We start from the raw sequence: 461,373 nt of genomic DNA on the forward strand, positions 1-461,373 counted from the left end.
ACAATTAACGGATCTCAATCAGATGTCAGCTATTGTGAATGATACCGTCACCTTTGAGGATGAGAGCGCCAAAAAGATTATTGAGACCAAAGCTCTTCATTCGGAAATCGGTCAGAAGCTTGATTTAATTTATACGGATTGGAACACAGAGAAAGAGACGAAATTACCACCAGTAGAAATTGTCGCATTAACTGATAAACGCCCTATGGGTGTTCATTCAGCACTAGTTGGTGGATTAAACATCATTGTCTCTGAACAAGTCTTTGATCAATTAACAAATGATACGATGAGTAACGATATACAAAGCCGACTAAACCTGAACAGCTCTGATCCATTAGCGACACAACAGGCCATTGAGGAAATGAAAGAGCGGAATGTCTATGTCCAAAATGTGTTTCAAAATAGACAAAATAGTGAGCAGATGATTATGTTAATGTCTATTTTCACCTATGGTTTTATTGCTTTGATTACATTAATATCGATTGCGAATATTTTCAATACGATATCAACTAGCATATCACTTCGTAAAAGAGAGTTTGCGATGTTGAAGTCTGTAGGGATGACGCCAAACGGTTTTAATAAAATGATTAATTATGAAAGTATCTTCTATGGGATAAAATCACTACTTTTCGGGCTTCCGATTAGCATAATCGTGATGTACTTGATCTATAGATCCATGATGAGTAGTTTCTCCTATGGATTCGCACTTCCGTGGATGAGTATCTTGTATGTCATAGTCGCTGTCTTTATCATCGTTAGCTCAGCTATGCTGTACTCCAGTTCAAAAGTGAAGAAGGAAAATATTATTGATGCTTTAAAACAGGAGAATATATAAAGATTGGCCTTTCATTGCCGCGTTTAACGCGGCTTTTTTGTGTCATATCTGACACGAACGGTATGTTATTACATATAAATCCCTATGATATAATGTATTCAATTGAATTTAACAGATAATAACTTTAGAGGCAGGTGTCAACGCTTGAGAACGGTCGTCGTGATTGGCGGGGGAATTACTGGATTGTCTACCGCTTACTATTTACAGAAATCTATAGAGCATAACAAGCTAGATGTAAAAATCATTTTGGTTGAAGCCAGCGATAGACTGGGCGGAAAAATCAGAACACTGCGACAGGAAGATTTCATTATGGAATCAGGTGCAGATTCTATTGTTACTCGCAAAACGAATGTTGCCCCATTAATTGAAGAACTTGGCATGCAAGATGAGGTCGTATATAACGCGACAGGAATATCATATATCTATACAGAAGGAAAGCTTAAGCAAATTCCTAAGGATGCAGTCTTTGGCATCCCTCTAAGTATTGAATCGCTTGCTACAACAGATCTGGTCTCTGCTGAAGGTAAAGTTGAAGCACTTAAAGATTTCTACACTCCGAATGATAAGTTTACGAAAAATGATTCCGTGGGTGAATTTCTAGAAGCTTTCCTAGGAAAAGAGCTGGTCGAAAAGCAAATATCACCTGTCCTTTCAGGTGTATATTCCGGGAAATTGAGTGAACTTACCATTGCCTCGACCCTTCCTTATTTGATTGATTATAAAAATGAATATGGAAGTATTATTCAGGGATTGTCCGCGAATAAGGCTAAATTCCAGGGGAACGGCGATAAGAAGTTTATGTCTTTTAAGGGTGGCGTATCTGCTCTGATCGATGCCATGGAAGAACAGCTGTCCGATGTAGAGATCATCAAAGGGATTCGTGCCGAGCGCATTGCAAAGGATGGAGAACGGTACCGTGTAACACTGGCAGATGGACGAATCTTGGACAGCGATTTTGCCGTACTTGGAACAATGCATTCTACTGCACAAGCATTACTTCAAGATGAAGTGCTGGATGAAGATTTTAATCAGTTGTTTAACAGCTCTATGATTAGTGTGTATCTAGGATTTGATATCCCTGATAGTCAGCTGCCAGCGAACGGTACAGGGTTTATTACCGCCAACAGTGATGATGTTCTATGTAATGCTTGTACATGGACAAGTCGCAAGTGGGAGCACACATCTGGACAACAACGTCTGCTCGTCAGACTGTTTTATAAGAGCTCAGGACCGCATTATGAGTCCTTGATTAAGCTCTCAGAAGAGGAATTATTACAGGTGGCGTTGAAAGATATACAGACCAGTCTTGGGATTACTGGACAGCCAGTAACCTACGACGTGACCAAATGGCATGATGTTATGCCAAATTACCACATGCGCCATCATGAGATTGTAGTATCCTTAGAGAAGAAGATTGCAGATCATTATCCTAACGTAATCCTTGCCGGATGCTCTTATTATGGTGTGGGTATTCCAGATTGTATTGCTAATGGAGAGAAGACAGCCAAGCGCATTTTGGAGGAACTGACTTCAAATTGATGAAAGGGAGGGTGTACAATCGTGAAAAGATTAGCGATAAGCTCTATGCAAAGTCTAGACTATAAACAACGGCGGTTGTTTGTATAGAGCGAATAAAATTTGATTTACCGCCAGTGCATTGTGCATTGTTGTTTTTAGAATAGACTTTGCTACCTTCAAACTCATAAAAAGTTTAAGGAGCAGAGCGATTATGAAATATGTAAATGCTGATACGATTTTTCCAAAAGAATTATTAGAGGAAATTCAGAAATATATTAACGGTGGTTTAGTGTATATCCCAAAGCCTGAAGAAGCACATGTAAAATGGGGCGAGAAGTCAGGGAGCAGAAAATACTTAAGATCTAGAAACATTGAAATCTGTCTAAGGTTTGCTGTTGGTGCAACGGTTGATCAGCTTTCGGATGAATATTGCCTATCAAGAGACAGTATTAAGAAGATTGTTTACACAAAAAAATAGCTATAATCCTAAAAATCCACGTTAGAGGAAGCTCTGACGTGGATTTTTGGGATTTAATTATCATTCAATCTTAAATACCATACTTCTTTCGATATTTATCGATCCCATCTACAAACTGTCCTTCATATTTCTCGACTTCATCCATCTCTTTATTTGCTGCTTTAAAAGCAGTGCTGGAAGTTTTTGTTTTGTATAAGGCCTCTTTTAAATAGATTTCATGTAATACCTTCAATTCTGCAATGGGTGCTTTAATCTTTTTCGTCTCTATTACCAATTTAGTGTAATTAGGGATTATCACATTATTAAATGCTGTATAGCGTTGTTTTCTATTGTTTCCTGTATCTATTCTGTTCTTTACATATGCCTCAGAGGCAATTTCGTCATATTTAATACTACTTCTGCAGAACCTTCTTGAACGCCTGTAACAATATAATCTGAATATCCATCTGATTCAAAGGTAAGTATAGATTCATTAGATACTTCAGGTGTCAATTATGCATATGTAAGACTGGTCATTTCAGCTAGTAAGCGAACTTTTATTTTAATCGTTCAACCACTGATCTTGTATTCCATAAAATTCCTGATTTCTTCTGAGTTTACTATAAATTGTTTCTTCGCAAATACTAACTATTTTTTAAGTTCATTACCTACGAGGTGGAAGATTCATGGCAGACAAAACATACTTAGATTTACGGATACGAAAAACAAGAAAAGCAATTCGGAATGCCTTTATAGATTTATTAGCAGAGAAAGAACTGAATAAGATTTCGATCAACGCTATTACGCAAAAGGCTGAAATCAATCGAGCTACATTTTATTTACATTACAAAGATATTAATGATTTGATTGATAGTATCTTGGATGACTTATTAGCAGATTTAAAGAAAATACTCATAGATAAATTTGAAGAATCCTATAAACCAGGGGATGAACTTACCTCGCTGATTTTATTGCTAGAGCATATTGCAGAGAATTCTCATATGTACAAGGTGTTGCTTGTAACCAAAAACATTCCTTATTTCACACCAAAATTGATGGATCTTTTATATGAATTGATATTAATAACAACAGAACAACAATCGATTCAAAAAACAGAAGATTTCTTAACCGTAGATACTCCTTCTGATATCGCAGCTTGGTATGGAACATCTGCAATCATTGGTACAATTTCCATGTGGCTTGGCAATGATATGCCCTATACCCCTAAATATTTAGCAGAGCGAATTATACAGTTAAATCCATTTATCCCTGCAAATAATAAAAAGAAATAGTGAAACATTTCACTTTTAAAATTTTAATTAACACAAGCTTATTAACTGTCGTTTTATTAACGCTTTCAGTTTTATTGTAGATTGCTAAGCTCCACAATAACTACTACCATTTAGTAATAGATAGTAATAAGGAGTGTGTTAAGAATGATGAAGGTCGGTATTTATCACGGTAAAAATAGTGTGAGGATAGAAGAGCGGCCAATACCTGAAGTAGGGCCAAAAGATGCTTTGGTTCGTATTTTAGCCGGTGGAATTTGTGGGACAGATATTAATATCGTAAAAGCAGGCTCTGAAATGGGTATCCGTTTCGGTTCGGAATTTGGTCACGAAATGTTCGGTGAGATCGTCAAGTTTGGTTCTGAAGTGGAAAAGAATTTAAACGTGGGTATGCGTGTAGGTGTGAATCCAATTACTGCAAAACGTGCAGGTCGTCGTTATTCGTTGGAGGTAGGAGCCTTTTCACAATATGTCTTAATTGAAGATGCAGCACTAAATTATAATCTTTATGAATTTAATGATTCCGTTTCGGCAACAGAGGCTGTATTAATGGAACCTATGAGTGTGGGCTTTCATGGAGCCTTTAGTGTACAACCCAAACAAGGTGAAAAAATCGTAATTCTCGGAGCGGGTCCTATTGGTTTATCTGCTGCTGCAGGATTAATAGGGGAAGGCATTAAAGAGGTTTGTGTTGTGGATATTGATCCATGGCGTTTGGATAAAGCCAAAGAATTAGGAGCTTTAACAGTTAATACGACGACTGAATCATTAGCAGAGGGCTTAATTAAACACTTCGGGGAAGTAAATGTTTACGGCGTTAACATGCCAAACGTAGATGCTTTTGTAGACGCAGCGGGTGCTCCGATATTATTTGAACAAGTGATGCAGATTGTAAAGCCACAAGCAAGAATTGCAATCATTGCCGTTTATAAAAATGAAGTACCTATTAGCCTTGCTCAAGTGATGAGTAAAGAAGTTAACATAGTTGGAGCTAGTGGATACACACATGAAGATATTGTAAAGGTTATTGAACATATTAACGACAAGAAAACGAATATCTCTACAATGGTGACACAGTCCTTTAAATTAGAGGATATCCAAGCAGCCTTTGACAAAGCCATTGAAGCTATAGAAACCATTAAAGTCATCGTAGATTTAACTTGATTGTTAGACTGAAAAAAGTTCATGTGGGCGTAAAAGCTCATATGAGCTTTTTTTATTCTAGATGAATAATGACTTTATATAAAATTCAATTCAAATCAAATATGGCATATAACTAGAGTGACGTCGTGATTATACTAAGTACAGAAGTAACAATAATGAAGCAAACGTGGGGGTATGATGGAAATTAAACTTGTTCCAGTAACGTTTGAAGATAAAGCGGTACTGTCTAATCTATATCAACTTTACTATTATGATTTCAGTTTATTTACGGATCAAGATGTGAATCAGCATGGAGAATTCGAGGTGGATATTGATTATTTTTGGGAAGGGGATCATCGATGGAATCCTTATCTGATCGAGATTTCAGGAAACTTAGCTGGATTTGTGGTTGTACTTTTTGAAAACTTAGATAAAGACCCAGATCCAACTCATGTGGTCTATGACTTTATGATTTTGCAGAAATACAGAAGAAATGGAATAGGTACTGCTGCCGCAATAAAAACACTTGATCTATTTAAAGAAGCCAAATGGAAACTAGCTCAAATGGAAAATAATAAACCTGCTATAGCTTTCTGGCGAAAAGTGCTTAAGGATTATACAAAAGATAACTACACAGAACGTTATTTAAGTGATCGCCATAAATACATCCAAGCATTCGATGGGAGGGAGTGAATGAAATGAAGATCACCGTAACATTAACTGACAGCACAACGAAGTTTATGATTAATAATCTCTACCCACTATACTTACACGATCTATCAGAGATATGGGGGAACCTTCCTAATCAATACGGGGTATACGAGGATAATGAAACACAAACGCTGAATGAACAGAATAAAGTCTTCGACATCTGGTGGGAGAAGCCGGGGATTTTATATCCATATTTAATAAAGGAGGATGGAATTCCTGCTGGCTTTGCATTAGTAGCCACACCACCTCATACACCACCAGGGTGTGAATTTTATTTAAACGAATTCTGTATCCTGCGGCCCTTCCGAGGCACGGGAATCGCTGAACATGCGGCTAAGGAGGTTTTTAATCTTCATATTGGAAAATGGGAGCTACAGACGAACCTCACGACTACAAATAGGAGAGCCCAGCATTTTTGGAGAAAGACACTAAAAGAATATACTGGTAATAGCTTTCAAGAAGAATGTAAGAAGTCTTTTGATGATGAATTAAAGATGATTTTTAATTTTAGTAATGGATAAAGCTAATCAAATCGAAATGCGGGAATTATTTCTTCTATTGACTTATAGTGGATTAGGGCTTACAATTAGAAAAAATTATATAACAAAACAAATGCTTTGATGGAGAAAAGTAGTTCAATACCTCTTTACAGGGAGGAAACGCCGGAGATTGAGAGCGTTTCTAGAGAAAAGGGTTGATCGAAGTTCACTCCGGAGCAGTCCCTTGAAACCATTGTTGACAAGTAGAGGTGTACCGGTGTTAACCGTTAAATATTTAAGTGAGAACATTTCTGCTAGTTGTACAGAATAGTTCTAATTTAGGGTGGTACCGCGGCTCCTCGTCCCTTTTCGGACGAGGGGTCTTTTTGTTTCCATTTAGAAGAAATAATTGTATCCATGTAAGGCTCGGTAGCTCAGTCGGTAGAGCATAGGACTGAAAATCCTGGTGTCGGCGGTTCGATCCCGTCCCGAGCCATCTTAATTTTAATAGCAAGGCTCGGTAGCTCAGTTGGTAGAGCATAGGACTGAAAATCCTAGTGTCGGCGGTTCAATCCCGTCCCGAGCCATCTTAATTTTGATAGTAAGCTTTCTATAAAAACAGCCTGTCCGACCATTATGGTTAGACAGGTTGTTTGTTATTTCATCTTAATTTGAGAGGTTTAAGGAGAAGATTAATTATGAAATATGTAAATGCAGATACAGTCTTCCCTATAGAGTTACTACAAGAAATACAGAAATATATAAACGGTGGTATGGTCTACGTTCCAAAGCCTGAAGAATTACATGTAAAATGGGGTGAGAAGTCAGGGAGTAGAAAATATTTGGAATCAAGAAATATTGAGATCTGCCTGAGGTTTGCTGCTGGTGCAACCGTCGACCAGCTCTCAGGTGAATACTGTCTTTCTAAAGATAGTATTAAGAAAATTGTTTATACTAAAAAATAGCCGGTCAACCGAAGGGTTGACCGGCTATTACATTTATTTGAGACGTTAACTCGCAAATATATGCTTACCAATTTTTAAGTTCTGAGGACGAGTCCAGATCCATGCACTAGTAGCTGTATCTGGATTGAAATAATAGATCGAATTGTTTGTTGGGTCCCAACCTCGGACAGCATCAAGAGCAGCTAAATAGGCAGTCCGGTTTGGAGTAAGCCAGTATTGACCGTCAGATACGGCTGTAAATGCGCCTTTTTGAAATACAACGTTTTTAATATTGTCTGGGAATTGACTAGATTGTATGCGATTCATAACTACAGCACCAACTGCGACTTGTCCTTTATAAGGCTCACCACGCGATTCACTGTAGATTACTTTCGCCAAAATATCCATTTCCTCAATATTAAGCGTGTATTTTTTTAGAGCATTCCAAGTTTTTGTACCAGTAACTCCATCGGCACTTAATCCGTAGGCCTTTTGAAATTTAGCAACGGCAGCTTTCGTTTGTGATCCATATACACCATCTAAAGGATGAGTATAGAAATTCAGAGTTTTTAATCGATACTGAAGATCCCACACATCTCCAGAAGAGCTCCCTACGGTTAATATCGGAGCAGCACTAGCAGAACCGATCATAGTAGCCATACTTACCAGACCCAAAAGAAGCAATAAAGTGAATATTTTAGTCTTCATTGTAGTAGCCTCCTTTCAGAAAACATTATAAATAACCTTCAATAACTGAAACAACACTCATTTATTGGTAATCTAATAATCCATTGTACATTTTCGAAAATACTTCATTAGGTTTGTGATCCTATGAAATGGGTAAATAAATAATCAGAGGCACATCAACTTCGGAGGTTTTATATATGAAAAAGCAATTATATCTATTCATAATCGTAGCCGCACTCACTCTAAGCGCATGTGGTAATGATAATAGTTATGGCAATAAGATAATGGAAAATTCCTCACACTCTAGTTCAAGTGACATACCCGAAAATTTGAAGGTGTCAGAGAATCCTACTTTTAAAATAGGAAGTAAAGCGATTCTCCAAGCGGACCATATGGAAGGTATGAAGGGGGCTACTGCAACAATAGTTGGAGCTTTTGACACCACAGCGTATATCGTTTCTTATAGACCTACAACAGGCGGATTTCCAGTTACAAATCACAAGTGGATTATTCATGAAGAAATCAGAAAAGCAGCTGACAAACCCTATGAATCAGGCTCAGAAGTCGTAATGGAAGCTGACCATATGAAAGATATGAAAGGTGCAACGGCTCAAATTAACTCAGCTGAACATACTACGGTATATATGATTGATTACACACCTACTACGGGTGGAGATAAAGTGAAAAATCATAAATGGGTAACGGAAGATGAGCTTTCAGCAATAAAGTAACTAATAGAAATTAAGCTCTAAAGTAATGAAAAATGATCAAGGTAGGAACAGTCATGGACTTTGTTAAAGTTCTAGGCTGCTCCTACCTTTTTGATTGCTTCTTTTATTGGTAGTGAAGTGTTAAAATATCTTTATAAAGCACTGCTATACAAAATATACCATTTTAATTGATATTTTCTTAGAAGGTAGGAGCGTGATTGAAATGCCTAACTGGCAGGTGAAATTCGATGAAGAAATGCTTAAACAAGCTGCACAACAGATTCAAGTCGATTGGACAACGATTAAGTATATTGGTGGTTTTGAAAATGTTGTCTATAGCTTTCCAAAAGATGATCATGAATATATTTTACGTGTAACACATCAGTCTCATCAGGAGCAGGAGATGGTCATCTCTGAACTTGACTTTATGGACCATCTTGCAAAACATGGCGTGCAACTGGCTCGCCCCATTCCCTTTCAGGATGGCAGCTTGGTACAAACGCTATTCAAAGATGAGGAAAGATTTATGATCTGTGTAATGGAGAAAGCACCAGGTGGTCATGTTAATGCTTCCGATCCCAATTGGGGAACGGAGCTTTTTGAGCAATGGGGTGAGGTAACAGGAAGAATGCATGCTTTAACTCTGCAATACAATCCGGAGACTGTTCTGGCAAGACCACATCAGGGTAAGCTAGATTTTGACTTTGCTAACTTTGGTACTGTTGAACAGCAGCTTTTTGAAAAGTTGCTTCAAATAAATGATCGGATTAACCAGTTGCCGCGGAATCGAGAAGGCTATGGACTATGTCACCGTGATTTGCATCAGGGTAATTTCTTCGTGCATGAGGGGCAGATCACCGTGTTTGATTTTGATGATTGCGGATACGACTATATGGTGCATGATATTGCCATTGCCGTTTATTATTCGACCATCTTTGGAGATTGGCGAAAACCGGAGGTAGAGCAGAGTAGAACTTCTAGTCTTGCGGCAGCCATGCTGACGTCTTTTATGAAAGGGTATAATCGAGAGTATGCACTCGACAATAAATGGCTAGAAGAGCTCCCGCTCTTTATTGAGAAGCGCCGACTGGAATTAGTGCTTTTGTTATTTCAAGAGTTTTCGGAGTCACAGCGTGAGCAGGATAGAGAGTGGCTTGCCCGTAATATTCAGGATGCCCTAAATGACAAAGCTTGTTTAGAGCTTTAATAAATCCCTTTGAGTAGTTTTTAATATATTTAGAATAGATAATGAGGATATATCATATAAAAAAGGAGCATTTATTTGAACCTAGCAACTCCTGTAACACCTATTCAACTTATGCAAGTACTTCTAAACGTTTCTGTGATCCGCCCTGTTTTTATTTGGGGGGCACCTGGTATTGGAAAGTCTTCTCTTGTAGAAGCTTTTGCTGATCAGGTGGGTCTTCCATGTGTTTCTCTTCTGGGTTCTCAACTAGCACCGGAAGACATCATTGGGGTACCTCAAATCGTTAACGGCAAGAGCCAATTTTGTCCTCCGAAAATGATTGCTCGGGACGAACCGTATTGCTTGTTCTTAGACGAGCTTAATGCCTGTTCTCAAGAGGTGCAAAAAGCTTTTTATAGTCTTATCCACGAACGCCGCATCGGCGATTATCACCTACCTGAGGGCTCTATAGTAATAGGAGCTGGTAACCGTGCACAAGATAGTGCAATTGTTAAACCTATGTCTTCCGCGCTTATCAATCGGATGTTCCATATACAGCTAAATGTATCTTTTCAGAATTGGATCTCTTGGGCATATGATAATAGCATTCATCCTATGGTTATTGAATATCTGGAATTGCGTCCCGATCATCTGTGGAGTGCACCTCCAAAGACTGAAGAGCCTTTCTCCACGCCACGCTCTTGGCATATGCTTAGTGATGCACTACATGAGTTTGGGGATGATATAAATGTGGATACCGTGGGGATTTTAGCGAATGGTTCACTGACAACTTCTCACGCCACACAATTCAGGGCTTTTTATAAAAATCTAACTGGAAAATATGAACTTAATCAAATTATTGATGGTAAATCCTCATTTCCAACGGCTCCAGAAGATCGGGATCTCCTGTATTTCCTAGCGCAATCCTTGCGAGCCCAGATTATTAAAGAACTCCCTCCGATTAAAGATAACGTACGAGATGGACATCGCCAATTTGCACACACTGTTAAAAAACTGATTAAAGACCTGTCAGTAATTAGCTTTGAAATTGCACAGCTAGTAGTTGCTAAGCAGGAGCAAAGTGATAATATTCCAGATTGGTTAATGGTTGAAATTGTGCGTGATTTACCACGTCTTGCAATAAAAGATAGGGGGTAAATATGGCTAAAAAGACAACTCCAGAAAACCCCGCTTTGAAAAATTTTAATGAGGCATGTTCGTTAATCGCGGATCATCCTATTTTTGCACCGTTATCTGTTCGAGCTTCGATTATCCATAATGAAAATAGTCCCTATCCTGAAAACGGCTGGGCAATTGTCACTAATAACGGTTATATTTACACTCATCCTAAACGGCGTGGTGAGGTTGCTGAATGGATGTACGTTTTGGCACATTGTTTTCTTCATTTAGGACTTGGGCATTTAAAGATTAAAGAGAATCAAGTGGCGTGGAACGTTGCATGTGATGTGTACATAGCAAAGTTTTTAAATGACTTGAAGTTTGGGAAAGTACCCGCAGATATGGAGTCGCGAATTAATCTTACAATTAAAGATGAACAACAGCTTTACGAGCAATTTATGATAAAAGGAATTCCGGACAACTCCAGATATTTTGGCACTGCGGGTGTTTCAAAGCTGGACATGAATGTTCGAGATACCACCAAAAGATACTGGGGAAAAGCACCAGATTGGGAAGCCTATCTTGCTTATGGGTTATCGAATGCTGTGACGAATGCAGTAAGTGTTGCTGGAGGACACGCTAATACTATTAGTGACCCTGCACTTTCATTAACAGCTCCACAACGTGCAAAACGATGGTTCATGGACAGATATCCTTTATTAGGTGCGCTTGCCGCCGGCTTTGAGATTATAGAAGATCCAGCGATATGTCGGCGATTAGATATTTCCATAGCTGCCATTGACGTTGTTGATCGCAAAATATTTATGAACCCTGCAGCCGGACTAAACGATGAGGAGTGTATTTTCGTGATGGCGCATGAGCTTCTGCATGCGGGGCTTCAGCATCACGAGCGATGTCTTGGTCGAGATCATTATCTTTGGAATGTGGCTTGTGACTACGTAATAAATCTTTGGCTAATAGAAATGAGTGTAGGGGAGTATCCGCGAATTGGACTCTTATTAGATCCTGAGCTTAAAGGTTTATCTGCTGAAACGATTTATGATCGTATGGTCGGAGATATCCGCACTTATAAGAAACTGGCAACCTTGAGAGGCAACGGACTCGGTGATATTTTAGATAACGGTTCATCTAGTTTTTGGGATGTGAGAGAAGGACAAACGCTTGATGATTTTTGTAAGAATGCTATGCAACAAGGACTTATGTATCATGAAGAGCAAAGCCGCGGTCTTTTGCCATCAGGACTAGTTGAAGAGATTAGAGCGCTGGGCCAGCCACCTATTAAATGGGATGTAGAGCTTGCTCGTTGGTTTGATCATTATTTCTCACCGCTTGAGAAGACCAGATCTTATTCACGAATTAGCAGACGTCAATCTTCTACGCCTGATATCCCTCGACCACAGTGGGTTCATAGCGGCGCTGCAGATGATGGCCGTACTTTTGGAGTTATTTTAGATACCTCAGGCTCAATGGATAAAAAGCTTCTGGCCAAAGCATTAGGGGCCATTTCAAGTTATGCGCAGGCTCGTGATGTTCCTTTTGCACGGATTATATTTTGTGATGCTTGTCCTTATGATGCAGGTTTCATGCCCCCCGAGGCTATCGCAGATCGAGTACAAGTGAAGGGAAGAGGGGGAACGATCTTACAACCAGCTATTGATTTGATTCAACAAGCTGAGGATTTTCCGAAAAAAGGACCGCTTCTAATTATTACAGATGGTTATTGTGACAAGCTGACCATTAAAAGAGACCATGCTTATATTTTGCCAAAGGGAAATGACTTACCTTTCTCACCCAAAGGACCTGTATTCAGAATTAACTAAGGTAGAAGATCTTAGAAATGATTAGAGGGAGTAACCGATATGACAACCCCAAAACATATTCTTTCCGCAGCTACCGTTGTATTCAATGATCAGGGAGGCCAAAGAAGAATCGGGTATTGATATAGAGATTAATAAGTTCTGCGGCGTCTTTAAAAATGTAGATCGATCTATTTGCGCTACATTATTTCTGGGTAAAGCTATCGGTGGTGAGCCTGCTACTAGTTCCGAAAGCTTGGATGTGGGTTTTTTTTCAATAGAACAAGCGATGGATATGCTCACATGGAAAAACCTCAGATTGCGGCTAGAGTATTGTTTAAATGATGATGCGCAGCCGTTTTACGTAGAATTACGGGGCACAGAAGTTGAAAAAATTATTATTACACATCTGAGTTAATGTAGGGAGCACAATGGACAAGTGTTTCGATCAACAAAGATTCATTTTTTTTATTTTATAACATTTTCAGTTGATTACAGAACTTTTCATACGTTTACAGCGTCTTACTTATGAACGATAAATCGACGGTAAGGACTGAAACATTATGAAAGACAACACGAAGCTTTTCAGAAATAATATGAGGAGCCAGTCTTCTATACAATCTGTAGGCGGCAGGCGTTATGTGCCAGGAATTGATGGTCTAAGGGCTTTATCAGTACTCGCTGTAATCGCATATCATTTGAATCTGAATTGGGCTGAGGGTGGACTTCTCGGCGTTGGAATATTTTTTGTAATCTCCGGATATCTCATTACTGACCAAATCATTAGCCAGTGGGAGCGGCACCGAAGGCTGAACCTTGTAGACTTTTGGGTTCGTAGGGCGCGGAGGCTGTTGCCTGCGATGGCCGTTATGCTTTTTGTGGTTGCCATATGGCTTTTAATTATAGAACCATCAAGATTGTTTGGGCTCAAGGGTGACTTTATGTCTTCCTTATTTTATTTCAATAACTGGTGGCTAATATTTCATAATGTTTCCTATTTTGAAAGCTTTGGCCCACCATCTCCTATCGGACATTTATGGTCGCTTTCTATTGAAGGACAGTTTTATATTCTATGGCCATTAGTTCTCATCATCGTGATGAAAATCGCTCGTCGGCGAGGTAAGCTTATTGCATGGATTATGGCTTGCGCAGCAGTCTCGGCATTAGCAATGGCATTGATCTACGTACCGGGGACTGACCCAAGTAGAGTGTATTATGGAACGGATACCCGCTTATTTGCGCTTCTCATTGGAGCAGCACTTGCAGTTGCTTGGCCAAGTCAGAAACTTAATGATAACGTCTCAGAACCGGCTCGGTGTGCGCTTGATATTGTAGGGGGATTAGGACTCATTCTATTGTTGGTACTTTTTAATCAGGTTAATGAGTTCGATGATTTACTTTACCGTGGTGGGTTTTTAGTGATTTCTTTGATTGCAGCTGTAGTTATTGCCGTTCTAGCTCATCCTGCTAGCCGTCTGGGATCGATCGTAGGCTGTAAACCTTTGCGTTGGATCGGGCTGCGATCATATAGCTTGTACATATGGCATTTTCCAGTCATTATCCTTAGCAGTCCGAATGTGAGTACTGAAGAAAGCAGCATGCTTCGGATCATCATTCAGGTAACAGTAAGTTTTCTTCTAGCTGCATTGTCATATAAGTATGTGGAGGAGCCCATTCGTCGAGGTTCACTTAAAGAAACATGGAAGAACATCAGTGTAAAACGAAGGGGTGGTCTTCGTCCAGGCTTCTTAATGGCTATTATTGCTGTGATTCTTATCCCAATCGCATGCAAAGGTTATTTGTTAAACGCTGGATCGGATACGTCTGCGATCGAATTGGCAGATTTGCAGTATGAACAACAACAACTGCAGCAGCAAGAACAACGACTGCAGCAGCAAGAACAACGACTGCAGCAGCAAGAACAACAAGATATGGGAAGAAAGAATGATCCCGCAGATCATAAAGCGATAGACGAAAATGTAACTGATAAACCATCAATACCAGCCTTGGCAACAGCTACAACTGAACCTGAAGTGAAAAAAGCTGATACCAAGGTGGGAACTACAAATACAGAAATAGCAAAGCCTGAATCAGAAGTGAAAAAATCTGTTCCTGAAGAAAAGAAACCCGTGGCTGAGAAGAGTCAAGCTGGAACGGATGTTACGGCCATTGGAGATTCTGTCATTTTGGATGCAGCACCATACCTTTCAGAGGAATTACCTGGCATTTTCATCGAGGGAAAGATCGGTCGGCAGATGGCTAAAGCTCAGGAGGTAGTGGATCAGCTTAAAGCTCAAGGCCGGCTGGGTAAAAAGGTTATTATCGAGCTTGGGACTAACGGATCCTTTAGTTCAAAGCAATTACGTAATTTACTGGATTCATTAAGTGATGCAGAGCAGATTTTTTTGGTCAATACACGGGTCCCAAGAAAATGGGAGAATAATGTGAATCACAATATTTCAAAAGTTTCCAGTGAATATAGTAATACGACCGTAGTAGACTGGTACTCTGCAAGTGAAGGAAAAGACGATTATTTCTACCAAGATGGTGTACATCTTAAACCAGAGGGCTCCAAGTGTTACGCCTCACTTCTTGCGAAAGCCTTGGAAAGTAAGAATTAATTGAATCTCCAAACTTTTTGATATTATATTTTAATAGACCGGCAAGAGAGTTCTCTCTTTGCCGGTCTTTTTTTCGTAAACGAATGATCATTGAAAAGCTAATCAATTCCTAGTCGTAGATAAAATGCTCCACCACAGCCACAGTCTTCGTTATGTCAGGATTAGAATTGTCGATCACCTTCACATTAGAACTTGGAAGCGGCCACTTCACACTACGATTTCCAAATGATTTGCGAAATTCATCCCAATGCTGGAACTTCCATTCATCTAATGGTGATTGTCTATCTTGAATTCGTCTCCGGTACAATTCCTCATTGGCTAATTCGACCAACACAACCTTCACCTCAACATCTTGCAGAGAACGTCCGATTCGAGATAATTCACTGCTGATCCAGTCAGGGTTGGCAGCCTCTTGAGTAAAGGGTCCAACCACAAATGCATCCACATCTAGACCAATATTATCTAGCGCCGCGTCCATCGTAATCCGGTAACCCAAATCTCGGCATAAGCGTTTGTACTCGGCAGAGTCTCTGTCCGATGGGTCTAATCCGTGTAAGGTCATGATCGCGTCAGCCGCTGGCCGTAAAAGAATATCCATATCAAAAAATGGGACTTTACGCGCTGAAGCGATCGCTTTAGCTAATGTCGTTTTGCCTGCCCCGGCGGGTCCCAGAAAAAATACAAGTTTGTTCATTACTGACTCTCCTTAGAACATCAATTCAACGTTATTGTCTAGCTCTGAATACTATCATATAGAAGATGGTGAGCAATCGCCAGCGCAAAATCGTCATCTGACAGATCGGATCTGAGAACATTTTTTTGCTTCTCCATTGAGTTTTTGTGTAATCCTGCTTATAATATAGCGAGAAAAATAAGAAAAAGGTGTCCATAAATGAGCATATTAAATGTAGAAGGATTAAGTCATGGCTTTGGAGATCGTGCGATCTTCAAGGATGTTTCATTCCGTCTTCTAAAAGGCGAGCATATCGGATTATTCGGCGCTAACGGCGAAGGTAAATCCACTTTTATGAATATTGTTACAGGCAAGCTACAGCCAGATGAAGGTAAAGTGGAATGGTCCAAACGGGTGCGTGTTGGCTACCTTGATCAGCATGCAGTGTTGACCAAAGGCATGACCATTCAAGATGTACTCAGAGGCGCTTTTCAATACCTCTTTGATCTTGAGCAAGAGATGAATGATATGTACGGCAGAATGGGTGACGTGTCGCCTGAAGAGCTGGAAAAGCTGCTTGAAGAAGTGGGTACGATTCAAGATACACTTACAAACCAAGATTTCTACATGATCGATGCGAAGATTCAAGAAACAGCGCGCGGTCTAGGAATCACAGATATTGGATTGGATCGTGACGTAGCTGATCTTAGTGGTGGCCAGCGTACCAAAATCCTGCTTGCGAAGCTGTTGCTTGAAAAACCAGATATTTTGCTCCTAGATGAGCCTACGAACTATCTGGATGAGCAGCATATTGAATGGCTGAGACGTTATCTGCAAGAGTATGATAATGCATTTATTCTGATCTCACATGATATGCCTTTCTTGAACAGCGTTATCAACCTGATCTACCATATGGAAAATCAAAAGCTAACCCGTTATGTGGGTGATTATGAGCAATTCCAACAGGTCTACGAAATGAGAAAGCAACAGCTTGAATCTGCTTATAACCGTCAGAAACAAGAAATTGCAGAGCTGAAAGACTTCGTTGCGCGTAACAAAGCCAGCGTTGCTACTCGTAACATGGCGATGTCCAGACAGAAGAAGCTCGACAAGATGGAAATTATCGAGATTGCAAAAGAGAAGCCAAAACCACAGTTTAACTTTAAAGAAGGGAAAACTGCGGGCAAGATGATTTTCGAAGCTAAAGAATTGGTTATCGGATATGACACACCGTTGTCCAGACCCCTGAATTTGTTGATGGAGCGTGGACAAAAAATCGCGTTGGTCGGTGCGAACGGGATCGGTAAAACCACCTTGCTTCGCAGCATCTTAGGCGAAATCCAAGCATTGTCAGGTTCGGTAGAACGTGGATACCATCAAGAGATTGGATACTTTGAGCAAGAAATGAAAGAAGGCAATTACAAGACTTGTATCGAGGAGATCTGGGATACATTCCCATCCCTGTCACAGTTCGAAGTACGTGCTGCCCTTGCCAAATGCGGACTTACTACGAAACATATCGAAAGTAAGATTGCAGTTCTAAGTGGTGGAGAAAAAGCAAAAGTGCGTCTATGTAAGCTCATCAACAGTGAGACTAACATTATCGTACTGGATGAGCCGACAAACCACTTGGATATCGATGCTAAAGATGAGCTGAAACGCGCGCTGAAAGCATACAAAGGAAGCATTCTCATGATCTCTCACGAACCGGATTTTTATCAAGACATCGTGACCGATATCTGGAATTGCGAAGATTGGACAACAAAAGTATTCTAATAAGCAATGTTTTATTGAACAAGCCTATGAGGTGTTAACGAATCAGTTACGCTTTGTAGGCTTTTTTTTACGGATCGTGAGGAGGATCTATGTGTTAGAGAATAAAATGGATCAGCTTAACATTTGTGTTCAACGATTTTTTGGAGAACAAAGAGTAGAATTAATCAGTTTCTCTTGCGAAGATTTAAATTATCAAACGCCTAACTTTACTACATCAGGTATCTTTTCTATTCACGGTCTGGCAATAGTTAATCAAGAGCAGGTTCCATGGTCAATCATATTAAAAATCATCAAGTCGGATAGTGTAGAAAAAGAGGATCCAGCCCATCACAATTACTGGCGCCGCGAAGCGCTAGTCTTTGAATCTAAGATTCTGGATGAGCTTCCCGGCTCTATCCAAGCCCCAAAGTGTTATCTTGTTGAAGAGCAAGCAGAAGGGACCATATGGTTATGGTTGGAGCGAATAGACGGGGAATATGCACGTACGGAGCAGCAGTTTGATTTTATCGCTGAGCGGTTAGGTCAATTCAATGGAGCTTATCTTACCGGAAAGAAAATACCTGATGAGGATTGGATATGCAGGGGCTGGCTAAAATCGTGGACTACATCTAGTAGAATGTATGCGCCTAATCTGGATACTTACATAAATCATTTACACAGAGATAAAGCGCTAAACATTTGGACATGGTTCAACAGCTTTACTAATCAGATAGAAAGTAACTTGAATGCTCTCAATAGCTTGCCGCGAGTACTTGCCCATCAGGACCTCAGTCAGATGAATATGCTGCTGAATCAGGGTGAAATGGAAGAGAAACGTTTAGTTCTGATTGACTGGCAATTCATGAGCATATCCGGCATTGGTGAAGACCTTGGCAAAATGTTTGGCGTAAATATGAGCTTAGGAGTCATTCCTGTTCACCGTTACGAGGAATACAAAGAGTCCTTGTTCCATGCCTACATCAAAGGATTAAAGGATACGGGCTGGTATGGGGATGAGCGTCTTGCTCGATATGGCTACTGTTTAAGCACTGCTTTACGTAGTATCTGGGAAGTACCTCAATACATTTCTCTGAATGCTCAGCTACAATCTGACCCGTTAAACACTAGTCTTCAGGAGCGGGTTATTCGTTTGGAGCAAATTATTATTATTCATCAAAAAATGGCGCTAGAAGCTGACGCATTAAAATTATGTATAACATAGTTAACTTTATTTCTCACCAGATATAAAAAAAGAGCCCATTCTACATGAGCTCCTTTTTGCTACACCTCAATAATGATGGGGAGAATCATCGGACGTCGTTTCGTTTTTTCGTACAGGAATCTACTCAGGGTCTCCTTAATAGTCTGTTTGATGATATTCCATTGCCCTAGATCAGGCTCACTCATCTTTTGAAGGGTAGAAGTTACAAGCTGGTTAATTTCCTCCATTAAAGATTCTGAGTTTCGGACATAGATGAACCCTCTGGAGATAGTATCCGGTTCGTTTAATAGACGTCCATCTGTTTGACTTAGAGTAATTACTGTAATCAAAATCCCGTCTGCCGATAGCTGGCGACGATCACGAAGCACGACATTCCCGATATCCCCAATGCCAAGGCCATCCACTAGGATCTGTCCAGCAGTCACTTTGCCCGATTGACGGACAACACCTGACGAAGACTCGACGAGGTCACCATTCTTTAGAATAAAGATATTATCGGGGTTAACACCAACTGCCTCCGCCAACAAGCTGTGATGATGAAGCATACGGTATTCACCATGAATCGGTATGAAATATTCAGGTTTCATTAAGGTTAACATTAATTTAAGCTCTTCTTGGCTTGCATGCCCAGACACGTGAAGCTCGCTGCGTGATCCATAGATGACTTTAGCACCAAGTACATATAAATTATCGACAATTCTAGATACATTGCGTTCATTCCCGGGAATGGGATTAGCTGCAATCAGAACAGTATCTCCAGCCTGGATTTCCATCTGCCTATGACTTGCATTAGCCAGTCGCGATAACGCGGCCATGGGCTCACCTTGACTGCCTGTACATAATACAGTTACTTGCTCCGGGGGGAGTTTGGCAGCTTCTGTAGGCTCAATCAGCATGTTATCGGGAATGCTCAGGTATCCGAGTTCTTGGGCAACCCGGACCACATTCACCATACTTCTGCCAAGTAAGGTTAATCTACGGTCTGTTAGATGAGCAGCCTCAATGATCTGTTGTAGACGGTGTACATTTGAAGCAAAGGTAGAGACAAAAATTCTGCGATCTGCTTTCATGAATGCTTCTTCTATATGAGCGCCTACGAGCTTCTCGGAGGGAGTGAAACCCGGGCGTTCTGCATTGGTACTCTCAGATAGAAGAAATCTTACACCGTTCTTCCCGATGTCGGCCATTTTATGTATATCGGGATACTGCTTATTCACAGGGGTCATGTCAAATTTGAAATCCCCTGTATGAACAACGGTCCCTTCTGGGGTATCGAACACAACACCAAGGCAATCCGGAATACTATGATTGGTATTAAAAAACGTTATAGTAAACGCACCTAGCTTTAAAGTGGAGTCAGAATCAATGACATGAAGCTTGGTTTGACGTAATAATCCATGTTCCCTCAGTTTATTTTCAATTAGGCCTAAGGTTAACCGGGATGCATAAATCGGAAGATTTAATTGTTTGAGCAGATACGGAATTCCTCCAATATGATCCTCATGTCCATGTGTAACTACTAATGCTCGAACCTTATCAAGATTGCTTAATAAATACGTAACATCAGGAATAATGAGGTCAATTCCCAGTAGACTCTCGTCCGGAAATTTAGAGCCGCAATCAATGACAACAATATCATCAGCATATTGCAGCAAATACATATTCTTACCAATTTCATTCACACCGCCTAATGCTGCTATCCAGAGCTGCTTTGCTGACGCTTTCATTAAAGTCCCTCCCTTAATAAATTCACCTATATTATGTATGAAACCCCTTATAATTATCCTTTCATTTAAGTGGTACAATAGATTGATACTCGAAGGTTAGGGGACCGATTAATCATGAACATCAGACGAATACAAATGAAGGATAATTATGCTATCGAACTAATTATTAGGGAGTGCCTAATGGAGTTCGGAGGGAATAGAGCAGGTTTAGCGTGGGAAGATGACAGCTTGCATCATTTATATCAGTACTATACTAATGATGAGAATCGAGCATACTGGATTGTTGAGGAGGAAGGAACTGTGTTAGGAGGTTGCGGAATTGCACCTTTCGGGAAGGAAGAGGACATATGTGAATTACAAAAAATGTATTTAACTTCTACTACTAGAGGTACTGGAGTAGCCACCGAACTATTGAATATCGCACTGGATTTTGCCAAACTTCATTACAACAAATGTTATCTGGAGACGTTGCAGAATATGCAGGGAGCTAACCGCTTTTATACAAAAAGCGGATTTGAACGTATAAACGAGCCACTTGCAGGTTCGGAGCATTTTGCTTGTGATGCTTGGTATATAAAAGACTTAACTCGATAGATTAAAAAATGTGAGCCTGGATTACCGGGCTTTTTTATATGTTACTAGATATTTTTATTTGACAACAAAACCGTCCAGACGGTATAGTAAATAGCAGAGGTGATTAACGTGAACAGTAATTCTAAACGGAAAGCTATTCTTCTGGCTGCTTCCGCGGTTGTTAAAAATAATGGCGTGGAGAAGCTGACGCTTGAAGCTGTTGCTAAAGAGGCTGGTGTCAGTAAAGGCGGACTGCTGCACCATTTTCCAAATAAAGAGGCTTTGATCATGGGGATGGTGGAAGAGTTAACGAACGATTTTTTTACTAATGTTCAAGAAAGGGCAATGAGCGCAACCGTTGAGAAAGGAAAGTGGAGTCGGGCTTTTGCTGAAGCTATTGATGAAGATCTTAAAGAAGGCAAAGAGATCGGTACCGCACTTTCGGCTGCTCTTTTTACCAATCCGGATATTCTTAGTAAATTTCAAAATCAATATGCAATGTGGCAAAAAAATATAGAGAACGACGGCATTGATCCTGTCCGTTCTACTATCGTTAGGTTGGCTGCAGACGGGTTATGGTATTCTGAGATGTTCGGATTAGGTGTGTTAGAAGATGAATTACGGACTAAAGTCATTCAAGATTTAATAAATATGACGAAGTAAGGAGGCGCTAAATTTGAATTCATATGTATTATTGGCAACAGCGATTATCTTTGAGGTATTTGGCAGTTCAATGCTAAAAGTATCTAACGGGTTTAAAAAGCTATTACCTTCCATTGGAGTGATCCTTGGGATGGGTTTTGCCTTTTATAGTCTTTCTTTAGCACTTAAAACAATTCCATTAGGGACGGCTTATGCGATTTGGTCAGGGGTGGGTACAGCATTGACAGCCTTAATAGGTGTACTCATTTATAAAGAGAGCTTTAACCGTAAGAAGTTATTAGGTCTGCTGCTCATTATTGGTGGGGTAATTATTATGAAGCTCTCTGGTGGGGCTCATTAGAATTTGGAGGCTGTAGCATGAAAAGAAATGTTGGATATATAGCTCTAGGTATAGCGATTGCTAGCGAAGTCGTAGGCACTACTATGCTGAAAATGTCGGAAGGATTCACGCAATTACTCCCATCAATAGGGGTTATTATTGGTTTTATAATCGCTTTTTATAGTTTATCTATAAGCCTTAGAGAATTACCGTTAAGCTTAGCATATGCGATCTGGTCGGGTGTAGGTACAGTTCTAACCGCACTTGTGGGTATGGTTGTATGGGGAGATCCATTTGGTATTCTTACGTTTGCCGGAATAGTATTAATAGTAGGCGGGGTAGTATTATTAAACGCACCTTCTGCAGATCAAGAGAGAGCTCGTTAAATCGGGCTCTTTTTTTGTTTGAATAGATGTCATAGATTCCGTAAATCGCATAGTTTCGTAATAATGGTATCACTTACCTTTTCCGTAGAATTACATCTTATAGTTTGAGCTGCTATTTATCTATAATGAGTGTGTCTGAAAGTGGAGGGAGGGTGTGGTTCTTTTAAATGTGCTCTAAGGTGACTATATTTGTAAACGCTATCATTCGAGCACTTTGATAGGTTCATTATTTAGAGAATCTAACACAATTGAGGAGGATTAAAAATTAAAATGCGTAACAAGTATGTTGTATGGTCGTTGGTAGTATCCATGTTGATTTCAAGCTTATTCTTGGCTGCGGGCCCGTTTAATTTTGTTTCAGCCTCCGGAGGACCAAACCTGACACTCGGTAAAAATGTAACGGCAAGCGGTCAATCTCAAACTTATAGTCCGAACAATGTTAAAGACAGTAATCAAAATACGTATTGGGAAAGTACGAATAATGCATTCCCGCAATGGATTCAAGTCGATTTAGGTACAATTACGAATGTTGATCAAGTCGTTCTTAAGCTACCTTCTGGTTGGGAAACAAGGACGCAAACCCTGGCCGTTCAAGGCAGCACGAACGGTTCTACGTTCACAGACATTGTAGCGTCTACGAATTATGTTTTTAACCCATCAGTAGCAGGAAACAGCGTTACGATCGATTTTGCCTCAACCAGTACGCGTTATGTTCGTCTGAATGTAACGAGCAATACAGGCTGGCCAGCAGCTCAGCTTTCTGAATTCGAGATTTACGGTGCAAGCGGTCCTATTCCTACACCAACAGCAACTCCAACGTCTTCCGGTACTTACGAAGCTGAATCGGCTTCACTATCTGGAGGAGCTAAAGTAAATACGGACCATGCCGGTTATTCCGGTACGGGGTTCGTGGATGGATACTTGACGCAAGGTGCAACAACTACTTTCACGGTTAACGTACCAGCAGCAGGCAGCCGTGAGGTGACGTTGAAATACGCTAATGCAAGTGGCAGTACAAAGACAATAAGTATCTACGTCAATGGTACCAGAATTGGCCAGACCTCATTACCTAACTTGGCAAACTGGGATTCATGGAGCACTAAAGTTGAAGTACTAAATCTGAATGCAGGTAACAACACAATTGCATATAAATATGATGCTGGTGATTCTGGTAACGTTAACCTGGATCTAATCACTGTAGCGTCGACAACAACTACACCTTCTGAAACACCAACACCAACACCAACACCAACACCAACACCAACACCAACACCAACACCAACACCAACACCAACACCAACACCAACGCCAACATCAACACCAACGGTCACACCAACACCTGCTCCGGGGAGCAATTTTGCTGTTGGCAAGTCGATTACCGCATCTTCCAGCACACAAACGTTCGTAGCCACAAATGCGAACGATAACGACACAAGCACATACTGGGAAGGCGGCAGCAATCCAAGTACTTTGACGCTCGACTTAGGTGCGAACCATAACATTACTTCAATCGTATTGAAGCTGAATCCAGCCACTGCTTGGAGTACTCGTACTCAAACGATTCAGGTGCTTGGTCACAACCAAGACACAACTAGCTTCAGTAATTTGGTGGCGGCTCAATCGTATACATTTAATCCAGCTTCGAGCAACACAGTAACCATACCGGTCTCGGCAACGGTTAAACGTCTTCAGTTGAATATTACTTCGAACTCCGGTGCGCCGGCTGGGCAAATCGCAGAGTTTCAAGTATTTGGTACTCCCGGAGCAAATCCTGATCTAATGATAACGGGTATGTCCTGGTCTCCTACTACTCCGGTCGAGACAAGTGCAATTACATTAAATGCAGTTGTTAAGAACAATGGAAATTCTAGCTCCCCAGCAACAACTGTTAACTTCTACTTAAACAATGAACTAGTTGGATCTGCACCAGTAGGTTTACTAACTGCCGGGGCTTCCACAACAGCCTCAATGACATTAAATGCTGGAGCCAAAATCGCAGCGGCCTATACTCTAAGCGCTAAGGTAGATGAAAGCAATGTGATTTTTGAGCACAATGAAGGGAACAACAGCTATACGAACGGGGCACCGCTTGTTATCGCTCCGGTCTCCAGCTCTGACTTAGTGGGCGCGGCTTCATGGACACCAAGTAATCCAGTTGCCAATAGTTCTGTAGCTTTTACCGTGAATCTCAAGAATCAAGGGACCATTGCTTCTGCAAGCGGTTCTCATGGTATTACAGTAGCATTAAAGAACTCAGTGGGCTCCACTATTCAGACATTTACTGGATCCTATAACGGAACCATAGCTGCAGGAGCTTCCATTAACGTCACAATTCCAGGGACATGGACAGCAGTCAACGGCAATTACACTGTCACCACTAGTGTTGAAGTGGATGCGAACGAAGTAACAGCCAAGCAATCAAACAATGTTAGCACGGCTAATCTAGTTGTGTATGCTTTACGTGGTGCAAGCATGCCTTATAGTCGGTACGATACTGAAGATGCTACTCTCGGTGGTGGTGCAACATTGAAATCTGCTCCTACGTTTGATCAAGCACTAATCGCTTCAGAAGCATCAGGTCAGCGTTATGTAGCCCTTCCTTCGAATGGTTCGAACGTAGGATGGACAGTAAGACAGGGGCAAGGTGGCGCGGGTGTGACGATGAGATTTACTATGCCTGACTCTTCGGATGGTATGGGACTTAATGGCTCACTTGACGTGTATGTGAATGGAGTAAAAGTCAAAACCGTATCGTTAACCTCCTATTACAGCTGGCAGTATTTCTCGGGTGATATGCCTGGTGATACTCCTAGTGCTGGGCGTCCGCTCTTCCGATTTGATGAAATACACTGGAAATTAGACACCCCTCTCCAGCCTGGAGACACCATCCGGATTCAGAAGAACAATGGAGATAGCTTGGAATATGGAGTTGATTTCCTCGAAATCGAACCCGTTCCTACTGTAGTCGCTCGTCCGGCGAACTCCGTGTCAGTGACAGATTATGGTGCTGTAGCAAATGACGGTCAGGATGATCTTGCAGCCTTTAAAGCAACGGTGAATGCTGCTGTTGCAGGCGGTAAGAGTATGTATATTCCTGCCGGAACGTTTAACCTTAGCAGCATGTGGGAAATTGGTTCTGCCAGCAATATGATTAACAACTTTACGGTTACGGGTGCTGGGATCTGGCATACCAACCTCCAATTTACTAATCCTAATGCAGCGGGTGGTGGGATTTCACTCCGTATTAGCGGCAAGCTGGATTTTAGCAATGTTTATATGAATTCGAATTTGCGATCCCGTTATGGACAAAATGCAATTTATAAAGGATTTATGGATAACTTCGGAACCAATTCAATCATCCATGATGTCTGGGTAGAACATTTTGAATGTGGTATGTGGGTAGGTGACTATGCGCATACGCCTGCTATTTATGCCAGTGGGCTTGTTGTTGAGAACAGCCGGATTCGGAACAATCTTGCTGACGGCATCAACTACTCCCAAGGAACTAGCAATTCAATTGTTCGAAACACAAATGTACGTAATAACGGTGACGATGGTCTTGCTGTATGGACTAGTAATACCAATGGTGCTCCGGCGGGTGTAAATAACACATTCTCGTACAACACTATTGAGAATAACTGGCGTGCAGCAGCCATAGCATTCTTTGGAGGCGGTGGTCATAAAGCTGATCACAACTACATCATCGACACTGTAGGCGGTTCCGGTATTAGAATGAATACTGTGTTCCCGGGATACCATTTCCAAAATAATACCGGAATTGTTTTTTCGGATACAACGATTATTACAAGTGGCACCAGTAAAGACCTATACGGTGGAGAACGCGGAGCCATCGACTTGGAGGCATCGAATGATGCCATTAAGAATGTGACCTTTACCAACATCGATATCATCAATACACAACGCGATGCAATCCAGTTTGGTTATGGTGGCGGATTTGAGAATATCGTATTCAACAACATTAACATTAATGGCACAGGACTTGATGGTATTACTACTTCACGGTTCTCAGGGCCACATCAAGGTTCGGCAATCTATACCTACACAGGCAATGGTTCAGCAACGTTTAACAACCTCACGACTACGAATATCGCAAACCCCAACCTGAATTATATTCAGAGCGGATTTAATCTGACGATCCATTAAGTGAAAGCGTGTGGGAGGAGTTCTTCGGAACTCTTCTTTTTATTTGGTGAGTGGTAAAAAATTAAAGATGCGAAGGAGGATATTGGCTTGGAGAACAAGAAATAAATGGGGTGATCAACTTTTTAAGTTTATATTATGATTTTTTCATAATCATGTGAAGGAATTGAGATAGAGATGAAAACTGACAAATTAGATAAACGGAAAGCTCGGAGGCTGAAACGAAGGGCTGCCACTAAGGAACGGATTTTCAATTTAGGGTATGGGCTCTACACGACCGAAAGTGATCTCACGGAATTAGTTGAGGCTACATTATGTGCGCTAGAAGAGTATCGAAATCAGCCTCGTGTTCTGCGGTGTACCATTAGCCGAGATCAAGGACAAACTTGGACGGAAGAGTATATAGACGTGGCTATTACTGACCCCAAATTGTCGACCTTGAATATAGGAGACCTAGTTAAGTATGAGGAAGAGGAAACGATTTGTGCCATAGTAGCCAATGAAGGCGAAAACAAAGTAAATGCTTCTTATTTCGTTCCGGAGGGGCACTTATATTGGAAGGCTTGACCTTTGTTATTATTATAAATTTTGGTTTTGTGTAGGCGTTTCAAGCATGCTACAGAATTTTAATAGTTAATTAATTAAAGGAGCGATGAAGAATGAACCAGGAAGTAATTGATTTTATTGAAACGTTAAAAGAACCATGGCAGGTGGAATTATCCAATACTCTTCGTGAAGTTGTACACCAGGCGATCCCAGATGTGCAGGAACGAATTCAGTACAAGAAGCCACATTTTTTGAAAAATGGGAAATATGCCGCAGCCATCTCAACATCAAAAGATGCGGTAAGTTTTGTTATTTTTAATACGAGCGAGCTTGAGTTACCGGAAGGGATGTTTGAGGGCCCTCCGGAGAGAAAAACACTAAAACTGCGTAAAGGGAATACAGTTGATGTGGCTCAATTAGTGACTTGGGTCAGCCAAGCCTCAGCTTCACTTTAATTGCTAGATTCAGAATACAGGGCGGTATCTTAAAGTCATTTGACTTCATGAGATATCGTCTTTTTTATGGGCGAATTTGGCTATGTCGATACATAATCATTCAATAAATTGTGAAAAATAAATCAAGTGCTAGCAATGAAGGGAATGAAACCCATGAAGAAATTAAAGATAACTTGTTTGTTACTGCTTACGATCTTTGCACTAAGTGCATGCTCAAGACCAGTAGCAGATAAATCCCAGCTACCACCTCCAACGGTTGTGCCAAGTGGAGCTGAGGAAAGATTTAGCCTTGAGGAACTTGCCACTTTGATTGGAAAAGAGGATGCTCAAGTTGTCCAAGCTCTCGGCAAAGGCGCACCTAATCGTAATGAAGGTACGAATTCTACTCTTTTATCCCGCGAATATAACGAGAAGATTGTGAATCACAAAGCAAATCTTCAGGTCTCCTATGATCACACTGGAAAAGTGATTGGAGAGACGATTCATTTTGAAGAAGCTACCAAGGAAAAATTAACGCAAGAGATAACGCAACAGCTTGGAGAGCTTACGACTAAAAGTGAAGGTAGCACAGCAGATATAGAAAAAGAAGGCGAAGGTACAAACTTTCGTAAGGAATGGCAGACGGATAACGCCAAAATTTCTTTAGTTGAATCCAATGGAAAGCTGACTATTTCCATAGATACGAAGTAACAGTCGAATAATTTTAGAAAAAAAGGACGATACCCATTGTGATTAGACTATGGGTATCGTCCTTTTTTGATGATTAATTAAGGATTAAGTAGACGCATTATTGTTTGTCGAGGAGCTGAGACGATGAATCTGCTCTTCCAGGATCGTACTTGCTTTTCCTAAAAATTGTGTAATAAGTTCAAGCTCTTCATCCGAGTAGGTGGAAGCTAGTTTAAGCATCTCAGCATGCAGTGGAAGGTAAGCATTTCCGACCTCATTATTTTCATACAAAGGGACAATAATGACCTTTCGACGGTCACAGGGGTCATTTTGTCTGCGAACAAAACCGTTATTTTCAAGGCGATCAACTAATGCCGTAACACTACCTGTAGCCAGTCCGGTTAGTTTGGACAGTTCACCAGCGGTGATGGGACCTCTTTCGTGGAGAATATCTATGGATAGAAAATCATTATTATATAACCCAAGTGAGGCTGCCACATTTTGCTGATATAGTATCGTTCGACTTCCTAGGCCCCGCATACGCAATGTGAGGTCTTCCTGCTGATTTTTCGCTTGATTGTGTAGATCTCTTGACAAAAGAGAGCCCTCCTTTTAAAATATTAATATCTTGATTATCGAGATATTAGACAATAGAGATACTCGATAAACGTGCGATTAATTGAACTCATTTTATCGGAATTATTAAAGTTTTGCAAAAGGTAATGCATCAAGAAGTTTAGAGAGAGGCTGGTGTGCGATCTATAACGATAAGATTAAAATCGAAATTAAGGAAGAGCGGAGGGAACAAAAGAGAATGGTTAAGAAATTGGAAAAGAAAAATAATGTAGGCATTATTATAGCGGCTCTATTGCTGGCCACACTTATGGCATCCATGGATAACACTATATTAGCAACTGCAATGGGAACAATCGTAGGGGATCTTGGTGGTTTTGACAAACTGATGTGGGTGACTTCTGCTTATATGATAGCTGAGATGGCGGGCATGCCGATTTTCGGAAAATTATCGGATATGTATGGTCGCAAGCGTTTCTTTATTTTCGGAATTATTGTATTTATGATCGGATCTGCTTTATGTGGTACCGCAAACTCTATAGTTCAGCTGAGTATTTATCGTGCGATTCAAGGTATTGGTGGAGGGGCACTCGTTCCGATCGCATTCACTATCATGTTCGATGTGGTAGCTCCGGAAAAACGGGGGAAGATCGGCGGATTATTTGGAGCGGCTTATGGGATATCAAGTATTTTCGGACCTCTTATTGGCGCTTATATAGCGGATTATATCCATTGGTCTTGGGTCTTTTACATCAACTTACCTATAGGTGTTGTCGCATTCTTTTTAATAGCTTTCTTCTATAAAGAGTCTGTTGAGCATTCCAAGGAAAAGATCGATTACCTTGGTGCGTTTACACTTGTAGCTTCTATCCTGTGTCTCATGTTTGCGATTGAGCTTGGTGGAAAAAAATATGCTTGGGACTCTGCTATGATTGTGGGATTGTTCTTAGCTTTTGTAGTGTTTATCGTGGGATTTATTTTTATCGAACGTCGTGCAGAAGAACCCATCATTACATTCGGCATGTTCAAGAATCGTCTTTATTCTACGAGTAATGTTATGGCTATATTTAGCGGAGCAGCATTTATTACAGCCTCGGTGTACATTCCAATCTACATTCAAGGGGTTCTTGGCGGCTCGGCAACGAATTCGGGACTTGTTCTACTTCCTATGATGCTCGGCTCCGTTATCACTGCAGCAGGGGGCGGATTCCTGCTCTCGAAGTTCAACTATCGCACCATCATGATATCGACGTTAATACTGCTTGTTTTAGGTATCGCTTTGCTAACCACATTAACACCAGATTCTTCACGGTTCATGGTCACCATATTTATGTTTCTAGTAGGTCTTGGAATAGGTTCTTCATTCTCTGTTCTAAGCAACGCAGCCATTCATGGATTTACAGCAAGGCAGCGTGGTTCCGCAAGTTCGACACTTAGTTTTACAAGGGAGCTGGGAATGACACTCGGCATAACAGTATTCGGTATTATCCAAAGTCATGTGTTTTCGAATAAATTAGCATCCATGTTCAGTAGCGGTGGTGCGGCACCTATAGGGGTGAATTTAAGCGATCCAAGTACTATTTTGACCCCGGATACTCGTGAAAAAATCCCTACTGAAGTTCTTGATAAGATTACAGAGGGATTGTCCTCATCGCTTGTTCATACTTTTGCTTGGGCAATTATTCCGTCTGTTATAGCTCTATTGGCAGCATTTGTGATGAGTAAGGAGAAGTTTGATCTGGCTTCTGAATTGGGAGAGTATACGGCTTCGCATTAAGGATGTAATGTTTAAACAGACTGAATTCTCTATAAAATGGGATTCAGCCTGTTTTTATTATTGTTAAGTAAGGGATCGCGTTCAGCTTATATCTCTATAATATTGTAGCGTGAATGTAAATACCAAATAAGCTCTCTGCGGCTGCTGACACCTGACTTACTAAAAATGGACTTTAAATGATCCTGAACGGTGTAAGCAGAAATATGTAGAGAAGAAGCCAACTCTTTAGTGGATAATCCTCGAATTACACCGTGTAATATCTGCTGTTCACGCTCTGTTAAACCATACGCTTCAGCAATGATGGGAAGCATGTCCGCTGGACGTGCGGGCTCGAAAGAAATAGCTACCTGAATCTGGCTGTCAGAAGAGCGAAGACGACTTGCTCGGACGAGTAAATAAGGCCCCTCATTCATACGAATGCATACCTTAGCAATTCCGGCAGATTCGGAGGGGCTGTTGAACGCTTGCGTGCTTACTGCACGGATTGGCCGTGGTAAGACATGTGCATTCATCATTTCCAATGATCTAAGCTTTTCTAACCAGCGATCTGCAGCGGGATTGGAGGACAGAAGAGCCAAATGATCAGATAGAACTGCAATACCGGAACCATAAAGATCATCATCCCAAGTCTCCTCTCTCTCTGGAAGCTCAAGACTGAACGCACGCATTCTGGCTGCAATCAGAGGGATGAGCGAGGTGATCCAATCACATTCCTCTTGTAAGAATTCCGATTGATCCGCATTTCTGTACAGCGTCAAATAGCCCCAACAAGATTCTCCTAGAATAAGCACTGCCCTTAGTTCATCCCCAAAACCTGCTGGAGTCAAAACCTTTCGATATCGCGCACTCCGCTCTGGTTGCTGCTCGGTTGCTTCGTATATTGTAGCAACGAGGCGTTTGTTATGGACCATTTGCTCATAGCTGTTAACATCATCCTCCCCGTATTCGATCTGGAACAAGTAGGGATGAATTCGCTCTACATTGTCTTCAGTAACTGCACCGGTAGAAAGCAGTGTCTGTGGATCCACATGAGTACAGCAGGCAGCATCAAAGGGAACAGCTTCACGTAAGAGAGAGAGCAAAGAAGTACGGTAATTGTGAGATGAATCAGTAACCATACCTAGCTTATTGATTTGTTTCTTTATTTGAATGAATTGTTTATTGGTATTCATTGAGTAGCCCTCTAGTCCTTAATGGATTATAATGAACCCCCACATTTGTGGGATAGTGAACGGAAGTGAAATCCGTATAATTGAGAATGATTCTTAATCAACTCTATTATATAGGATGCGGTGATAAAAATGCAGGAAAAAGAAGATATTGTTGTTGTTGGTGGTTATGGACATGTAGGGCGTACTATATGTGAAATATTAGAGAAGAAGTATCCAGGTAAAGTATTTGCAGCAGGGAGAAGTCTTGAAAAAGCAGAGCGGTTCAGTCAATCTACACACGGCAAAGTCAAGCCGTTACAGTTGGATATCAGTAAGCCTGTACCTTCACATTTACTTGAACAAGTGAAGCTAGTCATCATGTGTTTGGATCAAACCCGTACGGATTATGTAAAAGCCTGCTTTCACAGTGGTACGCATTATGTGGATGTATCAGCGAGCGGTCCGTTTTTATCTCAAATGGAGGCGTATAGTGAAGAGGCTGCACGACACGGCTCTAAAGCCGTTCTTAGTGTAGGGCTTGCACCAGGTATAACGAATCTAATGGCTCTTGAAGCGGAAAGACAGCTAGAACAGACGGAAGAAATTGAAATAGCGATAATGCTCGGACTTGGTGATTCTCATGGGAAAGCAGCGATCGAATGGACAGTGAATAGTATAGGTGAAAAGTTTGAAATCAAGCAAAAGAATCGACAGGTAGAGGTGGACAGCTTCACCGATAGAAAGCTGTATCACTTTGGTGACGATTTAGGGAGTCGCTATGCTTATCGTTTCCCCTTTTCAGATCAACAGACGCTTGCCCGAACGCTCAAAGCATCGACTATTTCCACACGGTTTTGTCTGGATTCAGTCTTTGTAACCAAAATATTGGCCATAGCCAAAAAAACAGGGATCGTTCGATTGTTGAAGACAGGCTGGGTGAACAGAGGGATTGTTCGTGCTATGGAGCGGCTGCATTTAGGGAGTGACCAGTTCGCTATCAAGGTTGAGGCTCGAGGAAGAAATCGAGAGGGGAAGCCCACGCGTGCTGATTTAATATTGCAAGGAAAGAATCAATCCGTCGTCACAGCAAAAGTGACAGCAGCAGTATCAAAGCTCCTCTATGATTCACCATTTCCAGGCGGCGTATATCATATTGAGGAGATCACAGATCTAGCATATATTCAAAAAGAATTAGGGTCGACCCTAAGCATGGAGATCCAAGTAAAGGAGCATAATGCAGATAAATCAAAATAGAATAATTTGTGTATAGTTATTATAAGAAGCTTGATTCGTCAGGCTTCTTTTTCGTAACCCAAAAGCGTTTTGACCGTATTAACTGATGAACATTTCATTCAGGAAGAAATTCTGTTCTTTCCTAATGGGTCATGTTAACAAAAAGAGAAGTTGAGGTCATCACCTATGAATGAAAAATTTACAGATAGCGACGATACAGGATATCCGATCGCTGAGCAGAAAGCGGCTCAGTATTTTGCAGCTCTTCGGGAACAGTTCAAAGAAAAAACTTACGTGTCTACCTTAACTGAAGATTTTCGGTTGTGGAAGAAGAATCACATTCATCGCCGTTCATGGTTGTCCTTTTTATCGAGAGGGAGAAGGAAACCTGATTCTCAGGATTATCATAGATATCTAGGATGGCTGAATCAAACCGGAAAATTGGATGATTATTTGGATCGAAGCGTTTCCTATCTTTATATGAGAGATCTGGGGCAAGCGTTGGATTCACCTAATACACAGATTAGAATTAAACGTATGGTTGCTGACATTAGAAATCAGATGATTCATCCAGGCTCGACAAAGGCGGAAGATCAGTCGGATTTTATGAGTTTCACTGGGATTTATCGTTGGGCTCAGAAGGAAGGCGTTGAAACCGCCACGATTTGGGTGATAGACAAACTTAAACAGGTGTCAGACCATCTTCCGAAGGAAATGAATCCCGAACAAGCGCAGCGTAAATTGATCAAGATCATTATTGGGGTGATTCTCCATGTGATGGAAGAGATGGACGATGAAGTAACGCCAGTGGATCGTAGCAAAAGAATTGATGAAGCGATTAGGCTTGGTTATTCATATGGACTTACTTATCCATTCATTGACGATCTCCTTGATTCTAGCGTCTTAACCGAACAAGAGAAAGAACAGTACTCTCATATGATACGTACTGCGATCCTTGATAGAGTTGTGCCGGAGATCGGAGAATGGTCCGGGGAGAACATGCCGTTCATTCGATTTGTACATTCGGAGCTTAAGGAGGCTTTTGAGTATATTAAGAGGTATCAGCGGGAAGACATGCAGGATGCATTTTTCGAGCAGTCCTTTGTGTTTTTTCATTCCCAGGAGTTAGATCGAATGAAGGATCTATCTAACATGGAATACAGTAATGAAGAGCTTTTTATACCCATTATTTTAAAATCCTCATCTTCCCGTTTAATAGTCCGATCCGTAATTAGTGCTCCCACGGATGACGGATTTGATCAACGTACCTTCTTCTATGGACTATACAATCAGTTAGCTGATGATTTTGCGGATATGTTTGACGATATGGAAGCGGGCGCTGTAACGCCTTATACCTATTATTTGCAATACCGTGGTCAGCGTACCGATCTGATCAACCCTTTTGAATTATACTGGACGGTCATTTCCCATTTAATACACACCGTGTATCGCTCCGATCCTAAAACCAGTGAGGTGATATTAGATCGAGCCATCAATGGACTCAAGCGTTGTAAAGCACGTGTGGGGATTGAAAAATATAATGAGATCATGGAGATTTTTGCTTCCGGACAACCGGAATTTAATCATGTTGTGCAGCAGATGGTGCAGAAAGCGGATGATGTGGATTTTTTCGATAAGCTGCTTCGGGATCAGTTGCTTTTGAATCTGAAAAACAGCAAAAGGGAAAAAGCGGAATTTCGAGATACGATTCAAAAGGTCCGCGATCAAATCAACAAACAATTGCTGATAGCCAAGCCAGCCGAGACGCCAGTCATGAAAGAGATGCTGATAGATGCAGCTAATTATAGCCTTGAAGGGGACGGAAAGCGGATAAGGCCTATATTAACATGGGTTATGGGTGTTAACGAATATGGTCTAGATGAAACGGACATTGTACCGCTTCTGAGATCGTTGGAGTATATGCATACTGCTTCTCTAATCTTCGATGATCTTCCCTCGCAGGATAATGCCTCAACCCGGAGAGGCCGTGCGACTCTGCACGAAGTTTATAATAGCGCCACGGCGGAACTAACCGGACTGTTTCTGATTCAGAAGTCAATCGAGGAACAAGCGTCACTTCATTCCTTTGATGCAAAAGCTGTGCTTGCCTTAATGCAATATTCAGCCCAAAAGGCAGAAGATACCTGTATGGGTCAGGCGATGGATTTGAACTCTAAGGGTAAGGCGTTGACGTTAGAGCAATTAAATATGATTTGTTTTTACAAGACGGGGATTGCATTTGAAGCTTCGCTAGTAATGCCAGCTATTCTCGCTAAGGTTAACGAGTCAGAAATTCTGGCTTTGAAAAAATTTGCCTACCATGCAGGAATTGCCTTTCAGATTAAAGATGATTTGCTCGATTTGGAAGGGGATCATCATTTACTAGGTAAACCCATTGGTCAGGATGTGGAGAATAACAATTCAACGTTTGTAGCTATCCTTGGTGCAGACGATGCGCGAAAAGAGATGTGGGAGCACTACTGTCTCGCCATGGAGGCGTTAAGAAAAATACCCCGTAATATTGCTTTTCTAAAGCATTTATTGAATTATATGATTAATCGAAATCGATAATTGTTTATGAAGTGTTGGCAGGATTGCCAGCACTTTTTTTATATGGATCTAATAGTTATCCTTTCAATTATTAATTGAAATTTATTGTTTGTAATTGAATTTAAACGTATGATTGAAAATAGATAAGGAGGTGTTTGTTGTGAAGCTAGGGATTTTCTCGAAAGTATATTTAGAATATGAAATGGAGATCGCTTTACACAAAATCAAAGCGCATGGTATGAGTGCTGTTCAATTCAATTTTGTTAATGTGGGATTGGCGAGCTTACCTATAGAAATAAGTCAGAATATCATCGATCAAATCAAAGAAGCAACGATAAACAGCGGGGTTAACATTGCTGTGATCTCAGGGACATTTAATACGCTGGAGCTAAATGAGAAAAAGATAGTTGAGAATCAGCTTTGTTTTGAGAATGTAGTTAAGGCTGCTGCTGCATTAGCTGTCCCTTATGTTTCTATTTCTACGGGTAGTTTGAATCAAGAAGATTTTTGGAGTCCTCATCCTGACAATCATACAGATAGGGCATGGTCACTATTGCAGCATAGTCTGGCATGGATGCTGGAAATTGCAGAAGCAAATCAAGTGACTTTAGTATTTGAACCTGAACAAGCGAATGTGGTAAGTACGGCAGAGGATGCTTTAAGATTACTGAGAGAGATGGATTCCCCTCACCTTAAGGCTCTGTACGATGCAGCAAATCTTGTGACCCCGCAGGATCATAAAGACCTTATTGGAAAAATCACAAAAACACTAACTGCGTTGAAAGATTACATTGCCATTGCACATTGCAAGGATGCTTTTGTAACCGAAGAGAAGATTATTTTTCAACCTGTGGGTAAAGGGAATTTGCCTTTAAAGCAATACCTAAATGAATTATGTAAAAATTATGACGGTCCTATTATTATGCATGGATTAGTTGAAGCTGATGTAACGTATGCTATAAATTACCTGAAATAGATTAGGAGGACAAGAATATGGTCAAGGAAAGTAAATTATTAAACATCGGGGTGTTGGGCTGCGGTCAAATCTCTCAGGCGGCACACTTTGATTCGATTAGAAGATCACGAAATGCTAACCTTTATGCGATCTGTGATGTGGATGAATTCTTGCTCCAAAGAATGAATGCGATCTATGAACCTGATAAAGTGTATACGGAGTATGATCAAATGCTGTCAGACCCGAATGTTGATGCTGTAGTTATCGGCATTGCGGATCAATTTCACGTGGAAGCTGCAAAACAAGCCGTGCGTGCGGGTAAACATGTATTGGTAGAAAAGCCTATAGGTGTAACTATCGAAGAAGTGGAAGAACTACAAGAGCTTGTGGATCGTACCGATCTTAAAGTGCAGGTGGGAAATATGAAGAGATATGACCCTGGTATAATAGCAGCCAAAGAGTTCGTGGATCAGGAAATGGGAGAGATTATAGGTCTAAAAGCTTGGTATTGTGATTCGACTTATCGATATACCGTCACCGAGAATGTTCAACCAGTAATTATATCCGGAAAAAATATAAAGAGACCTGCTGGAGATCCAAAAGCGAATAAGGAACGCTATTATATGTTAGGTCATGGAAGTCATTTGCTCGATACTGCAAGATTTCTGGGAGGAAATATTGTAAGTGTTAAGGCGTGGAATACGCAAAAGTTCGGTGCCTATTGCTGGTTTATTACTGCGGAGTTCGAAAACGGCTTTGTAGCCCAATTGGATCTGACCATTGCGGTTCGAATGGATTGGCATGAAGGATTCCAGATATACGGTGAATTCGGAACGGTAGTAGGGAAGACTTACAACCCTTGGACATTAAAATCAAGCGATGTAGAAATTTTCAAAGCTAGTGACAACAGCTACCACAGACCACTTGGAGCCGATGGACATGTTTATAGATTACAGATTGAGGGTTTCGCAGATTCTGTACTGCACAACAATACAGGTGTAGGTGCAACGATTGAAGATGGGATGGCTACCATGAGAGCGATGCTCGCTGTAGAAGAATCGGTTAAGACTGGAAATACAATTTACCTAAGAGACGTTTCGGGTCATTTATAAAGGAGGGGAAAATATGCCTTACTTTACCTATGATCATATTCGTTTTTATTATGAAGATGATGAAGGGGATGGAGAGCCTTTTGTATTCCTTCATGGTCTGGGCGGAGACGTCAATCAAACCTTCGGTGTAATGAAGCAATCTGATCACATAAGAAGGATCTCACTAGATTTTCGAGGTCATGGAAAGACGGTGTCGTTTGGCCATGCGGATGATTTTTCTTTTAAACAATTCGCCGAGGATGTGATAGCTTTAACGGAACACCTTCATATTAAATCATTTAATATTGGAGGGATTTCAACAGGTGCTGGGGTTTCTCTTCATTTGGCATTGAGGTATCCGGCTAGCGTTAGTAAGCTTATTGTGTCTCGTCCAGCATGGGAGGATAAACCGCAAGAGAAATGGGTTCGTGAAGCTTTTGCTAAAATTCATGATGTACTGCAGGATACAGATCCCCTGACCGCCCAAAATAGATACGAAAATTCAGAGGACTATACATCCATAAATTCAGTATCGTCATATGCGGGAGAGTCTCTCTTAGGGCAGTTTAAATATCCTTATGTAAAAGAAACCTCGATGAAGTTTGTGAAGCTGCCCCAGGATTGTCCTAATGATGATCGTGAGGCTTGGAAAAACTTAAAGATGCCCACATTGATCCTTGCTAGTCAACATGACCCCATTCATCCATACGCCTATGGACGATTGCTTTCTGATTATATCCCAAACACCCATTTCATTGAGATAACTCCCAAAACGATTAATAGTAAACAACATAATCATGATTCCTATAAGGCTATCGAGAACTTTTTAAACGAAAGATGAGCACAAGCTTCAGGCGGTGTTCATCTTTTTTTGTACATTAAAAGAAATGATCTATACTGTAACCACGTTAACACCAAGTTTGTTATACCTATTAATAATCTTATTGTCTACAGTATTTTCAGTGATTAAATAGTCTAACGCAGATACCTTGGCTACAAAAAAAGTAGATATTTTCTCCAGCTTCTCTTTGGTAGCTATGGCAATAACCATGGAAGATTGCTCAAAAAGCTGATTCTTAATTATGGATTCTTCATAAGAGGGAACAGTTATGCCGACCTTTGAATCCAGTGTGGATACACCAAGGATAGTTAGATCCAAATGGATTTGTTGTATTGCTCTAAGCGTTGAAGCTCCGAATAACACTTGGTTCTTTTTATCAAGGTCGCCACCCAACAAGGTTATACTAGCTTTAGACAATCGGCATAGTGATAACGCGATAGCGGGAGAATTAGTAATAATTCTTCCATCAAAATGCTCAGGGATGTTCTCAGCCACTTTTAAATTTGTCTTGCCGCCGTCAATAAAGATAACTTTTGCATTCTCAATAAGTGTGCAAGCGCGTTTAGCTAGGTCAGCTTTGGTCTGACTATTAAATTCTACGCGAGAATTGAAATCTTTCATGTCACTGATAAGACTATGGGCTCCGCCATGGATACGTTTGAGAAGCCCCAGCTTCGATAGGCTTTGTAAGTCTTTTCGAATGGTATCTTCGGTTACATTTAATTCCTGTGTTAATTCTTGAACAACAACACGGCCTTCGGTCTCAACTTTTTTTAGGATGTACGCCTGTCTGTCAGCTTTTAGCACCGATCCACCTCTTTTCACAAAATGCTCTAAAGGATGTACTTAACGTTACTATTTTACAACATATGAAATGAATTTGAAAAAAATCAATCGATTTTACGTTCAACTCCGTCTTACTTATAGGTATATGAGATGGATGCATTTTCCTGATCGAAGACAGAGGGGGTGGTAGAAGGTGGAAAATACAATGGATGAGGTAAGAATGGTAGATTTTGCGCAGATGGATGAAGAAGCTTTTTTTAGTCGTTTGTATGTGGAGCATCGAAAAATGTACGCCATTGCCTACAGTTATCTGAGAACAGAAGCAGATACGCTGGAAGTGATCCAAGAAGCGTCATGCAGGGCATGGATGAAACGTAAAAAACTAAAGGACGAACAGTCCTTCACACCCTGGCTGATTCGAATAACGATTAATTGCTGCATGGATGAGTTAAGGCGCAAAAAACGTGTGGTACCTACGGAAAAAATGGTGGAGGAAGCGGCGCGGGAAATGAAGAGCAACGATCGAATTGATCTGGAGCGCGCGATGAATCGGATAAAGCCTAGGTATCGGCATGTCGTAACGCTTAAATACTACCATGATATGACCACTATCGAAATTGCAAAAGTTCTAAAAAGACCAGAAGGTACTATTAAGACTTGGTTGCGCGAAGGGCTTAAACAGCTTCGAAGTTATCTATAGCGATATTGGAGGTGAATGGAATGACAGATCAAGAAGAACGTATTCTACGCAAGAACATCGATGAGGTTCAACAGAACGTTGAAACAATGCAAGAAATGAAAATCTACAACGCTATGAAAAGAGGAATTGTAGAGGGGAAGAACCAGGAAAAGCGACGTATCTATACTACCGGTATGGGCGTAGTAGCAGCTGCAGCGGTTGCGTTAATGGTTACATACAATACGATAGGGTTACCGAATAAAGGAATAACACAATCTTCTGTACAATCAGTCAGCATTAAAAATACGGATAATTTCAAAGCATATCGCTCGTTCTCAAGGTTAGAGCCTGCATTAGCCAGTGCCCTTGAGCAGAATCTTGTTGTGCCGGTCGGTCAAAGTGCGGAAAACAAGGGATACCTGATAGATGTGACAGGTGCCGTTACAGATGGACGGAAGGTTTATGTTTTATACAGTGTTCAGAACAATACGGACGAAGTAGTTATACACGCGGATTTTGAGCTTCAATTTGAAGGAATAAAGGAGTCGCCTCTTCACAAAGGCGCATCATTAAGTATGCTAGCTAGCGAGAGCCGAATTCAACCCGGGCAGTCTATGGATTTTATATACTCCACCAATCTTTCGCCAACGATTCAATATCCAAAGAAAGTAAACTATAATATTATTCTTACTGAAACTTCAGATAAAGCGCTCCTATCCAGCAGCAATAAGTACCGAACAAGCCTAGATGTTGCTTTCGAGCTTGATCCTGACATGCTCAAAGCACAGGAACGTATGCTGGATACAGACGGAACACTGACCATAGATGGACAAAAGATTAAAGTAACCGAGGTCCAATATACTCCGCTAAGCACCTATGTCGATCTTGCGTATGACGAGAACAATGATAAACAAATTTTCCAATTAATTAACCCAGTTTTGATCAGTAAATATGAAGGTGTCGAGGAGAAGTATTATTATCCCACACTTATCACTGCTGATAACTCTGAAGTCTACTCGGATAATTCCAAGGCAACGTTAGTGTTCAGAAACAGTGAAAAGATTGTAAAGAGCAAGCCAGACAGCGTCTCGTTGAAAGCATTCGGAATTTCGGCCGTTGAAAAGGATCAGATGAAAATTGTCGTCGATCTTAACAAGTATCAGCTTATAGAAGCGCCGGGAAGTGGACTCGAGTTAGTCACGCCAAAACAAGAGAATAATGTAGAGGAAGGAGAAATCCTCCTAAGACGTAATCTTGAGAATGCTCAATATTTAGAAGGCTCTACTAGACTTGCTGAGACTTTTACTGACGCAAAAGGGAAGGTACATAATAGAGCAACTTCCACAAGCAGCTTCAGCAGCTATACGACTTCTAAGGATGGGTCAGCCGTGAACGAGTTTGGATATAATTTTGGTGCGGAAGCGAAGAACTATCCTCAGCCATTAACGATAACGTTAGAGAAATATACAAATCCAATTATGGATACGCAGGCTGTGGAGTTGTACTCGAAGAATTAGAAAGCAATGAATGATTAAACAAAAGATTGAATTTTATATTAACTCTTTTAGCCGTTGATAATTCTATCAACGGTTTTTCTGTGACCCCACATCTTCATTCTTTGAAATTTAAGAAATACTTAATATATACCGTACTTCTTTTTAAAAAGTTTTACTTATTCTAAGTACATGAAGGAGGTTACTGAAAGAATGATAAATCCAATTATGAAGAAATGGCTCCGAAAGGATGGCTCAGCGGCAATAATGTTCCTGGCACCAAGCGGTATCGGATTCGCGATGTTTTACCTTATACCGTTTGTTATGGGAGTATTCTATTCTTTTATGGACAGCACGATAGAGGGCCACTTTGTAGGGTTTGATAATTACCGAGAGCTGCTAGATAGCGATTCTTTCCGTAAAGCAGCATCTAATACATTTTATTTTAGCCTGATAAGTGTTCCACTAATGCTTGTGCTCTCGTTAGGATTAGCGATGTTATTGAATAAAAATACATATCTTCGGAATTGGCTGAGGACTGGATACGTGTTGCCGCTTGTCGTACCTGTCGCCTCCATCATTCTGATCTGGCAGATGCTCTTCGATTGGAATGGCTCGCTTAACGCCTGGCTGAACAACTTCGGTATCGATCGTGTGGATTGGATGAAGACGGATGCAGCTAGAAATGTAATCATTGTTGTTTATTTATGGAAGAACATCGGTTATAACGTGATTTTATTCTTGGCGGGATTGCAGCAAATTCCAAAGGATTATTATGAAACGGCTCAAATTGAAGGTGCTGGTCGATTACGGCAGTTTCGCAGTATTACACTTGTATATCTAACCTCTTCGATGTTTTTTGTGGTCATCATGTCGATCATTAATTCATTCAAAGTGTTTCGAGAAACGTACTTGATCGCAGGCGAGTATCCGCATGACAGTATCTACATGCTGCAGCATTATATGAACAATATGTTCATGTCGCTCGATGTTCAGAAGCTGACTGCCGCGGCGACCTTAATGTTTGGTTGTATTTTATTGATTGTGTTGGGATTGTTTACATTTGAACGGAGGCATAGACAATTCATGGAATAGGGGTGAAAAGGTTGTGCCAGTTGTCAAAGTGTTGCGAAAAGGGGCATTAACACTCTTCATGGCTGTTATTGCAGTCTTGTTATTATTCCCGATTGTGATCACATTCACAAATTCGCTTATGACAGAGAAAGAAATTGAGATCAATTATGGACCTATCGGGATAATGAATGAGGTGATTGAAGGGAGAGAAGATCCTTTTGTAAATTTAAAATTGCTGCCGGATCAAGTGTCCTTGGACCAGTATACTAAGGTTCTTCTAGACAACCCTAAATATCTGACGATGTTTTGGAACTCAGTATTCATGGTTGTGCCCATCATTGCAGGACAAACATTGGTAGCAGCACTCGCTGCCTATGCTTTCTCGAAGCTGAAATTCCGGGGACGAGATCCTTTGTTTCTTATTTATGTCCTAACGATACTTATGCCTTTCCAAGTGACGCTAGTACCGAACTATATTATGGCGGATAAGCTCGGAATATTAAATAGTTCATATGCAATTATATTGCCTGGAATTTTCGCAGCTTTTGGTGTGTTTATGCTCAGACAGTTCATGCTAGATATACCATATGCGTATATCGAAGCAAGCAAAATGGATGGTGCTGGACATTTTTTGATTTTCTACAAGATTATACTTCCGATGATTAAACCTGGTCTGGCAGCACTCGTCATATTATTGTTCGTTGATTATTGGAATATGGTGGAGCAGCCGCTTATTTTTCTAGATGATCCGTTTAAGCAGCCATTGTCAGTCTTTTTATCGAGGATCAATGAAGGCGAGAGAGGAATTGCTTTTGCTGCATCCATACTTTACATGGCTCCGATGGTGATGCTGTTTCTGTATGCGGAATCGTATTTTATTGAAGGCGTTCAATTGTCTGGTATCAAAGGTTGATTGGAGGAGAATGACGGGATATGGAGTTAGGTATAGAGTCGGCTGATCGTAGACGTAAACGAAATATTCAAGTCGTCTTCATGGCTTTTATGGGATTATTGTTGTTTTTTACATTGTTCAGTAACACGATACAATCTTTGACCTTGCCGAAAGTTAGAACCGAAAAACCAACAAAGGGAAATCTTTTATTTAGGATTGAAGGTAGTGGGGTCTTGCAGCCACTTGCTGAAGTTAAACTTTCGAATACTTCCGGACTAAAGGTCGAACAAATTCTAGTGAAAGAAGGACAACGTGTAAAAAAGGGACAAAAGCTTATTATCTATGAGAGCAAAACTGCTGAGCAAGAATTGAAAGATGAAATAACAAATTTAGAAAAGCAGAAAATTGATCAACAAAATAGGCAAGATCAGTTCATCCAATCCGCGCTGGAGGAGGATGAATTCAAAATCAGAAATGCAAGACGTGATATCGAAAAAGGTAAATTAGATATCTTAGCCCAGGAAAATAAGATTAGCGGACTTAAAAATCGTCTAACAACTGAGAAACAACTACTCTCTCCGTTCGATGGATTGATTTCAAAATTAAGTGCCGTCGAAGGATTAATTTCAATGGGAGAACCGGATGTAATTGTATCCAACAGTAGTCGGGGTTACAGATTGGATATTGTTATGGATTCCGTGCATTTGTCCAATTTAGGGATTTCTGCTGGAGAAAAGATAGAGGTTGAGGTTGATATGAATCATGGACAAGAAACCCGGACCCTAAGCGGCTTAATTGAAGAAGTTGTGAATTCAGAGTCACGTACTGATAGCCCCTCTAGTAATGAGTCCGGGAAAACTCAAACCATTCCTCAAAAGAATTTGAGAATAAAAGTCGTTGATCCAGAACTTAAAGGAGGTGAACAGGCTCGGATCAAAATCGAAAAACATTCACTCCAAGAGGGACTACTCCTATCCAATGAAGCTATTCATGAGGATCGTGAAGGTTTGTTTGTCTATAAAGTTGATGAGCAGCGGGGGGCATTAGGCAATGTCTTTGTCGCTCAAAAAGTTCGTATTCACTCCAGTGAAAAAAACGAGAAAGAAACGATGATTCAATCAGATATTCTCTATGAGGAGGATTCAATTATTCTGGAAAGTAGTGAACCTCTTGAAGACGGGAATCGAGTTCGACTGCAATAAGAAATCATATAAACGAGAAAATAGGAGGAAATTAAATGATCAAAAGGTCTATTTTTGTGCTATTAATGGGTGCGTTGATAATGACAACGGCATGTAATTCCGGAGGTAATGAGAAAGTGGAAGGTAAGGGGGAGACGACAACTGAAGAGGGGAAGACAATCTTGACTCTATCTCTAGCAGAATCGAGTGCATTCTATACGGCGCTGGAGAAAAAGTTTGAAACGAAATACCCGGATATCGACTTACAAATTAAGGCATATAAAGAAGTGGGAAATGAGTGGGGGGAGAATGGTTATGTAGAATATAAAAAAACAACGAATACAGCCCTACTCTCTGGAAAAGGTGCAGATATTTTTGATGTAAGCGCCTTTTCAATCAATGATTATGTGAATAAAAAGTTGCTTGTGAACATGAATGATATATTTGAACACGATAAAACGGTAAATAAGAGTGATTTAGAAATGAATGTTTTGGACGCAATGAAGGTAAACGACGGCCTATATTTCATTCCTACCGGGTTCGCTTTTAGAGCGTTCATAGGTGACGGGAATATGATTAAGAACTCTAATGTGAAGATTGACGATAAGAAGTGGAATTGGAAAGAGTTTGGAGAGCTATCGAAGGAAATTATACAACAGGCTGGGAAGGACGGTAAAAACAAACTGTATGCCTTAACGGATTACCCAGCGGAAATGACACTCCAAGAAATGGCTATTGATAATTATAATTTGTTTGTTGATAGTGAAGCGAAACAAGCGAAGTTCGACTCGCCTGATTTTGTGGAGCTGTTGGAACAAGTCAAGAAAATGTATAAAGAACAAGTTTTGACTGCGGAGCCAGCGGAGATAGGTAATCAGCTATTTAACTCCATCGTTATATGGTCACCAACAGACTTTATCGATGGTCCATATTCTTACTTTGAAAATCCGGTGTACCTTCAAAAGCCACATGCAGGTCAGACTGGTGGTATGAGAATCATTCCTTCATCTTCGCTCGCCATACAAGCCAATACTCCGGTGAAGGAAGAAGCTTTTAAGTTTATGACCTTCTTGTTATCTGAAGAAGCACAGTCATTGCAAGATAGAGAAGGATTCTCTCTGCTCCAATCCGTGAACGATAAGAATTTAAACGATATTCAGGAAAAGGTGAAAAGTGGAGCATATAAGCTACCAACCGGAAAAGCGGCTAAGGTTTCTGATGAAGAATTTACTAAGTTTAAAGAAATCATTCATACAGTAGATCAATATGCGGAACTGAATACTAAAGTGCTTTCTATTATTGGAGAGGAGTCCTTATCATTCTTCAGTGGACAAAAATCTGCGGAAGCTGTTGCAAAGTTGATCCAGAATCGAGTAACAATCGTTCTAAACGAATAGATGTATTAAAACAGGATTTTGTATAAGGAGGGGGACTCATGCACAAATCACTAAAGACATATGCTGTAGTTCTGCTCAGCGCAATGCTATTAAGCCAACCTTTTGCAAACAGCATATATGCAGCATCGACAAGTGCTTCAGCTACAGCGGTATTCACGCTGGACAAACTTGGTACGATCGCTTTAAAAAAAAATGTCAATGTGAAGCTAATAGATATGGATATTATTGAGCAACCGAGCGGCAATATACTTATATACACACTTAGTTATAGCAATGGTAGCAGCAATAGTGTAGCTCACGTTGATTATTTCTCAAAGGTTACTACAACTGGGGGGGCTGTCATTCAAGGCAAACCTGTCACGAGAGATGTTACCAAAAAAAACATCCCTCCAAAAAGTAGCCAAATTGTAACTTACTATGTGAATGTTGGACAGTCTACTAAATTGAACGGCACTAAAGTGACCCTATTGAAGTGGGATTTCAGTAGCCAGAATTATCAGAAAAAGCTAGGTGAATTCGCCATTCCGGCAAGTTATTCCGTTGTCGTTCCACAAGGCCAGAGCAAGAAGCTCACGATGGATAATCTGCTAGTAAACATCAAAGCGGAAAGTCTACAAAGGCTTAAAAGAAATGGAAAAGTATATATGAGAGTAGGCGTTAGTTTCACGAATTTGGATAAAAAAGTGCTAAGCGGCTCCACTTATATTGCTTACCTGAAATCAGCCGGTGGCTCGGTGTTCGAACTTAAGCTGGAGGATGCCAGAAGCAGTATCAATGTACAGTCCCAAGAGAAGAAGACGGTTTACTATTTAACAGAAGTTCCTTCCTATATGAAGACTGAACATATGATATTGCAATTTGCACAAGAAGATGAAACTTTGAAAATAACGCTTCCTGTTAAATCGTTTAAGCTTCCTGCATTAACAACTGTCGACTTTGCTGTGGCTAATTATGCTGTTAAGAAGATTTCTGTTAAGAATAATACGGTTGAAACGCAATTGAAGAGTGCTTCCGTATATTCGGAGAATGACTCCGCGAAATGGAATCTTCAATTCCGTCTTAAGAATCTTGGGAATAAACCTATCACTCTACCTGCATACGAGCTTACGGTTAAAGCTGCTGAGGGATTTAATATTCCAGTAGATTCAAAAGCACTTGCGAATGTAACCTTGAAACCGCTTGAAGAGAAGATCGTCAGTCTCAGGGCGGATGTACCATTAATACTTAATCAAGGTACCTTAAAGCTAGAGTGGACGGAACCTGCTGTTGATGACAAGGTTATTTTCCCAACTGCGCTGTATAACATACCTTATGCTCTAGAAATAAATAATCTGATAGGACAAGGGTATTCGGTCGAGAATAGGTACGGGAAATTCATGGTGAAACTTGGATCTTATCAGCGTTTGCCTTGGGATGATGGTGATCAAATCGTAACTACTATCAGCATCCGTAACACCGGCTTAACCTCAGTACAGCTACCTTCTTTAAAAGCTATAGTTAAAGCAGGAATGAGTGATCTTAGCAGTACAGCCCAGATCGTGACCACAAATACGCAATCGATACTTGCTCCTAATGAAGCGACAGAGATCTATGTGATAGCGAGAGTTCCATATACTTATAGTTTCAATCAGCTAAAGATAGTGTTGCAAGACACCTCCGGAGATGAAGTCACGAAGTTTCTCTCTATGAATACAAATTCGCTAAATAATGTGATCAATACGATTGCTGCAGGTGAATCTTACCAAATGAACTCGTTAGGCAGAAAAGCAAAAGTTCGCGAGCGTTGGACAACTACTTATAATGAAAACAGTTCTAGCTTGATCTATACGGAACTGGAAATGATTAACGAAGAACCACGCCAGTCGAAACAGGCACAGCTTGTGGCTTATTATAAAACACCTGACAACCAATTTTTTAAGGCGATGGTTAGCCAATCGATAACTCCAACTAGCCCAAATGGTAAAAACCTGGTTACAATCTGGAGTAAACTTCCGCAAGGGGTGAATACGTCTGAGCTTGTGCTTTATATTGGGGAAGGGGTTGCTGACGGTAAGCTTACAGATTTAGGGGGAACATCCACTGGATTTATCAATAGTGTTAAATTAGCACTTACCCCTATGACAGTAAACTCACAGAATAATCTAACAAGTGTAGATCTATTCCCATACAACCTTTCGGTTGCAAATGCAGTGGGTACGATTACTGAAGAGAAAGGTACATTAGATATAGTTATGAATTATAGCTTATTTGAAAATGACGCTTTTGAAGCAGGTTCCTATGAGCATAAGCTAGTTTTAGAAATTATTGACCCTTTCGGACAATCCATGGAGAAGACTTTGCAACTGGGGTCTGATTTGCCAATGGGTAAAAATAAATCATACTCAATCTCATTTAATAGTAACTTCCACAAAATATTAAGGGGAGGAAGCATTCGTATAAATCTATATGATGAATTTCAGGGTCATAGGATGTTGTTAGGGAGTCAATCTTACCGGTTAAATTACGTTGAATCTGAACCGAGAACAACTAAAAACACTGACAATTAAACTTGTAGTGAGCTGGGTTAAGAACCAAGTCAAATGTGTTGGCATAATTGCCAGCACTTTTTTTATTTCTCGCATATACTTATGAACTTTTTATGGAAATTCCTTCAATGTATGTTCTTTACATTGACTGTTCTCAGTCTTTTCGTTAAGATTACCTCTGCGCTTCAATGCCTAAAAGCAAAAAAGCTTAAAAGTGCGGAAGCATATACAGTCTTTGAAAAGTATACCTAATACAATGTTAAGGAGCATTATCGTCATGGAACGTCAGCTTAGTTTTACAAAGAGTTTCATCATTATCATCTTTATTCTAGCACTTCTGTTTGTATCCATCTTTCTATTGAAAGCGGAGCCGCATATACCGCTTCTCGTAACAACAATAGGCACGGCCGCCTTACTAGGGATGTTTGGTTTCTCTTGGAAAAAGATCGAATCTGCCATTATTCAAGGGATACAAACGGCCATCATGCCGATTCTAATCCTCATGCTGATCGGAATTCTGATCGCGGTATGGATGATGAGCGGTACGGTGCCGTCGCTATTATATTATGGTATGGATTATATTAATCCGAATTATTTTGCGGTGAGCGCACTATATGTCACGATCATCGTCTCGATGTTCACTGGGAGCTCATTCACAACAGTAAGCACGATCGGCGTTGCTTTAATGGGAATTGCTTTAACTACGGGGATTTCCCCAACGCTGGCTGCTGGAGCGATTATCAGTGGGGCTTGCTTTGGTGATAAAATGTCGCCGCTGTCCGATACTACGAATTTTGCACCTGCAGTGGCTGGTATCCCCATATTTACACATATTCGCAATATGGTTTACACTACATTCCCAGCGCTTGTGATCACCACTGTCTTTTTCTTGTTTGCACCAAAGGGAAATTCGATCGACTTATCCTCGATTAAAGATATTAAGCTTGCCTTACAAGATGGATTTCATATTCACTGGTTAACGCTGCTATCTCCGCTAGCTGTCATTGTCTGCTCGATTAAGCGGATTCCGATCCTGCCTACGCTAATTGTAGGTATTATCAGTGGTCTTCTTGTGACGGCTTTGATTCAACAGCAGACAGAAATCGATGTCTGGTTTAGTGTAATGCAGAGCGGATATAACAGTAATATCGCGAATGAAATGGTTGCTTCTATCGTGAATCGCGGCGGGATGCAATCGATGATGTGGTCGGTATCTTTAATCTTAATTGCATTATCTTTAGGTGGTTTGATTCAGCATTGTGGCGTCATCGAGGCCTTTTTCCGTAAACTCATTCAACCACTCAAGCGTAAGAGTAGTATCGTTCTGATGAGCGGTGCTTCATCCATTGCTGTAAATGGCATGACTGGCGAACAGTATTTGTCGATCCTTTTGCCAGGGCAAATGTTCAAAGATGAATATAATCGACGAGGCATACCAGCGAAGACATTATCCCGTACATTAGAAGATTGCGGTACGCTAGTTAATCCATTGATTCCATGGGGCGTTAGCGGGGCCTTCTTCGCGGTGACTCTGGGTGTACCCGTTATAGAATATGCACCTTATGCGACCTTCTTATGGCTAAGTCCATTTATCACATTTGCATATGCGTTAATCCCAAGATTGCAAAGAAACTCACTGGGTAAAGATAAAGAAATCTCAAGATAATGGACACCTTATGCATTGATTCAACGTATATAAAGAATACTATGCGTTGAGTCAATGTGAACAAGCTAGTATTCTAAGCTGAAAAAGTGGACCATTTATCGGAGGTAATAACAGTGAGTCGCAGTAAGTTACAGGATCGAATCAGATTAGCCAATGTCGAAACTAAGCACGCAGAGCAATTTAATAATCTACTACGTTATGTATTTCAAGTGACCAACCGTGATCTGCAGATCTTTGGCTGGGAGAATCGTGAAATCACTCAGGCCAAGTTGCCAGTTCTTAAGTACGCAGATGTTGTAGGTTGGTTTGATGGAGACAAGCTCATCTCTCAATTAGCTGTATACCCATTTCAGGTTAATATTTTTGGGCATATTTATGAGATGGGTGGACTAACGGGTGTTGGAACCTATCCCGAATACGCCAATTTGGGTTTAATGAATAAACTGATGCTTCACGCTTTAACTAAAATGCGGGATCGTAAACAATCGATATCTTATCTTTATCCGTATTCAATCCCTTATTATAGAAGAAAAGGCTGGGAAATCATCACCGACAAAATATCATTTGAAGTACCGGATACCCAGCTACCCAAACAAAGAAATGTTCCAGGAAACGTAGAACGAGTAAACATTGAACATCCGGACATCAAAGTGATCTATGATCAGTTTGCAGTGCAGCATCATGGCGCGATGATTCGTAATGAGTTAGCGTGGGAAGAATATTTGCGGTGGGATTTAGATGATATGACAGTGGGAATTTATTATAATCACGATGATTTACCCATGGGATATTTGTTATATTGGATTGCCGAGGAGATCTTCTATATTAAAGAAATGGTATACATTAACGAAGAAGCTCGAACGGGGTTATGGAATTTTATAAGTGCGCATTTTTCAATGATTAAGCTGGTCAAAGGGGATATTTATAAAGGGGAACCGTTGTCATTTATATTAGATGATGGGGACATCAAGGAAACGATAGCTCCATATTTTATGGCTCGGATTGTGGATGTTCAATTATTTATTGATCAGTATCCGTTTAAACGTCAGGATAAGGATTGTACGCTTATTTTTAACTTGAGCGATCCAATGCTGGAATGGAACCGAGGTACCTTTACGTTAACCGTAGATAAAGAAGGGAAGGGGACCTTACAACAAGGGGGCGTAAATCCTTCACTTACGATTGATATTCCTACATTAACTACGATGTTAATGGGTTATAAGCGGCCAACCTACTTGGCTCGAATCGGCCGTATTCAGACGAATGAAGCCACGATTCTTTTACTTGAAGGATTGATTAGACCAGAGCATCCTTATTTCTCTGATTATTTTTAAAAGGTACGAACCTGTAAAGCATACTCAATTGAGTGTGCTTTTTTGGTCTTTTTATAGTAGAATAATCTCTCAGCAACACAATATGATATGAGGTGTAAGAATGGCAATTAATTTTACTAAACCAATGATCAATAAATTTCAACAAGAAATTACGGAGCTTGAAAACAAAATCAAGAACACGCAGAACAAAAAAGAAAAATCCAAATTCAAAATTAATCAATTAGAACAGGATATGAAATTTAGCAAGTCGCACACGGATTTAAGTAGTAAAATGACCCGTATCAAAAAGCTAAATGATGAGGTAAAGACTTTAAATCGTTTGCAATCTGATCTGTCAAAAGAGTTAACCGCGAAGAAAAACGCTCTAAAAAAAATCCAAGCGAATGAAACCGCATCTGCTACGAAAAATCCTACCAAAGAATAATTGATTATATTGATAGAGGCCGCATTTTTTTGCGGTTTTTTATTTTTTTATAGGCTCATCAGTTTCTCCTCTTAACAAGGATATCTCATGCTTATAAGGTGCATTGACATATTTTTTTTCACCGATGGAGGGGGTCTCTAGGAGTTTGGGAATGGTCGATAGTTGAGGATGGTGGACTACATATCGCAGTGCCTGAAGGCCAATATATCCATGTCCGATATTTTCGTGCCGGTCTTTTCGTGAGCCCATGATATTCTTTGAATCATTTATGTGAATGGCCTTTAGGCGCTTTATTCCAATTACGCGATCGAATTGATCCAATATGCCATCAAAATCTTCTCTTACATTATAACCAGCATCATGAATATGGCATGTATCCAAACAAATCGACAACCGCTCATTGTACTTCACTCCATCAATAATAGCCGCAAGTTCCTCAAAAGAGACACCACACTCACTGCCTTTTCCCGCCATGGTTTCTAATGAAACCTGAACATTCCGTTTATCTGACAGTACTTCGTTCAAGCCTTCAACGATCCGAGAGATTCCGGCCTGTGGGCCAGCACCAACATGGGAACCGGGATGGAGGACAATCTGTGTAGAGCCTAAAGCTTCGGTTCTTATAATTTCTGATTGAAGAAACGTAATACTGTGCTCAAAGACCTGTGCAGATAACGTATTTCCTAAATTAACAATAAACGGAGCATGCACAACAATATTAGAAATGCCGTTAACTTTCATGTGAGCTTGTCCAGCTTCAATATTCAAAGCATCAATGGGTTTGCGACGTGTATTATGAGGGGCACCGGTATAAATTAGGAAAGTGGTCGCTCCATAAGATGCTGCCTCTTCACTAGCTCGAAGGAGCATCTTTGGCCCAGTCATGGATACATGTGACCCTAGGAGTAAAGACATCTGATTTACACACATCCATTCTTCATTGAAAGAGCTCCATTTATCGTCATTATAGGTCTATTAATATTTGTAAAAGGATCAGATTATATGTATACCAGCGTAGGTAAAGGTTATCTCGACCAACTATCTTCTGGGGAGACAACCTTTACCATCAACAATGATCGCTATTCAGCAGCACTAATCGTCTCGCCTTGGATCGGCTTCAATCCTTTCTCCCATCTAACAGGGATAGAACGAGAGTTGAACAAATCTACGCCGTCTGAGATCTGGAAATGTAAATGGGGCTCGCTAGTGTTGCCTGAGTTACCTGTCAGCCCAATGATATCGCCTTTTTTAACTTTATCGCCCGGCTTAACTGTAATTGAACCTTTTTTGAGATGAGCCAGATGACTGTATTCACCTCCGTGATCAATGACCACGTTATTGCCGGTTGCTTGGTTTGGATTCATGACACCGACAGGTTCATTATCTTTAATATCATTCACGACCGATACGATTGTACCATCCGCAGGGGCGAGAATATTTGTCCCAAAGGCATAATAGCTTTTGTTTTTCAGCGGATCTCCTTTATAAGAGTAGTTATTCTTGGCTTGGATGAAATCATAAGCGTAACGCTGAATTTCTACTTCATAGTGATAATTCACAAGTACATTCGCTCCGCCCCAAAATACAAACCAGTCGCCTTGGAACGGTAATGCATATTCATGCTTACTAAGCTTCATGTCGGTTTCAGGGGAAGCTTTCAGTTCTTGAATCTGGATTAATGAAATGGTTCCATCCGGATCAAACATTCCGATAAGCCCTTTATTACCCGCATCACTGACCCATGTACGTCGATCAAATCCATTAAGCTGCATAGCGGAAGCCTTGTTCAGTGTCTGTATATCCTTAGTGAATTCCTTAGCGGTCTCAGCTAATTCAGCTTCACTCACCTCATCCTTCAAAGGCTGACTGAAGTGGGAATACATTTCTTTATAGTTCCCTTTAAGCAGAAATTTTGGCAGATTATCAGGCAGGAACACTGATTCTTTTGATTCTCTATCATTCATTTCCGCTTTTCCTCCTCCACAAGCTGTTAATAGCAAGGTAAGAAATCCAATTGCCAAAGCTGTTTTTGCTGACATTCCCGGTTTATTGATAATTTTCTTAGAGCTGTTTTTCAAGAATATCACCTCCCAATAGTTAAATTGTAGCAAATGAGTCTTAGCTCTTCTGAAACGCAGTATTAATACGCTCTTAACTTTTTGAGGAGTAGACGAATACGAATTAAGCTTCCGTTAAGGAACGTGCGATTGATCGCGTATAAAATCATGCTATGATGATAAATACATCGGTTATTCGGAAAGGGAATTTCACAATGAATGAAGCTTCGATTTTGCTTGTGGATGATGAACAATCGCTTTTGGAGATTATGGAAACAGTGCTGCGTAAGGAAGGTTATATAAATATTGATACTGTGGTAACGGGTGAAGAAGCTATTAGTGCCTGTGAAGCCAAAAAATACGATTTGATTGTATTGGATGTAATGCTGCCGGGACGCAGTGGTATTGAGATCTGTCCTTTTATTCGGCAGACGACGGATGCACCTATCTTATTTCTTACTGCTCGAACCTCTGATTTTGATAAGCTGACTGGATTTGCTATAGGGGGAGATGATTATATCACCAAGCCCTTTAATCCACTCGAAGTGGTTGCTCGTATAAGAGCGCAGCTGCGGAGGTACTTGAGTTCGCCGAACTATAACAGTGCTGAAAAGAAAGCGGGGCCCGTTCTTAGTAAATCTTCGAACGTTTACGATTACGGGAGATTTACACTAGATGAAGCAGCAGGGGAGCTGCTGGTTGAGGGAGAGCCGGTCTCTTGTCCGGCCCTTGTATTCCAGTTGCTCTTGTTCTTATGCAAACATCCCAATCAAATCTTCAGCAAAAGCGAATTATATGAAAGAGTTTGGGGTGAAGAATCGTTAAGTGACGATAACACGGTCATGGTACACATTCACCGTATTAGAGAACGGATTGAAGCTGACCCATCTGATCCGAAATTTATCGTTAACGTTAGAGGTCTTGGTTACAAGCTGGTTAAAGTAGAACGCCAAGGGTTGTTTATGCCATGAATATCAAGCGACGGCTAACGTTAAAGTTTGTACTGCAGCTTGCAATTACAGGTGTAGTAGTTCTCTCTATATCTGCTGTAACGCTGACTTGGATCCTACTGCGGTTTCTTGATATCAGCCTCACGCGTGATTTTGCCAATGTTGGTCTTGAGCAATTGGTGGAATCATCTAAGATTGATGAGGATGGGATACATTTTGCCCCAAGTTTACTGGAACAAGTGAAGAAAAATAAAGGCTGGCTACAAAGTCTTAATGAAGATGGGCAAGTTGAAAGTGCCTATAATACACCTAAAGATGTACCTAATCATTATGGTCCTGGAGAAGTAGTTGCCTATTGGATGGGTGCTCAGCCGTTTCCTTATCAACTGGCCCTTTGGATTCAAGAAAAGAATGGTAAGCAGTTCACACTGGTATATGGTGCACCTAATGTATTAGATCCTCTACTAAAGAAAGTGAAAGAAGCTTCATTCACAGATGTAAATGGGGAGTCGTTACTTCCAGAGGATCTTGAAAAAGAGATTAAATCGGCACAGGCTTTTGTTCAACTTATAGATTCGTCAGGTAAGGAAATGCTCTCGTATAACAGACCAAATATGATCCCCACCGAGTATTCCGTCCCAGAGCTAGCACTTCGCACAATGTACAGTGATCGATATGGCTACCATGTGCTATCTTCTTTTGATAAGGAGTCAGGTCGTACCTGGATCATTGGAGAACCTAATATCAAAGGAACAGATCCAGGAAAAACTGTTTGGGTACCTGAAGAGGTTAAAGTAGTAATCATAGGCTCATCTGTCATGCTTATCGCTTTATTGATCGCGTTCGTGTTGCTCTCCTTATGGCAAGCGCATCGTTTTGGTGCACCTATGCTACATATGCTCGTATGGCTCGATTCCATCGGAAATGCCATTTATACAGAACCTACGGATCGTAAAGGACATCGCCGCAGTCGAACACCCGCCGGGAAATGGAGACGAAGATTCCGTGTTTTTGCTGATGTGATGGTCTCGATTGAGAAATTATCGGCAACCTTGAAGAGAGATCAAGTGATGCGGGAGGAGACGGAGAGCTTACGTGAGGAATGGATTGCCGGTGTTACTCATGATTTGAAAACCCCATTATCCTCTATCACAGGATATGCCCATTTACTGGCGGAGCCCTCATATGATTGGTCGAATGAGGAAGTCCGTAAGTTTACGACAACGATGCTAGATAAATCGGCTCATATGGACATGCTGATCAGTGATCTTGCGATGACCTATCGTCTAAAGTCAGGAATTAAACCGCCTGAATTGATGGAAGTTGAATTAAACACTTGGCTGAAACAGGCTCTCGATCAGGCTGCTGCTAATCCTGCTTATGGGAAGCAGCGAATTGTATTTCACCCTGCACATACCGAAGTTAGAGCTCAATTGTATACGCCTTGGTTAGATAGGGTTGTCAACAATTTAACTGCGAATGCGCTGCTCCATAACCCACCGGATACCAAGCTAACTGTCTCGCTAATTCTTAAAGGTAAGAACAGCGGATTTATCATTCAATTTGCTGACGACGGTGATGGAATGGATGAAGAAACAATGATTCGGTTATTTGAGCGATATTATCGTGGTACGGATACAGCAACTACCTCCAACGGTTCTGGCCTTGGCATGGCGATCTCTAAAGGATTGATCGAATGCATGGGTGGTCAGATTGTTGTTGAGAGTCAAGCAGGTAAAGGGACAATTATTAAGTTAATATGGAGCTGAGATATTCATTCAAGCCCTCGCTGTATTCCAACCGGAAACAGTGAGGGTTATTTGTACTTATTAGGTTTAAGAAGGCTAGAAATATAAAGGAGTTGACATTCTTTTTAATTGTAACTACAATAGTTACAGGTTAACAAATATTATTAAATGGATTATTACAATCCTAATTTGAGGAGGCAATCAACATGAAAATAGCTATTACAGGTGCAACAGGTCATTTCGGATCATTAGTTATAGAATCACTACTTAAAAGTGTGTCCGCAGGGGATCTTGTAGTTAGTGTTCGGAATCCAGATAAAGCAAGTGCTCTGAAAGCGCGTGGAGTGGAAGTCCGCCAAGGGGACTTTGATAAACCGGAGACACTGGATGTAGCCTTTGCCGGTGTGGATCGACTGCTAATTGTATCTTCAGATGGAGATAACGAGACTCGGATTCGCCAACATAAAGCAGCTATTGATGCTGCCGCCAAAGCAGGTGTTGGATTCATTGCTTATACAAGCGTAGGACATGCAGAGAAGAGTGAGCTGTTCCTTGCTGAAGTACACCGTGTAACAGAAGAGGCCATTCGAGCAACCGGAATTCCTTACAGCTTCCTTCGCAACAATTGGTATATGGAGAATGAGGTTGGATCTATTCAAGGAGTAGTAGCAGGTGCCCCATGGGTAACTTCTGCCGGTAGCGGTAAAGTTGGCTGGGCAGCACGAGGAGATTATGCAGAAGCTGCTGCTAATGTTCTAACAGGAGATGGACATGAGAATACCATTTATGAATTGTCTGGCAAACCTTTAACACAAGAAGAACTGACTGAAATTGTAAGTGGAGTAATTGGTAAAGAAATCAAAGTGCTGCAGGTTGACGACGAAGCTTATGCGAAAATTATGGCTGAAGTCGGTGTACCAGAAGCTGCTCTGCCATTCGTTGTGGCGATTCAACGTGGTATTCGCGAAGGATGGCTGAATATTGAAAGTGGCGATCTGGAGAAAGTACTGAATCGTCCTGCCACTCCGCTAGCCGAAGTCGTTCGTGATCTAGTAAATAATTTGCAAGCTTAAACCATGTAACAAGATGTAAGGCTTCTTCTCGGTGAATAACCAGAGGAAGCCTTTTTTTAATGCTCTATTAACAACAATGATAAAGATTTCGTGAATATTCACTATTTTGACGGGGCAATTGTCCGAACATATGATAATGTAATAATGATATAATAGAAAACATATGTGAACTGTTCGTGTAATGAGAATAATTGAATCGAAGAGTACGATATCAAAGCCTTGGGATCAGTTAACAAAGAGAAGGGGATGAATATCATGAGGAGAAAAACTTGGATAGCTTCTGGAGCTGTTGTTGTAGTTGCTTTAGGGGCATATTTGGTTGTGGGAGGGAACGATAAAGAGACACCTGCGGCAAGTGATACCTCTAATGTTAAGCAATTAGTACAGGAATATAGTTCAAGCGGCATGAAAAACCTATCTGCTTCTATCACTTCAGAGCAGCTCATTGTGACCGACAGCAACAATAAATCGACAAAATATGACTTACCCAAAGATGAGTTTTTTGTTTCCATCGCGCCGTACGTTAAGGATACACACCCCTGTGCAACCCACAGCTTGACTGGATGCCAAGGGGAATTAACGGAACAAGAGTTTAGTGTTTATATCGAAGATACTGATGGCAATGTGATTATGGATCAAACCATGAAGTCCCAATCCAATGGCTTCATTGATCTTTGGTTACCTCGGGATAAGAAATATAGCGTAACGATAGAACAGGATGGTGTAAAAGCGAAAGCTGAGCTATCCACGTTTAAGAGTGATAACACATGTGTTACGACTATGCAGTTAGTGGAGAGTATCTAAATACTATAACAAATTCGCTTTTTCCTTTAAATATCCCGTATCGGACCACTTAGCTCTTATTACACTGTAACAGCACAGAATCGGTGTTTTTTAAGGAGATAACTGCTACTGAGTCCGTTAGGACGGTGAAAAGCTATAAATCATCGAAATAAGGTCAACTCAGTCCGAACCGTCGGTGTGTTTTGAAGACCCTTTCAAGGACTAAAAGAAATCCTAGAAGAAGGTATCGTCGAAAAACTCAAGTGTGATTCACTTCGAATAACTTTAGCTGGTACTCCATTTTTGAGAGGAGATAGAGGAATGGATAAAGATCTGATCATCGGGGATGTTTTGCAGGAGTTAGCTGGTACTCGCCGTATGCTGGAAAAGCTGACGCAGGAGCATATGACATGGAAACCGCACGAAAAGTCAATGAGTCTTGGTGGGCTGTCAACACACCTCGTTAATCTGCTAAACTGGCAATCAGCTATTCTTCTTCACTCAGAGTTTGATTTGGCGTCTGTGCCCTATCGAAGAGAAGCGCTGGAGAGCCCTGCCGCGGTTCTGCAGGAGTTCGACATGAGTGCTCGCAAGATTGAACAATTAATTTCCGAAAGCAATGTGGAGATGCTTGGTGCAGAGTGGACGCTGCGTAATGGAGCAGAGATCATTCGCCGTCAGTCACGGGCAGCCGCGCTTCGTACCATTGGATTAAATCACATGATTCACCATCGGGCACAGCTTGGGGTATACTTCCGACTTCTAAATATACCAGTGCCGGGTCTTTATGGCCCTTCGGCTGATGAGTTAGAATTAGCATAAGGAATAAGCTTATAACCTTATGTATTGGAGAATAAATGAAATCGTATTTTGACGGATTAAGGGAAGAAAGTTGAAAAAAACGAATCGGCATGATAACATGAATACAAATTAATGATCGGAGTTGAAAAGTATAGTGTAGTAACTACTCTTGCGACCTATGATGAATAAAACAACAAAAACGGTTTATTTCGTTTGTTTTATTTTTTGTATGCAAGAAAGTTACTACTTCTTTTCACTCGAACAATATATCCTTATCTAACTCCATTTGGGGCTAGGTTTGCTGTATTTATTTGAGTCACAAGAAAGTAACTTTCTTGTGGCTTTTATTTTTTAATACAGGAGGATATTTATATGTCATTAATAAATGTTACCAATCTAACCTTTGCCTATGAAGGCAGCTACGATAACATCTTTGAGAATGTAAACTTTCAAATCGATACGGATTGGAAATTAGGATTTACTGGAAGAAATGGTAGAGGGAAGACCACATTTCTGAGTTTATTGCTTGGAAAATATGAGTACAGCGGAAATATTTCTGCGCATGTCAGCTTTGAATATTTCCCTTTTCAGGTGGATAACAAGGCGCTTAATACCATTGATGTGATCAGCGAGATTTTTCCCGATTATATTCATTGGAAATTAATGCGTGAGCTCTCACTGTTAAAGGTATCTGAGGATGTGTTATATCGGCCCTTTGATTCATTGTCTAACGGAGAGCAAACGAAAGTGCTGTTAGCCACATTATTCATTAAGGAAAATAGTTTCCTGTTAATCGATGAACCTACCAATCATCTAGACATGACGGCAAGAAAACTAGTCAGTGATTATCTCAATACGAAAAGTGGATATATTCTGGTCTCTCATGACAGATCCTTTCTAGATAATTGTGTAGACCATATTTTGTCCATCAATAAGACCAATATAGAAATTCAAAAAGGCAATTTCTCCAGCTGGTGGGAGAATAAAACTAGACAAGATAACTTTGAGCTAGCAGAGGACGAGAAACTTAGAAGAGATATTAAACGCTTATCCGCCTCTTCTAAACGGACTGGTAACTGGTCTCATGAAGTGGAAAAAACCAAAAACGGGACGAGAAATTCCGGCTCTAAGGTGGATAAAGGATACATTGGTCACAAAGCTGCAAAAATGATGAAACGCTCTAAAGCCATTGAGCAAAGACAACATTCTGCCATCAACGAAAAGTCAAAGCTTCTTAAAAACATTGAAAATTCTGAGAATCTTGAAATTAAGCAGCTTGATTATCATAAACAACATCTCGCTGAATTAGACAGTATATCAGTCTTTTATGGTGAGAAGATGGTTTGCTCGGACATAAGCTTTACTATTGAGCAGGGGGAACGAATTGCGCTGTCGGGTAAAAATGGTTCGGGAAAATCGAGTATCATCAAACTGATCTGTGGTGAGGATATGGAATATACAGGCGCCTTAAAAAAAGATGCCCAACTTATCATCTCCTACGTATCACAAGATACTTCTGATTTACAGGGCAATTTATCAGACTATGCTAGAGACAATGGAATTGACGAAAGTCTGTTTAAATCAATTTTAAGAAAACTAGATTTCTCTAGAGTCCAATTTGAAAAAGATATATCTATGTACAGCGGCGGCCAAAAGAAGAAAGTTCTAATAGCTAAGAGTCTAAGCGAGAAAGCCCATTTGTATGTATGGGATGAACCGCTTAATTTTATTGATGTTATTTCCCGGATGCAAATTGAAGAGCTGTTGCTTGAATACACGCCGACTCTTGTTTTTGTAGAGCATGATCGGGAATTTTGCAATAATGTTGCAACGAAGATCGTTGAGCTTTAATACAAGTGAAGAAATGAATAAGAAGTCGACAGAGCTAATCTGTCGGCTTTTTTTGTTCTCTCTGTGTATTTTTAAAGTGCAATTTAATATCCACTCATAAAAGTTATGGATTACCTCCGTGCAATCCTAATCGGTGTCGAGTACTATGAAACTAAAGAACATAGATACAGATGTGATTTCATGTGGATCAGGAGGTAGAACAGATGCTTAGTGTTCTTATAGTGGATGATGAATATGAGATTCGTGAAGGTTTGCGGAATCGCTTTCATTGGGAAGGGACAAGCTGTTGCGATCGGACCGACTTCCGCTGCCGGAGATCTACCATAGTTTCTACTTCCTGCTGTAACTGTTTATTCAATCATGTGGATGGAGGAGAGGGTGGTAGAGCTTCCATTGAACTTCATTATGATACGAGTGAACGACTGGCAAAAGTGAATTTATGCGTCAATGATAAGGATTACTCACTCCTTAATGCTCTCTCTACAGGTGAATCTCAAGAATTCAGTGGACGGACGAATATTACAGTCTATTTATTGCCAGGTGCTATCAATACGCTAAAAATCTCGGGCGGTCATGGAGAGATCAGTTTAGAAAAAATAACTGTGAGTCCAGTTTTGGACTAAAATCGATAACTGCAAGCTGTGTAATAAACCTTACTGAATAGTAAACAATTAAGGTTGGCTATACTATGATATCCGCGCTATGCGCGGTTTTTTTTGTTTTGTTATAATGAAGACTTCCTCCAGACCAATATAATTATATTAATAAAGTTAATTATTATATATATTCCAGTTTTCCAATGTACTATAATGATAAAGATGAATTGTTAGGATGTTATTAGAGAAATGAAGATTTCAAGAAACAACCTATAGAATTGAACAACAGGAGGAAATAAGTTGAGCACACAGAATGTGGGAATTCCATTAGAAGGTTTTGCAGAATTTAGCCGGACAGTAGCCGCTGAAGGTGCGGTGCTGATCAAGAACGATAATCAGGTGCTTCCGCTTGGCGAAAGCGATAATGTTGCGATTTTCGGCAGATCCCAAGTGAATTATTATCGCAGTGGTACAGGTTCCGGCGGTAGTGTCCATGTTACTTATACGACTAATTTATTGGATGGTCTTCGTAGTAAGAAGAACCTTACAGTTAATGAAGAACTGGCAGCTGTCTATGAGAAGTGGATTGAACAGAATCCGTTTGATAATGGTGGAGGCGCATGGGCTGCAGAGCCTTGGCATCAGAAGGAAATGATTCTGAGCGATGAATTGGTTTCCGAGGCTAGAAGCAAATCGAACAAGGCCATCCTTGTAATCGGTCGCACGGCTGGAGAAGATCAGGATAATGCTGATGCACCGGGAAGTTACCAATTAACGAATGATGAAAAGGCAATGCTGAAGCAGGTAACTACATATTTTGAACAAACCATCGTTGTCCTGAATGTCTCAAACATTATTGATATGAACTGGATGAACGATGAAAGCTATAAATATCCCATTTCGACTGTCATCTATTCCTGGCAGGGTGGTATGGAAGGCGGAAATGCAATTGCAGATGTACTGTCTGGTGAGGTAACTCCAAGCGGTAAACTGACGGATACAATCGCTTATTCCATCAATGATTACCCATCTACACAGAATTATGGGAATGAATTTACGAACTTGTATCAAGAAGATATCTATGTAGGATATCGTTATTTTGAGACATTTTGCCCAGAAAAGGTTCAATTTGAATTTGGTTACGGGTTATCTTATACAACTTTTAGTATCGAGCCGGAAGAAGCTACATTGATTACCAAAGAAGGCGAGACTTACATTGAAATCGGCGTAACCGTTACCAATACAGGAACTACCTTTGCTGGTAAAGAGGTTGTTCAGGTTTATTATGAAGCTCCGCAAGGTAAGCTCGGTAAACCAGCGAAAGCTCTGGTGTCATTCGGTAAGACAAAAGTTCTTGAACCGGGTGAAGCACAGCGCCTTACCGTGAGTTTCTCTGTACAATCGATGGCTTCTTATGATGATGCAGGCGTGACAGGACATGCCTCTGCTTATGTGCTTGAAGAAGGTATGTACCGCTTATATGTGGGAACTAGTGTTAAACAAGTAGTGGCAATCGGTGTTGAGGGTAACGACGGCTATGTCGTTGAAGCTCTTCAAGTTGTGGAGCAATTGCAAGAAGCTCTCGCGCCTACAGAAAGCTTTACGAGAATGATGCCAGGCGCTCAGAAGGCGGACGGCTCGTACGAGATTGTTTATGTTGAAGTTCCTAAACGTAAGATTTCGATGGCTGAGCGAATTGAAACTAATCTTCCAGAGACGATTTCACAAACAGGTAATTTAGGATACAAATTAAGAGACGTATATGAACAAAAAGTTAGTATGGAAGCCTTTATTGCCCAGCTCAGTGATGAGGACTTGGCAGCTATTGTACGGGGTGAAGGCATGAGCAGTCCTTTAGTTACACCGGGCACAGCTTCTGCATTTGGAGGCGTGAGTGACAGTTTATTCAATCTAGGAATTCCAGTTGCATGTACGGCGGATGGTCCTTCAGGGATCCGTATGGATAGCGGAGCTAAGGCAACTCAGGTTGCGATCGGAACGCTTCTTGCAGCTACTTGGAATGCGGAATTGGTAGAAGAGCTTTATGTCATGGAAGGTCAAGAATTGTTAAGAAACAACGTGGATTCCTTGCTTGGACCTGGTCTTAATATCCGCCGCAGTCCACTTAATGGGCGTAACTTTGAGTATTTTTCAGAAGATCCGTTGATCTCTGGCGTGTTTGCCGCTGCATGTACTCGCGGTATTTTGAAAGGCGGATCAACCGCTACGATGAAACACTTTGCTTGTAATAATCAGGAGAAGCATCGTAGCAAAGTTAACGCAGTGGTGTCTGAACGTGCGCTTCGTGAAATTTACTTGAAAGGCTTTGAAATCGCGGTGAAGCAAGGCGGTTCGAATTCTATTATGACCTCTTATAATCCAGTTAACGGACATTGGGCGGCTTCTAATTATGATTTGAACACCACGATTCTTCGCGGGGAATGGGGCTTTAAAGGGATTGTAATGACTGACTGGTGGGCGATCATGAATGATGTCGTTAATGGCGGACCAGCAGACCGGAAATTTACAAACTGGATGGTTCGTGCACAAAATGACCTCTACATGGTTGTTGCTAACTATGGTGCGGAAATTAACGGATGGAATGACAATACCATTGAATCCTTGGAAAATGGTACGTTAACACGTGGAGAGCTCCAACGCTCTGCCATAAACATCTGTGAGTTTATTATGAATGCACCTGTATTCTCGAGAAAACAGGAAATTGTAGAAACAGTAGAGTCCTTCAAAGCTAATCCTTCTCTTACTGTAGAACAAGCTCAATCCTTATCACAGAATCCACAGGTTAAACCTGTCGTAGAAGGATCGACTAGCTTTAAAGTGGAACAGCCTGGTCAATACCGTATCCTGGTGCATATCATGTCAACAGAACCTGAATTGGCTCAAAGTGCTTGTAATGTGACTGTGAATGATCAATTAATGACAACCATTCAAACGAATGGAACCGAAGGTCAATGGATTAAACAAAAGCTCGTGAAAGTTGAACTCGAAGCCGGTCTATATGATATGAAATTGGAATTCATCAAACCAGGTTTACAGATCGACTGGATCGAATTTAATAAAATCGATTAAATGTATGTGTAAATGTTGAATAGATCGTTTATCCTTTCTAAAAACCGCGAAATTTTTCGCGGTTTTTTTGTTGTACTTATTGTGCAGGGAAACCATAGTAACCAACGCATCCCCATTAAAGTCCTCGGATTCTAACATTTAAGAAAATTGCTCGGTACATCGACAATGATATGCTTGGTGGTTTACTTTTAAAATACTTTACAATACTTGTCTGCATGTGCTTGAGTTTGTTCGAATAAGTTAGAAGGTAGGACAGGACAAACCATAGGTGGAGATGCATATAAATGGGGATGCGTAAACAAAGCTTTGTTCGTGGCACGTTCATTTTAACTGTGTCGTCATTTTTTACAAAAGGGCTTGGATTTTTGAACGGAGTCTTACTGGCACGTTTTTTGGGAGCAGAGGGAGTAGGGCTGCTTATGATTGCTCATCCGCTGCTTCCTTTATTTATTACACTCACAGAGCTGGGGCTTCCAGTTGCGATTTCAAAGCTTGTGTCGGAAGCCGAGGTTAAGCAGGATGAAGCGCGTGTAAAGCGAATTCTCAAAGTATCCTTAAGTATTACGGGGACGTTGAGTATTATATTAACTTTAGTAGCTCTATTTGGCTCTAAGTGGATCGCTTCAGTTTTTTTGGCTGATCAGCGGGCGTATTATGCTATGGTCGCTATTACGCCAATCATTCCAATTATTGCGATGTCAGCTGTATTGAAAGGTTATTTTCGTGGAAAACAGAACATGAATCCGCTTGCCTTTTCCGATATCATTGAGAATTTGGCGCAAATCATTGTCATTATCGGTGTTGTTAACGTTTTGTTGCCTTATGGTATTGCCTATGCAGCTGCGGGTGCTATGGCGGCATCCGTTATTGGCGAAGGATTTGGTTTACTCTACTTGTTTGCTCTTTTCAAATGGGCAAATCGAGGAAAGATCAAAACTTCTCCACCTCCTACGTCAAGTATTTCACTTAAAGGAGATAGTACGTTGAGAGATTTGCTGCGCATCGGTTTGCCGATGACAGGTAGCGGTTTTATTCATTCCCTCTATCATGCATTTCTCCCACTGCTGATTACGAAAAGCCTAGTACTGTTTGGTGTGAGTGTTGAGATGGCGACCAAGCAATTTGGTCTTCTGGCGGGTTATGCGCTCCCCATGTTGTTTCTTCCCAGCTTCTTCACACAATCCTTGTCAACTGCACTAATTCCGGCGATTAGCGAAGCAAGTGTGAGTAATAATAGCAAGCTTTTGCATAATCGGATGGATATCGCTATGCGCTCAGCACTTATTGTAGGACTCCCATGTACAATTATTTTGTACTTATGGGCTGTACCATTAACTACTATGATCTATCATTCTCCAGAAGCAGGCGAACTGTTAAGGCTGATTGCACCCATATTTTTTCTTTATTATTTTGGAGCACCATTGCAAGCAATTCTGCTTGGTTTAGGGAAGGCTTCAACCGTCATGTGGAACCATATTCTTACCAATATATTTGAAGTGATTACGATCTTTATCCTCGGTTCTAATATTGGCATCGAAGGGGTTGCTATGGGGTTCGGACTGGGATTGTTGCTGTTGACCCTACTGAATTTTTTATCTGTAGCCGGATCGATCGGATTTTATTTTGACTTTCGCATTGTATTCAAGGTGGGCGCGGGAGGAATTGTCATGACGATTTGCGGGATGACGGCTCACGGAATTCTGGAACGATTGGACCTGGGGCAGATCATTGAGCTGTCCGGAGCGTTGCTCGTTTCGTTGATCACCTACGCAGCAACATTGCAGGTAACCCATGCTTGGGAAAGGGCTCCGAAGCCGCCAAAGATTACACCTGTTTCTTGAATGGCCCCTTTTCAATTTTTGTGAATCGAGAAATGCTGCTGATTTAGACTTAGAGTAATTGGTACGCCAGTGATTATAAAAGATGACCATATCCGCCGGATGAAGGTAGTGGTGGACAGTGAGGTGTTTAACTTAACTGTATTTTGTACAGTAATTAATGTTCAAACCCGTTGCGCATTGATAATAGCTGTATTTCATGCATCTATTCTCATGAGTTACTGTCTATAAAGTGATTTCTCTCGATTTAATTGTATAGAATACAGTTAAAGTTCGATTTATCCTCTAGCCATACGAAATAGTTGTACAGAATGCAGTTACTTCACAACTTCAACTAAAATCCTACGCTAAAAATATACGAAGTAGAGATATCGGTAGTTACGTATCACAGCTTGCTTTGGCTTGGATGTTATCTAAAGGAGAAGATATTATGCCTTTGGTTGGGCTAGACGGGTAACTCAGCTTCAAGAATCCATGAAATCGCTGGAGGTTAAGCTGAGTAATCATGATATTAAAAGTATTGAAGAAAAAATACCAGAACATGCGATTGCTGGTGGAAGTTTCCTTGAGATCCATTTTAAAAAAGGAGTCATAGCCCATTTATAAATCCCTTAAAAGCTTTACCATATTTCTTTCTATAATGACTCAATGTGAGTAAGGGCCAGATATACTGATAGCTATGATAATTAGAATAAAAATTGCCGGGGAGACCTGCACCTGTCGGATACGAACTTTTCCAATCGACTTGGTTAATAGAAGCGATAAGCCGTAGTATTCCTTTTTCCATCTCAGAGGTTGGTTCCGGATGAACAGCGATAAGGGCATCAAGCGCCCATGCGGTTTGCGAAGGTGTACTCTCACCCAATGGTACGTATCGCAACAACCGATCACTTTGACATGATTCGCCCCAGCCTCCATCGGAGTTCTGGATACTTAGGAGCCACTTCACTCCTTTTTGCATAGTATCATGTTCAAGTGGCAGTCCAACTGCTTGCAGTCCTGTTAATGCAGCCCAGGTTCCATAAATGTAACAGACTCCCCATCTTCCATACCATGAACCATCTTTCTCCTGATGTTGGATTAGCCATTTCGTCCCTCGCTCGATGAAATCGTTCCGCGTATCAAGTCCGGCAAAGTTCCCGAGATACTCCAAGGTACGCCCGGTTAAATCTGCCTCCGAGGGATCGATGGCCGCAGATTTGGCACCATCGATAGCAAGCCATGTGAGCATTTCTTTATTGGTGTTTTTTTCGAATGCCGGCCAGCCGCCGTCTTTATTCTGCATCGATAAGACCCAATTCAGTCCGCGATTCCATGACTCTAGATAGGAGGGCTGACTTGTCGATAAACTTCGAATGGCCCGTAAAGCAGCAGTCGTATCATCCACATCCGGATTAATCGTATTAGATTCTGAGAATCCCCATCCACCGGGAGCCGTATCCGGATTATGAATACTCCAATCAGCCGTTTTATTCTGCTGTCTGGACAGCAGATACGAAGTAGCCCGTTTAATCGCAAGATGATGATCAGGAACTTGTGCCTCCTGCAAAGCATAGGTGATTAGAGCCGTATCCCATATCGTAGACGGAGAGTTTTGAATGGTTGTTTTACTTTCAGAACGGCATTGCATCGCAGTAAGCCCATCTAAGGCTTTCGTAATTATAGGATGCTGCTGATCATAATCTAGAGCCAGCAGTGCAAAAATCATAAGAATTGTACTGGTTCCGTAGCTGTACAGGGTTCCGTCGGATTCAATTCGCTGGAGCATAAACTGTTCTGCTTTGGTTCGGGCAACTTCATGAATGTAACGAGGACTTCCAAGAATTCTGTCTAAGCCAGATTGCATAACCCTTTGCAGTTCTTGATATCCACGGGAAGTAGATTCATTGATTTCAATACGTGTGTCTATGAGATCAGATAGATCCGGACCATTAGCTGTTGGGAACGAGAAACGTTGATCGGCCATAATGAGCATAGGCGTGAGATGCACTCTTGAGTAGCCAGAGAACTCAAAATAGTTAATAGGAAAGTAGGACGGGAATAATAGCACCTCTAATGGGATCGAAGAAATCGCTAAAGGCCATTTGCTCTGACCAGTCACGGCAAGAATGACTTTAGTCAATATACTGGTGACTTTTCCAATTCCGCCTTTGGATAGGATATAACGCTTAGCCCGCTGTATCGGCTCATCTGTCACCTTACTATACCCAGAGTAGAGAAGGGCGTAGTAGGCTTCAACCGAGGTAGATAAGTTTCCGGCTTCTTCATCTCTATACAATTGCCAGAATCCAGCGGGCTGCTGCTGAGCAAGAATGCGATCATGTAGCGCTCGTATGAGGGCTTCATTCTGTACGTTTAATATCCGAAAGAGGATGATGACATACGCATCGATAACGATCCCATTTTCAAAACAAAAAAGCCACGTTCCGTCTTCCTTCTGTTGATCAATCAGGAATGCTGCTAAACGCTCGATCTCATTATCTACTGTGCTCAGTATAGGATTCATTCCTTAGGTACCTCCGAAGTCCTTCATTTTTAGTATTATATGATGGAATAGAGGGTGAAATGAAAAAGGACTGAAAAGTTGCTTTATGCAACCTTACAGTCCTTGTTACTAAAAATATATAATTATTTAGTTCTCGATAATAATTCGATTCAGCTTTAGATTCACTGGGGCAGCAATCGTGTCACCCACAGGGCATTTGCTTTCTAAAAAATGTACAAAAGCTTCGACCTTCTCAGCAGGTGATGGGGTCTTTATGTAGAACGTATAACGAATATCGGAATAACCGGGACGGACTTCTGAACGGTTGAAAAATCCATCGAGGTCCAGATCACCCTCAACATCTACTCTAAAATCTTCAAGCTCTACCTCAAATTTTGAGGCATACACTCGAGCAACAATAGATTGGCAAGCGCCCAAAGAAGCAAGCAAAGCTTCTACAGGATTCATTCCTGTATCCGTACCCCCAAGGCTTTGTGGTTCGTCTATGATCAGCTCGAATTGTCTTGCTTTAGTAATAACCTTAACTCCATCTTGTAAATGAGCAGTAGCTTTGAAAGTTTGAACGTTTGGCATGTGTTTACACTCCTTCTTCTGGACAACTAAGTATGATGTGAATATAATTTGATTAATTCATAGTAATTTTCTAGGAATTGTATAGATTATAGTTCTATTCCTGATCCTCTGTCAATACTTGATTAGTATAATTTGGATTTCTGCATTCCAATAGGTTGAGATCTTTAAATAACAGGGAGGTGGATAAAGTGTCAAATGAACTTGAGCACTATTTGGACTATCCTATGGTAAAAATTCCGGCAGGAGAAATAGAATTAAGAGACGATAGAAAGAAAAGCAAATGGAAAGTTGAATTAAATCCGTTTCTTCTTGCTCGATTCCCTGTCACAGTGGATCTCTACAATGCTATAACTAATAAAGAATCTAAATCACCAGAGGAAAATCTCAAGCCCATGGTGGGTATTTCTTGGCATGATGCTATTTCCTTTTGTAATCTGCTATCCCAGAAGTCTGGATTGAAAGAAGTCTATTCTATAAGTGAAGATAGTGAACACATTATTTGTGATGGGGAAGCAGATGGTTTTCGACTCCCTTCTGAGGCGGAGTGGCAATATGCATGTAAAGCAGGGACTACCGGCTATCAATACGGTGAGCTAGATAAGATTGCTTGGTATAATGAAAATTCAGATGGCGAACTACATACAGTAGGGACGAAAGAACCGAATGCATGGGGGCTTTATGATATGTTAGGGAATGTTTGGGAGTGGTGCTGGGATTTATATGATGAACAAATGTATGGCTCCTATCGAATTTTTCGGGGAGGCAGTTGGGCTGAAGTGGCCAGAGGTTGCGGAGCTACCTGTCGTCGTCGCAGCCACCCTACATTTAGTGTGGATGATCTTGGATTTCGTCTTGCTCGATCTTTATAGAACAATTCGTTTCCACATGAATTCTAGTACTTTATGCTGAACAGGTTGATATCAAAGATTTTATTTTAGTAACTGTAACCAACACAGAAAATGATTGTCTCTAAATTAGACTTACTTAAGGAGGTGCTTCTGGAATTAGAAAGTTTGTAGCTATCTCCGCAGTAATTATTACTCTGTTCATTATTGGAATATACGCAGCACTTCAGTATAAATATAATACGCTTGAGAATAACTTGAGAGAATATTTGATAACAGTAGAAGGGTACTCTGAATCTGATTTACTGAGTGTAAAAGCTAAACTGAGCTCTATGCCAAAGTTCCCTGTTTATGTTAGATTTGCTAATGACCCAGATACAGATTATATTTTCACAGACAGAGATGCATCAGATTGGAAGCAACTAGATCCTAAGGAGCCGCAAAGATTAAAGAAGGTTAATCATTAGTTGATATCTAGCAAATAAACCTGGATCAGAAAAATAACTGGCATTTCGTTAAGTTGACCGCACAATGTGCGGTTTTTTCTTTGTGGACCTATCCAATGGAATTGATAACTTGACAGATCTTATTCTTGCGTATACATTTGTATACATAACCATAACGTATACATATGTATACAAACCGAAGGAGGAGTAAATATGCGTGATGGACATTTCGGAAAACGCGGTCATAGAGAACATGGGGAACACAAAGACCACGGAGAGCATAGAGATCGCGAGCATATGAGCAGACATGGGATGGATTCTATGGACGGTCCCCCAAAAAGTGCTCAAACTTTTCGTCGCGGCAGAGCTTTAGCATTTTTGGAAAAGCTTAATGTGAATCGAGCCACTTTACAGCGGCAGCTGCAAACACCGGAGCTGGATTCGATTAAACAAGTCATTAGCGGTGAATTGAAGGCAACGGAAGCGATCATTGAAGAGTTTATTCATATTTTTCAGATTCATGAAGTAACGCCGGAAGATAAGACTGTTGGCGAAATTAAAAAAGAGGAGAATGATCAAAAAAATGAAAACCATTGATCTTATTAAAACCCGTAGAAGTATTAAGCAATTTAAGGCGGATTCGATTCATGAGGATGATTTATTGAATTGGCTGGAAGCAGCTAGTTATGCTCCAAACCATCGGATGAACGAACCTTGGGAACTCCTATTTATCGGGCCTGATACTAGAGCTAAATTAAAGCATAAGACGAATTTTGGAAGCGCTCCTGTCGTTCTTGCTATCTTATCTAAACCTGGTGCAACCGCGTTTGAACGTGACGAGAATGTTATGGCTGCCGCATGTTTCGCACAGAACTTCTTATTAGCTGCACATGAAGTGGGGGTTGGAGCATATTGGGCTTCTTTAGGTGCTTTGCCTCATAATCGTGAAATTCTAAGTGTCCCGCAAGATTACGATGTGATTGGAGTATTTGGTATTGGATATCCGGAGGAAGTTCCAAATGCTAAGCCAAGAACACCGGTGAAATCAAAAATCACATATTTATCTTAAAAGGTGATGGAATGTGGAAACTTAAGAGTTACTTAAGGCCATATTGGGTGTGGTCTGTGTTAGCACCACTTATGATGATGCTCGAAGTGTTTATGGATTTGCTTCAGCCTACACTAATGGCGAGTATTGTGGATCATGGGATTATGACGAAAGATTTATCACATATTTATTCGACGGGATTGACCATGCTTGGAGTGGCATTTGTCGGTCTAATTGGTGGGGTGGGCTGCACCATTTTTTCGAGCATCGCCTCACAAAATTTCGGGAATGATTTACGGATTAACCTGTTTGAACATATTCAGAAATTCTCAAACAAGAATCTGGACCAATTGAAGACGGGATCATTGATTACTCGCTTAACAAACGATGTGGTGCAACTACAAACCTTTGTTCAGATGATTTTGCGGAATATTCGATCACCATTGCTATTAATCGGCAGCTTGATAATGGCTATACGGATTAGTCCTTCGCTGACCCTTATCCTTGTCGTTGCCGTACCCCTGTTGGTTATAATATTGTATGGGTTAATTCGGCTTTCTTTTCCTCTGTTTGAGAAAATGCAGGTCAAATTAGACGGCGTCAACACAGTATTGCAGGAAAACTTATCGGGTATTCGTGTAGTTAAGGCCTTCGTCCGTGCTAAGCATGAACAGAAAAGGTTTAATACAGCCAACAAGGATTACACAGAAACAGCGATAAAAGCGGTACGACTAATGTCGTTGAATATGCCGCTTATGATGCTTGTGCTCAATGCCAGTATTGTAGCTGTTCTTTGGTTTGGTGGGCTGCAGAGCTGGAACGGATCGCTGCCAGTCGGTCAGTTGATCGCCTTCATTAACTATATCACCCAATTGTTGATGTCTATGCTGATGTTGAGCAATATGCTCACCTTCTTCTCACGTGCAAAGGTCTCAGCAGATCGGGAGAATGAAGTGTTTTCCACCATTAGTGAGATTACAGAAGCTTCCGAAGCTAAAAAAGATACCATAACTAACGGTCGAATTGTATTTGATAATGTTTCATTTGCCTATGATACTACGGATGAGAATCTTGTATTAGACGGCATTAATTTTTCTGCCGAGCCAGGTGAAACCGTAGCCATACTTGGAGCCACTGGTGCTGGTAAATCGACCTTGGTCAGTCTTATTCCAAGACTTTACGAAGTGTCCTCGGGCTCTATTACAATTGATGGTTCTGACACGCGGCAGATTTCTTTAGAACATTTACGCCGCAAGATCGGTTATGTTATGCAGCAGGCTATTCTGTTCAGTGGAACAATCCGGGATAATATCCGATATGGAAGACCAGAGGCTACAGATGAAGAAGTGGAACAAGCAGCAATAGCTGCAGAAGCTCACCATTTTATATTAGAACTTCCAGAGGGTTATGATACAGTGCTTGGCCAACGAGGCATCAACTTGTCTGGAGGGCAGAAGCAGCGGCTTTCGATTGCAAGAGCACTATTAATTCAGCCTACAATTCTCATCATGGATGACAGTACGAGCGCGCTCGATGCGGCGACAGAGTCGCGGATTCGGCAAATGTTAAAAAAACGACTGAGCAATAGTACGAATATTTTGATTGCTCAGCGTGTCACATCTGTGATTGATGCGGATCGCATTTTGATTCTAGAAAACGGTCGAATCGCAGTACAAGGTACACATGATGGACTTCTGAGCAATAGTGAAATTTACCGAGACATCTGGAAATCACAGATGAAGGGTGAGGAGGTTCCTTATGTCAAAGCATGATAACGGCATGAACACTCCTCCGATCCATAGATCAGGCGGATTTGGTCCAGGAATAGGACCAGGATCTGGCCCCGGACGCGGCGCTGCTGTACCAATTGTGCGTGCCAAAAATCAAGCCAGCACGCTTAAACGTATCTGGACTTACTTGAATCGTCAGCGGTTTGGGTTAATTATTGTATATGTATTTACGATATTAAATGCACTACTTTCATTGATCGGACCCTATCTCATTGGTAAGGCAATTGATACTGCAGTTATTCCACATGATTATCAGGGCCTTATTCGGTTTTGTGTACTCCTTATTGGTATCTATGGTCTAAGTAGTGTAGTTGCATGGGTGCAAGCATACGTCATGACATCAGTTTCGCAAAATACCGTATTTGAGCTGCGTCGTGATCTGTTCAGTAAGTATCAGCAGTTACCCATTAAATTTTTTGATACACGGGCTAACGGAGAATTGATGAGCCGAGCAACTAACGATATAGAGAGCGTATCCAGCACACTTAATCAGAGTGTAACTCAATTGTTAAACAGTTTGATAACGCTAAGCGGTTCACTCGTTATTATGTTAATGTTGAACGTTCCGTTAACCGTAGTTTCATTAATCACGATCCCGCTCGTTTTATTGGCTAGTCGTAAAATCATAGGGTTAAGCCGAACTTATTTTAGAAATCAGCAGCGGCATTTAGGTGAACTGGGCGGGTTTATCGAAGAAACCATCAGCGGACAAAAGGTGGTTAAACAATATAGCAGGGAAGAGGCAGAAGTTAAACGATTCCGTAAAATCAGCGGAGAGCTGAATAAGGTTAGTATCAAGGCACAAATCGTATCGGGTTTAGTTGGGCCTGTGATGAACATGATAAACAACCTTGGATTTGCGATCATTGCCGGGGTTGGTGGCTGGATGGCATTCCATAACATGGCTACAGTAGGCATAATCGTTAGCTTCCTGACCTATTCCAAACAGTTCGGCCGACCCATTTCTGATCTTGCTAATCAGTACAATTTAATTCAATCTGCAATCGCCGGTGCGGAGCGTGTATTTGAGGTTTTGGAGATGCAATCCGAATATGGAGATGAGCAGAGTGAAGATCTGCCACGGTTAAAAGGGGAGGTTGTGTTCCGGGACGTTTCTTTTGCTTATAAGCCGGATTCCCCGATTCTGTCTGGAGTTACGTTTGAAGCAAAACCTGGAGAGAAAATTGCGCTTGTTGGCCCGACAGGAGCAGGTAAAACAACCATTGTTAACCTGCTGATCCGTTTCTATGATTTGAGTGGCGGCTGCATACGGATTGATGATCGCGACATCCGTGAGCTAGATAAAAATGCACTTCGTAGTCAACTTGGGATGGTGTTGCAAGATGCGCATGTATTCTCTGGAACGATTAGGGAAAACATTCGGTTTGGCCGGCTCGATGCAACCGATCAAGAAATTGAACAAGCGGCGCGGCTAGCCAATGCGGATGCATTTATCAAAAGATTGCCGCATGGCTATGAGACTCTCCTCAATGCGGAAGGCAGTAATCTGAGCCATGGACAGCGTCAACTGTTAACGATCGCTCGCGCAATTCTAGCTGATCCAGCTATTCTAATCCTAGACGAAGCAACCAGTAGTGTGGATACACGAACGGAAATGCATATTCAACAGGCGATGAAGAATTTGATGAAGGGACGAACAAGCTTTGTGATCGCCCACAGGCTTAGTACGATCCAGGATGCTGATCGTATTCTCGTGATCCAGGATGGAGGAATTGCTGAGCAAGGAAATCATGAGGAGCTTCTTGCGATGCAAGGTGCCTATTACGAGTTATACAATACCCAGTTCAAGCGAGTGATTTAAAGGAATATATAAAGAGCAACGATTCATTCATTTATGGAGAATCGCTGCTCTTTTTTATATCTGTACCGTACTGTCAAAGCTATAAATTCCGCTCTAACAATGTTCCAAGCTGTTCAGCCAAGACTTGATGTGTCACTGGCTTCTCATTCTTGAACCACCATTCCACTACACCTGCATAAGCCGATGCAACAAAATTAATAATAATCTCCTCATTTAATCCCTGATTTATCCCTTCCGTTACATTTACTTCATGTCGAAACTCATTTTGAAGAAAAGCTAAGAACCGATTCCGGAAATAAGGAGCGCCCTTGCTCGCCAGCATCATAGAGAAAAAAGAATAATGCTGATCGAAGTATTCCGTCCATTTCAACGTGGCTTCGATAAAATCTAATTCCGCTGCAGATTCGCAAAGTACTCTAAGAACTTCTATATGTTCCTCGATAAGCTTATCTAACAAATCATATTTATCCAGATAATGAAGATAAATGGTTCCTCGGCTTACATTAGCCTTGTCAGAGAGTTCCTGTATGGTAATCTCGTCAAAATTCTTCTCGGACATCAGTTCTATAACAGCTCTCTTAAGTGCTTCTTGTGATTTGAGAATCCTTCTATCCACTTTAGGCAAGCGAGTTTTCACCTTACTTTCTATAATTAATGAACATTTCTATAGAACCTGTTCAGTATTGAACAGAACGTGCACATCGTACAATTGAATGTCATCTATAACTGTTTATAATAATAGACTATAGTCCATTAATGAATCAACATACATTATCGAAAGGGTGTTTTCATATCATGTCCGAAATCCGAGATAAAGTTGTAATTACGGTGTAGCGATCAATGAAATGATTATACGTCCAACCATTCAAGTAGGATAAAAAGGAATCTTTATGGATAGACCCTATATTATTTCCCATATGCTAAGTATGCAGTTGCCGTGGATTCTTTTGGAGAATTAGGATGGACCCAAAATTATATTTCAGAGGGAAGTAACAGTTCGTTGAAGTGCTTACGGAGCAGGTATCTGACGCTTATCTAGCTCATCTGAAGAAATTAGGAATATCTTATATTTTTGGAGGATTAAAAAATTGGATTTTGCTGTAGTGGTAGAAAAGCTGAAACAATTATTTTTAATTGATGAGTTATTGCTAGAGCGTTGGGGTGTTCTTAAATGGCTCCTTTCTGAATGAAGACTTAATTGATGAATTGAGCCTGGTCTTCCTATTTATTTTCATTAAATACTTGTTGAGCAGTGCTAAGGATCGTATCCTCATCCAAACTGTTAAATTTTAAAGTGATTGAACCTTTTGAAGCATTGAATACTAAAAACGTATAATCACTATTTTTTATTTTTTGTACCTGATTTCCGCTAACATCAATAATATCAGCATCGTTCAAATCCACTTGAGTATTGGTATAGGTTATTTCAATGAGTGTTTCTCCTTGAAAAGGTCCGTAGATGATTTCTCTTTCATTGGACGCTTTTTGTTCCTTTGTTAACATCTCCAGCTTCCCTTTGTTTTTCGTATATGTGACTAAAACTTCTTGATTATCCCCAATGAAGTTGCCTTCTTTGTCCTTTGGAGGAAATTTATGCTGTATATAACTAACTTCATATCCGTCTAGTGTAGGGATACTAAATGATGATGCTAAAGCACTCACTTGCGCCTGTGCTTTAGCTATTTCATCGTTGGAACCATCCTTTTGACATCCTGATATTAAAAATATAATTGCAGCAATAAAAAATATATATCCAAATTTGTTCATGAAATCACCTCTAATGATTTGAATTAAATACTAATGGGCAATATTAATAGTCCGTAGATATACTTCAGTTACATTCCTCTCAATCCTCTGAATATCCCTAAATATGGAATAATTGAATATACGCTGTGAAAGTGAATTTGTTGCACTAAACTCCTTCTTAGTTCAATGAGAAAATGCTGAACAATGAAGCTTGGTGTTCGTGTCCGTCATAGAGATGTTAGAATTCGCCCATGTCTAAGAACGCCAGAGTAAATCGTCTTCTGACGGTCTCGTATAACTAATACACATATTTGGTCGTTAATTTGATTAAACATAGCTAGTAAATAAGAAATTACATAGTCTTAAGCCTTCAACCCTGCTAAATGTAAAGTCTGTTTCAGACGATCTATATCCACATAAATATCTTCAAATCCCGGAAAACGAATAGCAGGATCTGGCCAGCCTTGACCATACATCATGTAATAATCGAGAGTGTTATGGTTGCTGATCATCCAATATGTTGGAACGACATGCCGATCATGAAAAATTTCAATTACTTGAGTTCCGCTTTGACAAAAAGCCAAATTTGCCAGTCCAGCCCCATGTGCACCCAAGATTACCTTTGCCGAAGCGAATAACTGGATTTGCTGTGCAACCGTCCAATCCTCTAGATAAATGGTTTGAATACTGTATTCCTCAAGGCAACGAGTAACTTCCATTTCATTGATCAAGCGCCTAGTGCTGGCTTTGTTTCGTGAAATATAAATACGCTCAGGAGTGGCGAGCGTTATATCCCTATGTGGCAGGAAAAATTTACGTAGTGTATCCGTAGCCCATGTGGGGTAGTGGGAATTCATCATTAAAGAAGGGACAAGCAGCTGATCAGCTTCATAATAGGCTTCTGGATTTGTCCGGATTACTAACGACTCTGATATGCCTAACATTGCCCAAGTTTGACCTACAAATGGCCCGTAAGGGTTTGGATTCATGATGATAGAGGTATAAGGAATTCCACTTGTTTTGAGCATCGCCAGCCGAGGGAGCACATCATACATCCAGTGGAAATAGTTATGGCTTCCACAAAACGTCAACACGGCTGAGGTCCCTTTTATATGTTGAAGCTTCGGATTATTCCACTGGTGGAACACAGGGTGTTCCTCTGCTTCTAGCATTCTATTTTGCACAGCATCATATTCCTGTGACAGATCAAAGATTAGCTTTCCTTCCGAAGATAGAACAGCACCAGATTCACCCCACACCCTCCCACTAGAGATGGTAGCTACGTAGCCGCCAAAAGGCTGTAAGGAATAAGGCGTTAGAACAGGATGGATGTTTGTTTCAATACTTTTAGGAGCAGTGAAGTCGGTCGCCTGACCGAAATCAAACGGAACAACATGTCCAGCTTCATGGACCATTCCTCTTTGTTCCCATTCTGTTGTAAGTTCCAAGATATTTCGGTAATATCCATGGGGCGTTTCCCCGTTCATAGAAAAACTCATCGGCTCACCTCTTTTGACCAAGTAGAACTCCAAAAACATCATTAAGCTATTCTATGGTACAAAAAACTTTAGGATACCATTCATTCTGAAAAGGGCGAGTGAACGGGGCTCAAGGCAGTTAGTTTCATAAAGGGCTTGACTTGGAGTGAACTCCAAGTGAAATAATAGCAGATATCAGCAAATGAACTTTATTATCTAGCGAAAGAGAGGAATCATTAAATGGACTATGTGAAACTTGGTAATACCGGCCTAGATGTATCAAGGCTGTGTCTAGGCTGTATGAGCTTCGGGGTAGCCGAACGTTGGATTCATAAATGGGTGCTTGATGAGGAGCAGAGCCGGCTGATCATAAAAAAGGCCCTTGAGCTCGGAATTAATTTTTTTGATACGGCTAATGTGTATTCGGACGGAACAAGTGAAGAGATTCTCGGACGAGCTATTAGGGATTATGCTAATCGAGATGAAATTGTCCTTGCCACTAAGGTCTACAATCGTATGCACGAAGGACCGAATGGTGCGGGGCTCTCCAGAAAAGCAATCATGAGTGAGATTGACAAGAGTCTTAAAAGATTAGGAACTGATTATGTGGATTTGTACCAGATTCATCGCTGGGATTATCACACACCTATCGAGGAAACGATGGAGGCTCTTCATGATATTGTTAAGGCGGGTAAAGCGAGATATATTGGTGCTTCAGCTATGTATGCTTGGCAATTTCAAAAAGCTTTATATGTAGCGGAAAAGAATGGTTGGACTCGGTTTGTATCGATGCAGAATCACCTCAACCTTATCTACCGTGAAGAAGAGCGCGAGATGTTGCCACTTTGTAAGGAAGAAAAAATCGGTGTTATTCCTTACAGTCCGCTGGCTTCCGGAAGATTAACTCGCGATTGGGCAGTAACGACACACCGTTCAGAGACCGATCAAATACAAAAATCAAAATATGATGGAACTGCAGATGCAGATCGATTAGTAGTGGAGCGAGTAGCTGCGATCGCCGAAAAACATGGTGTTCCGCGGATTCATATCGCCCTTGCATGGTTACTTCAGAAAGAACCGGTTACCGCTCCTATTATTGGTGCTACGAAAACATCACATCTTGAAGATGCTGTAGGAGCGCTATCGCTTACGTTAACACCGCAAGAAATTATGTTCTTAGAAGAACCTTATACACCTCACCCAATCATTGGTTTTAATTAATACCGAGTATCGGAGGATAACGAAAGTATGACTATTTCAGAAGTAAGTGAAAAATTCAATCTGTCACCGGATACGCTCCGCTATTATGAACGCATCGGTATTATTCCACACGTGAATCGCAATAAAAGTGGAAATAGAGACTATTCGGAAGAAGACTGCAGGTGGATAGAACATATCAAATGTATGCGAGGCATTGGACTTCCCGTTGAGATCTTGATTAAATATGTTGAATTGTATAGACAGGGGGATGAGGCTAATCATGCTAGAGTTGAACTCCTAATTGAGCAGCGGAAGCAACTCTTATCTAAAATGGAAGAGATGAATAGAGTATTGGAACGGATGGATGAAAAAATTGAACGAATGAGTAAACAATAAGTCCTCTTTTGAGGGCTTATTGTTGTATTAAGTCTGTTCCTTTATGACTTCTTTCGATAGGCCTTAGGAGACATACCGTAGGTTTTGGTAAATTGTCGTGTGAAATAATTGCTATCGCTAAACCCGCTTTCGTGTGAGATTTGAGTAATACTGAAGTCAGAATGCTTTAGCAAGCTGCAAGCCCGTTCCAGACGCAAACGATGAAGATAGGAGATGGGTGTCGTCTGATAGTAAGAACGAAAGATCCGATTTAAGTGTCTTACCGATATTCCTGAGTGAGTGGCGATTTGCTCCAACGACAAGGGTTCAAGATAGTGGTCTTCCATAAAGGAGAGCGCGTTCGCCAAATGAATTAGGTGATTATCCTGGTTCTCTTTATCCTGTTTTTCATAATGCCTTGATAAATAGACAACCAGTTCCATGAACCGAGAGATAAGCAAAGTCTGATATCCCTGAAGCTTGTTGCTATATTCTTCAATCATACCGGCAATGAGGGAGGTGACGTATTCAAGCATAGGAATAGGCAAGCTTAATTTACTAGTGTAGGCGTGTTTATGACGATACAACGGTTCCAATACAAACAACGCCTGAAAGCCGTTCGAAGTCCGCAGATCCGATCCAGCTGTTGACAGCATTTCGGGCTTGTACATAATATTGCAGATCTTAAAATCCTGAGGATCTTTAAAAGCATGCGGGGTTGAACCGTTAATAACAAAGACATTCCCTTTCTTAATGAATGATTCTTCGGTATTTACAATATGAGTAGCAGTGCCACTCAAGACGATTACAAGCTCTGAGAAATCCACATGTCTGTGAAGGTCAGTATCGTTGTCATGAAAGCCGTACTGAATAAAGAATGGGAATTTCTGATCCGATGTAAACCAATTTAAATAAAATTCACTCAACTTGTTACCCTCCAAAAGCATGTCTAGATGAATGTCTATATCATGCTATTTTACGACCGAATAATCAAGGTTTATCGTTTAGTAAGTGGAGTATAATCCATGACATAGCCGCAATTGTTCAACAAAAGGAGAATGCTTCATGAAATATAATAATCCGATATTACCAGGTTTTTATCCAGATCCAAGCATTTGTAGAGTAGGCGAGGATTATTATTTGGTAAACAGTTCATTTGCTTACGTTCCGGGAATACCCATTTGGCATAGTAAAGATTTAGTCCATTGGAAGCAGCTCGGATATTGTTTGACGCGTGATTCCCAGCTCCAATTTGATAAATCGGTCGTGTCTGGAGGGGTGTGGGCACCAACCATTCGTCATCATAACGGTCGATTCTACATGGTGACGACGAATCAGGATAGCGGTGGACACTTTTATGTTTGGACAGAAGATCCAGCAGGTGAATGGTCGGATCCGATCTATGTGGATCAGGAAGGAATTGATCCATCCTTATTTTTTGACGAAGGAAAAGTGTACTTTACAAGCACTGGAAACAAGGATGGTATGGGAATTTACCAATGTGAGATTGATATCGAAACAGGCCATAAGCTGAGTGATTCCAGCTTGATATGGACAGGCAGTGGCGGTAAATTCCCTGAAGGACCCCATCTATATAAGGTAAACGGCTACTATTATTTAATGTGTGCAGAAGGCGGGACGGAATATGGCCATATGGAGACTATAGCAAGAAGTAGATCACCCTATGGACCGTATGAATCCTCTCCCCGAAATCCTATTTTGACTCATCGAAGCTCGGATTATCCTATTCAAGCTACAGGTCATGGCGATCTTGTTGAAGCACAGGATGGTAGCTGGTGGGCAGTATTTCTAGGAACTCGGCCGGTAGGTTATCCTTACCGTCATCATCTTGGCAGAGAAACATTCCTGGCTCCAGTCCAATGGAGTGAGGATGGATGGCCGATGATTGGTGATAACGGTGTTGTTGGATTAGTAATGGAAGCTGACACACCTGCACCAGTACTATGGGAAGACGAGCCTGAGACCGATGATTTCAATCAGTCCACTCTAGGAATGAGCTGGAATTTTATTCGTAATGCTAAAAAAGTCGATTGGTCTTTACAGAAACGAGCAGGATGGCTTGCATTACGAGGATCGGATGTGAGATTGAGCGATAAGGGAACGCCAGCGTTTATTGGTCGTAGACAGCGCCACGTGAATTGTGAAATCACCACAAAAATGGAATTCAACCCTTCAGATGGTGATGAAGCGGGTCTCGTTGTGTTTATGGATCAGCAGTATCACTACGCATTCGGGCTGACCCATGTAGAAGGTGAAAATGTGATCACACTGCGAAGACAGGTAGGCAGCATAAGAGATGTGAAATATTCTTCTCCTTTTGAGGGCACAGTTATAGAATTGAAGGTTCAGGCACTCCCAGAGAAATATTTGTTTTCTTATCGAGGCGCAGATCAGATATGGCATCCACTAGGTGAAGCAGAGACACATTTGATCTCTACAGAAGTGGCAGGCGGTTTTACCGGTGTGTTCTTTGGGATGTATAACTACTCTGCCCATGGAACTACCGCATATTATGATTACTTCCGCTATCAAAAGTGATAGAGAAGCGGTACGGTAACGAGTACAAATGAAACGCAATAAGCAGCGATTCTCCATTATGGATGAATGGCTGCTTATTTTGATTTATGGCTGTCTCAAGCTCAGTTTAGACTTTAGATAATGTTTATCCAATGAGCATCCTTTCTTTCAACTGCTTAATGTCTGCTCTAGGAGGGGCACCAAACATACGAGAATATTCACGGCTGAACTGGGAGGCACTTTCATAACCTACTCGGAATGCAACTTCCGCTGCATCCGCTGACTCGGATAATAAAAGACGTCGGGCTTCTTGTAATCGCAGCTGTTTTTGAAACTGGATCGGGCTCATAGCAGTGACTTCTTTAAAATGTCTATGGAAGGAAGAGATGCTCATACTGGCCGTTTCGGCAAGTTCTTCAATTCGTAATGGCTTATCACAGTTGTTGATTATCTGTTCGATTGCCTCATTCACGCGGTAGGTACTGCTGCCTTCCAATGCAATTTGTGCCAATGCAACACCATAAGGACCTTGCAGTAGCCGATAAAGGATTTCATCGGTATAAATCGGTGCTAAAAACGGAATATCATTAGGTTCATCTAATAAACGAACCAATCGAAGAATCGCATCGAGTAAGGATAGATCTATTTGCCCCACAAACATTGCACGCTTTGCGTTTTCTTTAGAAGCGATCTTAAATTCAGAATCATTAAGCACTTTTAAGATCTGACTCTGTGTAAAATCAAGCTTGAAGCTCAGATACGGCACGTCGGGAGAAGCTTTAATTATCTTACCGACAACTGGTAAGTTCATGGATGTTATTAGGTAATTGGCAGGCCCATACTCAAAACGCTCTTGTGCCAATAACAACTCTTTTGTTCCTTGGGCAATGAAGCATAAAGAAGGTGTATACACTCTAAAGATGGGCTCGGTCACATTGGAGGTGCGAATCACAAACAATGAGGGAATAGCGGTATCTTTTACGCCATCCTGACTGGAGTGACGATCAATCAATTGAGTGAGTTCTTCTTTTCGCACTTGTATTTCTTTAGACATGGGCTCCTCCTAAAGTTGTATTCTAAATCAATTATACGGCAATAAAATGCTTATTGTTAGTGGTAGTGAGAGGAATAGGCAAGCAGGATAACGATGTTGGCTGCTATTCAAGAAAAAATAAATTTGGAATTGAGATAAAGTGAGTAATTACTCACTTTTTATTGACTCTCGATTTCTTATGTTGTATATTCGAGTGAGTAATCACTCACTTTTCTGATGAACTCTTAAAAAGGAGTAAAAAAATGACACATGATCTATTCGATTCACTAATTGCTGCTCAAAAGACAAAAACAGATAAACAAAAAAAGATAATTGAAATAGCCATTAAATTATTTGCTGAAAAGGGTTTTGCGAATACTTCAACGGCGGAGATAGCTAAGATGGCAAACGTATCGGAAGGGACGATCTTTAAACACTACGGAACAAAAGATAAGCTGTTGCTCTCGATTATACTGCCATTTGTGAAAGATTCTTTACCCTCAATCGCTAATGAGGTTTTTAGTGAAGTCTTAACAGAGGATACGAAGACGTTCGAGCAATTTCTTAAGGGATTTTTAAAGAATAGAATAGAATTTTTAGATAGAAATAAAGAGATCTTTCGAGTGTTTGTGAAGGAAGTTATATATAAAGATGAGCTTAAGAAAGAAATAGGCCCACATTTCATCAAAAATATCTCGCTGCTAATTTCTCGAGTAGTAGAAGAATTCAAGCAACGCGGAGAACTAAAAGATAAACCTACAGATCAAGTTTTGATTTATTTAATGACTGTTTGTGGAAGCTTCTTTGTGTCTCGATTTGTATTGTTTGAGAACTATTCCATAAGTGATGAAGAAGTCGAAAACTTTGTTCATTTCGTAATGGATGGAATAAGAAATCCTTTATCTGAAGCCTCATCCTAATAGCTTACTTAGTCAGAAAGGAGCATTTATATGGCAGTGTTACAGATTGAGCATTTAACAAAAGATTATGGGCATCAGCGTGGTGTGTTCGATGTTTCATTCCAAGTTGAAAAAGGTGAAGTTTACGGATTTTTAGGGCCGAACGGAGCGGGTAAAACGACAACAATTCGCCATATCATGGGATTTTCTCGTCCTCAGAAGGGATACACCTTAGTAAATGGATTGAATAGCTGGGAGAGTGCCAGTGATATTCAAAAGAATCTAGGGTACTTGCCTGGGGAAATTGCTTTGCCTGAATCGCTGACAGGTACACAGTTTATTAAGATGATGGCTGATTTACGTGGCATCCATGATATGGCGCATACTAATTATTTGATCTCAAAATTCGAACTTGATCCAGTGGGTAGTTTAAAACGTATGTCTTTAGGGATGAAGCGGAAGCTCGCGATTGTAACAGCATTTATGCATAATCCAGACGTACTTGTTCTTGATGAGCCTACAAGCGGTCTTGATCCCATCATGCAAAATGTATTTATTGATTTTATCAAAGAGGAAAAAGAGAAAGGGAAGACGATTTTATTATCGAGCCATATTTTTAATGAGATTGATGCTACCTGTGACAAAATATCAATTATCAAAGATGGACGGTTAATTTCAACCTTTATTGCTGATGAGCTTCGTCACAATGAGAGCAAAACCTTTGAATTTGAATTCAACTCCAAAGAAGAGTTTGAGCGTTTTAGTAATGAGGTTCAGTCTCTAAAAAACATTGAGGTCGCTTCTCTAAAAGCGCATAACAATCAAGCGGAAATACGAGTGAATGATAACGATATCAACATGTTTATAAGCTACTTATCAGAATATGATTTGAAGTTTTTCTCAGAGATCAAGTTTACTCTTGAAGATTACTTTATGAAGTTTTATGACCGAAACTCTAATTCAGAGGGAGGTGCCATCGATAATGCCATTAATAGAAATTGAAAAATTGACAAAAGATTATGGCCAAGGACGAGGCATTTTTAACATCAATCTCTCGATTGAAAAAGGTGAAGTATTTGGCTTTGTCGGCACAAATGGAGCAGGTAAAACCACAGTGATTCGACATTTGATGGGCTTCTTAAAGCCGCAAATCGGAAGTGTAAGAATTAACGGAATGGACTGCTGGGAAGACTCAGCTGAGATAAAGAAAATGATAGGCTATACGCCTGGAGAGATCGCATTTCCTGATGCTCCAACTGGAACAGAATTCCTGAAACAGCAGGCTGAGCTGTTAGGACTCAAAGATATGACCTACGCAAATACAATCATCGAGAAGCTTCAACTAGATCCGACTGCTAACTTGAAAAGAATGTCCAAGGGAATGAAACAAAAGACAGCAATTGTTGCTACCTTAATGGCTGATCCTGATATTCTGATTCTAGATGAACCAACAACAGGACTTGACCCGCTAATGAGAGCTGAATTTGTAGATATCTTAAACGATGAAAAGAAGAAAGGCAAAACGATATTTATGTCGAGTCATATGTTTGAAGAGGTTGAACATACGTGTGACAAGGTTGCTCTTATTAAAGATGGTCAGATTATTGCTGTGAAATCGACACTTGAGGTTAAACATAATGAAGAGAAGACGTACAAAATAGAGTTTACTTCGCATGAAGACTACCAACGATTTTTAACAGAGCCATTTAATTGTGTCGATCAACGTGAAAGTCAAAATCAAGTCATTGTTAATATACATGATCGTCATATCAATACGCTTTTCAAAGTGCTCAAAGGCTATGAAATCAAGTTTATCACTGAGAACAAGTACACACTCGAAAAATACTTCAGAAGTCTTTACTAAAGGAGGAGAAACCAATGTTTAGTAAAACGATCTTTAAGCAAACATTGAAAGCAAATTTTAAGCTGTGGCTTATTTTCACGATAATCATGAGCGTGTTTAGTGGCGTGCTGATTGCTGTATTCGATCCAAAAACGATATCTAGCATGTCGGATATGGTGAAGGATACCCCCCTTGCGAACATGTTAGGATCAACTTCATTCCTTGGCATGCTTTCTCAGACCTTCTATTCCATGCAAGGCGTTATTCTGCCATTGATATTTGTGATTATGACCGCCAACAGTCTTATTGCATCACAGGTGGATAGAGGCTCCATGGCTTACTTGCTATCAACACCTATAAAAAGAAGCACCGTAGTCAGAACACAGGCTATTTATCTGGTAACATCGCTTATTGCAATGTTTACGATTTTATCTATCGTGGGTGTAATTTCTGTTCAGGCTTTTCAGAGCGATATTGATTTCAATATTTCAGATTTGATAATGCTAAATGTAGGTTTATTCCTCTTAATGTTTGCAACCAGCAGTATTTCTTTCTTGTTTTCTTGTATCTTCAATTTGTCCAAGAACTCACTCGCTTTTGGTGCAGGAATCCCACTTGCTTTCTTTCTCTTTGAACTGATGGGGAAGGTTGATAGCAGTCTGGAGGGATTTAAGTATATCTCACTGAATACATTATTTGATACGGATGCCATCATAAATAACGGCGATTACTCGATTCAGTTTACATTGCTTGGTGTTATTGGGATTGGACTTTATGCGATAGGCATACGAGTTTTTAAGGAAAAGGATTTGCCTTTATAATATGTGTCCGATGATTGAGGAGGGGGCACTCACATCAAAAGGAAATATCTTCTTGTCTACTTTTTAAGATATTCTTGGTAAGGTTAGGGGATATCAATGAATAAGAGGTGATGAGTTGTCATGAGTAAGAAATACTGCTTGTTCTGTGATGAGATCGTCTCCACTGCAACAGATGGCGATTATGATAGGTATTTAGGTTGTAATTGTTCTCCCGACGGGTTCTATAACTTATTGAGAGATAGCTATGAGCCGATTAATTCACTCCCGCATCAAAAGAAACGTGACATGTTTCATATCATATCGGCTTATATTCGGGAATTGACTGATCGTGAGGAGAAGGTTAGTCTATCGGCTGACGATTTGGAATCCATTGTAATATCCTCAAGAATTCCTGTGACGATTGAAGATAAAGGATACCGTTTACTGCAATACTTATACAGACATTCTGAGGCTCCAGGAGATACTATCGTTATTCAACCACTCTCCAGTAGCTATAACCTGACGTATTCGCCCAATCTGCAAGAACTGGTATATATCATAGATAAGCTGATTAACGAGCAGTTTATCATTAGAGAAGGCATGACCTTTAAGCTGACGGACGAGGGATGGAATGAAGCTGCCGCAATCGCAGGAGGCAAAAAGTTAAAACCATGTATCGTTCTATTGTCGGATGCCGAGGAGTTGCACACGGAGTGGATGGAAAAGCTGCTTCCAAAAATCGAACAATTTGGTTATACGCCGCGTTTGTTAAGACACACAACACAAAACCGTGAACCGTATTCCTTGGAGCTTATTGAAGAAAGTAAATTGATTATCGCAGATTTAACTGGTCAATCCCCTGAAGTGTATTTTACGGCAGGATATGCGCTCGGTTTGAACATCCCAGTGATATGGACCGTGAATAGCAGCGATGCCGATAATCTTTTTGTGCAAGTGAAAAATATTCGTCCAATCGTTTGGGATACAGCTGAAGAGCTGGCAGTTTTACTTCAACAGAAGTTAAGTTTGTAGAGTCCATGTCAAATTTAATACGAACATCTTACGCAGAAAGAAGCCGCGATACTCGCGGCTTTTTTCTTATCACTACAAAGGTTAATGTCCAACGGAAGGTTATTACGAAATTTTTTACTATTAGTGAGGATTGTACCGAGACTCACGAATAGGAATGCTATAATACAATTAAATTCTATAAATTAAAATATAGTTTATTGTAAAACTATAGTTAATTTTTTATTTTTCAAATAGACTGAACCTGTTCTTTGGTTAGAATCAAAAATGGGGGGTTGACCATAATTGCTGATGGGGACTATTATTTGGATTAAACAAATTTAAGTTAGTCTGAATGCTTTATTTGAACAGAAGGTTGCTCAAGTCGGATGAGCCGAACAGTAACAGATAAAAAGAAAACGGTTACAAACAGGCTTTGTATATATTTAAAGGAGACGACGTTCTGATCATTCTCAAGACTTTTAAAATTTGTTCAATTAGTGAATGAATACAATAATAGGTTGAACAGCTGCAAGGGGGCAGATATGAAACCAATATTTAAAATTATGATTGTGGATGACGAGATGCTGGTTAGACAAGGAATTAAACATCTTTTGGATTGGGAACAAGAAGGGTATCGAATCGCAGGTGAGGCTTCTAACGGTCTTGAGGCATTAAGTATGATGGATGAGGTTAATCCGCATATTATTATTACAGATATCGTAATGCCAATTATGGGCGGAGAGAAGCTAGTCAAGATTGTTAAAGAGAAGTATCCTCACGTTGTTGTAATCGTCTTAAGCAGTTTCAGTGAATATGATTATGTTCGCTCCACATTTCAGAATGGTGTAGCCGATTACATCCTGAAGCCGAAGCTGGAAGCCGACTACCTATTATCCATCCTAAATAAAACTACAGCAAAAATGTCAGGGATGAAGCTGGCCGATCCAGGGACCGATCCAGAGGAAAAGAAGGTTTTACTTGCGATTGAGAAGCTCATGACGGGATATGAATCTGTACTGGAACCTACACTGCTACATTCGTGGTTTCCTCATAAACAATTCGCGTTTTTCGGAGCGGATATGAAACATATTAAAGATTCTGGTGACAAGTTAATGTTCGCAAATGAAATAGAAAGTGGAATCCGCAAGTTCGTTTTAGACAGTGCAGTGTTTATTCGGCTAAGATTTGTTAACGAATCGGTTATTTATCTATTCAATGTTGATCCGGAACAATGGGACGAGCTTGCAATTGAACTCCGTTATTTGATCTCAGAAATCGCACAGCGTGTGCAAGAAACGCATTTTATTATTAGTCAGAGTTTCACGGACTTTGTGAGTCTTGGTGCGATTTATCGAGACAATTATTTAAAGCTTAATCGATACAGTTTCTATTTGCCGGAACGAAATCTGATTGAAAATGATCATTTGCCAAGCCTTCCGGGAGCGTATCAGGAAATTGACATGGGAGAATTAATGGATCAGTTGAGACGTAAGCAATTCCAGAAGGCATTTACAGAGTTTCTGGAATATGTTCATCAACGTTCAATGGATTATCGCATGGATATTTTCGAATTCAAATCGCTATTGGGGAACTTTATATTTAACGTAGCGACGACACTTGGAAAAATGAAATTTGAGATTGGAAGTCTGGAGGAGACCAAATACGACTACTTCCGAAAAATAGATGAAGCGTTGTATGCAAGTGATGCAATTGCTGTTACTGAAGCATTCATTCATGAAGTTGAGCGCACGATTGGGGAGACGAATGCAGCTGTTAATCCAAATATGACGAAGCTTCTCGAATATATCCAGAATCATTTTGCAGATCCGATTACACTGACAGGGGTAGCTAGACAGTTTCATTTCAATGCTTCTTACTTATCGAGTTATTTTACTGCACATAATGGCGAAGGATTTAGTGAGTACCTGAATAAAGTACGGGTGGAAAAAGCTATGGAGCTGCTTGAGATAACGGAGAAATCAATTGCTGATATTAGCGCAAGCGTGGGTTACTCAGATCAAAGTTATTTTACCAAAGTATTTAAAAAACAGACTGGCATTTCTCCGAGCCGGTACCGGAGACGGGATGTTGAGCAGTCATGATCGGAGCAATCATCCACAAGCTTAGAAAGCAGGGTTTATTTCTCAAGCTTTTTCTTGTAACTCTCATAAGCATAATTACCGTATCCCTTCTGACATTGTCTATTACCATCCGTATGTCAGAGAGTTTATTCTTAAAGACCTTCAGCATAACGAACGGTAAACTACTGAATCAAATGAAGACAAACCTGGAGTCTTACAACAACGTTGTAGCTACAGGCGCTACTATGACAGCACAAAATGGAGCTGTCCGAAGCTATTTGTCTGGCGGTGAAACGGATTCAGTGACGCTTGCTATCAAAACCTACCAGATGACAGAAGGCATGCGTGCTGTCCGCTCCAACCTTAGTGCTTTTGATGTGGGTATTATGATCGTAGGAGCAAATGGCAGGAGTTATTCAACCGATCCTTGGTATTGGTCTGCTACTGCTGAAGAACTGAAGAAACACCCGATTACGAAAGCGACAGTAGCAAAACCTGAGCAAATCCTGTACCAGCTTTATCAAAAAGAAGATAGTAAAACCAAAGCGAAAGAGATCATGTTAGTGGCTTCTAAAGCTCTATTTGATCATTCTACCGGCAGTATCTATGGCACTATGTACATTGCAATTCGTGATAGCGATTTTAAGAACTTCTACGCCAATTTTACAAGTGAAGGTAATGATGTTGTGTTGCTGAATGGAAAAGGTCAAATCGTATCCAGCAGCAGGACAGAGTTAATCGGGCTGCTCGATCAACAGCTGCTCCAAGAAGTAGTTGATGAACAGAGTGCGGGAGAAAATGGAGAATCTGTCAATATCATGGGTAATGAACGAATAGTGTTCTCTGAATACTTGCCTGAATTTGATGTTTATTTGGTAAATCTGATCGATAAGAAAGCTGTGACCGGTCAGATGGTAAATGCCAAAGCAGTGTCGTTAACGATCATGGCGATCGTAGCCATTTCGCTTATTATTGTATTTTTAATTACAAGGAAAATGACGAAGTCCCTGCGTGTACTCGTTGAACAGATGTCGAGTATTCCCAAGGGAGGGTTCGATAATCATGTAGATGTCGCCACAAGCAGTTATGAAGTTAAGGAGCTGGGTAATGCTTTTAATTATATGCTTGATTCACTACATGATTATGTTGATCGGTTAATGGAGACACAGAAGCAGCAGCGTAATGCAGAGCTGGCCGCACTTCAAATGCAGATCAATCCACATTTTTTATATAATACGTTGGCTTCTATTAAATTTCTGGTACAACAGGGCAACAAGGAAAAAGCTGCTGGAACGATAAATTCGCTAATCTCACTCCTGCAAAATACTGTCAGCGATGTTCAATCCACTATACCTGTTAGTCAAGAATTAGAATCGCTGAAGCATTATGTGTTTATCAATCATGTGAGGTACGGTGAGAAGATCCGCGTGAATTATTTTGTAGAGCCTGAAAGCTTGGATTATCATATGCCAAAGCTTATTCTTCAACCTTTTATCGAAAACGCGTTCTTTCATGCATTCAACCTTAAAGATGAGGGAAGAATTCTCATCATGATTGCTGTACAGGAGCATCAGCTTGTATGCGAAGTTGTAGATAACGGAGATGGAATGGACCTTGACCCGAATTTGATGGAAGCGGAGCAGCTACCGGCGTCGAAACACAAACGCCAACTGTTCTCTGGGATCGGTATACGAAATGTAGATGATAGAATCAAATTGTTATATGGAGAGGGATACGGTATTAACATTACAAGCAAACGAAACGAAGGTACGAAAATCATTATTACGCTTCCATTGTTAAAAAACTAAAAATTTTACATGAATCTAAAAATAGTGCCAGAATTGAAATGAGAATCAAAATAGGATCCAATAATAACACCAAAGCTAACAAAGATACTGCCAAAGAAAGCGAATACAAAGTGATAAGATGGAAGCGTAGCAGGGAAAACGCTTCCATCTTTATTATTTTTCAGATTATCAAGGGGGTTAAGAAGTGAAAAAATTATTATCCGTAATGCTGGCTAGTGTGGTACTACTGTCTGCATGTTCCTCAGGTGGAACAAAAAACGATACGAGCAACTCCGGTAGTGAAGGTAATAGCAAGCCAAAAGAGATCACAGTTTGGGCTTGGGACCCAGCGTTTAACATTGCCGCTATGAATGTTGCCAAAGAGGCTTATGCGAAAGTCAATCCAGACGTAACAATAAACGTCGTAGAGAACGCACAGGCTGATATCGTTCAGAAGCTGAACACTGGGCTAAACTCTGGTTCGACGAAGGGGCTGCCTAACATTGTTCTGATCGAAGATTACCGTGCGCAGAGCTTCTTGCAAGCGTATCCGGATTCCTTTTTTGAATTAACGGATGTTGTAAAGGCTGCCGACTTTGCGGATTACAAGATTGGCCCGACCAGTGTTGACGGTAAGCAATACGGTGTTCCATTTGACTCTGGTGTAACTGGAATGTACGTACGGACAGACTATCTTGAGCAAGCAGGCTACAGCCTGGATTCATTACAGGATATCGACTGGAAGCAATATATCGAGATCGGTAAAGCTGTAAAAGAAAAAACCGGCAAAAGCATGATTACGCTTGATCCAAATGATCTTGGGCTTATCCGAGTCATGATCCAATCAGCGGGCGCATGGTACACAGGTGAAGATGGTCAAACTCCGACTATAGCAGATAATGCTGCTTTGAAAGAAGCACTTGAATTGTACAAAGAAATGATGGATTCCGGCATCGTAAAAGTAAACTCCGACTGGAGCCAATTTGTAGGCGCATTCAATAGTGGTGAAGTGGCTACTGTTCCGACAGGTAACTGGATTACACCTTCAATTAAAGCTGAAGCTTCCCAATCCGGTAAGTGGGCAGTCGCTCCGCTTCCTAAGCTGGCAGCTACTACAGGCTCCGTTCACGCATCCAACCTTGGGGGCAGCTCCTGGTATGTAATGAATGTAGATGGTAAAGAGGCAGCTGCAGAGTTCCTCTCTAAGACTTTTGCCTCTGATGCTGAATTGTATCAAACATTGAATACAAAAGTTGGTGTCATCGGTACTTTAAAAGCTGCGGCAAGCGGAGAAGCTTATTCAGCTGCGGATGAATTCTTCAAAGGTCAAAAAGTCGTATCTGATTTCGCAGCATGGACCGAGCAAATTCCAAACGTCAACTATGGCATGAACACTTACGCAATAGAGGACATTATGGTTGTAGCCGTACAATCTTATCTTGGTGGAAAAGATATCGATACAGTTCTGAAAGACGCTCAGAAGCAAGCAGATACCCAAATTCGCTAATCACACTTAGGCTGTACAATCTAAGCCCTTGCTTCTTCTTCTCCTGTAAATTGGATTTCTACAGAAGGATGGGCAGCAGGGGCTTTCATCTCTAATAAATCAGACAGAAGGGTGTGGAGTGGAGTGGAAACTGTAAAGCCAGGGCTAAGCTCTCAAAGACATAAGAGCTCTAAGGGTCAACGGCGAATCCATCTAACAGGCTGGTTATTCGTTCTTGTGCCGGTCATAATGATCAGTATTTTCTATTTTTACCCAATGATTCAAGCTTTAATTTTATCTTTCAAAACAGGCAGAGGAAACAACCTTCATTTTACCGGTTTTGATAACTATATTCGACTGTTTAGCGACACCACTTTTCTTACAGCCGTCAAGAACACTTTCATTTACTTGATTATTCAAGTCCCAGTCATGCTGGTGCTGGCGCTCTTTATCGCCGTACTCCTCAATGACGAAAGACTGAAATTTAAAGGGTTTTTCAGAACGGCCATATTTCTGCCCACGGTAACCTCACTTGTAGCGTACTCCGTTGTTTTCAAATACATGTTTGGAGCCGAAGGCATCATCAATAAATTTCTAGTGAATCTGCATCTAATTAGCGAGCCGATTCAATGGATTACTGACCCCTTCTGGGCCAAAGTTACGATCATCATTGCCATCACTTGGCGCTTTACTGGCTATAATATGATTTTCTATTTGTCATCATTGCAAAATGTCGATAAATCAATTTATGAGGCTGCTCATATCGATGGTGCAAATGCATTTACACAATTTTTCAAAATTACAGTCCCACTATTGAAGCCGATCATCTTGTTTACGACGATAACATCGACCATTGGAACACTTCAGTTGTTTGATGAGGTGGTTAACATCACGAAGGGTGGACCGGGCAATGCAACCATGTCGATTTCCCAATATATTTATAACCTGTCCTTTGAATACACACCTAACTTTGGATATGCTGCAACCGTCTCCTATTCGATTGTTGTAATGGTGCTCATTCTGACGCTTATTCAGAACAAAGTAGGAGGGGATAAGAGATAATGAAAACCAAACGCATGTTTACTTACTTGTTTCTAATCATCGCTGCGCTGATCTCTATCTTTCCATTTATCTGGATGGTAATAAGCGCCACGAACCAGTCGGTTGATGTAACAAAAGGGACAATGTTGCCAGGTGCACATCTAGTTGAAAATATAAACAATCTATTTAGTTCAGTGGATATGTGGCAGGCTCTTTGGAACTCCGCAAAAATCTCTGTAGTGACTACTGTGCTTTCACTGCTAGTAGCATCGGCGGCTGGATATGGTTTTGAAATGTACCGCAGCCGGAGTAAAGATATCGTATTCAATATTTTACTTGCTTCAATGATGATTCCATTTGCGGCGATCATGGTACCTCTATTTCAAATGTTCGCAAAAGTATCAAGTGTAGTGCCATTTCTTGGTATCGATACAGCAGGTGCAGTCATTCTTCCGACATTTACAACAGCATTCCTAATTTTTTTCTTTCGTCAAAATACAAAAATGTTTCCTAAGGATATGATGGAGGCTGGGCGCATCGATGGTCTTTCGGAATTTGGTTTGTTCTTCCGGATTTATATGCCAACGATGAAATCAACTTACGCCGCCGCTGCGATTATCACATTTCTAAACAGCTGGAACAATTATCTATGGCCTTTGATCGTATTACAATCACCAAAAAATATGACTGTGCCCCTTCTTATCTCGAATCTTGGATCGGGTTATGCCCCTGACTATGGTCTGATCATGTCTGCGATTGTCATTACGACACTGCCGACTGCTCTTGTATTCTTCATGATGCAAAAGCAATTTGTGGCTGGGATGACGGGTTCAGTTAAATAACTTAGCGATTATTTTAAAAGCAGAAGGAGGACAATGAAATGAAGCAGCAGGTTGAACGGGGCGTCGCTCCAAGTCTGGAATGGTTATCAGACCCTTCCATTTATGCCGTTGGCAGAATATATGCTCACTCCGATCATCGATATTACGAAACGAAACTTGAAGCCGAAGCGCTTGGCGAAATGCCCTTTCGTTATAGTCTGAACGGAAGTTGGAAATTTAGTTACGCCCATAATCCCATGGAACGACAGGTGGATTTTTATAAGGAGAGCGTATCCTGCAGAGGCTGGAAGGATATTGAAGTTCCCGGTCATATCCAACTTCAGGGGTATGGGCAGCCTCAGTATGTGAATACGATGTATCCATGGGACGGTCATGAGCATCTTAGACCTCCGAAGATCTCTGAGGACCACAATCCCGTAGGTAGTTATGTGAAGTATTTTGTAGTTCCTACCGGTTGGGAGCAACGTCCGGTGTATATATCTTTTCAAGGAGTGGAAACGGCTTTCTATGTATGGCTAAATGGGGAATTTGTTGGCTATAGCGAAGATAGCTTTACACCGAGTGAATTTGATCTGACACCGTACTTGACGGAAGGTGAGAATAAGCTGGCGGTTGAGGTCTATCAGCGCAGCACTGGGAGTTGGCTTGAGGATCAGGACTTCTGGCGCTTTTCGGGAATCTTTCGTGAGGTGTATCTATACACCGTGCCTGATGTTCATGTACGGGATCTACACGTTCAGACCGATCTGGATAATAAGTTTGAACAGGGAACACTAACCGCTGTCATGCAGTTGATAGGTAAGTCTGCTTCAAAAGTACTCCTTGAGCTTAAGGATAGAGCAGGTAATCTTGTGGCTAGCGATGTGAGTGAAGTTTCAGGAGATACCCTTTCGCTTACGCTTGCAGCAACAAAGGTTCAGCTGTGGAGCGCAGAAGAACCTAATTTGTATACTCTCTATGTATCTGTTTACAACGCATCCGGGGATCTTGTGGAAGTCGTGCCGCAAAAAATTGGCTTTCGAAAATTTGAGATGATAGATAAAATTATGCACTTAAACGGCAAACGTATTGTATTTAAAGGCGTCAACCGTCACGAGTTTAATCCACGCTTCGGACGCAGCATTACAAAAGAAGATATGCTATGGGACATAAAAACATTAAAGCAGGCGAACATCAACGCTGTGCGGACATCTCACTATCCGAACATGACATTCTGGTATGAGCTGTGTGATGAATACGGTGTCTATGTCATTGACGAGATGAATTTAGAGTCGCATGGATCATGGCAGAAAATGGGGGCTGTTGAACCGTCTTGGAACATCCCTGGCAATAAGCCTGAATGGCAGGATATTGTGATGGATCGCGCGATTTCCATGGTGGAGAGAGATAAGAACCATCCATCTATTCTAATTTGGTCCTGTGGCAACGAATCTTTTGCAGGAGAAGTAATCCTGAACGTAGCGAATTATTTTCGAGAGAAGGACCCTACTCGTTTGGTTCATTATGAAGGGGTATTCCATAACCGGGACTATGATGATTCGAGCGATATGGAGAGCCGTATGTATGCGAAAGCAGCAGATATCGAAAAGTATTTAAAAGAAGATCCGTTAAAGCCATATATTAGCTGTGAATACATGCATGCGATGGGAAATTCCGTCGGGGGACTACACAAATACACCGAGCTAGAGCAGAAGTATCCAATGTATCAAGGCGGATTCATCTGGGACTACATGGATCAAGTAATTGTGAAAAATGATCGATACGGTAAGCCCTTCATGGCTTATGGAGGAGACTTCGATGATCGTTCAACGGACTACAACTTCTCCGGTAACGGAATTGTGTATGCGGACCGGAGATGGTCTCCGAAAATGCAGGAAGTGAAATTTCTGTATCAGAACGTCAAACTGCACCCGGACAGTCATGGTGTTACCATTAGTAATGAGAACTTATTTGTGGGCTTGGATGCATATGAGTTGAAATACGCTCTGAACTATGAGGGTAGGGTAATCTATCGTGGAACTGCACTTGCCCAGGTTAATCCGTGTGAGGAAAGATATGTAGAAGTTGATCTACCGGATATTAAGAACCAGCCTGGTGAGTATAGCTTGGATGTTTCTCTTGTCCTGAAGGAAGATTCATTATGGGCAAATAGCGGTTATGAAATCGCTTTTGGCCAGCATGTTTTTCAAGTGGGGAATACGTCAGCAGAAGAGTCCCCATCATATGCTAAGATCACACCTGTCGTGAATGATTTTCGCGTGGTTGAAGGGGATGTCAATATTGGGGTGCATGGCCGTGACTTCTCTGTAATGTTCTCAAAGCAGGCGGGTACATTAATCTCCGTCAAATATTCAGGCCGGGAAATGATCTCTTCGCCGCCGGCACCGCTTTTCTGGAGAGCGATGACAGACAATGACAAGGGGGCAGGAATCCATTTCGACTCTTCCCCTTGGTATGCAGCAAGCTTGACCCGTAGAACGTTAAGCTTCGAGCTTTTGGAGGAGAAGGACCGTGCGACAGTAAATTATGTGTATAAGCTTAGTGTATCAGAGGGAGTGCGGGTAAGTGTAACTTACACAGTGTTCTCCGATGGAAGCATAAAGGTGAAATCAAGCTACCATGGAGCAGCGGGTTTACCAAAGCTTCCGATCTTTGCTTTAACCTTTAAGGTTCCGGCGGATTATCACCAGCTGAATTGGTATGCGAATGGGCCGGAAGAAAATTATATCGACCGCTCGTTTGGGGCGAGACTGTGTCGTTTCCAGAATCATGCGGTGGACAATGTGTCCTCCTATTTGGTACCGCAGGAATCGGGCAACCGCACAGGTGTGCGCGAAGTATCCATAACTAACGATCATGGCCAAGGGATTATAATATCGGCACCAGTCACAGCCCCTGTTGAAGCCAATATATCGCCTTATTCGGCAATGGAGCTGGAGAATGCAACGCATCATTATGAGCTGCCGAACGTTCATTATACCGTTGTTACGATTGCCGGACGTCAAATGGGCGTAGGCGGGGATGACAGCTGGGGAGCTCCAGTTCTTGATGAATATCAAATAGATCCTTCGGATGATATGGATTTTGAATTTATAATTCGCAGAGCATAATTTGAGATGAAATAGGTAATCCAAATGCTCGTTTCAACGATAAGGTTGAGGCGAGCGTTTTTTGCATTCAGTCGGATAAAGGAAATGAGAGTATGAATTCAGTTCCTTCTCCTGATTTACTTTGTACAGTGACATCACCGTTCATCGAACGGATTAATTGGTATGAAAGCGTAAGGCCCAATCCCGTTCCTTTGCTTTTAGTTGAAAAATAAATGCTTCCTAGTCGCTCTATTTGCTCGCTGCTCATTCCAACCCCGTTATCAATTATTGTTATTTTTGCATATTTGGATTGCCGCTCGATACGGATGTTTACATTACCTGTTGCCTGAACAGAGCAAGCTTCAATCGCATTTTTAATAAAATTAATGAATAGTTGTTTGATTTCAGTAGGATTTGCAGTTACAAATAGTTTATCTTCCAAATGTTGCACTTCCAAAGATACGTTATTCATGTTGGCGTAAGGCGTTATGATATCTACGATCGAGTATATCTGCTGCACAAGTTCAATTTGCTCTACCATGGAATGATTTGGTTTAGCTATCGATAGATATTCCGAAAGAATAACTTCTGTACGTTTAATCTCTTCGAGGCAAATATCAATATATTTTTGACTTTTTTCTTTAGTAATAGAATCATCCTTCAGTAATTTCAAGAATCCCATAACGGCTGTAAGCGGATTACGGACTTCATGGGCAAGAGAAGCTGCGACATGCGCAATTGTTTCCGATTTTTCACTCTGAAGATACCTCAGATACAATTCCTTGTCAGAAACTGCTTTATTAAAAAGGGAAATCAATATCCAAATTCCGAGGAAATTTTGTACTGGCATAACGAGGATGTTAAACTTTAAATGCTGTATCGTATATTGGTATTCTGTTGCAAACATGGTGCCGATTGGAATGATGGAAAAGCTTATCCCTGCAATAAATGTAATAAGTTTTCGGTATTCAGAACGACGACGGTAAAGACTGGATAACAAGGCAGATAAGGTGAAAGTAATAGAGAGAATTATAATCGCTGAAAATAATCCCTGTCCACCAATAATCAGGCGGTATAATAAAAATTCTATGAGAAGAAAAACTCCAGTAGTTATGCCTCCATACACCATTCCGAAAAACATGATCACGTATCGAATGTCGAATATGATGCCAACTTGTACAGTAGCTGGAAAAGTCATCGACATAAAAAGACAGATCATACAAGTGATCGTGATAAATTGTTTTGAGTAGTTTTCGGCTTTATCACGATAGTAAATGGTATACAGGACAAAAGGGGTTAGGGCAAACAATAATTGCAGCAAAATATCTTTTACATCCAGCATATTAGCCCTCCAACCCAGTCTAAAAAGAATTTAATATACTGTTATTCGTTATAACTATGAATTCCTCCTTCTGAAAAGCTGGTTCATTAAGGATACGAATACGTTAAGATAGATTTTCTGCCAGTCGAACCTAGTAACCAACCCATTATGTTGTATATTTATTGGTGGTTATTGGATGCTGATTTAACATGGGAGACATTATCATGACAAAAACAAGTTTTTTTGGACCCTTAATTTCAATTGCTATACCATAAAAAATATTAAGATTCTTATCGCTCTCATTTACTTCTCTTGCTCTGATGTTCACTTTACCTGGGATATCGACACCATACTTTTTACTTCCTGCAACTAATCTACCTGGTATATCAGCGCAGTTAAGTATGTTGTTAGCAAGTGTTTGGTTATGGGAGAGATATGGAGACTTAGTTGGTGGATATATCATTTTCTATTATTGGCTTCGATGATTGTAATGATTGTCGGATTGGTGAAGCAGTATGCCGTAAGAGGGACGCTTGAAAAAGGCTTTGCGTGCATTATTTACAAATGATCCATTTGAACGAATCACGAATAATACCGCACCAAGTGTAAAAGCACTTATCATTGCGATAGAGAAGAAAGATACAAATACCGTAGGACATATAAGTAAGAGGCTGATGAACCATCTTTAATCATCAAAGTTGTTCATCAGCCTGAACTTGATCCGTCATCAAGTTTACTGAATCTTAGATATACCTCCACTATTAAGATTCACACTGATACTGATCTTGTCGATACTGTTTGAGTCGAGCGGTATAATTCCCTTATCATTTAATTTCTTCCATTCCTTCGGAAGTTCGCGATAGAAAATGCCTGAGAGTCCATATACATCGGCATTAATTTCTAATCCTTTTAAGTAAGTTTCCCTGATCTGGTTATCAATTTCTTTTATAGCTTTAAGTTCAAGCGCACTCCTAGTAAGGTTGGGGTTTAACTCTGGAAGCGTGCCCTGCATAGACACTTTTATATCAAAGGCAGGCTTGCCATTCTTCATCTTAGGATGAATAGAGAATTTGATTTTGCTCATTACGATCACAGCAAGTACTTTTTTTTCATCTTTGATAACTAGTGGCGTTCGTTGTGTCTTTTTTTCAAACCACCGAATGCCTAAAACATCCTTACTCTTTAGATGGCCACGATATTGCTGATTTTGCAGAAAACAGATCCCCGTCATACTAACGTTAGGAGAGGGCACTTTATTACTGGTCCAATCTGGCACGATTTCAAGAAATGGTAATTGAACCGTATCAGCTTCCTCCTTCCATTTCCAAATGAACTTGTACAGATATAATGGTGCGATAATTGAGCTTTGTTCAAAGGTTCGCATGGGACTGTTAAGCTGTGAGTATATCACCGATAAATCGCTGATCGACGCAGTATTTAATACTTTTTCTATAGGTTCTTTGGTCGCCATCGTCCATACAGTATAACGAAACTCATAATATCGATCCCACACGTCCAATACTTGATTGACAACACTTTCCTTCTTTAACGCCGCTTCACTAAATACGATTGTTTTTACATTGCTCCAGACGATTCTTTGCGGACTAGAAGCATACAAATTAAATATCGCGTTATCAAACGAATCACCCTCTGCTTTTCCAGTGAAGGTTTTCTGTTCTTGCGTCTGCCCCGCCTCTTTTTTCGCAATGCCACTAAAGTTAACCATTTGAATGTAAATAACGACTTTGTTATCTACATAATCGACGCCTACTGTGTTCACATAGATCATATGCTCAATTTCCTTTGATCCCCAACAACCCGTTAGAAGTGTGGAGAGCAGGGGGATGACAAGAATGCATCGGATTAATTTCATTATCGATCTCGTCCTTTTTTTGTCGCAGTGTTCGTGAACTTTACCTTGCCCCAAGGCATTCGGAAAATAACCTTATAAAATTCCTTCCAGTGTGGCGGGGATAGAGGGGATAGATAGTAGGTGCCGAAAGAACGTAGATTGACCATAAAGAGAATCAGTGCCAGAAGACATATCATCGTACCAAATAACCCGAGAAAACCACTAAATAAGAGTACGACAATTCTTAACAAGCTAACGATGCCAACTAGTGTCTGATTCACTAAAGTAAAGGTAGCCAGCACAGAAATTGCTATAACGACAATCGTACCTGCACCTGCAATACCCGCACTAATGGCAGCCTGACCGATGATCAAACCTCCTACAACCGACAAGGTCTGACCGTAAGCGGTAGGTAATCTCATCCCAGCTTCGCGAAAAATCTCGAATAAAATGAGCATCACAATCGCTTCAAGGGGAACCGGAAGAGGGACCCCCTGTCTTGAATTCACTAACGTTGCAAGCAGTGTAAAGGGGATTTGATCTTGATGAAACGTACTGAGTGCGATCCAGAATCCCGGTAAAAATAGAGAAAGCATCACTCCGAGTACTCGTAACAATCTTGTGAAAGCAACAAAAATGTTTACCATATGAGCATCTTCCGACGTATTCAACAAAAAGCTAAAACTCACTGGCGCCATAATTACTGTGGGGGAACCATTGGTCATCAGGACAAATTTTCCATGAAGCAATGAATTTACTGCATAATCAGGTCTGCCCGTATATGAGAATAATGGAAATAACGAAAATCCAGTCAGACATTCTTCAAGCTGAGTGCTGCCCACAAGTCCCTTGATTTGAATGCTGTTCAGTCTTGTCTTAATCTCTTGTAGAACATGAGGTTCAATCGTCTCTTTGAGATATAGAAGATGAACTTCAGTGGATGTTTGAGTTCCAATCGTGAATTTTTCTACCGCCAACAATTCAGTCTTGAGTCTTTTTCGAATAAGGGCAATATTGGTAAATGATTCTTCCGTAAAACCATCCTTAGGACCTCTTGTGGACACTTCTGTATTTGGTTCTTCCGGTTGCCGTTTAGGAGGATCAGCCAATTTCACAACATAGGATCGATTCGATGGCGTAAATAGAAGGAACAGATCACCGCTCAGCACAGTGTTTATCATTGATTTTTCAATCTCATTGGATGGAAGGGGTGACATGTGAAACGGAACCTTTTGCTCAAGATCAAGTTCATGCGATGTAAGGATAGATTCCGGGATCTTTTTTAATTCGGGTATGAGGGATTGTTCCACTTTGATTTCGTCGCATAATCCCTGGCAATAAACGAGTTGAACAGCATAATCCGGGTCCGATAAAGAGATCGTCAATTTTTTAATGTCTGAGCTTGAATCAAAAATCCGTGTGATCATATCCTCGAATGTATTGGATTCCTGTTGCTTAATCTCTTTCACGATGTTACTTTCCCCTTTCGCTGAGCCAAGCTGATCAAGGCTGCAATAATTACAGAAAAAGCAAGCCCCCCCCATAAAGAGAAGGGAAGTACATAGTTAGACAATATGTTCAGAAATAACTGGTCACTGAAAGGAATGGCTGTGAACACTAGAATTGATGCGAAAATGCTGCCAAGTACCAACATTTTTACTTTTCTGCTTTGAATTTGGAATATATCAAGGATAAGAAACATGGATAGGGAAATCCTCAGAAAAGCTCCACTGAACCACTGATAAACGCTAAAAAAGTCTAGATGCTCAATGTATCGTCCAATCGTTAGTAATCTCCATTCTTCATAAGCTGGAAATCTGAGTTTATCAGCTTCATCCGGACCAAATTCAACGATTGCACCAATAACCGGTCCCATGGTCAGTCCTAAGAGAAGGAGAAGCATGACCATATAGGATAGATATGATATTCGTGATTTAATGTGGTGTTGCAGAAAGAAAAGCATAATAACTTCAACAAAGCCTGCTCCTACATACATAGTTCCATTCCAAACTGGCCGCATGCCATTTTCAAGTATCGGTTTTAATAAGGAATAATCTTTATGCGGTATGTTAGAGAACATTATAAAAAAGCCCAATATAATCACAAAAGGCAGCAATACAGCAGCGGTATTCGCGAGGGAATGAATACCTAAATATGCATTGATTACAGAAATCAATAGCAATATGAAAGCGAGTATCAGGATGGGTGTCTCTGGAGAGAAAGTGAGATGCACCCAGTAGATAGTATCTCTGGTTGTAAGCATACATATTATAAACAAATATATACAAGCGACTACTGCAAGCGTTCGACCCACAATGGGATGGTAAGCTTTGGAAAGCCACGCGAAAAGATGCTGCTTTTTGATTTTGGAGCTAGAAATGTGGAGGATAAAAATCCAAACTAACGCACATACAGCCGCAAGCAGAACTGAAATCCATGCGTCACGTTTTGCCGCGTCCAATAAGATGGGAATGATAATGACATGATTTAGAAGGCCTGTACTCAGCATAATAATCATGATGGATTGAATAAACGAAATATTTGTTTTTATTGTTCTCATCCTCCTAAATAAACCAGCTCATTCATCTACCTTATAATGCCATTCTTGGAGATGATCTATACTTCCATAGGTAACCTTCGGGATCTTTCAGGTATAGTGTACGATTTGGAGTAGGGGGTATTAGTTGTATATCTGACTTTTTGTGTTATCGTAAAAAACATTCTGAGCTGTGCGGATATTCGCACAGCTCAGAATGTTTTTTATTTAGAACTCCATAAAGCAACACGATCCTGCACGTATTTGGTGTAGCCTTTTTCCATTTTTTCTACTCCGGCTTTCTCTAAGGCTGCCATGTAGTCGTCCCAGATTTTATCGAAATCTGCCGGTTTCGCTAAAATAGCTTCCGGAATACGTTTCCATGTAATATCTTTCATTTTGTTACCAAGAATGGAGACCTCATCCTCGCCTGGTAGCGCGATATTCCATGCTGCACCATAGGCTTTTTCAGTAAATTCTTCTTCTTTCGGGAATAAATCCTTCCATGTTGTTGCCTTGTAAGCAGCTAATGTCTCTTTTCAGCATCGCTATAGCCAAGTACTAGCTGTTCAGGGAAGTTTTTAGTGTAATAATTTCCGCTTGCATCTTTAGCGCCATCTCCATAATGAACCATCATATTCCAGTAGAAGCCAATTCCAGATTCCTTAGTGAAGGCTGTATTTTCATTGTTAATACGCTCTTGCACCTCTGCTGGAACAACCCGTTTGCCGTTCTCCAGTACATAATGCTTACCTTCAATTCCCCAGTTATTTAAGATCTGTCCTTCGTCAGAAGCGAGAAAGTCTAGGAATTTAATAGTACGAATTGGGTCCGGGTTTGTGCTGGAGATCGAAATCCCATAACCGCCCATAAATCCAGTAGGCCAGAAGCTGGTTTCTTTAAAATCTTTTGTCAGCGTTACTGGATAGTGGCCATAGGTCTGATCGAATTTACCTGCCGTTTTCAGTGCTTGCTGAGCATCATTATAATCCCAATCTTGGTCAATCAGTCCGAGAACTCGCCCGGTGGCTACTTTAGCTTTGTATTGGTCATACTTTTGCACGAAGCTCTCTTTGTCGAGCAATCCGATGTCATTCATATGATTCAGCCAGCGGAAATACTCTTTCTCCTCCGGACGACGGAAGTGGTAGATCGCCTCATGGGTCTCTTGATCAATATAATATTCTCCGTCATCTGAACCACCTGTCGTAGCAACAGCAGGGTTAGTCACGGAAATGTACATATGCCAATCATCCGCATTAAGGGATACTCCAATGTTCTTATTACCATTCTCATCAGTTGGATGTTTCTCCAGATAGGCTTTTATTACATTCTCATAATCGGTGACCGTTCTGATTTCAGGATATCCAGCTTCTTTCAAGACGCGATGCTGGAGCTCAAAACCACCGCCGGCTACGAATTTCTTCTCATCAACCGCTGCCCAGGTCGGAATAGCATAGATTGACTGGTCTTCATTCGTGTATTTTGCCCGAGCAAGGTTGTCACCCAGCACACGTTTAATATTAGGGGCATACTTGTCGATTAACTCGGTTAAATCGATGACTGCTCCAGCATCTACAAGTTTCCCAATATCAGCTTTGGCAGAGATGATATCCGGATAATCACCACCAGCAGCGATCAAGGCGATTTTTTGTTGTGGATCACCTACCGCAAATTCTGCATCGAGTGTGACGCCTGTTTTCTCTGTAATCACTTTACTGATATCGTCTTTCATGTTGTTCCAGTTCGGATTTGGATCTTCTGCGAAGAAGGAGAGTGTGAGCGGACTCAAATCTTCAGCTTGTGCAGTTGCTTCTGCGGTAGCCTCTGCAGTAGCACTAACTTCATTTGTTGATTTTGTTCCTTCGTTGTTATCTGCTGTTTTGTTGTTTGATCCACTACAACCCGCCAGCACACTAATCAGTAAAGTCAAGACCATCAATATCACATACGATTTTGCTTTCTTTCTTGTCATGAATAGAAACCCTCCCTTTTTTCTGGTTAAAAATGTAATGTGTATACAGGCGGAGCCTGTTGATACCATAAGCGTACTAGCTTTTTACTGAGCCCAAAGTCATACCTTTGACAAAGTAGCGCTGCAAAAATGGATAGACAATTAGGATTGGCACTGTGACTACGATTGTGATTGCCATTTTGACTGATTCCGGAGAAATTTGTGCCATAACCTCGGTCATATTTCTTCCTCGGAAATTGTCCGCATTAGTTGTCGTACTCTGTATGACTTTCATTAACTCGAACTGCAGGGTAGTCAACGCATCCTTGGAACCATTGTAAAGATACGTATCAATCCATGAATTCCATTGGCCAACGGCGATGAAGAGAGCGATGGTTGCCAGCGCAGGTTTGGTCAGCGGAAGAATAACCCGCCAATAAATCGTGAAGTCATTAGCCCCGTCCAGCTTAGCAGATTCCTGCAGCGCATAGGGTAAACCGTCGATAAAAGAACGGATGATAAATACATTAAATGCGCTGACGAGACCTGGGAGGACATACACGCCAAAGGTTCCTATCATATGAAGATCTTTGATTAGGATGTAGCCAGGGATGAGACCACCTGAGACATACATCGTAAGCGCTAGAAATGTAGAGACGAACTTTCGGGCTTGGAAGTCCACCCGACTCAGCGTGAAAGCCAACATAGAGGCACTAACCAACCCAAGAATCGTGCCAATCACCGTTCGCAAGATCGAGATTTTGAGTCCAGTCATCAGCCCAGAATAGGCAAAGATCGTCTCATAGTTCTTAAAAGTGAACACACGTGGATAGATCGTAATTCCGCCCTTAATACTGTCTGTAGAGTCGTTAAAAGAAATCGCCAATACGTTTAGAAAAGGATATAGCGTAACTATGGTCACCACGGTAATCGCTACATAGACAACTAAATCAAAGATGCGGTCCGACCAAGATACGGCGGCCAATTTTTTACTTAGCATAAGGGCCTCCTATATGATGCTTTCCTTAGTTATTTTTTTGAATATCCCGTTGGCGGCAAACAGCAGAATCACACTCACCACAGAATTGAAAATATTAATGGCTGTACCGAAGGAGAACCGACCCATACCGAGACCGTAGTTCAGTGCGTACAGATCCAGCGTCTGAGAGTAATCGCGCACTAGATTGTTGCCGAGCAGGAATTGCTTCTCGAATCCGATACTAATTAAATGCCCGATGGAAATGATGAGCAGAATAATGATCGTTGTCTGAATCCCTGGAAGTGTAATGTTACGAACTTGCTGCAAGCGACTTGCACCATCTACCCTCGCTGCTTCATAAAGCTCTGGACCTATGCCTGATATGGCTGCCAGATAAATGATTGTGTTCCAGCCTGTTTCCTTCCAAACATCCGAAGCCGTGACAATTCCCCAGAAAAAATGACCTTTAGCCATGAATTGTATGGGTTCACTGATTAAATGAAGACTTAGTAGGAGATCGTTTACCGCACCATTATCGGTAGAGAGCATCTTGGTAATAATCCCTGCAGCAACCACCCAAGATACGAAGTGGGGGAGATAGGAGACTGTCTGCACAAATCGTTTCAGCAATTGCAGCCGTAGCTCGTTCAGAAGAATGGCAAATATAATGGGAATGATAAATCCCGCCAACAGGCCCATAATGCTCATAGCGAGCGTATTACGAAGTGCATTAAAGAATTGATCATCCTGGAATAGCTCCCTGAAGTACTGCAAACCGACCCATTTCTGCTCGAAAAAGGATTTACCGGGCTTGTATTTCTGAAAAGCCATTGTCCATCCCCATAAAGGTAAATAATTAAATACAAATGCCCAGAGTACAAATGGGATGGCCATCATATAGAGGTATTTCTGCTGTAAAAAAGTTGGCCAAAAGCGAGAAGCTGGCTTTTTCGACTCCGGTTGTATTTTCGAGGTAATCGCTTTCATTTATGTCCCTCCTTAGATATGCCACTATCATAATCTACAGAATGTAAAGGAAACACCCGAAAATTTTATATAAAAAACAGGGAGAAATCCGTCATTTTCGTAAGCGCTTTCTGAAAGAGAAAACTGATATCAATTATTTCTGCGATAATCGGAGGGTGAGACACCTTCAAACTTCTTGAATTTTTCACGAAAATAATCCACATCGCTGAAGCCTACTTCGTTTGCTACTTGTTGGATTTTATAACCTTTAGTTAGCAGTTCCTTGGCTTTCTCCATACGGACTTTATCTAGATAGCTGTTAAAAGAATAGCCCGTGCTATTTTTAAAGAGTTTACCCAGATAAGCGCTACTGTAACTAAATACATCTGCTAGCGTGTCGAGCTTAAGATTCTTATTATAATGTCGATGTATGAGGTCCAACATCCGCTTTAGGAAGACCTCCATATCGTCCCGAGTTATACCTTTTGCATAATACTCCAGGAGAGTGGAGATATAGCTCTGCAACTGGGGCAGAGAGGTTTGTTTATAGATTTGTTCAATCTGTTCATCCATGTTGCTGTGCAGCGGGCTTAGTTCCTTATATTGGAGAGAGAGTTTGTTAAGCAGATAAGTGACAATACGCACATAACGCGATTTCACGGCCATCTCGGAATAATCGGCACTGATCATTAGTTCTCCTGCTTCTAGAATCAGAGTGAAGAGTAACGCGTTAGTGCCGGTATCCATAGAAAAAAACATTCGTTCCACTACGGATTCCAGCTTGTTCTCTATTTCTTCTGGACTCACTGTCAGCCCGTTTTTTATTTTCATGGAATCCGGTCCAATCATCCCCAGCTCGTCGTAGAAAAAGTGCTCCTTCATCCTTGCCAGCGCCGTTTGATAGGAGACAGGAATATCCTCCAGAGTGTTCACCATATCGCCTGCGGTAATGATACATTCCAGTTCATGCTCGTTTACCACTTGCCGTATATGTTGGACCATTAATTTATGTACAAGCTCTTTCTGAAATGAGGGTTGCAGTAGCACTCCTAAATAAGAATCAAGCAAGAATACTATGCCCCAGTCATGTTCTTCAAAGCTTTTCGCAAGTCTTGCTTTTACGACTGTTGAAGGTCCGTAGTCCGCATTGTCTTGAAGCAGGAGCCTAATTAGAACCACTTGATAAGAATCCCAAAGAAGCCCTGTTTCAACAACGGTTAGCTCCATGTTTGGCGGGGTCTGTGCGCTTCGATCCATTAACAAGGATTGAACAAGCATTTCCCGGTTCCATGCCTTGACTGCAGCATGGTTCTTGCGATTATAATTACGCGCATTCAACTCAATGAACAGCTTCTCCAAGTATAGCTGCAATTCATCTTCGTCTACCGGTTTGAGCAAATAGGTATCAACGCCCAAGGATAACGCACGCTTAGCGTAGTGAAAATCCGCATAACCGCTGAGGATAATAATATGCATTTCTGGATCGAGCGCTCTCAGTTCTTCAACAAGCTCCAAACCATCTCTACCGGGCATGCGGATATCGATGATCATCAGGTCTGGGGAGTAAAGTTCATATTTATGCTTAGCTTCAATGGCATTAGCCGCGGAATCAATGACTTGAAATCCAAGACTCTCCCAGTCCAGCAGAGCTACTAGTCCATCACGGATTGCCTGCTCATCATCCACAATCAACACACTATACATAAGAATCACTCCTTAATGGAATCGCAAAGCTGATTTGCGTCCCGAATCCGATTTGACTTGTTAAGGTCAGCCCAAATTGTGGACCATAGGTCAGCTGCAGCCGCAAATGAATATTGCGCATCCCAATATTATTAGTTTCATAGTCATCATTGTTATCTAACATCTTCCTAATTTCTTGTATTCGTGCTTTTGAAATACCCGTTCCGTTGTCAGATACCTGGACCTTAAGATAACTGTCTTCTAAGCGGATTTCCACCCGGACCATGCCGCCTTCAATTCGATTCTCCAATCCGTGGATGACACAATTCTCTACCAGAGGCTGAATAATCAAAGGTGGAATTTGTAAAGGGTTCGCTTTGGGGTCCACATGGAGCTCATAAGTGAGTCTGTCATCATAGCGGAATTTTTGAATGACTAGGTAACAGTTTACGGTTTCTAACTCGCTTTGCAGACTGATCATTCCATTGCCGACTTCGAGGTTTTTACGCATCATTTTTCCCAGTAGTCGAACAATATGAGAAATATCCGCTTGTCCCCTGACAAGGGCTTTCATACGGATTGATTCTAGGGCATTGAAGAGGAAGTGTGGATTGATCTGGCTGGCCATCATCTTAAATTTGATTTCATTCTGCTTTAGCTGAGTCGCATTTTTCTGCCGATTGGATTCTTGAACCTCGCTCATTAGAGCGTTAATATTCCGAACCATATGATTGAATTGTCTGGCCAGCTGACCGATTTCATCCTTCCCGTCTATAACTAGCGTAGCCCCTAAATTACCCGAAGCGACCTTCGAAATATGTTTGCTAAGATGCAGTATCCTTCCGGTGAGCAGCCGCGAGACATAGTAAATTAAGAGAATAGCCATCATTAATGCCGAAAGAATGACAATAGAAGCTAGAAAGATAATTCGGTTGGGCTCATCAACGATACTTGCTACTGAAAAAATGGAAATGATACGCAGACTGTTCAAGCTCCCTCCAGGTTGCCAGTGATCGATCACCATTTTGAAGGGCTTGCCATCAATCGTTACATCGTGTGGACCTTGCCCGGTAGCGGATAGGGTGGTCAGGTCAATATTCGTCAGTGATTTATCTTGTGTATCTACGCGATTTGAAGCGACGATATTATCGTTCTCATCCATAATAAGCGTTTCAAAGGATTCCTGATTGAGGATAGCATTGAGTTTATTCGAATTCACATTCACGACTAGTACACCGGTGGTTCTCGCCTTAAAAAAATTGACCTTTCGGATTAGACTTAGATAATATTGTCCGTTGCGGTCGTCTTGAATATAATTCCAGCTTACTAATCCCCTTTGGGCTAATGCAGTTTGGTACCAATGCTCTTGCGTAACCTTCTCATTCGTCTGAAGAAACTCCCAATTGTCAAGAACCGTCGGGTTGTCGATATACAAGCGGATGCTGGAAACTTCGTTGTACAAACGGACAAAATCACGGAAATCCGGATAGTTCCAGTAAGCTTCCACAACATCATAGACAGACTCATAATGATGATTGGCCGCCTCTTCCAATCGGCTGTCATTCGATAGACGATAGGCAATATCAAGAGGGATATTGAGCATCTCACCAGTGCGTTTCTTCACCCGGTCCACGTTGGCGGTAATCTGCTCGAGTGCATTAGCCATTGCCATATTCCGTAGTTCATTCGTGAGGAACAACCCAACAATCAGGATTGGAATCAGAACAACACAGCCAAATGAAAGAAATAACTTCGTTCTGAGTCTGAGATTATTCATAAGAGTGATGATGCGGGCATACACGAATATGGGCCACCTCCAGCAAAATGTTAGCGTTTACATTAGAGTATATCGTTAAATGAACACTCATTATATGTGATCATTTAGGGATTTATTGTCTTCTATTATGGAGTTTTGGTAGGGGAGATTAGCAACTAGATCAGTTTTTTTGACTATACAATTCAATGGTCTCGATTTTCTTTACCGATGAATTAATCCTAAAAAAAATCATGTACTATAGTTCATAAGATTAAACCATTAAACCAAAGGGGCTGCCTATGGACAGACAAGAACGTTTGAAATCTGGCTGAGGAATTTTGCGAATGCAGTAAAGCTCTAGCAGCCATTGGAGATGAAACCCGTCAATCTATCATTATTGCTTAAATTGAAGGTGAAAGTATAAACGAAAAGGGAATCAGAGTGGGGGAACTGACACAGAGGACTAATTTATCCCGTCCGGCTGTCTCTCATCACTTAAAGATATTAAAAGAAGCCAATTTAATTGGTTATGATCAAGAAGGAACAAAAAATTATTATTATTTGGATGTTCTAAAGAGTGATATTTTCAGACTCAAAAAGTTGTTTGACCATATTGATGAGTTAATCAAGGATTCGCAAGAAACTAATGAAAATACAATAAATGATGAAGGGTGATAAATAATGAAAAATGTAATTCTAATGGGTGGAAGTGGATATATCGGAACACATCTGATGGAAGAATGGTTAAAAATAGACTCTAAGGTTCAGATTATTAGCCTATCTCGGAACGGAAAGCCGGATAAGCTCTTACCTAGCCTGGTGAACCATAAACGTGTTAAGTGGATGGCTATTGATATTTTTAATATGGATTCTTATCTTTCAGAATTACCAACTCCAGTGGACTTACTCATTAACTTAATCGGAACAGCGGATGGCAAAGACTTGGAATCATTCATGAAAATTAATGCCGAACCAGTGAAAGTAATGATTGAATTGATGGATCGTCTATCCATTTCTAAAGGCTGTTTTATTTCTGGACGGATAGGAATGCCATTAACCATAAACTATTTTTGGCTTCAAAACAAAAGGCTGAAGAAATGATTAAAGAAAGCCGGAAAAATATATGCATTCTCAAACCAAGTCTCATTTATGGTGATAAGCTATAAGTTGCGGCATTAGTCCCCATTATAAAAGCTATGAGCAAGTTGCGGGGCAAAGCAAAATTTAAGCCCATAGAAGTAAATCAGCTAGCCAAAGAAATTATAGAAGAATGTGGTAAATTAAAATGATTTAAATTCATGTACTTCATACCGGCAGGACAAGCGGTAGACGAACAGCTTTTATCTTTAGGGTATACTTCCAAAGATTTAGATTATATCATTCTAAGCCACCTGGACGGGGATCATGCCGGAGGACTACAACTGGTCAAGGGAGCGAACAATATTCTGGTAAGCAGAGAAGAGTTGGAGGCTAGTAAAGGCTGGAGTAGAGCAATAAGATACAACTCGAAGCAATGGGAAGGGATTAATTTACAGCCTATTGAATTTATCGATTCCGGCATCGGACCTATGAAACGTTCTTTTGATTTATTTAATGACGGAAGTCTGCAGTTAATTTGGTCACCAGGTCATAGTAAAGGTCTTATTTCATTAATGGTGAAAAATGAGTACGAAGACTACGTGCTCCTTGTCGCGGATACTGGATATGCGACAAAGTCATGGGAAAAGTTAATCATTCCCGGCATTAGCGTAAATAAAAAACAGGCCTATCAATCCCTTAAATGGGTAAAAAAAATGACCCGTCAGCCGAACTGTGTAGCCGCTTTAGCTAGTCATGATCCTGATGTAAAACCGCACACTATTACCCTGTAATAGAAGAACAAATACCCCCTATCAATAAGGATAGGGGGTATTTGTTCTTCTTAGTTTCAAAATGGTCCTATCTTTCAAACACAGTTTCACCTTCAATTAACACAGGCTGATAATAAGTGTTGTTGGGCAGGTCTTTTTTACCTTGCAGTTTCTTAATGACCCAATCCGCTGCATCTCGTCCCATAGTTTCTTGCGGGTGTGTCAACGTGGTTAGTTTGATGTTCGCGTTCTTAGCGATATAAGAATTGTCTTGTCCAATAATAGATAATTCCTCGGGAATAGTGATATCCAGTTGTCTGCAGGCATGGACTACTTCCAATCCGACTTCGTCGTTATAACAAACAATAGCAGTAAGCGTCTCTCTATTTTTATTTAGAAAATCCTTTAAATCAATAGAAAGCGTCTGTTTTGTCTCTGTGTTAAATGAAAAAATCTGTTCTGGATAAAACCGTAATTTGGCCTCCTCCAGCGCCTTAATGTATCCTTTCATCCGGTATTTTCCCTGTAAGTCATCCATTTTTGCAATGAGTCCTATTTGGGAGTGCCCTTTAGTTATCAATTCCTTAGTTGCTAAATAGCTGGATTGCACGTCATCAAGACTTAGGTACGGCAGTTCTATTTCTTCATAAAAAGCATTGATCATTATAATCGGAATTTCCTGTTCCTTAAACGATAGATAGTAAGCAATATTGGGATTGTACAGATTACTTTTTGTAGGTTCGATAATTAAACCATCTACACCGTAGGAGAGCATCATTTCCAGCGCCTTTTTTTCTTGAGCAATATCGTTGTTCGTACTAGCCAATAGAAGGGAATAATTATCTTCATTCATCCGGCTCTCGATCCCGCGAATAATGGAGGGAAAGATATAGTCAGAAATATAGGTCGTAATTACACCAATTGTCTTCTTATGGGAACTCCCGCTGTTCTTTGATCGATATTGATTGCTGACATATGTGCCAGAGCCTTTTTCGCTTCGCAGGAAACCTTCGTTGGATAGTTCTAAAATAGCTTTTCGAACAGTTTGTCTGCTAACTTCGTACATCGATTGTAATGCAGATTCAGTTGGGATTTGTTCTCCTACGTTGTAATCTCCTGATAGGATTTTACTTTTAATATCATCTATGATCACTTGATACTTAGGTTTCATGTAATTCCTCTTTCCATACTTGTTCGCTAAGTTTTTCGTTAATTTGGTAAATTTGTATGTACAAATTATAGCATGACTGCGAAATAAATAGAAAGAGGCTCTTTTTATACGGATATTTGTAAAAATATAGAATTTATAAAGCGTAATACGCTACATAATATAGAGTTAAATCATTATTATGCCCATATTTGTATGTATATATAACTAATTTATTGACAAATGTACGTACAAAAAATTATACTATAGCTGTTCATTAAGAAAGCAAATTTTTATCATGACCTTTTAAAAAAGCGCTCTCAGAGAGGTGAATTACGTGAAATCGAATCGATTAAACATCGAACAAGCGATTAATAAGGCAGAGACTTCGCTTGGTATTGAATTTGGGTCCACACGGATCAAAGTTGTACTTATTGATCATAGCTTCCAAACGATCGCTTCTGGAAGTTACGAATGGGAAAATCAATTAAAGGATGGCTTTTGGACGTACAACTTAGAGGACATTATTAAGGGACTTCAAGACGCCTACCGCGAGATGAAAGAAGAAGTTGCACAAACCTATGGAATTACCCTCCAAAGGGTTGGTTCAATTGGTTTTTCTGCAATGATGCACGGATACATGGCTTTTGACGAACAAAATAAACTGCTGGTTCCATTCCGGACTTGGCGTAATGCTACAACGGGTGCAGCAGCTAAAGCATTGACTGAACTGTTTGGGTTTAATATTCCAGAACGCTGGAGCATTGCTCATCTTTATCAGGCGATTTTGAATGAAGAAGAACATGTGCCACAGATTCGTTATGTTACTACGCTAGCAGGATACATTCATTGGCTATTAACTGGAAATAAAGCACTTGGTGTTGGGGACGCATCGGGTATGTTCCCAATTGATGAATCCACAGGAAATTATAACGCATCCATGATACAGCAGTTCGATGAACTTGTTGCGAGCAAAGGTTATCCGTGGAAGACAAATGATCTACTTCCTAAGGTGTATGTAGCAGGGGAGCAAGCAGGTGTTTTAACTGAAACGGGAGCAAAAATTCTGGATCCATCGTTGCATTTACAAGCAGGTATTCCGCTTAGCCCTCCAGAAGGAGATGCCGGAACCGGGATGGTTGCTACGAATAGCGTGAGAAAACGCACCGGGAATGTATCAGTAGGAACCTCTGTTTTTGCCATGATCGTGTTAGAAAAAGAACTTTCCAAGGTGTATCCAGAAATCGATATGGTAACTACTCCGAACGGAAGTCCAGTTGGTATGGTTCATGCGAATAACTGTTCAAGTGATCTCAACGCCTGGCTCGGATTATTCCGCGAGTTCTATGAAGCAATGGGACAAAAAGTTGATTCCAATAAATTGTACAGCGTGCTTCTAAATAAAGCCTTGGAAGCGGACCCAGATGGCGGTGGATTACTCAGCTATGGTTATCTCTCAGGTGAGAATATTACCGGGCTTGATGAAGGCCGTCCACTATTTGTCCGCTCGCCGGAAAGCAAATTCAATCTGGCTAATTTTATGCGAACGCATTTGTTTACTGCATTTGGGGCTTTGAGAATCGGAATGGACATTTTGATGAAGGAAGAGAATGTTGCCATTGATAGTATTTTAGGTCACGGTGGTTTATTTAAGACTCCGGTAGTGGGCCAAAAAATGATGGCTGCATCAATAAATGTGCCAGTTTCCGTAATGACGACCGCTGGGGAAGGCGGTGCATGGGGCATGGCTATTCTCGCCTCTTACATGATGAACAAGAATGGGGAAGAGAGCTTAGAAGACTTCCTTGATCAAAAAGTGTTCAACGATGTAAAGGGTGAAGAAATTCATCCAGACGCTGCAGACATTAAAGGGTTTGATACCTTTATTGAACGATATAAAAAGGGTCTGGCAATTGAACAGTCCGCCGTCGACAATTTAGTGTAAGAATGGAGGGAGCAAGATGTTAGAGCAGCTTAAAGAAGAGGTTTTTCAAGCCAATCTAGAATTACCGAAACAAGGTCTTATTAAATATACATGGGGAAATGTGAGTGCGATTGATCGTGAAACTGGTTTATTCGTAATCAAACCAAGTGGTGTAGGCTACGACACAATGAAAGCCAGTGACATGGTCGTTGTTGATCTCGATGGTAATGTGGTTGAAGGTGATATGAGACCTTCATCCGATACCCCTACTCACGCTGTGCTTTACAAGCATTACTCCGAAATCGGCGGGATTGTGCATACGCATTCCACTTGGGCAACTATCTGGGCTCAAGCAGGATTGGATGTTCCTGTTATGGGAACGACGCATGCAGATACCTTCTATGGTTCCATTCCTTGTGCTAGGTTCTTGACGCAAGAGGAAATCGATCGGGGGTATGAAGCCGAAACAGGTAATGTGATCATCGAGACCTTTGAACAACGCGGAATAGATATTATGGCGGTTCCTGGTGTTTTACTTAAAGGACACGGACCCTTTACTTGGGGAAAAGATGCAAAATCGGCGGTAATGAACAGCGTAGTCTTGGATGAAGTATCCAAAATGAATTTATTTGCAAGAGAGCTGAACCATTTTGCCGAGGAATTGCCACAACGTATTTTAGATAAACATTACTTGCGCAAACATGGAAAAGACGCTTATTACGGACAAAAATAACTAAACAAAACTATAAAAAAACGAAAAGAGGATGTATATGTCAACAGCAGTAGCAAAAGAATTTTGGTTCGTCGTAGGTTCACAACATCTTTATGGTGAAGAAGCATTGGCTGAAGTTAAAGCACACGCACAAACAATGACAGATGCTTTGAATAAAAGCGGAGTTTTGCCATACCCACTAGTATTGCAGGGTTTGGCTGTCAGCGCAGATAAAATCACAAACATCATGAAAGAAGTTAACTACCGTGACGAGGTTGCGGGTGTTATCACTTGGATGCATACATTCTCGCCTGCAAAAATGTGGATTCGCGGAACAAAAATGCTGCAAAAGCCATTGCTTCATCTGGCTACGCAATATAATGAAAGTATTCCTTGGGCAACCATTGATATGGATTTCATGAACCTTAACCAGGCGGCCCATGGTGACCGTGAATATGGTTTCATTAATGCACGTTTGAACAAACAAAACAAAGTGGTTGTAGGCTATTGGGAACGCCCTGAAGTTCAAAAGCAAATTGCAGAATGGATGGACGTAGCCGTTGCTTATAACGAAAGCTTCAATATCAAAGTTGCCCGTTTTGGCGACAACATGCGTAACGTTGGTGTTACTGAAGGGGATAAAGTGGAAGCCCAAATTCAATTTGGTTGGACAGTAGACTACTTCGGTATTGGCGATCTCGTACAAATCATTAGTGAGGTTAAAGAGGAAGAAATCGATGCTTTGTTCGCTGAGTATGCTGATCTTTATGAATTTGATTATGGTACTTACAGCAAGGAAGCTTGGGAAGCCAGTGTAAGAGTTCAAGCAAGCTATGAAATTGCTATTAAGCGGTTCCTGGATCAAGGCGGCTACAATGCCTTCACGTCGAACTTTGAAGATTTACATGGTATGAAGCAACTCCCAGGACTTGCTGTTCAACGCCTGATGGCTCAAGGGTATGGCTTCGCTGGAGAGGGTGATTGGAAGACTGCAGCACTTGATCGCTTGTTTAAAGTAATGAGCCATAATCAATCTACAGGCTTTATGGAAGATTACACGTATGAATTATCGGTTGGTCAAGAATCCATCCTTCAATCCCATATGCTGGAAGTAGATCCTACTCTAGCAAGCAACAAACCAAAAATCCTCGTGGCGCCACTAGGTATTGGTGGTAAGGATGATCCTGCCCGTTTAGTATTTGACGGTAAAGGAGGAGACGGCGTAGTGGTTTCCATGGTAGACTTCGGAACTCATTACAAGCTTTTGATCAATGAAGTAACTGCATTTGAACCGACAGTACCCGCACCAAACCTTCCAGTAGCCCGCGTTCTTTGGAATGTAAAACCTAACTTCCAGGATGGAGTTAAGGCTTGGATTGAAAATGGTGGCGGTCACCACACCGTTGTATCCTTGACTTTAACCACGGACCAAATTATTGCTTATGCTAAACTTGTGAATTTGGAATATGTAGTTATTAAATAATGCCAGAGCATTCTGAATATATAAAAAAAGAACCTTAATCATAAGGTTCTTTTTTTATATGAAAATCAAATCAACGGGTCAATCAATAAATGCGATAATTTCCACTTAAGGCCAGTAAACTAAAGAAGTACAAGCAGTTGTCATAATAGCGATGGACTCCAGTGCGCAAAGGCGTATCCCAAAACAAACGTACAAAATGCTCTGCCTCCGGGCCATTAGAAGCAAGGGAAGCCATAGCATTGGTTGCTAAAAGGCCTGTCGGGTGCAGCGCCGGTTCGTCGAATGGCTGTCCCTCAATAGTATACCGCCGATAATCGGAAACTTCGATATTCCTAAAATACGCTTGTATCCGGTTACATTGCTCTACCTGCCAAATGTCCTTTTGGAACCACGACCAGTCCAGACCGATATTAGCTGCAACCCGGTAAGCATCACTGAAAAAATGCCCGAAATCACCATGAGGCTGCGGTTCTACCGGGGTACCGTCAAAATGGGCATATTCAGGAGCAAGGCCAGTTATAGGATGGCATGTCGTGTGCAGATATGTACGACTAGCTTCCGCCGCTTCCCGCCAAAACAGATGGTCACATTCATCTGCCTGCAGAGCGAACAAATCATAGAAATGGGGGAGATGGTAAGATGGATCACTGAAGGTGGATTCCGGTATGAATTTAATCAATTTTGTATCCGCATCCCACATTGAATCGCCTTCTCCTGCTTCCGTTTTATGAACACAAGCACGTAATATCGTTCGAGCCTGCTCAGAATAATTATAAGGCTCAGGACCATTCCCCCAACGTTTTGAAGCAAAAAACAAGGCCATGGCAAAAAACTCTTCCCCATCCGGTGCGGGTCCCTGAGAAATCCTTGTGCCATCAGGCTTGCAGTGCCAAGCAAAGTAATCGGCATAACGGCCTTCTTTGTGCTGCATATACGTCTTGGAGAAGTTCCATAAACGATCAAATTCATCTTTTTTATTCATTTGAACGGCCATCATCATCCCGTAAGACATTCCTTCGGACCGAACATCTAGATTACCTGTATCCAGAATATAGCTTTTATCCTCGTCTTGCGGATAGTAGATTCGTACGTCCGGATCTCCGTAAAACAAATCATTCCAAGTTTCTTCAAGTTTGGCGTTGATTTCTTCTACTGAAAAGCCAAGTTTCTTAAATAAATTACGATATTCCCCCGTATAAAAGGCACCTTGTTGTGTCATTGACATCCTATTTCCTCTCCTGTGAATTACAGTATGCAGTTCATTGTATTAATAAACCTTATTAAAACAGAACGGCTGTGTTGACCTTATATGGCGACACAGCCGTTCTGTATTTATGAATCAGCCTGTTAAGGCTAACCTATATTTCATCCTTGTAAGGATGGATGGTTTGAATGGTGCCATCATCGTTGTATTTCAGCTCTGTATATTTAACAGAACGCTTATTGTCAGCTCCGCCAGACAAAGAGCTATCATGATAAAATAGATACCATTTTTCTTGAAATTGAACTATAGAATGGTGTGTTGTCCAACCTAGTACCGGAAGAAGGATTTTTCCTTGGTACACATAAGGTCCAAGTGGATCTTTACTGATAGCATATACAATATTATGAGTAGTACCCGTTGAGTAAGACAGATAATAATTATCGTTATATTTATGTACCCATGGTCCTTCAAAATATCTTCTTTCTTCATCTCCGGCAAGAATCGGATTTCCATTCTCATCGATGATAGATATTTCTCTAGGCTCACCTTCAAAGCTAAGCATGTCCTCGCTCAGCTTAGCTACGATAGGCCCAAGTGCTGGTGCTGTTTCAGCAGGTCCCTCGGCATCCGCAACAAATGAGCCGGTTTGCCATTTTTCAAGCTGACCTCCCCAAAGACCACCAAAATAGATATATGATTTGCCGTCATCATCAACGAAAACAGAAGGATCAATGCTATAACTGCCGGGAATGTAGTTCGGTTCAGGTGTAAATGGACCGGAAGGTGAAGCTGAGGTAGCAACCCCAATTCGGAAAATATCGTCATGGTCTCTGGCCGGGAAGAACAAATAGTAGGTATTGTTTTTGAATGCTGCATCCGGAGCCCACATTTGCTGTTTCGCCCATGGAACATCCTTAACATGAAGCACTTGACCATGGTCAATACAAGGGGAACCCTCTCCATCAATGGAGAGAACATGGTAATCCTCCATATTATATTGATCACCGTTGTCATTAGAGATCATTTCATGATCCAGGTCATGAGAGGGATAAATATAAATCTTGTCTTCAAATACATGAGCGGAAGGATCCGCAGTATAAATATGAGTTACGAGAGGTTCATTGGGTTGTACAGGCTTCGTCAAGTCATTTCCTCCTATAAAATTAATCGCTTACAATCTTAATGCTATAGGAACTTTTGGACTCTGTATATATAGCAACTATAGTTTATACCCCACAAAGTTTAGATGTTTCTTTATTGACATTGCCGAATCGCCTCATGTTCAAAATACTAATTTCCCTGACTGATTCAGTGAAATAATTAAGAATAATAAAAGGAATTAGGATATAAAAAAGAACCTTTATAAAAAGGTTCTTTTTTATATGAGAATCAACTGATAAATTCTGATAAAGTCTATGGTTGTCTTTTTCCGTGGAATTGCCGATGAAGTTCCCATACTTGTTCTGCCAGATCCGGTACAGGGCCATCTACGACCGCATCATGGATAACCTCTTGAATACTCAAATTACGGACGGGTGATGCTGTAACGCCCATATCGCTTAACCACTGTGATAATTGTTGCGAAGAGCTCGCATATACAATTCGTCCTAATTGAACCCAACCATGAGCCGCTGCGCACATAGGGCAATGTTCTCCCGAAGTATACACAGTAGCCTGATTGCGTTCTTCCAGTGACATATTTTGAGCCGCCCAGCGGGCCAATGCGAATTCCGGGTGCTGAGTATGATCACCACCGCCTACATGGTTGCTGTCTTCAGCCAAGACTTCTCCACTTGCTGAAACCAGGATGGAACCGAAAGGCTCGTCCCCAGCTTCGAGAGCAGAGTGGGCAATTTCAATACAGCGCTTGAGATGTTCGATATCCGTTTCGTTGATCATGATGATAGAGCCTCCTGACTTTAATTTATTGAGAAACTTGTTTAACAACTAGACCTGATCCTGTTTGTTCGCTTCATTCTTCTATGTTAGCATGTAAAGTATCAGATGAAAAATAAATTCCAGCATGATAAACATAGGGAGGACATCTAGAAATGAAGCACCCATTTATTTTAAATGCAGTATGGAACGGCGGTCGTAACAGTGACGGAACAATTGAAACGGGCCAGCTCAAGACTCAAATCTCCATTCCGAAGGAAATGGGAGGACCCGGAGTTGGAACGAATCCGGATGAGATGCTTCTGGGTGCCGCGGCAACCTGCTATCTCATTACACTTGCAGCTATGATGGAGCGATCAGGGCTTACGACTTCCAGCCTGAAGTTAACGTCAGAGGCGACAGTGGATGTAACCAATAATATTTTTACATATGAAGCGATCAAACATTCACCTATCATCACACTTACTAAAGATGCGTCAGAGGACGATATTGAAAAAGCAATTCGTATTGCCCACAAAGCAGAAGACTCCTGTATGATCTCCAGAGCTGTAGCAGGAAACGTACAAATTACTACAGAGCCAACAGTACTGACGTCAAGCTTGTAAGGATAAGTTCTACAGGAACTTTATCCGTTAGGTAATCAGAGAGGAGACGTTAACTTTGAACGTTGAGTTGTATAAGGACTTAATCAAGGATGAACGAGGGAATTATTACGTAGCGGTACAAAAAGAGGGCAAAGAACTGACTTTGCTAAATGCAATGCTTGAACGATCTTACCAGGACCTGTGGGAATTTAATGAAGAGTTTAAAAAGAAATATGCAGAGTACGAGCACCAGTTCATCGGCAAAATGATTATGGACAAGCTGCGGCATGATATTGTATTCGCATCCAAAGAAGACGGCCATGGACAAATGTATGATCTCGCTGTGGTTACCGGTAATTACAAGGTTACTTTTATCGATATGATTGAATTTTATAGGAACCCTAGAGAAGGACGTAGCCATGACAGCGACATCGATTAAACTTAGCGTATTGGATCTCGTGCCTGTATTTGATAATGTGGATCCAAGTTTTGCGTTGGGACAAGCAGTGAACCTGGCTCAAACAGCTGAAAGACTGGGATATACCCGGTATTGGGTTGCCGAACATCATGATATGCCGGGCTTAGCGTGTACAGCGACAGAAGTGCTTTTATCGCATATTGGAGCGAAAACACAGCATATCCGCCTCGGCTCGGGAGCGTTATTGCTGCCACACTATAAGCCGCTAAAGGTGGTAGAGTCTTTTCATTTGCTGGCCAGTTTGTATCCGGGGCGCATCGACCTTGGGTTGGGCCGGGCTCCAGGTGGTGCTGCTGAAGTTAGCTTAGCGCTTAGCGGGAATTTTCTCGAAAATGTCTGGAAAATGCCGGAGCTGCTTAAGGGAGTCACCGAGTTATTACAGGGGAACTATTCCTATGAAGGACGTCAGATAACCGCCCGCCCGATCCCGCCTGAATCACCTGAGTTGTGGCTGCTAGGTACGAACAAGAAGAGTGCGGCATATGCTGCTGAGTTTGGAGCAGGCTATGTGTTTGGACAATTCATGAGCGATGTACCTGGGGAGGAGATTTTACAGGCTTATCGAGAAGCTTTTGCTCCTACTTCAAATTCATCTGTTCCGCGGGCAATTGTTGCTGTTGGCGTGATTTGCGCCGAGACAGAGGAGGAGGCAGAACGACTTGCCTCATCGGGTATGACATTGTTCCAACAAGAAGGTTCAGCCGAAGATAGGTCCAAGCTCTTGGATCGTAAGCTGCTGATAGGTTCACCTGAAAGTATTAAAGAAAAACTGGAACACTTATCTCGTTTGTATGGAATTGATGAATTTATTATCGTTACTATGATTCCAGACTATGAGAAACGGCTGCATTCGTTTGAGCTGCTTGCCCGTGCTTGCTTGACCGCTAACTAATGAATAAGTAAGAGATCTTCTTCTTGCTATGCTAACGGGAAACTAGTGATATATCATGAGAGGGCTGCCGAGAGGTAGCCCTTTGATCATTCGATTATGCTAAAGGAGGTACATATAGATGTTGTCTCATACTTCTGACTCCATTAAAATCCCTCCCGGATTTTGGACAGGATTAATTCAATTAGGGATAACCGCCCAAGATATAGCCAGTAAAGCAAGTCTTCCGCTGAGCCTTATCACAGAGTCAGAAGTCACCACAGCCCAATATTTCGCTATCTGGCAGGCATATTCGGATCTCATTGGAGATACTGCTGAAGGAATCATCAAGTTAGCAACAGTTTTTGAAACCACACAATATCCGCCGACTGTCTTAGCCACTTATCATGCTAAAGATTATCGCGACGCTCTAAACCGAATGGTGCGCTATAAACGAATGTGCCCTCCAGAAAGCTTGCATATCATCGAGGAGGGAGAGTTGTGTACAATCGAATTAAATTGGCAGCATCCCGAGTATTCCGGTCCATCTCTGCTGCTTGGCCTTACTCTGGCGTTTTTACTGGAGCTTGGGCGGCGGGGAACTGGTATACCTATAACAGCACAGTTTGTAGAATTTTCACAACCCATAGGGAATTTACAGGTTCTTGAAGCTTATTTCGGCTGTCGAATTCAGATCGGTGCTGAGACTAACCGCTTAACACTACGACGAAGTGATTTGGAGCTGCCCTTTATCTCGTATAACGAAGAGTTACTAGAGATTCTGACTGCCGTTTTAGATCGGACACTTACTGAACAACAGAGCAGTCACTCAATAACTGAAAGGGTCAAATGGATTATGAAACGTTGCCTTAGCGGAGGTCAACCCGAGATTCAAACCGTTGCTAAAGAGCTAAGGATGAGTGCTCGTACCTTACAGCGGAGGCTTACTGGAGAAAATACGAGCTTCAAGCAGTTACTGACAGAAGCTAGACATGAGCAGGCGCGAGCGTATTTAGCAGATCCTTCCCTTGATGTTAAAGAGGTGGCTTTCTTGATCGGATATGTAGATCAGAACTCGTTCTACCGTGCCTTCCGACTTTGGGAAGGAGATACTCCTTCAAATTGGCGTGTTAAACAAGAAGTTTGGCGCAAGACACTAGTTACTGAATAATCCCGGGAAGATAGTATAAATACTAGCCGGTGCACAGAACTGTTCTTGAGAAACTACTAATAAGCGCCGTATTAAAAGGAGAAATGAAATATGGATATGGGATTAAACAATAAGACAGCCTTAATTACAGGATCTACGAAAGGTATTGGTAAAGCCATCGCCTTTGAACTTGCCAACGAAGGTGTTAATGTACTCATAAATGGTCGGAACTATGAAAAGGTAGAACAAACTGTAAATGAAATTAAATCGAAATTCCCGGCAACTTCTCCGCAGAATGCTACTGCCGATATTGTCGATATGGAGCAAAGAGAAGCTTTATTTGATAAATACCCCAATATCGATATTTTAGTTAATAATATGGGGATTTATGAAATTATGAGCTATGAGGACGTTGACGATGAAATATTTGAAAAATACATCCGTACAAATGTTCTTGCTGCAAATGGGTTAACAAAATTTTATTTACCCAAAATGTTAAACAACAATTATGGCCGAGTGATCTTCATCGCCAGTGAAGAAGCAATAATGCCCTCAGCGCAAATGCCACAGTATGCAATGACAAAATCAATGCTATTATCTTTGTCAAAAAGCTTATCTAAATTAACAATAGGAACAGAAGTTACAGTCAATACTATCATGCCAGGACCAACACTCTCTGAAAATGTGCAGCAAATCATTGATGGGATGTACTCAGATGAAGAGTTAACTTTTTCAGAGAAAGAGAAAAAATTCATGACTACAAACTTACCGCAATCTGAAATACAGCGATTTATTAAACCTTCTGAAATTGGCAGACTAGCAACATTTGTATGTAGTCCCTATGCCACTGCATTTAAAGGTTCTTCGATCCGTATGGATGGGGGCATGGTACCAACTATTTTCTAAATGCACATATCGTACGAAAAAAGCCACTCCTTAAGGAATGGCTTTTTCATTTGATAAGTTATTCGCCAACCTCCGGTATAACAAAGGATACCAAAGTGCCTTCTCCTTGGTTGCTCTGAATCGAAAGGCCCTGACCATACAATTGCATCAGTCTTCGATGGGTATTAGCCAATCCGATGCCACTTTTAGCTTTCATGGTCGGTTCCAGCAACAACGCGAGCGTTCTATGATCCATACCTTGCCCATTATCCTCCACTTCGATTTTTACAGCATTGTTCAGACGTGTGATCCGAATATAAACGGTACCACCCTGTTGACGCCTTAGCAGACCATGCTTAACAGCATTTTCTACTAAGGGTTGGATGGACAGGGGAGGTAACAGGATATCAATGTCCGGATCTACCTGCCAAACAACGGATATTCGTTCTGCAAATCGCGTTTGTTCAATATACAAATAAGATTCTACCAGCTCTAGTTCATGAGAGAGGTTCACAAGTTCTCCGATATTTAAAAAGTCAAAGCTGATTCGCAAAAAGGAAGTAAAAGCAGTAATGAGCTCTTGCATCTTTTTAGTATCCATATCACTGAGTGCCGCAATTGAGTTCAACGTATTGAACAAAAAATGGGGTTGAATCTGTGCCTGTAGATAAGCTGCTTCAATACGCAACCTTTCATTAAAGGATATTTTCATCGCTGTTAAGGCCCGAATGCGATATTTGAGTTCTACTGCATCCACAGGCTTGGTAACATAATCATTGGCACCGGAGTAGAATCCAGTGTAAATATCTTCAGGTTGACTGCGGGCAGTCAGTAATAGTATAGGGAGTTCGTATAATGAATAACGAGCGCGAACCTTTTGCGTTAATTCATATCCTGACATATGCGGCATCATTACATCACTGATAAGCAAATCCCAACTCTTTTTATCTAACCAATCCAGTGCCTCGTGGGCTGAGTTCACTGTCGTAATGAGATAAGGCTCATTTTCGAGAATCCCCTTTAGTACATTCAGATTAACAGGATCATCATCTACCACCAAAAGATTTACTTTTGCATCTGTAAGGAGCGGCGGGATTTTTTCTGCGTGATGATTGGATTGCTCGGAAATCCCCCAGTCAGCCATCTGCTTATAAATCTCATCTGCTGTATACGTCGTTATAGGTTCAGCCTCTCTTACTATCTGGTCGCTATATGAACCAGCAAGGGGAAGAGAAAAACTGAAAGTTGAACCTTTGCCTGGCTCAGATTGTATGCGCAGGCTACTACCATGTAGTTCGACCAACTGCCTACTTATGCTTAATCCCAGCCCAATCCCACGTCCGTCATTTATTCCGTGAGGACCTTGCTCATATGGGAGGAATACACGATCCATAGTTTCTTTGGTCATGCCTACCCCGGTATCTGTCACATAGATAAAGACTTGACCGTCTTTTTCCTCAGCTGACACTGAAACAAGTCCTACTTCGGTGTATTTGAGCGCGTTGTGGACTAGATTTAGTAGTACTTGTACCACTCTTTTCTCATCCGCAAGAACAGGTGGCATAGATTCTGGAATGCTCATGGATAACTGTACGGGTTTGCCTTCAATCATATATTGCAGCATGCTAATGACTCCGGGGACCACCGATTGAACTGAAATAGGCTCCTGTTTTAAAATAACTCGATGCTCCTGAAGACGGACAACATCCAGTAAGTCGCCAAGCATATGTGACATACGGCGGCTGATAGTAATCAGCAGCTCCATATCCTGTCGGCTACTCTCGTAGAGTCTATCCTTTTCCTTCGTTACTATATTTTGCGCGATATTCATAATCCCATGAAGCGGTGTTCTTAGCTCGTGAGAAGTATTGGCGAGAAACTGATCTTTAAGTTTGTCTGCTTTTTTCAGCTGCTCATTTAGCTCCATGTTCTCTTTGGCATTCTGGAAATACTTTTTAAACCAATAAGCTGAGAAACCCACGATGGCAGCAATAATATCCAAAGGATAGTAGACTATCGAATAGTGTCCTTTACTATCCCACAAATTCCATAACAAATTAGAAATGATCGCCGCACCTGATAACAGCAGAAAAACAACATCCTTATCATCTTGTTTTTTGAACAATAAGCGAATCAAGCTATAAATCAACCAGATGAAGGGAATATACTGAAACACCTGAATGATTCCCCAATGAATCGATGTACTGACCAGATAAGCAGGAACGATAAATATAAATAAGGTATAAAGAAATAGACACCCAGTGTAAGCACGTAACCACTTGTTGCCTTCAGCCCCTGAGGTGAATTTCCTGAAAACAAGCAGAATAAAAAGGTTTTGCCATAAGAAAGCGATTAAACGGATTTTTAATGACCAAGTGTAATTAATCGGCAGCAATGAAAGAACTAAGTTGTCGTTTCGGGCTAAAAGGATTACGGCTACAGATAATGTCATTAACCCTACAAGAAAGAGAGCACGTTCTTTAGGGTTAAATAAGTATAGAATATAGGCATATAGCCCATGCAGCAGCAGGATGATTGCAGTAAGCATTTGAAATCCGACGGTATAAAAATTTGTCCGGTTAACCACTTCCTGAGAGCCAAAGAAAATAGGCCCGCTTATACCACCTTTATAGGGATGATCAAAGTTTGCTACATGAATAAGAACATCTATTACTGCCGTGTCTTTTGAAAAATAAGATGCTGTAAATGTGGTGGTTTTTGGTACATATGTATCGGCATTAAGAGCAATTTTCCCATTATTAAGAATAGGGGCGCCGTTAATTTCCACACTAGAGGCGGAATAAATTTGTTTGATCCACAATGCGACAGGCTGCTGAAGTGGATCTACTAAAATGCGCAGACGGTAAGTACCATATCCATATGAAGAATTGTACTCGCTTCCTAGGGCTTGGCTCCAATTCCCAGGAACTTTAAGATATTGGGGCAGTTTTGGGATCGTAGAAGACTTGGACGAAACGAATTGCGAAGGATAGAAGCCCCATTCACCATCTAGTCTGATTAGGCTAGCTTTCTTCAGATCCTGCCCCCGTAAATCTAGTACCCCATTGCTAATTACAGGAACATTGTCAGAAACCTTAAAAAAACTAATCCAAATGCAGCGTATGCCAAAGAGAATGCTGATAAAAAGTAGAATGATAGCCAGCTTATGTAGGATAGTATTATTTTTCATGTGAATATTATAGCAAATAATTCTAATCTAGAATCTAAAAAGGAGATTATTTATATAAGATAAGCAAATGTCAACAATGATCTTAACGGCCAGTATAGTTATAATTGATCTTTATAACCAATAACTTGTAAATATTGTTATTATTAGAGAGGGAGTTTTCAATGCTAAGAGGTCAAATATCTGCAATAGGTAATGCACTGAAATGAAAAGGAATGAACCAAATGCCTAAGGAAGAAGTGTTAAAAGGCGGTAATGTAAATCATATTGTCCGTATGGCGAACACTGTTCGCCGCCCTACGGGTTATTGGAGTCCGAATGTTCATGAACTACTCAAACATTTGGAACAACAGGGCTATGAGGGAGCACCAAAATTTCTCGGGATCGATGATTCCGGTCGTGAAATATTGACATTTATTTCCGGAGAAGTTCCAGGGGATAATTATCCGATACTTGAACCGTATATGTGGTCGGACGAAACGCTTGTGGGTTTGGCACATCTTATGCGTCGTTTCCATGATGCGACTACAGTGTTTAGGCCCAATACGGAGGACAGATGGCAGCTTAGCTATGCCGACGATGCCGAACACGAAGTGATCTGTCATAATGACGCAGCGTTGTATAATATTGTTTTTCAAAAAGAGGCTCCTGTGGCGCTGATTGACTTTGACATGGCAGGCCCAGGTCCGCGTATATGGGACATTGCGTACACCTTGTACACATCTGTTCCACTTGCGAGTTTCGCACCGGACCATACTTCTGGAACCACAGTAGCATACCAATATGAAATACATGCCGTAGAGCGACGTCGGCGAATTCATTTGTTTTTTGAAGCTTATGGAATTCCCGTCCCAAATAATCTGCGACAGTGGATTATACAACGTTTGATAGTACTGTGTGATACATTGAGAAATGGTGCTGCTGATGGGAATCCTGCCTTTCAGAAAATGGTAGACGAGGGTCACTTGGCCCACTATGAAAGTGAGATTCGGTTTGTAACAGATCATTTCGAAGATTGGATATAAAAATCGGATATTCCGCTCATGGACAGGATCATTGAATAAAATTAAAAAAGTATACCATTAGAATTGAGGTCTGAGAATGAGTGTAAAACGAATTGTCACAAATATTAAAACGCAGAATGTTTCGGCAGCAAAAAGCTTTTACCAGGACGTACTCGAGCTTGATTTATTGATGGATCATGGTTGGATTGAAACATACGGCTTACCCGGAAAGGAAAACATTCAAATAAGCTTTGCCTCACAAGGCGGCTCCAATACGCCTACTCCTGATCTATCGATTGAAGTTGATGATGTCGATGTGGTGTTTGAAAGAATGAAAAGTGCTGGATATAAGATAGAATATGGACCTGTTGATGAGCCTTGGGGAGTTCGGCGATTCTATGTCCGCGATCCATTTGGCAAACTTATCAATATCCTTGCTCATGGACATTAGATAAGCAGTCACGGCGTGCATAAATCTAGATTGTTAATCTAACAGAATCAACTCCGTCCTTTAAGGGACGGAGTTTTTTGCGTACTTATAAATGATTTTAAGGAAGCATGATTATGTCCCTCAAAAAACTAGCTTCCTCAATAGTATTTCACATATTTCATAAGGTCAGCGATCCCTAAAAACTGCTTTATTAATTGGCTATTTAATTTTTGAAGCGCAAGCTCGAAGGATATTTCAACTTTTTTATAGTTTTGTGTCTCTATTTCTTTCAGGAGTTGTTTCATGTTCTCGATATAATACACGGTCTTCCTTAAACTGCTGATCAGTATAATCTTTCTTAATTCCGTTAGAGTATAGAGCCTATAGCCGTTGTCTTTGTTTCTGTTAGAAGTAATAAGGCCTTCTTGTTCCCAATGTCGAATGGCTGAAGGCTTAACGCCTGCCATTTGTGCAACCTCACCAATTGTCATTGCATTTGTTACCTCTAAATCTTTGTATTTTGATAAATCTGCGTTTCGGAACATGCGTAACACTTCCTCTAACCTAAGCTTTTCTAATTGTGTATTATGCTGTTCTTGATTGATTGTCCAAAGTGCATGTTCAATTTGCCCGGCTTTAATCTTTCTCATCACATCGTACACCACTGGAATCTCATATCCTTGCAAAAGGGCACGAATCGTTATAAAAGCTTGAACATGGATGGATGTGTAACATCTGCGATTGCTAGCAGTCCTCGGGACATCGGGAACTAAGTCTTGATCTTCGTATCTTCTTAACGTAGTAGTACTTACATTTAATTTCTTAGCTATCATTGTAGGTGTGTAAATATCATCCATAGTCGCTATCGCCCCATACATTAAAGTAAAACCTTCAAGTGCTACAACAATATTAAATCTAATTTATCAAGATATATCAAGGCTTAGAATGGGATAAACCGAAAGATTGCATGAATGTTATATGATATTTTTATAAAACAGTAAGGAGAGGATTGTTTGAAAAAGAATATACGATTATCCAATCAATCAACAATAGAAGTAGGATTAACGGGTGTCTCAGATCGCCCAACCATTATGTTACCTATCGCTAAAAAATCTGTGTACAATCAGGAGGCAGACAATCTAAAGCTATGGGGCGTAGATCCTGAATTAGGTAAACATTTTGTTGAAGGTCTCGCGGATACGTTTCAAGTGCTTTATTTTGATTATGAGGGTCATCTCTTTCAACATCCAGTGGGCAACTTAACTGCAGATCATATTGTGAAGGATTTACTCCTCATTGCTGATGAAATGAACGTTAAGAACTTCAGCTACTATGGTTATTCTTGGCTAGCTCTAATTGGACTACAATTGGCTGTCAGAACAAATCGTCTGGAAAGCTTGGTCATGGGAGGTTTTCCGCCTTATAATGGTCCCTATCAAGAGATGATGATTGTAACTCACAAAACACATACCCAAGCTTTGAATAATCAAAATGAGGCAGCTGAAATAAGCTCTTTTGAAACAGAGAATCCAGATGAGATAGACTGGGACAACATCAAGGTATCTATAGATACCCGTGTAACAGCTCAATTTGTTGCCTTATACGAAAGCATCACTGCTTTTGATGATCGTAGTATTCACCATTTGCTTAGTCTTCCTAAATTAGCTTTTGCAGGAGAAAATGATACTATCGTATATGGTGAGAATTTTGGGAATGTTACCGTTGATATTGCTGGGATATTAAAGAAGAATACGACGAAGCTGTGTGATTTAGGTTGGGATGTTGAAATCCTAACGGGAACCCAAATGGATCATACAAAAGCGATGCAACCAGCTGTGGTTTTACCATTGATTAAGCCTTGGTTTATAAAAACAATTATAAATACGGACTAGACTGTAAATTGAGCATTTTTACCCCAGCTGTAAATGAGGATCAATCAATTCGGGCGGAACAGCAAACGGAAAAGGGAACAATATTGATGATAGCCAAAGGTGGAGAAGAACTTGGGCATTTGGTAGTATCGAGTACGATGGGACAAGAGTGTGCTCAGACCTTTCAGAGTAATTACTCTATTATCTACAGACAGGAAGATCAGGACAAAGTCTTAATGGAACTACCCATTTACTCGGCCATCCACCAGTTGGAGCAGGTACACTGGAAGAAGATGCTAAAGATATCTATTACAAATTAGAATTACACAATAAACGGTTAGTGGTTGATTAGCATGATTCGAACAAAAAGAAGGTCAGTCCACGAAATTGCGGAGCGGTTATGCTTCTATCATGAAAACTGTGGATGCTTTGTATGTTGACGGCGTTCAATGGTCACTTCACACAGAAGACCGATTGCCTTATCGGGGCAGTACTGCCCTATAGAAAGGTGCTGCAATTCATCTATTGTTCTCATTTAATATATTGGCCGGTGTTGCCCTTTATAGGGTACACCGGCTTTTATTATAGGCACATTGGTCGATGAAGATGACTTAAGAATCAAAAGGATAAGATCACACGTCATATTATTGGCATTGAATGTCGAAGCTTATGAAGACATAAAATGATTTCCCGCACTATTACATAAGAACAAAACTTTTTTGCAACCAAAACCCTTCTTTTCTTACTTTATAAGTGAGGCCTTAATCAAACTGAACGGAAGTGATGGAGTGGAAGATAGTGAAATCATACAGCTGTACTTTGCGCGTAATGAAACAGCAATAGAAGAAACATCCAAAAAATATAGAAATTATTGTACTAAGATCGCTCATAACATTCTGTCTAATTTAGAAGATTCGGAAGAATGCGTGAACGATACCTTTCTAGGAGCATGGGAAGCGATACCGCCGAAGACGCCTGCTAAGCTCTCATCTTTTTTGGGGAGGATCACCCGGAATATCGCATTAAATAAATACGATTATTACATGGCCAAAAAGCGGAATAAAACATTCGATACGATTCTTGATGAATTAAATGATTGTTTATTCTCGCCAGACAATGTTGAAAGTCAATACGAGGAAGAACAAATGGCTGAATCCATAAGCAATTTCCTTCTGAAAATTAACGAAGATCATCGGAATATCTTCCTGAGACGTTACTGGTACTCCGATTCTTTGGCTGATATCGCAACGCGATTTTCAATAAGTGAGAGTAATACGAAATCTATCCTTTTTAGAACACGAAAAAAACTCCAATTATACCTTAAGAAAGAGGGTTATATCCTATGAATAATAAAGATCTATTTAAGACTATTGGTTATGTAGACGGCAATCTGGTGGAGAAGGCCAACACGGCGAGGCGCACTAAAAAGAGAACATTTGCGAAGTGGGGATCATTGGCCGCTTGTGCTGCATTGGTGTTAGGAGTGGCTGTTTACACATCTCCTTTGAAGCCATCGTTTACTAATTCACCACAAATCTCGCAGCAAACGCCAGTCTCAGCTCCCAACGGAGTTCGGAAGATTTTAAATTACAATGGATTTCGTTATGCATTCGTGGGTGATGGTGCTCAGTTTAAGTTCACAGGAATGAAGCCTGAAAAGTCACTTGGAAGCATAGATTTTGATATCAACCAAGAGATCGGGAAGGACGATGGAAGTAAAGATGTAGAAAAGGATTATGCATCTACGTTCGCAGTCGGAGGTAAGCTATATGAAATCCCGCCGTACCCATCCCAATTCCGTATTGCTGTTAAGTATGAGGGACATTATTATTTGGCAGAAATCGTGGCGAAGACAAACGATTCTATAATGACAGCTAAGGAATATCTAGATATGTCTAATCTAAAAGAGCATGCAAAAGAAATCCATGTTCTTAATCATGTAGGGAATGACGTGTTAAAGAAAATGACGGATCATGCCTCTGTGGAATCTTTCATTGATGGGCTCTATAGCGCAAAAACAGCTGATTTAAGCAATAAAGAATACGAAGCTATTGCCCAGGCGCAGTCCCAAGGAAAATCGTATCAGCTAAAGTTCAATCTTAACGATGGAACCTATATGGGCATGTATATCATTCCTGAATTAAAAGTCGTATCTATGGGAGATGCTTACTATCAATTGCCTGATCTCTTCTTTGATCAATCCGGAGAACTTTTTTCCGGGCTTACACAAGATGTGTTGCCGCTTTACTAAACTTAAGAAGATTTGATTATGCTTAATAAAAAAGTAACGATTTCTAACAAGTTAAAACAAAGGCATCGAATCCACAGATTCGATGCCTTTGTTTTAGAGTAGAGTACAATTACCCAGATTGTGCGTTAGCCCTCACCCACTAATAGTCATTTGCGTATTACTAATACGAACAAAATGGTTACTAAATTTTCAATAATAGATGTATGTCATTTAAGTATGCAATTGAAAATGTTCAGTTGAGGAAGGAGATTAAGCTATATGGCTGCAACCATTACTGGAACAGTGTTTAATGATTTAAATCATAATGGGCAGTTTAATCCTGGTGAACCCGGGATTCCGAATGTTAGTGTTGTTCTATATAGTAATTCGTGTGGAACCTGTGTTTCTACGCTAACGAATGTCAATGGAGTTTATAGTTTTCCAATTACCGTTGCGGGAAGTTATTTCGTTTATGAGACGGTTACAGATTCGGGTGCTTCTTGTCCGCCAACTACTTTTTCGCAGCCAAGTGGATTTACAATGTCAAATGGGCCAAGAAAACTGACCGTAACCATTACAAAGTCTCAAATCAGCAATAATGCAACTGTAGCCAATCAGAACTTTAGCCATGATACTACAAATAATCCCTTAAGCTGTAATACAACAATGATTCAATTTGCAGGAAGACCTTCCGTTTGGTATTACCTCAATGTTGTAACAGGTGCAACCGTTATTCAAGGAACGGTTAGTCCACCTGTAGATATAAATGCAATCGGATATAATCCACTGGATAACTATATTTATGGATATGATCAGCTTAATAATAATCTCGTTCGAGTAGATAACAGTGGAAACGTCACTACATTATTTCCACTGCCACCCGGATTTCCCTCCGACAGCTATACCACCGGAACCTTTGATTTGAATGGTTTCTTTTATATTTTTGTTAATAAAGAATCTCGATTTTATGTAATTGATCTCCGGCCAAACGCTTCTACTTATTTGAAGCTGGTAAACCCAGCCAATGAATTTTCCGAGCAAACCAGCAACTTTGGCGTTCCCTTGAGCTCGGCTCTAAATGTCAGCGGCTGGGTTTATAATAGCTCGGATAGTCGTCTATATGGCATCACACCAACAGGTTTGATGGAAAGAGTAAATCCTGCTACGGGTGCGATTACAAATTTAACGACAACCCCACGTAGCGCTGGACCGTTCGGAGCAGCGGCGATCGATTTTAACCATAATATTTATGCAATTTCTAATAGTACGGGTAATATCTATCGATACACCATCGTTGGCAACACGGCTACGGCAACCCTATTCTCTAACACGGCAACTACTTCATTTAATGATGCTACCTTATGTCCTCAAGCTGTAATTAATTTGGACGTTAGTGACACTTCAGATACTGTAGCAGGAAATGGACTTGTCCTCGGGACACAAATAACATCAGAGCTCGACGCGGATCAGAATTCTACTGTAACGGGTGACGATATTTCGAAGGGGATTCAGATCGATGGACTTTCAGTTCCTCTCACAACACTTTCGGTAAGTGCCACCAGTTACACACTTCTTGCAACAGTGACCAATACAATCGGAAGTACAGCTAACTTATACGGATGGCTAGACTTTAACACAAACGGCATCTTTCAAGGTAATGAAGCGGCTCCGGTTCAGGTGGTATCTTCCCGGCCCGGAACACAAATTGTACCGTTAACCTTTACATTACCCCCTGGAGTAATTCTGGCGCCTACGCAAACTTTTGTCAGACTCAAATTTACGACGGATACGCTAGTGAACCAAAATATATCTCCGACAGCAGTGGATACAAGAAGCTTGGGAGCGGCATCTGACGGAGAGGTAGAAGATCATATTCTTGAGGTTAATAACATAGCAGATTTATTGGTAGACAAATCGAATACTCCTATTCCTGTTTTTCCGGGTCAAGAGCTGGAGTACTACATTAAAGTTATAAATAACGGACCGGATGCCGCTTTAAATGTTTTGTTAACCGATCTGATTCCACCGGAAGTCCTTAATCCAGAATACAGTCTAAACGGGGGAGCAACTTTCCTAGCATGGACTGGAAGCATAGGCTTGGGAACATTGCCAGCAAATGAATCCATTCCAGTTCTGATACGCGGGACGGTTAGCGATACTGCAGTGGGGACGATTATCAACACGGCAATCATTAGCAGTACTACTGAAGCCCCGGATCCAATAAATAACACATCGACTTCCTTTGCAACGGTGAATCAATCAGCAGATGTATCCGTAATCGAATTAGCAGATCCAACACTTGCCGTCCCAGGAGATTTATTGACATATTCGATCATTGTGTCAAATGCTGGACCATCATTAGCAGAGAATGTAATGTTAGTCGATGCCGTACCAAGTCAAATGACGAATCCAGAATTCTCTGTAGATGGAGGCATTACCTTTAATCCGTGGGACGGTTCTTATAACATAGGAACATTAATCAACGGGAATACAGTTATAATAATACTTCAAGGAATAGTATCTCATTCATCCGTTGGAACGATTATTAATACAACAGCGATTAATTCCACAACACCCGATCCTGAACTGTCTAATAACACTTCGACATCCGTTACTCCGATTATGAATTTGGCTGATCTTACCGTTGAGAAAACAGTAATCTCTTCTTCAGTCACCGCAGATCAAGTACTTACTCCCACTATTTTTACGGCCATTGCAGAACCTTCTAATGCGGAAAATGTTACCTTAACGGAGGGGAGGACAACAAACCCTTCTGCAGTTTCGCCGAATATCAAAGAAGCTGACCCGGATCTGTTCAATACTGTGAGCGTTACTAATGACGACCCATCGGATACCGAGGGGGTTATGTTAATCGATGCTGATCCTAGTAAAATCATTAACCCGGAACGCTCTGAAGAGTCTGTTACAGGAAACATTACGAATACGGTGATCGTAAGTTTAACTGCACCAGATCCAGATTCAACGAACAACACGTCAAGGACCGGTGCCCCAGTGAATGCATCATCGGATCTTTCTATCGTTAAAACAACGAGCTCGAGTACCGTTATTCCAGGACAATTGCTCACCTATAACTTGCTGGTAACGAATGAAGGTCCATTTGATGCTGATAATGTGGTAGTTACAAATAGTGTACCAAATCAGCTTATCAACGTAGAGTTTTCAATCGATGGAGGAAGGGCCTTTAATCCATGGTCGGGTTCCTATACGATCGGCACATTGGGAAACAGCTTTGGACTTACAATAATTATTCGAGGGACAGTTATCAATGAAGCGGTGGATACAATTACAAATACCGCAACCGTTAGCTCGACAACACCAGACCCGGATCCAACGAACAACACGTCAACCATCGTTATCCCGGTAAATGCAACTTCCGAGCTCTCTTTCGTTAAAATATCGAATGCGAATTCATCAGATTTAAATCTATCGAATAACACATCAACAATCAGTACTCCAATCAACATTTCGGCGGATCTTTCAGTTGTAAAAACAGCGAGTCCAAATCCCGTAGCTCCCGGCCAACCCCTCACGTATACCGTTGTCGTGTCTAACACTGGACCGTCCAACGCTGAGAATGTAACTTTAATTGATGCGGTGTCTAATGTGCTTTCAAACGTAGAATTTTCTACGAATGGAGGAACGACCTTTGCTCCTTGGGGTGGTTCCTTGAGTATAGGCGCATTGTCAAATGGCGCTTCCAATACGATATTAATTAGAGGCATCGTGAACACTTTCTCTAGTGGACCAGTATCCAATACGGCAATCGTAAGTACCACAACAACGGATCTAAATCCTGCTAATAATACATCAACGGTTACGGTCAATATTATCGGAACAGCGAATGTATCCATTGTCAAATTTGGATGTGCGGACCGAGCTTGCCCGGGTCAGTTGATCAGCTATACATTAGTAGTATCTAATGCAGGACCTTCGAATGCAGAAAATGTAACTTTAACAGATATTGTTTCAAGTATGCTTAGAAATGTCGAGTTCTCTACGAATGGTGGATTGAACTATTCACCTTGGAGTGGTTCTTACGCATTAGGAACACTGGCTAACGGATCATCAGTCACGGTTATAATTAGAGGGAAAATAAGCTCTTTCGCAGAGGATATGATCTCTAATACGGCAACAGTGAGTGCATCAACACCAGATCCGGTACCAACCAATAATTCCTCGACATTCGTTATTCATATTCAGAAAGGCGAAGAATGCCAAAAGTGCGGTAAAGATCATAAATGTGATGCATGTAAAAACATCCGTAAACCTCACAAAATAAAGAGATGTAAAAAATGTACGAAAACTCATAAATGCGATAAATGCAGAAGAGCAGCGCAGAAACGAAAAAATCGTTCTCGAAAGGCTTTAAAATTGAAACGTAAATAATTAGAAGCGGGTACCCCATAATGGAGGTATCCGCTTATTTGTGTGTCTACATAGCGAAAGCTAAATAGTGATAATTAGGTTAATGGAAGGAATAAGAATCTTGACATGACACCATTTGGTGTCCTATAATCAAATAGACACCAAATGGTGTCCAATTACGTGCTGATGAAGTATAATCAGTAACACTACAGGTAATATTACGGAAAAGGTGGGGGTGGTTTTGAACGATAATAGTCAAGTGAGAGATGTATATGACGCAGTTGCAGATCCAACAAGGCGAAAATTACTTCAAATCTTGGCTGATGTTGATGAAATACCCCTACATGAAATCACGATTCATTTTGAAATGGGTCGTACAGCAGTTTCTAAGCACTTGTCTATTCTTAAAGATGCTAATCTTGTAGTTGCTCGAAAGGTTGGTAGAGAAACGAGGTATCGTTTGAATGCCAATCCATTAAAAGAAATTCGGGATTGGGTATCTTTTTACGAAGGCTTCTGGAAAGAAAGAATCGATAAACTAAAACTTTTATTGGAGGAAGAATAATGAAACCGGATGTATCCTTAGATTATCAATTTACAAGCTCCATCGAGAAGGTATGGAACGCTTTGACGGATTCAGATACACTTGCGAAATGGATTTGGAGCAATGACTTTAAGCCAGTCGTAGGGCATAAATTTCAATTTCGTGCAGAGCCAAATGAATGGTGGGATGGTATTGTAGATTGCGAGGTTCTCGTTGTAGATGAGCCACATACATTATCCTATACTTGGCATAGTGCTGGAGAAGGTACAACAGTTACTTGGACTTTGAGCAAAGAGGAAGATGGTAAGGTTCATCTGCACCTTGCTCAATCTGGATTTAGTGAGGAGACCAAAGCTCGCCAAGGCGCTATCGAGGGAGCTAAATATGCTTGGGCGAATATGGGCAGTCAGCTTGAAAAAGTTTTAGCAGAACTGTAATTTCAAGAATAGGGCGCTTTTCTGAAACACGGAAAGTGCCCTTTTTAATGGGATAAATCATGGCAATACTACATGAAGAGAATGGAGATGAGATGATACCACTATGAAAATAAACCGATTAATTGCGAACAATATTAATAAGTTAGATGCAGTACTACCAGTAGATCAATCCCTAGGGATTGCTGGTTTGTCCGGTTCTGGTAAAACTACTTTTTGTCAAACCATCGGTGAAGAATCCAAGAAGCGTCTCGTTTCTTTATTGCCAAAGGCAGAATATCAGTATTTATTCCCTAACATTATGGAAACTAATTTCAGTGCGATCCAGATGGAAGAAATGCCGCTTGTACTTTTTCTAGGGAGATCATCCATTTCTTCTAATCCTCGATCAACTATTGGCACACATACGGGTGTGTTTACAGAGATTCGTGTTGCGATTGCTGAACAATATAACCTATCACCAGAGGTTTTTTCATTTAATAATGAACTAGGCTGGTGTCCAGATTGTAAAGGTCGAGGAACTACTAAAAATATCGAATGTAAAAAGTGTAAGGGGAAGCGCTATAATCAAGAAACTGAACAATACAAAATGAAGTTATTGAATCAAGACATGAGTATTTCTGATATCAACGATTTAAGTGTCGAAACCATTTTATCTCTAGCAGAAGTGCTGAACATTAGTGAAGGTAAACAAAACATTCTAAAAAACATTATCCATATGAATATTGGTTATTTAACCTTAAATCGGATTATGGGTACTTTGTCAGGTGGAGAGTTAACACGACTTTACTTAGCTGAATTTATGGCAACCAGTGAAAACACCGTAATTATCATAGATGAAATCTCTGTGGGTCTGGATCACCAAACCCTTTTGAAAATATTAGAACAGATTAAACAATTAGGCTTTAAGAATCAAATTTGGCTTATTGATCATTCGGACACGGTATTAGACATAACGGACGATCAATTGTTCTTCGGACCAGGTAGTGGGAAATATGGCGGGAAAATCGTTGAAGAATCACCACGTCCTGCGCCGATCAATGGGGAGATAAATCAGGCTACACCCACTGAATACTATCATTTTTATGATCTTTACTGTCGTAATGTTCAAATGGCTGAAATTCAGATCCCCCGTAATAGACTTGTAACATTCACTGGTGAATCTGGATGTGGTAAGTCTACACTGGTCAATGAGTGTATGTCCAAAGATTTTGTTACACGATATCCCAAAGATAAGCTGGTCATTGTGGGGCAAGATCGAAACCAATCGATTACCAGTCGGTCGACCGTTGCAACTTTTCTAGATATTAAAAGAAAACTCGCTAAATACAGTGAAGAGATTGATGATATTTTTCAGCGCTCGATTGAAGATATTATTGATGAATTGCCAAATGAAGACATTGCTCATAAACGCTTAAGTTTATTGATCAAGCTTGGCCTTGGTTATTTGACGTTGGAAAGAAAAACACAGTCTTTATCAACAGGTGAATTTCAATGTGTCCATTTAGTTTCCGAGTTATTCGCGGGTTCAAGAAATCCGAATACGCTATTCATCTTTGACGAGCCTTCCAAAGGGTTATCACAAAATATTTTAAATCAATTCATCGATAGCATTAGAGTTATTCTTCAGGATGAAACTGTATCCATTATGATGATAGAACATAACTCGTATATGCTGGAAAACTCTGATTTTATCGTTGATTTTGGCAAAAGACAGCTTGAACCCGTGGAGCATCTCGATGTTGTCAGCCATGAAGAATATTATCGTCAACACAACAATGAAACGCCTGTCGCTCCATTGCAGATCTCTTCAACACTGCGTCAAGAAAATGGTGTTAATTATTTAAAAGATGATCAAATTGCCTATTATAAAAATGCTGAAAATATCTATAAAGGCGGCATCTTAAAAAGCTTATCCTCTATGGCGCGTTTGATTTATGGTGAATACGAATCGGATACCATTGCACCTGTCATCGCTATTGATCTAGAACGCCACTTATATAGTCAATATACTTTTCTGTATGAGATTGGTAGCTTGATTAACCATATTGTAACGGCGCATCCGACCAATAAAGATACGAGTAGCTTCGATTTCTATTATCAAGACAATCATTGTCCATGCTGTAAGGGACGTCGAGTCGTTGAAAATTTTGATTTTGAAGTTGTCCTTCAGGACAAAAATGTACCGTTTTGGGAGGGCTTATTGCATCCAGATGCAATGGATATCCTAAAATTCTATCAATTCCCCAAAATAAAATTCATCTTTGAAGAGATTAAGAATGAACTCGGACATGATCTCAGCAAAAGTTATAATGAGATGACGGATGCAGAAAAGCATACTTTTTGGTACGGGTATTGGGAAAAGTCATTTTATGATAAGGCAAGCAAAGCAACGAGGACTTGGGAAGGCTTTAATTACATCATTGGGAACTACATGGTGATATCGAAGGCGATTATTAAAGAGCATATCAAACAATCTAAAATAATGATTACCTGTCCAATCTGTCAAGGAACCGTACTTAATCATCATAAGAAGCTAAAGTTTGGTGACACGGATATTCGTGAGATCATTGGACAGCCTCTCGAACAAGTGATTAGAACTGTTGGTGAATTACCGGCACTCCAAAAAATGAAAGCCATTGTCGGCGGCGATATGCTTCTGACAGAGGAAGTCTCTCTTTTACCATGGGAAACACAAGTTGCTCTGAAAATGCTTGAACTAGAGCTGGCAAGCTTTGCACACTATGAAATGGTGTTGCAAAATGCTTTGCCTTTCTGGGGAATAATTAGCAATAGTATAGAATCCATCAGCATAAATAATCGAATCACCATTTGTGATTTTGACAATATCACCGAAACAAGAGAAAACATCATTGATAAGTATTTCACGAATGGAAAATACAAAAAGCTGACCTATGTTTATGAAGCGTTTGGTTACAAAAAACTGGTCACTCTAATTAATAAGATAAAAGCTAGTCAACCATGTCCATTCTGTAAAGGAAAGAAAGTTATATCAGAAGATGGACTCCACGATGGCGTTTATAAGTTAACGATTCCATGTGTTAGTTGTTATGCAAGTGGAATTAATGATGAGGGCCGGAAGGAAACCGTTGAAGGTATTAATGTTCAGACCTGGCTAACAGGCAATGTAAGTGATGTTGTGTCTGAAGGCTCAAATATTGGAGCAGTGGCAGATATTCCAATTTTCAATCGTATTCGTGAGTTGAACAAACAAGAAATGATGGCCGTTTATCAATATCTTGAAGAAAATAATTAATAAAAGCCCAACTTCTCTATTGGTTTACGGAGAAGTTGGGCTTTTGGGTTTAGAAACTTAGGATAGGTTATTATCCAATAAAATTTCCAATTGTTTTTCCATAACGTCAGGTGGATAAGGCATTTGGTTTGTAAACCACCATTCCACGATCCCTACATACGCTGGTGCAATAAACTGAAGAATAACGTCTTCGTATAACCCCTGTTTTTTCCCCTCTGACATCTCCCATTCACTCTTGATATCCTCGATGACAAACTCAAGAAACCGACTCCGAAAGAAGGGAGCTCCTTTACTAGATAACATCGCTGAAAAAAATAAATAATTATGTTCGAAATATTCAAACCAGGTCAACTTACGATGTGCTGAGCTTATTTCCGATTCTGAACTGCAGGATTCTCTAAGTTCATTGATATGATCCTCAATTAACTTATCTAATAAATCATATTTATCCTCGTAATGCAGATAGATTGTTCTTCGACTAACATCCGCTCTGTCAGAAATATCTTTTAGCGTTATAGCATCGAATTTTTTTTCAGACATCAGTTCAGTCATTGCTTTTTTTATGGCTGCCTGAGATTTAAGAATTCTTCTATCAACCTTTGTCACGTAGAGTCACCAAACTTTCTTGCAGATAATAAACAGATCAAAGCAATGTGTGAATTATTACACGGATCACGGATATTTGCTAATTGAAGAAACTTAACTCATCAATAATAATACACATGAGAGTAATAATTCACCAGCGTTTACTTTCGAGCATAAAAAATATATATAGGTAAGGGTTAATATGGCAAAACAAAATCATTTGTATTTACTTATTCTAGTTATAGGAGTCTTCGGCATCCTAACAACTGAAATGGGGGTAATAGGAATGTTACCTCAAATAGCAGATAACTATCATGTTTCAGTGTCCAAAGCAGGGTTGTTAGTTAGTCTCTTTGCACTTGCTGTTTCGATTGCTGGTCCTACGATGCCGTTATTATTCTCAAGTTTAAACCGGAAAAAAGTCATGTTGCTTGTACTTGGTATTTTTATTCTTGGGAATATCATTTCCATTTTCACATCAAACTTTAATGTGCTGTTAATTGCTCGTGTGATTCCAGCCTTTTTTCATCCAGTTTATTGTTCGTAGCTGCTACTTCAGTCAGTAAGGAAGAAGCTCCAAAAGCTGTTTCTAAAGTCATGTTCGGCGTGACAGGAGGTATGGTTCTTGGTGTACCCATCACTAATTATATTGCTAGTCAAAGTTCTGTAGATATGGCGATGTTATTCTTTACAATCGTAAACGCCCTAGTATTCATAGCGACGTTATTATTTGTACCCTCTATGCCAGTGAAGGAAAGGCTTTCATACGGATCTCAAATAAGCGTATTAAAAAAGCCGATGGTTTGGTTAGCCATTATTGCGGTCGTACTTATTGGATCAGCAACAGCTAGTGTTAATAGTTACATCGCAGAGTATCTGGAGACCTTTACACATATTTCAGGGAAGACGTTAAGCTTAGTGTTATTGTTATATGGTTTAGCCAGCTTGGTCGGAAACTTTGCAGGGGGAAGATTACTCTTTAAAAATGCGATAAGAACAGTCATAACATTTCCAATTATATTAGGAATCATTTATCTATTATCATTAGTAACGGGTTCGTCCACAGGACCTATGATCATTAAAGTTTTGTTATGGGGTTTGTTCTATGCAATAGGTAATCTGATATCTGATCAGTCAATACTGGATTACATCCGCAGTTCCAGAGGCCCCTGATTTTGCTAATGGGTTGTTCCTATCCTGTGGGAACTTAGGAATAACCATAGGTACAGCAGTGGGCGGATTATTTATATCAGGAATGGGTACACAGTACATCGTTATAGGAGGAGCGTTATTTTTGGCATTGAGTTTATTCACGATTTTTCTGAGAATTTACTTTTTTAATCCTGCTAAGCAGTAGTTAAGACAGCCATTAGAACAAGAAAAATGAATCGAGTCCATAGACCCGATGCATTATTTTATAATTGTTCATAAAGCTTCTCATCAACGGGTTTATATCCTGGGGCAATAGCTAATTTCCCGATAGGTGGGTTGTTCATCTGCCACTCCTTTTGCAGAAGGAAGAAACAATCTTTTTCAAAATGAAGTATTAAATTCAATCGCTGAAAAACATCAGAAATCCGTTGCTCAAGTAGTTTTACGTTGGTTAACCCAAAGAGGCGTGATTGCCATTCCAAAATCTACTAATAAAAGACGAATCATCGAAAACTTTAATATTTTTGACTTCAAATTAAACCAAGAAGATTTGGAAAGAATAGCTGCGTTAGATACGAAACAGAGTGTATTCTTTTCGCATAACGACCCCAAATCGTAGAAGAGCTTGCTAAACATAAATTTTGATATTTAATGCTCATATAGCACGTCAAGGGATGTTCCAAAAGCCATGAAAAGGCTGCTGGGGCACCCTTTTTTTGACCTAATCTAACCCCTTGCGATATGAAGTTGTTTTGATACAGTGATGTCTTATTATTGAAATAAGCTTTGAATGACTAAATCGTCACCTTCTGTGTCACTGGAAAGTCACTTTGGAGAGCTATACTGATTCCATCGACATATGGAAGGAATTGTGAAGTGATTATGGGAGTTAAATTGCGCAAAATTCTTGTTATTGGAACTATTTTGTATACGCTTTTGATCATATATTTTTTGTTTCTTGCTTTCAATAGAGTAGAGCATGCAACAAGCCAGTATGGATACACGTTTATGTTGATTCCAGAAAATGTTCCACTTCGTTTTCCCAATCTCACTGACCTATCCTTTTCTTGGATATATAACTTTGGGAACATCGCTGCCTTTATTCCTTTTGGTGTATTATTTCCCTTGTTGTATCGTACTCATTTTAAAAAGTTTATTTGTTTGTTTATCTTAACGATTTTTGTGTTGGAGACTCTTCAAGCTTTAACTTTTTTAGGTTCCTTTGATGTAGATGATGTCATTTCCAATACGTTAGGAGCAATGATCGGATTTTGCGCCTATAAGATAGGATTTATTTCAAAAATCACTTGGAAATCACTTATTAATTCGGCTTTAACTGTTGTTGTTCTATTGATTGGAATCATGGGAATCTCTGAGATCATTGATGTAACTCTAGAGAAAAGTGAAAGACCTATACAGGGATTACAAACACTGAAACAACTTACTGGAAGTATGCCCATCACGCATGATCTTCCCAGCTTCACTATTGCAGGTGAAAAAATCACACCAAAATTGAACTTGTATAACAGTGAGGGGAAAGAAATTAAAGAATACAAATACACTTTGGATGATAAAAAAGAGGTGTTGCTATATTACAACTTCGGTTTCCCTGATCATGTTGATTCTAATAGTGAACTCATTATTGCAGTTGATGGTAACGTAATGCTTCAATCGACTGAACAATATAGTCCACAAGCTGAGCTTATAAATACAGCGTTAGTTACCGTAAGCGAAATAACCATTACCCTCAAAGGGAATGTGAAGCTATGGGATGTAGGATTCAGTGAAATGAAACACTGGTGGGAATGAGGAGTTAACCCTTCGTTAATTTTATTAACGGAGGGTTTGTTTTGCTGATCAACTCATATACATATTCCGGTATACAGCAGGGGTGAGGTTTTCGAACCGTTTGAATGTTTTAATAAAATAACCAGTATCACAAAATCCTAAATCATCGCTCACTTGATTAATAGGTGCGTCTGTGGTTTCCAGCAACTGCTTGGCCCATTCAATTTTGAGCCTAGCAACGAAGAGGGAGAAGTTCTCACCTGTTTCTTTTGTAAATATGCGACTGAAATAACTAGGGCTGATATGACAAAGCTTGGCCATTTCTTTTAGGCTGAAATTTTCATTTTTGTGCGCATAGATGTAATCGAACGCAGGCTGAAGCACTGAATTTGTAGAGACGAACCTTTGAGCCCCATTTTTCAATTTGGTCTCGATGAGCGCCCCTGACAGTTCTTGCTGGATAGATTGGATTTTGCGATACGCACGGTCTGTCTCGTCAAAAGTTTCTACTGAAGCAGTTGTGTCAATATTTGAGGTCAGCACTCTTTTGTACAAATCAACTGTGGTACGTTTCTGAATGGCTTCTTCTACGATATAGGTGCTCAACTGAAGCAGCAGATCAACGCACTTCGTTACTTCATCATAGGATAAGACAGGGAGTGCATCATAATCCTCTTTGAGCGAATTAAACTTCTTGTTCGCCTCAACATTAGGTGGCCTAGATACAATCTGCTCCAGATGTGACACGTCAGGTTCACGAAGCTTAAGCTGTCCGGCCATAATTGCACCTAAATATTGATCGTCAATAATAATTGGAATGGCAATATCGATAATGTTGAAATGGCATAAGTAAATATAAGGCTTGTTCTGGCGAACAGCTTCAATGCCGGCACGAGCATCACATTTTTGACAGTACTGAGAGAGGTTAGAATCCTGACGCACGCCTTGACAGAAAGGCTGACAGAAGCTGTGCTTAGTCACAGGAACACCTTTATAATCAACAGTAAGGATGGCCATTTTAGTAACAAGTGATAAGGAGTCCTGCAATTTCTCCCATTTCTTCAAATCAATAATTTCTTCTAAATTAAAGCGAGATTTGGGCATCATGATATTCTCCTAGGAAAGTTATAGAAACATAATGAACATTATAGCGAATTTATGCACAAAAGGACAAGATAATACAATTTCTAAAAGAGTGGACAAAAAAACATGATAAGAAAACGCTTTATTTAGACCTTATTGTTTCATGCATATCGAAATTGAGCAATCTATAATAATAACTATATACAACCTAGGAGGAATGAAAATGAGAAGAGCGTTTATCAGTCCGACGAAATATGTGCAAGGTGAGAATGAACTTTTGAATTTAGGTTATTTTGTAAAAACCTTCGGTGATTCTGCACTGCTCATTGCACATCCAGATGATGTTACACGTGTGAAAGATAAATTGGAATCCACTAAACAGAAATTTAATATAACGCTTGTTGAAAGCGGCTTCCATGGGGAATGCTCTAGACAAGAGGTTGCAAGATTGCAGGCTCTAGCCAAGGAACATCAATGTGCATGTACGATTGGTTTGGGTGGAGGTAAGGCGATCGATACAGCAAAATGCGTAGCAGAGGGAGAAGCGCTGATTATCGTTCCGACAATAGCAGCAACCGATGCACCCACAAGCCACTCTGCAGTACTCTATACCCCAGAAGGCGAATTCGATGATTATGCTTATTTCAAGCAAAGTCCAAGTGTAGTCATGATCGATACAACAGTCATTGCCAAAGCGCCAACAAGATTTCTTGTTGCTGGGATGGGAGATGCACTGTCCACTTATTTCGAAGCAAGAGCTACCGCGAATTCTTACTCCAATGTGAATGCGGGATTACCTTGCGGGGTTCGTGAAGGTGTTTGTGGGGAAGCTAAAGGAACAATAACAGCGCTAGGTCTTGCTAGACTGTGCTATGACACTTTGCTTGAAAATGGATTCAAGGCAAAGCAGGCCTGCGATTTGAATATTGTAACACCAGCCTTAGAGAATATCATTGAAACGAATATTTTATTATCGGGACTGGGCTTTGAAAGTGGAGGTTTGGCAGCGATTCATGCGATTCATAATGGTTTAACAGCATTAGAGGGTACGCATCATTATTATCATGGTGAGAAGGTAGCCTTCAGTACAATTGCTCAATTGGTGCTTGAAAATGCGGACCGTACGGAATTAAGAGAAGTATTGGACTTCTGTCTGTCGATTGGTCTTCCAGTGTGCTTAGAAGATATCGGAGTAGAGCATGTAACTTACGAAGAACTTCTTGAGGTTGCTAAAAAAGCTTGTATTGCTGAGGAATCCATTCATTCTATGCCGTTCCCAATTACGGAGGAGGCGGTAGCATCGGCGATTATGGCTGCTGACCAACTAGGCCGTCAATATAAACTAAGTAAGGAGCTTTAAGATGAAGAAAATTATGAACAAGCCGGAAACGCTAGTCCGGGAGATGTGCAACGGACTTGTCTTAGCGCATCCTGAGCTGGATTTCAACGATAAATTTAAAGTGATTTCTAAAAAAGAGATCAATGCCGATAAAGTTACGCTTATTAGCGGTGGTGGAAGCGGGCATGAACCAGCCCATGCCGGGTTTGTAGGTAATGGTATGCTGGATGCAGCCGTGTGCGGTGATGTGTTTGCTTCTCCGTCTCAGATTCAGGTCTATCAAGCGATCCGCCGTTCTGCGAGCCAAAAGGGTACATTGCTGATTATCAAGAACTACAGCGGTGACATCATGAACTTTAAAAATGCGGCTCATCTCGCAAGTGAAGATGGTATACAAGTGGAATATGTCAAAGTAGACGATGACATTGCTGTTGAAGACAGCCTGTATACTGTAGGGAAACGAGGGGTTGCCGGAACCGTTCTCGTTCATAAAATAGCTGGGGCTGCAGCAGAAGCAGGACTGTCCTTGACGGAAGTGAAAGAAGCGGCGCAACATGCGATTGACCATGTTCGCACCATAGGCTTCGCCTTTACATCTTGCACCGTTCCTGCCAAAGGAACTCCGACGTTTCATATCGAAGAGGATGAGATGGAATACGGTGTAGGAATTCACGGTGAACCTGGAATTCGCAGAGAAAAAGCCGTGTCAGCGGATGAACTGGCGCAGCGAATGGTTACGTCCTTGCTGAGCAACTTGCAGATGAACGATGAGTCACAGCATGAAGTTGCTGTTCTAATCAATGGATTTGGTGGAACACCACTGCAAGAGCTTTATTTATTGAATAATTCTGTGATCCGTGAATTGACGGCCAAGAATAAGAAAGTGTTTAAAGTATTTGTCGGTAACTATATGACTAGCATCGATATGGCCGGCGCATCAGTGTCGATTATGAAGCTGGATGAGACGCTGAAGAAATGGTTGTCTGCTCCGTGTGATACACCGGCATTGTCGGTTAAAGGTTCATTTGAGCCCGTGAATTATACCGAGATCATCAAGGAAGAGAAAGCAGACAGCACGGTTTCTTTCAAGAATAATACGAATGCTGAAGCTGCGGTAATTAAGAACAACCAGTTCTCCTTGCAAAATATTGTTTATTTGATTGATCAAATGAGTGAGGTCATTATTGAGAATGAGGTGCCTTTCTGTGAGCTAGATGCCCATGCCGGAGATGGTGATTTTGGGATGAGCGTAGCCAAGGGCTTTAAGCAGTTGAAAGTAGAATGGGAAGATATTTTAGCTCATCATCTCAGCAATATCGGTGATTTCCTTGATGCTTGTTCTTTGATCATTATGGAGCATTGTGGTGGAGCATCTGGACCGATCTGGGGATCGGGCTTCCGTGCAGCGAGCAAGACTGCGCAGCAAAAGCAGGAGTTGTCCATCCAGGATTTTGCCAATATGATGCAAGCTGTAGTTAAAGGGATTCAGGATACGGGTGAAAGATCCTTCGGGAGAGGTGCTGTCGTTGGCGACAAGACATTAATTGATGCGCTTGTACCTTTTGCGGATGCCTGGACACAAAGCGCAGAACATGGTGATGATATTAAAATGGCAGCAATCAAAGCTGCGGAAGCCGCAGTTCTCGGTGCCCAGAAGACTTCGGACGTCGTTGCCCGTATGGGAAGAGCAGGTACGGTGGGGGAACGCAGCATTGGGTATCCGGATGCGGGAGCCTACGCGCTTGGTGTTATATTCACAGAGCTGGCAAAAGCAATGAGATAAGTACGAGAACGCACCAAGCAATTGAAGAGGATCAAAAACAGCAACAGTCATTGACTGCTGCTGTTTTTATTTATATGCTTATTTTCTTAACTTACCTGGTAATGGGATATGCCTAATCGACTCAACTGGATGGTAGAGTAACATCCATGGACCTGAGAAACGCATAACTTCTTTAATTCTTTGCCGATACTCCTGTTTGTAACAATGGATAGGGCACTTTGCACATGCTGTTTTGTCTTCCCCGAATTGGCAGAGAGATAATCTTTTTGTTGCATATTCATTTAAGCCCTGACATTCCTCGCATAACCCTTTTTGATAATGTTTTTTCTTACAATATATACGAATCATTTTTTCAACAATTTCTTTTTCTTTTCGAATTTTCGGACCATCATTTAACTGCCTTTTTGTTTGTGCTGCCATGTTAATACGAATCCTTTCAATGTTATAAAAATGTATTCTACGATAACTATATCATTAGATTTTTAAAGGGAGCGGGTACTTATTTAACATTTCTATGGCATTTGCTATGAAAATAAGTTAAGAAACTTGTCGATGAATGAGGTAGAATCTTTTAGTGAAGTGAGGGTGGAAAGTATGAGTAATATAAATACTGATCGATACATTGCACAATTAACAGGTAGTGATGAACTATGGGAACCTTTGTGGGGACTTAAAACCAAATTAACGGAAACAGAATCCTATTTATTAAATTCATTCCCGGTACGCAGACTGCATTTTATTCATCATAGCGGATGCAGCTACATCAATACACAACATGTCGCCACCCGGTTACAGCACACCCTTGGAGTGTTTTCTTTAGTTGCCTATTATTGTCCGGATTGGTATGAACTAAGGATTGCTGCGCTATTACACGATATTGGACATAGCCCCTTCAGCCATGTTTTAGAACAGATAGAGGGTATTGATCACCATAAAAGAACAAATGAGTTGCTATATTCCCCTGAGATAAGTGATATCCTTACAAAAGATAATTTTGAACCCAGTGTGATATTAGATTTAATTGAGGGTAATACAATAAGTCCCCTGCGAAATAAAGATAATAAGATCCATTTGGATCATCTGGATTCATGGGTGAGGAGTGCACAAATTACGGGGCTTCTACAATCACCGGCTCAGCTTTTACCTAAATTAGAATTAGAGGGCAACTATATTTCGACGGATGTTGATACTGCTGAGTTATTAATACAATTTATTATTTCTGAAGCAAAGTTTCATTGTTCGGAAGTTAATATCGGGCCGAATGTTATTCTAAAGCATTTAGTTTCTAAACTAATCGATCATAACGTTGTAGCTGTCGAAGCTATCAGTGAGATGACGGATTCCAGACTAGAGACTTTATTATTAAGCTGTGAACAGACTAAAGAAGAGGCTAATCGCTTGTTTTACCATTCACAAGAAATAAAGGTCAGTCGTAAAGCAGAAAACGATGGTTCCAATCAATACAGTTTTGTTCTGAATAAACTATATTTATCCGAACCCGTCATCAAAAATGGAGTGGTCTTAGTTAATTCATTAACTTCATATCCGATGCTCGAGCGATTAAGTTCGTTTTTGGGTACATACCTTATTAGTTGGAATGACTAAATGATTGTGAGTTGATGTTCTTTATGGCCACTTTAAAATATCTATAGTATGCTTCAACATACGATTTAAGCGATTTCTCCGTTCCGTTATTAAATCTGTGTTCTTTAACGTATCATGGATGGGAATGACCTCAGAAATTTGTTTACCGCCTTTTGTTATCCTTCGATCGACGCAAGTTGGAATGTAATTTATGTCCGTTATACTCGTGTTACCATTATTGTCCTTTTTGATGGTAAGCGTAAGAATGATTCCGCTTTGTGTAAATGGATTATTCTTAAGCTTAGTCGAAACAAAATTACCTAGGGAATAACTAACGAATTTCTTTTTCCCCTGAACGGATATCGGTTGCAGCACATGTGGGTGAGATCCCAAAACGATGTTTGCACCATTTTTAAGAAAGAGGCTTGCCAGTTGCTTTTGCCTCTTATTAGGTGTGTACTGATATTCTTTTCCAAAATGCATATAAAGTAAGACCAGATCGACTTTCTTTTTTAAATCTCGAATTTCTCTAAGTATTTTATTGGTTTCTATCCGATTGACTAACCATGGCTGTTGAATAGGTACAGGGATTCTATTGGTTCCTGCAGTGTAAGAGAGGATTCCAATTGTAATCCCACTAACGTTTTTGATTAGCATACGTTTTGATTCTTGTACGGATCTTGATGTACCGGTATGATCGATTCCACTACGGTCTAATACTCGTAATGTCCGAATCAGACCCGAGGCACCATAATCCATACAGTGATTGTTCGCTGTTACTAATACATCAAATCCAGCTTCTTTTAGCGCCGGTGCTAATTCATCCGGGCACTTGAATGTTGGACCGCCAGATCGTAGACTTTTTCGACATTCTCGTCCGTTTCCTGGAAAGGTGGTCTCGAGATTACCGATGGTTAGATCCGCCTGTCTTAGATAAGGAGTTACTTTTGCGAACAGGGGAGTGAACGAATAGGTTCCGTCCGATTGTTTAGCATCAGAAATAATGTAACGCTTGACCATAAGGTCTCCTACAGCAGCTATTTGTATTTCGGTCATCTGTATCCACCTTTTTTCGTTTTCATATAGAATATGGAAGAAAGGTGTTATGGGTTATTTTTTTGGCAAAATGGACATCAAGTAATATACACTAATTTTTTGAAAAGAAGAGGGAAGCTTTATGCAAAGGATTCAAGATTCTAAAATGTACTTTATATTTATTCACATCTTTCTGTTGATTTTATTGTGTACCTCCATGTATGCCTATTCTCCGTGGATTCGTACGAAAGTGAAGGAAATTCTTGAGCCAGCGGACAAAGTATATACCATTGCTCACCGTGGCGCTTCAGGATATGCGCCTGAGAATACTATACCTGCATTTGAACTTGCCATGAATATGGGGACCGATTATATCGAGTTAGACATACAGTTAACTAAGGATCGTGTTCCTGTAGTTATTCACGATGAAACGATTAATCGCACGACGAATGGAACGGGTTATGTTAAAAATTTCACCTTGGAGGAGCTTTCGAAATTAGACGCCGGCTCATGGTTTAACGAACAGTATCCCATGTTTGCTAGGGATCAATATGCTGGATTACGTATTCCGACTTTAGAAGAGGTATTTGAAACGTTTGGAAAAGATGTGGACTATATGATTGAAATTAAAGAACCCGCTTTGAATCCGAACATCGAAACCATCTTAAACGAACAAATTGAAAAATATAATCTGTCAGATCATGTTTCCGTACATTCATTTAGTGAGACGAGTTTACGTAGATTGCATTCCATTAACCCAGAGATTCCTCTTTATCAAATTGTTTGGTATAATATTCCGGTTTATAAAATACCAGAATCTTATATTAACCGAGTAAAAACGTATGCAGTTGGCATAAGTCCTAACTTTCAAAGAATAAATTCATCCTATGTTGCACAGGTGAAAAATGCTGGGCTAAAGGTATTTCCATATACAGTGAATTATCAAGTCAATATGGACAAAGCCGTGATTTGGGGCGTAGACGGGGTACATACCAATTTTCCTGACCGTTTTAACGAAGTGATTAAGAATAATAAGAAATAAGGAAACCCTAATTCATCTATCGGGAATTCATATTCCAAATACATCGATTTCGGAAACAGGAAACCATATTTTTGAATCCACATCTTTAAAAAACACTTGAATAGTATAGGTGCCTTTTGTATTAAAGGAATAAGTAAACTCGTTGGTTTTGAACCAGAAGTTTTCTTCACTTTTCTTAATTTGTTGATTATCTATGGTTTCTGTTTTATCCGTAGGATCGGTGATCGTAAGTTTTATATCTGATATTTCTGTCTTCAAATGATCCACTTGTAATAAAGTTGAAAATGCAAAGCGGGCAGGACTTTTTACCTTACCAAAGATCTCTCCATTGTTATCAAGCAATACCATATTCACATTTGGCTTGTAGATTCGAACCTTTTTACTTGTTTCGTCCAAAGTAATTAAAGCAAACAAATTTTTAGAAAGCTGTTCAGCAGGCAAGAGGATATCTCCCTCGGATAATATTGCTGCCTGTTTTTGAATCGCGTTATTGAAATAGAATGAAACTTCGGATTGGTTTGATGCGGCATAAATCATTGTTCCCGGTAAAATCATTATGCAAAGTACTAATACAGTCAGTTTTACTATTTTTCTCAATGATTTCCCCTCCTATAGAGCTTTATGTTAATTATACCCATAAGATGGAAGATAGTTTCTCTTGTGGTATGGATCTATAAGAAGGGACCAATTGCAATCTTCTGTGAGCAGAGAAAATGTGAGAATAGGGGCAAACATGCTAACTAGAACCCTCTCACCTTGCTAGGGGTTACTTTTCTATGCTTTTTGAAGGTTCGGCTGAAATAGTAGATGTCGCTGAAGCCAGAAGTGGTAGCGATTTCAGAAATTGTTAACTGGGTATGCCTTAGCAAATAATCTGCACGATCTAAACGGATAGCGTTTATATATTCCGATATCGTATGCCCGGTTAATTCCTTGAAGAGACGACTGAAATGGAAGCGGCTTAACCCTGTTAGTGCCGCAAGTTCGTCAACTTGAATCGGTTCCTGGTAATGGGTATCGATATAACGTAATACAGGTGCGAAGCGTTCGACGGTTTTACTGCGTCTTTCTTGCTCAGCCTGTGAGAGTACGGTGACGATATGTCTGCGCAATAGCAGCGTTAGCAGACGGTATAGCTCCGACTTGACGGCCAGCTCATACCCAAATTCGCGAAGTTCCAGTTCTCGAATAATCGCCAGTACACAGTCTGTAATGTTCTGATCCCCCCGAATATGGTTACGTAACAGCAGCTGGTTCTGCTGAATGGGGGCGATGAACTTGGTCTCGGCAGCGTCGCTTACCGCACTATGCAGCAAAGAAGTATCTGCAATAATCGCATAATACAATAAATCAGAAGAAGCGCTAACTCCATAATGCAGCTCATTGCTGTTCACGGCAATTAAGTCACCAGCCCTGACCTTGATCGGTGTCCGTCCGCATTCAAATACTGCCTCACCGCTTTCAATAAATAGAAATTCCAGATGCTCATGCCAATGATGTGAGAACAGTACAACTCCCTCTTGGTTGAAGCGCTGAGTATGTACTTTAATCGGAAACTCGGGATCTGGCATGTCCATGGATTCTTGTAGATGTTTATCATAGTCGAGCATATATGGACTACACCTCCTATAGCACAATTGTACAAATGAAACCGCAAGGCTCTGCATGGTGTTTAGGGTTGAAATCATTATAATACGAATCATACCCAATGCAAAATAAAGGAGCGAGTGTGGATGAATATACTCAAAATCGGTGTAATAGGTACGGGCTCTATCTCCGCTATGCACTTAAGTGCTTATCGGGATAATCCGCAGACGACCTTATATGCGGTTTGTGACCTGAATGAAGAGCGTGCACGTGCAGTTGCTACTGAGTATAACGTCGAAAAAGTATACACAGATTACCATGAATTGCTGGCTAATTCCGAAATAGATGCAGTCAGTATCTGCACATGGAACAACTCTCATGCTGAGATCAGCATTGCGGCCCTTGAGGCAGGCAAGCATGTGCTTGTAGAAAAACCGCTTTGTCGCACGGTCGAAGAAGCACTTCAGGTTCAGAAGGCAGTGGAAAAGAGCGGAAAGATTTTGCAAGTAGGCTTTGTAAGACGCTATGACTCTAATGCCCAACTACTTCAGACATTGGTGGAACAAGGAGAATTCGGCGAAATCTACTATGCGAAGGCTACGACGTTCCGGAGACTTGGCAATCCCGGCGGCTGGTTCAGTGATATTGAACGCTCCGGCGGCGGACCTCTGATCGATATCGGCGTCCATGTGATCGATCTATGCTGGTATTTGATGGGCCGTCCGAACCCAGTATCAGTAAGTGCCAATACCTACCGGAAGCTCGGCAATCGTTCTAATATCAAGAATCTTTCTTTTTATAAAGCCGCTGATTACGACGCAGCGAACAATACGGTTGAAGATTTGGCAAATGCACTGATTCGTTTTGAGAATGGAGCTTCGCTGATGGTCGATGTCAGCTTTACACTGCATGCCAAAGAGGACGAGCGCTCGGTGCGCCTATACGGTGAGAAGGGCGGATTTGAAATTGATCCTGAGATAGTCCTTGTCAAAGAACTGTCGGATACGATTGTCAATACCTATCCGCAGACCGATCATAAGGGGTTTGAGTTCAACAGTGCATTCCAGAATGAGATTAATCATTTTGCGAGCAACATCATCAACAGCTCTACACCGATTAGTCCTGTACAGGACGGCGTTACAATCATGAAGATTCTCGGCGCGATTTATGAATCCGCTGCCAAAGGCGAAGAGGTGAAACTATGAAGCTAGGAATCAGTACCTACAGTTTGCATTCAGCTTTTTCAACGGGTGAGCTCACGCTTGAAGGAGTCATTGAGACGATCGCCGATCTGGGCGCGGAGCATGCGGAGATTGTACCCTTGGGCATTAATTTGGTTGAGAATTCTGAGCTAATTGATCTGATTGTACGAACGGCAGCAGGTCGTGGACTAGAGTTGTCTAATTATGCTATCGGGGCGAACTTTACCGGGCTGGAGACAGCTGAAAGACAGCGGGAAGTGGAACGGGTAAAGCGGGAAGTAGATGTCTGTGCGGCATTAGGTATTAAGAAGATGCGGCATGATGTAGCTTCCTCAGAAGATCTGTCAATTACGCACTTTTTGGAAGAGCTTCCACGTTTGGCTGAAGCCTGCCGAGAAATTGCTGATTATGCCGCAGGTTTGGGCATTACGACCAGCGTGGAGAATCATGGATACTTTATTCAGCACAGCGATCGTGTACAGGCGTTGGTTCACGCAGTAGGAAGAGATAACTTCCGTACAACGCTCGACATTGGTAATTTCCTGTGCGCAGATGAGAATCCGCTTATTGCTGTGACTAACAATATTAAGCTTGCTTCGATGGTACATTTCAAAGATTTCTATATTCGTCCACAAGATCGCCAGCTTGGCGAAGGTTGGTTCCAGTCCTCCGGTGGGAACTGGTTGAGGGGGGCCATCGTTGGTCAAGGAGACATCGATATGCCGAGTGTCATTCGAACCGTTAAGGAAAGCGGTTACGACGGATATATCTCTGTAGAATTCGAGGGAATGGAAGAGTGCCGCAAGGGAACAAGACTTGGGTTGGAATACATCAAGCGGGTTTGGAACCAAATCTAATTCATTTTAAGGAGGATTATTGCCATGGTTAAACCAATTATCACTAACAAAATCGGTGTTATCGTAGACAGTTTTCAGGTTGGAGTAAAAGAGGGATTGCGCAAGGCAAAAGAAGCAGGGGCTGATGGAGTTCAGATTTATGCGGTGCAAGGTGAATTTGATCCCGCTAACCTATCTCCGTCAGCCCGCCTTGAATGGAAGGAATACATCGCTTCACTGGGTCTCGAAATTTCTGCCCTCGTTGGAGATTTAGGCGGACATGGATTTCAGGACCCTGCACAGAACCGAGCCAAAATCGAAAAGTCCAAACGCATTATGGAGCTGGCCAAGGAGCTAGGTACAGATATAGTTACTACACATATCGGTATTGTTCCCTCGGACCACACCAGTAAAATTTATGAAACCATGCATATCGCTTGTGAGGAACTAAGCAGATACGCGCATGAGATGAATTCTTACTTTGCGATTGAGACTGGGCCAGAACCCGCTGCGCGTCTGAAGACGTTCCTCGACGGTTTGGGTTCCAAAGGGGTTTCTGTTAATTTTGACCCGGCCAACATGGTGATGGTGACTGGTGATGATCCCGTGCAAGGTGTTCATACACTAAAAGACTACATTGTACACACCCATGCTAAAGATGGTCTCAAACTTGCCGATATCGATCCGCGCGATGTTTACGGTCAATATGGTTATGAAGCACCCGCATTAGACCATGAGAAGATGGCTGAAATGGCCGAGACCGGCTCGGCGTTCCGTGAAGTTCCACTTGGAGCAGGTTCTGTTGACTGGAACAACTATCTGCAAGCGCTGAATGACATCGGTTATACAGGATTCCTGACCATAGAACGGGAAGTTGGCACTAATCCAGAGGAAGATATCCGCCAGGCTGTCAATTTTTTAAAGGGCTTTCGGGTCTGAATGTGGTAGTAATAAAGATTAAATCGTTCATCCAACCTTTGGGATAAAAGAGAAGCTGCCTTACAGGAGAACAGGCCTGTACGGTGGCTTTTTAAGTATCTGATCCAATTGCTACAGGCTAGGTTTGATCTAGATAATACTTTTTAATAGGTGATAAATTTCATTTTTTGCAACTTTATCCTCTATTTGGCGTTAAAGAAGAGAGAATACGAAGGGGGAGCCTATATGAAAAGGATAAATCTACTAGCCCTTTTAGCAGTCATTTCAGTAATCATTGTTGGATGTATAAATACAGGGAATAAGGATAAAGCGAATCAAATGCTGATCGATATAAGCTCTGTTCATTCCATAACAATCCTGAGCGATAGCGGTGAATCGATGACCCTAACGGACAGCAAGTTAATAAAACAATTCAAAGCTATACATACTGCTGAGTATGACAGCGCCAAGCTTGATATTGCAGCACCTGATTATGAAGCTATTGTTGAAATGAAAAATAAAGAAAACGAAAAGTTCTCATTCTGGATTAAGGGCGAGAATCAAGGTCTTTTCACCAAATCAGGACAAAATGGACATTACAAATTGCCGGAAACAGAAAAAGCAGTATTGCTTCACTTATTTCAAACAAATGATCAACAAACAGAAACCGATAATCTAAAAATCGATGAGGACATAAAGCGAATTACAATAGCGAACTCTCTAGCACATGGTTCTGTGAATGCTAACATAAAGGAAGAATACATAGATCATGAAACCATAGAAATTTTCGTCCGAGCCATCCGTAACGCTGTACAAATACCAGGGATTTTAAATACCGCAACTCCTAACTACGATATTGTTCTGATTTCAGATAATCATAAATATGCCTTTCATTTATGGATTAACGAATCAAGTGAGCAAGGCATGTTAATGAATGTGAACGAAACGAGCACAGGTTACAGCCTTACTAAGGAATCAACTGCCGAGTTAAAAAAGATTACGTTCATGGCTTCAACATTTAAGGGGCTGGAGTTTAATGCAGTACGGAGCTCTAATGGAGATCTGGTGGCTAAACCAATAGGCATATCCGAAAATAACTATATATTAAACGGTGGAGCAGTAGTTGAACTGCAGGGAATCACATATCACACCATTCATTTTTTCTATGGCGACCACAACGCAGTCAATGCTTTGCTAGCCCATGATCCTGCTACGGATGAGGTTAAGGTGAATTGGAGTGATGAGCTGAACGATTCCAATAATCGTTGGAACAATGCCTTTATGAACAACTATAATATGCTAATCCCGTTGGACGAGGATCATCTATTATTTCTGGAATCGGATCTGACGAAAGAAGCTGGGAAATATCATTTGTCCTCATATAATGTTATTACAGGAACAATCGAACGACTTCGGGAAGACTTTTGGCCGCTTTCTGATGATTATGATTACATTTATAAATTTCAATGGAAAGCTGATGAGCAAAAATTGTTTATGCAGAGTTACCTCGGTAATGTATGGATCTTTGATTTGAAGAAAGGAAAGGACGATGTCCATCTTCTGAAATATCGCGTAATCCCTCATTCAACGACTGGGGCGCCATCCCTATTTCTTTCACCAACCTTTAAGAGATTTGTACATGATGATGAGAGCGGGCAATTAACCTTTTATGATGATAATGGAGCTTCGCTACGTACTGTACCGTTACCACAAGAGCAATATATACCTTCTGAGAAAATAAAGTGGAACCCGGCGGGCACGATTGCTTGGATGGATACAGCAGAGATCAACCAAAACCGAATCCATGACATCGATATCGATTATTTGAAAATAGCTCCACAAAAAATTATTTTTTATAATCAGGATGGACTTCCTATCAGCTTTATTAAGACTGATAGCGACCAAGAAGATGCAGCGGTTGAAGTTGTAGGATGGATGGACGCTAATGTAGCAGTGATAAAATCCTATTCAGTAGAACTTTTGTACAAGGATACTATAGGGCTGAAGGTTAAGAATGTTTCTTATTATCTCTATGATGTAAAAAAGAAGCAGAGGGGTGTCAGCTATTCATCAATTCCCTCCAGTGCAACCGTTACTACAGATCAACGAATGGATGATGCCGATAATGAGGGGAATATCACTGTAAGTTCTAAAGAAATCACCTACAAAAAAGGAAAATAAAAAAGCCTCGGGAAGCTTCCCGAAGCTTTTTTATTATTTCAAGACATATTAATCTTCGTCATTGATAAGCTGCAAGTGAAAAGCGTTTCGAAGGAAACGCAGGCACGCAATGAGTCAGTATGAACTCAAAGTCTATATTTATCCTGCTGTAGTACGAACTAAAGGTAGTAGGTCTAGTTGGAAACCCTGTACCAGGGTTTCGCCGTTCATAAGATCGGTCTCATACGCCCGTTTGAAGCCTAAGCGATAGTAGAGCTTGATTGCTGAAGCCATCATTTCTGAGGTATGCAGATTTAAAGTGGCGGCACCCAACTCGCGGGATCTCTTTGCAGCTTCGTGAATCAGATGGGTCGCAACGCCGAGGCCTCGTGCTGAGGGGGATACGGCAAGCAGGCGCAGGATAGGGGAGTGAATGCCTAGCTCTGGCTTACCGTATGCCGTTTCCGAGGAAGAGAACAATAGTGCGCTACCAACGATTTGCTCATTGAGCTCAGCAATGATTCGCACAATTGGGGCATCTCCATGGACTGAATCAAGAAGCGATTTCCGGTATTCCAGCCATAATGGTTCGGGCATGATCTTTGAATATTGGTGGTAAGCGTGGAGTATCACTTCAGCGATGGCATCACGATCATGATTCTCAGCTTCACGGATAATAATCTTTTGTGACATATTCTCGCGATCCCCTTTCAATTAAATGTATAGTTCATACGAATGGAGTCATTATATACGATAATTCCGAGTTATATAAGTGGTATTTTATAATTTTGATAAATGAATAGAAAAGCTTTATATGAAATAAACATAACAGTCGATTACAAAGGGATTCGATAACGCTTCTTCAGTTCAAACTTTGAACTTATGTATTTATTATGCGTCGGATTTTTTAAAATCCGATTATTTTACACGGAATTTAATTTGACAAAAAATGGGGGCGTGAATAAGATATAAACAAAATCTATAGGAAAGCAACGCTATATTTCATTGTTTTTTGATCGGAATAGTAAATTTAACAGAAATTTAGGGGGAATAGGGATGAACATTGAAAATATTGAGGCTTTTGTCTACATCAACCATTATGGAAGCTTCAATAAAGCGGCCGAAGTCCTATATATTTCTCAGCCGACAGTTACGGCACGGATTCAATCGCTCGAAAGGGAATTGGATTGCAGAGTGTTTGATCGGTTGGGTAAGCAGATTAGCCTAACGGATAAAGGGAAGCAATTTCTTCCCTATGCCCAGCAGATTCTCCAGATCTATCAGAACGGTAAACATCAGGTTCAGGCCAAGGGGCATATTCCGAATGAGCTGAGGATTGGCAGTACTGTCTCGGTGTCCAATTATCTAATGCCCCATCTAATGCTTCATTTGAAGCGTAAGTATCCGCATATCACGATCAAGCTGATGACAGCTTCTACGGAAGTGTTAATTGATAAACTGAAATCCAAAGAGCTAGATCTGGCTTTTATTCGGAAGGTCGTAAATCCAGCCATTCAAGCCTTTCCTTTCTGCGAAGACCCCATTTCGCTGTATGTAGAGAAGGGGCATCGCTTAGCAAATGCACAACGTACATCGCTGGAAGATATTCGCCAGGAGACGTTAGTCTTTTTTGAATGTGGGTCTTTGGATTGGATGCGGCTACATCGTGTATTTGAGAGCATGGAACAGCCGCCGAAGATTGATTATCAGGTGGATAACCTGGAGACGGCCAAGAAGCTGGTGTTGAAAAAAGCAGGCATATGTTTTCTTCCGGCACTCAGTGTACAAGAAGAGGTATCGGCAGGGACGTTAGTACGGGTGGATATTGCGGAGACGGAAGGCATCTCCTTACGAACCAGCCTGATTTCACTTAATGGTGAGAACACTGAATTCATAGAAACTCTACTTGAACTCGGGATTGGTAAAATGGGAGATCGACTAATTGTATAGATGTATTAAAAAACTCTATTAGCGCATCGGCACATGCAGTGATAAAGTTAATTGCATATAATCACGACTATTTCGATAGGAATTATAAATTTAATTCGAAAGGATGGAGAGCTTGCGATGAGTGAGACATACAGGCTGGCAGAACTGAAAGATGCGGAGAATTTGCTAGAGGTTACATACCGTGCTTATGAGCTGATTCGTGAGCTCGGGCTGCATTGGCCGGCGGCTACAGCTGACTTGGCACTTATTGAAGACAATATTGCTACGAATGAGTGTTATGTGCTTGAAGTTGATGGAACGATCGTTGCAACGATAACCCTCTCAAAAGAAGAAGAGATTAAGAAGATTAGCCCACTTCCTTTTATTAAATGGTTTGCTGCTCATCCGGATTTCAGTAACAGAGGTTATGGTGGAAAGCTTCTGGATTGGGTGGAAGAGCACATTATTGCTGGACAATTGGGTTCGGCTGCGGTCACGCTGGCAACGGCGAAGAAGCACCCATGGTTAGTTCAAATGTATGAACGCCGGGGGTATGAACGGTTTCTGGAGCTGGACCAGCAGAATGGTGACGGCATTATGTATCTGATGAAAAAAACACTTATAGATAAACCACAATTCATTCAAAGGGGATAGAACAATGAAAAAGTCCATTTCACTAGTAATTGCATCGTTATTGACACTGGCGATTGCCGGTTGCGGAAACAGCAGCACGAACAGCAGTAAGAACAGAAATGTGTCTGATGCCACAACACCAGCTAATGCTTCGGAAAAGGCAACTAAAATCATCGTAGGTACGGGTACTGCTTTTCCGAAAGTCTGCTTCATAGATGAGAACGGCAAGCTTACAGGCTTCGATGTAGAACTGCTCAAAGAAATCGATAAGCAGCTGCCAGAATATGAATTTGAGTTTCAAACCATGGATTTCAGTAATTTGCTGCTGAGTCTGGAAACTAAAAAAATCGACCTTGTCGCCCATGTCATGGAGAAAAATCCAGAGAGGGAATTGAAATATTCTTTTAACAAAGAAGCCTATGCCCACTGGAGAAACCGCATCGTAGTGGCGAAAGATAATGATTCGATCCAATCACTCGATGATCTTAAAGGAAAAAAGGTGTTAGTCGGTGCGACAAGCGCACAAGCGCAAATTCTGGAGAACTACAATAAAGAGCATGACAATGCAATTAATATCGTGTATCAGAACGGTGCAGCGAATGATACCGTCGCACAGATTAGTACTGGGCGTGTGGACGCTACGCTAGCTGCAGATTTTGTCCTGCCGATCATTGATCCGCAGAGTCAGCTAAAAGCTTCGGGCGACGAGCTGTCCTCCGCAGACATCCTCTATGTTTTCCGTAAGGATGATGCCGATTCACAAAAGCTGTCAGATGCGATTGACAGTGCGATTAAAGAGCTGAAGACAAACGGAACACTGGGTAAGCTGAGCACGGAATGGCTGGGTGCGGATGTTACAGCGGATTCGGTTAAATGATTGAACCGGTGAGCACGGGAAGGGAGGGAATATATGGGCGCACAGTTTGATATCAGTTTTGTATTTTCGTTTTTGCCTAAGTTACTAGGGACTTTAAGCACCACGCTTCTGATTGTCGCCTGTTCTCTACTGACAGGAATTATTGTCGGCTTTCTCGTAGCTCTGCCAAGACTTTATAAAGTGCCTGTGTTAAAGACCCTCTCCGAAATCTATATTTCTTTTTTTCGGGGAACTCCGATTCTTATCCAGCTCTTCTTGTTTTATTATGGTTTGCCTGAAATCATGAAGCTGGTCCATGTGGATATGACCCGAACTCCAGTACTTGTCTTTGTGATTCTGACCTACGGTCTGCATACGGGAGCATACATGTCCGAAATGATTAGGGCTTCTGTGATGGCGGTGGATAAGGGGCAGGTGGAGGCTGCATATGCTGCGGGGATGACTGGGTTTCAAGCTTTTACACGAATCGTGCTGCCCCAAGCGCTAGGTATAGCAGTTCCGGTATTCTCCAATCTAGTAATTGCACTACTGAAAGATACGTCATTAGCTTTTACCCTCGGGGTGATGGAAATGTCAGGTAAAGCTCAGACGCTTGGCAGTCTAACACAGCATTTTATTGAAACGTATATCGCGCTTGCGCTTATCTATCTGGTCATCAGCTTTACGATTGAGAAGCTGCTGCTTGTAGCAGAGCACCATCTGCTGAGGCATGAGAAACAGAATACACCGGAGAAAAATTTGTTCAAAATCAACAAAAGCTGGTCCTACCGTCGCATTATTGCAGAATTAGGAACGGGCAAAGGAGGCACCGGATTATGAAACTAGACCCATCGTTTATATGGACCGCTCTGGTGCAAATTCTGAGTGCAATTCCTACGACCTTATATATCACCTGTGTCTCTGTGTTAATTGGTTTTGTGATTGGCGTGGCTGTAGCCTTAATCCGGCTATACAGAGTTCCACTGCTCTACCCCTTGGCAGTTGGTTATGTAACTTTCATCCGAGGGACACCGATGCTGACGCATCTGCTGCTTATATATTTTGGGCTTCCTGTACTGATTGATGGTCTGGCGGCGCATTTCGGCTGGAGCTTTAGGTCGGTTTCGATTCCGATGATAGGTTTTGCATATATTTCGTTCTCGATTACAGCTGGAGCTTATATGTCAGAGGTCGTCCGTTCCGGTCTGCTCGCTGTGGATCGTGGTCAGCTAGAAGCGGCCCACTCTATCGGTATGACTACGCCCCAATCACTGAAGCGGATTGTTTTTCCTCAAGCGCTGGCGGCAAGTCTGCCTAATCTTTCGAATTCAGTAATCGGTATGCTGCACGGATCTACCCTAGCTTTTACCGTTTCGGTGGTGGATATCAATGCTAAAGCACAGATAGTGGCTTCGACGAACTGGAAGTTTTTTGAGGCTTATTTAGCGGCAGCGCTGATCTTCTGGGCACTAACGTTTCTGATCGAACGCGTGACGTCGGTCATTGAGAGAAGGATCAATCTGTACAATCGAGGTGGAGTAGCATGATCAAACTTGCACAAATTTCGAAGTCATTCGGTCGGAATCAGGTGTTAAACAATATAGATTTAACGGTGACGAAGGGAGAGGTTGTCGTCATTCTCGGTCCCAGTGGCTCAGGCAAAACGACTCTCTTACGCTGCGTGAATTATCTGGAGAAGCCAAGTAGCGGAGAGATCGCTATCGGCGATTTCAAAGTAGACTGCAAACATGCTCGTAAAAAGGAGATTCATCAGCTTAGGCAAAAAACGGCAATGGTATTTCAGCAGTACAATTTATTCCGTCATAAAACCGCGCTGGAGAACGTGATGGAAGGGCTGCTAATTGTCAAAAAGCTTCCGAAGGACGAAGCGAGAAAGCGGAGTATAGCGCTGCTTGAAAAGGTTGGTCTTGCCAGCAAGCTGGACGCCTACCCGAGTCAGCTGTCCGGGGGTCAGCAGCAGCGTGTAGGGATTGCTCGAGCCTTGGCGCTTGAGCCAGAGGTTATATTGTTCGACGAACCAACATCGGCGCTGGACCCTGAGTTAGTGGGTGAGGTGCTGGCTGTTATCCGAAAAATTGCCAAGGAAGGTATAACAATGATTGTAGTCACCCATGAAATGGGGTTTGCTCGTGATGTGGCAAATCATGTGGTTTTTATGGACGGAGGCGTCATTGTTGAAGAAGGAACGCCGACAGAGTTGTTTAATCATCCGCGCGAAGAAAGAACGAAGCAGTTCCTAAAGCGGATCACACCTGAATTTAACTATTCCATATAGGAGGAAAAACAATGGCTATTACAATCAGCGTACTCGATCAAAGTCCGATCTATCCGGGAGAAACGCCGGAGGAAGCATTCCAGCATACCATTAAGCTGGCACAACTGTCCGAGGAGCTTGGATTTCAACGATTCTGGGTTTCCGAGCATCATGACTCCGAGCAGGTAGCTGGTTCTTCCCCTGAAGTCCTCATCTCACATCTGTTGGCCAAAACAGAGCGCATTCGCATTGGATCAGGTGGCATTATGCTCCAGCATTACAGCCCGTATAAAGTGGCGGAGAACTTTAATGTACTAGCTACGCTGGCTCCTGGCCGAGTGGATCTTGGTGTGGGACGTGCTCCCGGCGGTCTCCCGCGCAGCACTCAGGCACTTCAGCAAGGAAGAGCTGAATCCCCTAGCCTAACGGACAAAATCATCGAGCTGGAGAAGTATGTACATAACCGGCTTGAAGAAAACCATCCGCTGGCAGGGTTGAAGGCAGGTCCCCTTCCTGGTACTCCGCCTGAGCTATATGTGCTTGGCGCGAGTGTAGGCAGTGCAGAGATTGCTGCTGAACTTGGATTACCTTATGTGTTCTCCTTATTTATAAATAGCGATAAGACAGTAGCGCTAGATGCTATTCGTTCTTACCGCAGCGGTTTTGTTTCTTCACAGGGCAGACAACCGCAAGCAATTATCGCTTTAGCACTAGTGGTGGCTGATACTGAAGAGGAAGCGAAAGAACTGGCAGGTGCGCATAAGTTGATTCGGATTCAGCTGGCAAGCGGAAAGAAGCTAACTGTTGGAACCCGGGAACAGGCGGAGGAGTTTGCCCGCCAGAGCAATGAAGCATACACGATTGAAGAGTTGGAACCAGAGATTACCAAAGGAACAAAGAACTCTGTACGTGAACAACTGTTGGCACTTTCAGAGGCATCCGGTGTTGAGGAGTTCATCATAATTACGAATGTGCAGCCTTTTGACAAACGGCTCCGCTCCTTTGAGCTACTGAGCGAAGCAATCGCTGAAGTGCCGGCAGAGGCATAAGCCGGCGGATCAGGATCACACGGGAAATCGTTTAAAGGAGGGTGACTGTATATGACTAGTAAAGCTAAAGAGCTGAGTGCGGAAGCGCTTGGAGAAGAATTAATCGGGATACGCCGTCATCTGCATCGGCACCCGGAACTGTCGAACGAAGAATATGAGACAACAAAATATATTATTACCCTGCTGGGGCGGGCAGGAGTCAGGGTCGTAGATTACGGTCTGTCTACCGGAGTGATCGCAGAAATTGGGGGCAAGCAGCCCGGTCCGGTCATCGCGCTGCGTGCAGATATCGATGCCTTGCCAATCCAGGAGGAAACTGGAGCAGCTTATGCTTCGTTGTATCCCGGCAAAATGCATGCCTGCGGACATGATTTCCATACCGCAGCTTTGATCGGTGCTGCCTATCAATTGAAGCAGCAAGAACATCAATTGCAAGGGACGGTACGCCTGTTGTTTCAACCGGCCGAGGAGAAGGCGCAAGGGGCACAGCGGATCATTGCTAGCGGGGCGCTAAAAGAAGTCCGGGCAGTAATCGGGCTGCATAACAAGCCGGAACTGCCAGTCGGAACGATCGGTATTACGGCGGGCCCTTTAATGGCAGCGGCTGACGGGTTTGTGATTGAAGTGCAGGGTGGCAGTTCTCATGCTGCCGTTCCAGAAGCTGGGATAGACCCGATTGTAGCTGCTTCGCATATCGTGACTGCATTTCAATCCATTGTAAGTCGCAATGTCAGTCCCCTACAAAGTGCGGTGGTCAGTGTGACGCAGATTCACAGCGGAAATTCATGGAATATCATCCCCGAAAAAGCCGTGCTTGAGGGTACAATCCGTACATTTGATGAAACAGTGCGCAGCAAAGTACTTGACCGCTTTCGGGAAGTGGCGACTGGTGTTGCAGCTGCTCTTGGAGCAAAAGCCACTGTCCGTTGGATAGAAGGGCCGCCTCCGGTTATCAACGACACCACCTTAGCGGCTTTAGGAGTAGAGTCCGCTGAAGCTCTTGGCTATCGAGCGGTCAAACCAGAGCTTTCACTGGCTGGAGAGGATTTTGCTTTCTATCAGCGCGTGGTACCGGGATTGTTCGTCTTTATTGGTACTGAAGGGAGCCAAGAATGGCATCATCCAGCCTTCAATCTGGATGAACAGGCACTCCCTGTGGCAGCACAATTCCTTGCAGATGCGGCTGTACGTTCCTTTGAGAACTACAATTCCGGTGGAGGTGCAGAATTATAGCTGAACATAAAAGCTACGATGTAATTATCGTAGGCGCAGGCTCGATGGGCATGAGCGCTGGTTACAATCTTGCGAGGCGCGGAGTGAAGACGCTACTAGTGGATGCCTTCGATCCACCTCATACACAGGGTAGCCATCACGGGGAATCCCGGCTGATCCGACATGCTTACAGCGGTGATCCCGCCTACATTGATTTAGCTTTGCGGGCAGATACACTATGGAAAGAAGCGGAACAGTTGAGCGGAACAGAACTGCTTGTCCGCTCAGGCGTGTTGAATCTCGCGGATAGCACAGTATATTCCTTCAACGGCCGTCTCGAAGAAGCGAAGAAACGGAAGGTGCAGGTCCAGCATCTGGATGCCGAAGAGATCCGGCGGCGCTGGCCGGCACTGAACATACCGGAATCATTCGCGGCAATGTATGAACCAGATGCCGGGTATTTGTACAGCGAACGCTGTATTTCCGCCTACCGCCAGCTTGCCCTTGGACATGGTGCGGAACTGTTGACGAACACTCCAGTTGTGAATATTACCGCTCGCGAAGGCAGCATTACGATTCACACGACAAATGGCGATTATCACGGAGCGGCAGCTATCCTTAGTGCCGGAGCTTGGTTTGGTGCGTTGGCACCTTTTGTACATTTGCCGATTAAAGCAATCCGCAAAGTTGTGGGCTGGTTTGAGAGCTCCCCTGCTTTTGCTGCGGGTAATTTTCCTGGCTTTACGTTAGGAGCAGAGGAAGGTGGCTATTACGGATTTCCCAGTATTGATGGCGCTGGTCTGAAGATCGGCCGGCACGATACAGGGCTGGAATGGAAGCCGGGTACACAGCTTGCCCCGTTTGGCAGTGAAGCCAGCGATGAGGGTGACCTCCGCAAGGTGCTGGAGTCATATATGCCGGGTGCAGCTGGCCGATTGCTAAAAGGTTCTGTATGCAAATATGAACATACGCCTGATGAAGATTTCGTTATAGACCGCCATCCGCTTCACTCCAATGTGCTGGTAGCTGGAGGGTTTTCGGGGCATGGTTTTAAATTTTCTAGTGTTGTAGGTGAAATACTGGCCGACTTGGCCATCAGTGGAGTCACCGGTCATAATATCAAGCCTTTTTCGTTATCTCGTTTTGCACCACCGGATCATTCTCAAACAGATCGTATATTGGAGGGGATTTAATGAGCAGAGTTCAAATCAGTGATTTTTTAAGGACGTACCATCAATTAGTAAAGTCGACCGCCGGGTTAACGGAGGAGCAACTGAAATGGAAGGCGGCACCCGCCAGTTGGAGTGTGACTGAGGTGCTGACTCATTTGGCTGATCACAGCATCGTAGTTTCGTTCCGCATTCGTGATATTCTCGCTGCTACGACTGCACAGCTTCCAGTCTTCAATCAGAATGCTTGGGTTAGCGGTCAGTACGCCAACAGCGGAAATGCTTCCGACAATCTGGAGCTGTTCCGCAGTCTGCTTTACTATAACAGTCTTTTGTTTGAACGCCTTAGGGAAGAAGATTGGGAGAAAAGCGGAATTAATTTCAAGGGGGAGACCGTGAAAATTTCCGATATCGTGCACGGCTTCACTGCACATGTGGAGAGACATCTTGGCCAGATCGAGCGAATCAAACAGGGCGCAGCTAATGCATCGTTTGTGCAATGAGCTTAGTGAAGTACTTTCAGTTCTATAGTCTGTATTTAAAACAAAACTTTTAGGAGGAATGAACATGACCAAACCAAGACAACTGAAGCTGGGTGCACTGCTGCATGGGGTAGGAGGCAGCACGTCGATGTGGCGCCATCCAGATGCCAAACCTGATGCCAGTGTAAACTTTGAATTATACAAAGAGTGGGTACAGAAGGCAGAAGAAGGCAAGTTGGATCTGATCTTCATCGCAGACGGTCTGTACATTAATGAAAAGTCCATTCCTCATTTCCTTAACCGGTTTGAGCCGCTGACCATTCTTAGCGCACTCGCAGCCGTCAGCACTAACATCGGTTTAGTTGGTACGTTGTCTACCTCGTACAGTGAACCATTTACCGTAGCGCGTCAATTCGGTTCACTGGATGTAATCAGCGGCGGCCGGGCCGGCTGGAATGTGGTGACTTCACCTCTGGAAGGTTCTGCGTCAAATTACAGCAAAAAAGAGCATCCTGACCATGGCAAGCGCTACCGCATTGCCACCGAATATTTGCAGGTGACACGCGGACTATGGGATTCTTGGGAAGATGATGCGTTTGTACGAGACAAGGAATCAGGTGTATTCTTTGATCCGCAAAAAATGCATGCCCTGGACCATCAAGGAGAGTTCTTCTCTGTGAAGGGACCGCTGAATATTGCTCGTTCGAAACAGGGGCAGCCTGTCGTATTTCAGGCAGGATCCTCGGAAGTCGGTAAGAATTACGCCTCCAAGGAAGCAGATGCTATCTTCACTGGACACGAAACGCTAGAAGATGCCCAAGCATTCTATAACGATGTCAAGACACGGGTAGCTTCGTTTGACCGGAATCCGGATGAGGTGCTGATCTTCCCTGGAATCGCTCCAATCATCGGTGACACACCGGAGGAGGCAGAGCGCAAATACCAGGAGGTTGCTGGCCTTGTAACGATTGAGAATGCACTGAACTACTTAGGCAGATTCTTCGAGCATCATGATTTCTCGCAATATCCGCTGGATGAGCCATTCCCTGAGCTTGGCGAGTTGGGGCGCAATAGCTTCCAAAGCGGCACGGATAAAATCAAAAAGGATGCGAAGGAGAGAGGCTTGACGCTTCGACAGGTCGCCTTGCAATCGGCTACCCCACGCAGCAGCTTCATTGGCACACCAGAGCAAGTAGCTGATCAGATTCAAGCTTGGTTTGAGAGTGGCGGGGCAGATGGATTTATGATTGCGGCTGCTGTCCCTAACGGACTGGAGGAATTCATCGATCGGGTAGTTCCGATTCTCCAGGAGCGGGGTTTGTTCCGCACTGAATATGAAAGTGACACGCTACGTGGAAATCTCGGCATTCCGTTGCCGGAGAACCGCTATTCCAAAGCTTCTCAGCCAGCAGGGCAAATTTGACGGTTGATCCAGTATTCGCAATCCACCAAAACTCGAATATTGCGGAGATGATGCATTACGCCGGCCAGCTGCAGGATGAAATGATTGAATACCGTCGTGATTTGCATGCCCATCCGGAGCTACTGTATGATGTCGTCCGCACTTCTAATAAAGTAGCAGAATTGTTGGAGGAGTGGGGGATCACAGTACGGAGAAATGTCGGCAAACATTTCGGAATGGGAGTGGTCGGCCTTCTGCAAGGCTTAGCAGACAATGGCAATAGTGGGCCCACTCTTCTTCTAAGGGCAGATATGGATGCCCTGCCGATACAAGAGTCCAATGAGTTGCCTTACAAGTCAGTCAATGACGGCATCATGCACGCCTGTGGCCATGATGCCCATACCGCTATGCTGTTGGGGGCTGCCCGAACCCTGGCAGCCTTCCGCGAACGATTGATTGGCACGATCATTTTCGTCTTTCAACCAGCTGAGGAAGGCGCTGTCAAGAGTCCTCTTGATGGAAGATTACTCTCGGGTGGCCGCGATCTCATTGAGGATAACTTGCTGGAAGGTGTCGACTATGCCTACGCGCTACATGTCATGCCAGAGCTTCCAGTCGGAATGCTTGGCATTCACCCTCATGATGCCATGGCAGCATCCAGTCACTTTAAGGTGGAATTTCAGGGGACATCCGGTCATCATAGTGCTCCGCACAGAGCTGTAGATGCGATCCAGATGGCGGCACGATATATAGGAGAGATTAACGGAATGATGGCTAATCGAATCGATCCGCAGGAGGCGGCGGTGTTGGCCTTCGGAACGTTGCAGGCTGGTACTGCTGTTAATGTGATCGCTGAACACAGTGTACTGACAGGAACGTTCAGAGCATTTACCAAGACGACGGTAGCTGCAATTACAAATGGTTTACAACGTCATGCTTCAGCTATAGCTGAGTCTTACGGAGGGAAATACAAGCTGGAGCTACGTGAGGGAATTGCAGTAGTGAACAATGCGGAAGCGGTGCAGCAGGTGCTTCATGCAGCCCGTGCAGTTCTAGGAGAGGATCAGGTAATACTTCTGGAGCAGCCAAGTCTGGCTGGTGAGGATTTTGGTTGGTATCTTGAAAAAGTTCCTGGTGCCTTCGCCTTTATTGGTTGCGGCAATAAGGAGAAGGGAATTCTCCATTCTATCCATCAGCCACAGTTTAATATCGATGAAGCGATGCTAGGTCATGGTGCGAGTATACTGGTTAGACTCGCAATACAACATAATGGCTCGGCCATCAGTGAAAAAACGTAAAAGGTACCCAACTTGGGTACCTTTTACATTTGTTTAAGCTTGTCAACTCACCAGAAATACGTTTCGAATGTGTAACCGTTTTTCCCAAAGAAAGTTATCTCCCCGCTTGTCACTTCCTCAGGAATGTCAAAAAACATGCCTTATTTACCCGCGATATCATAGGTGTGAGTTACTTTCTTATCATGAACTTTGTAACTTACCTCAAAATGACTGAATTGCTTCTTAAGAACTTATTAGAACAGACCGACACTAACGAGTTGTCCGCTCCTCTTCACTTGGACGTCGTCTCCATCATCCACCATGCCTAAATCCAAACTCCAGTCCAAACTCCCGTTTTTTAAACGATCGACGTATTTCAACGTAAGCGATTCTACGCCATCTTCCTCTTCGATATGTAAGAGTACAGCCTCCTCAGGAGATTCGAGTTCAGCACGAAAGTCATCATCCGTGGTAATGATCGCTGTTCTAGTTGCTACATCCCAATCAACGGAGATCCCGATTCGTTCGGCAATAGTGCGCAATGGAACAGGATCATTAGTTTGACATTATGCAAGCATTTAACTATACTTAATATAGTTACTTACTTAATTATATTTAATGGACAAATCATAAATGAAATCTAACTTCTTAAAGAAAAGAGGGTAATCATGGAACAATATCGGATCAATGCAGACAAAGGCTTAGAGTTTGGACTTTATACATTAGGTGATCATCTAGCGAACCCTGAAACTGGGAGCCGAATATCTGCCAAACAACGCATACGTGAAATTATTGACTTGGCTCAATTAGCGGAGCAAGCAGGAATTGATTTTTTTAGTGTTGGAGAGAGTCATCAAGAGTATTTTGCTACTCAGGCGCATACTGTTGTGCTGTCAGCTATTGCACAGGCTACTGAGAAAATGAAAATAGGTAGCTCATCTACGATTATAAGCACCTCTGATCCGGTTAGGGTGTACGAAGATTTCGCTACAATTGATTTGATTTCAAATGGTCGAGCTGAAATAATAGCTGGCCGTGCCTCTAGAGTGGGGTTATATGAATTATTGGGCTATGATCTTAATGATTATGAGGAATTATTTGAAGAAAAATTCGACTTGTTATTAAAGATAAATGAAAACGAAGTTATGAATTGGAAGGGAGAATTTCGTAACCCTCTCAAGAATGCAAGAATCCTCCCCCGTCCTGAGGGAAACTTACCGATATGGAGAGCTGTAGGGGGAACTTCTGCCAGTGCGATCAAAGCAGGCATTGCAGGTGTTCCTATGTTTTTGGCCCATTTAGGGGGTCCCGCAGTCTTGTTTAAAAGATCCATCGATGCTTATCGTGAAGCTGCAAGCCAGAACGGATTCGATCCGTCGAAGCTGCCTGTAGCGACTGCTGGATTCTTTTACGCGGATGAAACTACACAAAAGGCACAAAGAGCCTATTATCCATATATAAACGAAGGAATGAAATTAACCAATGGACGTGGTTTTCCTAAACAGGCGTTTGCTCAAGGAGCCGATCCCCGCGATGTTATGAATATTGGCAGCCCACAGGAAATCATTGAGAAAATTCTATATCAACATGAACTCTTCGGCCATCAACGATATATCGCACAAATGGATTTTGGTGGCGTACCTTTTGAAAACTTAATGAAAAACATAGATTTAATCGGTTCTGAAATTCTACCCGCTATTAAAAAATATACGGCAAAAAAATAAACTCCAGGAGGTCAGAAATATGAAAATCGTAGCATTATCAGGGTCAAAGATAGGCTCGAAAACCAGAATCGCTATGAATTACACAGTAAATTCATTTCATGAAAAATACCAAGATGCAGAAGTTACGCTTCTAGATCTGGCGGAGTATGATGTTCAGTTCAGTGATGGTCGCAATTATCTGGAATACGAAGGGGACACTAAGTACGTAATTCAAACGATCATGGAAGCAGATGTTATCGTAATCGGAACGCCTATATTTCAAGCTTCCATCCCAGCAACACTAAAGAATATATTCGATTTAGCACCCGAAAAAGCATTTCAACACAAGGTTGTAAGTATGCTCATCACGGCAGGTTCTGCACGTCACTATCTGGTAGCTGAGCAGCAATTGAAACCGATATTGGCCTATATGAAAGCGCAAATTGTTCAAACGTATGTATTTATAGAAGAGAAGGATTTTTATCGAAAAGAAATAGTAAATGATGATGTGCTATTCCGTATAGATCGCTTAGTGGAAGATACCTATGTACTCTCTGAGACTTATGCCAAAATTCGAGAGGCTGAAGAAGCTAAATATGGTTTCTAAGGAAGATACTTTTTTTCAAGTTAACCCTTCATCCATTAGGATGAGGGGTTATTTGTACAATTCCTTTCCAACAAGGCTCCCAGTTGCGCTGCTAATTCTAGATAAGTTACAGGTCTTTCATTCTTAAACCACCATTCAACGACACCCACATAAGAAGAAGCTAGAAATTGTACGATTAGATCTTTATTTAAGCCTTCGTTTTTACCTTTTGTGATATCCACTTCGTCTTTAAACTCTTCGATTAGAAATTCTAGAAAGCGATTCCGGAAGAAAGGTGCTCCTTTACTAGCCAACATCATGGAGAAAAATGCATAGTTACTCTCAAAATATTCCGTCCAAATCACAGATCCCGTTACAAAATCCAAATCAGATGCTACTTCACATTTTTCACGAAGTTCATAGATATGGTTCTCTATAAGTTTATTAAGTAGATCATATTTATCCATGTAGTGAAGGTAAATGGTACCACGACTCACGTTTGTTTTATCTGAGAGTTCCTGTAGGGTTATATCGTCAAATTTTTTCACGGACATTAGGTCAATTACAGCTGTCTTCAAGGCTTCCTGTGTTTTAAGGATTCTTCGATCAACTTTAGGTAATTTGCTCACCGAACTTTCTTTATTCATCAAAAATTGAGTAAGAATTCTTTACATAACATACTATAACAAACTCATCAAAGGGGATATCTGTTTGAATTTATTCACTTAAATCTAAGAAGTGGTATCAATATGTTTATCTAGTAATCGTTTATTTTGATGAGAAAAGTGTTTAATAGGAGGGTTAGATAATGGGATTAACAGATGCAGCAAAGACGTATCATGAAAGAATGTTTCCAGGCTTCAAAATTATATCTCAATGCATCCCTTTCATAGGTTATCCGCGTAGTCTTAATGCTCTACGGTGTGTGAATGAAGCAGCAGCTAAATCGGAATAAGAAGTTTAGGAGGGAATAATTATGAACAATCGTACATGGCTAATTACAGGTGTCAGTAGTGGTTTTGGTTATGAGATGAGACGCTTATTTGCAAATGGTGTTTACAGATCCAGCGCCGCTTAATACCGCGATTGGTAATGTAACTTTTGCTACAGGCGCCCGAAATAACTGGCATGCGCATCGGGTTGGTCAAGTTCTGTTAGTCACCGGAGGAAATGGGTGGTATCAGGAAGAAGGAAAGCTTGCCCAATTGCTCAAAACAGGTGATGTGGTCAACATTCCACCTAATGTAAGACATTGGCACGGTGCGACAAAGGATAGCTGGTTCGTGCATTTGGCCATGACGCCAGGGGAAACGGAATGGTTTGAAGCTGTCAATGATGAATGGTTTGAGGCACTTTAGAAATTGAATCTTATAGAATCTTAGAAATGGAGGCATGCTCTGTGGAATATATTAAATTTGGAAATACGGGAATGGACATCTCACGGATTTGCCTTGGTTGTATGAGCTTTGGAGAGGTGTTGCCTGGAGGGCATCAATGGGTGCTTGATGAGGAGAACAGCCGTCCTATCATTAAAAGAGCGCTATAGCTTGGCATCAACTTTTTTGATACGGCTAATATTTATGCAAGGTTCTAGTGAAGAAATTATCGGACGTGCGCTTAAGGACTATGCGAATCGGGAGGAAATTGTTCTTGCCACGAAGGTCTGGGGTCAGATGCGTCCAGGTCCAAATGGTGGTGGGTTCCCGAAAAGCTATTATGATCGAAATAGATAAAGTTTGAAAAGACTTGGGACCGATTATGTGGATCTCTATATCATCCACCGCTGGGATTACAACACACCCATTGAAGAAACCATGGAAGCCCTGCATGATGTGGTGAAGTCTGGAAAAGCCAGATATATCGGTGCCTCTGCCATGTATGTTTGGCAATTTCAAAAAGCATTACATGTGGCCGAGAAGAATGGCTGGACTCGTTTTGTATCCATGCAAAATCACCTTAATCTCATCTACCGCGAAGAGGAAAGAGAAATGTTGCCGCTCTGTCAGGATCAAAAAATTGCGGTAACTCCTTACAGTCCTCTAGCATCAGGAAGATTGATTCGAGATTGGTCGGAAGCAACGCGTAGATCCGAAACCGATCTCATTCAAAAATCCAAGTATGATTCAACCGCTGATGTAGATCGGTTGATTGTTGAGCGAGTAGCCTCATTGGCAGAGAAACGCGGTGTTCCGCGTACACATATCGCACTTGCATGGCTGCTGCAAAAAGCTTCTGTAGCTGCTCCTATTGTTGGTGCAACGAGAATCGCTCAGCTCGAAGATTCAATAGATGTGCTATCGGTGAAATTATCTCCTGAAGAGATGTTGTTCCTAGAAGAACTGTATGTTCCGCATCCCTTCGTAGGAGCCCAGTAGTTACCGATACCTATAAGCCGTACTATATGTACTTAACCATCAACGGATAACAACCTTTAGGTAAACGAATTTAATTAAGCCTGTGATCAGAGCCAAAAGATCATAGGCTTTTTTTTACGCAATAAATGATTTAACGCAATTCACTTGGAGTCCGCTGTTTAATTTGTTTAAATACTCTGTTGAAGGTACGGATATTAGTGAAACCACATTCCAGTGCGATCTCCAGAATGGATTTGTCTGTGGTCAGCAGCAGTTGTTCTGCCTGATTAACCCGGATGTTGCTGAGGTACGCAATATAGCTCATACCTGAAATGCTCTTAAAGAAGCGTGAGAAATAAAAGAGGCTCATATTGGCTTGGCGTGCAGCGTCAGCAAGTGTGATGGAATGCATATAGTTGACGTCGAGATATTCAAGAACCTCCTGCATAATCTTCATGTTAGTAATACGCCTTTTGTCTTTCTGTGGATTTATTTTATCCAAAGGGACATGCCGTAAAATGAGTCCACTCCATTCGTGCAACAAGCCAATGATTAACTGTTCATGATATTCAAGCTTCTGATTATATTCGCGCATAAGCTCCTTCATAATGGCAGAAAGCCGGTTGTTGATAGCTACTTCATCTTCTCTAATGACTAAGCACTTATCAATAAAAGGAGAGGTCAGTCTCACATTCAGGGGCCACCCTCCAGGAAAACCGATTAAAGAAGGATTAAAAATAACCATCATTATCTTAGAACTGCCGTCCTTGCTGTCATAGTAATGAATGTCTCCGCTGCTACATATAGCCATGTCACCAGCTTCCAAAACCCGCGTTTCCGAATTGATTCCCATCCGAATGGAGCCCTCGAATACATAGACTAATTCGAGATCATTATGCCAATGGGCTAGGAAATCTATATCATCAGACACTATTACTGTGAAAGGAAAATTCGAATGATAGGTTCTATTTTCGTGAAAAGCTTTCATAGGATCTCCTGTTCATGCGATTTGAATTGAATGTTCACCTTTAAAACTTAGCAAAAAATGACCAATCACACAAGTGAAATGGCGAGCAGATAGCTCCAATCTGGATTACAATTTCATCAGATGGAAGTAAGCTAGATTTCATATAAAAAGGAGATTGCAGCATGACGAAGAAGGCATTAATTGTAAAAGGTGGATGGGATGGGCATGAACCTAATGAAGTAGCCGCGATATTCGCTGACATCCTTGAAGCTGAGGGTTTTGAGGTTGAAGTGTCTGATACACTTGATAGCTTCAACAATGCAGAGAAGCTTGCCGACTTAAGTCTTATTGTACCGGTGTGGACAATGGGAGAAATCAGCAATGATCAGGTATCTTCCGTTCTGAAGGCTGTAGCTTCTGGCGTAGGAATTGCCGGTTGTCATGGAGGGATGTGCGACTCCTTCCGTAACAATACAGATTGGCAATTTTTGACCGGATCTCAGTGGGTGGCGCATCCATTTAACGATGGGGTAGAGTACGAAGTCAATATAGTACACTCTGGCTCAAGCGCCATTGTGGAGGGCATCCAAGACTTTAAGGTGAAATCGGAGCAATACTATTTACATGTGGATCCGGCGGTAGATGTTTTAGCAACAACTACGTTTGTAATGAGTGAGGGTGAGCATTCAGCGAATGGTGTCATCACAATGCCTGTTGTATATACAAAGAAATGGGGAAAAGGCAAGGTTTTCTATAATTCACTTGGGCATCATGCCGATGTTTTCGATATTCCGGAAGCCAAGGAACTGATGCGAAAAGGTTTTTTATGGGCGGCTAACTAAAACTGAGATAAGGTGGGAATGATCTTGCGCAAAGTGAAGGTAGGTATAGTCGGCTGCGGAAACATCAGCAGCATTTATTTTGAAAATTTGAACGGTACCTTTGTTAATACTGAGGTGTATGCTTGTTCCGACTTAGATAAAGGTAGAGCAGAGCAGGCAGCGGAGAAATATGGAGTTCCTCATGTGTGGACGACAGAGCAATTACTTGCTTCGGAAGAGGTTGAAATTGTTGTTAATTTGACAACGCCTAATTTTCATTTTGATGTGTGCAAACAAGCCTTGTTAGCCGGTAAGCATGTGTATGTGGAAAAGCCATTATCCCTTTCCCTAGAAAATGGCACCGAGCTAGTTCGCCTGGCGAAGGAAAAGAATCTGTTCCTCGGTTGCGCGCCAGATACTTTCCTAGGAGGCGGACTGCAAACCTGCAGCAAGCTGATTGCGGACGGTTATATCGGACAACCGGTGGCAGCAACAGCCTTTATGCTCTGTCATGGACATGAAAGCTGGCATCCAGATCCGGAATTTTATTATAAAGCCGGTGGCGGACCGATGTTTGACATGGGACCCTACTATCTAACTGCCCTAGTGTCTTTGCTGGGCCCAGCTAAAACTGTATGCGGCATCACTAAAACTTCCTTTGCCCAAAGAACAATTACTAGCGAAAAGAAGTTTGGTAAAGTCATTGATGTAGAGGTGCCTACACATGTTGCCGGAACAATTGAGTTTGACAGTGGTGCTGTGGCAACTATGATCACCAGCTTCGATACTTGGCATAGCACATTGCCGAGAATCGAGATCTACGGATCGCAAGGAACTTTGATCGTACCGGACCCTAATAACTTTGGAGGGCCGATCCTTCTACGTCCGGCACACAGCCCGGAATTCCAGGAGATTCCGCTTATCTATAACTATGCAGATAATAGTAGAGGCATAGGCGTAGCAGACATGGCCCGTTGTATCGACACAGGGGAAACACCGCGTGCAAACGGAGAACTCGCCAATCACGTACTTGAGATTATGCATGCGTTCCATACAAGTTCAGATTCTAAGCGGTATGCGGAGCTGGTCACCAGCTGCGAGCAACCCAAACCACTGCCGCTTGGCTTAGTTAAAGGATATTTAGGATAGCATATACCTGAAATAAAATACTAAATGTAACGCTGCAGTTAATCAGCATTCAAAAGAGTAGAAGACGGATCGATCTGTCTTCTACTCTTTTTGGGTCTGATGAAGCTCTGATTTTCGGAACATTAGCGGTGTAATCCCATATTTATCTTTAAACGATTTCTGGAAATGACTTTGACTGGAGAAACATAGGTATGTGCTTATTTCACTAATACTTCTGTCGGAGAATGCCAGCAGATCTTTGTCTTCTTCTAGCTTGCATTGTTTAATAAAATCGCTTAAATCAAGGCCCAGTTTCTTTTTAACTTTTCGTGATAGATAGGGTCGACTATTGCCCACATGTATGGCCACGTCGGTACAGGATATCTAGGCTATGGTTCATAAAGATTTCAACCATCGAAGTGTGATCATCTATTCTATAGGAAATTAAATCAAAGAGAACGGAAGTACGAACGGAGCAGCATGGGGCAGAACGCTTGCTGGGATAATTTGTTGGGAGGAACTAATATATCCTTCCCTGGACCACCACAAGTACTCAGCGCTGGTATCACTATCAATGGAAGCAACGATGTTATCACTTTCGCCAACGCAGGAACCTATTTTATCTCCTACCAGGTAAATACAACCGCTGGAGTACTGCTTAACACACGTTTAATGATCAATGGGGCCCAAGCAGCTGGTTCGGTAGTTTCGCCTGTCAGCGTTCAGTTTTTTGGAGCCGTTGGTGGTGTGACTTTGAACTGGGGGAGGTTCAACCGGAGCAGCACTAAATATCATCCGTTTAAATTAATTTTAATTCTTTGGTGAAAATGTGAAGGAAGCCCATGGCTCTATTCTGCGGATTTTTCGTGAAATAGGGTCTTTTTGTAATTCTTCAGAGATTTACACAATTTACTCGGTTGAGTCGGTTAATTAGTCCTGAATTTTATTCATTGGCTAATATAGAAAACGATTTCTGAAAAATGTAAAATACAGGTTGAGGCTAGATTATGAAATAAGGATGGAAATCCCATAAGGATCAAATTCAATATTTTTCAAAAAATGCTACTGTTGCTGCTGATATTGTTAACACTTGTCGTGGCGTCATACTATTATTCTACTTCCAAGAGTGTCATACAGAAGGAACTTATCCAAAGGAAGCCTGAACCGGATGGAGCTTTTTGTCGTACAACTGGATGCAAGCATCGAGAAGTTTGACCTTGTCTCCGCACCTATGCTCGTTGATACTAATGTTCTGGAATATCTTTATAATCTCGAAATGAGCGATTATTCTCTAATAAAAACAAGGCTGCTGATTCAGGAGAAACTGTCGCTGGCCAGCGTGTCTGGTAATAGGCGCAATGACGTTTCCGTGTATTTCCCCCAACATGACGAAAGCATTTCGTCTTCCCCCACCTATGAGTATGATCTAGAAGAGTTTGAGCGCCGATTCTCGCTGGGATGGGGTTACAGCGAAGATTTAGAGATAGGATCGGGTTTTACTCGAACTTATGTCACTACGGGCTACAAACCGGCCGGATCAGACGATCTGGATGTTGCCGAACGGATTAACCTCTACAAATGGAGCTTCGAGAATCTGCTCGATACTTACAAGTCTAATCACTCAGATAATCCGTTTTTTTATAAAAAAGGACACGCCGTTATCGCCAGCCGGTCCTAGAATGGGCCTAGGCACACACTTTACGCTGAACTGTGATGTTATGACGCAAACTGACAAATCAGGACAGTACGCGCCAGGTGTTGCTTGGGAGCTGGGTAATCAATTCCTGAACTATGTCTGGAACTCAGAGGCAACAGACAAGTGGGAGCAATTCAAAAAATTCAATGAAGGCGCCAAATCGTCACCGGCCCTTGGCTTCACATTTGACAGCGAACCAGTCAAATCAGAGGTGGGGGCACTTGCAAACGTTTTAAGAGAATATCAAAAGATGCTTGAGACGGGGTCGGTCGATCTGGACAAAGAGTTGCCTAAGTATATCGCTGCCCAAAAATCAGCCGGCCTCGACAAAGTCATCGCTGAGAAGCAAAAACAGCTTAACGAATTCCTTGCAAGCCAGAAATAATCTCACAAGTATACAAATAAAAGTCCCAGTGGATGCTTTTTTTGACATGCTCTTTCTCTTAAAGTATGCTTTATACATCTAATTCAAGCATAGGAGTGGATATAGTCTATTGACTGTATTCACTTTTTTCTTTGTCATTACTATGAGGAGGTTAATTCATGGACATAATCATTAGACAAGAAAAAATTGAAGATAATAACGAAGTGTACCATGTAGTCCAAAAAGCATTTGAGAAGGCAGATTACTCAGACCAGGATGAACACAACTTAATAAATAGACTTAGAACATCAGCGAAGTTTATTCCGGAGTTGTCACTTGTAGCTGAATACGATAATGAAATCGTAGGACATATTCTTTTTACAGAGATAAAAGTGGGGGACCAGACTCTGATTGCGCTAGCACCTGTTGCTGTATTACCAGAAATGCAAAGCAAGGGTATAGGGAAGCTGCTCATTACTGAAGGGCACAGAATCGGAAAACAGCTTGGCTATAAGGGCGCTGTTGTTTTAGGTCATGATAAGTATTATCCGAAGTTTGGTTATACAAAGGCTAGTCAATATGGAATAGAGGCACCCTTTGAAGTTTCTGACGATAATTTCATGGCCGTTGAGCTTGTAGATGGCGGTCTTTCAGATGTCCATGGTGTTGTAGAATATGCTAAAGAATTTTTTTGAAAAATAGATTAAAGTGCTCCTATGGAGAAGGAAACCCAGTCATATTTAACGACTTTGGGTTTCCTTTTTTTAGATTTAGGCAAGTGACGTTCCTTAAAAACTTAAATCGAATATCGAAAACGACTTGACGAACGATAATATCCTGTTTAAACTGAAGCAGTGATTTAGTAAATTAGTAAATTTGTAAATTATAAAATCAGTAAATTAGTAATTGGAGTGAGGCAATGAAAATAACCACAACGTTAAAGTATAAACCGGTTGTCATGTCAGGAAGTTTCGAAAAGGTGTGAAAATCTGTAAAGGATAAGGGGTATTAAAATGTTTTCCAATCGTTATGTTCGGACAGTTATTCTCTCCCGTATGTTGTTGCAGCTCGGAATATGGATACGGAATTATGCCGTCCTTCTTTATGTTTCTGAATTGACAAATAATAATCCGGTAGATGTATCTTTGATATCGGTTGCTGAATTTGCACCGATCTTTATATTTGGTCTGATTGGAGGGACCTTTGCTGACCGATGGCGACCGAAGAGAACCATGGTATGGAGCGATTTGTTATCTGGCTTGTCCGTCGGGGTGGTGCTGATTTCGGTTATGAATGGCGGATGGGTTGGGTTGCACTTCTCATCGGATCTTTCGTGTCAGCAAGTTTATCTCAATTTTCTCAGCCTTCGGCCATGAAACTGTATAAGAGACATGTACCAGCTGAACAACTGCAGGGGGTTATGGCGATGTCCCAAACACTTGTCGCTGTCTTTACAGTTTTGGGACCCGTTATCGGTACGTTTATTTTTATAAAGTTTGGAATTAAAGTATCTCTAATTCTGACAGCCGTAATGTTTCTGGGATCCTCGCTTATATTGTCGTCCCTTCCACGGGATGAAGAGGAACCGAAGTCTGGAAAAGCCAGCGGGTTCATCAATGAGTTAACGGCTGGCTTACGTTATATTGGATCGAGTAAACCCTTAAGAACACTTAGTTTAACTTTCTCGGCTGTGGGATTGGCATCAGGACTAACTCAGCCGCTTCAAATCTTCCTAGTCATCGAAAATTTGGGTAAGGATAAACAATTTCTGCAGTGGCTCGTGATGGCTAATGGAGCATCCATGTTAGTGGGCGGAGCTGCCATAATCGCGATAGCCAAAAAAGTAAGGCCACAGCTACTACTGTTGATAGGCTTGCTCGTCAATGCTGTCTGTACGGTTGGAATGGGTGCGTCTAAGGAAATATGGCTGACGATTATTTTTTTAGTCATCAGTGGTTTGTTTTATCCTTGTATTCAAGGGGGGATTCAAACACTTCTTGTGCGGAATAGCGAAGGCGCTTTTATTGGACGGGTTTCGGGAGCGATAATGCCTATTTTTATGGGAATGATGGTCGTTGGCATGTTCATTTCCGGCTACCTAAAGGATACCTTCTCCCTAATGGGTGTATTTATGACGAGTGGTGTTTTTGTGGTTATCGGTGCGCTTTTTCTGCTTCCCATTGTTGTTAAGAAAAGAAGTAAGAGTGAGCATAATCATTCCATGAATATTCAATAACTACGATAAGGAGAGAATGAAATGGATATGAATAAACGCAAAGAGCTGATCGAGGAGTACAAACAAATTAAGATTTATATGGGTGTTGCTCAAATCAAAAACCAAATCAACGGCAAAATATTTATCGATAGCTATCCTAATTTGAAAAACAAATGGCTTACCCTGCAAATGCAGCTGGATTCAGGGAGATTTGCAAATGCCCAGCTCCAGAAGGATTGGAAAGAATTTGGTGCCGATGCGTTCACGTATGAGGTACTGGAACAGAAGGAAATAGATAAGGTAACAGATATGCGCTGGGAACGGATGAAAATTCTAAAACCATGGTTAGAGAAGTTACAGCCATACGGAGATAGAGGATATAATAAACCACGAATTGACTAACTAGTAAATCCAAGCTAAGATGAAACCGTCGTTTAGTAAATTAGTAAAATAGTAACTGGAGGAAGAAAATAATATGAAAATACCTACAACTTTAAAACATAAACCTGTTGTTGTATCGGAAAATTATGAGCAGGTTGACGGCCGATTGGCAGGAAATACGGATGCAAAAGGTCTTTCTCTTGGATTGGCCCAGTGGAACGATAGAGGAAAAGTCGATATATCGGCTAAGGTATGGAGATATACTGGAGAAAAATGGTCCAGACAATCGGAGGAGCTCCCTCTCCATCGTGTTCTTGATTTGTCCATTCTGATTTGTCGGTCTTTGGAACATTTTCGGGAAGCGTATCGATATGAGAATTTATATGACACTGAGCAGCCTATAATTGATCGAATTGGCTTGCAAGGGGATGCCATGACCGTAGGAATCTGTACGGACAATGAGCGAATTAATGAAGATATTAAGCTGTTCAGTCAAGCGCTGAGCGATGATGATGAAATGATCGGTGAGCGTCTGAGCACGTTATCCAAAATATTAAAGGATATGGGATATTAATTAGGAAGTGGCAGTCAATCGGGGGAAAGCAGCCTTCGTGACTGCCACTTTTTTTATTGTAATCAGTTTATAGGCTGATGGAACACCTATCGGATGAGAAATCGTTTAATTGAGAGCACTTTACTAAAAGATAAAATGAGAGAATTAGGTAATAATTTAATACTATTGTGGTATCTGTTTAGTAAAGAATTGTTACATACTTGAATAGTACTCAAACTAATTTGACTGAACTTCATGAGAAAGGAAGAGCACAGATGTGCATGCGTAAATTAGGAAATAGCGGCTTGGAAGTTTCGGCAGTAGGGCTTGGCTGTATGGGAATTGGCTCAAAAACCATATATTCTCACGATTCCAGGTACTACAAAATTAAACAGATTAGAAGGAAACCTATTTGGAGTCGACCATAAATTAACAACGGAAAATGTAAATCATCTGAATGAAGCGATTTCTAATATGGACATTGATAGTACACATTTCTAACTAAAACTATCTTAACTAATAGGAGGATTTTATTATGCAAAAGGTTACTTTGAACAATGATGTTGAAATGCCGATACTCGGTTTTGGTGTTTTTCAAATTCAAGATGAGGCTGAATGTGAACAAGCTGTTTACGAGGCGATTATGGCGGGCTATCGATTGATTGATACCGCAGCCTCTTATTTAAACGAAGAAGCAGTGGGAAGAGCTATCAAACGAAGTGGTATTCCAAGAAAGGATCTATTTATTACTACGAAATTATGGATTCAAGATACAGGATATGAACGTACTAAGAAAGCTTTCGAGAAATCTCTTGCCAGATTACAGCTTGATTATTTGGATTTGTATTTAATTCATCAGCCTTTTGGCGATGTGCACGGTTCTTGGCGTGCGATGGAGGAATTGTACCGCGAAGGAAAAATCAGAGCGATTGGCGTAAGCAACTTCCATAGTGATCGGCTGATTGATTTGATCCTTCATAATGAGATAACCCCTGCGGTTAATCAGGTTGAGACACATCCATTCTGTCAACAAATTGAAAGTGCTAAATTCATGCAAGAAAACAATGTCCAGATCGAATCATGGGGACCATTTGCTGAAGGTAAAAATAACATGTTCCAGAACGAAATTTTAGCTTCAATCGCCCAAAAATATAATAAATCTGTTGCCCAAGTGGTGTTACGTTGGTTAACGCAAAGAGGAGTTGTAGTAATTCCAAAATCTGTTCGTAAAGAAAGAATAATCGAAAATTTTAATATCTTTGACTTTGAATTAAACGCAGAGGATATGGAAAGAATTGCGATGCTGGATACGAAAGAGAGCCTGTTCTTTTCACATAGAGATCCTGTAATGGTACAAGCGTTAAGTACTAGGAAGTTGGATATTTAATATAACTTGATAGAAGAGGGGTTAACCATATTAATGAGTTAACTCCTCTTTTTTTTATTAGACGTCTCTAAGGGATGTTTAAGGATAATTTAATTATAATTGTTTTTACTATCCAGATTGTCAGTAGAAGCTGATAAGCTGTACATTAACTGATCGAGTTTGGACGCATAAAGTAAAATTACAGGCTAAAGGAGAGATTTTTTGACAAATAATGAGGTTGTTGAAATTGCTGATGTGTATTTGCTACCATTGATATCGGAGTTGTACGAGTTGAATGGTTATGAAATTCAGCCCATTCCGGCACATGATGGAGGGCGTAATGTCGTTTATATATGTGAAAAAGAAGGTACTGACGCCAAAATACTCAGAATCGCCTTCCTAAATGACAGAAGCCGGGAAGATTTTTTAGGTGAAGTTGAGTATGTTAGATATTTATTTGAGCATGGCGGAAGTGTCTCGGATGTAGTCAACTCCCTAAAGGGGAATCTACTGGAAGAGATCATTCATAATAATCACACTTTTTTTATCTGCCTGTTTAATAAGGCTAAGGGGAAAATGCTTGTAGAAAATAATTATCGGTACCGGGAAGAAGCTCCAATTACAGAATATTATTATAACTGTGGTAAAGTTCTAGGGAAAATACATGAATTGTCGAAAGGATATACTCCTGTTCATCGTCGGCATAGTTTTTTTGACAGATTTAATGCCGAATATATTGATAAATTGATACCTGACTCCTTATCTCTCCTTAAAGAGAGATTGGTAAAGTTTCTTAAAACTTTAGAAGAATTGGACAGGAACCTTGAGTCATTCGGTTTGATCCATTTTGATTACAATGATGGGAATTATTCGATAGATTTTGATACTGGACAAATCACTGTGTATGATTTCGATAATTCATGTTTCTGTTGGTATATGTTTGATCTGGCAGGTCTCTGGACACAGGGCGTGGGATGGGCACAATTCGAACCAGATGCTGTTAAACGAAAGAAGTTCATGGATGATTATTTTGAAGTAGTCCTTAAAGGATACAGATCTGAGACCGCGGTCGATCAGTCAATGTTGGATAAGCTCTCCTTATTCATCCAAGTGACGCTCATGGAGAATATTGTAGATGCATTCGAGGTAATGAGGAACAATGGTGTAGTACCCACATGTGATGAGGAATTATCCTATCGCATAAAATGCATGGAAGACGACATTCCGTTTATGGGGTTTTTCGATGACATTTACTCGTGTAAAGAACCATTTGAATATGAGGAAAGAGAAATTTAGTCTCTAATTTATAGGAGTTGAAGCTACGGTGACTTACGCGAAGCCAAAATTGGCCATGAGTGAAATTGAAAAAGTATTAGAGAATCATCTTAGACCAGGTGCAGTTGAGATTACACCTCTTTCCGGTGGTAATATAAGCAACGTGTTTTCTTTTGTCCTCGAAGGGAAAGGATATGTAGTCAAATTCAGCGATCTGGCAGGAGCGTATGAAACAGAAAACTATGTATCGAATCTGCTATCAAGTCAGAACATCCCTTTCCCGAAATGTTTGGCTTTAGGAAAAACTAGTCAGATAACCTATTTAATCATGGAACGAATGGAAGGTCGCAACCTATCCGATTTCACGGCAGAGGAGCAAACCCTTCACTTGCCTGAAATTATCAGCATTTTGACAAGAATGGGAGCAGCGGATATTGGGGCAACTAACGGGTATGGGTGGATCGGTGCTGATGGCAACGGGGTCTATTCATCTTGGAAAGACTTTATTGTTGCAGTAAATGCTGAGGATCAAACGGGAACGTTCTGGGAGAATTGGTATGATCTCTTCCATACGTCTTGCTTGGAGAAGGATGTATACGAAGAAATATACAGTCGGTTGATGGACTACGTACCCTATAATGAATCTAATAGAAGCTTTATACACGGAGATTTTCAACAGTGGAATATTTTGTCCGATGGAACACGAATTACCGGCATCATCGACGGGAATTGCATGTACGGTGATTGTCTCATAGACCTTGCGATTCTCGATCGGCATATGCCATGGAGTGATGTTATTAAGGTGTATCAAGACTATCAAGAAAAGAACGGAGTAGAAACTCCTAATTTTAAAGAGCGGCTAATGGGAGCCTATTATTTCAAGGGACTTGATGGACTTCGATTCTACGCAAAAATGGGATGGAATGACGCTTATCAGAGCACAAGACAGTTTCTTTTAAACTTGTAGGTTGTAGAGCTGAGAGACTAATTGATTAAATTTGGAAATCGTGATTCAAATGATATAAAAAGATTGAGAGCACCCGTTTGTTTAAATGGGGGCTCTTTTTATTTATGGAGACCAAGAATATGCTTGTACTCGAGCTTCAGGTTTACAATCTGTAATAAGTGCACCTGGACTTGTCATTAATCCACTATCTACAGCTTTGTCCAGCTTGTTAAAATGTAAGCGCAACCATATTATCTATTGATTGGAGGAGTATGGCATGAAAAAGATTGGTGCAGGTTTTATATTCTTATTGGTGATGTGCGCAGCAATATCTACAACAGCTTTCGCTAAACAGCCTTATTCATCCTACTGGTTTCCAGAGCAATTGCTTCAGTGGAGTCCTGCATCCGATCCGGATGCGGCATTCAACCGGAGCACAATCCCGCTGCAAGATCGATTTGTGACAGATGGTGTCAACTCCCATGCGACCAAAGCGCCGAAAGTTATGGCCTTATCAGCTCTGAACTCGGGAACAAGTGGTGTGCCATCACAAGGTTCGGACAAATTTGAGGCTAACACGTTCTCCTATTGGCAGTATGTTGACAAGCTGGTTTACTGGGGCGGATCAGCTGGAGAAGGGATCATTGTACCTCCAAGCGCGGATACTATCGACGCAGCTCATAGGAATGGCGTACCGATCATAGGAACGGTATTCTTCCCACCTACCGTGTATGGAGGGAAATTTGAATGGGTGGAGCAAATGCTTCAACAGAACAGTGACGGCTCGTTTCCTGCTGCAGACAAGCTGATCCAGGTTGCGAACTATTATGGATTTGACGGCTGGTTCATTAATCAGGAGACCGAAGGTGGTGTGCCGGCTGACGCACAGAAAATGAAGGCTTTCCTAAGTTATCTAGAATCGCACAAGTCGGAGTCTATGCAAATCGTATGGTACGACTCTATGACTAAGGAGGGCAATATCAGTTGGCAGAACGCACTAAATGACAAGAATGCAATGTTCTTGCAGGACAATAATAAGAAAATTACAGACAGTATGTTCCTAAACTTCTGGTGGAAGGATCTTAAAAACTCCGCAGAGAAGGCCAAAAGCTTGGGAAGAACTCCATATGATCTGTATGCAGGGATCGATGTTGAAGCCAAGGGCTACGATACAAATGTGAACTGGAATCTGCTGTACCCGGATGGCGAGCCTGCCGTCACTTCCCTTGGTATTTATCGCCCAGACTGGGCTTTTAACAGTGCAGAGAGTATGGAGGATTTCTTCGTACGTGAGAACAAATTCTGGGTGGGGCCAAACGGGAACCCGGGGAACACCGTGAGCGATCAGGCATGGAAAGGGATCGCGAATGATGTGGTAGAATCCTCCCCAGTAAATAAGCTGCCTTTCATCACTAACTTCAATACAGGAAGCGGACAGAAATATTATGTCCGAGGGCAGCAGGTACGAGATAAAGGATGGAATAACCGAAGCTTGCAAGATATCCTGCCTACATGGCGCTGGATCGCAGACAGCAAAGGAACAGCACTTACTCCGAGGCTTGATTGGTCCGATGCATATTACGGCGGTAGCTCTCTGAAGGTATCAGGTGAACTGAGCCACAACAATGCCACACATTTGAAGCTCTACAAGACAGACCTGAAAATTGAAGCAAGTACAAAGCTATCGATTACGTATAAAACGCCGAACAAGCCAAGTCTAAAGGTTGGTCTCGCTTTCGCAGACCATCCCGACCAATTTGTCTTCCTTAACGTGAAGGATAAAGCTTCGTCAGGCTGGACTACCGAAACTTTGAATTTGACCCCATATAAAGGAAAACGTATCGTTGCGTTGTCACTGTACTTTGATACCAAGGATACGATCAGTAATTATAACATTCAAATTGGCCAGCTCTCCATCCATAATACTAATGATTCAATTAAACCACTGCCGGCAGTTCGCGAGCTTAAGGTCACTCAATCCGATTTTCGTAATGGAATTTACGGAGATGCTAGATTACAGTGGAAACCGCTTGATCAACAGGTGAAGCAATATGAAATCTATCGTGTACTGCCAGATGGCAGAGAAGTGCTGATGGGTGCAACAACGAATCATGTGTTCTATGTTCCTGAAATGAGCAGAATAGACAAGGAAACGGTCACAGAATTGAAGGTCGTTGCGATCAATGCAAGATACGAGCAAGGTCAGTCCTCCAGCGTCAAGATCAGTTGGCCGGCTTATCCGAAGCCAATCGCTGGGTTCAAGGCTGATCGGACCCTGGTGGCACCAGGTGAGAGTGTAAACTTCATTGACTTATCGACGGAAGTAACAGAAGGATGGTCATGGAATTTCGAAAGCGGAAGCCCAACTGTGAGTACATCTAAGAACCCTGCTGTAACGTTCAATCAGGAAGGCGTGTATAGCGTGACACTGACTGCAACTAACAGCGCGGGGCAAGATACCATTACGAAACAGGCGCTCATCACAGTAAGCAAAGAAGCTGGAGCGGTGAAGAATTTAGCACTTGGAAAAATTGCAACGGCTGATCATGCATGCGGAGAGAAGGAAGGAGCAACGAACGCCGTAGACGGCAAGTTTACTGATAACAGCAAATGGTGCGCACTTGGAAATCTGCCTCATTGGCTTCAGGTCGATCTCGGAGCCGAGCATCAAATTAGCACTTTTATCATCAAGCATGCACAGAGTGGAGGAGAATGGTCCGGGTTTAATACGAGCGATTATACCATTCAGGTGAGTATTGACGGAACGAATTGGACGGATGTCGTCAACGTTCAAGGAAACTCGGCAGCCGAGTCAACAGACGCGATCGCGTTGGTGAAAGCACGCTATGTAAAATTAATAATTCTTAAACCCACGCAGGGAGCCGATACGGCGGCGCGAATCTATGAGTTTGAAGTCCATGGGTTATAGCTCCAATGTAAAAGATGGAGTATAGTCCGAGTGTTGGTTATTGATTACTGGAATCAAAAAAAGAACCTGAGTCGTTTATCAGGTTCTTTAATATTGCATATGAACAGACACGATGATATAATCATATCACGTCTTTATATTATTTAGTGGACAAAGTTAATGCATCTTATATTAATAAGATACCATGCCGGTAAACTCTTGTCAAATGTTTTTTTCTAAATTTAATAGATAGGAGAGATTGAATGAGTTCTTTAGTTCTTGGGTTTCAGGAAATAGATCATACGCAGCTTTCGCTTGTTGGTGGAAAAGGGTTGAATTTAGGGAGATTATCAACTATCGAAGGAATAAATGTACCAGAAGGATTTTGTGTTACAACAGTGGGCTACCAAAAAGCTATCGAAAAGAACAAAAAGTATCATGCTTTATTAGATCAACTATCCATGCTAAATGTAGACGATCGAGAGCAAATTGGTGAAATCAGTAGGAATATTCGAGAACTTCTTATGGAAGTAGAAATTCCTTCAGATGTTGTGACAGCAGTTACTCACTATCTCTCCCAACTTGGTGAAGAACAGGCTTACGCAGTACGTTCTAGTGCAACTGCTGAGGATTTACCACATACCTCTTTTGCCGGCCAACAGGACACCTATTTAAATATCATTGGACGAGAAGCAATCATGCAGCATATAAGCAAATGTTGGGCGTCTCTATTTACGGATCGCGCAGTAATCTACCGAATACAAAATAGTTTTGATCACAGACAAGTTTATTTATCCGTTATTGTTCAAAAGATGGTTTTTCCACAGGCATCAGGAATTATATTCACCGCTGATCCAATGACCTCTAATCGAAAGTTGCTATCCATTAATGCCAGTTTTGGGCTCGGTGAAGCTCTGGTCTCTGGCTTGGTATCTGCCGATTGTTATAAAGTACACGAAGAGAAACTCGTCGATACGATGATAGCAACCAAAAAAATAGCTATCTATGGCATTAAAGAAGGTGGAACAGAAACCCGGAAAATCGATCTCGAACAGCAAAAGTCTCAAACACTTACAGAACAACAAATTTTACAACTGGCACGAATAGGTAGAGCGATTGAAGCTTATTTTGGTTGCCCGCAAGATATCGAATGGTGTTTGGATCATGATACTTTTTATATTGTTCAAAGTCGACCAATCACTACTTTATACCCGATCCCTGAAGTAAATGATCAAGAAAATCACGTTTACGTATCTGTCGGTCATCAACAAATGATGACGGATCCCATGAAACCACTAGGATTGTCTTTTTACCTGTTAATAACTCCTGCACCTATGCGTAAAGCCGGTGGAAGGTTGTTTGTTGATGTTGCACATATGCTTGCTTCACCTGCCAAAAGAGAAACTTTCTTAAATACCCTTGGAAAATCCGATCCGCTCATAAAAGATGCATTTATAACCCTAATAGAACGAGAATATATAAAATCGATACCAGATGAAAGAAAAGAACAGAGTCCCGATAATAGCAGTAAAGATAGGTCGTCAGAAGTTTTTCAGGCCCTAATCGAAAATGATCCGGCAATTGTTTCTGATTTAATTAAGAACAGTCAAACATCGATAGAAGAATTAAAACAAAACATCCGAACAAAATCTGGAGCAGATTTATTTGATTTTATTCTCGAAGATCTCCAGGAATTAAAGAAGTTCTTATCTAACCCACAAAGTACAAAGGTCTTTATGACTGCTATGAACGCTTCGTCATGGATCAATGACAAAATGTACGAGTGGTTAGGTGAAAAAAACGCAGCAGATACGCTTTCTCAATCTGTACCCAACAACATTACTTCGGAAATGGGCCTAGCGCTATTGGATGTTGCAGATGTGATTCGTCCTTACCCGAAAATAATTGATTATTTACAACATGTAAAAGATGATGATTTTTTGGATGAACTGGTTAAGTTTGAGGGTGGACGTGAGACTCAAGACGCTATTTATGCATATCTCAACAAATATGGGATGCGATGTGCCGGTGAAATCGATATTTCGAGAACCCGTTGGAGCGAAAAACCAATTACACTTCTCCCCATGATTCTCAATAATATCAAAAACTTTAAGCCAAATGCTGGCAAACGGAAATTTGAGCAAGGACGACAGGAAGCTTTGGAAAAAGAACAAGAGTTGTTAGATCGATTGAAGCAATTACCGGATGGTGAACAAAAAGCTGAAGAGACCAAACGAGTGATCAGTTTAATCCGGAATTTTATCGGTTATCGTGAATATCCAAAATACGGTATGATTAATCGCTATTTCGTTTACAAACAGGCATTACTGAAAGAAGCCGAAAAACTAGTAGAAGCGGGAATTATTCATGAAAAAGAAGATATATTTTATCTCAATTTTGAAGAACTTCACGAAGTCGCACGCACAAATGAACTGGATTATCAGATCATCAGTAAACGAAAAGACGACTACAATTTTTTTGAAAAACTTACTCCGCCACGTGTAATCACGTCTGATGGTGAAATCATAACGGGTGAGTACAAACGAGAAAATCTGCCAGCCCATGCGATTGTAGGTCTACCTGTTTCTACCGGAGTTATAGAGGGACGAGCACGTGTCATCTTAAACATGGAAGAGGCAGATCTGGAAGATGGAGATATATTAGTCACCGCTTTTACTGACCCTGGTTGGACATCATTGTTTGTATCCATTAAAGGCTTGGTCACCGAAGTTGGCGGACTGATGACCCATGGAGCGGTTATCGCTCGTGAATATGGCTTACCGGCTGTTGTCGGAGTGGAAGACGCTACCAAGCTGATAAAAGACGGGCAGCGAATTCGTGTGAATGGCACTGAAGGGTACATTAAATTATTGTAGAATTATTTTTAAAAAATTTTTATCGATGTTCTCTTTCGCTTATCTAAATTTCGGTTTAATGTAGGAAAAGGAAGTAAATGATATGGGGATATGGACAACCTCATAAATTATTCAACTAAGGAGAGTATAAATTATGATTAATAAAATGGGTCAAGTAATGTTATATGTAAATAATCAAGAAGAATCCAAAGATTTCTGGACAGAGAAGCTAGGGTTTGAGGTGATTTTGGACGAAACAAATGGCCCTATGAGATTTATCGAGCTTGCTCCGAAAGGTGCAGGTACTAGCATTGTTCTTCATAATAAAGAGTTGGTTGCCCAAATGAATCCTGAAATGAATCTAGGAACACCTTCTTTAATGTTCTTTTCGGATCATTTTGATCAATTGAATCAAGAGTTGAAGAACAAAAATGTTACGGTAGGAGATATTGTAGAGATTCCCGGTGGAAGAGTATTTAATTTCGCTGACAGTGAAAACAACTACTTTGCTGTAATGGAAAAAGGACAATAAATAATAGTGAGCCATGCAATAAAGCTATAGTTAAATAAGTTACGTCAGCAGCTAATCCAAATGATTAGCTGCTTTTTTATTCCCAGATTGGGCGTTAAAAACTTCAAAATCTTACTTGTTAAGTAAAGAATATCATGATATTCTGCAGAAAGAGGAGATGATCAGATGTTTGAGAAGGGATCGTTCCGACCCGTTCAATCCACTAAGTTAGTGGACGATGTTGTTAACCAAATCCAACATAAGATTTCAACAGGAACTATCTTACCAGGAGACAAATTACCTCCAGAACCTGAATTGATGCAATTATTTAATGTAGGGCGATCAACGATAAGAGAAGCAGTCCGTGTGTTAGTTCATGCTGGACTATTGGAGAAAAAGCAGGGTTTTGGAACTTACTTAAAATCCAGTCCTCTTATTCAAGAACCACTCACCCATCGTTTACTTCGTGCAGAATTGATTGAAGTCTTCGAAGCTCGAAAAATGATTGAATTAGAAATCGCAAGATTAGCAGCTCTACGACATGATGACACTGACTTATCCAACATGCGGAACCATTTGGATACTAGAAATATGGCTCTACAGAAGAATGATCGTGAACTGTATGCCAAATCGGATATAGAATTCCACATGGCTGTAGCGATGGCAAGCAAAAACGCTGTGATCATTGATTTATATAGAACCTTTACGTTTATTTTGTCAGATGCAATGAGTAAATTAAACCGTAATTATAGTTCTCATGATCCTCAATCCGATTACCATGAACAAGTTTATGAATCTATTAAAAATGGGGATCCAGATCAAGCGGTACAATGCACTCTGAGTATTCTAAATGGAACTCTTTCTGAGCTTTAAGTTCAATACAGACATTCATAAGGAGGGGAAATTGGGGCATGATTATATCTCTTAAAAATGTATCGTGGCAGCGCGATACAACCATGATCTTACGCGAAATGAATTGGGAAGTGAAACAAGGGCAACATTGGTGTATCGTCGGACTAAACGGTTCTGGCAAGACGACGATGCTGAACGTAGTGAACGGCTATATATGGCCGACGACTGGGCAAGTCGAAGTGCTAGACCACCGCTTCGGTGATGTTGATCTTAGGGAGCTGCGCAAACGAATCGGTTGGGTCAGCACCTCCCTGCAGCAGAAGTTATACGGACATCAGACTGCCCTGACCATCGTCCTCAGCGGGAAATTTGCAACTATCGGTTTATATGATAAGACCAATGAAGAGGATCAAAAGCAAGCCGAAGAATTGATGGAGTTTCTAGACTGCTCTTCCTTAGCCGTTCGTACATACGATACCTTATCGCAAGGTCAGCGACAGAAAGTCCTCATTGCCCGCGCACTTATGGCCAATCCAGATCTATTGATCCTTGATGAGCCATGCACAGGGCTTGATATTTTTGCCCGAGAACAGCTGTTGCAAATGATCGAGAAGATTACGAAGCAACCCGGCGGACCAACTTTGCTGTATGTAACGCATCATATCGAAGAGATAACACCCTGCTTCACACATACGTTATTAGTTAAGAACGGCGAAATCTACAAAGGGGATGAGACGGAAAACTGCCTGCAGTCGGATGTGTTGAGCGATTTCTTTGATACCCCCGTTGAAGTTCAGGAGCATCACAATCGCAAGTGGCTTACACTTGCCGGTGATAAGTAAGATACGCTGCTTGAACATCTTATACAATATAACAAAAGCTGCCATGCGATTGCTTGGCAGCTTTTGTTATTGTATATGGAAATAATCGTAATGGATCTAAATTAAACAAGAGGAGTCACAGCAACTTTAGGGGTTCATTTCATTGATATTACAAATACTGGTTCTTTATTTGGAGGAGAGATAGTACAGCTTTATATTAGTGACAAGATCGGAATTTCGTGGTGCATATCATTTGCTGACCTTACAATAAATCGGATTAGTAGGAGGTACTATGGAAGAGAACAGAATGTGGAAGGCAAATTGGATTTGGTCTAAAGGATATCCGTGGACGTCAAATCCGGGAACACATGAATTGGTGTATTTTCGCCGCGAATTTAACGTTTCTGATTCAGAGGGAGCAAAACTCGTTGTTGATATCACGGCGGATAGCCGGTACCGATTATTTCTTAACGGTGAATCCGTCTCTGTTGGACCCTGCAAAGGTGACCAGTTCAGCCATTATTACGAAACAGTTGATCTGAGCGAGCGTCTTATTACTGGAAAGAACGTGCTAGCAGTTAAAGTACTTCACTATGCTGCAGCCGGTCCCTTTGTACTTGGTGAAAGCGGTCCCATTTCGACTTACCGCGCTGTCGGAGGTGCAATGCTGCTTGAGGGTGAACTTATTGAGCAAAAAGGGTCTTCACAAGCTCTTCATACCGATGAGAGTTGGCATTGTAAAATGATGACTGGATTTAAGCTTGTCCCTAGCCCGATTATCTTTCACCTTGGCGGGTTTGAACATATCGATGGAAAGGGATTGGACCACGGTTGGGAAATGCCCGATTTCATTGGTGAGGGATGGAGAGATGCAACAATAGTTTCTAGAACAGACGATGAATATGGTCAATTAACACCTTGGCAATTGTCACCACGCCCGATTCCTTTATTAAACGAGACGTTGATGTTCTTCCGTGGCGTCACAAATGCTGATAATGTCTCAGCTATACCGAAATACACTTCATTTCTTAATGAGAAGGATTCGGACTCTCTGCGTGTAGAACCTGGCTGTTCTATCTGGCTGGAGATTGATGCTGGAGAATTAGCTACAGGCTATCTTACATTGGAAATGCGGGGCGGCCGTGATAGCCAGATCGGAGTTCAATATTCAGAGTCTTATGAGGAAGCCTCATCTAATCTCCATCATAGAGTGAAGGGAAAAAGGGATGATGCTAAGAACGGTATCTTAATCGGAGAGAGTGATTACTACACGGTGGCTGGAGTAGGCGATGAATACGTTGCGGAGCGTTATGAACCTTTTGAATTCCGTACTTTCCGATATATCAGACTTGAAGCAACTGCGAAGAATGAACCGCTCGAAATTGTTCGGCTTTCTTATAGAGATGTGGGCTATCCACTGGATATTAAAGCATCCTTTGCTTGTTCAGATCCGGATTTCGAACAACTCTGGGAATTGTCTTTAAATACGCTCAAAAGATGTATGCACGAAACGTATGAGGACTGTCCATATTATGAGCAAATGCAATATTCGATGGACACCCGACTTCAGATGTTATTCACCTATGCGCTTAGTGCCGATGACCGATTAGCCCGCCGTTCGTTGTTTGACTTTCACAGTTCTGCACTGCCTTCGGGCATACTACAGAGCCGCTATCCAGCTGAATATCGGCAAGTGATTCCGTCCTTTTCCTTATATTGGATTCATATGCTTAACGAACATTATCAATACTTTGGTGAGCGAAACTTAATTCGGCGTTATTTGCCTACAATGACTGGAGTTCTTGATTGGTTTAGACGTTTACTGACACCTGAAGGACTTGTTGCTCCGACGCCGCGTGCGTACTGGCCTTTCTTCGATTGGTGCAAAGAATGGCAGATAGGAACCCCTCCGGCACATAATCAAGGTCCTCTTACATTGCTCAGTCAAATGTTCGCAGCTGCCCTTAATACTGCTTCTGAACTATATCTGGCATTGAGTTGGGCGGATGCGGCGCGCGAAGCCAAAGAAGAAGCAAACACCATAAATGATGCCTTGCTACGTCACTGTTGGCGTACAGACCGTGGGCTTTTCGCAGATGGACCAGAGGTTGATGATTTTAGCCAACATACACAAATCTGGGGGATTGTATGCGGTGCTGTTTCAGGAGAGGAAGCTGTCCAACTGCTGGAACGTACAATCGAATACCCAGCCGAACAAATGACGCAATTGTCTATGCCTGCTTCATATGAACTATTCCGGATATTATCTCATCATAAATTGTATGACAAAGCTTCTGTAGTGATTGACCGCTGGAGAGCTTTTCTGGATCTGCATCTTACGACCTTACCAGAGGTGCCAGACGATAATAATCCACGCAGTGATTGCCACGCTTGGAGTGCATTGCCGATCTCAGAATTTCTAGGTGAGATTCTTGGTGTAAGGCCAGGGGCTCCTGGGTATTCAACCATCATTATTGAGCCCAAATTGTTAATGTTGGATTGGGCGAATGGCAAGGTGGCCACAAAACACGGCATAGTTGAAGTCGAGTGGACTCTGAAGAAAGATAATATTTTCCGCATTACGGGATTAGGACCGGAGAATATACCTGTTGTACTGATATTGCCGAATGGGGAACGCTTGGAGTTTCAGAACGGCGGAGAGTTTGATGCTTCGATCAAGTTTCCGGTAGTGGTATAGGTATCTAGAATAACTATGAATGATATCGAAAAGCGATCTCCGAGAAAGGGGGACGCTTTTCGCTCATTAGGGCAACATAATCCATCTCTATGCCATTAATCATTACTTGGAAGTTTAGTAGCTATTGCTCAACTCGTAGCGAATTACTATATTGACGGGGAGTCATTCCGATCTTTTTTTTAAATATTTGGTGAAAAAACTTCAGGTCAGCATATCCGACTGCTGCGGCAATTTCGCTTACACCTCTATGACCTCCAGAAAGCATACGGCAGGCAGCATCCATACGAATACTCTGCATGTAATCTGTAAAACTCATTCCCGTTTGATGCTGAAAAAGTCGGCTGAATTGCCGTTCACTAAGGTTCGCTTTGCTAGCAAGATCGCTAAGTTTAAGCCCGCTGGCATAATTATAATTTATATATGCAATGGCTTCATCAACTGCAATCCATTGTGGCTTCTCCCCTGTTGGTGTATTAAGCTGTAACCGATGTCTAAACAAGCCCGTTAATATTTGCACGACAAGAGCATCAAGGACAGCTAAATATCCAGGTGGTTTTGCCGAGAATTCACGAAACAGTTCACGGAACATTATATGGTATGCACCATTGATATCTTTCATAGAGAACCATAGCAATTGCATGTCTGTGAAAAATTCACAAATATCTTTAGCGTGAGGAAAAGTAACCTGAAGCTCAGATAAATACTCTACCGGAAACAAACAGTTGTAAACAATAAGCGGACGGTCTTTTATAGGTGTCTTAGGGCGAAATACGTGACTGCGTCCGATAGGTATAAAAAATAACGTACCGTGCTCGACAGGAACGGCCTCATCCTCAATGTAGTGAACCCCTGCGCCTTCACTGATATAAGTAATCTCGATAAACTCATGGGAATGTGCATTCAATTCGAACGTTTCGTAAGCCCTGTTCACATAAATTGGCACACCAGGTTCAAAAAAGCTATCTCCGGACATGACAAAGGTACTGCGTCTGATACTCATATCTTGGCCCCTTTCAAATTACCTAAGGCTAGTCTCATCGTATGAAAATTATGAATGAATGTCCAGATCCACCTATAAAAATGTCAGAAATACCCCCAATTCTATGTTAAGCGACCTCGTACAATAGAATTAGCTCTGCTGGATACATGAGCGACAATTCTATTCTTAACTGTTCTGGTAGGTTACCGAATGATTATAGGAGGTAGTTACAAATGTCCAATTTTGAGGTCACAAATCTTAAGGTGAATTATAGAAAAAATCCATTGGGGATTGATGATTTACATCCGCGGCTTAGTTGGTGGATCAGCACAGAAGTAAGGGGCTTTATCCAATCTGCCTACCAAGTTCAGGTCGCGATGATCCTAAATTTGTTTCAGAACTCATCTGGGATTCTGAAAAGGTAGAATCAGATAGCATTGTTCATATTGAGTATGCAGGTCCCGACTTACAGTCACGCACTCGGTATTACTATAGGGTTCGAGCTTGGAACGATCAAGGAAAGGTTTCGGAATGGAGTGAACCTGCATACTGGGAAACAGCCTTGTTGTCGGTCAAAGAGTGGCAGGCAAAATGGATAGCAGCACCCCTGAGTAACCAAGAGAACGGAGCGGATCCTTGCGATTATATTCGTACGGAATTTTCAATCCCTGACAATGTCGTATCAGCACGTGTGTATGCAACCTCGCTTGGATTGTACCGCCTTTATATTAATGGTATTCCAGCAGATAACACACTATTTAATCCCGGTTGGACCAGTTATAACAACAGGCTTCAATATCAGACCTATGACGTGACGTCATTGATTGCTGCTGGTGGCAACGCGCTTGGTTGTATTCTGGGAAACGGATGGTATAAAGGGTATCTAGCTTGGGAAGGAAAGAAAGACATCTTCGGTAATGCTCGTGCTGTGCTAATCCAGCTACACGTCACATTATCCGATGGTTCTGAACATATCATTGTATCGGATGAGAAATGGCGAACTTCGACAGGTCCACTCTTGATGTCGGAATTATATCATGGCGAAACATATGATGCGAGGCTCGAGAAAGAAGGATGGTCTTCTCCCGGTTTTGAGGATTTAAAGTGGCAAAAGACTATTCTCAAGGACCGTCCAGAAGCTACATTGGTTGCTCAGGAAAACGAACCGACTAGGGTTATAGAAACCATCAAGCCTATCGCTGTCATTACTACACCTAAAGGCGAACACGTGCTGGATATGGGACAAAATATGGTTGGATGGGTAAGGTTTATGGTTCATGCTGAAGCAGGAACCATAGTTACTTTAGAACATGCTGAGGTCTTGGACCGCGAGGGGAACTTCTACATCGGTAATTTACGATCGGCAAAACAGACTGTTACTTATGTATGCCGAGGCGGAGAGGAAGAAACATTTGAGCCGTATTTATCCTTCCAAGGATTCCGTTATGTAAAAGTGACTGGTATACCGCAAGATCAATTATTGGAAATATTCATCGGCTGCGTCATCCATACGGACTTAGAGCAAACGGGCAAGTTCAACTGCTCAGATGAACTCTTAAATCAACTTCAGCACAACATCTTATGGGGACAAAAGGGGAATTTTCTAGATATCCCTACAGATTGCCCTCAACGAGACGAAAGATTGGGATGGACGGGGGATGCTCAAGTTTTTATTCGCACAGCTGCCTTCAACATGAATGTCGTTCCGTTCTTTGAAAAGTGGCTAAAGGATTTGGCCGCGGATCAAGAAGAGGACGGAAGAGTTCCACACGTCATTCCAGATGTACCAGCGGCAGGATACGGCTCTGCTGCTTGGGGAGACGCCGCGGTGATTTGTCCTTGGACGCTTTATCAATGTTATGGGGACATTCGTGTGCTGAAAACGCAATATCCAAGTATGAAAGCTTGGGTCGAGTATATTCGGGTGCAAGGTGAAGACGAATATCTATGGAATACAGGTTTTCACTTCGGAGATTGGTTAGGTCTAGATGCCAAAGAAAACAGCTACGTCGGAGCAACTCCAAAAGAGTTGATCGCTACCGCGTTCTATGCTTATTCAACGGAATTGCTAGCTAAGACAGCGACTGTCATTGGAAAACCCGAAGATGCCTTAAAATATGAAGCATTGCATGAGAAGATTGTTCTGGCATTCCGTCAAGAGTTTGTAACGCCAAATGGGCGGGTGGCATCACCGACACAAACTGCGTATACACTCGCCCTTATGTTTGACTTATTGGAGGATAAGGATCGTCATCGTACAGCCAAGATGCTAGCAGACCACATCGAAGAAAATGGAGTGCACTTGACGACCGGTTTTGTGGGTACTCCGTATCTGTGTCTAGTCCTCTCTAGATTCGGTTACACGGATTTAGCCTACCAATTGGTACTGCAAAAAGAGTATCCTTCATGGTTATATTCCGTAATTCAAGGAGCCACAACCATTTGGGAACATTGGGATGGAATAAAACAGGACGGTTCGTTCTGGAGCGATGATATGAACTCCTTTAACCATTATGCTTACGGCGCTATAGGAGATTGGCTCTATCGCACTGCCGGTGGTATCGAACTATTGGAACCAGGCTACAAAAAAATACGGATCCAACCGCAAATCGGGGAACATTTATCGTGGATTGATGCTTCGCTTGAATCTGTCCATGGAACGATCAAGGTAACTTGGAAAAAACAGAATGAAGCTTCAGTAGAAATGCAAGTATTGATACCATCTAATACAACAGCTGAGGTTATGATTCCAACGATGAAGCAGGAGAATATTTTGGAGTCTGGGATCCCAATAGAACAAGTTATAGGTCTGTCTAGTGTGGAACAAATGCCAAAAGGCCAAAAACTAATCATTGGATCTGGAAATTATCAATTTACGTATCCAATAAGCTAGAAATGATATAACCTTCTACTTTGCAGACAAGCCAAATAGGCTTGTTTTTTTTATTCAGTTGTTGTCGAGTATAATAAACTTAACCTATAGTAAAATAGATAAATAAGATTGGAGTGAACGACAGATTGAAGGTCATTATATTTGGCGCTAGCGTAATGTCATACGTTATTCGTCGATATTGATCTTCTTTCATACCCTGAGATGCTCTGGATGTTTACGACCTATTGTAACTATTTCTCGCACTCTGTCATCTAATATACACTCCTGCAGTGCACTTAGACCTACCATTCCCGTAATAATAAGAAATTACAGCATTAAGCCAAAAAAACACATAACATACGTAGTCGCCTTTTCGGCGGCTTATTTGATTTAACCAAATAAATCATCGAAAATCTTATCTTACAAAAAGAGTTCCCATTAACAATATTCAATAATAAATTTTGAGATTAGGTTAAAAAAGCGTATTTGTTGACAAATAGTCTAATTAGACTAATAATATAGACAGTCTAATTAGACTAATGAAGAGAGGATGAGAATAATGGTCAAATCATTTTTAATGATTGGTCAGTCAAATATGGCTGGACGAGGATTTATACATGAAGTACCCCCATCTATAACGAAAGAATACAAATGTTGCGTAATGGTAGATGGCAAATGATGGCTGAACCTATTAATTATGACCGTCCTGTTTCAGGAATAAGTCTTGCTGGATCATTTGCGGATGCATGGTGTCGTGAAAATGAAGAAGACATTATTGGCTTAATTCCTTGCGCTGAGGGAGGGAGCACCATTGATGAATGGGCAGTAGATGGGGCACTTTTTAAACATGCATTACAAGAAACTAAATTTGCAATGAAGAATAGTGAATTATCGGGGATTTTATGGCATCAAGGAGAAAGTGATAGTAGTAACGGCAACTATAAAGTCTATTATCAGAAATTACTTCAGATTGTTACGGCGCTAAGAAAAGAGTTAGAGGCTCCAAATATTCCATTTATCATTGGTGGTTTAGGGGATTTTTTAGGCAAAAAAGGATTTGGGAAACATTGCACGGAATATGCGTTAATGAATCAAGAATTACAAAAATTCGCTTTTGAACAAGATAATTGTTACTTTGTTACAGCTTCAGGTTTAACTTCTAATCCGGATGGGATTCATATCGATGCAATATCTCAAAGAAAATTCGGGTTACGATATTTTGAAGCCTTTATTAATAAGCAACATGTACTTGAGCCGTTAATGAATGAACATGAATTGTTAAGTCTCCATAATGCAAGAATACACACTAAAGCGGAAAAAATATATATATTGAGTATGGATTTTGCATTAGGAAAAATATCATTTGATGAATTTCAAGCCCAGTTCATACAAATCAACAATGATTAAACCTAATAGTATTTTGACGGAGGTGTTTATTTGATAATATTACTAATTTTAGGATTATTAAAACAAAATCCAGGGGCTCACGGTTATGAATTGTTATCCTTAATGGAAGAAAAACACTATAAATATATAGTCAATTTTGAAGTGCACCCCTTAGAATAGACATTGGAAAAAACCCCTGGTTTATCCGATGAAATTCTAGGGGGTGCATTTTTATGGCGATTAAAGGACAGAAGTTTAAAAATTACTCAGATGAGATTAAAAAAGAGGCCATTCGTTTACATGTGGAGGAAAGATGGACTTATCGGAAAATTACGGAGCATTTTGAGATACAAGATCAAGGACGGGTAAAGAGATGGATGAAGAAATACCGAGAGCTAGGGGAATTTGGGCTACTAGATCAACGGGGGCGTCGTATTGAATATATCGATCAAGATAGGTATGTTCAAAAGCTCAAACGGGAAAATGAAATGCTAAAAAAGTGTTTGGAAATCTGGATGCAGGAGGTGAAACGCACAAATATAGAGTCATTGAGAACGCTGCAAAAGAGTATGCCGTTAGCAACCTGTGTAAACTCTTTAGGGTCTCTAGAAGTGGATACTACGCTTTCCTGAAGCGCAAAGGAACAGATCGGGATCAGGAAGCAAAGGCGCTCATTCAGAAGGTCTATGAAAGGTATGAAGGAGTCTACGGTTATCGCCAAATTCAATTGTTCTTGCTACAAGACCACGGGGTTTGGATGAATCATAAGAAGGTACTCAGAATTATGCAGGATTTAGGCATTCGTTCGAGGATCCGCCGAAAACATCGTTGTAATTATGCTACTTCTGAAGGAGACCGTGTGGCGAAAAATATTTTGAAACGGGATTTCAAAGCGGATGCTCCCAACCAAAAATGGGTGACAGACATTACGCAATATCGTGTAGGCGAAAAGTGGCTCTATCTTTCTGCGATTAAAGATTTATTCAATAACGAAATTATCGCTTATCAAATGAGCGCTAGGAACGACAACGAACTGGTTCTCCGGACCTTTGAGCAGGCGTGGAGTCAGCAAAAAGACGTGACTGGACTGATCGTTCACAGCGATCAGGGATTCCAATACACGTCTCATGCATACCACGACATGCTGCCAAAGGTTGGGGCCCGAATCAGCATGTCTCGCCGAGGCAATTGTTATGACAACGCCTCTATGGAGAGCTTCTTCTCGCATCTCAAAACGGAAGGACTCTATCCTTATGATATCCGAAATATGGATGAGGCACAAAGGAAAATTGAAGATTACATTCGATTTTATAACCAACATCGGCCACAACGAAGGTTAAATAAGCTGCCTCCGGTAGAGTACCGGAAACAGCTTATTGCCTAGGGTCTTTTTTCAGTGTCTATAAAATGGGGGCTTGACCATTTCACCAAGGGGTCCTTTTATTATAATCTTGGGCAATTAGTAGAGAAAAAGTATATTATAAAAGTTGATCAAAGAGATAACACCAGAGAAACGCATAATTATAACATCACTGAATTAGGGGAAAAAGAGTTTGAAAAGTTGATGTTCAAATATGGGTCTAAGACAGACTATATAAATCTATCTTTTTATGTAGCTATGCTATTTTCAGATGAATATAAGAAAGAAGAACTATCTAAATTAATTGAATTACAAATTGAACAAACTAAAAATAAGATTTCTTTACTGCAGCTTTCTATTGAGAACGATGAAAATATCAGTTCTAATTTTAAAAAAATGTTAGAGAATTCACTATCTCATCATTTAGTAAATGTTCAATGGTTTGAAGGTTTGCTTGAAGATATAAAAAAAGAAAACTGATCAGAACATGATCTTATAAGAACCCGCGCCCGCGCGGGTTTTGTATTTTGTTTACAAGTTTTAACCAAGGTGCCCCAGTATTAGCGTAACTACATACTAACGGTACCTGTAAAAAACATTTTGACATATCTAACAGGTACCGTTAAAATAAAAACCAACAGGTACCATCACAAAGATCAACAGGTACCATACAAACTTTATGGAGGATCCAATATGGACATGAATACTGAATTATACGAAAAACTCGCGAAACTGCAATGGCTGCTGCAACGCCAACACTTAAAAACACACGCTGCTGTTGGCCCTATGGCCGACACATCCCGCGGGCAAGGCAGGATACTGGCATTTCTCCGGATGAAAGATGGTATCAGCACCAAAGATTTATCCTATATGCTGGACATCCGTGTATCATCTCTCAATGAATTACTTGCAAAATTGGAGAAAGCCGAATATATCACCCGTAAGCCATCAGAAACAGACAAGCGCATCATGTTGATTTACTTAACCCAAAAAGGACAAGAAGAAGAGGGACAAGAGTTAGACAGCGTTAATATATTTTCTCGCCTATCACCAGAAGAACAGGTTGCTTTCGGGGATTACTTAACCCGCGTCATCACGGCGTTAGAAGAAGAACTTGGAACGGATGGAGAACGCGATGTAATGGCTATGTGGATGGAGGCCGCAAAGGAGCGTATGGGAACAGAGGAATTTGAAAAACTAATGGCCATGCGCGGACAAATGCATAGAATGTGGGGAAATTCTAGAGACGAACGCTTTAACGGAAGATTCCCTGGATTTGGCAGGGAAGGGCATAGTGACATGCGCGGATTCGGTTGGCCATCCAAAGATGGAACGAATTCGTCACCAGACAAGTCACAGGACCCGGACGATAAGTAAACAGAGTCTTTTAAACAAACAGTAGCTATTGCGCTGCCTTTCCTTAAGAGAAGGAGGAACGTCAAAGGCAGCGCAATGACATGCTTTTAAAGAAATTAAGATCAGTCCAATCCGGCAAACCAAACCTGAAAACTCGTCGTTATGGTACGGGTTTGTTTGTTGCCGTGTCACGGTTTATATTGGATTAATAGTTAGAATTCTAAGTAATTTTAAAATAAAATAAAGAAAGATAGTGGTGACCGATATGGACGCAGAAAACCTTCATTACTTTGAAAAAGCACCTGTCGCAAAAGCCGTAGCTCACTTCGCAGTACCGATGATGCTAGGCATGTCGATGAGTGTCATATACTCCATCTTGAATGCCTATTTCCTTGGTACACTGGGCAATACTGCGATGTTAACCGCACTCGCACTAACTTTACCGTTATTCGCAGCCATTATGGCGCTAGGTAACTTGATTGGCATTGGCAGCAGTGCATTTATCTCCCGTTTGCTCGGAGAGAAAAAATATGATGATGTAAAGCATGTATCTTCATTCGCCTTTTACAGCAGTTTAGTTCTCGGACTTATTTTAATGGCTGGCGGTATCCCGTTGATCGATCCAATCGTTCATGGCTTGGGAGCGACGCCTGACTCCTTCGGTTTCACGAAAGACTATGTCACGATAATGCTTATTGGTTCACCGTTTGTCGTATTATTCTTCACGCTGGAGAATATCGTGCGCTCGGAAGGTTCAGCAATCACATCGATGATCGGTATGCTTCTCAGTGTTGTTGTGAATATTATTCTCGATGCTCTAGTCATCTTCGTCTTCCATTGGGACGTGATCGGCGTTGCGTCTGCTACGGTCATTTCTAACTTGGTTGCAAGTGCATTCTACGCCTTCCATATGGGATATAAGAGCCAATTCTTGACCATCTCCGTAAAATGGTTCAAAGCTAACAAAGAAATTCTCAGCAATGTATTCAAAATCGGAGTTCCCGTCTTCGTTATGAGTATCTTTATGGGTGCAATGTCGCTCATCTTTAATCGTTTTCTGGTCGAATATGGGGAGCAGGCTATAGCAGCATTCGGGATTTCATCACGTTTATTGCAATTTCCTGAGGTTATTCTGATGGGTTTATGCGAGGGAGTCGTGCCGCTAATTGCCTTCTCTTTTACAGCAAATAAATTACGCATGAAGCATACCATTACATTCACAATCAAAGCAACTGTGGTGTTAGCCGCCGTATTCGGCGTCATTGTCTATCTGATTTCCGATCACTTAATTAGCTTATTCACGAATGACCCTCAATTAATTGAAATGGGTAGCTACATTCTTCATGTGACGTTTTTATCCCTGTTCATTTCAGGAACGACCGCGTTGTTTACGGGGATTTTCCAAGCAACAGCGCAAGGAACCGCCGCATTTATTATGTCAGTTATTCAAGGTATTACTCTGATTCCAGTGTTGTATATCGCTAATCGAATGAACGGTTTCCATGGAGTGGTCTGGTCGCTCGTCATTTCGGATGCCGTAGCATTTCTTGTTGGTGCCATCATGCTGTATATTTTGCGGAACAAATTGCAGCCGGATTTAGATACTTTAGTACAGTAGAATTCTGAGCCTTAAGTTGATATTTTACGTTCATTAAAAAAAACCTTGATTCAGCAAGGTTTTTTTTGGTGTAGTAGGCTTACAATCTCCGCAAAAACACGCACGATGATGTAGCCAGTTAAGAGTCAGCACTTAGCCGCGTTTGAAGCTACAGTTAAATCTTAATGCTGACTTCTCCACTTGAAAGATATTCCTCGTCACCATTCTCATATCTGACTTTCATATGGCAATCGTTATCGATATCCATTGCTATTGCTTTACGTTGTTCATTATTCTTAATCACTGTTACGGGTTTGCCAAGTGAAATTAACCGTTTTCTATATTCGGAAAGAAACAATCTTTCCGTTAAATGCTCATAGAATCCCATAAAATTGTTTAGTACTTCTGCTACCAGTCGGTTACGGAGATCACCATTAGGTTTATTTTCAGAAGTTACAGTTGTTGCAATCTCGGTAAGATCATTAGGAAAGCCATCAGAAGGTAGCGCTACATTGATACCAATGCCCAGAACAGCATAATCAAGCCAACCGTTTTCCAGTGACACGGATGCTTCGGTAAGGATCCCGCATACCTTTTTACCTTCCATGAAAACGTCATTCACCCATTTAATCTGTGCTTCTTTACCTGATATACTCTCGATGGAAAGGGCAACAGCAACAGCGGCACAAGTAGTCAGCAGAGCGGAATCCGTTGCTGATAGCTTGGGACGCAGCAGGATACTCATATAGATCCCTGTTCCCGGTGGAGAAAAGAATTTACGGCCCATTCTCCCGCGACCTGCTGTCTGTTCTTCCGATAGGATCACCTTCCCCTCAGCTTCTCCACTTGAGGCAAGGTTTTTTAAGGCTTCGTTCGTTGAAGACAATGTCTTAAAGACCTCAACACGTAACTTTTGCCCCTGTGTATCCAGGTACTTTGAAATTGCACTGGCAGACAAGATATCCGTTTGAGGGGACATGGAATAGCCTTTATTGGTTACAGCTTGTATGGAATAACCGTCTGTCTGTAGCGATTTTATGGCTTTCCAGACCGCGCTGCGCGTCACGGATAACTGAACGGCTATTTCCTCACCGGAAAAAAATTCACCTTTATTACTATCAAGCAAGGCAAGAATATGTTCTTTTACTGTCATGAACTTAAACCTCCAAAAGTATAACTCTCCGACCAAAATCCATTGAGTAATTTATCATTCAACGATTGCGACTGAATACTCTAATTCTATATAACAATAGGAAAAACTCAAGCGCGGTATTTCACTCCATTGTAAACCTTTAATAACATTTTGGTTTACAATCGAAGCTATCTCCATTATAATTCAGCTTACTGGACGTATTTACTAACCAGAATAAACTTATTTTTATCCAATGGAGGTCAATTTTTTTGAAGACAAAAGAACTTATTTATGCTGCATTATTCGCAGCACTTATCGCGGTGCTGGGCATGATTCCACCCATCCCCCTTGGTTTCATCCCTGTTCCGATTACTGCCCAGACGCTTGGCGTCATGTTGGCTGGATGTTTTCTGGGGAAACGGATGGGAGCTCTCAGCCTAATCATTTTCATCATTCTAGTAGCCATTGGGCTTCCTGTATTGACCGGAGGTCGTGGCGGAATCGCGGTGCTCGTTGGACCTTCTGCAGGATACATAATTAGCTTTCCGATCGCGGCCGGCCTTATAGGCTGGTATTCTGAAAAAATCTGGCCGAAGGTCCGAACTTGGAAGCTGATAGCGATCAACGTGATTTTTGGTGTATTGCTAGTGAGCCTGATTGGTGCCCCCATCATGGCATTGATTACAAATACGTCGATATGGGCCGGACTTACCGGAGCGCTAGCCTTTCTTCCGGGAGACATCATCAAAGCCGTTATTGCAGCCGTTATAACGATGCAGCTTAAAGCAATCAGTCCTATAGAAGAAAAAGCACAGATGTGAATTAATGTGAAACTCGGGTAAATGTAACCCGAGTTTTTTTTATTTATACTATAAAAATTAAAATGAAATTGAACTAGGGTGGAGAAAAAATGGATAAGGGATTTAATTTAGCCAACCAACTATTAACGCTGCTTGATACGGAACAAAGATGGTTTACCTTAGCCGAAGTTGAAAAAAGTTTAGGCATTTCAGATAAGACCATACGTAAGATGGTGGAGGAAATCAGCAAGCAGCTACCACCAACAGTGACCATTGAAGTTTCTAGAGGAAAGGGAATCGTTCTTCAACGTGATGGGCGAAGTACGATTAGTGAAGTGATTTCTTCTATGTTCAGACAAACCATTTTTTATCGGCTGATGGATTTATTGTTTACGAATGTGGGTCGACTTTCCGTGGAGGAGCTCGCTGAAGCTCTGTTTATGAGTACGTCTTCTTTAAAAAAGTTAATTGTGGAATTAAATAATAATGATCTAAAAGCGTATAAGTTACGCATTAGTTACTCTACACCTGTGATCAAAGGAAATGAAATGAATATCCGATATTTTTATTGGAAGTTATATTGTGATGCGTATGAGTTCACTGGATGGCCCTTTGCGAATGTCGAATTTGCTTATATAAATCAGTTGATCACAAATATAGAGAATGAGAATAACATTGTATATTTTATCAATTCCAAAAGGAAATTGTCTTTTTTGTTGGCCATTGTAATAGAAAGAGCTGCTAAAGGAAATTGTGTAACCATCGACGAAAATGCATACCCCTGGGAAAAGGGAATGTTTTATATACCAGTGAGAGCCATATCAGAGCGTCTTGAAAAAAAGCTGTCCATCGAATTTCCAAAGAGTGAAATATTCTTTATGCAATCCATGGTTAGTCTCAGCCAATATCATTATTATGAAGGGTCAGAGATCACTCCGATTAAAGAAGTCGAATTACATAAGGATAAAGAAGAATATCAAATGGGTAATCTGCTTCTAATGTTATTGGCAAAGGTATACCCGAACTTAGATATGCAAGAACGATTTATATTGGAGATTTACGGGTTCTTTGACAAGCTATTAATCGAAAATGCAATTCCGGAATGGATGATGATTTCAAAAAGTCATTTAACAACTTATGTAGAGCAGGAGTGCCAGCAGATATATCAAGAATTGCAAACCTGTATGCAAACGTGGAATAAAACTTACCCTTCCATTCTGTTTAATCATTTTCATTTAACAAAGCTAACCTTAATAGTTCGTTCGAGTTTACGTTACAAAAGTAAAAGGGCTTTCTTAGTGATCGGGGAAGAATTCTCGATTCGTCATTACATAGCGGATTTGATAAAGAAGGAGATAGGGGATCAGTTAATCCTAAATACTTCCATAATGAAAGGGCTAACCGACGAGATCATGCAGCAAAATAATATTGATCTTGTCATTAGTAATATCCCGGTGGCGCTAAAGACAGTGCCGGTTGTTATTATTTCTACGATCCCATCAAAAAGAGATTTGGACAATATTCGTAAAGAACTACTTTTATAATTTGACCAATTATTTTCCGTAAGCTCCGTAAGTTTTTGGTCTAGTTTGTAATGTTAAAAAACCTTATGCTCAATCTAGTTTCGAAACTGATTTTACTTGACGGTATGTGGAAAGCGATTTCGGTAAACCTCAGTTTACAATTAAAAGTTGGAGGAAGAACTATGAGTAGGCATTTAGGTGCAAATAAGGGAGAAATAGCAGAGCGCGTTTTGCTCCCAGGAGATCCTTTACGTGCAAAATTTGTAGCAGAACACTTTTTAGAGGAGGCTAATTGTTATAACGAAGTAAGAGGGATGTATGGATACACTGGATTATACAAGGGTATACCGGTGTCGGTTCAGGGGACAGGAATGGGAAATCCATCGATGAGTATCTATGCTACAGAATTGATCGTCGATTATGAAGTTAAGAAATTGATTCGCATTGGTACATGCGGCGCGATGCAGGAAAACATCAATATCCGAGATATTATATTAGCCCAAGCGGTGTCTTCAGACAGTAATATGACGGAGAAGATCTTCCATGGCTGTAATTTCGCACCTACGGCAGATTTCTCATTGTTAATAAAAGCATATCAACAAGCACAAGCTAAAAATGCAAATGTCTTTGTTGGTAACATCTATAATTCTGACGAATTCTATCGTGAGAGCTTAGATCGACTTCACAAGTTTATGGATTTCGGGGTTTTAGCGGTAGAAATGGAAAGCACAGCCCTATACACTTTAGCGGCAAAATATGGTGTAAAAGCGTTATCGATTTTGACAGTCGGCAGTCAATTGTTAAGACAGGAACACCTGACTCATAAAGAAAGTGAACAATCCTTTTATGAAATGGTCGAAATAGCTCTTAATACAGTCATTGATGGCTGATTAATTAATAAGAGCAGTGTTGTTAGAGAAGAGAGTGAGAAAGAAATGAAGGGAATACTGTCAGGATTGCAGTGGATGATTTTTATGATCGCTGGTGCAATTGCTGCACCCATTGCTATCGCAGATTTATATAACTTAACACCCATAGAGACTTCTGGACTTATCCAGAGCACAATGATTACTTTAGGGATAGCTGGATTTTTACAAGGCCTGATGGGGCATAAATTCCCTATTCACGAAGGTCCGGCAGGGTTATGGTGGAGCATTTTTACGATTTACGCAAGTTTAGTAGGGGGACTTTATTCTTCTAACAATGGTGCTTTACAAGCTTTAAGTGGGGCAATGATCATTAGCGGTGTGTTATTTATCCTAATTTCGGCATTTAAGCTAATGGATAAAATCGCTCGTCTATTTACTCCCACCATCACTTTTATTTATTTACTTTTATTGATCTTTCAATTAAGTGGATCTTTTATGAAAGGGATGATGGGGATTACCATAGCCCACACCACGTTAGATGTTAAAGTATTCATCCTGAGTGTGATTGTGGTTTGCATTACCTTTTGGTTAGGAAAAAGTCGCTTTGTAGTACTCAGCCAGTTTTCAATAATTTTCAGTATATTGATAGGCTGCCTATTATTTATTATCTGCGGTATTATACCGGTGTTTTCTCATGCGGATACTTTGTTTAAGCTACCGAAAATATTCCCATTTGGCAGACCTCAATTCGATGCCGGGACCATCACTACTGCATTTTTATTAACGCTGTTATTAATAACCAATGCAGTTGCGTCCATCCGTTTGATGGAGACCGTTATGAAACAAAAGCAAGTGGATCATCGTCGTTATTTGCGCGCCGGGTTTACTTCTGGAATTACACATCTTATTAGTGGCGGTTTAGGAGCGGTCGGCTCTGTCCCTATCTCGGGAGCGGCGGGATATGTTGAACAAACAGGGATGAAGGAGCGCAGATCATTTTTAATTGGATGCTGCTTAGTGATCTCAATATCCTTATTTCCGCCAATGATGAATGTTATATCAGCAATTCCAGCTCCCATAGGCTATTCCGTTACCTTCGTCATTTTTGTGAAGATGGTCGGACTAGCGCTAAAGGAATTGAAGAAGGTCATTCATGAAGAACGAACTTTTATCGTTAGTGGAGTTTCCCTTTTAGTGGGTGTGGGTCTAATGTTTATCCCTTCATCAGCTACAGCCCATTTATCTCCGATCGTGATAGCCATTTTAAATAATGGATTAATCTGCGGAAGTCTATTGGCGATTATTTTGGAACAAGGGTTAATGTGGAAAGATACATTTCGAAATGAGGATTCCAAGAAAATCAACCGATAATTTGGAGGGTTAAAAATGCACTATCTAATTTCTGTTGCCGGTTTAGTTATTGTTCTATTACTGGCATGGCTTGGAAGTAACAATAAGAAAAAGATTAAATATCGTCCAATCATTGTAATGATCGCTATTCAAATAGGCTTGGGATTAATTATCCTAAAAACGAGTATAGGCGAATTCTTAATTAAAGGCTTTGCTGATAGTTTTGCAAAATTACTTGGCTACGCCAATGAAGGTATTGACTTTGTATTTGGCGGGATTGCAAATGAAGGGGCGCATACATTTTTCCTTTATGTTTTGATGCCAATTGTTTTTATGTCAGCATTAATAGGGATTTTGCAACATTATAAAATATTGCCATTCATTATAAAGTATATTGGTTTGGTACTGAGTAAAATAAATGGCATGGGCAAATTGGAATCCTATAATGCAGTTGCAGCTGCAATTGTAGGACAAAATGAAGTGTTTATTTCGGTGAAAAACCAACTGGGATTATTGCCAAAACATCGCTTGTATACATTATGTGCGTCCGCAATGTCGACGGTATCCATGTCAATCGTTGGTTCATATATGACGATGCTAGAACCTCGATATGTAGTAGCTGCATTAATATTAAACCTTTTCGGTGGATTTATCATTTCATCCATCATTAATCCATATGAAGTTACACCTGAAGAAGATATTGTTGAAGTTCAGGTAGCGGAAAAACAAACGTTTTTTGAAATGCTGGGCGAATATATTATGGATGGCTTCAAGGTAGCCATAGTAGTTGGAGTAATGTTGGTTGGTTTTGTGGGAATCATTGCTCTAATTAACGGGGTCTTCAGCGGAGTATTCGGTATTTCGTTTCAAGGAATTTTAGGGTATGTCTTTGCACCAATCGCCTTTCTTATCGGTGTGCCTTGGCATGAAGCAGTTGATACAGGAAGTATTATGGCGACAAAGCTTGTTGCGAATGAATTCGTTGCTATGCTTGACTTTGTTAAGATCCAAGACGGTTTAAGCGGACGTACTACAGCTATTGTCTCCGTTTTTCTAATCTCATTTGCTAACTTCGGGTCCATTGGTACCATTGTGGGTGCTGTGAAGGGATTGAATGAAAAACAAGGGAATATCGTAGCTAGATTTGGATTAAAGCTGTTATTCGGTGCCACACTTGTAAGCGTTTTATCTGCTTTGATTATCGGTATCATATTCTAGTTGAATCAAGGAGTATTAACATGAAACAAACACCCCGTTTTAAGCGTGTTTTCGTCATCGTTATGGATTCTGTAGGTATTGGTGAAGCTCCAGATGCTGAAAAGTTTGGGGATACAGGATCACATACATTACGGCATATTGCGGAAAAAATGAATGGACTACATGTTCCTGTGTTATCCAAGTTAGGGTTAAGTCATATTGACCAAATACCCGGAGTTCCCAAGGTAGATCAGCCTTTAGCTTATTGGTCAAAAATGCGAGAGGCTTCAAATGGAAAGGATACGATGACAGGCCATTGGGAAATCATGGGTTTGCGAATTGAGGTTCCTTTTAAAGTGTTTCCTGAAGGATTTCCATATGAATTAATTAATGAATTAGAAGAAAGAACGGGAAGAAAGGTAATTGGGAATAAACCCGCTAGCGGTACTGCTATTCTCGATGAGCTTGGACAAGAGCATATGGACACCGGTGCACTCATTGTCTATACATCAGCAGACTCAGTGATTCAAATTGCCGCTCATGAAGAGGTTATTCCTTTGGAAGAACTGTATCAAATCTGTGAGATTGCCAGAGAGATTACTTTACGCGAGGACTACATGTTAGGTAGAGTGATCGCAAGACCGTTCCTCGGACAGCCCGGAAATTTCAAAAGAACATCGAACCGCCATGATTATGCCTTGAAGCCTTATGGAAGAACCGTGATGAATGAGCTCAAGGATGCTGGGTTAGATGTACTAGCGATTGGCAAAATCTCAGATATATATGATGGAGAAGGTGTCACCAAGTCTTTGCGCACAGTGTCTAACATGGATGGCATGGATAAACTCATGGAGACCATTCATAGTGATTTCACAGGACTTAGCTTCTTGAATCTTGTTGATTTTGATGCTCTTTATGGTCATCGCAGAGATCCGATCGGGTACGGGAAAGCACTAGAAGAATTTGACGAACGATTGACGGAAGTTCTCGCGGAGCTGAGTGAAGATGATCTTCTTATGATTACGGCAGATCATGGCAATGATCCCGTTCATACTGGTACAGATCACACCCGTGAATATGTGCCTTTACTCATCTACAGTAAGCGTTTCAATCAACAATGTGAGCTTCCTGTATGTAAGACATTTTCGGATATTGGAGCAACCATTGCAGAAAATTTTGGTGTAGCCCTGCCACAATTTGGACAGAGCCTCCTCCAGGAACTTAAATAAAACTAAATTTATTATGAAGCAGGATACCTAACTTATATTTCGTAAAAAGGTATCCTGTTCGTCTTTTTAACTGGACATCTACGTATACAAAAAGTCGCTAAGAAAGCGGCTTTTTTTTGTTGTGATTTTGAACAAGTATTTAGATGGGAAATAAATGAAAAAGAATAATTGATTATCAAATGGTTAATAAAAGATAAACCATCAGGCAATACCCTTTTCCAATGAATCGTAGTTAAGAGTATCAGTCTAAATGTTCTTGTCACTTCTTTTGCTCACGGCTTAGATAATTATTAGTATTGACAACCTGTATATACAGGTTTAAACTGTGGATGTGTTTGAACTTGTATATACAGGTTTAATATTTGACATACAGTAATTCATTTGGAGGTGTTCAACTTGAGTCAGTTCCAGAATTCAGAATGGTGGCGCCGGTCCACGGTGTATCAGGTGTACCCAAAGAGCTTTAAGGACACTACAGGCAACGGAACAGGAGATATTAAAGGACTTATTGAAAAGTTAGATTATTTACAGACCCTTGGAATTGATATTGTCTGGTTACAGCCGGTCTATGTTTCGCCGCAACATGATAACGGTTACGATGTTGCGGATTATGAAAATATTAACCCGGATTTTGGAACGATGGAGGATTTCGACGAGTTAGTACAGGAATTGCATAGACGCGGAATGAAGCTAATGATCGATATCGTGGTTAACCATACTTCAACAGAACATGAGTGGTTCAAACAATCCATTTCAAGCAGGAACAATCCCTACCGTGATTACTATATCTGGAAGGACCCAGCTCCGGACGGAGGCTTACCCAACAACTGGCAGTCGAAGTTCGGAGGCCCTGCCTGGCAGTTCGATGAAGCTTCGGGACAATATTATCTAACTCTCTTCGATAAAACCCAAGCGGATCTGAATTGGGAGAACGAGAAGGTCCTTAGAGCAGTGAATGATATGATGCTATTCTGGGCTAAAAAGGGTGTCGACGGCTTCCGCATGGACGTAATTAACTTAATTTCCAAGGATCAGCGCTTCCCTAATGATGACGGAAGTGTTCCGCCGGGGGATGGACGAAAGTTCTATACTGACGGTCCACGTGTTCATGAATACATCAAAGCGATGTATGAAGAGGTATTTGGTCCGTATGAGATGGTGACTGTAGGAGAGATGTCCTCAACTACACTGGAGCATTGCATCAAGTACTCGAACCCTGAAGAACGGGAATTTTCCATGACGTTCAATTTTCATCATTTAAAAGTCGATTATCCGAATGGACAGAAGTGGGAGCTAATGCCCTATGATTTTGAGGCGATGAAACGGTTGTTCACGCAGTGGCAGACTGAAATGCAGAAAGGCCGGGGCTGGAACGCATTATTTTTTAACAATCACGATCAACCGCGTGCCCTCTCCCGATTCACTGATGATAAGGTCTACCGGGTGGAGAGCGCCAAGCTGCTCGCGACAACGCTGCATGGACTTCAAGGGACACCTTATGTCTATCAGGGGGAAGAAATCGGTATGCCAAATCCGGTATGGAATAGTATCGATGAGTTCCGTGATATCGAGTCACTGAATATGTTCCGCATATTGTGCGAACAAGGGAAAAGCCCTGAGGTTGCCTTGAGTATTCTTCAGGAACGTTCACGGGATAATTCAAGAACGCCGATGCAGTGGGATGACAGCCGAAATGCCGGATTCACCACCGGTACTCCATGGCTGAAAGTTGATGAACGGTATCCGGACATCAATGTGCAGAAGGAGCTAGCCAATCCCAAATCCATCTTCCATCATTACCGCAAGCTAATTGCGTTACGCAAAGAGTATGGGATATTTATAGACGGTGTATTCAAGAGACTCGATGAAGCACACCCTGAAGTATTCGCTTACGCTAGAACAGGAGATGGGGAAGCGCTTGTCGTGGTCTCAAACTTCAGCAGTAAACGGATTACCTTCCGCTTTGAAGACGGTCACTGGTCCGAATTGTCATCGAGGGGCAGGGACGAACTCCTGATTGGGAACACAACAGATACACCTGCTTTAACACAAGAGCTTCAGCTTAGTCCTTATGCTTCCTACATGTGGTTAATCCGCTAACGAGGTGTACTTGAGAAGGAGCACAAATCAATTATGTAAGGAGTGAAAATATGGCTATAGACCGCAAAAATGTTGAGGATATTGTACGGGCAATTGGGGGCAAGGAGAATATAGAGGTTGCGACACATTGTGTAACCCGGCTGAGATTCTCGCTGTATGATGAGAGCAAGGTGGATTCGAAAGCCTTGGACCGCAACGAACTAGTAAAGGGACAATTTTCTAGCCAAGGGCAGTTTCAGATCGTTATCGGACCGGGAACTGTAGATAAAGTATACGATGAAATGATTCAGATCACAGGCGGTTCTCGTTCTTCCAAAGATGAAGTGAAATCCGCGGCTGCCCGAAAACAGAATCCGCTGCAGCGTGCGATCAAGACGCTGGCTGATATATTTATTCCTATTCTACCGGCTATCGTAACCGCAGGTTTGCTGCTAGGGATCAATAATATTTTGACCGGACCTGGTATCTTCTTTGATAATCAGTCGCTGGTGGATGTCTATCCCGCATGGAAAGACATTGCTGCGATTATTAATACGATTGCCAGCACAGCTTTTACCTTTTTACCAGCACTTATCGGTTGGGCAGCTGTTACACGGTTCGGTGGCAGTCCTCTGCTCGGGATTGTTTTGGGTCTCATTCTAGTGCACCCGGATCTATTAAGTGCCTATAACTATGCAAGTGCTTCCACTGAGGGAACTGTTCCAACCTGGAATTTGTTCGGTTGGCATTTGGAGAAGATCGGTTATCAGGGACAAGTATTGCCTGTGCTGGTTTCGGCCTATATTCTGGCAAGGCTGGAGAAGTTCCTCAACCGCCGGGTGCATGATTCCATTAAACTGCTGGTTGTTGCGCCAGTGACTTTACTGATTACAGGTTTTCTGGCCTTCACCATTATCGGACCGGTTACTTTTGGCATTGCCAATGCCATCACCTCCGGCCTGATCTTTGTATTTGATCATTTTGCACTTCTTGGTGGCTTGATTTACGGCGGATTCTATGCGCTTCTGGTCATCACTGGTATGCATCATACCTTCTTGGCGGTTGATGTGCAGCTCATCGGCAGCGAGGGCGGCACTTTCCTCTGGCCGATGTTAGCGTTATCCAATATTGCACAAGGTGCAGCGGCACTGGCAATGATGTTCGTAGTCAGAGAACAGAAGGCAAAAGGCTTAGCGGCTACATCTTCCGTCTCTGCATTCCTCGGCGTGACGGAGCCGGCGATCTTCGGAGTGAATATCCGCTATCGTTATCCTTTCATCTTCGGGATGATCGGCTCAGGGATTGCAGGTATGCTTCTTACCGTTAATCAGGTTCGCGCTTCTTCCATTGGCGTAGGCGGGATTCCCGGCTTTCTTTCGATATTCCCGAACCAGTGGGGCGTGTTCTTCATTGGCATGCTTATTGTTCTCATTGTGCCATTTGTCGCCACTGTATTGTATGGCCGTTCTGTGGTGGGGCGTTCCGAAAAGAACTCAGCTACAAAGGTTACTAGTACTGTGAGCGAGACAGACAATTTGCACAGCCGCCCTATAGTTCAAGAGTCACAGGACTCCGTGAATATTCTGGAGCTTATCTCTCCGCTCAGTGGAACTGCAGTACCATTGGAACAAGTTCCCGATCCCGCCTTTGCCGAGAAGCAAATGGGCGATGGCATTGCAATCGAACCTTCTGAGGGTAAAGTATATGCTCCCTTTGATGCTACAGTAGCTCATGTGATCAAGAGCAAACATGCGCTTATATTGGAGCATGCCAGTGGTGTACAGGTACTCATCCACGTGGGAATTAATACCGTGTCACTTAAAGGTAGCGGATTTACCACCTTTAAGAATATTGGAGACAAGGTGCAGGCAGGTGAGCTTCTGCTGGAATTTGATATGGAAGCTATCCGTGCAGCAGGTTACCCGTTGATTACTCCAATCATCATTCCAGTAGGTCAGGAAATGATCGAGAAGATTGAAGAGAAGACAGGACCAGCTACGGCTAAACAAACAAGTATCTTGACTGTTCATCTCAAGGGTTGATAAATGTTATATTGGCAAAGACTTTATACTATAGAAAGACAGCCCCCAGGGGCTGTCTTTCTATAAATTTATATGTTCCACGGTATATAATCCTCTTATATTACTTCGTGAAACGGTTTCGTCTTTAAAGGACGACAAAGTCGTTTCTTCTTGTGTGCCGTATTCCAATTGAATCGATGCTTCCAAAGGCATGACGTGATACAATAAAGGGCGGTGATCAAAATTGAGAGAAAATAAATATTTGCAAATTTATAATGTGTACAGCAACCAAATTCATTCTGGACAACTGCTGCCGGGAACCAAGCTGCCTTCCGAAAGTGAACTTGCTGAAGCTTACAGCACTTCACGAGAAACCGTTCGCAAAGCACTGAACCTCTTGTTCCGTGAAGGATACATTCACAAAATCAAGGGCAGAGGCTCCTTTGTGCTTGACATGACGAGAATGGATTTCCCCATTACCGGTTTGATTTCATTTAAAGAGATGTCCGATACACTGGGTACTGCCTCACGGACACTGGTAGAGCGGACAATAAGTGAGCCGGCAGGGGCCGCGCTCGCCAGACATCTACAGATTCCGCCTGAAACCCTGGTTTGGAAAGTAATTCGTGCCAGAGAGATTGAAGGAGATCGGATCATTTTGGATAAGGATTATTTCCGAGCGGATATTGTTCCATTCTTAAACGAGGAAATCGCGGAAGGCTCACTCTATGAATATTTGGAGCAGAAGTTGGGACTTAAGATCAGTTATGCGAAGAAGCTGATATCCGTTGAGCCCTCAACCGAGGAGGATCATCGATTACTCGATTTGAAGGGCTTCTCACATATTGTAGTAGTCCGAAACTATGTTTATCTGGAGAATACAGTGCTTTTCCAATATACCGAGTCTAGACACCGGTTGGACAAATTTCAGTTCGTTGATTTTGCCCGAAGGGTGATACGGTAAGCTTAAGAGGGGTATTCCAATTAGGGGTACGCCTTTTTTTGCGCGGAGTTTTTTTAAATTGGTATTAATGTAATTAATTGATGATTCATTTAAAGCTGTCTTTCCAAGTTCCAGTTATTCATGTGGTAAAATTAGGATAATTGAATCTTGGGAGGAGAGTACATTGAGACTCGAACTTGTTATAATCATTTTTCTACTGTTCTTAAATATTCCGGTATATAAGGTATTGTTTCGCGTGTTCTTTGCGGATAATGATGATTATAACGAAACAGTTAGACATACTTTTACACCTAACATCATTTCATTATTCCGAGGAGAGTATTGGAAGGATAGATTGAATACGGCAAGACTTCAGTTTTTTATAATGATTTGCGTCGGGATCGTTGTTTTAGAATATCTTGTTTTGACTAAAATAATTGATATTTTTCGTTAAATAGATCTTAGTTTTGAAACTTCTACTTAGGGTGAGTAGGAGTTTTTTCAGTTATAAAATAGGAATTTGAATTTTTTGCATAAGCACCGCTCAATTATGGAAAACTTCTGTAGTGCGAATAAACAGCATAATTCCATTTTGGGAGGATAGCATTATGACAAATCTGGATCCGCAGGAGCTTCTAAAAAGTAAACATAAGCTAGATGAGCAAAAAAGGCAGTTCACAAATTTTGCTCGAAGTGCTTCCGGCCATGGTGAAGTAGAAGCAGGCCAGGAATTCAGTAATGACCGAGTGCCTGACGATCAAAACCGCATGAAGTCTGTTGAGAATAGACAAGATTGATCTTAAGAAACCTTTAAAAATAAGCCGATCCTTTCTGGATCGGCTTAGCAGATGATTATTACGTTGTAATGTATTGTTTCAATAAGTATTGAATACCCGAAGAAATGAATTGTAGTCACGGACATAAATATGGACACTTTGAGTTTGTGTTGAGAAGGTTTATGTTTGGGAGTAAATCAAAAGCCATATAGAAATAGATTTCGGAAGAAATAAAGATTAAGAATCATAATCATGCAGATTTCTTTGGAATTGAATAAAAAATAATTTTCTTTTCTTGTTTGTCAATTTGATAATGTAAACCCAGACTCTTGGCGATAAGAGAGATCGGTAAATATATTCGGTCATTTATTATTGTTGGAGCCACAGCGAGTTTCACTTTTAAGCCATCATCTCCATATCCTTGTTCTGTGTATGGATTCATACCTTTAAGGTAAGCCGTTGTATTGCCTATTTCAAATTCTAATTTGGTATAACCATCTGTCACTATAATCAATTTGGTATTTTCCTGAGGTTTAATTTTAAAGTGATAAGCATTAAAGAAAGGTGCAGCGGGCAGCAGTGTAGTATTTGACTCATTAACAGCAGTTATATCTCCCGAAATCCTCTGTTTTTTAATGAAGATTTGGTAGTCGACTTCATCTGCAGGAGCTGCTGCTGCAGTTAGAATTGCAAGTGACAAAACAAAGATTGTATTCATTATGAATCTCATTTTCATAGTTGTTCTCCCTGTTACAAATTAGTTATCCTTTTTACCCATATTTTAACACTATTCTGGCTAGTAATCATTTACAAGTATTTTGCGAAGAGGAGCTCAAATAAATATCTCGACTGTTATTGATAATGGTTATCATTTATGATTATCATTAGAAAGATAACGGAGGGGCAATCATTATGCACAAAAGCAATCAAATATTTCTTTGGGATCAAGCGACGGTCAAGTTAATGGACGTACGCCATATTGAAATGGTGCAAGGCGAAATACTTCAAAAATATAAGATTCCAGCCAACATATTTTTACTATCGGTACATGGAAGTGCTCAAGTTCAGTTAGATCGGTCTGAATTTTCTTTTACAGGATATCAATTTTTGCATAGCGGAAAAGGGGCGACCCTCAATATTGTTCCAACAAGCGAAAAATTTGTTTACTATATCATTTATTACCGTGCATGGATTCATGAAGAGGATCTCTTCCAATCACAATATTGTTTTACCCCTGATGCACCCATTTTACTTTATAACAAAATTCAAATGATGTATCAAAAATGGAACGAGCAAGAAGAGAGACTCAACGTAAAATCACTTTTTTATCAATTCATTCATCAGCAATTAACAGAGTTACATAGAAAAGAGACTGAGGTGAAACAAACAAGTGTAGCAGTCCAAGTAATCACCTATATCCAGGAGTACTACGCGGAGCCTATCACATTAGATTCTCTTGCGGAAGTATTTAATTTTAGTGCTTATCATTTGTCATCATTGTTTAAAGAGTACACAGGTATGAGTCCGATTGATTACTTAATTTGGTTTAGGCTTGATCTTGCAGCAAAGCTTTTATTGACAACAGATGCTTCTGTGGGGGAAATTTCAGCAAGCGTTGGTTATAAAGACGTTTATTATTTCAGCCGAATTTTCAAGAAAAGAAAAGGAGCTTCACCTGCACATTTTAGAACAAGAGAGTTACAGCGACATAAAGTTGCTGAAAATCCATCAAACTTCCCCACATCCTCTATTTTTGAACACATCGTTCAACAGTATATTAATAATGATAATCATTATCATAATACGGATAAAGGGGAATTACATATGTTTAAAATGACAAAATCTCAGACGACGGCAGCTTTGCTGCTTTGCGGTTCTCTATTATTAAGTGCTTGCTCCAGCGGGACGGGCACAGCTGCGAAGGAGCAAAGTGCAGGGAATGGAAACGTAAATCAAACAAAATCAGAAGAAATTTTGAAAACCCGAATAGTATCAACACCTAAGGGAGATGTAGAAGTACCCGCAGAGCCGAAAAGAGTGGCATCTGATCAATATATGGGACATTTATTGAAATTAGGTATAGTTCCAATCGGTGTAAGAACGTTTATGCTGGATGAAGGTTGGATGGAAAAGGCAGACATTCCCAAAGAAACGATCGAGAAAATTGAAGATTTAGGCAATTTCCCTTTAAACCTGGAAAAATTAACGATGCTAGATCCGGACTTAATTATCGGCTCAATCGATGAGAATATAGAACAATATGAGAAAATTGGAACGACTGTTTTTCTGCCTTATTGGGAGGGGTTAACAACAGCAGGGCCGCTTGATAAGTTTAGGAGTGTAAGCAAGATTTTTGGAAAAGAAAAAGAAGCAGAAGAATGGATTACGGAATACGAACAGAAAGTAGCTGAAGCAAAGTCAAAACTATCCGGGGTGATCAAGGAAGGGGAGACCGTCTCGGTTGTTTCATTTTCAGAAAAAGCAGTATACGTCTTAGCGGCAAAGGGCGGAAACTATGGATCTTCGACTATCTACAATATGCTACAGCTGCCTCCAACAGAAAATGCAAAAAATATGGCGGAAGGGTTTGAATCGATTTCACTTGAAGTTCTTCCAGAATACTTAGGTGATTATGTTTTTGTATATAACGGCGATGCTGATGCAACCAAAAAAGCAATGGAAAGTAACATTTGGAAAGGCATACCTGCAGTGAAAAATGGCAAAGTTTATTTATATGGTGATAACTATCATGATGAATTCGTAATGGAGGACCCATTTTCATTAGAGCTTCAACTTGATACAATTGTGAATTTATTACTTGGCACTACTTAATAGTTTAATAGATGCGGAGTGCCATATGGAAGGCGTGGTCGACATCATCCTATTAAAAATTCCGAGTGCAGCTTTCAAATGAAGATTCTAATCAATGGATATTAATGACATTGACATCCAAAGGTTTTTCTAAAATAATAGAATGTAATTAAATACTGGTACCTTTAATTCAGTCCAGAGAGGCTGACAAGGACAGCGGATTTTTATAATCAGCTAAGAATCAGGGCATATTCCGTCAAGGGATGCTCTGTGTCTTCGCGCGGGTTATGATGAACTAAAGAGGCTACTTGTCAGATTGATTTGACGAGTAGCCTCTTTTGTTTCTGCTTTTTTGGTATCAGGACACTTTATATGGGGGTATTCTGATGAGTAAACAAGATCAAGAGTTTTCGTGGCAAGCGGTGCCGAAAACGCAGAGAAATCATTTTGGGAAGACGTTTTCCGTCATGTTGGCGTTCACTTTCTTTTCCGCAAGCATGTTGGCAGGAGGAACGTTAGGGGTCAGCTTGACATTCATGGAGTTCATTGGAATCGTGCTTGCCGGTAATCTGGCACTCGGCATCTATACGGGAGCACTGGCACATATCGCTGCCAAAACAGGTCTTTCCACGCATTTGCTTGCAAAATATGCGTTCGGTGAAAAAGGATCGTACCTTCCTTCTTTCCTACTTGGCTTCACACAGGTAGGATGGTTCGGTGTCGGTGTAGCCATGTTCGCGGTACCGGTCGCCAGAGCGATGGACTGGAATGTGTACCTTTTGATCTTCGTGTTTGGTCTCGCAATGACGGCATCAGCCATCTTCGGCATGAAGTCGCTCGTCATTCTGGGTTATATAGCAGTTCCGGCCATTGCAATTCTCGGTGGTTACTCCGTGTTCGAAGGAGTTAACACGCTGGGTGGTCTGCAAGGGTTGCTCGATTACTCACCAACAGAGTCGCTTACCGCAGCAGCAGCATTGACCATTTGTATCGGGTCATTCATTAGCGGCGGAACGCTGACGCCCGATTTTGCCCGGTTTGCAAGGACGTCCCGGCAGGCGGTTACAGCCACTGTCATTTCGTTCTTTCTTGGGAACTCTCTTATGTTCCTATTCGGCGCAGTCGGCGCAATGGCTTACAATCTAGCTGATATCTCTGAGGTCATGTTCTTGCAAGGACTGCTCATTCCTGCAATCATCGTTCTGGGGCTGAACATCTGGACGACCAACGATAATGCACTTTACGCTTCCGGGCTGGGCTTTGCCAATATCACTAAAATATCGAAAAAGTTTTTCGTTATTGTGAACGGCATCGTAGGTACAGTATTTGCCATGTGGATGTACAACAACTTCGTCGGTTTCTTGAATGTGCTGGGCGCAGCGATACCATCCATCGGAGCTATCATCATCGCAGACTATTTTATTGTGAAGCGCAGAAACTATAAACCATTTGCGGACATGACTTTCAAGAATGTAAACTGGATAGCGATGGTGGCATGGGCTATCGGTGTGGCCTTTGCCCAGCTGGCTCCAGGAATAACACCACTCAATGCACTTATCGGAACAGCGGTTGTATATACCGTGTTGATGCTGATCGTTTCTGCGAGAAAATCCAAAGAAAAGGGGAATTTAAATGATTATACAAAACGCAAAATTGCGGGGTAAAGAAGGTTTATGGAATATTGTAGTGAAAGATGGGAAGTTTGAGCTTATCACACAGTCACTGGAATCAACTGCGAATGAGGAAGTAATTGACGTTAACGGCTCACTTGTGCTGCCGCCGTTCATTGAACCTCATATTCACTTGGATACAACGTTAACAGCTGGTGAGCCGGAATGGAATTTGAGCGGAACACTATTTGAAGGCATTCAGCGTTGGTCAGAACGTAAAGCCTTCCTGACGCACGAAGACGTTAAAACACGCTCTAAAACTGCACTGAAGTGGCAGATCGCGCAGGGTATCCAGCATGTAAGAACACATGTAGACGTCACCGATCCAAGCTTGACCGCCGTTAAAGCGATGCTTGAAGTGAAAGAAGAAATGGCACCATTCATTGACATCCAGCTTGTCGCTTTTCCACAGGAAGGTATTCACTCCTACCCGAATGGCGTAGAATTACTAGAAGAGTCGCTGAAAATGGGCGTTGATGTGGTGGGTGGTATCCCACACTTCGAATTTACAAGAGAATATGGCGTCGATTCGATGAAGGTTGTGTTTGACCTCGCTGAAAAGTACGACCGCCTGATCGACATCCATTGCGACGAAATCGATGACGAGCAATCCCGTTTCTTAGAAGTTGTAGCCAAAGAAGCCTACGAACGCGGGCTTGGCTCCCGCACGACAGCAAGCCACACAACGGCGATGGGTTCATACAATGATGCCTATACGTACAAATTGTTCAGATTACTGAAGATGGCTGACCTAAATTTCGTCTCCAATCCTCTGGTTAACATCCATCTGCAGGGACGCTTTGACACTTATCCGAAAAGAAGAGGATTAACTCGCGTCAAAGAACTGCTGGAAGCCGGACTTAATGTATGCTTCGGTCACGATGATATCTTTGATCCATGGTATCCGCTAGGTACAGGCAACATGCTTCAGGTGCTCCACATGGGCATTCATGCTTCTCAGTTGCTCGGATACGACCAAATTGTAAATTCAATCGATCTTATTACGAAAAATAGCGCAAGAACGTTGAATATCGAGGATAAGTATGGCATTGAAGAAGGTAAACCTGCCAACTTCATCGTTCTTGAAGCAGAGAACGAGTATGAGACCATTCGTAAACAGGCCGGAGTTCTTTATTCATTCAGAGCTGGGCGTAAAATCGCGGAAACAAAGCCGCGGGACACTTCGATCATTCTTGAGAACGGTTCGGAGAAGATTAATTTCAATAAATAATGGAATGAAGCATGCGCTGCATCAAGCAAAGCCTGCTTTTTAGCCAAAAGTCCCCTCATGTTAGACAGGGCTATAAGAGATCACGTGATCGTGAACTCTTCCTGTATACATGAGGGGATTTTTTTGATTCTTGTATTTCGGCACAATAAATTTGCTATAAGTACATTGCAAAGAGAAAAAAGTGTGGAATTTTATAAATATTGGTTGTTATATTCGTTTTTCAGTGAAACTACGGATGATACACTTAAGTAAGCGCTTTCTATTAATGGGATGGAAGAAAGGAGTAAAAAATACTTGAATTAATTTTATTACTAAGTACAAAAACAGGAGGTTATGAAGTAAATGATGACTAAAAAGCTAAGGCCACTTACGATTGCTCTGCTGTTGTTTGTTCAATCGGTTCCTATGGAGATTAGCGCCGCGGCCACGGTATCTGCAGTAAAAAATGATATAACGAATACTAGCCTTTCTGCGAAAGTCGGTGATTTAGGTCAGATAGAAGAACTGTATATCAATAATAACCCTACCAATAAAAACGGAGAGCCTATCAATTTTGTTCTGCCTAACGACACAATCCCTCAAAACAATATCCAGCACCAATGGATGGGCGAAATGATTTTTTCTTATCGTACTGGTGACAGTGAACAATTCCCTGACAACAGAGAGGGCTTTCTAGAGGTAGATACCAATAAAACGCTTGCGGCCGGCGGATCAACAAAATACTCCGATATCAATCCTAATAATCCCTATATTGCGAAAACAGCCTCAGGAGACGGTAAGAAAGTGGAAGTCAACTTTATCGGACAGAACCTGGACTCCACAGCCCAGCGCGTAATGAAAGGTTTTGACGTGAAGTCCGTATTTGATATGGATACCCAAGACGGTTCGATGCTGTGGGAAATCACCGTGAAAAACAAAAGCGGAAAATATATTGAATTCGGTGATATCGGTTTGCCCATGCCTTGGAATAACAAATACCAGACTTTATCTGATACCTATGACGACCGTGTAACCGTGCATAATTTTGCCGGCGCCGACAGCGGGTATGCCTATGCTATACAGCATGTAATTTCCTTCGCCGCTGGTGCGGCAGTCGGTACAAAAGAAGGCACATATACGGTCGAGCTCATTGCCAATGACGGACAGAAAACGGGTTCCGGCCAAGTAACCTTTCAACTGGCAGCAACTCCTGAGAAACTGCCGCCGGAAATTGGCCAAGTGACTGTAACTCAGGATGTTACGAATAACAGTAATCTGGTATTATCCGGCGAGGCAATACCTGATCCAGTGCACAGTGCGGTATTTGAACCTACTTTGTCGTATGCATGGACCGTTAAGCAAAAGCCTGATGGTGCTGGAGAGATTACTTTTGTAGGAGGAGACAAAGCAACGGCATATGCGCGCGTCAGTAAGGCAGGCACCTATGTGTTTACCTTCACAGCGGCAGACGAAGATAAGAAGGATAGTAAGGATGTAACGATTGAGCTTAAAGAAGACACCAACGACACTTACCGGGCAATTAGCTTAGTGACAAAGAAAGAAATATCCCCGATACTTCCCGCCCAGGTGAATATTCTATCAGATTACGGATTCATGGAGAGGGAGACTAAGTGGGATGTAATTGATCCTGACAGCTATGCGAATACAGGTGAATTCGAAGCTAGAGGGACAGTCAAAGACAGCGATCTAGAAGTACGAACCACTGTATATGTCGTAAATGCAGGGCTGCAAAACGCAGCGCTGACAGCCACCCCGTCTGCTAGCTTCTCCGGCGGTGACGGTTATCCAGAAGCAATGAATAACGGCACCTGAGCCCTAAAGGCGAGACAACGAGAGCAGAAGCTGCACAGGTTCTGTATAATATTTATTTACATCAATGAAGATAAAAGGGATTTAACAATGAAATGGCTGTCCAATAAGTTCTAAAATGAAAAAGGTACGGAAAACGTGATGTTTTTCCGTACCTTTTTTCTATTGCAGTTCTTTCCGAATAATAAGAACGATATTCCTGTTTGAACGCTTAGGACGTCCCGGACCAAAACTCCAGTATCACTAAGACTTTTTTCATAGCTTATTTCCAAGATTCGACCTTGTTTTCACCCACTGTATAGGCCCAAAGTATAAATTTACAACACTTTACATAAATATATATTTTTCTTAACCCTTATGAGATAGCATATTAGACGAAAGCGGTGGACAATTATGGAAAAATCCGCCGATCTATTTCTTAAGGAGGAAGGATATGAAGAAGAAGCATTCAAGTTGGAAAAAGAAGCTGCTAAATAGCATGCTGGTTGCATCTGTTGCCGTACCTCTGCAATTGTTCGCATTCGGAGCCGACTCGGCGATATACGCTGAGGGGCCAAGTGACCCCGCACCATTTATTGAAGCCAAAGTGGTCAACGAGCATTCAGGCCAGAAAATTCTGTTCGACAATACTCACGCGCAGACAGCCGGGGCGGCCGACTGGGTTATCAACGGTGCCTTTTCCGACTTTGGCAATGCACTTGCGCAAGAAGGCTATTATGTCAAGGAACTTCGTAAGACCACTCCCATTACGCTAGGCGATCTTTCCAGCTATGATGTCTTCGTCGTAGCCGAATCTAACATTCCATATAAATCCAGCGAACAGGCAGCCATGGCGGAATACGTGGAAAACGGCGGAAGCATCTTCTTCATCGGCGATCATTACAATGCGGATCGCAATAAGAACCGTTGGGACGGCAGCGAGGCATTCAACGGGTACCGCCGTGGAGCTTGGGATAACCCGGCTAAAGGCATGAGCACCGATGAGGCTGGCTCTGCAGCCATGCAAGGCGTGGTCAGCTCCGATTGGCTCGCGGATGAGTTCGGCGTCCGGTTCCGCTTCAATGCGCTCGGTGACATTAACGCAAACAACATAGTGGCTCCCGAGCAAGCCTTCGGTATTACTGCAGGAGTATCAAGTGTAGCCATGCATGCCGGCTCTACGCTGGCAATCCTCGACCCAACCCGGGCGAAGGGCATCGTCTATCTGCCTAAAACCAACAATGCTTGGGGCAACGCAGTGGACCAAGGCGTCTACAATGGCGGCGGCGTAGCGGAAGGTCCATACGTAGCCGTGGCGAAAAAAGGAGCCGGCAAAGCCGCCTTTATCGGCGACTCCTCCCCGGTCGAGGATGCCACGCCAAAATATTTGCGCGAGGATACCGGTGCCAAGAAAACGACTTACGACGGCTTTAAGGAGGCTGACGATGCTGAGCTCTTGGTGAACACCGTTAACTGGCTCGCCGAACAGGAGAGCTATACAGATTTCACCCAGGTAAGTGGTTTAACGCTGGATCAGCCTACACAGTTGCATCCGTTCGAAGAGCCGGCACTCTCCACCGAACCGCAGCCAGAGCCATGGGCCGCTCCGAACGCCGGTTATAAATGGTATGACCGCTCAACCTTCAAGGCAGGTTCTTACGGCGGAGCAGCGGCTACAGCAAGTGCGTTGTACAATTTCACACACCAGACTGTGCTGCCTAACGCGCAGGATTTCCAGATTCGTGTCAGCGCAGATAATCTGCCTGCCAATACCAGCGTATCAGGCTTCCAGTTAGGCATCTACCAGGTGAGCAGCGGAGCCCAGATCGCCAAGATCCAGAACAGCGACGGCACTTGGCCGAGCAGCTATGGTTACAGCGCCAACTTTAGCCTGACATCAGACCTGAATGGTCATGCCTACAAAGATCTGACCGTGCAGATCAAACCGGGTACCACGGCTGCATCTAACCTGCGCTTGCGCCAGAACGGAACGAACCTGAAGACCGATTCGGTAACGCTCGGTAACGTCCCAGCAGAACCGCTTCCGGACGAAGAAGATCCGATTCCGGCGACTGTCTCCATCGGCGAAGCCCGAACCAAGATAGTCGGGTCGTTGGTGACAGTTGAGGGAATCGTAACGACTGAGCCGGGTATTTTCGGCGGTCAGACCTTTTATCTGCAGGATGAGACCGGAGGTCTTTATGTCTATCAGAGCCAAAGTGGCTACCATGCCGGTGATACGGTCAAGGTAACAGCGTCCACGGCGCTGTACAATTCGGAGCTAGAGTTGACCGAAGTTGTACAGATCGAGAAGACCGGCACAGTCGAGCTGCCTAAGCCCGTTGCCGTACCAGCGGTGAACGATACCAATCAAGGTCAGCTGCTAAAGCTTAACGACGTGAAAGTGACGAATATTATCACCGCAACTCCAAGCGGTTCCTTTGAATTTGACGCCGTCGCCAATGACGGGACAAGCAATCATATCCGAATAGATGTCCGGACGGGTATCACGAAGGACAGCTTCCCTTATTCGGAAGGACAGAAGCTTAATATTACGGGCGTAGCCGCGATCTTCAAAGGCGTATACCAGCTCAAACCTAGAAGTCTCGTGGACTTCAGCGTGGTGGAAGCAGAGGCCGCTCCGGTAACGACAGCGACGTTGTCGGTGAATCCGAACGCTGCCGGCTGGTTGAACCAGCCCGCCGAAGTGACCCTGAAGGCCGACTCCGATACAGCAAAGGTTTATTACTCGTTGAATGGCGCCGCTCAAGCCATATACAGCACTCCGTTGGCCGTAAGCAAAGACGGACAGTATACGCTGACTTACCATGCGGTTTCGGACAAGGGGAAGGCGGAAGAAACCAAGTCACTGACCCTTAATATCGACACGGTTTCACCGACAGTGGAGCTGACGGAGTCTGGTCATGCGGTCGGCGATGTGGATGAGGAAGCCCAGCTTAAGTTTGTATTGACTGCCGAAGATAATCTGTCTGGCGTAACCTCCAAACAGCTCCTACTGGATGGACAGCCCATAGCCGACGGACAGTCGCTGAACGCTGCGGAGCTGGGTGCCGGGCCTCATACTGTAAGCTATGTCGTGATCGATGCCGTAGGCAACACTACCGAAAAGAGCTACAAGTTCCAAATTACTGGCGGAGCTGCACTCGCAACTGACAAGCCTGGTCAGCCGGTGTTGTACTCGAACAGCGGCTACGGTAATGGACTCAGTGAAGGCAACTTTACCGTCACCATGAACCTCTGGTGGGGTAATAACGCTACCAGCTACAAGCTTTATGAGAATGGCACGCTGATCGATTCCAAGTCGCTGAAGGATGTATCACCGTCCGCCCAGACGACTAGCACAGTGCTTCACGGCAAGCCGAACGGCAACTATGTTTACACAGCAGAATTAACCAATAAATACGGCACAACTAAGAGCCAGCCGCTCACGGTGACGATACGCGATGCCGCTCCGGGCAAGCCGGTTCTGGCCCATGACAACTGGGACGGAGACGGTTCTTATAAAGTATCGATGAATCTGTGGTGGGGCACTAACGCCACCGAGTACCGCCTTTACGAGAACGGGCAGCTAATCGACACGCAAGCGCTAAACGCCAACACGCCAGCGGCGCAGAGCGCTACAACTGATGTCACTGGCCGCGCTTTCGGCATGTATGAATACCGGGCAGAGCTGGTCAATGCAGCGGGAGAGACCTTAAGCGATACCATCAAGGTAACCGTCAGCCGTTAATGAGATGAGCGCTTAAGTTTTGTACGAAGTATTTCAAGGGCTGCATAATTAACAACAAATGTAGAATCATACGATTAAAACAACCTAGGGTGCATGCCTTAGGTTGTTTTAGTTTTGATTTCAATGCATTTAGAGATTGCTTTCTTTTTGGCTTGTTCATATTCCGTTCATATTCTCGTCACGAAGAGTACATCTTGGTTGATTACACTTTGAACATGTCGTCAAGGCGGCACTTCAGATAAGATACAGGGACAAGGAAGGGAAGAGATGAACGTGGCAAATATGGTGGAAATAAAAACAACGGGGACTAAGAGCCACAAGAAACGAAACCTATGGTTAAAAATCTTCGGAGGTATTGTAGGGGCGCTCGTGCTGTTCATGGGCATCGTTTTTATCGTTAATATTATCAGCAACGGGGTCGAGAAAAAGAAAATCGAATCGTATGGCCAGTATGTCAATGTGGACGGGAAAAAGATGAATGTGCTCATTCAAGGCAGCGGAGATCAAACCGTTGTGCTCCTTCCGGGACAAGGAACCCCGACGCCTGCGCTTGATTTCAAATTATTGATCGATGAAATTTCCCCCAATTATAAAGTCGTGGTGGTCGAGCCTTTCGGTTATGGTTTGAGCGATGAAACCAAGAAAGAAAGAACGACAGAAAATATTGTAAGTGAGGTTCACGAAGCTCTGCAGCAACTGGGTATTAACAGATACACTCTAATGGGACATTCTATAACTGGACTTTACGGAGCATCCTATGTGAACACCTATCGGGATGAAGTTGTTGCTTTTGTCGGCATCGATAGCAGCGTTCCTAATCAACCTGGTATGGATGTCAAATTGCCTATAAAATCGATGCAGTTTCTCAAAAAATCAGGTCTTATGAGATTGGTCCAAAAAGTGAGCGGAGATCCGTATGAATCGCTTGCATTCGATGAGCATACCAAAGAACAGATGCGTTTGATTTCGAATCAAGTTGCGGGCAATCCAACGTTGATGAATGAATTGAGCCACCTCGGTTCCAATTTTAAAAATGGAGAAAAACTCACAATTCCAAATGACTTGCCGTTGCTTCTCTTTGTTCAATCGAATAATGAGCACAATAAACAGTGGATTCCGCTTCATGAGGAACAAGTCAAACAATCCGCACAGGGAAAAATGATCCCGATGGAAGGTTCACATTACCTGCATCATACAAAATTCAAAGAAATCGCCGAAGCATTCAAAGAATACATGAAGCAGATCCAATAGAATGGTTGATAACTAAACTACGGAGCCGAACTTGGTTCCGTGGTTTAGTTATTTTGACATTAAAAAATACGATATTTAAACCTTATTCCTGGGACATTGGAGTTTGGTATACATAGAGACAAATCTTGGTCATCTCATCAATGGATTTTGCAAAGTCGGATTGTATCCATTTGAGGAGAACATTATAGAGTGCTCCCGCTTTAAAATATATACGATATACATTCTCTTCGCTTTTGTCCTGAGCAGTAGAGAGCATCATTTCATTCAAGCAATCCAGAATCACATGATCAAACTTCGCGCTTTGAAGAGCTTTGTAGATGCTACGCTGTTGAAAAATAACTTCAAAAAGCACTTTAATAAATTTTTGAGGTTCTTTGGCTTTGCCTGTTAATTCATTGGTGTAAGGCAAGAGTTTTTGATTAATTTCAAAAATAAGCGAATCGACCAAATCCACCAGGATCTCTTGCTTGGAGGAATAGTTATTGTAATAGGCCGTTCGAGAGACTGATGCTGAGAGGTATTTGGACTGTATAATTCATGATTTGAGATGACATTTCCCCTCCGTTTGTACATTCTGGTGTTCGTTTCATTGTTTTTCATGAGTCTTTCAACATGCTAAAACCATAAGGCATTACAAATGTAATGTCAAAATAGTAGTTAGATGAAATGGGAGGGCGTCATGTTAGAAAACTTATATAGACGATTGTCAGCGGTGCTGCTTTTGAGCTTAGCACTTTGTGCCACGGTATTTATTGGCAAAGAGACGGTAATCTCGATAGTTACCATTATCTTTTTATTAGCAGAATTAGGCATCTCTTTTTTGCTTTTAAAACAGCGTGAGAAGTTACATGTGGTATTCATTATTGTGGTGGCGGCGGAAGGGTTGTTTTTACTGACAGGAGAATTTTGGCTGCTTGCGCTTTCTATCCTGCTGCTGATCGTAGCGGGCATATGGAGAGGACTGTTTTGGCAAAAGGAGAGTAGAAGAGTCACTGCGTTTCTAGTGGTTCGAAAAGTGTTATTTAGCATCACAGCTCTTATCGTCACTGTACATTGGGGTATTGGAATCTATGCAAAACCTATTACAAAGCCTGTGGCATTAGCAACGAATGCGGCAGTGACGATCGATGAACATACATTGGATTCTGCAGCAGTGATGCTGAAGGATATTGAGGTAATGAATTCTTTTGGAAGCCGTACAACCGGCTCTGAGGGTCACAATCAATTCATTGCATGGCTGGAGCAGCAGGTAACGGATATGGGGTTGAATGTTTATCGTGATCGTTATACCTTTGACCGATGGGAAGAAAAGAGCAGTTCTTTAATGATTGATCAGCAGGAAATTCATGTTTCTTCAGCTTTCCCCTATTCCGGGGAGACTGACGAAAAGGGCGTAACAGGGGAACTGGTGTATACGAAGCGTGGTGAATATGACCAGGCCAGCGGGAAAATTGCTGTCGTTGAAATTGAGAATTTCAGAAATTTTCCAAGTGGGATCGTAATGAACATGCGGGATTCATCCCCAATGGAAAGCCAAATTGCCCCAAATGAAGGCGATCTAGTTCTCACTACAGCTTTAAAAGAAGCTAAATTGGAGCAAGCGAAGGAAATGGGCGTAAAAGCAGTTGTTCTAGTCTGGAAAGGGGTATCCGACGATAAGGTTGAAAAGCAACATGTACCTTTTACCACCGATTATGCTGGAATCCCTGCGATCTGGGTTAATGAAACGGATGGGCAGAAGGTGATCAGTGCAGCTCAGGAGCATAAAGAAGGTACGGTTATTTTAGAAGCAGAAATACAAAAAAATGCTCCAACAGAATCCTTTTATGTGATAATTGACGGTAAAAATAAAGACGAAGCGATTATCGTAAATACGCATACGGATGGGATAAATGTAGTGGAGGAGAATGGTGCTGTGGGCATGCTGTCCATGATTCGTTACTTGCAGCAGGAGCAGCCGGAACGTACGATGATTTTCGCTTTTGTGACAGGGCATTTTAGATTGCCGGATTTCAAAGGGTCTTCTCAGGCGACTTCCACCTGGATGGAGGGACATCGAGAGCTCTGGGATGGCAAGAAGGACCATTTAACAGCTGTAGCTGGAATTACGGTTGAACATTTAGGCAGCATGGAGTGGAAGGACGATAATACGGGTCACTTTAGTCCCACTGGACAAATAAGTACAGAATATACTTATGCGGGCAATGAAATGATGGCAGCCATTTGGCTGAAGGCTATTGAAAAGACAGATGGCACACGTACTGTGTTATTGCGTGGACATAACAAGTTTGAGTTTGGAGAGAGTCAGCCTTTATTTGAAGCAGGTATACCTGTAATTGGCTTCATTCCAATGCCCGATTATCTACTAGTGAATAGTGAAAACAGAGAGATGGATAAGTTTGATGCAAAGCTAATGCATACGCAAATTGTATCGTTACTGAAAGCGGTCAAGCTAGTGGACGCAACGGAGACGACTAAGCTAGGGAAATCAGACGGGTATTCTTTTTTCTATGGCCGAACTAAATGAAGGAAGTTGACTGCATCATAAGTCATAAAACTAAAAGTAAAGGAGAGAAAACTACATGTTGATCAAAAATGTTGAGGACCTTGTATTAGAAGAGTTTACAACTTGCTTTAACGAAGCCTTCTCCGATTATGTCATTCCATTTCAAGTTTCTTCGGAGCAATTAGCTGATAAGTTTGCAGGTGCGGAAGTGAATTATCAGTTGTCGTTCGGTGCTTATGATCAAGATAAGCAGGTTGCATTTGTTATGCATGGCATCGGTGAACATAACGGCAAAAGAACTGCATTTAATACCGGTACAGGAGTCGTTCCTTTATATAGAGGGAGACGGCTAGTCGAACAAATTTATCGTCATGCTATTCCCAATCTAAAAAAACATCATATTCAAAAATGCTTGCTTGAAGTGATCCAAACCAATGATAAAGCTATAAAAGCGTATACCGCCATAGGATTTCTAATTCATAGAGAATTGGTTTGTTTCAAGGGGCGGATTGATGTAACCCTTCCGGACGATCTTAGTTTCACTTCCATTGCTTCGGTTCGCGTGGAAGATTTCGATTGGACATCGGTACATTCTTACTGGAATTTGGAACCATCTTGGGAACAATCTGTTCATGCAATTTTACGAAACCCGCATTTATACGATGTGGTCACGATAAGGGAAGAGAATAAGATTTGTGGATACGCGGTAATAAAATCGGCCAACGGAGCAGTTCTGCAGTTCGGTGTTTTGCGAGAAAAAAGAAACCGAGGATTTGGACGTTCCTTATTTCATTGGATCGGAAAGAGATACCCAACCATTACCGTCAATAATGTAGACAAAAGAGATAGAAATTCTATACGTTTCCTTCAAGGAGTTGGTCTCGACATATATATTGAGCAATACGAAATGGAGAAAGATTTGTCATAACGAAGATGATATAGCGATGCCTTTGGTAAGTAATACGATATTTAATTCAAAAACACTGATGATTTGAGTCAGTGTTTTTTATATTGAAAAAGGGGGGATATATTACGGATTAGGATGAGGAAATATCGTTTTTCTTTAACATCGAATTAGGAGGAGACTTGTGACATCACATATACACTAATGAATCAATAGCTCCTTCGGGTGATTTTTGTGTTATTCACTGAGTTGTTAGAAAGATTTGTCCCTTTCTTGAACGTTTAAGGTTTAAGAGCTTTCTGTGATTGAATTACTTGCATTTTAAGATAAGATGATTTTAATCATTAGGTCACGTTATTATTTTGACTGCTCAGTATCAGGTAAATCAGGCTTGCCAAATCTTGCTTTGTGAAATTTTTCTCTTTTTACATAGCAAAGAACGAGGAACGTCATACTAAAAAGAACAGGCAACGATGTCACTGAGCCCGGCTAAACCTGATATTGAATGCAGCCCAAGAGTAAGCCGGCCTAATCATAAGCATCAACTTATGACTAAAAATGAACAGAGTTTGAAGGGAGCAGTAAAGAATGGCAATTGATACGGTGCTATGGAGCAGGCTGGTGACAGGCTTGACTCTCGGGTTCCACGTTATTTTTGCGACGATTGGCGTCGGTATACCGCTAATGATCGCTATAGCAGAGTTCATCGGGATCCGAAAGAAAGATCCCCATTATACACTTATGGCGAAGAGGTGGTCTCGCGGATTTGTCATTTCTGTAGCGGTTGGTGTCGTGACCGGTACAGCGATTTCACTACAACTGGCACTGGTGTGGCCGAATTTTATGAAACTGGCTGGGAATGTTATCGCTCTTCCGTTATTCATGGAAGTGTTTGCGTTCTTTTTTGAAGCCATCTTCTTGGGCATTTATTTGTATACGTGGGATCGGTTCAAAAATCCGTATATCCATTGGCTGCTGACGATTCCTATTGTCGCCGGGGCAGGCATGTCTGCCGTCTTTATTACGACGGTGAACGGATTCATGAACCAGCCTGGAGGCTTTGTCATGGAAGCAGGCCAATTCACAGCGATTGACCCAGTGCAAGCGATGCTGAATACGGCGACGTTCTCCAAGGTGTTCCATGTATTAAGCTCGGCCTATTTGACAGGAGCTGCCTTGTTAGCCGGTATTGCAGCCTTTGCGATGCTGAGAAAAGGGGTATCCGCATACCACAAAAAATCCTTGAATCTCATGATGGCGGTTGTTTTACTGTTCGGCTTGCTGAACACGTTAGCTGGAGATGTGTCCGCCAAGTTTTTGGCCGAGCATCAGCCGGAGAAGCTTGCAGCGGCAGAGTGGCATTTTGAAACGGGTAGCGGAGTGGATTTGGTTTTAATGGGATGGCTGAATGCAGAGCATGAAGTTATAGGGGCTCTTCATCTGCCTAAGGTGCTCAGCTTTCTGGCCTTTGGAGACTTTAATGCTGAGGTAACGGGGCTGGAGGAATTCCCCAAGGATGAATGGCCACCGCTTCTCGTTCATTATCTGTTTGATTTAATGGCCGGAATCGGATTTGCTCTGCTCGCGATAGCAGTCCTATATTTCCTGTTTGTGTTCTGGAAAAAGCGCAATGCGCTTAACAAGTGGATGCTTAGCATCATCGCACTGATCGCACCGCTCGCTTTTCTAGCTGTAGAGCTAGGTTGGTTTTATGCTGAGGTTGGGCGACAGCCATGGATTATCCGTGGATATATGCGTGTAGAGGAGGCTGCCACGACTTCACCGAATGTAAGAATTATATTCTTCGCCTTATTGCTCTTGTACATCGTACTCGGCAGTATGTGTGTAATCGTGCTAAGACGCTTGTTCAACAATAATCCGGCAGAAGTTGAGATGGAGAAATGGATGAAGGAACATCCTAATCCATCTACGGAAAAGGGGGGCACTGAATGATGAGTTACGAAATAATTGGCATCTCGGTGCTCTGGCTGTTCTTATACGGCTATTTAATTATAGCTTCCATTGATTTTGGTGCAGGATTCTTCGCCTTTTATGCTCGTTTGACTAAGCAGGATCATCTCATTAATCGTCTGATATCCCGTTATTTATCACCCGTTTGGGAGATCACAAATGTATTTTTTATCTTTTTCTACATTGGCATCGTCGGATTTTTTCCGGACACGGCCTATTATTATGGCTCCGCGCTGCTAGTTCCGGGAAGTATTGCAGTTATTCTTCTTGCGATTCGCGGTTCGTTCTATGCTTTTGAAAATTATGGTTCCAAGAAAAACATAGTCTATCTTTTTTTGTACGGAGCTACAGGCCTGCTTATTCCGGCTTCGTTGTCAGTGGCGCTAACTTTGTCTGAAGGCGGCTTTATTGTGAAGCAGGCTGAGTCAGTTTCTCTGGATTACTGGGCGCTGTTTACCAATCCGTTATCGTGGAGCATCGTTGGACTGGCAATCGTGTCCGTTTTGTTCATAAGCGGCTCATTTCTGACTTTTTACGCATCTCGTGCAGAGGATCATTCCGCGTTGAAGCTGATGCGGAACTACGCCCTGTTTTGGAGCACACCGACGATAATTCTCGCACTGACAGCATTTATCTATTTGGGCCAACACAATGAACGGCATTTTCAAAATATGATGGATTTATGGTGGTTGCTGGCACTTTCCGTTGCTTTCTTCATGATCGCGATGTGGCTGTTATATAACGGACGCCGATACGGATTAGCTTTCATATCCATCATGTTGCAATTTTTCTGTGCTTTTTTCGCGTATGGGATTGGGCAATACCCTTATATTCTTGATCCGTATATCACGATTCAGAGCAGTGCAACTTCACCAGCAATGGGCTTAGCGTTAGTTGTTGTATTTATCGGCGGCCTATGCCTGTTGATCCCATCCCTTATTCTGGTCTTCAAACTCTTCCTGTTTGATGCGGATTATGTAAAAGGGAAAAAATAAAGCTGATTAATCCATTACGGCATGTTTGAGGGTTCTCTACAAGCCTATATATAAAGGAGGTGTGATCTGTGAAGAGGAAATCCAGTCTGATTTCTCAGCAAATGTCTTCACAAAGGAAAAATATGACCCTCCTCGCGGTCATTTCGCTTGCGCTTGGTACAGCTATTGTGAGTCAGGCAGGGCTGCTTGCTGAAGCAGTCCAAAGGATTTTTGTGGAGAGAGCTTCATTTTCATCGGTTATCCTGTTGCTTGGCATACTTCTGGCTGTTATGGCTGTACGCACACTGTTGTCGTATGCAAACGGTAAAGTTGGTTTGCACATGGCTGCCACTGCCAAGACGAATATGCGAGCGGCTGTGCTGAAAAACTTGACCCACGCTTCCATGCCGTCAACCCTTCGTGGACAGACCGGAGGGAAGGTCAGTATTGCTCTGGATGCTGTGGATGAGGCTGATAGTTATTTCAGTCAGTACATGCCGCGGATGATGGAAGCTGCTATCATCCCGATTCTAATTTTGGTCGTTACTTTTATCCAACATGCTAACACAGGTTTCATTCTATTGTTTACAGCTCCGTTCGTCCCGCTGTTCATGATTTTAGTGGGTCTGAAAACGAAGAACAAATCTGAAGAAAAATATGCACAACTTGCTGAGTTTTCGGGGACGTTTCTGGATTCTCTTCAAGGGCTGGTGACGTTAAAAATATTTGGACGGGCACACCGTCAGCAACAGAAAATTGAACACAGTAGTCTGAGTTACCGTGATGCCACAATGGGTATTTTGAAGATTGCATTTACGAACACCTTCATGCTGGAATCGATCGTGATGCTAAGCATCGGCATTGTAGCTCTCGAACTGACCATCCAATTGCTTGTTTTCAAATCTATGACGTTCCACACCGCTTTTTTCGTTTTGCTGCTCGTTCCCGAGTTTTACAACCTGTTAAAGAATACGGGAACGGCCTTTCACAGTGGACGAACAAGTATGGGGGCAGTACGTAAGGTGGAACAGATGCTTGAAGAAACGGCAGGGGAGAGCATGGACGCGAAAGGCAATGAAGGAACATTAACCTTCCAGGGAATCGACGAGAACGTCAACATGAGTAGGGTCGACAAGATAAGCAAATTGGAGCTTGCCCATACCAATGATCTTTCAGTTCCGCCATCCATGGAAATTGACCATCTCAGGTTTCAGTATGCACCAGATTCATTCGAGCTTAAGACGGGTCGGATCCAGTTTAATCCGGGAGAACACATTGCGATTGTAGGTAAAAGCGGTTCCGGCAAAACGACTTTGCTTCATCTCATCGCCGGTTTGCTGAAACCTGCAACGGGAACGGTTCTGGTGAATGGAAGCCCACTCTCGCAATACGATGAGTCTGCTTGGTTCGAACATGTTAGCTACATTACACAGCATCCGTATATTTTTGCTGGTACATTTTCTGAAAATATTGCGATTGGTGCTCGTGAGAGCATTTCCAAGGCAGAGATTGAGAGGGCGGGGGAGGAAGCAGGACTCGCTGCGCTTACAGCCCAATTGGAGCATGGATTTGATACCTTTGTTGGTGAAGGAGGCAGGGGTCTGTCTGGTGGGGAGAAGCAACGGCTTGCCTTGGCACGCGCTTTTTTGAAGCGGCCTGCCATCATTCTGTTTGATGAACCTACAGTTGGACTGGATTTGCACACCGAACGGGTACTGCAACGCTCCATTGCCAAACTGGCAAAAACGGCTACGATGATTACGGTGGCTCACCGATTATATACGATTCAACAAGCCGACAAGATTTTATTTATGGATAATGGAGTGTTAGTGGACTCTGGACGGCATGACGAGCTTATGGAGCGCCTGCCTCAGTATGCCGAGATGGTTGATGTACAGCGGAAAGGGGGAGTATCCTCATGAATGAGCTGGCTGTTCTGACAAAAGCGATGATTCAGGAGCGCAAGGATATCATTCTTTCTATTTTGTGTGGATTTATTGCCGGCATAGCCGGTGTGGCACTCTTTTCCGCGAGCGGGTATGTAATTTCACAAACGGTATTTGCGCCACCGCTTTATACTTTGATTGTACTAACCTCAATGGTCAAACTGCTGGGTCTGCTTCGGGCGGCGAGCCGTTATGGAGAACGCTTGTATTCTCACCGGGCGACATTTTCCATGCTTAGCCGTTTACGCACTTCCTTTTTTGCCAAGCTTATTCCTTTAACGCCTGGTATTTTGAACAAGAATCGAAGCGGGGATCTGCTTGCGCGGATCGTTGGGGATGTGGAAAGTTTGCAAAACTATTTTTTGCGAGTTGCTTATCCTCCGATCATGGTCGTCATGGTATTTTTGGCTACGGTGCTGTTTACTTCTACCTTTTCGATCTGGATTGCCGTTTTGTTTGTACTAGGTATGCTGATAACGGCATTCGTTGTACCAGGAATTGTGTTACTCGGGCAGCGGAGAGTACATGGACGCGTTCGTGAGCAGAGGGCGCAGCTGTCCACGGAAGTTACCGAAGTGTTGTACGGTTTCCGAGATTTGAAAGTATACGGGCAATTGGCACAGCGGGAGGAGCAGCTTCAGCATGCTTCCGCTGTATTGGCAACTGAACAGCAACGAGCAGCCGGGCAATTACTGCGCGGGCAATCGATGCACACTTTTGTTACGTTTCTCGTTTCCTGGGGAGTGCTGACGCTCGGTGCCTATTTGATTATGGAAGGAGCGCTTGCAGGCGTATTTCTTGCCATGTTGGTCATGGCATCACAAACTGTATTTGAAGAAGCGACGGCTATGGCCATATTACCCGCCTATAAAGAGGATAGCGAACATGCAGCCAAACGACTGACCGAAACGGTACAGGCCATAGATGAGCAGTCTTCGCAGCCAAGCGGCATTTTGTCTGTTAATGATGCTGTTAGGATAGAATTATCCGGGGTTACGTTTCAATATGAAGAGGAATGGAGACCGGCACTTAGCGATATGTCTCTGCACATTTTACCTGGCTCCAAAACTGCAATTGTCGGGCCGAGTGGGTCAGGAAAATCAACAATTATCGAATTGCTGCTCAAACTGCGAACACCAACGACTGGAGACATACGTTTAAACGATATTTCGGTAAAAGAACTGGATGAGGCGAGCATTTGGAAAACGGCTAATGTGGTGTTTCAGCAAAGTCATTTCTTCCGGGGAACGATCCGGGACAACCTACTGCTAAATGGAGAAGAACATGCTGACGAACAATTGTTAGACGTGCTGGCTAAAATGCAGCTGCCTGATACATCTTTGACCGATAGGGTATATGAAAAAGGGGAGAATCTGTCAGACGGCGAGAAGCAGCGACTGGCTCTGGCGCGAGCGATGCTCCGCAAAGGACGGTTATGGCTTCTGGACGAACCAACTTCATCGCTTGATTATGTGACTGAGCAACATGTTTTTAAGCATCTCTACGCACAGGCGGCTGATGATACGCTTCTCTTGATTTGTCATCGGCTTACCGGCTTGGAGGAGATGGACCGGATTGTGGTCATGGACCAAGGCAGGGTAGTCGAAACGGGTTCCTATTCGGAGTTGATGAGACAAAAAGGTTATTTTTATGAGATGAAAAAAATTGAACAGCAAATGATCGGAGAAGTTGGAGTGTAATGATTTGAAAAAGGAGAAACCGTCTTGGACTGAATAGGAAAGTCCAAGACGGTTTCTGCATTTTTTTGCCTAACGTTTCGAGATAGATTTTCTGCCAGCAGCAGGCCCTACAACTCGAAGACCTTTAATAGGAGAGGTACTCCGGCCAACATTCTTCTTTTTACCAGGAACTGCCGTGTTGACATTTAAAAACTTAGATTGACTTTGAATATTACTAGAAACAATATTAACTGTATAATTTCTGAAGTTACCAATACTAATTTTTCTCAATCCTAGCCTTCTACAAAGCGGAGCATCACAGTAACCAGCGCCACCACAAAGTTTGAAAGCATTTTGCGGTAGAGTAAGATAGTTAACACCTGACCATACAAGACTCCTATCTGTAGATTCAGCATAGTAATATATCTCTCGATTGTTGACTGCCCCACTCAATACCTCTACCGTTTGACCTGGATTTATTGTGTACCAACCTACCGCTTCATACCAGCTGGGCCAAGGTATTAAGGGGATAGAGCCCTGATTACAGCTTGCAGAGGAGTAATATGCGAAGGCAACATATACGGTTAAACTCGTATTGTTACGAAAACTAAGTCCCATTGCATTCAGCTCCTTTCATGTTAATAGAATAAAGTATGCAGTTTAATAGAAGAAGGAAATGGACATCAAGAATACAATTTCAAATCGATTGGGCTGCTCATGAGTAAACTTACGATCTGGATTTATGAAGTTCTAGCACTACTTATTACAGTTTCATTTCACCAAACGTACCTAGATGAATATCTAAAACAAAAGACTGATTAATTCTCTTGCGGTGTCCAGAAAGCCATTTCATGGCTGTTTAGGGCACCTTTCTTTTTTTATATAAGATCTAAGTAAACACCAAAATCCGTTTTTCCTTTGAATCTACTGAAGAAAATGTGATGATACATAGTCATGATATTCTTAAGGTTTATGAAGATGATGAACGCATTTATGCTGTGCAGGGGCTCGCAGGCTTTATCTATGATGCGGCTATAACTGCCTATGAATTTTCACTTACAACAAAAGAAAAAATATTTAAAGTAAGTAACTATGGGCTTAATCCATGAACAATTGCTGTCACATTTTAGGTCGAGCTCTTCGTTGTATAGAGTGAAAGGGGGGAGACAGCTTGAATGATACGGAGTTAAGTCAGATCATTGCAGATGTGTTGGATGGGGACACAGAAAGATACGAGAAAATCATGGAGGTTTATCAAAAACCGATTTTTCTCTACTGTTATCATATGCTGGGCAATTATGCCGAAGCCGAGGAAAACGCACAGGAGGTATTTTTGAAGACATTCCGTACCTTGAAAAAATATACCCAATATCAGATGGATTTTGGCGCATGGGTATACAAGATTGCCTACCATCAATGTATCGACATCATCCGTAAGCGAAAGTTGGTGAAATATTTGCCTTTCTTTTACCAGGACGAGAAAGAAAATAATGAAGTCGATTTGCATATTGAAGCCAACTATTTTGATGAATTCGTACATCAAGCCATGGAAAAATTATCAGCTGAAGAGCGTAATTTGTTAATCTTACGTTGTGTCGAGGATAAAAGCTACCAGGAGATCGGATTGATTCTGGGCAAAAACAGTGCCAGCCTTCGTAAAAAATACGAACGTGCATCTGCAAAATTTCGAAAGTATTATGCTCAAGTGAAGGGAGTGGGAGTGTATGAATATGGACAGGGATCGGGATTTGAAAAAACTGTTTGATGACCCGCGCATTCCCGACGCCGACTTGTCAGGAAAAGTAATGAGAATATTACATGCTAAGCCACAAGAAAAGGAGAGGTTTTTTATGAAATATAAAGTTGCATTGACTGCGTGTGTAGGGATGATGTTAATGGCTTCCACAGGTTATGCGGCAGTTCAATATCATTCTTTGAAGAATAAAGATGGCAAAGTCGTATATGAAACTAAATCGACCAAAGATTACGTAAAAACAGAATCGAAAGATGAGACAGCGCGGTTCAGGGCATTTTATGAGCTTAAGGATAAGGTGCTAAAGTACGGGGAGGCTGGGCTGTTCTATATGGTTGCCAATAACCCGAATCATGAAACAATTCTTGGAACGAAGGTGACTGTCTTCCAAGATCTTTCTCAATTACGCGAAAAGATTACGGATAAATCCATTAAGATCGCAGACAAAGTCAATGGAAATTATACATTCCAAAAGGCGGACGTAATCTTTAAAAATGCTCAGGAAGTGAATCCTCCTTCTTCGGAAGAAAAAAAGAAAATGGCAGAAAAGCTGAGAAAGCAGGCGGAAGAATCCAATCAGGGATATGCCATGATGCCGGTTGAAATGACAGATCAGTTTTTCCTTCTCTTTGCTACGTATCAAAACGGCGAAGATAAAATCGGGGTTGATATCACTAATCTGAGCGGAAAGAGCGATTCTACAATGTATATTGACGAGAACGTTGAATTTAAGCAGGAGAAGGTTCAAGTGAAGGGAGTAGAAATGCTGCATACAGAATTTACTCCTTCGCAGACGCACGAGCTGAAATGGGTATACGAGAGTCCAGACAAAAAGGTGAAATACGCCTATACTTTACGTGGAGACATAAATAAAGTAAGCAAAGAAACCCTAATGAAACTTGCCGAAGGCTATTTGGAATAATAATTATCGTTTCAAAGCACCGATTTTAATTCCGTGGAACAATTCAAAAGAACGGCCGCTGTTCGCATCGTTTGCGACAGGGCCGTTTTTTTGTTTTTCATAGTTAGCTGTAAATTGCTATTCTTGCCAAACTCTCATAGGGTCCCATGGCTTGATCTGATTGCTATATTTCACAGCCAAAAAATCTTTCATGTCTTCCAGCTTAGCAGGCACCTCGTTCCAAACTGGAAGGGGTGGTAACCCACGTTTACTTTTCAATAGGATATCCACTGTAACATACAAGCGTTCTGGCTGAATCCAATGAAGGAAGCGGGAAATATCAATTTGCTTGGTCAGGGACAAGGAATCAATTTCGTCATTGTAATGCTTGTTGAACTCGCTGATCAGGTTCAGGAGGTAGTCTCTCTGCTCCTTCACGAATTCTAGGCCACAAATGGCGCCATGTCCTGGAACAACGATTTCGGGTTTAATTTCATCAATAATGCGATCAAGCACTTTAACCCAATTGAGGGTTCCCTCTTCGCTGTATGCCGTACAACCGTTAAACACGACATCGCCAGCGAACAGCACTTTTTCTTTTGGCATCCATAACAGCAAGTCACTGTCAGAGTGGGCTGGAGCTACGTTGTAAATCATAACTTCCGTATCGTCAAGACGGATGTTGATATCGTCCTTTATCTCAATATTCGGGAGCACCCATTCTACGCCTTCCAGGTCAAATCCTTCAAATTCCGCTGCAAAAAACCGCTCGCCTGGAGTCGATTCTGTAGAATCCTTTCCTCTTCTGATGACGCTGTCCATCCAGGTGATATTTTCATTGAGACGCTCTCTGGAGGCTTCCTTGTGCATAATAATGCAAGCATCTTCAAACACTTTGTTTCCCCAGGCATGGTCGCTGTTATAGTGCGAGTTCACCACATATGCGGGAGAGCGGCCGTTGCTTACTTCCATAAAAGCCTCTCTCATTTCCCGGGCATGGAACAAATCGAAGAACGTGTCATACACCAGCCCTTCACCCTTGTTGATGAACCCGGCATTGGCCCAACTGATCCCGCGATACGGCGAAATACCAGCAAATACGCCATCTGCGACTTCAAAAAATTTAACGCGAGGTTTTTGGATAATACGTCCATACTTCATAAAAATTCTCCTTTATGTATATGTTTTTAGGATAAGGCATACTGACTAAGTCATTATTATAGAGAATGAAAACAATAAATGCAAGCGAGTACTTGCTTGCATTTATTGTTTGCGATATGATAGTAAAAGGGCACGATTATAGGAATGGGGACGGTACCGAATTGCTGCGCAATCGAGACCGAACAATGGCTGTTGCCCTCTGACCGAATCCAGATTACATTTGATAAATTAGGCACGCTCACGCAATTGGTGCCTGATCATGTCAAGATTACGGAACCAAGCCGCTGGGAAAAAAGAAGCGATTTATCTTAAATAAACGTTTATCAAAATGATAAACTCCGACTCTGCTTCATCTGCAGAACTTGTAGTAGAATAGGGTTAACATATGCAAAAGGAGAAATACAATGCAAACTTCAGACAGAATCATTGAAGCCGCGACACGGCTCATCAAAAAGAATGGCTATCGGGGAGTTAGCACCAAAGCCATTGCAACGGAAGCTAAAGTCAATGAATCTACGATTTTCCGGCAATTTGGAAGTAAGCAAGGCATATTGGAAGCCATCATTGAAAGACATTCGGATATTCCGCAATTTGAGAAGCTGTTAAAAGAGGACACGACCGATAATCCGGAAGTCGATCTGTTGAATATAAGTCAGCAGTACCGTTTGTTTTTTCATAAAAATGCGGACATCATTTTGATTGGCATCCGCGACAAAGGAATGCTTCCCGAATTAGACAGAGTTCTCGCCGATCCGCCGGCGAAGCTTCACTCCTTGCTGGTTGAATATTTTGAACGCTTGCAGAAGAAAAAAGTTATCGCCAAACAGGATGAGCGTCTTGTCGCAATGTCTTTTCTCTCGATGTGCTACGGATTTCAGATGAGCGAGCTGATTCACCGGCAATATCAATCCCAATTTGTCACCGAGGAAGAGTTCTACAACCATAGTGTCTCATTGTTTGTTAAAGGAATTTCAGCTCAGCCATAAGCATTATTAATTTTTATATTGAGAAGTCTAAACTTACGTGAACAGACTGAGTCTGGAAACACGGTGTTACAATCCATTCATCAAATGGAAGAGCATGCAGCGACGGTTGATGATGTGATGCATATTAAGCATGGAACAAACGTTGCAGATGGAACATTGGAGAAGTAAAAGGTAATCCTTCCACGCTGGAGGATGCCTTTTTTGCTCATGGATGTAGTTTTTAGTAATGGAAAATAAAATACGTGGATGCATTATAAAAACATGACTCATTAAATTAAGCCCTATTTTTTCTAGGGCTTTTTTTGTTTGGGACCTCAGGATTGTATTTGGTCTATACTCAAACTTTCGAGTCAGAGTTATTGTACAGCTTTAAATCAAGACAATCATGCCTATTAGATTGGAATTATCCAAGGCTGCACTTACTTAAAATCTTATAAGAAATTCTTGAAATCACAGAAATTTATCCGGGTAGTGGGATGCTATTATACAAATATAAATAAAGACGAGGTGATGATATGCAAGCTAAATTGGCAGCGGACGCCATTCCCCTCACCAAAAAGCGAAATTCATGGATAAGAACGATAAAAAAGTATAAAGTGATGTACGCTCTCTTGTTCCCGGCATTACTTTACTTTGCCGTTTTCAAATACATTCCTATGGCGGGAATCATTATTGCTTTTAAAAACTATAACCTAACATTGGGACTATGGGATAGTCCGTGGGTGGGATTTAGAAATTTTACAGATTTTATGAACGGCGTTTATTTCTGGGACATCATGAGAAATACGATAATCATATCGCTGTATAAGCTATTGTTCGGGTTCTCAGCTCCTATCATACTTGCTTTGCTGCTTAATGAAGTTTATACCCAATGGTTTAAGAAAATCGTACAAACGATCACTTATTTACCCCACTTTCTATCATGGGTCATTGTTTATGGAATGATGGTGGCATTATTAGCCCCAGGCGATGGTCTTTTTAACATGATTTTGAAGGAAACCGGAGTTGAACCAATCTCATTCCTAACGGAACCTGCCTGGGGCAGACTGCTGATCATCTTATCTGAAATATGGAAGGATATTGGATGGGGAGCAATATTGTACCTTGCAGCATTAGCAGGAATCGATCCAAGCTTATATGAAGCGGCTAGAATTGATGGCGCTTCCAAATGGAGACAGCTATGGCATGTAACACTTCCCGGCATTCGAGGCGTGATGATTTTGATGCTGATCCTTAAATTAAGCCATATTCTGGATGCAGGTTTTGACCAAATATTCATGTTTGCCAACAGCTTTAATCAGGAGAAGATCGACATTATCGACACATGGGTATACCGTGAAGGGCTCGAGCGACTTAAGATTGGCTTGGCTACTGCTGTGGGATTGTTTAAAGCGGTCATCGGATTTGTTTTAGTGTTGGCAGCGAATAAGCTCGCCAAAAAATTCGATGGGCAAATTTGGTGAGGTGGTTATCAATATGATTAATTTGACAATCGGAGAAAAGGTCTGGCAAGCAGTCGTTTATTTTATTCTTATTTTGCTAGCTCTACTTTGCTTACTACCCTTTCTATATGTGGTTGCTGTTTCAGTGACGCCAGAATCGGAAGTGTTAAGAAGAGGAATTGTTATTATACCAGAATCCTTTACCTTTCTTGCCTACAAAGAAGTATTCATTTCTCATGGTATCGGGCAAGCGTATAAAATTACATTGTTTCGAACGATAGTAGGCACTGCTCTCAATGTGTTCTTTACGGTAATAGCGGCATATCCGTTATCCAAAAAATATTTGCCGGGTCGAAGCCCATTTTTACTATTCATTGTCTTTACCATGATGTTTGGGGGAGGATTAATTCCGACTTATTTACTAGTCCGCTCACTGGGATTGCTAAACAGTCCGTGGGTATTGATTATTCCAAATCTCATTAGTGCATTTAATCTGGTGATCATTAAAGGCTTTTTCGAGCAATTGCCTTCTGAAATCGAGGAATCAGCGAGGGTAGACGGTGCAAGTGAGCTTCAGTCGTTATGGCGGATCATTTTACCCCTGTCCTTGCCCGTCCTTTCCACAATTTCCTTATTTTACGCAGTCGGGCATTGGAATAGTTATTTCGATGCTATTGTTTATATCAATGATTCCAACTTAATGCCGCTTCAAGTGATCTTGCGCAACATCCTGCTTAACGTCGCAACACAAAGTGCTGATTCGCTTGCCAATACCGGAGCTGTTAGTACGTTCGCTATACAAATGGCAGCAGTTGTCGTGACTACTGTTCCGATTTTGATTGTTTACCCATTTATGCAAAAGCATTTTACCAAAGGTGTACTCTTGGGATCGGTTAAAGGTTAACAAGACATTCCAACCTAAGTTGTTACGGGGAAACCGTGATAATATAGAAGCAAAGGAGAGGTCATTATGCAACGTAAAGCGATTACATTTGCTATTCTGGCAGCAATGGTCGGTGTGGGAACGGTATTGTCAGGATGTGGGGACAAAAAAGAGGTTGCATCGTCAGCTACGGGTAATTCACAAGGCCAGTCTAGTCCTTTTGAAACCAAATTGAAAATTTCGATGTTTAACCAAGGCACTTTCAATGCTGCCGCTCCGATTCCTCCCCGTGAAGAAGATATCCAACGCCAATTGTTGGAGAAAGCAGTAAATATCGACTTGGAAATGATGATTCCTCAATCAGGTCAAGCAACGACTAAATTAAATACGCTCATAGCCGGAGGAGATATTCCAGATTTGATCTTCTTGAAGAGCCGGGCTGATCTTGCGCAATATTATGACCAAGGCGTTCTTGCGGATTTGACACCGTATCTGGATCAATTTCCTGAATTACAGAAACGTTTTAGCAACGACTCCTGGGAGGCGATGTCCTATCAAGGAAAAACCATTGGGGTTCCAGGTTATGATAATGTAAATGGTATCAGTCGAAGCTTCTTCATTCGCAATGACTGGCTGAAAAATCTGAATATGGAAGTGCCAACCACACCTGACGAGTTATTCGAAGTTATGAAAGCCTTTACAGAGAAAGACCCGGACGGTAATGGCAAAAACGATACTTACGGATTCATAGGCGGCATGAATAAAGAAGGCAATCTGCAAACCTACGGCTTCGATAGTTTGATGTGGATGTTTGGCGTCAATCCTCCATCAGCCATTGATGTGAAAGACAATGAACCGGTGTTCCTTTATACTGACCCAAAAATGAAAGAGGCTCTCGCTTATATCAATAAAATGATGGAAGCCAAAATTGTTGATCCAGACTGGGTGACAATGAATACTCCCGATTTGTTGGACCAAAAGTTATTTAAGGGTAAAGTTGGCTTCATGATAAGAGATGCACGCAGGCTGGAACCGGATTATCAGCAGAAAATGAAAGAAATCAGTGGAGAGGTGCCGGAATGGATCGTCATTCCTCCAATGATAGGTCCTTATGGTGATCAAATTGTTGAAAGAAAATCGTTCCAAGGCAATTCATGGGCGATATCCAAGAAAGCGGATAAGGACAAAATCATTCGGATCTTGTCCATGCTGAATTATCTCTTTACGGACAAAGAAGCATATCCGAATTTTGCATACGGAATTAAAGGAATTCATTGGGATTTAGTGGACGGCAAGATCAAGAATAAAACCTCCGAAATATCAAAGGAAATGAAAGAAAAGTACCTATGGGTTGACCATTATAGAATGCCGCGTCGTGGTGATGATGCTGAGTACTTCAGCTTCCAGAATCCTAAGACGGCAGAAGCTTTTGAGAATAATCAGAAATACGTGGCGCCTACTTTGCCCGGGAATTTATTGACTGAAGACCCGAACGATACATTGGCAGCTGACCGCCAACGTTTCATTAATGAAAGTTTGGTCAAATTTATGACAGGAAAAGATCCTCTTTCTAACTGGGAGAATTTCCTCAATACGTTGGATACCAAGTTTGACATGCAGAAATATAAGGACACAGTAATCAAACAATTTAAAGAAGCGGGCTTAATCAAGTAAATCAAGTAGAAACGGCTTCGGCGTCCTTTTAAAGGACGGTACCGTTTCAGCGAGAAAGATAAGGAACATTTATGCGCGAAGCATATAAATTCTTAACTTTTAAACAAAGAGAGTGGCTATAAATAGCCCCTCTCTTTATTGAAATATATGAGAGTGTAAGCTTTACTTTATACTTTCTCCTTCTATTTTTCGAAGAAACGCTTATCGTTCTTAAAAAGGACGCCGAAGGCGTTTCTTCTTATCATATGCTATTATTTGTTTAATACAGATTTAAAAGGAAGATGATAGATGCGAAGAAGAATCAGCTTGCCTTTAAAATTATTTTTTATCGTTTTTGCATTTGTATTAAGCTGCATAATCTTGATAAGTCAATTGTCTTATCACTATGTCCAAAAGGAAATAAGAAAAACTGACATTTATTACACTAACCAAATACTAGACAAGGTAGATCAGTATTTCACAGTTAATTTTTCCTCCTTTCAGACGATCTTGTTCTCGGTCGAAACATCGGTGAAAGCCAACATTGACAATACAGAAGTGATTAAAAAGCAATTAAGAGAGCTGTATGAACTCAATAGTAATTACGTCAGTAATATTTATTTGATCAAAAGCGATTTATCCATTCTAGGCGGGAGTACACCTACCCGAATATTCGATGAACCTTTAGCTGAAAGAGAACCTTTGTTTAATGCGGCTGACAAGAATAGAAGGACTACATTTGTCAGTGATCCTTACAAATCTAAATATTCCGGCTGGACAGTTACGATGGTTCGATATCTGAACAGTGCTCCGTTTCCTATGGCCATTGCTGTAGATTTGGATCTAAATGCCATTGAAGAAACCTTGTTCAAGATTAATAAAAAAGAACAAATGGATTTGGCTCTAATCACCGCATCGGGAAAAATCATTGCCGGATTTTCGGAAAATAAAGGACCCATGAATATTCAAGATCATACTTTTTCAATCGGTGAAACGTCAGCGGAACAAATTCTGGATACTACAGAAACAAGCCTTCAACTACATACCAAGGATGGTATTCCAGTCTCCCTTCTGAAAAAACCCACTGAGAAATTCAACTGGACCATCATCTCGATCAACGATGAATCACGCTTGAAAGCTGCTTTGTCCAGATTGGAAACCTATTATATCGGGCTTCTAGCTGCAGGTCTTCTCTTAAGTCTGTTCATTTCCTTTTTTATTGCTAAATATATAAGGACCCCTCTCTATGCGCTCAAAACAAAAATGAAGCGGGTGGAGCAAGGCCTCCTCACAACTACAATATCGATTAACCGAAACGATGAGTTTGGAGATCTCTCCCGAGCATTCGATCGTATGCTGCATCAAATTGTGGAACTGATACGGGGAGCAGAGCTACATAATGAACTTGAGCGGAAGCTTGAAATCCAAGTGCTTCAGTCTCAAATAAACCCTCATTTTCTGTATAATACGCTTGGTTCTATCAGCAATGTCATACGACTTGGACAAATAGAGAAAGTAGATGTGGTGATCGAGTCTCTCATTTCAATATTGGAATATGGGATAGCTGATGCTTCGGAGAAGGTATCACTACGTCAGGAATTGCAAAATGTATCGGACTATATCGCAATCCAGAACATCCGTTATAACAGGAACTTCCACTTGATTGAAAATATCGAAGCAGATTTAATAGATTTCCCAGTTTTTCGAATGCTGCTGCAGCCCCTTGTGGAGAATAGTATCTTCCATGGTTATAACGGAGGGGGGATCGAAGGCCCTATTACTATTCATGCGTACAAGGAGGGCGGCATCGTCATCATAGAAGTAGTGGATCAAGGCGAGGGAATTCCAACTGATAAAATAAAGCATATTTTGATATCAGAACCGAGTGATGTGGAAGTGAAAAGGAAAAGAATCGGGTTAAATAATATTCATGACCGAATCAGACTTCACTACGGTGAACAGTTCGGGCTCCAAATCATAAGCATACCTAAGGAAATAACCCGTGTTCAAGCCTTATTCCCAGCAGGCTCGTTTAAAGGAGATGCATGATGGTGAGAGACTACACCTGCTTCATTGTTGACGACGAAGATCTAATCATTCAGAGATTGGAATTGTTTTTTAACGAACTCTCCCATAGGGATAAGCGATTTCATTTAGTGGGAAAAGCGAATAATGGGCTGAAGGGGACAGAGGAGATAGAGAAGCTTAAGCCGGATATCGTGATATCTGATATCGTTATGCCGCGAATGGATGGAATTTCCATGATTGAGCAGCTAAAACCAAAGCTTCCCCATACCCAATACATTCTTTTGACCGCCTATTCATCCTTTGAATACGCCCAGAGAGCGATTCAAACCAACGTATTGGAGTACATTGTTAAGGTTCCGCTCAGGGAAGCAGATTTAGATCGCGCTTTAGATAAGGCAGCCGGGATTTTAAATGAGGTTAAGAAAAAAGAAGCGGAATTTCAATCGTTAAACGTATCCGTACTTGAAAATAAATATAGAGTCCGCAAGCAATTTTTTAACGAGCTTATCAGAGGCGAAATTCCTTCTCATCGGGCATCGGATTTTGCCAATCGCATGCAATTCCATTTCTTTGAAGCGAACTACTGCTGCTTCATTGTTGAAATGAATCTGTATGAAAGTTTCCGAAACGATTATTCAGCGTCTGATCAAAACATCTTGAAATATGCGATTACGAATATAATTGAAGAAACTGTGGTGAACGGTGGCAGAGGTGTAGCTGCGGATCTATCCGATAATCGTTTTATTGGTTTTCTTTCCTGGGAAAATAATCGCAGCGATATGGACACGGAATTTGCTTGCCATTCATTGGGCAGTCAGATTGTTTCCCATTTACATCAATATTTGAATCAAAGGGTATCCGTAGCTTTTGGAGGTCCGCACCGAGGGTGGGAATCCATCAAACAAGCTTATATGGAAGCTAATAACGTGAGTGAGGATTTCTACTATCATGAAGAGAAAGTAGTCAAAACACCCATGCATCGGTTCCATTACCGTAATGACAAAAAGGAGGACTTTCAACTGAAACTGGCTGATTTTCTCACATGGTTACAAAGGAAAGCTTCCAAGGAAGCGCTGGAGAAAGAACTCTCTGCTTTAAAACAATTTGTGATGGATTATAAAATTCATAAGTCCATCATTGCACCTATGCTTCAAGGCTTGTACAGAGACATAACTGCGAAATTTAAATCGGGGAACTCGTTGACCACGGATGCATCAGAGTTTCCCCTAAAATTCATGACATTTCGGGAGCAACTTGCCTATATTGGCGACTTCACATTCGAATATGTACACGCTGGCCAACTTTTACATCGTATAGAAATCATGAGTGCTATGCGGTTTATAGAGAAAAATCTGAAACAGAGATTAACGCTCGAGGCGATTGCGGAGGAAGTGAATTTAGCTCCATCGTATTTTAGCAGCTTATTCAAAAAAACAATGAATGAGGGCGTTATCAGCTACATCAACCGCAAAAAAATTCACTTAGCTCTCGAGCTATTAAATGTTCAGGATTATTCTATATTGGAATTGTGCGAGGAAGTAGGAATTGTGAATGAAGGTTATTTTTGCAAATTATTTAAAGAATATACGGGTGATACGCCTAAGCAATATCGGATAAAAATGACACGGTATGAATCCAAATAAGGTTGCAAAAAATGTATAAATTTCTCGCGAAATCGTGTAAAAAAAAGGGCATCAAAAGGCTTACCATGATAGAAGGATCTAATCATGGAGGTTATCAAAATGGAGCTTATTAAAGCAGATGTAACCGTCGTAGGCGGAGGTATTGCTGGGATATGCGCTGCCATTGCTGCCGCACGCCAAGGGCTGCAGGTTTCACTTATTAATGATCGGCCGGTTCTTGGAGGAAATGCGAGCAGCGAGGTCCGAGTTCATATCAACGGGTCAGCATATCTCGGAAACAGTCCATCCTATTATGCACGCGAGGGCGGATTGGTGGAAGAACTCAAGTTGAAGATTTTTCACTATAATCCGTTATACAACAAGAAGCTTATGCTTTCGCTTTCGGATACGGTCTTGTTGGATATGGTTTATGCTGAGCCTAACATTTCTCTGTTTCTGAATACATGCGTGCATGAAACGGGCATGGAGAAAGGCAGAATTAAATGGGTCGAGGGCCTTCAACTGGCTTCCGAAAGAAAATTTCGTTTCGAAAGCCAAATCTACATCGATTGCTCCGGAGATGGAGTTGTCGGATATCAAGCAGGTGCTCTCTTCCGCTGGGGGAGAGAAGCGAAGCATGAATACAAGGAAGAATTGGCTCCTGAAGTGGCGGACCATTACACCATGGGCGATACGATCCTGTTTCAAGCCCGTGACGTAGAGTATTCCGTTCCATTCAAAAGGCCTGGCTTTGCGTATGATATTACGAAGTTGGCTTTTTTCGATAGTATCAGAAAAGGCTTAAACCATCGGGCTTTACCAAGAAAAATCAATGGGCTTGGCGGATTGTGGTGGCTGGAATATGGTGGACATATGGATATTATCAAGAATAATGAAGACATCGCATTGGAACTGCGGAAATTGGTGTACGGGATTTGGGATTATATCAAAAATAGCGGCGAATTTGATGATGTAGACAATCTCATCTTGGATTATGTATGCCCGATTCCTGGAAAGCGGGAGTCGAGGCGGTTCATAGGGGACCACATGTTGTCTCAGAACGATCTTACAGCAAAGCCGCATTTCGAAGATGCAGTATCCGTCGGTGGATGGTATATGGATTTACATGCGAATAAGGGCATCTACGATGAGGGGCCAGCTACAGCATGGAATTTCGTGCCAGGATTGTACAATATCCCTTTCCGCAGTTTATATTCACGAAATATTCCTAATCTCATGTTTGCTGGTCGCAACATAAGTGCTACCCATGTGGCTTTCGGATCTACTAGGGTAATGGCAACCTGCGGTTGTATGGGGCAGGCGGTTGGAACGGCTGCTTTTTTATGCTTGAAATATGATATAGACCCCGCAGCCATAATCGAATCTCATATGGAGGAGCTTCAGGGGCTGCTGCTTCGAGATGGCCAAACGATTGTAGGGCTTCAAGAGGAATTGAATCCTTACTTCGCTGACGGATTAACTATTCGTGCATCGTCTCAGCGCAGCTATGATAATCTTCATCCAACCGAACAGATTTCCTTGGAGAAAGGGTTATGTTTGGTTTTGCCGATTCAGACATCCGTGGCTGAAAGTGTACGGATCAAAATTAAAAATAGGTCCGAGCATTCGGAAACTTTGCATGTGAAGCTGTTTGGCGGGGAACGTAAAGAAAACTACATTCCTACCAGCGAGTTGAAAGATTACCGCTTGGTTATTGCTGCCGGTCATGACGACTGGATTACGCTAAACTTGGGCTGCAAGAAACCGGCTGACGACAAAATCTACATCGTATTGGAAGGAACGACGAGCCTTGCCGTCTACGGCAACGAAGAAAAAATAACAGGAGCGGTCAGCTTCCATTATAGGCCGGAAGAGCCGTCCAGGCTGAAAAAATTCAATAAGAGCATTTGCTTCAAGGATCTGTTACCGTCACAGAGTATGTATAATCCCGAGAATGTCGTCAACGGCTTCTCCAGACCTTATGGTCTACCGAACGGCTGGATTTCTGAACGTACGGAAGAACAGGAATGGTTGGAATTCTGTTTTGCAAGCCCCAAAAATGTAGACGAAATCCATCTTGTTTTCAATTCACAGTTGGATTTGGAGCATTTCAACGACCCGATCGAGTCCCTTATCCAAGATTATGATATGAGCTTGACCTTAGAAGACGGAACCGAGAGGACAATCATAACTCGTGGGAATTATCTCACGTTGAATAAACATAAGGTGGATGCGAAACGTGTAACCCGAATCCGGATTAATTTCTGCGCAACGTATGGTTCGCCTTATTTTGAAGTGTTTGCAGTAAAATTGTTTGCTCCTAAAATTGATAAATGAGGTCAGGTGAAGTCACAATGAAGGAATTATTCCCTCGTAATGGGCTCCCCAATATAATTCAGAAATTGGAAAATGGGGATACCGTAACAATCGTCTATTTCGGCGGCAGTAATACTCGTTCTGAAGGCTACAGGGTCATGACGGCGGATTGGCTTCGTGAGAAATATCCTAAGGCGGATATCCGCTCTGTGAATGCAGGCATTAATGGGACAGGATCGGATTTGGGCTGTGCCCGTTTGGAGACAGATGTACTGCGTCATCGGCCTGATCTAGTATTTGTTGAATTTGTCGGTAACGATGGCGGAGATCCCGAATCCAAGGCGCGGATCGAAGGGATTGTCCGTCAGATCCGCAAGCGGAGCCGGTTTACCGATATCCTGTTCGTTTATACGCTGAAGGAGCGGGATGTGGCCTTATTTCAATCTGGGGAATACCAGAAGGGGGCTCTAATGCAAGAGGAAGTGGCCGACTATTATGGTATTCCTTCGATTCATCTGGGCGTAGCGGTCAGTCACTTGGTGTCGGAGGGAAAACTTGTTTTCACCTCAAGGGAAGACGTGTCCATTTCTGGAGCCGTTGTTTTTACACATGATTCGATCCATCCGACTATTCCCGAAGGCCACCAGATTTACACGGATACGATCACCCGGTCATTTGAGGCCATTATCGAACTCAGAGTTCATCAGGGAAGGTTAGTACATCACTTACCTCAGAATCCGTTGGTTCCGGCTAATCCTTGGGAGTATGCGACCATGCTGTCACTGGATAGTCTTACTACTTTTTCCGCAGAATGGTCTTACATGACGCCCGATGAATCTGCTTTAGTGCGCGAGTACAATTGGTTGTTCCCCGGCCTATGGCGAGCAGTCGATCCTGGAGAGGCTATCACGGTGCAGTTCGAGGGCACCCATATCGGGTTATTCGATATCGGGGGGCCTGATTCTGGCAGATTGAAGGTGTCGGTGGATGGTGGGGAACCCTTTATTATCGATCGATTCACACTACACAACGATCATAATCGAAATCAGTATGTATTCTTGCCGGAGCTCCCGAATGGAAAACATACGGTTCGCTTTGAAATCGATACCGAGAAGACAGACAAAGCGGCCGTGTTTGAAGCATGCGGCAATGAAAGAAGTAGAGAGCACGTTAGGCAGCATCCAGATTGGTATGATCAAACGGTGATTCAGCTTGGGAAGTTGTTATTAGTGCAGCCGCCATTATAATTAATCATTAGGATTTGTACAATTGGTAGACCTACATCATAACTGACTGCAGTTGAGCGGGCAGCTATGATGTAGGTCTCTTTTTTAAAGGACGACAAAGTCGTTTCTTCTTGCTTAAAATCTTATAAGAAATTCTTAAAATCAAAGAAATTTCACAGTTCTGTAACATGCTATGATAAAACCGACAAAGCGGGCTTAAGCCAGAAGGATAAGGCTAATTGCTTCTTTACGATCTTCGAACAAAGGAGGGCAACGTTATTTTGAAAGCGTTATCAACACAAGGGAGGCTGTGAGTTGTATGATAAAAAGGAAGCTGTTTTTCTTAATCGTTTTCATCGTGACGATATTAGTTCCTTTCAGCCTAGTCGGAATAAGGGCCGCATACGCGGAGCCCTTACCGTATAAGACGATTATCATCGATGACGGGAGCATCACGATCAATGATGTTGTGACACCTGATGTGGGTAACGAGAACAACGGATATTCAGCTCCGAATTGGACCACAAGTACAGGGGTGAAGGGATATGATAACTCCAGTTCTAAATATACGAGTACAGCAGGCAGAGCGATATCCTGGAATCCACGATTGGAAGCGGGAACGGCGAAAATTTCGTTATACAAACTTAACTGGGAAGATAAAGCAGATAGCAATGTAAAAATTGAAATCGTCCACAATGGAACGACCGATGTTCTCTATATGGATTTGCGACCTTCATTTGGTGCTCCTGCGGGATGGGTTGATTTGGGAGAGTACTATTTTTCCGGAGTTGGTAAAGAATTCGTTAGATTAACTCGGTCTACCAGCACAACCAGCACGATAATTACGCGAGCTGATGCGGTCAAGTTCGAAGGGAATATTCAGCAAAAAGAGCCGCATAAGACGATCATCATTGATGATGGAAGCATCACGATTGATGATGTCGTCACCACTGATGTAGATAACGCAAATAACGGGTTCTCCGCTCCTTATTGGACTACAAGTACGGGAGTGAAGGGATATAATAATTCCAGTTCCAAATTTACCGACGCAGTAGGAAGAAGCATCACATGGAATCCGCGATTGGAAGCAGGGACGGCGAAAATTTCATTCAACAAGCTTGATTGGGCCGATAAAGCAGACAGTAATGTTAAAATTGAAATTGTTCACAATGGAATTACGGATGTCATGTTTATGGATCTGAGGCCCTCGTCGGGCCCATCGGCCGGATGGGTTGATTTGGGGTCCTATTATTTCAGTGGTGATGATAGCGAATTTGTCAGACTGACTCGAACGCAACCTACGACCGGAAAGATCATTACGCGGGCCGATGCGGTCAAGTTTGAAGGGAATATCCGGCAGCAAGCTCCGCCGTTGCCTCCGCTGCGTAGCCGTACATTGGCGAATCTCAGTTACACGGAAAAAGGCAGCATCGAGAATGCCAGCTACAAAGTAACCTTCTATGAAGCAGCTTGGGATGGTGGCAAATCCATCGTTCGTGATATGTTCTACAAGGACACGGATACGGGGAACTGGGTGCCTGTCAATAATGTGGCGGAAAGACTTGAAGAGCAATGGGTCTTAATGGATGGGAATGCGGGGAGTCTAACCAATTACTACGATACGATGAACAAACGCTGGATTACATTCGACGAGATTGATTTCCCTGACAGCCACACGGCGATATTAACCGATTCTTCACAAGGAAGCGATTACGATTTACAAGTGAACTGGTCTATGATAGGAGACAAACCTGATATTTCCTTCGCTTTTACACCCCGCCGGGATGGCAATTACGTGATCGGCTATCAGTCTTTCACTACAGAGCAGATCTCTGGTGTCAATGAAGTATTAAATGGTTTCAGGTCACACGCCAAAATGGTAGGTTCGGTGGAATCAACAAGCTTAAGGGAGCTAAGCGCTCCAATGAGTCTGGTTGAAAAGAATGACGGTTCGGGCAATCCATTGACGTATGGGGTATTTGTACCTTCGGATGAGCTTCAGGTTGAATTTGAACCGACGGGAGGTGTTACGAAACAAAGGCTTGGCATGAGCCTTGTCAACAATGAAGGCAGCGTGCAGCCAATCTTGTATGCTCCTCAATTAGGGACTTATTCGCAAATGGCCGCAGAAAGCACTTATAAATTTCATATGGGACTAATCGCTCAAAAAAGCAATCTGTATGAGTCCTACGTGGATATTCTTCGCAATGAGTACGGTTATTCCGCATACCGGGAAAATGTATCAGATCTGTCGCTTACTGATGCAATGTTCAATATGATCGATTTACTTAAGATAGAGCCGCAAGGGGATGACTCTGTTGATTATGTCCCGTCACCCAGCGGATGGTGGAGCCGTGCCAAGGGCTTTATTGACATCGAAAACGAGGATAGTGTTCGAACAAGCTCGAATGCGGTTCTTTTGGGGGCTTACTATTTGACTGGGGATGACCAGCTTTACGATACGAGAGCATTGCCGTCCGTCCAGTATGGCTTATCGCGAAATGGTATAGGTTGGTCGCCGACGCAGAAGCCAGTATACGGTGTGCCGTCGTTATGGAAAATGGCAACCTTGCCATTTGATTTTTCTAGCGTAGCCGCTGTCAATCAGATGATGGGGACTACGGCAGGAATTGGAGCGCTGGCACAGGAAGAGTACCTCGTGCGTGATCCTGACCAGAAAGACCGGGGTCCTGTCATTCAGCCCCTTATGATGTATCGTATGACGGGAGATGCGCAGTATTTACAGGCTGCCAAGGATGCAGCCGACAGCTATATCATGCAGCATATTGATACACCTGCATCCGTAAATGTGAGTAAAAATGAATTCATTTATTATTATAGCAAGCTGTGGATGGAGATCTTGGAGCTTTACGAGGAAACTCAGGATCCCAAATACTTGAATGCTGCTTATAAAGAAGCCAAACGGTATGCAACGATGTTCGTTGCTCGTCCGGTTCCAGAAGGTGCCGTTACGATTCCGCAGCCTGAGACGTATAATTACGCGGAGTCGTTCCATTGGCCGGAGAGTGGTAAATATCAATATCCTCGGATCAAGCTCCCAGAAGATGTAGCCGGAGGCGTACAAGCGGATAGTTGGCTTGTCTCTCCCAATGGATTGACGTTTGAAGCGGGAAGTACAACTGGTTATTATCGGATGAATGCTCAGGAAGCTCCATTCATGCTGAGATTGTCGCTCTATACAGGCGATAAATTGCTGCAGGATATTGCTCATAATGCAGTCATCGGACGATATTCCAGCTATCCAGGTTATTACTATAAGGGCTTCGCCATTAGTCAACTTGAACCGGAGTTTCCTCTGGAAGGCCCAAGCGGGGCTACATCCATCTATTATCACCATATACCGGGACAGCTCGGGCAAACGATGGATTATTTGATCAGCGAACAATCGTTGAAATCGAATGGAAGTATTACATTTCCTTCTGTATTTGAAACTAATTTTCTATGGTTCAAATATCACCTCTATGGAAATAAACCAGGTCATTTTTACGGTAATTCCAACGTTTGGCTCTGGATGCCTAAGGGGATAATTCAGACCAACCATTCTCAATTGAATTGGATAACGGGAGAGAGCGGGAATAAATTCTACATCGGGTTAAGCAACGAATCGGCAGCTGAAGTTCAGACTCCGATCGAATTGAATGCGCAAATCATTGGGTTCAACCCGGCACAGGATTATACCGTAACCATCATCCGCGACAATGGCACACCAGAGCAAGCGGTTATGAGTGGCGGAATCATTCAAGCCACGGTTTCAAGCAAGGGAATAACCGCTATCATTGTGGAAGGACTCAACATTGAAGTGCCGCTGCACCAGGTCAGAACTGCTGAAACATCGGATGCAAGCTATTTCTTCGATATCCACAGTCCAATAGATGCGGTTAAAGGCATGCTGATCGTCAAGCCCGACGAAACGGCCTACGATGCTTATGTGCAGGCAAAAACGACGAAACCAGCGACGATCCATTATTCCTTGGATGGCGGGGCTACGTATACAACCATTCCAGATAAGATCTATCCGATGGAATGGTCGATACGGGTAAACGATTTATCCCAAACCTTCACTTATTATGTGGAATCGGACGGGAAACAGACCCGCAAGCGGACACTCTATCTGCCTGATCAGGTAACCGAAACTCCAGTTCAACCGGATTGGCAGGAGGGTTCATCTATCATTGTGGATAATACGGAGGCAGAGACAGAAGGCGTCTGGATACGGGATACAACGGCTAACGACTATTACTATGATAACTATGTGTATACCAAATCGACTGCCGGCACAGCGACAAGTAGAATTAAGTGGCGACCTGAGCTGCCGGAAAGTGTTACTTACAGTGTGTACTATAAGCTTCCGCAAATAACCGCTGCTAGTGAAAATTGGGCAACGAATGCCTCATTTACCGTTTATTATAGCGGAGGCTCCGAGACGGTTACCGTAGATGAGACAGTGGCCAATGGGACTTGGGTGTACCTGGGTGCTTATCCTTTTGCAGCAGGCGATAGTGGGTACGTGGAATTAACCAATAAGACCAATAAGTCACGGGTAGTTGCCGATGCGATGATGTGGGTGGACCCGAACAAGATACCGCAATTGGAGTCTGCGGTGATCCTGTCGAATCGGAACGAACTGCAGATGACTCAAACCGCACAACTAAGCGTAACCGGCTATTTGGATAATGGTCTGATTGGTGATCTATCACAGGCAAATGTGCAGTATTTCGTTGATCGAACCGATCTGGCTGAAGTGGACAGTAGCGGTTTGTTGACCCTTCTAAGTCTCGACGGGGAAAAGGATCACATTGAGGTATGGGCCACTGTAACGATTGACGGGTTGACCTTAACAACACCGCCTTTGACAATTGCGATCAGGGACTTAACGGTTATTGTCGACAGCACGAATACGACTGGGTTGTACACGACAGAAGGGTCTTGGAGTCAAAGCAATTTATCCGGATACAAAATTGGTGTGAAATCCCGTTACTCTACCGTTCAAGGATCATCCGCGACGTGGAAAGGACAGTTTCCAGAGGGGAAATATACGGTCTCCATCTACAAGCTCGTCCATACGACGGCAAATGATAATTATGTCAAAGTGGAAGTAAAGCATCAGTCGGTTACCGAGGTCACGTATATCGATGCAACCGTTGGCTCGTCGGGTTGGGTTAATCTAGGAACGTTCGACTTTACTGGAGACGGCAGCGAGTATGTTCGTTTAACAAGGGTTACTCCGACAACGGTAGATCCGCCAACTCTACCTGCCGATATGATTTATACCAGGGCTGATGCAGTCAAGTTCGAACGGCATTCCAGTAGTCTGCCGTTGCTTGCAAATGGGGTGCCAGGTAAACCGACATTATCGAATAATAGCGGTGTTGCGACAGGCTTAAATGATGGCAATTATGAGGTTACGATGAATATGTGGTGGGGAAACAATGGCACATTGTACAAGCTGTACGAGAATGGCCAATTGATCCAAACGAAGTCACTCACGGATGTTTCGCCAGCTGCCCAGACTTCCATTATTCCTATTCAAGGAAAGCCGAATGGAACCTATGTGTATACATGTGAGTTATCGAATTTGTATGGAACGACTTCATGTGATCCACACACCGTCACCGTGACTGATGCGAAGCCCGGCAAACCTGTGTTGTCTAGTGACAACTGTGATCAAGATGGGGACTATAACATTACTGCTAATATGTGGTGGGGCACGAACGCAGCACAGTATCGATTATATGAAAATGGCGAGCTTATTGAAACGCAATCTTTATCTTCACAAACACCAAGTGCTCAATCGGCCACTACACAAATTTCAGGGAAATCTCCTGGCATCTATCAATATCGCTGTGAGTTTATGAATGGAAGTGGAACAACGGAAAGTGATACTATACAGATTATTGTAAAATAAACCTATGAGCTGAGTGGATGAGAACGATCCATTCGGCTTTTTTATTTCTTGGAATTTAGTATTGAACTATGTTGTTGCGAACGATAAATCGAACTATTTTCGCCATGCCTAGGTGTTTGTGAATAAAATTAAAAATTAATATTCATTAATAAAAGCGTTTATACCAAACGACAGTTTCTTTATAAGATATTGATCCCCTAGCACACACAAATTGCAAACTAGGACTGTTTTTCACAAGTCAAATTTGTTCTAATTCAGTCTAAATAAGCGCTTACATTAGGGGTTAGCTAAACTTACAATTATGTCTAACCATTTAAATTTGGAATCTTCTCCTACAACGGGGACGAATGTCACTGCCATAGGCTTTGGTTGAATTTTAGAAAAGGGGGGCGTCATGGGGATTAAAAGACGAAAACCGACAGTGGTAATCTTGTTTACCGCTCTGATTGTTTTTACATTCCTCGTGTTGGGCTTAACAAACAAAAAGGCGGAACTGCCTGAAAGTTGGATATTTACAGTGGATGGATACGCCGTAACTGAGGAAGAATTTCAATTTTATGTAACAGAGCAAAGAGCTATAACGACAGACTATTTCTTCAAAACTTATGGAGCCCAAGTAGATGAGAGTTTCTGGACACGTCAATACGGCGAAAATCATGAAACCCCATCTGAATACGTCAAGAAATCTGCGATGACTGCATTGCTAAAGACCAAGCAGGAGCAATTTATTGCAGACGAGCGGGGGATCGCCCCTTACAAAAGCTTTGATGAGCTAAAAACCGACATGGAAGATGAAAATGTTAAGCGAGCTAAGATGGATGATTCAGGAGAGACTTACTATGGGTTGCCTCAGTTTGATTTATATCAATATATGCAATATATAAGTGGCGCCCGTTGGCCGGATTTGGTAGAAACCCAGGTTAAAAAAACGAAAATGAGCGAAGCCGAGCTGCAAGTTGAGTATGCATCAAGAAGTGCGGATTATGTTCGTGTTGCTGATAAATTAACGGCCGCGTTAGCGATAGCGGGACAGGCTAAGGAAGAGAAAGTGCTAAATCGATTGGATATATCCAAAGAAGATACCGAATCTCTTAAGTTCTGGGAGTCATTAGCTGCTGCTGCTATAGGTGAGACAGTAATCGGTAAATATATGGACGAGGATGTCATTGCCTCATTAATCACAAAACCGGAAATCACCAAGCTAAAACTGGAAGAAGTGAAAGATTCCATTATATACGGATTGGCGGAATCTGACTTACGAGCGTTAATTGCAAATACGGATAAGTTGAAGATCGTGTATAACGGTAAACAATTCAGTGAATTAGAAGTGAACTAGAATAGTTATGTTTTTAAGTTTATAAGAATCTATGTCTATTGAGACTTTCATAGATACAGATTTTTTATAAAAGTATAAATTTATTAATTTCAAAAGGAGGAAATTTTGGGATGATACGATCGAAATGGATGCAAAAAGCTTTGTCGATAGTTACGGCAACGACGTTGGCATTCCCTGGTCTGTTCGGCTTGGCACCTTCATCTGAAGTGTCAGCTGCGGGAGGGGCCGAATCTTTTGACTCTGTTGTACTAGAATTGACACAAGCGGCAGGTCAGTCAGGCAGGGTGAATCTTACCTATAAAGGTTCGCCTTTAAGCAGTCTGGTTAAAGGAGCGGTTATTGACGAGGTGAGTTATGATTCCAGCAATGCGAATCTTTTAACAGTTAATAATCAGGGGAACATTACATTAGCTAGCGATTATACATTTGCGTCGTCTGGTGCTCCGGGCATACCGGTGACAATCACAGCCACAGCGAGTTATTACCATGATTCAGATGTGTTATTCATGGAGGACTTCGAGAACAACAATGGTCCGATGACATCAACTGGTAAATTAGGTACGTCATACACGCTGTCCGATGCACAGTCTCGATCTGGATTGAAAGCGATTACACCATCGAGTGATACGAATAATGAAAATGTAGCCCAAGACGTGGCATTGCCAGCAGGCAGCAATTATAAGATGACGGCATGGTATTTCGACCCGTACCCTGATGAGGAGAAGACAGCGACGGATAGAACTCAATTTGCTATTGTAGATGGCAAAAACGCTACCTTTGCTGGGATGATCTATCAAAGTTCAGAGGCTGATGTTATTCACAATCCGACGAGATATACATGGGCATATGCACCATCATCAGCGGGTACAGCAGGCAAGCGTTGGAAAGATAGCGGGGCTTCACGCTCCACAGGCTGGCATAAATTTGAATGGCTCATTACACCGAATGGTGCGACGTTACAAATAGACGGAACATTAATATCCGATTCAGCGCAAAGTGATATTTACAAAGCTATGAAAAGCGGTACAACCATACAGCCTAAAATAGCTGGAGGGTGGAACAACCAGTCTGGGAACAAAACTTATATTAAAAATAAACATCTAATCGACGATTTTTATGTTGTTAAAGATGTGGCTACAACAACAGGAACCAGAACATTAACATTGAATTTGGTACCTCCTGGTGGATTGCCAAATTTAGAAATAGTCACTCAGCCAACAGCGGCAAAAGTGAAACAAGGTGAGACAGCAACATTTAGCGTTGCGGCATCAGCCGCTGCTTCATCATATCAATGGTATGCATCTGACGACGAGTCTGGCTTGAACGGCACAAAAATCAGCGGAGCTGATAAGGCGTTATTAACGCTTTCCAATGTGGACTTAGCTTCACAACAAGGTAATTTCTATTATTGCGAAGTGTCTTCGGCAGACGGAATTGTGGTGAAATCCAATGCTGTACCTTTGTTGATAACCACCAATACACAGGTGAATGCGCCAATTAACCCGACGCTTGACTCAGACACGGGCATTTATAGTGGCGCTTCCAATTACGGTGATACCCTTGTAACACTGTTCAAAGACGGTGGACCTGTTGGTTATTATTTATCGAAAAATGGGGGACCCGACCAGCCTAACAATCATGAAAGGCATCATGTTTTGCCATATGCAAGGGCACTGGGTGTGGGCAACTACACTGTTACAGCCATCGTCATTAATAATGCGGGGGACATCAGCGAAGAAGTTGCAGCATCCGGTATATTAAAGATCGAGAAATTGCCTGTACCGGTAAATGTCAGATGGAACGGCACATACGCTGCATGGGACCGCGTCGCTAACGCTTCTGCCTATTCGGTTCAACTCTACAGTAATGGAGTGGCTAAAGGAAGTCCGATTGCAGCAACAAGCAATGATGCGGCTTTGTCCCCGACTTTAAATGATACATTTAAAGTAAAAGCAAACGGCAACGCAACGTCACGATTCTTGGACTCTGATGAATCTGGTGAGAGTGCACAATATTCAGCCAACATTGCACTAATTCGCCAGAGCGATACTTTACGGGCAGGAGATAGAACACGGTTAATCGTTGACACTGCTGATGTGTTCGTTGCTGATAACATCAGCTTCAGCCCGGCGGATCAAGACAAGGATAAGATTGAAGTTGATGATGCCGGATTCGTGACGGTTAAGAAAGGTTATGTTCCGACAGGGAACGAAGAGGTCACTGTTCAAGTGAGCGTTGATTACTTCAATAAGGCTGACTCTATGTTTTACGATGGATTTGAAGGGGAGAAGAAATTTTCAAATGGTGCGAACGGATATGTTCACAGTGATGTGATGTCCCGTACCGGAGGTAAGGCCGCAACATCAAGCGGCGCCGGTCAGGTGGCTACTGTTCCAGGTACCTATAATTACGCCCCTGCAACCGGTAAAACAACAATCGTTACTGCTTGGTACTATGATGATGGCAGAGCGGCTTCCAATGACCACGCTGTCTTTGGCTTAACCCCATCGTCCAATGAACATATCGCAATAAATTATGGTAATGGAGATGGAGACTGGGCAGCAAATCTGACCAATTATGCAGTCAGACCCGGTTCATCTGGGAGATTCTATCCTGTAGATGTCAAGCGAAGTGAAGGCTGGCATAAATTTCAATGGTTCGTTACACCAACAGGAACAACTTACAAAATCGATGGACAAGACATTCAAAGGCAATCAACAGATGGCGGAAACTTTGATACCCTAGTTAAGAACAATATTTCCAAGATCGATGCATTGCAGCTTGCTACGAACTGGGGCAACAAGCCTGGAACGGTTAAGGATATACAGAATAGGCACTTTATCGATGACGTATATGTTGTCGATAGTGGAATAACAGCCCAAACCGGAACAGCTTCTATTACGCTAAAGCTCTTGCCTAAAGAGTATAGTCACTTGGAAGACAGCACATACGTTATTGGTCTGGATGACTATAAAATCACCGTAAATCCTGATTTAACGGATCTAGCTGGAGTAGAGATCGGCACTGTTACTCTGCAACGGGATGTAGACTATACAATTAGTGGTAATGTATTGAAGATTAACAAAGATTCATTTACAAGAAATAATATTGTGCCGGGGAAATATACCGTTAGACTTAATCTGAATCCTGCCGAGATCACATTTGAGTTGAACATTGTACCCCTTGAAGTCCGTGATTATTATTTCTCCAATAACGGTGACGATCATGCAGATGGACGTACACCAGACACGGCGTGGAAATCAATCTCCAAAATTAATGAATATGTATTTATGCCAGGTTCAACCATTTATCTGGATGCTAATAGCGTATGGAATGAACAAATCAGACTGCGCGGTAATGGTGAAGAAGGAAATCCGATTACGCTTACAAAATATAATACAGCCGACCCTAACCAACGCCCGGTAATTAATGGTGGAGGAACTGGGTCTAGCCCATCAGGCATTTCCTTAAACGGAACCATTGAGTTATATGACGTTAACTATTGGGTAGTCAGTGGAATTGAAGTAACGAACATCGGCAATTCAGCAGGTGATGGACGTTCTGGTATCGCTGTAATGTCACGGATTTCCAAGCTGGGACAAGGTCAGTTTAATATTCAAGATTATGCTGATGCTCGTATGCAAGGAATCGTCATTCGTGATAACTATGTTCATGATGTTAATGGGCTGCACCAAGCAAATGGAGCAAATAAGGTATCCGGCGGCATCATTATTAATGGTTATGTAGATATATTGGTTGAAGGTAACAAAACCCTTCGCTGTGATAACGAAGGTATTCGCAATAATGCCTACGGGCCAAGCAATCCAGGGACTAATAACACAGGTATTACATGGAGTAACTCAAGCTATCCTTGGGCATCCAACGCTGTGTTTAGAAACAACTGGGTTTCTAGTTCGGTTGGTGATGGCATTGTAATGTCCGGCGGGAACAACTCCCTTGTGGAACGGAATGTGGTCACAGACAACGGTTACAGCTATTTAAGCGATAAGAGCGGCAACCTGGTTACGAACTGGGGACCAAATAATACAACACCAACATATCTAGGTTCGCAAAACTATGCGGCTGCGTGGATTATGGCAAGTAAAGGCACCATCTTCCGCTATAATGAAGCTGTGGATAACCCTTATCATGCAAGTAATGACGGTATGGCTTGGGACATTGACAACTATTGTCAGGACAATGTGTATGAATACAATTACAGCCGAAATAACTATGGTGGTTGGTACTTACAGATGAATGCTGCCAAGGGTAATATCGTTCGCTATAACATCAGTGTGAACGACGGTCGCAGCCCGGATTTTAACAAGAGCTTTAACAGTCTTATATTACTTGCGGGAGGTTCTTCAACGAGCGAGGAATTAAGCGGCTTATACTATAACAATGTCATCGTCACGCCATTGAAGAATAGCAGTTCGTTAGTCTTTGATCCGACGGCCTCCAACTTGCATATTTATTTCCAAAATAATATTTTTGCCTACACTGGGGCAAACAACCAGGTTGGGCTGAAAGGCGGGGGGACATCAGCTCCATTTGCAGCCGGACGGTTTACGAACAACATTGTATATCCAGCTAATCTTTTTGGCAGCATGAACGCAGGTGGTAGCGGGTATCTAGGTGCAGGTGTAACAGCAACAGACAACCGCTATGTAACGGAAGAGGAACTAAATTCTATATTAAATGATTTTAAATCTGCGCCGGAGCATTGGATTACCAACAGCGGAACAGTGGACGCCAAGCTTGATTACAGTGCGATGAACGGGTTCCGTCTTGCTGACGGTAATAACCTGGCCTATGGTGCAGGTGCCGAGATTGTGAGCCCATATGTGGATCGCGCGAACGCTCTGCCTCATATGACGGAGAGAACAGACTTCTTCGGCAATCCACTTAGCGGCAGAACGCCTTCCATCGGCGCTCACAACCCTTATACGGTAACTTTTGATTCCAATGGCGGCAGCGAAGTTGCGATGAAGATCGCTGATATGGGCGGGACAATTACCGAGCCAACAGCGCCGGCAAAAGAAAAAGCTGTTTTCGGCGGTTGGTATCAAGATACGGGATTAAACGATGCCTGGAATTTCGTTGCTGATCCTGTTACAAGCGATATTGAATTATATGCGAAATGGATTGATGACGCAGGTACTGCGCCAACGATTACGACGAATTCACTTGCGGATGGTAAGGTAGGACAACCTTATTCGGCAGTTCTTACCACTGACAGCGATAAGCCGATCAAATGGGCTGTTGTAGATGGTCAATTGCCATCAGGATTGAGCTTGGATGAAGATGCAGGTGTTATCTCGGGTATACCGGATCAATGGGGTCAATTTACATTCAAAGTTCAAGCTAATAATAACGCAGAAAGTGACTCGAAATCGTTCAATATAGTGATCACTAAAGATGTCTCAGCTGACACAGCTCCGGAGATTATCACTAAGACTTTGCCGAATGGCAAAGTTGGACAATCGTATACGGTAACATTAGCGGTATACGGCAGTGATCCGATGACTTGGAAGGTCCAGGAAGGAGATTTACCAGTAGATTTGAACCTAGATGAAGCAACAGGCGTTATCTCTGGTACGCCTCAAGAGGTAGGATCTTACGAATTCACTGTTACAGCAACGAATGATTTTGGTATAGATAAGCGAGTATTGAGCATCGAGATTAAAGAGGATATGCCAGTTGAAACAGCTCCGGAGATTATCACTAAGAATCTGCCAAGCGGAAAAATTGGAGAAACTTATACGGTAACATTAGCGGTATACGGCGACGAACCGATTACCTGGACAGTGAGTGATAATTATTTACCTGCTGGTTTGAATTTAGAAGGAGCTACGGGAGTTATTTCAGGGGCGCCTACTGAACCGGGAACATACAAATTCACCGTTATGGCTTCCAATCATGCTGGCGTGGATACGATAGAGTTAACTATCGTAATTACTGCAAATAATAACGGCGGCGATAATGGCAATAACAATGGCGGAAGTTCCGGTGGCCAAAGCAGTACACCGGTAGCGGATCGTATTGATGCTACAATTAAAGAGCAGCTAAAGAAGGGTAATCCTATTGAATTGACGATGTCAACCGGAATAGACGAGCTTGAGATTCAAAGCGATACGATCGGTGCGATTATTAAAGCCGACAAACCGCTAATCGTAACGAATGACACCGTATCGTTTGAAATGTCCCCTGAATTATTGAAGCAGTTGAATACAGGAAAGCGGATGAAGGTTGTCATTAATCCTGTAGATAAAGGAGACGCAGTTATAGGGCGGGGATATGAGTTGAAGATCTTCGCGGATGACCGGGAAGTTAAGGATTATACAGGACTTATACCAGTAACCTTTGATCTGACAAAAGAGAAGTTGTCGACTAACGATTTTAGCATGTTATGCGGTGTCTTGCTGAGATTGAACGGTAACATGGAACGTTTAGGTGGCAACTATGACCATGAGACAGGTAAATTTACCTTCACGGCAAAAGGGCTAGGCTATATCTTTGTTACAACCAAGCCTGAACCTGTGAAATTAGAACTTACTCTAGGGAAGAAAGGGTATAAATTAAATGGAATCGAAATGAACATGGATGTTGCGTCGATGGTAGTTAAAGGCAGAACTTTAGTGCCACTGCGCTTCGTTGCTGAGAGCTTAGGCGCAAAGGTAGGCTGGGACAACATTACGAAAACCGTAATGATAACCTTGGAAGGTCAGACTTTGTCGATTGCGATCGGTAAACTTGTACAAGGAATGGATGTACCAGCCGAACTAGTAAACGGTCGTACTATGCTTCCATTACGCTTCATTGTTGAGTATTTTGGTGCAGATATTTTCTTCGATAATACTACGAAATCCATTAGTATCAGGAAGTAGTATTCGCTAACATTAGGAGCTACACACGAAACCCTCTAACATGCACTGCAATGTTAGAGGGTTTCGTGTATTTTGTTTCAGAAAGATATGAGTTGTCTACTATGATTCCATTACTGCCTCACCAACAACGATTATATAAGGATATTACATTCGTTTAGAAATGGGCAGAAACTGTTATTGAATGATAATAAACATTTGGTCCTCATGAAGGGATGTTCATTAGCAGAAAAAACTTAGAGAATGCACTTTACGACTACTGCAAATCTGCTATATCTATCAGTTGCATTAGCCAAGAAACGCCCGAGTATTTATGCATAAACGCTTTTTTTGTATCACAGATCGATCATTACTCATAGTTGAACTCCAACTTCCGCCGGTTAAAAAGATGGGTCGTATACCTTACTAGCGACGACTTCAAATATGCCAAGAGCAAATGGCTTATTCTTGATCCTAACAATCCATCACCAATACATAAGTACCTGTCCTGTGGAAATAGGAAGAAATTACTTGCCCTTCGAAGGATTATCTGTTATTTTTGATAGTAACAATATGTTATTAACAAAATGATACTAAGTATAATTTGTGTTTTTGTTATTTGAATGTGTGAAAAAACGGAGGGATGCACGATGAAAAAGGTGGCAGGTGGCTGGAATCTGTTCGAAATTTCGTGGTTGGTGCTGTTTACCTCAATTGCTGTCGGGTTTACGGTGATTACAAAGGACTCTTTATTCGGATTCACGGTTTTTATTACTGGAGTGTTATGTGTGGTACTTGCAGCAAAAGGTAACTTATTGAGCTATGTTTTCGGTATGTACAATACTGTCGGTTACGCATATTTGGCCTATATTAACGGTTTGTTTGGAGAGGTAATGCTGAATCTGCTATTCTTCGTTCCTATGAATGTCATTGGTTTCTACATGTGGAAAAATAACCGTCAAGAAGACGGTAAGCTGACCATGCGACAGATGGATCTAAAAGGACTGCTCCTCGTTGGGATGGTCTGTGTGATTGGCTGTTTATTACTCGGATTTGGGCTTTCGTTCATTCCGGGACAGAACTCGCCTTACATTGACGCCACTACGACGGTGCTGTCTGTTATTGCGACCTTCTTAATGGTTCGAAGATTCAAGGAACAATGGCTGGTCTATATCGTGTTAAATCTCTTTACAGTGCTGTTGTGGACGATTCGTACGCTGGAGGGTAGCGGAGAAGGCTTACTGATGATTGTGATGTGGAGCTCGTATCTGGTCAATGCAGTTTACGGGTACTATATTTGGAATAAAGGGGCGAAGGAGGTGGCGGTATGAAAACGCTTGGACTAACACTTGGAAAGTTCGCCCCGCTGCATAAAGGTCATCAGTTCATGATCGAAACGGCGCTACAAGAGGTCGATGAATTAATCGTGGTCATTTACGAAACGACGGTCACACCGATCCCGCTTCATGTCCGGGCAAACTGGATTCGCAGGCTTTATCCGAAAGTCCGGGTAATCGAAGCTTGGGATGGCCCGGACGGGTATTCGGATGTTAGGGAGCATGAGATCCGGGAAGAACAGTATATACTCGGTCGACTGAACGGAGAGCAAGTAACGCATTTTTACTCAAGTGAGTTTTATGGCGAACATATGAGTCTCGCTTTGGGTGCGGTAGACCGGCGGGTCGATGAAGCCCGCGAGCGGGTTCCGATCTCAGCGACGATGATCCGTTCCGATCCATATAAGTGCAGAGAGTTCGTAAGTGATATCGTGTACCGCGATTTGATCACGAAAGTGGTATTCGTTGGAGCGATGTCGACGGGTAAGTCGACGATCACCGAAACACTGGCACGGAGTTATTGCACGACGTTTGCGAGTGAATACGGGCGCGATTATTGGACAGAGCATCAGGTGGACCGCCGAATCGGCTTGGAAGCGTTCGATGAAATCGCGGTGGGACATATGGAGCGAGAAGAACAGGCAATTCTTGCGGCGAACCGGTTTCTGTTCGTCGATACTAATGCAATTACGACGTATATGTTCGCCCTAGATTACCATGGCCGGGCCCCCGAGCTGTTAACCCGGATCGCTCTGGAGAACGCGCAACGTTATGATCTGTTCTTCCTATGCGATGACGATATTCCTTACGACGATACATGGGACCGCAGCGGCGATCAGAAGCGGCATATTTTTCATAAACAGATTATGGCGGATTTAAAGGAGCGGCGGATTCCCTATATTACGCTGCGTGGGAGTCTGGAGGAACGTATACGCAAGGTAAACGAGGTACTGGCGAAGTTTGAGCCTTATGGAAACTTTTTTGGAACGTTGAACGATTAAATCAATAATAATGGAGGCGAACCCACTTGGATTTGTTGGATAAGGATGGACTTACGGAACGCGTATTTTTGGAGCAGTACAGGGCAGGGGATTACGATCGGCCTTCGGTGGCGGTAGATATGGTAATTTTCACCGTGATAGATACAGAGGCGGATAGCTATCGCAAACTGCCAGAAAAGGAGTTGCGGATCTTGCTCATTCGCCGTGGAGCTCACCCCTTTCTGGGGAAATGGGCGCTACCTGGCGGCTTTGTCCGGCAGAATGAGACGACTGAGCAGGCAGCAGTAAGGGAACTTGGCGAGGAAACCGGCGTGGAAGACGTTTATTTGGAGCAGCTGTATACGTTTAGTGATATGGGGCGTGACCCACGAACGTGGGTGATTAGCTGCAGCTATATGGCTCTGATCAACAGTGACAAGATGGAGCTTAAGGCGGGAGATGACGCCGCTGACGCCGCCTGGTTCAAGGTATCCTATAAGCCGCTGCGGGAGCAAAAAGAGCTGATTGAGGACGGATACATCAAGAGGCTGGAGTGCGAACTCAAACTAAGCAGTGAAGATATAGAACTTTCGGCGATCGTGGCGAGGACTATGACAGCGAAGTCTACATCGACCGGCACGGATTATGAGATCGTATCGAATGACGGATTGGCTTTCGACCATGCGAAAATCATAGCATGCGCTATTGAGCGATTGCGGGGAAAAGTGAATTATACCGATATTGCACTGCACTTAATGCCGAAGTTTTTTACCCTAACGGAACTGCAGCAGGTTTATGAGGTAGTTATGGATAAAGAGCTGTTGAAGGCGGCCTTCCGGCGTAAAGTGGCTGATCTTGTGGCGGAAACCGATCATTACACCGAAAATGCGGGGCATAGGCCTTCCCGCTTGTATCGGAGAAATTTGGAGGATTAACGATGATTTACAATATCGATGAGTTAAGAAAAGCATATAACGAGGGGAAAAAGTTCAAATTCGTGTTTTTTTGGGGACATACAGCGCCTAAGAACGGGAGCATCGACAAAAGCTGCTTCAGCCAATGGTGGATGTGCCCGTTTACGGTAGAGGGAACGCAGTACTCCTGTGCTGAGCAGTTTATGATGGCCGAGAAGGCAAGGTTGTTCAGTGATGACGAAATACTGGATTTCATCCTTAAAGCTAAACATCCAAAGGAGATGAAGGCTTTTGGACGTGCAGTCCGAAACTTTGACAAAGATATTTGGGATAAGGAATGTTACGGGATTGTCAAAAGAGCCAGCTTGGCCAAATTTTCACAAAATCCGAAGCTTACCGATTATCTCAACTCGACGAAGAACCGTATCCTAGTCGAAGCTAGCCCGCAGGACTGTATATGGGGGATCGGCATGGGCCAGTCCAATCCAGATGCAGAGAATCCCGTGAAATGGCGAGGCAGAAATCTGCTGGGGTTCGCACTAACGGAAGCGCGAGACGAGTTGCTTCGACGTTAGATTTTTACAAGGGCGAGCAGAGATGGCGCTTGAATTCACTTCCAAAATAATTCATATTTCCTGGTTATTATTGAGTGATGTACATTTCGGATATTAAAAAAATGTATGAGATCATTAACCGTCCCGTCATCTACAGAAAATGTCGATCATTATTGAAAATAAGCAGCTTATGCTTGTGGAAGTCATAATTACTAGCGGAGCGGACCGAATCCGTAAACTTGTTATAATTGTTAAATGAAGTCCCGGCAAATATTGCAAAAGCTTCACTCCTGCTTGATTATTATCCCCGCGTAAGTTTCTCAGAAGGAATAAATAAGCAAATTCAATGGCAACGAGGTTTTTCTCCATGACTCGCCTTTCAGTGGTCGCGTATCAAGTCTTATAAAGCTAATAGGGGGTGTATACAACTCCGGAAGATAATAAAAATGGAAACTCATCATCTTGCTGGTATAAACAAATCAATCTTTTTAATTATAAAAAACACTGGTCCAAGGATGCAGTGTTTTTTTACTATGGAATTTTCTTACTTTCATCTATACTGTTCTCGAAAGAGCTCGCGGATTTCTGTAATGTTCTACGGAGTGTAAAACGACCGGCTCAATCAGTATCAGGTTGTTATTAGAATGCAAGGCGAAGCCGCTATTGAAGCTCTTGGTTATTTACCTGATTGGTTAATCTGTCTGATAGTGAACTCATTTTAGAAAGAGGGATGTTACTTGAAAAGAAAGATATTATACATTGAAGATAATGAGAAAATAGGCAGCTATCTAAAAGAAGAGTTGGAACAGCGAGGATTTTCGGTTCAGTGGCTGCTTTCTGGTGATGGAGCCGAAAAAGAAGTGAATCAGTATGGAATCGTTATTTTGGATATCATGTTACCCGGTTTGGACGGATTTACTGTGGGGAAACGATTAAAAAAGGCAGCTCCTGCTGTACCTATTTTGCTGTTAACAGCTCGAACATCGATAGATGATAAGGTAGAAGGTTTACAATTTGCCGATGACTATTTAACGAAACCATTCCATACGGATGAATTAGTTGCAAGATTAGAAGTACTAATCCGTCGAAGTGGCGGAACACATTCCGAACGCATTTCATTAGGAAATTATATTGAAGTAGATTCAGAAGTCCAAATGGTATTTGACAAACGCACAGGAGAAGAAATTATATTAACAGGGAAGCAACATCATATTTTAATGTACTTCTTACGCCACCCTAATCAAGTTTTACCAAAAGAACAAATCTATGAAGCCATCTGGGAAGAAACATATATAACTGGTGATAAAACACTAATGGTACATATCCATCGACTGCGTCAAAAGCTGGAACGTCATCCAAATTCCCCAGAGATTATTGAAACGTTGAAGGGAATAGGCTATCGGGTGAAACTATGAAACAGACTAAATCATTATTTCGTCATTTTCTAAAAGGACATTTTCTATTTATCTTTTTGCCTCCAATTATACTTATTTTCTTATCTGCTTTCATTGAATCTCCTATTAATGGTGAAGAGCTGAAAGCGTTAAATCTATTTTACGTTGTACTACTTTTGTTTGGTTTTATTATTGTCGCATTTGTTGTAATATCTTGGATTTTCTTCTTAAGACTTCGTAAACGCCTTACCCACTTACAGGAAGTCATGTCATTTTCAGCTAATATTAATTCATTTCCTAAACCAATATTTGTTCAAAGTGATCGTATGGATGAAATAGACCAGTTAGGGAGTTCTTTTAATTGGATGATTCAGCAGCTTGAAGACAGTCGCAAGCGAGAACATGAAGAGGAATTGTTACGACATCGACTCATAGCGAATTTATCTCACGACTTACGAACGCCACTTACCATTTTGCGAGGACATGTCACCCGATTAAATAAAGAATCAATGAGTCAAGAAGGACAAAACTCATTAACAGAGATAAATCATACGATTACAAGAGTGGGGGATCTAATGGATGATTTACTTTCCTATACATTGCTTACATCAGGGAAACATCCTTTTAAGCCCACTTCAACAGATATTGGACGTTTAGTAAGAGCATCTGTTGCTGCGTGGTATCCTGTATTTGAAGAAAAAGAAATCCAGATCGAGGTTGATTTACCGACAGATGAGACTTTTTATTGGGAAGCAGATCCTAAATGGATGACACGGGTTCTGGATAATTTATTTCAGAATATTCTTCGTCATGCAGCAGAGGGGAAATATGTAAATATTGTGGTTGATGTAGAAAAAGAACAAATCATTGTTGCAGACAGAGGTCCAGGTATGAATAACTCTTCCTATGAACGTGGAGTGGGAATTGGTTTATCGACTTCGAATTATATGTTGAAAAAAATGAAGCTGAAAGCTGATTTTATATCAAATGAAGATGGGACAAGAGTAGCTATTGGTAGAACTTAACCTAAAGTTAACCCAGAAGTAAACAGCAGGATAACCGAGATGTAACTTTGCTTATTTATAATTAGAACCATAACAGAAAGGAAGTGTTATGGTTGATTACAATTAATAACTTAGTCAAACGTCGTGGAACTGGGGAAATCTTATCAGGTATCAGTTTTAAAGCTAGACCAGGTAGAGTAACTGGTTTTTTAGGTCCAAATGGCGCAGGTAAAAGTTCTACACTTCGCATCCTGCTTGGATTAGATCGCGCCACCTCAGGGAGTGCACTAATCAATGGAAAACCATTCGCAGAATTACATAATCCTCTAGCAACAGTAGGTGCCGCGCTTGATGGATTCGGAGCTCATCGTATGCGAACAGGACGGGCACACTTGCGTTGGATTGCTCGTGCCGCAGGATTGTCTAACTCACGTGTCGAGGAAGTTTTGGAAATAGTAGGACTAACTAATGCAGCCGGGAAAAGAGTTGGGAAGTATTCTCTTGGTATGGGGAGAAGACTGGGAATAGCAGCTGCGCTACTTGGTGATCCAAAAATATTGATTTTAGATGAACCCGTAAATGGGCTCGACCCAGAAGGAATTCGGTGGATTCGGACATTTTTACGTGAACGTGCTGAATCTGGAAATACGGTGTTATTATCCAGTCATCTAATGGGAGAGCTTGCAGAGACGGTTGATGACGTGGTGATTATTAAGCATGGAACAATCGTTGCAGATGGAACATTGGAAGAAGTAATAGGTAACCATTCCACACTGGAGGAAGCCTTTTTTGCCCTGACATCTGATAATGCAGGTGATGTTGTATGAGAGCATTTAATGCGGAACTATCTAAATTATTCTCCTTACCGGGTATTTGGCTTGCTTTTCTCATTGGAGCGTTTGCACCAGCGTTTATTGCTGCCTTGGACAGCATAGCAGAAAAAGAGGAGATTATAGCTGGAGTTAGCACACGGCTATCAGAAGTTGGCTATATCGGATTAGTTATGGGTGTGCAAGGTGTCATTATTCTTGGTGTGCTTGCTGTCAGCAGTGAGTATTTGACAGAGAGCAGTGAATCTGGTGGAGGACAACAGATTACAACAAGTTTAACGGTTGTTTCATCCCGATTTCATTTTTTGCTGGCAAAAGCAGGCGCTGTGGCAGTGATCAGCGTACTGCTTTGTATTGTTGCTATTATGACAACTGTGTCAGCAACGCATCTTATTCTTGGTGAATATGCCCCTGCATTTGAATGGTCTAGACTTATCGGTGCAGTTTGTTACTGGACATTCACTGCTCTTTTAGCACTTGGGATTACTATGCTAACCAAAAATGGCATCATCCCGCTTGCTGTACTTATAATAAATTCATCCGTTGTGTCCTTTAGTGTCCTGCTTTATAGGGTTACAAAGTTGGCGTTTTACTTACCGGATAGGGCTGGCGCAGAAATGTTTATGTTTACAAGCGACACGTTCACAGGCAGTTTATTAGACAGATATCACACACCCTTCACAGGCGGTTTAGTCATGTTTGCCTGGGTAGTCGTTATTTTCATTGCTGCAGCTGTTGTATTCCATAGGAGGGATGTTGCAGCATGAGTGTCTCATCTAGTAGAAAATTAACACAAATCCTTGGTGCTGAACTGGAGAAATTAGTTACATTACCATTGATATGGCTCACTCTTATGATTACATTTATTCTTAATTTGGCTTTAGCTGCAGCTTTTACTTCTGCTGGTCTACAAGGTACAGCAGGAACGCAAAGTATACTGAATATAGGACTTGCTTCTATGGGATATCTTCAAGCAGGGTTCATTATTCTTGGTATCTTAGCTACTTGTTCGGAGTATACTGGTGGACAAATTCGAACTACTTTAACTACGATACCTTGGCGTGGGTTTCATTTATCCACGAAGCATTTGGCATTGGCGATTATAACCTTTCCTGTGGCGTTTATTATTGCTGCATCAGGTGTACTCTATACTTTTATTATGATGAGAGACACAGCAGTAGTGATTGAAATAGACACAATGATAACAACATTAGTAGGTGCAACAGGCTATCTAACATTAACCACACTTCTCAGTGCAGCTATAGGTGCTTTATTAAGACGAACCACTCCTGCTTTAGTGGTACTGCTTGGTTATTATTTCATTGTCAGTCCATTAACGAGAGTTTTTCTACCTACTATTAAAAATTATTTAAATTATTTTCCGGATACGGCAGGAGCTTATATGTATATGCCGTCTTCCTCTGATGAAATTAGTGTCCTTACACCAATGCAAGGGACAGGTATTTCAATGTTATGGACACTGAGCTTTATTACAGTAGCTATTGTATTTTATCGTAAACGAGATGCCTAATTTTAGGTTTTATCATTTTGGAAAAATAAGGAAGTGAATTTGCCCCTCTGGATAAGGATTGGCTTAAAGCGATTTATGAAGAGCGAAAGCGAAGAATTAAGTCAGGGAGGACCAAAATGAAACTAAGTCAGCGGATAAGATAAAAGCAGCTTTACATGAAGAAAATAAAGATACTTATGCAATCTTTGCTGACTGGAAGGCTGAATATATTACTGATTTCACAACAGATTTAGCTGAAATGGACAATCTGGAGACAACGACTGAAGGGCGTTCCAACATGAACAATCCTATGTATTATGTTTCTGATTATTACGAATGTTAAAAATGTTGATTTTACAACGATCTGAGAACAGCCGCATACAACAGCTGAGCGGACTGGAGCCAGTACCGATAATTTGATTGCCTGGGTTAACGAGTGTTGAAATAATTAATATACTTAACTCTAACACAAATATCCTTTAACCAAACGGGTTAAGGGATTTGTGTTCATTAGTTCTAGGAACAGGAAAAATAATCTTCTTATAAAATCTTACACACCATCCTAAGAAAAAAATTACTACAAATGTTGGATTTTTTATAACCAAAGAATCGTTGAGCTAACAGGACACGATAGCTCAATAATGAAAGGGCTGCAGTGAGGTAGCCCTTTGTTCAACTAACGGGCAGGCTAGCGTAAACAAAATGAGCAAACGTATTAAACATACGTAGTTAATTACATTTCGGGATTAGCGCAATGCTTTTCGGCAGCTTCATTTGGTTAACGAGGGTAGTTTAAGGAAATGTAAATATTTACTTGAGAACTAGTGTTCGGTATAATAAACTTAATTCCATTACAAAAAGGAGATGTTGGATATGTATAAACACATTAAAGATTTTGCCGCAACTTGGCAGAATGAAACGGAAGCAACAATGCGGACACTGGAGGTGCTGACCGACGAGTCTCTTGGCCAACAGATAACAAGCGATCATAGAACGCTTGGACGTGTTGCATGGCACCTTGTACAGACGTTGCACGAAATGCCATCTCGGACGGGACTGTCTTTCGAAGGACCGGGTGAAGATATGCCGGTGCCAGCTTCGGCAGCAGACATCGCGTCAGTCTATAAGAGGACCTCACAAGCGCTCCTTGATGCTATACAGTCCAGTTGGAAAGATGAGAATCTGCTTATCATGAGCGATATGTATGGTGATCAATGGCCAAACGGCTTAATGCTGGATATTCTCGTAAAGCATGAGATTCATCATCGTGGTCAGATGACAGTCCTGATGCGTCAGGCAGGCCTTCGTGTGCCGGATCTTTACGGCCCGACAAAAGAGCAGTGGGCCGAGTACGGAGCGCTACCTCCAGTAATTTAGAGTAAGATTATATCCGCTTTCGCCCTTTGGCTACAGTGGGATTTATAAGTATTTTATCATTGGATTGAAAATGGTGGCTTGAATCATAGACAAGAGGATACCATCGGACTGAAACTGTTGATCCTATTGAACTAACGGGGAACGTTAGTGGAATAGCGGTTGCTTCGGCAACCGTTTTTTATTTGTTCAACTAACGGGCAGTTTAGTGCAATAAAACTTGATCAATTGTGGTACCATTATTAAAATAACTTCTAAAAGTGGTGATATCATGAAATTTGTTTTGATATTTGGTCCGCAGGCAGTAGGTAAAATGACAGTGGGGCATGAACTGGAAATGATATCTGATTTGAAATTGTTCCATAACCATATGACGATAGAACTGCTGGCTCCTTATTTTGGCTTCAGTCGTGAAATGTGGGGATTATCGAATAAATTCCGTCAGGATATATTTGAAGCGACCGCCGCCAGTAATATGTATGGAATGATATAAAAAAAGAAAACTATTTGAGAATAAACAATACGAAAATCAACGCTCGTGAAGTTGCTGAAATCATAAAAAATACATTCGCTTTATAACAATTCTTGTTAAATTAACGGGAACGATAGTTCAATCAATACACGAAGGCAGCCGACCAAATGATCGGCTGCCTTTTCATTAAGCTAATGAGCAGTTTACAGTAACGAGACTGATACATTTTGGATTCAGAAAGCGTCTTTATACTGAAGCAGCAAAAGGAGGGGGGTTAGGTTAGGTTAGGCTAGCCAGGCAGGAAAGATTGGAACAAATGAAGATGAAAGCTTTCTCAAAGGAGACTTGAGATGAGATTGTTTGAATTATTGCTATATTTGTCAAACATCAGTTTGTTTGTATTAACAGTTGTATAAAAAAAAGGGCAGCGTATAATTCCAGTATGCGTTGCAAGCGGGATCGCCGCAGTTTTTCTGGTCATTCATTGGACGGTGGAAGGATACAGAGTTCAGCTGTTTTTCCCATATTGCATAACGGTCATTTTTTTAGCCATTTCAGGTTATAGTTATTTTAAAAAAAGCAGTTTCCAAAAAATCCCTCGATTCCTGTTAGGTTCAGCTTATACCGCTATAGCGATCATGCTGGTCGGAACAGCGGTCCTCATGTATGCTTTTCCTGTATTTAAACTCCCTGAACTGTCAGGCAAATTCAAGGTAGGAACGCAAACGTTTCATTTTGTGGATACCAATAGAGAAGAGATTTTTGATAAAGCAAGAGATGGTAAAAGAGAGTTAATGGTTCAGGTATGGTATCCGAGTCAAGCTGGAAGTGGCAAGCGAACTTCTTTTATTCCCGATACGCGGATTTTAAGTTATATGGCCGCGAACTATGGTCTTCCCGGGTTTACTTTTCAACACCTGAAGTACGTATCCAGTCATGCATATTCGGAGGCGGCAATCTCTACGGCACAGACTTCATACCCACTGATCCTTGCGAATCCCGGCAACGGTTCTTCCAGGCTCCTCCACACGTCGCAAGCCGAATCTCTCGCGAGTCACGGATATATCGTGGCAATGATCGACCACACCTACAACACATTTGCAACCGAGTTTCCGGACGGTCGAATCACGACCAGCACAACCAACGACTTATTCTCGCCTGACCATGATTATCGGACGGAAAGCAGAAATCGCGACAAGTTAGGGAAAGTTTTAACCGACGATGTGGTGTTTGTGCTGGACCAATTCGAGCTTATCCAATCGGGGCAGATTCCAAGTCATTTAAAAGGCTGGATTGATCTCGACCATGTCGGGGTGTTCGGTCATTCTATCGGCGGAGCAACGGCTTATGACGCTGCTTACGATCCGCGAATCGCGGTTGGCATAGACCTGGATGGAGGGCTTTATCGTCTGCGTGAAAGAGAGGGTCTGCGAAAACCGTTTTTGTTCCTCAACTCGGAAAGCTATTTCGAAAAATTAAAAATGGTGATGGATAACCGTGTCTACACGGATGCAGAAATTAACCGTATGGGCTCAACCAGAGAGTGGGAGGATCAAGTAACGGAAGATAAAAAGTTGGAGCTTGAACGGATGCGCAAAACGGTCGACGAAGGGGGTCAAGTCCTCTATATCGAAAATACGGAGCATTTAAATTTTACCGACGTACAGTTCATTTCTCCGATTTTCAAAATGCTGGGCATTACGGGAAAGATTGAGCCCAATAGAGCGGACTCCATTACCAATACCTATATGCTGAATTTCTTCGATATGTATCTGAAAAATCAAGACGGAATCTTAATGAAAGGACCAGATAGCCGCTTTCCGGAGGTGAAGTTCGTAACTTCACTATTTTAAATTACTGAACAGCCTACCGAAATTGATAACCCCCTTCATGTAGACAGGTTTTATATAAACCGTTACTGAGGGGGAGTTTTTATTTTGTCCAAGAGGATTAAGTTCGTTTTATGTGCAAAAGAGGGTTCTTCTAAGTTGCGATTATATCCGCCTTTATAGTCGGAATCGTTTCAGGTTTTGGAGGCGCTGGAGGCGCTTTTATTCTGATTCCGGTCATACTCACTCTGCTCCACATTCCAGCACGGACGACCATTGCTTCCTCACTGGCGATAGTCTTTATTTCAGCCATTGGCGGAGTGGTTGGTAAAATTTCGGGAGGAACTATACCTTTATGGCCGACACTATTTACAGTCATTGGCAGCTTGATCAATGCGCCATTGGGATCAAAAATCAGCGCTAAAATAAATGTAAAGGTACTGAGATATGCTTTAATCATGGATCTTTTAGGTGTATATTTAATTGTTTTGCTCTATACTATACCTATCCAGGTATAGTATATATGAGGAGATGACAGTTATGGATTACAATTATCCAAATGAGATCAAAACCCGTTTGCGCAGAATCGAAGGACAGATTCGCGGCGTACTGCGGTTAATGGAAGAAGGCAAGTCTTGTAAAGAGGTCGTTTCACAGTTGTCCGCGGTTCGTAACGCTTCCGACAGAGCGCTTGCTCAAATTGTGGCGGAGAATTTGCAGCAGTGTATTTTAGAAGAACAAGCCAACGGTAATCCCGATCCAGGTAAAATGGTCAAAGAAGCCGTGGAATTACTTGTAAAAAGCAGATAAACACGGGAAGACTAAAGATAATCAAACACCAGAAGGATGAATACAGCATGACTTTTAAAGAAATAAACTCTAGTGACTAGCCAAGCGTCTTAATCAAGGGGAGTCGTTCTCGATGCTCGATGTTCGTGAACTCGAAGAATGAGAGGAAGGCCATGTTGCAGGTGCTAAGCATATTCCGCTCGGTGAACTGACTTTGAGACTGAACGAACTTGACCCTGCACGTGAGACAATCGTGATCTGCCGCAGCGGTAATCGCAGCGGAATGGCTTGTGAGCTTTTAAACGCTAAGGGATATAAAGTTATTAATATGACCGGCGGTCTCCTTGCATGGGCTGACAAATTGGTTCGTGAATAAATAATAACAATCACCAGCAATGAGCAAATACAGAACCCCGTGCCCAGCGCGAGGCTCTGTTTTTAAGCATTTCATTTTGTAGAACAGCGAGCCATTTATCCATGAAGCAGCTCGTCAGCTTGCCGAGCTGCTTCCTCTGGCTGAAATCGATACCCTGCCCGGTCAGGATCATTCGGCGGTTGTAATGGCTCCGGATGTCCTGGGTAGAAAATTATCGATCGCGAGCTGTAATAACCACAAGAAGATAAATGGAAGGGGATCCGCTCAGACGGAAACTCCGGTAATACTTAATTTGTTTGGATTTCAATCATTTTTTTGCCTTTCTCATGACCTACTATGTTAGATTATTCTAAGTGAGTATAGTTCATGTTCTGATTCTCCTTGTGTAGGTATGAGGTGATAACCTTCAATCTACACGAATCAGTCATGGGCTATTATTTTTGATCAAAATCAGCTTTCTCACTTCATATTACAATCCTTCACATACAATAAATGATATATATTACATACATTATCATGTTTTATATTATATACATTAATAGTTATTTTTATTAATATATGAGAGGAGGTTGAATGTAAACGTCAAACAAGTGGCGATGTGTGAATCATTGAACCTCTTAAATATGAAAATAGACAGGAGTAACATTGATGATTGGTCAAATTAACCCAGAAACTAAAAATGAAACCGCTATCAATAAATCTTATTCGCAAATGTACAGATGGGTTCTATCGTATTTAAGCTCATACCGTATTACGTTTACCCTGACTGTATTGTTGGGAATCATTATTGCAATCATTGAGCTATTATTACCAAAATCCCTACAGATCTTCATTGATAAGGTGTTGCCTGTACGAAATCCGCATTTTATTATCTACGCTATCTTCAGCTTGGTGATATTGGTCTTCGTCAGCATTCTTCTATCATATAAAAAAAATACCATGGAAAGAAGCATGCAAGAGTATATTGCAAGAGATATTCAGTACAGTGTCTATCAAAAAATAAAGGGCATGGGATTTTCTTATTTTGAGGAACATCCGGTTGGAGAAAGTATAGGTTTATTACAGACGGAGGTAGATTCCCTTCAAAAATACTACAGGGAGCTGCTCCCAAAATACATACGTACTGGACTGTTCAGCGCCGTTTCGATCTTCTTAATGAGCACGATGAGTGTTCGCCTTACACTTATTCTTATCCCAACGATTCTTATTTACCATTTGTTCGGTTCCAAATTGGATCAGAAAGTATCCGATTACGGGAAACAGTGGGGAGACCAGAGGGTTCATTTGTATCAGACCGTTTATGAGACATTGTCTTCTCAGTTGGAACTCAAGATTAATTCAGCTGAACTGTGGGGCAACCGTCGGAGTGAATCTGCGGTTCTCCTGCATAACCAAACATTGCTACGCTCATTTTCTTACCAAAACCTCCGGACGTCACTCCGACGCTTAGCACAATATGCCGGAGCTATCGGAACTATGCTCTATGCCGTTTACCTTCATAACTCCAACATCTTGACCGTAGGTGAAATTTCTGCTTTTTTGCTTTACTTTTTTATAGCTATGCAGAATATGACCTCCTTTATTGTTTTGACATCCGAACAGCGAACCATGCTGAAGCAAATCGAACGTTTATATTCTCTTCATCAGCTGGAACCTGAAATTTCAGAGGACAAGAGTCCCACTGTGATCGAACAAGTTGCAGGGAATGTAACATTTCACAATGTTGGTTTTGCGTATAAAGGTAAAGCCGACGTGTTACAAGAGATTTCAATGGACATTAAAGCCGGGCAACGAGTTGCTATTATTGGTCCTAGCGGAGAAGGAAAATCTACCTTATTGAAATTGATTCCTCGGTTTTATGACGTTAAAGAAGGCTCAATTACCATTGATCAGGTCGACATCAAAAGGTGGCCACTTTGGAAGCTGCGAGAAGAGGTGGGTATTATTTTTCAAGAAACTTACCTGTTCGGCTCGACGATCAAAGAGAATATATTGGTCGGAAAACCTCAAGCTAGTGACGAGGAGGTGGTAACTGCTGCAAAAGCGGCTGCTGCCCACAATTTTATCATGAGCTTGCCGCAAGGCTATGACACCCTGGTAAAGGAAAGAGGAGTCATACTCTCAGGAGGGCAAAAACAAAGAATATCCCTTGCCCGTTTATTTTTAAAAAGCCCTTCGATTTTGCTGATGGATGAAGCCACTGCCGCTTTGGATAATATTAATGAAGTAGAAGTAACGGATGCCATAGGGCGCTTGATGAAGAACCGAACCATGATTACAGTTGCCCATCGAATCTCAACGATTAAAGATTATGATGTTATTGTTTATCTAAGGGGCGGAAAGATCGTTGAATCAGGAACCTATCAAGAATTGATAGATGCGTGTGGTGAATTCTTCCAACTTGTTAAGGGGCAGGGGGACATGGCATGAAATACTTCAAATGGACATGGGCATATCTAAAGCGGCAGAAGCTATTGTTGGTCCTAATACTGATTCTAACCGTTATCCAGATCATCACTCAGTTTGGGGGAAATTTTTACCAAAAGCAGTTAATTGACGATGTAATTGTTAAGGGAGATATGAATCTCCTCCGTTCAACAATCTTGATTATCGGTGCGTGCTATATTCTGCATGCCTCATTGACATTTCTAAGTCCCTACGTATCCCTTCAAAATTATTCTAGACTTCGTCTGGACATGTCTCGATGGCTCCTGCGTTATATCAATCAGGTGTCAATCCTGAGAATCCAACGAGAACGTATTAATGATATGGTGAGTTTGTTTTTATGGCAACTTCATCTGGTTCCATTCGCTTTATCAGATCGTCTCTGGAATTTTATTCAAAATTTGACGTTAAGCCTTGCATTGATTATTTTCATTGCCTGGGTTAGCCCCAAAATGCTATTCATCTGTATTCTTACTGCGATTATTTATGTATGGCTGGGATACTTATATGGAATTAAAACAAAAGAAGCCCGGAAGAAGGTTTGGGATGCCCGTTATAAATTAGGGGTCTGTTTGGAAGAGGGGGTATCTGCTACCAGAGAAATTACAGCCTATAATCTGGATGAATGGGACTCGTCACGATACAATAGCCTATTTAAAGAATACTACGATCATAGCATGCAAGAAGTCCGGACTAATAATAAAAAGCTCATATGGAGTAAGGGACTGGAATGGGTCACGTTACTCTTCATATTTTTCTATGGCGCTTATATGGTCTATAATGGCCAAATGTCGATAGGTGTCTTTGTAGTCACTTATATTTTTGGAACGCAATATTTATCAACGGTCCTTGCTTTATTCGATTCGGGAACCGATATAATAGGTCATTTAACGCATGTGGAACGAATTATGAAATTTACCGAACAACCCATTGAGAAATCGGGGGAGCGGCGTCTTAAAAGCGGTGTACAAACAATATATCTTGATAAGATTACATTCCGCTATCCGGAACAGGAATCAGATGCTTTGCACGAGATTGAGTGCGAATTGCCTATAGGGAAGACCATCGGAATCGTCGGCGGAAGCGGATCCGGAAAATCAACCCTGGCTGGTATCCTCTTCGGGCTGCATGACCCTGGGGAAGGCAACGTTCTTGTAAACGGTATTCCTCTGAAAGAATGGGATTATGATGATTGGAAAATGAATACGGCCATCGTACTTCAAGAGCCCTATCTGTTCCATGACACCCTCCGCCAAAACCTGCTAATGGGGCAAGAAATAAGTGATGAAGCCATTATGCGGGTGCTAAAAATAGTTCAACTGGAATCTTTTATCCACTCTCTATTGAATGGGCTCGATACTATTATTGGTGAGAGAGGGATTACACTCTCAGGTGGACAGCGCCAAAGAGTGGCTCTAGCTAGGGCATTGCTGAGACCTTCAGAAGTCTTAATTCTGGACGAAGCGACATCCGCTTTGGATTTGGAAACGGAAAGAAAATTTCAAGCTGCATTGAGACAAGAAAGGCTCGGAAAAACCACAGTCATTGTTGCACATCGTTTATCCACGATTCGAGATGCCGATCTTATATTGGTTATGGATAATGGGCATGTGGTCGAACAAGGTGGACATAGTGTGTTAATGGCTTTGGGGGGATATTATCGGAAGCTTGTGGACACTCAAGAGAATATCTATCAAGATTAATGCCAAGTCGACAGATAAAAATATGTTAAGCGCATTAAACTATCGCCTCATAGATCGAGTCAAACAGCGCTACATTTAGTTAACTAAGGTTGGACATCAACCGAAAGAAAAAGATCGAAGGGTTATTGACAGGAAGATATTGTTAACTATAAGCTTGAATAAATATTATCAAAACGCAAAGATTGGGAGTATTAAGGGATATACCTGTTGCTCAGAGAACTTTCGGGAGGTGTGAGACAGTGTACAGGTTCCTCAACTCACCCATGAGTGATAAGACTGAATATTATTAAGTCTTATCGGCTAACCCCGTTATCGGGTCCAAAGATGATTCGTTTTATTCAAGCACGAATCAAGAAGAGTGGTACCGCGCTTGGTAAAACCTAACGCCTCTTTGTAGGCAATAGGTTTTTTTCTTTGGATTTTAAATTGAGAATAAGGGAGCGTATACTAAAATGATGTCTTCAAATGATTGTTTTATATGCCGCAAACATAATGGTGAACTTAAAGTGAATGGTGGGTGCATTTATGAAGATGAATTTGTGTATGTGGGACACATTGGATCTAATGAACCTTTGATTTATTTGGGTTACCTTATAGTAGATTTAAAGCGGCATGCAGCTGGCTATGGTGATATGAACGATGATGAAGCACGTGCTATTGGCTTTATTTTAAATAAGTTAGGTAGAGGATTAAGAGACTCAGAAAACGCTGAACATGTATATAGCTTTGTACAAGGTGATGCTTTTCCTCATTTTCATATTCACCTTATCCCAAGGTACCCTGGCACACCCAAAGAATTATGGCATCCAACAAATATCAGAAACTATAAAGAAGTACATGGTACAGTTAATCAAGTAGAAGAAGTCTGTTCCCGATTGAGAGGTGTTCTTCAACGTGAAATCGAATAGTTTAACAGATTTAAACTGGATTGGTTCTGAACAAGCATATCTCAATTGGCCATCAGTAGAGAAATTTCAACACATAACTATCGGTAGGTATGGTGGAAACATTGAGAGTGGAGCACATAAAAATGAGGATGGTTTATTAGTTTGGCAAAGCATTTCATGGGAGTTTGTAACATTAATTGATGCACATAACTCTTGTGATAGTGCAGAATTGATTATTGCCACGCTAAAGGAAGTAGAAAATTCGATTAAAGAGATTCTCGATTCAAAAATCGATGTTTTTTTTGATCAGATTTAAATATTACTACTCCAAATATTTAAATCGGATAGGTTTATTGATAAATGTCGTTCCTTAAAATAGTGAAGCATCTTGCTTAATCTGTATTCGAAAAGAGAACGTTCTATGGTGCTTTTCCGTTGGTGATTGTCAGTTGTTTCTAATTCATGATGATTTAGAAAAATGGGGTCAAGTGAGTTTAAACCAAAGAAATTTTCAAAGATACTGCGCTTAATTCTATTAATAAATTAATGAATTCTGCTGAACAAAATAATTTAATTAAGAGTACTGAAATTAAATTTTACTTAATAGGGATATATACACTTATTTCTTCCAAAAATCTTCAATTAATTTATAAAAGCCACTGTGACTCTCAAAAGAGGGATCGACAGTGGCTTTTATATTGGTAAGTTAACGGAACGTTTTAAACCGATAGACTATCAACAACAGTTGCATTTCGCTAACATTTACATGTATACGATTCCCTAGACTATAGGAGATAGAGATAACTTGAAACGATAAGTGCTACTCAATTGATCCCTTAGCCGTTAATGGACAGAAACATGGTTTTATTACCGATTTAATATTCATCAATTAAACTTAGAAATAATTACCTATTTCCTAAGGGACAAGTATATATTCGCATTGACGATTAAATGGATGTCTAATGAAAGGTTATACTTAACGTTGGGGCAACTTTTACTCCTTGATTTCTTTGTCCTTGCCGCCGATATTAAATCCTAACTTTCCATTATATTTGCCTACCTGTCCGGCAACTCCTAAGCCTGCTCCTTGACCGCCGCCGAATTGTGCCTTGGCCTGGGCGCCGAGACCATTTTCGCCACCAAGCTGTAAATGGGTTTGCAGTCCCGCGCCTTGACTGAAACCCAAGTGTCCATCGGCATCAGCACTCAAACCGTACTCTCCTCCGACCTGCGCCCCCGTATAAAAACCAGGCTCTTTACCGCCACCTATTTGGGTTTTTGCCTGAGCCGCAATCCCGTACTTGCCGAAGGACTGGGCTTCGGCAATGAGCCCTAGACCCTCGCTGCTGTTCAGATGAGTATTGCCTTGCGCATGGATCCCATATGAAGGAGTGCCCATATGGCCGCCTGCATACATACTCATGCTACCTAAGGCTAAATTTCCGCCAGCATTTAAACCAATGCCGTGTTTACCACCTACTTTTCCTCCGGTATTTAGCTCAATTCCCTGTCCGCTGCATACATTTTTGTTCTTATAACCATTTAAAAGTTCTTTTTTGGTGTTTTCGCTGTCTGAGGGTAGATCTGCCAGAATGCTTTCTGAACGGAAGAGATGGTAGTAATGAGAGTAGGGGAAAGGATTGTAACGGGTAAAGTAAGGGGATACGGATGGATTAGCCTGGCTGTTTGGATATTCGTTCCCAAAGGTCATCTGGGATACCTCCATTATTCAATTTATTACAACAGCCTATTCATGGATGAGTTGAAGTGATACCCTTCCTAAGTAAAACGTACGAATTCAAGGTTCGCAGCCGATGTACAATGAGCCGAAAAGTTATAGCGATACCGATTACAAAGGCTCATGACATGATTTTACGTGTAATGGAGGAACATGGTGTAAAACGTTCTATTAAACTTGCTACGCCTACACTTAAATCAGCAGATGACAAAAAACAAGCGATACAATGATGCCTAACATAATGGCGAAAATACTGTATCCAACTGGTTTCGCAGAAATGAAAGCTATTGAACAGATCATTCATATGAGCAAAGTGGATTGGTCCGTCGTACGAATCATTAATCCAAATGTAAATAAAGAAGGGAATGGTTATGCGACTTCATTCGGTGATACATCGGGCAAATTTAACGTTTCACGTAAAAACGTAGCAGCTTGCATGTTTGAAGCATTACGAAAAGATAAATAGATTAGCAAAATGCCAATTGTCTATATCAAATAGGAGGAAATGAATTTGACAATTTTAGCGTGGATTATACAAGGCTTTTAGCCATAATGTTAGGGGCAGGTATAGGAAAGGTTTTTGGTTCAAAAATGCATATTGAAGCTTTTAAACAATGGCGTCTGCCACAATGGTTCCGTGTTGTCACAGGAATTATTGAATTAGGTGCTGCAATTCTTTTAATTATTGGTTTTTGGAACAATACAGCAGCTATGTGTTTGCACCTGAGGCCCAGGTGAAGCGGGCTGACTTTCTGTACAATATCATGAAGCAGTTTGTAGATGCGGGAATACTCACGGACTTGGGTAAGGAACTGAGCCCAAGGGCTGCCGCACCCAGGAAGAGGCAGCACAGATTGTATATAATTAAATTAAATAACAAGCTGAATATCCGTCCGCCAGGAATCTGCTGGAGGACGGATATTTGTGAGAGCTGATCAGAATAGACCCGGACGTAAAACCGATCCTTTTATGAGTATGACAATGCCGGAAACCGGACGAAGATGGCTGCCCCTTTTCCATTTATGGAATAAATAAGTTAAAGAGGGTACCCCGAAATGGGAAGATAACCCAAAAAAATAAGACAATTATTCCTGCTAAGTTATATAATATAAGAGGAAAGTAATATGCTGCTTTTGCTACCTGCGACCTATTCATGAAATGTTTTAGCAAAATTGGTAGATGCTTTACTATTAATAATTAAGCGGGGATAAGGCTATATGAAACGAAAGAGTTGGATTTATTCGCTAATGCTAGCAATTATAGTATCGGTTGTATTTGGGGCTGGCAGTATTTATGCGGCTGCACGGAACATCACCGACATTGTCAAAGTGACCAAACCTGCTGAGATAAGAGTTGGGGAGTGGAAGTCATACGAAATAGCCATCACCGACTGGACCGATGCAGACGTTACGGAACATGACTTCACTCCAATCTCTTCAGATGAGAATGTTGTCAAGGTCGTACGAAAAACGCAATGGGTTTCTGAACTTCATGCAATAAATAAAGGGAATGCTACCTTAACTGTCAATATTGGAGAAAAGTTTGAACCTTATGTATTTACTGTTCAAGTGGTGGATGATTATACAGTCATTCCTGAACCAACTAAGCCGGTAGTTATAAAGGAACCTACACACGAAGAAATTATGTTACAGGATCTGGAAGATTACATTGAGCAGTTGCAGCCATTAGGAAGCTATGAAAAGAAAGCCATAACTACGTTAAATCAAAATAGACTCCTGAACGATTCAACCAGAAAAACACTCTTTCTTACTTTAAACAATACTGTATTGCCCAATTATACTAAATTTGTATCCGGGTTGAAAAACCTCAAAGCTAATAATGTAGAGTTGAAAGAAATACATACCTACTTTCTTGCAGGAGCAAAACTCCAACTGGAAGGGCTCACTATAATGCGGGACAGCTTGAAGACGACCAAAATAAATTGGTCCAAATTTAATGCAGGTGAAAAAAAGAAGGCAGAAGGAATTAAGCAATTGAACAAATCCGAAATGCTTCTTGACAAGTATGCAATTAAATATGTCAAATAAATAAAATAATAAACAGAACCCTTAAAGTGCTTTAAGTTAAGGGTTCTGTTATTTTTTTTGAGGGGCCTGTGCCAAATATATAGACCATTAAGGCATGCCGGCAGTGAGCTGGGCCACGAATGCTTCAATTCTCACAACAGCACAAAAACTAACTTCAAAATGGCTTTTAAATACCAAGAGGTTAAAGGTAAGAGCGCTGAAAGTATAAACTTTAAGATGTATTATGAGAATACAATCAACACAAGAATCACTGAATATCAATGCCCCAATCATAGCTTAAGAAAAAAGAAAGCTATTTCAAAAATGAAATCCTATGTACCAGCACGGATATCCATTGATTATCCAAAAAATTATGAACTGATTAATTACGTAAGTTCTTATACAAAGAAGCATGATTATTGAAAACTGCTCCAGTTGAGTTGTTTTTTTATGGCCAGAATAAGGGCTTTGTCGGCAAAGGGACTAAGTTCTTGTCCTACAAGGGACTATGTTTTTGTCCACCGACAACAATAGACTTGTAGTGTTGTCGGTGGACAAGAACATAGTCCCATAAGAGCCCGCGCCCAACGCGGGTTTTCTGTTTTAAGGGATCAAGTTCTTGTCCTTTGCTCAGGACAAGAACTTGATCCCATTGCCGATAATGGACAAGAACATGGTACTATTGCCGATTCAATGATTATCTAAATATGTCTTTATAAGACAACTAAATCGCTTTGTGGTGAATTCAAAACAACAGGTAATTGTCTTAAGCAGGATATTACTTAAAATCAACATGATCCAGTGCTTTGTAGCTCCCAATAGGGTTCCCGAGCTGTGCTGGCTGACCCTAGTTTGGCGGAAATTCCCTGAAGAGGAACCTATAGAGTTCAATTAATTCTTTCCTTTCGCCTGAAGGCGAAGCTGACGAACAAAAAGTAAGAATTTATACATATATAGTCGATGAGTTTGTTTCTTTGTATCTTCCAGTATAGTTAATTCACAACAGTTCCTTTTTATTAGCTATTTAGTCTTTATAAATACGCATTTCTGGTAAATGCCGCAGATGCAAACTGGACGGCAGTTAAAGTCATTCCAATGTAGCTGATGGATAATTCGGACTTAGTTTGATATTTTCGATAAAGTTTTAGAATTAAAGGTCTCAGCTTGTTATACAGGATTTCAAGTCTCACGGTTAGGATAGTGAAATAGACACAGGAAAGCATACGGCCAACGCGATCTGCTTTTTTATGCTAATGGGAAGTATATTTTATTCTTTACCGATCGTTCTCAATATGTTACATTGACTATTAGGGAGGGAATAGAATGGCAAGAAGCAAAGAATTCGAAGAGAACGAAGTATTAGATAAGGCGATGAAGCTTTTTTGGGAGCAGGGTTACGAGAAAACATCTTTGACAGATCTGGTCGAGCATATGGGAGTTCATCGAAGAAGTTTATATGACACATTTGGTGACAAGCATACGCTGTTTTTAAAAGCAATGGACCGTTTTCGCGATAAAGTGAATGCTGAGCTTACTGGAGAAGTTAAACGCTCTAAGACTGCTACAGAGGCTCTTCAGCTTATCTTTAGTTCCATAATAAATGGTGAAGAAGATTCGCCTTCAGGCTGTTTGATGGTAAATTCAGCGGTGGAGTTGGCAATGCGTGATACAGATGTGGATTTGAAGTCTACTGAATCGTTCACATTATCAGAGCAGCTGTTCAAAGATATTATTCTGTGGGGGCAGCAGGATGGAGAATTTAGCTCGGATTACAAAGCCGACGATCTAGCGGAACATCTGCATTCTGTTTGTGTGGGGTTAAGGGTAATGACAAGGACCTCCATGCCTAAAGAAAAATTACATCGTATAGCAGATTTATCTATTAAACTTTTGTATAAGTAATTATTATTCACATATAATTACTTATGCATATTCTAGAATGATCGTTCTCAAAATGCATTTCTTCCCTTGCTTATAGTTTACTTTCTTGAATGATCCATTCTTATGTGCTTTCGAGAATGATCATTCTTAAATGGTAAGACCTTTCTATACCTAGAACTTATCAAAAAGTGAGTCACTATTTGCTCAGATTATGAGGAATTGTACTCAAAAAATGGATAAAAGGAGCTAATAAAATGAAAATTTCCGAACAAGTGGCATTTGTGACTGGAGCAAACCGAGGTTTTGGGCGCCATCTTACCCTTGAACTTCTATCCAGAGGGGCCAAAGTTTATGTTAGTGCAAGAAATCCTGAGACCATTGATATTCCAGGCGTTATACCTGTAAAGCTTGATATTACCAACCCTCAAGAAGTTGCAGAAGCTGCTATCCTCGCAAAGGATGTTACGCTTTTAATCAATAATGCAGGATCATCTACTGGTGCCTCTTTACTGGACGATGATGTAGAAAAAATACATTTGGAGTTTGATACGCATTTCTTCGGTACATTATCCATGGTGCGTACTTTTGCACCGATACTCGAAAAAAACGGGGGAGGATCCATTTTGAACGTTCTTTCCGCATTATCTTGGTTTAGTTCTGGAACTGTAGGTGCTTATTCAGCTGCAAAGGCTGCAGAGTGGGCATTGACGAACGATTTACGTTTAAATCTGTATCCTCATAATATTAGAGTAGCAGGATTACATGTGGGTTTTATGGATACTGACATGACAACCACCTTAGAAGTTCCCAAAGTAAACCCTGCAGATATCGCAAAAATAGCTATTGATGGCATAGAATCTGGAAGCTTTGAAATTATTGCTGATGATGACAGCCGTAAGATACAAGGTGCACTTGCAGTAGGCGTTCCTGCACTATATCCAAATCTTTCTTAGTAACAATTTCGTTGTAACTTAATTCAAAGAGGAGTGTACAAAATGAACAAATTGTGGAGTAAAACGAAAATTGGAAATATAGAATTACCTCATCGTTTAGCAATGGCACCTATGACACGTAGCAGAGCGGAAAAGGACGGTACGCCGGGGGAATTAAGCTCCCTTTATTATGCTCAAAGAGCATCTATGGGATTAATAATTAGTGAAGGTACACAACCATCTGATGATGGACAAGGTTATTTAAAATCACCTGGTATCTATACTGAAAAGCAGATAGAAGGTTGGAAAAAGGTTACGAATGCAGTGCATGAAGCAGGTGGGTTTATGTATATACAATTAATGCATGTGGGTCGCATGTCCCACCCCGACAATACTCCGCATCATCGTCAAGCCGTTGCACCTTCTGCGATCGCACCTGGTGTAGAAATGTTTACTGCTAAAGGAATGCAGGAAATACCCGTCCCACGTGAGCTAAGTGAAGAAGACATTCAAAATACTATTGCAGACTTCCGTAAAGCAGCCGCAGCAGCTATTAAAGCAGGTGCTGATGGAGTTGAAATTCATGGAGCCAACGGTTACCTAATCAATCAATTTATTGGTGAAAATTCTAATACACGAATCGACAAATACGGTGGCTCTGTGGAGAACCGAGCTCGCTTTGCAATCGAAGTAACGAAAGCAGTCATTGATGAAATTGGAGCAGAAAGAACTGGCTTCCGTATTTCACCTGGAACACCTCTTGGTGGGATCAATGAGGGTGAACAAGGACCTGAGGTTTATCGCTATCTTGTTAAAGAATTGGCTAAGTATAATTTAGCATACCTCCATGTAATGCATTTAGGGAACGAAACACTGCTCCAAGAAATCCGTTCGATTTGGACAAATCCATTATTGGTCAATCGAGCAGGACGAGCACTTGAAGATATAAGTGTAGATATTGAGAATGGTATTGCTGATGTGGTACCAATCGGTGTCTGGTCATTAGCTAATCCCGATTTAGTAGACCGTCTAAAAAAAGGATTTTCTTTAAATGAGGTTGATCCTAAAACATTATACGCAGGTAACGGAAGCTTAGGTTATACAGACTATCCAAAAATGGAAGAATTAAAATCTCAACAGCAATAAGGATATGTGAAACCACAAATGGCGTACAACTAAAATTTGTACGCCATAAGATTTTCTAGTGGATAGGAGGTTGGCAGAACATGAGAGCTGCTCAAATGCAGAAATACTCAAAAGAAATTAAGTTGGTCATAAATAATGTGGAAATACCGGAAATCAATAATCGTGAGGTACTCGTTAAAGTAAAAGCTGCAGGTGTAAATCCATTAGATCTTCTTATTTTAAATGGCAGTATCCGAATGATTGCTGATTATGATTTCCCATTAACATTAGGCAATGAACTATCTGGTGTTATTGAGGCAGTTGGTAAAGATGTTGCTGATTTTCAGGTTGGTGACCAAGTGTATACAAGGTTACCGGTGAATAAAATAGGAGCTTTTGCTGAATATGTGGCGGTCAAAGATGACGCTATAGCTAAAATCCCTAGAAATCTATCCTTTATTGAAGCGGCTGCAGTCCCCCTTACTGCATTAACAGCTTATCAAGCATTGAAGGATGTACTAAATGCTCAGCCTAATGCAAAGTTATTTATTCCTGGCGGAACCGGCGGTTTCGGTGCAATGGCGATCCCTATTGCTAAATCAATGGGGTTATGCGTTATTACAAGTGGTAGTGAAAGAGGGAGATCACGCACACTTTCGATTGGAGCAGATAGATTTATAAATTATAAAGAGGAACACTATGCTGAGGTTCTATCCAATATAGATTATGTGATAGACACCTTGGGTACAGACGAAATAAAAACGGAACTTGATATTCTAAGACCTCAAGGAAAATTAGTATCATTGAAGGGATTACCAAATTATCGCTTTGCCGCCCAAAATAATTTTCCAATCTGGAAGAAAATGTTGTTTGGTTTAGTGGGTGCTCGTTTAGACCGTTTATCAGCAAGAGATAATAAAGAATATCACTTTTTATTTGTGCAAGCCAATGGGAGACAGTTACAAGAGATTACTAGTCTTATTGAAAATGAGAATATTACGGCTTCAATTGATTCAATTTACAAATTTAATGATATTAATAAGGCATTACATCAAGTTTCTACTGGTCACTCACAAGGCAAAGTTATTGTAACTTTCTAAGGAAGGAGTGAATATAATATCTATCAAGAGAAAATAAATGAGCCAAATACATTAACTGATTGTAAATGTTACTTCTGAGATTTCGATGGTTTATGCCTGAATGAATCAAAAAAATGGATTAAATAATAACTAAGAGCTGATCTTGTTGAAGATCAGCTTTTTTGTCATCCTAAGAGAGGGCATAGATACAAGTTCTTGTCTTTTAACGGTATAATAATAAACGAGCATTGTCCAGTGACACAAAGTTGCCTACATAATTCATTTGAAGAAAAGCCCAGTTTCCGGGCTTTTCTTTTTTTATGTAGGCATTTTTTTGTCACAGAATATTGCACAAAGGTGCCTACATTGTGGTTTTTTGACACTAATTAACCCACATAATGATGGATTTAGGTTATTTCAAATATTTAATCACACAATCAATACATGATTTAGCGAAATTGTAATAAATAAGAGCAAGAAAAGAATTCAAATACTAATAAGTATAATACGGGCGGTTGGTATAAAATTAAACCCGTCTTTCAATTCGATTGCCTTATGTAAATGAATAATTATAGAGAAAATTGGTGAATTTTAGGTTATTATAAAGGAAACAAATCGTTCTTCGAGGAGAGTGTATATGTATATTGATAAAGTGAAGATTAAAAACTTTAGGCTATTAAATGAAGTTGAACTCACACTTGAAGAAACAACTACATTAATAGTAGGGCGTAATAATTCTGGTAAAACATCTTTTACAGAGATATTTAGACGTTTGCTATCAGATAATACTGCTAAATTTAATCTTGAGGACTTCTCCATACCCATACAAGAGGATTTTTGGAATGCATTTATGTTATTGAAAGAGGATAAAGAAGATAATGAAATTCGACAAACCCTGCCCTATATAGAAATAACACTTACACTTATTTATGATATAGAGACTGACAATCTAGGAGCGTTAGGAGACTTTATTATTGATCTTGATGTGTCATCCACACAAGTAATAATAAACATAAAGTACCAATTAAAAGATGGAAAGATTAGTTCACTTTTTGATAACCTCGAATATACGGGTGATCCAAAAAAAATTGTGCAAGAAAAAAAAGCCTTCTTTAGAGAAATAAAAGAACGAGTGCCTCAGTATTTTGCTGCCTATGTTCACGCAATTGATCCAAAAGATAGCACTAATCAAAAGTTATTAGATATATCAGTTTTTCGTTCTCTAATACAAACTGGATTCATTAATGCCCAAAGAGGATTGGACGATACGACACATAAAACTAGTGACGTCCTCGGCAAAGTCGTAGAGCGTATGTTGGACATAGCTAAAAAAGATAATTCGTTACCTGATGATAATAATACAGCTTCATTACTAGAGGACGCTGTTAAAGAAATACAGTCTAAACTAGACACTGATTTCAATGAGCACTTAAACAAGTTACTTCCGGCACTATCACTTTTCGGATATCCAGGTCTTAACAACGTACCACTTCATACTGAGACAATATTAGACGTAAAAAGGCTTCTGGAGAACCACACTAAAGTACATTATCCTGGTATGAATGGTATCAATCTTCCAGAAACATACAACGGATTGGGTTCTAGAAATTTAATTTACATACTATTCCAATTGTTCGAGTTTTTTAAAACATATAAATCAAATAAAATCGCACCAAACTTTCATCTGGTTTTTATTGAAGAGCCGGAAGCTCATTTACATCCTCAAATGCAGGAGGTTTTTATTCGCAAAATCACTGAGATAATTAATGACTTTTCACAACGTTTTAATAGTGGGGTACCATGGCCAATTCAATTTATTATTACAACTCATTCTACTCATATTGCTAACGAAGCCCCTTTTGAAGCTATCAGGTATTTTTTAAGTAATAAATCTAGAGGGATTTATACACGGGTAAAAGATTTAAAAGTGGGATTTTCAGGAGAAACTCATAAGGAAGACAAAGAATTCTTACATAAATATTTAACTTTAACAAGATGTGATTTATTTTTCGCAGATAAAGTCATATTAATCGAAGGTCCAACCGAACGAATTTTAATGCCTAAGATAATTCAAAAAATCGATAAAAACAAGACACCTGAAGAGTCGTTATCGAGTAAATATCTAACAGTAATAGAAGTTGGCGGGGCATATGCACACCATTTCTTTTCATTTTTAGATTTTTTAGAACTACAATCCCTTATTATAACTGATATAGATTCAGTTAAAGCTGATAATGGATCTTACAGAAAAAAATGCATAGTAGCAGAAGGGACATATACCAGTAATACCTGTTTGAAACGATGGTTTAGCAATGATAATATTTCACCAGCAGACCTACTAATAAAATCAAAGCAAGAAAAAATTCATAGACTAATACGTATAGCGTATCAAGTGCCAGATGGAACAGAACCAGGATCGCAGGAGATGGTAGCTGCATTGGAGGAAGCTGCAGCAACAAATTCTGCTGATGCTCCTCAGAAAACAGATGTTGTAGATATTTTAGAATACCAGACATTACCTTGTGGCAGAAGTTTCGAAGACGCATTCATGTTAGCAAATAAAGATTTATTTGAGAATCTAGTCGGTACTACCAGTCTAGAAATAGCGAAAGCCGCATGGGATGAAGCAAAAAAAGTTGATAAGACAAACTTTGCTCTAGATTACGCAATAAACAAAACCGATTGGGATGTTCCCAGATACATCAAGGAAGGATTATTTTGGTTGGCGGAAAATCTCGAAGAAAATCTTATCGATGCACCAATTGAAATCCCATGCGCGGAGGTATTAACCAATGCATGAAGGATTTATGATTAATCCCGCTGAATTAGCAGCTAAAGAATCTCTTGATCGTGTCTATGAATGTATCACTGGAAGAAGAAGTTTTGTATTAGAAGCAGGTGCAGGTGCAGGTAAAACCTATACATTAATTCATTCTCTAAAACACATAATTAAGAACGAAGGTCCCGAACTAATTCGAAAAAATCAAAAGGTTGCATGTATAACCTATACTAATGTAGCTAGAGACGAGATAGAGTCTCGGACTGACCGTCATCCTGCGATTTTCACAGCGACAATTCATGCATTCTGTTGGTCAATAATCAAAGATTTTCAAACTAGACTACGCGAAAAATTACAACAACTAGACAAATGGTCAGAACGATTAAAAGAAATTACCGATATTAAAAACTATTCCATTCAATATGAGTTAGGCTATCCCAGAGTCACTAATAATCAAATCATGCTTGGTCATAATGATGTTCTTTCATTAACTGTTTGCTTACTGGATGATATTAAATTCCGTAAATTATTCCTAATGCGATACCCAATCATACTGATAGATGAATACCAGGATACAGATAAGCTTTTTGTAAAATCTTTAAAGCAACATTTTCTTAATAAACCAGATGGTCCACTCATTGGATTCTTTGGAGACCATTGGCAGAAGATTTACAATACAGGGTGCGGAAAAATCGAGCATGACGATTTAGAAGTAATTGGTAAAAGGGCAAATTTTCGTTCTAGTAAAGCAATTATTGATGGCCTCAATAAAATGCGACCGGAATTACCTCAAGAAATTAGTGATCCTCTAAGTATAGGATCTATAAACATCTATCATACCAATCAATGGGAAGGGGTACGTCGAACGGAGGGCCATTGGAGAGATGATCTTCCATCTGATGTTGCACACAACTATCTTGAAAAGACTAAAGCTAAACTTATAATCAGTGGATGGGACTTTTCCCCAGATAAGACTAAAATACTAATGTTAACTCATAACGTTCTTGCCAATGAACAAGGATATCAAAATTTAGCAAGTGTTTTTTCACGCAATGAATCATACATTAAGAAAGAAAACCCATATATGGCTTTTTTCATGGATGTATTAGAGCCTGTTTGCATAGCTTATGAGAATCGGAAATATGGTGAAATGTTCTCCATACTCGAAGGCAACACCCCTCTTATTCGTTCTCATAGTGATAAAAAAAATTTAGCAAGTCAAATGGACAAACTTTTATCCTATCGGAAAAGTGAAAGTATAGATAAGGTTATCAATCATCTTCTCCTTACAAAATATCCGTTATTACCAGAGAATATCATGAAAATTGAAAATGATCTTTTAAATAATTATAAAGATGACTTTACTGAACACCAAAAAGAAATATGTGAACAGACACTGAAACTTAAGGCGGTTTCTTATCAAGAAGTAATTGCTGTAAACAAATTCATAGAAGAAAAAACACCCTTTGCTACAAAACATGGCGTAAAAGGGGCCGAATTTGAGAATGTATTAGTAGTCTTTGGTCGAGGCTGGGCAATGTACAATTTCTCTCAAATGCTAGAATACGCATTAAATGATATTCCCCCGGAAAAGCTTGAGTTTTTTGAACGAAATAGAAATCTTTTTTATGTTGCTGTTTCAAGGCCAAAAAAGCGGTTAGCATTACTTTTCACTCAAAAGCTATCTGATCCAGCAATTGAAACTCTGTCTACCTGGTTCGGAAAAGATTCAATCGAATTTTTATAAAAATGATTTGGCTAGCTTTAACAGTGTCAATTAGGTTTCTAATAAATAATGGTCATAAAAATACCTTATATGAAAAAATAGTAAAGAACTCGTCTATTCAAGGTAGGAGATTTAGAGCAAGATAATTTTTCTATATAACACTTACGAAACCATAACCTTTTTCTGTTTACCTTTAGGCTTTTCGTTGATGAGCTGTTTTTCACCTTCAACATTTTCACACTTAATTGGAGCGCCTCTATTAAGTCAATAACAACCGTGGAATCTTCATTCACGTTTTGGATGTAAATTTGCTGACCAGTAATCTTAGACTGAATTGCAGGCAGTAAACGTTCCTGCTCTCGATTTTCAGGATTGATAGGTCAGTGGAATTAGAAAGTGATTTTAAGCTGGGCAGGATCAACGGAAAACTTGCTTGCCAAGTTGGGAACATTTTGGATTTAAAGAAAGGGTAGTGCATCGTTTAACGTTGATGATCTCTTTTAATAAGTATTTAATCGTGATAAAGATTAGGAAGGGAATATGAATCTCTAAAATGAAAACTAAGAATTCTAAAGCTGTTAGGTTTGACGAGATAGAGACTGCGAGTCGCTATATAAGAAAAAAATATCATGTTGGATTAATGGGATTAGGCTTTTTTAAACTTGTAGAAATAAAAAAAATGAAAGATAGTATAGTTGATGATCATACAGAATCAGAAATCGTTACTATTAAAACTAGCATTGATGCTCAGTTTGAACACTTTTAACGATGAAGCCAATTGATTGGATTTACAATCTTAATCAAGCTTTAAATAATGAAACAGTAAAAGGAATGAAGTTTGATGAGAAAACTACCAAATTAACAGAACAAACTAACCAAATGACTACAGAATATTTGGGTCTTCTCAAAGCATCTTCTCATGCATTACAAGTGAATATATATACTATAGCAATCTTTCTTTTTCTATTAATTTATATTTATTTTGGTAGATTTCGCTGGATAGTTTTAGTAAAGAATATAATCGAAGAGGCACTAAAGGAGAAAAAACGGCAAACTGAAGAAATAACAAAGGTTCAAATTAAAAGGGAAGCTGATATTAAATTTAGGATTGAAGTGAGAAATCAAAGATTAATGAAATAAATAAAGCATTTGTCAATTGAAGTAGAGTTTAACTTTTCTAATGTAAGTTAGTTATTCAAAAAATGATGAAATTGAATAATTCTAATGGGATCGATATCAATTTATATGGATTCTTCAACTTTTAACTATTAGTTTTTCGTATCACTTCGAGATTCTGGCAGCGAACAGCTCATAAAATTCAGAAAATACGGTTTTTAGGGAGTATACTATGTTGCGTTCACGAACAAGCTCTGGCTTTGAATTGCATTCCACCATTTGTGATGAAAAGGAGACTCGTCGGCTTTCTAGTTCCAACGAATTACACTGTCCTAATTGTAACAATCTGGTAAGGTATAAAAACGGGCCAAAAACTATTGCTCACTTTGCTCATAAACCCAACACTGAATGTGTTATTTCCAACTATGAGAGAGAAACAGATGATCACCTTAAAGGTAAGAATATCCTTTTTAATTGGCTGACTTCAAAATTCCCCGATGCTATTGTGAAGCTGGAAGTATTCATTCAAGAAACAGATCAAATAGCTGATGTCCTATTAGTCCACGTTTCGGGAGAAATGAAGGGTCAGAAGTGGGCCTTTGAATTTCAACATAGCCCCCTTTCCGAAGTAGAGTGGAAAAAACGACATTTTCTTTATCAGCAAGCAGGCATCCTTGATTTCTGGATATTTGATGCAAACGTGTTTCTGCAGTACTCCAGAGCCCAGAATGTTGAACAGGCCCGGCTTTTTCGAGATCCGATTAAAGCTGTCTTTTCTGAGACTGGATTTACATATTTTTTTTATTTGGAATCTCAAAATCTGACCATAGATTGCAACTTTTATGTTCGAACCATCGAGCGCAAAATTAATAGTCGTAAAGGAACAGTGGATAACGAATACATATTTCATGATCCCATTGATCATACTGAAATACTCGATCTCGTTGATTTCCACTCTGATATCGAAGAACAATATACAGCTCTGGTTTTTTCAAAAATCAAAGACCAGTTCGATCTTAAATTCAATAAGCGAATCCAGAAAATCAAATCAGATAAAGATCAGGTACTTGTGGAAAAAAGGCGTTATCGATTGAAGGAAATATTCCAATATTGTTCAGAACATTTTACACCGAGACATGCTAATGTTCTAAACTCTTTTTGTTTAAAAAATAAACCTCTAGTAGTGGAAGATATACTAGGCTTAGAGATCCCCAACTTTATCGAGAAATACAGAGCCTATATGGAAAATATTATTCAATACTTAGGAGAGTTTGAACTGATATGTGAAAGTGAGGATATTGTAGATATAGTCGTCACAGATCAAGCTCCATCTTATCTGTTGTATACTGATTTGAATGAGGAACAGATAGATAGTAAATATTATCTACAAAAAGGGGAAATCTACGATAGAGGCTTTATAGAAAAGGTACCATCCTTCTCAATTATACTTTATGAACGTTACGCAAACGAAGTTAAAAATGTTCAATATGTGTTGGATAAATATTCTTCAGAATTAGAAAAGCTTTTGTCTTGTAATCCCAAGATAGTTGATAGAGCTTTGAGGAAAATTGACCATAGATTAGTTAGGGTCGGGCCAAAAGAAGAACGTTCGTTATTAGAATTTGCACTTGGTTATGCTAAATGTAAGAGTACCGAAGAAGTTGATGAACTTATGAAAAGGATTCGGACTGAAATCATTGATTATGATCCATTCAGTGATCTTAGATACTAATCGATAGATATAATGCGTATACGGCATAGGCGTCGGTATGGTTAGCTTCAACAGTTATGAAAAGTGGCAGATATTCATCACATCAGACGGTGATTATTCTCAACTAATTGCAGCTGATTTTGTTAATCAATATGCTATTAAACTGTTGTTGAACGAGGGGTTAGATCCAAACTTGCAGAATATTTATGAAAAAACACCACTAATACTGTTGGCTGGTAGAGGCAGTATTCCAACGGATTTAATGGTAGAATTGGTTGGGTTATTAAAAGATGCTGGTGCCAATTTAGAAAATAGTGAGGGATTTGCTTGAAACTATTTCATTTATTAGAGATATGCTACAGTAATGCGCTCTTTGAATGATTGTCACATCGTGTAATTCTCGACGAATTCTTAAGCTAAGTAAGTCAGCACCTTTGGGTGCTTTTTTCATGCCTAAATTTGGCCTTAGGCGAGCCGTTCTCAGGTTTTGTATGCAGGAACGTGGATTTGTGTGGTGGGGGACGAAAAAGGGTGGGGGGCTGTTTCACTTCGCCTCCCGCTGAGTTTCCATCTACCAGAGAATGAAAAACCAACTCAACTCAAAAGACGGATCTTGATAAGACTGAAGTTACTTAATAAAAGAAAAAATAAAGCCCTGGGACTAGGCGAGTCACCAGGGCTTTATTTCACACTTTTTTACCGAAACATTCTTGCAGTATTGAGTCTGGAGCTGTGGCGCGTGAGTGTTAACGTGACGGCTACATCGTTTCGCGCAAGATACCTGCTACCAAGTGCAGATTGTCCAACACATTAGTGCTTAGCTAATTCCTTAAGACTGGTCATGACTTAAGCAGATGTGATCCTGCTGGAAGCTTTACCCCCTTATAGCTCATGGCAACTAGATTTCACTCTAGGATTCGGAACAAGGGGAGCTCAAAAATGTGGACAAAATGACCACACTCCTTTCTCCCCTCTTTCGAGGTTACAATTATTTACGAGGCTAGTTGGAAAAAGTTTCTTCAAAAAAACAAAAAAATATGAGGAAGTTCCTATGTACATCAGATTCATACGGATTGAACAGCTTAATGCAGCCGTCGATAGCCTTCACGTCGACCTTTAGCCTGGAAAACCGGAGTATGAGAAGCTTCACCGCAGCTTGGACGAATTCGGCTACATGGTCGGTGACCATAAGCGGAATAAGATGATGAAGAACGAGCAGAGATCCACGGAGCTGGCCGAATCAGAGGTTAACTTGGAGCCGGAGCATGAGCGGCTGTTTAATCCGCAGTCGGTCCCTCCCCGTAGGAAATTAGCTTCAAGCACCGGATTGAAGAACTGTACACTAAGCATACCTTCCCGGGCTACAGGAAGATGGCTGCGATTATGATCCGGGAAGACCGAAGCTTCGTGAAGGAATTCCTCTACAACAAGACCCTCAAGACTCAGTCACAACTCTATCATTGAAACACTTCGGAAGCATCCAGACCAGAAGTCTGTGCTTCGGAGATTCATCCTCCCAGCAGGGCCTGGGCGTTTTTGCGGAACTCTCATCGGTGCCGTCACCATCATTTAAGACTAATACTTTTATAGTTTTTAAATTATCTAAGATCACCATATGTATTACATATTGTAGAATTCAGATGAGTGAATCATTTCGATTCTTCCTGCATCAATACCACAGTCAACTAAGCTATCAAACATTCGCTGCATTTCGCATTCGGAAAAATAGTATACCTTCCAAAGGGCATTTTGCTTCGAAAATGTATCAATAGTGTTAAAATAAGGAATGTCAACACCAGCGAGAGAATGACCTAAGATAATAATTTCATCAATATCTTTTTCCTGCAAACGACGCAGTTTATACTTATACTTAGTTATATCTTTATAGGTTTGCTTGTAATATTCTTCCACAACATTGCAAATACTAATTTCTTTTTCGTTAAACACCTGCTCTGCTTCGTGGCGTTTTTCTTGGATATTGTTAATCCTCATTTTATTGCCATGTCCTAGCACGGGGTCATCATCGCGTTGCCGTAAAGATCCATGAATATGTATTATTCTATGCTCGCTCACTCTATACACCGTTTCCAATACAGCTGTATAGTTGAATGTTACATACACTGCGTCATTATCTTTATCGATAAATGTTGTTCTAGGTCGAACATCTCTGATTCGAATGGTTCTTACCCACCGCTTCAGATGCACCGCTAACTGATTTATGTATTCATACTCGTCTGAAAAGTACTGATGCAACGTATCTTCAATACCCACATCACCGCTTTCCAAACCCATATCTATATTAACGGCTTGCTCAACTATGACTTCTTCATCAATGTTAGCGAGGTTTGTCTCCAATTCATTCCATAACATTTCTCTCTTTGCTTTTTCGTCGCTTCTTGGGTAAATGTAATAATGTTCCTCAAAGGAGCGAAGGAAATCGGGATCTATATTCTTCAAGTATTTTCTAAAATCCCAATAATTCGTGGCTAATCCATGGCCTCTATCAAATCCATTTCCTATTACAAATAGCTTCACTTTTATACACCCTCATATCGATTTATTAACGATAAATTTGAATTTTAAATTCCCAACCTCCAACTTTCACGCTTCATCCCATCCCACGCTGTTTAGGATAATAAGGTTTTCCAAACATGATTATAACACCTTTAAAACTGCAAATCATTTATTAAACCAGTCGAACGATACTCGCAGATATGAATAATCTGCAGTCGAATTACCTTCCGTTCTAAAATCACGTTATTGGCTAGAAGATAATTAACAATTTCAGTATGTAATGGATAAGCATTTCGAGAAAGGAAGTAATCGAGTTAATGATTAAAAAAACAGAATGGAAAGCCCATATATTAAAGACTTGATTCGTGAACTAGAAAAACTAGGATTCAGTGAAGATGAAGCAAAAAAAATACTAGTTAGATTCTATAAAACATTAAAACGAACATGGGGACTGAATCCAAATGCTTACGACTTCGCAAAAAAAATAGCTACACTCAATGAAGCTACTAAACGCACAATTGATCTTTCAGACCCTAATCAAATATTTATAGGACATTTGAAAAACAAAATAAAGAAACGCTAATATAAGTTGATCGCTCTTACGAGAGGATTGATAGTTTCCATATTCATGTATGAAAGAACCTCATATTATTACTGTATTTATCAAGGGAATCTTGTCAAAAAGAGATGAGAGATCCTGAAAAGAGGATATACAAACTGCTAGAATCAATTGATCTAGCTAGAGTACAATAGTGTTTCGCTCGAAAGTAGCGAAATAGAAGATGATACACGATGCATTTTTAAAACTAATGAATACCGAGGAGATGTTGCTAAGAAGTAGCCCCATGTTTGTTACAGCTCTTAAGATCACATTGGAAGAGGATATACTAGATAAGTAAATTTAATATAAGGGGATTACTACACAGGTTCTTGTCACTTGGTGCAAAAACCTGTGCTCATTGCCAATTAGTTAATAGTTCAGACTGTTATGCATCCCACTAAGTAATATTAATGGTTGTAGTCCCTTTTTTTGCAACTTTTCACCCTAACCCAACTTTTCTTTACTCGTACTCCTTTTGTTTTCCTTAGTAGAAGATACCTTACTTTTTGCTTTATTCATTTTCACACTCTCCTGAAGTGCTTCTAATAGATCAACTACTACATCAGATTCTTGTACTGGCTTGGAAACAATCTTCTGACCAGCAATTTTGGATTGTATAGCAGCCATAAGTCTTTCTTGCTCAGGATTTGTATAGGAAGCTAAATCAGAAGCCCCTGACATACTTTTAACGATCTGTAATGCGAGCTTCATCTGATTAGGATCTACTGTGATGTTATTCGACAGGTTTGGAACATTTTGAGCTGGTCTGATTTCATTAGTATAATGCATTGTTGCCAACTGAATGCAGGTTCCGTTATTAGGCTTCAATACACATAATTTTGTACTTGAGCGAAGAGTGAATTTGGCAATCGCCAGTCTTTTAGATGCTTCAAGTGCTTTAAGAAGCAAGTAGTATGCATTACTACCATGAGTATCCGGTCCAAGAAAATATACCTTCTGAGTAAACATTAAATCAACTTGTTCTTCTTTCATAAAATCAATAATACTGATCATCTTACTAGCATCTTCATGAATCTTATCCAACTCTTCTTTTTCGAAAGTAACAAATTGATTTTTATCGAGAGGGAATCCTTTTATTAATTCTTCCGGTTCAACAGTGCCTTGACATGTAGGGCAATAGCGTTGGTTTTTAATTGCGCCACTGCAACTTTTGTGAAGCAAATGAAGAGCAACCTCTTTTTCCTCCGTGGCAGCATATAGCTTTACGGGTATGTGAACTAATCCAAAACTGATAGCACCTTTCCATACCGTATGCATGGGAACACCTCCTAATTATCATATTAAAAAGTCATTCCCAATACTAAAACAAATAAACCGTTAACTCATACATTGAGTTAGCGGTTTATTTGTTTTCAAAAAGTTGAAGTGCAAGCAAATGAATTTTTTTGATTTCAGTTGCATTCAACGAAATAAGATATTCGTGGAAGTCATTCAAATATTTATCTTTATCCATCTTTCCACCACTAAGATATCTTCCATACAGAAATAGTTCAGTAATATCAGTCTCTAATGCATCAGCAATTTTTTGAAGACTTAAGAGACTTATATTTTTTTCCGCTCGTTCTACGCCTCCAATATAGGAGAAGTGAACACCGGCTCGTTCACCCAGTTCCTCTTGGGATAGGCCCTTTTTCTTTCTCAGATCCCTTACTCGAGTTCCAACCATTCGCAATATTTGTTCGCTCATACCTACACCTCTTCTTAAGTTTAAACAAAGGCGAGATACGAATACATTAGACTATAAATATCATTTTATTTAATTGATATTTATAAGTATTATTATGTGATTTTGCGATAATACTGATTTTGAGGTGAACAGTATGAATAGAGATGAACATTTTATAGATACAGGGATTGCAACAGTAACATCAAAAGGACTTTATTTTGCAAATAATTATTACACTAGCCCGTTAATGATCAGATTACAATGGTTTTTTGAAGCCGGAAAAAACGGGGAATGGAAGATCCCCGTTTTATTTAACAAAGATGATTCAGCTATGTTGCTAATTTCCAATTTCAAATTCTCGGATTTCGCTTTTCGGATTGAACAACCATATCCACTGGACCAAGAAATCTTAAACGCGTATTACTTAGCATTTAACAACTTGAAAGAAAACAATTAATCGATTTCACTAAAAATAATCTTCATTGAGGTATGAAGAGCGGCGGCTACTTTAATAAGAACGTGAAGGGTAACTGGATATACCCCTTTTTCTAAATTGCTTATTGACGATTGAGATACACCCAACAATAAGGCTAAGTCTCTTTGAGTCAATTTCTGATTTTTGCGGATAGAGCGTATTTTCTTTCCAACCGCTATATAAACTAATTGTTCCATATTTCCCCTCCCTATCGGATAAACTATTACTATTATTTCCAAAATAATAGATTTATAAAATTATAGATTCAAAATAGGAGGTATATTTTTTTGGAAAAATGTGAAGATTCGAAATATTAGCAATGCTGATGAAAGAGGTATCCGGAAATGTATCAACCTGTTACAAAGAGAAAAAGAAATACTAAATATGGTAACAATAATTGGTTTCGTTATAGTCCTAAAATAAACAGAAACGTTTATTTTTATAGCGACCTGGAATTTGATCATTCGTTACTAATCGAATTCAATAGGAATATTATCGATTTCTGTGAACAACCTCTGCATGTGAGGCAGTATATCAATGAGAAATACATTAATACCATTTTCGATATGTGGACTCTAGATTCGAATAAACAGGAGGTCTTTATCGAAGTTAAATATGCAGCTGAATTAGATCCAAATAGTACGGATTTTTCTTTACGTTCGTATAATCAAGTTCAATCCCAACAATTGTGGTGCGAAGTGAATGACTATCATTATGAAATTCATACGGATCAATGGATCTATAACAATCGTCTTTATATAAAGAACTTAAGAAAAATCATTCCATATATCGATAAAAGGAAACCTAAAAATGAAGTGGGGACTCAAAAAATCCTTCATTATTTATCGACTTCAGGAAAGCAAACCATAGGAAAAATGGAAGAAACTTTAAAAGAAATGAGTAAACATCAAGTAAGAGAACTCATTTGTAATCTGTTGTTTGATGGAGTACTATGCTCAAATATCGATTCATGCGATTTTGGAATTAACATGGAGGTGTGGTCAGTTGAGCCGTAGTCGTTATATTGAAAGTTTAACAATTACACCTACTGATTTAGATTATACAAATTGGCCTGATGTACATATTGATCCTCGGGATGAAACTTTTGAAAACAGAAAGAAGGCCGTACAGCTATATCTTGATCAAAAATGTACGCTTCGTGAGATTGAAAACAATACGGGTATACAGCGCAAGGAAATAAATTTGTTTGTAAAAAAATGCTTACAAAGAGATCAGAATAACCGTCTATTGGGATTTACAGCCTTAATCCCTCATAAGCGCACCGGAAAAAGATACTCCCGCTGGGCAACAATAGATGGATTTACTCACGACTCCTCTTTAACTGGTGCCTTTCAACAATTATTAGAGAAGTATCCTCAATTAAATGAATTAGTTAAAGACTATGTCTTAAGTCGAAAACGGAGGAAAGTAGCAGATAACTTTATTCGTGTAAAAGACCTCAGGACAAAATTTTTAAAGCTAGCAAGAGCTCTGGGCATTCAACTCAACGAGTACCCTTTCAATACCCAGAACATGTGCCTTAGATCGTTGTACAGATATGTCGACAAGCTCATTACAGAAAATATGGAGCTAGCCAGCGGAAAGTTTGGTAGAGAAGCTGAACGAATTACGAACCGATTTGACGGAAGAGACTCAGGTAAAGATCTAATCGTTGCTCCTTTCCAAAGCACACAAATTGACGGTCATAAGATAGATCTTCATTTGACGGTTAAATTCACTAATGCATATGGCGACGAATTGGTTGAAGTGTTAAAGCGTATCTGGTTTATTTGTTTAATGGATGAAGGAACACGTGCGGTGATCTCACATCATTTGTGTGTACGAACTGAATACTCTTCTGTCGATTTGTTGCATACATTCAAAAAGGGTATCACACCATGGGAACCTTTGACATTAACAATTCCTGGATTGGAATACCCGGATAGACCCTTTTATCCATCTATGGCTTTTGAAGAAGCAAAATGGGCGTTATGGGATGAATTGAAGTGCGATAACGCTCTGGCTAATATATCAAACATTGTAGAAGATCGACTTACTAAAATCGTTAATTGCTCGATTAATCCAGGCCAGGCTCATTTTCCGGAAGGAAGAGGTATCATTGAAAGGTTTTTCGGATTACTTGAAGAGGATTATTTACATCGTCTCAGCATGACAACAGGCAGTACTCCAAAAGACCATCGTAATGAAGGTGCCATTGAATCAGCTAAAAAATATGAACTAAATGTTGAAGAACTTGAACAGCTGATTGAAGTTGCTGTCGCGCGTTATAATACGGAACCTCATCTCAAATTTGGCATTAGTCCATTAGAAGTGATGGAACAACGGATAAAGTATCGTGGGATGGTTCCTCGCCAATTAAATGAACACGAGAGAGCCGATATCAATTTCTTCACTTATCAAGTTAACCGCATCGTTAGAGGTTCTAAGAAAACAGGAACTAGACCCTATATCAACTTTGAAGGGGAGAGATATACCAGCACATTATTGGCAAAGAATTTCAGCTTAATTGGGGAAAAACTTATACTCGACGTAAACATTGATGATATAAGCGTTTTGAAAGCTTATTTGTCCGATGGACAGGAGCTTGATTTTATAAAAGTGAAAGGCCCTTGGGGAAAGCAACCCCACTCTCTAAAAACTCGTCAATCAGTCAATCGGTTAGTAAGGGAAAATCAGGTGAGGTTTGATGATACAGTTGATCCTATCGATGCTTTCAGTAAGTATCTGGAGGGAAAAGCAGAGAAAAATAAAAAATATAGAAACGAGTTAGTTTCACAGCGTCGATATCAGCAAAAAAATGCAATACATATCTCTGAATTGGAAAACACCTTAGAGACAAAAGTCGGATTTGGTGGAGCTGATCTTTTGCATGAAGAGGGATCAGATAATCAGTCTGATCTTTTTGAAATGGAGTCACTATTGAAGGATTTTAAGACTATATGTTAAAGGATGGGGACCATGGCGAGGATACTGAAAGACAATACCAATGAATATGAAGAAACCCTACTTTCAGATCGCCCTGTTATTCCTTTAGGCAGTCATCCTGTGGAAACCGATGATTATCAAGTTCCTACCAACGAAATCTTGAATGTATTTAAAAAAGTATGTCGTTGGATTCAGCTTCGAATTTCCGGAGCTGTGATCTTTGGGAGACCTCGGCTCGGCAAAACTTGGATGATTAAGTTTTTAAAAGCTAACATTCCATCCTACCTGGCAGTTGATGTGCCAATCCATCATATCGTAAGTCTTCATGGGAAAATCGCTAAAGAAGAAGAGTTTATCGAAACGTTGTTATTCGATATGGATCATGACTTCGCCCTAACTGGTAAGGTTGGAGCTAAAAGACAACGACTCCTTAAATATCTGGAACAGCAAGGAAGTTCTAATCGCCTCAGGATGGTTATCCTATTTATTGATGAAGCACAATGTCTGGATTCCTTACATTTTGAATGGTTGATGGATTATTACAATAAACTGGATTTATTAAAAATATCCATCGTCATTTTTTTGGTAGGTCAGCCACAGCTTCATTCACAGAAGACGATCTATAGTCGTGGACACGAAGATCAAATCATTCAGAGATTTATGATTGAAGAATATAAGTTCTGCGGACTTAAAACTGATGCGGACATAAAAGCATGTCTAAAGTGTTTTGATGATAGAAGTGAATATCCGAAAGACAGCGGATGGTCATTTACCCGATATTTTTTCCCAGAAGCTTTTGCCGCAGGTGAACGACTACATAATTTTTCAAAAGATATTTTTGATTTATTTAGTGAATTAAGGATTAAATTCAATATTAAGGGCCCACTTGAAATACCCATGAAACATATGATTACCACTGTAAAAATCATAATGATTGATTATGGGAAGAACAGTGAAAAACACACGTATTGGATTAATACGAAGCAGTGGAAAGATGCGATTCTAAAGACAAACTATATTGTTTCTGAACAACGAAAATCATTTGAGAAATAACAAGAAGGAGGGAGGATGATGAAACGAAGTAAAATACTTGCGAGAGAAAATCGCTACGGAAAGAACAAGGAAAACTTACTTCCTAACTATGAAAATGAGTTGAAGAAAGATAAGTGGGATGTAAGGAATCTAGGGATTCCTTACAATAAGACGAGAGGAGATTACTATCTCTCCTTTGAGAACATCCCTGTAAATTTCAGACCATTGGTAAAAAAGTATGTCATTAAGAGAGTTATTGAAACGGATAGTATCCAATGGGACACATCTCGTCAGGATGTCCGTCGTTTAAACATATTCATTTCTTTTTATAGCGAAATACATCCAGATCACTATACTCTACAGGAAATGACACGCATAGACTTTATAGAGTATGTAGATTTTCTTAGAAGGCATCCCATGGGAGGGGAAAGCCCATCACAATACCATAATCAGCCCCCTAGCGATTATTATATTTGGTCAATGGTCGCTAATATCGAAAATTTCATAACCTATATGCAACGGTATGGGTGGGAAGAAGCGCCGATAAAACCATCAAGGTCGTTGATTTATCAAGAAGACAGACCAAAATTAGAGAAAAAAAAGGTCACTGAGTATACTTTTTGTGGCGATCATGTTTGGGAACAAATAACCACTAAATTTCATTTACTAGATCCCCAATATGTACCCATCGTAATTTTATTGGAAGCGACTGGATTTCATTTAGTAGACCTTCTTACACTTAAACTGGACTGCTTGCAAAAAAGAGACGATGGTTATTGGATTGTTTCTGAGCGAGATAAAATTAAGTCCGTTCCAATAAGTGAAGACATTTATAGCATGGTGAAAGCTCAAAAGATATTTATTCAAGATAAATTTTCGGAAGAAGAAAATCCTGATCGCTTCCTGTTTCTGAAGTATAAGGGGAAGTTGAATTATCGTGGCAGAACATATTTGCAACCTTCTCTTATACGTCAACTGAATATTTTTGCTGAAGAGAATCAAATTAAAGATCTGGACGATAGAGTTTTTCGTTTTGGAGCGTCACCATTTCGGCACCGTTTTGGTGTGAAAAAAATCAGTAATGGGGCCAGTATCCTAGATGTACAAAAACTATTGTCAAATGTAACTCCAGAAATGGCTGTTATTTATGCCAAGATCCACGATCATAATTTACAAGTTATTTGGGAACATTCTCATGAAAATGGGGCTGTACGCCTAGACCCGATAACCGGTGAGGTCATCCAGACTAAAATCCTTGATCAGGCCTATGAAAATAATGTAGATATCGATTGGTTAAAGAGAAATCTAACTGAAATCAGACTTGAACAAGGTTATTGTATTAAATCCCCTCGTACCCATTGTCAATTTTTGAGTCAAACTCATGAACAGCCCTGTATAATGTTTAAGTGCTCAAGCTTTTACATCGATTCTTCTTTTCTTCCTTATTACGATCAACAGATTTCCATGATTAATCAACAAATTGAAGAGGGAAGTATGCACGGGAGATCTCGTTTAGTCGAAATATTGAAGGGAAAGTTAGAAAAATTCGTTGAAATAAGAGAAAAAATTAACACTCAAAGTAAGGTGGAGCAGTCTGATGAGTATGAATCAAGTGGATAGTCCCTTGAAGGGATTCGAATCGCCTTGGTCTATCATTGAAAAGATCAAGAAAGCAAATGTTGTAAACTCACGGCAACTGTTGCAGAGATATGGACCAGAGCTTCCAATAACAGGCGGTTCTATTATTAGTAAAAAATACTTAAGTTTATGGACTTTTGAAGGATTCGATCACCAAAAACTTACTCAAGCACTAGGGTATTCATTAAGTGACCATACCGAGGGCATAAAAAAAAGATTAACTCAGATGTTTCCAACCTACATCAAGTCAGAATCCCTGTTTAGAGACACTCTTCATTTTTGCAAAGAATGCATGAAACTGAATTATCATAGCTTGTTGCATCAATTCAAATTTATAGAAACTTGTCCGTTTCATCTGTGTGCCTTAGACAGCGAATGTCCATCTTGTAAGAAATCCATCCCCTATTTATTACCCCGACATGAGTACGAATCGGGGTTTATTTGCAATTGTGGAGAATGCATAAATAATCAAGATGTCCAACAGCATTTAGTAGCTAGTCTTACCTTAAAAGATCCTAATGTTATCGCATGGTTAAGCCTAACAGAAGAAAATATAGAATGTCTTCAAAAAACAGTGATCTTCAGACCTTTTTTAGTGTCGAATTTAAACTTGATGGAAGAAATGATAAACCTTGTACAAGTAAATACTGACGAAGTTCACTACTCATCAATTTTTGATTTGAATATTGATGTACCCAATAGAGATACTGTGGAAATGAACTATAAAGATATTTATTTATCGCTTGCAAAAACACTAGAAGCATTTGAAAAACACCTTTTGTGTACTACCCTAAAAAAACATCAACATTGTATAAAGAGATTTGTTGGTATGTACAAGAGAAGAGATGAAAAGTTCCCACCTATTTGTCCCTACGCCTATGCTTACGTGTTTTGGAAAGAGAGTGTTTACCATATCAACCCTTTTATAAATGAGGGGAAGAGATATACTCATAAAAATATAAAACCTTTTGATCTTCCATTTCATTTTTTTGAAGAAGGCTTTAAGGAGCTATTGATGGTCTTTAATCGCAGTGATTATCGGATGATGAAGTGGATATTAAATCACTTATTATGGGAAGTAGCTAGTAAACATTTCAATAAATGGCTAACAATCGCTAATCAGTATGCCAAATTACAGATTAGACCTTTAATTGATTCCTCATACAAAGAAACTGACACAATGATCTTGTTTAATCTAAAGAAGAAAAAAATGCTGAAATATACTAATGATGAAACGCTTATGATCACAACATATTGTCCCTTCGAAAGTAAACCTACATTTGATCCTGAAGAGATTTCCTTTCTCCCAATGCGGTTGGCAATGTCAAAAGGAATGAGTGAAGAGAAGAAAGCAGCAGAAAAATACTTACAGGGATTGAGAATTCTCACTACGATTAGATAATCAATTTGAAGGTATCATCGTAAAACTCATTTCTGAAATCCCAATAATACAGTTTGTTTCAAAAGAAATATAAAGTTAACAAAGGCTTTTCTACATATTACTACGGATCAGACTACGTATTTACCTTTTGTAATTCGTCCAAGTGCGGTTCACTTATTATTTAGACCCTGGGCAAGAACTTAATCCCTTTTCCAAAAAAAGACGAGAATACATGCCATAAATTCATTTTTTAAGATGTTAAATTGAGAGAATAGTTAGGAAATGGTTACACTAAGAGATACTCGGCAAATTGTAAGTACATCAAACCTTTTTTTACAACAGTTTCTCCATAATCATCACGTCTATAAATTCCCCATCCATAACACCTTGCTTCTCAAAAATGCCAACCTGTCGATAATCCATTTTTAGATATAATCTTTGGCCCCCTTGATTGAATGGGAAGGTGAAGAGAACGATTTTATGAAATTCATTTTCTTTTGCTATCTGCTCTAAGGACTTCAATAGAGAGCTGCCGATACCTTGCCCACGAAACCTGCGATCAATATAAATAGAAAGATCAGCTACGCCCCTATAGGCGCATCGTTGTGAATAGGGGTTAAGAGAGGCCCAACCAAGCACTTCTCCTTCTCTTTCCGCTACAACAACGCTAAAACGTCCCTGGTGATCTTGGAACCATGCTTCCATATAAGACGAATCTTTGGACTCGGTTTCCAATGTAGCAATCCGATCCTCAATACCCTGATTATAAATGCGAAGGATACTTTCTGTATCCGCTGATGTTGCCTTACGAACAATTAACGCAGTCATCATCTGTACCTTCCCCCTATATAAAATATATTTATTTATCACAATAATCACATAAATACGATGTTCTGTTCGAACCTAGAAATCAAATATTCATCGCAGGATTAATAATTTAATGCAGAAATAAATAAGGGGAATCACCCTGTTGCTGGTGTGCCACATCTGCAGTGAGATAAAGTACGTACACTTTGATCATTAGGATTTTGCGTTCTTCTGGGAAGGATCGCGTGCTACGCAGTTATTCAGTAAGCCTAAGCGCCGGGTCATGATCTGAAATACTTTTCGTAAATTTTCCATTAATTTCACCTTATAAATAAGTTATAATCCCGAAAGTTGCAAAATGCAAGTAAAAAATAAGTATGACTTTAATCAATACGTTTTACATTGCGATAACATAAAGTGCGATCATTATATAATGATTTAATTATATAATGATATACAAATAGAAAGGGGTTGAGAAGAATGCAACAACCAATTCATCTTTATTTTCTCTGTATCCAGAATCGTTGCCGAAGTCAAATAGCCGAGGCTTTTGCCAGACATTATGGTGGTGATCATGTGGTCGCTGAAAGTGCCGGACTTGAATCCGGAGATATCCATCCATATACCATTGAAGTCATGAAGGAAATAGGAATTGATATTTCAAACAAAAGCTCAAAAACAATTGACATGAAAACGTTTATGCAATCGAAAGTCATTATAAAGTTATGTGAACAAGTCAATGAAAAATGTCCAATCGTTCCCTTTGCCATCAAAAATGTTCAATGGAATGTTATTGATCCGTTAACACATGATGGTCTTCTGGGAGACGTAAGAGCTGCAAGGGACGAAATCCAACAGAAAGTTATTGCGCTATTGAAGGAAATGAAAATACCAGTTAATGAGTAAAAATCTTTGTATCGATTTCGGGTGTAGTATCATCGAGTATTCAGTTGTGGTCATGTGGATGAGCATTGTCCGCATTGCCTTCAAGAGTGGAAAAGGTACAATGAGGTTCGAAGATCTGGCAAAATTTTAAATAAACCTAATGTATCTACAGAAATAGCCTTTCTTGATTTTGAAGGAATCAAACAATAATATATGATTATATATTATTTTGTTCGTATTCTTGAGAGGACTGTGTATATGTTCGATATAGAAATGGCTGAAAAACTGAAATTATTAGGTGACAAAACCAGACTCACAATAATGGGACTACTGAAAGATAAAGAATGGTGTGTGTGTGATCTAGCGGGAATCTTAGATATGACACAGCCCAATGTCAGCCAGCATTTAAGGAAATTAAAGGCGCTGGGAATGGTTAAGGAAAGAAGACGTGGACAATGGGTATACTATTCACTTGATGTGGATGATAAACCCTTTATTCAAACCGTTCTAGATACCTTTCCCGATACCCAGACGTTGCTGTTTTTGCTAAAAGAGAACTATACTGAAGCTGATTGTGATTAATCGAATGATTTAATTTCACAAAGGACTAAGCAGATGCTGATTTGTATATTACCTCTTGCTTATATAAGCATATGGTTATATAATGATGGAGGAAAAGGAGGAACGGAATATGAGTTTTTCTCTAGATGATTTGGATGAAATATCATTGGTATTAAAGCTTTTGGGGGATAAAACGAGGCTTACCATGATGAAATTGTTGGAGAAGCAAGAATGCTGTGTATGCGAGCTTGTCGAAGTTTTCAAAACGAGTCAACCGTCTGTCAGTCAGCATTTACGCAAACTAAAGGATGCAGGTCTGGTAAAGGAAAATCGGAAGGGTCAATGGATTTTTTATTCAATTAATTCTAATAGTAATCATAATGAGTTAATCCAGAAATTGATGAACTTTGTTCCTTCACAAGATCATGAATTGGAAGAGCTCGATAAGAAAGGTCTTAGAATTTCTTGTAATTAATACGTGCAAGGATCTAAGTGATAAGGAAAACTTATCAAAGGAGATTGAACAATATGAGTCAAAGAGAAAAAAAGTTGTCTTTCTTGGATCGTTATTTAACCTTATGGATCTTTGCGGCAATGGGAATTGGGATATTGATCGGCTTTTTGATACCTAGCTTTTCGGAAGGTTTATCGAAGATGCAGGTCGGTTCGACTTCAATTCCTATAGCCGTGGGATTGATTCTGATGATGTATCCACCGCTCGCTAAAGTGAAGTTTGAGAAACTGGGAAGAGTATTTAAGGATTGGAAAGTCCTACTGCTCTCCTTGGTGCAGAACTGGATTATAGGTCCAGTATTAATGTTTCTGTTAGCCATCTTATTTCTGAGCGATATGCCGGAATACATGATTGGATTGATCATGATAGGTTTGGCTCGATGTATCGCTATGGTTCTCGTATGGAGTGATCTGGCAAAAGGCGACCCGGAATATACAGCAGGTTTAGTGGCTTTTAACTCCATTTTCCAAATCATTTTTTATTCCGTCTTTGCATATTTGTTCATCACAGTAATGCCCGGATGGTTTGGCGTACAGGGAGCAGTCGTTGATATTACGATGGGGCAAATTGCGGAAAGCGTAATGATTTACTTGGGTATTCCATTTGCAGCTGGAATATTGACGCGAGTGATTGCACTGAAGACAAAGGGTGAGGCTTGGTTCGAGAAGGTTTTTTTGCCAAAGATTGGTCCTCTTACTTTGATTGCCCTCTTATTTACAATCGTGTTGATGTTTTCACTTAAAGCAGATTTAATGATTCAGCTACCTATGGATGTCGTTAGAATCGCTATACCATTATTAATATACTTCGTCATTATGTTTTTCTTGTCCTTCTGGATGTCCAAAAAAGCGGGAACTTCTTATCCGGTAGCAGCCTCACTTTCTTTTACTGCAGCCAGCAACAATTTTGAACTGGGTATTGCAGTGGCCATCGGTGTGTTCGGATTAAATTCAGGGGCGGCATTTGCCGCTGTTATCGGACCGCTTGTTGAGGTGCCTGTTCTTATCGGGCTTGTAAACGTCTCTTTATGGTTCGGAAAGAAGTACTTTAATAAACCGTCACCTGCTGCCTAAACAAAGCATCAAAAATATAGTTACTATTACCTTCAATATAAAGGAGATTATCTTTCATGGAAAAGAAAACAATTTACTTTTTGTGTACTGGAAACTCTTGCAGGAGCCAGATGGCTGAAGGCTGGGCAAAGAAATACCTCAGTGATGGGTGGAATATTTACAGTGCAGGTATCGAAGCACATGGTCTTAACCCTAAAGCAGTGAAGGCTATGAATGAAGTAGGTATTGATATCACGTCTCAGACATCCGATATTATTGATTCAGAGCTATTAAATAACGCTGATCTGGTGGTTACCTTGTGTGGAGACGCTGCTGATAAGTGCCCGATTACACCTCCAAAAGTGAAACGGGAACACTGGGGATTTGATGATCCTGCGAAAGCGCAAGGAACTGATGAAGAGAAATGGGCTGTATTCCAGCAGGTCCGTGATCAGGTCGGAGCACGAATTAAACAATTTGCTGAAACCGGCGAATAAGGAATAGTCCAGCCGGGAGAAATCCCGGCTTTTTTCTACAGAAAGGAGATTAATTATATGAACTATATTGAAATCTATGATCCAGCGATGTGTTGTTCCACAGGAGTATGTGGTCCGAGTGTTGATCCGGAATTAATTCGGATCTCTGCAGTGGTGCATAACCTGAAGAAAAGGGACGTCAATGTTTCCCGTTATAACTTGTCCAGTGAGCCGGCTGCTTTTGTTGCGAATGAAGTTGTTAAACAATTACTGACTGATGAAGGTCCAGATGTATTGCCTGTAATTATGGTAGATGGTCAGGTCGTTAAGAAACAAGGTTATCCTACTAATGAAGAGTTAGAGAACTGGACAGGGATTCCGGCTTCTGAACTTACGATGAAGCCTAGAGTGCGTTTAGAACTAAAAGTGAAGTCACAATAAACGAAAGAAGGGTCAACATGTCTATTCGGTTCGATCCACATACCATCCTGAAAACGCCATATTTTTTCTTTACAGGTAAAGGTGGCGTTGGGAAGACTTCAACTGCTTGTGCAGCAGCAGTTGCCTTAGCGGACGCCGGTAAACGGGTTCTGCTCGTGAGTACCGATCCGGCCTCTAATTTGCAAGATGTCTTCGGCCGGGAGTTGTCTAATCAACCCGTCGCAATTGAAGGTGTGCCCAATCTTTTTGTCGCAAATTTAGATCCGGAGTCCGCTGCGGAAGAGTATAAAATGAAAGTTGTTGCCCCGTATCGTGGAGTCCTACCTGATTCGGTTATCAGCACCATGGAAGAACAGCTATCCGGTGCTTGTACCGTTGAAATTGCAGCTTTTGATGAATTTACGACGCTGCTTACTAATGAACAATTAAAGTCTCAATTTGATCATATTCTGTTTGATACCGCACCTACAGGTCATACATTGCGTTTATTACAATTGCCATCGGCGTGGAGTGGATTTCTGGATGAAAGTACGCATGGTGCATCTTGTCTGGGGCCTCTGGCTGGTTTAGAATCCAAAAAAACACTATATAACGAAGCCGTCCGCACCTTATCAGATGGTGAAATGACGACGCTAATTCTGGTTACCCGTCCGGAACAATCTCCGCTAATGGAAGCAGCACGTGCATCGTCAGAACTTCGGGGAACAGGTATCAAGAACCAAATGCTGGTCATTAATGGTTTGCTGTTATCTCACAGCGAAGAGGACCCTGTATCTAAAGGGTTTTATAACAGACAGCAGTGGTCTTTGGAACAAATGCCGGCTGAACTCCAGAAACTGCCGAGTTATGTTATTCCATTAGCTCCATTTAACGTGACCGGGCTTGAAAGCTTACGTAATCTCTTTCAATCGGCTCCGTCGGCATCTGCTGAAAAAGTAACTGCCGTGGAGATTGACCGTTCCATTCCGGATCTTGGTGGTTTGATTAATGATCTGGAGGAAAGTGGTATTCGGGTGATCTTTACAATGGGTAAAGGTGGCGTAGGGAAATCCACAGTAGCTTCTGCGATTGCTGTAGGGCTTGCAGAACGTGGACACCAGGTTCATCTCAGCACGACTGATCCTGCCGCCCATCTAGAGTATGTGTTTGGAGAGAATTCTGATCGCATCACACTCAGTCGGATCGATCCCAAAATTGAACTGGAGAGATACCAAGCTGCAGTCATTCAACATAATTCAGAATCGCTTGATGAAGAGGGACTCGCTTTTCTAGAAGAGGATTTAAGATCGCCATGCACAGAAGAAATCGCTGTATTTAGGGCTTTTGCTGATTTGGTTGAACATTCAGAAGAGGAAATCGTAGTGATTGATACGGCGCCGACAGGGCACACCCTATTATTGCTTGATGCAACACAGGAGTATCATAAAGAAATTGCCCGTTCCTCTGGATGGATTCCAGATTCCGTTCAACATTTGCTCCCTCGTCTTCGTAATCCGAAGGAAACCAGTGTCGTAATCGTCACATTAGCGGAGGCGACCCCTTTTTATGAAGCATCTCGTTTGGAAAGTGATTTGAAGCGTGCCGGGATTCCAACAAAATGGTGGGCCATCAACCAAAGCTTTGCTGCTGCAGGAACAAATGACAAAGTCCTGAATGGACGTGCTCATGCCGAGCTGCAATGGATTAGTAAGGTTAAACAAATCTCTAATGGTCATGCGGCAATCATTCCTTGGCAACCGGACGAAATTACAGGTTATGAACAATTGAAGGCCTTGACAGAAAGTATCTCGAGGTAGGAAAGAGAGTGAATGAGAATAATGACGATTACGGATGAAGCGAAGCAGTTTATTGAGAACATGATGAAGGAGGCAGGAGTCTCTACTTTGAGGTTTGCATATTCCGGAGCAGGATGCTGTGGACCCAGTTACCAATTATCGCTTGAAAAACCGCAAGAAAATGATGTGGTGAGTGTAGTAAATCATATTCAAATTGCGTCAGATTCCCGGGTGGCTGACCAAATCAGCGGACTTGTTCTTGATTTTGTGCAGGACGAGCAAGGCGCAGGACTAACTATGAGTGGCGGCAGCAACTGCTGTTAAGCCGACAGGAGAGAGCTATTATGGCAAATTACCACGCACTTATCGAGAATAAAGTATATATTGGTGGAGAGAACGCTTTGCTTGAAGCCCTTAAAGAGAATGAGATTACAGATGTGTTTGATCTGAGAGATACCGGAACGGAGGCAGAAGGCTTTCCAGCCGAAGTAACCCGTCATCACTTCCCAATCGTAGAGGATGAAGCAGGTCAAGGGTCTTATGTGAAAGCAGCTATTCAGGCAGTTACAGATGCAGTGAACAGTGGAAAGACGGTGTATTTCCATTGTGCAGGTGGGCGTAATCGCACAGGAACAGTAGCCACTGGAGTTTTACTTGAACTAGAAATGGCTTCTACCGTGGAAGAAGCGGAAGCTTTGGCCAAAGAAAAACGTCCAGACATCAATATCAAGCAAGAAATGCGTGATGTGTTGAGAGGGTTTTATGTCAGCAGGAAATAAAGTATTAGACTGAATATCTTTATTTCACGCGGCTTTTCGAATTGTCATACCGTCAGACCCCATAAATAAGTTTTCAACTGACCATAAAAATTGAAATAGCGACAGCAAAGGACGAGAAAATAAAGTCCTTGACTGTCGTTATTTCATTGAACTAACGTTCCCCGTTAGCCATACATGCAGCGCGAGCGCTGCACCACAGATGATGAAAATGGATCGACGAATCTGTCCATACTACTACTATGGCTGGGAGAGGAAGGTCGATCAACTATGGTGCCTTAGAGCCCATCCGTTAGTCTGACTCCAACGACCACGGTGCATCACAGATTGTCGCTCCCTTTTGGGAAGCACTCATGGGAGATTAATCCTACCTGCGTATACGGCAATTTGCTTTTTTTCTAAACTCTCCCTTGAAAGCACCTATCCACTCTCCTCTTATTGTAGTGTTCTTCTAATGTCTGTTTATACGTATTGTTTTTTTATTTCTAGGTTTCCCCATTGATAATAACTATGAATAAACCAATTTTAATACGAACGGGCAGGATAGCTCAATAATATTTGTTTAAAGAATTAATTCCTAGTTCTTTTTCGCTTTCATTCAAGTACCCACTTGAATGAAAGCGAAAAAGAGGGTATATTATATTCAAGCGGATACTTGAATGATAATGGAGTGAGAAAATGGATAGAAAAGATACTTGTGAGATTTATTGTTTCGATGAAGAAAAGGTGACTCGAATACGCGGGGATTTACAAACTATTGATATATCTAGTGTTTCCCAATTGTTTAAAGCAATAGCTGATGAAAATAGAGCGAAAATTACCTATGCATTGTGTAAGGATGAAGAGCTATGTGTTTGTGACATAGCAAATATAATAGGGTCAACGGTGGCTAATGCTTCTCATCACTTACGAACACTTCATAAACAAGGGGTTGTGAAGTATCGAAAAGAAGGGAAGTTGGCATTCTATTCATTAGTTGATGAACACATTAAACAGTTAATCATTATTGCTTTAGCACATAGTAAGGAGGTTGAGATAAATGTCTGATCAACAAACGAAATTATCCGAACAAGAAATGAAAACCTATAGGGTTCAAGGGTTTACCTGTACAAACTGTGCAGCTATCTTTGAAAATAATGTTAAAGAACTACCAGGTGTACATGATGCAAAAGTGAATTTTGGAGCATCTAAAGTTTATGTTAAAGGTACGACAACAATTGCAGAATTAGAAAAAGCTGGAGCATTTGAAAATCTAAAGATTCGCGATGAAAAAGAACAAAGAGTAGAACGTGAACCATTTTGGAAGCAAAAAGAAAACATTAAGGTGTATATTTCAGCGATATTGCTTCTTATTAGTTGGCTTTTAGGAGAGCAATATGGGGAAGATCATCTTCTTCCGACGATTGGTTATGCAGCGTCCATTTTAATTGGCGGATATTCACTATTTATTAAAGGTCTAAAAAACATAAGCAGATTAAAATTCGATATGAATACGTTAATGACCATTGCTATTTTAGGAGCCGCGGTAATTGGTGAATGGGGTGAAGGAGCAACAGTTGTTATTCTTTTCGCTATCAGTGAAGCATTAGAGCGTTATTCAATGGATAAGGCTCGTCAATCTATTGAATCATTGATGGATATTGCACCAAAAGAAGCGATAATTCGTCGTGGAAATGAAGAAATGATGATCCACGTTGATGATATTCAAGTTGGAGATATTATGATCATAAAGCCTGGTCAAAAATTGGCTATGGATGGAGTTGTCATTAAAGGTACTTCTACGTTAAATCAGGCTGCGATTACGGGTGAAAGTGTTCCAGTAACAAAAACAATTGATGATGAAGTGTTTGCTGGAACATTGAATGAAGAAGGGTTGCTTGAAGTTAGAGTAGCAAAACGAGTTGAAGATACTACACTTTCAAAAATTATTCATCTTGTTGAAGAAGCTCAAGCAGAACGAGCACCTTCTCAGGCGTTCGTGGATAAATTTGCGAAATACTATACACCAGCTATTGTTATCTTGGCTCTGTTAATCGCTGTTGCTCCTCCATTACTATTTGGCGGTGATTGGAGTGAATGGATTTATCAAGGTTTAGCTGTATTAGTGGTTGGTTGTCCGTGTGCATTAGTTGTTTCAACTCCGGTTGCCGTCGTCACTGCAATAGGAAATGCTGCAAGAAATGGTGTTTTGATCAAAGGTGGAATCTATTTAGAAGAAGCAGGAGCCCTTAAAGCGATTGCTTTTGATAAAACAGGGACATTAACAAAAGGTATTCCTGCAGTAACAGACATCGTGACGTATAGTGGAAACGAAAATGAATTAATGACGGTAACTGCAGCTATAGAAAAAGGATCGCAACATCCACTTGCTTCAGCCATTATGAGAAAAGCAGAAGAAATCGGATTGAACTTTAATAGCCTGTCAGTTGAAGAGTTCCAATCTATAACAGGTAAAGGCGTAAAAGCAAAAGTAAATAATGAAATGTATTATGTTGGAAGTCCAAATCTTTTTGAAGAATTGCATCAAACGATTGAAACTTCCATTAAAGAAAAAATTATTCATATGCAAACAGAAGGAAAAACTGTAATGGTGTTAGGGACGAAAATAAAGATCCTGTCGTTAATTGCCGTAGCAGATGAAATGAGAGAATCGTCCAAAGAAGTCATCAGTAAATTAAATTATATGGGAATTGAGACAGTGATGCTGACCGGTGATAACCAAAGAACCGCAGCAGCAATTGGAAAACAAGTCGGTGTTTCAGATATTAAAGCTGATTTACTTCCCGAAGATAAGTTGAATTTTATTAAAGAACTTCGAGCAAAGCATCATAGTGTAGCAATGGTCGGGGATGGCGTGAATGATGCACCGGCACTTGCAGCTTCTAATGTTGGTGTAGCGATGGGTGGTGCCGGGACTGATACAGCCTTAGAAACGGCTGACATTGCGTTAATGTCTGATGATTTAAGTAAATTGCCATATACCATTAGATTAAGCCGCAAAGCTCTTGTCATCATCAAACAAAATATTACCTTCTCTTTAGCAATTAAAATAGTGGCATTACTGTTAGTTATGCCTGGTTGGTTAACGCTATGGATAGCGATATTTGCCGATATGGGGGCAACATTGCTTGTGACATTAAACAGTTTAAGGTTATTGAAAGTTAAAGAATAAATGTAATTATGTAATCTAGGCAGTAATCTATTAAGCTAACTGGACACGATAATTAAACATGAAGGGTTCCACATATTAGTCATGCATAATATGTAGAACTCTTTATTTTATTTATTTCCTTAAGTTTGGGTCTTGATAATTTTCAGTCTAAAACATTATTTTCTTCTGACATTTTACCCTTCACAATCATAAACTTTTACCATGTGAAGACTATTTCCAAACGGAACTAGTTTTTTTATTTAACAGTTGTAATTTGCAACAGTTGTGTGTTACATTTTAATGGGAGGGATGAAGATGAAAAGAAAAGGAATACATCAACCAACCATTGAGGATGCCATTGAAATTAGTGGAATTGAAACACTGCATCCTGGAGGCTTTGCTTTAACTAAACGCACTGCAGAGATTGCAGAGCTTAAACAGGGCATGCGGGTTTTGGATGTATCCAGTGGAAGAGGAACTCAAGCAATATTTTATGCAGAGAACTATGGGGTTCAGGTGACTGGAGTAGACATCTCCCTAAAAATGATCGAGTCCGCGTCGAACTCTGCTAGATTGGCCGGTATGACGGGCCGTGTCTCCTTCCGTCAAGGAGATTCCCAGGCGTTACCCTTTGGTGATGATACCTTTGATGCAGTGATTAACGAATGTGCGGTTGGAATCCCGGATGATTCAGAACAGGTTCTGAATGAAATGGTGCGTGTTGTGAAACCTGGTGGTACCGTAGTGATCCATGAATCCATCTGGAAAAAGAAAATGACGGAAAATGAGAAGGAAGACCTGGCTGAAAGGTACGGAACGACTCCTTTGGAATTTGAGCAATGGAATGAAATGCTGAGAAAATCGGGTGTCGTTAACATTATTGCGGAGTATGAAGAATGGTCACAACCGGAAAAATTCTGGAAGGTTCGAAAAGATCGAGATGTTAAGCATCATTCGAAGCTGCTTACTTTACCCGAAAGACTGATAACCTTAAAACGGATTGTGCAGAAGCATGGAATTAAAGGTGTATTTAAGGTCATGGAGAACGAGAAGATTTTTTTCAAAGCTGTGCTTGATGGCAAGATAGGATATAGCCTGTATAAAGGGGTAAAAGGTTCGTAATATTTCTCTATTCATTATTGAGGTGAAACCATGAAAAATGTAGATTTACTGAGGAATTTAATGAGAGCTTTCGATAAAAACATTGGTGCTCTAGAAAAAACACAACTCATGTGTTGCGGGGCAACGATCGGACAGTGCCACGCTGTTATGGAAATTGGGCTTGCAGGTGAAATCTCACTCATAGATCTGGCTAATGTACTTAATCTGGATAAAAGCACCATGAGCAGAACGGTAAATAACTTAGTAGCAGATCATTGGGTTGAAAGAATCATTGATCCAAACAATAGGCGTTATGTGAAGCTGATGCTTTCAAACAAGGGACAGGTATTGAATGAGCAAATTAGTGCTGTTCTTAATGCATACTTTGGAAAGATTATGAATGATATACCGGAGAACAAACGGGAGCAGGTTACAGAGAGCCTAGAACTGTTGATCTATGCGTTAAATAAGAATAACTGCTGTTAACTACATTCTCGGTTAAAAAGAAAGGATGAACAACAATGTCCAAAGTTGTAGATACCATTGTCATTGGTGGTGGGCAGGCGGGTCTCGCATCCGGTTATCATTTGCAAAAGGCTGGACTGGATTTCATGATCTTGGAAGCCGGTGATCAGCCGGCGGGGGCTTGGCCACAATATTATGATAGCCTTAAGTTGTTTTCTCCTGCCCGATATTCGTCATTACCAGGTTTTGCATTCCCCAAAGAATCAAACGAGTACCCGTTACGTGATGAGGTCATCTCCTATCTACGTGCATACGCTGAGAAGTTCAAACTCCCATTAATGTTAAATAGCAAAGTGGAACGAGTCGAAGCTGTCAATGGCGGCTTTGATATCATAACTTTTAATGGCAAGAGATATCGAAGCAAATCGATTATTAGCGCATCGGGTTCTTTTCATCGTCCATATATTCCTAATCTTCCTGGAACTGAATCTTTTCAAGGAAACCTTCTTCATTCTTCCGAATATAAACGACCTGAACCGTTTCGTGAGCAGCGTGTTATCGTTGTGGGACGGGGAAACTCGGGCGTTCAAATCGCAGTAGAACTGGCCGATTATGCCACCGTATCTTTAGCTGTTCAACATCCAGTCAAATTTACTCGTCAACGATTTCTAGGACTTGATCTTCATTTCTGGTTGAAGATGACTGGAGTTGACACATTTCCTTTCTATCGAATCGGTAAGGAACCTCCAAGTCCCATTTCAGTATTCGACCTTGGTGGATACCGTAAGAAAATACACAATGGCAATCCGAATCAAAAACAAATGTTCTCTGGTTTTTATCCTGAAGGTGTCATCTGGGCGAATGGAGATAGGGAACCCGCAGACAGTGTGATATTTGCCACGGGCTATCGCCCTAATATTCCTTTTCTTCATCAGACTGGTGCGCTTGCTATGGATGGCAGACCACAGCATGTTGCCGGTGTGAGCACAGAAGTTCCGGGGTTGTATTATGTAGGGTTAGCGAATCAGCGGTCATTTGCGTCAGCTACGATACGAGGTGTAGGAGCAGATGCTAAATATGTTGTACAACATATTACACGGTTCCTTCGAAAACGATAACTCCTGACTAATCAAATACAGTAAGTTTTGAATAATATATGAGTGTATTGGGATGAATGGAGTTGATTAAGTTTTATTTGCATTTTGCAAATGAAAATAATATAATGAAAACAAGAGTTGGTAATCAAACGCCTGATTATATGTTATATCAGTGAATGGGTAGGATGGTTATATATATTTTTCATTTTATATATTTGCATAATGCAAATAATATTCTGTGCCAAAGTGAGGAGGTGAGAGGTAATGAATAATGATTCTGTGAAGTTTACAGATGAAATTTGTTGTCAAAATGATAAGACTCAATATGATATAAATATCAAAAATGACCAAACATGTTGTAATGAACCTGAAGATAAGGGTTGTTGTCCTGCAGATGAGAATTAGTTATTTTGGATTTAACGTTAAAATCATTTGATTTGAATCGAAAAAGGAGACTACTACCATGAAAAAAATTGATGTGTTTGATTCAGGGGGATGTTGTTCAACCAACGTTACAGATCCTAAAGCTAAAATGAATTCCATTCGTTTCTCAGCAGCTGCTAATAATTTATTTGTAAAAGGATATGACATTAACAGATATAGTTTATTAAGCCATACCGAAGTATTTAATTCTAATGAACAAGTAAAGACGCTAATGGATGCTGATATGAACAATTTACCTATCACAATAGTTAATGGGGAAGTCGTAAAAACTAAAGATTTTCCATCTAATGAAGAGCTTGCAGAATGGCTCAATATTTCCGTCGAAGAGATATTAAAAAAACAAACGGTCAATATTCAAATCAAAGGAAAATAATTAAAATAACTTAGGAGGTACTACAGATGATTCCATTATTTGATGTTAATAAAATTGATATTACACCTTATTTATTTTTCACTGGTAAAGGTGGAGTTGGTAAAACTTCAACAGCATGTGCAACTGCTATATCTTTAGCAGATCAAGGTAAGAAAGTTCTATTGGTAAGCACAGATCCCGCGTCCAATTTACAAGATGTATTTAATACGAAATTAGATATGCATTACAAGGAAATACCGGAGGTACAGAATCTTTATGTTGCAAATTTGGATCCTGATCAAGCGGCTCAAGAATATAGAGAAAGCGTAGTTGGTCCCTATCGTGGGAAGCTCCCTGATGTGGCCATTCAACAAATGGAGGAACAACTTTCTGGATCATGTACAGTAGAAATCGCATCGTTTAATGAGTTTTCTACACTGTTAACGGATAAGAAAATCCAGGCTGAATTCGATCATATCGTATTTGATACAGCACCAACTGGACATACTTTAAGATTGCTTCAACTACCCAATGCATGGAATGAGTTCTTAGAGGATAGTACAGAAGGAACCACAAGTATGGGATTACTTGCTGGGTTAAACGAACGGAAAGACGTATACGAACAAACGGTGAAGGTATTATCTGATCCTATGCAAACGTCGTTAGTGCTCGTCACTAGAGCAGATACTGCGCCACTACAAGAAGCAGCACGTGCTTCAAAAGAGTTAGCTGACACGGGGATTCGTAACCAAATGCTTATCATTAACGGGTTATTGAATCATCCTATGTTATCCGATGCTACGGCAGCCGCTTTCGCTTCACGTCAAGAAGAAGCTCTAAATCGCATTCCTGAAGTATTAAAGAAACTTGCTACATGGGCTGTCCCATTGGTGCCATTTAATATTACAGGTGTAGAAAATGTGCGCAAACTTTTCGACGAAATGCAAGTCATCCCAGATCAAATCTCAGAACTAACGGATGTGAATTATCCTCATCTGACTACAATTCTTGATGATATTATTGAGCGTAATCAAAGAGTAGTTTTCACGATGGGTAAAGGGGGCGTTGGCAAGACAACTGTGGCGAGTGCAATAGCTGTTGGATTAGCAGAACGCGGCAAAAAAGTTCATCTAACAACAACGGATCCAGCTGCTCATCTTGATTACGTCATGCATGAAGATATTAAGACACTCATTTCGATGAGTAAAATTGATCAAAAAGAAGAAGTTGAAAAATATAGGGAGGAAGTCTTAAATAGGGCACGTGAAACTATGGATGAACAAGGTGTTGCTTACGCAGAAGAAGAGCTAAATTCTCCGTGTACCGAAGAAATTGCTATATTTCGTGCTTTTGCTAATATTGTTGAGCGTGCGGACAATGAAATTGTCGTGATAGACACAGCTCCTTCAGGACATACACTACTGTTACTCGATGCTACGGAATCTTATCACAAAGAAATTGCAAATTCTTCAGGTGAAGTCCCTGTATCTGTTCAAAACTTATTACCTCGATTACGGAATGACCAAGAAACAAGTATTGTTATTGTAACTCTTGCAGAGACAACACCGGTCTATGAGGCAGAACGACTGTCTGTGGATCTACAGCGTGCTGGAATTACACCAAAGTGGTGGGTTGTGAACCAGAGTATGATCATGACTCATACCCAAGATCCAATTCTTCACACAAGAGCATTGGGAGAACAACCATGGATTCAGCGCGTAAAAGTCACATCCAATGGAAATTTCGTTGTTATTCCATTGCATAATCAAGAGATTATTGGTTATAAAGCGCTCAAACAACTAACAACAAACTAAAATGACATGGAGGAAGATGCTATGAAGATTACGGATAGTGCTAAGGTGTTCATTGAGAACATCATGAAAGATAATGAAGGGAAAATCCTTCGTATATCCCAAACAAGTTCAGGATGTTGTGGCCCAAATATAAACCTTGCATTGGATGATATGAAAATAGAAGATCATATTCAAACCATTAATGATATTCAAGTTGTGATAGAGCCAGAGGCAGATCCAGTATTAAACAACATTATTTTAGATTTAGATGAAGAAAATTTAGTGATCGTTAATGAAGGATCTAGATGCTGTTAAATTCCATTATGCGATACTTGCAAATTGCAAATAAATAAAGTATAACTAAGGGAAAGGACAGGAGGGAAGTCACTTGGAAAATTTGCGGGATATGTTTCAGATTATGACTCGGCGATTTGGAGTACTGAATAAAGTATGCTGTACGGCTGGTGGAATTGATATCTCTCCCATACAGAGCCACATCCTATATGAAATAGATAAACAGCATAATCCTAACATCCAACAAGTAGCCGATACACTTGGAACAGATATTACAACATTTAGCCGTCAGATCCAAAGTTTAGTTAAAATGAAACTTGTACAAAAGACACCAGATCCTAGTGATCGTCGTATCTATGTCCTTTCCCTAACCGTTGAAGGAAAGTTTATTGCTGAAACGATTGATCAACAAATGAATTCATATTTAACGGAAGTATTTTCGCATATGAATGAGTTTGAGCGCCAAACTGTGATTCGGTCTATTCAGTTACTTAATGAATCTATGGCCAAGTCAAAAGTGTGTTGTTCACCATAAGGAACGACTTAAAGCATCTTACGACGGATGATCCTGCAATTGAGATCGATCACATAGCAGCTGAAGATATCGAAGATATGATAACCTTTTGACAATTGTAATGTCAAAAAAACAAGTACTTCTAATTAGTGAGTAAACACTAATTAGAAGTACTTGTTCAAATACCATAGATCGTTACCATAGATCGTTAATGAGAAAAGGGGAGCATCCACAAATCGGACGGTACATTTATGTAGGTAACTTTGTGTCATTTATGTAGGCAAGTTTGTGTCATTGTACAAGCATTAAGTCATAACTAAACAGGGGCATTTTCTAACTCATAGACATATGTACAAAATACGGGTTTTGTGAGTAAGTAGTAGATAAAATAATTAATCGGTGTAAATTGACACAAACTTCTGTCCAATAACAATTTATTACTCGTATAACATTGTCCTTCAAACTATACAAATTAGTTCGTATTTATTTATATGATATAGATTTTTACCGAACATACAACGAACCGCCTTAATCCAGGATTGGATCTGCGGTTCAAATAATTACTAATGCTTTGTTGTTACGATCTATATTTCACGAAATAATCATCATAAACCATAAGTTTCTTATTTAGTGGTTGGTACCCTTTTTGTAGCAACGATCCAATTCTTTCTGATGCAATCGGTATCGCTTTTGTAAGAATGGCATTAACATCAAATAAATCGTAAAAATGCTCATTAGTGATATCCAATACCTCATTAATTATTGATTGAACTTCGTGCTTACTCTTTAGATCTATTCTCAAAACGCCGTAATGGTTAAATTCATCTTCAGTGTTTCTATGAAACATTTCGATAGTTCCTATCTTTTCATGAGTATCATTTAAAATAATGGTCCATCTAACAAAATACTTGTGTCTATAGGAGAAATCCCAAAAATCTATAGTCTGTTTCATCCTTTCGATCGTTTTGTAGTGAAAATTATCCCCTTTGCAATTATCAGAATTAAACAATGGAACTGCTTTTTCGTCAGAGTAGCACTCAAGTAATTCTTCTACATCTCCTGCATTTGTTTGCCTTATTGTAATCTGCATTTTATTAAAAGTCGGACATTCATCAAAGACATTGATCATAAATGAAAATACCTCCCAAATCTTTATTTTCCAAAAATAGCGTCGTAAGAACTATCTGATAAGCCACTTGATTTTAAGAATCCACAAAACCTTGTAAAACATTCCATAATTTCATGTATAACTTCATCAGTTACAACGATCTTATCCTCCCACCACCAATTCTTTATGATCAGTGGTTTATCTCCCCTATGTACTTCTGGCTCAAATCTTGCTATTATTTGATCTCCATATAACACGGGCAACACGTAATATCCGAACTTTCGTTTAGAAGCAGGTATATATACTTCCCAGCTATACTCAAAATTAAATATATCTTTAACTAATTTCCTGTCCCAAAGGAGATTATCGAGCGGGGCTAAGAAGGTAACCTTTTTTTCGAAATTCTGTTCCATATCCGCCAACATATGTGAATCCTCTGTCCTTATATAAAAGTTCTCAGGAACTCCTTCTACCTCAACCCTTATTAACTCTCTTTCAGCACATAAATCCCGTAGTATTTCACTTCTTAATCTCTTATCTGAAACAACATGTCCTAGCCAACCGCCACCATTTCTATTCCAGTATAAACCTATACTACCTATCCTTCGTTTGAAATACCATTTATAAAAGCTTCTATCACTATCAAAAGGATCGTTCATTTCCATAATCTCTTTTGGAAGTATATTTTCAATAAGGTCATAAACCCGTTGAACATTTATCTTCATTTTGACTCCTAACATCCCCATATTAAACATATAATCCATTACAGCACTTGAATATTTTACATGTCCCCATTTTCCGCTTTTTGTTCCTCCTAAGTCTATCTTGGAAGGTAAACATGCACCATTATTAGATATGTATTTTCTAACTGTATCTACATAGCTAATTGCATCACTTGAATTTCGCCTTTCGAGAATTCCTTCTATCTCTGTTTTACGTTTGTTTCTTATTCTCAGAAAGTATGCCCAATCTTCTATACAATAGATGGACATCATTTTATCCCATCCATCTATTATTTCCCTATCTTGGTACATCAATTTATCTAACATATAGGGTTCGTAATTGTCTAATCTTGATTGTAGTATAAGATCAATGTTCCGCCCAACTACATTTAATGGATCATATTGTAAACACCCGACCCTTTTAACAAAATCTTTAATACCAGCATGTCCTTTAAATGGTTTCGGGGTGTTTAACCCTTGATAATATACTAAAAATTTTCTCATCTGTTCCTTTGATATACAGGTTCTCTCTATAAAATCATCTCCAATTATCAGATTCATTTGGCACCTGTTCTCAGCAACCTCAAAATCTCCTCCTCGCTCTTCAATATATCATAGTCGCCAGGTGTGCCGTGGTACCCGTGATACCGGATCCCCGAGTTCGCGTTGTTCCATAAAAATTCAGCAAGTGCTTTAAGTCCGTCCTCCTTCGCGCAACGAAGAAACGCTCGTACCCGAATGTTGTGGTGGATAGATTTCCCACAAAGAAACGATTCGCATTCCCAGCAGCCGTTAATGTTTTTATCGACACAGCATGTCTTGATGTCGCATCCACCTACCTTCGTTCTACAGCCGTTACATAACTCCTCATCGGACTGACAACAATCATTTGACTTATTCATACAGCTGGAACAGGTTTTACAGGTGGAGGCGCTACAGAAGGCACATACTAGGCCGCAATAGGCTATACTTTTCTCGATATACGCGTATGTAATTTGATTGTTCAACATGAACTAAGAATTCCCCCTCGTAATACATACATTCAAGTTACATTATAAGGGGGGATATACGACAACAGTATGACGTATATTATTTGTACAAAATAGTTATTTCTTCTGCTTTCATCAAGAACTCTTTTATAAGTTCATCAGGTTCAATTATTTTAATTTTATTAGCAAAAGAGAAGAGTAATCCCTTCCAACCCATTTCATTATCCGGTGCACGAAAGTGGTATAGATAATCTCCATCTTCCTTCACTATTATACTTGCATTTGGAAAATACTCTTCTATAGAAATGCGCATTTCTTCCTTACATGACAACTTGACATCCATGTATCTCCTAATATCCTGCTTTTCTTGGCGGGATAATAAATTGTCAAAGCTATCATGGACCATTGAGAAAGACTTTTCCTTATTCCTTAAATTACTCATCCGTACAACTTTAAACATTCTATAATCCTTTTTGTTACAACAATATCCAAGCATATACCAAGCATACCACTTATATATAACCCCAATCGGTTCTGCTTCCCGCGATGTTTTATCGCCGCATGTGTTCGTATATTCGAACTCTATAACCTTTTCTTTATTTACTGCTTCATCAATCAAACCTAAATAGTTATTTATGTTACTCCCCTCACGTGAAACACTAAAATCAAGTTTAACCTTGGATTTAACAGACTGCTCTTGTCTAAAGATGCTCCGTAATTTTTCCACGGTACCCTCAAGTTTTTTGTTATTATAAGCCGAACTCATTCCAGTTAGTGCAGTAATAATAAACTGATAATCTTCTGTATTAGCTATCTGCTTCTCAAGTTTAAAGCCATTTATAATGCCATATCCTCCATTCTTCCCCTGTATAGATGTTATAGGTATTCCAGCAAAGTTTAGTGATTCAATATCCCGTTGAATGGTTCTAATCGATACCTCAAATTTTTCCGCTAATCTATTTGCACTTACAGTCTCATGATTTAGTAAATATATAATTATTCCCAGTAATCGTTCTAATTTCATTTTCTTTACTCCAATATTAAAGTTTATAGTTTTGACTCAACTTTAGATCCTTTTCTCATCTATGATTATCACGGTTTACTATTTATTTCTTTCTCCCCTTTCTCTTCATTTAATACGACCACCATCAATGATCGAAGTTTTTAATCTGCCATTCACGATTGAATGCGCTTGCACTGAATGCTCGCAAAAAGTTATGATTTCTAGAGTTTACCTCTATACAATAAGAAATCTAATGAATTTAGAGGTAATCTTTGTGTCAAATACATTATTTAATCTACGTTAGACAATGCTTTCTTAATTAACTCATAATTGATAGCGCCTTGATAGATCTCTTGAATAATGCCTTGAGAATCTATTATAAAAGATGTAGGATAAGCAACTACTTGGTACTTGCTACTCACATCGCCCTCACTGTCCATCACAACGGGAAAACTCAATCCAAATTGTTCAATAAAACCTGTTACATTAGCTCTATTTTTTTCCGTATTGGTTAAATTCACAGCCAAAACCACTGTATCATCCTTGTAATCAGTATAATACTTTTCCATATGGGGCATTTCAATTCTACATGGTGGGCACCACGTAGCCCAGAAGTTCAGTATTACTTTTTTACCCTTGAAATCAGAAAGCTTCACTGGCTGTTCTTCCAAATTCAGCAGCTCAAAATCCGGAGCTTCGTTACCCTTTTTTATCCCTACCACCTCGATAGATTGCTCCTGCTGGATGTTATTCGTTTGACTGATTGATTCTTCTTGTAATCGAATATCCCCCATGTAAATAATAATATAATCGCTATGAGTGCAAACATATTTTTCTTCATAATACACCCCTTTTTAATAAGTAAATACTGTAAACTGGGCGAAGTACGCGCTTAATTTCTGCAATTGCCCCGTGAATAACAACAAGCCCATAACAACGAGGATCCAGCCGTTAATGACGGATAGCAAGGGTAACCAACGATTAATTTTTTTTAAGATTCCCAACGAATAAGTCAACATGATGGATAACAACAGGAAAGGAATCCCTAATCCGATGGAATAAACAAATAATAAAAACATTCCGCTATACATCGTCTCTGTCGATCCAGCTAGCAACAATATGGAGGATAATGCTAGTCCTACACAGGGAGTCCATCCTGAACCAAAGGCTAGTCCCAAAACAAAAGAGCGTAAATTGCCCTTCTTTGATGTTCCTGTATTGCCCCATTTCTTATTTACCATGAGAAAACGAAGTGATAGAATTCCGGCCATTTGCAATCCAAAAACAATGATAAGCAGACCACTTATTTTCTCAACCACTTCTCTATTTCCCGCAAAAAATTGACCAATGAAGCTAGCAGATGCTCCCATAACGACAAATACTACACTGAAACCTAGAATAAAGCTGATGGATCTTGTTAAGAGTAGTTTTTTCTCTACGTTGATTTTGTTGTCTTGTACGAAGGATCCAGTCAAATGAGATACATAGGACGGAATCAGTGGAAATATGCACGGAGAAAGAAAAGAAAGCACCCCTGCTATAAGAGCAACAGCTATTGTTGGACTATTCATTCAAGAGCCTCCTTTTTCCTTATTCATTACGTTGTCTGCTATATAGGAAATGATGAACAAGATAAAGAATAGAATTTGTTCCTTTGTAAACCCCAAAACAAATAGTTCTCTCTCATTCTTGGTAAATAATATACCTATCATCCCCAAGCTAATCCATACGATAAATTGATTGACAACTACCGAATTCCCTACTGCCTCTTTCTTCTTGAAAAGAAAAACAGCAAACCCAATATTCATTGAAAAATACAAGCTGTGAAATAGTAAATTAGTATTATCTGTGAAAATAAGGAATAAATGATATACACTACTGCTAACTATCCATCCCGTACCCAACACATCCAGATTCATCATGATAGAAGTACCGTCCAATCGTGTACGGATCCCTATAAATATAATCGAAATCACAACAGCCAAGCCAATTCCTTTATTACCTCCATTAAAATAGAGAAGTGACAACGGTTGTTGGAACGTTGACATCGGATCAAATAGAACAATACTAAATTTCCATACAAAAAAACCAATAATGAGTGCAGTAAAATACGTACCACTTATATCTTCCTTCACATCTGCCTTGCTCAAACGATATTTCAAGGCCGTGTAACCAGCAAAAGTCGATAACATTAACAAGAGGATTTCAACATTTATCAAGAATGGACCTAATGACAGAAATTTTATAACTTTATCCTCCTTTTATCTCAAGAAGTTCCTGACCAAAATGTAATCATCGTTATGAAATGTATATAAAAAGATGACGCTGTACAATACAGGCGTCACCTCCTTCAAGTTTCCTATATTTCAAAAAAAATCTCATTAAGAACTAGATAGTAGACTCACTTTTAGAATAAGTCAATCCATATTTTAATAGCAGTAGCTAAAATCAAAATTGCTAAGATAGCTTGTAAAGCTTTCGTATTCATTTTTTTACCGACTTTAGCTCCCAGTGGTGCCGCCAGAAGACTAGCAATAACCATAATAATTGCTGGCCAGTAATCGACTTGTCCTGTCATTAACTTACCAATACTTCCTCCTATTGAGGAGATAAAAGTAATGGCTAAACTCGTTGCAATCGTCATCCGCGTTGGAATTTTAAGCACAACCAGCATAATGGGCACAAGTAAGAATCCACCTGCAGCTCCAACAACACCAGACCCTACACCAACAATCAACGCTAGAACTACGGCTAAAGTTTTATTAAATGTTACTTTATCCAATGGAATATCATCTATTTGTTTTTTAGGTATGAACATCATAACTGCCGCGACTGTAGCGAGGATCCCATATACAACATTTACAGACTGCTCTGATAAATACGACGAACCAAAGCTACCAATAAAGCTTCCAAGTAATATAGATCCACCCATATAGATGATCAGTGACTTATTGAGGTAGCCACCTTTACGATAAGCCCAAACGCCAGCAATTGATGCAAACAATACTTGTATCGCACTAATACCTGAAACCTGATGTGCTGTAAAGGCTGCTATTCCAAATAGTGGTGGGATATATAAGAGCATTGGGTACTTAATAATCGATCCTCCAACGCCAAGCATTCCTGATACGAATGAGCCGATAAAACCAATTAAAAATATAACAACAATAAATGTGATATCCACACTTTCCCCTTCTTTCTATAACGATGGCGGGCTTCGATGATCGAAAACCCGCCTAAAAGAACTACATTACGCTTTTTTTATATAAAATTTGAATACACCAGCGTCTTCTGATTGTTCTAAAATAGTATGTCCACCTGCATTTGCCCAAGCTGGAAAATCTGAAAGTGCACCTTTGTCCGTCACATGAATCTCTACTACTTCACCTGAAGCAACGGAATCCATTGCCTTTTTTGTTTTAACGATTGGCATAGGACATGCTAGTCCTTTTGCATCTATTATTTTGTCGACTTTCATTTAAATAACCCCATTTCGTTTTTTTGGAAGCTGCTTAGATCATATTAATGAATTAACGAACTGCACAACGGTTTGGACCAATTTCCATTTCGGTTTGTTCATCATAATCCGGAGTGATTTTCCCCATATTCACTTGACGAATTTGTTGATAAGCATTCGGTTGTGGTGGTAAATTATCAGTTACTATACTGCGGAATTCACTCTCATCTTCAATATTCAAACCATGATTTTCAGACAGCAAATCACCTAATCGTTTGGCAACCGTCCCGTCTTCATTCAATTCATCAATGATCATAAAATGTGCGGGTAGAACAATTAAGTCCTCAGCTAGTTCTCTATAACGACGATATAATGTTTCACGAAGATCTCCTACCCAATCCTCCGCAAGACCAGCAAGGTCAGGACGACCAATGGAATCGATGAATAGAATATCACCCGTCAATAGATACTTATCGTCTACTACAAAAGAAGTTGATCCGATCGTATGACCTGGCGAGTAAAGTGCACCTACATCAATGTTAGAAGCACCGATTTGAACCGTTAATCCATCCTCAAGAGGTGTATAATCGAACACGACTTCTTCTGCATCTTTCGAAGGTAAGTAGTATGTTGCACCCGTAGCCTCTGCAATAGAACGCCCGCCTGAAATATGATCAGCATGTAGATGCGTATCGAATACGTGTTTTATTTTTACATTTTTTTCTTCTGCAAAGCTTGTGAATACATCCGTAAATCTGACGGCATCAATAAGTGCTGCTTCACCCTCAGAAATTACCATATAGGAAAGACAACCTTTTCCAAGACGTACGAATTGATATAATTCACCACTACCAGAAAGATCAGCTACTTTTATTGGCTCTAAATAACTGCTCCAAGATTTCATACCGCCTTCTAAATAACTAACAGATAGAGCAGCACTCGCTTCATTCAACATTTCAGCCACCATAATCGAGGAGCCTTCTTTAGCACAAACAACTAATATATCTCTGTCGGTTGGAATTTGAGGTAAAATACCCTCTACACCATCTAATAATTCGAAATAAGGAATATTAAGATATTCGAATTGATGTCCTTCAATTTTCCAGTCTTCAAATGCATCTGCATTACGTACGTCCAAAATGAATAATGATTGATTTTCAATTACTTTACGAGCAACATCTGCTGCTGTCCATTTCATTACTGTCATCTTTAAATACCCCCATAGGTATAAATTTTGTTATTTTTTTAGTGAGAGAATAAATCCCTCACTAAGTCATTGCTTTTACTCTAAAAAGTTAATGATGGAGCGGCATCTTTGGCAAATTCAAGGAATGTAACGGCTCCACCCACTTCAATACCATCTACAAAGTCATCCTTTGTTAGACTCATAACATCCATAGTCATCTGGCAAGCAATGAATTTTACACCCAGCTCTTGTGCCATTTCAACTAATTGAGGAATCGCTGGAACATTCGCTTTAGCTAATCCTTCGGCCATAAATTCTTTACCAGCTGGCATGGAAAGCCCATGCATTCCTTGCTTATGAATCAAATTTAGCCCTTCAAATGTGAAGAAAATAGCTACTTCTTTATCTGAAGCTGCTGCTGCTGTTGCGATATTAAATACTTTATAGGCGTCGAATATACCACCGTTACTTGCGATAATTGCTACTTTGTTTGACATATTTAACCCTCCATAACTTATATTGATGTTGTTAAGTCGCCAGTCCAACCTGTCATACCTGGCAAGACGTTATACACTTTTTCAAATCCATGGTTTGCAAGCTTTTGTGCTGCGAGATCACTGCGTTTGCCAGTACGACAAACCACATATATTTCTTGATTTTTATCAAGCTCATTCATACGAGATTCAAGTTCACCCATTGGTATTGAATTTGCGCCTTCAATATGACCAAATGCATATTCTGCCTCTTCACGTACATCCAGAATATATCCACCATTTGCTGCACGCGAAACTAACTCTTCATTATCTATGATCTGCTCATGTGTCTTTTCTACCATTGCGTCATTTGAACATTTACGAATGTAATGAAATAACACATCTCCATCTTCTGTTGTACCAATATATTGATGACCAACAGTTTCTGACCAAGCTGCAAGATCGGCTTTAGATCCTTTATCTGTCGCTTGCACCTCTAATATTTGACCCTCTTCTAAATTGTTCATTGCCTTTTTCGTTTTCACGATTGGCATTGGACATGCTAGACCTTTTGCATCTAACATAACATCCGCTTTAACTGCCATTCTGAAACCCTCCTAAAACTCTATCGTTTATTTTTGAATGATATTTTAAAGCTATTCAACATTACCTTTAAAGGCCAGCATACCACCGACCATATTTGTAGCGTCATAGCCGTGATAAGTTAGAAATTCTGTAGCTTGCCCACTACGTCCACCTGAACGACATATGATAATATATGGTGTGTTTTTGTTTAACTCTTGTAAGCGAAACTCAAGTAAACCTAATGGAATATTGATAATTCCAGGAATGTGATCTTCTTGTACTTCAGCAACCTCACGAACATCGATTAGATTTAGCTTTTCCCCATTTTTTATGCTTTCTTGAACTTCTTGAACGGTAATCTCTTTCATTCCACTCATCCTTTCCACGCATTCATGCCACCATGGACATTAGTAACGTTATCGTATCCTAATTTCTTTAATTGTTTACATGCTTGATTACTTCGCATTCCACTTTGGCAAATGACGACTATATCCTTACCTCTAGGTAACTTTGACAAGTCAGAACCAAGTGGAACATTTTTGAACTGGACTATATGACGACCACTGTATTCACCTGGAGTTCGAACATCGATGAATACTTTATCTTTGTCAGTTAATATCGTCTTCAGCTGCTGGGCAGTAATCCTCTTTACGCCTTTTGATGGTAACTTGCGCCAAATAATAAATAACATGAGGATACCAATAACAATTGCTGCCTCCATTATTCACCTCCCTTAGCCGATAAATAGATTGACATTTCCATTTTCTGCATCAGCCAGATATGCTGCTACACCCGCATACTGAACACCATCCAATAATTCTTCCTTTTGTAAACCCAATAAATCCATCGTCATCGTACAGGTTATTAGCTTAATCTCTTGCTCCTGGGCCATATCAATGAGTTGTGTTAATGTCAACGTATTATGCTTTTTCATGACATGCTTGATCATTTTCGGACCCATACCAAGCATTTGCATTTTGGAAAGGCTTAGTTGTTCAGCGCCGCGTGGCATCATCATACCGAACATTTTTTCTAAAAATCCTTTTTTCACTTCAACGGGTGATTGTTTACGCACTGCATTAATTCCCCAAAATGTGTGGAAGATGGTTACTTCATGATCATAAGCCGCAGCACCATTTGCAATAATATAAGCAGCCATCGCCTTATCATAGTCTCCACTAAATAATACAATCGTCGTTCTTTTCTTTTCCATTTCGCGCTCCTTTACCCATACTGGTAGGGGTATAAATTTACTAAAAATATAAAGCCGAAAATTATCGGCTTTTTACGAGTAGATTAACTGCTTCTTGAATAGAATCATTCATTATAGATTGATCGCCTTCCGCGTTTTGCACACATTCTACAAGATTTTCACTTACAATGACACCAATCGTATGATCTAATCCAGATCTTACAGCGGAAAGTTGTGTAATGACTTCTTTGCAATTTTTACCTTCATCCATCATACGTAAGATGCCTCTTATTTGACCTTCCATACGTTTGACACGATTTATCACTTTGCTGTCGTATGTCATACACACACTCCCTTCTTTATTAATATTCGCTAACGTTCTTACAAAACTTATTCTATACCCTATGGGGTATGAAGTCAATAGCTATTTTACTTAAATTTGTACTATTTCACAATTGGTTTACGCTGGGTAGGATTTCATTGATTCGATTGCGGAGGTCCATTAGCCCCCCCCCCATCGTAATCATCGTTGCAATATCGTCGATGCCATTACAATGCAGCACCGCTTAATGGCTTCAGATCTTCTTTTATAAAAAGAGTGTGCCACACGGAAAAAATATAAATTAACCATATTCTACGTGAATAGTCACCTTTATTACTCTTATGCTGATTAAACATCTCTTCGACGATATTCATATTAAAGATTTCTTCAATACCGCTATAGCGTATTTGCTCAAACATTATATCCGAAATTGGGGTCTTAAGCCAATCACGAATCGGTACGGGAAATCCTAATTTTGGGCGATTCACGATAGCATCCGGAACGATTCCTTCCATAGCTTTACGCAAAGCAAGTTTTGTTGTTTTGTTGCCAATTCGATTGGATACAGGAATTTTACTAGCTGTTTCGAAAACCTCTTTATCTAAAAACGGTACTCTTAATTCTAACGAATGCGCCATGGACAGCTTATCTGCTTTTGACAAAATATCGCCAGGCAACCAAAAATTCATATCAATAAACTGCATTCTTGTCGTAGGGTCTAGGTGTACTGTCTTATCATAAAAAGGCTTAACGATATCCGTGGGATGTAAAAAGCTATTTTGAGCGTGTATCGATTCGTGGAGCAAGTTCATCTTTCCGCTTTTGTTAAAGATATTAGCATTACCGAAAAAACGTTCCTCTAAAGGTGTCAGCCCCCGAAGTAAATAGTTCTTTCCATAAAAATGATACGGATATATAGACAATGATTTACGTAACGAATCCTTTATGAAGTTGGGCATCCATGTGATGGGTCTTAATGCATCTGGTTCTTTATAGATTCTGTATCCTCCGAATAATTCATCAGCGCCTTCCCCTGATAGGACAACCGTTACATGTTCTTTTGCAAGCTGATTAAGATGATAGAGCGCAATGGCGGAAGGATCCGCGACAGGCTCATCTAGATGCCATACGGTCTTCGCTATACTCTCAAAAAAGTCTTTTGCCGATAGGATGTGGAAATAATGATCTGTCCCCAGCTTGGCTGCGGTTTGATTGGCAATGATCGTTTCATTGTTCACCCCTTCAAATCCAATCGAAAAGGTTTTGGTTGATTCTTCTGCTTTCATCATTGCAGCTATAGCTGTGGAGTCAATTCCACTAGATAAAAAACACCCTCTATTCACATCACTTTGTAAATGAAGGTTTACTGACTCTTTCAATTTCCACTGAATTTCTTCCGCATAGTCTGCTAAAGATCGTTTTACCGGATGAAAATGGGGCTCCCAATATTTCTCGATCTTCATTTCACCATCCGAGTTAACAAATACACGCTCTGCAGGTCCTAATTTATGAATATGTTCAAACATCGTATCCGGTTGCGGCACATACTGAAAAGTTAAGTAGCTAAATAAACTTTGATACTGTAGCTTTCTGGGCACCCCTTGCACTGCAAGGATGCTTTTGATTTCCGAAGCAAATAAAAGGTTATTCTCATCTTTGTAATAATAAAAAGGCTTGATGCCAAAATGATCTCTAGCAGCAAAAAGAGTCTGTTCCTTAACATCCCAAATCGCAAAACTAAACATTCCGCGTAAATGATGGACACAGTCCTTACCATATTCCTCAAATAAATGCACGATAACCTCTGTATCTGATTGCGTTTGAAAGTGGTGTCCCTTTTGCTTAAGCTGATCTCGTAGTGTTTTATAGTTATAGATTTCACCATTAAAAACAATCCAAAGGGTACGATCTTCATTCGTCATCGGTTGATTGCCATCACGTAAATCTATAACGGATAATCTACGAAAACCCAGCCCAATTCGAGAATCAAGCCATACACCCTCATGATTAGGACCTCGGTGGTTCATTGCCCCTGTCATTTGTTTTAAGGTTTCTTCATGTGGGGGTTGTCCATTATATTTTAATATTCCTGCTATTCCGCACATACGATTGTAGTCCTTCCTATACTAAAGATTAAGGTTTAGAATGCCCACAATTGCATTGATCAATCATCATTTTTTATTGCATGTCATTCATATAAAAAAACGTCGAACAATTCATTAAATGAATCGTTCGACGTTTTCTCATTCACTCTTATTTTATTTCACTCATGAAGCTTCTGAAATTCTCCACGATTTCTTTCGATTTAGTATGGTGTAAATAATGATCGCCTTCAAGCAGCAGCATCTTCCCATGTAAAGAATCTTTGATCTGTTCTTCATGTAAAGCTTCCCAGCCTTCAACATCCGAATTATCTTTTACTAAGAAGAACATTACAGGTAGATCTTTGGGGAACTTTAAAGTTTCAGCGGCATTGAAGTTGCTCGGGAAATGATCTGCTTCGCTAATGATGTTTGGGTTCATCATGTTTTTAAGCGTAATCATTCTATTTTGTTCTTTGGTTTCATCATCAACACCTGGTGGTGTAATGATTTGATCAGGAGCGAGTTTAACCAGCAATCTGAAGATGCCTGATTGTTTAAGTGATTTTAAGGCTGCAGTTGGAAGCTCCTCGCCTGCTCCTTGTGCCGGTACACTGCTGTCAATCCCCACGAATGCACTAACTTCGTTTTTGTATTTGTTCACATAGTCTAGAGCATAAATTCCGGATATGGAGTGTCCCATCAGAATATAACGGTCTATATTTAATTGTTGCAAGCATTCATGTACTTCACTCACAATATTTTCAATACTTCGTTCTTTTTCAGTGATATCACTTAACCCATAACCAAAAGGCTCAATGACAACCACTCTGTAAAATGGAGATAACTCGTCAACTAATGGCTTAAAATCAATACCTGGCGCTGCAGTTCCGTATCCTGGTAATAATACGACCGTCTCTTCACCATTTCCATGAATCGTAACGTTCATGTTCTTCCCGTCTACAGGTACAAGCTGACCATAGGGCTCGATTTTACTTTTCTCCAATTTGTTGCAGATCACATTGACTGTAAAAACAATGGCTAGAAATAGCACTATAGCTATGGTTATTACTCCAATTGCTTTAAGTAAAAAGAAAAATGCCTTTTTCATCTGTTAAATCCCGCTCCCCCACTTATTTATTTCTTCTCATCTGTCCATTTCATTGTAGCAATGCAGTCTTAGATCCTGTGAAACACAAGATTAATTGGACCTTAACTTTCAGCATCAGCTAACGAAATTCAATTAAGATTCCGTTAAGATAACTGTTATAATTATGTTCCCTATTCCGTTCATGGATAACAAAAAAACACCTTTAGAGATTCGCTGATTAGCCCAAAGGACCATTCAACGATATTCTAAAGGTGTACATTCACTTCATTAGATAAGGATTAGTTCAAGCTTTCTTTACGCGATAAACGAATCTTTTCAGGCGTAACATCATTTCCCTCAGGATCTACAATCGTCACTCCTGAAAGACTGTTACGAACTTGTCCACGTATTTCACGTAGGTAATCTTCACGCAAAGCGATCTGCTCGACCCATTCACTTTTTGTCAGGCCTTCTTCACGTTCTTTCCTGGCTAGTTCATTAATACGAGTCAAACTGTTAATCATCTATATTCCTCTTTTCTAAGTTTTGATTAGCTTGCTAATGGATGTGATGCGCAGTTCCAGGTTAAGATAAATTATTCGCCATTTGTTTCATAAGCCTTCTTAATAATAAACGTTCTTCGGGTAGAATTCCTGTTAATAATTTATCCAGTTGCTTATTCCATATACGTTCTACAGGTTCACACAGATTACGTCCGGCTGAAGTTAGATACACTCGGCTTACTCTGCCATCTTCAGAATCTCTTTTTCGAACAACAAACCCATGATTCTCAAGTGATTTCACCATATTCGTGATCGTTGGAGGCTCACAATTCAGACTTTCACTTAACTGTATCTGTGTCATTCCATCTGATTTCCATAACCGGCATAATAACTGTTCTTGACCTACATGAAGATTATATTCTCTAAGCAGCGCAGCATAATCTCTACGCATTTCCGCTGAAATTATATCCAGTAGTTCTCTTATCTCATCTTCAATCACAGCTTGTTCCCCCGAGCCACTTTACAAATTAATTAGCAAGCTAATTATATCATGTTTTTAAGAGGATTTCAAAGGTTGACGATCTTTTGCTATCCCCCACCAACGAATCCTCTTTAGTTTGGCACTTTATGATATAAAAATGGTCTTCAATTACTGTTTTGCGGAAGCCGTACTTCAAAGATTGTCCGTACCACACTGCTATGCGCAGAGACGGTTCCATTATGCTGCTCTACTATATTTTTAGTAATAAACAAGCCTAGTCCTGTACTTCCTGTTGGATGTGTTCGTGCACGATCACCCGTGTAAAACATATCAAAAATACGTGGCAGCTCTTCCGGCTCAATACAATTTCCATAGTTAATTACTTCAACGACTACCTCGTTAGCGTCCAAGTAACCGTGAATATCAACAAATTGACCATCGCTTCCGTATCGGGCCGCATTTGTAAGAAGGTTCTCAAATACACGTGCTAACAATTCCCCGTCACCGTAAATCATCAGAGGTTGCGTCATATCCAATCTGGAGGTTAGGCCATTTTTCTCAAAGACTGGATATAATTCTTCATTTAATTGTAAGAGAAGCTCACTGAGATCAATCGAGGATTTCTCAAGCTTAAGCTTGCCATAATTCATTCTTGTAATTTCAAACAGCTCATCAATCAATTTTTCTAAACGTTGAGATTTGGTATAAGCAATCGTCGTGTAATGCCTGGTCTGTTCAGGGGTTAATTGATTGTCTTTCAAAATAAAATCCAAATAGCCGATAACCGAGGTTAGGGGTGTACGCAAATCATGCGCCAGGTTCAACACGAGTTGATCTTTACTGCTCTCGGCAATGTCTCCCCGCTCAATAGCTTCTTGCATATTCTCAATGGCTAGATTGAGATCTTGTCCAATCATCCCAAATTCATCTTTGGAGGGAATATCGACTCGTTCTGTGAAATCACCTGACGCAAGCTGATGAATTCCCTTAGAGATCTCCTTGAAGTATCTTGCATACGGCTTAGTGAATAAGAAGAAGAATAAGATGGCTAATGGGACAAAGATAATTAAAAATGTATTCACATCTCCAATATCTCTTATTACATAGCGAACTTTGGTTAGTGGATTCTCAAACTTCACCTCAGAGTGATAATACCGCTGGAGCGCTTTATAGATTAAAAAGGTTATTCCGCCGGATACTAGCATACTGGCAGCCAGCAGCATTATCATTTTTGTACGAAAACTATAAATCATTTTAGGCATTGGATGTATACCCTTCCCCTACAGTATTTATCTTTGTAGTGATAATGGTATATGAATTCAATCTAAATCTCAAATCATTAGAATCAGAAATCCTTTTTTTCAAAAATCCGCAATGAAATAAGATAAGAACAACTAAGTAAGAACAAGTAAGCCAGTCCTAGTATGATATAAAGAATAAAGCTAGACTTCATGCCAAAACTCTGCCAGTTCTCTAGGTCAGGAAACCATTGAAGCAAACTTCCGATCACATTCGGAACAACCATTATAATCATCATAAATACGAGATTAACCACTTGCGTTCCTTTTGCCCCTAACCAGTAATGAATCGGTAAATAAAGCATGGCGAGGAGTGGAAAAATAGATATCGCAATACCAACCTCTTGCCAAAAATAAGGAGTTACTTGTTTACCTGTCATAATAATCAGAAGATACGTAAAGGCAGTTGCTGACAGCCCAACAAGCGCATATGGAAGGATTGAGAAGTATTTGGCACGGACTAGCTCCTGTCTCCGTACAGGGAGATTAACGAGAAACCGTTGCGTCGACTGCTGAGTATCCATAGAACAAGAGCTGATCAATAACAGCATAGGTGGCATGACCGTAAATAAACTGAAGCTATGATAGTTCGAATAAGCTATAAAGATAAAGAAAGGGATTAGCAGCATCAGAAATTTACGCAGAAGAATGAAGTCTTTTTGAACAAGATAAAATGAATGATACACTTTAAGTCCTCCTTAGCTTATAACTCTTCCTTGCTAAACAATCGTAGTGAAATCTTATATGAGAAGTACAAGATGAATAGGTAAACGATCCCTATCAAACCAATCGGAACCAGATGATCTTGCAGCTTTAAATGGGTTATTGTCGAGAAAACTGATGAATTTGAGAGTGAAGATCCAGCGTTTAGGGTGGTTATCGTTATAACTACATTAAAAAGGATATTGAAGTAATAGTTTTTGTAACCAAGCCAATAATGAATCGGCAAATAAATAGACACAGTCAAAGGAATCATAAGTAACGTTAAAGATACCCCTATCCAATAAACCGGGCTTATGGAATATCCAAATGAAAGGGAAATTAGAAACAAAGCTAACGAGCAAACCAAACCAATGAAACAATAAGGAACAAGTGATAAGTATTTAGCCAAGACAATCTCTTGCCGTCTAACTGGTAAACCTATCACAAACTTTGTGTTGTTATTCTGTGCATCCATAGAACAGGAGTATACGAGCAACAGCAAAGATTGAAATGTAGCAAACATGCTGGAGTTATCCAGTTGAACATATGCGATGAACAAGATACTTAAGAGAAAGATAGGAATGAAATTCCGCAGGAGGATAAAGTCTTTTCTGATCAGCAAAAAGAGATTAAACATACAAAGCGTTTCCCTTTACCGTAAAATACATGATTTCTTCCAGGGTAGGTGTTTCGCATATGGCATGATCTCTAAAGAAGTGTTCCCCCTCCGAGCAATTGTTCAGAAGACCCTCGAAACCAACCTCCGTCTCTCTAAGCCCAATGAACCATTTTCGTACATCTCGATCAAGTAACTCCTTGTTACCTTTTATCAGCATGTATTTGTTAGGTAGAGATTCTTTCATCTCATTAAAAACTAGTCGCCCCTCATTCACAAAAACAATATAGTCCGCGATCCGGTCCAAATCCGTCGTATTATGCGTGGAGAAAAGAATAGACTTCTTCTCATCCTGAATATGCTCACTAAGCAGATCAAGCAGTTCTCTTCGGAATATAGGATCAAGACCTGCAGTAGGTTCATCCATAATAAGTAGATCTGCATCATGTGATAAGGCAATGGCGAGCGAATACTTCATTTTCATTCCTTTGGAGAGCTCCTTAATCTTTTTCCGCGGGGAAAGCTTGAACATCTCTATGTATTTCCTATACGTTTCTTGATCCCACCGACTATAAAAGGGAGCAATCATCTTACTCATCTGATTGATGGTTAATTGATCGTAAAAATAGTTCTCATCGGAAACATACCCAATTCGATCTTTGTATTTTGCGTTCTTTATGGATGTTTCTTTGCCAAAAATCTCGATACTTCCTTGGTCGGGTTGTACCATACCCATCATCATTTTAATTAAAGTTGTTTTTCCGGCTCCATTGGGTCCTATTAGCCCCGTTATATATCCTTCCTTAATACCGAACGTAAGTTCGCATAGGCTAAAATGGCCATATTTTTTAGAGATTTGATTCAATTGAATGACTTCTTTCATTCTGTCTCCTCCTCATAAAGCAATTTCAACATCTCACTAAACTCAGCAAAATCAATCCCTAACATTTTACTCTCGTCGATAATTTCCTTCATTCTGTTCTCCATGATCCGTAACCGTTGTTCCCGAATAAACTCCTGATCTGCACCAGAAACAAAGGAGCCTTTTCCCACAATAGAATTGATAAGGCCTTCTCTCTCCAGTTCTTCGTAAGCTCGTTTCGTTGTGATTACGCTAATCTGCAGCTCTTTGGCTAACAGCCGAATAGAAGGTAAAGGCGTACCTGAGACTAACTCTCCTTGCAGGATCATCTGGCGGATCTGACTTACAATCTGTGCATAGATGGGTTCACCGGAAGTGTTGGATATCAATATGTTCATGAACTCGTGCCCTCACTCCTAGTTTATGTGTAATCAATGTATATATGTAATATATACACTATACTCATTGTTGTCAATGATCTTTCAAGTCAACAAAAACAAGCCGATTCCCATGAACTCAGGGTCAGCTTGCTTGGCAATCAACGTCTCTAATCATCATCACATCAACCCAGCACTTCTTAAAAAGCGGCTAACAATATCTATCTGATAGCGAATACGTAGGTCACGATCAAGACTCCAGCAGGTTTCCACAGTAAATGCCTTCGCTCCTAAAATACGAGAGACGGCTGCACGCGATGATCCGGGACGCTCTCGTAAACGGATATTAAAATGATAGGATGTATTAGTGATCGTACGGTTAATGTCTTTTATGATACGTCTTGCTGTAGCCGTACCTCGGCTCCCCGGCTTAATGATGATAGTCTGACCGAGCCGCTTATGATTTCTTTGAGACAAACCATTAGCTTCATGGAGATCAAGGTACCAGGTAGGGTGATAACGCCGTACTAATTGAAGCAAGGCTACGGATAAAGGATGTTTGGCAGATGCATATCGAGTGCGTGGAAATGTTCGGTTCAAATCCGGTATGCCTCGAATTCGTTTGCGATAAGCTTTTTGATTCATGAGAGGAACAATTATAAGAGTCCCCCTGTAAATATATAGTTCTCCTTGTCTTAAGCGATTCACGAGGTTTTGAGCGGCACGAATGCTTGCCGTTTCATTCCCGTGTATGCCGGACACCACCATAAACACAGGACCAGGGAGCCCGCCTCTGATCACATAATAAGGGGTGGCATGGGATGTGGACGATGCTAAGGTATAGTTCTCAATGATCATCACGCTTCACCTCCGCATTTAGGTGTCCATATATGTGTATTCCGATGTCCCCCAGTTGTCCTAGACAGATAAGCAAAAAAAGCCTGATTTCTCAGGCTTTAGGCTTTAAAATTTTAGAAATATGCAATTTATTTATACGCCGGCAACCAATCTCCATGAGCTGTGATTAGTTCATCACACATATTTGTAATGTCATCCATCGATAATTCAGCGGCAGTGTGCGGATCAAGCATGGCTGCGTGATAAATATGCTCCTTCTTATGAGTAATCGCTGCTTCGATCGTTAACAATTGTGTATTAATGTTCGTACGATTCAGTGCGGCGCACTGTGGAGGAAGATCTCCTACGAAGGTTGGCGTAACACCACTGCTGTCTACTAGGCATGGGACTTCAACACAGGCTTCTTTCGGCAAATTGGTGATGAGTCCGGTATTCATAACATTACCGCCTATTTTGAAAGGCACATTCGTTTCGATCGCTTCCATGATGTAGGACGCGTATTCATGTGAACGTTCATGCTCAAGCTCTTTGTTATTCACCAGTTCTTCACGCATATGCTGCCAGCGTTCAATTTGATCTACACAGCGGCGCGGATACTCGTCGAGCGGAATTTGAAACCGTTCGATAAGCTCAGGGTAATTGCGTTTAATAAAATAAGGATGATATTCTGCGTTATGTTCCGAAGACTCTGTAATGTAATAACCAAATTTGAGCATCATTTCATATCGTACCATATCCCCGTGGTGCTCTTTCTGCTTCTCGGCAGCGCGTCGTTTGATTTCCGGATATAAGTCCTCTCCGTCCTTCGTAACCTCGAGTAGCCAAGCCATATGGTTAATCCCGGCAATCTTAGCCTGTACACCAGTCTGATCCAGTTCTAGATGCTCAAATAAGCCTGGAATACAATGCTGTACACTATGACATAAACCCACAGTCTTTACACCACCATAAGTGTTCATCACATTGGTCAGTACTGCCATTGGGTTCGTGTAGTTCATAAAGAGTGCATCTGGGCAAACCTCTCTTACATCTGCAGCAAAATCAAGCATGACAGGAATAGTACGCAAGTTACGGAAGATGCCGCCAATACCAACCGTGTCTGCAATCGTCTGACGCAAGCCATATTTTTTCGGAATTTCAAAGTCTGTAATGGTACAAGGGTCGTACCCCCCGACCTGAATTGCATTAATCACATATTTCGCTCCGCGCAATGCTTCTTTACGATCTGTATAAGATTTCACGATACAAGTGCTGCCACTACTTTCTTTTATATTACTCAGCATATTCTCGGAATCTTTTAGGCGCTGAAGATCAATATCAAATAAAGCAAGCTCAAAGCCTTGAAGGGCTGGAGTTCTCATGCAATCTCCTAAAACGTTCTTCGCAAATACAGTACTACCCGCTCCGATAAATGTAATTTTCGACATATGAAATAATCCTCCTTAGATAGTGAGTTGTACGGTCACGACTTCGCTAATGACTGCGACAACCTTGATGGATTTTCCTTATAAACACTAGAATATCAGAGGGTATCCAACTCTCTCTTCACTATTCACTATAAATGAGAGCGATCTCAATGAGTATGGAGAAATACAATTCATATATGGATATTTGTTGCATTTATGTGGTCCATCCTATAATCTAAATGTAATTCAAATCACGTATAGGAGGTCAGAAGCAAATGGCTTCAGAGCATTATCATTTCACAGCAGGGTTTAATCTTGCTCCTGATGAAATCGACCTAACTGTATTGTTTAGCGGAGAAGGTAACCCGGTCCCGGGACATAAGATGGGGCCTTCTGTTCACGATTACTTCCTTATACATACCGTATTGGATGGAAAGGGGGTGTTTCAGAGTGGAAGTAAATCTCATGTATGTGGTACGGGAGATACCTTTGTTATTTTCCCAGGGGCATTATTCAGTTATCAGGCAGACATGGAACAGCCTTGGACTTACGTATGGGTCGCCTTGCAAGGGGATGCCGTTCAACAGCTATTAAAGGAAGCGGGGATTACACCGGATAAGCCGTTAATACACTTAGATAACCTAATAGAGATACATAACTTGTATGAACATATTCGATTTTCCTTTCAACAGTCTGCCTATCCAAGGTTGGAAAGTTTGGAGGCTTCTGGGTGGCTGCGCCTTTTGGTGCATAAATTCGGTCTTGCGAACATAGGTTCGCTCACCCCTAAATCCGCACAATTACCGGATGTTATCGACCGTCAGATCAATCAAGCGATCCGCTGGATCTCTCTCCAATTTCATCAACAGATCAGTATCGATCACATGGCGTCCTCTCTTGGTTATCATAGAGCTCATCTCTCTAAGGCTTTTAAACAAAAGATCGGGATGTCACCCAAGCAGTATTTGTTAAAGGTTCGCATGGATAAAGCAAAGGAACTGCTTGGAGGAACGCTCACCATCGACCAGATATCCTCTTCGGTCGGTTTTAATGATGCGTTATATTTCTCCAAGCAGTTCCGTAAGTGGAGCGGCATGTCCCCCAGTGAATTTCGATATCATCTTCGTTCTGGTACATGATTGCTCATGGGTTATTTTATGACTTTGGATAAAATCGAGGTGACAAACGCTGTCTTCGCTTCACAGTAAGCATCAATATCGTAGCGGTATTGCTCTGCCAAACGCTGTTTGAGCTCTGCGTACGCTTGACGCGCAGGCACATTCGAACGAAGATAGTCTCTGAATGCGATATGCTCCAAGTACCCTTTTCCATTCTTAGGGCATACATACAGATGATATTTCATAAATTCATCCGCTTGACGTCTTTTGAAGGCTTCTCTGCCCTCTATTCCCAAGTTCCCTTGATGTTCATATCCATGCAGTTGTAATCGTTCAATGATTTGTGGGAATACTTCGTAACTATCCATTACAAGATCAAGATCTATGATAGGTTTAGCAGCGAGTCCTTCAATGGAGGTGCTGCCCACATGTTCAATCGTAATAATGAGATCTCCGACATAAGATAACAACTGATCTCTAATTTTATTGAACTCTACCTTCCACTCTGAGTCATACGGGACAACTTCTACGACTTTCGTCTTCTGAGCGATACTCATGCACCTCCTGTGTGTAATGCCTTCTTCTCAATTCCTCTATAGACTAACCATATGCATAAAGCGGCTACAATTAGCATTCCACCCATCAAGCAGACACCACTCCAGCCCCAATGCTGCCATGCAAAGCTTCCTAGTGTTGATCCAATTGCGCCACCTGTAAAAGTACTGACCATAAAAACAGTATTAATACGGCTGCGTGCCGCGGGCTCAAGTGCATAGATCCGCGTTTGGTTACTAACCTGTGACCCTTGTACTCCAAGATCCAGAATAATAACGCCGGCAATCAAGCTCCAGATTGTAATTCCAGCTAAGCCGAAGAATCCGTAAGCAATCAATGTAAGCAACAGCAGTATACCTACAATCTTCTTCGGAGCGATCCTGTCGGCTAACCTCCCGATAAATGGAGCACCCGCAGCACCTGCTACACCAATTAACCCAAACAATCCTGTGATAGAACTACTGTAGTGGTAAGGTTCTCCTTCCAAAAAGAATGCCAGTGAAGTCCAAAACACACTGAAGCCACCAAACATGCAAGCCCCAATCAGTGATGCTTCACGTAACGTCGAATATCTACGAATCAAGTTTCCCATTGATTTCAGTAGATCCGTGTAGGATGAATTATTTTCTGGTTTCGTCTTTGGAATTAGTTGGTATAAGATAAGAGATAACAATAGCATTATAACTGCAGCAATCCAGTACATCGCTCTCCAGCCGAACATATCGCCTATAATTCCGGATATTGTTCTTGCCAGCAAAATGCCAAAAAATAACCCGCTCATTACGGTTCCAATAACTTCACCTCGTTCTTCTGGCAAAGCGAGCTCTGCTGAGAGCGGAATGATGACCTGCGGCACTACCGTAGTTATACCAATAGCAAAACTGGCGATATACATCCAGACTAGGTTTTGGGCTGTGGCGAAACCAACCAATGACAGGGATACAGCAATTAAAAGTCCCGAAATTAATGTTCTTCGTTCACGAATGTCGCCTAACGGAACAAAGAGTAACATCCCTAGCGCATAACCGATCTGAGTAAGCATCGATACATATCCTACTGCGTTAGATGAAGCTTGAAAAGTTCGTCCGATATCGGCCAGAAGGGGCTGATTGTAATACATATTTGCGACGCTTAAACCAGATGCAATGGCTAATATAAGTATGAATTGCTTGGTTAGGCCTCCTCCTAAACGAACTGCAGCGGGTGTGATAGATTGTGTCATGAAATTCTGTGCCTCCGATTACGTATGCTGCATCAAACAGCAAGCTTTATTTTCCTAATACATTATAGCAGTCACTGTCAAGCTAACGTCTTTCTGCGATTTAATAATCATCCCCAGATACATTATCTACATAAGTACAATATAAAGTGAAATACATAGAGCGAGGAGTAAATAACATGAACCAGAATGACCGAATTTTGCTCAAATTGCGCAAGGAACCATTGAAGAATGTCAGTTTGTTAAAGATGATAACCTCATTTCAAGAAGTCATGAAGACACATCTGGTAGAGCAAGGAGATCAATGGGGCGTTTTATTGCTTCTTCCTGCCTCAGCCTACGCATATGATCATAGAGTATATCCTCAAGCGGATTACATTGTATTTATGGATTACAGCAGCCCAGATGTATTTCCGGCTCTATTTCAGCTGCTGCCTTCGCAAGCAATGTTTGTTTTTAAACTGCAAGATCTGAGGTACAGGGAGGCATTATCTTCACATTTTTCAATGGAGAAAGTCCGAGGGTTCTACTCATATAGTACAACGGAGGGACAAATCTTTCCGAAAGACGAAGAAGTTGTTATCAGTCATGCGGTTGATGACAGATTACTTCCGCTGTGGGCTGCTAACCATTACACTAAAGACGAAATAGAAGACTATTTTCAAACTGGTGCTTTTTCCGTGTCAATCTTCCTAGGGAACAATCCAATCAGTACTTGCTTAGCGTTCCGTAATGAAGAGACCATATGGGAAATCGGTGCAGTACATACTTTAGAATCCGCTCAAAGAAATGGGTACGCGAAAAAGGTGGTCCGAACAGCCCTACAAGAAACATTAGAACATGGGTTTATTCCACGCTATCATGTGCTTGAAACCAATCATGCGTCCATCCGATTAGCTGAATCCATTGGACTCGTTCCTTGTGTACAGCTTGAACACTGGATTAACTACATCCAATAACTTGCTTGATTGGAGGTGATTTGAATGAGCTACCAACCGAACGAGCAACAAAACTATTTCCCACCGCCGCCCCCACCTACACCAATGAATGGCAAGTCAATTGCCGGATTCGTCTTAGGTGTCCTCTCCATAATCGTTCCTTATATCGGATTTTTGTTAGGGATTGTAGCAATTATACTTTCTGCCCTCTCCCTAAAGGAAATCCGGATACGGTATGAGCAAGGAAGAGGTTTAGCTATCGCGGGATTGGTATGTGGTATTGTCGGCACTCTACTTTACGCCATATTAATTTTACTTTTTCTTTTGTTTGTATACGCAGCAGCCAGTTACCCCTCTTACTAATCCACACATAAAAGGATCTCTGTAGCCCACCGAATGGCTGTTGAGATCCTTTTGCTTAACCTATGGATAATTTAGTATGCTCCTTTGTGAAGCTGCTGACGATATTCCGTCGGAGTTAAGAGGAACCGCTTGCGAAACATCTGTGTAAAATGTCGCATGTCCTGATATCCAATACGTTCAGCGATTTCTGCCACCTTAAGCTTCGAATTCACTAACAGCAGCTTCGCTTGCTCTAATCGTAAAGATGTAACGTACTCCTTATACCCCTGACCCGTTTTCTGTTTGAATAATTGACTAAAGTAGACCGGATTCAAAAATACAACAGACGAAATCTTTTCCAAACTGAGGTCTTCGTAATAGTGTTCCTTTACATATTGCAATGCGATGTCGATGGCTTTTTCACCGCTTCCTTTCGCAGGTGCTAAATCCAATACTTGCGAATTCGCGGCCTCTCTTAAGCTCGTTACGATCTGTGGGACAGAATTTATATCATAGCTTAGTCCGGAATGAATCATTTGGAAGGGTATTTTTAAATATTGCTTCAAATATGTCCGCCCATCATCCAGAAAAGCTTCTAATCGCGCCTCTTCCCTTAAGGTGATTAAGCCCAGCAAACTCTGTCGGTCGTAGCTGACCACAAACCCGCTCCCGTCTCGCTCTATCAACTCAGTTAATACATTCTCAACAATAAAATGTTCTATACGAACGTTTTTATCACCCGCATCCATTTGCAGCAAAATCAAATAGAAATATTGATGATCTTCTATCAATTGACTGATATCTAAATTGCCGAGATTAAAGCCAGATGCGAGTCTCTGAAACACACCTTCTCTTAAAAATTTCAGACTTGACCTTAATCGGTCTTCATCTTTAATGAGCTTACGATCCTGCTCAATTTCTTGCGTTAAGTTACTGATAATCTCAAGCAGCTTGCTTTTGCCGATCGGTTTAAGTAAATAATCTCTCGCCCCAAGACGAACAGCCTCCTGCGCGTAGGCAAACTCACTGTGAGCAGAGATGACTACCCATTTGACATAAGGATACCTCCGCTTAGAAATCCTCATGAACTCCAGGCCATTCATACCAGGCATAAGGATATCTGTTAAGACGATATGAATGGAGTGTTCCTCCATAATCTTGACAGCTTCTTCTGTTGATGCTGCAACATATACACAATAATCTGGATAAATACTTCTTATAGTACGCTTGATCCCTTCGCGGATCACCCGTTCATCATCAGCTATGAGAATGTTCACGACTACGCTCTCCTTCCTGCGAAATCGGCAGCACGATAGCAACCTCGGTTCCCTCTCCAGGTAAACTTCGAATCACAAGCCCATAGGATTCTCCGAACATATGCTGGAGCCGCTGATGTAGATTCTGAAGACCTATCCCCATTTTTCCATTTTCTTTCGTTGATGGCCGATCCAAGGATTCCACTAATGCATTCAGCTTCTCTGCATCCATACCTTTGCCATTATCCTGAACGACGATGTTCAGCACTCCAGTTTCTTCAAGTATACTCACCTTCAGAATACCTTGACGATCGAGCGATTCCAAGCCATGTTTTACAGCATTTTCAATGACCGGTTGTACAGTCATCTTGGGAAGGCGAACCTCAAGCCATCGTTCATCTATATTTATCTCAATCCGTAGACGACCTTCCAGCCGGATAGAAATAATATTTAGATAGTGCCCGATTTGTTCCAGCTCTTCTCGTAGCGTGACTTCTACGTCAACTTCCCAATGACTGCTGTACCGAAACATAGAAGATAACGAGAGCACAAGCTCGCCTAGCTGCTCATTCCCTTCCTCATCCAGCATCCAATAAATCATATCCAGAGTATTGTATAGAAAATGTGGGTTCACTTGGGATTGCAAGGCATGAAGCTCAGCATTCTTCTCACTGACGGAAGAAAGTTTTACCCGCTCGATTAGTTCTTCGATCCGGCGAACCATCCGATTAAACGAAGCAACAAGAATATTAATCTCCTGATAAGATGAAACATTCACCATTCCCCGAAAATTACCGATCTCCACTTGCTTCATCTCTCGAATCACCTTTTTAAGCGGCAAAGAAATCGTTCGTGAAACAATAGAAGCTATCAAAGTAGAGACGAGAATAAGAATTGAAAATACAATGAACAGATAACGTTTCATCTCTACCAACTCAACATTTAGATCACGATTAGGAGTGATACTAAGCACCCACCAACCGGAGAAGGACAGTTTAGAAGCGACAAGCAGACGATTGGCTGTCTGTTCGACCACAACATTCTGGGAGTTCTGCAAAGACGGTAGCTGAGTTAAATCAGGTTCCTGATCTTCGGCAGAGGATACGAATCGCCCATCCTGCGACATTAAATACACCTGGCTATGCTCACCCAGCTTCACATTATCAAGCGCATCTAGAACAGGCTTCGGATTCGTTTCGTACAGAACAATGCCAATTGGTTTATGTTCATTGAGATCGTAAATCTGACGGCCGAAGGCAAACACAGGACTATCCTCCACTTGATCGATAAGAGAATGTTCATAGACGCCGAGCCAGACCATTTTACCGGAGGAAGCCTGCAGCTGATGGTACCAATCTTCCTTCATATAATCGGGATCAACCACATTCATATAGTTTCCGTAATTATAGATCTTACCTTTATCTGTAATGACATGGATACCAACAAGATCATCCCGAGAATAAAATATAGCGCCGAGAATATTTGTAATCGTCTGTTCATTGATATAGGCTACAGCGGGCTCATTGCTTGTTTCATTTATCAGACGTATTAATTCAAAGTTATTGCTGAGTGATTTAGAGAGACTGTCATACCCCTTGTACAGCAAGCTGAATAGATCCGCCGTCTGAGCGACATTTTTCTGCGACAAATCGCTTATTTTTTCATGAAACTGTACGGTTGTCCGGTTGTAATAGAGTAGACTCACAATTAATAGAATGCTAGACATACAAAAAAGAAACAGCAAAAACAATCGATGGTGAATGGAATGAAAGCTATTTCTCAAAAAAGGCTTCCCTCCTCCAACTCATCTGTCCTGCTGCTCCTTCATTATAATTCCATTTATATGTTTTGCAATACAATATTAGCCTTTTACTGCCCCTGCTACCATTCCTTTTGTGATCTGGTTAGATAAGAAGAAATAGATTAAAATGACGGGCAACGCACCCATGACTAGAAATGCACCGATATTCCCATAGTTTACAGAATACTGACTAACGAACGTGTAGACGCCAAAGGGCAAGGTTTTCAATTTCTCGGAGGAAATGAAGGTTGCCGCTAAGATATACTCATTCCAAATGTTAATAAACGTTAGAATACATACTGTCATTACCGGCGGTATAGAGACCGGTAGAATAATCGTGCGGAAGATCCGATATACGCTCGCCCCATCGATAAACGCCGATTCTTCGATTTCATGCGGAATACTCTTCATAAACCCACTTAGAATAAACACTGCTATAGGCGTTGAAAAAGCTACATAAGGCAATATGAGCGACAAATGCGTATTTAGAATATGCATATTTTTGAAAATGATCATCAATGGCAGCAAAGTGGCCTGCATGGGAATCATCATTCCCATTAAGAATATCGTCATGACCAAGTTGCCGTAACGCCAACGAAAGCGAGAGATCGCATAAGCTACCATCGAGCTAAGCAGAATGACGAAGATCATTGTTACACCGGTAACTATAACACTGTTGGATAAATACTTTAGATAACTACCGGCTTTATAAGCTTCGCTATAGTTATGCCACTGAAATATTTTAGGAAACGAGAAAAAACTTCCTCCCAAAATCTCTTCATTAGTCTTTAAGGAATAGAGCATTAGCCATAGAAGAGGATATAACTGGGTAACGACAGGAATCGCAAAGAGAAGATACACGAGTCCTTTTTTAAAATATAAGAACGTATTAGTTTCACGGAATACATTATTCTTATATTTCTCGCTTAAACGCTTACCGTCCTTGTAAGGACGCTTTGGGCGTTTATGCTTGACATTCCGCATGATCGCGCACTCCTTTGCTAACTGAATTTTTTCTCGAGCTTATTAAAGATAGTATTAATGCCAGCAGTAAACACAAGACACAGAATAACCAAGAACGAAGCGATCGCACTGCCATATCCATATTTAAAAGATAGGAATGAACTGTTGTACATATGTGTGGAAATCACATCTGTAGCATGAGCTGGTCCACCGGCTGTCATAACCATAACAAGATCAAAAGCCTGCAATGACCCTATAAATGCGAGTACGATAGATATTTTAAAGATTGGAATAATCAACGGAAAAGTGATATATCGGTCGGCTTTGAATCCGTCAGCCCCATCAATCTTTGCCGCTTCATACAGCTCATCCGGAATATTCTGAACCCCGGTATATTGAATCAGCAAATGGTAGCCGAAATATTGCCAAAGAGATACTGCATAGAGCGCGAACATCGCAATTTTAGGTTCTGTGATCCAATTGTGAGTCCAGTTATCTAGTCCAAGTGAGATCAGAACGCCGTTCAACATCCCTCCCATGGAGACCGGATCATAGATCGTTTTCCAGAGCTGCCCAATGATAACCACTGACAAAATAACCGGCGTAAAGTAAATAGAAACTAAAGTGTTTCCTTTTCTCACATACCGATTTAGAAGAATAGCCATCAGCAAACAAAATGGAATTTCCACCATAGAAGCAACCGCATAGAGCAAAGTCCTCCTTACGGATGGCCAAAACACTGGATCATGAAAAAACATCTCTTTGAAATTAGCAAGTCCAGCAAATGTTTTCGTAGTCGTAATTCCGTCCCATTGCAGCAATCCTGTATAAAAGGATACTAGGATAGGAGCAAACACCAAGCACACATACAAAAGCAGGCAAGGTAACACGAAGACGGCGATTGTGCGCGCTGGAACCTTTAGTACCTTCATTATTTCCGCCCCCTAGAATGTAAACACGATGCGAAGAAGCGTTTAAGCACCCTCGCATCGCGTTTTCGAAACCTTCTTATTTATTAGCTTCAAATGCGGTTTGATGTTCTTTAGCTACTTGAGCGGAATCCACTTTTTGAACAAAAAGATTTTGGATACTGCTGAGATGGACTTGTGCAGTAGCTGGGTTCATGGTGTTGTCAAAGGCCAAGTCGCCACCTTTAACCTGATTAAACAATCCTGAAATGTTAATCGCCAGATCCGAATATCCTGCACCTTTCAGGTCTCCATCCACTTTTTGACCAATTCCTACAGCATTTTTAAGTTCAAATTGTTTTTTAGGAAGATTCAGAGTGAAGAAATTCAAGAAATCTTTCGTTTCTTGTAAATGCTCACTGTTCGCAGAAATCGCAAAGGCGCTACCTGGTGCGAGCATGAATTCATTTGGATCCCCTTTACCATTGACGCTTGGGAATTGGAAAGCTCCTGCTTTACCAGCCACTGAGGAAGCATCGATTGCGCCTGTTTCCCATGAACCGATAACCCACATAGCAGCTTTACCGGATTTGAAGATATTACCGCCTGCATTAGCATCAATGGAAGTTGCTCCATCAGGGAATGCACCTGCTTGCACGAGGTCTTGGAACCGGTCTACAGCTTCTACGAAAGCAGGATCTTCAAATGTTTTTTTGCCATCCAGCACATCTTGAAGGAAACCAGGTCCTCCATTAGTGCGAAGCAGGATATTCATGAACAAGAATGAACCTGTCCAGGAATCTTTTTCACCGATCGCAATTGGCGTAATGCCCTTTGCTTTCAAGGTTTTTACATCTTGGAGTAATTCATCAAATGTTTTAGGAGTGTCTTTGATTCCCGCTTGCTCGAAAAGTTCTTTATTATAGTAGACTACCTCGATGTTATTACCATCTGGCAGTGCATACACATTGCCGTCAAAGCTGTAGTAATCAAGCAGACCGGATTGATAGGTGTCTTTCAGTCCATTTTGATCCAGCATGTCATTTAGAGGAGCGAACAGCTTAGCATCAACGAAGGGTTTCATTTGTGCAGCTGGGTTAACAATCGTAATATCAGGAATTTCTTTGGAAGCGGCTTGTGTTTTCAATTTGACCTTTTGCTGGTCCGTATTTAAAGTATCCAGTTCGATGTGAATATTAGGATTCTCTTTTTCATATTGATCAACTAATTCATGAAGCATCTTATAAGAAGGTGTAGCTGGATCCGGGTAAATATTTTGAAATGTAATCGTAACCTTCTTACCGCTATCGGTTTTTGTAGTTCCGGCATCTGGAGCTTTCGTAGCTGTATTCCCTTTCGACTCTGTAGCGCCTTTACTCTCGTTGTTGTTTGAATTTCCACACGCTGCCATACTTAAAACCAAAGCTGCTGATAACGCAATTGTTGAAGTTGCCTTCATTTTTTTGCTGACCATTGTTTGACGCCCCCTGTTTTCGTTATAGGCTAATTATTGTACTGTTAAGCGCTTTCAACAAGGTGTCAAATTTAAGATAAATGGTTTGTTTTTTCTAGAAAAATACAATATATGTCCGAACATAACGAAACACCCGCTAATGCGGGCGCTTCGATTAAACCTATTTTCGATATTCGTTCAATCAGAGGTTGAACCAAAATCAGTAATCTTAAGCTTAAGATCAAAGGTCAATGGAATACGAGTAAATTCCTCGTCCCAATGATCCTTCATCTGTTTCCAGACAAGCGGTTTTTCAATGCTGAACCAATCTCCGAATCCTGCTACATCCACTTTGTAAGTAGATTGCATTTTGCGGATAAGTGCATGGATATGTTGGGTTAATTTCTCTTCGAATATCTTTTCTAGCTCTTTGAGGTAAACAACATTCGAGGAATGCTCATCCACATCCCAATTCTCAATTAGTCGTCCAGTGGACTCAATCGCAACATGAAATGATATTTTCTTATCATCGGTCTCATTCAGCGTAATCTTGCTCTTAACGGATTTAATCTCATAAGTAATCGAGTCATTCGACTGATCATATGCTTTGATGCTCCCGCCGTTTATATCCCCTTTGATCCAGGCAATACTCTCCACATCATGCTGGTCAAGGTTACCGATCCAACGACCTGTATCTCCCTTGATAATACCGGCTCCAGAAAATTCGATCTCCCCTTGTGCCGCCACAACGTTCTGCAACACAAAGCTTTGCTTGGAGTACATCAGCGCATCTAGATTCGATAACGTTATCCCCTTCATAACTTTACTGGTTCTAAAGTTGTTACGAACCATCTCGGCCAGTCGAAAGGAAGGAATCTCCTCCTCGGTTGTCATAAGCGTATCGGACGCACGCCCTTGGCTAAGAAATATGAGACAGCTGGGACGGATATCGTTATCTCGCAGTACAAAGTCCATTAACCGTCTGATCTTCTCCTGCTGTACTAGCTCCTCTGATATAACTATAACCTTGAGATGATGGCCTATAATCGGGCGGTTCTTACGAATAGAGAACTGACGAAATACTTCAAGCAGAGAATCCCCTGTTTCTGAAATATTGTTATAATGGGTTTTGGATGTTTCGCCATCTTTAACGGAGTTTCCGATTGTTCTTTCAGGCACAATTTGTACGGTTGCCGTAACTTTATTATGCTTTTGGTAGCCTCCTCCATGTTCCTCGAATTCCTGTTCGAGCGCCTCAGGTTCCCCCTTGTCAAGCGCCAATCCTGTATAAACACTCAGATCTTCAATCTCTTTACTGCTCCAACAACCAGGCTGTGTAAGCAGAATCACGAATATTAATAGTAAGTGTATAACCCTCTGTCTAAACATTCTGCTTGAGTCCTTTCTTCCTGATCAGTAATACAATCGACAATAATAGTGGCAACAATATAAAAATAAGCACACCCATATAGCCTATCGAATCACCAAGACTGAAGACATCATTGATACGTTGTGGGATCATCGTGCAGATGAAGATTACGGGCATTAAGGCGAACATTACCGGATGGATCTTTAAATTGAACACTTGTGAGATTCCAAGTGACGCATTAAAGAAAAAACTGCAAAAATTGCAGAACATCTGCATCAGCCATATGACTAGCAACGGAAATTCAAATCGTTCAAAAAAGAAACCTGAGATTTCAAAACTCCGTACCAAATCTATCGTAGGCCAGGTACTGGTGATTACGGAATTGATGGACAGACCTCCAATAACCATCACAACAGTAACCAAATACAGTACCAGCGGGATGCAGAGACCGACCATCATCCCTTTGACCGCTTCCTGCGGATGCTCCATAAAGGTAGTCATTGTCATCACAACCTCACATCCCGTAAAGATCAGAATACTCGACTTCATCCCCCGGACGGCCGGCAGAAGGCCTTCACTCATAAAAGGACGCAGATGATGGATATCAAATATTCTGGTGCTTAAGATAAAACAAATGATCAGGATAAAGATACTGATCGGAAACACAATTTGAAACACACGGGCTATAGAATTAATCCCACCATACACTAAATAAGTGCCAACCCAGATGAATGGCATCACTATCGCCCAGATTGGAGTGCCTTCCAAAAGAAAGAACAGCGTTACTTCCGCCAGTACACGGATTTCGAAGCCTGCAATGACTATAAAGTACAGAATTAACAGTGAACTCAGCACACTGCCAGGAAGCTTTCCAACAATTTTCTTGGAATACTGAAAAACAGTTTTTCCTGGGAATTGCTGACTAAGCTTCACCATAACCATAATTACCATAAACACGACGACACCACCCAGCGCCACAGAAATCCAGGCATCGGGTGTCTGCACGGCCTTAACAACACTTCTTGGCAAGGTCAGAATTCCGGCACCCAGCATCGAATTGGTCAATACTATGGCAGCCTGTGAGGTTGTGATCTTGTCATCCGTCCGTTTGAACACTGTGGTCTCCCCCTCTGCTCCTGATAAGAATACATTCCCTAGGATCTGCGCTTTTTCTTTTGGGTCTTCAGCATCTCTGGTCTTCGCTTCATGATGGATAACGGCGCACGGACGAATAAATCCTTCCAGTCACTTCCCCGGAAAGGCGAGATAGGGGTGATGTAAGGAACCCCGAAGCTTGAAAGTCGAGTCAGATGACTGCAAATCAGCAGAAAAAACAGGATGGTTCCGAACATGCCCAGGACCGCCGCAAATAACATGCCTGCGAATCGTAAGATCCGGAGGGTAATGCCGGCACTGTACATCGGTATGGAAAACGAAGAGATCGCTGTCACGGCTACGACAATTACTAGAAAGGGACTTACAATACCGGCCTGTACCGCGGCATCTCCAATGATCAGACCTCCGACAATTCCCATTGCCGGACCTATGGGCTTCGGCAGACGAATTCCAGCTTCACGTAAGATTTCAATAGAAATCTCCAGAATCAACACTTCAATTAAAGCAGGAAAGGGTACACCTTGGCGTGTTTCGATAATGGAAATCGCCAGTTGTGTAGGAATTAGCCCCGGATGAAAGGAGATAAAAGAAATATACAGCGCCGGGGCTAACAGAGCCAGAAATGATGCGCAAAACCGTAGCACCCGTAATAGTGTTCCTGGAAACCAGCGCTCATAGTAATCCTCAGGAGACTGCAAAAGCATACTGAACGTCACCGGAACAATAAGTGCAAACGGTGTGCCATCAAGCAAAATGGCAACTCTTCCTTCTAATAAGGAGGCAATCACACGATCGGGTCTTTCCGTGTTCTGTGTTTGCTGAAACGGACTTAAATAATCATCCTCGATCAACTGCTCTACATAGCCAGATTCCAGAATGAAATCCATATCAATTTTGGAGATGCGGTCCTTCACTTCCTGTAGCAGATCAGGATTTACAATGTTTTTCATATAAGCAATAATCAGATCCTTCTTGATTTCGCTACCTACTTCAACCCTTTTCATTTCCAGATTCTTATTGAGCCCTTGTCGCCGCAGCATAGAGGTATTCTCACTGAGCACTTCGGTAAAGCCAATCCGTGGTCCTCGCAGTAAAGCCTCCGAAGTCGGCTCATTAATCGAGCGCACAGCCCCATGTGGAAAGCCAACTAGAAGCATCTCTCGCATACCTTCAACAATCAGTGCGGTATATCCAAACAGGACAGACTCCTGTAGATGGTCCAAATCTCTGGCATCACTAAGCTGAGCTAGCGGGAGCATATTCTGTTTCATGAAGGTGTATATTCCTTCTGAAGCCTGCATTTCACCGGCAAACATCAGATTTTGCAACACCTGTTGATTGATTAGTTCTTCATCCTGCATACCCTCCACATAGACCAATGCGGCACGTGCCTGAATACCTTTGACTGTAAATTCACGGAAATGCACATCACTGTTTCCCTCCAATGCCGTTCTTATCACCGCAAGGTCGGCATCGTAATTTTGGATAAACACTGTAGTCTTAGGCTGCTGTTGATTTGCTTCCCCATTGTCTGTCTTCTTTAGCTCCGCATCCTGAGAGTTAGCCCCTGATTCCTTGGAGCGTCCGCTTCCAACATAGAAATACAAATGCTTGTAAAGATAATAAATCCCTATGGGAAAGAGCAGCGTGATCGCCGCCTGAATGAAAATTGTCCAATCCGGAATATAAGAGACTATTTTAGACCACATCGTTATCATCCTTTAATAGGAATCTTTTTGGTACTATTCTCCGTCCGCTAAATTTTTATACAACTTTTGGAATAGCAGGAAAGTCTATATCGATGCGAAGGGTAAATATCCCTGAGGGTCTGAACATAAAGAGACGCCCACATAAGTGGGCGTCTCAATTAAAATGCTTAACTATATTTACTGTGGTTGCCGCCAGTGTTTTAGCACTTCAAGCAGCCCAGGAACATCTAGTCCATCCAAGGAAAAAGCCTTGCGAAGCAATTCATGTGGGATGAACTCATCATACTTTCCAAGGTAGGGTGCTTCATCTGGAGATAACAATGATAAAGGATCTGAGGCAGCCATACTTTCAGCAATGATTTCCGCTTCCAGCGTTTCTGCATCTGTTTTGCCTGCAACCACCATATAATAAGGTTCCATCGGCACGATAGATCGAAGTCCCTGTGAGCTCTTCAAATTATTCTTGAGAAGGCGCTCCAGTGTGCGGAACTGCCGACTACCCGCCCATGGCAGAATAAACAACGAATCTCCTCCTGCGGGCATAACGGAGCGTTCAAGCAATCCACTCTCCTTCGCTAAACGGCGGGCTCGTTCAAGACGCGCAGCCGCACTCGGAGCTAAATACGGATATAACGCAGTAGCCCCTAAGACTTCGCGGATTTTGGTCATGATACGTGTATGTACATCTCCACCCGCTCCAAGCCACAGCGTATCCACCTTACCGCGTGAAGTTTTTACATAAACAGCTTTATGGCGATTATCGACCTCTTCTACCTTCCAAAGCTTCCCTGCCAGAGTAAAACAATAACCTGGCGGTGGTACCGTTGTAATAGATCCAATCTCCTCTGTTCCGTTATAGACAACATGCTCCTCATCGTCTTTGAATACTGCGTAGAAGCGGAAATTGTTCACTATCTTTTCTCCCGCCATCCCAATAATCAAGCTGCCTTCATCCATCTTCTCGATTTGCCCCATGCCCAGCATATAAGTCATGAAGATGTCGTAATCCGCGGGATCAATACTATTGAAGGAAGGCAAGCTCAGTACAGCCTCCTTTAAATCCTCCGGCTCCGCCTCCCCCATACTCTTCAATATGCTCATCGTCTGATGGTATAACAGCCCAACTGGCAGCTGGCGCACCACCAGTGGTTCAACCCACTTCTCGCGCACATATAGCTCTATAACCGCTATCGCTCGAAGGAGCGTCCAAGGCATCCTTGCCGGAAGCTGCGCTTCCTCATCCTCTTCCTCGGGCGTGACAAAGATCATCTCGGATGCGGCGTCACCGCGCCTGCCCGAGCGACCGAGTCGCTGCACAAAGCTTGCGCAGCTATAGGGAGCGCCGACCTGGAGCACCCGCTCCAGCTCTCCTAGATCAATGCCCAGCTCCAGCGTCAATGTCGCTGCCGCAACTGCAGGTCCGGAGCCTTGCCGCAGCGCGGCTTCCGTCTCTTCGCGGAGCATTGCGGAGATGCTGCCATGGTGAACGTGAAAAACATCCCGTTCCCCACGCTTCGCGGCCGTTCTCCGCAGCTCAAGGGTCGCCGTCTCCGCATCCGAGCGGCTATTCGTGAAGATCAACGCTTTCTTAAGATGCGTATGATCGTAAATGAAATCGTAGTAAGACTGCTTCGCGCGTTCTAAATGCTCTGCCTGCACTTCATCCCGTGCATCCGGGAAAGAGAAATGCTCCACACTTAAACGGAGCTTACGCCCGCCTTGTGGAGCGGACACCTCTACGCTCTCCCGCGTCCCTGCCGCCAGCCACTCCGTCACCGAAGCATAGTCGCTAAGCGTAGCCGATAGACCGACTCTGCGCGGATGACATCCCGCCATTCGTGAGATTCTCGCCAGCTGACTCAGAACCTGAATCCCCCGATCAGCACCCATAAAGGCATGCACCTCATCAATGACTATGTAACGCAAGTCATGGAACAGCGCCGGAATAGCATTCGGGCGGTTCATCAATAGTCCTTCAAGCGATTCAGGGGTAATCTGTAGCACGCCGGAAGGATTCTGCACCAGTTTCGTCTTATCGGCTTGCGGAACATCCCCATGCCAGTGCCACACCGGAATATTGCCTTCACGGAGCAAATCGTTCAGCCGTGTAAATTGATCGTTAATCAATGCTTTCAAGGGAGCAATATATAGAATACCGACCGAACCGGAAGGACGTTCATATAACTCAGTAAGCGCTGGAAAAAAAGCCGCCTCAGTCTTACCTGAAGCAGTACCCGAAGCAATCAGTAAGTGATGCGGCGTATCAAACAGCACTCGGCAGGCATCCACCTGCGCCTCACGCAACGTCTCCCAGCGATTTTTATAAATAAACTCTTTAATGAAGGGAGCCAGCCTATAAAACGGATTATCACTCATAATTCAAACTCCGCGAGGAATCCATCCAACTCGTTTTGCTCAGTATCAGCAGGTTTAGAGGTTCGTTCGCCCACTAGCTTCTCGAATGAAATCTCCGGATGCTGGTGCAAAGTGTGAAGTAGATCCATGAAATCACGTACCACTTCACGCGGTGTCAGGAGCTCGTCTGCCCCTAATCTGCCCACAGCTTCTTCCATAAAATGAACCAATTGTTCCTGTGTTAACTGTGCTTCATAACCATAATGTAGCGCATGAATATCTCTAAGCTTTTGCAAAAGGATTAGGATTTCTTCGTGTGAGAGCATGTCCAGTGCAATAATAGGTCCAGTGAAATTATTCAGACCTGCTGCACCGTATCTTCCTGCAACTAATCTAGAACGCAGCGCTTCATAACTAAATAATCCACGCCGTCCATCCTCCACAAACTGCGGAGTCCCCCCTATAAAAATTCCTAGGCTTTCTGCCTTGCCCTGCATCGTATCGTTGAACATCGTAAGCAGCTTCTCATAATTACTCTGACGTGAGATACTGTTCGTGATTTTGTAGAGGTTGACGCCTTCGTCTATGAACAACAGCAGTCCCTTATAACCGATAGCAGAAGTGAATTCTGCCCACAGCTTCATATAATCATACCAATTATCATCATCAATAATCACGCCAACACCAAGTGCTTTTCGTGCTTCCGTTCGAGTAGCGAATTCACCTCTTAGCCAGCGAAGGGAATCTTGCTTCAATTCATCGTCAGCGAGCTTATGTGCATTCCAATAAGAAGCCAGCACTTTGGCAAAATCAAATCCATGCACCAAACCGCGCATTTCGGAGGCTACAGCATAGATTCGTTTCTCTACCTCGTCTCCAAGCTGGGGGTGATCAGGGCCATATTCATTCTCTTGCATCACAGACTGCTGAAGCGAAATGATCCATTTTTGCAAAATAATCTCCAGTGCACCTCCATCTGGACGCGTCCGGGTAGACAAATGACTCATCAGCTCTCGATATGTAGCAAGACCTTGTCCTTTTGTTCCCACCAATCTTCTTTCAGGGGATAGATCCGCATCGGCTACTACAAAATCCCGATCCATCGCATAATTACGGATCATCTGCAAAAGAAAGCTTTTACCGCTACCGAATTTGCCTGTAATCAGCTTAAAGGCCGCTCCACCCTCCGCGATATTGTCCATATCTCTCAAGATTGCTTCAATCTCTGGCCGACGACCAACGGCTATATGTTCTAGTCCGATACGTGGAACCACACCGGCTGTCAGTGAATTAACTAGCGCTGTCGTCATACGTTTAGGAATTTTCAAAACGTCCATCTAAAGTTCACCCCATTAAATATTAAGCAGATAAATTTTATATTCCTCTGCAATTTCTTCAACATCTATGATCAAATCACCTAGAATGTCCATTGCGATGTCATTGATCTCATCAATCAAGAGCTCTGACATTGTGCCGTTTACAGCCGCTAGCTTCTGTATGGTTTGTGTTCCATCCTCGTTTATAAGCGCAAGGAGCGCTTCATGCTGGAGTGGACTTAAAGCCTTAGCGAACTGCTCCCACTCCGTATCTACGTTTGCAGATTGAATTTCTTCTATCGTTAATTCAGGCTCAAGAGACTGGAGCGGTACAATGATTTCATCCTCAATATCTTCAAATTCTTCTTTTTGTACTACTTCTTCAAGCTCGGATTCCTCATTAGTAATCTCAAAACCGCTATCCTCAAGTTCCTCCAGCTCATTCATTTCCTCAACCGTAAGCATGGTTCGTACAATCTCGGAATCACTTTGCAGTCTTTCAAGCTTCTCACGGTCAATGACTACTGCTGGACCCTTATCCTCCAGTTTCTCTTTCTCAAACTCCCGCTTCAGGAAACGAGTGATTAGGTCATCCATATCCGCATCCACGTTAACCCCTTTGAGCCGACCTCGATATCCCATCAGTTCACGTAATTTATTCTCAGTCAATCGAAATAGCCTTGTAATCAAACTTCGAAGTGGTGCAGATTTACTAATACGCACAACCGGTATAAGTACAGAATAGCCATATAACGAAATATCATATACGGCGCTACGGAATAAATAACGCTCCCGCATCACTGAGGGACCAGGCGGGAACATTTCAACCAGATTCGAGCCATGTTTCCGCGTAACATAAGCGTTGATTAATGCCACTACCTGCGGAATATATCGTTCGAGGGCTTCTTTACCTTCCCCCATATAAAACTTCGATTTACTAATATCGTAGTCCGACATTGCTGTTAATACCGTAAAGGTTAGCTGCTCAGGAGCTACAGTAAGACATCTCTCTAACTCTAGCTCTGCCAGATCACCGGCAAGACCGCGTGAACGAGCAACGATTAAAGATAGAGGCACATCCAAATGATGAACAAACGAGTAGTCCGCAATCCAACCGCCCAAATATTGATCTAGACGTTTATAATTTTCTCGATAAGCTTCCCAGATTTGACTGAGCTGCTTATAGCCATCATAAGGATCTTTCCAACCTACACCATTAATAAGCTCATACACATGAAGAAATATATATGAAAGATCCGTTTTTGGATATCTACCCTGTCTAACTTCGTTACGCCAATAAAAATACCATCTACTTTGTGTGCCTGTCATATGACCATACGTGGGCCAGTAACTCTTAAATGGAACATATAGTGCCGAATCCTCGGTTCTATGTTCCAATTCCTTCGCTCTTGTTACAAACTGACCTTCGGTTGTTGTCACAGGCTCCGGGGTGTCAGTCTCTAGATCCCAAAGCTGTAACTGCAGAGAAGGCTCAGAAGATGTTTTGGGCTTCTCTTTATTTGCAGAAGATCTCTTAGGCAGCGCTGATTCTGATGAATTTCGCGGGGGTATCGGAACATTTTGTTCCGTACTTTCCCAGACTAGTTCCGTAAAATGAGGCTGCTTCCTATCCTTATTCATGTTCGATCGCTCCGTTCTTAATAAAAGAAGGACTAACGTAAAGTGTTTCCACTATATATAACTTCCGATATGTTAAAAAAAACGGCCCTGTTCACAACTGTGAAGGAACCGTTTTGTTCTTATTAAATATTAGCATTGTTGATAGATTAACATCAAGTATGTAATGAAGAATTATCATCTACAGAAGCTCCGTTCCCTTTGTCTCTTTTCCTAGGAAGAGCACTGCTAATGCACCGATAATAATCGTTACAAAAAACAACATGAAGATCGAGCCAATAGCTATAGATTTACCTACCAGCACCCCTACTAGTAAAGGTGCGATGATACCACCAATCCGGCCAAAGGAAGTTGCTAAACCAGCCCCTGTCGAACGAATAGCTGTTGGGTACAACTCTGGTGTATAAGCGTACATGCCGCCCCATGCTCCGAGATTAAAGAACGATAAGCAAATCCCCGCAGCCATTAGCATACCTTCTGTAGTTGCATTACCAAACCATGCAGCACTGACAGCAGTGAACAGCATATAAATGACTAAGACAAACTTACGGCCGAACTTTTCGATGAAATAAGCGGCAGTAAAGTAACCAGGCAGCTGTGCGAGTGTCATGATAAGCACGTATTCAAAGCTTTTAACCAAGCTAAAGCCTTTAAGAACCATAACTGTAGGTAACCACAGAAACATGCCATAATACGAAAACACCACGGTAAACCATAAAATCCACAGCATAATAGTAGAACGACGATACTCTGGTGACCATACCGTTGCGATACGTTTTTTCAAGGACACAGGCGCTTTCTTAATCTCTGCAAACTTCGGTGAATCGTCTATTGCTCGTCTTAAATATAGCGCATACAGAGCGGGAACAGCACCAATACCGAATGCTACACGCCAGCCATAATCAGGAATGACGAAGAATGCAATTAATGCAGAAGCGATCCATCCAACCGCCCAAAAGCTCTCCAGCAGCACAACCGCACGGCCTCTCTCACGGGCAGGCATACTTTCAGACACTAATGTTGAGGCGACAGGCAGCTCCCCGCCAAGTCCAAACCCAGCGATAAACCTGAGTACACAGAGTATTCCGAAGCCTGTAGCAAAAGCCGACAATCCACTTGCGGCCGAGAAAATCAGGAGTGTCCACAGTAGTATCGGTTTACGTCCAAAGCGATCTGCTAATATTCCTGCCGCTGCGGCACCTACAGCCATGCCCACGGAGTTAATACTTGTCAATATACCGATCTGCTCCGGTCCCAGACTCCAATCCTTGGCTAAAGCCGCGACAACAAAAGAAATCATCCCAACGTCCATCGCGTCGAACATCCAGCTTAAGCCTGCGCTGAAGAGCAGTTTCCTTTGTTTTGGATTCCGCAGCAGTGTCATTTGATTCACTTCCAAACCCCCTTATATCCAACATCTCTCTAATAAAACTACTTTTGATTGTTTCACTTATACATTTTAAAATTGTAGCGTTCAAAAATCAAGAAATAAAGCAGCATTAAAGTATTGTCTGGCAAGAGATTGAAAATAACAGGTCTGAACAGCAATCGTAGCTATCAGCAGTATATTGCGGACAGATTCTCTCTGAGATCTAGTTAGATGCGTCAGACGATTGATTACACGATCTGTGGAATTTCTAAGCAGGGAATCCTCTTTCCATGAAAACTCTTTATGCAACAGTTGATCTACCTTGCATTGCGTTTGTATAGTCGGATTACTCTTGATCTCCTCAAAAAGTCCAGCATATGCATAATACAGTTTTGCCGGTTCTATGAGATCATCATCGTCTCGATCTGGCTTTAAGAACATTAATCGGAATAGCTGACGGATACTTTCGAAATTAAGGGCAGATTTGAGATCATCGATCATAAATAGAAGCGCCGCCTGATTCACTGAATACTTCTTTCCTTCTCTTGGAGAACCGAGATACTCCTTAAAGTCACGCTTTACCCAGTTCTGCATAGTTGTCACAGTCAACGTGGAATACTCTATAAGATGGCCTAATGTAGCAATTTCACCAAGTGAAAAGCCTTTAACATTATCGCCCTTAATGATCTTTTGTAAAATGGGTGGAACATCTGTAGATAAAAAAGCGGGTAACGAAGTCCCCTTTTCTATTTCATCAAGATGAAATTTAGTCCATGCCTCTTGGAGGATATTCAGCGGTTTCCGGTCTGATAATCCGGTCAATGAGAGCAGAAGACTGGACATCTCCACACGAGTCAATGCAAATGATTCCATATCTGTTTCCCTCCACCATTTGATATTTCTCTGAAAAGTTCGTAGAATAGTTCATAAGAACTCATAATATGAGTATAACCTATTTTAGGAACGAAAGGGATGGTAAAGATTATATGGGTATAGGACTTAGTTTGACGTTGGTGGCTATTTTGATTATTTTAACCGCTTTTTTTGTAGCAACGGAATTTGCATTGGTGAGACTTAGAGGTAGCCAGATCAGTCAAATGGTGATCGATGGAAAGAAGAATGCGTTAGCTGTACAACGGGTTTCCGCTAATCTTGACGGATACTTATCCGCGTGTCAGCTCGGGATTACGATCACTGCTCTGGGTATTGGTGCACTAGCAGAACCGGCATTTGAGCAACTGCTCCTTCCGGTATTCGACTGGGCTAACATTAGTTCAAGTGTGAGTCACCCTCTTGCGTTTGCATTTGCATTCATTATTGCAACATTCCTACACGTCGTTGTCGGTGAACTTGCTCCGAAGACGGTAGCTATAAACATTCCGGAAAGAATTGGTCAAATTACATCACCGCTGATTATTTGGTTCTACAGAATTTTGTACCCACTCATTTGGTTTATGAACGGTTCCGCAAATTTGCTTGTTCGCCTTTTCGGGATGAAGCCTGCCAGTGAGCATGGAGACGCACATAGTGAAGACGAGATTCGTTTGATCTTGTCCGAGAGCTATGAAAGTGGAAAAATCAATAAAGCTGAATATGGCTATGTAAACCGTATCTTTACTTTTGATGAGATGTTGGCTAAAGAAATCATGGTTCCACGAACCGATATGGTATGTCTTTTCACCAATCATTCATTGAAAGAAAATTTCGAGATTATCCGCAAGGAACAATATACTCGTTTCCCGGTTGCAGAGGGTAGCAAGGATAATATCATCGGAATGATCAATACAAAACAGCTTTATTTGCAATATGATAACAATCCTGATTTTGATTTCAAAAGCTTGATCCAGCCTGTCCTGACCGTATCTGAGGTAACACCTGTTAAGAATCTTTTAACACGTATGCAAATGGAGCGGGTGCATATCGCCCTGCTGCTTGATGAATATGGCGGAACGTCTGGACTCATTACGATTGAAGATATTTTAGAAGAAATCGTTGGTGAAATTCGAGATGAATTTGACGGTGATGAACGCAGAGAAGTTGAGAAAATTAGCGATACAAATTATCTGTTCGACGGTAAGGTATCTCTAATTGAGGTCAAGGAACTCACCGGTCTTGATTTCGAAGATGAGGAAGTGACTACTATTGGAGGCTGGCTATACAGCCATATCCCAGATCCAGCCGTTGGTAAAAGTATTGTTCATGACCACGTAACCTTAATCATTCGTGAGATGAACAGATATCGTGTACGCAAGGTTGAAGTCATCATTGAGACTACAGAGAACACTGAATCTTCAGAGGTAGAGCATTCATAAGCTCTTAAACATAAAAAAAGGGTAGAGTCATCAGATTAAATCTGATCCTCTATCCTTTTTTCTTGTACCAGAATCTTACTCATGTAATATTCATCTAACCACTGGCCATCAATCACAAGCGATTTTCTTTTCGTCCCTTCGATCTCAAACCCATTTTTGATATAAAGAGATATAGCCAGCTCATTATGTGTCATGACTGTTAGCTCAAGTCTAACAATTTCAGTATCCCTAGCCCATCTATCCAACTCTCGAAATAGAGCCGCGCCGATTCCCTGACCTTGATATTGTCTTAGAATGCCAATGACTATGTACGCACTATGGCGATTGCGTCTAACACTTCCACCTCTAATCGACATAAAACCAATCAAAGAGTTATCTACCTCTGCGCCAATAAGGATTGAAGTATCTGTTGAAGCGAAGCTTTCGATCATCTCTTTGACCTGATGAAGACTTGATTGTCGTTCATCAGGTTCTAATAACATAAATTTCGTTTCCTGATCCAACTGATGCTGTAGACGAAGTAATTCCTCTGCATCCTCTGGAATCAGCACTTTAAGGGTAACCATCATCTCATCACTTCCAATCATAAATAGCTATAAGTACTTTTTGAACAGCTTACTGGAGCTGCTATTGTATCCAAGATGTTCGTAAAATTGATGTGCATCCTCCCTTCTGACCGCACTCGATAACATGATCTTAAGGGCTCCCCTAGAGGTGGCTACATGCTCAGCGTATCTCATTAATTTTGCTCCGTGTCCTTTCCCTCTCACCTCTTGTGCTATGATAACTCTTTCAATGACAGCAAAGGGTCGATCGTCACATAATGCATCCATACACAAATGAAGATGAAGCGTCCCAACAATAGTTCCTTCTTCTTCGCACACATAAAGAAAGCTATCCGTATTCTCAGCGATCCGCTTCAGTCGTTCTGGTGACACTTGAATAGCTGTTTGCTCAGGTAACAACATTCGATAAAGACTTTCAATATACACAGCGTCTTCAGGAACAGCTTCTCTTATCATCTGTCTATTCCTTTCTTACTCAATTTTAACAACGACAGACCATGATCACATTTCCATCAGGATCTTTAAAATTAAACCAATGGTCATGCTCGATATCTGTAAGAATCTCACCGCCATTTGCTTTCACATAATCATAAGCAGCATCTATATCTTCAGTATTTAGATGAAAAGAGGGAATATTAAGAACGGATTCAGAAGTGTAAATTTTGCTGTCTAATACGATTTCTGGTCCTTGCATGGGGATCACATATAAATGCCCGAATAATACTTCACCATCCAAAGGTAACCCAAGCAATTGACAATACCATTCTTTAGATTTCTCAATATCCTTTACCGGAATAAAAACCGCACCAATCTGATTCAGAATCGGACTTATCACCATTAAGAAAGCCTCCTCTTTAAGTTTGCAGAATAGGGTGTTATTCTAGAATAATTCGATAAAATATGTCAATTACCTCCCTCCCCTTAGGGAAGGTCTGGTAAGTTATGTTATAATTTTGTGAGCACTACTCTAATTTCACGTATGACAGGAGAATTGAATTGGCTAACCTGAACTTCGGTGGATTGAAACTAACTCCACCTAAAGTCTTATCACTAGGATTTGTAATACTTATCACCGCCGGAAGTATATTGCTCAGTCTCCCGGCCTCTTCAGTAGAAGGGAAAATTTCTTTTATTGATGCATTATTCATGGCAACATCGGCAACCTGTGTTACTGGTTTGGCAGTCATTGATACAGGGACACAGCTGACTACCTTTGGACAAGTTGTTCTACTCGTATTATTTCAGTTCGGCGGGCTGGGTTTTGTAACAATGGCTACATTGATTACTTTGGTCCTTAATAAACGAATATCCTTAAAAGAGCGAATTCTCATGCAAGAATCCATGAACCAAAATTCGATGCAAGGTATTGTACTGCTAATCCGCAGAGTGCTGATTTATTCCCTTGTTATTCAGCTTTCAGGTGCCTTCTTGTTTACCTTAAGGTTTATTATGGACATGCCTTTTGGGAAAGCTGTCTATTATGGAATTTTTCATAGTATATCTATCTTTAATAATGCAGGCTTCGACCTGTTTGGTGACATTCACGGACCCTTTAGCGGACTTACTCGGTATGTTAATGATCCTATTGTTAACTTTACCTCGATGGCCCTCATATTCCTTGGAGGGATCGGATTTATCGTCCTATCCGATGTGTTGGACTTTCCAAAACGCAAGAAGCTAACACTTCATTCAAAGGTTGTTCTTTCAACCTCTGCCATATTGATTGTCATTGGTGCTGCTCTATTTTTCTTGTTGGAGTTTAATTCTACGCTTAAGCCGTTGAGTGCTGGTGGGAAGATGATGGCCACCTTATTACAAGCGATAACGCCACGTTCAGGCGGTGTCACCACGATTGAAATACCACTTTTGCGGGAATCAACACAATTTCTTATGATTATGCTAATGTTCATAGGAGCTGCGCCTGGGTCTACTGGTGGGGGAATTAAGATTACTACATTCGCTATTCTGGTGGCTGCGGTATCTGCAAGGTTACGGGGTAAAGAGGATATTGTAATGTTTCGTTACCGGATTGCTAAAGAAAATGTCTATAGAGCTGTGACAATGACATTAATGTCTCTGATGCTAGTTGTCATCGCTACGATGTTGTTATCCGTAACAGAGGAGGCTGATTTCCTTGCTGTACTCTTTGAATCCGTTTCGGCATTCGGGACTTCCGGTCTCTCCATGGGACTTACACCAGAACTGACTACTGCGGGTAAACTGCTCATCATTATTCTAATGTTTCTGGGTCGGACGGGTCCGCTTACTTTAGCTTATGCACTCAAGCCTAAGGGAAGTAAGGAACTTTACCGCTATCCTGAAGGAAAGATTACAATCGGTTAAGGTGTGATGTAACCAGCGGCAATCAAAATTGCCGCTGTTAATCACATCAACAATTCTATGTTTTACTCTTCGACAATCTCTTGTTTATCTAGTGCTGCATCAAGCAACTGATTGTATATATCATCATCATTCTCAAGCAGCGCGTCAGTTTCTAAGAACTGCTCTTCGCTTCCAGGTTCACCTGCAAAGCTTAGGCTGTAATCCCATTCCGTTCCTCTTGTACTGAAAAAAGTAATCTCATATGGAGCCTTATGGTTTTCGAGAGTGAATATAGTCCTCCCTACATAGCTTTTATCCTCTTTACGGCTCATTTCAGCACTTACGATCTCTAAATTCATCCGCTAATCGTCCTTCCTTTCATCAAATCATTTCCTCTCTCAGTATAGCATTGAAATGAATGTAATTCCTCAATTTACACTGTAAATTCCATGTAATTGACTTTTTTCATCCGGCGGTTAATAATTTAGTACAATGCTTGTTTAGTACCAAACTATTAGCAAATGGAGGAAATATCGATGACTGATTTCGAAGCAAAGCTTAGTAAATATGCAGATCTAGCTGTGCAAATTGGGGTTAACGTTCAACCAGGACAAATTCTAGTGGTGAATGCGCCGATTCTTGCAGCAGATTTTGTTCGTATGATCACCGCCAAGGCATATGCGATTGGAGCAAGCTTGGTGAAGGTGAACTGGAGTGATGCGAGCATTACACGCCAGCAGTTTGAACATGCTGCTCCAGAAGTGTTCACTGAACCTCCTACTTGGTACGCAGGTGAAATGACCGAACTCGCCGAGAAGGGTGCAGCTATTCTTAACGTGATCGCGGAAGATCCTGATGCACTTAAAGGCATCGATCCCGTGCGCATTTCCAATTATCAAAAAGTTCGGGGAGCCGCACTCACCAAATATCGTGAAATGCAAATGTCCGACAAAGTTAGCTGGAGTATTGTTGCAGTACCATGTCAGGCATGGGCAGATAAAGTATTTCCGGATGTTCCAGCTGAAGAGCGTGTAAATAAGCTTTGGGAGGCTATTTTCCACACCGTACGCCTTGATCGTGAAGATCCGGTAGCTGCATGGCAGGAACATCTCGACACCTTAGATCAAAAAGCAAATGTACTCAACGCAAAAAAATATAAAAAGCTGCATTACATAGCACCTGGTACGGACCTAAGCATCGAGCTTCCAGAAGGCCATATTTGGGCACAAGGAGATAGCATTAATGCTAAAGGTCATTCTTTTGTAGCCAATATGCCTACCGAAGAAGTATTTACTGCTCCCCTAAAGACTGGTGTAAATGGCACCGTACGAAGCACAAAACCTCTTAGCCATGGTGGTAATATCATCGATGGATTCTCTATTACTTTTGAGAACGGACGAATTGTAAGTGTTAGTGCAGAGCAAGGCCAAGAAGCACTAGAACACCTCATTAGTATGGATGAAGGAGCAAAATACCTCGGTGAAGTTGCATTAGTTCCTCACAAGTCTCCTATCTCTGAGTCCAATATTCTTTATTACAATACCTTGTTTGATGAGAATGCATCCAATCACCTAGCAATAGGTATGGCTTATGCTTTCTGCTTAGAGGGCGGTAAAGATATGACTCCTGATGAACTGATTGCACATGGTTTGAATAATAGTGTCACCCATGTTGATTTCATGATCGGTTCAGCGGAGATGAACATTTATGGTATCTCTGCTGATGGAACCGAAGAACCCGTATTCCTAAATGGAAACTGGGCGTTCTAATTATTGCAACTATGAAATAAAAGACTAGAGATATTGGGAGGAGTTGAGATTATGTTGGACTTCAAGCAAAAACTTGAAAATTATGCGTTGCTGGCAGTGAAGATTGGTGTAAATATCCAACCTGGGCAGACCCTTGTTGTAAATTCCGACATCGTTTCTGCTGAACTAGTACGTCTTGTGGTACGTAAAGCCTATGAAGCGGGTGCGAAGCTCGTCAAGGTTAATTATAGTGACGAGGTTGTTACACGGACACGTTATGACCTTGCTCCCTCCGATTCCTTCTTGGAACCGCCGCAATGGCAAGCGGATGAATTGGAAGATCTGGCTAAAAAGGGGGCTGCATTTCTTTCAATAACATCAACGAATCCAGATCTATTGAGCGGTGTTGAAGCAGGAAGAATTGCGGATAATCAGCGGATCTCCGGACAGACATTAGCTCCATATCGTGAATTGTTAATGGGGAATCACGCGAGCTGGAGTATTGTAGCCTTCCCATCACCATCGTGGGCGGCAAAGGTATTCCCTGAGGCAGCACCTGATCAGCAGATTGATTTGCTATGGGAAGCTATATTTAAAGCCACACGTGCGGATCAAGTTGATCCTATTCAAGCCTGGAGTCAACATTTAGAGGGTCTAAAAGCACGTTGTGCTACATTGAATGATAATAAGTTCCGTAAGCTGCATTATACAGCGCCAGGAACCGATTTGACGATTGAGCTTCCTGCGGGGCATATTTGGTGTCAGGCGGGAGCTGTTAATGGCAAAGGTGTTCCTTTCCTCGCCAATATCCCAACTGAAGAAGTATTTACTGCCCCACTGAAGTCTGGTGTGAACGGTAAGGTAAGCAGCACTAAACCGCTTAGCTACGGTGGGAATCTTATTGACAACTTCACCCTCACCTTTGAGAACGGTAAAGTAACGGATTTCACAGCTGAACAAGGTTCAGAAACCCTAGCTTCCCTTATCGCGTTAGATGAGGGTTCAGCTTATTTGGGAGAAGTCGCGTTGGTGCCTTTCCACTCCCCGATCTCAGAGAGCGGTATTCTATATTACACTACGTTGTTTGATGAGAATGCATCCTGCCATTTGGCGTTAGGTGCAGCATATGCCTTTACCCTTCACGAGGGGACGACAATGACCAAAGAACAATTGCAGGAAAAAGGAATGAACCAAAGCCATACACATGTTGATTTTATGATGGGATCACCTGAAATGAGCATAGATGGTATTAAGGATGATGGAACAACCGTACCTATCTTCCGTGACGGCGATTGGGCTTAGTTTGTCCGCTTAAATTATTGAATAAATAAAATGCCAAACAACCTGCTTGGTTCCTCTTCCGAGGACAAAAGCAGGTTGTTTTTTATTGCATACTAGATATTCAGAAAATAAATAGTCCAAATTTGAATAAAAGTTCAATAATTGTTCACACTATTGTTGATTTCCGTTCACAAATATGTCACAATACAGTTAAGGATTGAATTTCCAAGGAGGGGATTATCATGTTAAGAGATCCAATATCCAATGAAATTGACAGCGTTGAAGAAGAACAGCTAGAAATTCAAGCACCGGTGGATTCAAGAATTGTTGCATCTAATGCAATCAAATATACCGCCTATGTTATGCTGTTTTTCGGATTCTTGTATTTCCTGATTGCTTACTTGGCACCAATGTTGGAACAATAATGTGATGGATATGACTTTATTAGAAAACGCTTACGGTTAATCACTCTCATGGGAGTAGTGATTAACCGTTTTTATTGACTACAACATCGTTTCTTCTTATTTCCATGAGAATGCTTTGTTCGCCCATGCAATTGCTGAAGGCGACCATATGTCACTCATTCCGGATTGTAACCAAGCAACTGCCTCTCCTCTGTCTCCCTCAAATGTGGAAAGACCGTTATCTTCCATCCAATGACTTACGGTCTCAAACGAGGTGCTACTCCAGCCATTTTTCTCTCCTTCTGCATTTTTGCGTTCTTTTACACCTGAAATAACGATGTCTAGTGAAGCCTGAAGCTCCGTAACCGCATTATCGAATGCCGTCTTCATTTCTTTAGCTTTCATATCAGCTTCCGCACGAAGGATACGCGTATCAATCCCTTGATGTTCACGGATAATTTGTAGTAAGGCAACTGCTTCTCTGCTTGCCAATCCGTCATTATATCGTTCTTCTATAGATTTATTACTGCCTACAGCTGCAACAAATGCTGGAAACCAGTCTCTAGAGACTAAGATAGCTTTTTTCTTAACAAACTTCCCATATCCGGCTAGACCTTCACCAGGAAACCTTACACGCCATGACCACGGATCTAGCTCTGATCCTGTATGCCAATTCTCCGCTTTCGTTAATCCGTTTAAAGATGGGTGCTCAGGAATCAGGGTTGCAAGCGGCAATATCCCAATCTTGGCGACAATTGCTGCAGCTTCTTCAAAAGTGGTGACACTGCCTTCTTCATATCCCGTATACATCACTACATCATCTCCTATGTACTCCATTAATTAGACTTCATATTTCCTATCCCAGCAATAAAAGTGCTGATGAGCCGAGATAGACTTACATTCGTATCAAGAGGCAATCCAAAACCGCCTTTTTGCTCCAAAGAGGCAAATCCATGCAGAATACTTCGTAACCCGCGTACGGCATGAATTACTCCTTCCTCACCTAATTGATAATCCTTCATCACATGAATGATCAGCTGCAAAATATGATCACTTGCCGTTTCCAGCTCCGTATTTGCCTGTTCAGGGGATCGCAGCGTTGTCTCGTATAATCCTGGTCGGGCTCGTGCAAAGTCCACATATGCTCGCCCCATCGCCTGTACAGCGTCGTCTCCACTAAAGCCTTTAGCGGCGTTGTTCATTACATTGGAAAGCTCGCCTAGTCCATAAATCGCAAGTTGTGTGCGCAATTCCTGTAGCCCGTTAATATGATTGTATAAAGACGGAGAACGAACACCTAGTTTGTTAGCCAATGCGGCTAAGGTTACGGCCTCTATTCCTTCATGATCGGCGATTTCTGCTGCTGCAATAACTAGCGTACGACGATCTAATCCTGCTCTAGGTGACATTTTAATTACTCCTATCTTGAATCATTTGTGCTTTGTGAATAGCTTTCTCCATGGTTTGTAATGGGTTCCTAAGTAAGTCTCCATGTCCAGTAGCCAGTATAGTCGGGGAAGCCTCTAGAAGCTTAGTCGCACTTTTTAATGCTTGTTCTTTACTCCAGGTTGCCATAGCCGGAAACGGAAACCAAGGAATTATGGTGCCTGAAACAGCGGTTCCTCGGAAGGTTTGAAAAGCATCTCCAACGATAACAGCGCCGCTTCGAGAATCAATGAAAGACATAGATCCAGGAGTATGACCAGGAGTTAGAATTGCTGTTAATGAACCTATGGTATCTCCATCATGGAGCAATACATCTGGTCTCGTTGTTACCTTCTTGGGCACGCCTCCCTTTATAGGAGTCTGAGGTTCCCCCTCACGAAGTGAACGATCTCCGCGTAGCAATGCCGCATCCCTTTCAGAAATGTACACCTGAGCGTCTGGGAGCTGCTTCTTCAGCTCATCCAGTGCACCTACATGATCGTCATGCGCATGCGTTAATATAATACGAGTGATCTTCTTATCTAGTTTCGTTGCGGTATCTATAATTCCTTTTACACTGAACGGCATGGCTGCATCTATCAAAGTCAATTCATTCTCTTCCTCAATCATGTAACAATTCACAGGAAACACTCTTGGCATCCAAGTCAGCTGTAGCAAAAAAGCTTCACGTGTTACTCTCATGATAACCCCTCCACAAAACTAATGGTATTAGCTTAAATATAAACTAATCATATTAGTTTCGCAAGAGTGAATGATCCATTCTTCTAACCATTTTTATCTGCACAAACACTTTTACAAAAGAATAATCAAGAAACCCAAGAACACTAACATAAACCATGTCTACTAGACATCTGGATTTCAGTAATAATCAACTCATCCTAAATTCCTGACCCTTTCAATCTTATTCCTCCCAAAAAATATCGTTTAATGATCGATCTAATGCCTTGCATATGGCTATGCACAATTTAAGTGTCGGATTATAGTTCCCGGCTTCAATCAGGCCAATCGTCTGTCTTGTAACCCCTACTACTTCTGCTAACTGTTCTTGGGAAAGATCTTTTTGTATACGAGCCAGTTTCATCTTGATGTTCTTGTTCTCCCCCACGCCAATTCCTCCTTATGTAGATACATCCATTTTACCCAATTGTAATCTATACCAATCATTGTGTACATTATATATTGCTTTTAACATGCTGACCGATGTATCTACACAATTCAATATCACAGTTTCTTTGACGAGTTCTAAGCAACAAAAAAAGCACCCCTTCGGATGCTTTAGACATATATTCCTTTGATAATCTCTATTCAAATACCGTATAGTATCCTGCTTATTCCACTACATCGTTCTCTGGATAGCTATCAATGATCTGCAGTAGTTCCGAAGCATCCGTCCGTGGACGGCTGTCTGGCACGGTTTCCGGATATCCGGCATGAATCATGGCAATTATTTTTTCACCTGGCTTCACGCCAATTTTGCTGCGGAAATCAGGATTATTGATATAAGGATCGGTCTTCCAAATCGTGCCTACGCCTTGTTCCCAAGCCGCTAGCTGAAAGTTCTGTACAAGTGCGGACGCTGCTGCAAAATCCTCATCCCACTCTCTCTGCCGAGGATCTTCAGGCATCACCACAATTAACGTTAAAGGAATATTTGAGATATATTCTTTTCGCTTAGCAGCCACTTCAGGATCAGAAAAAGCACGTTTCACGAAAGCAAATGCCGCTTCAGCCAAGAACTTTGTACCATCACCTTGAAAAGCAATAAATCTCCACGGCTCACGCACCCCATGATTGGGCGCCCATACAGCTACATTTAACAATTCCTCTAATAGACCTTGTGGCAGTGGATCTTTTTTAAAAAGCTTAATAGAGCGTCTTTCTCTTATTACTTCAGCTACGCTATTCTTTTGAGTCGGTTGAGTTTGTGTCATGAGATCCACTCCCTATAGTAATAATGATAATCATTATCATTAATGATACAGTATCTATCTGGCTTTTGCAAATAATAGAAACAAAAAAACACCGTTCCCTAAGGAACGATGTTGAAAGGCTTCAGCCGAAACGACCCATGATATATTCTTGTGTCATTTGATTCTCAGGATTTGTAAAGACTTTATCCGTCTTATCGTATTCTACAAGAGATCCAAGATAAAAGTAAGCCGTATAATCAGAAATCCGTGCAGCTTGCTGCATGTTGTGTGTCACAATTACAATGCGAAGCTCTTCTTTTAACTCCTTGATGAGCTCCTCAACTTTACCAGTAGAAACCGGATCTAGTGCGGAGGCTGGTTCGTCCAAGAGTAGAATTTGTGGGTTAACTGACAACGCTCTTGCAATACAAAGACGCTGCTGTTGTCCACCGGACAAAGCTAATGCTGAATCTTTTAAACGGTCCTTCACTTCATCCCACAATGCTGCTTTACGAAGGCTGCTCTCTACGATCTCATCAAGTGCTTTTTTTCCTTTAACACCATGGTACTTAGGTCCAAAGGCGATGTTATCATAAATGGATTTATAGAACGGATTCGGCTTTTGCCAAACCATCCCGATCTTCTGACGCAGTTTGATCACGTCTGTTCCAGGAGCATTAATATCAACGCCATCTATCCAGATGCTTCCTTTGGTTGTTGATCCGGAGATTTCGTCATTCATACGGTTCAGTGAACGAAGAAAGGTTGATTTACCGCAGCCGGATGGGCCGATCAGTGCAGTAACCGTATTTTCAGCAAAAGGAAGACTAATCCCCTTTACTGCCTCATATGTTCCATAAAAAATACTCAGGTCCTCGGTTTGAAAAGATTCACGCACTGCTGTTGCCGACGTTCCCATCGATTACTCCTCCTACATCTCTACTTTAGTTTTTAGGAATTAGTTCATTCTTTTTGAAGCTGTAAGCTTACGATAAATAAATCTACCGAAATAACGTGCTGCCAAGTTGAAGATTAACACCATAATTACAAGTACTGCTGAAGCTCCCGCAGCAATTTGCGCGGCATCAGGAGCAAGGCCTTCACTATTTACCTTCCAGATATGAACAGCCAGTGTTTCAGCTGGACGGAAAGGATTCAGTGGTGAGTTCGGACTAAGTGGATTCCAGTTGGTGAAATCTAGTCTTGGACTACTCATTCCTGCAGTGAACATCAACGCGGCTGCTTCCCCAAAGACACGGCCAGCGGACAAAATAGTACCGGTAATAATTGTTGGTAATGCTACTGGAAACAACACGGAGGTTACGATTTTCCACTTGGATAATCCTAGTGCAAAACCAGCCTCTTTTTGTTGCTTCGGAACACTACGGAAAGCTTGCTCAGTAATCCGAACCATCAGCGGTAGATTAAAGACCGTCAATGCCAGTGCTCCAGAGATTAAGGAAAAGCCAAGATTAAAATAGTTAACAATCAGCAATAGACCAAACAAGCCGACTACGATTGAAGGGAACGATGATAATACCTCAACAATTAAGCGAATAAAGCCGGTGATTTTCCCTGGACGAGCATATTCAGCCATGTAAATACCGGCACCCAGTCCAAGAGGTACTGTAATTATTAGCGTGAGTACCAAAAGGAATAAGGAGTTGAATAGCTGAGGGCCAATTCCTCCACCTGCTCGAATTTTTTGCGGTGCAGAGAATAGAAAATCCCAACTAATGTGACTAAGACCTCGAAAGAGGATATATCCTAATAGACCAACCAGAATAGCTACGATGAGCAATGCGAAAAACACAATAAGGCTTGTGGCAATTTTATTTACGGTTCTCGGCTTCAAATCTTATTTCTCCTTTCAAGCAGTCTCACAAAGAAGACAAATACAAAGGTCATCAGCATAAGAACCAGTGCCATACTCCACAGAGCATTATTGTGCGCAGAGCCCATGGTTGTGTTCCCCATTCCAAGCGTGATTACACTCGTCAGGGTAGAAGCTGATTCAAAGAGTGATTTTGGTACGAATGGCGCATTCCCGATAACCATCTGTACAGCAAGGGCTTCACCGAATGCACGTGCCATCCCCAGTACAATACCAGTCATAATAGCAGGAAACGTTGTCGGAATAATCACTCGAGAGATCGTCTGCCACCGGGTGGCACCAAGCGCATAGGAGGATTCCTTTAAATTTTGCGGCAATGAAGCCAGCGCGTCTGCAGCCACGCTTGTAATCGTCGGAAGAATCATGACCGAGAGCACAAGCGCGCCTGCAGCTACCCCGATGCCTTGACCAGGCAGGTTGTTGCGTAGAAACGGTACAATAACACTTAATCCGATGAAACCATACACAACTGAAGGGATACCTGCCAACAGCTCGATTACAGGCTGAAGCAATTTTTTGCCCCATCCTGGGACAATCTCAGTCATGAACAGCGCAGCGCAAAGGCTAAGTGGACTAGCAATCAATGCTGCAAGAAGAGTAACTAAGAAGGATCCAGTGATAAACGGAAAAGCACCAAAGGATGGCGTATCTGCTTCAGGTGACCACTTTGTTCCGAATAGAAAATCAGTAACGCTAACATCACCGCTTGTGAAAGTTGAAATACCTTTAGACGCCACAAAATATACCATCGATACAATGATTGTTATCAATAGCAGTACACAGAAGGACATATATGTACGTCCCACAAAATCTTCAATATGATGTTTCTCGATGCGTGAGTTCTTTAGTTTCACCCTCAATTGCTCCCTCTTTCTAAAGTGAAAAGAGAGGCAGATGTATCCGCCTCTAATCACTTGAGATTCTAATCCTTACAAATTACTTAGAAGTGAATTACTTAGCTGTAACATTCCCTGCAACGTCACGAGTAACTTGCATTTTTACTGCTGGAATGTATCCAAGCTCAACGACTTCACCTGTTTGTACTTCGTCTGTCAAGAAAAAGTCAAGGAATGCCTTTACTGTTTCATTTGGTTCGCCGTTTGTATACATGTGCTCGTAAGCCCATACTGGATATTTACCAGAAATAACATTGTCTACAGATGCTTCTACACCATCAAGGCTAAGTGTTTTGATTGAATCATCAAGGTATGAAAGAGCCAGATAACCGATAGCCCCTGGAGTTTCTCCGATCATTTTCTTAACAGTACCGGAGGAATCTTCTTGAATCGATCCTGGGATATCTTCAGTTTTAGTTCCAAGTGCAAAGCTTTCAAAGGTTGCGCGAGTACCGGAGCTGCCTGGACGGTTGATGATTTGGATTTTTTGATCCGCTCCGCCAACTTCTTTAAAGTTTGTAACTTTTCCTGTGAAAATATCGATAAGCTGTTGCTTAGTCAAGCTGTCCACACCAGCATCCGGATGAGTTACTGCTGCGATCGCTACTACTGCTACTTGATGATCTACAAGAGCTGCTGCTTTTTCTGCATCTGCATCTTTTAGTTTTTCTTCTGCGAATACGTCAGAGTTACCGATATCTACTTGTTTCTCAGCTACTTGAGTAAGACCAGTACCACTACCGCCGCCTTGAACCTGAATGTCCACACCAGCATTTTTATCCATGAAATTCTCGGCTACCAGCTCAACCAATGGTTGTAGTGCTGTTGAACCTGAAGCTAGAATCGAACCACTTATTTTAGCGCCGCTACCTTCATTTGTAGCTGCAGCGTTTCCTCCCGTGTTGTTTGCCCCACCATTACCGCAGGCCGAAAGTGCCAGTACGCTTGTTAAAGCCAAAGTCATAACCCAAGATTTTTTGAATTGCATTGTTTTGTCTCCTCCTAAATGTTTTGTTAGCACGGCTTCCTCATACAGTTCATACGGAACTGGCTTCGAAAGCTTTAACATGGTGTTGTGGAGCTTTGGCCCCCATATGCTTGTTTACTGTAAAATTGCATTGTACGCATATGTTATTGTTGTTGTCGGGAGCTTCTTGGCCCCTCTGACTCTTCTTATTCTAGAGCTCGTTCGTTAGAGAAACTTCTTAACTTTGTAAAGCCAACGATAAAAATACCAATAGAAACTATATATATATATAGATTTAATCTATAATGGACATATAATTTGTTATTCAACTAAGCTTTGTGCGGAGGAAAGTCATGAATATTATGAAATTAAAGATCGTTATCCTACTTGAAAAATATAAGAAAGTAACCGATGTAGCTGCTGAGTTAGGCCTTAAACAACCCACTGTATCTTTTCATATGAAGAATCTAGAGAAAGAATTTGGAACGCCTTTATTCCTATATCGAAGTGGAAGAGTACTGCTTACAGATGCAGGTCGGGCCCTTTATCAATATGCACTTAAGATAGTCTCACTTACGTCTGAAGCTGAACGCACTGTTAAACAGTTTGCTTCCCCTTCACAAGGTACATTAAAGCTGGAAGCAAGTTATATTCCTGCAACTTATATTTTACCTAAAGCGTTAATCCAATTCATGAAACAATATCCGGGGATTAATAATTCCATGACGATCCAAAGTGATTCTTTGTTAAAGGAACGACTCCGAAGCCGAGAAATTCAAATGGCTATTTTACACACTTCTGATTGGTATGATGAATCTTTTAACTTTCAGCTCATTGTCCGCGACGAGCCTGTGCTCATTTTTGCACCTGGTCATCCATTCGAAACTATAGAAAAATTAACACCGGAACAGATCGCACTTGAACCTTGGATTCAGCATGAGGTTGGCTCTTGTTTACGGGGATTTGCAGATCAATGGGCAGAATTAAATCATTTTCGTTTATGGAACCGATCCGAGTTGAATTCATCTGACACCTTAAAGAAGTTAGTTAGCGAGGGGGGTGGCGTAGGAATTTGTTCTAAAGCTAGTATTGAAGCAGAACTTGAATTAGGTCGTCTTTCTTATGCTCCTCTACCGGGAGTTTTGCCTGAGAGCGGTGGTTTTGTTCTGGCGTGGCGAAAAGATCATATATTAACGCCGTTACAGCAGTCTTTTGCCGACATATTAAACAACTTATGAAACCTTATACTTTTACAAAAGAGAGAGTCCAAAGCCTTAACGGTTTTGGACTCTCCTTTTTTTATTCTATAAAAGGAAACATTAACTTTTCATTCTCGCTTGTATACATATTTTCCTTCGTAATGAATTCGGAGCCTGTATCCATAACAGAGTCTACTTTATGACCTGAAACGACTTCAAGTGCAGTTTTCACGGCCAGGTACCCCATGGTAAAAGGTTTTTGAATCACCGTGCCCAGCATAATTTCCTTCTCCAGCAAATGAACCTCACTACTGGAATTGTCGAACCCCACCAGCTTCACTTTTGATTTTAAGCCCAAATCCATAATTGCCAGACCCGCTCCTAATGTAGATGGCTCGTTTAAGCCAATGATTCCCTTCAGTTGCGGCTGATTCTTTAGAAGTTCAACAGTTAATTGGTATGCCTTCTGGGAAGAACCATTGCTATAAAGGGTATCGTGCACATGATCTACTCCATTCTGAGATAAAGCATCACGAACCCCCTTCTCCCTCTCAATAGCTGTAGCGGTGCCTGGTACAAAATTCATAATGGCGACTTGATCGTCGCTATGAATATTTTCAATCAACTCCTGCGCTGCTTTACGTCCTGCTTTGTAATTATCTGTGGCGATAAAACTTTCTGATACACCGCCGTTTAGTCCTGAATCCACTGTAATAAGAGTGATACCCGCAGCCTTAATCTGCTCTGCAACCGGAACGAGACGATAATAGTCGGTAGCAGCTAAAATAATGGCATCGGGCTTCTCCTCAATCGCCTGTTCTAGCAGTTGAATCTGCTTATCCACATCTAGCTCGGTATCTGTTCCTATCGTATGGACATCTGCACCGAATTCCTTGGCTGCAGTCGCCACACCTTGTTTCATTACCTCCCAGAATTCAATACTGGTGTCGATAGTCTTAGGAACGTAGATAATGGTTCTGACTTTTGGATCAAGCTCATTCGTAAACATACGATAACCTACCCACCCGAGCGCTATTATGAAGAATAACAATAGAGCGGACAGGCCTATTTTTGACCATAGTGAGCTCATGGATTCTCCTCCTCATAGAGCGCAGGAATTCTTAAAGTGACCGTCGTCCCTTCTTCCATTTCACTTTCAAAAGACAAACCGTAATGATCTCCGAAATAAAGCTGAATGCGATGGTTCACATTCGCGACACCTACTCCACTACCCATCCTGTAATCTGCTTTTTGAAGCAGTAACTTGCCCATCTGCTCTGGATTCACGCCTACACCATTGTCAATTATCTGAATGGTAATATCGTTGTGCTCTCTTTTTCCCCTAATCAGGATGTGGCCTTGCTCAGGATTATGTTTTATCCCATGATAAATTGCATTTTCAACTAAGGGTTGAAGGACTAATTTCAATATACTGCATTTAAGAATATCTTCCTGCACCTCTATTGAATATGTGAATTTATGGCGATAGCGCATGTTCTGAATCGTTAAATAGTGCCGAATATGTTCTAGTTCTCGTGCGATCGGGATCAATTCCTCACCCTCACCGATTGTAGAACGCAGCAGCTTCGATAATGATGAGGTCATTTCCACCACCTCCTCCATCTTTCCGGTCTCTGCCATCCAGATGATTGAGTCTAGGGTATTATACAAAAAGTGGGGCTTAATCTGTGCTTGTAGTGCCTTCAACTCACTCACGCGTTTCATTTCTTGCTCCATAACAATCTGGCTCATTAACTCTTTAATCTTCATAATCATCAAATTAAATGTTCGGGCAAGCTTGCCGATTTCGTTCGTGCTCTCAATCTCCACGCGAATGTCGAACTCTCCGCGTTCAGCCTTTTTCATGTTGATTTCCAAATTCTTGAGCGGCTTAGTCAGTGCGTAAGAAAGAAGCACGGAAATTGCCATGGCAAAGATCAAGCTTACAGCTCCCCACAAGGCAGCCGTCCCTTGCATCTGCTGTTTGTTTGCAACCAGATCATCCGGATAGGTAACCCCCACAATCTTCCAGCCAAAGCTGGTTGTATCCACGGTGTATAGCTTCTGTTCGTTCCCTGTGTTCACCGTAACCGAGCCGCTCTTAATCCCAAGAACGGTTTCCAATTGTTCAAACTTGAGTTGCGAGTAGATCAGCTGCTGTTGAGGATGATAGACTAGGCTCCCTGAGGGATCCACAATGAATACATAACCGCGCTTTCCCAGTTCGATTTGTTTACACAAATTGTTAATCACGCTGTAATTAAGATCCACAAGCAGCACACCCTGTCGATCTGCTTCCATTTCTGAAAAGGTATCTGAAAGCTTTCTACTGATCGATACTACCCATCGGTATTCATCCTGAAATATGTGCTGAACATGTGAGGAGGAGACAGCTACACCCGTTTGGTTCACTGCTTGCTGATACCACTCTTGGGCAATCAATTCAGGAAGCGGTTTCAAAACTGCGTCCAGTCGATCCGACACCGTTATCCCCTCCGAGCTTGCATACACTATAGAAGAGATATCGGTGCGGGATTGGACGACAGATCGAAGATATTGGCTGGCTAACTGCTTATCTTTGACTTTACCTTCTTGTCCCGAACTCGAACCTTTTACATATTTCTCAAGATCACTGCTAGTTAACACCAGAGCAGAAATACTCTCCATGTTACTAATATAGTTTTCGATGTTCAGTTTTACTTGTTCTATTAATTGTGAAGTATAGGCTAAAGAATTCCCCATAACGGCCGCTGAAGAAAGTCGATATGAAGTATAGCTAAGCACTATAGTCGTACAGAGGATAAGAAGTGAAAAAGAAATGGCGATATTATTATGAATACTTCGACTTCGGAAGAAACGATGAGGTTTCATAGAAGAAGATTCTCCTTCTGTCGCTGTCGATATTCCTTCGGTGTGATCCCAACATTACGTTTGAAAATCACACTAAAGTACTGAGGATCAGCATAGCCAACTCTAGCAGCGATGTCATAAGTCTTCAACTGTGTGACGGTAAGGAGTTCTTTAGCTTTTTCCAAACGGAGGCGAGTCAAATACTCAATAAAAGTCTCTCCAGTATGCTGTTTAAAAGTCACACTGAAATAACTGATGCTCATAAAAATATGGCTGCACAGCTCATTAAGTGAAAAGCTGTCATTACAATAATTCTCCCGAATATAAGCTTCTGCTGCTTTCATTTGAGAGGTTCTGACGGTTGTTCTTTGTTCCGATAACTTGAGTATCAGCTCATGGCAAGTTCTCTCTAAATAATTCCTTGCTTCATCTAAAGTCTTAAGAGCTGCAACCTCAGCAAACATATTATGCGAAACAAGCTCTGTATTTGGGAATCCAATATCGACCACATAGTTCATCAGAGAGACGAGCATTTGGTAGATGCTACTGCGGCAATCTTCTATAGAAGAGCTGTTACTCTTTAGCTCCTGAAACCATTTTGAGAGGACCTCCGAGATCGCTGATGCTTTACCGGTCTTCAACGCGGATATGAATTCTTTTTCCCATGAAGAGAAATGTGCTTGATCCAATCCTTTGCCAAACTCAAGATCCTGTATGGAGATAACCTTATCTATGCCTAAAAGATATCGATATTCTATGGATGAAATCGCTTCCTGAAAGGATTGTGGAATTTGCTGCAAGTCAGCGTATTTTCTACCGATGCCGATGGTTGCCGTCAGCTTCAAATACTTGTTCAAACTGGTTTGTACTTGATCCGCAAGAAGTTGTGTTGTGACTTCGATCTCCTCGGAATCCCCTGATAAAATCGCGGCGAGTTTACCATCTCTCGTCTGAAATACCACACCGCCCTGCTCCTTTTCAAGTTGTTCCTGCACTATGTTAAAAGCGGCAAAGCGTAATAGCTCCGCCTCTGAAGCAATATCCAGGCTCCGATTCTCAATTTCTATATCTATTACGATTGCAAGGTTAACCGCACCCCGCAGCTGTATATGGAAATAATTCATTTTATTTTCGATTTCTTCATTTCTCATTCGAGTAGTAACAAGCTTCTCCAGAAATCGTTCGCGTAACAAAGGAAAGCTCTGATTTAATTGCATGCGAAGCTTAGCAATATTGGCCTTTTGTAAATGCTCTTCATCTAAATCCTGCTTCATTTTGCTTAGATACTCGGCAAACTCACGAGCATTGATCGGTTTTAACAAATATTCAGTCACCTTCAAAGATATAGCCTGCTTGGCGTATTCGAAGTCTTCATAACCAGTTACGATAATGACCTTCATGTCCCGGTATCTTTCCATTACAGCTTTGGCCAAACCTAGTCCATCCATAAAGGGCATGCAAATATCTGTAATAATCACATCCGGTCGATACTGCTCTACTGCATCAAGAGCATCTCTGCCGTTATCGAAATCTCCAACAAGTTCAAAACCATGGTTATTCCATGCTATCTTCTGTTTAATCCCCTCACGAACCTCATCTTCATCATCAACTAGAATAATCTTGTACATCCAACACCTCCTCAGCTATGAATTCATCGATTACTTATAATGTAAAAGTTTACCTTTGGGGATAAGCATAATAGAGGTTGCCTTCTTGAGGCAACCTCTATTATTAATCTCTTCTATTCGTACAGCAGAGGTTTGATCTCATCGGAATCTATATTGTTCTTATCGTACCAGTGAAACCCGGTGTCAATATTCTTTTCTACGGTTTCCCCTTTAATCGCCTGCACTGCTGCCTTCACCGCTTGATAACCGATACCAATGGGATCCTGTGTAACAGCGCCGGCCACAACACCACTTCGAATAGCATCCATTAACTGTTTACCGGAGTCAAATCCGATGACCACAATCTTTCCACCCATTTGCAATTCATTTACCGCATTAGCCACACCTACTGCAGATCCTTCGTTTGAGCCATAGATCCCTTTAAGGTCTGGATTTGCCTGCATCATCGCCTTTGCAAGATCCGTGGACTTCAACTGATCTCCACCGCCATATTGCGGTTCTAAGACTTCAATATCGGGATATTTCGCTTTCATTTGTTCTAAAAAGCCATCACGACGCTGTTGACCTGTGCTGCTCGTTTGGTCATGTACGACTAGACCTACTTTACCCTTCTTGCCGATCAACTCAGCCATTTTATCAGCTGCCAAAGCTGCTGCCGCTTTATTGTCAGTCGCTGCTGTTGCTACAGGAATATCGCTATCTACACCGGAGTCAAAGCCAATGATTGGAATATTGTTTTCCTTTGCCTTTTCCAGATATGGAATCGCTGCTTTGCTGTCTAGAGCTGCTAATGCGATGGCTGCCGGTTTCTTGTCTAGAGCCGTCTGCAACATTTCAATTTGTTTATCTACCTGACTCTCGTTTTCAGGTCCTTCAAACGTAATCTCAACATTAAACTCCTTCGCAGCCTTCTCGGCTCCTTGCTTCACCGCTTGCCAGAATTGATGCTGGAAGCCTTTTGAAATGACTGGGATGTATGGTTTGTCTGAACCGGAAGCACTTTTTTTGCTATCACTGTTGTTACAAGCACCAAGTAAGGTAGTAGCCAGTAACAAACTGGCAAGCAAGATAATCCCTCTTCGACGTTGTTTCATTTAATCTTCCCCCTCGTCATTTGTTTGTATATCACTCCGTATGGAGATAATACCTCGTTCACTGCTTCCGTCGGCGAAGAATATCAGCATATACTGCTATGATGATGACAACACCGACAATGACTGTCCGCCATTCCTGAGCAACGGACATAATTTGTAAGCCATTCGTCAGTACACTCATAATTAGCGCACCAATAATCGTACCTAGAATTGAACCTACGCCCCCACTCAAAGATGTGCCTCCAATAACGACAGCTGCTATAGCTTCAAGTTCATAACCAGTGCCAAGTGACGGCTGGGCTGAATTTAGTCGAGATGCCATCAAGATACCAGCAATTCCGCTGAAAATTCCTGTGATAGTGTAGATAACAATCTTCCATTTGACCGTATTCACACCTGATAGGCGAGTTGCTTCTTCATTGCTGCCAAGGGCGAAGTTATAGCGTCCAATAATCGTCTTCGACAAAATGATACTTGCGATAACCCCAAGCAATAGGAAGATAATGATAGTATTCGGAATGCCTGGGATCATCTTCCCCATTGCAATCTTGGCAAAAATCGGATCATCATTGAAATAAATCGGCTTGGCACCCGTTATAACAAGTGATAATCCTTTAGTGACCATCATGATTGCTAGAGTGGCGATGAATGGTGGAATGTTCATCTTCGCCACCATTAAGCCACTTATAAATCCGCATAGTGCACCAGCTAGAATCCCGCCTACAATTCCGAGTGGAACGGGTAGACCCCAGAATGTAATGATGACACCAACCATCACAGAGGAAAAGGTCATCACAGTACCCAAAGCAAGGTCGATTCCACCCGTAATAATTACAAAGGTTGCTCCTAGTGCTAATACACCAATTACAGCTGTAGAGACGAGGATCCCGACTAAATTAGAAAATTGAAAAAAGTTACTTGATGCTATTGAAAATACGATGACCAGTATGATCAAACTTGCGAATGCTAACAATTTTTGTTTAAACCCTGATTGCGCCCCGGCTTGCTTAGAGCCAATAGACTGACTAATCCCTTTATCTGCGATCTTCATGACCTTGACACCTCCGATAAACTCTTGAACGATTATGAACGCATCGTCGCATATTTCATTATCGCTTCTTGCGATGCTTCTTCTGCGAGTAGTTCACCAGTTATACGTCCTTCACACATAACAATAATGCGATGGCTCATTCTTAGAATTTCTGGTAGATCTGAAGAGACTATAATGATCGCCTTTCCCTCGCTCGCTAGCTGATCAAGCAGCTTATAGATCTCACTTTTCGCTCCTACATCAATACCACGTGTTGGTTCGTCGAAGATCAACACATCGCAATCTCTCGTTAACCATTTCCCGATAACTACTTTTTGCTGATTGCCACCGGATAAGAATTTGACTTTTTGACTTACACTTGGAGTCTTAGTTGCTAGTGCTTCCGCATGCTGCTCCGCGGACTTTCGCATCTCCCTATCTCTCATCCATCCGAATACATTACGGAATTTATAGAAGGAAGCAATTGCATTATTCATGCTAATGTCCATATCTACAAGCAATCCGTATCTTTTGCGATCTTCAGATAAATAACCGATGCCATGCTGCACCGCTTGATGAGGCTGTTTTATACGAACCGTATTTCCATGTAGCCTAATCTCACCCTTATCGATAGGATCAGCCCCAAATACGGCACGAACAACCTCAGTACGTCCAGCACCCATTAACCCAGCGAAGCCCAGAATCTCACCTTTATTCAGATGAAAGCTAATATCCTTTAACAACTGTCCACTGGATAGATTTCGAACCTCTAATACGACTTGCTGTGTCTGCAACGAAACCGTTGGCTTCGACGTTTGATACAGTTCACGACCAACCATCATGCTGATAATTTGATCAATCGTTACCGAATCCGTCCGAACAGTATCCACATAACATCCATCCCGCATGACTGTAATGCGGTCTGTGATCCGTTTCAACTCATCCATGCGGTGAGAGATGTATATAATCCCTACACCTTCTAATCGTAATTTCTCGATCATCCGAAACAACTCGTTAATTTCCGTATCTGTCAGGGCTGCAGTTGGTTCATCCATGATCAGTACCTCCGCATTAAAGGACAAGGCTTTGGCGATTTCCACCATTTGTTGGTTAGCGACCGTCAGGTCTGAGACCAAGCTCTTCGGGTCCAGCTTAAGATTCATTTGATTAAACAATTCCTGCACTTTACGATTTAACTCCAGATCATCAACGAACCATTTCAGTGCCTTCCGCGGCTCACGGCCAATAAATATATTTTGGGCCACTGTAAGATGCGGCATTAGATTCAGTTCCTGATGAATAATACTGATCCCGAGTTCCTGTGCAGCGCGTGTATTGACAATCTCCACCTCAGATCCCTTGTACCACATCTGACCCGCATCCTTGGAATACACCCCTGTTGCAATCTTCATCAGGGTAGACTTCCCTGCGCCATTTTCACCAACTAAGGCATGAACTTCCCCACGCTTCAGCTCAAATTGACATTGATTCAATGCATGAACACCTGGGAAAAATTTATCAATCCCCGTCATTCGTAGTAATACTTCGTCCATTTCATAACCACCTCAAATCCTTTATGAATGCCTTTCCGTAAAGTAACCGCTTTCAAATGTTGAATGTAAAATTATTGTATTACCTATACGTTTCCAATGTAATGGAATATTCTCCGTAAAAAAGTTTAAAAATTTATGTTTTAAACAAAAAAACGACTGCGCCGTCCTCTCAGGGACGATGCAGCCGTTTCTACGAGAAATATAAGGTTATTGTAACGTGTAAACATATACTCTTACAGGTTCTGACCATTACCAGCCACCAAGGTGAATGTCTTTGGTATTCCTTTATCATAAACGTCCGAGGATAGATTAGGCTCTTCTACCAATTGACGGATCACAAGTCCGGAACTGGCAGCGGCTGTTACAATTTCTCCAAGCGTCCAGCGACGCCAATATACCACGCTATGCTCCTGTTCGCCTGCTGGTTTGCCTGTTGAAGGCAAATACTTAGAGTATGAGACTCTTTTTTCTTCCAATGTCGTGTCGAAGTAGTCACCGCTGACTTTGTGTTTGCGAACCTTCGCTGTAGAACCCTTAGAGGATATAAGCTTAGTCGTCACAGGATGGAAATCGCGCAGAATAAAAATCCCACCAGGAGAAAGTAAATGGTGGACTGTTTCCATAAAAAGAGCAAGGTCGGTAAAGTAATGAACAATCCCTAACTCCGCAAATACGATATCATATGAACCATCCAGTACGTGATCTGGAAGCTTCAGAACATCCGATACGATATAGTTTAGCTGAACACCCGCTTCTTGAGCGAGTTCAGCAGCATAACGCGCATTAGCCTCCGAGAAGTCGGCAACAGTTACGTCCGCCCCGAGTAATGACAGAGCGACTGCCTTCATTCCGTTTGATCCCATGAGATTCATCATCTTTTTACCCTGTACATCTCCAAAATAAGAAGAGAGCGGGTACAGCTTTGCACTTGGTTCCTTAATTAACTTTGCTGCTGCCTCTGACGGTGTACCAAATCGAGCAACCCAAGCTGTGTACGTGTCTTCGTTCCATAGTTCCTCACTTGTTGGCCCAATGCCTTTTCCAGAATGCAATTCTAAATTTTGATCTTGTTCTTCCATACCTTGCGACCCCTTTATGATTAAAATATCTGTTATGAAGCATTCTGAATGGCTTCTGCCACCTGAATCGTTTTCTTTCTTCCAGTATACAAATATACGCCAAGTCCAAACATAACCAAAAGTCCACCTGCCCATTGTAGCGCAGTTAATTGTTCACCCAAGAGCAGATACGCGAGGATACTTGCCCCCACTGGTTCTCCTAAGATGTTCATAGATACCGTAGTTGCGGATACATACTGAAGCAGCCAATTAAATAAAATATGCCCGAACACCGTTGGAACCACTGCTAGCAAAACGAAGATTCCCCACTCATTTGCAGGATAGTTGAAGAAGGAAATCCCCATGATCAGATTGTAAATGGCAAACACGCCAGCCGCTGACAAGAATACTATCAAGCTATACAAATATGAGGGCATGCGCACTACAAGCCTTTGACCGATAAGCATATGCACAGCTACCGCGACTGTTCCTCCAACCGATAGCAAATCACCTTTAAGATTATCCGCAGAGATTCCAATATCTCCCCAGCCGATAAATACTACTCCGCCAATAGCGATACTCAACCCTAGAATAGCAGACACAGCTGTTTTTTCCTTATACAAAAAATAAACGCCCAGCATTATAAACACGGGCTCCAGCGCCATGATCATTGTTGAACTAGCTACCGAAGTATACTTCAAAGAGCCCATCCAAAGCAAAAAATGTAGCGCTAGCATAGTGCCTGAGAGCACTAGCATGATCCAGTCTTTTTTACGAAGCGCGAACGCTGCTCCGCTGTATGGTCTTGCAAAAGGCAACATCAGCAGCGAGGTGAACAACAGCCGATACATTCCTTGTATAGATGCTGGTGCTGCAGACCACTTGATAAAAATGGCAGAAAAAGAGATGGCCACAATCCCAATCAACATTAAAATTGGAATAGGAAGTGGCGGTTTTTTAAGCTTCACATGGTACGCGTCCTTTCAATATCTTAAGTCACTTATGTTAATTTAACGCAGACCGTGAAAAAATGCATCTATTTTCATTAGATTTCGCTAAAAAAAGCATAAGCAATGTCATTTCTGACGAGAGCTCATGCTTCTTAAAGCCTAAGGTTTCAGAACCACCTTGATGCAATCCTCTTTTTTCTCACTAAAAATGTCATAGCCATGCTCCGCTTTACTGATAGGCAAGCGATGCGTAATGATATCTGTAGGATCAAATTTATTCTCTTTAATCATCTTATAAAGTAAAGGCATATAATGAATCACTGGAGCCTGTCCCATTTTCAAAGTAATGTTGCGTTCAAATAGATGACCCAAAGGGAACATATTGTAAGTAAGTCCATAAACCCCCACAAGCTGAATAGTTCCGAATTTACGTACGATATCCGAGGCCATTCTAAATGCGCTGAGTGAGCCTCCTTGTAGCTTCAACGTGGTCTCCACTTTCTCCAAAGCAGATATTTTGGCATCCAAACCTACACAGTCAATAACTACATCTGCGCCCCCATGTGTTATCTCCTTCAAATGAGCTTCAATATCCTTAATCTCTTCAAAGTTGTAAATTTCTACATTATTTGTCAGCTTCGCATGCTGCAGACGGTAGCCAATATGATCAACCGCAATGACTCTTGAGGCGCCTTTGATCCAGGCAAACTTTTGAGTAAGCAGTCCAACAGGCCCGCAGCCGAGAACAATGACTGTATCCCCTGGCTTCACTCCGCCGCTTTCTACGCCCCACCAAGCAGTAGGCACAATATCAGATAAGAAAAGAATTTTCTCATCTTCCATTTCTGCATCCTCAGGAACAACAAAAGGACCGAAATTACCATAAGGAACCCGCAGTAATTCGGCTTGCCCTCCTGCAAAGCCCCCATAAGTATCGGAATAACCCAGATACCCGCCTGTATCCTTGGCGTCATTAGCATTGTCGCATTGACTCTCCATCTCATGCTGGCAGAAGTAGCACTGACCACAGGCTACATTAAAGGGAATAATGATCCGGTCGCCTTTCTTGACTTTAGTTACGTCTGGACCGGTCTCCTCAACAATCCCCATGGGCTCATGGCCAATAACATAATCATCATGCATACCTGGAATTTCACCGTTAAAAATGTGCAGATCTGAGCCACAAATCGCTGTAGAGGTAATTCGTACGATAATGTCATCCTTTTTCTCAATCTTCGGATCAGCAACCTCTTTAACTTTCACTTTCTTCTTCCCTTGGTAGGTTAATGCTATCATGCTGTTAATCCGCTCCTTTGAAGTATGGCATAGGGTAGAACGATAACGTGTCTTTCTATGTTATAACCCTAAGCCCTATCCTCTTATCCATGAAGAAGCGGAGAATACATCATAAGCGCATAATTATCCGTTACAGCTACATCTCCAACTAGGTCGCCTGTACGTGTGAATATTTTTCGACTGATCTTATTGCTACGAATATATCCGCCCCATGGTTCTAGGCTTATCCGATGATCACTTTCGTACACTTCATATTTATAAAGGGACTGCTCATCGCATCTCCATTCCCCATGAAAATGACTGTCATCCAGCCAGAGCTTTAATTGATACGTTTGATTCGTGTTATTCTTCACTTGAAGATCCAAATAATTATAAGAACAGGTAGCCCCGCTTCCAAATGGCTGTGTGCGCTGTTCATCTGGAAATACATCATAGCTGTGCCGATGCCGTTCCGTAACCGTAAGAGGAGTATGCAGTGTCATCCAGTAGATCAGATTAGACAACTGGCATAGCCCCCCGCCAACTCCAGAATGAAAACCGCCATAATGCAGAACCATACCTTCCAGATAACCTTTTCGCTTACTGGGCTTGCCGATGCATCTCCAATAGGAAAACGTCTCCCCCGGCCGCACCATGAGTCCATCCAGTTTCGCGATCGCCAGCCGTAAATTTGTTATTTTATTATATTGAAGCACCATATCTACATTCCGAAGACTACGTAATAACGGTGTAGCGTGAGTCATGGCCTCATAAGATAAAATATCACTAGTGCGCTGCTTCGCCATCTTGCCGCGATCAGTACACCATTTCAAGTATCTTTTCCAAATAAAATATCGCTTTCCGGCAAATAGTCTAAGTCGAGAACGCTGAATAGGTTTCATGGCAGCCTGTGGGGTATTCATCTAGAACTGAACCTCGCTTTCAGCTCGTAACTGGGCGAATCTACCTCCAATTACCGCATTATGATGCTTAACGATCTCTCTACTACTCAGAACCCCGCTATCAAAGGTGCTATGAGCATCTGAAACCAGCACACTTTTATATCCCATGCTATATGCGCGTCTTATCGTTGTATCTAGACAGAATTCACTTTGCATCCCACAAATCACCAGATTCGTGATCCCGAGCTTCTGTAGCTCATCTTGCAACACGGTTTGGTGAAAAGCATCCCAAGTAGGCTTCTCCACAATAACTTCGCCTTCCTGCGGTGTGATACGATGACTGATCTGCCATGTGGGCGTACCTTTTGTGTATTCCTCATCTTCCGTATGTTGAATATAAACAATTGGAGTACCTGCCACCCTAGCCTTATGCTGAAGGGAAATAATTCTCTCCATCACACCCTCTTCATCGTACAGCTTTTGATCAGGATAGGAGAACATAGCTTCTTGAACATCAATAATTAACAGTGCAGTTAAATTTCCCATTAGGTACCTCCTATAACTTTTATGAAAATCATACCAGATTATGGGACATTCTATCTACCTTTTTAAAGACTCAAATCAACAAAAAAAGGGCATCTGCTATGCAGACACCCATTACATTACACCCCTTTTTACTTGCCACGCTTATTATGCCAGATTAAAGCATGCAGCTGTGGTAGTACACGCACTCTATTCATTTCAGGATCTAAGATTACTTTATTAAACAACCATTCCAGCCTCCCCAAAAGTCGAGCAGAAATGTCACCCTCTTCAGTGACATCATCATTCCCAGGCTGCAGATAGAGCTGCACATTGGGATATCGATGGTGAATGTCTTTTGCATAACCGAAGTCCTTATCGTCAAACACTACGACTTTAAGACTGTGTGTGGTACGGCCCAGATTCTCCAGCTTACTCATGATGTTATCTAGCATTTCCCAATTCGTTGTCATCCCTGAGCTTGGCGGCTTCGGACTAATGGTCAGCACATCCACGTCATTGAACCATTCCTGCCATTTACTGCCCTGAGTTTCTATTGCAGCTTGTATCCCTCGCTCATGTAGCAGGTTAATAAAAGTGCCCATCCCATCACCAATTAAAGCAGGATTGCCGCCTGAAATCGTAACACAGTCGAAATTATCTCCAGCTATAGCTATAAGTTCATTCATAATCTCATCCGAGGCCATCATTCGAACCTTATCCTTAGCCGAACCATCCCAAGTAAAAGCGGAGTCACACCAGCCACAGCGATAATCGCAGCCATAGGTGCGGACAAACATAGTCTTCACACCAATTACCGCACCTTCACCTTGAATGGTCGGACCGAAGATTTCAATTACAGGAATCTTACTCACAATCACAGCCTCCATACAAGCGGTAAGATGGTCCATCCTCAGGAATATCTTCAGCCAGCACTTCTGCCCAAGAGGTTGGTGTCTCCCATAGCTTTACAGCGTACAAGGGAAGCCCCGCTTGCTTAAGCTTGTATGCTATATATGAAGACATATTCTCAACGGTGGTCCGGAAAGACAGCAAAGCTACTTTGGAACCCGTATTCGTTAACGTCTCTAACACAGGTTCATTTCCCATAGCGAGAAAAGCATGATCTAGACGGTCTACAAGGCTTTGCTGCACTGTTGTTTTGATATCGCTGAAATCAATTACAAACCCTTCGTCCGAATGGCCTTCCGCGGTCATAGGTTTGCCCTTAAGCACTACTTCGAGCTTATACGTATGACCGTGCAGGTTACTGCACTTCCCTTTGTGACCCACTAACTGATGCGCCGCGTCGAACGTAAATATTTTGCAGACTGAGACCTCGTTAAGCATTAAGAACGGACCTCCGTTCTTTCCGCCTCATATTGTTCAAGTCCCCGCTGACGTAATAGACATGCTGGACAAGTTCCACAACCTCTGCCAATTATGCCGTTATAACAGGTCAGAGTGTGTTCGCGAACATAATCAAAATAACCCAGTTCATCGGCCATCTTCCACGTTTCTTTTTTATCCAGCCACATCAGTGGAGTGTGTATTGCAAACTCATAGTCCATAGATAAATTCAGTGTAACATTCAATGATTTCACAAAAACATCACGGCAGTCCGGATATCCGCTAAAGTCCGTTTGGCAGACTCCAGTAACAATATGGGAGTAACCTAACTGTTTAGCTAATATTGCGGCAAAAGATAAAAACAACAGATTTCGTCCGTCCACAAACGTACTTGGAAGGTCATCGCCTTCGCCAGCCACAATATCAATATCCTGCCGTGTTAAAGCATTTGGTGCCAGTTGATTCAGCAGTCCCAAATCAAGAATATGCTGTTTTACATTAAACTTAGCTGCTATTTCTGTAGCAACTTCGATTTCAGCCGCATGACGCTGATTATAGTTGAAGGTAACTACCTGCACTTCCTCAAAATGCTTCAATGCCCAAATCAGGCAAGTGGTGCTATCTTGTCCGCCGCTGAATACAACTAGTGCTTTTTTATTCATCTTAATCTCTCCTTATCAACTTATTGGGATTAGCGGTTGTCCACTTTTTCCGGATAGAGGTCGTGATTGATCAAGCGGTGCTCCGCCATCGCCTCATACTTCGTACCCGGTCTTCCATAGTTGCAATAAGGATCAATAGAAATGCCTCCACGCGGAGTGAATTTGCCCCATACCTCAATGTAACGTGGGTCCATCAGTGAGATCAGATCATTCATAATAATGTTGACACAGTCCTCATGAAAGTCACCATGGTTACGGAAGCTGAATAAATACAGCTTTAATGATTTAGATTCCACCATCTTCTGTTCAGGAATATACGAAATATACAGTGTGGCAAAATCCGGCTGGCCTGTAACAGGACATAAGCTAGTAAACTCAGGGCAGTTGAATTTAACAAAATAATCACGCCCAGGATGCTTATTATCAAATACTTCTAGAATGTCTGGATCATAACCAAACTTGTACTGCGTTCCCTGATTACCAAGCAAAGTGACTTCTTGCATTTCCTCTTTTAATCTTCCTTCTGACACGACAAAAAACCCCTCTCTTTTCCTTCGACCTTGGCCGGTAATGGAAAGAAGAACGAGATTTCGAAAACTTGGCTCCACTAAGAAGAAACGGAAGCAACGTCCGGGTAAAGGACAGCATCCGCTTATACGGTTTAATATACTCTTAGTTTTTTATAGAGGGAGTTCGCGAACCTCTCCTGCACAATCCGTGCAGACTTCTTCTTTAAGCATATTGCGTCTTGAACTATACCACGGGTGGCCTGCTCCTGACAAGTTCTACTCTTTCTCGATCTTCCAAATCCAAACCGAAAGCACTGCAATCCATATGAGCAACAGCAGACTTTCTACAGGCAATATCCCTTCTCCATTAAGAATACTGTTCAAGTTCTGGGTGATTTCAATACTCGGCAAAGCTGCAAAGATCGGATAAGTCCATTCTGGAAGAGCTAAGTAAACAGAAGCCACCAAGAAAAAAAGAACCATAAATGCAGAGCTGATGGCCGAGCCATTTTTGGAGGAACTTACCTTTAATCCGATGATAATTCCAACTTGTACAAAGATCATTCCACCCAATAACATATATATCAACGAAGACAATAAATCTATGTTCAACCCTTGATTAAGTACATAAACTATCAGCTGTGAAAATAACGAAAAGACAAGAACAGAACCCGCCTTAGCAATAATGATCTGACCTCTGCTTAACGGTGAGATCAACAGTGCATCATAAGTTTTACTCTCTCGCTCCTCAATTAATCCTGGGCCGGTAATCATGATTCCAACCATTACTTGAGCAAACAAGATCCAAGTTGAAAGAAGCATGAAATCTAGACCGCTCTTGTCCACTACAGTGATGATTATTTTTGCCATAAATATAGGCAACACAATTAGAATTACAGTCGCTGGATTACGTAGTATATCCTTACACTCATGCTTAAACAGCTTCCATAACGGATAACTCAACTTAACTCACTTCCCGTCAAGGCAGCAAATACATCTGCCAGCGAAGCCTCTTTACTGTGCATACTTATCATTTGATGATTAGACATTAGCTGATAAATATGATCTTTTGTAGACGCTTCTGCTATCGGCCAGGATTTCATAATCACTTCTCCATCCTGCTGATATTTCACTTCAATTTCTGGTTTACCATACATGGTCTTAAGTCTATGGGGTTCATCAAGTGCCACCAATGCACCAGCGTGCATGATCCCTACTCTATCGCTTAATTCTTCTGCCTCGTGCATATCATGCGTTGTTAAGACAATAGTTGTACCTTCATCTTGAATTTTCTTGATGTGATTACGAATGAGTGAGGCTGAATTTGGATCTAATCCACTCGTAGGCTCATCTAAAAACAACACTTGAGGCTTATGTAATAATGCTCTGGCGATTAGGACACGCTGCTTCCAGCCTTTAGACAAGCTACTTACCTTAGCTTTTTCCTTATCTAACAGTTGAAGAATTTCCATGACTTCATTCACCCGACTGGCTGCTACCCTATACAGGTCAGCAAACAGCTCTAGATTATCTCGGATAGAACAACGCATATACAGATTGGGAAGCTCGAAAACAACGCCAATTTGGGCATGAATTTCTTTTTTATGACGTAAAATATTCATGCCATTAATTGAAATTTCTCCGCTTGTAGACTGAAGAAGACCCGTCATCATTCGCATCGTGGTCGTCTTACCAGCACCATTGGGACCTAGAAACCCAAAGACTTCTCCCTTCTCCACTGCAAAAGTTATTCGATCAACCGCACACCTGTCCTGATAATACTTGGAGACCTCAGTTAGCTGAATCAAATGACACTACCCCCTTTTTCGAATAGTTAATATCTATCCTTATTCTGGTTGTAGAGGATTATCTCTGCTGTTGCTATTCTGTAACATTCGCTATAGCTTAGCACCATCCTTTGTTCATTTTCACTCAGATGTGGCAAAAATATGGATTCAAATCCTACAAAAAGGGTAACTTAAACCTAATAATCTTTGAAGTAAAGGTGGGATCATCTTATGGAACAAAGCATACAGAAATTGATGGACTGGATTAACAGTCATGTAAATGAAACCATTGTTATTGAAAAGAAAGAGCTTCGTGATCTGGATAAAATTCATTTTAATCTGGAGGCCGTTGAGTTCCGGAGTGCGGAGGATGTTATCGATGATTATCTAGGGAGTGCATTAATATTAAAAGGATTTGGCAGTACTTTAAACGCTGATGGTGAGCTAGTATCTCTACCACATTCCACCTATGACTTAGCTATTGACGGGCTTCGTATTGAGGATATAGGTGATCTCAAGGCGGAAATAACTACAGATAGAGCTAAATACACCCTATCAGTGGATTGAACCATAAGTGATAACAGCAAAAGAGCCCACAGTAATCTGCGGGCTCTTACAAATTAGAGGTTATTCTTCTCCAATGATCTCCACTTCAGTTTCCAGCTCCACTCCGAATTTATCCTTCACAGTCGATCTTACATGGTGAATTAACCCGATGTAATCACTGGCAGTTGCATTATCTGCATTTACAATAAATCCTGCGTGTTTCTTGGATACCTCAGCACCACCGATTCTTGTTCCCTGTAAGCCACTCTCTTGAATTAACTGACCCGCAAAACGACCTGGAGGACGTTTAAAGACACTCCCACAGGATGGATACTCAAGCGGCTGCTTCGATTCACGCAGGTAAGTAAGTTCATCCATTTTCGACTTGATGGCTAACGCATCACCAGAAGTCATAGCAAAATTGGCCTCAAGCACGATGTATTCACCGCTTGCGAACACGCTTTTTCTATAACCCCATTGCAGCTCATCCCCTCGCAGAGTCACTAATTGTCCGCTCTTAGTTATAGCCAGCGCGCTATGCAGTACATCTTTAATTTCTCCGCCGTAAGCACCTGCGTTCATGTATAACGCTCCACCAACCGTTCCTGGAATGCCGCAGGCGAACTCAAGACCCGTAAGCTCCATTTCCAGCGCATATCTGGAAACATCAATAATCTTGGCGCCGCACTCCGCATACAAGAGATTATCACGAATTCCCATTCCGGTCAGTCCTGCCGTTTGCAGAACGATCCCACGCACGCCTCCATCACGGATAATCACGTTAGAGCCGTTCCCAAGTACCGTAAGGGTTATCCCATTTTGTTCAGCATATGTAACGATCTTTTGAATTTCATCATAAGTAGCTGGTGCCGCCAAAATATCAGCTTTGCCGCCCATTTTGGTATACACGTAATCTTTTAAGTTTTCATGACTCTTCACTATTCCTGCAGTCATTAATTGCTCTAGGTCATCTTGAATTTTGTCAATATTCATGTTTCATGCTCCTTTAACCATGTGAAAATGATGGTTCTTTGATCTATTTTAAGTAGTGGTATCATGGAATTGTAGGCAACCACAACTGTAACAACGAACAGGCTCCCTTGTCAATGACGGGAGCCTGTTCGTTGTATGATTTTCAATAATGTTTACACCGCTTTATAGGCTGCAAGCTCGTAAGGAAGGCACAGCGGCACACCGGTGCGTGGATCTGGCACAATATCCGCCTCAATTCCAAACACTTCCCGCAGTACATCTGGTGTCATAACTTCAGTAGGTGAGCCTTCACTAACCACAGTACCGGACTTAATAGCTACCATATGCTGCGCATAACGAGTAGCATGATTCAGATCATGCACTACCATAATAATGGTACGGCCTTCTTCCTCATTCAGCTTTTGCAGAAGCTGTAGAACTTCAAGCTGGTGCGCCATATCTAGAAATGTTGTTGGTTCGTCTAGGAATAGAATGTCTGTTTCTTGTGCCAATGCCATTGCGATCCAAGCACGCTGACGTTGTCCTCCGGACAAGCGGTCAATCGGACGGTCATGGAAAGGCTCCATCCCTGTAACAGTGATCGCGTTAGAGATAATGCTGCGATCCTCCGCTGTCATTGTGCCGAATCCTTTTTGATGCGGGAAGCGACCATAGCTGACAAGTTCAGAGACCGTTAGTCCGTCTGGAGCCGTTGGGTTTTGCGGTAAGATCGCAAGCTGACGAGCTACCTCTTTCGTAGAAAAGTTATGGATCGATTTGCCGTCCAGCATCACGCTGCCGCTCTTAGGCTTCATGATCCGGGCCATAGTTTTAAGAATTGTAGATTTACCAGAGCCGTTAGCGCCCACTAGTGCGGTGATTTTTCCAGTAGGGATGGATAAGTTCAAACCTTTAACAATTGTAGCCTCTGCATACCCAATACTTAATTCTTCTGTATTCAAACGTTCTGACATGTTAACCACTCCTTAAAAGTTTTATGAAGCTATGCTCCTAGAATGAACTACATAATTTATCTTGCTTCGTAAGAAAGAGCTTAGTTTTACACTTTTGATTTGGCGAGTAAATACAAAAAGTAAGGTGCACCAATGATCGCAACCACGATGCCTGTTGGAACTTCTGCAGGCTGCAGAACCCATCTTCCGATGGTATCCGCAGTAATCATAAGGAGTGCCCCTGTCAAAGCACTAGCCGGTAATAATACCTGATGACGGGGTCCCACAAGCTTGCGGGCTAGATGTGGTGCAATTAAACCAACAAAGCCAATCCCTCCGCTTACAGCGACACAGGAGCCGGCAAGCGCAACTGCTGTTACCAGAAGGAGAATACGTTCCTTCTCCACGCGCATTCCAAGTCCTAATGAAGTATGATCTCCTAGATTCAATACATTAAGAATACGGGCCTTATAGAAGGCGAACGGTAACAGAATCGCTATCCAAGGCAGCAGCGCAAGGACAAATCTCCAATCGCCACCCCATATTTTCCCGGCGATCCAAGTCGCTACAAATTGATAATTATTAGGATCAAGCCGAAGGGCTAACACAAGCTGGCAAGCATTGATTCCGGCAGCGACCGCAATCCCGATAAGGATCAACCTTGTTGGAGACAGACCATCTGCTTTCCGATATGCAAGAATATAAATTAAAGCGGCGGTTAAGCTAGCTCCTCCAAGCGCTAAAAGCGGCAAGACGAATACCGGAGCTGCTGTTGTAGCCGGAAAAAACGAGATGAAAATGATTACCGCAAAACCTGCACCCGCACTAATGCCCAGCGTAGCCGGTTCAGCAAGTGCATTCCGAGCGAGACTTTGTAAGATACAGCCTGACACTGCAAAGCCCGCTCCAACTAACAATGAAATAACGATGCGAGGTAATCTGAAATCAAATAAAATTAGCTTTTGCTGATGAGTTCCATCTCCCAGCAGTGTATGTAATACCTCCCGGGGGGATAGACGCATAAATCCTGTATCCATACTGACAATAAATACAACAACGATCAAAATGGCAAGCAGCGATAACACTGTAAAGGCGCGTGTGCGGCGTTCTTTTTCATTAGGAGAAAGGGTTAATCTGTGCATTACAGCTCCCCCTTACGCTTACTCGCCAAGTAAATAAAGAAAGGTACACCGATGATGGCTATTAAAGCGCCTAGCGGCGTTTCATAAGGTGCATTTATCATTCTAGCGGCGATATCCGCAAAGATAATCAATAAGCTCCCTAGAATCGCCGAGCAAGGAATAATCCAGCGATAATCTACACCAACGAAATAACGTGTAACATGTGGAATAATTAGTCCTATAAAAGCAATCGGGCCAACCATTGAGACTGCACTTCCGGCAAGAACGACTACAACAATCATACATGCCAACTGCACTAATCTTGTCCGCTGCCCCAGACCAACAGCAACTTCTCTTCCTAAGCTGAGCAAAGTGACGGACCGCGATAATATCATCGCTGCGATTAATGCCACGAACACCCAAGGAAAAATAATCTTGATCTGAGTCCAGCTCGCCCCACCCATTCCTCCAGCCAGCCAGAAGGCAATATCCTGGGATAAGTTAAAAAGAATAGCTATACCCTGACTAACAGCAACCAGTAATGCACTTACCGCAGAGCCTGCGAGCGTTAAACGTAACGGTGTAAGGCCATTAAAAGATAGCGACCCAATTCCGAATACGATAAATGAGGCTACAGCGGCACCTATAAAACAAAACAACATAAGTGAAGTGAAGGAGAGCGAAGGTGCAAAAGCAAAAACTATGGCCAGCGCTACACCTGCTCCCGCATTCAAGCCTAACAGACCTGAATCCGCCAGCGGGTTTCTTGTCATGCCTTGCATGATTGCCCCTGCTACTGCGAAGCAAGCACCGACCATAGCACCTGCTATCGCGCGTGGAAATCGCAGTTCTCTTATCACCTGATGTTGCTGTAAATCTGGATTGAAATGAAATATTGCTTCCCATACCGTAGCTAGCTTGATATTTGCCGCACCCACCGAGACCGAAAGTGCCAGTCCAAAGGCAATAGCAGCAAGTCCAATCACTAGAATACCCATTGCAGCTGCCGGTCGGGTATGTAGAGCTTTTTTTGTATCATTTTTATTGCGATTTGCGAAATCTGAGGGTGAAACCATGAGTCGTCTCCTTAATCGATAGTTACATTAGTCTATATGATAACAACAATCATTCTCATTATCGCAAAAAAAATTAGGTTGTACAATTGTAGGAGTAGTTTTTCCGTAATATGGGAATGGTTTATAAAAAAATGGTGCAGATCAAGTATCTTAGTATCCTAAGATACTTGATCTGCACGCCCTTCCCCACCAAAAGATCAGTCTCATTCATGGTGAATTACGACTTTTTATTTCACAAGACTTTCTAACACATCATCAATAATTTTGCCGCCAGCGTTCGCACCACTGTATAACCAGCTGCTTGTTGAGCTCATTTCATGCACATTACCAGCTTTTACAGCCGGGATACCTTTCCAAATTGCACTGTCCAGGATCTCCGAACCCTCAGTCTTATCACTGTTTACAAGAATAATATGATCTGCCGTCAGCTCAGAAAGCTTCTCTAGTGAGATTGGATTCCAAATAGCTCTTGTGCCAACAGGAATTTCTGTTACTAAGTTAGGCAGCGTTACACCAAGGTCTGTGTATAACACAGCACCACTACTGCGTGTTTCATCTACAATATAGAAGTTCTTTTGTACCAACCATAAAATCGCCACGGACTCTTGACCAATAGCTCCTTCAAGCTCTTCTTTCGCAGCAGCCGCTTTGTCTTCATACTCTTTAATGGCTTTCTCTGCTTCAGGGGTCTTGTTCAGAATTTCACCAATCTTGAGCAGCGATTTACGCCAATCTTGATTTAGTTCATCCCCAATCACATAAGTCGGTGCAATCTTATTCAGTTGGTCGTAGATACCGTTCTGTACAGAAGACTCCGATGGGATGAGAATAAGATCCGGAGCAAAGCTGGTTACTGCCTCGAGCGGAAGATCGTAGCTAATGGTAGGCACATCTTTCAATTCAGCGGCCAGATAATCCTGAACACCATTCGGTACGGACCATTGTGCTACTGGAGTCACACCCAGAGTTACCAGAGCATCCTCCAAATAAGAACCCAGTACACGCGTTGGATTAGCCGGAATCGTTACTTCATGCCCCATTGCATCCGTTAACGTCTTAGGCGCTGCAGGAGCTTCTGTGGCTTCAGCAGTAGGTGCTGCTGTAGGCTCTGATCCTGTGTTTGATGCGTTACCGGAATTATTATTACCGCAAGCGGATAAAAATAGCACCATCACCATTAATCCGACCATCGTTAATTTCATGCTTCCAAATCTTTTTCTGTTAAACCAAAACATTTAATACCCTCCTAGTGTGTACAAGCTATGTTTTCTCAAAGATGTTGACTGTCTCTGTCTCACTTTTAAATGATATTGATTCTCATTCTCTATGTCAACATATAAATTTTAAATTTTGTGGATTTGTAACAATTTCCTTCTTTAAAATACAAAAAAGGCTATATTCCGAACGTTCCGGATATAGCCTCTCCTTAAGGGTTCACTATTTATTCAAATGATAAGGGACAGTCGCTACCACAACATCTTTTGAATTCATTAGGTAAGAACGGATTAAAAAGCTGGTCTGATTATGAAGTACAGCTTGCCACCAATGCTTAGTGATAAATTGTGGGATCAGGATCGTGATATGATCCGTTGCTGCGGTCTTCCACTCCACTGTATCAATAAATTTCAGTAACGGACGAATAATACTGCGATATCTGGAACGAAGTACAATCAGGCGTACACCTGGGTTCCACTCCTCCCACCGTTGCTCCATCTTTTGGATGTCCTCTTCATCAAATCCAACATATACTGCTACAACATTATCCGTTAAAGACTTGGCATAGCTAATGGAATGCAGTACAGCACGTGTTACACCGGCAACAGGGACAACAACCGTGCTGCCTTTAATCAAAGGTTTATCTGTACTCGGGCATATACGAAGCTGATCTGCAGTGTTCAAATAGTGCTTGTGAATCCGGTGGAACACGAACATTACAGCAGGTAAGAAAATGAAAGCCATCCATACGCTTGAAAATTTAGTGATGATAAAAATAAGCGTAATCGTCAATGTAGTCAGCATACCAATGGTATTTACAACAAATCTTTTTTTCCATCCCGCTGGTTTGGTTTTAAACCAATGAACCATCATTCCTAGCTGTGACAATGTGAATGGAATGAAGACACCAACCGCATAAAGAGGAATCAGGCTTTCTGTATTTCCGTGGAATGCAGCTACAAGCAGTGCTGACAGAACACCTAGAAAAATAATACCATTGGAGAAGCCTAGACGGTCACCACGAACCATAAAAGCATGCGGCATATATTTATCTTTTGCAAACATAAATGCAAGCAGCGGGAACGCTGAGTATGCCGTATTTGCCGCCAAGAACAAAATTACTGCTGTGATACCTTGAATGAAAAAATATAAAGTTCCGCGACCAAAGGTCGATTCAGCGATCTGAGAAACAACTGTGGCCTTTTCGTCAGGCACTATGCCGTACCAATACGCCAGGAGTGTGATGCCTGTGAACATAAATCCAAGTATAACTCCCATGACCATTAAGGTCTTGGCTGCATTCTTTTCTGCAGGTGCTTTAAAGTTTGGAATAGCATTAGATACAGCCTCTACACCCGTAAGAGCCGAACAGCCAGAACTGAAGGCTTTTAATAGTAGAAACAAACTAACATTAGAAACAGCAGCGCCAATTTCAGGGACATTCGCATGCACGCCACCTGCTGCATATTTAATAATACCGGAGATAATCAACACTACAATCGACACCACGAACAAATACACTGGGATTGCGATGAATGAAGCTGATTCTGTAACTCCGCGAAGATTAATTAAAGTAAGAAGAATAATAACGGATACTGCAATAAGAACGGTGTGATTATGAAGACTTGGAAAAGCCGATGTGATCGCATCCGTCCCTGCCGACGCACTAACAGCAACGGTCAGAATGTAATCCACTAACAAAGACCCTCCTGCTAAAAGCCCTGTCGGAACACCAAGATTACTCTTGGCAACGATGTAAGCTCCGCCTCCCTGAGGATAAGCGTAGATCGTCTGCCGATAGGATAAAATCAGGATGGCCAGCAGGCCCAATACGGCTAATGCAATTGGCAGGGAATACCAGATGGCAGTAAACCCTGCAGCCACTAGTACAATCAGAATTTGTTCCGTTCCGTAGGCTACAGACGAGAGCGCATCAGAAGACAGGACAGCCAGTGCTTTAACCTTGGATAACTTTTCATGATCGAGTTCGTTCGACTTCATCGGACGCCCGATCAATAGTCGTTTTACCTTGCTTACCATGGTGGATACAGTTCCTTTCTTTGGGAGCTGAAACGGAAATTCCGCGCGCTGTTTTCATTGGTGGATTTCATAAATGCAGACACTAAAAATAGCATACGGAAATGATCCGCATGCTATGCATGGTCATTATCCCACCTTTGCTTACGAGGTTAGCTGGCGGATTCGGGCTGTGGTATAGCCCTACGGTTTAAGTCCAATCGACCCATTCCGATTCACCCCATTGGCACGAATGCCAAGTTTGGTTCCCCCGTTTTTCCTAAGAAAATTCAGCGCATATTCAACTTCTCACAAGGTCTAATATTAGTCTACAAAGTGGTTACAGTAAAGCGTTGAAAAAAATGAAAAAAGAATGAAAAAACATCCAGTAAGCGCAAATACAGCGTCTTATTGGATGCTCTCTTTCATTCTCTTCAATTATCCCTCTGGATCGTGTTTTTAATCACTTTTCACATTTTTTCGGATCACTTAAAGTTAAAAAATCAAAATCCTAAACTTTCCTCTGTATCTAACTCCATCACTTCTTCTTCCTTACGTCCGTACCAAAGTAAAATACTAATTAAAGCAAAAGCGATTAACGCAAGGAATGGTATCGTAATGAATCCAAAAAAGTTCAAGTAATCCTTATTACAAGGAACACCAATTGTACAAGGAAGAACTTTACTTAACGCAGGAATTTTCTGTTCCGCATAGTGATAGATCGAGATACTGCCACCAATCAAGCTTAGTGGAAGTACATAAGGGATTATCCGTTTATCCCCTCGAAACGTTGCAATTCCCAAGAGGAATAACTGAGGATACATGAAAATTCGCTGGAACCAGCAAAGCTTACAAGGTTCATATTTCAATACTTCGCTCAAATACAAGCTACCGGCAACAGCAACTAAAGAGACGAACCAGGCCAGATACAGGCAGTTACGCTTGCAAAAAGATAGGAACTTTGTCACTTTGCCTCCACAGCTTTTGCGGCGTCATTAATTTCAGTTGAAATCGCTTCAATGTTAAATGGATCCGCAGTCTTTACTCCATTGATGTAAAGGGATGGCGTTGTAGTTACCCCTGCTTCAGTAGCTAGCTGCATGCCCTTATTTAGGTCATCTGCAAACGTACGATCCTTGATATCTTTACGCAGCATTTCGTAATCGATAGCTAACTTCTCTTTCTCCGCAAGGCTTACTAAGAAATCTTCAGTTGCCCATTCTTCGCTCTCATCACCTTGCTGTGCGTATACAGCATCGTAGAACTTCCAGAATTCATCTTTATTCTGATGATATACAGATAATGCAGCAAGTGAGGCAGTCTCAGAGTCTGGACCAACGAAAGCCATATTTACAAAGTAGAGCGCTGCTTTTCCCTCGTTGACAAAATCTTGAACAATCTTCGGTTTAACTGAAGTTGCAAATTGGGAACACGCTGGACATTTTAAATCACCAAATTCAACAATTTTAACAGGTGCATCCTCTTTACCGACTCTAGGTAGCTCACTGTAATTGAATTCCACTGGTTCTCCCGTAGTGGCATTTTTTGCGGCATCTTTCGAAGCTAACATAAACAATCCAACAAAAATGATGACTACTAAAGCAATTGAACCAATAATTAAAATTCTCGTCTTCTGCTTTTGTTGCTCCTGTTCTACCCGCCGTTTCTCTTGTTTGCTTAGCTGGGGAACGCTTGTACTTTTATTAGGTTTACTCAAGGAGAATTCCTTTCTGTCCTCTGTGGACTAATGTAGTTTTTATCATATACATTTAAAATTATATAATTTTTAATCTCTTTTTGGCAAACAATACTGTAAATACACTGTAAAAAAAGACACAAGGCTACAGCCCTGTGTCTTAATAAATATAAATAAGTTCGTTATGCACCAGCTTCTTCAGTCAATAGCTGTAACTTCAGTAGCTTAATTCGAGAAATCCGCTTATTATCCGTTTCTTCTACAATAAACAGATGATCATCAAATTCTACAGACTGCCCTTTTTGAGGTGGATTAACCTCCAGTTTAGAATACAGCCAACCGCCTATCGTATCATAATCCTCAGTATCCATGTGGAGACCCAAAAGATCATTGATCTCTTCAATAAGCATCAAGCCGTCGATGGAGTGTTCATCCTCCCCCAGCTTCTCAACACCAGGACGCTCTTCATCGAACTCATCCTGAATTTCTCCTACAATTTCCTCCATGATATCTTCCAGTGTTACCATTCCCGATGTTCCACCATACTCATCAATCAGAATGGCGATTTGTGTCTTCGCACGCTGCATGACTTTCAGCAGAGCACTAATCTGAATAGATTCTGGTACGGTTAGTATAGGACGAATTAACTTATTATAGCTTTGTTCACGATCCCTAATTAAGTCCTTGATATGAATGAAGCCAAGAATGTGATCCTTATCTCCATCACAGACTGGATAACGCGTCCTCATTCCATCAAAAGCAATTTCAAGATTTTCTTCCGTTGGAAGATGATTATTCAGGCAGATCATTTCTGTCCGAGGAATCATGATCTCACGGGCCATCGTATCCACGAATTCAAAAATATTGTCAACTAGAGCCATTTCGGTATTATCGATAAAGCCGCTTTTATTACTTTCTTGCATGATAATACGGATCTCTTCTTCCGTATGCGCCGTCCCCAGCTCTGAAGCAGGGGCTAAACGGAAGATCCGTAATAAACCGCGTGCTAGCCCATTTACGATCCATATCACTGGATACATGATCTTGTAAAACACATTCATCGGTCCAGATGTTAGCAAGAGGACAGATTCAGCCTTGTTAACAGCAATAGTCTTAGGTGCAAGTTCACCTAGTACGATATGCAAGATAGTGATAAACATTAGAGCAATAATCAAAGATACAACATTAACTGCGGTTACTCCAAAACCTATACTTCCTAATAATGGCCCAACAAGGTTAGCTATAGCTGGTTGACCCAGCCATCCTAGCGCAAGCGAAGCCAATGTAATACCAAGTTGACAGGCGGATAGATAACCTTCCAAGTTGCGTACGATGCTTCTCGCTTTTAAAGCTTTTTTACTACCTTCTTCAATAAGGGTATCAATTCTACCGCTTCGTACTTTTACCATTGCATATTCGACTGAAACAAAAAATCCGTTTAACAATACCAACAGAATAATAAGACCTACGTGTAATATACCGGGTAAAGGGTCGCTCAATTTATAATCCTATCCATCATTCTCCGTACGGATGGATAGGCCCACCTCCTTCGTTTTTTCAGAGTATCGGCAAGAAGCTTGCCAGTTGTTCCTTTCAGTATCAATTTCCCAATGGTTTCATCTCCAGTCTGGAATCACGTTTTTGAATATATACTTTATTATATTAATATATTGGGGCAAACCGCAAGCATGCGTGTCCTTTCGAAAAAAAATGGGTCTTTATTCCCCTTATTATTCCAAAATATCTGTCTGTATAAAGAAAAACCCCTCACCGTTAAGTGTTGGGGTTCATCCACAAATATTAGGACTTGATTAGCGACAGTTTCTTGTTGTAGGAGGATTACCAATGACACCAGGGTATTGATAAGTAAGGGGTTCATCAAATGTAGCATAATCAAAATAAATCATAAGTAATACAGTACGTTGACCTGTTACTGGGTCACTAATAATAATGTGGTCACGGCCCGCAGCTTCCAGTACACCCTTGTAAACTTTGGCATTCCACTCTTTGTTATTTTCGTAAGTAAAATAAAATGTACCTACTTTGCCTAAATTCAGTCTGAAGATATTTTCGATATACGATTGTTCAAACTGTTGAGGTGGGTTTTGAACTACAACCCCTCCTGGTGTCATCGGACTTCCGCTGCTAACTTGTGGCGGCATGCTACCCATGCCTTGCATCCCTTGCATTCCTTGCATTCCTGTAGACATTGGCATTTGCATACCTGAAGAAGAAACACTACCAATAGTATAAGTGACGGGACGGTATGGTTGAACGATCATTTAATGAAACCTCCTAAATGTTTATCGGAGCAGTTGCTCCCTTTGGACAACAAAGAATTTAAAACTAGCTTACTGAGAGAATTACTCATAAGTTGAGTAATTCTCTTTGCACAGTTCCCCTGCTAATTGCCAATAAATACAGCTGGGCAATCTTCTCCAGTCGGAGTAAAGAAGCAATGAGCTTTAAAGCGGCCTGTGTTTTGTTGGTTATACCAGGTTGGAGGGCAATCCCCTACAGGACGGAAGAACCATAAAGCATTGGTCGCTGGCCAGGTTCTTTCACCTGCAATTGCACGTTTAGCAAGACGGATGTCTGCTTCTCTCGCTCGTTGATAGAAGTAGCTTTTTTGCGGGGCTTCGAATCCTCCTGGACTTTGATAGACCATGTCATTCACAGTACGAATGTTCAAAAAATCGAGGCAATTGCCAAGAATCCGATTGACACCAACATTGCCGACCATAAGCATGCCGAGATCTCCATCTTCCTCAGCTTCTGCTCTCATCAACCGCGCTAGCACCTTCACATCTTCCGAGTTCGTTTTGATGACGGCCACGCTGTCTCCTCCTTGGGGTCGCTTTTAGCTTGCAACCTCGTTCTTAACTGCATGCTGTATTGTATGTGCATTCGCCTAACTGGTGACAGCTCACGCCTAATTTTACAGTCGATTACTTTCTCATCATTCTTAAAAGTCGCAAATAAAAATCCATCTCCCTGTTCCGCTAAAAGGAAAAGAGGGATGGATTAAGAGTTAAAGTATGCTAAAGGCTACTCCGCAGTGGAATATTGTGGCTGTCGCTCAAATCCGTGATATCTTGTTCCTTGATAGGTAAGCATGCCTTTATCGCCTTCTGCACTCATTCCATATTCATGACCATCTACTTTAAATTCTATTCGACTGCCACCATTCAATTCGTACGTTAAGTAGTAAGTTGTACTTGTACGACTTGAACCATTATCTTCTTGAGTCTGCTGCTGCCTTATTTCACTTCGTTTACTAACGATACGGGCAGGAATGGTTAGCATGGGTGAGCTATTGTTCCGGCTCCATTGAAGCAAACCCCTGCCTGCTGATACTGCAAGAATACCAACCATTACAATGAGAAATATTGGCATCACTGTTCCAGAGAAATCAAACATCCATGAAAGATCCGGGCCCATTCCCATGACATTTTCCCCCTTCATACCCATGTAATTCCGACTTTTCCTTAGCTTCGGGCACTTCTGTACATGTATATGCCTCTTCTAGTTAAGAAAGCATTAAATTAATGAGACTTCATGCAAAAAGACCACTTCGTTTTCTTAGAAATCAAGAAATGAAGTGGTCTTTTAATCATAGTTTTGAGTGATCAGATTAAGCATGAACGAGGTCTAGCAATTGCTTTGTTTCGTCAGTCTGATCGTCTAACATTCCGTTATCTGCCCAGCATGCTCTGCATTGTTCTTCTGTTTCACACAGGTGAGCGTCATCACAGTTGTAGCAAAGTTGCAGCAGGTTTCTTGTCATATAATCTGTTTCAAAAGTTTTCATTGTAATCTCTCCTATTCGAAAGTTGAGTTTGTGAAAATTTGAACTTGTTCTATGTGTTAAATATATCACACGATCATTCAAATGTCATGTGATTTTTTTCACATCTTTAAAGAAAATTTTAATTAAGTTTTTTCCTTATATTCAATTAATCAAAAATACGTAGTTTTGGGAATTCATCCCTTATACACAAAAAAAGAAGCTGTCCCAAAAGTAGCGTCCACCACTTAAGAAACAGCCCCTCTTCACTTTACATCACACGCCAACTAATCCCACCATTAGTGGTTTGTAAGAGGAGTGAGCGTTTTTGTTCTTTTTTCTCAATCAAAAGCCAGCCGACCTCTGGAGAAATAAACTGCATCTTAATCGTCTCAGGATATTCCTCAAGCTTTGACTGCAGAACATTGCTCTCCTTAAGGGGGAGCCAAGTGTTCCCTTGGTTAACAGTGTGGTAAAGGGTGTCACCGATGATGGCCCAACCGACTTGGGAATTCAGAAATGTAGGAGCACTCTGATGATTTCCTTCGGTTGAACTCTTTAATTCAAAAGGTGCAAATTTCCAATTATCTCCACCATTAGCTGTAAAGTAACCGTGGTAAGTAATCGTCTTATCTTTATCTTTTTGGCAGCCCACAGACATCCAGCCATTAGTTTTACTAGCATCGAAGAACTCTGGTTTGCCAGTAATCACTCTGTCACAGCTTTCCAGTTGTTCATTTACCAAAAAAGGTGATCCCGGATTCCAACTCTGACCACCGTCCTTAGTCATAAAGATCTTTGGAAGAGCACCTGTCTGCAGGGTCACAAATCCCTCTACACGGTTCTTGAATATCATTCCAGTACTTACACCTGTGAACGGAATCGAATGATTTGGAAGGTTCGGATTATATTGTTCATTCTGCATCACTTCTTCCCACGTGGCACCACCGTCTGAAGTTGAGTAAAGGGCCTTGCTCTCCCTGTTAGGAGTAGCTTTCGAAGAGGTCATCAGCCATCCTTGGGTCGGAGAATTAAAATAAACGGAAGATACATCATTATCATCGCCTAGTGATGAGATCTTCCAACTCTGACCACCATCCGTGGTTCGCAGCACAATGTTCTCTGTCGTACCAAATGCACTTCTTATAATCCAACCATGATTAGGGTCCGTAAAAAAGATGCCTTTTCCATAGACGGGCGTGGAAAGGAACTGTACATTTGGGGCAGGAGAAATATTAGCCCATGTCGCTCCATTATCACGGGTAATGTACAAACGAAGCTCATTTTTTGTAACACCCCAGACCATGCCCACTGTCTCGCTTAGCAAATGAAAGCCCGTAATTCTTGTTTGAACCTGATATTTCGGGGCACTCTCATTATTAGTATTGTTATCAGGTGGTGTAATCAGAGTAATCGTTTGTCCTTCTTCCGGTGCTTCTGTTGGCTGTGGCTGTGGAGAAGGCTCCGGTGGTGGTGAAGAACATGCCGAGACTATCCACGCTAAAAAAAATAGCATCAGAAACATTCTTAGTGTTTTCAATCCAGCAGTCCTAGATGTCAATGCCCTCTCTCCTCTCGTCTCGATTCTTATTTATGATTCAATTTACTATTACGGTAGCCGTATAAAAAATAGATCAGAAGCCCAAGAGCCGTCCAAATAAGAAATCCAATCCATGTCTCACTTCCTAGATTATACATCAAAAATCCGCATGTTGCCGCACTTAGCAACGGAATGAAAGGTACCCAGGGTACTCTGAACCCTCTTTTCATATTGGGGTGAATATACCGTAAGGCAATTACACCCAAAGAAACGACAAAAAAGGCAAACAGTGTTCCAATGCTTGTTAAATTAGCCAACCGATCCAAAGGTATGAAGCCAGTTAATACTGCTATAATGATACCAACCATCCATGTACTACGAATAGGCGTTTGAGTTTTAGCATTAATCTTAGATAATCCTTTTGGCAAAAGTCCATCCCGTGAGATTGCAAATATCAGTCGAGTTTGACCGAACAGCATCACGAGCAGCACTGTGGTCATTCCTGCAATAGCCCCTACCGAGATTAGTCCCGCTATCAGGTCCTGATTTACGACGCGAAGCGCATAAGAAACAGGATCACTTACATTGAGGTCCGTGTAAGGAATAATACCCGTTAATACGAGTGAAACTAGAATATACAATACTGAACAGATAGCAAGAGATGAAATTATCCCTATTGGCAAATCCCGCTGTGGTCGCTTTACTTCTTCTGCTGCAGTCGATAATGCATCAAACCCTATGTAGGCGAAGAAGACCGTTGCCGCACCATTCACGACACCTTGAAAGCCAAACGGTAGGAATGGAGTCCAGTTCTCTGGCTTAACATAGAAGAATCCCGTTACGATAAACAAAAGTACTACAGCAATTTTGATAACTACCATAATGGCATTAAAACGAGCAGTCTCTTTAGTTCCCCGTGTCAGTAAGTAGGAAATTAGTAAGATGATAATTACTGCTGGTAAATTAATAACGGTACCCGCTTCCGCATTATAAGCCCCAGATAGTGCTGTAGGAATATGTATCCCGAATCCCTCTAAAAGACCCTGTAAATAACCGGACCACCCACTGCTAACTGCCGCTGCTGCAACGCCGTATTCTAACACAAGATCCCAGCCTAAAATCCAAGCGAGTAATTCTCCAAATGCTACATAACTATAAGCATAGGCACTTCCGGAGACCGGGATGGTCGAAGCAAACTCTGAATAACAAAGGGCTGATAGCACGCACGCAAAAGCGGCTAACAGGAATGAAATCACAAGCCCAGGACCAGCGTGTTCTGCTGCCGCTACGCCTGTCATTACAAAAATACCAGTACCGATGATCGCTCCTACACCTAGCATGGTTAGATCTAGTGCACCAAGTGTTTTGTTTAACTTGGTTGCACCCGAGTTTGAAGGTGCGATTAACGGTTTTTTGCGAAATAAATCCATTCTTACATTCTCTCCTGTCTAGTCTTGTTGTCAAATTGTTTAGAGAATTTCTATTTAGTATGCCCAAAATGGGGTAATGCATTAAATAAGACCTGCTTGAAAACAATAACGTTAGCGATTATGATGGACAAGATTAAATACCAAAAATTTAAAATACTGAGGAGATGATATCATGCCCCCGAAACCCAATCGAGTCGTAGTCATTGGTACTGGAGCAGTTGGTACAACAACAGCCTATACATTATTGCTACGGAGACGTATGCCTGAGCTCGTACTTATTGACGTTAATCAAAAGAAAGCACTTGGAGAAGCGTTGGATATGAATCACGGCATGCCTTTTGTTGGTGGTGTGAAGCTATGGGCTGGTACATATGAAGATTGCCGTGAAGCGGATATCATCATTGTTACGGCCGGTGCATCACAAAAACCGGGTGAAACCCGGATAGATCTGCTCCGCAAAAACATTTCAATTTTCCGAGATATCGTTCAAAAAATAACAAAATACAATCAACATGCGATACTACTTATTGCTACTAACCCGGTAGATATTTTATCATATGCCACTTTAAAAATAAGCGGATTTGATCGCAGAAGAGTCATCGGTTCCGGAACAGTGTTGGATAGTGCACGATTTCGCTACCTGATCGGCCGCCATAAAGAAATTGATCCTCGCAGTATTCACGGACAGATTATCGGGGAACATGGAGACTCAGAACTTCCTGTTTGGAGTCTAGCGAATGTTGCCGGAATCGATCTTGGTTTTGATGAAGCAGAACAAAATGAAATTTTCGAGGATACTAAGAATGCCGCTTATGAAATTATTGATGCCAAAGGCTCTACCTCTTACGCAATAGCACTAGCACTTGATCGAATTGTAGTCTCCATTCTGCATAATGAAGGTTCTGTGTTGAACGTATCTACTTTATTGAATAATTATAATGGCGTTTCGGATGTCTACCTTGGTGCCCCTTGTATCGTAGATCGCTCCGGTGTACGAGAAGTACTAGATCTTCCACTAAATGAGACAGAAAAAGCTTTATTCCAGAAATCTGCCGAGAAGCTTAAGGCAGAGATTGCTAAGCTAGAACTGTAAGCAAGAATTGGGGCTGTCCCGAATGTCATGACTCATGACTGGGATAGTCCCTTTTTCACGAAAAAAATGCACTTTGAATTCTATCAAATCTGGACTTGCAATTTCGACATGGCTTCTTCCTTCTCCCGGCTCGTGATATGCGTGTAAACCGTTGTAGTCTGAATAGAAGAGTGTCCGAGCAGTTCCTGAACCGTTCGCAGATCCGCCCCTTTTCGTAACAGCATGGTAGCGAAGGAATGTCGAAGCTTGTGGCTGGAATATGGTCGACGTTGTGCAGCAGGCACATCCTTTTGGAAACGCTCGAAGGTGTCCGCAGCGATTTGCTGTATACCGCGAATGGACAGCCTGCGTCCCTTTTGTGAAATGAACATAGCCTCTTCTTTACTGCGCCAAGGTTCTAGCCGTTCTTCTATTGCCAGATCGAGAAAGGGGACCACATCCTCTGGAATCGGTACATTACGCCATTTACGTCCCTTACCAAACACTCGAAGTGAATGCCTTTCTACATTATAATCACTTAAATTCAGCGTGTGGACTTCCCCCACCCGAAGCCCCATATAGGACATGAGTAAAAAAACTGCTAAATTACGGCCTTTGTACTTCCCGTCTATAGAAGATAAAAATCGCCCCAGATCACCTTCATCTAAGTAGACTGGCTCACGATTGATCTCTGTCTTAGATTTCTTGATCCCAGCTGCAGGATTGGTTAGAAGTAATTCCAGTTCAATTAATGCCTTAAAAAAACAGTTAATAGAGGCATGCTTCCGGTTACGGGTAGCATCACTTACTCCACGTTCACGCACAGACGTAAGAAAGGAAATAACATGTAACTTCTTTACCGATTCAAGCTTTTTTCCATTTAGACTTTCTAAGAACTGTCTTACATCTACTAAATAGGATTTCTGCGTATAGGGAGTGTAACCGGCATCCTTCATCCAGATTAAAAAAGCCTCAAGCCCCTCTTCGTAGTCTTCACTCCACTCATTCATGGCTTCGAGCCTCCCTTGATTTCGACAATCTATTGTACCATAGAATAGCTACAAGATTTATACTTAAGTACTCCATTTTTCAGCGTGCTTTTGTACAGTCTTTAAAAACTCTGTTAGTACAGGTGATTTCCATTTCTTATGATGATAGGCTATTTGAGTAGCCACACGCTGCGATTCATCATTCCAATTCAAACTAGCTAACTTTCCCTCCGCTAATTCATTGTTCACTGTAATCAGTGGAATAAAAGCGATACCTAGGTCCGCCATAACACATTGCTTGATCGCCTCAATACTCCAAAACTCTAACGTAGGGTCAGGAAATACTCCATGACTGTTTAAATGATGTTCAAACAAAGTACGGTAGCTACAACCCGTTTCTGTATGCAATATCGTTTCTCCCTTAAGATGAACCGGCTCTACCTCTGAAAGACTCACTAAGGGGTGATCTGGTGGGGCGATCAAGGTCATTTGTTCATGCACCAGTGTTTCTATGTTCAGATCTTTATCTTCTGTCTCTGGTTGCAATAAGAAGGCCAGATCCAGTTCACCGGAGCGGACTAAGTCCGTTAGCTCCCAGCAGACCCCAGGCTTCAAAATAATTTGGACCTTCGGATATTTCGTGCGAAACTCCTTGATAATGCCTGGTAAGCGAAAAGCAGCCAGAGATTCAGGTGCGCCAATTCTTAAAGTCCCTGTTAGCTCACTCTCGGAGCGAAGAGCATCTTCCGCTAGAGAGTGCATTCTGGAGATCTCTTGAGCGAATGGGAGCAGACGGCGGCCTGCATCGGTTAGGATGATCTTTTTACTGATCCGATCGAATAAAGGCTGACCTATTTCAGTCTCTAGCGCTTGGATCTGTGCGGTAATACTGGATTGTGCATAATCAAGCTTCTGTGCAGCGCGTGTGAAGCTACCCGTCTCCACTACGACTATAAAGGTAAAAAGATGACGTGATTCCATACGTGCCCCCTGAATAATAGTTACCCATCGGAATTTCGAATGGATACTATTCAAAAAATCTGTTTTTCCAATGGTTCTATTATCTGCTACTCTATAACAAAAGACAATGAAAGCAGGATTAAAAATCATGAAAGATTCAAGTTCAAACACATTACAAAGAAACATCGGCATGCCCCAAGCCATAGCTCTTTATATCGGCGCTGTATTGGGCTCGGGGGTCTTAATCGTGCCCGGGCTGGCTGCAGAAATGGCTGGTCCCGCTTCATTACTGGCATGGGGATTTATGACGTTATTGATATTGCCAATGGCCTTATCGATGGGACTGCTCTCTGCCAAATTTCCTAACGCAGGAGGCGTGTCACACTTCGTTACCCTTGCTTTCGGACCTAAAGCTGGATCTTTAGTGGGCTGGTTCTTCCTAATGTCCGTTCCAATTGGTGCGCCTGTCGCTGCACTGACCGGTGCTGGTTACATGACAGCCGCAATGGGCTGGAATGAACCTGCGAGAATTACTATCGCTGCAGTGATGTTAGCCATTGGGCTAATTACTAACTGGATTGGCATGCAAGTGGCTGGAAAGGTACAAATTGCCGTAGTAATTGCAATTGTAGCTGTTCTCGTCTTCTCCTTTGCTACTGCACTTCCACGGATGGAGGTGGAACACTTCACACCCTTTGTCCCACATGGATGGATGAGCATTGGTCAGGCTGCAGCAATCTTATTTTGGTGTTTTATTGGCTGGGAGGCTGTCTCACATCTTTCTGAGGAGTTCAAAGACCCACAGCGAGCTGCAGTTAAAGGTGTGACCATCGCTGCTACTATTGTAGGTATTCTATATTTCTTATCAGCTTTAGCAACAGTTGGTACACAAAGCTATCTTAAAGGTGGGTCAAGCACTTCGCTCGTTTGGATCATCAGCCAGCCTCTTGGACGCTGGGGAGGATTTATCGCAGGTCTTACAGGTCTATTCATTTGTACTGCCACCATTATCGCTTATGCCGGTGCGGCCTCACGTGTGGCTTATGCATTATCACGTCAGGGCTATGCGCCGAAATGGATGGGTAGACTATCCAAACAGTATCATACCCCAATCGGCGGGATAGCTTTCCTGCTCCTCTGTTTCGTGATGGTGATGTCACTGTACGGCAGCGGATCGATATCAATCACTACTTTGATTCAGTTTCCGAATGCGACATTCATTCTAACCTATATCGGAGGCTGTGCTGCGGGGATACGTCTACTCAAGGGGAGCAGATTAGGTGTGACGATTAGCTGGATCTCTTTTCTAGCTACTGCTGCCGTGTTTCCTTTTACAGGCTGGGCGATAGGTTATCCGTTACTTATTACTTTGATGTTTATTTTGATCTTTCGTCTTAAACATAAACAAGGGGTTACCGGAATAAAGGATTTAAGTAATGAAATATATGACGGTCAACGAAAAGTGTTATGAATATCAGAAACCCGTAACCAGTCCTTTATCAGGATCGGTTACGGGTTTCTTTCACTTTATTTTTAAAAAAATTTGATATGATTCCAATATTCTCCTTAATCTTGGTTTTAATAAATGGGTCAATTCTTTCAGGGAGCTGAAGCGGGTGATGAAATTTAGCATCAAGAACCTCTACTCCGTCTGGTTGAATAACCCCCTCATAGTCTGTGCAAATATATCCAATAATAACATTGTAATACTCATGGCCGTTCCTTAATTTTGTATACAGTTCTTTTCCAGAAAACACACCCATTAAATGAAGCGTCTTAATCGTTATACCAAGCTCTTCCTTGACTTCGCGTCTAGCACACTCTTCTACTGATTCACCAAGCTCCATTAACCCGCCAGGAACTCCCCAGGTGCCATCTTCATGCTGGACTAATAATAGTTCACCTGAAGGATTAATAATTATTATACTCGGCCTTACCAAAATTACAGGTTTATTTCCAACCAGTTCTCGAAGTGATTCAACATACCCCATCTGCACGCCTCCTTTTATTACAAGGTTATATCCTTTTTAAAACCTCATATTCTTCCATTATTTTACTCAGCTTATCTGTTCATGTACATGAGCGAATCAAAGAAATCTTCCTTCTATACTTGCATTTTTCTAGCTAGTAATTAAAAAGCTTACGTTTCAGCGTTCGTTTAGTTGGTTATGGAATGAAGAGGGTAAACTATACTATGACCAGACAAAGGAGACGATACATCATGCCAAATCAACCAAAGATCATTCTCGAGCCAGCAGCGCAGAAATTTGCCGATGATAATTCAAAACCTCCGTTCCTTCCTGATCTTGGACCAGAAAAAGGTCGTGAGACGGTAGATACAGTACAATCCAGTGAGATTAATAAACCTGAAGTCGATATCGAAGATCTTATGGTACCAGGAGGACCTAACGGTAATGTTTCTGTTAGAATTGTTCGGCCCCCTAGCTCCTCTTCCGCATCGTTGCCAGTCATCCTATACATTCATGGTGCAGGCTGGGTATTTGGCAATGCGCATACCCATGATCGCTTAATCCGTGAATTAGCTGTTGGCGCGGAGGCAGCAGTCGTATTCCCAAATTACAGCCTATCTCCAGAAGCTAAATATCCTACCGCAATTGAAGAAATCTATGCTGTTCTAAAATGGATCGCTGAACAGGGCAGTGATCATGCCCTTGATGCTACCAAGCTATCCATAGGTGGTGATAGTGTCGGCGGGAATATGGCAGCAGCCGTTACTCTTATGGCAAAAGAACGCAGTGGCCCGAAAATAGGGAAACAACTATTGTTCTATCCGGTAACTGATGCCTCATTTGATACCGAATCCTATCATGAGTTCGCCGAAGGATATTTCCTACAGCGTGACGGAATGAAATGGTTCTGGGATCAATATACAACTGACTCAGCCGAGCGGAATCAGATCACAGCCTCCCCGCTTCGTGCCAGTGTAGAGCAGTTACGCGATCTGCCTGAAGCACTAGTCATAACGGGTGAAGCAGATGTTCTACGTGATGAAGGTGAAGCTTATGCTGCCAAATTACGTGAAGCTGGCGTCACTGTCACAGCAGTTCGCTTTCAAGGGATCATACATGATTTTGTGATGTTAAATCCTTTAGCAGAAACCAATGCCAAAAAAGCCGCCATCAAGTTGGCGACTACCTGGCTTCGTGAAGGCTTCTAAAACTAATAAGTCCATCGACATTTTCTACATGAGGGAGTGTCTCAAAGGCCATGAAATGGCTTCTGGGACACTTATTTTTTTGATGAATACTTACGTTGACGGTCGTTACCTTCTACATTGAATTCCTGACATTTCTTCTATTGACTCTTAACCATCCTTAGGGGACACTTTCGTGACTAAAGTTCCTTCCATCGTGTAAAATATTTACTTATGGGACACCGATGTTTTCATTAGTTAACATAATTAAGATTATGTTAACTAATGTTATAAGAAACAACAATTACGCCCAACCGATACGGCGAGCAGGCAATTGGCTGGCTGCAATAGCATTTCGAGACCTCTTTGCTTCTAGAACTTACAGATGCTGTTACGCCTCATCTTTTGAAGCTAATTCTCGCTTAAACTCACTCGTTCGACTCTCCAAATGAACAGAACCGCCATTTCCAATCTGAAAGGTCGTCCCGGACCCAAACGATAAAATTCTAATATATTGCATATTAATCGTTGAAGCCTCGGAATCATTCAAAATCTCAACTTCATCTTCATTCACTTGCTTCGACCATGCCGTGAGTGGGATCTCTAAGGGTGTAGCCTCTCTATTATTGCTGTTAATCTCTTTTATGTTATATAGATAATTTTCTTTACTTCCCACGAATTTGGACTGAATCCGCTCTACAGATCCACATAAAAAAATCGAACTGTCAGACAGATTATTGATGTACACATCTTGTATACGCGAGGTGTGCATTTATTCACTGCCTTTTTGGACTTGATCTGGAGCACTGGGAGCATACTCTATCACGCTGTCAAACGCCGAAGAACAGTTAATCGTCTGGGTATCCCCTACTAAAAATACCGAAGAACCTGATATCGAAACCACTTTTACTGCGTTTACATTTATTTCTCTGTTAATCACGGTTACTTTCATGTGGTTCCCGCCTTCCAGTTATATTTATTTCCAAATGCCGCTCTATCGCCGTAACAATATCTCGTTTGATTTGTTCTACAATAGAAGCACTTTCCTCTTCTGTGTATCCGCGCCCTTCCTCTGAGGTAGGCAGCTGGCTCACATAGTCGTTAATTCGGCCATCCATCTGATTCAGCAGATCCTGAGTTACCATTTGGATATAGTTCTCATCAATACTTAAGTTCTGCTCTTTTTCTAACCGTGAAAATTGTGAAGGGACTTCCTCTTGGACATACTTCAGAATCTCTGGACGAATCTTATCCGATAAGGCGGTTGCAGTTGGTGCCCCTTCTTCTTGCTGACCGATAGGTTTTCCATTGACGATCGCTTCATCCAGATTATTTCCCTCATTGGGTGTTATGCCTATATTTAAAGTGCCTTCCAGCTTCTCGATTTTCAATTGTTCAAAATGATAATTTATAGGTCCTATACTTGCAGCTTTATTGTTCTTTATGCTGTCTACATCCCCTTTTAAATCTTGGAGCTGCTTCTCCAGCTGCTGAATCTTTTCTGATTGTAATCTTAATGTATTAAAGACTTGTTGAACATAATACGGGTGCATACAACCCCCTCCTATGGTTTATTGTATGCGAAGGATAAGCGCCTAATTCTAGCCTGTATATAGTTCAGTTGGCGGAGGCAAACGTACAAGAGGCGAATCACTTACCCCTGGTAATGGTGCAGGAGGAGATTCTGGAACGTCACTAGACTGATAACTATGAGACAAGGCATTAATTCGGCCGGAAGTGCCGATCTGCAGAACCGATGAATTAGAGATCGTACCAATTTTTAGATGATTGACCGATATGCACTGATACACCGTAATATTCATGTAAACCCACCCTTAAGGAGGCGATACTTGATCCACCACATCTGAATCCATCGTGTTCGTACTGCTGGCTGCATTATTCGTAATGTTTGTACCTATGGAGTCACCTATCGAGAAGGAGTTGGCACCGGCATAGATTTTGGAGTTACTGCTCAAGATGACGGATGCTGTATTTCCTACTAAAACTGTGGAACTAGGGCCCACGCTGTTGATTTTAATGTTACCGATGATTGAAACCACCAAACCACTCCTCCTTTCAGAATGATAACCTATTCTATGTAGATATTCGCCCAGATGTCACTGAATAATTCATACGACCATACAATAGATAAAAAATGAAGGAGGTTCAGCGTTCATGAGTCCAAATAAATCGAACCCTTTAGATTGGATGAACGAAGATCCCTTTTTTAAGAAAAAACTATCCTTAAAGTCGCTTGAAGAGCAATGGAAGCTGGATCCAAGCCAGATCGATGGTTATGTTGAAAAAATAATTAAAGAAGCTACCGCAGCGACCTCTTCGTCATTTACGAACGAAACCTCAAGTCTGCAATTTGAGCATCTAGACACACATAATTACTTGATCACGAAAATTCGTATTCCAAGTGGAATTCACCCGGAAAGTATTTGGGCACAAATTAATCGAACACAAATCAAATTAAGCGGTCTTAGAAAAGATCATAGCGAGATCATCCCACTCCCCATTCCAGTCAATCCGGATCAGAGCAGAGGAACTTATAAACAAGGCTCATTGCAATTCAGAATGCCAAAAATGTCATCAGGAAAATTTAGAGATATCGACATCCGTTATTTATAAAAAAACCCTTAAAATACCTCCTTTTTACTCGTCCAAGTGGTGATCTATCCTTAAAAAAACGTCTTAGAATCAAAACAGCGTATAATTTAAGTTATGCGCTGTTTTTTAGGGCGTTTTTCGCCCTTTTTATTCTTAATTTTGTCTTCAATCATAAAGGAATTTATAAGCTTCATTCTCCGAACTTTAAGGTTCCCTCGCTCATAAGATAGGGTATCAATCGCAAAGGTGGGCTATTTATGTCCAAAAATAAACGCGGTAAAGCACTCTGGCGCATGCCATCCCGAGGTAGAGGAACATGCCTGATCTGCGGCAGCACTCGCATTAAGCTTTTATACATCGGAAAAGGACTCTCTGGCGAAAAGGTTAACGTGTGTAAGAAATGCGAGGGTAAACAAGTAACTAACAGTAACTAAACAAAATTGTTCAGAGGATCTCCTGTCATCATTATTACAAGGCGAACGGATTACTAAAAAAGTGCAATCCTGTCATCGAACCTCGATGAAACTGAATCACACTTTGCTTAGTAATCCTCAACTTCAAAAACCTATGGGAGTTCTATACGATAACGTCTTTCCTCACTTACTAAATTGAATCCGACAGATTCATAAAGATGCAATGCAGAATCATTGTCTGTTAACACCATTAAATAAGCTTCGTCAAGTCCATGTGTTCTGAAATAATTTAACGCTTGAGAAAGCATGTACCTAGCAATTCCAAATCTTCTCCACGGCTCTAGTACAAAAACATTTTCAACATACCCACCGTTCTCTTCCTGCCATACCATCAAGCTGCCTACAACCCTCTCCCCTTCTCGAACAACCATAGAGTTCCAAAGCGGATTTTGCTTAAACTGAGATAGCCGTTCTTTTCCGAGTGGGGTTTCTGGCCAAACCTCAGCTTCTAATTCTAAATAATGATCTTCTTCTTGCGGCGTCTCCATCATCCAAGTTGCAAATTCAAATTCCTTTTTCAGTTCAGGTACAGTGTAGGAAGTATTAAGATTATGATTCATTTTAAATAAGCTGTTGTATTGACAGAAGCCCTTTTCTTTTTCAAAAAATAACGTATTTGCGATCTCGGATGCGTTATTCCCCACACATAACGTCGTTTTATACTCTGCTGGTAAAGTTTCCTTTAATTCAAGTGCTCTCAAAAGGAGCGTTTGATACAAACTATCCAATAGATCATAATCTTCTTCTCGTTCAGGTATTGTTTTCAAATTCAAATAGATCGAGTGTCTGCTTTCATCTGAGCGCCCAGGCGGCACAATATTAATGATCTCAACTTGACCTTTGGCAACCATTTTCCCATTTTCAAAGGCGCAGTACACATTCTCCCAGTTTTCCTCATCACCAACCCACCAAAAAACAGCATTTCCCCGCGAAGTAACCGAGTTATATAACTCCCCCAGTAATGGCATGTCCCCTTGTTCAAAATGACGAATCGTTAATCCTTCTGATGAAAGAAGCGTAGATTTTGTCAAAACAAAACCCCTTTTCAAATGAATTTATATTTATACATCAAGGTTAGCATACCTCTTCCAATTTCACCTGTTAATTAATAGTTATAATTAATTCTTATATACCGTAACATTTATCGAGTGAACCCTGTCTTACTTATATAGGGGGACTAAATGATGAAGAGACGATTTTTTATAGGCATTTCTATATTTTCAATGGGTATTGTAATAGCTTTAGGGATCGGTACAATATCAAATATCCTAACTCCATTTAAGAGTTTCTTGCTCACTGTAGATAATCAGTCGGATGATGAAATTAGCTCTATTGAAATAGGTTTATTGCATACGGACTCCAAGGAATTATTTACAAATCCCATCAAGAAAGGTGAAACGAAGAAGTTCAAACCTACACTGAGCTTAAGTGGTGAAGGTTCTATATACCTTAAATATACTGACGCAAAAGGACGATCCACCCAAGAAACGGTATGCGGTTATACAGAGTATCTATCTGGTTATTCAACTGTCACGATTACTAATGAGGGCACAACTATAGTTCAGCAATGTAATTAAATCCGTCTTCTAAGGGGCTGTCCCAAAAACCTTGAAATGGCTGCTTAGGAGATCCCTTGTTTTTGTAGTCAGATAGACGGTTGCACTCCATAAGGACGCTCCGCGAATGGACCGTTGTTCCAATCGCTGTTGTGTCCAGATTTTTTCATTTTCCCTTAGCGGTTAAAATCCGGAAACAAAGATGACCGCTATCGCTTTTCCACAATCAGTCCGTTCTCTCCGCTGTGTAAGCGGGAAAATGGAGTTACCACACAACCATTTCAAAGAAGAGGTTTCTTTTGCACATTCAGTATACCAAGCTCAGGAAATCCTGCGAAGCGAGGAAGGCTATGCTTTGTCCGTACGTCGCTTCGCGGCATGTGTTCGAAGAAAATAAATTAATAGACTGAGTAATGTCCATTTAAATGGCTACCAGCGAACACATTCTTGTCGTCGGCATACCGATCGCGGCCCGTCCCGTTGCATCCGAAAGAACCATGAGCACGAGTTGCAAGCGCGCTGCTCAGCCGTTTGCTAATCGCCATGCCAGTCTACAACTTTATTTTTCGAGTCGCCACATACCCTCTAAGCCTGTCCACATATAACGGACGATGGATTTAAATCTCTTCATAGCAATAGAACGAGAAAAAATCTAATGTAATCTCACGTGAAAATAAGCCCACTACGCCTATACGGGCATTGTGGGCTTCGCTGCTTAATCTTACTTGTAAATTGAAGTATCAAGCGGAATAATGAACCCGCCGTCAACAGCTTGTGTCACATTTATTGCGATGTTCTTTACTCCAGAAATATCTACCTCAATCATCTGGAGATCACTATTAGGCGAAATCTTCTCTACTTTTTTAAGGAGCACATTCTTGTCATTATCTCTAATTTCAAGAGACTCCACCTCCTTGCCAATTGCAGCGAATTGCAGAACAAGCTTCTGATATTTGCCGTTAGGGCTGAGCGCGGTATATTTAATATTGGAATTAGGTGCGCTATATAGAACTTCCTTATAATTCTTGCCGCCGTATTTGGTCAGTGCAGGGTCCTTGGTATGCAGACTGGTGTTAAAATCCTCCTGCTTCACGGGAACGCCTGCCTGCTGTTCGCCAATAATCACCTCTTTGGCTGTCCCGTCATAATTCACCGGAACATCCAGCAGCTCAGAAACAGATCGTACCGGAAGATACGTAGTTCCTTTATAGGTAATGGGAAGTACCGCTTTGCCATTCCCATCTTTGAGAGGGGTAATCTCCCCGTTCACTCTGATTTTTAATTCTCCGTTTAACAACGCTTTAATTTCTTGAAGCTGCGAGCTAGCGAAAGCACCTGTGCCTATGCCCACTAAAAGTATCATGGTACCGCATAAAGTCGTAACAACCTTCTTCTTCATTTCTGTTTTCCTCCTCTTGGGATTTCTTCAAATCCAGGTGCTCCGCAAACAACGGTTATTTGAGAGATAATCTCTTTGAAAGATGACGCTACATGCGGGATATTCTCTGCGGAGTTGAATATTTTACCATATTATATCACAAAGCCCAATGCTTCATTTCCAATTCCCACTTCTTCCAAGCCACTGATTAACCCAGCCCTTTCTAAAAGCATATAACTCTTCTTCTGTGTATTATCATCAAAACACGAAAAAAGGCGCTCCCGGCTGTAGTCCAGAAGCGCCTACTTCATTCCCATAGCAGTGCCAACTACACGCCAACCCGCGGGCAGTCTCTTTCAATTTTTGAATTAACTGACTCACTCGTCCCTGGGATACACCGATAAGCTCGACGAACTTTTTTTTGTAATGTAGCCGGTTACTCTTTTATGACCTCCACCAGTCGGACGAGCGTATCCTTGCTATGGTTCTATTTGAGCATATAATCTCGCCACCCTCCTGGCTGTCCACCCCAATGCATCCAAAAGAATCAGGAGCTCGAGCTGCAGCCTCGCTGCTCAGCGGTTTGCTAATCGACATGCCAGTCTACAGTTTTATTTTTCGAGGTAAAATACTTTATTTTCTTCTGACAGCATGGAAAAAGTGACGCTTGAGGTCGGTTGGCTTTTACTTGCTATAACCAAAAACAAAGAGCAGCAATTCTCCACTGACGGGAGAATTGCTGCTCTTTTGACCTTTTTGCGGTTTAAAAATGGAGAGTTGGCTGTCTCTAATCGTAGAAAACCTACTTTTTCACTTGGAAAGTATGTCGGGTCAAACCCTAAAGGATTTGACCGCGCAACACTTCATCGTTATGCATTCCCTGGAAGATTTAATTGCCAGGTCACACCAAATCGATCCGCTACCCAACCAAACTTCGGACTAAACGGATAGCTTCCAAGTGGCATTAGGACCTGTCCACCTTGCGCTAATGATTCGTAGACCCGATCAATTTCAGCTTCACTCTCACAATTTACATATAAGGATATCGCTGGCGTAAAGGTGAACCCATGCTGAACATAACTATCTATACACATAAATACTTGTCCATGTAAAGAAAAAGAAGCCTGCACAACACTCCCTTCAGGTCCTGCTTCGTTCGCTCCATAGCGCTTAACGCTAATAACTTCAGAATCATCAAATAAGGTAGTATAGAAATTCATAGCTTCTTCTGCTTTCCCTTCGAACATAAGAAAAGTCATTATCTTTTGATTCGTTTCCTGCATAATTACCAGCTCCCTATTGTGATTTAATTTAAATCATCTCATATCATTAACGCTTTCATATACTTTCAAACGGGCATACACGGTCTCGAGAACCGGATACGCATCTTGACCCGTTAAAGCCATAGCCAGAAGAGCACCATGCAGATGATCTGCTTCTACTGGTAATTGCTTATGCATATCCCGATGCATGGATGAAGTAAATTCGGGCAACACAGAAAGCATCTTTTGCATCGTGGAAGCTGTGTTTTCCGGTCCCACAGGCATTCCAGCATTTTGAGCCAGGCTCACAATCTCTTGCAGAAGTCGCTCATAGATAGCACGTGCCTTTGGAGATGCCAAAATAGGTCCAACTGAGCTATCCATTAAGGTTGTAATCCCACTTAAACTAGCTACAAATATATATTTTTGCCACACTTCACGCTGAATGTCAGAACTTAATGTCACTGTGAAACCAGCATTATCCAAATGGCTCAGAAGCAACTGTGTTCGTTCGGACTCACCACCTGCCCATTCACCAAAAACAATACTATGGAACGAGCTGCTTTGGACAATAGTACCTGCTGTATCTAGAGTTGTTTCTATATAACAAAGACCACACAATACATGTTCTGGACCAAAACGATTCTGCAAAATGCTGAAATGATCATAACCATTGAGGAGCGGGAGGATAAGTGTATGTTCACCCACGTAGGGTTCGATGTCATTCATCACCTGAGACAAATGGTATGCCTTGACAGCTATAATAATGCAGTCGAAAGGTTCTGTTTCTTCCTCATTAGAAATCGTTCGTACAGAAGTCTGAAAATCACCGTGAACACTTTTTACGATCAACCCGTCTGCTTTTAACTGAATCTGTTTGGCAATACGAACAAGAAAAGTAACATCTTCTCCTTTTTGAGCTAAACGCCCACCGAAATATCCACCTATAGCTCCTGCACCCACGATAAGAAATCGCATGATAGTCTCCCCTTTTTTTCCTTAATTTGAACAAACAAACAAAAAGACCTATTAGCTATTTGCTAAACAGGTCCGAAAGGCAAAAAAAGAGTCAAGTATCGACCGTTCTTTTGTCTCGGTCCTTACGGATCAGAGCAAAATCCAACGAGTTCACCTCCATGGCTACAAGTATATTTCTATTCATATCTAAAAACCTATTAGAGCGCCATTCGATGATTTAATCGATACAGCCTCCCTGGAAAGTATAGCAAAAGAAAACATCACTGTACAAGCATAAACGCCATCCACGTCCCTACTCTTCTTATAGACTAGTAGTTTTGATCCACAATTTTGAGATATCCAGAAATCCGAATGAGCTGGTGTGAAGACCAAACAAGCATTGATTTAGCTGCGCTTTTTTATTCATATGACAACCATATAGCACCCAATAGTTGTCCCTAAGCACGCCTTCTGCCTGATTCAGCAATTTTATTCTGTTTTCCTTAGGGGATTGCGTGAAATCAGTGAGTACCTCTGAGAATAACAAGATCTGGTCGTCTCTCAGCAGAGAAAATAGATAATTAAGTTTATTATTAAAGTAGTTAACCATCCCCCACTGCCAATCATCTTCTAGAACCTCTTCAGCAAGGAGGATTTCGGCGGTGTTCTTTATGTCTGCTGAGTTAAATTCATTGAATAAATACAGTTCAATTTGCAGGCCTACTGAAGCTGCTCGTGCTTGAAGCCACAGCGCTTCTTCTCGCTCTTCTTTTTTATCCTTTGTAGCTAAAGTTAAGATTTCTCCCTGATAGCCGCTTGCTACTAGAAGATCTCTCGCTTGTTCCAAGGCAGGCTCAACAATGCTTCTCTTACTGCTCTCCCAAGGTAAAAAGCTGTCAGCAGGAGTACTACGGTTCCCTCCTAACTCCTTAATTAAATTCTCTCGGCTGTAAAGAATTCTCATGGCCTGCCGAAAAAATTGATGTTGATGAACTCCTTCCTTATGGAAATTGAATAAGAGATATCGGCATCCCAAAGCAGGGTAGTCAATACTGTGGTTACAGATGATATTTGGTAATAAACCCTCCTGAACGGAGTCTGGTAGATCATACAATCGTTCACTTGAAGCTTGTTCTGGCAAATACCAGATTTCTACACGATCTAGTAGCGGACGTATACCGTAATAATAATCAAATGCCGCGAGGACTAGCACATCTTCATTTAGATCTAATAAACGATAGGGTCCAGTTCCGCTCACCTCATTAGCGAGATCTATATCATAAGGAAGAATCGACATATGAATACAGCTGAACATGTGTAGAAAAAAGAGATTGGGACGAGACAGCTCAAACCGGATCCTGTGATCTCCTTCAAGCTCTACTCGTTCTATATCTTTGTATAGGCTCAATGCTGGACTATTCAAATCTATAAGGCGTTGAAATGTCTCTTTTACGTCTTTGGAGGTCATTATCCTGCCGTGATGGAATCGCACACCTTTACGAAGATAAAAAATATAACTTGTACAATCTTCATTGGCTTCCCACATATGAGCCAGACCAGGGAGAAAAGTATCACTTCCTGCATCATAGGAAACTAATGTGCTATAAATTTGTCCGAGTAAATAGGATTCAAACGCGGTGTAAACATAAGCTGGATCTAGCTCTTCCATATGCCGGTTACGTGTAATTCGCAGGACGTCCAATCCTGATGTTGACTCTGTTTCACTACGGAAGCCCATCTGTTTATTTAACACCATTAATAACCGTTCCTTTAATGGGTCACTAACTTGGCCACGACTTAATAGCTCTATAGCTTGCTTAATCTTCCCCTTACTAATGAGTTCCTGAAAGCTGTCCTCCAGCACCTCTTCAATCGTTCGAAGAAAAGTTAACTGCGAGATATTTCCACGCCCTCTTCCCGGCTGCCAATGGATAAACCCCTGCTCTTCAAGCTTTCGAAGAATAAACTTTACGTTACGAGGAGTACAGCACAGAATCGTAGCCAGTCTATCTATGGTGACAGGAATAGCTTCCCCTATATCTATTGGGGATGGGATGGCTATTGCTAAACATAAAAAATGATTACTTATATGGTCCACGATCGTTCACTCCTTTAAAGGTGAAACACTTTAAGTATTTCTTACACTTTTACTTCCCCCTTTTATCATTATAATTATACATATATCAGCAATGAATATGCAGTACTAATATTATAGCTATCAGATTAGGAGACCTTTTCAATTATGAATCAGCATCTAAGGCATGTTCACCCACTAGCATGGACTATCATTATCGGTACGATGTTCGGACGTTTAGTAACTTCAATGAGCATTCCGTTCTTATCCATCTATTTAACCCAGGTCCTTGGAGCTACCCCCACTCAAACGGGAATTACCGTAGCCGTCAGCTCACTGGCGGGCGTAATGGCTAGCTTCTATGGAGGATACATTTCAGATATTGTAGGCCGTAGAATCGTCATGCTAATCTCCGTATTTGGCTGGGCAGCAGTATTCTTCGGATTCTCTGTTGCACAACATCTGTGGGTATTCTTCTTGGTCAACACCTTGAATGGATTATGCAGATCCGTGTTTGAGCCCACTTCACGGGCGCTTCTATCCGACATTACTCCAACTGAAAGTAAGCTGCTTGTATTCAATCTTAGATATGCTGCGATCAACCTTGGTGTTGTCTTTGGTCCGATTATTGGAGTGCAGCTCGGTTCTGCCGAGTCTACGTTTCCCTTTATGATCGCTGGGATTGTATACGTTGCATACGGGCTTGTATTATTCGTCCAATTCAAATTGCATCATTCAACCATGCAGAGTCATACTCAAGCTGAACCACCACGTTTACTTGAAGCCTTGGCAATAACCGGTAGAGACCGTGTCTTCTTGCCAGTTCTACTCGGTACTATCTTTTGTGTGCTTGGATACGGACATTTCGGCTCAACTATGGCGCAGTATTTAGCAATGAACACCCATTTCACAAATGGTGGGCAATTATTCTCCTATATGTTGTCACTCAATGCCATTACAGTGCTCGTGGTACAGTATCCTATCGTACGTACTGCTAGTAAGTTCTCACCGATTGTACCTTTGATTCTTGGAAATATATGCGTTGCACTTAGTCTTCTCTTAGTTGGTTTGGCAGAAGGTGTAGGCCTTCTTATGTTCAGTGTTGTTCTGTTTACAATAGGAGAAGTACTACTCTTCACGATGATGGACATGTTAATTGATCGGATCGCGAAGCCAGAAATGAAAGGTACGTACTTTGGAACGATTGGATTTAACAATTTAGGGAGTGTAATCGCGCCTATCTTCGGTGGTGTACTTTTAGATCATTATGGAGCCCAGAACGGCCTTACGATCTTCCTACCACTTGCTCTAACCACGGCTATAGGACTTCCTTTTCTAATCGTAGCGCACAAAAGGCTTGCTGCTAGAGAGAAGTTATCTCTTGATGTTGACACTAGTGCATAAATGGTTAATTCATTAAACTTAAGGGATATTTTGAAATCACCTACCGTTAGTTAACATATTAATTATTATGTAAACCTTTAAAATCCGTCGAACTTTTTCACAATAAGAGCGGGACCGTTTCACTGCAGAACATGCAATCGAGACGGTCTCTTTTTCACAAAAAAATCATGCTAATTGTAAACCCCCTGTATCAAATTCACCTGTTCCTTCACATATTGTCTCAGTTTCAAAGGTTCCATAATCTCTGCTTGTCCAAGTATCCCCCAAACATTCGTACATGCACTTTCATAGTTATACATATTTACAGTAAGGGTTATTTGATCTCCTTCCTCTACCCTATTCATGATCTCCAGCCCGTGTATAGAAGCCACTCGGCTCTTATTCGTTCTAATCAATACTGGGTAGATCTCTTCCTCTTTACAAGCTTGTTTAAATTCCCTCTCCTGCTGCTTCCAGTGCCCTTCTAAAGAGAAGTCCTGAGGGATAGCATACTCTTCCTCTATAAGCTGTGTAGTGGCGATTCTCTCACATTTAAACGTGCGGATTTGTTCGGCGTCTTCACAGTAGGCAATAAGATACCACTCTTCTTTTTTCACAACTAGACCATAGGGCTGTAATTTCCTGTTTGATATGACTCCGTTAATCTTGTGGTACTCAATCCATAGTTTATGAGATCTCCATACGGCAGCTCTAATCGATTCCAGACAAGGGATTTCTAAACGTTCTGACCACCACGGCGTATTATCGAAATAAAACCGCTTTTGTGCCTTCTGGATATCTGTCTGATAGGAAGCGGGTAATGTTTTTTCTAATTTCAGCAAGGTTGTCTTAAGCTTTAATCCGGAATGAGTATGACCGCCAGTATGGATCCCCATTCCAGTTAGATAAAGATTGATTACATCTTCCTCATGAAGCTGACTTAAGTTAACTGTATACCCCTTCATTAAGGAGATGCCACCATTCGGTCCCGGCGTGGATAACAGTGGGATTCCAGCTTCAGCTAGTACATCAATGTCTCTATAGATAGAGCGTACGGAGGTTTCCAAGGCTTGAGCTAGGTCATTGGCCTTCATCTTCCCTCTTGATTCTACTAATAATAAAATTGCGATTAAACGGTGCAAGCGCATGGGGATCCTCCAATTTTTTCTTTTTTAAAGTATACATCATAATTCCTGCCAATCTGTTGTCAACAATAGAAGGTTATGATTAGTTCAATACATAAAGGAGCTGATGCATATGAATATTGGCGTATTGGGAACTGGATTTGGAGCTTATCATGCGCAGTTATGGACAAAAATGGATCGAGTAGACAAATTAATTATCTATGGCAGAAACGAAGCGAAGCTGCAGGAGTTAAAACAGTCTTTAGGCGTTGAAATCACTACTGATATTGACGACATTATGCTTGATACCACCATCGATGTGATTGATATCTGTTTGCCCTCTGCTTTACATAGGCAATATGCTGTCGATGCGCTTAAGAATGGAAAACATGTATTCTGTGAGACACCGGTTTGCTACAATTTAGAAGATGCCTATGCGATGAAGGAAGCCGAACAATTATATGATTCGCGAATCCTCGTCAACCAGTTTATTAAATTCGATCCTGCGTACAAATATCTATATGAAGTAACCAATAAGGAGAAATACGGAAAGCTTTTATCCCTCACCTTAAAAAGAGAAACGCCTCCTTTGTGGGGAGACCTCGGTCTACATGCCATCGCAACCAATCTTATGATTCACGAATTGGATTTTGTGACCTGGATGCTGGGATCTACGGAGCCGCACTCCGTTTGGGGAACCGATGGTGGTAAAAGTGATCAAGCCTTAGTCCGTGTAACTTTTCAACAATCTAATGTATCCGTTGAGATCGTTGTTTCTTCACAGATGCCTACCTCGTATCCTTTTTCCGTGGGTTATGAGGCTTATTTTGAACGAGGCAAGCTTGTCTATCAAGAAAGTGACCACATGAATGGATCAATCGAGAGCACATTAATTGAATTTACCCCTTTAGGTAAACAGGAGCTTTTGTCAGAACCAGCTAATCCCTATGAAAAAAGTTTGGAGCACGCACTCCACTGTCTAGAGAATGGTATTTTATCAGAAATTGAGTTTGACGCTGCCTTGCAAGCAATAGAATTAGCCATTAGGATTGGAAAAAAGCTTGTATAAATGGATCAAGGGGTGTTATATCCTTTTTCATGGGGTTTATTTGTAGGGTGAGTTTACGTATATGATTTATGATAGTGGCTGGGGTGAGTATTGGAATTTGAATTATCTATTGTGAATTTTTCATATGATGAAATTACAGAATTATTGTGAGAATATAGTCTTTTTTAAAAGCTATACTTGGTGCTTGTTCATGAAAGGCTATTATTTCACAAGGCTGCGAAAGGGATTATATGCTTCAAATTTAGGTAGCTAATGATAATTGGAAGCAGAAATACGAATCAGTTAACATAATAATTATTATGTTAACTGATTTCAAGGAGTCGACTCTCCACACACTTTTACCTCTGTTTTATCGCAAGTGCAAACCTCTCTATCGTCTCTTTGGATAACCCATTTACACTCATGCCCTTCCCTTTTGCCATCCGCAGAACCAATCGATCTAATAAAGTGAACTTCTCTTCATAAATCTCATCTCCGAACACTTCTTTTGTAATTGATTGGTCATACAGCTTCTCTGGAAATGAAGATTTCAATTCCTGTGCGGCCTGCTCCCCCTTCGCTCCTGCACAAATAAATAATCCAACGCGCTTCTTACTTAGTTCATTTTGATATTTTGAAGTAAACTCCATCATTTGTTTTTGTATTTTCCCATAATAAATAGATCCACCTAAGATGACCGTATCATATCGCTCTAATGCCGGCTCTTTAGCAAGCATCAAATTGACTACTTCAGTCTCTTCACCCAATTGATTTTTCAATAAATAAGCCGCTTTCTCCGTACATCCATATTTGGAAGTATAAATAATAATTGTCTTCATTCTAATCACTCCCCTTCACGCTCTGATCTTCCTACTGTGTTAAAGGTGTACTTATTTACCTGTTTGCTATAGAAACCATTGAATCCAAATAACAAGAAATGAGTGCTTCGACCTGTTCTTCAGGCAAATCCTTTTCTACAATCAAACGCATAATTAATCCGAATGCAGCACTCCATATCACTTGAGCAGTGAGCTCTATAGAAGATTCCTTATGGAGTTCTTTCGATCCGAACCTAGATAAACATTGGCAGAGCATACCAATCGCTTTACGCTCCTGAGCAGCTCCCTTGAATAGAACAGCTGTGTAACTAAGAACAGCCGGTGTATCGTTCAGCATTACATTACGGTACTCTACACTTGTCGAAAGGGTCATCCTGATCCATTGCTCAAGCGATTGTCTCAAAAGCTTCTCTGGTGGCAGTTCATGCTCCGCCTTGCGCTGTACGGACTGAAGCTCGGTGACCATATCTGTATATTTTTGTTGCAAATATCTCACCACAATTTCATCTTTACCCTGGAAGTAATGATAAATAACTCCCGGTGAATACTCGATTTTCTCTGCAATTTTGCGAATAGAAAGCTTCTCAATACCTTCTTCTGCAATCAACAAAGCCGCGGCCTGTAAAATCCTTTTCTTCATTTTCTCACGTTCACGCATTTGCCGTTGTTCTTTATTCATCTTAATGTCTCCTCATAATTTGAACATCGTTTAATCATTGAACACTGTTAAATATATATAAGTTCTTTTATTATTTTCTATATAGTAAATCACACACAAATCCCGCCCAGTTAATGTAATATCCAGACATAAAAAATCCGTCAGTCCATATAGACTGACGGAGGAACCCTTATTCATGAAGTTAAAGGATTACAGACAAAGAGTTTTAGTGATGATAACCAACAGGATAAACAGAACCAGAATTGCTCCTGTGGAAGTAAATCCACCGTATCCGCCTGCGAATTCGCCCATTTTAACTCCTCCTTTGTAATTGAGTACATCATAAGATATGCTAAATCCCCATCTGTGCTTGGGTGAAATGAACAAAAATAACCCAAACAATCCTGCTGAGATCGTTGGGTTATTAATTTAGTTAACATAATAATAATTATGTTAACTAAATGTGCTTTTAACTTAACTACCATAAGATAACCATTCATTTAAACTGACTACAATACCATTGTTTTCTTTTCAATTATTAACTCTATTATTATTTAATGTATTGAAGTACTGGCTCGGATTGCCTTGAGGTGGATTATAACGCTCTTGAAATTCTCCATTTGTGTACTCCCCAATCACTCTTTGCCAGAAATTACGAGCAGGCGTATTCGCACGTACCTGTGACACCTTCCAATCACCTGGGTACATGTCAAACAACTTATGTGCAGCCCAGGTTCCTACTCCGCTCCGGCGATATTTCTGCATTACAAAAAACTCTGTCATATAAAATTGCCCTTCGGGATTACGCAGCAACCGTTCTACCAAAGCAAATCCAGCAATATGCTCGTCCACTTTGAACAAATACACAAATTTATTATCGCCACTACTCCAAAATGATTCTAGTCCCGGATAAGCTGGGTATACGCCATCTTGGTCTACATCAAGCTCCAGATAACGGGTAAAATCATATAAATAAAACTGCATAAGTTTGCTTATCGTCTGTTTCCGCTCTCTGGGAACCAGCTCCATTCCAAGTTCCATTAGGTGCACCTCTGCCATTTATGTTTACTTCACATCATATAACTTAGTTCCTTTAGGAGCAAGTTCCCCCCTTTTAATTAACTCTAATCAAAGCCCATAGGGGCTAAAACATGATAAGATAGAAGGAAGAAATTATAAGAAAACTATGGAAAAAGGTGAATCACATGAGCGTTCAAAAGAACGATGACCGTAAAAAACTGGATCTAAAGCTACCTCTCATGCCTTGGTTCGTTCAGCAGTTCATTGACTATAAACGTCCTGATCTATCCCCCTCCACCCTCCTGGAGTATATTCGGGACTATGAGTCCTTTTTCGGATGGCTACGTGCCGAAGGTCTCTCTCAAGCCAGCTCCAATACAGAGATCACGCTACTTGAATTAGAAACCCTGCATATGGATAGTATTGTTGGATACCGTCTGCATCTCACAACCCGTGCAGAGGGAACAAATACACGTGTAACCGTATCTCGTAAACTGTCTGCATTACGCTCATTATTTCATTATTTAAGTCAAATCGCTGAGGACGAGAATTTCTATCCTTTGCTTAAACGAAATATTATGGCCAAGGTAGAAGTTAAACGAACGCATAAGCCTAAGGATACCGCTGCTAAATTAAAGGGCAAGATTCTAGAAGATGAGGAACTGCTGGAATTCGTGGGTTATATTTTTGAAGGATATGGACGAGATGTTGAAGGAAACAAGCAGGCTTATTATTCTTTTCAATTAAATCGTGAACGCGACGCCTGTATTGCCAGCTTAATTCTTAATTCTGGCCTCCGGGTATCTGAAGTAGTCAATCTGAACGTGGATGATCTGGATATTAACAACAAGCTACTCTATGTCACTCGAAAAGGGAATAATGATGAAACCTTCAAAACCCCTGTTTATTTTCGTGAACAAGCAAAGGATGATTTAGCTCTTTATCTAAACCTGCGTCAATCTCGTTATAAAACACCAAAGAGGGAAAAAGCATTGTTTATCGCTTTGCCCAACGGACGTCAAGAAGGTAAACGTATGACCAAAAGGGCCATTCAAGAAATGATTATTAAATACGCAAAACGTTTTGGTAAGCCCTATTTAACGGTACATAAGCTTCGTCACTCTTTTGCTACAGACTATTATCTGCAAAATGATATTTATAAAACAAAAGAACAGCTCGGGCATGCTTCCACAGAAACAACCGAAATCTATGCTCACCTCACAGACAAAACGATGTCTGAGGCGATTGAACGTCGTTTGGATAGTTAATTTTTCGCAAAAACCCGGCCATACCTCCTCCGATTTTTATGGAAAAGGTGTGGCCGGTTCTCTTTCTACATTGTATAGAAAGACTGATCAGATTAGCATTATGTTAAATTATTGGCTTTTCTATTGTGAATTTTTCATATGTTGAAACGTTATAAATAATATCGTTGGAATATTAGTTTTAGCTATTTCCGTTCTATTGTTAATGTAAAAAGTACATTTCATCTTTATCCTATCCACGAATTTCTCCAGGAAGCTTGATAATAGTTACTTTAGCTCCCGCAGATATTCCATTTTCCGCTGGTGAAAAAACTATCAGACAATCGCTATCCTTGATCGTGACCGTCACAGAAGATTCGTCAATAGCTGCTGGAAAGGCATAAAGACTACCATCCCGGATCTCTAGTCGTGCTCTAACAAATCGGGTAAAGTTATTTACTCTATTATAATCTGCACCAAGTGTAGCTCTCCATTCAGGCAAGAAGGGTTGTGAGGCACTTTGCATTAATCTGATAACGGGACGTGCGAACAATTGAAACCCAACGAAACAAGCACCTGGATTACCTGATAGGGCTAACAGCAGCTTCCCCCCTCTAACAGCAGCAGTGGTAACGCTCCCCGGACGCATCGTCACTTTATTAAACAACATATCTCCACTCTGTTCACGTACCAAATCGCCCATAATATCATAATCTCCTACCGATACACCACCCGTTGTGATTACAAAATCATAAGTTTCCAGCGCCATCTGCACTTTACTTCGGGCCAGCTCCAGATCGTCCACAATGGATCCCAGCATCACTGGCTCCCCGCCTGCCTCTTTGACTAAAGCCTCAAGCATAGGAGAGTTGCTGTTTCGAATTTTTCCGGGCTGTAGCGGTTCATGTACCTCTAGCAGCTCTGTTCCTGTCGCAAAGATTGCCACCTTAGGCCGACGATAGACTTTCACTGTATGTATACCAAACGCTGCCAGAACAGCGATATCCCCCGCAGAGATTAATCGTCCCGCTGGCAGCACTAGCTCGCCAGGACTTAACTCCAGCCCCATCGGTGTGATATTAGAATTCGCTTCCTGCTTCTTACGAATACCAACGAAAGTCTTTCCATCCTCCACACGTGTCTCCGTTACTTCCAGCATTACTACAGTATCTGCCCCTGACGGAACTTGTGCCCCTGTCATTATTCTTGCTGTTGTTCCCGAAGTAATATCTACAGATTGCACAGCGCCACATGGAATATTGTCCACCATTTCTAACCATACGACTTGTCCATTTACACAGAGATTCGTATCCGCTGCGATAATCGCATATCCATCCATGCTCGAACGGTTAAACGCTGGGAAAGGATGCGGAGCAATTACTTCCTCAGCTAAATAGCGACCACAACACTCATTCAACGGGACCTTCTGTGGCTCTAACGGATTAGCAAATTTGATTATTTTAGCTTGTGCCTCTTTTACTTGAAGTGCTCTGCGCTGAAATTTATGATCCTCCATACAAATGCCTCCGCTCTAAATCGTCCATTTTTCAGTATAATAGGTACTATTTTAACATGAGACATCCTGAAGATAAATGAATTGCGGAAACGGCAAAATCCTTTACCTATTTCAACTACAAAATTGCACAAAAAAAGATGCGATCACAAGATCACATCTCCTACGATTCATTTCTAGGATGCTCTAATAACCTTTACATCACCAGGAATTACTTTTTCTCCTTCATAAAGCATGAACCGTCCATGTTGCCATTCCACACGCAGAAGCCGAGAATCGTCTGACTGATATTGCCATACATGCTGTTCTCCACCATTCATAAAAGGGGTTTGGCCAGCAACAGCAACATATCCTTCATACTCTTCCTCCAGAAAAAATGTATAATCATCCAGTTCAAGAGTTGTTGGAACTTCAGCAGGATTATCTAAGCGCCCATCGATAGGTTTATACAAACCATATTGTAGCTGTTCCCGCTCCTCAATATGCAAATAGGCAATTTGACTACCATCTCTTAAGGTCAGTACTACTGCGTTTCGTCCACGATTATGAGTCCTACCGGTTACCTCGTAGGTAACGAGTGATACTTCACAGATGTCTCCGGGAGACAAATTAAGCATACTTTTCTGTACTTCCTGAGTCACTGGTTTGGAGAAAAGATTACCTATACGTTTCCATATACTCAATTTGATCATTCCCCCTACATAAATGCAGAAATAATTAAAGCTCCCGTAATTTGCAGTGAGCCTGATAATAAGCCGTATCCAATTTTGCCAAGCTGTGTCCCATGATCCAGGTCCAGATTCCCCCATTTAGCTAAGAGAAGACGGACCGTTCTTTCCAATATAAGCAAAAGAAAAAAAGATACAATCGAGACCAACAAAGCATCTGGCAAACTGTTAGATGCAGCTATCGATGACGATAAAATGAATGCCTGTGCTAATAGCTTCATCACAAAACGTGTAGTAACTGCCATATTTCCAGCCTTTAACTCTTCTAGATCATTGTATCGAGTGAAAAGTGAATCCACAAACATTAGCACAAACAGTAACACCGCACCGCTCACCGTCCACACGACCATGGACACCAGGATATGGAAATCCATTCAAATAGCCCCCGCTTATTCATTTTGCATGCCTGTCATAAGCATAGATAAAGCGAAGTGGAAACGATATTCCTGTCTCCCCTTCGCCTGTGAACATCAGCCGTGAATCGGCTAAGATCAAATGTTATTGCTTCTCATATTGTTTCATCAGAGCAGCCAATTCATCTTCTACTGCTTGATCTTTGTTCAGCTTCTCGAACTCATCATCAAGTGATTTGTTGCCCGAGCTCATTTCGTTGCTTGCTTCTGCTTGAGCTTCTGCTTGCAGCATTTTTTCTTCCATACGCTTCAGACCAGCAGATGCGGAATCAGAGCTGAAGCCGCTCATCGCTTTATTAATTTCAGTTTGAGCTTTGGCAGCATTATAACGAGCAACCAAGCTTTCGCGTTTGTTCTTCATTTGAGTAAGTTGCTTGCGCATTTCGTCAAGCTTCCCACGAAGATTATCCGCAGAGGCTTTGTTCTGATCGAAGCTAGCTTTATATTCTACCAATTTAGCTTCAGCAGCCTTTTTCTCTTCCAGAGCACGGCGAGCGAGATCAACGTTACCAGCTTGAGCTGCAGCATGTGCCTGTTGTGTACGTTTGTTAACAAGCGCTTCCTGTTCTTCATACAGCTGCTTGAATTTCTTTTCAATAGCGATTTGAGCCGCTACCGCTTTTTCTGCATCTTCCAAATCTTCGGTCATATCACGAATGTACTGATCCGTCATTTTAATTGGATCTTCTGCTTTGTCAATAATCGCATTCACATTAGACATCGTTAAATCGCGCAATCTTTTAAATATAGACATGGTTTCATTCCTCCAAAAGATAATTTAAAAACTCACTTGATATCTTTTACGCAGAATTGCCAATCCCGTTTCAAATTTGTTGCGCTAAATATTGATTAACTTTATTATTTACAATTTCTACGACTTCCATAATGCCTTCTTTCGTGATCTCGTCGTAATGAATGCCCATAACAACTGTGACCGTCTTGTTCAGCGCCTCCGCTACCTTGACCGCAATTGATTCGCTTATCGTGTGCTCTTTATGGTGAGGAACCGCAGAGGTTTGCACCTCAACCTGATCTCCATTTAGATAAGCCGTACTTGAC

The 461,373-nt window shown here is 41.3% G+C and carries 416 protein-coding genes, 2 tRNA genes, 13 pseudogenes, 2 riboswitches and 2 other annotated features (2 of these 435 cut by a window edge); of the genes and pseudogenes, 266 read left to right on the plus strand and 165 right to left on the minus strand.

The annotated features are described in order from the left end of the window. The 3 genes from R50345_RS14235 to R50345_RS14245 all read left to right on the plus strand — a co-directional run. Nucleotides 1–835, plus strand: the end of a protein-coding gene (locus R50345_RS14235) for an ABC transporter permease (RefSeq protein ID WP_042127551.1). It extends 1,769 nt beyond the left edge of the window; the window shows 835 of its 2,604 coding nt (coding positions 1,770–2,604); the start codon falls outside the window, past its left edge; it ends in the stop codon at nucleotides 833–835. Nucleotides 836–979: 144 nt separating this feature from the next. Further along, on the plus strand, nucleotides 980–2,374 hold the full coding sequence (locus tag R50345_RS14240) for a protoporphyrinogen oxidase (RefSeq protein ID WP_042127553.1): 1,395 nt from the start codon (nucleotides 980–982) through the stop codon (nucleotides 2,372–2,374). A 190-nt stretch (nucleotides 2,375–2,564) separates the two neighbouring features. Further along, nucleotides 2,565–2,831 (plus strand): CD3324 family protein, encoded by a 267-nt coding sequence (locus tag R50345_RS14245; protein ID WP_042127555.1) that lies wholly within the window; start codon nucleotides 2,565–2,567, stop codon nucleotides 2,829–2,831. 70 nt (nucleotides 2,832–2,901) lie between these two features. Here the strand turns inward: R50345_RS14245 and R50345_RS14250 are convergent, their stop codons facing one another. Continuing rightward, nucleotides 2,902–3,105: a hypothetical protein gene (locus R50345_RS14250; RefSeq protein WP_156114797.1), complete on the minus strand. Its 204-nt coding sequence runs from the start codon at nucleotides 3,103–3,105 to the stop codon at nucleotides 2,902–2,904. Between the two features lie 391 nt (nucleotides 3,106–3,496). On the opposite strand from R50345_RS14250, the gene R50345_RS14255 reads away from it, so the two are divergent. From R50345_RS14255 to R50345_RS14285, 7 genes are all read left to right on the plus strand, one after another. Next, nucleotides 3,497–4,102, plus strand: coding sequence for a TetR/AcrR family transcriptional regulator (locus tag R50345_RS14255; protein ID WP_042127559.1), 606 nt, complete (start codon nucleotides 3,497–3,499; stop codon nucleotides 4,100–4,102). A gap of 144 nt (nucleotides 4,103–4,246) precedes the next feature. Continuing rightward, entirely contained in the window at nucleotides 4,247–5,263 is a 1,017-nt protein-coding gene (locus tag R50345_RS14260; protein ID WP_231574200.1) for a zinc-dependent alcohol dehydrogenase, read from the plus strand. A gap of 177 nt (nucleotides 5,264–5,440) precedes the next feature. Further along, nucleotides 5,441–5,935 carry a GNAT family N-acetyltransferase gene (locus R50345_RS14265; protein WP_042127561.1) on the plus strand — a complete coding sequence of 165 codons (495 nt, stop codon included), beginning with the start codon at nucleotides 5,441–5,443 and terminating at the stop codon, nucleotides 5,933–5,935. Nucleotides 5,936–5,940: 5 nt separating this feature from the next. Next, nucleotides 5,941–6,474: a GNAT family N-acetyltransferase gene (locus R50345_RS14270; RefSeq protein ID WP_042127562.1), complete on the plus strand. Its 534-nt coding sequence runs from the start codon at nucleotides 5,941–5,943 to the stop codon at nucleotides 6,472–6,474. A gap of 87 nt (nucleotides 6,475–6,561) precedes the next feature. Continuing rightward, nucleotides 6,562–6,802 (plus strand) — a binding site (T-box leader). A 53-nt stretch (nucleotides 6,803–6,855) separates the two neighbouring features. Next, nucleotides 6,856–6,928 (plus strand) — tRNA-Phe (locus R50345_RS14275). Between the two features lie 18 nt (nucleotides 6,929–6,946). Beyond that, nucleotides 6,947–7,019, plus strand: a tRNA-Phe gene (locus tag R50345_RS14280). Nucleotides 7,020–7,130: 111 nt separating this feature from the next. Continuing rightward, a complete protein-coding gene (locus R50345_RS14285) occupies nucleotides 7,131–7,397 on the plus strand; it encodes a CD3324 family protein (RefSeq protein ID WP_042127565.1) in 267 nt (88 codons plus the stop codon). 45 nt (nucleotides 7,398–7,442) lie between these two features. Here the strand turns inward: R50345_RS14285 and sleB are convergent, their stop codons facing one another. Next, complete coding sequence (gene sleB / locus R50345_RS14290) at nucleotides 7,443–8,084, minus strand: spore cortex-lytic enzyme (RefSeq protein WP_042127567.1); 642 nt, start codon at nucleotides 8,082–8,084, stop codon at nucleotides 7,443–7,445. A 176-nt stretch (nucleotides 8,085–8,260) separates the two neighbouring features. Between sleB and R50345_RS14295 the strand changes: the two genes are divergently transcribed. The 6 genes from R50345_RS14295 to R50345_RS14320 all read left to right on the plus strand — a co-directional run bounded on the left by R50345_RS14295 (nucleotide 8,261) and on the right by R50345_RS14320 (nucleotide 15,516). Then, complete coding sequence (locus R50345_RS14295; RefSeq protein WP_042127568.1) at nucleotides 8,261–8,794, plus strand: YdhK family protein; 534 nt, start codon at nucleotides 8,261–8,263, stop codon at nucleotides 8,792–8,794. Nucleotides 8,795–8,996: 202 nt separating this feature from the next. Then, nucleotides 8,997–9,980 (plus strand): phosphotransferase enzyme family protein, encoded by a 984-nt coding sequence (locus tag R50345_RS14300; RefSeq protein WP_042127569.1) that lies wholly within the window; start codon nucleotides 8,997–8,999, stop codon nucleotides 9,978–9,980. Nucleotides 9,981–10,055: 75 nt separating this feature from the next. After that, nucleotides 10,056–11,117 carry an AAA family ATPase gene (locus R50345_RS14305; RefSeq protein ID WP_042127570.1) on the plus strand — a complete coding sequence of 354 codons (1,062 nt, stop codon included), beginning with the start codon at nucleotides 10,056–10,058 and terminating at the stop codon, nucleotides 11,115–11,117. A 2-nt stretch (nucleotides 11,118–11,119) separates the two neighbouring features. Continuing rightward, nucleotides 11,120–12,919 (plus strand): vWA domain-containing protein, encoded by a 1,800-nt coding sequence (locus tag R50345_RS14310; protein WP_042127572.1) that lies wholly within the window; start codon nucleotides 11,120–11,122, stop codon nucleotides 12,917–12,919. 76 nt (nucleotides 12,920–12,995) lie between these two features. Further along, nucleotides 12,996–13,313, plus strand: coding sequence for an NUDIX hydrolase (locus R50345_RS14315; protein WP_331281366.1), 318 nt, complete (start codon nucleotides 12,996–12,998; stop codon nucleotides 13,311–13,313). 223 nt (nucleotides 13,314–13,536) lie between these two features. Beyond that, nucleotides 13,537–15,516, plus strand: coding sequence for an acyltransferase family protein (locus tag R50345_RS14320; protein ID WP_331281367.1), 1,980 nt, complete (start codon nucleotides 13,537–13,539; stop codon nucleotides 15,514–15,516). 109 nt (nucleotides 15,517–15,625) lie between these two features. Here R50345_RS14320 and R50345_RS14325 read toward each other — a convergent pair whose 3' ends face one another. Beyond that, a complete protein-coding gene (locus R50345_RS14325; RefSeq protein ID WP_042127574.1) occupies nucleotides 15,626–16,210 on the minus strand; it encodes a P-loop nucleotide/nucleoside kinase family protein in 585 nt (194 codons plus the stop codon). Nucleotides 16,211–16,408: 198 nt separating this feature from the next. Between R50345_RS14325 and R50345_RS14330 the strand changes: the two genes are divergently transcribed. Next, on the plus strand, nucleotides 16,409–17,965 hold the full coding sequence (locus R50345_RS14330; RefSeq protein WP_042127575.1) for an ABC-F family ATP-binding cassette domain-containing protein: 1,557 nt from the start codon (nucleotides 16,409–16,411) through the stop codon (nucleotides 17,963–17,965). Between the two features lie 91 nt (nucleotides 17,966–18,056). After that, nucleotides 18,057–19,166 (plus strand): phosphotransferase, encoded by a 1,110-nt coding sequence (locus R50345_RS14335; RefSeq protein WP_042127576.1) that lies wholly within the window; start codon nucleotides 18,057–18,059, stop codon nucleotides 19,164–19,166. Between the two features lie 59 nt (nucleotides 19,167–19,225). Here the strand turns inward: R50345_RS14335 and R50345_RS14340 are convergent, their stop codons facing one another. Then, the gene (locus R50345_RS14340; RefSeq protein WP_042127578.1) at nucleotides 19,226–20,893 is read right to left on the minus strand and encodes a ribonuclease J; all 1,668 of its coding nucleotides are present in this window, start codon (nucleotides 20,891–20,893) and stop codon (nucleotides 19,226–19,228) included. A 114-nt stretch (nucleotides 20,894–21,007) separates the two neighbouring features. Between R50345_RS14340 and R50345_RS14345 the strand changes: the two genes are divergently transcribed. From R50345_RS14345 to R50345_RS14380, 8 genes are all read left to right on the plus strand, one after another. Then, nucleotides 21,008–21,487: a GNAT family N-acetyltransferase gene (locus R50345_RS14345; RefSeq protein ID WP_042127580.1), complete on the plus strand. Its 480-nt coding sequence runs from the start codon at nucleotides 21,008–21,010 to the stop codon at nucleotides 21,485–21,487. 108 nt (nucleotides 21,488–21,595) lie between these two features. Then, nucleotides 21,596–22,129, plus strand: coding sequence for a TetR/AcrR family transcriptional regulator (locus R50345_RS14350; protein WP_042127581.1), 534 nt, complete (start codon nucleotides 21,596–21,598; stop codon nucleotides 22,127–22,129). A 13-nt stretch (nucleotides 22,130–22,142) separates the two neighbouring features. Further along, on the plus strand, nucleotides 22,143–22,469 hold the full coding sequence (locus tag R50345_RS14355) for a DMT family transporter (protein ID WP_042127584.1): 327 nt from the start codon (nucleotides 22,143–22,145) through the stop codon (nucleotides 22,467–22,469). Between the two features lie 17 nt (nucleotides 22,470–22,486). Beyond that, entirely contained in the window at nucleotides 22,487–22,834 is a 348-nt protein-coding gene (locus R50345_RS14360; RefSeq protein ID WP_042127587.1) for a DMT family transporter, read from the plus strand. A 270-nt stretch (nucleotides 22,835–23,104) separates the two neighbouring features. After that, on the plus strand, nucleotides 23,105–26,998 hold the full coding sequence (locus R50345_RS14365) for a discoidin domain-containing protein (protein WP_042127589.1): 3,894 nt from the start codon (nucleotides 23,105–23,107) through the stop codon (nucleotides 26,996–26,998). A 174-nt stretch (nucleotides 26,999–27,172) separates the two neighbouring features. Then, nucleotides 27,173–27,562, plus strand: coding sequence for a hypothetical protein (locus R50345_RS14370; RefSeq protein WP_042127591.1), 390 nt, complete (start codon nucleotides 27,173–27,175; stop codon nucleotides 27,560–27,562). Nucleotides 27,563–27,654: 92 nt separating this feature from the next. Next, nucleotides 27,655–27,996, plus strand: a complete 342-nt coding sequence (locus tag R50345_RS14375) for a DUF1801 domain-containing protein (RefSeq protein ID WP_042127593.1) — start codon at nucleotides 27,655–27,657, stop codon at nucleotides 27,994–27,996. 153 nt (nucleotides 27,997–28,149) lie between these two features. Next, nucleotides 28,150–28,686 (plus strand): hypothetical protein, encoded by a 537-nt coding sequence (locus tag R50345_RS14380; protein WP_042127595.1) that lies wholly within the window; start codon nucleotides 28,150–28,152, stop codon nucleotides 28,684–28,686. An 84-nt stretch (nucleotides 28,687–28,770) separates the two neighbouring features. On the opposite strand, the gene R50345_RS14385 is transcribed toward R50345_RS14380, so the two are convergent. After that, on the minus strand, nucleotides 28,771–29,205 hold the full coding sequence (locus R50345_RS14385; protein WP_156114927.1) for a MarR family winged helix-turn-helix transcriptional regulator: 435 nt from the start codon (nucleotides 29,203–29,205) through the stop codon (nucleotides 28,771–28,773). Nucleotides 29,206–29,479: 274 nt separating this feature from the next. Between R50345_RS14385 and R50345_RS14390 the strand changes: the two genes are divergently transcribed. Further along, nucleotides 29,480–31,015, plus strand: a complete 1,536-nt coding sequence (locus R50345_RS14390) for an MDR family MFS transporter (protein ID WP_042127598.1) — start codon at nucleotides 29,480–29,482, stop codon at nucleotides 31,013–31,015. 86 nt (nucleotides 31,016–31,101) lie between these two features. On the opposite strand, the gene R50345_RS14395 is transcribed toward R50345_RS14390, so the two are convergent. Then, nucleotides 31,102–32,187 (minus strand): helix-turn-helix transcriptional regulator, encoded by a 1,086-nt coding sequence (locus tag R50345_RS14395; protein WP_042127600.1) that lies wholly within the window; start codon nucleotides 32,185–32,187, stop codon nucleotides 31,102–31,104. Between the two features lie 129 nt (nucleotides 32,188–32,316). On the opposite strand from R50345_RS14395, the gene R50345_RS14400 reads away from it, so the two are divergent. The 5 genes from R50345_RS14400 to R50345_RS14420 all read left to right on the plus strand — a co-directional run bounded on the left by R50345_RS14400 (nucleotide 32,317) and on the right by R50345_RS14420 (nucleotide 38,836). Next, on the plus strand, nucleotides 32,317–33,420 hold the full coding sequence (locus R50345_RS14400) for a saccharopine dehydrogenase family protein (protein WP_042127602.1): 1,104 nt from the start codon (nucleotides 32,317–32,319) through the stop codon (nucleotides 33,418–33,420). A 165-nt stretch (nucleotides 33,421–33,585) separates the two neighbouring features. After that, a complete protein-coding gene (locus R50345_RS14405) occupies nucleotides 33,586–35,970 on the plus strand; it encodes a polyprenyl synthetase family protein (RefSeq protein WP_042127604.1) in 2,385 nt (794 codons plus the stop codon). Between the two features lie 139 nt (nucleotides 35,971–36,109). Continuing rightward, on the plus strand, nucleotides 36,110–36,925 hold the full coding sequence (locus tag R50345_RS14410) for a sugar phosphate isomerase/epimerase family protein (RefSeq protein ID WP_042127606.1): 816 nt from the start codon (nucleotides 36,110–36,112) through the stop codon (nucleotides 36,923–36,925). A 17-nt stretch (nucleotides 36,926–36,942) separates the two neighbouring features. Continuing rightward, on the plus strand, nucleotides 36,943–38,016 hold the full coding sequence (locus R50345_RS14415) for a Gfo/Idh/MocA family protein (RefSeq protein ID WP_042127608.1): 1,074 nt from the start codon (nucleotides 36,943–36,945) through the stop codon (nucleotides 38,014–38,016). A gap of 13 nt (nucleotides 38,017–38,029) precedes the next feature. Continuing rightward, nucleotides 38,030–38,836: an alpha/beta fold hydrolase gene (locus R50345_RS14420; protein ID WP_042127609.1), complete on the plus strand. Its 807-nt coding sequence runs from the start codon at nucleotides 38,030–38,032 to the stop codon at nucleotides 38,834–38,836. A 51-nt stretch (nucleotides 38,837–38,887) separates the two neighbouring features. Here R50345_RS14420 and R50345_RS14425 read toward each other — a convergent pair whose 3' ends face one another. After that, complete coding sequence (locus tag R50345_RS14425) at nucleotides 38,888–39,643, minus strand: DeoR/GlpR family DNA-binding transcription regulator (protein ID WP_042127611.1); 756 nt, start codon at nucleotides 39,641–39,643, stop codon at nucleotides 38,888–38,890. A 184-nt stretch (nucleotides 39,644–39,827) separates the two neighbouring features. Here R50345_RS14425 and R50345_RS14430 point away from each other — a divergent pair, with 184 nt between their 5' ends. The 10 genes from R50345_RS14430 (at nucleotide 39,828) to R50345_RS14475 (ending at nucleotide 52,287) form a co-directional block, all read left to right on the plus strand. Continuing rightward, nucleotides 39,828–40,322, plus strand: coding sequence for an RNA polymerase sigma factor (locus R50345_RS14430; protein WP_042132176.1), 495 nt, complete (start codon nucleotides 39,828–39,830; stop codon nucleotides 40,320–40,322). Nucleotides 40,323–40,342: 20 nt separating this feature from the next. Next, entirely contained in the window at nucleotides 40,343–41,818 is a 1,476-nt protein-coding gene (locus tag R50345_RS14435; protein ID WP_042127613.1) for a DUF4179 domain-containing protein, read from the plus strand. 204 nt (nucleotides 41,819–42,022) lie between these two features. Further along, nucleotides 42,023–42,889: a carbohydrate ABC transporter permease gene (locus R50345_RS14440; protein ID WP_042132177.1), complete on the plus strand. Its 867-nt coding sequence runs from the start codon at nucleotides 42,023–42,025 to the stop codon at nucleotides 42,887–42,889. A gap of 58 nt (nucleotides 42,890–42,947) precedes the next feature. Continuing rightward, nucleotides 42,948–43,781: a carbohydrate ABC transporter permease gene (locus tag R50345_RS14445; RefSeq protein ID WP_197069808.1), complete on the plus strand. Its 834-nt coding sequence runs from the start codon at nucleotides 42,948–42,950 to the stop codon at nucleotides 43,779–43,781. Between the two features lie 20 nt (nucleotides 43,782–43,801). After that, a complete protein-coding gene (locus R50345_RS14450; protein ID WP_042127618.1) occupies nucleotides 43,802–44,962 on the plus strand; it encodes an efflux RND transporter periplasmic adaptor subunit in 1,161 nt (386 codons plus the stop codon). Between the two features lie 35 nt (nucleotides 44,963–44,997). Further along, nucleotides 44,998–46,338: an ABC transporter substrate-binding protein gene (locus R50345_RS14455; RefSeq protein WP_331281368.1), complete on the plus strand. Its 1,341-nt coding sequence runs from the start codon at nucleotides 44,998–45,000 to the stop codon at nucleotides 46,336–46,338. A 38-nt stretch (nucleotides 46,339–46,376) separates the two neighbouring features. Beyond that, complete coding sequence (locus R50345_RS14460; RefSeq protein ID WP_042127619.1) at nucleotides 46,377–48,884, plus strand: hypothetical protein; 2,508 nt, start codon at nucleotides 46,377–46,379, stop codon at nucleotides 48,882–48,884. Nucleotides 48,885–49,140: 256 nt separating this feature from the next. Continuing rightward, the gene (gene nhaC / locus R50345_RS14465) at nucleotides 49,141–50,529 is read left to right on the plus strand and encodes a Na+/H+ antiporter NhaC (protein WP_042127621.1); all 1,389 of its coding nucleotides are present in this window, start codon (nucleotides 49,141–49,143) and stop codon (nucleotides 50,527–50,529) included. 113 nt (nucleotides 50,530–50,642) lie between these two features. After that, nucleotides 50,643–51,863, plus strand: coding sequence for a GNAT family N-acetyltransferase (locus R50345_RS14470; protein ID WP_042127623.1), 1,221 nt, complete (start codon nucleotides 50,643–50,645; stop codon nucleotides 51,861–51,863). A gap of 100 nt (nucleotides 51,864–51,963) precedes the next feature. After that, nucleotides 51,964–52,287, plus strand: a complete 324-nt coding sequence (locus R50345_RS14475) for a hypothetical protein (RefSeq protein ID WP_042127625.1) — start codon at nucleotides 51,964–51,966, stop codon at nucleotides 52,285–52,287. A 39-nt stretch (nucleotides 52,288–52,326) separates the two neighbouring features. Here R50345_RS14475 and R50345_RS14480 read toward each other — a convergent pair whose 3' ends face one another. Both R50345_RS14480 and R50345_RS14485 read right to left on the minus strand, forming a co-directional pair. Continuing rightward, nucleotides 52,327–53,202 carry a deoxyribonuclease IV gene (locus R50345_RS14480; protein ID WP_042127627.1) on the minus strand — a complete coding sequence of 292 codons (876 nt, stop codon included), beginning with the start codon at nucleotides 53,200–53,202 and terminating at the stop codon, nucleotides 52,327–52,329. 164 nt (nucleotides 53,203–53,366) lie between these two features. Further along, entirely contained in the window at nucleotides 53,367–54,365 is a 999-nt protein-coding gene (locus R50345_RS14485) for a M23 family metallopeptidase (protein WP_231574201.1), read from the minus strand. A 194-nt stretch (nucleotides 54,366–54,559) separates the two neighbouring features. Here R50345_RS14485 and R50345_RS14490 point away from each other — a divergent pair, with 194 nt between their 5' ends. The 9 genes from R50345_RS14490 (at nucleotide 54,560) to spoVB (ending at nucleotide 67,077) form a co-directional block, all read left to right on the plus strand. After that, nucleotides 54,560–55,315: a response regulator transcription factor gene (locus R50345_RS14490; protein WP_042127629.1), complete on the plus strand. Its 756-nt coding sequence runs from the start codon at nucleotides 54,560–54,562 to the stop codon at nucleotides 55,313–55,315. Further along, nucleotides 55,312–57,063 (plus strand): sensor histidine kinase, encoded by a 1,752-nt coding sequence (locus R50345_RS14495; RefSeq protein WP_042127631.1) that lies wholly within the window; start codon nucleotides 55,312–55,314, stop codon nucleotides 57,061–57,063. The genes R50345_RS14490 and R50345_RS14495 overlap by 4 nt, the downstream gene beginning before the upstream one ends. Nucleotides 57,064–57,248: 185 nt before the next feature. After that, the gene (locus tag R50345_RS14500; protein ID WP_042127633.1) at nucleotides 57,249–58,115 is read left to right on the plus strand and encodes an SDR family oxidoreductase; all 867 of its coding nucleotides are present in this window, start codon (nucleotides 57,249–57,251) and stop codon (nucleotides 58,113–58,115) included. 255 nt (nucleotides 58,116–58,370) lie between these two features. Then, a complete protein-coding gene (locus tag R50345_RS14505; RefSeq protein ID WP_042127636.1) occupies nucleotides 58,371–58,919 on the plus strand; it encodes a CueP family metal-binding protein in 549 nt (182 codons plus the stop codon). Between the two features lie 300 nt (nucleotides 58,920–59,219). Continuing rightward, on the plus strand, nucleotides 59,220–59,720 hold the full coding sequence (locus R50345_RS14510) for a DinB family protein (RefSeq protein ID WP_042127638.1): 501 nt from the start codon (nucleotides 59,220–59,222) through the stop codon (nucleotides 59,718–59,720). Between the two features lie 351 nt (nucleotides 59,721–60,071). Then, the gene (locus R50345_RS14515) at nucleotides 60,072–61,550 is read left to right on the plus strand and encodes an Lsa family ABC-F type ribosomal protection protein (RefSeq protein ID WP_042127640.1); all 1,479 of its coding nucleotides are present in this window, start codon (nucleotides 60,072–60,074) and stop codon (nucleotides 61,548–61,550) included. Nucleotides 61,551–61,753: 203 nt separating this feature from the next. Beyond that, entirely contained in the window at nucleotides 61,754–62,173 is a 420-nt protein-coding gene (locus R50345_RS14520) for a carbohydrate-binding protein (protein ID WP_042127642.1), read from the plus strand. A gap of 273 nt (nucleotides 62,174–62,446) precedes the next feature. Beyond that, entirely contained in the window at nucleotides 62,447–65,236 is a 2,790-nt protein-coding gene (locus tag R50345_RS14525; protein WP_042127644.1) for a glycoside hydrolase family 3 C-terminal domain-containing protein, read from the plus strand. A gap of 284 nt (nucleotides 65,237–65,520) precedes the next feature. Continuing rightward, nucleotides 65,521–67,077 carry a stage V sporulation protein B gene (gene spoVB, locus R50345_RS14530; RefSeq protein WP_042127646.1) on the plus strand — a complete coding sequence of 519 codons (1,557 nt, stop codon included), beginning with the start codon at nucleotides 65,521–65,523 and terminating at the stop codon, nucleotides 67,075–67,077. Between the two features lie 586 nt (nucleotides 67,078–67,663). Here spoVB and shc read toward each other — a convergent pair. Together shc and R50345_RS14545 are read right to left on the minus strand one after the other, a co-directional pair. After that, nucleotides 67,664–69,580: a squalene--hopene cyclase gene (gene shc, locus R50345_RS14540; protein WP_042127650.1), complete on the minus strand. Its 1,917-nt coding sequence runs from the start codon at nucleotides 69,578–69,580 to the stop codon at nucleotides 67,664–67,666. Between the two features lie 126 nt (nucleotides 69,581–69,706). After that, complete coding sequence (locus tag R50345_RS14545) at nucleotides 69,707–70,153, minus strand: OsmC family protein (protein WP_042127653.1); 447 nt, start codon at nucleotides 70,151–70,153, stop codon at nucleotides 69,707–69,709. A 224-nt stretch (nucleotides 70,154–70,377) separates the two neighbouring features. Between R50345_RS14545 and R50345_RS14550 the strand changes: the two genes are divergently transcribed. From R50345_RS14550 to R50345_RS14575, 5 genes are all read left to right on the plus strand, one after another. Continuing rightward, nucleotides 70,378–71,022 (plus strand): formylglycine-generating enzyme family protein, encoded by a 645-nt coding sequence (locus R50345_RS14550; RefSeq protein WP_197069809.1) that lies wholly within the window; start codon nucleotides 70,378–70,380, stop codon nucleotides 71,020–71,022. A 635-nt stretch (nucleotides 71,023–71,657) separates the two neighbouring features. Beyond that, entirely contained in the window at nucleotides 71,658–72,041 is a 384-nt protein-coding gene (locus tag R50345_RS14560) for a hypothetical protein (protein ID WP_052414601.1), read from the plus strand. Beyond that, nucleotides 72,028–72,513 (plus strand): nitroreductase family protein, encoded by a 486-nt coding sequence (locus tag R50345_RS14565; RefSeq protein ID WP_042127659.1) that lies wholly within the window; start codon nucleotides 72,028–72,030, stop codon nucleotides 72,511–72,513. The genes R50345_RS14560 and R50345_RS14565 overlap by 14 nt, the downstream gene beginning before the upstream one ends. Nucleotides 72,514–72,524: 11 nt before the next feature. Beyond that, nucleotides 72,525–74,264 carry an ABC transporter ATP-binding protein gene (locus R50345_RS14570; protein WP_042127661.1) on the plus strand — a complete coding sequence of 580 codons (1,740 nt, stop codon included), beginning with the start codon at nucleotides 72,525–72,527 and terminating at the stop codon, nucleotides 74,262–74,264. Next, complete coding sequence (locus R50345_RS14575; protein ID WP_081954087.1) at nucleotides 74,251–76,104, plus strand: ABC transporter ATP-binding protein; 1,854 nt, start codon at nucleotides 74,251–74,253, stop codon at nucleotides 76,102–76,104. The genes R50345_RS14570 and R50345_RS14575 overlap by 14 nt, the downstream gene beginning before the upstream one ends. A gap of 79 nt (nucleotides 76,105–76,183) precedes the next feature. Here R50345_RS14575 and R50345_RS14580 read toward each other — a convergent pair whose 3' ends face one another. From R50345_RS14580 to R50345_RS14590, 3 genes are all read right to left on the minus strand, one after another. Beyond that, the gene (locus R50345_RS14580; RefSeq protein WP_042127663.1) at nucleotides 76,184–76,729 is read right to left on the minus strand and encodes a TetR/AcrR family transcriptional regulator; all 546 of its coding nucleotides are present in this window, start codon (nucleotides 76,727–76,729) and stop codon (nucleotides 76,184–76,186) included. Nucleotides 76,730–77,325: 596 nt separating this feature from the next. Continuing rightward, a complete protein-coding gene (locus R50345_RS14585; protein ID WP_042127665.1) occupies nucleotides 77,326–77,871 on the minus strand; it encodes a hypothetical protein in 546 nt (181 codons plus the stop codon). Nucleotides 77,872–78,212: 341 nt separating this feature from the next. After that, a complete protein-coding gene (locus tag R50345_RS14590; RefSeq protein WP_042127668.1) occupies nucleotides 78,213–79,349 on the minus strand; it encodes a glycosyltransferase family 61 protein in 1,137 nt (378 codons plus the stop codon). Nucleotides 79,350–79,568: 219 nt separating this feature from the next. On the opposite strand from R50345_RS14590, the gene R50345_RS14595 reads away from it, so the two are divergent. Together R50345_RS14595 and R50345_RS14600 are read left to right on the plus strand one after the other, a co-directional pair. Further along, nucleotides 79,569–80,549, plus strand: a complete 981-nt coding sequence (locus R50345_RS14595; protein ID WP_042127670.1) for an aldo/keto reductase — start codon at nucleotides 79,569–79,571, stop codon at nucleotides 80,547–80,549. Nucleotides 80,550–80,576: 27 nt separating this feature from the next. Continuing rightward, a complete protein-coding gene (locus R50345_RS14600; RefSeq protein WP_042127672.1) occupies nucleotides 80,577–80,924 on the plus strand; it encodes a MerR family transcriptional regulator in 348 nt (115 codons plus the stop codon). 41 nt (nucleotides 80,925–80,965) lie between these two features. Here the strand turns inward: R50345_RS14600 and R50345_RS14605 are convergent, their stop codons facing one another. Then, entirely contained in the window at nucleotides 80,966–81,829 is an 864-nt protein-coding gene (locus R50345_RS14605; protein ID WP_042127673.1) for a helix-turn-helix domain-containing protein, read from the minus strand. A gap of 139 nt (nucleotides 81,830–81,968) precedes the next feature. Here R50345_RS14605 and R50345_RS14610 point away from each other — a divergent pair, with 139 nt between their 5' ends. After that, on the plus strand, nucleotides 81,969–83,462 hold the full coding sequence (locus R50345_RS14610) for a glycoside hydrolase family 43 protein (RefSeq protein WP_042127675.1): 1,494 nt from the start codon (nucleotides 81,969–81,971) through the stop codon (nucleotides 83,460–83,462). A 124-nt stretch (nucleotides 83,463–83,586) separates the two neighbouring features. On the opposite strand, the gene R50345_RS14615 is transcribed toward R50345_RS14610, so the two are convergent. After that, complete coding sequence (locus R50345_RS14615; RefSeq protein WP_042127677.1) at nucleotides 83,587–84,495, minus strand: AraC family transcriptional regulator; 909 nt, start codon at nucleotides 84,493–84,495, stop codon at nucleotides 83,587–83,589. A gap of 242 nt (nucleotides 84,496–84,737) precedes the next feature. On the opposite strand from R50345_RS14615, the gene R50345_RS14620 reads away from it, so the two are divergent. The 11 genes from R50345_RS14620 (at nucleotide 84,738) to R50345_RS14670 (ending at nucleotide 99,374) form a co-directional block, all read left to right on the plus strand. Then, nucleotides 84,738–85,394: a TetR/AcrR family transcriptional regulator gene (locus R50345_RS14620; protein WP_042127679.1), complete on the plus strand. Its 657-nt coding sequence runs from the start codon at nucleotides 84,738–84,740 to the stop codon at nucleotides 85,392–85,394. 30 nt (nucleotides 85,395–85,424) lie between these two features. Further along, on the plus strand, nucleotides 85,425–86,375 hold the full coding sequence (locus tag R50345_RS14625; RefSeq protein WP_042127682.1) for an ABC transporter ATP-binding protein: 951 nt from the start codon (nucleotides 85,425–85,427) through the stop codon (nucleotides 86,373–86,375). Beyond that, the gene (locus R50345_RS14630) at nucleotides 86,356–87,237 is read left to right on the plus strand and encodes an ABC transporter ATP-binding protein (RefSeq protein ID WP_042127684.1); all 882 of its coding nucleotides are present in this window, start codon (nucleotides 86,356–86,358) and stop codon (nucleotides 87,235–87,237) included. Before R50345_RS14625 ends, R50345_RS14630 begins: the two co-directional genes overlap by 20 nt. Before the next feature lie 14 nt (nucleotides 87,238–87,251). Further along, entirely contained in the window at nucleotides 87,252–88,037 is a 786-nt protein-coding gene (locus R50345_RS14635) for an ABC transporter permease subunit (RefSeq protein ID WP_042127687.1), read from the plus strand. Nucleotides 88,038–88,157: 120 nt separating this feature from the next. Further along, nucleotides 88,158–89,048 carry a hypothetical protein gene (locus R50345_RS14640; RefSeq protein WP_042127690.1) on the plus strand — a complete coding sequence of 297 codons (891 nt, stop codon included), beginning with the start codon at nucleotides 88,158–88,160 and terminating at the stop codon, nucleotides 89,046–89,048. Nucleotides 89,049–89,569: 521 nt separating this feature from the next. Continuing rightward, nucleotides 89,570–91,129, plus strand: coding sequence for a response regulator transcription factor (locus R50345_RS14645; protein WP_042127692.1), 1,560 nt, complete (start codon nucleotides 89,570–89,572; stop codon nucleotides 91,127–91,129). After that, entirely contained in the window at nucleotides 91,126–92,916 is a 1,791-nt protein-coding gene (locus R50345_RS14650) for a sensor histidine kinase (protein ID WP_042127694.1), read from the plus strand. Before R50345_RS14645 ends, R50345_RS14650 begins: the two co-directional genes overlap by 4 nt. Nucleotides 92,917–93,100: 184 nt before the next feature. Further along, nucleotides 93,101–94,402, plus strand: coding sequence for an ABC transporter substrate-binding protein (locus R50345_RS14655; RefSeq protein WP_042127696.1), 1,302 nt, complete (start codon nucleotides 93,101–93,103; stop codon nucleotides 94,400–94,402). Between the two features lie 228 nt (nucleotides 94,403–94,630). Continuing rightward, on the plus strand, nucleotides 94,631–95,443 hold the full coding sequence (locus R50345_RS14660; protein ID WP_231574270.1) for a carbohydrate ABC transporter permease: 813 nt from the start codon (nucleotides 94,631–94,633) through the stop codon (nucleotides 95,441–95,443). After that, the gene (locus R50345_RS14665; RefSeq protein WP_042127700.1) at nucleotides 95,443–96,264 is read left to right on the plus strand and encodes a carbohydrate ABC transporter permease; all 822 of its coding nucleotides are present in this window, start codon (nucleotides 95,443–95,445) and stop codon (nucleotides 96,262–96,264) included. The genes R50345_RS14660 and R50345_RS14665 overlap by 1 nt, the downstream gene beginning before the upstream one ends. Before the next feature lie 38 nt (nucleotides 96,265–96,302). Continuing rightward, nucleotides 96,303–99,374, plus strand: a complete 3,072-nt coding sequence (locus R50345_RS14670) for a beta-galactosidase, LacZ type (RefSeq protein WP_042127702.1) — start codon at nucleotides 96,303–96,305, stop codon at nucleotides 99,372–99,374. A gap of 67 nt (nucleotides 99,375–99,441) precedes the next feature. Here the strand turns inward: R50345_RS14670 and R50345_RS14675 are convergent, their stop codons facing one another. Together R50345_RS14675 and R50345_RS31685 are read right to left on the minus strand one after the other, a co-directional pair. Then, nucleotides 99,442–100,695 carry a sensor histidine kinase gene (locus R50345_RS14675; RefSeq protein ID WP_042127704.1) on the minus strand — a complete coding sequence of 418 codons (1,254 nt, stop codon included), beginning with the start codon at nucleotides 100,693–100,695 and terminating at the stop codon, nucleotides 99,442–99,444. A 145-nt stretch (nucleotides 100,696–100,840) separates the two neighbouring features. Next, nucleotides 100,841–101,137, minus strand: a complete 297-nt coding sequence (locus tag R50345_RS31685; protein WP_042127706.1) for a hypothetical protein — start codon at nucleotides 101,135–101,137, stop codon at nucleotides 100,841–100,843. A 70-nt stretch (nucleotides 101,138–101,207) separates the two neighbouring features. Between R50345_RS31685 and R50345_RS31305 the strand changes: the two genes are divergently transcribed. Next, nucleotides 101,208–101,363, plus strand: a complete 156-nt coding sequence (locus R50345_RS31305) for a hypothetical protein (protein WP_156114798.1) — start codon at nucleotides 101,208–101,210, stop codon at nucleotides 101,361–101,363. A 44-nt stretch (nucleotides 101,364–101,407) separates the two neighbouring features. On the opposite strand, the gene R50345_RS14685 is transcribed toward R50345_RS31305, so the two are convergent. The 8 genes and pseudogenes from R50345_RS14685 to R50345_RS14720 all read right to left on the minus strand — a co-directional run bounded on the left by R50345_RS14685 (nucleotide 101,408) and on the right by R50345_RS14720 (nucleotide 112,445). Continuing rightward, complete coding sequence (locus R50345_RS14685; protein WP_042127708.1) at nucleotides 101,408–102,547, minus strand: Ger(x)C family spore germination protein; 1,140 nt, start codon at nucleotides 102,545–102,547, stop codon at nucleotides 101,408–101,410. Continuing rightward, nucleotides 102,547–103,995, minus strand: a complete 1,449-nt coding sequence (locus R50345_RS14690) for a spore germination protein (RefSeq protein ID WP_231574202.1) — start codon at nucleotides 103,993–103,995, stop codon at nucleotides 102,547–102,549. The genes R50345_RS14685 and R50345_RS14690 overlap by 1 nt, the downstream gene beginning before the upstream one ends. Next, a complete protein-coding gene (locus R50345_RS14695) occupies nucleotides 103,992–105,086 on the minus strand; it encodes a GerAB/ArcD/ProY family transporter (RefSeq protein WP_042127711.1) in 1,095 nt (364 codons plus the stop codon). The genes R50345_RS14690 and R50345_RS14695 overlap by 4 nt, the downstream gene beginning before the upstream one ends. 200 nt (nucleotides 105,087–105,286) lie before the next feature. Further along, nucleotides 105,287–107,037, minus strand: a pseudogene (locus tag R50345_RS14700) (ABC transporter substrate-binding protein). A gap of 76 nt (nucleotides 107,038–107,113) precedes the next feature. Further along, the gene (locus R50345_RS14705) at nucleotides 107,114–108,016 is read right to left on the minus strand and encodes a carbohydrate ABC transporter permease (protein WP_042127713.1); all 903 of its coding nucleotides are present in this window, start codon (nucleotides 108,014–108,016) and stop codon (nucleotides 107,114–107,116) included. 9 nt (nucleotides 108,017–108,025) lie between these two features. Beyond that, a complete protein-coding gene (locus R50345_RS14710; protein ID WP_042127715.1) occupies nucleotides 108,026–108,982 on the minus strand; it encodes an ABC transporter permease in 957 nt (318 codons plus the stop codon). 129 nt (nucleotides 108,983–109,111) lie between these two features. Beyond that, nucleotides 109,112–110,665 (minus strand): response regulator transcription factor, encoded by a 1,554-nt coding sequence (locus R50345_RS14715; RefSeq protein WP_042127717.1) that lies wholly within the window; start codon nucleotides 110,663–110,665, stop codon nucleotides 109,112–109,114. Further along, entirely contained in the window at nucleotides 110,658–112,445 is a 1,788-nt protein-coding gene (locus R50345_RS14720) for a cache domain-containing sensor histidine kinase (protein ID WP_052414603.1), read from the minus strand. Before R50345_RS14720 ends, R50345_RS14715 begins: the two co-directional genes overlap by 8 nt. Before the next feature lie 396 nt (nucleotides 112,446–112,841). Here R50345_RS14720 and R50345_RS14725 point away from each other — a divergent pair, with 396 nt between their 5' ends. From R50345_RS14725 to R50345_RS14735, 3 genes are all read left to right on the plus strand, one after another. Then, a complete protein-coding gene (locus R50345_RS14725) occupies nucleotides 112,842–113,075 on the plus strand; it encodes an ArsR/SmtB family transcription factor (protein WP_231574203.1) in 234 nt (77 codons plus the stop codon). 6 nt (nucleotides 113,076–113,081) lie between these two features. Continuing rightward, nucleotides 113,082–113,501 (plus strand): NAD-dependent epimerase/dehydratase family protein, encoded by a 420-nt coding sequence (locus tag R50345_RS14730; RefSeq protein ID WP_042127718.1) that lies wholly within the window; start codon nucleotides 113,082–113,084, stop codon nucleotides 113,499–113,501. A 197-nt stretch (nucleotides 113,502–113,698) separates the two neighbouring features. Further along, nucleotides 113,699–114,271, plus strand: coding sequence for an MBL fold metallo-hydrolase (locus R50345_RS14735; RefSeq protein ID WP_052414604.1), 573 nt, complete (start codon nucleotides 113,699–113,701; stop codon nucleotides 114,269–114,271). 67 nt (nucleotides 114,272–114,338) lie between these two features. Here the strand turns inward: R50345_RS14735 and R50345_RS14740 are convergent, their stop codons facing one another. Then, on the minus strand, nucleotides 114,339–115,421 hold the full coding sequence (locus R50345_RS14740; protein WP_042127719.1) for a GntR family transcriptional regulator: 1,083 nt from the start codon (nucleotides 115,419–115,421) through the stop codon (nucleotides 114,339–114,341). Nucleotides 115,422–115,734: 313 nt separating this feature from the next. Here R50345_RS14740 and R50345_RS14745 point away from each other — a divergent pair, with 313 nt between their 5' ends. The 3 genes from R50345_RS14745 to araA are packed head-to-tail and all read left to right on the plus strand — an operon-like array spanning nucleotide 115,735 to nucleotide 119,516. After that, a complete protein-coding gene (locus R50345_RS14745) occupies nucleotides 115,735–117,342 on the plus strand; it encodes a xylulokinase (RefSeq protein WP_042127720.1) in 1,608 nt (535 codons plus the stop codon). 16 nt (nucleotides 117,343–117,358) lie between these two features. Next, a complete protein-coding gene (locus R50345_RS14750) occupies nucleotides 117,359–118,054 on the plus strand; it encodes an L-ribulose-5-phosphate 4-epimerase (RefSeq protein ID WP_042127722.1) in 696 nt (231 codons plus the stop codon). Nucleotides 118,055–118,091: 37 nt separating this feature from the next. Further along, complete coding sequence (gene araA / locus R50345_RS14755; RefSeq protein ID WP_042127724.1) at nucleotides 118,092–119,516, plus strand: L-arabinose isomerase; 1,425 nt, start codon at nucleotides 118,092–118,094, stop codon at nucleotides 119,514–119,516. A gap of 82 nt (nucleotides 119,517–119,598) precedes the next feature. On the opposite strand, the gene R50345_RS14760 is transcribed toward araA, so the two are convergent. The 3 genes from R50345_RS14760 to R50345_RS14770 form a co-directional block, all read right to left on the minus strand. Next, nucleotides 119,599–120,741, minus strand: coding sequence for a family 8 glycosyl hydrolase (locus R50345_RS14760; protein WP_042127726.1), 1,143 nt, complete (start codon nucleotides 120,739–120,741; stop codon nucleotides 119,599–119,601). 133 nt (nucleotides 120,742–120,874) lie between these two features. Further along, nucleotides 120,875–121,864: a glycoside hydrolase family 43 protein gene (locus tag R50345_RS14765; protein WP_042127728.1), complete on the minus strand. Its 990-nt coding sequence runs from the start codon at nucleotides 121,862–121,864 to the stop codon at nucleotides 120,875–120,877. A 269-nt stretch (nucleotides 121,865–122,133) separates the two neighbouring features. Then, a complete protein-coding gene (locus R50345_RS14770; protein WP_042127730.1) occupies nucleotides 122,134–122,619 on the minus strand; it encodes a nucleoside deaminase in 486 nt (161 codons plus the stop codon). A gap of 152 nt (nucleotides 122,620–122,771) precedes the next feature. Between R50345_RS14770 and R50345_RS14775 the strand changes: the two genes are divergently transcribed. From R50345_RS14775 to R50345_RS14795, 5 genes are all read left to right on the plus strand, one after another. Further along, nucleotides 122,772–123,221 (plus strand): OsmC family protein, encoded by a 450-nt coding sequence (locus R50345_RS14775; protein ID WP_042127732.1) that lies wholly within the window; start codon nucleotides 122,772–122,774, stop codon nucleotides 123,219–123,221. Nucleotides 123,222–123,276: 55 nt separating this feature from the next. Further along, nucleotides 123,277–123,639 (plus strand): hypothetical protein, encoded by a 363-nt coding sequence (locus R50345_RS14780; RefSeq protein WP_042127734.1) that lies wholly within the window; start codon nucleotides 123,277–123,279, stop codon nucleotides 123,637–123,639. Next, nucleotides 123,620–124,570: an LLM class flavin-dependent oxidoreductase gene (locus R50345_RS14785; protein WP_042127736.1), complete on the plus strand. Its 951-nt coding sequence runs from the start codon at nucleotides 123,620–123,622 to the stop codon at nucleotides 124,568–124,570. The genes R50345_RS14780 and R50345_RS14785 overlap by 20 nt, the downstream gene beginning before the upstream one ends. A gap of 118 nt (nucleotides 124,571–124,688) precedes the next feature. Then, on the plus strand, nucleotides 124,689–125,717 hold the full coding sequence (locus R50345_RS14790) for an AraC family transcriptional regulator (RefSeq protein ID WP_042127738.1): 1,029 nt from the start codon (nucleotides 124,689–124,691) through the stop codon (nucleotides 125,715–125,717). Nucleotides 125,718–125,807: 90 nt separating this feature from the next. Next, nucleotides 125,808–126,602 carry an SDR family NAD(P)-dependent oxidoreductase gene (locus tag R50345_RS14795; RefSeq protein WP_042127740.1) on the plus strand — a complete coding sequence of 265 codons (795 nt, stop codon included), beginning with the start codon at nucleotides 125,808–125,810 and terminating at the stop codon, nucleotides 126,600–126,602. A 58-nt stretch (nucleotides 126,603–126,660) separates the two neighbouring features. On the opposite strand, the gene R50345_RS14800 is transcribed toward R50345_RS14795, so the two are convergent. Beyond that, nucleotides 126,661–129,771 (minus strand): ATP-binding protein, encoded by a 3,111-nt coding sequence (locus tag R50345_RS14800; protein WP_042127742.1) that lies wholly within the window; start codon nucleotides 129,769–129,771, stop codon nucleotides 126,661–126,663. 212 nt (nucleotides 129,772–129,983) lie between these two features. Between R50345_RS14800 and R50345_RS14805 the strand changes: the two genes are divergently transcribed. Together R50345_RS14805 and R50345_RS14810 are read left to right on the plus strand one after the other, a co-directional pair. After that, nucleotides 129,984–130,793, plus strand: coding sequence for a phosphotransferase (locus R50345_RS14805; protein WP_042127744.1), 810 nt, complete (start codon nucleotides 129,984–129,986; stop codon nucleotides 130,791–130,793). A gap of 76 nt (nucleotides 130,794–130,869) precedes the next feature. Further along, nucleotides 130,870–131,223: a VOC family protein gene (locus R50345_RS14810; protein ID WP_042127747.1), complete on the plus strand. Its 354-nt coding sequence runs from the start codon at nucleotides 130,870–130,872 to the stop codon at nucleotides 131,221–131,223. Nucleotides 131,224–131,360: 137 nt separating this feature from the next. Here the strand turns inward: R50345_RS14810 and R50345_RS14815 are convergent, their stop codons facing one another. Then, nucleotides 131,361–132,035 carry a MerR family DNA-binding transcriptional regulator gene (locus R50345_RS14815; protein WP_231574204.1) on the minus strand — a complete coding sequence of 225 codons (675 nt, stop codon included), beginning with the start codon at nucleotides 132,033–132,035 and terminating at the stop codon, nucleotides 131,361–131,363. 180 nt (nucleotides 132,036–132,215) lie between these two features. On the opposite strand from R50345_RS14815, the gene R50345_RS14820 reads away from it, so the two are divergent. The 8 genes from R50345_RS14820 (at nucleotide 132,216) to R50345_RS14855 (ending at nucleotide 143,944) form a co-directional block, all read left to right on the plus strand. Beyond that, nucleotides 132,216–133,094, plus strand: a complete 879-nt coding sequence (locus R50345_RS14820; RefSeq protein WP_042127749.1) for an alpha/beta fold hydrolase — start codon at nucleotides 132,216–132,218, stop codon at nucleotides 133,092–133,094. A gap of 8 nt (nucleotides 133,095–133,102) precedes the next feature. Continuing rightward, on the plus strand, nucleotides 133,103–133,393 hold the full coding sequence (locus R50345_RS14825; protein WP_156114799.1) for a hypothetical protein: 291 nt from the start codon (nucleotides 133,103–133,105) through the stop codon (nucleotides 133,391–133,393). Between the two features lie 399 nt (nucleotides 133,394–133,792). After that, nucleotides 133,793–134,419 (plus strand): RNA polymerase sigma factor, encoded by a 627-nt coding sequence (locus R50345_RS14830; protein WP_231574205.1) that lies wholly within the window; start codon nucleotides 133,793–133,795, stop codon nucleotides 134,417–134,419. Continuing rightward, nucleotides 134,416–135,324 carry a hypothetical protein gene (locus R50345_RS14835; RefSeq protein WP_231574206.1) on the plus strand — a complete coding sequence of 303 codons (909 nt, stop codon included), beginning with the start codon at nucleotides 134,416–134,418 and terminating at the stop codon, nucleotides 135,322–135,324. The genes R50345_RS14830 and R50345_RS14835 overlap by 4 nt, the downstream gene beginning before the upstream one ends. A 258-nt stretch (nucleotides 135,325–135,582) precedes the next feature. After that, nucleotides 135,583–139,710, plus strand: a complete 4,128-nt coding sequence (locus tag R50345_RS14840) for a DUF6923 family protein (RefSeq protein ID WP_042127755.1) — start codon at nucleotides 135,583–135,585, stop codon at nucleotides 139,708–139,710. A 214-nt stretch (nucleotides 139,711–139,924) separates the two neighbouring features. Then, nucleotides 139,925–140,254, plus strand: coding sequence for an ArsR/SmtB family transcription factor (locus tag R50345_RS14845; protein ID WP_375102949.1), 330 nt, complete (start codon nucleotides 139,925–139,927; stop codon nucleotides 140,252–140,254). After that, nucleotides 140,254–140,670 (plus strand): SRPBCC family protein, encoded by a 417-nt coding sequence (locus R50345_RS14850; RefSeq protein ID WP_042127759.1) that lies wholly within the window; start codon nucleotides 140,254–140,256, stop codon nucleotides 140,668–140,670. The genes R50345_RS14845 and R50345_RS14850 overlap by 1 nt, the downstream gene beginning before the upstream one ends. Nucleotides 140,671–140,773: 103 nt before the next feature. Further along, complete coding sequence (locus R50345_RS14855; RefSeq protein WP_042127761.1) at nucleotides 140,774–143,944, plus strand: ATP-binding cassette domain-containing protein; 3,171 nt, start codon at nucleotides 140,774–140,776, stop codon at nucleotides 143,942–143,944. Between the two features lie 57 nt (nucleotides 143,945–144,001). On the opposite strand, the gene R50345_RS14860 is transcribed toward R50345_RS14855, so the two are convergent. Continuing rightward, nucleotides 144,002–144,550 carry a TetR/AcrR family transcriptional regulator gene (locus R50345_RS14860; RefSeq protein ID WP_042127763.1) on the minus strand — a complete coding sequence of 183 codons (549 nt, stop codon included), beginning with the start codon at nucleotides 144,548–144,550 and terminating at the stop codon, nucleotides 144,002–144,004. 250 nt (nucleotides 144,551–144,800) lie between these two features. Here R50345_RS14860 and R50345_RS14865 point away from each other — a divergent pair. From R50345_RS14865 to R50345_RS14870, 3 genes and pseudogenes are all read left to right on the plus strand, one after another. Continuing rightward, nucleotides 144,801–145,702, plus strand: a pseudogene (locus R50345_RS14865) (MFS transporter). Nucleotides 145,703–146,033: 331 nt separating this feature from the next. After that, nucleotides 146,034–146,300 (plus strand): annotated as a pseudogene (locus R50345_RS30815) (aldo/keto reductase); the annotation flags it as partial. A 263-nt stretch (nucleotides 146,301–146,563) separates the two neighbouring features. Continuing rightward, nucleotides 146,564–147,490 (plus strand): VanZ family protein, encoded by a 927-nt coding sequence (locus R50345_RS14870; RefSeq protein ID WP_042132191.1) that lies wholly within the window; start codon nucleotides 146,564–146,566, stop codon nucleotides 147,488–147,490. Nucleotides 147,491–147,538: 48 nt separating this feature from the next. On the opposite strand, the gene R50345_RS14875 is transcribed toward R50345_RS14870, so the two are convergent. Next, nucleotides 147,539–148,573 carry a PocR ligand-binding domain-containing protein gene (locus tag R50345_RS14875; protein WP_042127766.1) on the minus strand — a complete coding sequence of 345 codons (1,035 nt, stop codon included), beginning with the start codon at nucleotides 148,571–148,573 and terminating at the stop codon, nucleotides 147,539–147,541. A 202-nt stretch (nucleotides 148,574–148,775) separates the two neighbouring features. On the opposite strand from R50345_RS14875, the gene R50345_RS14880 reads away from it, so the two are divergent. After that, nucleotides 148,776–149,912: a glycerol dehydrogenase gene (locus tag R50345_RS14880; protein WP_042127767.1), complete on the plus strand. Its 1,137-nt coding sequence runs from the start codon at nucleotides 148,776–148,778 to the stop codon at nucleotides 149,910–149,912. Between the two features lies 1 nt (nucleotide 149,913). After that, complete coding sequence (gene dhaK / locus R50345_RS30820) at nucleotides 149,914–151,674, plus strand: dihydroxyacetone kinase subunit DhaK (protein WP_042127769.1); 1,761 nt, start codon at nucleotides 149,914–149,916, stop codon at nucleotides 151,672–151,674. A 78-nt stretch (nucleotides 151,675–151,752) separates the two neighbouring features. Here dhaK and R50345_RS14890 read toward each other — a convergent pair whose 3' ends face one another. Beyond that, a complete protein-coding gene (locus tag R50345_RS14890) occupies nucleotides 151,753–152,094 on the minus strand; it encodes a nitrous oxide-stimulated promoter family protein (RefSeq protein WP_042127771.1) in 342 nt (113 codons plus the stop codon). A gap of 132 nt (nucleotides 152,095–152,226) precedes the next feature. Between R50345_RS14890 and R50345_RS14895 the strand changes: the two genes are divergently transcribed. Beyond that, nucleotides 152,227–153,279, plus strand: coding sequence for an HD domain-containing protein (locus R50345_RS14895; RefSeq protein WP_042127774.1), 1,053 nt, complete (start codon nucleotides 152,227–152,229; stop codon nucleotides 153,277–153,279). A 21-nt stretch (nucleotides 153,280–153,300) separates the two neighbouring features. Here the strand turns inward: R50345_RS14895 and R50345_RS14900 are convergent, their stop codons facing one another. Continuing rightward, nucleotides 153,301–154,314 carry a CapA family protein gene (locus R50345_RS14900; RefSeq protein WP_042127775.1) on the minus strand — a complete coding sequence of 338 codons (1,014 nt, stop codon included), beginning with the start codon at nucleotides 154,312–154,314 and terminating at the stop codon, nucleotides 153,301–153,303. Between the two features lie 121 nt (nucleotides 154,315–154,435). On the opposite strand from R50345_RS14900, the gene R50345_RS14905 reads away from it, so the two are divergent. After that, nucleotides 154,436–155,335: a glycerophosphodiester phosphodiesterase gene (locus R50345_RS14905; RefSeq protein ID WP_052414606.1), complete on the plus strand. Its 900-nt coding sequence runs from the start codon at nucleotides 154,436–154,438 to the stop codon at nucleotides 155,333–155,335. A 27-nt stretch (nucleotides 155,336–155,362) separates the two neighbouring features. Here the strand turns inward: R50345_RS14905 and R50345_RS14910 are convergent, their stop codons facing one another. Continuing rightward, entirely contained in the window at nucleotides 155,363–155,932 is a 570-nt protein-coding gene (locus tag R50345_RS14910) for a hypothetical protein (RefSeq protein WP_042127777.1), read from the minus strand. Nucleotides 155,933–156,075: 143 nt separating this feature from the next. After that, nucleotides 156,076–156,945 (minus strand): AraC family transcriptional regulator, encoded by an 870-nt coding sequence (locus R50345_RS14915; protein ID WP_042127779.1) that lies wholly within the window; start codon nucleotides 156,943–156,945, stop codon nucleotides 156,076–156,078. A gap of 123 nt (nucleotides 156,946–157,068) precedes the next feature. Here R50345_RS14915 and R50345_RS14920 point away from each other — a divergent pair, with 123 nt between their 5' ends. From R50345_RS14920 to R50345_RS14935, 4 genes are all read left to right on the plus strand, one after another. Next, the gene (locus tag R50345_RS14920; protein ID WP_042127781.1) at nucleotides 157,069–158,127 is read left to right on the plus strand and encodes a Gfo/Idh/MocA family protein; all 1,059 of its coding nucleotides are present in this window, start codon (nucleotides 157,069–157,071) and stop codon (nucleotides 158,125–158,127) included. Beyond that, the gene (locus R50345_RS14925; RefSeq protein WP_042127782.1) at nucleotides 158,124–158,981 is read left to right on the plus strand and encodes a sugar phosphate isomerase/epimerase family protein; all 858 of its coding nucleotides are present in this window, start codon (nucleotides 158,124–158,126) and stop codon (nucleotides 158,979–158,981) included. The genes R50345_RS14920 and R50345_RS14925 overlap by 4 nt, the downstream gene beginning before the upstream one ends. 24 nt (nucleotides 158,982–159,005) lie before the next feature. After that, on the plus strand, nucleotides 159,006–159,899 hold the full coding sequence (locus R50345_RS14930) for a sugar phosphate isomerase/epimerase family protein (RefSeq protein WP_042127784.1): 894 nt from the start codon (nucleotides 159,006–159,008) through the stop codon (nucleotides 159,897–159,899). Nucleotides 159,900–160,124: 225 nt separating this feature from the next. After that, on the plus strand, nucleotides 160,125–162,059 hold the full coding sequence (locus tag R50345_RS14935; protein ID WP_042127786.1) for a YhfM domain-containing protein: 1,935 nt from the start codon (nucleotides 160,125–160,127) through the stop codon (nucleotides 162,057–162,059). A gap of 138 nt (nucleotides 162,060–162,197) precedes the next feature. Here the strand turns inward: R50345_RS14935 and R50345_RS14940 are convergent, their stop codons facing one another. Further along, a complete protein-coding gene (locus tag R50345_RS14940) occupies nucleotides 162,198–162,731 on the minus strand; it encodes a GNAT family N-acetyltransferase (RefSeq protein ID WP_042127788.1) in 534 nt (177 codons plus the stop codon). A 363-nt stretch (nucleotides 162,732–163,094) separates the two neighbouring features. On the opposite strand from R50345_RS14940, the gene R50345_RS14945 reads away from it, so the two are divergent. The 12 genes from R50345_RS14945 (at nucleotide 163,095) to R50345_RS15000 (ending at nucleotide 174,343) form a co-directional block, all read left to right on the plus strand. Beyond that, nucleotides 163,095–163,988: a LysR family transcriptional regulator gene (locus R50345_RS14945; RefSeq protein WP_042127790.1), complete on the plus strand. Its 894-nt coding sequence runs from the start codon at nucleotides 163,095–163,097 to the stop codon at nucleotides 163,986–163,988. Between the two features lie 117 nt (nucleotides 163,989–164,105). Next, a complete protein-coding gene (locus tag R50345_RS14950) occupies nucleotides 164,106–164,621 on the plus strand; it encodes a GNAT family N-acetyltransferase (protein ID WP_042127792.1) in 516 nt (171 codons plus the stop codon). 4 nt (nucleotides 164,622–164,625) lie between these two features. Then, the gene (locus R50345_RS14955) at nucleotides 164,626–165,477 is read left to right on the plus strand and encodes a transporter substrate-binding domain-containing protein (RefSeq protein ID WP_042127794.1); all 852 of its coding nucleotides are present in this window, start codon (nucleotides 164,626–164,628) and stop codon (nucleotides 165,475–165,477) included. Nucleotides 165,478–165,510: 33 nt separating this feature from the next. After that, on the plus strand, nucleotides 165,511–166,296 hold the full coding sequence (locus tag R50345_RS14960; protein ID WP_042127796.1) for an amino acid ABC transporter permease: 786 nt from the start codon (nucleotides 165,511–165,513) through the stop codon (nucleotides 166,294–166,296). Beyond that, nucleotides 166,293–167,003: an amino acid ABC transporter permease gene (locus tag R50345_RS14965; RefSeq protein WP_042127798.1), complete on the plus strand. Its 711-nt coding sequence runs from the start codon at nucleotides 166,293–166,295 to the stop codon at nucleotides 167,001–167,003. The genes R50345_RS14960 and R50345_RS14965 overlap by 4 nt, the downstream gene beginning before the upstream one ends. Beyond that, nucleotides 167,000–167,752: an amino acid ABC transporter ATP-binding protein gene (locus tag R50345_RS14970; RefSeq protein ID WP_042127800.1), complete on the plus strand. Its 753-nt coding sequence runs from the start codon at nucleotides 167,000–167,002 to the stop codon at nucleotides 167,750–167,752. Before R50345_RS14965 ends, R50345_RS14970 begins: the two co-directional genes overlap by 4 nt. A gap of 11 nt (nucleotides 167,753–167,763) precedes the next feature. Continuing rightward, the gene (locus tag R50345_RS14975; protein ID WP_042127803.1) at nucleotides 167,764–168,780 is read left to right on the plus strand and encodes an LLM class flavin-dependent oxidoreductase; all 1,017 of its coding nucleotides are present in this window, start codon (nucleotides 167,764–167,766) and stop codon (nucleotides 168,778–168,780) included. 51 nt (nucleotides 168,781–168,831) lie between these two features. Next, complete coding sequence (locus tag R50345_RS14980; protein ID WP_042127805.1) at nucleotides 168,832–170,013, plus strand: amidohydrolase; 1,182 nt, start codon at nucleotides 168,832–168,834, stop codon at nucleotides 170,011–170,013. Between the two features lie 44 nt (nucleotides 170,014–170,057). After that, a complete protein-coding gene (gene solA, locus R50345_RS14985) occupies nucleotides 170,058–171,185 on the plus strand; it encodes an N-methyl-L-tryptophan oxidase (protein ID WP_042127807.1) in 1,128 nt (375 codons plus the stop codon). After that, on the plus strand, nucleotides 171,185–171,664 hold the full coding sequence (locus R50345_RS14990) for a DinB family protein (protein WP_042127810.1): 480 nt from the start codon (nucleotides 171,185–171,187) through the stop codon (nucleotides 171,662–171,664). Before solA ends, R50345_RS14990 begins: the two co-directional genes overlap by 1 nt. Before the next feature lie 64 nt (nucleotides 171,665–171,728). After that, a complete protein-coding gene (locus R50345_RS14995) occupies nucleotides 171,729–173,066 on the plus strand; it encodes an LLM class flavin-dependent oxidoreductase (RefSeq protein ID WP_042127812.1) in 1,338 nt (445 codons plus the stop codon). Then, the gene (locus tag R50345_RS15000; RefSeq protein ID WP_231573759.1) at nucleotides 173,063–174,343 is read left to right on the plus strand and encodes a M20 metallopeptidase family protein; all 1,281 of its coding nucleotides are present in this window, start codon (nucleotides 173,063–173,065) and stop codon (nucleotides 174,341–174,343) included. Before R50345_RS14995 ends, R50345_RS15000 begins: the two co-directional genes overlap by 4 nt. 233 nt (nucleotides 174,344–174,576) lie before the next feature. Here the strand turns inward: R50345_RS15000 and R50345_RS15005 are convergent, their stop codons facing one another. Beyond that, nucleotides 174,577–174,864: a hypothetical protein gene (locus tag R50345_RS15005; protein WP_042127814.1), complete on the minus strand. Its 288-nt coding sequence runs from the start codon at nucleotides 174,862–174,864 to the stop codon at nucleotides 174,577–174,579. A gap of 126 nt (nucleotides 174,865–174,990) precedes the next feature. Between R50345_RS15005 and R50345_RS15010 the strand changes: the two genes are divergently transcribed. Together R50345_RS15010 and R50345_RS15015 are read left to right on the plus strand one after the other, a co-directional pair. Next, the gene (locus R50345_RS15010) at nucleotides 174,991–176,046 is read left to right on the plus strand and encodes an LLM class flavin-dependent oxidoreductase (protein ID WP_042127816.1); all 1,056 of its coding nucleotides are present in this window, start codon (nucleotides 174,991–174,993) and stop codon (nucleotides 176,044–176,046) included. Between the two features lie 19 nt (nucleotides 176,047–176,065). Next, complete coding sequence (locus tag R50345_RS15015; protein ID WP_042127818.1) at nucleotides 176,066–176,632, plus strand: NADPH-dependent FMN reductase; 567 nt, start codon at nucleotides 176,066–176,068, stop codon at nucleotides 176,630–176,632. 35 nt (nucleotides 176,633–176,667) lie between these two features. On the opposite strand, the gene R50345_RS15020 is transcribed toward R50345_RS15015, so the two are convergent. Next, the gene (locus tag R50345_RS15020) at nucleotides 176,668–177,258 is read right to left on the minus strand and encodes a TetR/AcrR family transcriptional regulator (RefSeq protein WP_042127819.1); all 591 of its coding nucleotides are present in this window, start codon (nucleotides 177,256–177,258) and stop codon (nucleotides 176,668–176,670) included. Between the two features lie 161 nt (nucleotides 177,259–177,419). On the opposite strand from R50345_RS15020, the gene R50345_RS31310 reads away from it, so the two are divergent. From R50345_RS31310 to R50345_RS15030, 4 genes and pseudogenes are all read left to right on the plus strand, one after another. Then, a complete protein-coding gene (locus tag R50345_RS31310) occupies nucleotides 177,420–177,566 on the plus strand; it encodes a hypothetical protein (protein WP_156114800.1) in 147 nt (48 codons plus the stop codon). Nucleotides 177,567–177,645: 79 nt separating this feature from the next. Continuing rightward, nucleotides 177,646–177,969: pseudogene (locus R50345_RS15025) on the plus strand (cupin domain-containing protein); the annotation flags it as partial. Between the two features lie 41 nt (nucleotides 177,970–178,010). Beyond that, on the plus strand, nucleotides 178,011–178,157 hold the full coding sequence (locus R50345_RS32430; RefSeq protein ID WP_442950192.1) for a hypothetical protein: 147 nt from the start codon (nucleotides 178,011–178,013) through the stop codon (nucleotides 178,155–178,157). Nucleotides 178,158–178,191: 34 nt separating this feature from the next. Further along, a pseudogene (locus R50345_RS15030) lies at nucleotides 178,192–178,986 on the plus strand (aldo/keto reductase). A 130-nt stretch (nucleotides 178,987–179,116) separates the two neighbouring features. Here the strand turns inward: R50345_RS15030 and R50345_RS15035 are convergent. Further along, a complete protein-coding gene (locus R50345_RS15035) occupies nucleotides 179,117–179,953 on the minus strand; it encodes an AraC family transcriptional regulator (protein WP_042127820.1) in 837 nt (278 codons plus the stop codon). 161 nt (nucleotides 179,954–180,114) lie between these two features. Between R50345_RS15035 and R50345_RS15040 the strand changes: the two genes are divergently transcribed. Next, on the plus strand, nucleotides 180,115–180,774 hold the full coding sequence (locus tag R50345_RS15040) for a ThuA domain-containing protein (RefSeq protein ID WP_042127822.1): 660 nt from the start codon (nucleotides 180,115–180,117) through the stop codon (nucleotides 180,772–180,774). Nucleotides 180,775–180,798: 24 nt separating this feature from the next. Then, nucleotides 180,799–181,902, plus strand: coding sequence for a Gfo/Idh/MocA family protein (locus tag R50345_RS15045; protein WP_197069675.1), 1,104 nt, complete (start codon nucleotides 180,799–180,801; stop codon nucleotides 181,900–181,902). 81 nt (nucleotides 181,903–181,983) lie between these two features. Here the strand turns inward: R50345_RS15045 and R50345_RS30825 are convergent, their stop codons facing one another. After that, a complete protein-coding gene (locus R50345_RS30825) occupies nucleotides 181,984–182,250 on the minus strand; it encodes a helix-turn-helix domain-containing protein (RefSeq protein ID WP_197069676.1) in 267 nt (88 codons plus the stop codon). 111 nt (nucleotides 182,251–182,361) lie between these two features. Here R50345_RS30825 and R50345_RS15050 point away from each other — a divergent pair, with 111 nt between their 5' ends. The 16 genes and pseudogenes from R50345_RS15050 (at nucleotide 182,362) to R50345_RS15125 (ending at nucleotide 201,322) form a co-directional block, all read left to right on the plus strand. Beyond that, nucleotides 182,362–182,706 carry a BclA C-terminal domain-containing protein gene (locus tag R50345_RS15050; RefSeq protein WP_052414607.1) on the plus strand — a complete coding sequence of 115 codons (345 nt, stop codon included), beginning with the start codon at nucleotides 182,362–182,364 and terminating at the stop codon, nucleotides 182,704–182,706. 301 nt (nucleotides 182,707–183,007) lie between these two features. Next, nucleotides 183,008–183,559, plus strand: a complete 552-nt coding sequence (locus R50345_RS31950) for a hypothetical protein (RefSeq protein WP_231573761.1) — start codon at nucleotides 183,008–183,010, stop codon at nucleotides 183,557–183,559. A 40-nt stretch (nucleotides 183,560–183,599) separates the two neighbouring features. Beyond that, entirely contained in the window at nucleotides 183,600–183,962 is a 363-nt protein-coding gene (locus R50345_RS31955; protein WP_231573763.1) for a DUF3502 domain-containing protein, read from the plus strand. A 158-nt stretch (nucleotides 183,963–184,120) separates the two neighbouring features. Continuing rightward, nucleotides 184,121–184,636 carry a GNAT family N-acetyltransferase gene (locus tag R50345_RS15065; protein WP_042127827.1) on the plus strand — a complete coding sequence of 172 codons (516 nt, stop codon included), beginning with the start codon at nucleotides 184,121–184,123 and terminating at the stop codon, nucleotides 184,634–184,636. A 318-nt stretch (nucleotides 184,637–184,954) separates the two neighbouring features. Further along, nucleotides 184,955–186,177, plus strand: a pseudogene (locus R50345_RS15070) (MFS transporter). A 21-nt stretch (nucleotides 186,178–186,198) separates the two neighbouring features. Continuing rightward, nucleotides 186,199–186,558, plus strand: coding sequence for a GIY-YIG nuclease family protein (locus tag R50345_RS15075; protein ID WP_042127829.1), 360 nt, complete (start codon nucleotides 186,199–186,201; stop codon nucleotides 186,556–186,558). 73 nt (nucleotides 186,559–186,631) lie between these two features. Next, nucleotides 186,632–187,111 (plus strand): DUF6530 family protein, encoded by a 480-nt coding sequence (locus tag R50345_RS15080; protein WP_042127831.1) that lies wholly within the window; start codon nucleotides 186,632–186,634, stop codon nucleotides 187,109–187,111. Nucleotides 187,112–187,625: 514 nt separating this feature from the next. Further along, nucleotides 187,626–188,477 (plus strand): aldo/keto reductase, encoded by an 852-nt coding sequence (locus R50345_RS15085; RefSeq protein ID WP_042127833.1) that lies wholly within the window; start codon nucleotides 187,626–187,628, stop codon nucleotides 188,475–188,477. Between the two features lie 201 nt (nucleotides 188,478–188,678). Next, on the plus strand, nucleotides 188,679–189,752 hold the full coding sequence (locus R50345_RS15090; protein ID WP_197069677.1) for a phosphotransferase enzyme family protein: 1,074 nt from the start codon (nucleotides 188,679–188,681) through the stop codon (nucleotides 189,750–189,752). 55 nt (nucleotides 189,753–189,807) lie between these two features. Beyond that, a complete protein-coding gene (locus R50345_RS15095; RefSeq protein ID WP_197069678.1) occupies nucleotides 189,808–190,698 on the plus strand; it encodes an aminoglycoside phosphotransferase family protein in 891 nt (296 codons plus the stop codon). A gap of 256 nt (nucleotides 190,699–190,954) precedes the next feature. Then, nucleotides 190,955–193,606: an endo-beta-N-acetylglucosaminidase gene (locus R50345_RS15100; protein WP_042127837.1), complete on the plus strand. Its 2,652-nt coding sequence runs from the start codon at nucleotides 190,955–190,957 to the stop codon at nucleotides 193,604–193,606. A 242-nt stretch (nucleotides 193,607–193,848) separates the two neighbouring features. Continuing rightward, a complete protein-coding gene (ppsA, locus tag R50345_RS15105) occupies nucleotides 193,849–196,461 on the plus strand; it encodes a phosphoenolpyruvate synthase (protein ID WP_042127839.1) in 2,613 nt (870 codons plus the stop codon). A 133-nt stretch (nucleotides 196,462–196,594) separates the two neighbouring features. Beyond that, nucleotides 196,595–196,972 (plus strand): VOC family protein, encoded by a 378-nt coding sequence (locus R50345_RS15110; protein WP_042127841.1) that lies wholly within the window; start codon nucleotides 196,595–196,597, stop codon nucleotides 196,970–196,972. A 165-nt stretch (nucleotides 196,973–197,137) separates the two neighbouring features. Beyond that, the gene (locus R50345_RS15115) at nucleotides 197,138–197,824 is read left to right on the plus strand and encodes a FadR/GntR family transcriptional regulator (RefSeq protein ID WP_042127843.1); all 687 of its coding nucleotides are present in this window, start codon (nucleotides 197,138–197,140) and stop codon (nucleotides 197,822–197,824) included. Nucleotides 197,825–197,862: 38 nt separating this feature from the next. Further along, entirely contained in the window at nucleotides 197,863–198,645 is a 783-nt protein-coding gene (locus tag R50345_RS15120) for an ABC transporter ATP-binding protein (RefSeq protein WP_042127845.1), read from the plus strand. Between the two features lie 271 nt (nucleotides 198,646–198,916). Further along, nucleotides 198,917–201,322 (plus strand): alpha-L-rhamnosidase-related protein, encoded by a 2,406-nt coding sequence (locus R50345_RS15125; RefSeq protein WP_042127847.1) that lies wholly within the window; start codon nucleotides 198,917–198,919, stop codon nucleotides 201,320–201,322. Between the two features lie 121 nt (nucleotides 201,323–201,443). Here the strand turns inward: R50345_RS15125 and R50345_RS15130 are convergent, their stop codons facing one another. Further along, complete coding sequence (locus R50345_RS15130; RefSeq protein WP_042127849.1) at nucleotides 201,444–202,322, minus strand: AraC family transcriptional regulator; 879 nt, start codon at nucleotides 202,320–202,322, stop codon at nucleotides 201,444–201,446. A gap of 212 nt (nucleotides 202,323–202,534) precedes the next feature. Between R50345_RS15130 and R50345_RS32435 the strand changes: the two are divergent. From R50345_RS32435 to R50345_RS15165, 9 genes and pseudogenes are all read left to right on the plus strand, one after another. Further along, nucleotides 202,535–202,621 (plus strand): annotated as a pseudogene (locus tag R50345_RS32435) (hypothetical protein); the annotation flags it as partial. Next, nucleotides 202,621–205,194 carry a family 78 glycoside hydrolase catalytic domain gene (locus R50345_RS15135; RefSeq protein ID WP_231573765.1) on the plus strand — a complete coding sequence of 858 codons (2,574 nt, stop codon included), beginning with the start codon at nucleotides 202,621–202,623 and terminating at the stop codon, nucleotides 205,192–205,194. The pseudogene R50345_RS32435 and the gene R50345_RS15135, both read left to right, overlap by 1 nt. Before the next feature lie 538 nt (nucleotides 205,195–205,732). Continuing rightward, nucleotides 205,733–206,580 (plus strand): annotated as a pseudogene (locus R50345_RS15140) (sialate O-acetylesterase). Between the two features lie 30 nt (nucleotides 206,581–206,610). Then, nucleotides 206,611–206,718: pseudogene (locus R50345_RS31960) on the plus strand (PadR family transcriptional regulator); the annotation flags it as partial. A gap of 74 nt (nucleotides 206,719–206,792) precedes the next feature. After that, nucleotides 206,793–207,191 carry a helix-turn-helix domain-containing protein gene (locus tag R50345_RS31965; RefSeq protein ID WP_042123336.1) on the plus strand — a complete coding sequence of 133 codons (399 nt, stop codon included), beginning with the start codon at nucleotides 206,793–206,795 and terminating at the stop codon, nucleotides 207,189–207,191. After that, on the plus strand, nucleotides 207,143–207,943 hold the full coding sequence (locus R50345_RS15150) for an IS3 family transposase (protein ID WP_231574208.1): 801 nt from the start codon (nucleotides 207,143–207,145) through the stop codon (nucleotides 207,941–207,943). Before R50345_RS31965 ends, R50345_RS15150 begins: the two co-directional genes overlap by 49 nt. 12 nt (nucleotides 207,944–207,955) lie before the next feature. Further along, the gene (locus tag R50345_RS15155) at nucleotides 207,956–208,399 is read left to right on the plus strand and encodes a helix-turn-helix transcriptional regulator (RefSeq protein ID WP_042127851.1); all 444 of its coding nucleotides are present in this window, start codon (nucleotides 207,956–207,958) and stop codon (nucleotides 208,397–208,399) included. 213 nt (nucleotides 208,400–208,612) lie between these two features. Then, nucleotides 208,613–209,296 (plus strand): MarR family winged helix-turn-helix transcriptional regulator, encoded by a 684-nt coding sequence (locus tag R50345_RS15160; RefSeq protein ID WP_052414608.1) that lies wholly within the window; start codon nucleotides 208,613–208,615, stop codon nucleotides 209,294–209,296. A 244-nt stretch (nucleotides 209,297–209,540) separates the two neighbouring features. After that, the gene (locus R50345_RS15165) at nucleotides 209,541–210,893 is read left to right on the plus strand and encodes an MATE family efflux transporter (RefSeq protein ID WP_042127853.1); all 1,353 of its coding nucleotides are present in this window, start codon (nucleotides 209,541–209,543) and stop codon (nucleotides 210,891–210,893) included. 154 nt (nucleotides 210,894–211,047) lie between these two features. Here the strand turns inward: R50345_RS15165 and R50345_RS15170 are convergent, their stop codons facing one another. Continuing rightward, a complete protein-coding gene (locus tag R50345_RS15170; RefSeq protein ID WP_042127855.1) occupies nucleotides 211,048–212,025 on the minus strand; it encodes a biotin--[acetyl-CoA-carboxylase] ligase in 978 nt (325 codons plus the stop codon). Nucleotides 212,026–212,273: 248 nt separating this feature from the next. Here R50345_RS15170 and R50345_RS15175 point away from each other — a divergent pair, with 248 nt between their 5' ends. The 11 genes from R50345_RS15175 to R50345_RS15225 all read left to right on the plus strand — a co-directional run bounded on the left by R50345_RS15175 (nucleotide 212,274) and on the right by R50345_RS15225 (nucleotide 224,812). After that, nucleotides 212,274–212,825 (plus strand): biotin transporter BioY, encoded by a 552-nt coding sequence (locus R50345_RS15175; RefSeq protein WP_042127857.1) that lies wholly within the window; start codon nucleotides 212,274–212,276, stop codon nucleotides 212,823–212,825. An 89-nt stretch (nucleotides 212,826–212,914) separates the two neighbouring features. Then, on the plus strand, nucleotides 212,915–214,348 hold the full coding sequence (locus R50345_RS15180; RefSeq protein WP_042127859.1) for an AcpB/EbpR/MafR family transcriptional regulator: 1,434 nt from the start codon (nucleotides 212,915–212,917) through the stop codon (nucleotides 214,346–214,348). Between the two features lie 161 nt (nucleotides 214,349–214,509). Then, a complete protein-coding gene (gene deoD / locus R50345_RS15185) occupies nucleotides 214,510–215,217 on the plus strand; it encodes a purine-nucleoside phosphorylase (protein WP_042127861.1) in 708 nt (235 codons plus the stop codon). Nucleotides 215,218–215,262: 45 nt separating this feature from the next. Continuing rightward, entirely contained in the window at nucleotides 215,263–216,567 is a 1,305-nt protein-coding gene (locus tag R50345_RS15190; protein ID WP_042127863.1) for a purine/pyrimidine permease, read from the plus strand. Nucleotides 216,568–216,582: 15 nt separating this feature from the next. Next, nucleotides 216,583–217,764: a NupC/NupG family nucleoside CNT transporter gene (locus tag R50345_RS15195; RefSeq protein ID WP_042127865.1), complete on the plus strand. Its 1,182-nt coding sequence runs from the start codon at nucleotides 216,583–216,585 to the stop codon at nucleotides 217,762–217,764. Between the two features lie 20 nt (nucleotides 217,765–217,784). Then, nucleotides 217,785–218,972: a phosphopentomutase gene (gene deoB / locus R50345_RS15200; protein WP_042127866.1), complete on the plus strand. Its 1,188-nt coding sequence runs from the start codon at nucleotides 217,785–217,787 to the stop codon at nucleotides 218,970–218,972. A gap of 396 nt (nucleotides 218,973–219,368) precedes the next feature. Continuing rightward, nucleotides 219,369–221,072, plus strand: coding sequence for an alpha,alpha-phosphotrehalase (gene treC, locus R50345_RS15205; RefSeq protein WP_156114802.1), 1,704 nt, complete (start codon nucleotides 219,369–219,371; stop codon nucleotides 221,070–221,072). 50 nt (nucleotides 221,073–221,122) lie between these two features. Further along, entirely contained in the window at nucleotides 221,123–223,093 is a 1,971-nt protein-coding gene (gene treP, locus R50345_RS15210; RefSeq protein ID WP_042127870.1) for a PTS system trehalose-specific EIIBC component, read from the plus strand. 223 nt (nucleotides 223,094–223,316) lie between these two features. After that, nucleotides 223,317–224,036 carry a trehalose operon repressor gene (gene treR / locus R50345_RS15215; protein WP_042127872.1) on the plus strand — a complete coding sequence of 240 codons (720 nt, stop codon included), beginning with the start codon at nucleotides 223,317–223,319 and terminating at the stop codon, nucleotides 224,034–224,036. A gap of 163 nt (nucleotides 224,037–224,199) precedes the next feature. Continuing rightward, nucleotides 224,200–224,469, plus strand: coding sequence for a hypothetical protein (locus tag R50345_RS15220; RefSeq protein WP_042127874.1), 270 nt, complete (start codon nucleotides 224,200–224,202; stop codon nucleotides 224,467–224,469). A 154-nt stretch (nucleotides 224,470–224,623) separates the two neighbouring features. Next, nucleotides 224,624–224,812 (plus strand): hypothetical protein, encoded by a 189-nt coding sequence (locus tag R50345_RS15225; protein WP_042127876.1) that lies wholly within the window; start codon nucleotides 224,624–224,626, stop codon nucleotides 224,810–224,812. A gap of 229 nt (nucleotides 224,813–225,041) precedes the next feature. Here R50345_RS15225 and R50345_RS15230 read toward each other — a convergent pair whose 3' ends face one another. Further along, entirely contained in the window at nucleotides 225,042–225,527 is a 486-nt protein-coding gene (locus R50345_RS15230) for a copper amine oxidase N-terminal domain-containing protein (RefSeq protein WP_042127878.1), read from the minus strand. A gap of 176 nt (nucleotides 225,528–225,703) precedes the next feature. Between R50345_RS15230 and R50345_RS15235 the strand changes: the two genes are divergently transcribed. The 6 genes from R50345_RS15235 (at nucleotide 225,704) to R50345_RS15260 (ending at nucleotide 237,293) form a co-directional block, all read left to right on the plus strand. Further along, nucleotides 225,704–227,623: an AraC family transcriptional regulator gene (locus R50345_RS15235; RefSeq protein WP_042127880.1), complete on the plus strand. Its 1,920-nt coding sequence runs from the start codon at nucleotides 225,704–225,706 to the stop codon at nucleotides 227,621–227,623. Between the two features lie 365 nt (nucleotides 227,624–227,988). After that, complete coding sequence (codB, locus tag R50345_RS15240; protein WP_042127882.1) at nucleotides 227,989–229,266, plus strand: cytosine permease; 1,278 nt, start codon at nucleotides 227,989–227,991, stop codon at nucleotides 229,264–229,266. After that, nucleotides 229,235–230,503: a cytosine deaminase gene (locus tag R50345_RS15245; RefSeq protein ID WP_042127884.1), complete on the plus strand. Its 1,269-nt coding sequence runs from the start codon at nucleotides 229,235–229,237 to the stop codon at nucleotides 230,501–230,503. The genes codB and R50345_RS15245 overlap by 32 nt, the downstream gene beginning before the upstream one ends. 342 nt (nucleotides 230,504–230,845) lie before the next feature. Continuing rightward, entirely contained in the window at nucleotides 230,846–232,315 is a 1,470-nt protein-coding gene (locus R50345_RS15250; RefSeq protein WP_042127886.1) for a hypothetical protein, read from the plus strand. Between the two features lie 430 nt (nucleotides 232,316–232,745). After that, entirely contained in the window at nucleotides 232,746–236,042 is a 3,297-nt protein-coding gene (locus R50345_RS15255) for a chitinase N-terminal domain-containing protein (protein ID WP_042127888.1), read from the plus strand. Nucleotides 236,043–236,309: 267 nt separating this feature from the next. Next, nucleotides 236,310–237,293, plus strand: coding sequence for an alpha/beta fold hydrolase (locus R50345_RS15260; RefSeq protein WP_042127890.1), 984 nt, complete (start codon nucleotides 236,310–236,312; stop codon nucleotides 237,291–237,293). A gap of 82 nt (nucleotides 237,294–237,375) precedes the next feature. Here the strand turns inward: R50345_RS15260 and R50345_RS15265 are convergent, their stop codons facing one another. After that, entirely contained in the window at nucleotides 237,376–237,747 is a 372-nt protein-coding gene (locus R50345_RS15265; RefSeq protein ID WP_052414609.1) for a TetR/AcrR family transcriptional regulator C-terminal domain-containing protein, read from the minus strand. A gap of 225 nt (nucleotides 237,748–237,972) precedes the next feature. Between R50345_RS15265 and R50345_RS15270 the strand changes: the two genes are divergently transcribed. The 6 genes from R50345_RS15270 (at nucleotide 237,973) to cydC (ending at nucleotide 247,294) form a co-directional block, all read left to right on the plus strand. Next, a complete protein-coding gene (locus R50345_RS15270; protein ID WP_052414610.1) occupies nucleotides 237,973–239,820 on the plus strand; it encodes a zinc-binding metallopeptidase family protein in 1,848 nt (615 codons plus the stop codon). A 55-nt stretch (nucleotides 239,821–239,875) separates the two neighbouring features. Next, complete coding sequence (locus tag R50345_RS15275) at nucleotides 239,876–240,727, plus strand: GNAT family N-acetyltransferase (protein WP_042127892.1); 852 nt, start codon at nucleotides 239,876–239,878, stop codon at nucleotides 240,725–240,727. A 564-nt stretch (nucleotides 240,728–241,291) separates the two neighbouring features. Continuing rightward, nucleotides 241,292–242,656, plus strand: coding sequence for a cytochrome ubiquinol oxidase subunit I (locus R50345_RS15280; RefSeq protein WP_042127894.1), 1,365 nt, complete (start codon nucleotides 241,292–241,294; stop codon nucleotides 242,654–242,656). Next, the gene (locus R50345_RS15285) at nucleotides 242,653–243,669 is read left to right on the plus strand and encodes a cytochrome d ubiquinol oxidase subunit II (protein WP_042127896.1); all 1,017 of its coding nucleotides are present in this window, start codon (nucleotides 242,653–242,655) and stop codon (nucleotides 243,667–243,669) included. The genes R50345_RS15280 and R50345_RS15285 overlap by 4 nt, the downstream gene beginning before the upstream one ends. Nucleotides 243,670–243,737: 68 nt before the next feature. Further along, on the plus strand, nucleotides 243,738–245,570 hold the full coding sequence (gene cydD, locus R50345_RS15290; RefSeq protein ID WP_042127898.1) for a thiol reductant ABC exporter subunit CydD: 1,833 nt from the start codon (nucleotides 243,738–243,740) through the stop codon (nucleotides 245,568–245,570). Further along, entirely contained in the window at nucleotides 245,567–247,294 is a 1,728-nt protein-coding gene (cydC, locus tag R50345_RS15295) for a thiol reductant ABC exporter subunit CydC (RefSeq protein WP_042127900.1), read from the plus strand. The genes cydD and cydC overlap by 4 nt, the downstream gene beginning before the upstream one ends. Before the next feature lie 69 nt (nucleotides 247,295–247,363). Here the strand turns inward: cydC and R50345_RS15300 are convergent, their stop codons facing one another. Beyond that, nucleotides 247,364–247,891 carry a DUF1036 domain-containing protein gene (locus R50345_RS15300; protein ID WP_042127903.1) on the minus strand — a complete coding sequence of 176 codons (528 nt, stop codon included), beginning with the start codon at nucleotides 247,889–247,891 and terminating at the stop codon, nucleotides 247,364–247,366. A 323-nt stretch (nucleotides 247,892–248,214) separates the two neighbouring features. Here R50345_RS15300 and R50345_RS31330 point away from each other — a divergent pair, with 323 nt between their 5' ends. The 3 genes from R50345_RS31330 (at nucleotide 248,215) to R50345_RS15310 (ending at nucleotide 249,948) form a co-directional block, all read left to right on the plus strand. Further along, nucleotides 248,215–248,382, plus strand: coding sequence for a hypothetical protein (locus tag R50345_RS31330; protein ID WP_156114804.1), 168 nt, complete (start codon nucleotides 248,215–248,217; stop codon nucleotides 248,380–248,382). 62 nt (nucleotides 248,383–248,444) lie between these two features. Next, nucleotides 248,445–249,038, plus strand: coding sequence for an RNA polymerase sigma factor (locus tag R50345_RS15305; RefSeq protein WP_042127905.1), 594 nt, complete (start codon nucleotides 248,445–248,447; stop codon nucleotides 249,036–249,038). An 85-nt stretch (nucleotides 249,039–249,123) separates the two neighbouring features. Continuing rightward, nucleotides 249,124–249,948: a hypothetical protein gene (locus R50345_RS15310; RefSeq protein ID WP_042127906.1), complete on the plus strand. Its 825-nt coding sequence runs from the start codon at nucleotides 249,124–249,126 to the stop codon at nucleotides 249,946–249,948. 117 nt (nucleotides 249,949–250,065) lie between these two features. Here R50345_RS15310 and R50345_RS15315 read toward each other — a convergent pair whose 3' ends face one another. Further along, nucleotides 250,066–251,088, minus strand: a complete 1,023-nt coding sequence (locus R50345_RS15315) for an MBL fold metallo-hydrolase (RefSeq protein ID WP_042127908.1) — start codon at nucleotides 251,086–251,088, stop codon at nucleotides 250,066–250,068. A gap of 144 nt (nucleotides 251,089–251,232) precedes the next feature. On the opposite strand from R50345_RS15315, the gene R50345_RS30830 reads away from it, so the two are divergent. The 32 genes and pseudogenes from R50345_RS30830 (at nucleotide 251,233) to R50345_RS30320 (ending at nucleotide 296,083) form a co-directional block, all read left to right on the plus strand. Further along, nucleotides 251,233–251,400 (plus strand): hypothetical protein, encoded by a 168-nt coding sequence (locus tag R50345_RS30830; RefSeq protein ID WP_231573767.1) that lies wholly within the window; start codon nucleotides 251,233–251,235, stop codon nucleotides 251,398–251,400. A 92-nt stretch (nucleotides 251,401–251,492) separates the two neighbouring features. Continuing rightward, nucleotides 251,493–252,074: a TetR/AcrR family transcriptional regulator gene (locus R50345_RS15320; RefSeq protein ID WP_042127910.1), complete on the plus strand. Its 582-nt coding sequence runs from the start codon at nucleotides 251,493–251,495 to the stop codon at nucleotides 252,072–252,074. An 18-nt stretch (nucleotides 252,075–252,092) separates the two neighbouring features. After that, nucleotides 252,093–252,242 carry a hypothetical protein gene (locus R50345_RS31335; RefSeq protein WP_156114805.1) on the plus strand — a complete coding sequence of 50 codons (150 nt, stop codon included), beginning with the start codon at nucleotides 252,093–252,095 and terminating at the stop codon, nucleotides 252,240–252,242. 347 nt (nucleotides 252,243–252,589) lie between these two features. Next, nucleotides 252,590–253,537, plus strand: coding sequence for an ABC transporter permease (locus R50345_RS15325; protein WP_042127912.1), 948 nt, complete (start codon nucleotides 252,590–252,592; stop codon nucleotides 253,535–253,537). Nucleotides 253,538–253,550: 13 nt separating this feature from the next. Then, nucleotides 253,551–254,420, plus strand: coding sequence for a carbohydrate ABC transporter permease (locus tag R50345_RS15330; protein ID WP_042127914.1), 870 nt, complete (start codon nucleotides 253,551–253,553; stop codon nucleotides 254,418–254,420). A gap of 66 nt (nucleotides 254,421–254,486) precedes the next feature. Further along, the gene (locus R50345_RS15335; protein WP_042127915.1) at nucleotides 254,487–256,073 is read left to right on the plus strand and encodes an extracellular solute-binding protein; all 1,587 of its coding nucleotides are present in this window, start codon (nucleotides 254,487–254,489) and stop codon (nucleotides 256,071–256,073) included. 288 nt (nucleotides 256,074–256,361) lie between these two features. After that, nucleotides 256,362–258,101, plus strand: a complete 1,740-nt coding sequence (locus tag R50345_RS15340; RefSeq protein WP_042127917.1) for a sensor histidine kinase — start codon at nucleotides 256,362–256,364, stop codon at nucleotides 258,099–258,101. After that, entirely contained in the window at nucleotides 258,101–259,723 is a 1,623-nt protein-coding gene (locus R50345_RS15345) for a response regulator transcription factor (RefSeq protein ID WP_042127919.1), read from the plus strand. The genes R50345_RS15340 and R50345_RS15345 overlap by 1 nt, the downstream gene beginning before the upstream one ends. A 99-nt stretch (nucleotides 259,724–259,822) precedes the next feature. Further along, nucleotides 259,823–262,039 (plus strand): FAD-dependent oxidoreductase, encoded by a 2,217-nt coding sequence (locus R50345_RS15350; protein ID WP_042132201.1) that lies wholly within the window; start codon nucleotides 259,823–259,825, stop codon nucleotides 262,037–262,039. Between the two features lie 17 nt (nucleotides 262,040–262,056). Then, nucleotides 262,057–263,265, plus strand: a complete 1,209-nt coding sequence (locus R50345_RS15355; RefSeq protein WP_042127921.1) for an SGNH/GDSL hydrolase family protein — start codon at nucleotides 262,057–262,059, stop codon at nucleotides 263,263–263,265. Between the two features lie 298 nt (nucleotides 263,266–263,563). Beyond that, nucleotides 263,564–269,170: a golvesin C-terminal-like domain-containing protein gene (locus R50345_RS15360; RefSeq protein ID WP_042127923.1), complete on the plus strand. Its 5,607-nt coding sequence runs from the start codon at nucleotides 263,564–263,566 to the stop codon at nucleotides 269,168–269,170. Between the two features lie 394 nt (nucleotides 269,171–269,564). Further along, on the plus strand, nucleotides 269,565–270,506 hold the full coding sequence (locus tag R50345_RS15365; protein ID WP_042127925.1) for a hypothetical protein: 942 nt from the start codon (nucleotides 269,565–269,567) through the stop codon (nucleotides 270,504–270,506). A 110-nt stretch (nucleotides 270,507–270,616) separates the two neighbouring features. After that, entirely contained in the window at nucleotides 270,617–277,393 is a 6,777-nt protein-coding gene (locus R50345_RS15370; protein WP_042127927.1) for a stalk domain-containing protein, read from the plus strand. A 626-nt stretch (nucleotides 277,394–278,019) separates the two neighbouring features. Continuing rightward, complete coding sequence (gene pnuC / locus R50345_RS15375; RefSeq protein WP_042127928.1) at nucleotides 278,020–278,700, plus strand: nicotinamide riboside transporter PnuC; 681 nt, start codon at nucleotides 278,020–278,022, stop codon at nucleotides 278,698–278,700. Continuing rightward, nucleotides 278,697–279,707: an AAA family ATPase gene (locus R50345_RS15380; protein WP_042127930.1), complete on the plus strand. Its 1,011-nt coding sequence runs from the start codon at nucleotides 278,697–278,699 to the stop codon at nucleotides 279,705–279,707. The genes pnuC and R50345_RS15380 overlap by 4 nt, the downstream gene beginning before the upstream one ends. 26 nt (nucleotides 279,708–279,733) lie before the next feature. After that, nucleotides 279,734–280,621 carry an NUDIX hydrolase gene (locus tag R50345_RS15385; protein WP_042127932.1) on the plus strand — a complete coding sequence of 296 codons (888 nt, stop codon included), beginning with the start codon at nucleotides 279,734–279,736 and terminating at the stop codon, nucleotides 280,619–280,621. 2 nt (nucleotides 280,622–280,623) lie between these two features. Further along, nucleotides 280,624–281,175 carry a riboflavin biosynthesis intermediates N-glycosidase gene (locus tag R50345_RS15390; RefSeq protein WP_042127934.1) on the plus strand — a complete coding sequence of 184 codons (552 nt, stop codon included), beginning with the start codon at nucleotides 280,624–280,626 and terminating at the stop codon, nucleotides 281,173–281,175. Nucleotides 281,176–281,891: 716 nt separating this feature from the next. Next, nucleotides 281,892–282,569, plus strand: coding sequence for a response regulator transcription factor (locus R50345_RS15395; RefSeq protein WP_042127936.1), 678 nt, complete (start codon nucleotides 281,892–281,894; stop codon nucleotides 282,567–282,569). Further along, nucleotides 282,566–283,573, plus strand: a complete 1,008-nt coding sequence (locus tag R50345_RS15400; RefSeq protein ID WP_042127938.1) for a HAMP domain-containing sensor histidine kinase — start codon at nucleotides 282,566–282,568, stop codon at nucleotides 283,571–283,573. Before R50345_RS15395 ends, R50345_RS15400 begins: the two co-directional genes overlap by 4 nt. 83 nt (nucleotides 283,574–283,656) lie before the next feature. Beyond that, complete coding sequence (locus R50345_RS15405; RefSeq protein ID WP_442950193.1) at nucleotides 283,657–284,379, plus strand: ABC transporter ATP-binding protein; 723 nt, start codon at nucleotides 283,657–283,659, stop codon at nucleotides 284,377–284,379. Continuing rightward, complete coding sequence (locus R50345_RS15410; protein WP_042127943.1) at nucleotides 284,376–285,149, plus strand: ABC transporter permease; 774 nt, start codon at nucleotides 284,376–284,378, stop codon at nucleotides 285,147–285,149. The genes R50345_RS15405 and R50345_RS15410 overlap by 4 nt, the downstream gene beginning before the upstream one ends. Then, nucleotides 285,146–285,913 carry an ABC transporter permease gene (locus tag R50345_RS15415; RefSeq protein ID WP_042127945.1) on the plus strand — a complete coding sequence of 256 codons (768 nt, stop codon included), beginning with the start codon at nucleotides 285,146–285,148 and terminating at the stop codon, nucleotides 285,911–285,913. The genes R50345_RS15410 and R50345_RS15415 overlap by 4 nt, the downstream gene beginning before the upstream one ends. An 852-nt stretch (nucleotides 285,914–286,765) precedes the next feature. After that, entirely contained in the window at nucleotides 286,766–287,269 is a 504-nt protein-coding gene (locus R50345_RS15420; protein ID WP_042127947.1) for a DinB family protein, read from the plus strand. A 268-nt stretch (nucleotides 287,270–287,537) separates the two neighbouring features. Beyond that, nucleotides 287,538–287,756 (plus strand): annotated as a pseudogene (locus R50345_RS15425) (shikimate kinase); the annotation flags it as partial. 332 nt (nucleotides 287,757–288,088) lie between these two features. After that, nucleotides 288,089–289,591 (plus strand): annotated as a pseudogene (locus tag R50345_RS15430) (alpha/beta hydrolase family protein). A gap of 134 nt (nucleotides 289,592–289,725) precedes the next feature. After that, nucleotides 289,726–290,085: pseudogene (locus R50345_RS30835) on the plus strand (TSUP family transporter); the annotation flags it as partial. 22 nt (nucleotides 290,086–290,107) lie between these two features. Then, a complete protein-coding gene (locus R50345_RS15440) occupies nucleotides 290,108–290,377 on the plus strand; it encodes a metal-sensitive transcriptional regulator (protein WP_042127950.1) in 270 nt (89 codons plus the stop codon). Between the two features lie 157 nt (nucleotides 290,378–290,534). Next, nucleotides 290,535–290,732: pseudogene (locus R50345_RS15445) on the plus strand (rhodanese-like domain-containing protein); the annotation flags it as partial. 648 nt (nucleotides 290,733–291,380) lie between these two features. After that, the gene (locus R50345_RS15450) at nucleotides 291,381–293,162 is read left to right on the plus strand and encodes an ABC transporter ATP-binding protein (RefSeq protein WP_042127952.1); all 1,782 of its coding nucleotides are present in this window, start codon (nucleotides 291,381–291,383) and stop codon (nucleotides 293,160–293,162) included. Beyond that, nucleotides 293,159–294,880 (plus strand): ABC transporter ATP-binding protein, encoded by a 1,722-nt coding sequence (locus R50345_RS30315; RefSeq protein ID WP_052414612.1) that lies wholly within the window; start codon nucleotides 293,159–293,161, stop codon nucleotides 294,878–294,880. Before R50345_RS15450 ends, R50345_RS30315 begins: the two co-directional genes overlap by 4 nt. A gap of 169 nt (nucleotides 294,881–295,049) precedes the next feature. Continuing rightward, nucleotides 295,050–295,274 (plus strand) — a binding site (T-box leader). A gap of 58 nt (nucleotides 295,275–295,332) precedes the next feature. After that, a complete protein-coding gene (locus tag R50345_RS15460) occupies nucleotides 295,333–295,788 on the plus strand; it encodes an HIT family protein (protein WP_052414613.1) in 456 nt (151 codons plus the stop codon). Beyond that, nucleotides 295,775–296,083, plus strand: coding sequence for a hypothetical protein (locus tag R50345_RS30320; RefSeq protein WP_052414614.1), 309 nt, complete (start codon nucleotides 295,775–295,777; stop codon nucleotides 296,081–296,083). The genes R50345_RS15460 and R50345_RS30320 overlap by 14 nt, the downstream gene beginning before the upstream one ends. A gap of 678 nt (nucleotides 296,084–296,761) precedes the next feature. On the opposite strand, the gene R50345_RS15470 is transcribed toward R50345_RS30320, so the two are convergent. Beyond that, nucleotides 296,762–297,478 carry a hypothetical protein gene (locus R50345_RS15470; protein WP_042127955.1) on the minus strand — a complete coding sequence of 239 codons (717 nt, stop codon included), beginning with the start codon at nucleotides 297,476–297,478 and terminating at the stop codon, nucleotides 296,762–296,764. A gap of 110 nt (nucleotides 297,479–297,588) precedes the next feature. Here R50345_RS15470 and R50345_RS30325 point away from each other — a divergent pair, with 110 nt between their 5' ends. The 15 genes from R50345_RS30325 to R50345_RS15550 all read left to right on the plus strand — a co-directional run bounded on the left by R50345_RS30325 (nucleotide 297,589) and on the right by R50345_RS15550 (nucleotide 313,268). After that, nucleotides 297,589–297,735, plus strand: a complete 147-nt coding sequence (locus R50345_RS30325) for a hypothetical protein (protein WP_156114806.1) — start codon at nucleotides 297,589–297,591, stop codon at nucleotides 297,733–297,735. A 47-nt stretch (nucleotides 297,736–297,782) separates the two neighbouring features. Next, nucleotides 297,783–297,971 (plus strand): NAD(P)H-binding protein, encoded by a 189-nt coding sequence (locus R50345_RS30330; protein WP_231573770.1) that lies wholly within the window; start codon nucleotides 297,783–297,785, stop codon nucleotides 297,969–297,971. Between the two features lie 59 nt (nucleotides 297,972–298,030). Then, nucleotides 298,031–298,243, plus strand: a complete 213-nt coding sequence (locus R50345_RS15480; protein WP_042127957.1) for a DoxX family protein — start codon at nucleotides 298,031–298,033, stop codon at nucleotides 298,241–298,243. A gap of 509 nt (nucleotides 298,244–298,752) precedes the next feature. Then, nucleotides 298,753–299,553 carry a hypothetical protein gene (locus R50345_RS15490; protein ID WP_156114808.1) on the plus strand — a complete coding sequence of 267 codons (801 nt, stop codon included), beginning with the start codon at nucleotides 298,753–298,755 and terminating at the stop codon, nucleotides 299,551–299,553. A 1,302-nt stretch (nucleotides 299,554–300,855) separates the two neighbouring features. Next, the gene (locus R50345_RS15500) at nucleotides 300,856–301,434 is read left to right on the plus strand and encodes a TetR/AcrR family transcriptional regulator (RefSeq protein WP_042127964.1); all 579 of its coding nucleotides are present in this window, start codon (nucleotides 300,856–300,858) and stop codon (nucleotides 301,432–301,434) included. Between the two features lie 233 nt (nucleotides 301,435–301,667). Further along, nucleotides 301,668–302,366 (plus strand): SDR family oxidoreductase, encoded by a 699-nt coding sequence (locus R50345_RS15505; protein ID WP_042127965.1) that lies wholly within the window; start codon nucleotides 301,668–301,670, stop codon nucleotides 302,364–302,366. Between the two features lie 42 nt (nucleotides 302,367–302,408). After that, on the plus strand, nucleotides 302,409–303,491 hold the full coding sequence (locus R50345_RS15510; RefSeq protein WP_042127967.1) for an alkene reductase: 1,083 nt from the start codon (nucleotides 302,409–302,411) through the stop codon (nucleotides 303,489–303,491). Between the two features lie 80 nt (nucleotides 303,492–303,571). Continuing rightward, a complete protein-coding gene (locus tag R50345_RS15515; RefSeq protein WP_042127969.1) occupies nucleotides 303,572–304,570 on the plus strand; it encodes an NADP-dependent oxidoreductase in 999 nt (332 codons plus the stop codon). A gap of 616 nt (nucleotides 304,571–305,186) precedes the next feature. Beyond that, entirely contained in the window at nucleotides 305,187–307,349 is a 2,163-nt protein-coding gene (locus R50345_RS15520) for an ATP-dependent nuclease (RefSeq protein ID WP_081954095.1), read from the plus strand. Then, nucleotides 307,342–309,075: a UvrD-helicase domain-containing protein gene (locus R50345_RS15525; protein WP_156114809.1), complete on the plus strand. Its 1,734-nt coding sequence runs from the start codon at nucleotides 307,342–307,344 to the stop codon at nucleotides 309,073–309,075. Before R50345_RS15520 ends, R50345_RS15525 begins: the two co-directional genes overlap by 8 nt. Nucleotides 309,076–309,607: 532 nt before the next feature. Then, complete coding sequence (locus R50345_RS15530) at nucleotides 309,608–309,820, plus strand: hypothetical protein (protein ID WP_042127971.1); 213 nt, start codon at nucleotides 309,608–309,610, stop codon at nucleotides 309,818–309,820. Nucleotides 309,821–309,822: 2 nt separating this feature from the next. Further along, nucleotides 309,823–310,194 (plus strand): hypothetical protein, encoded by a 372-nt coding sequence (locus R50345_RS15535; RefSeq protein ID WP_042127974.1) that lies wholly within the window; start codon nucleotides 309,823–309,825, stop codon nucleotides 310,192–310,194. Nucleotides 310,195–310,402: 208 nt separating this feature from the next. Next, complete coding sequence (locus R50345_RS15540) at nucleotides 310,403–311,902, plus strand: competence protein CoiA (RefSeq protein WP_042127976.1); 1,500 nt, start codon at nucleotides 310,403–310,405, stop codon at nucleotides 311,900–311,902. A gap of 37 nt (nucleotides 311,903–311,939) precedes the next feature. Continuing rightward, nucleotides 311,940–312,212 (plus strand): hypothetical protein, encoded by a 273-nt coding sequence (locus R50345_RS15545; RefSeq protein WP_042127978.1) that lies wholly within the window; start codon nucleotides 311,940–311,942, stop codon nucleotides 312,210–312,212. Between the two features lie 825 nt (nucleotides 312,213–313,037). Beyond that, on the plus strand, nucleotides 313,038–313,268 hold the full coding sequence (locus R50345_RS15550) for a hypothetical protein (protein ID WP_042127979.1): 231 nt from the start codon (nucleotides 313,038–313,040) through the stop codon (nucleotides 313,266–313,268). Between the two features lie 233 nt (nucleotides 313,269–313,501). Here R50345_RS15550 and R50345_RS15555 read toward each other — a convergent pair whose 3' ends face one another. Beyond that, the gene (locus R50345_RS15555; protein WP_042127980.1) at nucleotides 313,502–314,416 is read right to left on the minus strand and encodes a bacteriophage abortive infection AbiH family protein; all 915 of its coding nucleotides are present in this window, start codon (nucleotides 314,414–314,416) and stop codon (nucleotides 313,502–313,504) included. 313 nt (nucleotides 314,417–314,729) lie between these two features. Here R50345_RS15555 and R50345_RS15560 point away from each other — a divergent pair, with 313 nt between their 5' ends. Then, the gene (locus tag R50345_RS15560) at nucleotides 314,730–314,978 is read left to right on the plus strand and encodes a hypothetical protein (RefSeq protein WP_042127981.1); all 249 of its coding nucleotides are present in this window, start codon (nucleotides 314,730–314,732) and stop codon (nucleotides 314,976–314,978) included. A 462-nt stretch (nucleotides 314,979–315,440) separates the two neighbouring features. Here R50345_RS15560 and ku read toward each other — a convergent pair whose 3' ends face one another. After that, the gene (ku, locus tag R50345_RS15565; protein ID WP_052414617.1) at nucleotides 315,441–316,274 is read right to left on the minus strand and encodes a non-homologous end joining protein Ku; all 834 of its coding nucleotides are present in this window, start codon (nucleotides 316,272–316,274) and stop codon (nucleotides 315,441–315,443) included. An 85-nt stretch (nucleotides 316,275–316,359) separates the two neighbouring features. Next, complete coding sequence (locus R50345_RS15570) at nucleotides 316,360–316,704, minus strand: helix-turn-helix domain-containing protein (protein WP_042127982.1); 345 nt, start codon at nucleotides 316,702–316,704, stop codon at nucleotides 316,360–316,362. A 133-nt stretch (nucleotides 316,705–316,837) separates the two neighbouring features. On the opposite strand from R50345_RS15570, the gene R50345_RS15575 reads away from it, so the two are divergent. Continuing rightward, nucleotides 316,838–317,140 carry a hypothetical protein gene (locus R50345_RS15575; RefSeq protein ID WP_042127983.1) on the plus strand — a complete coding sequence of 101 codons (303 nt, stop codon included), beginning with the start codon at nucleotides 316,838–316,840 and terminating at the stop codon, nucleotides 317,138–317,140. On the opposite strand, the gene R50345_RS15580 is transcribed toward R50345_RS15575, so the two are convergent. After that, nucleotides 317,137–317,355, minus strand: a complete 219-nt coding sequence (locus R50345_RS15580) for a helix-turn-helix domain-containing protein (RefSeq protein WP_042127985.1) — start codon at nucleotides 317,353–317,355, stop codon at nucleotides 317,137–317,139. The two genes, R50345_RS15575 and R50345_RS15580, sit on opposite strands and share 4 nt — an antisense overlap. Before the next feature lie 147 nt (nucleotides 317,356–317,502). Between R50345_RS15580 and R50345_RS30335 the strand changes: the two genes are divergently transcribed. From R50345_RS30335 to R50345_RS15605, 5 genes are read left to right on the plus strand one after another with little or no spacing between them, the layout of a single operon-like run. Further along, on the plus strand, nucleotides 317,503–318,174 hold the full coding sequence (locus R50345_RS30335) for a PDDEXK family nuclease (RefSeq protein ID WP_052414618.1): 672 nt from the start codon (nucleotides 317,503–317,505) through the stop codon (nucleotides 318,172–318,174). Continuing rightward, a complete protein-coding gene (locus R50345_RS15590) occupies nucleotides 318,164–320,125 on the plus strand; it encodes a hypothetical protein (protein ID WP_042127987.1) in 1,962 nt (653 codons plus the stop codon). Before R50345_RS30335 ends, R50345_RS15590 begins: the two co-directional genes overlap by 11 nt. 3 nt (nucleotides 320,126–320,128) lie before the next feature. Next, nucleotides 320,129–321,157, plus strand: a complete 1,029-nt coding sequence (locus R50345_RS15595) for an ATP-binding protein (RefSeq protein WP_081954096.1) — start codon at nucleotides 320,129–320,131, stop codon at nucleotides 321,155–321,157. Nucleotides 321,158–321,175: 18 nt separating this feature from the next. Next, nucleotides 321,176–322,756: a site-specific integrase gene (locus tag R50345_RS15600; protein WP_052414619.1), complete on the plus strand. Its 1,581-nt coding sequence runs from the start codon at nucleotides 321,176–321,178 to the stop codon at nucleotides 322,754–322,756. Then, nucleotides 322,734–324,176 (plus strand): TniQ family protein, encoded by a 1,443-nt coding sequence (locus tag R50345_RS15605; protein WP_042127991.1) that lies wholly within the window; start codon nucleotides 322,734–322,736, stop codon nucleotides 324,174–324,176. Before R50345_RS15600 ends, R50345_RS15605 begins: the two co-directional genes overlap by 23 nt. Nucleotides 324,177–324,488: 312 nt before the next feature. On the opposite strand, the gene R50345_RS15610 is transcribed toward R50345_RS15605, so the two are convergent. Next, nucleotides 324,489–324,983 (minus strand): arsinothricin resistance N-acetyltransferase ArsN1 family A, encoded by a 495-nt coding sequence (locus R50345_RS15610; protein WP_042132212.1) that lies wholly within the window; start codon nucleotides 324,981–324,983, stop codon nucleotides 324,489–324,491. A gap of 459 nt (nucleotides 324,984–325,442) precedes the next feature. Between R50345_RS15610 and R50345_RS15615 the strand changes: the two genes are divergently transcribed. The 19 genes from R50345_RS15615 to R50345_RS15700 all read left to right on the plus strand — a co-directional run bounded on the left by R50345_RS15615 (nucleotide 325,443) and on the right by R50345_RS15700 (nucleotide 340,674). After that, nucleotides 325,443–325,868, plus strand: coding sequence for an arsenate reductase ArsC (locus R50345_RS15615; protein WP_042127998.1), 426 nt, complete (start codon nucleotides 325,443–325,445; stop codon nucleotides 325,866–325,868). Between the two features lie 252 nt (nucleotides 325,869–326,120). Further along, nucleotides 326,121–326,429 carry an ArsR/SmtB family transcription factor gene (locus R50345_RS15620; protein WP_442950194.1) on the plus strand — a complete coding sequence of 103 codons (309 nt, stop codon included), beginning with the start codon at nucleotides 326,121–326,123 and terminating at the stop codon, nucleotides 326,427–326,429. 109 nt (nucleotides 326,430–326,538) lie between these two features. After that, nucleotides 326,539–326,883, plus strand: a complete 345-nt coding sequence (locus R50345_RS15625; RefSeq protein WP_042128002.1) for an ArsR/SmtB family transcription factor — start codon at nucleotides 326,539–326,541, stop codon at nucleotides 326,881–326,883. Between the two features lie 53 nt (nucleotides 326,884–326,936). Further along, on the plus strand, nucleotides 326,937–327,995 hold the full coding sequence (gene arsB, locus R50345_RS15630; protein ID WP_042128004.1) for an ACR3 family arsenite efflux transporter: 1,059 nt from the start codon (nucleotides 326,937–326,939) through the stop codon (nucleotides 327,993–327,995). A 56-nt stretch (nucleotides 327,996–328,051) separates the two neighbouring features. Further along, on the plus strand, nucleotides 328,052–328,471 hold the full coding sequence (gene arsC / locus R50345_RS15635; protein WP_042128006.1) for an arsenate reductase (thioredoxin): 420 nt from the start codon (nucleotides 328,052–328,054) through the stop codon (nucleotides 328,469–328,471). Nucleotides 328,472–328,528: 57 nt separating this feature from the next. After that, a complete protein-coding gene (arsD, locus tag R50345_RS15640) occupies nucleotides 328,529–328,891 on the plus strand; it encodes an arsenite efflux transporter metallochaperone ArsD (RefSeq protein ID WP_042128008.1) in 363 nt (120 codons plus the stop codon). Nucleotides 328,892–328,908: 17 nt separating this feature from the next. Next, on the plus strand, nucleotides 328,909–330,687 hold the full coding sequence (gene arsA, locus R50345_RS15645) for an arsenical pump-driving ATPase (protein WP_042128010.1): 1,779 nt from the start codon (nucleotides 328,909–328,911) through the stop codon (nucleotides 330,685–330,687). Nucleotides 330,688–330,699: 12 nt separating this feature from the next. Next, entirely contained in the window at nucleotides 330,700–330,990 is a 291-nt protein-coding gene (locus R50345_RS15650) for a HesB/IscA family protein (RefSeq protein ID WP_231573779.1), read from the plus strand. A 20-nt stretch (nucleotides 330,991–331,010) separates the two neighbouring features. Further along, nucleotides 331,011–331,445 carry a protein-tyrosine phosphatase family protein gene (locus R50345_RS15655; RefSeq protein ID WP_042128013.1) on the plus strand — a complete coding sequence of 145 codons (435 nt, stop codon included), beginning with the start codon at nucleotides 331,011–331,013 and terminating at the stop codon, nucleotides 331,443–331,445. Between the two features lie 675 nt (nucleotides 331,446–332,120). Next, nucleotides 332,121–332,489, plus strand: a complete 369-nt coding sequence (locus R50345_RS15660; protein WP_042128015.1) for an ArsR/SmtB family transcription factor — start codon at nucleotides 332,121–332,123, stop codon at nucleotides 332,487–332,489. Continuing rightward, nucleotides 332,482–334,614, plus strand: coding sequence for a heavy metal translocating P-type ATPase (locus tag R50345_RS15665; RefSeq protein WP_042128017.1), 2,133 nt, complete (start codon nucleotides 332,482–332,484; stop codon nucleotides 334,612–334,614). Before R50345_RS15660 ends, R50345_RS15665 begins: the two co-directional genes overlap by 8 nt. A gap of 294 nt (nucleotides 334,615–334,908) precedes the next feature. Beyond that, nucleotides 334,909–335,715: a class I SAM-dependent methyltransferase gene (locus R50345_RS30340; protein WP_052414620.1), complete on the plus strand. Its 807-nt coding sequence runs from the start codon at nucleotides 334,909–334,911 to the stop codon at nucleotides 335,713–335,715. 60 nt (nucleotides 335,716–335,775) lie between these two features. Beyond that, entirely contained in the window at nucleotides 335,776–336,180 is a 405-nt protein-coding gene (locus tag R50345_RS15675; protein WP_231573781.1) for a MarR family winged helix-turn-helix transcriptional regulator, read from the plus strand. Between the two features lie 35 nt (nucleotides 336,181–336,215). Then, nucleotides 336,216–337,277, plus strand: coding sequence for an NAD(P)-binding domain-containing protein (locus R50345_RS15680; RefSeq protein ID WP_042128022.1), 1,062 nt, complete (start codon nucleotides 336,216–336,218; stop codon nucleotides 337,275–337,277). Nucleotides 337,278–337,520: 243 nt separating this feature from the next. Further along, nucleotides 337,521–337,661, plus strand: coding sequence for a hypothetical protein (locus tag R50345_RS31340; RefSeq protein WP_156114811.1), 141 nt, complete (start codon nucleotides 337,521–337,523; stop codon nucleotides 337,659–337,661). Nucleotides 337,662–337,719: 58 nt separating this feature from the next. Next, nucleotides 337,720–338,073, plus strand: a complete 354-nt coding sequence (locus tag R50345_RS15685; protein WP_042128024.1) for an arsenic metallochaperone ArsD family protein — start codon at nucleotides 337,720–337,722, stop codon at nucleotides 338,071–338,073. A 26-nt stretch (nucleotides 338,074–338,099) separates the two neighbouring features. Continuing rightward, on the plus strand, nucleotides 338,100–339,866 hold the full coding sequence (gene arsA / locus R50345_RS15690) for an arsenical pump-driving ATPase (RefSeq protein ID WP_042128026.1): 1,767 nt from the start codon (nucleotides 338,100–338,102) through the stop codon (nucleotides 339,864–339,866). A gap of 21 nt (nucleotides 339,867–339,887) precedes the next feature. Then, nucleotides 339,888–340,160: a hypothetical protein gene (locus tag R50345_RS15695; protein ID WP_042128028.1), complete on the plus strand. Its 273-nt coding sequence runs from the start codon at nucleotides 339,888–339,890 to the stop codon at nucleotides 340,158–340,160. A 73-nt stretch (nucleotides 340,161–340,233) separates the two neighbouring features. Next, nucleotides 340,234–340,674 carry a MarR family winged helix-turn-helix transcriptional regulator gene (locus tag R50345_RS15700; RefSeq protein WP_042128033.1) on the plus strand — a complete coding sequence of 147 codons (441 nt, stop codon included), beginning with the start codon at nucleotides 340,234–340,236 and terminating at the stop codon, nucleotides 340,672–340,674. Nucleotides 340,675–341,230: 556 nt separating this feature from the next. On the opposite strand, the gene R50345_RS15705 is transcribed toward R50345_RS15700, so the two are convergent. The 27 genes from R50345_RS15705 to R50345_RS15835 all read right to left on the minus strand — a co-directional run bounded on the left by R50345_RS15705 (nucleotide 341,231) and on the right by R50345_RS15835 (nucleotide 361,985). Then, the gene (locus R50345_RS15705; RefSeq protein ID WP_042128034.1) at nucleotides 341,231–341,782 is read right to left on the minus strand and encodes a GNAT family N-acetyltransferase; all 552 of its coding nucleotides are present in this window, start codon (nucleotides 341,780–341,782) and stop codon (nucleotides 341,231–341,233) included. A 23-nt stretch (nucleotides 341,783–341,805) separates the two neighbouring features. Continuing rightward, nucleotides 341,806–343,044 (minus strand): DNA glycosylase AlkZ-like family protein, encoded by a 1,239-nt coding sequence (locus R50345_RS15710; protein ID WP_197069679.1) that lies wholly within the window; start codon nucleotides 343,042–343,044, stop codon nucleotides 341,806–341,808. Further along, nucleotides 343,041–343,385 (minus strand): DUF3795 domain-containing protein, encoded by a 345-nt coding sequence (locus R50345_RS15715; protein ID WP_156114812.1) that lies wholly within the window; start codon nucleotides 343,383–343,385, stop codon nucleotides 343,041–343,043. Before R50345_RS15715 ends, R50345_RS15710 begins: the two co-directional genes overlap by 4 nt. A gap of 187 nt (nucleotides 343,386–343,572) precedes the next feature. Then, nucleotides 343,573–344,496, minus strand: coding sequence for a helix-turn-helix transcriptional regulator (locus tag R50345_RS15720; RefSeq protein WP_042128037.1), 924 nt, complete (start codon nucleotides 344,494–344,496; stop codon nucleotides 343,573–343,575). Nucleotides 344,497–344,765: 269 nt separating this feature from the next. Then, nucleotides 344,766–345,269 carry a peroxiredoxin family protein gene (locus tag R50345_RS15725; RefSeq protein ID WP_231573783.1) on the minus strand — a complete coding sequence of 168 codons (504 nt, stop codon included), beginning with the start codon at nucleotides 345,267–345,269 and terminating at the stop codon, nucleotides 344,766–344,768. 60 nt (nucleotides 345,270–345,329) lie between these two features. Further along, nucleotides 345,330–346,046, minus strand: a complete 717-nt coding sequence (locus R50345_RS15730) for a cytochrome c biogenesis CcdA family protein (protein WP_042128039.1) — start codon at nucleotides 346,044–346,046, stop codon at nucleotides 345,330–345,332. Beyond that, the gene (locus R50345_RS15735; protein ID WP_197069680.1) at nucleotides 346,047–346,694 is read right to left on the minus strand and encodes a hypothetical protein; all 648 of its coding nucleotides are present in this window, start codon (nucleotides 346,692–346,694) and stop codon (nucleotides 346,047–346,049) included. A 188-nt stretch (nucleotides 346,695–346,882) separates the two neighbouring features. Then, nucleotides 346,883–347,659 carry a sulfite exporter TauE/SafE family protein gene (locus R50345_RS15740; protein ID WP_042128042.1) on the minus strand — a complete coding sequence of 259 codons (777 nt, stop codon included), beginning with the start codon at nucleotides 347,657–347,659 and terminating at the stop codon, nucleotides 346,883–346,885. Nucleotides 347,660–347,725: 66 nt separating this feature from the next. Next, nucleotides 347,726–347,953, minus strand: coding sequence for a sulfurtransferase TusA family protein (locus tag R50345_RS15745; RefSeq protein ID WP_042128044.1), 228 nt, complete (start codon nucleotides 347,951–347,953; stop codon nucleotides 347,726–347,728). 52 nt (nucleotides 347,954–348,005) lie between these two features. Then, nucleotides 348,006–349,139 (minus strand): MBL fold metallo-hydrolase, encoded by a 1,134-nt coding sequence (locus tag R50345_RS15750; protein ID WP_042128046.1) that lies wholly within the window; start codon nucleotides 349,137–349,139, stop codon nucleotides 348,006–348,008. Nucleotides 349,140–349,219: 80 nt separating this feature from the next. After that, nucleotides 349,220–349,615, minus strand: coding sequence for a DsrE/DsrF/DrsH-like family protein (locus R50345_RS15755; protein WP_042128048.1), 396 nt, complete (start codon nucleotides 349,613–349,615; stop codon nucleotides 349,220–349,222). A 17-nt stretch (nucleotides 349,616–349,632) separates the two neighbouring features. Further along, nucleotides 349,633–350,196, minus strand: a complete 564-nt coding sequence (locus tag R50345_RS15760) for a sulfurtransferase TusA family protein (protein WP_042128050.1) — start codon at nucleotides 350,194–350,196, stop codon at nucleotides 349,633–349,635. 51 nt (nucleotides 350,197–350,247) lie between these two features. Continuing rightward, entirely contained in the window at nucleotides 350,248–350,544 is a 297-nt protein-coding gene (locus R50345_RS15765; protein ID WP_042128052.1) for a rhodanese-like domain-containing protein, read from the minus strand. Nucleotides 350,545–350,549: 5 nt separating this feature from the next. Further along, nucleotides 350,550–350,897: a rhodanese-like domain-containing protein gene (locus R50345_RS15770; protein WP_042128054.1), complete on the minus strand. Its 348-nt coding sequence runs from the start codon at nucleotides 350,895–350,897 to the stop codon at nucleotides 350,550–350,552. Nucleotides 350,898–350,909: 12 nt separating this feature from the next. After that, nucleotides 350,910–351,389, minus strand: coding sequence for a DsrE/DsrF/DrsH-like family protein (locus R50345_RS15775; protein WP_042128056.1), 480 nt, complete (start codon nucleotides 351,387–351,389; stop codon nucleotides 350,910–350,912). 61 nt (nucleotides 351,390–351,450) lie between these two features. After that, a complete protein-coding gene (locus tag R50345_RS15780; protein ID WP_042128058.1) occupies nucleotides 351,451–351,711 on the minus strand; it encodes a metal-sensitive transcriptional regulator in 261 nt (86 codons plus the stop codon). A gap of 206 nt (nucleotides 351,712–351,917) precedes the next feature. Then, complete coding sequence (gene asnB / locus R50345_RS15785; protein WP_042128060.1) at nucleotides 351,918–353,795, minus strand: asparagine synthase (glutamine-hydrolyzing); 1,878 nt, start codon at nucleotides 353,793–353,795, stop codon at nucleotides 351,918–351,920. A 148-nt stretch (nucleotides 353,796–353,943) separates the two neighbouring features. Continuing rightward, nucleotides 353,944–354,882: an alpha/beta fold hydrolase gene (locus tag R50345_RS15790; RefSeq protein WP_042128062.1), complete on the minus strand. Its 939-nt coding sequence runs from the start codon at nucleotides 354,880–354,882 to the stop codon at nucleotides 353,944–353,946. Between the two features lie 278 nt (nucleotides 354,883–355,160). After that, entirely contained in the window at nucleotides 355,161–355,385 is a 225-nt protein-coding gene (locus R50345_RS15795; protein WP_042128064.1) for a DUF896 domain-containing protein, read from the minus strand. Nucleotides 355,386–355,446: 61 nt separating this feature from the next. Next, entirely contained in the window at nucleotides 355,447–355,863 is a 417-nt protein-coding gene (locus tag R50345_RS15800) for a MarR family winged helix-turn-helix transcriptional regulator (protein ID WP_231573785.1), read from the minus strand. Nucleotides 355,864–356,009: 146 nt separating this feature from the next. Further along, nucleotides 356,010–357,107, minus strand: a complete 1,098-nt coding sequence (locus R50345_RS15805; RefSeq protein ID WP_042128066.1) for a HAMP domain-containing sensor histidine kinase — start codon at nucleotides 357,105–357,107, stop codon at nucleotides 356,010–356,012. An 83-nt stretch (nucleotides 357,108–357,190) separates the two neighbouring features. After that, on the minus strand, nucleotides 357,191–357,829 hold the full coding sequence (locus tag R50345_RS15810) for an ABC-2 transporter permease (protein ID WP_042128068.1): 639 nt from the start codon (nucleotides 357,827–357,829) through the stop codon (nucleotides 357,191–357,193). A 17-nt stretch (nucleotides 357,830–357,846) separates the two neighbouring features. Further along, on the minus strand, nucleotides 357,847–358,482 hold the full coding sequence (locus R50345_RS32440) for an ABC-2 transporter permease (RefSeq protein ID WP_042128070.1): 636 nt from the start codon (nucleotides 358,480–358,482) through the stop codon (nucleotides 357,847–357,849). Beyond that, nucleotides 358,475–359,344, minus strand: a complete 870-nt coding sequence (locus R50345_RS15820) for an ABC transporter ATP-binding protein (RefSeq protein WP_042128071.1) — start codon at nucleotides 359,342–359,344, stop codon at nucleotides 358,475–358,477. Before R50345_RS15820 ends, R50345_RS32440 begins: the two co-directional genes overlap by 8 nt. Further along, nucleotides 359,341–359,721: a GntR family transcriptional regulator gene (locus R50345_RS15825; RefSeq protein ID WP_042128072.1), complete on the minus strand. Its 381-nt coding sequence runs from the start codon at nucleotides 359,719–359,721 to the stop codon at nucleotides 359,341–359,343. The genes R50345_RS15820 and R50345_RS15825 overlap by 4 nt, the downstream gene beginning before the upstream one ends. Before the next feature lie 159 nt (nucleotides 359,722–359,880). Next, entirely contained in the window at nucleotides 359,881–360,558 is a 678-nt protein-coding gene (locus R50345_RS15830) for a M14 family metallopeptidase (RefSeq protein ID WP_042128074.1), read from the minus strand. Between the two features lie 128 nt (nucleotides 360,559–360,686). Then, a complete protein-coding gene (locus R50345_RS15835; RefSeq protein ID WP_042128076.1) occupies nucleotides 360,687–361,985 on the minus strand; it encodes an alpha-glucosidase/alpha-galactosidase in 1,299 nt (432 codons plus the stop codon). A gap of 254 nt (nucleotides 361,986–362,239) precedes the next feature. Between R50345_RS15835 and R50345_RS15840 the strand changes: the two genes are divergently transcribed. After that, complete coding sequence (locus tag R50345_RS15840; RefSeq protein WP_042128078.1) at nucleotides 362,240–363,103, plus strand: AraC family transcriptional regulator; 864 nt, start codon at nucleotides 362,240–362,242, stop codon at nucleotides 363,101–363,103. Nucleotides 363,104–363,114: 11 nt separating this feature from the next. Here R50345_RS15840 and R50345_RS15845 read toward each other — a convergent pair whose 3' ends face one another. After that, nucleotides 363,115–363,639 (minus strand): GrpB family protein, encoded by a 525-nt coding sequence (locus tag R50345_RS15845; RefSeq protein ID WP_042128079.1) that lies wholly within the window; start codon nucleotides 363,637–363,639, stop codon nucleotides 363,115–363,117. After that, complete coding sequence (locus R50345_RS15850) at nucleotides 363,636–364,859, minus strand: MFS transporter (RefSeq protein WP_042128081.1); 1,224 nt, start codon at nucleotides 364,857–364,859, stop codon at nucleotides 363,636–363,638. Before R50345_RS15850 ends, R50345_RS15845 begins: the two co-directional genes overlap by 4 nt. Before the next feature lie 176 nt (nucleotides 364,860–365,035). Between R50345_RS15850 and R50345_RS15855 the strand changes: the two genes are divergently transcribed. Continuing rightward, entirely contained in the window at nucleotides 365,036–365,815 is a 780-nt protein-coding gene (locus tag R50345_RS15855; RefSeq protein ID WP_042128083.1) for a GNAT family N-acetyltransferase, read from the plus strand. 24 nt (nucleotides 365,816–365,839) lie between these two features. Continuing rightward, entirely contained in the window at nucleotides 365,840–366,157 is a 318-nt protein-coding gene (locus R50345_RS15860; RefSeq protein WP_042128086.1) for a DUF4190 domain-containing protein, read from the plus strand. A gap of 71 nt (nucleotides 366,158–366,228) precedes the next feature. Here R50345_RS15860 and R50345_RS15865 read toward each other — a convergent pair whose 3' ends face one another. The 13 genes from R50345_RS15865 to R50345_RS15925 form a co-directional block, all read right to left on the minus strand. Next, nucleotides 366,229–367,413, minus strand: a complete 1,185-nt coding sequence (locus tag R50345_RS15865) for a response regulator (RefSeq protein WP_042128088.1) — start codon at nucleotides 367,411–367,413, stop codon at nucleotides 366,229–366,231. Beyond that, entirely contained in the window at nucleotides 367,394–369,175 is a 1,782-nt protein-coding gene (locus R50345_RS15870) for a cache domain-containing sensor histidine kinase (RefSeq protein WP_052414622.1), read from the minus strand. Before R50345_RS15870 ends, R50345_RS15865 begins: the two co-directional genes overlap by 20 nt. A 78-nt stretch (nucleotides 369,176–369,253) precedes the next feature. Then, on the minus strand, nucleotides 369,254–370,177 hold the full coding sequence (locus R50345_RS15875; protein WP_231573787.1) for a carbohydrate ABC transporter permease: 924 nt from the start codon (nucleotides 370,175–370,177) through the stop codon (nucleotides 369,254–369,256). Between the two features lie 17 nt (nucleotides 370,178–370,194). After that, nucleotides 370,195–371,088, minus strand: coding sequence for a carbohydrate ABC transporter permease (locus R50345_RS15880; protein WP_042128090.1), 894 nt, complete (start codon nucleotides 371,086–371,088; stop codon nucleotides 370,195–370,197). Between the two features lie 76 nt (nucleotides 371,089–371,164). After that, nucleotides 371,165–372,538, minus strand: a complete 1,374-nt coding sequence (locus R50345_RS15885) for a sugar ABC transporter substrate-binding protein (protein WP_042128092.1) — start codon at nucleotides 372,536–372,538, stop codon at nucleotides 371,165–371,167. A 177-nt stretch (nucleotides 372,539–372,715) separates the two neighbouring features. After that, nucleotides 372,716–373,906 (minus strand): Ger(x)C family spore germination protein, encoded by a 1,191-nt coding sequence (locus R50345_RS15890; protein ID WP_042128094.1) that lies wholly within the window; start codon nucleotides 373,904–373,906, stop codon nucleotides 372,716–372,718. Then, a complete protein-coding gene (locus R50345_RS15895) occupies nucleotides 373,899–375,002 on the minus strand; it encodes a GerAB/ArcD/ProY family transporter (RefSeq protein WP_042128096.1) in 1,104 nt (367 codons plus the stop codon). Before R50345_RS15895 ends, R50345_RS15890 begins: the two co-directional genes overlap by 8 nt. Nucleotides 375,003–375,040: 38 nt before the next feature. Further along, complete coding sequence (locus tag R50345_RS15900; protein ID WP_042128098.1) at nucleotides 375,041–376,711, minus strand: spore germination protein; 1,671 nt, start codon at nucleotides 376,709–376,711, stop codon at nucleotides 375,041–375,043. Between the two features lie 177 nt (nucleotides 376,712–376,888). Continuing rightward, on the minus strand, nucleotides 376,889–379,087 hold the full coding sequence (locus tag R50345_RS15905; RefSeq protein ID WP_042128101.1) for a DEAD/DEAH box helicase: 2,199 nt from the start codon (nucleotides 379,085–379,087) through the stop codon (nucleotides 376,889–376,891). After that, complete coding sequence (locus R50345_RS15910; protein WP_042128102.1) at nucleotides 379,084–380,403, minus strand: ATP-binding protein; 1,320 nt, start codon at nucleotides 380,401–380,403, stop codon at nucleotides 379,084–379,086. Before R50345_RS15910 ends, R50345_RS15905 begins: the two co-directional genes overlap by 4 nt. 15 nt (nucleotides 380,404–380,418) lie before the next feature. Next, entirely contained in the window at nucleotides 380,419–382,023 is a 1,605-nt protein-coding gene (locus R50345_RS15915) for a TerB N-terminal domain-containing protein (RefSeq protein WP_042128104.1), read from the minus strand. Between the two features lie 178 nt (nucleotides 382,024–382,201). Continuing rightward, entirely contained in the window at nucleotides 382,202–383,404 is a 1,203-nt protein-coding gene (locus R50345_RS15920) for an MFS transporter (protein ID WP_042132220.1), read from the minus strand. Between the two features lie 90 nt (nucleotides 383,405–383,494). Next, entirely contained in the window at nucleotides 383,495–384,262 is a 768-nt protein-coding gene (locus R50345_RS15925; RefSeq protein WP_042128106.1) for a DUF1836 domain-containing protein, read from the minus strand. A 113-nt stretch (nucleotides 384,263–384,375) separates the two neighbouring features. Between R50345_RS15925 and R50345_RS15930 the strand changes: the two genes are divergently transcribed. Continuing rightward, entirely contained in the window at nucleotides 384,376–385,701 is a 1,326-nt protein-coding gene (locus tag R50345_RS15930) for a hemolysin family protein (protein ID WP_042128108.1), read from the plus strand. A gap of 35 nt (nucleotides 385,702–385,736) precedes the next feature. On the opposite strand, the gene R50345_RS15935 is transcribed toward R50345_RS15930, so the two are convergent. From R50345_RS15935 to R50345_RS15945, 3 genes are read right to left on the minus strand one after another with little or no spacing between them, the layout of a single operon-like run. Next, nucleotides 385,737–386,270, minus strand: coding sequence for a GNAT family N-acetyltransferase (locus R50345_RS15935; protein ID WP_042128110.1), 534 nt, complete (start codon nucleotides 386,268–386,270; stop codon nucleotides 385,737–385,739). A gap of 24 nt (nucleotides 386,271–386,294) precedes the next feature. After that, nucleotides 386,295–386,723 (minus strand): GNAT family N-acetyltransferase, encoded by a 429-nt coding sequence (locus R50345_RS15940; protein WP_042128112.1) that lies wholly within the window; start codon nucleotides 386,721–386,723, stop codon nucleotides 386,295–386,297. Between the two features lie 25 nt (nucleotides 386,724–386,748). Continuing rightward, complete coding sequence (locus R50345_RS15945; RefSeq protein ID WP_375103045.1) at nucleotides 386,749–387,105, minus strand: VOC family protein; 357 nt, start codon at nucleotides 387,103–387,105, stop codon at nucleotides 386,749–386,751. 158 nt (nucleotides 387,106–387,263) lie between these two features. Between R50345_RS15945 and R50345_RS15950 the strand changes: the two genes are divergently transcribed. Next, nucleotides 387,264–388,610: a TrkH family potassium uptake protein gene (locus tag R50345_RS15950; RefSeq protein ID WP_042128114.1), complete on the plus strand. Its 1,347-nt coding sequence runs from the start codon at nucleotides 387,264–387,266 to the stop codon at nucleotides 388,608–388,610. A 62-nt stretch (nucleotides 388,611–388,672) separates the two neighbouring features. On the opposite strand, the gene R50345_RS15955 is transcribed toward R50345_RS15950, so the two are convergent. Continuing rightward, the gene (locus R50345_RS15955) at nucleotides 388,673–388,948 is read right to left on the minus strand and encodes a hypothetical protein (protein ID WP_042128116.1); all 276 of its coding nucleotides are present in this window, start codon (nucleotides 388,946–388,948) and stop codon (nucleotides 388,673–388,675) included. A gap of 177 nt (nucleotides 388,949–389,125) precedes the next feature. On the opposite strand from R50345_RS15955, the gene R50345_RS15960 reads away from it, so the two are divergent. The 3 genes from R50345_RS15960 to R50345_RS15970 all read left to right on the plus strand — a co-directional run bounded on the left by R50345_RS15960 (nucleotide 389,126) and on the right by R50345_RS15970 (nucleotide 392,043). Beyond that, nucleotides 389,126–390,358 (plus strand): aminopeptidase, encoded by a 1,233-nt coding sequence (locus tag R50345_RS15960; protein WP_042128118.1) that lies wholly within the window; start codon nucleotides 389,126–389,128, stop codon nucleotides 390,356–390,358. Between the two features lie 51 nt (nucleotides 390,359–390,409). Continuing rightward, complete coding sequence (locus tag R50345_RS15965) at nucleotides 390,410–391,639, plus strand: aminopeptidase (RefSeq protein WP_042128120.1); 1,230 nt, start codon at nucleotides 390,410–390,412, stop codon at nucleotides 391,637–391,639. Between the two features lie 221 nt (nucleotides 391,640–391,860). Then, on the plus strand, nucleotides 391,861–392,043 hold the full coding sequence (locus R50345_RS15970; RefSeq protein ID WP_042128123.1) for a hypothetical protein: 183 nt from the start codon (nucleotides 391,861–391,863) through the stop codon (nucleotides 392,041–392,043). A gap of 96 nt (nucleotides 392,044–392,139) precedes the next feature. Here the strand turns inward: R50345_RS15970 and R50345_RS15975 are convergent, their stop codons facing one another. From R50345_RS15975 to R50345_RS16015, 9 genes are all read right to left on the minus strand, one after another. Then, the gene (locus R50345_RS15975; protein WP_042128124.1) at nucleotides 392,140–392,832 is read right to left on the minus strand and encodes an AlkZ-related protein; all 693 of its coding nucleotides are present in this window, start codon (nucleotides 392,830–392,832) and stop codon (nucleotides 392,140–392,142) included. 26 nt (nucleotides 392,833–392,858) lie between these two features. Then, nucleotides 392,859–393,431, minus strand: a complete 573-nt coding sequence (locus tag R50345_RS15980; RefSeq protein WP_042128126.1) for a TetR/AcrR family transcriptional regulator — start codon at nucleotides 393,429–393,431, stop codon at nucleotides 392,859–392,861. Between the two features lies 1 nt (nucleotide 393,432). Continuing rightward, entirely contained in the window at nucleotides 393,433–394,149 is a 717-nt protein-coding gene (locus R50345_RS15985) for an MBL fold metallo-hydrolase (protein WP_042128128.1), read from the minus strand. A 220-nt stretch (nucleotides 394,150–394,369) separates the two neighbouring features. Then, nucleotides 394,370–394,549: a helix-turn-helix transcriptional regulator gene (locus R50345_RS15990; RefSeq protein WP_042132222.1), complete on the minus strand. Its 180-nt coding sequence runs from the start codon at nucleotides 394,547–394,549 to the stop codon at nucleotides 394,370–394,372. Between the two features lie 247 nt (nucleotides 394,550–394,796). Then, the gene (locus R50345_RS15995) at nucleotides 394,797–395,399 is read right to left on the minus strand and encodes a nitroreductase family protein (protein WP_042128130.1); all 603 of its coding nucleotides are present in this window, start codon (nucleotides 395,397–395,399) and stop codon (nucleotides 394,797–394,799) included. Nucleotides 395,400–395,520: 121 nt separating this feature from the next. Then, on the minus strand, nucleotides 395,521–396,297 hold the full coding sequence (gene pstB / locus R50345_RS16000) for a phosphate ABC transporter ATP-binding protein PstB (protein ID WP_042128132.1): 777 nt from the start codon (nucleotides 396,295–396,297) through the stop codon (nucleotides 395,521–395,523). Nucleotides 396,298–396,336: 39 nt separating this feature from the next. Then, nucleotides 396,337–397,233 (minus strand): phosphate ABC transporter permease PstA, encoded by an 897-nt coding sequence (gene pstA, locus R50345_RS16005; protein ID WP_042128135.1) that lies wholly within the window; start codon nucleotides 397,231–397,233, stop codon nucleotides 396,337–396,339. After that, nucleotides 397,230–398,132: a phosphate ABC transporter permease subunit PstC gene (gene pstC / locus R50345_RS16010; RefSeq protein ID WP_042128137.1), complete on the minus strand. Its 903-nt coding sequence runs from the start codon at nucleotides 398,130–398,132 to the stop codon at nucleotides 397,230–397,232. The genes pstA and pstC overlap by 4 nt, the downstream gene beginning before the upstream one ends. 91 nt (nucleotides 398,133–398,223) lie before the next feature. Then, nucleotides 398,224–399,156, minus strand: a complete 933-nt coding sequence (locus tag R50345_RS16015; RefSeq protein WP_042132223.1) for a phosphate ABC transporter substrate-binding protein — start codon at nucleotides 399,154–399,156, stop codon at nucleotides 398,224–398,226. A 332-nt stretch (nucleotides 399,157–399,488) separates the two neighbouring features. Here R50345_RS16015 and R50345_RS16020 point away from each other — a divergent pair, with 332 nt between their 5' ends. Further along, a complete protein-coding gene (locus R50345_RS16020; protein ID WP_052414623.1) occupies nucleotides 399,489–400,373 on the plus strand; it encodes a LysR family transcriptional regulator in 885 nt (294 codons plus the stop codon). Between the two features lie 61 nt (nucleotides 400,374–400,434). Here the strand turns inward: R50345_RS16020 and R50345_RS16025 are convergent, their stop codons facing one another. From R50345_RS16025 to R50345_RS16105, 17 genes are all read right to left on the minus strand, one after another. Next, complete coding sequence (locus tag R50345_RS16025) at nucleotides 400,435–401,424, minus strand: substrate-binding domain-containing protein (protein ID WP_042128139.1); 990 nt, start codon at nucleotides 401,422–401,424, stop codon at nucleotides 400,435–400,437. Next, nucleotides 401,421–403,205 (minus strand): cache domain-containing sensor histidine kinase, encoded by a 1,785-nt coding sequence (locus R50345_RS16030; RefSeq protein ID WP_042128141.1) that lies wholly within the window; start codon nucleotides 403,203–403,205, stop codon nucleotides 401,421–401,423. The genes R50345_RS16025 and R50345_RS16030 overlap by 4 nt, the downstream gene beginning before the upstream one ends. After that, the gene (locus R50345_RS16035) at nucleotides 403,202–404,812 is read right to left on the minus strand and encodes a response regulator (RefSeq protein WP_042128143.1); all 1,611 of its coding nucleotides are present in this window, start codon (nucleotides 404,810–404,812) and stop codon (nucleotides 403,202–403,204) included. The genes R50345_RS16030 and R50345_RS16035 overlap by 4 nt, the downstream gene beginning before the upstream one ends. Nucleotides 404,813–404,925: 113 nt before the next feature. Next, the gene (locus R50345_RS16040; protein WP_042128145.1) at nucleotides 404,926–405,906 is read right to left on the minus strand and encodes an ABC transporter substrate-binding protein; all 981 of its coding nucleotides are present in this window, start codon (nucleotides 405,904–405,906) and stop codon (nucleotides 404,926–404,928) included. Between the two features lie 58 nt (nucleotides 405,907–405,964). Beyond that, nucleotides 405,965–406,957 (minus strand): ABC transporter permease, encoded by a 993-nt coding sequence (locus R50345_RS16045; protein ID WP_042128147.1) that lies wholly within the window; start codon nucleotides 406,955–406,957, stop codon nucleotides 405,965–405,967. Nucleotides 406,958–406,989: 32 nt separating this feature from the next. After that, nucleotides 406,990–408,489, minus strand: coding sequence for a sugar ABC transporter ATP-binding protein (locus R50345_RS16050; protein WP_042128149.1), 1,500 nt, complete (start codon nucleotides 408,487–408,489; stop codon nucleotides 406,990–406,992). A 233-nt stretch (nucleotides 408,490–408,722) separates the two neighbouring features. After that, complete coding sequence (locus tag R50345_RS16055; RefSeq protein WP_042128151.1) at nucleotides 408,723–409,568, minus strand: class I SAM-dependent methyltransferase; 846 nt, start codon at nucleotides 409,566–409,568, stop codon at nucleotides 408,723–408,725. Between the two features lie 32 nt (nucleotides 409,569–409,600). Beyond that, complete coding sequence (locus R50345_RS16060) at nucleotides 409,601–410,515, minus strand: DMT family transporter (RefSeq protein WP_197069682.1); 915 nt, start codon at nucleotides 410,513–410,515, stop codon at nucleotides 409,601–409,603. Nucleotides 410,516–410,656: 141 nt separating this feature from the next. After that, nucleotides 410,657–411,793 carry a zinc-dependent alcohol dehydrogenase gene (locus tag R50345_RS16065; protein ID WP_042128153.1) on the minus strand — a complete coding sequence of 379 codons (1,137 nt, stop codon included), beginning with the start codon at nucleotides 411,791–411,793 and terminating at the stop codon, nucleotides 410,657–410,659. An 83-nt stretch (nucleotides 411,794–411,876) separates the two neighbouring features. Next, nucleotides 411,877–412,695, minus strand: coding sequence for a VanW family protein (locus R50345_RS16070; RefSeq protein ID WP_042128154.1), 819 nt, complete (start codon nucleotides 412,693–412,695; stop codon nucleotides 411,877–411,879). Continuing rightward, a complete protein-coding gene (locus tag R50345_RS16075; RefSeq protein WP_042128156.1) occupies nucleotides 412,696–413,220 on the minus strand; it encodes a cysteine hydrolase family protein in 525 nt (174 codons plus the stop codon). It lies immediately after the preceding gene. Between the two features lie 128 nt (nucleotides 413,221–413,348). Next, nucleotides 413,349–414,071: a 7-carboxy-7-deazaguanine synthase QueE gene (gene queE / locus R50345_RS16080; protein ID WP_052414624.1), complete on the minus strand. Its 723-nt coding sequence runs from the start codon at nucleotides 414,069–414,071 to the stop codon at nucleotides 413,349–413,351. Further along, nucleotides 414,064–414,546 (minus strand): 6-pyruvoyl trahydropterin synthase family protein, encoded by a 483-nt coding sequence (locus tag R50345_RS16085; protein ID WP_042128160.1) that lies wholly within the window; start codon nucleotides 414,544–414,546, stop codon nucleotides 414,064–414,066. Before R50345_RS16085 ends, queE begins: the two co-directional genes overlap by 8 nt. After that, a complete protein-coding gene (gene queC / locus R50345_RS16090; protein ID WP_042128162.1) occupies nucleotides 414,546–415,208 on the minus strand; it encodes a 7-cyano-7-deazaguanine synthase QueC in 663 nt (220 codons plus the stop codon). Before queC ends, R50345_RS16085 begins: the two co-directional genes overlap by 1 nt. Before the next feature lie 29 nt (nucleotides 415,209–415,237). Further along, nucleotides 415,238–415,711 (minus strand): preQ(1) synthase, encoded by a 474-nt coding sequence (queF, locus tag R50345_RS16095; protein ID WP_036687775.1) that lies wholly within the window; start codon nucleotides 415,709–415,711, stop codon nucleotides 415,238–415,240. A 163-nt stretch (nucleotides 415,712–415,874) separates the two neighbouring features. Continuing rightward, nucleotides 415,875–415,918, minus strand: a riboswitch (PreQ1 riboswitch). Between the two features lie 75 nt (nucleotides 415,919–415,993). Then, complete coding sequence (locus tag R50345_RS16100) at nucleotides 415,994–416,680, minus strand: ABC transporter permease (protein ID WP_156114814.1); 687 nt, start codon at nucleotides 416,678–416,680, stop codon at nucleotides 415,994–415,996. Then, nucleotides 416,677–417,525, minus strand: coding sequence for an ABC transporter ATP-binding protein (locus R50345_RS16105; RefSeq protein WP_042128164.1), 849 nt, complete (start codon nucleotides 417,523–417,525; stop codon nucleotides 416,677–416,679). Before R50345_RS16105 ends, R50345_RS16100 begins: the two co-directional genes overlap by 4 nt. Before the next feature lie 210 nt (nucleotides 417,526–417,735). Here R50345_RS16105 and R50345_RS16110 point away from each other — a divergent pair, with 210 nt between their 5' ends. After that, on the plus strand, nucleotides 417,736–418,071 hold the full coding sequence (locus R50345_RS16110; RefSeq protein WP_042128166.1) for a protein YmzB: 336 nt from the start codon (nucleotides 417,736–417,738) through the stop codon (nucleotides 418,069–418,071). 60 nt (nucleotides 418,072–418,131) lie between these two features. On the opposite strand, the gene murB is transcribed toward R50345_RS16110, so the two are convergent. The 15 genes from murB to R50345_RS16180 form a co-directional block, all read right to left on the minus strand. Then, the gene (murB, locus tag R50345_RS16115) at nucleotides 418,132–419,043 is read right to left on the minus strand and encodes a UDP-N-acetylmuramate dehydrogenase (RefSeq protein WP_042128167.1); all 912 of its coding nucleotides are present in this window, start codon (nucleotides 419,041–419,043) and stop codon (nucleotides 418,132–418,134) included. Nucleotides 419,044–419,195: 152 nt separating this feature from the next. Continuing rightward, complete coding sequence (locus tag R50345_RS16120) at nucleotides 419,196–419,996, minus strand: ABC transporter ATP-binding protein (RefSeq protein WP_042128168.1); 801 nt, start codon at nucleotides 419,994–419,996, stop codon at nucleotides 419,196–419,198. Between the two features lie 86 nt (nucleotides 419,997–420,082). Then, the gene (locus tag R50345_RS16125; RefSeq protein WP_042128169.1) at nucleotides 420,083–421,117 is read right to left on the minus strand and encodes a FecCD family ABC transporter permease; all 1,035 of its coding nucleotides are present in this window, start codon (nucleotides 421,115–421,117) and stop codon (nucleotides 420,083–420,085) included. Next, on the minus strand, nucleotides 421,117–422,172 hold the full coding sequence (locus R50345_RS16130; protein WP_042128171.1) for a FecCD family ABC transporter permease: 1,056 nt from the start codon (nucleotides 422,170–422,172) through the stop codon (nucleotides 421,117–421,119). The genes R50345_RS16125 and R50345_RS16130 overlap by 1 nt, the downstream gene beginning before the upstream one ends. Before the next feature lie 227 nt (nucleotides 422,173–422,399). Next, complete coding sequence (locus tag R50345_RS16135) at nucleotides 422,400–423,407, minus strand: iron-hydroxamate ABC transporter substrate-binding protein (protein ID WP_042128173.1); 1,008 nt, start codon at nucleotides 423,405–423,407, stop codon at nucleotides 422,400–422,402. Between the two features lie 202 nt (nucleotides 423,408–423,609). Next, on the minus strand, nucleotides 423,610–425,427 hold the full coding sequence (locus R50345_RS16140; protein ID WP_042128175.1) for an APC family permease: 1,818 nt from the start codon (nucleotides 425,425–425,427) through the stop codon (nucleotides 423,610–423,612). 123 nt (nucleotides 425,428–425,550) lie between these two features. Continuing rightward, a riboswitch (cyclic di-AMP (ydaO/yuaA leader) is annotated at nucleotides 425,551–425,709 on the minus strand. A gap of 197 nt (nucleotides 425,710–425,906) precedes the next feature. Continuing rightward, on the minus strand, nucleotides 425,907–426,371 hold the full coding sequence (locus R50345_RS16145) for a disulfide oxidoreductase (RefSeq protein WP_042128176.1): 465 nt from the start codon (nucleotides 426,369–426,371) through the stop codon (nucleotides 425,907–425,909). After that, nucleotides 426,368–427,120 carry a DsbA family protein gene (locus R50345_RS16150; protein WP_042128178.1) on the minus strand — a complete coding sequence of 251 codons (753 nt, stop codon included), beginning with the start codon at nucleotides 427,118–427,120 and terminating at the stop codon, nucleotides 426,368–426,370. The genes R50345_RS16145 and R50345_RS16150 overlap by 4 nt, the downstream gene beginning before the upstream one ends. 161 nt (nucleotides 427,121–427,281) lie before the next feature. After that, nucleotides 427,282–428,598 carry a hemolysin family protein gene (locus tag R50345_RS16155; RefSeq protein ID WP_042128180.1) on the minus strand — a complete coding sequence of 439 codons (1,317 nt, stop codon included), beginning with the start codon at nucleotides 428,596–428,598 and terminating at the stop codon, nucleotides 427,282–427,284. A gap of 312 nt (nucleotides 428,599–428,910) precedes the next feature. After that, nucleotides 428,911–429,321 (minus strand): spore coat protein GerQ, encoded by a 411-nt coding sequence (gene gerQ, locus R50345_RS16160; protein WP_371916527.1) that lies wholly within the window; start codon nucleotides 429,319–429,321, stop codon nucleotides 428,911–428,913. 182 nt (nucleotides 429,322–429,503) lie between these two features. Next, on the minus strand, nucleotides 429,504–429,935 hold the full coding sequence (locus tag R50345_RS16165; RefSeq protein WP_042128184.1) for a cell wall hydrolase: 432 nt from the start codon (nucleotides 429,933–429,935) through the stop codon (nucleotides 429,504–429,506). Between the two features lie 212 nt (nucleotides 429,936–430,147). Continuing rightward, nucleotides 430,148–430,540: a DUF2500 domain-containing protein gene (locus R50345_RS16170; protein ID WP_042132227.1), complete on the minus strand. Its 393-nt coding sequence runs from the start codon at nucleotides 430,538–430,540 to the stop codon at nucleotides 430,148–430,150. A 193-nt stretch (nucleotides 430,541–430,733) separates the two neighbouring features. Beyond that, entirely contained in the window at nucleotides 430,734–430,910 is a 177-nt protein-coding gene (locus R50345_RS31690) for a hypothetical protein (RefSeq protein ID WP_170880345.1), read from the minus strand. A 247-nt stretch (nucleotides 430,911–431,157) separates the two neighbouring features. Then, entirely contained in the window at nucleotides 431,158–432,447 is a 1,290-nt protein-coding gene (locus tag R50345_RS16175) for a WD40/YVTN/BNR-like repeat-containing protein (protein ID WP_052414625.1), read from the minus strand. Nucleotides 432,448–432,473: 26 nt separating this feature from the next. Further along, nucleotides 432,474–433,856: a branched-chain amino acid transporter BcaP gene (locus R50345_RS16180; RefSeq protein ID WP_042128186.1), complete on the minus strand. Its 1,383-nt coding sequence runs from the start codon at nucleotides 433,854–433,856 to the stop codon at nucleotides 432,474–432,476. A gap of 172 nt (nucleotides 433,857–434,028) precedes the next feature. Here R50345_RS16180 and R50345_RS16185 point away from each other — a divergent pair, with 172 nt between their 5' ends. Next, complete coding sequence (locus R50345_RS16185) at nucleotides 434,029–434,949, plus strand: L-lactate dehydrogenase (RefSeq protein ID WP_042128188.1); 921 nt, start codon at nucleotides 434,029–434,031, stop codon at nucleotides 434,947–434,949. A gap of 83 nt (nucleotides 434,950–435,032) precedes the next feature. Here the strand turns inward: R50345_RS16185 and R50345_RS16190 are convergent, their stop codons facing one another. Next, nucleotides 435,033–435,938 carry a tyrosine-type recombinase/integrase gene (locus tag R50345_RS16190; RefSeq protein ID WP_042128190.1) on the minus strand — a complete coding sequence of 302 codons (906 nt, stop codon included), beginning with the start codon at nucleotides 435,936–435,938 and terminating at the stop codon, nucleotides 435,033–435,035. Between the two features lie 63 nt (nucleotides 435,939–436,001). Next, nucleotides 436,002–436,898 carry a LysR family transcriptional regulator gene (locus R50345_RS16195; protein WP_042128192.1) on the minus strand — a complete coding sequence of 299 codons (897 nt, stop codon included), beginning with the start codon at nucleotides 436,896–436,898 and terminating at the stop codon, nucleotides 436,002–436,004. Between the two features lie 127 nt (nucleotides 436,899–437,025). On the opposite strand from R50345_RS16195, the gene R50345_RS16200 reads away from it, so the two are divergent. Next, entirely contained in the window at nucleotides 437,026–438,348 is a 1,323-nt protein-coding gene (locus R50345_RS16200; RefSeq protein ID WP_042128194.1) for an APC family permease, read from the plus strand. A 28-nt stretch (nucleotides 438,349–438,376) separates the two neighbouring features. Here R50345_RS16200 and R50345_RS16205 read toward each other — a convergent pair whose 3' ends face one another. After that, a complete protein-coding gene (locus R50345_RS16205; RefSeq protein WP_042128196.1) occupies nucleotides 438,377–438,868 on the minus strand; it encodes an NUDIX hydrolase in 492 nt (163 codons plus the stop codon). 230 nt (nucleotides 438,869–439,098) lie between these two features. On the opposite strand from R50345_RS16205, the gene R50345_RS16210 reads away from it, so the two are divergent. Further along, on the plus strand, nucleotides 439,099–440,055 hold the full coding sequence (locus tag R50345_RS16210; RefSeq protein ID WP_042128198.1) for an alpha/beta hydrolase: 957 nt from the start codon (nucleotides 439,099–439,101) through the stop codon (nucleotides 440,053–440,055). Between the two features lie 367 nt (nucleotides 440,056–440,422). On the opposite strand, the gene R50345_RS16215 is transcribed toward R50345_RS16210, so the two are convergent. From R50345_RS16215 to R50345_RS16230, 5 genes are read right to left on the minus strand one after another with little or no spacing between them, the layout of a single operon-like run. Next, a complete protein-coding gene (locus R50345_RS16215; protein WP_042128199.1) occupies nucleotides 440,423–440,803 on the minus strand; it encodes a hypothetical protein in 381 nt (126 codons plus the stop codon). After that, nucleotides 440,804–440,983: a hypothetical protein gene (locus R50345_RS16220; protein WP_042128202.1), complete on the minus strand. Its 180-nt coding sequence runs from the start codon at nucleotides 440,981–440,983 to the stop codon at nucleotides 440,804–440,806. It abuts the gene before it with no gap. After that, nucleotides 440,964–441,584, minus strand: a complete 621-nt coding sequence (gerPC, locus tag R50345_RS16225; protein ID WP_042128204.1) for a spore germination protein GerPC — start codon at nucleotides 441,582–441,584, stop codon at nucleotides 440,964–440,966. The genes R50345_RS16220 and gerPC overlap by 20 nt, the downstream gene beginning before the upstream one ends. A gap of 48 nt (nucleotides 441,585–441,632) precedes the next feature. After that, the gene (locus R50345_RS30840; RefSeq protein WP_081954099.1) at nucleotides 441,633–441,854 is read right to left on the minus strand and encodes a spore germination protein GerPB; all 222 of its coding nucleotides are present in this window, start codon (nucleotides 441,852–441,854) and stop codon (nucleotides 441,633–441,635) included. 12 nt (nucleotides 441,855–441,866) lie between these two features. Then, a complete protein-coding gene (locus tag R50345_RS16230) occupies nucleotides 441,867–442,091 on the minus strand; it encodes a spore germination protein (protein ID WP_036687577.1) in 225 nt (74 codons plus the stop codon). A gap of 115 nt (nucleotides 442,092–442,206) precedes the next feature. On the opposite strand from R50345_RS16230, the gene R50345_RS16235 reads away from it, so the two are divergent. Together R50345_RS16235 and R50345_RS31695 are read left to right on the plus strand one after the other, a co-directional pair. Then, entirely contained in the window at nucleotides 442,207–442,665 is a 459-nt protein-coding gene (locus R50345_RS16235) for an Hsp20/alpha crystallin family protein (protein ID WP_042128207.1), read from the plus strand. A gap of 236 nt (nucleotides 442,666–442,901) precedes the next feature. Then, complete coding sequence (locus R50345_RS31695) at nucleotides 442,902–443,078, plus strand: hypothetical protein (RefSeq protein WP_167348469.1); 177 nt, start codon at nucleotides 442,902–442,904, stop codon at nucleotides 443,076–443,078. Nucleotides 443,079–443,209: 131 nt separating this feature from the next. Here R50345_RS31695 and R50345_RS16240 read toward each other — a convergent pair whose 3' ends face one another. After that, the gene (locus R50345_RS16240; protein WP_331281333.1) at nucleotides 443,210–444,148 is read right to left on the minus strand and encodes a GNAT family N-acetyltransferase; all 939 of its coding nucleotides are present in this window, start codon (nucleotides 444,146–444,148) and stop codon (nucleotides 443,210–443,212) included. A gap of 150 nt (nucleotides 444,149–444,298) precedes the next feature. Here R50345_RS16240 and R50345_RS16245 point away from each other — a divergent pair, with 150 nt between their 5' ends. After that, nucleotides 444,299–444,694: a hypothetical protein gene (locus R50345_RS16245; protein ID WP_156114817.1), complete on the plus strand. Its 396-nt coding sequence runs from the start codon at nucleotides 444,299–444,301 to the stop codon at nucleotides 444,692–444,694. Between the two features lie 700 nt (nucleotides 444,695–445,394). On the opposite strand, the gene R50345_RS16250 is transcribed toward R50345_RS16245, so the two are convergent. The 4 genes from R50345_RS16250 to R50345_RS16265 all read right to left on the minus strand — a co-directional run bounded on the left by R50345_RS16250 (nucleotide 445,395) and on the right by R50345_RS16265 (nucleotide 450,368). Further along, a complete protein-coding gene (locus R50345_RS16250; RefSeq protein WP_042128211.1) occupies nucleotides 445,395–446,072 on the minus strand; it encodes a stalk domain-containing protein in 678 nt (225 codons plus the stop codon). Nucleotides 446,073–446,920: 848 nt separating this feature from the next. After that, a complete protein-coding gene (locus R50345_RS16255) occupies nucleotides 446,921–447,334 on the minus strand; it encodes a VOC family protein (RefSeq protein WP_042128213.1) in 414 nt (137 codons plus the stop codon). Nucleotides 447,335–447,367: 33 nt separating this feature from the next. Then, nucleotides 447,368–448,291: a ketopantoate reductase family protein gene (locus R50345_RS16260; protein WP_042128215.1), complete on the minus strand. Its 924-nt coding sequence runs from the start codon at nucleotides 448,289–448,291 to the stop codon at nucleotides 447,368–447,370. Between the two features lie 301 nt (nucleotides 448,292–448,592). Beyond that, nucleotides 448,593–450,368, minus strand: a complete 1,776-nt coding sequence (locus R50345_RS16265; RefSeq protein WP_042128217.1) for an ABC transporter substrate-binding protein — start codon at nucleotides 450,366–450,368, stop codon at nucleotides 448,593–448,595. A 144-nt stretch (nucleotides 450,369–450,512) separates the two neighbouring features. Here R50345_RS16265 and R50345_RS16270 point away from each other — a divergent pair, with 144 nt between their 5' ends. Then, nucleotides 450,513–451,748 (plus strand): MDR family MFS transporter, encoded by a 1,236-nt coding sequence (locus R50345_RS16270; RefSeq protein WP_042128219.1) that lies wholly within the window; start codon nucleotides 450,513–450,515, stop codon nucleotides 451,746–451,748. Nucleotides 451,749–451,918: 170 nt separating this feature from the next. Here the strand turns inward: R50345_RS16270 and R50345_RS16275 are convergent, their stop codons facing one another. Beyond that, complete coding sequence (locus R50345_RS16275) at nucleotides 451,919–452,875, minus strand: helix-turn-helix transcriptional regulator (protein ID WP_042128221.1); 957 nt, start codon at nucleotides 452,873–452,875, stop codon at nucleotides 451,919–451,921. A 109-nt stretch (nucleotides 452,876–452,984) separates the two neighbouring features. Between R50345_RS16275 and R50345_RS16280 the strand changes: the two genes are divergently transcribed. Further along, nucleotides 452,985–453,920 (plus strand): Gfo/Idh/MocA family protein, encoded by a 936-nt coding sequence (locus R50345_RS16280; protein WP_042128223.1) that lies wholly within the window; start codon nucleotides 452,985–452,987, stop codon nucleotides 453,918–453,920. 338 nt (nucleotides 453,921–454,258) lie between these two features. Here R50345_RS16280 and R50345_RS16285 read toward each other — a convergent pair whose 3' ends face one another. The 4 genes from R50345_RS16285 to R50345_RS16295 all read right to left on the minus strand — a co-directional run bounded on the left by R50345_RS16285 (nucleotide 454,259) and on the right by R50345_RS16295 (nucleotide 456,455). Then, nucleotides 454,259–454,738, minus strand: coding sequence for a flavodoxin domain-containing protein (locus R50345_RS16285; protein WP_042128225.1), 480 nt, complete (start codon nucleotides 454,736–454,738; stop codon nucleotides 454,259–454,261). A 55-nt stretch (nucleotides 454,739–454,793) separates the two neighbouring features. Further along, a complete protein-coding gene (locus R50345_RS16290; RefSeq protein ID WP_042128227.1) occupies nucleotides 454,794–455,417 on the minus strand; it encodes a TetR/AcrR family transcriptional regulator in 624 nt (207 codons plus the stop codon). A gap of 189 nt (nucleotides 455,418–455,606) precedes the next feature. Then, a complete protein-coding gene (locus tag R50345_RS31700) occupies nucleotides 455,607–455,708 on the minus strand; it encodes a sporulation protein YjcZ (RefSeq protein ID WP_197069683.1) in 102 nt (33 codons plus the stop codon). A gap of 219 nt (nucleotides 455,709–455,927) precedes the next feature. Continuing rightward, complete coding sequence (locus R50345_RS16295; RefSeq protein WP_052414626.1) at nucleotides 455,928–456,455, minus strand: GNAT family N-acetyltransferase; 528 nt, start codon at nucleotides 456,453–456,455, stop codon at nucleotides 455,928–455,930. A 146-nt stretch (nucleotides 456,456–456,601) separates the two neighbouring features. Here R50345_RS16295 and xerS point away from each other — a divergent pair, with 146 nt between their 5' ends. Beyond that, nucleotides 456,602–457,684, plus strand: coding sequence for a tyrosine recombinase XerS (gene xerS, locus R50345_RS16300; protein WP_042128231.1), 1,083 nt, complete (start codon nucleotides 456,602–456,604; stop codon nucleotides 457,682–457,684). A gap of 229 nt (nucleotides 457,685–457,913) precedes the next feature. On the opposite strand, the gene R50345_RS16305 is transcribed toward xerS, so the two are convergent. From R50345_RS16305 to R50345_RS16325, 5 genes are all read right to left on the minus strand, one after another. Further along, entirely contained in the window at nucleotides 457,914–459,176 is a 1,263-nt protein-coding gene (locus R50345_RS16305) for a molybdopterin molybdotransferase MoeA (protein WP_042128232.1), read from the minus strand. 173 nt (nucleotides 459,177–459,349) lie between these two features. After that, nucleotides 459,350–459,856 carry a DUF4178 domain-containing protein gene (locus R50345_RS16310; protein WP_042128234.1) on the minus strand — a complete coding sequence of 169 codons (507 nt, stop codon included), beginning with the start codon at nucleotides 459,854–459,856 and terminating at the stop codon, nucleotides 459,350–459,352. A 14-nt stretch (nucleotides 459,857–459,870) separates the two neighbouring features. Continuing rightward, nucleotides 459,871–460,275, minus strand: a complete 405-nt coding sequence (locus R50345_RS16315; RefSeq protein ID WP_042128236.1) for a DUF350 domain-containing protein — start codon at nucleotides 460,273–460,275, stop codon at nucleotides 459,871–459,873. Between the two features lie 124 nt (nucleotides 460,276–460,399). After that, entirely contained in the window at nucleotides 460,400–461,068 is a 669-nt protein-coding gene (locus R50345_RS16320; protein ID WP_042128238.1) for a PspA/IM30 family protein, read from the minus strand. Between the two features lie 70 nt (nucleotides 461,069–461,138). Next, a protein-coding gene (locus R50345_RS16325; protein ID WP_231573789.1) for a prenylated flavin chaperone LpdD crosses the window boundary here: on the minus strand, nucleotides 461,139–461,373 show its 3' portion. It continues 104 nt past the right edge of the window; the window shows 235 of its 339 coding nt (coding positions 105–339); its start codon lies off the right edge, out of view — the gene reads right to left on this strand; it ends in the stop codon at nucleotides 461,139–461,141.

The sequence above is a fragment of the Paenibacillus sp. FSL R5-0345 genome, assembly GCF_000758585.1.
In the GTDB taxonomy this organism is placed as follows: Bacteria; Bacillota; Bacilli; order Paenibacillales; family Paenibacillaceae; genus Paenibacillus_AQ.

Bases quoted from the DNA above. Each gene is read 5' to 3' on its own strand.
- R50345_RS15570 (WP_042127982.1), bottom strand. From the start codon at position 316,704: ATGAGCGAACAAATATTGCGAATGGTTGGAACTCGAGTAAGGGATCTG.
- R50345_RS14300 (WP_042127569.1), top strand. From the start codon at position 8,997: ATGCCTAACTGGCAGGTGAAATTCGATGAAGAAATGCTTAAACAAGCT.
- R50345_RS14610 (WP_042127675.1), top strand. From the start codon at position 81,969: ATGAAATATAATAATCCGATATTACCAGGTTTTTATCCAGATCCAAGC.
- R50345_RS14955 (WP_042127794.1), top strand. From the start codon at position 164,626: ATGAAAAAGTCCATTTCACTAGTAATTGCATCGTTATTGACACTGGCG.
- R50345_RS15450 (WP_042127952.1), top strand. From the start codon at position 291,381: ATGATTGGTCAAATTAACCCAGAAACTAAAAATGAAACCGCTATCAAT.
- R50345_RS15035 (WP_042127820.1), bottom strand. From the start codon at position 179,953: ATGAAAGCTTTTCACGAAAATAGAACCTATCATTCGAATTTTCCTTTC.
- solA (WP_042127807.1), top strand. From the start codon at position 170,058: ATGGGCATGAGCGCTGGTTACAATCTTGCGAGGCGCGGAGTGAAGACG.
- xerS (WP_042128231.1), top strand. From the start codon at position 456,602: ATGAGCGTTCAAAAGAACGATGACCGTAAAAAACTGGATCTAAAGCTA.
- R50345_RS15310 (WP_042127906.1), top strand. From the start codon at position 249,124: ATGAAATATAAAGTTGCATTGACTGCGTGTGTAGGGATGATGTTAATG.
- R50345_RS16215 (WP_042128199.1), bottom strand. From the start codon at position 440,803: ATGCACACCTCGCGTATACAAGATGTGTACATCAATAATCTGTCTGAC.
- ku (WP_052414617.1), bottom strand. From the start codon at position 316,274: ATGCATACGGTATGGAAAGGTGCTATCAGTTTTGGATTAGTTCACATA.
- R50345_RS14760 (WP_042127726.1), bottom strand. From the start codon at position 120,741: ATGTCAATGACACAACAAGGTGCCTTTTATACGGGGGAATATCGTAAT.
- R50345_RS14245 (WP_042127555.1), top strand. From the start codon at position 2,565: ATGAAATATGTAAATGCTGATACGATTTTTCCAAAAGAATTATTAGAG.
- R50345_RS14615 (WP_042127677.1), bottom strand. From the start codon at position 84,495: ATGTCTAAAGAAATACAAGTGCGAAAAGAAGAACTCACTCAATTGATT.
- R50345_RS16210 (WP_042128198.1), top strand. From the start codon at position 439,099: ATGCCAAATCAACCAAAGATCATTCTCGAGCCAGCAGCGCAGAAATTT.
- R50345_RS16285 (WP_042128225.1), bottom strand. From the start codon at position 454,738: ATGAAGACAATTATTATTTATACTTCCAAATATGGATGTACGGAGAAA.
- R50345_RS15410 (WP_042127943.1), top strand. From the start codon at position 284,376: ATGAGAGCATTTAATGCGGAACTATCTAAATTATTCTCCTTACCGGGT.
- R50345_RS14645 (WP_042127692.1), top strand. From the start codon at position 89,570: ATGAAACCAATATTTAAAATTATGATTGTGGATGACGAGATGCTGGTT.
- R50345_RS14575 (WP_081954087.1), top strand. From the start codon at position 74,251: ATGTCAAAGCATGATAACGGCATGAACACTCCTCCGATCCATAGATCA.
- R50345_RS15975 (WP_042128124.1), bottom strand. From the start codon at position 392,832: ATGTATACGGGATATGAAGAAGGCAGTGTCACCACTTTTGAAGAAGCT.
- R50345_RS15980 (WP_042128126.1), bottom strand. From the start codon at position 393,431: ATGTCACCTAGAGCAGGATTAGATCGTCGTACGCTAGTTATTGCAGCA.
- R50345_RS14685 (WP_042127708.1), bottom strand. From the start codon at position 102,547: ATGAAATTAATCCGATGCATTCTTGTCATCCCCCTGCTCTCCACACTT.
- R50345_RS30830 (WP_231573767.1), top strand. From the start codon at position 251,233: ATGGGGACGGTACCGAATTGCTGCGCAATCGAGACCGAACAATGGCTG.
- R50345_RS14325 (WP_042127574.1), bottom strand. From the start codon at position 16,210: ATGAACAAACTTGTATTTTTTCTGGGACCCGCCGGGGCAGGCAAAACG.
- R50345_RS16255 (WP_042128213.1), bottom strand. From the start codon at position 447,334: ATGCAGGAAACGAATCAAAAGATAATGACTTTTCTTATGTTCGAAGGG.
- R50345_RS15460 (WP_052414613.1), top strand. From the start codon at position 295,333: ATGATGTCTTCAAATGATTGTTTTATATGCCGCAAACATAATGGTGAA.
- R50345_RS15820 (WP_042128071.1), bottom strand. From the start codon at position 359,344: ATGAAAGAAGTCATTCAATTGAATCAAATCTCTAAAAAATATGGCCAT.
- R50345_RS14965 (WP_042127798.1), top strand. From the start codon at position 166,293: ATGAAACTAGACCCATCGTTTATATGGACCGCTCTGGTGCAAATTCTG.
- R50345_RS14520 (WP_042127642.1), top strand. From the start codon at position 61,754: ATGCTTAGTGTTCTTATAGTGGATGATGAATATGAGATTCGTGAAGGT.
- R50345_RS15530 (WP_042127971.1), top strand. From the start codon at position 309,608: ATGAAAACTAAGAATTCTAAAGCTGTTAGGTTTGACGAGATAGAGACT.
- R50345_RS15755 (WP_042128048.1), bottom strand. From the start codon at position 349,615: ATGTCAAACAAAGTAGCAATTATCGCAAGTAACGGTGGTATATTCGAC.
- R50345_RS30315 (WP_052414612.1), top strand. From the start codon at position 293,159: ATGAAATACTTCAAATGGACATGGGCATATCTAAAGCGGCAGAAGCTA.
- R50345_RS14695 (WP_042127711.1), bottom strand. From the start codon at position 105,086: ATGAGAACAATAAAAACAAATATTTCGTTTATTCAATCCATCATGATT.
- R50345_RS15350 (WP_042132201.1), top strand. From the start codon at position 259,823: ATGGAGCTTATTAAAGCAGATGTAACCGTCGTAGGCGGAGGTATTGCT.
- R50345_RS15525 (WP_156114809.1), top strand. From the start codon at position 307,342: ATGCATGAAGGATTTATGATTAATCCCGCTGAATTAGCAGCTAAAGAA.
- R50345_RS16125 (WP_042128169.1), bottom strand. From the start codon at position 421,117: ATGCACAGATTAACCCTTTCTCCTAATGAAAAAGAACGCCGCACACGC.
- R50345_RS16220 (WP_042128202.1), bottom strand. From the start codon at position 440,983: ATGAAAGTAACCGTGATTAACAGAGAAATAAATGTAAACGCAGTAAAA.
- R50345_RS15390 (WP_042127934.1), top strand. From the start codon at position 280,624: ATGATTTACAATATCGATGAGTTAAGAAAAGCATATAACGAGGGGAAA.
- asnB (WP_042128060.1), bottom strand. From the start codon at position 353,795: ATGTGCGGAATAGCAGGAATATTAAAATATAATGGACAACCCCCACAT.
- R50345_RS14920 (WP_042127781.1), top strand. From the start codon at position 157,069: ATGAATATACTCAAAATCGGTGTAATAGGTACGGGCTCTATCTCCGCT.
- R50345_RS14385 (WP_156114927.1), bottom strand. From the start codon at position 29,205: ATGCGGGGCCTAGGAAGTCGAACGATACTATATCAGCAAAATGTGGCA.
- R50345_RS14950 (WP_042127792.1), top strand. From the start codon at position 164,106: ATGAGTGAGACATACAGGCTGGCAGAACTGAAAGATGCGGAGAATTTG.
- R50345_RS14775 (WP_042127732.1), top strand. From the start codon at position 122,772: ATGAAGCACCCATTTATTTTAAATGCAGTATGGAACGGCGGTCGTAAC.
- R50345_RS14925 (WP_042127782.1), top strand. From the start codon at position 158,124: ATGAAGCTAGGAATCAGTACCTACAGTTTGCATTCAGCTTTTTCAACG.
- R50345_RS16045 (WP_042128147.1), bottom strand. From the start codon at position 406,957: ATGAAGATCGCAGATAAAGGGATTAGTCAGTCTATTGGCTCTAAGCAA.
- R50345_RS15260 (WP_042127890.1), top strand. From the start codon at position 236,310: ATGAACGTGGCAAATATGGTGGAAATAAAAACAACGGGGACTAAGAGC.
- R50345_RS15125 (WP_042127847.1), top strand. From the start codon at position 198,917: ATGGAAGAGAACAGAATGTGGAAGGCAAATTGGATTTGGTCTAAAGGA.
- R50345_RS16135 (WP_042128173.1), bottom strand. From the start codon at position 423,407: ATGTTTTGGTTTAACAGAAAAAGATTTGGAAGCATGAAATTAACGATG.
- R50345_RS14585 (WP_042127665.1), bottom strand. From the start codon at position 77,871: ATGAACAAATTTGGATATATATTTTTTATTGCTGCAATTATATTTTTA.
- R50345_RS14905 (WP_052414606.1), top strand. From the start codon at position 154,436: ATGCAAAGGATTCAAGATTCTAAAATGTACTTTATATTTATTCACATC.
- R50345_RS15250 (WP_042127886.1), top strand. From the start codon at position 230,846: ATGATGACTAAAAAGCTAAGGCCACTTACGATTGCTCTGCTGTTGTTT.
- R50345_RS14265 (WP_042127561.1), top strand. From the start codon at position 5,441: ATGGAAATTAAACTTGTTCCAGTAACGTTTGAAGATAAAGCGGTACTG.
- R50345_RS14270 (WP_042127562.1), top strand. From the start codon at position 5,941: ATGAAGATCACCGTAACATTAACTGACAGCACAACGAAGTTTATGATT.
- R50345_RS30340 (WP_052414620.1), top strand. From the start codon at position 334,909: ATGAAAAGAAAAGGAATACATCAACCAACCATTGAGGATGCCATTGAA.
- ppsA (WP_042127839.1), top strand. From the start codon at position 193,849: ATGAGTTCTTTAGTTCTTGGGTTTCAGGAAATAGATCATACGCAGCTT.
- R50345_RS14930 (WP_042127784.1), top strand. From the start codon at position 159,006: ATGGTTAAACCAATTATCACTAACAAAATCGGTGTTATCGTAGACAGT.
- R50345_RS14960 (WP_042127796.1), top strand. From the start codon at position 165,511: ATGGGCGCACAGTTTGATATCAGTTTTGTATTTTCGTTTTTGCCTAAG.
- R50345_RS14460 (WP_042127619.1), top strand. From the start codon at position 46,377: ATGCACAAATCACTAAAGACATATGCTGTAGTTCTGCTCAGCGCAATG.
- R50345_RS31330 (WP_156114804.1), top strand. From the start codon at position 248,215: ATGATACATAGTCATGATATTCTTAAGGTTTATGAAGATGATGAACGC.
- R50345_RS14430 (WP_042132176.1), top strand. From the start codon at position 39,828: ATGGATGAGGTAAGAATGGTAGATTTTGCGCAGATGGATGAAGAAGCT.
- R50345_RS14255 (WP_042127559.1), top strand. From the start codon at position 3,497: ATGGCAGACAAAACATACTTAGATTTACGGATACGAAAAACAAGAAAA.
- R50345_RS15825 (WP_042128072.1), bottom strand. From the start codon at position 359,721: ATGAACATATTGATATCCAACACTTCCGGTGAACCCATCTATGCACAG.
- R50345_RS14400 (WP_042127602.1), top strand. From the start codon at position 32,317: ATGCAGGAAAAAGAAGATATTGTTGTTGTTGGTGGTTATGGACATGTA.
- R50345_RS14375 (WP_042127593.1), top strand. From the start codon at position 27,655: ATGAACCAGGAAGTAATTGATTTTATTGAAACGTTAAAAGAACCATGG.
- R50345_RS15835 (WP_042128076.1), bottom strand. From the start codon at position 361,985: ATGTCGAAAATTACATTTATCGGAGCGGGTAGTACTGTATTTGCGAAG.
- R50345_RS15085 (WP_042127833.1), top strand. From the start codon at position 187,626: ATGCAAAAGGTTACTTTGAACAATGATGTTGAAATGCCGATACTCGGT.
- R50345_RS15255 (WP_042127888.1), top strand. From the start codon at position 232,746: ATGAAGAAGAAGCATTCAAGTTGGAAAAAGAAGCTGCTAAATAGCATG.
- R50345_RS15875 (WP_231573787.1), bottom strand. From the start codon at position 370,177: ATGCGGAATGTCAAGCATAAACGCCCAAAGCGTCCTTACAAGGACGGT.
- R50345_RS14675 (WP_042127704.1), bottom strand. From the start codon at position 100,695: ATGCTGGATGTAAAAGATATTTTGCTGCAATTATTGTTTGCCCTAACC.
- R50345_RS15545 (WP_042127978.1), top strand. From the start codon at position 311,940: ATGGTTAGCTTCAACAGTTATGAAAAGTGGCAGATATTCATCACATCA.
- R50345_RS16190 (WP_042128190.1), bottom strand. From the start codon at position 435,938: ATGAATGAGTGGAGTGAAGACTACGAAGAGGGGCTTGAGGCTTTTTTA.
- R50345_RS15765 (WP_042128052.1), bottom strand. From the start codon at position 350,544: ATGAAAGAGATTACCGTTCAAGAAGTTCAAGAAAGCATAAAAAATGGG.
- R50345_RS15130 (WP_042127849.1), bottom strand. From the start codon at position 202,322: ATGAGTATCAGACGCAGTACCTTTGTCATGTCCGGAGATAGCTTTTTT.
- R50345_RS16050 (WP_042128149.1), bottom strand. From the start codon at position 408,489: ATGGACGAAGTATTACTACGAATGACGGGGATTGATAAATTTTTCCCA.
- R50345_RS14855 (WP_042127761.1), top strand. From the start codon at position 140,774: ATGAAAATAAACCGATTAATTGCGAACAATATTAATAAGTTAGATGCA.
- R50345_RS15300 (WP_042127903.1), bottom strand. From the start codon at position 247,891: ATGGGACTTAGTTTTCGTAACAATACGAGTTTAACCGTATATGTTGCC.
- R50345_RS15080 (WP_042127831.1), top strand. From the start codon at position 186,632: ATGAAAATACCTACAACTTTAAAACATAAACCTGTTGTTGTATCGGAA.
- R50345_RS15750 (WP_042128046.1), bottom strand. From the start codon at position 349,139: ATGACAGTAATGAAATGGACAGCAGCAGATGTTGCTCGTAAAGTAATT.
- R50345_RS31965 (WP_042123336.1), top strand. From the start codon at position 206,793: ATGGCGATTAAAGGACAGAAGTTTAAAAATTACTCAGATGAGATTAAA.
- R50345_RS15165 (WP_042127853.1), top strand. From the start codon at position 209,541: ATGGACGCAGAAAACCTTCATTACTTTGAAAAAGCACCTGTCGCAAAA.
- R50345_RS15770 (WP_042128054.1), bottom strand. From the start codon at position 350,897: ATGGAGGCAGCAATTGTTATTGGTATCCTCATGTTATTTATTATTTGG.
- R50345_RS15605 (WP_042127991.1), top strand. From the start codon at position 322,734: ATGAGTATGAATCAAGTGGATAGTCCCTTGAAGGGATTCGAATCGCCT.
- R50345_RS14415 (WP_042127608.1), top strand. From the start codon at position 36,943: ATGGTCAAGGAAAGTAAATTATTAAACATCGGGGTGTTGGGCTGCGGT.
- R50345_RS14260 (WP_231574200.1), top strand. From the start codon at position 4,247: ATGATGAAGGTCGGTATTTATCACGGTAAAAATAGTGTGAGGATAGAA.
- gerQ (WP_371916527.1), bottom strand. From the start codon at position 429,321: ATGCAAATGCCAATGTCTACAGGAATGCAAGGAATGCAAGGGATGCAA.
- R50345_RS31695 (WP_167348469.1), top strand. From the start codon at position 442,902: ATGTCCAAAAATAAACGCGGTAAAGCACTCTGGCGCATGCCATCCCGA.
- cydC (WP_042127900.1), top strand. From the start codon at position 245,567: ATGAATGAGCTGGCTGTTCTGACAAAAGCGATGATTCAGGAGCGCAAG.
- R50345_RS14900 (WP_042127775.1), bottom strand. From the start codon at position 154,314: ATGACCGAAATACAAATAGCTGCTGTAGGAGACCTTATGGTCAAGCGT.
- arsC (WP_042128006.1), top strand. From the start codon at position 328,052: ATGGAAAAGAAAACAATTTACTTTTTGTGTACTGGAAACTCTTGCAGG.
- R50345_RS15510 (WP_042127967.1), top strand. From the start codon at position 302,409: ATGAACAAATTGTGGAGTAAAACGAAAATTGGAAATATAGAATTACCT.
- R50345_RS16270 (WP_042128219.1), top strand. From the start codon at position 450,513: ATGAATCAGCATCTAAGGCATGTTCACCCACTAGCATGGACTATCATT.
- R50345_RS14990 (WP_042127810.1), top strand. From the start codon at position 171,185: ATGAGCAGAGTTCAAATCAGTGATTTTTTAAGGACGTACCATCAATTA.
- R50345_RS14620 (WP_042127679.1), top strand. From the start codon at position 84,738: ATGACACATGATCTATTCGATTCACTAATTGCTGCTCAAAAGACAAAA.
- R50345_RS15625 (WP_042128002.1), top strand. From the start codon at position 326,539: ATGAGTTTTTCTCTAGATGATTTGGATGAAATATCATTGGTATTAAAG.
- R50345_RS14625 (WP_042127682.1), top strand. From the start codon at position 85,425: ATGGCAGTGTTACAGATTGAGCATTTAACAAAAGATTATGGGCATCAG.
- R50345_RS14790 (WP_042127738.1), top strand. From the start codon at position 124,689: ATGTTGTCTCATACTTCTGACTCCATTAAAATCCCTCCCGGATTTTGG.
- R50345_RS14370 (WP_042127591.1), top strand. From the start codon at position 27,173: ATGAAAACTGACAAATTAGATAAACGGAAAGCTCGGAGGCTGAAACGA.
- R50345_RS14715 (WP_042127717.1), bottom strand. From the start codon at position 110,665: ATGTATAGTGTGTTGATTGTGGATGATGAGCAGGCAATCCGTGATGGA.
- R50345_RS14550 (WP_197069809.1), top strand. From the start codon at position 70,378: ATGGTAAAAATTCCGGCAGGAGAAATAGAATTAAGAGACGATAGAAAG.
- R50345_RS15020 (WP_042127819.1), bottom strand. From the start codon at position 177,258: ATGAATAAAGAAAGTTCGGTGAGCAAATTACCTAAAGTTGATCGAAGA.
- R50345_RS15680 (WP_042128022.1), top strand. From the start codon at position 336,216: ATGTCCAAAGTTGTAGATACCATTGTCATTGGTGGTGGGCAGGCGGGT.
- R50345_RS30335 (WP_052414618.1), top strand. From the start codon at position 317,503: ATGTATCAACCTGTTACAAAGAGAAAAAGAAATACTAAATATGGTAAC.
- R50345_RS15330 (WP_042127914.1), top strand. From the start codon at position 253,551: ATGATTAATTTGACAATCGGAGAAAAGGTCTGGCAAGCAGTCGTTTAT.
- R50345_RS15515 (WP_042127969.1), top strand. From the start codon at position 303,572: ATGAGAGCTGCTCAAATGCAGAAATACTCAAAAGAAATTAAGTTGGTC.
- R50345_RS16185 (WP_042128188.1), top strand. From the start codon at position 434,029: ATGCCCCCGAAACCCAATCGAGTCGTAGTCATTGGTACTGGAGCAGTT.
- R50345_RS15710 (WP_197069679.1), bottom strand. From the start codon at position 343,044: ATGAATCTGATAATTGGAGATGATTTTATAGAGAGAACCTGTATATCA.
- R50345_RS14340 (WP_042127578.1), bottom strand. From the start codon at position 20,893: ATGAAAGCGTCAGCAAAGCAGCTCTGGATAGCAGCATTAGGCGGTGTG.
- R50345_RS30325 (WP_156114806.1), top strand. From the start codon at position 297,589: ATGAGCCGAAAAGTTATAGCGATACCGATTACAAAGGCTCATGACATG.
- R50345_RS14480 (WP_042127627.1), bottom strand. From the start codon at position 53,202: ATGTCTTTACTCCTAGGGTCACATGTATCCATGACTGGGCCAAAGATG.
- R50345_RS14810 (WP_042127747.1), top strand. From the start codon at position 130,870: ATGAGTGTAAAACGAATTGTCACAAATATTAAAACGCAGAATGTTTCG.
- R50345_RS14890 (WP_042127771.1), bottom strand. From the start codon at position 152,094: ATGGCAGCACAAACAAAAAGGCAGTTAAATGATGGTCCGAAAATTCGA.
- shc (WP_042127650.1), bottom strand. From the start codon at position 69,580: ATGAATCCTATACTGAGCACAGTAGATAATGAGATCGAGCGTTTAGCA.
- R50345_RS14345 (WP_042127580.1), top strand. From the start codon at position 21,008: ATGAACATCAGACGAATACAAATGAAGGATAATTATGCTATCGAACTA.
- R50345_RS14935 (WP_042127786.1), top strand. From the start codon at position 160,125: ATGAAAAGGATAAATCTACTAGCCCTTTTAGCAGTCATTTCAGTAATC.
- R50345_RS16235 (WP_042128207.1), top strand. From the start codon at position 442,207: ATGAGTCCAAATAAATCGAACCCTTTAGATTGGATGAACGAAGATCCC.
- R50345_RS14595 (WP_042127670.1), top strand. From the start codon at position 79,569: ATGGACTATGTGAAACTTGGTAATACCGGCCTAGATGTATCAAGGCTG.
- R50345_RS15655 (WP_042128013.1), top strand. From the start codon at position 331,011: ATGGCAAATTACCACGCACTTATCGAGAATAAAGTATATATTGGTGGA.
- R50345_RS15920 (WP_042132220.1), bottom strand. From the start codon at position 383,404: ATGACACTGCTGCGGAATCCAAAACAAAGGAAACTGCTCTTCAGCGCA.
- R50345_RS15190 (WP_042127863.1), top strand. From the start codon at position 215,263: ATGAAGGGAATACTGTCAGGATTGCAGTGGATGATTTTTATGATCGCT.
- R50345_RS14510 (WP_042127638.1), top strand. From the start codon at position 59,220: ATGGATAAAGATCTGATCATCGGGGATGTTTTGCAGGAGTTAGCTGGT.
- R50345_RS14455 (WP_331281368.1), top strand. From the start codon at position 44,998: ATGATCAAAAGGTCTATTTTTGTGCTATTAATGGGTGCGTTGATAATG.
- R50345_RS14880 (WP_042127767.1), top strand. From the start codon at position 148,776: ATGAGAAGAGCGTTTATCAGTCCGACGAAATATGTGCAAGGTGAGAAT.
- R50345_RS15970 (WP_042128123.1), top strand. From the start codon at position 391,861: ATGTTAAGAGATCCAATATCCAATGAAATTGACAGCGTTGAAGAAGAA.
- R50345_RS15440 (WP_042127950.1), top strand. From the start codon at position 290,108: ATGGATTACAATTATCCAAATGAGATCAAAACCCGTTTGCGCAGAATC.
- R50345_RS15380 (WP_042127930.1), top strand. From the start codon at position 278,697: ATGAAAACGCTTGGACTAACACTTGGAAAGTTCGCCCCGCTGCATAAA.
- R50345_RS15160 (WP_052414608.1), top strand. From the start codon at position 208,613: ATGGACATGAATACTGAATTATACGAAAAACTCGCGAAACTGCAATGG.
- R50345_RS16040 (WP_042128145.1), bottom strand. From the start codon at position 405,906: ATGAAACAACGTCGAAGAGGGATTATCTTGCTTGCCAGTTTGTTACTG.
- R50345_RS15695 (WP_042128028.1), top strand. From the start codon at position 339,888: ATGAAGATTACGGATAGTGCTAAGGTGTTCATTGAGAACATCATGAAA.
- R50345_RS15860 (WP_042128086.1), top strand. From the start codon at position 365,840: ATGAGCTACCAACCGAACGAGCAACAAAACTATTTCCCACCGCCGCCC.
- R50345_RS31700 (WP_197069683.1), bottom strand. From the start codon at position 455,708: ATGGGCGAATTCGCAGGCGGATACGGTGGATTTACTTCCACAGGAGCA.
- R50345_RS14515 (WP_042127640.1), top strand. From the start codon at position 60,072: ATGTCATTAATAAATGTTACCAATCTAACCTTTGCCTATGAAGGCAGC.
- nhaC (WP_042127621.1), top strand. From the start codon at position 49,141: ATGGAACGTCAGCTTAGTTTTACAAAGAGTTTCATCATTATCATCTTT.
- R50345_RS15745 (WP_042128044.1), bottom strand. From the start codon at position 347,953: ATGAAAGTCGACAAAATAATAGATGCAAAAGGACTAGCATGTCCTATG.
- R50345_RS15345 (WP_042127919.1), top strand. From the start codon at position 258,101: ATGGTGAGAGACTACACCTGCTTCATTGTTGACGACGAAGATCTAATC.
- arsB (WP_042128004.1), top strand. From the start codon at position 326,937: ATGAGTCAAAGAGAAAAAAAGTTGTCTTTCTTGGATCGTTATTTAACC.
- R50345_RS16015 (WP_042132223.1), bottom strand. From the start codon at position 399,156: ATGCAATTCAAAAAATCTTGGGTTATGACTTTGGCTTTAACAAGCGTA.
- R50345_RS15325 (WP_042127912.1), top strand. From the start codon at position 252,590: ATGCAAGCTAAATTGGCAGCGGACGCCATTCCCCTCACCAAAAAGCGA.
- R50345_RS15935 (WP_042128110.1), bottom strand. From the start codon at position 386,270: ATGATGGTTACCCTTAAAGTGCTGATTCCAGAGGATGCAGAGGAATTA.
- queF (WP_036687775.1), bottom strand. From the start codon at position 415,711: ATGCAAGAAGTCACTTTGCTTGGTAATCAGGGAACGCAGTACAAGTTT.
- R50345_RS15760 (WP_042128050.1), bottom strand. From the start codon at position 350,196: ATGGCAGTTAAAGCGGATGTTATGTTAGATGCAAAAGGTCTAGCATGT.
- R50345_RS15520 (WP_081954095.1), top strand. From the start codon at position 305,187: ATGTATATTGATAAAGTGAAGATTAAAAACTTTAGGCTATTAAATGAA.
- R50345_RS15790 (WP_042128062.1), bottom strand. From the start codon at position 354,882: ATGAAAAAGGCATTTTTCTTTTTACTTAAAGCAATTGGAGTAATAACC.
- R50345_RS15230 (WP_042127878.1), bottom strand. From the start codon at position 225,527: ATGAAAATGAGATTCATAATGAATACAATCTTTGTTTTGTCACTTGCA.
- R50345_RS14735 (WP_052414604.1), top strand. From the start codon at position 113,699: ATGTACTTCATACCGGCAGGACAAGCGGTAGACGAACAGCTTTTATCT.
- R50345_RS15285 (WP_042127896.1), top strand. From the start codon at position 242,653: ATGATGAGTTACGAAATAATTGGCATCTCGGTGCTCTGGCTGTTCTTA.
- R50345_RS16305 (WP_042128232.1), bottom strand. From the start codon at position 459,176: ATGGAGGATCATAAATTTCAGCGCAGAGCACTTCAAGTAAAAGAGGCA.
- R50345_RS31685 (WP_042127706.1), bottom strand. From the start codon at position 101,137: ATGATATATCCACCAACTAAGTCTCCATATCTCTCCCATAACCAAACA.
- R50345_RS16260 (WP_042128215.1), bottom strand. From the start codon at position 448,291: ATGCGATTTCTTATCGTGGGTGCAGGAGCTATAGGTGGATATTTCGGT.
- R50345_RS14405 (WP_042127604.1), top strand. From the start codon at position 33,586: ATGAATGAAAAATTTACAGATAGCGACGATACAGGATATCCGATCGCT.
- R50345_RS14895 (WP_042127774.1), top strand. From the start codon at position 152,227: ATGAATGAGGTAGAATCTTTTAGTGAAGTGAGGGTGGAAAGTATGAGT.
- R50345_RS16205 (WP_042128196.1), bottom strand. From the start codon at position 438,868: ATGGGGTATGTTGAATCACTTCGAGAACTGGTTGGAAATAAACCTGTA.
- R50345_RS15115 (WP_042127843.1), top strand. From the start codon at position 197,138: ATGTTTGAGAAGGGATCGTTCCGACCCGTTCAATCCACTAAGTTAGTG.
- R50345_RS16275 (WP_042128221.1), bottom strand. From the start codon at position 452,875: ATGCGCTTGCACCGTTTAATCGCAATTTTATTATTAGTAGAATCAAGA.
- R50345_RS15235 (WP_042127880.1), top strand. From the start codon at position 225,704: ATGCACAAAAGCAATCAAATATTTCTTTGGGATCAAGCGACGGTCAAG.
- R50345_RS30840 (WP_081954099.1), bottom strand. From the start codon at position 441,854: ATGAATATTACGGTGTATCAGTGCATATCGGTCAATCATCTAAAAATT.
- R50345_RS16025 (WP_042128139.1), bottom strand. From the start codon at position 401,424: ATGAGCTCACTATGGTCAAAAATAGGCCTGTCCGCTCTATTGTTATTC.
- R50345_RS15945 (WP_375103045.1), bottom strand. From the start codon at position 387,105: ATGGTGATAAGTCCGATTCTGAATCAGATTGGTGCGGTTTTTATTCCG.
- R50345_RS31340 (WP_156114811.1), top strand. From the start codon at position 337,521: ATGAATAATGATTCTGTGAAGTTTACAGATGAAATTTGTTGTCAAAAT.
- R50345_RS15795 (WP_042128064.1), bottom strand. From the start codon at position 355,385: ATGATTAACAGTTTGACTCGTATTAATGAACTAGCCAGGAAAGAACGT.
- R50345_RS15490 (WP_156114808.1), top strand. From the start codon at position 298,753: ATGCTAGCAATTATAGTATCGGTTGTATTTGGGGCTGGCAGTATTTAT.
- R50345_RS14800 (WP_042127742.1), bottom strand. From the start codon at position 129,771: ATGAAAAATAATACTATCCTACATAAGCTGGCTATCATTCTACTTTTT.
- R50345_RS15730 (WP_042128039.1), bottom strand. From the start codon at position 346,046: ATGAATAGTCCAACAATAGCTGTTGCTCTTATAGCAGGGGTGCTTTCT.
- R50345_RS15885 (WP_042128092.1), bottom strand. From the start codon at position 372,538: ATGGTCAGCAAAAAAATGAAGGCAACTTCAACAATTGCGTTATCAGCA.
- codB (WP_042127882.1), top strand. From the start codon at position 227,989: ATGAGTAAACAAGATCAAGAGTTTTCGTGGCAAGCGGTGCCGAAAACG.
- arsA (WP_042128010.1), top strand. From the start codon at position 328,909: ATGTCTATTCGGTTCGATCCACATACCATCCTGAAAACGCCATATTTT.
- R50345_RS16055 (WP_042128151.1), bottom strand. From the start codon at position 409,568: ATGGAAGAACAAGATCAAAATTTAGAATTGCATTCTGGAAAAGGCATT.
- araA (WP_042127724.1), top strand. From the start codon at position 118,092: ATGTCAACAGCAGTAGCAAAAGAATTTTGGTTCGTCGTAGGTTCACAA.
- R50345_RS15560 (WP_042127981.1), top strand. From the start codon at position 314,730: ATGGAAAGCCCATATATTAAAGACTTGATTCGTGAACTAGAAAAACTA.
- R50345_RS15915 (WP_042128104.1), bottom strand. From the start codon at position 382,023: ATGAATAAGGATAGGAAGCAGCCTCATTTTACGGAACTAGTCTGGGAA.
- R50345_RS15965 (WP_042128120.1), top strand. From the start codon at position 390,410: ATGTTGGACTTCAAGCAAAAACTTGAAAATTATGCGTTGCTGGCAGTG.
- R50345_RS15010 (WP_042127816.1), top strand. From the start codon at position 174,991: ATGGAACAATATCGGATCAATGCAGACAAAGGCTTAGAGTTTGGACTT.
- R50345_RS16280 (WP_042128223.1), top strand. From the start codon at position 452,985: ATGAATATTGGCGTATTGGGAACTGGATTTGGAGCTTATCATGCGCAG.
- R50345_RS14975 (WP_042127803.1), top strand. From the start codon at position 167,764: ATGGCTATTACAATCAGCGTACTCGATCAAAGTCCGATCTATCCGGGA.
- R50345_RS15900 (WP_042128098.1), bottom strand. From the start codon at position 376,711: ATGTGGTCTAAAATAGTCTCTTATATTCCGGATTGGACAATTTTCATT.
- R50345_RS16130 (WP_042128171.1), bottom strand. From the start codon at position 422,172: ATGGTTTCACCCTCAGATTTCGCAAATCGCAATAAAAATGATACAAAA.
- R50345_RS15930 (WP_042128108.1), top strand. From the start codon at position 384,376: ATGGGTATAGGACTTAGTTTGACGTTGGTGGCTATTTTGATTATTTTA.
- R50345_RS16065 (WP_042128153.1), bottom strand. From the start codon at position 411,793: ATGATAGCATTAACCTACCAAGGGAAGAAGAAAGTGAAAGTTAAAGAG.
- R50345_RS15270 (WP_052414610.1), top strand. From the start codon at position 237,973: ATGTTAGAAAACTTATATAGACGATTGTCAGCGGTGCTGCTTTTGAGC.
- R50345_RS15780 (WP_042128058.1), bottom strand. From the start codon at position 351,711: ATGACATACGACAGCAAAGTGATAAATCGTGTCAAACGTATGGAAGGT.
- R50345_RS15620 (WP_442950194.1), top strand. From the start codon at position 326,121: ATGGCTGAAAAACTGAAATTATTAGGTGACAAAACCAGACTCACAATA.
- R50345_RS15180 (WP_042127859.1), top strand. From the start codon at position 212,915: ATGGATAAGGGATTTAATTTAGCCAACCAACTATTAACGCTGCTTGAT.
- R50345_RS15370 (WP_042127927.1), top strand. From the start codon at position 270,617: ATGATACGATCGAAATGGATGCAAAAAGCTTTGTCGATAGTTACGGCA.
- R50345_RS15880 (WP_042128090.1), bottom strand. From the start codon at position 371,088: ATGAAGGTACTAAAGGTTCCAGCGCGCACAATCGCCGTCTTCGTGTTA.
- R50345_RS15925 (WP_042128106.1), bottom strand. From the start codon at position 384,262: ATGGAATCATTTGCATTGACTCGTGTGGAGATGTCCAGTCTTCTGCTC.
- R50345_RS16200 (WP_042128194.1), top strand. From the start codon at position 437,026: ATGAAAGATTCAAGTTCAAACACATTACAAAGAAACATCGGCATGCCC.
- R50345_RS14710 (WP_042127715.1), bottom strand. From the start codon at position 108,982: ATGAAAGCGATTACCTCGAAAATACAACCGGAGTCGAAAAAGCCAGCT.
- R50345_RS14330 (WP_042127575.1), top strand. From the start codon at position 16,409: ATGAGCATATTAAATGTAGAAGGATTAAGTCATGGCTTTGGAGATCGT.
- R50345_RS15120 (WP_042127845.1), top strand. From the start codon at position 197,863: ATGATTATATCTCTTAAAAATGTATCGTGGCAGCGCGATACAACCATG.
- R50345_RS14850 (WP_042127759.1), top strand. From the start codon at position 140,254: ATGAAACCGGATGTATCCTTAGATTATCAATTTACAAGCTCCATCGAG.
- R50345_RS14640 (WP_042127690.1), top strand. From the start codon at position 88,158: ATGAGTAAGAAATACTGCTTGTTCTGTGATGAGATCGTCTCCACTGCA.
- R50345_RS15905 (WP_042128101.1), bottom strand. From the start codon at position 379,087: ATGAGTGATAATCCGTTTTATAGGCTGGCTCCCTTCATTAAAGAGTTT.
- R50345_RS15805 (WP_042128066.1), bottom strand. From the start codon at position 357,107: ATGCCTAAAATGATTTATAGTTTTCGTACAAAAATGATAATGCTGCTG.
- R50345_RS14495 (WP_042127631.1), top strand. From the start codon at position 55,312: ATGAATATCAAGCGACGGCTAACGTTAAAGTTTGTACTGCAGCTTGCA.
- R50345_RS31955 (WP_231573763.1), top strand. From the start codon at position 183,600: ATGACGCAAACTGACAAATCAGGACAGTACGCGCCAGGTGTTGCTTGG.
- R50345_RS16320 (WP_042128238.1), bottom strand. From the start codon at position 461,068: ATGTCTATATTTAAAAGATTGCGCGATTTAACGATGTCTAATGTGAAT.
- R50345_RS14870 (WP_042132191.1), top strand. From the start codon at position 146,564: ATGGGAGTTAAATTGCGCAAAATTCTTGTTATTGGAACTATTTTGTAT.
- R50345_RS14940 (WP_042127788.1), bottom strand. From the start codon at position 162,731: ATGTCACAAAAGATTATTATCCGTGAAGCTGAGAATCATGATCGTGAT.
- R50345_RS15110 (WP_042127841.1), top strand. From the start codon at position 196,595: ATGATTAATAAAATGGGTCAAGTAATGTTATATGTAAATAATCAAGAA.
- R50345_RS16140 (WP_042128175.1), bottom strand. From the start codon at position 425,427: ATGGTAAGCAAGGTAAAACGACTATTGATCGGGCGTCCGATGAAGTCG.
- R50345_RS14565 (WP_042127659.1), top strand. From the start codon at position 72,028: ATGAAAACCATTGATCTTATTAAAACCCGTAGAAGTATTAAGCAATTT.
- R50345_RS14545 (WP_042127653.1), bottom strand. From the start codon at position 70,153: ATGCCAAACGTTCAAACTTTCAAAGCTACTGCTCATTTACAAGATGGA.
- R50345_RS15720 (WP_042128037.1), bottom strand. From the start codon at position 344,496: ATGAAATTAGAACGATTACTGGGAATAATTATATATTTACTAAATCAT.
- R50345_RS15065 (WP_042127827.1), top strand. From the start codon at position 184,121: ATGGACATAATCATTAGACAAGAAAAAATTGAAGATAATAACGAAGTG.
- R50345_RS15280 (WP_042127894.1), top strand. From the start codon at position 241,292: ATGGCAATTGATACGGTGCTATGGAGCAGGCTGGTGACAGGCTTGACT.
- R50345_RS16020 (WP_052414623.1), top strand. From the start codon at position 399,489: ATGAATATTATGAAATTAAAGATCGTTATCCTACTTGAAAAATATAAG.
- R50345_RS15195 (WP_042127865.1), top strand. From the start codon at position 216,583: ATGCACTATCTAATTTCTGTTGCCGGTTTAGTTATTGTTCTATTACTG.
- R50345_RS16070 (WP_042128154.1), bottom strand. From the start codon at position 412,695: ATGAATACCCCACAGGCTGCCATGAAACCTATTCAGCGTTCTCGACTT.
- R50345_RS14840 (WP_042127755.1), top strand. From the start codon at position 135,583: ATGGCTGCAACCATTACTGGAACAGTGTTTAATGATTTAAATCATAAT.
- R50345_RS14435 (WP_042127613.1), top strand. From the start codon at position 40,343: ATGACAGATCAAGAAGAACGTATTCTACGCAAGAACATCGATGAGGTT.
- deoD (WP_042127861.1), top strand. From the start codon at position 214,510: ATGAGTAGGCATTTAGGTGCAAATAAGGGAGAAATAGCAGAGCGCGTT.
- R50345_RS14450 (WP_042127618.1), top strand. From the start codon at position 43,802: ATGGAGTTAGGTATAGAGTCGGCTGATCGTAGACGTAAACGAAATATT.
- R50345_RS16110 (WP_042128166.1), top strand. From the start codon at position 417,736: ATGGAACAAAGCATACAGAAATTGATGGACTGGATTAACAGTCATGTA.
- R50345_RS16295 (WP_052414626.1), bottom strand. From the start codon at position 456,455: ATGGCAGAGGTGCACCTAATGGAACTTGGAATGGAGCTGGTTCCCAGA.
- R50345_RS15360 (WP_042127923.1), top strand. From the start codon at position 263,564: ATGATAAAAAGGAAGCTGTTTTTCTTAATCGTTTTCATCGTGACGATA.
- R50345_RS31690 (WP_170880345.1), bottom strand. From the start codon at position 430,910: ATGAAAACTTTTGAAACAGATTATATGACAAGAAACCTGCTGCAACTT.
- R50345_RS14380 (WP_042127595.1), top strand. From the start codon at position 28,150: ATGAAGAAATTAAAGATAACTTGTTTGTTACTGCTTACGATCTTTGCA.
- R50345_RS16170 (WP_042132227.1), bottom strand. From the start codon at position 430,540: ATGGGCCCGGATCTTTCATGGATGTTTGATTTCTCTGGAACAGTGATG.
- R50345_RS15355 (WP_042127921.1), top strand. From the start codon at position 262,057: ATGAAGGAATTATTCCCTCGTAATGGGCTCCCCAATATAATTCAGAAA.
- R50345_RS16250 (WP_042128211.1), bottom strand. From the start codon at position 446,072: ATGAAGAAGAAGGTTGTTACGACTTTATGCGGTACCATGATACTTTTA.
- deoB (WP_042127866.1), top strand. From the start codon at position 217,785: ATGAAACAAACACCCCGTTTTAAGCGTGTTTTCGTCATCGTTATGGAT.
- R50345_RS15990 (WP_042132222.1), bottom strand. From the start codon at position 394,549: ATGAAACTGGCTCGTATACAAAAAGATCTTTCCCAAGAACAGTTAGCA.
- R50345_RS14795 (WP_042127740.1), top strand. From the start codon at position 125,808: ATGGATATGGGATTAAACAATAAGACAGCCTTAATTACAGGATCTACG.
- R50345_RS15940 (WP_042128112.1), bottom strand. From the start codon at position 386,723: ATGATAAGAGAAGCTGTTCCTGAAGACGCTGTGTATATTGAAAGTCTT.
- R50345_RS15855 (WP_042128083.1), top strand. From the start codon at position 365,036: ATGAACCAGAATGACCGAATTTTGCTCAAATTGCGCAAGGAACCATTG.
- R50345_RS16290 (WP_042128227.1), bottom strand. From the start codon at position 455,417: ATGAATAAAGAACAACGGCAAATGCGTGAACGTGAGAAAATGAAGAAA.
- pnuC (WP_042127928.1), top strand. From the start codon at position 278,020: ATGAAAAAGGTGGCAGGTGGCTGGAATCTGTTCGAAATTTCGTGGTTG.
- R50345_RS15960 (WP_042128118.1), top strand. From the start codon at position 389,126: ATGACTGATTTCGAAGCAAAGCTTAGTAAATATGCAGATCTAGCTGTG.
- arsA (WP_042128026.1), top strand. From the start codon at position 338,100: ATGATTCCATTATTTGATGTTAATAAAATTGATATTACACCTTATTTA.
- gerPC (WP_042128204.1), bottom strand. From the start codon at position 441,584: ATGCACCCGTATTATGTTCAACAAGTCTTTAATACATTAAGATTACAA.
- R50345_RS14740 (WP_042127719.1), bottom strand. From the start codon at position 115,421: ATGAAACCTAAGTATCAAGTGATCATAGATGATATTAAAAGTAAAATC.
- R50345_RS15685 (WP_042128024.1), top strand. From the start codon at position 337,720: ATGAAAAAAATTGATGTGTTTGATTCAGGGGGATGTTGTTCAACCAAC.
- arsD (WP_042128008.1), top strand. From the start codon at position 328,529: ATGAACTATATTGAAATCTATGATCCAGCGATGTGTTGTTCCACAGGA.
- R50345_RS14490 (WP_042127629.1), top strand. From the start codon at position 54,560: ATGAATGAAGCTTCGATTTTGCTTGTGGATGATGAACAATCGCTTTTG.
- R50345_RS15615 (WP_042127998.1), top strand. From the start codon at position 325,443: ATGCAACAACCAATTCATCTTTATTTTCTCTGTATCCAGAATCGTTGC.
- R50345_RS16085 (WP_042128160.1), bottom strand. From the start codon at position 414,546: ATGCTTAACGAGGTCTCAGTCTGCAAAATATTTACGTTCGACGCGGCG.
- R50345_RS14475 (WP_042127625.1), top strand. From the start codon at position 51,964: ATGGCAATTAATTTTACTAAACCAATGATCAATAAATTTCAACAAGAA.
- R50345_RS15840 (WP_042128078.1), top strand. From the start codon at position 362,240: ATGGCTTCAGAGCATTATCATTTCACAGCAGGGTTTAATCTTGCTCCT.
- treP (WP_042127870.1), top strand. From the start codon at position 221,123: ATGGCTATAGACCGCAAAAATGTTGAGGATATTGTACGGGCAATTGGG.
- R50345_RS14770 (WP_042127730.1), bottom strand. From the start codon at position 122,619: ATGATCAACGAAACGGATATCGAACATCTCAAGCGCTGTATTGAAATT.
- R50345_RS15675 (WP_231573781.1), top strand. From the start codon at position 335,776: ATGAGAGCTTTCGATAAAAACATTGGTGCTCTAGAAAAAACACAACTC.
- R50345_RS14590 (WP_042127668.1), bottom strand. From the start codon at position 79,349: ATGAGTTTTTCTATGAACGGGGAAACGCCCCATGGATATTACCGAAAT.
- R50345_RS14815 (WP_231574204.1), bottom strand. From the start codon at position 132,035: ATGATAGCTAAGAAATTAAATGTAAGTACTACTACGTTAAGAAGATAC.
- R50345_RS14505 (WP_042127636.1), top strand. From the start codon at position 58,371: ATGAGGAGAAAAACTTGGATAGCTTCTGGAGCTGTTGTTGTAGTTGCT.
- R50345_RS15610 (WP_042132212.1), bottom strand. From the start codon at position 324,983: ATGACTGCGTTAATTGTTCGTAAGGCAACATCAGCGGATACAGAAAGT.
- R50345_RS15050 (WP_052414607.1), top strand. From the start codon at position 182,362: ATGGGGCAGAACGCTTGCTGGGATAATTTGTTGGGAGGAACTAATATA.
- R50345_RS15470 (WP_042127955.1), bottom strand. From the start codon at position 297,478: ATGACCTTTGGGAACGAATATCCAAACAGCCAGGCTAATCCATCCGTA.
- R50345_RS15660 (WP_042128015.1), top strand. From the start codon at position 332,121: ATGGATAGAAAAGATACTTGTGAGATTTATTGTTTCGATGAAGAAAAG.
- R50345_RS16030 (WP_042128141.1), bottom strand. From the start codon at position 403,205: ATGAAACCTCATCGTTTCTTCCGAAGTCGAAGTATTCATAATAATATC.
- R50345_RS14835 (WP_231574206.1), top strand. From the start codon at position 134,416: ATGAATAATAAAGATCTATTTAAGACTATTGGTTATGTAGACGGCAAT.
- R50345_RS15095 (WP_197069678.1), top strand. From the start codon at position 189,808: ATGAGTGAAATTGAAAAAGTATTAGAGAATCATCTTAGACCAGGTGCA.
- R50345_RS16035 (WP_042128143.1), bottom strand. From the start codon at position 404,812: ATGTACAAGATTATTCTAGTTGATGATGAAGATGAGGTTCGTGAGGGG.
- R50345_RS16315 (WP_042128236.1), bottom strand. From the start codon at position 460,275: ATGGATTTCCATATCCTGGTGTCCATGGTCGTGTGGACGGTGAGCGGT.
- R50345_RS14570 (WP_042127661.1), top strand. From the start codon at position 72,525: ATGTGGAAACTTAAGAGTTACTTAAGGCCATATTGGGTGTGGTCTGTG.
- queC (WP_042128162.1), bottom strand. From the start codon at position 415,208: ATGAATAAAAAAGCACTAGTTGTATTCAGCGGCGGACAAGATAGCACC.
- R50345_RS14785 (WP_042127736.1), top strand. From the start codon at position 123,620: ATGACAGCGACATCGATTAAACTTAGCGTATTGGATCTCGTGCCTGTA.
- R50345_RS15715 (WP_156114812.1), bottom strand. From the start codon at position 343,385: ATGAATAAGTCAAATGATTGTTGTCAGTCCGATGAGGAGTTATGTAAC.
- R50345_RS15315 (WP_042127908.1), bottom strand. From the start codon at position 251,088: ATGAAGTATGGACGTATTATCCAAAAACCTCGCGTTAAATTTTTTGAA.
- R50345_RS31310 (WP_156114800.1), top strand. From the start codon at position 177,420: ATGGGATTAACAGATGCAGCAAAGACGTATCATGAAAGAATGTTTCCA.
- R50345_RS14420 (WP_042127609.1), top strand. From the start codon at position 38,030: ATGCCTTACTTTACCTATGATCATATTCGTTTTTATTATGAAGATGAT.
- R50345_RS15775 (WP_042128056.1), bottom strand. From the start codon at position 351,389: ATGGAAAAGAAAAGAACGACGATTGTATTATTTAGTGGAGACTATGAT.
- R50345_RS15415 (WP_042127945.1), top strand. From the start codon at position 285,146: ATGAGTGTCTCATCTAGTAGAAAATTAACACAAATCCTTGGTGCTGAA.
- R50345_RS15575 (WP_042127983.1), top strand. From the start codon at position 316,838: ATGAATAGAGATGAACATTTTATAGATACAGGGATTGCAACAGTAACA.
- R50345_RS15400 (WP_042127938.1), top strand. From the start codon at position 282,566: ATGAAACAGACTAAATCATTATTTCGTCATTTTCTAAAAGGACATTTT.
- R50345_RS15725 (WP_231573783.1), bottom strand. From the start codon at position 345,269: ATGGGGGATATTCGATTACAAGAAGAATCAATCAGTCAAACGAATAAC.
- R50345_RS14365 (WP_042127589.1), top strand. From the start codon at position 23,105: ATGCGTAACAAGTATGTTGTATGGTCGTTGGTAGTATCCATGTTGATT.
- R50345_RS15100 (WP_042127837.1), top strand. From the start codon at position 190,955: ATGAAAAAGATTGGTGCAGGTTTTATATTCTTATTGGTGATGTGCGCA.
- R50345_RS15985 (WP_042128128.1), bottom strand. From the start codon at position 394,149: ATGAGAGTAACACGTGAAGCTTTTTTGCTACAGCTGACTTGGATGCCA.
- R50345_RS15650 (WP_231573779.1), top strand. From the start codon at position 330,700: ATGAGAATAATGACGATTACGGATGAAGCGAAGCAGTTTATTGAGAAC.
- R50345_RS15040 (WP_042127822.1), top strand. From the start codon at position 180,115: ATGACGAAGAAGGCATTAATTGTAAAAGGTGGATGGGATGGGCATGAA.
- pstB (WP_042128132.1), bottom strand. From the start codon at position 396,297: ATGGGAACGTCGGCAACAGCAGTGCGTGAATCTTTTCAAACCGAGGAC.
- R50345_RS14600 (WP_042127672.1), top strand. From the start codon at position 80,577: ATGACTATTTCAGAAGTAAGTGAAAAATTCAATCTGTCACCGGATACG.
- R50345_RS14390 (WP_042127598.1), top strand. From the start codon at position 29,480: ATGGTTAAGAAATTGGAAAAGAAAAATAATGTAGGCATTATTATAGCG.
- R50345_RS14360 (WP_042127587.1), top strand. From the start codon at position 22,487: ATGAAAAGAAATGTTGGATATATAGCTCTAGGTATAGCGATTGCTAGC.
- R50345_RS16180 (WP_042128186.1), bottom strand. From the start codon at position 433,856: ATGGATTTATTTCGCAAAAAACCGTTAATCGCACCTTCAAACTCGGGT.
- R50345_RS15015 (WP_042127818.1), top strand. From the start codon at position 176,066: ATGAAAATCGTAGCATTATCAGGGTCAAAGATAGGCTCGAAAACCAGA.
- R50345_RS15420 (WP_042127947.1), top strand. From the start codon at position 286,766: ATGTATAAACACATTAAAGATTTTGCCGCAACTTGGCAGAATGAAACG.
- R50345_RS15500 (WP_042127964.1), top strand. From the start codon at position 300,856: ATGGCAAGAAGCAAAGAATTCGAAGAGAACGAAGTATTAGATAAGGCG.
- dhaK (WP_042127769.1), top strand. From the start codon at position 149,914: ATGAAGAAAATTATGAACAAGCCGGAAACGCTAGTCCGGGAGATGTGC.
- R50345_RS14730 (WP_042127718.1), top strand. From the start codon at position 113,082: ATGAAAAATGTAATTCTAATGGGTGGAAGTGGATATATCGGAACACAT.
- R50345_RS15845 (WP_042128079.1), bottom strand. From the start codon at position 363,639: ATGAGTATCGCTCAGAAGACGAAAGTCGTAGAAGTTGTCCCGTATGAC.
- R50345_RS15595 (WP_081954096.1), top strand. From the start codon at position 320,129: ATGGGGACCATGGCGAGGATACTGAAAGACAATACCAATGAATATGAA.
- R50345_RS32440 (WP_042128070.1), bottom strand. From the start codon at position 358,482: ATGTTTAATCTCTTTTTGCTGATCAGAAAAGACTTTATCCTCCTGCGG.
- R50345_RS14945 (WP_042127790.1), top strand. From the start codon at position 163,095: ATGAACATTGAAAATATTGAGGCTTTTGTCTACATCAACCATTATGGA.
- R50345_RS15955 (WP_042128116.1), bottom strand. From the start codon at position 388,948: ATGAATTTAGAGATCGTAAGTGCTGAAATGAGCCGTAAAGAGGATAAA.
- R50345_RS15580 (WP_042127985.1), bottom strand. From the start codon at position 317,355: ATGGAACAATTAGTTTATATAGCGGTTGGAAAGAAAATACGCTCTATC.
- R50345_RS16120 (WP_042128168.1), bottom strand. From the start codon at position 419,996: ATGTCAGAACGTTTGAATACAGAAGAATTAAGTATTGGGTATGCAGAG.
- R50345_RS15540 (WP_042127976.1), top strand. From the start codon at position 310,403: ATGTTGCGTTCACGAACAAGCTCTGGCTTTGAATTGCATTCCACCATT.
- R50345_RS14995 (WP_042127812.1), top strand. From the start codon at position 171,729: ATGACCAAACCAAGACAACTGAAGCTGGGTGCACTGCTGCATGGGGTA.
- R50345_RS15245 (WP_042127884.1), top strand. From the start codon at position 229,235: ATGATTATACAAAACGCAAAATTGCGGGGTAAAGAAGGTTTATGGAAT.
- R50345_RS15505 (WP_042127965.1), top strand. From the start codon at position 301,668: ATGAAAATTTCCGAACAAGTGGCATTTGTGACTGGAGCAAACCGAGGT.
- R50345_RS14660 (WP_231574270.1), top strand. From the start codon at position 94,631: ATGATCAGTATTTTCTATTTTTACCCAATGATTCAAGCTTTAATTTTA.
- R50345_RS14875 (WP_042127766.1), bottom strand. From the start codon at position 148,573: ATGCCCAAATCTCGCTTTAATTTAGAAGAAATTATTGATTTGAAGAAA.
- R50345_RS14560 (WP_052414601.1), top strand. From the start codon at position 71,658: ATGCGTGATGGACATTTCGGAAAACGCGGTCATAGAGAACATGGGGAA.
- R50345_RS15910 (WP_042128102.1), bottom strand. From the start codon at position 380,403: ATGGACGTTTTGAAAATTCCTAAACGTATGACGACAGCGCTAGTTAAT.
- R50345_RS15665 (WP_042128017.1), top strand. From the start codon at position 332,482: ATGTCTGATCAACAAACGAAATTATCCGAACAAGAAATGAAAACCTAT.
- R50345_RS15275 (WP_042127892.1), top strand. From the start codon at position 239,876: ATGTTGATCAAAAATGTTGAGGACCTTGTATTAGAAGAGTTTACAACT.
- R50345_RS16075 (WP_042128156.1), bottom strand. From the start codon at position 413,220: ATGGGAAATTTAACTGCACTGTTAATTATTGATGTTCAAGAAGCTATG.
- R50345_RS14915 (WP_042127779.1), bottom strand. From the start codon at position 156,945: ATGCTCGACTATGATAAACATCTACAAGAATCCATGGACATGCCAGAT.
- R50345_RS14970 (WP_042127800.1), top strand. From the start codon at position 167,000: ATGATCAAACTTGCACAAATTTCGAAGTCATTCGGTCGGAATCAGGTG.
- R50345_RS14295 (WP_042127568.1), top strand. From the start codon at position 8,261: ATGAAAAAGCAATTATATCTATTCATAATCGTAGCCGCACTCACTCTA.
- R50345_RS16195 (WP_042128192.1), bottom strand. From the start codon at position 436,898: ATGGAATCACGTCATCTTTTTACCTTTATAGTCGTAGTGGAGACGGGT.
- R50345_RS15170 (WP_042127855.1), bottom strand. From the start codon at position 212,025: ATGACAGTAAAAGAACATATTCTTGCCTTGCTTGATAGTAATAAAGGT.
- R50345_RS15320 (WP_042127910.1), top strand. From the start codon at position 251,493: ATGCAAACTTCAGACAGAATCATTGAAGCCGCGACACGGCTCATCAAA.
- R50345_RS15890 (WP_042128094.1), bottom strand. From the start codon at position 373,906: ATGTTTAGACAGAGGGTTATACACTTACTATTAATATTCGTGATTCTG.
- R50345_RS15535 (WP_042127974.1), top strand. From the start codon at position 309,823: ATGAAGCCAATTGATTGGATTTACAATCTTAATCAAGCTTTAAATAAT.
- R50345_RS14980 (WP_042127805.1), top strand. From the start codon at position 168,832: ATGACTAGTAAAGCTAAAGAGCTGAGTGCGGAAGCGCTTGGAGAAGAA.
- R50345_RS15995 (WP_042128130.1), bottom strand. From the start codon at position 395,399: ATGACACAAACTCAACCGACTCAAAAGAATAGCGTAGCTGAAGTAATA.
- R50345_RS14635 (WP_042127687.1), top strand. From the start codon at position 87,252: ATGTTTAGTAAAACGATCTTTAAGCAAACATTGAAAGCAAATTTTAAG.
- R50345_RS14705 (WP_042127713.1), bottom strand. From the start codon at position 108,016: ATGCTAAGTAAAAAATTGGCCGCCGTATCTTGGTCGGACCGCATCTTT.
- R50345_RS14500 (WP_042127633.1), top strand. From the start codon at position 57,249: ATGAAAATAGCTATTACAGGTGCAACAGGTCATTTCGGATCATTAGTT.
- R50345_RS14310 (WP_042127572.1), top strand. From the start codon at position 11,120: ATGGCTAAAAAGACAACTCCAGAAAACCCCGCTTTGAAAAATTTTAAT.
- R50345_RS14285 (WP_042127565.1), top strand. From the start codon at position 7,131: ATGAAATATGTAAATGCAGATACAGTCTTCCCTATAGAGTTACTACAA.
- murB (WP_042128167.1), bottom strand. From the start codon at position 419,043: ATGAATATTGACAAAATTCAAGATGACCTAGAGCAATTAATGACTGCA.
- R50345_RS15340 (WP_042127917.1), top strand. From the start codon at position 256,362: ATGCGAAGAAGAATCAGCTTGCCTTTAAAATTATTTTTTATCGTTTTT.
- R50345_RS15600 (WP_052414619.1), top strand. From the start codon at position 321,176: ATGAAACGAAGTAAAATACTTGCGAGAGAAAATCGCTACGGAAAGAAC.
- R50345_RS30330 (WP_231573770.1), top strand. From the start codon at position 297,783: ATGAAAGCTATTGAACAGATCATTCATATGAGCAAAGTGGATTGGTCC.
- R50345_RS15335 (WP_042127915.1), top strand. From the start codon at position 254,487: ATGCAACGTAAAGCGATTACATTTGCTATTCTGGCAGCAATGGTCGGT.
- R50345_RS15225 (WP_042127876.1), top strand. From the start codon at position 224,624: ATGACAAATCTGGATCCGCAGGAGCTTCTAAAAAGTAAACATAAGCTA.
- R50345_RS14650 (WP_042127694.1), top strand. From the start codon at position 91,126: ATGATCGGAGCAATCATCCACAAGCTTAGAAAGCAGGGTTTATTTCTC.
- R50345_RS15365 (WP_042127925.1), top strand. From the start codon at position 269,565: ATGGGGATTAAAAGACGAAAACCGACAGTGGTAATCTTGTTTACCGCT.
- R50345_RS14445 (WP_197069808.1), top strand. From the start codon at position 42,948: ATGGCTGTTATTGCAGTCTTGTTATTATTCCCGATTGTGATCACATTC.
- R50345_RS14805 (WP_042127744.1), top strand. From the start codon at position 129,984: ATGAACCAAATGCCTAAGGAAGAAGTGTTAAAAGGCGGTAATGTAAAT.
- R50345_RS15075 (WP_042127829.1), top strand. From the start codon at position 186,199: ATGGATATGAATAAACGCAAAGAGCTGATCGAGGAGTACAAACAAATT.
- R50345_RS14750 (WP_042127722.1), top strand. From the start codon at position 117,359: ATGTTAGAGCAGCTTAAAGAAGAGGTTTTTCAAGCCAATCTAGAATTA.
- R50345_RS14440 (WP_042132177.1), top strand. From the start codon at position 42,023: ATGAAGAAATGGCTCCGAAAGGATGGCTCAGCGGCAATAATGTTCCTG.
- spoVB (WP_042127646.1), top strand. From the start codon at position 65,521: ATGGGGATGCGTAAACAAAGCTTTGTTCGTGGCACGTTCATTTTAACT.
- R50345_RS15705 (WP_042128034.1), bottom strand. From the start codon at position 341,782: ATGATCAATGTCTTTGATGAATGTCCGACTTTTAATAAAATGCAGATT.
- R50345_RS15830 (WP_042128074.1), bottom strand. From the start codon at position 360,558: ATGATCATTGAGAACTATACCTTAGCATCGTCCACATCCCATGCCACC.
- R50345_RS14395 (WP_042127600.1), bottom strand. From the start codon at position 32,187: ATGAATACCAATAAACAATTCATTCAAATAAAGAAACAAATCAATAAG.
- R50345_RS16245 (WP_156114817.1), top strand. From the start codon at position 444,299: ATGATGAAGAGACGATTTTTTATAGGCATTTCTATATTTTCAATGGGT.
- R50345_RS15850 (WP_042128081.1), bottom strand. From the start codon at position 364,859: ATGACACAATCTATCACACCCGCTGCAGTTCGTTTAGGAGGAGGCCTA.
- R50345_RS14670 (WP_042127702.1), top strand. From the start codon at position 96,303: ATGAAGCAGCAGGTTGAACGGGGCGTCGCTCCAAGTCTGGAATGGTTA.
- R50345_RS14665 (WP_042127700.1), top strand. From the start codon at position 95,443: ATGAAAACCAAACGCATGTTTACTTACTTGTTTCTAATCATCGCTGCG.
- sleB (WP_042127567.1), bottom strand. From the start codon at position 8,084: ATGAAGACTAAAATATTCACTTTATTGCTTCTTTTGGGTCTGGTAAGT.
- R50345_RS14630 (WP_042127684.1), top strand. From the start codon at position 86,356: ATGCCATTAATAGAAATTGAAAAATTGACAAAAGATTATGGCCAAGGA.